The sequence below is a fragment of the Mycobacterium gallinarum genome (assembly GCF_010726765.1).
Classification (GTDB): Bacteria; Actinomycetota; Actinomycetes; order Mycobacteriales; family Mycobacteriaceae; genus Mycobacterium; species Mycobacterium gallinarum.
Genome location: NZ_AP022601.1, coordinates 3,759,462 through 4,208,017, shown reverse-complemented (window position 1 = coordinate 4,208,017; position 448,556 = coordinate 3,759,462). Strand labels below are relative to the sequence as shown.

Annotated in this window: 456 protein-coding genes, 8 tRNA genes, 1 other RNA gene and 4 pseudogenes (2 of these 469 cut by a window edge); 253 read left to right on the top strand and 216 right to left on the bottom strand. The window is 66.0% G+C overall.

What is annotated here, in order from left to right; genetic code table 11:
* Positions 1 to 630, top strand: partial view of an HNH endonuclease signature motif containing protein gene (locus G6N42_RS20730; RefSeq protein WP_163732215.1) — the final stretch only. The gene continues 657 nt to the left of window position 1, outside the view; only the last 630 of its 1,287 coding nucleotides appear in the window; its start codon lies beyond the left edge, outside the window; the stop codon is at positions 628 to 630.
* An 88-nt stretch (positions 631 to 718) separates the two neighbouring features.
* Here G6N42_RS20730 and G6N42_RS20725 read toward each other — a convergent pair whose 3' ends face one another.
* Genes G6N42_RS20725 through G6N42_RS20705 form a run of 5 tightly spaced genes read right to left on the bottom strand, consistent with a single transcriptional unit; the run spans position 719 to position 6,532 of the window.
* Entirely contained in the window at positions 719 to 1,426 is a 708-nt protein-coding gene (locus G6N42_RS20725) for an alpha/beta fold hydrolase (protein ID WP_163732212.1), read from the bottom strand.
* 15 nt (positions 1,427 to 1,441) lie between these two features.
* Positions 1,442 to 3,943: a DEAD/DEAH box helicase gene (locus G6N42_RS20720; RefSeq protein ID WP_163732209.1), complete on the bottom strand. Its 2,502-nt coding sequence runs from the start codon at positions 3,941 to 3,943 to the stop codon at positions 1,442 to 1,444.
* Between the two features lie 31 nt (positions 3,944 to 3,974).
* Entirely contained in the window at positions 3,975 to 4,778 is an 804-nt protein-coding gene (locus tag G6N42_RS20715; protein ID WP_163737907.1) for a class I SAM-dependent methyltransferase, read from the bottom strand.
* Between the two features lie 42 nt (positions 4,779 to 4,820).
* Positions 4,821 to 6,071, bottom strand: coding sequence for an MFS transporter (locus tag G6N42_RS20710; RefSeq protein ID WP_163732205.1), 1,251 nt, complete (start codon positions 6,069 to 6,071; stop codon positions 4,821 to 4,823).
* Positions 6,068 to 6,532, bottom strand: coding sequence for a MarR family winged helix-turn-helix transcriptional regulator (locus G6N42_RS20705; RefSeq protein WP_163732202.1), 465 nt, complete (start codon positions 6,530 to 6,532; stop codon positions 6,068 to 6,070). The genes G6N42_RS20710 and G6N42_RS20705 overlap by 4 nt, the downstream gene beginning before the upstream one ends.
* Before the next feature lie 63 nt (positions 6,533 to 6,595).
* Here G6N42_RS20705 and G6N42_RS20700 point away from each other — a divergent pair, with 63 nt between their 5' ends.
* The gene (locus G6N42_RS20700; protein WP_163732199.1) at positions 6,596 to 7,315 is read left to right on the top strand and encodes an NUDIX hydrolase; all 720 of its coding nucleotides are present in this window, start codon (positions 6,596 to 6,598) and stop codon (positions 7,313 to 7,315) included.
* Between the two features lie 2 nt (positions 7,316 to 7,317).
* Here the strand turns inward: G6N42_RS20700 and helR are convergent, their stop codons facing one another.
* Positions 7,318 to 9,486, bottom strand: a complete 2,169-nt coding sequence (gene helR / locus G6N42_RS20695) for an RNA polymerase recycling motor ATPase HelR (protein ID WP_174262123.1) — start codon at positions 9,484 to 9,486, stop codon at positions 7,318 to 7,320.
* Between the two features lie 99 nt (positions 9,487 to 9,585).
* Here helR and G6N42_RS20690 point away from each other — a divergent pair, with 99 nt between their 5' ends.
* The 5 genes from G6N42_RS20690 (at position 9,586) to G6N42_RS20670 (ending at position 13,799) form a co-directional block, all read left to right on the top strand.
* Positions 9,586 to 10,770, top strand: coding sequence for a metallophosphoesterase (locus G6N42_RS20690; protein WP_163732196.1), 1,185 nt, complete (start codon positions 9,586 to 9,588; stop codon positions 10,768 to 10,770).
* A gap of 66 nt (positions 10,771 to 10,836) precedes the next feature.
* Positions 10,837 to 11,793, top strand: coding sequence for an oxygenase MpaB family protein (locus tag G6N42_RS20685; RefSeq protein WP_163732193.1), 957 nt, complete (start codon positions 10,837 to 10,839; stop codon positions 11,791 to 11,793).
* A gap of 13 nt (positions 11,794 to 11,806) precedes the next feature.
* On the top strand, positions 11,807 to 12,388 hold the full coding sequence (locus tag G6N42_RS20680; RefSeq protein WP_163732189.1) for a TetR/AcrR family transcriptional regulator: 582 nt from the start codon (positions 11,807 to 11,809) through the stop codon (positions 12,386 to 12,388).
* Between the two features lie 90 nt (positions 12,389 to 12,478).
* Positions 12,479 to 13,234, top strand: coding sequence for an SDR family oxidoreductase (locus tag G6N42_RS20675; RefSeq protein WP_163732184.1), 756 nt, complete (start codon positions 12,479 to 12,481; stop codon positions 13,232 to 13,234).
* Positions 13,235 to 13,346: 112 nt separating this feature from the next.
* Entirely contained in the window at positions 13,347 to 13,799 is a 453-nt protein-coding gene (locus tag G6N42_RS20670) for a carboxymuconolactone decarboxylase family protein (RefSeq protein WP_163732181.1), read from the top strand.
* A gap of 51 nt (positions 13,800 to 13,850) precedes the next feature.
* Here the strand turns inward: G6N42_RS20670 and G6N42_RS20665 are convergent, their stop codons facing one another.
* Positions 13,851 to 15,326 carry a protein adenylyltransferase SelO gene (locus G6N42_RS20665; protein WP_163732178.1) on the bottom strand — a complete coding sequence of 492 codons (1,476 nt, stop codon included), beginning with the start codon at positions 15,324 to 15,326 and terminating at the stop codon, positions 13,851 to 13,853.
* 122 nt (positions 15,327 to 15,448) lie between these two features.
* Between G6N42_RS20665 and G6N42_RS20660 the strand changes: the two genes are divergently transcribed.
* The gene (locus G6N42_RS20660) at positions 15,449 to 16,342 is read left to right on the top strand and encodes a mycobacterial-type methylenetetrahydrofolate reductase (RefSeq protein ID WP_163732175.1); all 894 of its coding nucleotides are present in this window, start codon (positions 15,449 to 15,451) and stop codon (positions 16,340 to 16,342) included.
* Here the strand turns inward: G6N42_RS20660 and G6N42_RS20655 are convergent.
* Positions 16,339 to 16,683 carry a hypothetical protein gene (locus tag G6N42_RS20655; protein WP_163732172.1) on the bottom strand — a complete coding sequence of 115 codons (345 nt, stop codon included), beginning with the start codon at positions 16,681 to 16,683 and terminating at the stop codon, positions 16,339 to 16,341. The genes G6N42_RS20660 and G6N42_RS20655 overlap by 4 nt on opposite strands.
* Positions 16,684 to 16,852: 169 nt before the next feature.
* Between G6N42_RS20655 and G6N42_RS20650 the strand changes: the two genes are divergently transcribed.
* The 5 genes from G6N42_RS20650 to G6N42_RS20630 are packed head-to-tail and all read left to right on the top strand — an operon-like array spanning position 16,853 to position 23,893.
* The gene (locus G6N42_RS20650; protein ID WP_163732169.1) at positions 16,853 to 17,527 is read left to right on the top strand and encodes a winged helix-turn-helix transcriptional regulator; all 675 of its coding nucleotides are present in this window, start codon (positions 16,853 to 16,855) and stop codon (positions 17,525 to 17,527) included.
* Between the two features lie 15 nt (positions 17,528 to 17,542).
* Entirely contained in the window at positions 17,543 to 21,439 is a 3,897-nt protein-coding gene (gene hrpA, locus G6N42_RS20645; protein ID WP_163732166.1) for an ATP-dependent RNA helicase HrpA, read from the top strand.
* Positions 21,440 to 21,460: 21 nt separating this feature from the next.
* Positions 21,461 to 22,279, top strand: coding sequence for a glutaminyl-peptide cyclotransferase (locus G6N42_RS20640; protein WP_434059591.1), 819 nt, complete (start codon positions 21,461 to 21,463; stop codon positions 22,277 to 22,279).
* 29 nt (positions 22,280 to 22,308) lie between these two features.
* The gene (locus G6N42_RS20635) at positions 22,309 to 22,731 is read left to right on the top strand and encodes a PPOX class F420-dependent oxidoreductase (RefSeq protein ID WP_163732160.1); all 423 of its coding nucleotides are present in this window, start codon (positions 22,309 to 22,311) and stop codon (positions 22,729 to 22,731) included.
* 43 nt (positions 22,732 to 22,774) lie between these two features.
* Entirely contained in the window at positions 22,775 to 23,893 is a 1,119-nt protein-coding gene (locus G6N42_RS20630) for an FAD-dependent oxidoreductase (RefSeq protein ID WP_163732157.1), read from the top strand.
* Here the strand turns inward: G6N42_RS20630 and lipE are convergent, their stop codons facing one another.
* From lipE to G6N42_RS20615, 3 genes are all read right to left on the bottom strand, one after another.
* Positions 23,894 to 25,129 carry a lipase LipE gene (lipE, locus tag G6N42_RS20625; protein WP_163732155.1) on the bottom strand — a complete coding sequence of 412 codons (1,236 nt, stop codon included), beginning with the start codon at positions 25,127 to 25,129 and terminating at the stop codon, positions 23,894 to 23,896.
* Positions 25,126 to 25,749, bottom strand: coding sequence for an Rv1352/Rv1906c domain-containing protein (locus tag G6N42_RS20620; RefSeq protein WP_163732152.1), 624 nt, complete (start codon positions 25,747 to 25,749; stop codon positions 25,126 to 25,128). The genes lipE and G6N42_RS20620 overlap by 4 nt, the downstream gene beginning before the upstream one ends.
* A 104-nt stretch (positions 25,750 to 25,853) precedes the next feature.
* On the bottom strand, positions 25,854 to 26,252 hold the full coding sequence (locus G6N42_RS20615; RefSeq protein ID WP_163732150.1) for a heme-binding protein: 399 nt from the start codon (positions 26,250 to 26,252) through the stop codon (positions 25,854 to 25,856).
* A gap of 292 nt (positions 26,253 to 26,544) precedes the next feature.
* Between G6N42_RS20615 and G6N42_RS20610 the strand changes: the two genes are divergently transcribed.
* From G6N42_RS20610 to G6N42_RS20595, 4 genes are all read left to right on the top strand, one after another.
* Positions 26,545 to 27,219, top strand: coding sequence for a nitroreductase family protein (locus G6N42_RS20610; RefSeq protein WP_163732147.1), 675 nt, complete (start codon positions 26,545 to 26,547; stop codon positions 27,217 to 27,219).
* A complete protein-coding gene (locus tag G6N42_RS20605; protein WP_163732144.1) occupies positions 27,216 to 27,623 on the top strand; it encodes a VOC family protein in 408 nt (135 codons plus the stop codon). Before G6N42_RS20610 ends, G6N42_RS20605 begins: the two co-directional genes overlap by 4 nt.
* Positions 27,624 to 27,625: 2 nt before the next feature.
* Positions 27,626 to 28,459: a rhomboid family intramembrane serine protease gene (locus G6N42_RS20600; protein WP_163732141.1), complete on the top strand. Its 834-nt coding sequence runs from the start codon at positions 27,626 to 27,628 to the stop codon at positions 28,457 to 28,459.
* 73 nt (positions 28,460 to 28,532) lie between these two features.
* A complete protein-coding gene (locus G6N42_RS20595; protein WP_163732137.1) occupies positions 28,533 to 29,009 on the top strand; it encodes a GtrA family protein in 477 nt (158 codons plus the stop codon).
* Positions 29,010 to 29,028: 19 nt separating this feature from the next.
* Here G6N42_RS20595 and G6N42_RS20590 read toward each other — a convergent pair whose 3' ends face one another.
* The 5 genes from G6N42_RS20590 to G6N42_RS20570 all read right to left on the bottom strand — a co-directional run bounded on the left by G6N42_RS20590 (position 29,029) and on the right by G6N42_RS20570 (position 33,860).
* Entirely contained in the window at positions 29,029 to 30,663 is a 1,635-nt protein-coding gene (locus G6N42_RS20590; protein WP_163732134.1) for an HNH endonuclease signature motif containing protein, read from the bottom strand.
* A 114-nt stretch (positions 30,664 to 30,777) separates the two neighbouring features.
* Positions 30,778 to 31,608, bottom strand: coding sequence for a galactan export ABC transporter permease subunit Wzm/RfbD (gene wzm, locus G6N42_RS20585; RefSeq protein ID WP_163732132.1), 831 nt, complete (start codon positions 31,606 to 31,608; stop codon positions 30,778 to 30,780).
* On the bottom strand, positions 31,605 to 32,507 hold the full coding sequence (glfT1, locus tag G6N42_RS20580; RefSeq protein WP_163732129.1) for a galactofuranosyltransferase GlfT1: 903 nt from the start codon (positions 32,505 to 32,507) through the stop codon (positions 31,605 to 31,607). Before glfT1 ends, wzm begins: the two co-directional genes overlap by 4 nt.
* Positions 32,500 to 33,348 (bottom strand): galactan export ABC transporter ATP-binding subunit Wzt/RfbE, encoded by an 849-nt coding sequence (wzt, locus tag G6N42_RS20575; protein WP_163732126.1) that lies wholly within the window; start codon positions 33,346 to 33,348, stop codon positions 32,500 to 32,502. The genes glfT1 and wzt overlap by 8 nt, the downstream gene beginning before the upstream one ends.
* 11 nt (positions 33,349 to 33,359) lie before the next feature.
* Positions 33,360 to 33,860: a bacterial proteasome activator family protein gene (locus G6N42_RS20570; RefSeq protein WP_163732123.1), complete on the bottom strand. Its 501-nt coding sequence runs from the start codon at positions 33,858 to 33,860 to the stop codon at positions 33,360 to 33,362.
* Positions 33,861 to 34,178: 318 nt separating this feature from the next.
* On the opposite strand from G6N42_RS20570, the gene G6N42_RS20565 reads away from it, so the two are divergent.
* Complete coding sequence (locus G6N42_RS20565; RefSeq protein ID WP_163732120.1) at positions 34,179 to 35,375, top strand: cysteine desulfurase-like protein; 1,197 nt, start codon at positions 34,179 to 34,181, stop codon at positions 35,373 to 35,375.
* 12 nt (positions 35,376 to 35,387) lie between these two features.
* Here G6N42_RS20565 and G6N42_RS20560 read toward each other — a convergent pair whose 3' ends face one another.
* Positions 35,388 to 36,371 carry an NAD(P)H-quinone oxidoreductase gene (locus G6N42_RS20560; RefSeq protein WP_163732118.1) on the bottom strand — a complete coding sequence of 328 codons (984 nt, stop codon included), beginning with the start codon at positions 36,369 to 36,371 and terminating at the stop codon, positions 35,388 to 35,390.
* A gap of 79 nt (positions 36,372 to 36,450) precedes the next feature.
* On the opposite strand from G6N42_RS20560, the gene G6N42_RS20555 reads away from it, so the two are divergent.
* From G6N42_RS20555 to G6N42_RS20545, 3 genes are all read left to right on the top strand, one after another.
* On the top strand, positions 36,451 to 36,963 hold the full coding sequence (locus G6N42_RS20555; protein ID WP_163732112.1) for a MarR family winged helix-turn-helix transcriptional regulator: 513 nt from the start codon (positions 36,451 to 36,453) through the stop codon (positions 36,961 to 36,963).
* Positions 36,964 to 36,994: 31 nt separating this feature from the next.
* Positions 36,995 to 37,084, top strand: a tRNA-Ser gene (locus G6N42_RS20550).
* Positions 37,085 to 37,218: 134 nt separating this feature from the next.
* Complete coding sequence (locus G6N42_RS20545; protein ID WP_163724415.1) at positions 37,219 to 37,551, top strand: hypothetical protein; 333 nt, start codon at positions 37,219 to 37,221, stop codon at positions 37,549 to 37,551.
* Here the strand turns inward: G6N42_RS20545 and pdxR are convergent.
* Positions 37,548 to 38,930 carry a MocR-like pyridoxine biosynthesis transcription factor PdxR gene (pdxR, locus tag G6N42_RS20540; RefSeq protein WP_163732109.1) on the bottom strand — a complete coding sequence of 461 codons (1,383 nt, stop codon included), beginning with the start codon at positions 38,928 to 38,930 and terminating at the stop codon, positions 37,548 to 37,550. The genes G6N42_RS20545 and pdxR overlap by 4 nt on opposite strands.
* 255 nt (positions 38,931 to 39,185) lie before the next feature.
* Between pdxR and G6N42_RS20535 the strand changes: the two genes are divergently transcribed.
* The 3 genes from G6N42_RS20535 to G6N42_RS20525 are packed head-to-tail and all read left to right on the top strand — an operon-like array spanning position 39,186 to position 41,589.
* Positions 39,186 to 40,253: an IS110 family RNA-guided transposase gene (locus tag G6N42_RS20535; RefSeq protein WP_197905521.1), complete on the top strand. Its 1,068-nt coding sequence runs from the start codon at positions 39,186 to 39,188 to the stop codon at positions 40,251 to 40,253.
* 14 nt (positions 40,254 to 40,267) lie between these two features.
* Positions 40,268 to 40,681 carry a hypothetical protein gene (locus tag G6N42_RS20530; RefSeq protein WP_163732107.1) on the top strand — a complete coding sequence of 138 codons (414 nt, stop codon included), beginning with the start codon at positions 40,268 to 40,270 and terminating at the stop codon, positions 40,679 to 40,681.
* On the top strand, positions 40,681 to 41,589 hold the full coding sequence (locus tag G6N42_RS20525) for an NAD-dependent epimerase/dehydratase family protein (RefSeq protein ID WP_163732104.1): 909 nt from the start codon (positions 40,681 to 40,683) through the stop codon (positions 41,587 to 41,589). Before G6N42_RS20530 ends, G6N42_RS20525 begins: the two co-directional genes overlap by 1 nt.
* On the opposite strand, the gene G6N42_RS20520 is transcribed toward G6N42_RS20525, so the two are convergent.
* Entirely contained in the window at positions 41,576 to 42,400 is an 825-nt protein-coding gene (locus G6N42_RS20520; RefSeq protein ID WP_163732101.1) for a crotonase/enoyl-CoA hydratase family protein, read from the bottom strand. The genes G6N42_RS20525 and G6N42_RS20520 overlap by 14 nt on opposite strands.
* 17 nt (positions 42,401 to 42,417) lie before the next feature.
* Positions 42,418 to 42,855, bottom strand: coding sequence for a hypothetical protein (locus tag G6N42_RS20515; protein WP_163732098.1), 438 nt, complete (start codon positions 42,853 to 42,855; stop codon positions 42,418 to 42,420).
* 41 nt (positions 42,856 to 42,896) lie between these two features.
* Between G6N42_RS20515 and G6N42_RS20510 the strand changes: the two genes are divergently transcribed.
* Entirely contained in the window at positions 42,897 to 43,478 is a 582-nt protein-coding gene (locus G6N42_RS20510; RefSeq protein ID WP_163732095.1) for a TIGR03086 family metal-binding protein, read from the top strand.
* On the opposite strand, the gene G6N42_RS20505 is transcribed toward G6N42_RS20510, so the two are convergent.
* Positions 43,475 to 43,936 carry a DUF4334 domain-containing protein gene (locus G6N42_RS20505; protein WP_163732091.1) on the bottom strand — a complete coding sequence of 154 codons (462 nt, stop codon included), beginning with the start codon at positions 43,934 to 43,936 and terminating at the stop codon, positions 43,475 to 43,477. The two genes, G6N42_RS20510 and G6N42_RS20505, sit on opposite strands and share 4 nt — an antisense overlap.
* On the bottom strand, positions 43,933 to 44,997 hold the full coding sequence (hisC, locus tag G6N42_RS20500; RefSeq protein ID WP_163732088.1) for a histidinol-phosphate transaminase: 1,065 nt from the start codon (positions 44,995 to 44,997) through the stop codon (positions 43,933 to 43,935). Before hisC ends, G6N42_RS20505 begins: the two co-directional genes overlap by 4 nt.
* Positions 44,998 to 45,091: 94 nt before the next feature.
* Here hisC and G6N42_RS20495 point away from each other — a divergent pair.
* The 3 genes from G6N42_RS20495 (at position 45,092) to G6N42_RS20485 (ending at position 45,856) form a co-directional block, all read left to right on the top strand.
* Positions 45,092 to 45,183, top strand: a tRNA-Ser gene (locus G6N42_RS20495).
* 16 nt (positions 45,184 to 45,199) lie between these two features.
* Positions 45,200 to 45,272 (top strand) — tRNA-Arg (locus G6N42_RS20490).
* A gap of 23 nt (positions 45,273 to 45,295) precedes the next feature.
* Complete coding sequence (locus tag G6N42_RS20485) at positions 45,296 to 45,856, top strand: mycothiol transferase (RefSeq protein ID WP_163732085.1); 561 nt, start codon at positions 45,296 to 45,298, stop codon at positions 45,854 to 45,856.
* A gap of 15 nt (positions 45,857 to 45,871) precedes the next feature.
* Here the strand turns inward: G6N42_RS20485 and G6N42_RS20480 are convergent, their stop codons facing one another.
* A complete protein-coding gene (locus G6N42_RS20480; RefSeq protein ID WP_163732082.1) occupies positions 45,872 to 46,399 on the bottom strand; it encodes a hypothetical protein in 528 nt (175 codons plus the stop codon).
* A gap of 662 nt (positions 46,400 to 47,061) precedes the next feature.
* Here G6N42_RS20480 and G6N42_RS20475 point away from each other — a divergent pair.
* Positions 47,062 to 47,565, top strand: coding sequence for a metallophosphoesterase family protein (locus G6N42_RS20475; RefSeq protein ID WP_163732079.1), 504 nt, complete (start codon positions 47,062 to 47,064; stop codon positions 47,563 to 47,565).
* Positions 47,558 to 47,971, top strand: a complete 414-nt coding sequence (locus G6N42_RS20470) for an MmcQ/YjbR family DNA-binding protein (RefSeq protein ID WP_163732077.1) — start codon at positions 47,558 to 47,560, stop codon at positions 47,969 to 47,971. The genes G6N42_RS20475 and G6N42_RS20470 overlap by 8 nt, the downstream gene beginning before the upstream one ends.
* Here the strand turns inward: G6N42_RS20470 and G6N42_RS20465 are convergent, their stop codons facing one another.
* Positions 47,972 to 48,310, bottom strand: a complete 339-nt coding sequence (locus G6N42_RS20465; RefSeq protein WP_163732074.1) for a winged helix-turn-helix transcriptional regulator — start codon at positions 48,308 to 48,310, stop codon at positions 47,972 to 47,974.
* 89 nt (positions 48,311 to 48,399) lie between these two features.
* Between G6N42_RS20465 and G6N42_RS20460 the strand changes: the two genes are divergently transcribed.
* The 6 genes and pseudogenes from G6N42_RS20460 to G6N42_RS20435 all read left to right on the top strand — a co-directional run bounded on the left by G6N42_RS20460 (position 48,400) and on the right by G6N42_RS20435 (position 54,509).
* Positions 48,400 to 49,251 carry an NAD(P)-dependent oxidoreductase gene (locus tag G6N42_RS20460; RefSeq protein ID WP_163732071.1) on the top strand — a complete coding sequence of 284 codons (852 nt, stop codon included), beginning with the start codon at positions 48,400 to 48,402 and terminating at the stop codon, positions 49,249 to 49,251.
* Complete coding sequence (locus G6N42_RS20455; RefSeq protein WP_163732068.1) at positions 49,248 to 50,105, top strand: NAD(P)-dependent oxidoreductase; 858 nt, start codon at positions 49,248 to 49,250, stop codon at positions 50,103 to 50,105. Before G6N42_RS20460 ends, G6N42_RS20455 begins: the two co-directional genes overlap by 4 nt.
* A 37-nt stretch (positions 50,106 to 50,142) precedes the next feature.
* Positions 50,143 to 50,976: an SDR family oxidoreductase gene (locus G6N42_RS20450; RefSeq protein WP_163732065.1), complete on the top strand. Its 834-nt coding sequence runs from the start codon at positions 50,143 to 50,145 to the stop codon at positions 50,974 to 50,976.
* A 242-nt stretch (positions 50,977 to 51,218) separates the two neighbouring features.
* Positions 51,219 to 52,177, top strand: a pseudogene (locus tag G6N42_RS20445) (IS110 family RNA-guided transposase).
* 14 nt (positions 52,178 to 52,191) lie between these two features.
* On the top strand, positions 52,192 to 54,069 hold the full coding sequence (locus G6N42_RS20440; RefSeq protein WP_163732061.1) for an alkyl/aryl-sulfatase: 1,878 nt from the start codon (positions 52,192 to 52,194) through the stop codon (positions 54,067 to 54,069).
* A gap of 77 nt (positions 54,070 to 54,146) precedes the next feature.
* Positions 54,147 to 54,509 (top strand): group I truncated hemoglobin, encoded by a 363-nt coding sequence (locus tag G6N42_RS20435; protein WP_163732058.1) that lies wholly within the window; start codon positions 54,147 to 54,149, stop codon positions 54,507 to 54,509.
* Positions 54,510 to 54,595: 86 nt separating this feature from the next.
* Here the strand turns inward: G6N42_RS20435 and G6N42_RS20430 are convergent, their stop codons facing one another.
* Complete coding sequence (locus tag G6N42_RS20430; protein ID WP_163732056.1) at positions 54,596 to 55,369, bottom strand: SDR family NAD(P)-dependent oxidoreductase; 774 nt, start codon at positions 55,367 to 55,369, stop codon at positions 54,596 to 54,598.
* 17 nt (positions 55,370 to 55,386) lie between these two features.
* Here G6N42_RS20430 and G6N42_RS20425 point away from each other — a divergent pair, with 17 nt between their 5' ends.
* Together G6N42_RS20425 and G6N42_RS20420 are read left to right on the top strand one after the other, a co-directional pair.
* A complete protein-coding gene (locus G6N42_RS20425; RefSeq protein WP_163732054.1) occupies positions 55,387 to 55,989 on the top strand; it encodes a histidine phosphatase family protein in 603 nt (200 codons plus the stop codon).
* A 9-nt stretch (positions 55,990 to 55,998) separates the two neighbouring features.
* Positions 55,999 to 57,027, top strand: a complete 1,029-nt coding sequence (locus G6N42_RS20420; RefSeq protein ID WP_163732051.1) for a phosphotransferase family protein — start codon at positions 55,999 to 56,001, stop codon at positions 57,025 to 57,027.
* A 1-nt stretch (position 57,028) separates the two neighbouring features.
* Here the strand turns inward: G6N42_RS20420 and G6N42_RS20415 are convergent, their stop codons facing one another.
* Positions 57,029 to 57,403 (bottom strand): LapA family protein, encoded by a 375-nt coding sequence (locus G6N42_RS20415; RefSeq protein ID WP_163732048.1) that lies wholly within the window; start codon positions 57,401 to 57,403, stop codon positions 57,029 to 57,031.
* Between the two features lie 214 nt (positions 57,404 to 57,617).
* Between G6N42_RS20415 and G6N42_RS20410 the strand changes: the two genes are divergently transcribed.
* The 5 genes from G6N42_RS20410 to G6N42_RS20390 are packed head-to-tail and all read left to right on the top strand — an operon-like array spanning position 57,618 to position 61,705.
* Entirely contained in the window at positions 57,618 to 58,514 is an 897-nt protein-coding gene (locus tag G6N42_RS20410; protein ID WP_232076657.1) for an ABC transporter substrate-binding protein, read from the top strand.
* A 28-nt stretch (positions 58,515 to 58,542) separates the two neighbouring features.
* A complete protein-coding gene (locus G6N42_RS20405; protein ID WP_163732045.1) occupies positions 58,543 to 59,649 on the top strand; it encodes an ABC transporter ATP-binding protein in 1,107 nt (368 codons plus the stop codon).
* The gene (locus G6N42_RS20400; RefSeq protein WP_163732041.1) at positions 59,650 to 60,315 is read left to right on the top strand and encodes an ABC transporter permease; all 666 of its coding nucleotides are present in this window, start codon (positions 59,650 to 59,652) and stop codon (positions 60,313 to 60,315) included. It abuts the gene before it with no gap.
* Between the two features lie 5 nt (positions 60,316 to 60,320).
* Positions 60,321 to 61,082, top strand: coding sequence for an ABC transporter permease (locus G6N42_RS20395; RefSeq protein ID WP_163737898.1), 762 nt, complete (start codon positions 60,321 to 60,323; stop codon positions 61,080 to 61,082).
* Between the two features lie 23 nt (positions 61,083 to 61,105).
* Positions 61,106 to 61,705 (top strand): putative glycolipid-binding domain-containing protein, encoded by a 600-nt coding sequence (locus tag G6N42_RS20390; protein ID WP_163732038.1) that lies wholly within the window; start codon positions 61,106 to 61,108, stop codon positions 61,703 to 61,705.
* Here G6N42_RS20390 and G6N42_RS20385 read toward each other — a convergent pair.
* On the bottom strand, positions 61,668 to 62,627 hold the full coding sequence (locus G6N42_RS20385; protein WP_163732035.1) for a prephenate dehydrogenase: 960 nt from the start codon (positions 62,625 to 62,627) through the stop codon (positions 61,668 to 61,670). The genes G6N42_RS20390 and G6N42_RS20385 overlap by 38 nt on opposite strands.
* Before the next feature lie 93 nt (positions 62,628 to 62,720).
* Between G6N42_RS20385 and G6N42_RS20380 the strand changes: the two genes are divergently transcribed.
* The gene (locus G6N42_RS20380) at positions 62,721 to 63,242 is read left to right on the top strand and encodes a tRNA adenosine deaminase-associated protein (protein ID WP_163732033.1); all 522 of its coding nucleotides are present in this window, start codon (positions 62,721 to 62,723) and stop codon (positions 63,240 to 63,242) included.
* A complete protein-coding gene (locus G6N42_RS20375; RefSeq protein ID WP_163732030.1) occupies positions 63,239 to 63,688 on the top strand; it encodes a nucleoside deaminase in 450 nt (149 codons plus the stop codon). The genes G6N42_RS20380 and G6N42_RS20375 overlap by 4 nt, the downstream gene beginning before the upstream one ends.
* A 1-nt stretch (position 63,689) precedes the next feature.
* Here the strand turns inward: G6N42_RS20375 and G6N42_RS20370 are convergent, their stop codons facing one another.
* Positions 63,690 to 63,995, bottom strand: a complete 306-nt coding sequence (locus G6N42_RS20370) for a DUF732 domain-containing protein (protein WP_163737895.1) — start codon at positions 63,993 to 63,995, stop codon at positions 63,690 to 63,692.
* Between the two features lie 179 nt (positions 63,996 to 64,174).
* Here G6N42_RS20370 and G6N42_RS20365 point away from each other — a divergent pair.
* The 6 genes from G6N42_RS20365 (at position 64,175) to G6N42_RS20340 (ending at position 71,087) form a co-directional block, all read left to right on the top strand.
* A tRNA-Ser gene (locus G6N42_RS20365) sits at positions 64,175 to 64,265 on the top strand.
* Between the two features lie 225 nt (positions 64,266 to 64,490).
* Entirely contained in the window at positions 64,491 to 66,701 is a 2,211-nt protein-coding gene (locus tag G6N42_RS20360) for a SpoIIE family protein phosphatase (protein WP_163737890.1), read from the top strand.
* Between the two features lie 17 nt (positions 66,702 to 66,718).
* Positions 66,719 to 67,795, top strand: a complete 1,077-nt coding sequence (locus tag G6N42_RS20355; RefSeq protein WP_163732028.1) for an NAD(P)H-dependent amine dehydrogenase family protein — start codon at positions 66,719 to 66,721, stop codon at positions 67,793 to 67,795.
* Positions 67,796 to 67,939: 144 nt separating this feature from the next.
* Positions 67,940 to 69,082, top strand: coding sequence for a PP2C family protein-serine/threonine phosphatase (locus G6N42_RS20350; protein WP_163737887.1), 1,143 nt, complete (start codon positions 67,940 to 67,942; stop codon positions 69,080 to 69,082).
* On the top strand, positions 69,079 to 70,650 hold the full coding sequence (locus tag G6N42_RS20345; RefSeq protein WP_163732025.1) for a sensor histidine kinase: 1,572 nt from the start codon (positions 69,079 to 69,081) through the stop codon (positions 70,648 to 70,650). Before G6N42_RS20350 ends, G6N42_RS20345 begins: the two co-directional genes overlap by 4 nt.
* The gene (locus G6N42_RS20340; RefSeq protein ID WP_163732022.1) at positions 70,647 to 71,087 is read left to right on the top strand and encodes a response regulator; all 441 of its coding nucleotides are present in this window, start codon (positions 70,647 to 70,649) and stop codon (positions 71,085 to 71,087) included. Before G6N42_RS20345 ends, G6N42_RS20340 begins: the two co-directional genes overlap by 4 nt.
* Here G6N42_RS20340 and G6N42_RS20335 read toward each other — a convergent pair whose 3' ends face one another.
* On the bottom strand, positions 71,088 to 71,504 hold the full coding sequence (locus tag G6N42_RS20335; RefSeq protein WP_163732019.1) for an ATP-binding protein: 417 nt from the start codon (positions 71,502 to 71,504) through the stop codon (positions 71,088 to 71,090).
* Between the two features lie 69 nt (positions 71,505 to 71,573).
* The gene (locus tag G6N42_RS20330) at positions 71,574 to 71,945 is read right to left on the bottom strand and encodes a hypothetical protein (RefSeq protein ID WP_174262122.1); all 372 of its coding nucleotides are present in this window, start codon (positions 71,943 to 71,945) and stop codon (positions 71,574 to 71,576) included.
* 48 nt (positions 71,946 to 71,993) lie between these two features.
* On the opposite strand from G6N42_RS20330, the gene G6N42_RS20325 reads away from it, so the two are divergent.
* A complete protein-coding gene (locus tag G6N42_RS20325; RefSeq protein WP_163732018.1) occupies positions 71,994 to 72,344 on the top strand; it encodes a DUF732 domain-containing protein in 351 nt (116 codons plus the stop codon).
* A 69-nt stretch (positions 72,345 to 72,413) separates the two neighbouring features.
* Here G6N42_RS20325 and G6N42_RS20320 read toward each other — a convergent pair whose 3' ends face one another.
* Positions 72,414 to 72,878: a lipoprotein LpqH gene (locus tag G6N42_RS20320; protein ID WP_163732015.1), complete on the bottom strand. Its 465-nt coding sequence runs from the start codon at positions 72,876 to 72,878 to the stop codon at positions 72,414 to 72,416.
* A gap of 133 nt (positions 72,879 to 73,011) precedes the next feature.
* The gene (locus G6N42_RS20315) at positions 73,012 to 73,446 is read right to left on the bottom strand and encodes a lipoprotein LpqH (protein WP_232076205.1); all 435 of its coding nucleotides are present in this window, start codon (positions 73,444 to 73,446) and stop codon (positions 73,012 to 73,014) included.
* 17 nt (positions 73,447 to 73,463) lie between these two features.
* Here G6N42_RS20315 and tgt point away from each other — a divergent pair, with 17 nt between their 5' ends.
* The gene (gene tgt / locus G6N42_RS20310; protein WP_163732012.1) at positions 73,464 to 74,720 is read left to right on the top strand and encodes a tRNA guanosine(34) transglycosylase Tgt; all 1,257 of its coding nucleotides are present in this window, start codon (positions 73,464 to 73,466) and stop codon (positions 74,718 to 74,720) included.
* Between the two features lie 54 nt (positions 74,721 to 74,774).
* Here tgt and G6N42_RS20305 read toward each other — a convergent pair whose 3' ends face one another.
* The 3 genes from G6N42_RS20305 to G6N42_RS20295 all read right to left on the bottom strand — a co-directional run bounded on the left by G6N42_RS20305 (position 74,775) and on the right by G6N42_RS20295 (position 78,519).
* Positions 74,775 to 76,145: a flavin monoamine oxidase family protein gene (locus G6N42_RS20305; RefSeq protein ID WP_163732009.1), complete on the bottom strand. Its 1,371-nt coding sequence runs from the start codon at positions 76,143 to 76,145 to the stop codon at positions 74,775 to 74,777.
* Positions 76,146 to 76,312: 167 nt separating this feature from the next.
* The gene (locus G6N42_RS20300; protein ID WP_163732006.1) at positions 76,313 to 77,068 is read right to left on the bottom strand and encodes an amino acid ABC transporter ATP-binding protein; all 756 of its coding nucleotides are present in this window, start codon (positions 77,066 to 77,068) and stop codon (positions 76,313 to 76,315) included.
* Positions 77,065 to 78,519, bottom strand: a complete 1,455-nt coding sequence (locus G6N42_RS20295; RefSeq protein ID WP_163732003.1) for an ABC transporter permease subunit — start codon at positions 78,517 to 78,519, stop codon at positions 77,065 to 77,067. Before G6N42_RS20295 ends, G6N42_RS20300 begins: the two co-directional genes overlap by 4 nt.
* A gap of 76 nt (positions 78,520 to 78,595) precedes the next feature.
* Here G6N42_RS20295 and G6N42_RS20290 point away from each other — a divergent pair, with 76 nt between their 5' ends.
* Positions 78,596 to 79,918, top strand: a complete 1,323-nt coding sequence (locus tag G6N42_RS20290; protein ID WP_163732000.1) for an acetyl-CoA hydrolase/transferase family protein — start codon at positions 78,596 to 78,598, stop codon at positions 79,916 to 79,918.
* A gap of 88 nt (positions 79,919 to 80,006) precedes the next feature.
* Here G6N42_RS20290 and gluQRS read toward each other — a convergent pair whose 3' ends face one another.
* Positions 80,007 to 80,903, bottom strand: coding sequence for a tRNA glutamyl-Q(34) synthetase GluQRS (gene gluQRS / locus G6N42_RS20285; protein ID WP_163731996.1), 897 nt, complete (start codon positions 80,901 to 80,903; stop codon positions 80,007 to 80,009).
* 13 nt (positions 80,904 to 80,916) lie between these two features.
* The gene (locus tag G6N42_RS20280) at positions 80,917 to 82,080 is read right to left on the bottom strand and encodes an MFS transporter (protein WP_174262121.1); all 1,164 of its coding nucleotides are present in this window, start codon (positions 82,078 to 82,080) and stop codon (positions 80,917 to 80,919) included.
* A 146-nt stretch (positions 82,081 to 82,226) separates the two neighbouring features.
* On the opposite strand from G6N42_RS20280, the gene G6N42_RS20275 reads away from it, so the two are divergent.
* Positions 82,227 to 82,793, top strand: coding sequence for a dihydrofolate reductase family protein (locus G6N42_RS20275; RefSeq protein ID WP_163731994.1), 567 nt, complete (start codon positions 82,227 to 82,229; stop codon positions 82,791 to 82,793).
* 35 nt (positions 82,794 to 82,828) lie between these two features.
* Here the strand turns inward: G6N42_RS20275 and G6N42_RS20270 are convergent, their stop codons facing one another.
* From G6N42_RS20270 to G6N42_RS20240, 7 genes are read right to left on the bottom strand one after another with little or no spacing between them, the layout of a single operon-like run.
* Positions 82,829 to 83,239: a hypothetical protein gene (locus tag G6N42_RS20270; RefSeq protein ID WP_232076204.1), complete on the bottom strand. Its 411-nt coding sequence runs from the start codon at positions 83,237 to 83,239 to the stop codon at positions 82,829 to 82,831.
* A 44-nt stretch (positions 83,240 to 83,283) separates the two neighbouring features.
* Positions 83,284 to 84,498: an FAD-dependent monooxygenase gene (locus G6N42_RS20265; RefSeq protein WP_163731991.1), complete on the bottom strand. Its 1,215-nt coding sequence runs from the start codon at positions 84,496 to 84,498 to the stop codon at positions 83,284 to 83,286.
* Between the two features lie 31 nt (positions 84,499 to 84,529).
* Positions 84,530 to 85,609: an ATP-dependent DNA ligase gene (locus G6N42_RS20260; RefSeq protein ID WP_163731989.1), complete on the bottom strand. Its 1,080-nt coding sequence runs from the start codon at positions 85,607 to 85,609 to the stop codon at positions 84,530 to 84,532.
* A complete protein-coding gene (locus tag G6N42_RS20255; RefSeq protein WP_163731987.1) occupies positions 85,609 to 87,783 on the bottom strand; it encodes a beta-glucosidase in 2,175 nt (724 codons plus the stop codon). The genes G6N42_RS20260 and G6N42_RS20255 overlap by 1 nt, the downstream gene beginning before the upstream one ends.
* Positions 87,780 to 88,859 carry a threonine aldolase family protein gene (locus G6N42_RS20250; protein ID WP_163731985.1) on the bottom strand — a complete coding sequence of 360 codons (1,080 nt, stop codon included), beginning with the start codon at positions 88,857 to 88,859 and terminating at the stop codon, positions 87,780 to 87,782. Before G6N42_RS20250 ends, G6N42_RS20255 begins: the two co-directional genes overlap by 4 nt.
* A gap of 42 nt (positions 88,860 to 88,901) precedes the next feature.
* Entirely contained in the window at positions 88,902 to 89,678 is a 777-nt protein-coding gene (locus G6N42_RS20245; RefSeq protein ID WP_232076203.1) for a sterol desaturase family protein, read from the bottom strand.
* A 19-nt stretch (positions 89,679 to 89,697) separates the two neighbouring features.
* Positions 89,698 to 90,303, bottom strand: a complete 606-nt coding sequence (locus G6N42_RS20240) for a TetR/AcrR family transcriptional regulator (protein ID WP_163731981.1) — start codon at positions 90,301 to 90,303, stop codon at positions 89,698 to 89,700.
* A gap of 114 nt (positions 90,304 to 90,417) precedes the next feature.
* Between G6N42_RS20240 and G6N42_RS20235 the strand changes: the two genes are divergently transcribed.
* The 4 genes from G6N42_RS20235 (at position 90,418) to G6N42_RS20220 (ending at position 93,973) form a co-directional block, all read left to right on the top strand.
* Complete coding sequence (locus G6N42_RS20235; protein ID WP_163731979.1) at positions 90,418 to 91,473, top strand: ATP-dependent DNA ligase; 1,056 nt, start codon at positions 90,418 to 90,420, stop codon at positions 91,471 to 91,473.
* Positions 91,473 to 92,540, top strand: a complete 1,068-nt coding sequence (gene ligD, locus G6N42_RS20230) for a non-homologous end-joining DNA ligase (protein ID WP_163731977.1) — start codon at positions 91,473 to 91,475, stop codon at positions 92,538 to 92,540. The genes G6N42_RS20235 and ligD overlap by 1 nt, the downstream gene beginning before the upstream one ends.
* A gap of 145 nt (positions 92,541 to 92,685) precedes the next feature.
* Entirely contained in the window at positions 92,686 to 92,949 is a 264-nt protein-coding gene (locus tag G6N42_RS20225; protein WP_163731975.1) for a hypothetical protein, read from the top strand.
* 295 nt (positions 92,950 to 93,244) lie between these two features.
* Positions 93,245 to 93,973 carry a cutinase family protein gene (locus tag G6N42_RS20220; RefSeq protein ID WP_163731973.1) on the top strand — a complete coding sequence of 243 codons (729 nt, stop codon included), beginning with the start codon at positions 93,245 to 93,247 and terminating at the stop codon, positions 93,971 to 93,973.
* Here G6N42_RS20220 and G6N42_RS20215 read toward each other — a convergent pair.
* Positions 93,970 to 96,201, bottom strand: a complete 2,232-nt coding sequence (locus G6N42_RS20215) for a serine/threonine-protein kinase (protein WP_163731971.1) — start codon at positions 96,199 to 96,201, stop codon at positions 93,970 to 93,972. The genes G6N42_RS20220 and G6N42_RS20215 overlap by 4 nt on opposite strands.
* 526 nt (positions 96,202 to 96,727) lie before the next feature.
* Between G6N42_RS20215 and G6N42_RS20210 the strand changes: the two genes are divergently transcribed.
* The 3 genes from G6N42_RS20210 to lipL all read left to right on the top strand — a co-directional run bounded on the left by G6N42_RS20210 (position 96,728) and on the right by lipL (position 100,455).
* Positions 96,728 to 98,605 carry a hypothetical protein gene (locus G6N42_RS20210; protein ID WP_232076202.1) on the top strand — a complete coding sequence of 626 codons (1,878 nt, stop codon included), beginning with the start codon at positions 96,728 to 96,730 and terminating at the stop codon, positions 98,603 to 98,605.
* A gap of 61 nt (positions 98,606 to 98,666) precedes the next feature.
* Positions 98,667 to 99,122, top strand: coding sequence for a hypothetical protein (locus G6N42_RS20205; protein ID WP_163731969.1), 456 nt, complete (start codon positions 98,667 to 98,669; stop codon positions 99,120 to 99,122).
* A 52-nt stretch (positions 99,123 to 99,174) separates the two neighbouring features.
* Positions 99,175 to 100,455 (top strand): esterase/beta-lactamase LipL, encoded by a 1,281-nt coding sequence (gene lipL / locus G6N42_RS20200; RefSeq protein WP_163731966.1) that lies wholly within the window; start codon positions 99,175 to 99,177, stop codon positions 100,453 to 100,455.
* Here the strand turns inward: lipL and G6N42_RS20195 are convergent.
* Positions 100,452 to 101,519, bottom strand: a complete 1,068-nt coding sequence (locus G6N42_RS20195) for an NAD(P)H-dependent amine dehydrogenase family protein (protein ID WP_163731963.1) — start codon at positions 101,517 to 101,519, stop codon at positions 100,452 to 100,454. The two genes, lipL and G6N42_RS20195, sit on opposite strands and share 4 nt — an antisense overlap.
* Before the next feature lie 77 nt (positions 101,520 to 101,596).
* Here G6N42_RS20195 and G6N42_RS20190 point away from each other — a divergent pair, with 77 nt between their 5' ends.
* Positions 101,597 to 102,271: a TetR/AcrR family transcriptional regulator C-terminal domain-containing protein gene (locus G6N42_RS20190; protein WP_163731960.1), complete on the top strand. Its 675-nt coding sequence runs from the start codon at positions 101,597 to 101,599 to the stop codon at positions 102,269 to 102,271.
* 9 nt (positions 102,272 to 102,280) lie between these two features.
* Here G6N42_RS20190 and G6N42_RS20185 read toward each other — a convergent pair whose 3' ends face one another.
* The 3 genes from G6N42_RS20185 to G6N42_RS20175 all read right to left on the bottom strand — a co-directional run bounded on the left by G6N42_RS20185 (position 102,281) and on the right by G6N42_RS20175 (position 104,283).
* A complete protein-coding gene (locus tag G6N42_RS20185; RefSeq protein WP_163731957.1) occupies positions 102,281 to 103,306 on the bottom strand; it encodes a S1C family serine protease in 1,026 nt (341 codons plus the stop codon).
* A 28-nt stretch (positions 103,307 to 103,334) separates the two neighbouring features.
* A complete protein-coding gene (gene lucA / locus G6N42_RS20180) occupies positions 103,335 to 104,126 on the bottom strand; it encodes a lipid uptake coordinator LucA (RefSeq protein ID WP_163731954.1) in 792 nt (263 codons plus the stop codon).
* Positions 104,127 to 104,197: 71 nt separating this feature from the next.
* Positions 104,198 to 104,283: transfer RNA gene (locus G6N42_RS20175), tRNA-Ser, on the bottom strand.
* A gap of 68 nt (positions 104,284 to 104,351) precedes the next feature.
* Here G6N42_RS20175 and ffs point away from each other — a divergent pair.
* The 3 genes from ffs to G6N42_RS20160 all read left to right on the top strand — a co-directional run bounded on the left by ffs (position 104,352) and on the right by G6N42_RS20160 (position 107,775).
* Positions 104,352 to 104,448, top strand: an RNA gene (gene ffs, locus G6N42_RS20170) — signal recognition particle sRNA small type.
* A gap of 37 nt (positions 104,449 to 104,485) precedes the next feature.
* Positions 104,486 to 105,763: an aspartate aminotransferase type Ic gene (locus G6N42_RS20165; protein WP_163731952.1), complete on the top strand. Its 1,278-nt coding sequence runs from the start codon at positions 104,486 to 104,488 to the stop codon at positions 105,761 to 105,763.
* A 107-nt stretch (positions 105,764 to 105,870) separates the two neighbouring features.
* The gene (locus tag G6N42_RS20160) at positions 105,871 to 107,775 is read left to right on the top strand and encodes a DNA polymerase III subunits gamma/tau (protein ID WP_163731948.1); all 1,905 of its coding nucleotides are present in this window, start codon (positions 105,871 to 105,873) and stop codon (positions 107,773 to 107,775) included.
* 3 nt (positions 107,776 to 107,778) lie between these two features.
* Here the strand turns inward: G6N42_RS20160 and G6N42_RS20155 are convergent, their stop codons facing one another.
* Positions 107,779 to 109,092, bottom strand: coding sequence for a class I SAM-dependent methyltransferase (locus tag G6N42_RS20155; protein WP_163731945.1), 1,314 nt, complete (start codon positions 109,090 to 109,092; stop codon positions 107,779 to 107,781).
* The gene (locus G6N42_RS20150; RefSeq protein WP_163731942.1) at positions 109,089 to 110,480 is read right to left on the bottom strand and encodes an FAD-binding oxidoreductase; all 1,392 of its coding nucleotides are present in this window, start codon (positions 110,478 to 110,480) and stop codon (positions 109,089 to 109,091) included. Before G6N42_RS20150 ends, G6N42_RS20155 begins: the two co-directional genes overlap by 4 nt.
* Positions 110,481 to 110,555: 75 nt before the next feature.
* Here G6N42_RS20150 and G6N42_RS20145 point away from each other — a divergent pair, with 75 nt between their 5' ends.
* Positions 110,556 to 110,996: an SRPBCC family protein gene (locus G6N42_RS20145; RefSeq protein WP_163731939.1), complete on the top strand. Its 441-nt coding sequence runs from the start codon at positions 110,556 to 110,558 to the stop codon at positions 110,994 to 110,996.
* Between the two features lie 22 nt (positions 110,997 to 111,018).
* Here G6N42_RS20145 and G6N42_RS20140 read toward each other — a convergent pair whose 3' ends face one another.
* A complete protein-coding gene (locus tag G6N42_RS20140) occupies positions 111,019 to 111,783 on the bottom strand; it encodes an Rv3717 family N-acetylmuramoyl-L-alanine amidase (RefSeq protein ID WP_174262120.1) in 765 nt (254 codons plus the stop codon).
* Between the two features lie 88 nt (positions 111,784 to 111,871).
* Between G6N42_RS20140 and G6N42_RS20135 the strand changes: the two genes are divergently transcribed.
* From G6N42_RS20135 to G6N42_RS20125, 3 genes and pseudogenes are all read left to right on the top strand, one after another.
* Positions 111,872 to 112,210 carry a YbaB/EbfC family nucleoid-associated protein gene (locus G6N42_RS20135; protein WP_163731936.1) on the top strand — a complete coding sequence of 113 codons (339 nt, stop codon included), beginning with the start codon at positions 111,872 to 111,874 and terminating at the stop codon, positions 112,208 to 112,210.
* 1 nt (position 112,211) lies between these two features.
* Positions 112,212 to 112,823: a recombination mediator RecR gene (gene recR, locus G6N42_RS20130; protein WP_163731933.1), complete on the top strand. Its 612-nt coding sequence runs from the start codon at positions 112,212 to 112,214 to the stop codon at positions 112,821 to 112,823.
* A 47-nt stretch (positions 112,824 to 112,870) separates the two neighbouring features.
* A pseudogene (locus tag G6N42_RS20125) lies at positions 112,871 to 113,664 on the top strand (endonuclease domain-containing protein).
* A gap of 16 nt (positions 113,665 to 113,680) precedes the next feature.
* Here G6N42_RS20125 and G6N42_RS20120 read toward each other — a convergent pair.
* Both G6N42_RS20120 and G6N42_RS20115 read right to left on the bottom strand, forming a co-directional pair.
* On the bottom strand, positions 113,681 to 114,397 hold the full coding sequence (locus G6N42_RS20120; protein WP_163731930.1) for a type 1 glutamine amidotransferase: 717 nt from the start codon (positions 114,395 to 114,397) through the stop codon (positions 113,681 to 113,683).
* Positions 114,390 to 115,625, bottom strand: a complete 1,236-nt coding sequence (locus G6N42_RS20115; RefSeq protein ID WP_163731928.1) for a Mur ligase family protein — start codon at positions 115,623 to 115,625, stop codon at positions 114,390 to 114,392. Before G6N42_RS20115 ends, G6N42_RS20120 begins: the two co-directional genes overlap by 8 nt.
* An 81-nt stretch (positions 115,626 to 115,706) precedes the next feature.
* Here G6N42_RS20115 and G6N42_RS20110 point away from each other — a divergent pair, with 81 nt between their 5' ends.
* Positions 115,707 to 116,699, top strand: a complete 993-nt coding sequence (locus G6N42_RS20110; protein WP_163737866.1) for a DEDDh family exonuclease — start codon at positions 115,707 to 115,709, stop codon at positions 116,697 to 116,699.
* 5 nt (positions 116,700 to 116,704) lie between these two features.
* Here the strand turns inward: G6N42_RS20110 and leuA are convergent, their stop codons facing one another.
* From leuA to G6N42_RS20070, 8 genes are all read right to left on the bottom strand, one after another.
* Complete coding sequence (leuA, locus tag G6N42_RS20105) at positions 116,705 to 118,522, bottom strand: 2-isopropylmalate synthase (protein WP_163731925.1); 1,818 nt, start codon at positions 118,520 to 118,522, stop codon at positions 116,705 to 116,707.
* Between the two features lie 168 nt (positions 118,523 to 118,690).
* Positions 118,691 to 119,338: a helix-turn-helix domain-containing protein gene (locus tag G6N42_RS20100; protein ID WP_163731922.1), complete on the bottom strand. Its 648-nt coding sequence runs from the start codon at positions 119,336 to 119,338 to the stop codon at positions 118,691 to 118,693.
* Between the two features lie 14 nt (positions 119,339 to 119,352).
* Positions 119,353 to 120,546, bottom strand: coding sequence for an NAD(P)/FAD-dependent oxidoreductase (locus G6N42_RS20095; protein WP_163731919.1), 1,194 nt, complete (start codon positions 120,544 to 120,546; stop codon positions 119,353 to 119,355).
* Positions 120,543 to 121,871: an FMN-binding glutamate synthase family protein gene (locus G6N42_RS20090; protein WP_163731916.1), complete on the bottom strand. Its 1,329-nt coding sequence runs from the start codon at positions 121,869 to 121,871 to the stop codon at positions 120,543 to 120,545. The genes G6N42_RS20095 and G6N42_RS20090 overlap by 4 nt, the downstream gene beginning before the upstream one ends.
* The gene (locus G6N42_RS20085; RefSeq protein WP_163731914.1) at positions 121,871 to 122,554 is read right to left on the bottom strand and encodes a GltB/FmdC/FwdC-like GXGXG domain-containing protein; all 684 of its coding nucleotides are present in this window, start codon (positions 122,552 to 122,554) and stop codon (positions 121,871 to 121,873) included. Before G6N42_RS20085 ends, G6N42_RS20090 begins: the two co-directional genes overlap by 1 nt.
* Positions 122,542 to 123,420, bottom strand: a complete 879-nt coding sequence (locus tag G6N42_RS20080; protein ID WP_163731911.1) for a class II glutamine amidotransferase domain-containing protein — start codon at positions 123,418 to 123,420, stop codon at positions 122,542 to 122,544. The genes G6N42_RS20085 and G6N42_RS20080 overlap by 13 nt, the downstream gene beginning before the upstream one ends.
* Positions 123,421 to 123,435: 15 nt before the next feature.
* Positions 123,436 to 124,749: a type III glutamate--ammonia ligase gene (gene glnT, locus G6N42_RS20075; protein ID WP_163731908.1), complete on the bottom strand. Its 1,314-nt coding sequence runs from the start codon at positions 124,747 to 124,749 to the stop codon at positions 123,436 to 123,438.
* An 88-nt stretch (positions 124,750 to 124,837) separates the two neighbouring features.
* Positions 124,838 to 126,097 carry an ammonium transporter gene (locus G6N42_RS20070; protein WP_163731905.1) on the bottom strand — a complete coding sequence of 420 codons (1,260 nt, stop codon included), beginning with the start codon at positions 126,095 to 126,097 and terminating at the stop codon, positions 124,838 to 124,840.
* A 128-nt stretch (positions 126,098 to 126,225) separates the two neighbouring features.
* Here G6N42_RS20070 and G6N42_RS20065 point away from each other — a divergent pair, with 128 nt between their 5' ends.
* The 4 genes from G6N42_RS20065 (at position 126,226) to G6N42_RS20050 (ending at position 130,275) form a co-directional block, all read left to right on the top strand.
* Positions 126,226 to 126,681 (top strand): hypothetical protein, encoded by a 456-nt coding sequence (locus G6N42_RS20065; protein WP_163731902.1) that lies wholly within the window; start codon positions 126,226 to 126,228, stop codon positions 126,679 to 126,681.
* Between the two features lie 94 nt (positions 126,682 to 126,775).
* Complete coding sequence (locus tag G6N42_RS20060; protein ID WP_163731899.1) at positions 126,776 to 128,041, top strand: aspartate kinase; 1,266 nt, start codon at positions 126,776 to 126,778, stop codon at positions 128,039 to 128,041.
* Between the two features lie 61 nt (positions 128,042 to 128,102).
* Complete coding sequence (locus G6N42_RS20055; protein ID WP_163731896.1) at positions 128,103 to 129,149, top strand: aspartate-semialdehyde dehydrogenase; 1,047 nt, start codon at positions 128,103 to 128,105, stop codon at positions 129,147 to 129,149.
* A gap of 7 nt (positions 129,150 to 129,156) precedes the next feature.
* Positions 129,157 to 130,275 carry a DUF4185 domain-containing protein gene (locus G6N42_RS20050; RefSeq protein ID WP_163731893.1) on the top strand — a complete coding sequence of 373 codons (1,119 nt, stop codon included), beginning with the start codon at positions 129,157 to 129,159 and terminating at the stop codon, positions 130,273 to 130,275.
* Here the strand turns inward: G6N42_RS20050 and G6N42_RS20045 are convergent.
* Entirely contained in the window at positions 130,272 to 130,973 is a 702-nt protein-coding gene (locus G6N42_RS20045; RefSeq protein WP_163731890.1) for a GAF and ANTAR domain-containing protein, read from the bottom strand. The two genes, G6N42_RS20050 and G6N42_RS20045, sit on opposite strands and share 4 nt — an antisense overlap.
* Positions 130,974 to 131,074: 101 nt before the next feature.
* Positions 131,075 to 132,580 carry an FAD-dependent oxidoreductase gene (locus tag G6N42_RS20040; RefSeq protein WP_163731886.1) on the bottom strand — a complete coding sequence of 502 codons (1,506 nt, stop codon included), beginning with the start codon at positions 132,578 to 132,580 and terminating at the stop codon, positions 131,075 to 131,077.
* 237 nt (positions 132,581 to 132,817) lie between these two features.
* On the opposite strand from G6N42_RS20040, the gene G6N42_RS20035 reads away from it, so the two are divergent.
* The 9 genes from G6N42_RS20035 to egtE all read left to right on the top strand — a co-directional run bounded on the left by G6N42_RS20035 (position 132,818) and on the right by egtE (position 141,491).
* Positions 132,818 to 133,210 (top strand): hypothetical protein, encoded by a 393-nt coding sequence (locus G6N42_RS20035; RefSeq protein ID WP_174262119.1) that lies wholly within the window; start codon positions 132,818 to 132,820, stop codon positions 133,208 to 133,210.
* A gap of 151 nt (positions 133,211 to 133,361) precedes the next feature.
* Positions 133,362 to 134,822, top strand: a complete 1,461-nt coding sequence (locus tag G6N42_RS20030) for a catalase (RefSeq protein ID WP_163731883.1) — start codon at positions 133,362 to 133,364, stop codon at positions 134,820 to 134,822.
* Positions 134,823 to 134,873: 51 nt separating this feature from the next.
* Positions 134,874 to 135,302, top strand: coding sequence for an organic hydroperoxide resistance protein (locus tag G6N42_RS20025; protein ID WP_232076201.1), 429 nt, complete (start codon positions 134,874 to 134,876; stop codon positions 135,300 to 135,302).
* Between the two features lie 6 nt (positions 135,303 to 135,308).
* The gene (locus G6N42_RS20020) at positions 135,309 to 135,995 is read left to right on the top strand and encodes a sensor domain-containing protein (protein WP_163737860.1); all 687 of its coding nucleotides are present in this window, start codon (positions 135,309 to 135,311) and stop codon (positions 135,993 to 135,995) included.
* Positions 135,996 to 136,119: 124 nt separating this feature from the next.
* The gene (egtA, locus tag G6N42_RS20015) at positions 136,120 to 137,406 is read left to right on the top strand and encodes an ergothioneine biosynthesis glutamate--cysteine ligase EgtA (RefSeq protein ID WP_163731877.1); all 1,287 of its coding nucleotides are present in this window, start codon (positions 136,120 to 136,122) and stop codon (positions 137,404 to 137,406) included.
* On the top strand, positions 137,403 to 138,716 hold the full coding sequence (egtB, locus tag G6N42_RS20010; protein WP_163731874.1) for an ergothioneine biosynthesis protein EgtB: 1,314 nt from the start codon (positions 137,403 to 137,405) through the stop codon (positions 138,714 to 138,716). Before egtA ends, egtB begins: the two co-directional genes overlap by 4 nt.
* A complete protein-coding gene (egtC, locus tag G6N42_RS20005) occupies positions 138,716 to 139,405 on the top strand; it encodes an ergothioneine biosynthesis protein EgtC (RefSeq protein WP_163731871.1) in 690 nt (229 codons plus the stop codon). The genes egtB and egtC overlap by 1 nt, the downstream gene beginning before the upstream one ends.
* Complete coding sequence (gene egtD, locus G6N42_RS20000) at positions 139,405 to 140,370, top strand: L-histidine N(alpha)-methyltransferase (protein WP_163731868.1); 966 nt, start codon at positions 139,405 to 139,407, stop codon at positions 140,368 to 140,370. Before egtC ends, egtD begins: the two co-directional genes overlap by 1 nt.
* Positions 140,370 to 141,491, top strand: a complete 1,122-nt coding sequence (gene egtE, locus G6N42_RS19995) for an ergothioneine biosynthesis PLP-dependent enzyme EgtE (RefSeq protein ID WP_163731865.1) — start codon at positions 140,370 to 140,372, stop codon at positions 141,489 to 141,491. Before egtD ends, egtE begins: the two co-directional genes overlap by 1 nt.
* Here egtE and G6N42_RS19990 read toward each other — a convergent pair.
* The 4 genes and pseudogenes from G6N42_RS19990 to G6N42_RS19975 all read right to left on the bottom strand — a co-directional run bounded on the left by G6N42_RS19990 (position 141,488) and on the right by G6N42_RS19975 (position 144,896).
* Positions 141,488 to 142,203 (bottom strand): annotated as a pseudogene (locus G6N42_RS19990) (methyltransferase domain-containing protein). The gene egtE and the pseudogene G6N42_RS19990 overlap by 4 nt on opposite strands.
* A 15-nt stretch (positions 142,204 to 142,218) precedes the next feature.
* Positions 142,219 to 142,653, bottom strand: a complete 435-nt coding sequence (locus G6N42_RS19985) for a hypothetical protein (protein ID WP_232076200.1) — start codon at positions 142,651 to 142,653, stop codon at positions 142,219 to 142,221.
* Positions 142,650 to 144,125, bottom strand: a complete 1,476-nt coding sequence (locus G6N42_RS19980) for a glutamate-cysteine ligase family protein (protein ID WP_163731862.1) — start codon at positions 144,123 to 144,125, stop codon at positions 142,650 to 142,652. Before G6N42_RS19980 ends, G6N42_RS19985 begins: the two co-directional genes overlap by 4 nt.
* 9 nt (positions 144,126 to 144,134) lie before the next feature.
* Positions 144,135 to 144,896: a class I SAM-dependent methyltransferase gene (locus G6N42_RS19975; protein WP_174262118.1), complete on the bottom strand. Its 762-nt coding sequence runs from the start codon at positions 144,894 to 144,896 to the stop codon at positions 144,135 to 144,137.
* A 9-nt stretch (positions 144,897 to 144,905) separates the two neighbouring features.
* Here G6N42_RS19975 and glpK point away from each other — a divergent pair, with 9 nt between their 5' ends.
* Positions 144,906 to 146,453 carry a glycerol kinase GlpK gene (glpK, locus tag G6N42_RS19970; RefSeq protein WP_174262117.1) on the top strand — a complete coding sequence of 516 codons (1,548 nt, stop codon included), beginning with the start codon at positions 144,906 to 144,908 and terminating at the stop codon, positions 146,451 to 146,453.
* A gap of 54 nt (positions 146,454 to 146,507) precedes the next feature.
* On the opposite strand, the gene G6N42_RS19965 is transcribed toward glpK, so the two are convergent.
* The 5 genes and pseudogenes from G6N42_RS19965 to G6N42_RS19945 form a co-directional block, all read right to left on the bottom strand.
* Positions 146,508 to 147,380, bottom strand: a complete 873-nt coding sequence (locus G6N42_RS19965) for an oxidoreductase (RefSeq protein WP_163731855.1) — start codon at positions 147,378 to 147,380, stop codon at positions 146,508 to 146,510.
* A 67-nt stretch (positions 147,381 to 147,447) separates the two neighbouring features.
* Positions 147,448 to 148,173 (bottom strand): PadR family transcriptional regulator, encoded by a 726-nt coding sequence (locus G6N42_RS19960; RefSeq protein WP_163731852.1) that lies wholly within the window; start codon positions 148,171 to 148,173, stop codon positions 147,448 to 147,450.
* 91 nt (positions 148,174 to 148,264) lie between these two features.
* Positions 148,265 to 148,483 carry a hypothetical protein gene (locus G6N42_RS19955; protein WP_163731847.1) on the bottom strand — a complete coding sequence of 73 codons (219 nt, stop codon included), beginning with the start codon at positions 148,481 to 148,483 and terminating at the stop codon, positions 148,265 to 148,267.
* A gap of 36 nt (positions 148,484 to 148,519) precedes the next feature.
* Positions 148,520 to 148,672, bottom strand: a pseudogene (locus G6N42_RS19950) (AraC family transcriptional regulator); the annotation flags it as partial.
* Between the two features lie 61 nt (positions 148,673 to 148,733).
* The gene (locus G6N42_RS19945; RefSeq protein ID WP_163731844.1) at positions 148,734 to 149,621 is read right to left on the bottom strand and encodes an RDD family protein; all 888 of its coding nucleotides are present in this window, start codon (positions 149,619 to 149,621) and stop codon (positions 148,734 to 148,736) included.
* Between the two features lie 27 nt (positions 149,622 to 149,648).
* Between G6N42_RS19945 and G6N42_RS19940 the strand changes: the two genes are divergently transcribed.
* Positions 149,649 to 150,641, top strand: coding sequence for a stage II sporulation protein M (locus G6N42_RS19940; protein ID WP_163731841.1), 993 nt, complete (start codon positions 149,649 to 149,651; stop codon positions 150,639 to 150,641).
* Here the strand turns inward: G6N42_RS19940 and G6N42_RS19935 are convergent.
* From G6N42_RS19935 to G6N42_RS19915, 5 genes are read right to left on the bottom strand one after another with little or no spacing between them, the layout of a single operon-like run.
* Positions 150,638 to 151,960 carry a DUF58 domain-containing protein gene (locus G6N42_RS19935; RefSeq protein ID WP_163731837.1) on the bottom strand — a complete coding sequence of 441 codons (1,323 nt, stop codon included), beginning with the start codon at positions 151,958 to 151,960 and terminating at the stop codon, positions 150,638 to 150,640. The genes G6N42_RS19940 and G6N42_RS19935 overlap by 4 nt on opposite strands.
* Positions 151,960 to 152,943, bottom strand: a complete 984-nt coding sequence (locus G6N42_RS19930) for an AAA family ATPase (protein ID WP_163731834.1) — start codon at positions 152,941 to 152,943, stop codon at positions 151,960 to 151,962. Before G6N42_RS19930 ends, G6N42_RS19935 begins: the two co-directional genes overlap by 1 nt.
* Complete coding sequence (locus G6N42_RS19925) at positions 152,940 to 154,079, bottom strand: DUF4350 domain-containing protein (RefSeq protein WP_163731831.1); 1,140 nt, start codon at positions 154,077 to 154,079, stop codon at positions 152,940 to 152,942. Before G6N42_RS19925 ends, G6N42_RS19930 begins: the two co-directional genes overlap by 4 nt.
* A complete protein-coding gene (locus tag G6N42_RS19920; protein ID WP_163731828.1) occupies positions 154,076 to 154,729 on the bottom strand; it encodes a DUF4129 domain-containing protein in 654 nt (217 codons plus the stop codon). Before G6N42_RS19920 ends, G6N42_RS19925 begins: the two co-directional genes overlap by 4 nt.
* 1 nt (position 154,730) lies before the next feature.
* A complete protein-coding gene (locus G6N42_RS19915) occupies positions 154,731 to 155,885 on the bottom strand; it encodes a DUF7847 domain-containing protein (RefSeq protein ID WP_163731825.1) in 1,155 nt (384 codons plus the stop codon).
* A 155-nt stretch (positions 155,886 to 156,040) separates the two neighbouring features.
* On the opposite strand from G6N42_RS19915, the gene G6N42_RS19910 reads away from it, so the two are divergent.
* From G6N42_RS19910 to G6N42_RS30975, 3 genes are read left to right on the top strand one after another with little or no spacing between them, the layout of a single operon-like run.
* Complete coding sequence (locus G6N42_RS19910) at positions 156,041 to 156,505, top strand: GatB/YqeY domain-containing protein (RefSeq protein ID WP_163731822.1); 465 nt, start codon at positions 156,041 to 156,043, stop codon at positions 156,503 to 156,505.
* Between the two features lie 36 nt (positions 156,506 to 156,541).
* Positions 156,542 to 157,528 (top strand): LLM class F420-dependent oxidoreductase, encoded by a 987-nt coding sequence (locus tag G6N42_RS19905; RefSeq protein WP_163731819.1) that lies wholly within the window; start codon positions 156,542 to 156,544, stop codon positions 157,526 to 157,528.
* A gap of 9 nt (positions 157,529 to 157,537) precedes the next feature.
* Positions 157,538 to 157,696, top strand: coding sequence for a hypothetical protein (locus G6N42_RS30975; protein WP_174262116.1), 159 nt, complete (start codon positions 157,538 to 157,540; stop codon positions 157,694 to 157,696).
* A 3-nt stretch (positions 157,697 to 157,699) separates the two neighbouring features.
* On the opposite strand, the gene G6N42_RS19900 is transcribed toward G6N42_RS30975, so the two are convergent.
* Positions 157,700 to 158,371, bottom strand: coding sequence for a phosphodiesterase (locus G6N42_RS19900; protein ID WP_163731815.1), 672 nt, complete (start codon positions 158,369 to 158,371; stop codon positions 157,700 to 157,702).
* A 125-nt stretch (positions 158,372 to 158,496) separates the two neighbouring features.
* Between G6N42_RS19900 and G6N42_RS19895 the strand changes: the two genes are divergently transcribed.
* On the top strand, positions 158,497 to 159,192 hold the full coding sequence (locus G6N42_RS19895; RefSeq protein ID WP_163731808.1) for a HemK2/MTQ2 family protein methyltransferase: 696 nt from the start codon (positions 158,497 to 158,499) through the stop codon (positions 159,190 to 159,192).
* On the top strand, positions 159,189 to 159,404 hold the full coding sequence (locus G6N42_RS19890; RefSeq protein ID WP_232076199.1) for a CDGSH iron-sulfur domain-containing protein: 216 nt from the start codon (positions 159,189 to 159,191) through the stop codon (positions 159,402 to 159,404). The genes G6N42_RS19895 and G6N42_RS19890 overlap by 4 nt, the downstream gene beginning before the upstream one ends.
* Here G6N42_RS19890 and G6N42_RS19885 read toward each other — a convergent pair.
* On the bottom strand, positions 159,384 to 160,403 hold the full coding sequence (locus G6N42_RS19885; RefSeq protein ID WP_174262115.1) for an iron-containing redox enzyme family protein: 1,020 nt from the start codon (positions 160,401 to 160,403) through the stop codon (positions 159,384 to 159,386). The genes G6N42_RS19890 and G6N42_RS19885 overlap by 21 nt on opposite strands.
* 125 nt (positions 160,404 to 160,528) lie before the next feature.
* On the opposite strand from G6N42_RS19885, the gene G6N42_RS19880 reads away from it, so the two are divergent.
* On the top strand, positions 160,529 to 160,915 hold the full coding sequence (locus G6N42_RS19880) for a nitroreductase family deazaflavin-dependent oxidoreductase (protein ID WP_163731805.1): 387 nt from the start codon (positions 160,529 to 160,531) through the stop codon (positions 160,913 to 160,915).
* A gap of 165 nt (positions 160,916 to 161,080) precedes the next feature.
* Here G6N42_RS19880 and G6N42_RS19875 read toward each other — a convergent pair whose 3' ends face one another.
* The gene (locus G6N42_RS19875) at positions 161,081 to 161,683 is read right to left on the bottom strand and encodes a TetR/AcrR family transcriptional regulator (protein WP_232076641.1); all 603 of its coding nucleotides are present in this window, start codon (positions 161,681 to 161,683) and stop codon (positions 161,081 to 161,083) included.
* A 232-nt stretch (positions 161,684 to 161,915) separates the two neighbouring features.
* Here G6N42_RS19875 and G6N42_RS19870 point away from each other — a divergent pair, with 232 nt between their 5' ends.
* Both G6N42_RS19870 and G6N42_RS19865 read left to right on the top strand, forming a co-directional pair.
* Entirely contained in the window at positions 161,916 to 162,518 is a 603-nt protein-coding gene (locus G6N42_RS19870) for an NADPH-dependent F420 reductase (protein WP_163731801.1), read from the top strand.
* Between the two features lie 163 nt (positions 162,519 to 162,681).
* Complete coding sequence (locus tag G6N42_RS19865) at positions 162,682 to 163,677, top strand: zinc-binding alcohol dehydrogenase family protein (protein WP_163731798.1); 996 nt, start codon at positions 162,682 to 162,684, stop codon at positions 163,675 to 163,677.
* 856 nt (positions 163,678 to 164,533) lie between these two features.
* On the opposite strand, the gene G6N42_RS19860 is transcribed toward G6N42_RS19865, so the two are convergent.
* From G6N42_RS19860 to ponA2, 4 genes are all read right to left on the bottom strand, one after another.
* A tRNA-Pro gene (locus G6N42_RS19860) sits at positions 164,534 to 164,610 on the bottom strand.
* Positions 164,611 to 164,865: 255 nt separating this feature from the next.
* Positions 164,866 to 165,969: an L-cysteine desulfhydrase Cds1 gene (cds1, locus tag G6N42_RS19850; protein ID WP_197905542.1), complete on the bottom strand. Its 1,104-nt coding sequence runs from the start codon at positions 165,967 to 165,969 to the stop codon at positions 164,866 to 164,868.
* A gap of 5 nt (positions 165,970 to 165,974) precedes the next feature.
* Positions 165,975 to 166,931: a metallophosphoesterase gene (locus tag G6N42_RS19845; protein WP_083126271.1), complete on the bottom strand. Its 957-nt coding sequence runs from the start codon at positions 166,929 to 166,931 to the stop codon at positions 165,975 to 165,977.
* Between the two features lie 74 nt (positions 166,932 to 167,005).
* On the bottom strand, positions 167,006 to 169,477 hold the full coding sequence (gene ponA2 / locus G6N42_RS19840) for a transglycosylase/D,D-transpeptidase PonA2 (protein ID WP_163731795.1): 2,472 nt from the start codon (positions 169,475 to 169,477) through the stop codon (positions 167,006 to 167,008).
* 298 nt (positions 169,478 to 169,775) lie between these two features.
* Here ponA2 and G6N42_RS19835 point away from each other — a divergent pair, with 298 nt between their 5' ends.
* The gene (locus G6N42_RS19835) at positions 169,776 to 170,132 is read left to right on the top strand and encodes a WhiB family transcriptional regulator (RefSeq protein ID WP_163731792.1); all 357 of its coding nucleotides are present in this window, start codon (positions 169,776 to 169,778) and stop codon (positions 170,130 to 170,132) included.
* A 22-nt stretch (positions 170,133 to 170,154) separates the two neighbouring features.
* Here G6N42_RS19835 and bagB read toward each other — a convergent pair whose 3' ends face one another.
* Both bagB and bagA read right to left on the bottom strand, forming a co-directional pair.
* On the bottom strand, positions 170,155 to 171,285 hold the full coding sequence (bagB, locus tag G6N42_RS19830; RefSeq protein ID WP_163731789.1) for an ArsA family ATPase: 1,131 nt from the start codon (positions 171,283 to 171,285) through the stop codon (positions 170,155 to 170,157).
* Positions 171,282 to 172,301, bottom strand: coding sequence for an ATPase BagA (gene bagA / locus G6N42_RS19825; RefSeq protein WP_163731786.1), 1,020 nt, complete (start codon positions 172,299 to 172,301; stop codon positions 171,282 to 171,284). The genes bagB and bagA overlap by 4 nt, the downstream gene beginning before the upstream one ends.
* Positions 172,302 to 172,375: 74 nt before the next feature.
* On the opposite strand from bagA, the gene sp36 reads away from it, so the two are divergent.
* The 3 genes from sp36 to G6N42_RS19810 are packed head-to-tail and all read left to right on the top strand — an operon-like array spanning position 172,376 to position 173,770.
* On the top strand, positions 172,376 to 172,537 hold the full coding sequence (gene sp36 / locus G6N42_RS19820) for a Sp36 family protein (RefSeq protein ID WP_163731782.1): 162 nt from the start codon (positions 172,376 to 172,378) through the stop codon (positions 172,535 to 172,537).
* On the top strand, positions 172,534 to 172,989 hold the full coding sequence (locus G6N42_RS19815; protein WP_163731780.1) for a RidA family protein: 456 nt from the start codon (positions 172,534 to 172,536) through the stop codon (positions 172,987 to 172,989). Before sp36 ends, G6N42_RS19815 begins: the two co-directional genes overlap by 4 nt.
* Positions 172,990 to 172,993: 4 nt before the next feature.
* Positions 172,994 to 173,770 carry an MBL fold metallo-hydrolase gene (locus G6N42_RS19810; RefSeq protein WP_163731777.1) on the top strand — a complete coding sequence of 259 codons (777 nt, stop codon included), beginning with the start codon at positions 172,994 to 172,996 and terminating at the stop codon, positions 173,768 to 173,770.
* Positions 173,771 to 173,773: 3 nt separating this feature from the next.
* Here G6N42_RS19810 and crp read toward each other — a convergent pair whose 3' ends face one another.
* Positions 173,774 to 174,448 (bottom strand): cAMP-activated global transcriptional regulator CRP, encoded by a 675-nt coding sequence (gene crp, locus G6N42_RS19805; protein ID WP_014210546.1) that lies wholly within the window; start codon positions 174,446 to 174,448, stop codon positions 173,774 to 173,776.
* A 102-nt stretch (positions 174,449 to 174,550) separates the two neighbouring features.
* Complete coding sequence (locus tag G6N42_RS19800) at positions 174,551 to 174,844, bottom strand: hypothetical protein (RefSeq protein WP_232076639.1); 294 nt, start codon at positions 174,842 to 174,844, stop codon at positions 174,551 to 174,553.
* Between the two features lie 216 nt (positions 174,845 to 175,060).
* On the opposite strand from G6N42_RS19800, the gene nth reads away from it, so the two are divergent.
* From nth to marP, 4 genes are read left to right on the top strand one after another with little or no spacing between them, the layout of a single operon-like run.
* Positions 175,061 to 175,741: an endonuclease III gene (gene nth, locus G6N42_RS19795; RefSeq protein WP_163737840.1), complete on the top strand. Its 681-nt coding sequence runs from the start codon at positions 175,061 to 175,063 to the stop codon at positions 175,739 to 175,741.
* A 20-nt stretch (positions 175,742 to 175,761) separates the two neighbouring features.
* A complete protein-coding gene (locus G6N42_RS19790) occupies positions 175,762 to 176,409 on the top strand; it encodes a TlpA disulfide reductase family protein (RefSeq protein ID WP_163731771.1) in 648 nt (215 codons plus the stop codon).
* The gene (locus G6N42_RS19785) at positions 176,406 to 177,197 is read left to right on the top strand and encodes an NUDIX hydrolase (RefSeq protein WP_163731768.1); all 792 of its coding nucleotides are present in this window, start codon (positions 176,406 to 176,408) and stop codon (positions 177,195 to 177,197) included. The genes G6N42_RS19790 and G6N42_RS19785 overlap by 4 nt, the downstream gene beginning before the upstream one ends.
* Positions 177,194 to 178,381, top strand: coding sequence for an acid resistance serine protease MarP (gene marP / locus G6N42_RS19780; protein WP_163731765.1), 1,188 nt, complete (start codon positions 177,194 to 177,196; stop codon positions 178,379 to 178,381). The genes G6N42_RS19785 and marP overlap by 4 nt, the downstream gene beginning before the upstream one ends.
* Here the strand turns inward: marP and G6N42_RS19775 are convergent, their stop codons facing one another.
* Together G6N42_RS19775 and G6N42_RS19770 are read right to left on the bottom strand one after the other, a co-directional pair.
* Entirely contained in the window at positions 178,382 to 179,332 is a 951-nt protein-coding gene (locus tag G6N42_RS19775; protein ID WP_163731762.1) for an alpha/beta fold hydrolase, read from the bottom strand.
* On the bottom strand, positions 179,332 to 179,880 hold the full coding sequence (locus tag G6N42_RS19770; protein ID WP_174262114.1) for a phage holin family protein: 549 nt from the start codon (positions 179,878 to 179,880) through the stop codon (positions 179,332 to 179,334). Before G6N42_RS19770 ends, G6N42_RS19775 begins: the two co-directional genes overlap by 1 nt.
* Before the next feature lie 145 nt (positions 179,881 to 180,025).
* Between G6N42_RS19770 and G6N42_RS19765 the strand changes: the two genes are divergently transcribed.
* Entirely contained in the window at positions 180,026 to 180,706 is a 681-nt protein-coding gene (locus G6N42_RS19765) for a S1 family peptidase (RefSeq protein ID WP_163731756.1), read from the top strand.
* An 18-nt stretch (positions 180,707 to 180,724) separates the two neighbouring features.
* Here the strand turns inward: G6N42_RS19765 and adhP are convergent, their stop codons facing one another.
* The 4 genes from adhP to acs form a co-directional block, all read right to left on the bottom strand.
* Positions 180,725 to 181,789: an alcohol dehydrogenase AdhP gene (gene adhP / locus G6N42_RS19760; protein WP_163731753.1), complete on the bottom strand. Its 1,065-nt coding sequence runs from the start codon at positions 181,787 to 181,789 to the stop codon at positions 180,725 to 180,727.
* A 48-nt stretch (positions 181,790 to 181,837) separates the two neighbouring features.
* Positions 181,838 to 183,361 carry an aldehyde dehydrogenase gene (adh, locus tag G6N42_RS19755; RefSeq protein WP_163731750.1) on the bottom strand — a complete coding sequence of 508 codons (1,524 nt, stop codon included), beginning with the start codon at positions 183,359 to 183,361 and terminating at the stop codon, positions 181,838 to 181,840.
* Positions 183,362 to 183,477: 116 nt separating this feature from the next.
* Positions 183,478 to 184,764: a helix-turn-helix domain-containing protein gene (locus tag G6N42_RS19750; protein ID WP_163731747.1), complete on the bottom strand. Its 1,287-nt coding sequence runs from the start codon at positions 184,762 to 184,764 to the stop codon at positions 183,478 to 183,480.
* Between the two features lie 19 nt (positions 184,765 to 184,783).
* Positions 184,784 to 186,757 (bottom strand): acetate--CoA ligase, encoded by a 1,974-nt coding sequence (gene acs / locus G6N42_RS19745; RefSeq protein WP_163731743.1) that lies wholly within the window; start codon positions 186,755 to 186,757, stop codon positions 184,784 to 184,786.
* 126 nt (positions 186,758 to 186,883) lie between these two features.
* On the opposite strand from acs, the gene G6N42_RS19740 reads away from it, so the two are divergent.
* Complete coding sequence (locus tag G6N42_RS19740; protein ID WP_163731740.1) at positions 186,884 to 187,666, top strand: Fic family protein; 783 nt, start codon at positions 186,884 to 186,886, stop codon at positions 187,664 to 187,666.
* A gap of 406 nt (positions 187,667 to 188,072) precedes the next feature.
* Here the strand turns inward: G6N42_RS19740 and G6N42_RS19735 are convergent, their stop codons facing one another.
* Complete coding sequence (locus G6N42_RS19735; RefSeq protein WP_163737836.1) at positions 188,073 to 188,882, bottom strand: HAD-IB family hydrolase; 810 nt, start codon at positions 188,880 to 188,882, stop codon at positions 188,073 to 188,075.
* Between the two features lie 520 nt (positions 188,883 to 189,402).
* Here G6N42_RS19735 and ssd point away from each other — a divergent pair.
* The 12 genes from ssd to G6N42_RS19675 all read left to right on the top strand — a co-directional run bounded on the left by ssd (position 189,403) and on the right by G6N42_RS19675 (position 200,774).
* Positions 189,403 to 190,476: a septum site-determining protein Ssd gene (ssd, locus tag G6N42_RS19730; RefSeq protein ID WP_163731737.1), complete on the top strand. Its 1,074-nt coding sequence runs from the start codon at positions 189,403 to 189,405 to the stop codon at positions 190,474 to 190,476.
* Positions 190,473 to 191,639: a TadA family conjugal transfer-associated ATPase gene (locus tag G6N42_RS19725; RefSeq protein ID WP_163731734.1), complete on the top strand. Its 1,167-nt coding sequence runs from the start codon at positions 190,473 to 190,475 to the stop codon at positions 191,637 to 191,639. Before ssd ends, G6N42_RS19725 begins: the two co-directional genes overlap by 4 nt.
* On the top strand, positions 191,636 to 192,430 hold the full coding sequence (locus tag G6N42_RS19720) for a type II secretion system F family protein (RefSeq protein ID WP_163731731.1): 795 nt from the start codon (positions 191,636 to 191,638) through the stop codon (positions 192,428 to 192,430). The genes G6N42_RS19725 and G6N42_RS19720 overlap by 4 nt, the downstream gene beginning before the upstream one ends.
* Positions 192,427 to 193,002, top strand: coding sequence for a type II secretion system F family protein (locus G6N42_RS19715; RefSeq protein WP_163731728.1), 576 nt, complete (start codon positions 192,427 to 192,429; stop codon positions 193,000 to 193,002). Before G6N42_RS19720 ends, G6N42_RS19715 begins: the two co-directional genes overlap by 4 nt.
* 454 nt (positions 193,003 to 193,456) lie before the next feature.
* Complete coding sequence (locus G6N42_RS19710) at positions 193,457 to 193,972, top strand: hypothetical protein (protein ID WP_163731725.1); 516 nt, start codon at positions 193,457 to 193,459, stop codon at positions 193,970 to 193,972.
* A gap of 197 nt (positions 193,973 to 194,169) precedes the next feature.
* On the top strand, positions 194,170 to 194,355 hold the full coding sequence (locus G6N42_RS19705) for a hypothetical protein (RefSeq protein WP_163731723.1): 186 nt from the start codon (positions 194,170 to 194,172) through the stop codon (positions 194,353 to 194,355).
* 532 nt (positions 194,356 to 194,887) lie between these two features.
* Complete coding sequence (locus tag G6N42_RS19700) at positions 194,888 to 195,067, top strand: hypothetical protein (RefSeq protein ID WP_163731720.1); 180 nt, start codon at positions 194,888 to 194,890, stop codon at positions 195,065 to 195,067.
* Between the two features lie 327 nt (positions 195,068 to 195,394).
* Positions 195,395 to 196,702 carry an AAA family ATPase gene (locus tag G6N42_RS19695; protein WP_163731717.1) on the top strand — a complete coding sequence of 436 codons (1,308 nt, stop codon included), beginning with the start codon at positions 195,395 to 195,397 and terminating at the stop codon, positions 196,700 to 196,702.
* Between the two features lie 261 nt (positions 196,703 to 196,963).
* Complete coding sequence (locus G6N42_RS19690; RefSeq protein ID WP_163731714.1) at positions 196,964 to 197,404, top strand: hypothetical protein; 441 nt, start codon at positions 196,964 to 196,966, stop codon at positions 197,402 to 197,404.
* A gap of 304 nt (positions 197,405 to 197,708) precedes the next feature.
* Positions 197,709 to 198,572, top strand: a complete 864-nt coding sequence (locus tag G6N42_RS19685; RefSeq protein ID WP_163731711.1) for a phage major capsid protein — start codon at positions 197,709 to 197,711, stop codon at positions 198,570 to 198,572.
* Between the two features lie 411 nt (positions 198,573 to 198,983).
* Positions 198,984 to 199,199: a hypothetical protein gene (locus G6N42_RS19680; RefSeq protein WP_163731708.1), complete on the top strand. Its 216-nt coding sequence runs from the start codon at positions 198,984 to 198,986 to the stop codon at positions 199,197 to 199,199.
* Between the two features lie 411 nt (positions 199,200 to 199,610).
* On the top strand, positions 199,611 to 200,774 hold the full coding sequence (locus G6N42_RS19675) for a helix-turn-helix domain-containing protein (protein ID WP_163731705.1): 1,164 nt from the start codon (positions 199,611 to 199,613) through the stop codon (positions 200,772 to 200,774).
* Here the strand turns inward: G6N42_RS19675 and G6N42_RS19670 are convergent.
* From G6N42_RS19670 to G6N42_RS19660, 3 genes are all read right to left on the bottom strand, one after another.
* On the bottom strand, positions 200,760 to 201,644 hold the full coding sequence (locus G6N42_RS19670; RefSeq protein WP_163731702.1) for a DNA-methyltransferase: 885 nt from the start codon (positions 201,642 to 201,644) through the stop codon (positions 200,760 to 200,762). The two genes, G6N42_RS19675 and G6N42_RS19670, sit on opposite strands and share 15 nt — an antisense overlap.
* 124 nt (positions 201,645 to 201,768) lie before the next feature.
* The gene (locus G6N42_RS19665) at positions 201,769 to 201,999 is read right to left on the bottom strand and encodes a hypothetical protein (protein WP_163731700.1); all 231 of its coding nucleotides are present in this window, start codon (positions 201,997 to 201,999) and stop codon (positions 201,769 to 201,771) included.
* A gap of 58 nt (positions 202,000 to 202,057) precedes the next feature.
* Positions 202,058 to 203,671 (bottom strand): recombinase family protein, encoded by a 1,614-nt coding sequence (locus G6N42_RS19660; RefSeq protein ID WP_163731697.1) that lies wholly within the window; start codon positions 203,669 to 203,671, stop codon positions 202,058 to 202,060.
* Between the two features lie 37 nt (positions 203,672 to 203,708).
* Here G6N42_RS19660 and G6N42_RS31505 point away from each other — a divergent pair, with 37 nt between their 5' ends.
* Genes G6N42_RS31505 through G6N42_RS31265 form a run of 3 tightly spaced genes read left to right on the top strand, consistent with a single transcriptional unit; the run spans position 203,709 to position 204,506 of the window.
* Positions 203,709 to 203,837, top strand: a complete 129-nt coding sequence (locus tag G6N42_RS31505; RefSeq protein ID WP_163737833.1) for a DUF4244 domain-containing protein — start codon at positions 203,709 to 203,711, stop codon at positions 203,835 to 203,837.
* Positions 203,838 to 203,878: 41 nt separating this feature from the next.
* On the top strand, positions 203,879 to 204,160 hold the full coding sequence (locus tag G6N42_RS31270) for a TadE family type IV pilus minor pilin (protein WP_232076637.1): 282 nt from the start codon (positions 203,879 to 203,881) through the stop codon (positions 204,158 to 204,160).
* 16 nt (positions 204,161 to 204,176) lie between these two features.
* Positions 204,177 to 204,506: an Rv3654c family TadE-like protein gene (locus G6N42_RS31265; protein WP_232076198.1), complete on the top strand. Its 330-nt coding sequence runs from the start codon at positions 204,177 to 204,179 to the stop codon at positions 204,504 to 204,506.
* Here G6N42_RS31265 and G6N42_RS19645 read toward each other — a convergent pair.
* Complete coding sequence (locus G6N42_RS19645; RefSeq protein WP_163731691.1) at positions 204,492 to 205,475, bottom strand: PAS domain-containing protein; 984 nt, start codon at positions 205,473 to 205,475, stop codon at positions 204,492 to 204,494. The two genes, G6N42_RS31265 and G6N42_RS19645, sit on opposite strands and share 15 nt — an antisense overlap.
* Before the next feature lie 306 nt (positions 205,476 to 205,781).
* The gene (locus tag G6N42_RS19640; protein ID WP_163731688.1) at positions 205,782 to 208,124 is read right to left on the bottom strand and encodes a DEAD/DEAH box helicase; all 2,343 of its coding nucleotides are present in this window, start codon (positions 208,122 to 208,124) and stop codon (positions 205,782 to 205,784) included.
* A 272-nt stretch (positions 208,125 to 208,396) separates the two neighbouring features.
* On the opposite strand from G6N42_RS19640, the gene G6N42_RS19635 reads away from it, so the two are divergent.
* The 3 genes from G6N42_RS19635 to topA all read left to right on the top strand — a co-directional run bounded on the left by G6N42_RS19635 (position 208,397) and on the right by topA (position 212,284).
* Positions 208,397 to 208,600, top strand: coding sequence for a cold-shock protein (locus tag G6N42_RS19635; protein WP_006243848.1), 204 nt, complete (start codon positions 208,397 to 208,399; stop codon positions 208,598 to 208,600).
* A gap of 123 nt (positions 208,601 to 208,723) precedes the next feature.
* Entirely contained in the window at positions 208,724 to 209,314 is a 591-nt protein-coding gene (locus G6N42_RS19630; RefSeq protein ID WP_163731685.1) for a hypothetical protein, read from the top strand.
* A gap of 135 nt (positions 209,315 to 209,449) precedes the next feature.
* Positions 209,450 to 212,284, top strand: a complete 2,835-nt coding sequence (gene topA, locus G6N42_RS19625; protein WP_163731683.1) for a type I DNA topoisomerase — start codon at positions 209,450 to 209,452, stop codon at positions 212,282 to 212,284.
* On the opposite strand, the gene G6N42_RS19620 is transcribed toward topA, so the two are convergent.
* Positions 212,281 to 213,894: an adenylate/guanylate cyclase domain-containing protein gene (locus G6N42_RS19620; RefSeq protein WP_163731680.1), complete on the bottom strand. Its 1,614-nt coding sequence runs from the start codon at positions 213,892 to 213,894 to the stop codon at positions 212,281 to 212,283. The genes topA and G6N42_RS19620 overlap by 4 nt on opposite strands.
* Positions 213,895 to 213,986: 92 nt before the next feature.
* Here G6N42_RS19620 and G6N42_RS19615 point away from each other — a divergent pair, with 92 nt between their 5' ends.
* Positions 213,987 to 215,210 (top strand): DNA polymerase III subunit delta', encoded by a 1,224-nt coding sequence (locus G6N42_RS19615; RefSeq protein ID WP_163731677.1) that lies wholly within the window; start codon positions 213,987 to 213,989, stop codon positions 215,208 to 215,210.
* Positions 215,211 to 215,293: 83 nt separating this feature from the next.
* A tRNA-Thr gene (locus tag G6N42_RS19610) sits at positions 215,294 to 215,366 on the top strand.
* 74 nt (positions 215,367 to 215,440) lie between these two features.
* Here the strand turns inward: G6N42_RS19610 and G6N42_RS19605 are convergent.
* The gene (locus G6N42_RS19605; RefSeq protein WP_163737829.1) at positions 215,441 to 217,219 is read right to left on the bottom strand and encodes a hypothetical protein; all 1,779 of its coding nucleotides are present in this window, start codon (positions 217,217 to 217,219) and stop codon (positions 215,441 to 215,443) included.
* 5 nt (positions 217,220 to 217,224) lie between these two features.
* Positions 217,225 to 218,202, bottom strand: a complete 978-nt coding sequence (galE, locus tag G6N42_RS19600; RefSeq protein WP_163731674.1) for a UDP-glucose 4-epimerase GalE — start codon at positions 218,200 to 218,202, stop codon at positions 217,225 to 217,227.
* 109 nt (positions 218,203 to 218,311) lie between these two features.
* Between galE and G6N42_RS19595 the strand changes: the two genes are divergently transcribed.
* Positions 218,312 to 220,093 carry an N-acyl-D-amino-acid deacylase family protein gene (locus G6N42_RS19595; protein WP_163731671.1) on the top strand — a complete coding sequence of 594 codons (1,782 nt, stop codon included), beginning with the start codon at positions 218,312 to 218,314 and terminating at the stop codon, positions 220,091 to 220,093.
* Position 220,094: 1 nt separating this feature from the next.
* The gene (locus G6N42_RS19590; RefSeq protein ID WP_163731668.1) at positions 220,095 to 220,697 is read left to right on the top strand and encodes a TetR/AcrR family transcriptional regulator; all 603 of its coding nucleotides are present in this window, start codon (positions 220,095 to 220,097) and stop codon (positions 220,695 to 220,697) included.
* Here the strand turns inward: G6N42_RS19590 and G6N42_RS19585 are convergent.
* The 3 genes from G6N42_RS19585 to G6N42_RS19575 are packed head-to-tail and all read right to left on the bottom strand — an operon-like array spanning position 220,677 to position 227,190.
* Complete coding sequence (locus G6N42_RS19585) at positions 220,677 to 221,975, bottom strand: hypothetical protein (RefSeq protein ID WP_434059590.1); 1,299 nt, start codon at positions 221,973 to 221,975, stop codon at positions 220,677 to 220,679. The two genes, G6N42_RS19590 and G6N42_RS19585, sit on opposite strands and share 21 nt — an antisense overlap.
* Positions 221,930 to 223,267 (bottom strand): M1 family metallopeptidase, encoded by a 1,338-nt coding sequence (locus G6N42_RS19580; RefSeq protein ID WP_163731664.1) that lies wholly within the window; start codon positions 223,265 to 223,267, stop codon positions 221,930 to 221,932. The genes G6N42_RS19585 and G6N42_RS19580 overlap by 46 nt, the downstream gene beginning before the upstream one ends.
* Positions 223,264 to 227,190: a Pls/PosA family non-ribosomal peptide synthetase gene (locus tag G6N42_RS19575; RefSeq protein ID WP_163731659.1), complete on the bottom strand. Its 3,927-nt coding sequence runs from the start codon at positions 227,188 to 227,190 to the stop codon at positions 223,264 to 223,266. Before G6N42_RS19575 ends, G6N42_RS19580 begins: the two co-directional genes overlap by 4 nt.
* A gap of 282 nt (positions 227,191 to 227,472) precedes the next feature.
* On the opposite strand from G6N42_RS19575, the gene G6N42_RS19570 reads away from it, so the two are divergent.
* Positions 227,473 to 228,525, top strand: a complete 1,053-nt coding sequence (locus G6N42_RS19570) for a TerC family protein (RefSeq protein WP_163731657.1) — start codon at positions 227,473 to 227,475, stop codon at positions 228,523 to 228,525.
* A 45-nt stretch (positions 228,526 to 228,570) separates the two neighbouring features.
* A complete protein-coding gene (locus G6N42_RS19565; protein WP_174262113.1) occupies positions 228,571 to 228,966 on the top strand; it encodes a hypothetical protein in 396 nt (131 codons plus the stop codon).
* Here the strand turns inward: G6N42_RS19565 and G6N42_RS19560 are convergent.
* Entirely contained in the window at positions 228,948 to 230,093 is a 1,146-nt protein-coding gene (locus G6N42_RS19560) for a serine hydrolase domain-containing protein (protein WP_163731654.1), read from the bottom strand. The genes G6N42_RS19565 and G6N42_RS19560 overlap by 19 nt on opposite strands.
* Before the next feature lie 111 nt (positions 230,094 to 230,204).
* Here G6N42_RS19560 and G6N42_RS19555 point away from each other — a divergent pair, with 111 nt between their 5' ends.
* Together G6N42_RS19555 and G6N42_RS19550 are read left to right on the top strand one after the other, a co-directional pair.
* Complete coding sequence (locus G6N42_RS19555; RefSeq protein ID WP_163731652.1) at positions 230,205 to 230,444, top strand: hypothetical protein; 240 nt, start codon at positions 230,205 to 230,207, stop codon at positions 230,442 to 230,444.
* Positions 230,438 to 230,977, top strand: a complete 540-nt coding sequence (locus tag G6N42_RS19550) for a hypothetical protein (protein WP_232076197.1) — start codon at positions 230,438 to 230,440, stop codon at positions 230,975 to 230,977. The genes G6N42_RS19555 and G6N42_RS19550 overlap by 7 nt, the downstream gene beginning before the upstream one ends.
* 71 nt (positions 230,978 to 231,048) lie before the next feature.
* On the opposite strand, the gene G6N42_RS19545 is transcribed toward G6N42_RS19550, so the two are convergent.
* Both G6N42_RS19545 and G6N42_RS19540 read right to left on the bottom strand, forming a co-directional pair.
* On the bottom strand, positions 231,049 to 231,564 hold the full coding sequence (locus G6N42_RS19545) for a 2-oxo-4-hydroxy-4-carboxy-5-ureidoimidazoline decarboxylase (RefSeq protein ID WP_163731647.1): 516 nt from the start codon (positions 231,562 to 231,564) through the stop codon (positions 231,049 to 231,051).
* A gap of 66 nt (positions 231,565 to 231,630) precedes the next feature.
* A complete protein-coding gene (locus G6N42_RS19540) occupies positions 231,631 to 232,119 on the bottom strand; it encodes an inorganic diphosphatase (RefSeq protein WP_163731644.1) in 489 nt (162 codons plus the stop codon).
* Positions 232,120 to 232,265: 146 nt separating this feature from the next.
* Here G6N42_RS19540 and dacB point away from each other — a divergent pair, with 146 nt between their 5' ends.
* Genes dacB through G6N42_RS19515 form a run of 5 tightly spaced genes read left to right on the top strand, consistent with a single transcriptional unit; the run spans position 232,266 to position 238,475 of the window.
* Positions 232,266 to 233,642 carry a D-alanyl-D-alanine carboxypeptidase/D-alanyl-D-alanine endopeptidase gene (gene dacB, locus G6N42_RS19535; protein WP_163731641.1) on the top strand — a complete coding sequence of 459 codons (1,377 nt, stop codon included), beginning with the start codon at positions 232,266 to 232,268 and terminating at the stop codon, positions 233,640 to 233,642.
* Positions 233,639 to 234,694, top strand: coding sequence for a zinc-dependent metalloprotease (locus tag G6N42_RS19530; RefSeq protein ID WP_163731639.1), 1,056 nt, complete (start codon positions 233,639 to 233,641; stop codon positions 234,692 to 234,694). The genes dacB and G6N42_RS19530 overlap by 4 nt, the downstream gene beginning before the upstream one ends.
* Positions 234,673 to 235,635: a tRNA lysidine(34) synthetase TilS gene (gene tilS / locus G6N42_RS19525; RefSeq protein ID WP_163731637.1), complete on the top strand. Its 963-nt coding sequence runs from the start codon at positions 234,673 to 234,675 to the stop codon at positions 235,633 to 235,635. Before G6N42_RS19530 ends, tilS begins: the two co-directional genes overlap by 22 nt.
* Before the next feature lie 13 nt (positions 235,636 to 235,648).
* The gene (hpt, locus tag G6N42_RS19520) at positions 235,649 to 236,236 is read left to right on the top strand and encodes a hypoxanthine phosphoribosyltransferase (RefSeq protein ID WP_163731634.1); all 588 of its coding nucleotides are present in this window, start codon (positions 235,649 to 235,651) and stop codon (positions 236,234 to 236,236) included.
* 19 nt (positions 236,237 to 236,255) lie between these two features.
* Positions 236,256 to 238,475: a molybdopterin-dependent oxidoreductase gene (locus tag G6N42_RS19515; protein WP_163731631.1), complete on the top strand. Its 2,220-nt coding sequence runs from the start codon at positions 236,256 to 236,258 to the stop codon at positions 238,473 to 238,475.
* 34 nt (positions 238,476 to 238,509) lie between these two features.
* Here G6N42_RS19515 and G6N42_RS19510 read toward each other — a convergent pair whose 3' ends face one another.
* Together G6N42_RS19510 and G6N42_RS19505 are read right to left on the bottom strand one after the other, a co-directional pair.
* On the bottom strand, positions 238,510 to 239,262 hold the full coding sequence (locus tag G6N42_RS19510) for an SIMPL domain-containing protein (protein WP_163731628.1): 753 nt from the start codon (positions 239,260 to 239,262) through the stop codon (positions 238,510 to 238,512).
* Between the two features lie 31 nt (positions 239,263 to 239,293).
* Positions 239,294 to 240,202 (bottom strand): alpha/beta fold hydrolase, encoded by a 909-nt coding sequence (locus G6N42_RS19505; protein WP_174262277.1) that lies wholly within the window; start codon positions 240,200 to 240,202, stop codon positions 239,294 to 239,296.
* Positions 240,203 to 240,319: 117 nt separating this feature from the next.
* Here G6N42_RS19505 and ftsH point away from each other — a divergent pair, with 117 nt between their 5' ends.
* The 11 genes from ftsH to G6N42_RS19450 all read left to right on the top strand — a co-directional run bounded on the left by ftsH (position 240,320) and on the right by G6N42_RS19450 (position 250,018).
* Entirely contained in the window at positions 240,320 to 242,647 is a 2,328-nt protein-coding gene (gene ftsH / locus G6N42_RS19500; RefSeq protein ID WP_163731622.1) for an ATP-dependent zinc metalloprotease FtsH, read from the top strand.
* A gap of 27 nt (positions 242,648 to 242,674) precedes the next feature.
* Complete coding sequence (gene folE, locus G6N42_RS19495; RefSeq protein WP_163731619.1) at positions 242,675 to 243,283, top strand: GTP cyclohydrolase I FolE; 609 nt, start codon at positions 242,675 to 242,677, stop codon at positions 243,281 to 243,283.
* Positions 243,280 to 244,095, top strand: a complete 816-nt coding sequence (folP, locus tag G6N42_RS19490; protein WP_163731616.1) for a dihydropteroate synthase — start codon at positions 243,280 to 243,282, stop codon at positions 244,093 to 244,095. The genes folE and folP overlap by 4 nt, the downstream gene beginning before the upstream one ends.
* A complete protein-coding gene (gene folB / locus G6N42_RS19485; RefSeq protein WP_163731614.1) occupies positions 244,088 to 244,468 on the top strand; it encodes a dihydroneopterin aldolase in 381 nt (126 codons plus the stop codon). Before folP ends, folB begins: the two co-directional genes overlap by 8 nt.
* A complete protein-coding gene (folK, locus tag G6N42_RS19480; protein ID WP_163731611.1) occupies positions 244,465 to 244,977 on the top strand; it encodes a 2-amino-4-hydroxy-6-hydroxymethyldihydropteridine diphosphokinase in 513 nt (170 codons plus the stop codon). The genes folB and folK overlap by 4 nt, the downstream gene beginning before the upstream one ends.
* On the top strand, positions 244,977 to 245,453 hold the full coding sequence (locus G6N42_RS19475) for a DUF3180 domain-containing protein (RefSeq protein ID WP_163731608.1): 477 nt from the start codon (positions 244,977 to 244,979) through the stop codon (positions 245,451 to 245,453). The genes folK and G6N42_RS19475 overlap by 1 nt, the downstream gene beginning before the upstream one ends.
* A 75-nt stretch (positions 245,454 to 245,528) precedes the next feature.
* Positions 245,529 to 246,851: a DUF6779 domain-containing protein gene (locus tag G6N42_RS19470; RefSeq protein WP_163731605.1), complete on the top strand. Its 1,323-nt coding sequence runs from the start codon at positions 245,529 to 245,531 to the stop codon at positions 246,849 to 246,851.
* Positions 246,852 to 246,939: 88 nt separating this feature from the next.
* Complete coding sequence (locus G6N42_RS19465; RefSeq protein WP_163737824.1) at positions 246,940 to 247,860, top strand: Rossmann-like and DUF2520 domain-containing protein; 921 nt, start codon at positions 246,940 to 246,942, stop codon at positions 247,858 to 247,860.
* Positions 247,857 to 248,792 carry a pantoate--beta-alanine ligase gene (gene panC, locus G6N42_RS19460; RefSeq protein WP_410506635.1) on the top strand — a complete coding sequence of 312 codons (936 nt, stop codon included), beginning with the start codon at positions 247,857 to 247,859 and terminating at the stop codon, positions 248,790 to 248,792. Before G6N42_RS19465 ends, panC begins: the two co-directional genes overlap by 4 nt.
* Positions 248,792 to 249,199, top strand: coding sequence for an aspartate 1-decarboxylase (gene panD / locus G6N42_RS19455; protein WP_163731602.1), 408 nt, complete (start codon positions 248,792 to 248,794; stop codon positions 249,197 to 249,199). The genes panC and panD overlap by 1 nt, the downstream gene beginning before the upstream one ends.
* Positions 249,200 to 249,202: 3 nt before the next feature.
* Positions 249,203 to 250,018: a type III pantothenate kinase gene (locus G6N42_RS19450; RefSeq protein WP_163731599.1), complete on the top strand. Its 816-nt coding sequence runs from the start codon at positions 249,203 to 249,205 to the stop codon at positions 250,016 to 250,018.
* Between the two features lie 8 nt (positions 250,019 to 250,026).
* Here the strand turns inward: G6N42_RS19450 and G6N42_RS19445 are convergent, their stop codons facing one another.
* A complete protein-coding gene (locus G6N42_RS19445; protein WP_163731596.1) occupies positions 250,027 to 251,289 on the bottom strand; it encodes an alanine racemase in 1,263 nt (420 codons plus the stop codon).
* Positions 251,290 to 251,312: 23 nt separating this feature from the next.
* Between G6N42_RS19445 and lysS the strand changes: the two genes are divergently transcribed.
* The 6 genes from lysS to G6N42_RS19415 all read left to right on the top strand — a co-directional run bounded on the left by lysS (position 251,313) and on the right by G6N42_RS19415 (position 257,950).
* Complete coding sequence (gene lysS, locus G6N42_RS19440) at positions 251,313 to 252,821, top strand: lysine--tRNA ligase (protein ID WP_163731594.1); 1,509 nt, start codon at positions 251,313 to 251,315, stop codon at positions 252,819 to 252,821.
* Between the two features lie 134 nt (positions 252,822 to 252,955).
* Complete coding sequence (lsr2, locus tag G6N42_RS19435) at positions 252,956 to 253,297, top strand: histone-like nucleoid-structuring protein Lsr2 (RefSeq protein WP_083126208.1); 342 nt, start codon at positions 252,956 to 252,958, stop codon at positions 253,295 to 253,297.
* A 265-nt stretch (positions 253,298 to 253,562) separates the two neighbouring features.
* The gene (clpC1, locus tag G6N42_RS19430) at positions 253,563 to 256,106 is read left to right on the top strand and encodes an ATP-dependent protease ATP-binding subunit ClpC (protein WP_163731591.1); all 2,544 of its coding nucleotides are present in this window, start codon (positions 253,563 to 253,565) and stop codon (positions 256,104 to 256,106) included.
* A gap of 251 nt (positions 256,107 to 256,357) precedes the next feature.
* Complete coding sequence (locus G6N42_RS19425) at positions 256,358 to 256,573, top strand: CbtB domain-containing protein (protein WP_163731589.1); 216 nt, start codon at positions 256,358 to 256,360, stop codon at positions 256,571 to 256,573.
* A 22-nt stretch (positions 256,574 to 256,595) separates the two neighbouring features.
* Positions 256,596 to 257,402, top strand: a complete 807-nt coding sequence (locus tag G6N42_RS19420) for a CbtA family protein (protein WP_163731586.1) — start codon at positions 256,596 to 256,598, stop codon at positions 257,400 to 257,402.
* Positions 257,399 to 257,950, top strand: coding sequence for a histidine phosphatase family protein (locus G6N42_RS19415; protein WP_163731583.1), 552 nt, complete (start codon positions 257,399 to 257,401; stop codon positions 257,948 to 257,950). Before G6N42_RS19420 ends, G6N42_RS19415 begins: the two co-directional genes overlap by 4 nt.
* Here G6N42_RS19415 and G6N42_RS19410 read toward each other — a convergent pair.
* Positions 257,947 to 259,320 (bottom strand): serine hydrolase, encoded by a 1,374-nt coding sequence (locus tag G6N42_RS19410; protein ID WP_163731580.1) that lies wholly within the window; start codon positions 259,318 to 259,320, stop codon positions 257,947 to 257,949. The two genes, G6N42_RS19415 and G6N42_RS19410, sit on opposite strands and share 4 nt — an antisense overlap.
* Positions 259,292 to 259,612 carry a mycobilin-forming heme oxygenase MhuD gene (gene mhuD, locus G6N42_RS19405; RefSeq protein ID WP_163731576.1) on the bottom strand — a complete coding sequence of 107 codons (321 nt, stop codon included), beginning with the start codon at positions 259,610 to 259,612 and terminating at the stop codon, positions 259,292 to 259,294. The genes G6N42_RS19410 and mhuD overlap by 29 nt, the downstream gene beginning before the upstream one ends.
* A gap of 25 nt (positions 259,613 to 259,637) precedes the next feature.
* On the opposite strand from mhuD, the gene G6N42_RS19400 reads away from it, so the two are divergent.
* The gene (locus G6N42_RS19400; protein WP_163731572.1) at positions 259,638 to 260,408 is read left to right on the top strand and encodes an alpha/beta fold hydrolase; all 771 of its coding nucleotides are present in this window, start codon (positions 259,638 to 259,640) and stop codon (positions 260,406 to 260,408) included.
* On the opposite strand, the gene G6N42_RS19395 is transcribed toward G6N42_RS19400, so the two are convergent.
* The gene (locus G6N42_RS19395) at positions 260,382 to 260,636 is read right to left on the bottom strand and encodes a hypothetical protein (RefSeq protein WP_163731569.1); all 255 of its coding nucleotides are present in this window, start codon (positions 260,634 to 260,636) and stop codon (positions 260,382 to 260,384) included. The genes G6N42_RS19400 and G6N42_RS19395 overlap by 27 nt on opposite strands.
* Positions 260,637 to 260,707: 71 nt before the next feature.
* Here G6N42_RS19395 and G6N42_RS19390 point away from each other — a divergent pair, with 71 nt between their 5' ends.
* Positions 260,708 to 261,694, top strand: coding sequence for a helix-turn-helix domain-containing protein (locus G6N42_RS19390; RefSeq protein WP_163731566.1), 987 nt, complete (start codon positions 260,708 to 260,710; stop codon positions 261,692 to 261,694).
* Between the two features lie 2 nt (positions 261,695 to 261,696).
* Here the strand turns inward: G6N42_RS19390 and G6N42_RS19385 are convergent, their stop codons facing one another.
* Together G6N42_RS19385 and G6N42_RS19380 are read right to left on the bottom strand one after the other, a co-directional pair.
* Entirely contained in the window at positions 261,697 to 263,055 is a 1,359-nt protein-coding gene (locus tag G6N42_RS19385) for a bifunctional lipase/adenylate cyclase LipJ (protein ID WP_163731563.1), read from the bottom strand.
* 13 nt (positions 263,056 to 263,068) lie between these two features.
* On the bottom strand, positions 263,069 to 263,938 hold the full coding sequence (locus G6N42_RS19380; protein WP_163731560.1) for an A/G-specific adenine glycosylase: 870 nt from the start codon (positions 263,936 to 263,938) through the stop codon (positions 263,069 to 263,071).
* Between G6N42_RS19380 and G6N42_RS19375 the strand changes: the two genes are divergently transcribed.
* Both G6N42_RS19375 and G6N42_RS19370 read left to right on the top strand, forming a co-directional pair.
* On the top strand, positions 263,937 to 264,557 hold the full coding sequence (locus G6N42_RS19375; protein ID WP_163731557.1) for a carbonic anhydrase: 621 nt from the start codon (positions 263,937 to 263,939) through the stop codon (positions 264,555 to 264,557). The genes G6N42_RS19380 and G6N42_RS19375 overlap by 2 nt on opposite strands.
* 71 nt (positions 264,558 to 264,628) lie before the next feature.
* Positions 264,629 to 265,381, top strand: a complete 753-nt coding sequence (locus G6N42_RS19370) for a hypothetical protein (RefSeq protein WP_163731554.1) — start codon at positions 264,629 to 264,631, stop codon at positions 265,379 to 265,381.
* Here G6N42_RS19370 and disA read toward each other — a convergent pair.
* The 3 genes from disA to G6N42_RS19355 all read right to left on the bottom strand — a co-directional run bounded on the left by disA (position 265,378) and on the right by G6N42_RS19355 (position 268,533).
* Positions 265,378 to 266,496 (bottom strand): DNA integrity scanning diadenylate cyclase DisA, encoded by a 1,119-nt coding sequence (gene disA / locus G6N42_RS19365; RefSeq protein ID WP_163731551.1) that lies wholly within the window; start codon positions 266,494 to 266,496, stop codon positions 265,378 to 265,380. The genes G6N42_RS19370 and disA overlap by 4 nt on opposite strands.
* A gap of 10 nt (positions 266,497 to 266,506) precedes the next feature.
* On the bottom strand, positions 266,507 to 267,901 hold the full coding sequence (gene radA / locus G6N42_RS19360; protein ID WP_163731548.1) for a DNA repair protein RadA: 1,395 nt from the start codon (positions 267,899 to 267,901) through the stop codon (positions 266,507 to 266,509).
* Positions 267,902 to 267,969: 68 nt separating this feature from the next.
* Positions 267,970 to 268,533, bottom strand: a complete 564-nt coding sequence (locus G6N42_RS19355; protein WP_163731544.1) for a copper chaperone PCu(A)C domain-containing protein — start codon at positions 268,531 to 268,533, stop codon at positions 267,970 to 267,972.
* A gap of 239 nt (positions 268,534 to 268,772) precedes the next feature.
* On the opposite strand from G6N42_RS19355, the gene carD reads away from it, so the two are divergent.
* From carD to rlmB, 4 genes are read left to right on the top strand one after another with little or no spacing between them, the layout of a single operon-like run.
* The gene (carD, locus tag G6N42_RS19350) at positions 268,773 to 269,261 is read left to right on the top strand and encodes an RNA polymerase-binding transcription factor CarD (RefSeq protein ID WP_003888533.1); all 489 of its coding nucleotides are present in this window, start codon (positions 268,773 to 268,775) and stop codon (positions 269,259 to 269,261) included.
* Between the two features lie 5 nt (positions 269,262 to 269,266).
* A complete protein-coding gene (gene ispF / locus G6N42_RS19345) occupies positions 269,267 to 269,746 on the top strand; it encodes a 2-C-methyl-D-erythritol 2,4-cyclodiphosphate synthase (RefSeq protein WP_163731541.1) in 480 nt (159 codons plus the stop codon).
* A gap of 20 nt (positions 269,747 to 269,766) precedes the next feature.
* A complete protein-coding gene (gene cysS / locus G6N42_RS19340) occupies positions 269,767 to 271,167 on the top strand; it encodes a cysteine--tRNA ligase (RefSeq protein WP_163731538.1) in 1,401 nt (466 codons plus the stop codon).
* Positions 271,168 to 272,109, top strand: a complete 942-nt coding sequence (gene rlmB / locus G6N42_RS19335; RefSeq protein ID WP_163731535.1) for a 23S rRNA (guanosine(2251)-2'-O)-methyltransferase RlmB — start codon at positions 271,168 to 271,170, stop codon at positions 272,107 to 272,109. It begins immediately after the preceding gene.
* On the opposite strand, the gene G6N42_RS19330 is transcribed toward rlmB, so the two are convergent.
* The 5 genes from G6N42_RS19330 to mrf form a co-directional block, all read right to left on the bottom strand.
* Positions 272,106 to 272,909, bottom strand: coding sequence for an SGNH/GDSL hydrolase family protein (locus G6N42_RS19330; protein ID WP_232076196.1), 804 nt, complete (start codon positions 272,907 to 272,909; stop codon positions 272,106 to 272,108). The genes rlmB and G6N42_RS19330 overlap by 4 nt on opposite strands.
* 104 nt (positions 272,910 to 273,013) lie before the next feature.
* On the bottom strand, positions 273,014 to 274,255 hold the full coding sequence (locus tag G6N42_RS19325; protein ID WP_163731530.1) for an SLC13 family permease: 1,242 nt from the start codon (positions 274,253 to 274,255) through the stop codon (positions 273,014 to 273,016).
* On the bottom strand, positions 274,246 to 275,166 hold the full coding sequence (locus G6N42_RS19320; RefSeq protein WP_163731526.1) for an MBL fold metallo-hydrolase: 921 nt from the start codon (positions 275,164 to 275,166) through the stop codon (positions 274,246 to 274,248). Before G6N42_RS19320 ends, G6N42_RS19325 begins: the two co-directional genes overlap by 10 nt.
* A 10-nt stretch (positions 275,167 to 275,176) precedes the next feature.
* On the bottom strand, positions 275,177 to 275,425 hold the full coding sequence (locus G6N42_RS19315; RefSeq protein ID WP_163731524.1) for a type B 50S ribosomal protein L31: 249 nt from the start codon (positions 275,423 to 275,425) through the stop codon (positions 275,177 to 275,179).
* The gene (gene mrf / locus G6N42_RS19310; protein WP_163731521.1) at positions 275,422 to 276,606 is read right to left on the bottom strand and encodes a ribosome hibernation factor-recruiting GTPase MRF; all 1,185 of its coding nucleotides are present in this window, start codon (positions 276,604 to 276,606) and stop codon (positions 275,422 to 275,424) included. Before mrf ends, G6N42_RS19315 begins: the two co-directional genes overlap by 4 nt.
* Before the next feature lie 61 nt (positions 276,607 to 276,667).
* Between mrf and rpmB the strand changes: the two genes are divergently transcribed.
* From rpmB to G6N42_RS19290, 4 genes are read left to right on the top strand one after another with little or no spacing between them, the layout of a single operon-like run.
* Complete coding sequence (rpmB, locus tag G6N42_RS19305) at positions 276,668 to 276,904, top strand: 50S ribosomal protein L28 (protein WP_163731518.1); 237 nt, start codon at positions 276,668 to 276,670, stop codon at positions 276,902 to 276,904.
* On the top strand, positions 276,904 to 277,068 hold the full coding sequence (gene rpmG, locus G6N42_RS19300) for a 50S ribosomal protein L33 (RefSeq protein WP_163731515.1): 165 nt from the start codon (positions 276,904 to 276,906) through the stop codon (positions 277,066 to 277,068). The genes rpmB and rpmG overlap by 1 nt, the downstream gene beginning before the upstream one ends.
* Positions 277,068 to 277,322 carry a 30S ribosomal protein S18 gene (gene rpsR / locus G6N42_RS19295; RefSeq protein WP_163731512.1) on the top strand — a complete coding sequence of 85 codons (255 nt, stop codon included), beginning with the start codon at positions 277,068 to 277,070 and terminating at the stop codon, positions 277,320 to 277,322. The genes rpmG and rpsR overlap by 1 nt, the downstream gene beginning before the upstream one ends.
* Positions 277,323 to 277,331: 9 nt before the next feature.
* Positions 277,332 to 278,363 carry a CobW family GTP-binding protein gene (locus G6N42_RS19290; RefSeq protein ID WP_163731509.1) on the top strand — a complete coding sequence of 344 codons (1,032 nt, stop codon included), beginning with the start codon at positions 277,332 to 277,334 and terminating at the stop codon, positions 278,361 to 278,363.
* A 1-nt stretch (position 278,364) separates the two neighbouring features.
* Here G6N42_RS19290 and G6N42_RS19285 read toward each other — a convergent pair whose 3' ends face one another.
* From G6N42_RS19285 to bluB, 4 genes are read right to left on the bottom strand one after another with little or no spacing between them, the layout of a single operon-like run.
* Positions 278,365 to 279,081, bottom strand: coding sequence for a TIGR03943 family putative permease subunit (locus G6N42_RS19285; RefSeq protein WP_163731505.1), 717 nt, complete (start codon positions 279,079 to 279,081; stop codon positions 278,365 to 278,367).
* On the bottom strand, positions 279,078 to 280,025 hold the full coding sequence (locus G6N42_RS19280; protein WP_163731501.1) for a permease: 948 nt from the start codon (positions 280,023 to 280,025) through the stop codon (positions 279,078 to 279,080). Before G6N42_RS19280 ends, G6N42_RS19285 begins: the two co-directional genes overlap by 4 nt.
* Positions 280,026 to 280,063: 38 nt before the next feature.
* Positions 280,064 to 280,855, bottom strand: coding sequence for a LamB/YcsF family protein (locus G6N42_RS19275; protein ID WP_163731499.1), 792 nt, complete (start codon positions 280,853 to 280,855; stop codon positions 280,064 to 280,066).
* Positions 280,816 to 281,514, bottom strand: coding sequence for a 5,6-dimethylbenzimidazole synthase (gene bluB, locus G6N42_RS19270; protein ID WP_163731496.1), 699 nt, complete (start codon positions 281,512 to 281,514; stop codon positions 280,816 to 280,818). Before bluB ends, G6N42_RS19275 begins: the two co-directional genes overlap by 40 nt.
* A 7-nt stretch (positions 281,515 to 281,521) precedes the next feature.
* On the opposite strand from bluB, the gene G6N42_RS19265 reads away from it, so the two are divergent.
* Positions 281,522 to 282,328 carry a sulfurtransferase gene (locus G6N42_RS19265; RefSeq protein WP_163731493.1) on the top strand — a complete coding sequence of 269 codons (807 nt, stop codon included), beginning with the start codon at positions 281,522 to 281,524 and terminating at the stop codon, positions 282,326 to 282,328.
* On the opposite strand, the gene G6N42_RS19260 is transcribed toward G6N42_RS19265, so the two are convergent.
* The 3 genes from G6N42_RS19260 to G6N42_RS19250 are packed head-to-tail and all read right to left on the bottom strand — an operon-like array spanning position 282,325 to position 284,903.
* Positions 282,325 to 283,185 (bottom strand): metal ABC transporter permease, encoded by an 861-nt coding sequence (locus G6N42_RS19260; protein WP_197905541.1) that lies wholly within the window; start codon positions 283,183 to 283,185, stop codon positions 282,325 to 282,327. The two genes, G6N42_RS19265 and G6N42_RS19260, sit on opposite strands and share 4 nt — an antisense overlap.
* The gene (locus G6N42_RS19255; RefSeq protein WP_163731491.1) at positions 283,178 to 283,981 is read right to left on the bottom strand and encodes a metal ABC transporter ATP-binding protein; all 804 of its coding nucleotides are present in this window, start codon (positions 283,979 to 283,981) and stop codon (positions 283,178 to 283,180) included. Before G6N42_RS19255 ends, G6N42_RS19260 begins: the two co-directional genes overlap by 8 nt.
* Positions 283,982 to 283,988: 7 nt before the next feature.
* Positions 283,989 to 284,903, bottom strand: a complete 915-nt coding sequence (locus tag G6N42_RS19250; RefSeq protein ID WP_163731488.1) for a metal ABC transporter solute-binding protein, Zn/Mn family — start codon at positions 284,901 to 284,903, stop codon at positions 283,989 to 283,991.
* A 100-nt stretch (positions 284,904 to 285,003) separates the two neighbouring features.
* Here G6N42_RS19250 and G6N42_RS19245 point away from each other — a divergent pair, with 100 nt between their 5' ends.
* Positions 285,004 to 286,104 carry an Rv3575c family transcriptional regulator gene (locus G6N42_RS19245; RefSeq protein ID WP_163731485.1) on the top strand — a complete coding sequence of 367 codons (1,101 nt, stop codon included), beginning with the start codon at positions 285,004 to 285,006 and terminating at the stop codon, positions 286,102 to 286,104.
* Here G6N42_RS19245 and G6N42_RS19240 read toward each other — a convergent pair.
* The 3 genes from G6N42_RS19240 to kstR are packed head-to-tail and all read right to left on the bottom strand — an operon-like array spanning position 286,101 to position 288,380.
* Positions 286,101 to 287,039 (bottom strand): phosphotransferase, encoded by a 939-nt coding sequence (locus G6N42_RS19240; RefSeq protein ID WP_163731482.1) that lies wholly within the window; start codon positions 287,037 to 287,039, stop codon positions 286,101 to 286,103. The two genes, G6N42_RS19245 and G6N42_RS19240, sit on opposite strands and share 4 nt — an antisense overlap.
* Positions 287,026 to 287,772 carry a trehalose-phosphatase gene (gene otsB / locus G6N42_RS19235; protein ID WP_163731479.1) on the bottom strand — a complete coding sequence of 249 codons (747 nt, stop codon included), beginning with the start codon at positions 287,770 to 287,772 and terminating at the stop codon, positions 287,026 to 287,028. The genes G6N42_RS19240 and otsB overlap by 14 nt, the downstream gene beginning before the upstream one ends.
* A gap of 2 nt (positions 287,773 to 287,774) precedes the next feature.
* A complete protein-coding gene (gene kstR, locus G6N42_RS19230) occupies positions 287,775 to 288,380 on the bottom strand; it encodes a cholesterol catabolism transcriptional regulator KstR (RefSeq protein ID WP_163737815.1) in 606 nt (201 codons plus the stop codon).
* 276 nt (positions 288,381 to 288,656) lie between these two features.
* Here kstR and G6N42_RS19225 point away from each other — a divergent pair, with 276 nt between their 5' ends.
* On the top strand, positions 288,657 to 290,750 hold the full coding sequence (locus G6N42_RS19225; protein ID WP_174262276.1) for an acyl-CoA dehydrogenase family protein: 2,094 nt from the start codon (positions 288,657 to 288,659) through the stop codon (positions 290,748 to 290,750).
* 4 nt (positions 290,751 to 290,754) lie between these two features.
* Here the strand turns inward: G6N42_RS19225 and G6N42_RS19220 are convergent, their stop codons facing one another.
* Both G6N42_RS19220 and G6N42_RS19215 read right to left on the bottom strand, forming a co-directional pair.
* Positions 290,755 to 291,300, bottom strand: a complete 546-nt coding sequence (locus tag G6N42_RS19220) for a hypothetical protein (RefSeq protein ID WP_163731474.1) — start codon at positions 291,298 to 291,300, stop codon at positions 290,755 to 290,757.
* A 42-nt stretch (positions 291,301 to 291,342) separates the two neighbouring features.
* Entirely contained in the window at positions 291,343 to 292,404 is a 1,062-nt protein-coding gene (locus G6N42_RS19215) for a ferredoxin--NADP reductase (protein ID WP_163731471.1), read from the bottom strand.
* Positions 292,405 to 292,571: 167 nt separating this feature from the next.
* On the opposite strand from G6N42_RS19215, the gene hsaA reads away from it, so the two are divergent.
* Genes hsaA through hsaB form a run of 4 tightly spaced genes read left to right on the top strand, consistent with a single transcriptional unit; the run spans position 292,572 to position 296,119 of the window.
* Positions 292,572 to 293,756, top strand: a complete 1,185-nt coding sequence (hsaA, locus tag G6N42_RS19210; RefSeq protein WP_163737812.1) for a 3-hydroxy-9,10-secoandrosta-1,3,5(10)-triene-9,17-dione monooxygenase oxygenase subunit — start codon at positions 292,572 to 292,574, stop codon at positions 293,754 to 293,756.
* A gap of 13 nt (positions 293,757 to 293,769) precedes the next feature.
* Positions 293,770 to 294,660 carry a 4,5:9,10-diseco-3-hydroxy-5,9,17-trioxoandrosta-1(10),2-diene-4-oate hydrolase gene (gene hsaD / locus G6N42_RS19205; protein WP_163731468.1) on the top strand — a complete coding sequence of 297 codons (891 nt, stop codon included), beginning with the start codon at positions 293,770 to 293,772 and terminating at the stop codon, positions 294,658 to 294,660.
* Complete coding sequence (gene hsaC / locus G6N42_RS19200) at positions 294,657 to 295,556, top strand: iron-dependent extradiol dioxygenase HsaC (RefSeq protein WP_163731465.1); 900 nt, start codon at positions 294,657 to 294,659, stop codon at positions 295,554 to 295,556. The genes hsaD and hsaC overlap by 4 nt, the downstream gene beginning before the upstream one ends.
* Positions 295,556 to 296,119: a 3-hydroxy-9,10-secoandrosta-1,3,5(10)-triene-9,17-dione monooxygenase reductase subunit gene (hsaB, locus tag G6N42_RS19195; RefSeq protein ID WP_163731462.1), complete on the top strand. Its 564-nt coding sequence runs from the start codon at positions 295,556 to 295,558 to the stop codon at positions 296,117 to 296,119. The genes hsaC and hsaB overlap by 1 nt, the downstream gene beginning before the upstream one ends.
* Positions 296,120 to 296,126: 7 nt before the next feature.
* On the opposite strand, the gene G6N42_RS19190 is transcribed toward hsaB, so the two are convergent.
* Entirely contained in the window at positions 296,127 to 296,834 is a 708-nt protein-coding gene (locus G6N42_RS19190) for a TetR/AcrR family transcriptional regulator (protein WP_163731459.1), read from the bottom strand.
* A 98-nt stretch (positions 296,835 to 296,932) separates the two neighbouring features.
* On the opposite strand from G6N42_RS19190, the gene G6N42_RS19185 reads away from it, so the two are divergent.
* Entirely contained in the window at positions 296,933 to 297,826 is an 894-nt protein-coding gene (locus G6N42_RS19185) for a lysophospholipid acyltransferase family protein (protein ID WP_163731455.1), read from the top strand.
* Between the two features lie 4 nt (positions 297,827 to 297,830).
* Here G6N42_RS19185 and G6N42_RS19180 read toward each other — a convergent pair whose 3' ends face one another.
* The 4 genes from G6N42_RS19180 to G6N42_RS19165 form a co-directional block, all read right to left on the bottom strand.
* The gene (locus G6N42_RS19180; RefSeq protein WP_163731452.1) at positions 297,831 to 298,079 is read right to left on the bottom strand and encodes a fibronectin-binding protein; all 249 of its coding nucleotides are present in this window, start codon (positions 298,077 to 298,079) and stop codon (positions 297,831 to 297,833) included.
* A complete protein-coding gene (locus G6N42_RS19175; RefSeq protein WP_163731449.1) occupies positions 298,079 to 298,858 on the bottom strand; it encodes an alpha/beta fold hydrolase in 780 nt (259 codons plus the stop codon). Before G6N42_RS19175 ends, G6N42_RS19180 begins: the two co-directional genes overlap by 1 nt.
* Before the next feature lie 26 nt (positions 298,859 to 298,884).
* The gene (locus G6N42_RS19170; RefSeq protein ID WP_163731446.1) at positions 298,885 to 300,078 is read right to left on the bottom strand and encodes a L,D-transpeptidase; all 1,194 of its coding nucleotides are present in this window, start codon (positions 300,076 to 300,078) and stop codon (positions 298,885 to 298,887) included.
* 90 nt (positions 300,079 to 300,168) lie between these two features.
* Entirely contained in the window at positions 300,169 to 301,101 is a 933-nt protein-coding gene (locus tag G6N42_RS19165) for a LysR family transcriptional regulator (protein ID WP_232076195.1), read from the bottom strand.
* A gap of 108 nt (positions 301,102 to 301,209) precedes the next feature.
* On the opposite strand from G6N42_RS19165, the gene G6N42_RS19160 reads away from it, so the two are divergent.
* Genes G6N42_RS19160 through G6N42_RS19150 form a run of 3 tightly spaced genes read left to right on the top strand, consistent with a single transcriptional unit; the run spans position 301,210 to position 305,221 of the window.
* Positions 301,210 to 302,586 carry an MFS transporter gene (locus tag G6N42_RS19160; RefSeq protein WP_163731440.1) on the top strand — a complete coding sequence of 459 codons (1,377 nt, stop codon included), beginning with the start codon at positions 301,210 to 301,212 and terminating at the stop codon, positions 302,584 to 302,586.
* Positions 302,583 to 303,329 (top strand): 3-hydroxybutyrate dehydrogenase, encoded by a 747-nt coding sequence (locus tag G6N42_RS19155; RefSeq protein ID WP_163731435.1) that lies wholly within the window; start codon positions 302,583 to 302,585, stop codon positions 303,327 to 303,329. Before G6N42_RS19160 ends, G6N42_RS19155 begins: the two co-directional genes overlap by 4 nt.
* Positions 303,326 to 305,221 (top strand): acetoacetate--CoA ligase, encoded by a 1,896-nt coding sequence (locus tag G6N42_RS19150; protein ID WP_163731433.1) that lies wholly within the window; start codon positions 303,326 to 303,328, stop codon positions 305,219 to 305,221. Before G6N42_RS19155 ends, G6N42_RS19150 begins: the two co-directional genes overlap by 4 nt.
* A gap of 246 nt (positions 305,222 to 305,467) precedes the next feature.
* Here the strand turns inward: G6N42_RS19150 and G6N42_RS19145 are convergent, their stop codons facing one another.
* Complete coding sequence (locus G6N42_RS19145; protein WP_163731430.1) at positions 305,468 to 306,088, bottom strand: integrase core domain-containing protein; 621 nt, start codon at positions 306,086 to 306,088, stop codon at positions 305,468 to 305,470.
* Between the two features lie 312 nt (positions 306,089 to 306,400).
* Positions 306,401 to 306,745: a helix-turn-helix domain-containing protein gene (locus tag G6N42_RS19140; RefSeq protein ID WP_163729789.1), complete on the bottom strand. Its 345-nt coding sequence runs from the start codon at positions 306,743 to 306,745 to the stop codon at positions 306,401 to 306,403.
* A 91-nt stretch (positions 306,746 to 306,836) separates the two neighbouring features.
* Here G6N42_RS19140 and G6N42_RS19135 point away from each other — a divergent pair, with 91 nt between their 5' ends.
* Positions 306,837 to 308,282 (top strand): HNH endonuclease signature motif containing protein, encoded by a 1,446-nt coding sequence (locus tag G6N42_RS19135; protein WP_163731427.1) that lies wholly within the window; start codon positions 306,837 to 306,839, stop codon positions 308,280 to 308,282.
* Here the strand turns inward: G6N42_RS19135 and G6N42_RS19130 are convergent.
* From G6N42_RS19130 to fadD3, 6 genes are read right to left on the bottom strand one after another with little or no spacing between them, the layout of a single operon-like run.
* Positions 308,279 to 309,433 carry a pyridoxal phosphate-dependent aminotransferase gene (locus G6N42_RS19130; protein ID WP_163731424.1) on the bottom strand — a complete coding sequence of 385 codons (1,155 nt, stop codon included), beginning with the start codon at positions 309,431 to 309,433 and terminating at the stop codon, positions 308,279 to 308,281. The genes G6N42_RS19135 and G6N42_RS19130 overlap by 4 nt on opposite strands.
* The gene (locus G6N42_RS19125) at positions 309,430 to 310,170 is read right to left on the bottom strand and encodes a phosphate/phosphite/phosphonate ABC transporter substrate-binding protein (protein ID WP_232076194.1); all 741 of its coding nucleotides are present in this window, start codon (positions 310,168 to 310,170) and stop codon (positions 309,430 to 309,432) included. Before G6N42_RS19125 ends, G6N42_RS19130 begins: the two co-directional genes overlap by 4 nt.
* Positions 310,171 to 310,180: 10 nt before the next feature.
* On the bottom strand, positions 310,181 to 311,122 hold the full coding sequence (gene ipdE2 / locus G6N42_RS19120) for an acyl-CoA dehydrogenase IpdE2 (protein ID WP_163731421.1): 942 nt from the start codon (positions 311,120 to 311,122) through the stop codon (positions 310,181 to 310,183).
* A complete protein-coding gene (locus G6N42_RS19115) occupies positions 311,119 to 312,084 on the bottom strand; it encodes an acyl-CoA dehydrogenase family protein (RefSeq protein ID WP_163731418.1) in 966 nt (321 codons plus the stop codon). The genes ipdE2 and G6N42_RS19115 overlap by 4 nt, the downstream gene beginning before the upstream one ends.
* 4 nt (positions 312,085 to 312,088) lie before the next feature.
* Positions 312,089 to 313,213: an acyl-CoA dehydrogenase family protein gene (locus G6N42_RS19110; RefSeq protein ID WP_163731415.1), complete on the bottom strand. Its 1,125-nt coding sequence runs from the start codon at positions 313,211 to 313,213 to the stop codon at positions 312,089 to 312,091.
* Positions 313,214 to 313,221: 8 nt separating this feature from the next.
* Positions 313,222 to 314,787 carry a 3-((3aS,4S,7aS)-7a-methyl-1,5-dioxo-octahydro-1H-inden-4-yl)propanoate--CoA ligase FadD3 gene (gene fadD3, locus G6N42_RS19105; RefSeq protein WP_163731412.1) on the bottom strand — a complete coding sequence of 522 codons (1,566 nt, stop codon included), beginning with the start codon at positions 314,785 to 314,787 and terminating at the stop codon, positions 313,222 to 313,224.
* Between the two features lie 47 nt (positions 314,788 to 314,834).
* On the opposite strand from fadD3, the gene ipdE1 reads away from it, so the two are divergent.
* Genes ipdE1 through fadA6 form a run of 4 tightly spaced genes read left to right on the top strand, consistent with a single transcriptional unit; the run spans position 314,835 to position 318,533 of the window.
* Entirely contained in the window at positions 314,835 to 315,983 is a 1,149-nt protein-coding gene (gene ipdE1 / locus G6N42_RS19100; protein ID WP_163731409.1) for an acyl-CoA dehydrogenase IpdE1, read from the top strand.
* Positions 315,983 to 316,771 (top strand): (5R,7aS)-5-hydroxy-7a-methyl-1-oxo-2,3,5,6,7,7a-hexahydro-1H-indene-carboxyl-CoA reductase, encoded by a 789-nt coding sequence (ipdF, locus tag G6N42_RS19095; protein WP_163731406.1) that lies wholly within the window; start codon positions 315,983 to 315,985, stop codon positions 316,769 to 316,771. The genes ipdE1 and ipdF overlap by 1 nt, the downstream gene beginning before the upstream one ends.
* Entirely contained in the window at positions 316,768 to 317,373 is a 606-nt protein-coding gene (gene kstR2, locus G6N42_RS19090) for a TetR family transcriptional regulator KstR2 (protein ID WP_163731403.1), read from the top strand. The genes ipdF and kstR2 overlap by 4 nt, the downstream gene beginning before the upstream one ends.
* On the top strand, positions 317,373 to 318,533 hold the full coding sequence (gene fadA6, locus G6N42_RS19085) for a steroid 3-ketoacyl-CoA thiolase FadA6 (protein ID WP_163731399.1): 1,161 nt from the start codon (positions 317,373 to 317,375) through the stop codon (positions 318,531 to 318,533). The genes kstR2 and fadA6 overlap by 1 nt, the downstream gene beginning before the upstream one ends.
* Before the next feature lie 3 nt (positions 318,534 to 318,536).
* Here the strand turns inward: fadA6 and G6N42_RS19080 are convergent, their stop codons facing one another.
* From G6N42_RS19080 to echA20, 7 genes are all read right to left on the bottom strand, one after another.
* A complete protein-coding gene (locus tag G6N42_RS19080; protein WP_163731396.1) occupies positions 318,537 to 319,652 on the bottom strand; it encodes an NDMA-dependent alcohol dehydrogenase in 1,116 nt (371 codons plus the stop codon).
* Positions 319,653 to 319,708: 56 nt separating this feature from the next.
* Positions 319,709 to 320,446 (bottom strand): hypothetical protein, encoded by a 738-nt coding sequence (locus G6N42_RS19075; protein WP_163731392.1) that lies wholly within the window; start codon positions 320,444 to 320,446, stop codon positions 319,709 to 319,711.
* On the bottom strand, positions 320,443 to 321,096 hold the full coding sequence (locus G6N42_RS19070) for a SatD family protein (protein WP_163731388.1): 654 nt from the start codon (positions 321,094 to 321,096) through the stop codon (positions 320,443 to 320,445). The genes G6N42_RS19075 and G6N42_RS19070 overlap by 4 nt, the downstream gene beginning before the upstream one ends.
* A gap of 276 nt (positions 321,097 to 321,372) precedes the next feature.
* Positions 321,373 to 322,434, bottom strand: coding sequence for a (3aS,4S,5R,7aS)-5-hydroxy-7a-methyl-1-oxo-octahydro-1H-indene-4-carboxyl-CoA dehydrogenase (gene ipdC / locus G6N42_RS19065; protein ID WP_163731386.1), 1,062 nt, complete (start codon positions 322,432 to 322,434; stop codon positions 321,373 to 321,375).
* The gene (gene ipdB, locus G6N42_RS19060; RefSeq protein WP_163731384.1) at positions 322,434 to 323,177 is read right to left on the bottom strand and encodes a cholesterol ring-cleaving hydrolase subunit IpdB; all 744 of its coding nucleotides are present in this window, start codon (positions 323,175 to 323,177) and stop codon (positions 322,434 to 322,436) included. Before ipdB ends, ipdC begins: the two co-directional genes overlap by 1 nt.
* The gene (ipdA, locus tag G6N42_RS19055; RefSeq protein WP_163731380.1) at positions 323,177 to 324,052 is read right to left on the bottom strand and encodes a cholesterol ring-cleaving hydrolase subunit IpdA; all 876 of its coding nucleotides are present in this window, start codon (positions 324,050 to 324,052) and stop codon (positions 323,177 to 323,179) included. Before ipdA ends, ipdB begins: the two co-directional genes overlap by 1 nt.
* Complete coding sequence (echA20, locus tag G6N42_RS19050) at positions 324,049 to 324,801, bottom strand: (7aS)-7a-methyl-1,5-dioxo-2,3,5,6,7,7a-hexahydro-1H-indene-carboxyl-CoA hydrolase (RefSeq protein ID WP_163731377.1); 753 nt, start codon at positions 324,799 to 324,801, stop codon at positions 324,049 to 324,051. Before echA20 ends, ipdA begins: the two co-directional genes overlap by 4 nt.
* A 64-nt stretch (positions 324,802 to 324,865) precedes the next feature.
* Here echA20 and G6N42_RS19045 point away from each other — a divergent pair, with 64 nt between their 5' ends.
* From G6N42_RS19045 to G6N42_RS19030, 4 genes are read left to right on the top strand one after another with little or no spacing between them, the layout of a single operon-like run.
* Positions 324,866 to 325,639 (top strand): SDR family oxidoreductase, encoded by a 774-nt coding sequence (locus G6N42_RS19045; protein WP_163731374.1) that lies wholly within the window; start codon positions 324,866 to 324,868, stop codon positions 325,637 to 325,639.
* 33 nt (positions 325,640 to 325,672) lie between these two features.
* Entirely contained in the window at positions 325,673 to 326,578 is a 906-nt protein-coding gene (locus tag G6N42_RS19040) for an SDR family oxidoreductase (RefSeq protein ID WP_163731371.1), read from the top strand.
* A 25-nt stretch (positions 326,579 to 326,603) separates the two neighbouring features.
* A complete protein-coding gene (locus G6N42_RS19035; protein ID WP_163731369.1) occupies positions 326,604 to 327,635 on the top strand; it encodes a TAXI family TRAP transporter solute-binding subunit in 1,032 nt (343 codons plus the stop codon).
* A 17-nt stretch (positions 327,636 to 327,652) separates the two neighbouring features.
* The gene (locus G6N42_RS19030; protein ID WP_232076193.1) at positions 327,653 to 329,644 is read left to right on the top strand and encodes a TRAP transporter permease; all 1,992 of its coding nucleotides are present in this window, start codon (positions 327,653 to 327,655) and stop codon (positions 329,642 to 329,644) included.
* 65 nt (positions 329,645 to 329,709) lie between these two features.
* Here the strand turns inward: G6N42_RS19030 and G6N42_RS19025 are convergent, their stop codons facing one another.
* From G6N42_RS19025 to G6N42_RS19015, 3 genes are read right to left on the bottom strand one after another with little or no spacing between them, the layout of a single operon-like run.
* Positions 329,710 to 330,165 (bottom strand): nitroreductase family deazaflavin-dependent oxidoreductase, encoded by a 456-nt coding sequence (locus G6N42_RS19025; protein ID WP_163731366.1) that lies wholly within the window; start codon positions 330,163 to 330,165, stop codon positions 329,710 to 329,712.
* Positions 330,166 to 330,185: 20 nt separating this feature from the next.
* Entirely contained in the window at positions 330,186 to 330,575 is a 390-nt protein-coding gene (locus G6N42_RS19020; RefSeq protein WP_163731364.1) for a DUF8021 domain-containing protein, read from the bottom strand.
* Positions 330,575 to 331,738 (bottom strand): steroid 3-ketoacyl-CoA thiolase, encoded by a 1,164-nt coding sequence (locus G6N42_RS19015; RefSeq protein ID WP_163731361.1) that lies wholly within the window; start codon positions 331,736 to 331,738, stop codon positions 330,575 to 330,577. Before G6N42_RS19015 ends, G6N42_RS19020 begins: the two co-directional genes overlap by 1 nt.
* A 130-nt stretch (positions 331,739 to 331,868) precedes the next feature.
* On the opposite strand from G6N42_RS19015, the gene G6N42_RS19010 reads away from it, so the two are divergent.
* The 16 genes from G6N42_RS19010 (at position 331,869) to G6N42_RS18935 (ending at position 349,764) form a co-directional block, all read left to right on the top strand.
* The gene (locus G6N42_RS19010) at positions 331,869 to 333,122 is read left to right on the top strand and encodes a cytochrome P450 (protein ID WP_163731358.1); all 1,254 of its coding nucleotides are present in this window, start codon (positions 331,869 to 331,871) and stop codon (positions 333,120 to 333,122) included.
* A gap of 24 nt (positions 333,123 to 333,146) precedes the next feature.
* On the top strand, positions 333,147 to 334,160 hold the full coding sequence (locus tag G6N42_RS19005; protein WP_163731355.1) for an acyl-CoA dehydrogenase family protein: 1,014 nt from the start codon (positions 333,147 to 333,149) through the stop codon (positions 334,158 to 334,160).
* Positions 334,145 to 335,308 (top strand): acyl-CoA dehydrogenase FadE29, encoded by a 1,164-nt coding sequence (gene fadE29 / locus G6N42_RS19000; protein ID WP_163731352.1) that lies wholly within the window; start codon positions 334,145 to 334,147, stop codon positions 335,306 to 335,308. Before G6N42_RS19005 ends, fadE29 begins: the two co-directional genes overlap by 16 nt.
* Positions 335,305 to 336,273, top strand: coding sequence for a bifunctional MaoC family dehydratase N-terminal/OB-fold nucleic acid binding domain-containing protein (locus G6N42_RS18995; protein WP_163731349.1), 969 nt, complete (start codon positions 335,305 to 335,307; stop codon positions 336,271 to 336,273). Before fadE29 ends, G6N42_RS18995 begins: the two co-directional genes overlap by 4 nt.
* Positions 336,274 to 336,314: 41 nt before the next feature.
* Positions 336,315 to 336,701, top strand: coding sequence for a MaoC family dehydratase (locus G6N42_RS18990; RefSeq protein ID WP_163737804.1), 387 nt, complete (start codon positions 336,315 to 336,317; stop codon positions 336,699 to 336,701).
* Complete coding sequence (gene ltp2 / locus G6N42_RS18985) at positions 336,701 to 337,867, top strand: 17-hydroxy-3-oxo-4-pregnene-20-carboxyl-CoA lyase (RefSeq protein ID WP_163731347.1); 1,167 nt, start codon at positions 336,701 to 336,703, stop codon at positions 337,865 to 337,867. Before G6N42_RS18990 ends, ltp2 begins: the two co-directional genes overlap by 1 nt.
* A 624-nt stretch (positions 337,868 to 338,491) precedes the next feature.
* A complete protein-coding gene (locus G6N42_RS18980; RefSeq protein WP_163731344.1) occupies positions 338,492 to 339,253 on the top strand; it encodes a glycosyltransferase family 2 protein in 762 nt (253 codons plus the stop codon).
* Positions 339,254 to 339,267: 14 nt separating this feature from the next.
* Positions 339,268 to 340,248: an NAD-dependent epimerase/dehydratase family protein gene (locus G6N42_RS18975; protein WP_163731342.1), complete on the top strand. Its 981-nt coding sequence runs from the start codon at positions 339,268 to 339,270 to the stop codon at positions 340,246 to 340,248.
* 15 nt (positions 340,249 to 340,263) lie between these two features.
* Positions 340,264 to 340,626 carry a hypothetical protein gene (locus tag G6N42_RS18970; RefSeq protein WP_232076192.1) on the top strand — a complete coding sequence of 121 codons (363 nt, stop codon included), beginning with the start codon at positions 340,264 to 340,266 and terminating at the stop codon, positions 340,624 to 340,626.
* 10 nt (positions 340,627 to 340,636) lie between these two features.
* Positions 340,637 to 341,758 (top strand): GNAT family N-acetyltransferase, encoded by a 1,122-nt coding sequence (locus G6N42_RS18965; protein ID WP_163731339.1) that lies wholly within the window; start codon positions 340,637 to 340,639, stop codon positions 341,756 to 341,758.
* Positions 341,755 to 342,723, top strand: coding sequence for a glycosyltransferase family 2 protein (locus G6N42_RS18960; RefSeq protein WP_163731337.1), 969 nt, complete (start codon positions 341,755 to 341,757; stop codon positions 342,721 to 342,723). The genes G6N42_RS18965 and G6N42_RS18960 overlap by 4 nt, the downstream gene beginning before the upstream one ends.
* Positions 342,720 to 343,523 carry a polysaccharide deacetylase family protein gene (locus G6N42_RS18955; RefSeq protein ID WP_163731335.1) on the top strand — a complete coding sequence of 268 codons (804 nt, stop codon included), beginning with the start codon at positions 342,720 to 342,722 and terminating at the stop codon, positions 343,521 to 343,523. The genes G6N42_RS18960 and G6N42_RS18955 overlap by 4 nt, the downstream gene beginning before the upstream one ends.
* Positions 343,510 to 344,931 (top strand): lipopolysaccharide biosynthesis protein, encoded by a 1,422-nt coding sequence (locus tag G6N42_RS18950; RefSeq protein WP_232076191.1) that lies wholly within the window; start codon positions 343,510 to 343,512, stop codon positions 344,929 to 344,931. Before G6N42_RS18955 ends, G6N42_RS18950 begins: the two co-directional genes overlap by 14 nt.
* Positions 344,928 to 347,165 (top strand): NAD(P)(+) transhydrogenase (Re/Si-specific) subunit beta, encoded by a 2,238-nt coding sequence (locus G6N42_RS18945; RefSeq protein WP_163731333.1) that lies wholly within the window; start codon positions 344,928 to 344,930, stop codon positions 347,163 to 347,165. The genes G6N42_RS18950 and G6N42_RS18945 overlap by 4 nt, the downstream gene beginning before the upstream one ends.
* Positions 347,165 to 348,451, top strand: coding sequence for a carboxylate--amine ligase (locus tag G6N42_RS18940; RefSeq protein ID WP_163731331.1), 1,287 nt, complete (start codon positions 347,165 to 347,167; stop codon positions 348,449 to 348,451). The genes G6N42_RS18945 and G6N42_RS18940 overlap by 1 nt, the downstream gene beginning before the upstream one ends.
* Positions 348,430 to 349,764, top strand: a complete 1,335-nt coding sequence (locus tag G6N42_RS18935; RefSeq protein ID WP_163731329.1) for a GH39 family glycosyl hydrolase — start codon at positions 348,430 to 348,432, stop codon at positions 349,762 to 349,764. Before G6N42_RS18940 ends, G6N42_RS18935 begins: the two co-directional genes overlap by 22 nt.
* Before the next feature lie 5 nt (positions 349,765 to 349,769).
* On the opposite strand, the gene G6N42_RS18930 is transcribed toward G6N42_RS18935, so the two are convergent.
* Complete coding sequence (locus G6N42_RS18930; protein WP_163731326.1) at positions 349,770 to 350,630, bottom strand: MaoC family dehydratase; 861 nt, start codon at positions 350,628 to 350,630, stop codon at positions 349,770 to 349,772.
* A 3-nt stretch (positions 350,631 to 350,633) separates the two neighbouring features.
* Complete coding sequence (gene kstD / locus G6N42_RS18925; RefSeq protein WP_163731323.1) at positions 350,634 to 352,316, bottom strand: 3-oxosteroid 1-dehydrogenase; 1,683 nt, start codon at positions 352,314 to 352,316, stop codon at positions 350,634 to 350,636.
* A 73-nt stretch (positions 352,317 to 352,389) separates the two neighbouring features.
* On the opposite strand from kstD, the gene G6N42_RS18920 reads away from it, so the two are divergent.
* The 5 genes from G6N42_RS18920 (at position 352,390) to G6N42_RS18900 (ending at position 357,750) form a co-directional block, all read left to right on the top strand.
* A complete protein-coding gene (locus G6N42_RS18920; protein WP_163731320.1) occupies positions 352,390 to 353,175 on the top strand; it encodes a 2-keto-4-pentenoate hydratase in 786 nt (261 codons plus the stop codon).
* A 12-nt stretch (positions 353,176 to 353,187) separates the two neighbouring features.
* Positions 353,188 to 354,105 carry an acetaldehyde dehydrogenase (acetylating) gene (locus G6N42_RS18915; RefSeq protein ID WP_163731318.1) on the top strand — a complete coding sequence of 306 codons (918 nt, stop codon included), beginning with the start codon at positions 353,188 to 353,190 and terminating at the stop codon, positions 354,103 to 354,105.
* A complete protein-coding gene (dmpG, locus tag G6N42_RS18910; RefSeq protein WP_163731314.1) occupies positions 354,102 to 355,157 on the top strand; it encodes a 4-hydroxy-2-oxovalerate aldolase in 1,056 nt (351 codons plus the stop codon). The genes G6N42_RS18915 and dmpG overlap by 4 nt, the downstream gene beginning before the upstream one ends.
* Positions 355,154 to 357,241, top strand: coding sequence for a RecQ family ATP-dependent DNA helicase (locus G6N42_RS18905; RefSeq protein ID WP_163737798.1), 2,088 nt, complete (start codon positions 355,154 to 355,156; stop codon positions 357,239 to 357,241). The genes dmpG and G6N42_RS18905 overlap by 4 nt, the downstream gene beginning before the upstream one ends.
* Before the next feature lie 95 nt (positions 357,242 to 357,336).
* The gene (locus G6N42_RS18900) at positions 357,337 to 357,750 is read left to right on the top strand and encodes a hemophore-related protein (RefSeq protein WP_163731311.1); all 414 of its coding nucleotides are present in this window, start codon (positions 357,337 to 357,339) and stop codon (positions 357,748 to 357,750) included.
* A 22-nt stretch (positions 357,751 to 357,772) separates the two neighbouring features.
* Here G6N42_RS18900 and G6N42_RS18895 read toward each other — a convergent pair whose 3' ends face one another.
* Positions 357,773 to 358,714, bottom strand: a complete 942-nt coding sequence (locus G6N42_RS18895) for an IclR family transcriptional regulator (RefSeq protein WP_163731307.1) — start codon at positions 358,712 to 358,714, stop codon at positions 357,773 to 357,775.
* 69 nt (positions 358,715 to 358,783) lie between these two features.
* Between G6N42_RS18895 and G6N42_RS18890 the strand changes: the two genes are divergently transcribed.
* The 3 genes from G6N42_RS18890 to G6N42_RS18880 are packed head-to-tail and all read left to right on the top strand — an operon-like array spanning position 358,784 to position 361,839.
* The gene (locus G6N42_RS18890) at positions 358,784 to 359,911 is read left to right on the top strand and encodes a hypothetical protein (RefSeq protein ID WP_163731305.1); all 1,128 of its coding nucleotides are present in this window, start codon (positions 358,784 to 358,786) and stop codon (positions 359,909 to 359,911) included.
* Positions 359,912 to 360,697 carry an SDR family oxidoreductase gene (locus tag G6N42_RS18885; protein ID WP_163731302.1) on the top strand — a complete coding sequence of 262 codons (786 nt, stop codon included), beginning with the start codon at positions 359,912 to 359,914 and terminating at the stop codon, positions 360,695 to 360,697.
* Entirely contained in the window at positions 360,697 to 361,839 is a 1,143-nt protein-coding gene (locus G6N42_RS18880) for a sulfotransferase family protein (protein ID WP_174262111.1), read from the top strand. The genes G6N42_RS18885 and G6N42_RS18880 overlap by 1 nt, the downstream gene beginning before the upstream one ends.
* A gap of 3 nt (positions 361,840 to 361,842) precedes the next feature.
* On the opposite strand, the gene G6N42_RS18875 is transcribed toward G6N42_RS18880, so the two are convergent.
* Genes G6N42_RS18875 through G6N42_RS18865 form a run of 3 tightly spaced genes read right to left on the bottom strand, consistent with a single transcriptional unit; the run spans position 361,843 to position 364,150 of the window.
* Positions 361,843 to 362,484, bottom strand: coding sequence for a sensor domain-containing protein (locus G6N42_RS18875; protein ID WP_163731299.1), 642 nt, complete (start codon positions 362,482 to 362,484; stop codon positions 361,843 to 361,845).
* 8 nt (positions 362,485 to 362,492) lie between these two features.
* The gene (locus tag G6N42_RS18870; protein WP_163731296.1) at positions 362,493 to 362,987 is read right to left on the bottom strand and encodes a hypothetical protein; all 495 of its coding nucleotides are present in this window, start codon (positions 362,985 to 362,987) and stop codon (positions 362,493 to 362,495) included.
* Complete coding sequence (locus G6N42_RS18865) at positions 362,984 to 364,150, bottom strand: 3-ketosteroid-9-alpha-monooxygenase, oxygenase component (protein WP_163731292.1); 1,167 nt, start codon at positions 364,148 to 364,150, stop codon at positions 362,984 to 362,986. Before G6N42_RS18865 ends, G6N42_RS18870 begins: the two co-directional genes overlap by 4 nt.
* 130 nt (positions 364,151 to 364,280) lie before the next feature.
* Between G6N42_RS18865 and G6N42_RS18860 the strand changes: the two genes are divergently transcribed.
* Positions 364,281 to 364,811: a gamma carbonic anhydrase family protein gene (locus G6N42_RS18860; RefSeq protein WP_083127348.1), complete on the top strand. Its 531-nt coding sequence runs from the start codon at positions 364,281 to 364,283 to the stop codon at positions 364,809 to 364,811.
* 16 nt (positions 364,812 to 364,827) lie between these two features.
* Positions 364,828 to 365,814 (top strand): MOSC domain-containing protein, encoded by a 987-nt coding sequence (locus tag G6N42_RS18855; RefSeq protein WP_174262110.1) that lies wholly within the window; start codon positions 364,828 to 364,830, stop codon positions 365,812 to 365,814.
* On the opposite strand, the gene G6N42_RS18850 is transcribed toward G6N42_RS18855, so the two are convergent.
* From G6N42_RS18850 to G6N42_RS18825, 6 genes are read right to left on the bottom strand one after another with little or no spacing between them, the layout of a single operon-like run.
* A complete protein-coding gene (locus G6N42_RS18850; RefSeq protein WP_232076190.1) occupies positions 365,811 to 366,434 on the bottom strand; it encodes a hypothetical protein in 624 nt (207 codons plus the stop codon). The two genes, G6N42_RS18855 and G6N42_RS18850, sit on opposite strands and share 4 nt — an antisense overlap.
* Positions 366,435 to 366,463: 29 nt before the next feature.
* Entirely contained in the window at positions 366,464 to 366,880 is a 417-nt protein-coding gene (locus tag G6N42_RS18845; protein WP_163731290.1) for a nuclear transport factor 2 family protein, read from the bottom strand.
* A 3-nt stretch (positions 366,881 to 366,883) separates the two neighbouring features.
* The gene (locus G6N42_RS18840) at positions 366,884 to 367,762 is read right to left on the bottom strand and encodes a TIGR03619 family F420-dependent LLM class oxidoreductase (RefSeq protein ID WP_163737785.1); all 879 of its coding nucleotides are present in this window, start codon (positions 367,760 to 367,762) and stop codon (positions 366,884 to 366,886) included.
* Between the two features lie 5 nt (positions 367,763 to 367,767).
* Entirely contained in the window at positions 367,768 to 368,949 is a 1,182-nt protein-coding gene (locus G6N42_RS18835; RefSeq protein WP_163731285.1) for a thiolase family protein, read from the bottom strand.
* Positions 368,950 to 370,017 carry a thiolase family protein gene (locus G6N42_RS18830; RefSeq protein WP_163731282.1) on the bottom strand — a complete coding sequence of 356 codons (1,068 nt, stop codon included), beginning with the start codon at positions 370,015 to 370,017 and terminating at the stop codon, positions 368,950 to 368,952. It lies immediately after the preceding gene.
* Positions 370,018 to 370,028: 11 nt separating this feature from the next.
* Complete coding sequence (locus G6N42_RS18825) at positions 370,029 to 371,033, bottom strand: Zn-ribbon domain-containing OB-fold protein (RefSeq protein ID WP_163731280.1); 1,005 nt, start codon at positions 371,031 to 371,033, stop codon at positions 370,029 to 370,031.
* Positions 371,034 to 371,091: 58 nt separating this feature from the next.
* On the opposite strand from G6N42_RS18825, the gene G6N42_RS18820 reads away from it, so the two are divergent.
* The 3 genes from G6N42_RS18820 to G6N42_RS18810 all read left to right on the top strand — a co-directional run bounded on the left by G6N42_RS18820 (position 371,092) and on the right by G6N42_RS18810 (position 374,131).
* Positions 371,092 to 372,123, top strand: a complete 1,032-nt coding sequence (locus G6N42_RS18820) for an LLM class F420-dependent oxidoreductase (protein WP_163731277.1) — start codon at positions 371,092 to 371,094, stop codon at positions 372,121 to 372,123.
* Between the two features lie 79 nt (positions 372,124 to 372,202).
* Positions 372,203 to 372,916, top strand: a complete 714-nt coding sequence (locus G6N42_RS18815) for an acetoacetate decarboxylase family protein (protein WP_163731274.1) — start codon at positions 372,203 to 372,205, stop codon at positions 372,914 to 372,916.
* Between the two features lie 3 nt (positions 372,917 to 372,919).
* Complete coding sequence (locus tag G6N42_RS18810; protein ID WP_163731271.1) at positions 372,920 to 374,131, top strand: cytochrome P450; 1,212 nt, start codon at positions 372,920 to 372,922, stop codon at positions 374,129 to 374,131.
* Positions 374,132 to 374,216: 85 nt separating this feature from the next.
* On the opposite strand, the gene G6N42_RS18805 is transcribed toward G6N42_RS18810, so the two are convergent.
* Complete coding sequence (locus tag G6N42_RS18805) at positions 374,217 to 375,023, bottom strand: crotonase/enoyl-CoA hydratase family protein (RefSeq protein WP_163731268.1); 807 nt, start codon at positions 375,021 to 375,023, stop codon at positions 374,217 to 374,219.
* Positions 375,024 to 375,058: 35 nt separating this feature from the next.
* On the opposite strand from G6N42_RS18805, the gene G6N42_RS18800 reads away from it, so the two are divergent.
* Genes G6N42_RS18800 through G6N42_RS18790 form a run of 3 tightly spaced genes read left to right on the top strand, consistent with a single transcriptional unit; the run spans position 375,059 to position 378,662 of the window.
* Positions 375,059 to 376,747, top strand: a complete 1,689-nt coding sequence (locus G6N42_RS18800) for an acyl-CoA synthetase (protein WP_174262109.1) — start codon at positions 375,059 to 375,061, stop codon at positions 376,745 to 376,747.
* A gap of 60 nt (positions 376,748 to 376,807) precedes the next feature.
* Positions 376,808 to 377,929, top strand: a complete 1,122-nt coding sequence (locus tag G6N42_RS18795) for an NAD(P)H-dependent flavin oxidoreductase (RefSeq protein WP_163731261.1) — start codon at positions 376,808 to 376,810, stop codon at positions 377,927 to 377,929.
* A 25-nt stretch (positions 377,930 to 377,954) separates the two neighbouring features.
* The gene (locus G6N42_RS18790) at positions 377,955 to 378,662 is read left to right on the top strand and encodes an alpha/beta fold hydrolase (RefSeq protein ID WP_163731258.1); all 708 of its coding nucleotides are present in this window, start codon (positions 377,955 to 377,957) and stop codon (positions 378,660 to 378,662) included.
* Positions 378,663 to 378,742: 80 nt separating this feature from the next.
* Here the strand turns inward: G6N42_RS18790 and lpqN are convergent, their stop codons facing one another.
* A complete protein-coding gene (gene lpqN, locus G6N42_RS18785; RefSeq protein ID WP_163731255.1) occupies positions 378,743 to 379,456 on the bottom strand; it encodes an envelope biogenesis lipoprotein LpqN in 714 nt (237 codons plus the stop codon).
* Between the two features lie 455 nt (positions 379,457 to 379,911).
* The gene (locus G6N42_RS18780; RefSeq protein ID WP_163731252.1) at positions 379,912 to 380,118 is read right to left on the bottom strand and encodes a hypothetical protein; all 207 of its coding nucleotides are present in this window, start codon (positions 380,116 to 380,118) and stop codon (positions 379,912 to 379,914) included.
* Between the two features lie 38 nt (positions 380,119 to 380,156).
* Between G6N42_RS18780 and G6N42_RS18775 the strand changes: the two genes are divergently transcribed.
* The 3 genes from G6N42_RS18775 (at position 380,157) to G6N42_RS18765 (ending at position 383,662) form a co-directional block, all read left to right on the top strand.
* Positions 380,157 to 381,683, top strand: coding sequence for a PucR family transcriptional regulator (locus tag G6N42_RS18775; RefSeq protein ID WP_163731249.1), 1,527 nt, complete (start codon positions 380,157 to 380,159; stop codon positions 381,681 to 381,683).
* Between the two features lie 126 nt (positions 381,684 to 381,809).
* A complete protein-coding gene (locus tag G6N42_RS18770; protein WP_163731245.1) occupies positions 381,810 to 383,075 on the top strand; it encodes an NAD(P)/FAD-dependent oxidoreductase in 1,266 nt (421 codons plus the stop codon).
* A gap of 119 nt (positions 383,076 to 383,194) precedes the next feature.
* Positions 383,195 to 383,662, top strand: a complete 468-nt coding sequence (locus tag G6N42_RS18765) for a GreA/GreB family elongation factor (RefSeq protein ID WP_163731243.1) — start codon at positions 383,195 to 383,197, stop codon at positions 383,660 to 383,662.
* A 228-nt stretch (positions 383,663 to 383,890) separates the two neighbouring features.
* On the opposite strand, the gene G6N42_RS18760 is transcribed toward G6N42_RS18765, so the two are convergent.
* The 6 genes from G6N42_RS18760 to G6N42_RS18735 are packed head-to-tail and all read right to left on the bottom strand — an operon-like array spanning position 383,891 to position 390,176.
* Positions 383,891 to 384,538: a trimeric intracellular cation channel family protein gene (locus tag G6N42_RS18760; RefSeq protein WP_163731241.1), complete on the bottom strand. Its 648-nt coding sequence runs from the start codon at positions 384,536 to 384,538 to the stop codon at positions 383,891 to 383,893.
* A gap of 55 nt (positions 384,539 to 384,593) precedes the next feature.
* Positions 384,594 to 385,706 carry a glycosyltransferase gene (locus G6N42_RS18755; protein WP_163731238.1) on the bottom strand — a complete coding sequence of 371 codons (1,113 nt, stop codon included), beginning with the start codon at positions 385,704 to 385,706 and terminating at the stop codon, positions 384,594 to 384,596.
* Positions 385,703 to 386,281 carry a TetR/AcrR family transcriptional regulator gene (locus G6N42_RS18750; RefSeq protein ID WP_163731236.1) on the bottom strand — a complete coding sequence of 193 codons (579 nt, stop codon included), beginning with the start codon at positions 386,279 to 386,281 and terminating at the stop codon, positions 385,703 to 385,705. The genes G6N42_RS18755 and G6N42_RS18750 overlap by 4 nt, the downstream gene beginning before the upstream one ends.
* A 58-nt stretch (positions 386,282 to 386,339) precedes the next feature.
* Entirely contained in the window at positions 386,340 to 387,860 is a 1,521-nt protein-coding gene (gene fadD17 / locus G6N42_RS18745) for a long-chain-fatty-acid--CoA ligase FadD17 (RefSeq protein ID WP_163731232.1), read from the bottom strand.
* The gene (locus G6N42_RS18740) at positions 387,857 to 388,981 is read right to left on the bottom strand and encodes an acyl-CoA dehydrogenase family protein (RefSeq protein ID WP_163731229.1); all 1,125 of its coding nucleotides are present in this window, start codon (positions 388,979 to 388,981) and stop codon (positions 387,857 to 387,859) included. Before G6N42_RS18740 ends, fadD17 begins: the two co-directional genes overlap by 4 nt.
* 13 nt (positions 388,982 to 388,994) lie before the next feature.
* Positions 388,995 to 390,176, bottom strand: coding sequence for an acyl-CoA dehydrogenase family protein (locus tag G6N42_RS18735; RefSeq protein ID WP_163731226.1), 1,182 nt, complete (start codon positions 390,174 to 390,176; stop codon positions 388,995 to 388,997).
* A gap of 159 nt (positions 390,177 to 390,335) precedes the next feature.
* Between G6N42_RS18735 and G6N42_RS18730 the strand changes: the two genes are divergently transcribed.
* From G6N42_RS18730 to G6N42_RS18675, 12 genes are all read left to right on the top strand, one after another.
* Entirely contained in the window at positions 390,336 to 390,527 is a 192-nt protein-coding gene (locus tag G6N42_RS18730) for a ferredoxin (RefSeq protein ID WP_163731224.1), read from the top strand.
* A gap of 12 nt (positions 390,528 to 390,539) precedes the next feature.
* Positions 390,540 to 391,448, top strand: coding sequence for a 3-oxoacyl-ACP reductase (locus G6N42_RS18725; RefSeq protein ID WP_163731222.1), 909 nt, complete (start codon positions 390,540 to 390,542; stop codon positions 391,446 to 391,448).
* Between the two features lie 266 nt (positions 391,449 to 391,714).
* Positions 391,715 to 392,476: an MlaE family ABC transporter permease gene (locus tag G6N42_RS18720; protein WP_083127371.1), complete on the top strand. Its 762-nt coding sequence runs from the start codon at positions 391,715 to 391,717 to the stop codon at positions 392,474 to 392,476.
* Complete coding sequence (locus tag G6N42_RS18715; protein WP_163731220.1) at positions 392,476 to 393,318, top strand: MlaE family ABC transporter permease; 843 nt, start codon at positions 392,476 to 392,478, stop codon at positions 393,316 to 393,318. Before G6N42_RS18720 ends, G6N42_RS18715 begins: the two co-directional genes overlap by 1 nt.
* Positions 393,319 to 393,333: 15 nt before the next feature.
* Positions 393,334 to 394,524: an MCE family protein gene (locus G6N42_RS18710; protein ID WP_163731218.1), complete on the top strand. Its 1,191-nt coding sequence runs from the start codon at positions 393,334 to 393,336 to the stop codon at positions 394,522 to 394,524.
* On the top strand, positions 394,524 to 395,552 hold the full coding sequence (locus G6N42_RS18705; protein ID WP_163731216.1) for an MCE family protein: 1,029 nt from the start codon (positions 394,524 to 394,526) through the stop codon (positions 395,550 to 395,552). The genes G6N42_RS18710 and G6N42_RS18705 overlap by 1 nt, the downstream gene beginning before the upstream one ends.
* Entirely contained in the window at positions 395,545 to 396,591 is a 1,047-nt protein-coding gene (locus tag G6N42_RS18700; protein ID WP_163731214.1) for an MCE family protein, read from the top strand. The genes G6N42_RS18705 and G6N42_RS18700 overlap by 8 nt, the downstream gene beginning before the upstream one ends.
* Positions 396,588 to 398,015: a virulence factor Mce family protein gene (locus G6N42_RS18695; RefSeq protein WP_163731211.1), complete on the top strand. Its 1,428-nt coding sequence runs from the start codon at positions 396,588 to 396,590 to the stop codon at positions 398,013 to 398,015. The genes G6N42_RS18700 and G6N42_RS18695 overlap by 4 nt, the downstream gene beginning before the upstream one ends.
* 11 nt (positions 398,016 to 398,026) lie before the next feature.
* Positions 398,027 to 399,208 (top strand): MCE family protein, encoded by a 1,182-nt coding sequence (locus G6N42_RS18690; RefSeq protein WP_434059624.1) that lies wholly within the window; start codon positions 398,027 to 398,029, stop codon positions 399,206 to 399,208.
* A complete protein-coding gene (locus G6N42_RS18685; RefSeq protein ID WP_163731208.1) occupies positions 399,208 to 401,025 on the top strand; it encodes an MCE family protein in 1,818 nt (605 codons plus the stop codon). The genes G6N42_RS18690 and G6N42_RS18685 overlap by 1 nt, the downstream gene beginning before the upstream one ends.
* A complete protein-coding gene (locus G6N42_RS18680; protein ID WP_163731206.1) occupies positions 401,025 to 401,720 on the top strand; it encodes an Rv1363c family protein in 696 nt (231 codons plus the stop codon). Before G6N42_RS18685 ends, G6N42_RS18680 begins: the two co-directional genes overlap by 1 nt.
* Positions 401,720 to 402,208, top strand: coding sequence for a mammalian cell entry protein (locus G6N42_RS18675; RefSeq protein WP_163731203.1), 489 nt, complete (start codon positions 401,720 to 401,722; stop codon positions 402,206 to 402,208). The genes G6N42_RS18680 and G6N42_RS18675 overlap by 1 nt, the downstream gene beginning before the upstream one ends.
* Here the strand turns inward: G6N42_RS18675 and G6N42_RS18670 are convergent.
* From G6N42_RS18670 to G6N42_RS18650, 5 genes are all read right to left on the bottom strand, one after another.
* Complete coding sequence (locus G6N42_RS18670; protein ID WP_163731201.1) at positions 402,195 to 403,655, bottom strand: alpha,alpha-trehalose-phosphate synthase (UDP-forming); 1,461 nt, start codon at positions 403,653 to 403,655, stop codon at positions 402,195 to 402,197. The genes G6N42_RS18675 and G6N42_RS18670 overlap by 14 nt on opposite strands.
* Positions 403,656 to 403,820: a hypothetical protein gene (locus G6N42_RS18665; protein WP_107529025.1), complete on the bottom strand. Its 165-nt coding sequence runs from the start codon at positions 403,818 to 403,820 to the stop codon at positions 403,656 to 403,658.
* 52 nt (positions 403,821 to 403,872) lie between these two features.
* A complete protein-coding gene (locus tag G6N42_RS18660) occupies positions 403,873 to 404,244 on the bottom strand; it encodes a hypothetical protein (protein WP_163737781.1) in 372 nt (123 codons plus the stop codon).
* Positions 404,245 to 404,353: 109 nt separating this feature from the next.
* Entirely contained in the window at positions 404,354 to 404,701 is a 348-nt protein-coding gene (locus tag G6N42_RS18655) for an intersectin-EH binding protein Ibp1 (protein ID WP_163731199.1), read from the bottom strand.
* 61 nt (positions 404,702 to 404,762) lie between these two features.
* Positions 404,763 to 405,125, bottom strand: coding sequence for an intersectin-EH binding protein Ibp1 (locus tag G6N42_RS18650; RefSeq protein WP_163731196.1), 363 nt, complete (start codon positions 405,123 to 405,125; stop codon positions 404,763 to 404,765).
* Positions 405,126 to 405,370: 245 nt separating this feature from the next.
* On the opposite strand from G6N42_RS18650, the gene G6N42_RS18645 reads away from it, so the two are divergent.
* Both G6N42_RS18645 and G6N42_RS18640 read left to right on the top strand, forming a co-directional pair.
* The gene (locus G6N42_RS18645; RefSeq protein WP_083127385.1) at positions 405,371 to 406,294 is read left to right on the top strand and encodes an enoyl-CoA hydratase; all 924 of its coding nucleotides are present in this window, start codon (positions 405,371 to 405,373) and stop codon (positions 406,292 to 406,294) included.
* 45 nt (positions 406,295 to 406,339) lie between these two features.
* Positions 406,340 to 407,176: an SDR family oxidoreductase gene (locus tag G6N42_RS18640; protein ID WP_163731194.1), complete on the top strand. Its 837-nt coding sequence runs from the start codon at positions 406,340 to 406,342 to the stop codon at positions 407,174 to 407,176.
* 67 nt (positions 407,177 to 407,243) lie between these two features.
* On the opposite strand, the gene G6N42_RS18635 is transcribed toward G6N42_RS18640, so the two are convergent.
* From G6N42_RS18635 to G6N42_RS18625, 3 genes are read right to left on the bottom strand one after another with little or no spacing between them, the layout of a single operon-like run.
* On the bottom strand, positions 407,244 to 408,128 hold the full coding sequence (locus G6N42_RS18635; protein WP_163731190.1) for an NAD(P)-dependent oxidoreductase: 885 nt from the start codon (positions 408,126 to 408,128) through the stop codon (positions 407,244 to 407,246).
* A 15-nt stretch (positions 408,129 to 408,143) separates the two neighbouring features.
* Positions 408,144 to 409,265 carry an XdhC family protein gene (locus G6N42_RS18630; RefSeq protein ID WP_163731187.1) on the bottom strand — a complete coding sequence of 374 codons (1,122 nt, stop codon included), beginning with the start codon at positions 409,263 to 409,265 and terminating at the stop codon, positions 408,144 to 408,146.
* 21 nt (positions 409,266 to 409,286) lie between these two features.
* Positions 409,287 to 410,513, bottom strand: coding sequence for a cytochrome P450 (locus tag G6N42_RS18625; RefSeq protein WP_163731185.1), 1,227 nt, complete (start codon positions 410,511 to 410,513; stop codon positions 409,287 to 409,289).
* A gap of 112 nt (positions 410,514 to 410,625) precedes the next feature.
* Between G6N42_RS18625 and G6N42_RS18620 the strand changes: the two genes are divergently transcribed.
* The 3 genes from G6N42_RS18620 to G6N42_RS18610 are packed head-to-tail and all read left to right on the top strand — an operon-like array spanning position 410,626 to position 413,448.
* A complete protein-coding gene (locus G6N42_RS18620; protein WP_163731180.1) occupies positions 410,626 to 411,291 on the top strand; it encodes a M15 family metallopeptidase in 666 nt (221 codons plus the stop codon).
* 16 nt (positions 411,292 to 411,307) lie between these two features.
* On the top strand, positions 411,308 to 412,177 hold the full coding sequence (locus tag G6N42_RS18615) for a DKNYY domain-containing protein (protein WP_163731178.1): 870 nt from the start codon (positions 411,308 to 411,310) through the stop codon (positions 412,175 to 412,177).
* A 2-nt stretch (positions 412,178 to 412,179) separates the two neighbouring features.
* Positions 412,180 to 413,448: a spinster family MFS transporter gene (locus G6N42_RS18610; RefSeq protein ID WP_163731175.1), complete on the top strand. Its 1,269-nt coding sequence runs from the start codon at positions 412,180 to 412,182 to the stop codon at positions 413,446 to 413,448.
* On the opposite strand, the gene G6N42_RS18605 is transcribed toward G6N42_RS18610, so the two are convergent.
* Complete coding sequence (locus tag G6N42_RS18605) at positions 413,430 to 415,139, bottom strand: glycoside hydrolase family 13 protein (protein ID WP_163731172.1); 1,710 nt, start codon at positions 415,137 to 415,139, stop codon at positions 413,430 to 413,432. The two genes, G6N42_RS18610 and G6N42_RS18605, sit on opposite strands and share 19 nt — an antisense overlap.
* The gene (locus tag G6N42_RS18600) at positions 415,136 to 416,140 is read right to left on the bottom strand and encodes a glycosyltransferase family 4 protein (protein WP_197905540.1); all 1,005 of its coding nucleotides are present in this window, start codon (positions 416,138 to 416,140) and stop codon (positions 415,136 to 415,138) included. The genes G6N42_RS18605 and G6N42_RS18600 overlap by 4 nt, the downstream gene beginning before the upstream one ends.
* A 142-nt stretch (positions 416,141 to 416,282) precedes the next feature.
* On the opposite strand from G6N42_RS18600, the gene G6N42_RS18595 reads away from it, so the two are divergent.
* Complete coding sequence (locus G6N42_RS18595) at positions 416,283 to 417,299, top strand: NADP-dependent oxidoreductase (protein ID WP_232076621.1); 1,017 nt, start codon at positions 416,283 to 416,285, stop codon at positions 417,297 to 417,299.
* A gap of 32 nt (positions 417,300 to 417,331) precedes the next feature.
* Complete coding sequence (locus G6N42_RS18590; RefSeq protein ID WP_163737775.1) at positions 417,332 to 418,111, top strand: cutinase family protein; 780 nt, start codon at positions 417,332 to 417,334, stop codon at positions 418,109 to 418,111.
* Here the strand turns inward: G6N42_RS18590 and G6N42_RS18585 are convergent.
* Positions 418,089 to 419,066, bottom strand: a complete 978-nt coding sequence (locus G6N42_RS18585) for an SDR family NAD(P)-dependent oxidoreductase (RefSeq protein ID WP_163731166.1) — start codon at positions 419,064 to 419,066, stop codon at positions 418,089 to 418,091. The two genes, G6N42_RS18590 and G6N42_RS18585, sit on opposite strands and share 23 nt — an antisense overlap.
* Positions 419,063 to 420,277, bottom strand: coding sequence for a cytochrome P450 (locus G6N42_RS18580; RefSeq protein ID WP_163731163.1), 1,215 nt, complete (start codon positions 420,275 to 420,277; stop codon positions 419,063 to 419,065). The genes G6N42_RS18585 and G6N42_RS18580 overlap by 4 nt, the downstream gene beginning before the upstream one ends.
* Before the next feature lie 94 nt (positions 420,278 to 420,371).
* On the opposite strand from G6N42_RS18580, the gene G6N42_RS18575 reads away from it, so the two are divergent.
* Positions 420,372 to 421,001 carry a TetR/AcrR family transcriptional regulator gene (locus tag G6N42_RS18575; protein WP_163731160.1) on the top strand — a complete coding sequence of 210 codons (630 nt, stop codon included), beginning with the start codon at positions 420,372 to 420,374 and terminating at the stop codon, positions 420,999 to 421,001.
* 47 nt (positions 421,002 to 421,048) lie between these two features.
* Here the strand turns inward: G6N42_RS18575 and G6N42_RS18570 are convergent, their stop codons facing one another.
* Together G6N42_RS18570 and G6N42_RS18565 are read right to left on the bottom strand one after the other, a co-directional pair.
* Positions 421,049 to 422,290: a DUF445 domain-containing protein gene (locus G6N42_RS18570; RefSeq protein WP_174262275.1), complete on the bottom strand. Its 1,242-nt coding sequence runs from the start codon at positions 422,288 to 422,290 to the stop codon at positions 421,049 to 421,051.
* A gap of 17 nt (positions 422,291 to 422,307) precedes the next feature.
* Positions 422,308 to 422,982 carry an Abi-alpha family protein gene (locus tag G6N42_RS18565; protein WP_232076189.1) on the bottom strand — a complete coding sequence of 225 codons (675 nt, stop codon included), beginning with the start codon at positions 422,980 to 422,982 and terminating at the stop codon, positions 422,308 to 422,310.
* 52 nt (positions 422,983 to 423,034) lie between these two features.
* Here G6N42_RS18565 and G6N42_RS18560 point away from each other — a divergent pair, with 52 nt between their 5' ends.
* Positions 423,035 to 423,427 (top strand): carboxymuconolactone decarboxylase family protein, encoded by a 393-nt coding sequence (locus G6N42_RS18560; protein ID WP_163731154.1) that lies wholly within the window; start codon positions 423,035 to 423,037, stop codon positions 423,425 to 423,427.
* Between the two features lie 9 nt (positions 423,428 to 423,436).
* On the top strand, positions 423,437 to 424,321 hold the full coding sequence (locus tag G6N42_RS18555) for an NAD(P)-dependent oxidoreductase (RefSeq protein ID WP_163731151.1): 885 nt from the start codon (positions 423,437 to 423,439) through the stop codon (positions 424,319 to 424,321).
* A 46-nt stretch (positions 424,322 to 424,367) separates the two neighbouring features.
* Here the strand turns inward: G6N42_RS18555 and G6N42_RS18550 are convergent, their stop codons facing one another.
* Together G6N42_RS18550 and G6N42_RS18545 are read right to left on the bottom strand one after the other, a co-directional pair.
* Positions 424,368 to 424,787 (bottom strand): cupin domain-containing protein, encoded by a 420-nt coding sequence (locus G6N42_RS18550; protein ID WP_163731147.1) that lies wholly within the window; start codon positions 424,785 to 424,787, stop codon positions 424,368 to 424,370.
* A gap of 305 nt (positions 424,788 to 425,092) precedes the next feature.
* Complete coding sequence (locus G6N42_RS18545; RefSeq protein ID WP_163731144.1) at positions 425,093 to 425,443, bottom strand: hypothetical protein; 351 nt, start codon at positions 425,441 to 425,443, stop codon at positions 425,093 to 425,095.
* Between the two features lie 49 nt (positions 425,444 to 425,492).
* Here G6N42_RS18545 and G6N42_RS18540 point away from each other — a divergent pair, with 49 nt between their 5' ends.
* Positions 425,493 to 425,759 (top strand): hypothetical protein, encoded by a 267-nt coding sequence (locus G6N42_RS18540; protein WP_163731141.1) that lies wholly within the window; start codon positions 425,493 to 425,495, stop codon positions 425,757 to 425,759.
* Here G6N42_RS18540 and G6N42_RS18535 read toward each other — a convergent pair.
* The 4 genes from G6N42_RS18535 to G6N42_RS18520 form a co-directional block, all read right to left on the bottom strand.
* Entirely contained in the window at positions 425,756 to 426,193 is a 438-nt protein-coding gene (locus tag G6N42_RS18535) for a hypothetical protein (RefSeq protein WP_232076188.1), read from the bottom strand. The genes G6N42_RS18540 and G6N42_RS18535 overlap by 4 nt on opposite strands.
* Before the next feature lie 162 nt (positions 426,194 to 426,355).
* The gene (locus G6N42_RS31260; RefSeq protein WP_232076187.1) at positions 426,356 to 426,553 is read right to left on the bottom strand and encodes an ATP-binding protein; all 198 of its coding nucleotides are present in this window, start codon (positions 426,551 to 426,553) and stop codon (positions 426,356 to 426,358) included.
* Between the two features lie 316 nt (positions 426,554 to 426,869).
* Positions 426,870 to 427,274, bottom strand: coding sequence for an HNH endonuclease (locus G6N42_RS18525; protein ID WP_163731138.1), 405 nt, complete (start codon positions 427,272 to 427,274; stop codon positions 426,870 to 426,872).
* A gap of 48 nt (positions 427,275 to 427,322) precedes the next feature.
* Positions 427,323 to 427,397 (bottom strand) — tRNA-Thr (locus G6N42_RS18520).
* Positions 427,398 to 427,445: 48 nt separating this feature from the next.
* On the opposite strand from G6N42_RS18520, the gene G6N42_RS18515 reads away from it, so the two are divergent.
* Positions 427,446 to 427,775 (top strand): hypothetical protein, encoded by a 330-nt coding sequence (locus tag G6N42_RS18515; RefSeq protein ID WP_163731135.1) that lies wholly within the window; start codon positions 427,446 to 427,448, stop codon positions 427,773 to 427,775.
* A 2-nt stretch (positions 427,776 to 427,777) separates the two neighbouring features.
* Here G6N42_RS18515 and G6N42_RS18510 read toward each other — a convergent pair whose 3' ends face one another.
* Positions 427,778 to 428,608, bottom strand: a complete 831-nt coding sequence (locus G6N42_RS18510) for a hypothetical protein (protein ID WP_163731132.1) — start codon at positions 428,606 to 428,608, stop codon at positions 427,778 to 427,780.
* Between the two features lie 94 nt (positions 428,609 to 428,702).
* Here G6N42_RS18510 and G6N42_RS18505 point away from each other — a divergent pair, with 94 nt between their 5' ends.
* Both G6N42_RS18505 and G6N42_RS18500 read left to right on the top strand, forming a co-directional pair.
* A complete protein-coding gene (locus tag G6N42_RS18505) occupies positions 428,703 to 429,425 on the top strand; it encodes a response regulator transcription factor (protein WP_163737766.1) in 723 nt (240 codons plus the stop codon).
* A 28-nt stretch (positions 429,426 to 429,453) separates the two neighbouring features.
* Positions 429,454 to 430,902 carry a sensor histidine kinase gene (locus tag G6N42_RS18500; protein ID WP_434059623.1) on the top strand — a complete coding sequence of 483 codons (1,449 nt, stop codon included), beginning with the start codon at positions 429,454 to 429,456 and terminating at the stop codon, positions 430,900 to 430,902.
* A 3-nt stretch (positions 430,903 to 430,905) separates the two neighbouring features.
* Here G6N42_RS18500 and G6N42_RS18495 read toward each other — a convergent pair whose 3' ends face one another.
* From G6N42_RS18495 to G6N42_RS18450, 10 genes are all read right to left on the bottom strand, one after another.
* Positions 430,906 to 431,310: an HIT family protein gene (locus tag G6N42_RS18495; RefSeq protein WP_163731126.1), complete on the bottom strand. Its 405-nt coding sequence runs from the start codon at positions 431,308 to 431,310 to the stop codon at positions 430,906 to 430,908.
* 21 nt (positions 431,311 to 431,331) lie between these two features.
* Positions 431,332 to 432,174 (bottom strand): SDR family NAD(P)-dependent oxidoreductase, encoded by an 843-nt coding sequence (locus G6N42_RS18490; RefSeq protein ID WP_232076186.1) that lies wholly within the window; start codon positions 432,172 to 432,174, stop codon positions 431,332 to 431,334.
* Between the two features lie 7 nt (positions 432,175 to 432,181).
* The gene (locus G6N42_RS18485) at positions 432,182 to 432,628 is read right to left on the bottom strand and encodes a nuclear transport factor 2 family protein (protein ID WP_163731123.1); all 447 of its coding nucleotides are present in this window, start codon (positions 432,626 to 432,628) and stop codon (positions 432,182 to 432,184) included.
* A gap of 5 nt (positions 432,629 to 432,633) precedes the next feature.
* Positions 432,634 to 433,764 (bottom strand): NDMA-dependent alcohol dehydrogenase, encoded by a 1,131-nt coding sequence (locus G6N42_RS18480; protein WP_163731120.1) that lies wholly within the window; start codon positions 433,762 to 433,764, stop codon positions 432,634 to 432,636.
* Positions 433,765 to 433,857: 93 nt separating this feature from the next.
* Positions 433,858 to 434,397, bottom strand: coding sequence for a nuclear transport factor 2-like protein (locus tag G6N42_RS18475; RefSeq protein WP_163731117.1), 540 nt, complete (start codon positions 434,395 to 434,397; stop codon positions 433,858 to 433,860).
* Positions 434,398 to 434,399: 2 nt separating this feature from the next.
* Positions 434,400 to 434,618, bottom strand: coding sequence for a ferredoxin (locus tag G6N42_RS18470; RefSeq protein ID WP_163731114.1), 219 nt, complete (start codon positions 434,616 to 434,618; stop codon positions 434,400 to 434,402).
* Between the two features lie 11 nt (positions 434,619 to 434,629).
* Positions 434,630 to 435,982: a cytochrome P450 gene (locus tag G6N42_RS18465; RefSeq protein WP_163731111.1), complete on the bottom strand. Its 1,353-nt coding sequence runs from the start codon at positions 435,980 to 435,982 to the stop codon at positions 434,630 to 434,632.
* Positions 435,979 to 436,806, bottom strand: a complete 828-nt coding sequence (locus G6N42_RS18460; RefSeq protein ID WP_163731108.1) for an SDR family oxidoreductase — start codon at positions 436,804 to 436,806, stop codon at positions 435,979 to 435,981. Before G6N42_RS18460 ends, G6N42_RS18465 begins: the two co-directional genes overlap by 4 nt.
* An 11-nt stretch (positions 436,807 to 436,817) precedes the next feature.
* Positions 436,818 to 438,038 (bottom strand): cytochrome P450, encoded by a 1,221-nt coding sequence (locus G6N42_RS18455; RefSeq protein WP_163731106.1) that lies wholly within the window; start codon positions 438,036 to 438,038, stop codon positions 436,818 to 436,820.
* A complete protein-coding gene (locus tag G6N42_RS18450; RefSeq protein WP_174262108.1) occupies positions 438,028 to 438,642 on the bottom strand; it encodes a TetR/AcrR family transcriptional regulator in 615 nt (204 codons plus the stop codon). Before G6N42_RS18450 ends, G6N42_RS18455 begins: the two co-directional genes overlap by 11 nt.
* 142 nt (positions 438,643 to 438,784) lie before the next feature.
* Here G6N42_RS18450 and G6N42_RS18445 point away from each other — a divergent pair, with 142 nt between their 5' ends.
* The 5 genes from G6N42_RS18445 to G6N42_RS18425 are packed head-to-tail and all read left to right on the top strand — an operon-like array spanning position 438,785 to position 443,549.
* Complete coding sequence (locus tag G6N42_RS18445; protein WP_163731103.1) at positions 438,785 to 440,254, top strand: aldehyde dehydrogenase; 1,470 nt, start codon at positions 438,785 to 438,787, stop codon at positions 440,252 to 440,254.
* Between the two features lie 10 nt (positions 440,255 to 440,264).
* Positions 440,265 to 441,026, top strand: a complete 762-nt coding sequence (locus G6N42_RS18440) for an SDR family oxidoreductase (protein ID WP_083127420.1) — start codon at positions 440,265 to 440,267, stop codon at positions 441,024 to 441,026.
* Positions 441,023 to 441,886, top strand: a complete 864-nt coding sequence (locus G6N42_RS18435; protein ID WP_163731100.1) for an NAD(P)-dependent oxidoreductase — start codon at positions 441,023 to 441,025, stop codon at positions 441,884 to 441,886. Before G6N42_RS18440 ends, G6N42_RS18435 begins: the two co-directional genes overlap by 4 nt.
* 3 nt (positions 441,887 to 441,889) lie before the next feature.
* Positions 441,890 to 442,333 carry a carboxymuconolactone decarboxylase family protein gene (locus tag G6N42_RS18430; RefSeq protein ID WP_163731097.1) on the top strand — a complete coding sequence of 148 codons (444 nt, stop codon included), beginning with the start codon at positions 441,890 to 441,892 and terminating at the stop codon, positions 442,331 to 442,333.
* Positions 442,323 to 443,549 (top strand): hypothetical protein, encoded by a 1,227-nt coding sequence (locus G6N42_RS18425; protein ID WP_163731095.1) that lies wholly within the window; start codon positions 442,323 to 442,325, stop codon positions 443,547 to 443,549. The genes G6N42_RS18430 and G6N42_RS18425 overlap by 11 nt, the downstream gene beginning before the upstream one ends.
* Here the strand turns inward: G6N42_RS18425 and G6N42_RS18420 are convergent.
* Together G6N42_RS18420 and G6N42_RS18415 are read right to left on the bottom strand one after the other, a co-directional pair.
* Positions 443,488 to 444,129: a TetR/AcrR family transcriptional regulator gene (locus G6N42_RS18420; RefSeq protein WP_163731092.1), complete on the bottom strand. Its 642-nt coding sequence runs from the start codon at positions 444,127 to 444,129 to the stop codon at positions 443,488 to 443,490. The genes G6N42_RS18425 and G6N42_RS18420 overlap by 62 nt on opposite strands.
* Before the next feature lie 20 nt (positions 444,130 to 444,149).
* Entirely contained in the window at positions 444,150 to 445,373 is a 1,224-nt protein-coding gene (locus G6N42_RS18415; protein ID WP_163731089.1) for a cytochrome P450, read from the bottom strand.
* Between the two features lie 82 nt (positions 445,374 to 445,455).
* Here G6N42_RS18415 and purD point away from each other — a divergent pair, with 82 nt between their 5' ends.
* Positions 445,456 to 446,724, top strand: a complete 1,269-nt coding sequence (gene purD, locus G6N42_RS18410) for a phosphoribosylamine--glycine ligase (protein WP_163731086.1) — start codon at positions 445,456 to 445,458, stop codon at positions 446,722 to 446,724.
* Position 446,725: 1 nt separating this feature from the next.
* On the opposite strand, the gene G6N42_RS18405 is transcribed toward purD, so the two are convergent.
* A complete protein-coding gene (locus tag G6N42_RS18405; protein ID WP_174262107.1) occupies positions 446,726 to 447,547 on the bottom strand; it encodes an alpha/beta hydrolase in 822 nt (273 codons plus the stop codon).
* A 95-nt stretch (positions 447,548 to 447,642) separates the two neighbouring features.
* Between G6N42_RS18405 and G6N42_RS18400 the strand changes: the two genes are divergently transcribed.
* Both G6N42_RS18400 and G6N42_RS18395 read left to right on the top strand, forming a co-directional pair.
* Positions 447,643 to 448,272, top strand: a complete 630-nt coding sequence (locus G6N42_RS18400) for a TetR/AcrR family transcriptional regulator (protein WP_163731080.1) — start codon at positions 447,643 to 447,645, stop codon at positions 448,270 to 448,272.
* Between the two features lie 41 nt (positions 448,273 to 448,313).
* Positions 448,314 to 448,556, top strand: partial view of an SDR family NAD(P)-dependent oxidoreductase gene (locus G6N42_RS18395; protein WP_163731076.1) — the 5' portion only. It continues 723 nt past the right edge of the window; the window shows 243 of its 966 coding nt (coding positions 1-243); its start codon is at positions 448,314 to 448,316; its stop codon lies off the right edge, out of view.

Genomic DNA, 448,556 nt, shown 5'->3' with positions numbered 1-448,556 from the left:
TCGCCGTTTCCCACCAAGGGTGAGGCGTTCATGAGCCTGGTCGAAGCCGGCTGGGACGCCGACGCTACCCGCCGCCCCCACGGCCAGCACACCACCGTCGTGGTGCACCTCGACATCAAAGAACAGGTGGCTGCCCTGCACCTGGGGCCGTTGCTCACCGACGCCGACCGCCGATACCTCACCTGTGACGCCACCTGTGAGGTGTGGTTCCACCGCGACGGACAACCCCTCGGTGCCGGACGTTCCACCCGCACCATCGGCCGCCGGCTACGCCGCGCCCTAGAACACCGCCACCCCACGTGTGCGGTGCCCGGCTGCGGAGCCACCCGCGGACTGCACGCCCACCACATCCAGCACTGGGAAGACGGCGGCCCCACCGACCTGGACAACCTCGTCCTACTGTGCCCCTACCACCACCGCGCCCACCACCGCGGCGTCATCACCATCACCGGACCCGCCCCCAACATCACCGTCACCGACAGCCATGGCCGAACCCTCAGCCCGGGATCACTCGCCCGCCCACCCACCCGACCCCCACCCGACGCCGCGCCCTACCGCGGACCCACCGGCGAACGCGCCCAATGGTGGTGCTACACCCCCTTCCAACCCACACCACCAACCGCCAACTAGGGGAGGGCCTTTCGCGCCTTCGCGCTGATCTGGCCGACGGCTCCTGGCACCTCGACCTCGGATACCGCCTACTCGTCGCCGATGTCGCTCAACCGACCCGCAACAGCACGTCTGCGACCGCCGACGGCTGGGACAGAAACGGCGAATGACTGCCGGGCAGCTCGACGATGTCGGCATCGATTCTGCGAGCCACCCGCTTGGACCAGGAGGGGTTGACGACCAGGTCCTCGTTGCACACCACTGACGTACAACCCACCGACGGGTGCTCCGACAGCGAGCACGGCAACGTCCACGGGTATCCCGATTGGGGCCGAAGATGATCGATCGCCGCAGTTGCGGTCGCGTCGTCGCAGTCCGCGTAGAACACGTTGCGGGCGAACTCGAGATCGACCCACGTCGTGCGCAATTGGTCGTCGGGCTCGGTCAACCCCTGCAGCCATCCGCTGCCGAACTCCGGGCTGACCATGTCGGGTTCCGCCTGCCACTGATCGAGGAGACTGAGTCCGGCCGCCGGAACGGCCGCGCACAGATACACCAAATGCCGCACCGGGCGGCGGTCCGGAATCAACGCTCCCGTGGCGCCGGCCAACGAATGAGCGACCACCACGACGTCGTCGTCGCACCCGCCAAGGGCGTCGCACACGAGATCGGCGTACGCATCGAAGTCCGCAGTCCCGTCATCACTCGGCAGCTGTGGCGCAAGTACCTCATGCCCGGCCCGCTCCAAGAGCGGCGCCACGCGTTCCCAGCACCACGCGTCATGCCATGCGCCGTGGACCAGCGCGAACGTCGTCACGCGCCGAGCGTATCCCTAGTCCATCCGCCCCGCGTCGATCACGCGAAGGACGGCCGCGCCCTCCTCGTCGGACGCCTCCAGGTCCACCTCCGCTGAAAAGCCCCAATCGTGGTCGCCTGCAGGGTCGTCGAGGATCTGACGCACCCGCCACACGCCGGGCTCACGGTCGATGATCAACAGCGTGGGACCGCGCGCGTCGGCTCTCGTAAAGATCTCGTCGTGCTCGGCGAAGTACTCGTCGCCCACGTCCTGCCAGCGGTCCGACGTCCATCCCGAGCCGGAGTCCAACTCGCCGAGTTCATCCCACCGCCGCCGCGCGAACAACTCGACCCGGCGGAACAGCGCATTGCGCACCATCGCGGTGAACGCCCGCTCGTTCCCCGTCAACGGGCGCGGCCGGGCCGGCACCGCGACCGGCGCCTCCAACGGCTGGTCGGGGTTGGTGAGCTCCTCCCATTCGTCCAGCAGACTCGAATCGACTTGGCGTACAAGCTCGCCGAGCCACTCGACGATGTCGGTGAGCTCTTCGGTCCGCGCCGAGGCAGGCACACCCGACCGCAGCGCCTTGAACGCATCCGACAGGTAGCGCAGCACCGCGCCCTCCGCGCGGGTCAACCCGTACACGCTGACGTACTCACGGAACGTGAACGCCCGCTCCCACATCTCGCGCACGACCGCCTTGGGCGACAGCTGACCATCGGCGGCCCACGGGTTGGTCCGCAGATACACCTCGAACGTGTACCCGAGCAGTTCCTCCAGCGGCCGCGGATAGGTGACGTCGTCGAGCAGTTCCATCCGCTCGTCGTACTCGATGCCCTCGGCCTTCATCGCCGCGATCGCCTCACCCCGAGCCTTCTTCAACTGGGCGGCCATGATCTGGCGCGGGTCCTCCAGCGTCGCCTCGATGACCGAAACCACATCCAGTGCGTATGTTTCCGACTCCGCATCGAGCACCTCGACCGCCGCCAGCGCGAACGTCGACAACGGTTGGTTCAACGCGAAGTCCGGGGGCAGATCCACGGTCAGCCGGTAACGGCGCCCATCGGGCTCGGGTTCGGCAAGCCGCTCCACGACACCCGCCTGCAGCAGCGACCGGGCGATACCCACCGCCTCGCGGATGTGCCGCAGCTGGCGCTTGCGTGGCTCGTGGTTCTCAGTCAATAGCCTGCGCATCGCGGCGAACGGGTCACCTGGGCGGTCGACGACATCGAGGATCATCGCCGTCGACACCCGCATGTTGCTGGTGAGCGGTTCCGGGGTGGCGTCCACCAACTTCGTCATCGTCTTCTCGCTCCACGGCACCATGCCCTCGGGCACCTTGCGGCGCACCAGCTTTCGCCGCTTCTTCGGGTCGTCGGCCACCTTCGCGAACTGTTTGAGGTTCTCCACCTCGTGGTCGGGCGCCTGGACGACGACGGTGCCCGCAGTGTCGTAGCCCGCCCGTCCGGCCCGTCCCGCGATCTGATGAAACTCGCGGGCGTTGAGCAGCCGGGTGCGCGTCCCGTCGTACTTCGACAACGCGGAGAACACGACGGTCCGGATCGGGACGTTGATGCCGACGCCGAGAGTGTCCGTGCCGCAAATGACTTTGAGCAAGCCGGCCTGTGCCAACTGCTCGACAAGGCGTCGGTACTTGGGCAGCATCCCGGCGTGGTGTACACCGATTCCGTGCCGGACCAACCGCGACAACGTCGTCCCGAACGCGGAGGAGAACCGAAAGCCACCGATCAATTCGGCGATCGCCTTCTTCTCCTCCTTGGTGCACACATTGACGCTCATCAGTGCCTGCGCGCGCTCCAGCGCCGATGCCTGGGTGAAATGCACCACGTAGATCGGCGCCTGCTTCGTTTGCAGTAGGTCGCCGATCGTCTCGTGCATCGGCGTGGTGGCGTAGTAGTGGTGCAGCGGGACCGGCCGGACCGCGTTGGCCACCAGCGCCGTCGGCCTGCCGGTGCGCCGGGTCAGATCCTCGCGCAGGAACGTGACATCGCCGAGTGTGGCTGACATCAGCAGGAATTGGGCCTTCGGCAACTCCAGCAGCGGAACCTGCCAGGCCCACCCCCGGTCGGGGTCGCCGTAGAAGTGGAACTCGTCCATCACCACCAAGCCGATGTCGGCAGAAGCGCCTTCGCGCAAGGAGATGTTGGCCAGCACTTCCGCGGTGCAGGTGATGATCGGTGCGCCCGCGTTGACGGCGGCATCGCCGGTGAGCATGCCGACGTTCTCCGCACCGAACACGTCGCACAGCGCGAAGAACTTCTCGCTCACCAACGCCTTGATCGGCGCGGTGTAGTAGCTGCGCCGCGTCGCCGCCAGCGCCGCGTACAGCGCGCCCGTCGCCACCAATGACTTGCCCGAACCGGTCGGCGTCGCCAGCACCACGTTCGCGCCGCTGACCAATTCGATCAGCGCTTCCTCCTGTGCGGGGTAGAGCACGGTGCCCTGCGCCTCGGCCCACGCCGCGAACGTGGTGAACAGCTCGTCGGGGTCGTCGAGGCGCGGGGCAGTCAGGATCATCTCGAGGACCAGCCTGCCCTACGGCCGTCGGTCAGCCGAATTCGAGCAGCGTGTAGGCGCCGCGGTGTTGTTTCGTCGGCTTCCACTGCCAGAAGGCCGGGAACAACTTCTCGAACACAAAGCCTCGCCCCTTGGGCATCGGCAGGTCGTGGACGGCTCGGATACCCGGCACCGTGTTGGCCAGATCGGCCAGTTGCTTGGGGGACAGGCTGAACGGCATCGGGGGGACGCGGTAGCGCCGTGAGGAGCGCATGCCCTTCGGCGCCAAGCGCTTCACCATGACTGGCGGGAGGTCGAAGATCATCTGACCGCCGGGAAACCGCCGAGCACACTCGGTGATCAGGGACATCGCCTCGGCCGGTTGCAGATACATCAGCAAGCCCTCCGCGGTGATGAAGACACCGTCGCTCGAGTCGACGGTGTCCATCCAGGAGTAGTCCAGCGCGGACTGCGCGAGGGTGGTGATGCGCTCAGACGCCGGCAGCAGCCGCTGGCGAAGGTCGATGATCGGCTGGAAATCGACCGTGATCCAACGGAATCCGTAATCGGGTAACGCACTACTGAGGCGCCAGAAACTCGTCTGCAGGCCTTCGGCGAGGGCGACCACGGTGGCGTTCGGATGCCGAGAAAGGTAGCGCGTCGCGGCTCGATCGAAGGCGAGTGACCGCAGGGCCATCTCCTGACCCTTGCGGCGGCCGAACTTGTCGAAGTCGAAGTCGATCGCATCGACGAGCCGGATCGCCATCGGGTCGTCGATGATGGCGTCCGGGTGGCGGGCTTGATATGCCCTGCCGTTCAGCGTCAGCAGTGCCGTTTCCGAGACTCCGGTGAGCATGCTGGCGTCGGCGCGGTCGCCGGATGTGTATGCCACGCGGCATCAAGCCCGGACGGGCAGCGGGCCGGTGATGTTCGACGGTCGGCACCACAGCGCAACCAGGAGGCACAGCACGGCGGCCACGGCGAAGGCCGCGTGCACGCTGAACGCGTCGGCGGTTCCGCCGAGCAGCGCGGCGGCGAGCGGTCGTGACCCGAGGAAGCCCACGAGCCAGAGCGCCATGATCCGGCCCCGCAACTCCTCGGGGGCGCGCTCCTGCACGACGGTGCTCAGCCCGGTCATCGCCCAGCCGAAGCCCAGGCCCGCCAGCGCGAACCCGCCGATCGCGAGCGCAGGTTCCGGCGCGGCCACGAGCACGCCGCAGCCCGCACCCAGCCCCGCCAATCCGATCGCCGACACGTTCGCCGACGCCATCCGGCCGCCCATGATCGCCAGCGCCGCCATCCCCAGTGCCGCGCCGATGCCGAAGCTCGCCGACAGCACCCCGATCAGACGTGCGTCGCCGCCCAGTTCATCGGCCATCGATGGGGCCAACGTGATCGATGAGTCGGAGGCGAATCCGACCGCCCCCACCGCGATCAACGCCAGCAGCAGTGGGCGGTCGCGCCACACGTATTTCAGGGCGACCCGGACGCGGTAGTCCGTGCCGTCCAACCGTACTGGCGGCGCCGGAAAACGCACGATGAGAAGGCAGACCGCAAACACCAGGTGTAACGCGGCGCTGACACCGAAGCCGGCCGCCGCCCCCAGATGGGCAGCGAGATAGGCGCCGGACGCGGGACCGACGATGCGTCCGATCGTCATGGGAATGCTGTTGAGCGCCATGGCCGTTGAGAGCTCACCGTCGCGAATCAGATCCGGCACGATGGACTGCATCGCCGGACCACCGACGACGAACCCGAAGCCGACGAGCAGCGTCCCGAGGAGCACGGGCGCGGCCACGGACACGCCCTGCTGCGAGGGCTCGACGAACAGCCATGCTGCGGTGAAACCGGAGCCGGCGACACACAGCACCCGGCCGAGCAGGATCTGCCGAGCAGGGTTTCCGGTGTCGGCCCATTTACCGCTGGTCGGACTGAGGATCAGCTGCGGCGCGAACTGGACGACGCCGACGAGACCCACCATGAGTGCGGATCGCGTCGCGTCGTACATCACGATCGCCGCGACGATGCCGTGCGTCCACACGGCGACGACCGAGATCATCTTTCCCCAGAAGAGCGCGCCGAAGACCGGGTCGAACATCAGCCGCAGCGCGCTGCGGGGCCCGGTCGGGGCGGTGACTTCAGCGGTCATCGGCTCACCGAGTTCTCGAAACGGTCGGTCAGTCGCTCCAACAGGGCGACGAGGGTATCGACGTCGGAGTCGGGCCAGTCCGCGATCGTCTTGGCGACCAACTCGCGTCGCCGCTCCGTCACAGTCGCGAGTGCGCTGCGGCCGAGATCGGTCAGCACCAGCACGCAACGGCGTTGGTCGTCGGTGGCGAACGCCTTTGTCAGCAGCCCGGCGGCGACGACGGCGCCAACCGTGCGGCTGGCGGTCGAATGCTCGACGGCCATGTACTCGGCGACGTCGCTGACCGAGGCCCCGTCGCCGGAGTTCTCGACGGCCCGCAGCACGCGCAGCGTTGACACGTTCGCGACCGGGTCTCCCTCGAGGAGCCGCCGACGCCAACTCGGCCGCTGACGTACGACATGAAGGCGCGTCAGCAGCTCGTCGAGATGGTCGTATCGCGAATGCGGCACGCATATATGCATAGCACATACATATTTACCGGGACCAATCGTTTTCGCCGGCATGCGCCTGCATATGGTCGAGCGGTGACCGTGACCTACGACGACGCACTCCGCGAACAGGTGCGTGCCCAACTCGCCGGGCACCGGCGCCGCGCCGTGACCGATCCGACGAAGCGGCACGCCGCCGTCGCGGTGGTCCTGGTCGAGTCCGAACTCGGGGAGGATCGGGTCGATCCCGCGAACGTCGACGACTGGATTGACGGTCGGCTGATGCCGGAGGAGGGCCTCGATGGCCGCATGGTCGACGTCTCTGGCGGCGCCGCGTTTCTGCTCTGCCGAAGGACGTCGCGGCTGACGTCGCACCCCGCGCAGTGGGCGCTGCCCGGTGGCCGGCTGGACCCGGGCGAGGATGCCGTCGACGCGGCGTTACGCGAGCTGGACGAGGAGGTCGGTGTCACGCTGCCGCACTCGTCGGTGCTGGGTCTGCTCGACGACTACCCGACGCGGTCCGGCTACGTGATCACGCCGGTGGTCATCTGGGGCGGCGGCCGGCTGGACCTGCGTCCCGCACCCGACGAGGTGGTGGCGGTCTACCGTGTCGGGCTGCATCAATTGCAGCGCGACGATTCGCCGCGGTTCATCACCATCCCCGAGAGCCCGCGCCCCGTCGTGCAGATCCCGTTGGGCAACGACCTGATCCACGCACCCACCGGCGCGGTCCTGCTGCAGCTGCGCTGGCTCTGCCTCGAGGGCCGCACCGATCCGGTCGACGAGCTCGAACAACCCGTGTTCGCCTGGAAATAGATTCAGGCGAGTCCGCTCAGCGCCGTCGGCAGCGGCGCACGGTGCAGCACACCGAGACGCTGGGTGGCTCGGGTCAGCGCGACATACAGCTCGGCCGCGCCCCGCGGTCCCATGGTCAGGATCCGGTCCGGGTCGACCACCAACACGGCGTCGAACTCCAGACCCTTGGTCTCCGACGGCGGCACCGCACCGGGCACATCCGGTGGCCCGATCACCACACTGGTGCCCTCCCGCTGCGCCTCCACGTCAACGAATTCGTCGATGGCCGAGGCCATCTCGTCATCGGTGACCTGCCGTGACCACGGCATGACCCCGCACGCGCGCACCGAGTCCGGAGGTCGGATGTCGGGTGCGAACTCCGCGAGCAGCGCGGCGGCGACGGCCATGATCTCTGCGGGCGTGCGGTAGTTCACCGAAAGGGAACGGTAGACCCACCGGCCTGGCACATACGGTTCGAGCATCGTGTCCCAGGTCGTCGCGCCGGCCGCCGACCGGCGCTGGGCCAGATCGCCGACCACGGTGAACGAACGGTTCGGACAGCGGCGCATCAGCACCCGCCAGTCCATCTCGGACAGTTCCTGCGCCTCGTCGACCACGACGTGCCCGTAGGTCCAATCCCGTTCTGCGGCAGCGCGTTCGGTGAGTTCCCGGGTATCGCGCTCGATGAAGCGTTCGGCCAGATCCTCGGCGTAGAGCAGGTCCTGGGCGAGCAGATGGTCCTCGTCGTCCATCAGATCCTCGCGGCTGACGAGCAGGTCGAGCACGCCGGCGGCGTACGCGGCTTCGGCGTTGCGTTCCCGCGCGGCGGTGTCGTCGGCGGTCTTGTCGCGGCCAAGCAGGTCGACGAGTTCGTCGAGCAGTGGCACATCGGCGATGGTCCAGGCGTCGCCGTCGGCGCGGTACAGCACCTCGTCCGCCTTCGCGGCGCGTAGACGTTCGCGCGACGAGTACAGCTCGGACAGCAGAGTCTGCGGCGTGAGCTTCGGCCAGAGTTCGTCGAGCGCGGCGGTGAACGCGGCGTTGTCGGCGAGCTCGTCGATCAGGTTGGTGCGCAGCTGTTCCCACGCATCGCGGTCGTCGCGGGTGAGCCAGCCCTTGCCGATCCGCGCGATCGCGCGCTCGGTGAGGACGTACGTGACGATCTCGGTGAACACCTCGCGAGCTTCGTTGTGCGGCCGGTCGCTCGTCCGTGCCTCCTCGCGGGCCCACTCCGCGGTCTCGGCGTCGATGCGCACCGTGACGTCCGACAGCTCGATCGGGAGCGGATCCTTAGGCAGCCGTTGCCGATCCGCGACGGCGGCGGCCAGCACGTCGAGCATCTTCAAAGAGCCTTTGAGCCGCGCGACCTCGTCGGCCTCCTCGGCGGTGGTGCGCAGACCGGGTACGAGGTCACCGACCGTCATGAACACGACATCGGACTCGCCCAGCGACGGGAGCACCCGGCCGATGTGGTCGAGAAACGCCGGGTTGGGGCCGATCACGAGGACACCGTGGCGTTCCATGCGCTTGCGCTGGGTGTACAGCAGATAGGCCACGCGGTGCAGCGCCACCACAGTCTTGCCGGTGCCGGGTCCGCCCTCGATCACCATCACGCCGAGATGATCGCTGCGAATGATCTCGTCCTGCTCGGCCTGGATCGTCGCGACGATGTCGCGCATGCCCTCGCCGCGCGGCGCGTTGATCGCGGCCAACAGTGCCGCATCCCCACGTTCGTCGCCGGTGGGACGGCCGAGCACTTCGTCGGTGAAGTCGACGATCCGTCGCCCGCGGGTGTGGAACTGGCGGCGCAGGCGCATGTCCTCCGGCGTCGCGGCGGTCGCGATGTAGAACGCGCGAGCCGCGGGCGCGCGCCAATCGAGCAGCAGCGGCTCCTTGTCTTCGTCGAGAATGCCGATGCGGCCGATGTACGACCGCTCGCCGGTGACGCTGTCGAGCCGGCCGAAGCACAGCCCGCCGTCGGCAACCTCGAGGCGAGCGGCCTGTTTGGCCAATGCTCGCACCTCGACGTCGCGTGCCACGAGCGTGCCGCCGTCCATGCGGTCCACCGGGGCTCCGAGCGCGTCGCTGTACTTGCCCTTCACCCGCGCGCGTTCGGCGTCCAGCCGTGTGTACAACCCGTCGACGTAGGTCTGCTCGGAGCGCAGCTCGTCGTCGTAGTCCTGCTTAGACACATGCCCCCAAATCGTCAGCTGGTCGGTCGCTCCATTGTCGCTTCCTACACGGTCCGCTCTGAGCAGGCGCAATGCAGCTTATGCATAAGCTGGCGGCCGATGTTCATCGTGGTGCTCAGCGCGGTCCTGGCGCTCATGAACGTCTATGTGTGGAAGCGGTCCGTCAAGGACACCACCCGGCCGGGCCGCACCCGACGGACCCTGACGGCGGTGCTCGTCGGGCTGGGGGTGCTGCTGCTGGCGGCGCTCGTCGTGCCGCGGTTCACCGACGTCTCCAAGGCCGGCTGGTACGCGTGGCCGGGCTACCTGTGGTTCGGGGTGCTCGTCTATTTGTTCCTCACATTGCTCGCCCTCGAGCCGGTGCGGCTGGCGTTGCGCGGCTGGGCCAAGCGACAACCGCAAGCACCAAAACCACCCGAAGAGCCTGCCGAGCCCGATCGCCATGCGCTGAATCGCCGGATGTTCCTCGCGCGAGCGAGTGCGGTCGCCGCCGGGGCGGCGTCGGTCGGCCTCGTCGGCGTCGGCACGGCCACCGCGCTGGGACCGCCTGACCTGCTGCAGGTTCCGGTGCGACTGCGGCGGTTGGATCCCGCGTTCGGCGGGTTCCGCATCGCGTTGGTGTCCGATATCCATCTCGGGCCGCTGGTGGGGCGGGCGCACACCGAGCGCATCGTCGACACCATCAACGCCGCGCAGGTCGACCTGGTCGCGATCGTCGGGGATCTGGTGGACGGCACCGTGGCCGAACTCGGGCCCGCGGCCGCACCGTTTCAGGATCTGGCCGCACCGGAGGGCACATTCTTCGTCACCGGCAACCACGAGTACTTCATTGAGGACACCGCCGAATGGCTGAACGAGCTGGAGCGGTTCGGGGTCCAGACGCTGCGCAACGAGAACACCGCGATCCGCCGCGGCGGCGCCGCCTTCGACCTCGCGGGCATCAACGACATCGCGGGCGAGCAACGCGACGACCCGCCCGACTTCGACAGCGCCCTTGCGGGCGTCGACGACTCACGACCGACGATCCTGCTCGCGCACCAACCGGTCATGGTGTCCGAGGCCGCCGCCCGCGGAGTCGACCTGCAGCTGTCCGGGCACACCCACGGCGGGCAGATGTGGCCCTTTCACTACGTGGTCGAAATGGTGCAGCCGTCACTGGCGGGCCTGTCGATCGTTGACGACACCCAGTTGTACGTCACCCGCGGGGCGGGGTTCTGGGGGCCGCCCGTCCGGATCGGCGCACCGCCCGACATCGCGGTGCTGACGCTGGAAGGCGAGTCTTAGCGGCGGTCATTGACATGTTGACACAAATAGCTAGTCTTTGTGTCAACCGATACTTCGGAGGGCGCCATGACCGCAGCTGCCGAGACTTCCGCGACGCACGACACCGGATCGGTACGGCCGAAGGTTCTGGTCGAGTTCCGTAAACACAGCGGGAGCACCCTCGGGGGCTTCTTCGGCGCTGCCGCATTCGACGAGGTTGCCCTGGTGCCGGTGGCGGCGGCGGTCGACAAGACCGGGCGTTTTGCCGCCAACTTCGCTGATCGTGGTGTGCGCAGCGGGTTTTCGGCCCTACTCGCCATCTGGGGCGACGCCACCGACAAGGTCGCCGAGGCCGACCGACTCAAAACGATGCACCGCGAGGTGCGAGGTAAGGGCACCGGCGACTTCGCCGACGTGCGCTACAGCGCGCTCGACCCCAAACTGTGGAACTGGATTGCGGTCAGCGGAATGTTCGTGGTGCTCAACTCCTTCACGCCGTGTACCGGAATCGTGCTGTCCGACGCCGAACGTGAACTCGCCTACGCCCAACTGCTCGACGCCTTCTCGGCGCTCGAGTTGCCGGGCAAGAACTCGAAGTTGCCTGCGACCTATGCCGAAGCCGAGGACTACTACGAATCGATGGTCCGGGATGAACTGCAGGCCAACGCATTCCTGCAGAGGGTCACTCTCGATCTGACCCGGCTGCCCCTGCCGACCCTGGTGCTCCCCGCGCCGTTGCGCCGGCTGCTGACGCCGCCGTGGCTGGTGTTGCGACCGGTCGCGGGCCACGTGCTCAAGGTGTGTTCCTTCGGCATCCTGCATCCAGGGATCCGCGAGCTGACCGGCTTCCGGTGGGAGTCGCGCCACGACCTCGAGTTCGCGTTGTACACCCGTGTACTGCAGCTGGCGTGGCGGGTACTTCCCGACAAGCTGTTGCTGATCCCGTTGGCGCGCAATCGAATCGAATACGAGAAACTGGTCCATGTGCATCGGTCGGTTGCGCTGGATTCGTTCGCGCCGCCGACTGGCTGCCCCGTTCGCTGATTAGGCTGACTGGATGCGCCGCACCAACGCCAGCCCCACCGAGCAGGAGGCTGCGATTCTGAAGGCCGCCGCCGAGGAGGTGGCGCTCGTCGGCGTGGGCCGGCTGAGCATGGAAGTCATCGCGCGGCAAGCGGGTGTCAGCCGCAGCACCCTGTACCGGCGCTTCCCCAGCCGGGAGGCATTGGTCACCGAACTGGGCAGGCAGACTTTCGATTTCGCGATGGCGCGGCTGCAGACCGTGGCGATCGACAGCGGACCCGCCGACGCCGCGGTTGCGACATTCCGCGAAGGGGTCCGGCTACTCACCGGTGAACCGGTGATGCGCCGGTTCCTGCAGTTGGACGGCGACTTCACCGCGGTGACGGGAATGTTCGACGAGGCGAGAGCCTTCCTGAGCAGTGCGGCCACCTCGATGGCCAAGGCGCTGCGCGCGGCGGGCGCGACGATGCCGGACGACGACCTGCTCGCCGTTTCCGAACTGCACATCCGGTTGGCCGTCTCGCTGGTTCAGGTCAGCACCGGCGTGCTCGACGTGACCGACGACGATGCGGTCGCCACCTACGCCAGAACCCACCTGGCGCCGCTCGTGCGCTGAACCGGGCTGTCACAGAAGCCCGCCTGTCACAGAAGCCATGCCTGGGCGGTCATACCTGGCGACAGGAACGACCCAACAGGAAGGCGAATCATGAGAATCGTCGTCATCGGAGGCACTGGATTCGTGGGCTCCAAGCTGGTGCACACACTGGAGGAGCACGGTCACGACGCCGTGGCCGCCGCCCCGTCAACCGGAGTGAACACGCTCACCGGTGAGGGTCTGGCAGCGGTCCTCACAGGCGCCGACGTCGTCGTCGACGTATCGAACTCACCGACGCTCGATGACGCGGCCCTGGACTTCTTCCGCACGGCGACCACCAACCTGCTCACCGCAGAGAAGGCCGCCGGGGTGCGGCATCACGTCGCGCTGTCGGTGGTCGGCACCGATCGGCTCGCCCCGCAGAGCGGCTACTTCCAGGCAAAGCTGTTGCAGGAGAAGCTCATCAGCGAGGGGCCCACCCCGTTCTCGATCGTCCGCGCGACGCAGTTCTTCGAGTTCATCAAGACGCTCGCCGACTCAGCGACCGAAGGTGACGTGGTGCGGACGCCCACCGCGCTGTTCCAGCCGATGGCCGGCGTCGACGTCGCCGAGGGCGTTGCGATCACCGCGGTCAACGAGCCGGTGAACGGCATCGTCGAAATCGCTGGGCCGGAGGCATTCACGCTTGCCGGCGCCATCAGCACCTCGCTGACTGCACGCGGCGACACCCGCACGGTCATCGCCGACCCCGAGGCGCGCTATTGGGGCATCGCCCTCGAGGAACGCACCCTGGTCCCCACTGACGGGGCCACGCTCTTCGACACCAGGTTAGAGGAGTGGATTCTCGAAGCGGCCGCAAAGGCCTAGCGGTGGACGACGTTCATCGAGGGTTAGGCGCAAGGCTACGTAAAGCCGGCTGGTCGAAGACTACGGGTTTTCCAGGGTCCGCTTTCGCGCTCCGGTTGCCAGGCTGGGTGTCATGAGTCAACGAATCAATTACGCAGAAGTTGCTCCCCGCGGCGTGAAAGTGCTTGCCGGCACAAATGCCTACGTCAGTCAATCGGGTCTTGCCCCGGAGCTGTTGGCCGCGGTGAACCTGAGGGTCTCGCTGATCAACGGCTGCGCCTACTGCATCGATATGCATTCCCGCGAGTTGCGCGAACTCGGGGTGTCCAACGAGAAGATCGCGCTGGTGCCGGTGTGGCACGAGGCGGAACAGCTGTTCGACGAACGCGAAAAGGCCGCCCTGGCATGGGCGGAGACCGTTACCCGCGTGTCGACCACGGGTGTCCCCGACAGCGACTACAAAGCCGTGTCGGCGCACTTCGGCGACAAGGAACTGGTGGACTTGACGATCGCGATCAGTCTGATGAACGCCTATAACCGGCTGGCGATCAGCTTCCGCAACGTGCCCGCCGGTGCGGCGGGGTAGGGCCCGCACTACGGGGCGACGTCGCAGCGCTGGAACCCGACATCGCGTAGGTCACGTCCCGCAGAAGGTTCGGTACTTACCGAAGTCCTCAGGCGCGGGTTCGGCGTAGCGCTCCAGGCCGGCACGTTCGTCGTACGGTGCGCTCACCGCCTCCAGGAGGCGCTCCAGCGCAGTCAGGTCGCCGTCGGTCGCCGCAGCCAGCGCCTCCTCGACGAGGTGATTGCGCGGAATGTATATCGGATTGACCCGATCCATCAGCTCAGCGTCCGGGTTCAGCGCCCGCCACCGCGAGAGCCATTCGTCGAACCCGGCGAGGTTCATGAACATGCCGCGCGCCGGCTCGGTGTCGCCGCGGGCCGCTCGGCCGAGGTTGCGGAAGAACGAGGTGAAGTCGACGTGGCTTTCCGCGAGCAGCGCGAGTACGTCGTTGATCAGCGGAGTCGCCACGTCCTCAGGGATGTCTTTGGCCAGCCCGACCTTGGCGCGCATCCCCGTCGCCAGCGCCGCCTGGAGCTCCACCCCGAAACCGGTGAGGCTCTCCTGGGCGAGCTGCACCGCGCGGTCCTGATCGCCATCGATCAGCGGCAGCAACGTCTCGGCGAACCGGGCAAGGTTCCAGCCCGCGATCGACGGCTGATTTCCGTAGGCGTAGCGGCCCCAGGAGTCGATCGAGCTGAACACCGCCTCTGGGTCGTAGGCCTCCATAAACGCGCACGGCCCGTAGTCGATGGTTTCGCCGGAGATCGTCATGTTGTCCGTGTTCATCACGCCGTGCACGAAACCGACGAGCATCCATTGCGCGATCAGGGCCGCCTGGGCCGCACCCACGCCGCCGAACAGCGCGAGGTAGGGATTGTCGGCGTTGGCCGCATCCGGATAGTGACGGGCAATGGCGTAGTCGGCCAGTCGCCGCAGCAGGACCTCGTCACCGCCGGCCGCCACGTATTGGAAGGTGCCGACGCGCAGATGGCTGCTTGCGACGCGGGCCAGCACCGCGCCGGGCAGCGGAGTTTCGCGTTGTACCGCGCGACCCGTCGCGACCACAGCCAGCGAACGGGTCGTCGGGATACCGAGGGCGTGCATCCCCTCGCTGATGAGGTATTCGCGCAGCATGGGTCCGACCGCCGCGAGACCGTCTCCACCACGGGCGAACGGCGTTCTGCCCGAACCTTTGAGGTGGAGGTCGCGGTAGCCGCCGTCGACGGCGGCGAGTTCGCCCAGCAGTAGTGCCCGGCCGTCGCCGAGGCGGGGAACATAGCCGCCGAACTGATGTCCGGAGTAGGCCTGGGCCACCGGCGCGGCGCCGTCGGGGACCAGGTTGCCGGTGAGAAACCGCACCCCCTCGGGCCCACGCAGCCAGCGGGCGTCGAGGCCGAGCTGGGTGGCCAACGGATCGTTGAGAACAAGGAGACGAGGCTCGGGGGCGGCTTCGGCCTGCCAGCGGACGGCCAGCTCGGGCAACTCGCGCGCGAAGCGGTCGGCCAGGGCGATCGGCGTATCGGAGCCTGTGTCGGGTGCAACGCTCACGCCACCCAGCCTACGGACGGTGACAGGCCCGGTCTGTAGGGTGAGGTCCCCGGCAAATGCGTGCGGTCATCGGGGACCCGCCGCGCCGCGGGACGTTGGAGATTCGATCAGGGAGCAGTTCGGTGACGCTGAATACCATCGCGCTCGAGCTCGTCCCGCCGAACGTCGAAAACGGGCATGAGCGGGCGCTCGAGGAAGCGCAGAAGGTGCTGAGGTGCGCCGCGGAGACCGGCCTGCACGGCCGGATCCGGCACGTGATGATTCCCGGAATGATCGAAGAGGACGACGACCGGCCGATCGAGATGAAGCCGAAGATGGACGTCCTCGACTTCTGGAACGAGATCAGGCCCGAGCTGAGCGCGATGAACGGCCTGTGCACCCAGGTGACGGCGTTCCTGGACAAGGCGGCGCTGCGTCAGCGGCTGACCAAGCTGAGCTCGGCGGGATTCGACGGCATCGCCTTCGTCGGTGTGCCGCGCACCATGAACGACGGCGAAGGGTCCGGGGTCGCGCCGACGGACGCCCTGTCGATCTACGACGACCTGGTGCCCAACCGCGGAGTCATCCTGATCCCGACCCGCGAGGGCGAACACGGTCGCTTCAACTTCAAGTGCGACCAGGGCGCGACGTACGGCATGACCCAGCTGCTGTACTCCGACGCGATCGTCGGGTTCCTGCGCCACTTCGCGAGGGAGACCGACCATCGGCCCGAGATCCTGCTCTCGTTCGGCTTCGTGCCGAAGGTCGAGTCCAACATCGGCCTCATCAACTGGTTGATCCAGGACCAGGGCAACGCTGCCGTCGCCGCCGAGCAGGAGTTCGTCAAACAGTTGGCCGCCACCGAGCCGTCGGAGAAGCGGCTGCTGATGGTCGATTTGTACAAGCGGGTGGTCGACGGGGTCGGCGAGCTGGGGTTCCCGATCAGCATCCATCTCGAGGCGACGTACGGGGTGTCCGTCCCGGCGTTCCAGACGTTCGCGGAGATGCTTGCCTACTGGTCACCCGACAAGCCTTAAGCCTCCGGAGTCAACACTCCACCCGGCACCTGCTCCGGCTGCGACGGTGTCAGGACATGCGTTGGCACCTGCGATAATGGCGCCCGGCCGCTCTGCCCCTCCGCCGGAGGGGCCACGCACTTGTTGGTCTTGCTGTCCCAGCTGCCACCCGACTTCCAGCAGCATTCATGAACTGCGTCGGTGCCTCTGTTGTCGAGCAGCACATCGTCCGGAATGTTCTGTATGCAGCGGTCGTATATTCCGATGTCCCACGCCGGTAGGGCCGTGGCGACTGCGGCCGATCCGAGCACCAGTCCCACCGCGAGTGTTGGGACCGCGAGGAGGCGGGCTGAGCTGTTCATGTCATTTCCTTTCGCTGAAGTTGCGGTTGAGGAAATGCTCGGCCAAACGGGCACGCGCGCTCTAGTCACGGATCTGTACCGATGGTGGTCCCGAATCTGTAGTAGCCAGCGGCATCGATCAGCGGTCTACTGGTAATACGTTTGCTGGACCGTCACGGGGAGGGTGCGCATGTCTGGATACGGTCAGTTTTGTCCCGTAGCGAAAGCCATGGAGCTACTCGACGAGCGATGGACGATGTTGGTGGTCCGCGAGCTGCTTGCGGGCAGCACGCATTTCAATGATCTGCGTCGCGGCGTGCCGAAAATGTCGCCGTCGCTGCTGTCCAAGCGACTGCAAACCTTGACCCGCGCCGGCGTCGTGCAGCGGTCCGAGGTTGGCAACCGCACGGTGTATACGTTGACCGAATGCGGCCGCGAACTCGTCGCCGTTGTCGAAGCCCTCGGGATGTGGAGCGTGCGCTGGTTCAGCGATCTCGTCGAAAAGGATCTCGACCCGAGTGTGCTGATGTGGGACATCCGCCGCACGATTCCGCTCGATGAATGGCCGAGAGCGCGGACCGTGGTCGCGTTCCGGCTGTCGGGTGCGCCGCCCAAGTCCTCGTCGTGGTGGCTGATGGTCGCGGACGGTGAGGCGGAGGTCTGCGACTTCGATCCGGGATGTGACGTCGCGGCGACGGTGTCGACAAGCCTGCGGGCGCTGACGCAGATCTGGCGCGGCGACCAGTCGTGGCAGCGGGCCGTACTGGACGGATCGGTGTCGATCGACGGCACTTCCGATGCGCGCCGTGCGGTGCCGATGTGGATCGGTCAATCGACACTAGCTGCAGTGCCGCGACCGGCCTGACTTATCCTGGCGCGAGTGCCCGAGCTGTCAGCCGCTGAGCTCCGCCAGCGCCTCGATGGCCTGACGATCCGCGACGCGGCACGCCTTGGCCGGCGTCTCAAGAACCTTCGCGGCGCCGGGCCCGACAAACTGCGCGGGATCGCCGATCAGATCACCGCCGGCGAAGGCCTGATCGCGACCCGGCTGGCCGCGGTGCCGGCGATCACCTATCCCGACCTTCCGGTCAGCGAGCGCCGCGACGAGATCGCCAAGGCGATCACCGACCACCAGGTCGTCATCGTCGCCGGGGAGACGGGTTCGGGGAAGACGACGCAGCTGCCGAAGATCTGCCTCGAACTCGGCCGCGGTATCCGCGGCACGATCGGCCACACGCAACCGCGCCGCCTCGCCGCACGCACGGTCGGACAACGCATCGCCGACGAATTGGGCACACCACTGGGCGACGCTGTCGGCTACACCGTGCGGTTCACCGATCAGGCCAGTGACCGCACCCTGGTGAAGCTGATGACCGACGGCATCCTGCTCGCCGAGATCCAGCGCGACCGCCGACTGCTGCGCTACGACACGCTCATCCTTGACGAGGCGCACGAGCGCAGCCTCAACATCGACTTTCTGCTCGGCTATCTCCGTGAGCTGCTGCCGCGACGGCCCGACCTCAAGGTGATCGTCACCTCCGCGACGATCGAGCCCCAACGGTTCGCGGCGCACTTCTCGGGTGCTCCCATCGTGGAGGTGTCGGGGCGGACATATCCGGTCGAGATCCGTTATCGGCCTTTGGAAGTGCCGGCGGTTGCCGACGACAGCGACGACCCAGACGATCCCGACCACGAGGTCGTGCGTACCGAATTACGCGACCAGACCGAGGCGATCGTCGACGCCGTCGACGAACTATCCGCCGAACCACCGGGTGACGTCCTGGTGTTTCTATCGGGTGAGCGTGAGATCCGCGACACCGCAGAGGCTTTACGTCCTCTGAAGAACACCGAGGTGCTGCCGCTCTACGCCAGGCTGCCCACCGCCGAACAGCAGCGGGTCTTTCAGCCCAGTCAGAGCGCGCGGCGAATCGTGTTGGCCACCAACGTCGCCGAGACCTCGCTGACGGTGCCGGGCATCCGCTATGTCGTCGATCCCGGCACCGCCCGGATCTCGCGGTACAGCCGAAGGACCAAGGTGCAGCGGTTGCCGATCGAGCCGATCTCGCAGGCGTCGGCCGCCCAGCGCGCCGGCCGATCGGGCCGCACCGCACCCGGTGTGTGCATTCGCCTCTACTCCGAGGAAGATTTCGAGTCGCGTCCGCGATACACGGATCCGGAGATTCTGCGGACCAACTTGGCCGCGGTCATTCTGCAGATGGCGGCGCTGAATCTCGGTGATATCGAGACGTTTCCCTTCCTCGACCCGCCCGACCGGCGCAGCATCCGCGACGGCATCGCGTTGCTGCAGGAGCTCGGCGCCTTCGATGCCAACGGCGCTATCACCGATATCGGCAGTCGCCTGGCACAGCTGCCCGTCGACCCGCGCCTCGGGCGAATGATCCTGCAGGCCGACGAAGAGGGCTGCGTGCGCGAGATTCTCGTGCTCGCCGCCGCGCTGTCGATCCCCGATCCGCGTGAGCGCCCGGCCGACCGCGAGGAGACCGCACGTCAGAAGCACGCCCGGTTCGCCGATGAGCACTCGGATTTCGTGTCCTACCTGAATCTGTGGCGCTATCTCGGTGAGCAACGAAAGGAACGTTCGGGCAACGCGTTTCGCCGGATGTGCCGCGAAGAGTTCCTGCACTATCTGCGCATCCGCGAATGGCAGGACCTGAGGGGGCAGCTGCGCAGCATTGCCCGGGATCTCGGCATCAGGGAGTCCGACGATCCCGAACCTGCTGATCCGTCCCGGGTGCACGCGGCGCTGCTTGCCGGTCTGCTGTCACATATCGGATTGCGCGAGGGCGAGTCTCGCGATTTTCAGGGTGCGCGCAACGTCAAGTTCGTCCTCGCTCCCGGTTCGGTGCTGACGAAGCGTCCGCCACGGTGGATCGTCGTCGCCGACCTCGTCGAGACCAGCCGGCTGTACGGCAGAATCGCAGCACGGATCCAGCCGGAGGACATCGAAAGGCTCGGGTCGGATCTCCTCATACGCACCTACAGTGAGCCGCACTGGGACGCACAGCGCGGCGCCGTGATGGCCTACGAACGCGTGACGCTGTTCGGACTGCCGCTGGTGCCACGACGCCGGGTCGGCTACGCGACGGTGGAGCCTGAGGTCGCACGCGAACTGTTCATCCGGCACGCGCTGGTCGAGGGCGACTGGCAGACACGCCACCACTTCTTCCGCGACAATGCGCGGCTGCGCGACAAACTGGAGGAACTCGAGGACAAGGCGCGCAGGCGCGACCTGCTGGTCGGTGACGACGAGATCTATGCGTTCTACGACGCGCGTGTGCCCGCAGACGCCGTGTCGGCGAAGCACTTCGACGCGTGGTGGAAGAAGCAGCGGCACCAAACCCCCGACCTGCTCACGCTGACCCGTGACGATCTGCTGCGCAAGGACGACCCGGCCGCCGAGGGGCCGGACACCTGGCAGGCCGACGAGCTGTCACTGCCGCTGACGTATCGCTTCGAACCGGGCGCCGAGGACGACGGGGTGACCGTGCACGTGCCCGTCGAGGTACTGGCCCGGCTCGGCGGTGACGAATTCAGCTGGCAGGTACCGGCGCTGCGCGAGGAACTCATCACCGCACTGATCAAGTCACTGCCAAAGGACCTGCGCCGCAACTTTGTTCCCGCACCGGATACCGCGCGCGCCGTGCTCGCCTCGATCGCGCCGGACGGCGAACCGATTCTGCAGGCCCTGCAGCGTGAACTGCACCGGCTGACCCGAGTGCTCGTGCCGATCGACGCATTCGACCTCGACAAGCTGCCGCCGCACCTTCGGGTCACCTTCGCCGTCGAGTCCGACGGCAAGGAGGTCGCGCGCGGAAAGGATCTCGAGGCCCTGCAGACCCAGTTGGCCGCGCCGATTCGCCGTGCCGTCGCCGAAGCGGTTGCAGGAGAGCTGGAACGGACCGGACTGCGGACGTGGCCCGACGATCTCGACGAGCTACCCCGCACCGTCGAACGCGCCAGCGGCGCGCACGCCGTGCGTGGCTTCCCCGCACTGGTCGACGCGGGAGCCGCGGTCGACATCCGCGTGTTCCCGACCGAAGCCGAGCAGGCGGCCGCGATGGTGCCTGGTATCCGAAGGCTGCTGCGACTGGCCACCCCCTCGCCGGTGAAGAGCCTTGAGCGCCAACTGGATCCACGTGCCCGGCTGGTACTGGGCGCAAACCCCGACGGGTTGCTCGCGGCGCTGCTCGACGACTGCGCCGACGCGGCGACCGGCTGGCTTGCGCCGGTACCCGTGTGGACCCGCGCCGAATTCAATGCGCTGCGTGACCGCGTCGCCGAACAACTCGTACCCACCACGCAGGCGATCCTCGGCCAGGTCGAGAAGGTGCTCGCCGCGGCCCACGACGTCGACCTCGCGCTGCCCGCCGCGCCGCCGCCGACGCAGGCCGACGCGATCGCCGACATACGCGACCAGCTCGCCAGGCTCATGCCGAAGGGCTTCGTCACCGCGACCGGGGCCGGCCGGCTGGTCGACCTCACCCGCTACCTCACCGCCATCAACCGTCGACTCGAGCGGCTGCCGCACGCCGTCGGCGCGGACCGCGAACGGATGCAGCGCGTGCACGATGTCCAGGACGCGCTCGACGACCTGATCGGTGCGCTGTCGCCCACCCGCGCGGGCGCCGACGACATCCGCGACATCGCCCGGCAGATCGAGGAGCTGCGGGTCAGCCTGTGGGCACAGCAGCTCGGCACCCCACGGCCGGTCAGCGAGAAGCGGATCTACCGGGCGATCGACGCCGTCACACCGTGAGGACGGGTATCTATGGGAGCTATGGGAAACAGTGACCGATGGCGGGGCCGGCGCGCGGTCATCTGGGCAGCCGCGGTGAGCGTGCTGGTCGCCGGCTGCGGAAGCGAATCGACACCCAGCGAGACCACCACGGCGAAGGGCCCGGTGCCGACGATCAAGCCCGAGGTGCTCGCCGAGATGCCACACGATACGACGGCCTGGACTCAGGGCTTGGAGTTCGACGGTCCCAAGCTTTACGAGGGCACGGGTGTCGCGGGCGCCTCACAGGTGCGCGAACTCGACCCGGAAACGGGCGCGGTCCTGCGCGCTGCCGCAGCGCCAAAAAACTACTACGGCGAGGGCATCACAGTCGTCGGCGACCGGATCTGGGAACTCACCTGGCAGAACAAGGTGGCCGTCGAGTGGGACAAGAACACCATGACCCCGCTGCGCGAGGTCCCGGTCAACGGCGAGGGCTGGGGGCTGTGCGCCGACGGGGATCGGCTGGTCCGCAGCGACGGGTCCGACCGGCTGTTCTTCCACGATCCGGAGACGTTCGCCGAGACGGGTTCGGTTGCGGTCACGCGCGACGGCGACCCGCTGAGAAACCTCAATGAGCTGGAATGCGTCGACGGCCAGGTGTGGGCCAACGTCTGGACGTCCGACACGATCGTGCGGATCGACCCCGGGACCGGCGAGGTGAACACCGTCGTGGATGCCAGCGAGCTGGCTACAAACGCCGGCCGCGACCGTCAGAAGGTGCTGAACGGCATTGCCCACATCGACGGCGACGAGTACCTGATCACCGGCAAGTACTGGCCCAAGATGTACCGGGTCCGCATCGACGCCCCATCGGAATAGTCGCCGCGCCGGATCGGGTTGCCCCACACATGACCTTTGACCCCCGCACGCTGCTCGCCGACAGCCGACTCGGAGTACTGGCCACGATCAAGGCCAACGGCCTTCCGCAGCTGTCCCCGGTGACACCGTTCTACGACCGCGACGCCGACGTCATCTACGTGTCGATGACCGAGGGTCGCGCCAAGACCGCCAATCTGCGCCGGGATCCGCGCGCCGCGATCGAGGTCACGAGTTCCGACGGATGGGCCTGGGCCACCGCCGAGGGATCGGTGACGCTGACCGGGCCCGGCGCCGACGAGAACGGCCCCGAGGTGCAGGCGCTCGTCGACTACTACCGCAAGGCAGCTGGTGAGCATCCGGACTGGGAGGAGTACCGGTCGGTGATGGTGTCCGACCGCCGGGTGCTGATGACGATGACCGTTGAGCGCGTCTACGGCGAAAAGCTCCGCTGACGCCCTGTCGCACGAAAATACCTAGCCCGGCTATGGTGACCGGATGCGACGCGTGGTCATCGCCGGGCTCGGCGACAGCGGTGTGCTGACCGCGATCAAACTTGCCAAGCACGCCGAGGTCATCGGCATCTCGTCCAAGCCGGGCCTGGTCAGCGGGCAGGAGCTGGGTTGGCGGCTGTCCCGGCCCGCAGAGTGGGCACGGCATAACTGGATCCCGTTCGACAGGTTCCGCGGTCTCGACCGGGTGCGCACCGTACAGGGGACGCTCACCGGCGTGGACCTCGAAGCCGGCAAGGTCTTCCTGAACAGTCCCGACGGCATCGCCGCCGCCGAACCGTATGACGCGCTGGTGATCTCGACGGGAGTCACGAACGGCTTCTGGCGTAGGCCCGATCTGCAGACAGCCGATGAGATCGTCAGCGGGCTGCGCTCCGCACACGACCGCATGGCCGCTGCCGAATCGGTGATCGTCATCGGTGGCGGTGCGGCCGCGGTGAGCAGTGCGTACAACGTGGCCAGAACGTGGCCGGGAAAATCGGTCGCGTTGTACTTCCCCGGCGAGCGGGCGCTGGAACACCATCACGACCGGGCTTGGGAGCAGGTGCGCAAGAGACTGGTCGAGGCCGGGGTGCAGTTGCATTCCGGCCACCGCGCGGTCATTCCCGAAGGCTTCGAGTTCGACGACATCACAAGTGGGCCAGTCGAATTCAGCACCGGACAATCGGCCGCATCCGCGGACGCCGTGCTGTGGGCGATCGGCCGGGTTCGGCCCAACACCGACTGGCTGCCCGCGGAGTTGCTCGACGAGCACGGGTTCGTGCGCGTCACCCCTGAGCTCCGGGTGCCCGGTCACCGTGGTGTTTTCGCCATCGGCGACGTCGCCGCCACTGATCCCCTGCGGAGTTCGGCGCGCAACCGCGCCGACGGTCTGCTCGCGCGAAACATCATGGCCGAGTTTGCCGATCGGCCGCTGCGCTCCTTCCGTCCGGCGAGCAGACGCTGGGGTTCGATCCTCGGTATCCAGTCCGACGGCCTCGAGGTGTTTGCGCCGAACGGAAAACCGTTTCGGTTCCCCGCATGGTCGTTCGAGCGGATCCTGATGTCGTTGATCGTGCGGCGCGGAATCTACCGCGGGGTGCGGGACAACCAGCCCACCGTCTGATCAGCCGCGCGGCATCTCGGAGGCGATGAGGTCCATCAGCGCCGGGTAGCGGTTGGCCTCCCGATGCGCACCGGGTTTGCCGCTGCTGATGAGACCCGCTGCCAGCCGGCGTTCGGGGTCGGCCCATACCGCGATGTTGCTCAGGCCGAGATTGCCGAAGGCGGCGGGCGCGTTGCGGCCGAACGGACCGAACCTGTTGGAGCCCAACAGGTATCCCGTTCCCCAGCGTGCGGGCACCAGACCGGTGGCGACATCCGGGCGTAGCCGCCTGCACTCGGTTGTTGCGGCTTTGAGGGTCTCCGGCCACAGCACCCGCACTCCGTCGAGTTCGCCGCCGCGGCGCAAGATCTCGGCGAACCGCGATAGCTCGTTGGCCGTCGACACGGTATTGGAGGACGGCAGCACGCTGGTGAGATACCGCTCCGAGTTAGAGAACGGGATGATCTTGTGCATCGATCCGCCGACGGCAAGCTTGAACACCTTTTCCATCGGGGCGGGCATGGGTTTCCCGGTGGCGTGGCTGGGTGCCACCAGCGGAACATCCTGGGGCGCAACGCCGTAATTGGTCCAGCGGAACCCGAGTGGGTCGAGGATCTCGGTGGCGAGGATCTCGCGGATGTTCCTGCCGGTGGCAGCCGAGACGATCTCGCGCACCAGCGGACCCCACGTGAGCCCGTGGTAGATGTGCACGAGCCCGGGCCGGTGCAGCGGTTTCAGCGCGCCGAGCTGTTCGCGGGTGTACTCGCTGTCGTCGATGCGCTTGAGGTCCACGCGTGGGCCGCGGTAGATCGGCACACCCGCGCTGTGCGTCATCACGTGCCGGATGGTGGTGCGGTCCTTGCCATGGCTGGTGTAGGTGGGCAGGTAGTCGCAGACGCGGTCGTCGAGCGCGAATTCGCCTCGCTCCACCAACATGTGCACGACGGTCGTCGTCATGGCCTTCGCCGCCGAGTACGCGCAGAACGGTGTATCCGTTGTGACGGGAACCTTTTCGGCGTCGGGCGGGTCCGACGGCCCGTTTCGCCAGCCGTGGCCGATGGCGCGGTTCAGGACGACTTTGCCGTTGTGCCGCAGACACAGCTGGATCGCGGGGTGCATGCCCGCCTGATACCAGTACCGCGCCGCCGCCCAGATCCGTTCGATCGATGCCGGGTCGACGTCCGAGTGGTCTTCGTCGCCTATCGCGGTGACGGCGTCGAGGTCCGCCGGTACGCGGATTCGGCCGTCGGCGGTCACCCCGGTCCGGGTGCTGCGCCCGTCGCGGGCATGTGCTCGGTCGGAGCCTCTGTGATGGGCACTTCTGCGGCCGGTGCTTCTGCAGCCGGTGCCTCTGCGGCCGGTGCCGACCTCGCCGCGGGCGGACCCGACGTACCGCCGTTCAAGATGCCGGTTCCGATGAGCGGGGCGAGTTGACTCAGTACGTCCGCGGGGCCGGCCTGTCGCGGCAGTGGGGCATTGGGGGTCAGCGCCCAGGTCTGGCAGTCGTTGGTCGTGAACGTCGAGTCGTTCGCGAGGATCTGCACCACCGCCGGCTTCTTGGTGAGCGCGTTGTCGAGTAGTTCATCGCCGGCGGTCCGCTTCCAGTAGCACGCTGCGCCGTCGGGAATGGGGCCCGCGGACGAGTACACGCCCGGGACGATGTCTTTCCCGATCGCGTAGGTGCCGTCGGCGTCGATGGTCGTCTTCGGGCCGGGCGGGGCCGCCTCCGCGGAAGGCTGCCCGTCCGGTGCGGGCGTTTCGGACGGGGCGGGCACCGGAGCCGGCTCCGTGCTGGGTTGCGCATTGGCGTAAGCAGCGGAAACGCCGGCGGTGACCAGCAGCGCCGCCGCGAGCGCTGAAGTTCTCGTCGGCCTCATAACAAGTGAGTCTAAGCGTCGACGGAAAGTGTTACTTCCGGGCCGAAAACCCGCCGTCACAGCAGGGCTGTGACGACGGGCTTCCGCTTCGTGATGTGGTCGGCTCAGCCGGCCATGAACTGGCTGTATGCCGATGCGAGGTCCGGCGGAAGTACCGCGACGTTGCACTGGCTCTGCTTGTCGCCGATCGGCGACAGGATTCCGCGCAGGTCGTTGTACTCACCCGGGTTGGCGGTGAAGTACCCGCGCAGGGTTGCGGCCGCCTGGTCGCGGGGCTGGCTGAACGCGGTTGTCACCGCCGCGTTGGCGCCCGGATGGCTGGCGAGGTACGCCTGTGCCGAACCGGTCGCCGAGCTGACGGTGCCCGACAGCTCGCTGGCGCTGCAGCCGGCAGGAGTTGCCATGGCTGACGGTGCGGCGATGGTCGCAACGGCCAGACCACCGAGCAGCGATCCTGCTGCGCACGCGCCGACGAGACGAGCTGAGATATTAGTGAACTTCATATGTCTTCTTCCCTTTGAATTGCGAATTGTCGCTGTTGCCCCCGTTCCCGAATTCCACGGTAGCGAAACAAATGACGCGTCATCTGATGGATCGATAGCGCCCTCTGCCTGCGCCGACGGCGTTACACATCGAGGACGTGATTTATGCCGCAATTTCGGCCAAATTCGATAAGCCCGCGACCAGATGGCCGCACAGATCTTGAAATTCCTCATGTTTAGGCGGACATTCTTAATTGATCGTGATTTCGATAGAGACCTAATCGTTACGCGATGGGGCAGTAGGTTCGTGCGCATGCCGGATGCGAGTGACGACGTGTGGGAAGTGATGGCCACAGCCAGGACGATCCGGCGCTTCACCGACGAACCCGTAGACGACGTCACCCTCGTCCGATGCCTGCAGGCGGCGACCTGGGCGCCGTCGGGCGCCAATGCCCAGGCGTGGCGGTTCATAGTGCTGCGGTCGCCGCAGCAGCGTTCGGCGGTGGCGACGGCGGCGGCGCGGGCGCTCGAGGTGATCGAGCCGGTCTACGGGATGAGCAGGCCCGCCCCTGACGACGACAGCAGGCGTGCACGCGACAACCGTGCGACCTACGAGCTCCACGACCGGGCGGGGGAGTTCACCTCGGTGCTGTTCACCCAGAAGCGCTTCCCGACGGCGTCCGAACTGCTGCTGGGTGGTTCGATCTTTCCTGCGATGCAGAACTTCCTGTTGGCCGCACGCGCCCAGGGGCTGGGTGCGTGCCTGACGAGCTGGGCCTCCTATGGCGGTGAGCAGCTGCTGCGAGATGCCGTCGGTGTGCCGGAGGATTGGATGATGGCCGGACATGTGGTCGTCGGTTGGCCCAAAGGCCGCCACGGTCCGGTCCGGCGGCGATCGCTCGAAGTGGTCGTCAACCTGGATCATTGGGACCAGTCTCCAGCAGACCTGCTGGTGGACAACACTTCTCGAGAAGCGAGGCGCACGTGAAACTGGATCTGCTCTCGCCGGGCATCGAGGTCGGTCTGGTGACGACGAATCTCGAGGCGATGGTCGCCTTTTATGAGGGTTTCCTCGAGCTCGAATTCCAGGGTGAGATCGAGTTTCCCGGCGGTTCGCAGCGCCGCTACTCGCTGGGTGGCAGCGTCTTGAAGCTGGTGACGTTCACGACGCCGCCGCCGTTACCCGCGACGCCCGGTGGTGGGCGCGCGGCGGCCGGGGTCCGTTACTTCACGATCGGGGTCAAGGATCTGACCGGGTTGTCGAAGACGTTCGCCGAGTCGCCGTATGAGGTGGTGGAGCCGCTCACCGAGTTCGAGCCGGTCCCGGGCATGGGCTGGATGTTCGTCGCCGATCCCGATGGCAACTGGATCGAATTGTTCGGCACGCTGTAGGCATGACCACCCCGCCGCAGGCGCCGACCTGCTATCGGCATCCTGACCGCGCGACGTATGTGCGGTGCAACCGCTGCAACCGCTACATCTGCCCCGAGTGCATGCGCGACGCAGCCGTCGGGCACCAGTGCGCCGAATGTGTTGGCGAGGGCGCCAAGACGGTCCGGCAGGCCCGCACACAGTTCGGCGGTGTGCCGGCGGCCACGCCGCTGGTCACCTATGTGTTGATCGGCATCAACGTCGTGATGTTCGTGCTGCAGACGATGTCGTCCGAACTGGAGCGCGCGCTGGTGCTGTTCTCCCCGGCGGTGGCCGACGGGGAGTGGTATCGACTGTTGACATCGGCATTCCTGCATTACGGCCCGATGCACATCGCCTTCAACATGTGGGCGTTGTATGTGATCGGACCACCGCTGGAGGTCGCGCTGGGCCGGTTACGGTTCACTTCGCTCTACCTGATGAGCGCGCTCGGTGGGTCGGTCGTGGTGTATCTGCTGTCGACGCTCAACGGCCAGACCGCTGGCGCTTCTGGTGCGGTGTTCGGCCTCTTCGGCGCGACATTCGTGATCGGCAAAAAGCTGAACATGGACACTCGATGGGTTATCGGGCTCATCGCGATCAACTTGGTCATCACGTTCGTGGTGCCCAACATCAGCTGGCAGGGCCATCTCGGCGGGCTCGTCACAGGTGCGGCTATCGCAACGGCGTACGCGTACGCGCCGCGGACGAACCGCACCGCTGTGCAGGGCGGCGCCTTGGTGGGACTGCTGCTGTTGTTCTTGGTGTTGATCTGGTGGCGAACAGCAAGTCTGCTGTCGCCGTTCGGCGTAGCCTGACGGGTCGCTACACGACCTCGGGAATTCGCCCGCTGCTCAACCGCTGGACACTCGTGCATGTCAGCGTGGACATGTGACGGTCGAGTCGGCGACTCCTGCCAGAACGGGAGTGGTCGAACGGTTCCACCGGTTCTGTGACAAGGTGGTCGCCCTCCTGCCGTTCGGGCTGAGTTCCCTTGTTGCGCCGACGTTTCTCGGGTTCTGTCTGATCAACAGCTTCACGTTCGGCGTCGATCTGGTGCTGCTGTACCTGCTGCACGGGGTGTTGGCGGTGCCGGTGCCGATCGCGGTGACAGTGGCGTACACGTGCGCGTTCGCATTGAGTTACGTCCTCAACCGAATCTTCAACTTCTCCTCGCACGCGCCCGTCGGGCCGCAGTTCGCCATCTACGTCGTCGTGGTGGCGGTGAATTACTTCGCGTTCATCCTCGGCGTGTCCAGCCTGCTGACCGTGCTGGGTGTGGACTACCGCATCGCACGCCTCGGAGCGGGCGCCTGCGAGGCGGTGTACATGTACACCATGATGCGCTGGGTGGTCTTCCGGAAATAGCTGCGGCCCGTGGTCGCCCTCAGAACGGCGCTGGGTCGTCGTCTCTTGGCGGTCGTGGCCGGGTGGGGAAGTAGCCGTCGTCGCAAGCACTTCCGGGACTCCGGTCTGGATCGTCGCCTTGTTGGCGATTGCGCATCCGTTCTTCGGTCTCAGCGTCGACCAGAATTTGATTGAGTCGGCGTTCGTCGGTGATGGCTTGGGTGCGGTTCTGGGCTCGGGTGGTGGTGCGCCGGGGCATGGCCAGCCCACGGGCGGCCGGGTCGGTGGTGGCGGTCGAGGGCGTGACGGTGACCGGTGCGGTGGGTCGGCACAGGGTGGGGAACAGTAGTCGACTACCGGGATAGGTGGTGTAGGTCTGGCCCTGCGGTGAGGTCCACTGCACGGTGCCATCGGGGAACTGCTGGTCCTGCCAGTCCCAGAAGGTTTTGAGCAGGTGGTGTTTTCGGCATAGGCATTTGAGGTTGGACGCCTGGGTCGGGCCGACCGGGTAGGCGATGGTGTGGTCGATGTCGCAGCCATAGGCGGGGTGATCACAGCCCGGGAAGCGGCACGTCATATCCCGACACCGCACAAAGGTGGCCAACACCGCCGACGGGAGGTAGCGCGGCTCGGGGGGTTTGTTGCCGGGATGCACGATCGGGACGATCTTCGCCGAACCGGCGATCTTGGCCGCCAACACGGGGGCGGGCAGCATCCCGCGACCCATGATGGCGGCCGGTGGGGTATGGGCGATGACCTTGGGTTCGGGTGGGCGGGGGGCCAGCAGTTCTCGCCAGGTCATCTCCTGCCACGGTTTTTGGTCGGGGTCAACGGGTTCGTCGCCGTCCAACTGCACCGGGGTGTCATCAGTGAGCGACTCCTCGTGCGCGATGACGTGCACGACGACCGCACTCGGTACAGCGTTTCTGGCGTCGCAGTCGGGGTTCTCGCATCCACACACCAGCCGGTCAGCTTTGTGCCCCAACGCGCCCAGGGCCGCGGAACGGCGCTGCTCCAGCGTGCGGGGATCGTTCTCGCACACCGCCCGCGCCATTGCCTCGAGGCGTTGGTCCAGCGCCTCGGCATCGGTGACGATGAGCCGGCCCTCGATGAACGCCACACCTGACCCGTCGCCGGGGTCGTGGATATCGACACCGCAGCCGCGCGCGGAGTATTCGGTGCGCCGCACCGCCGCGGGGTCATAGCGATCGACCCAGTAGTCGATCTGAGTGTCGGTCTTGTGCGCCGACAACGATCCCCAGTCTTGGACCTGGGCGGCGATCTCGGTATCGACTTTGGCCATCGCATCCGGATCACAGATCAACCGGGTCCGCGCCACGATCGCCGACACCAGCCGGTAGGTGATCGCCCCGGCGGCGAACACCTCGCTCACCCGCGGGAGGCGCTGGCGCAGCGCGTCGGCGATCAGCAGTTGATGCGAGGCCACCCCCAACGACACGTTCTGGGCGGCGGCGATCGACGCCGCGACCGCGCCCCAGTTGTCCAGACACCACTGCTCGCGATGGTCGGACCCGTCGGCGGCCAGCATCCGTTCGAGTTCATCAGCGCAGGCGAACAGCCGGCGCGCGCAGGCGGCGTTCTCGACCCGGGCCCATGCGCCCACTGCCGCGACACCCCGGCTGCGGGTGGCTGCCTCGACGAGTTGATCGAACATGCATTCGACACTAACCGCGCCCACGCCCCCGAACCACCAGCTCAACCCAACCTGTGGACAAAACCGCCATTGGGGATAACTGCCGAGCACGACCGCTCGGCCCGCCCCCGAAAGCTAGACCCAGTACGCGACGCGCGACCGATATTGACGCATCGCAAACGCGGCGAGCGTCCACCCGATGATGGTCAGCACAATGACCACGACCCAGTGGTGCACCTCTTGATCCGCGCCGAGCAGTGGCGCCCGCACAATGTCCAGATAGTGCAGCAGCGGATTCAACTCGACGATCCGGGCGTAGTCACCCGCCCCCTGCTGTTGCAGCGTCGACTCGTTCCAGATGATCGGCGTCATGAAGAACAACAACTGGACCAGGCTGACCAGTAGCGGGCTGATATCGCGGTACCGGGTCGCCAGAATGCCGAAGCACAGCGATACCCACACGCAGTTCAAGATGATCAGGAACAAGGCCGGGATGACCGCCAGGTCGGGCCAAGTCCACGGTTTGGGATAGATGAACGCGATGATCACGAAGATGATCATGTTGTGGCCGAACAGGATGATCTGCCGCCACACCAATCGGTACACGTGAACGGACAGCGGCGTCGGAAGCTGTTTGATGAGGCCCTCGTTCGCGATGAAGACCTCCGCGCCTTCGAGAATCGACGCGTTGATGAGGTTCCAGACGATGAGGCCCAGAGTCACATAGGGCAGATGCTCTTCGAGCGGAAGCTTGAACAACTTGGAGTACAACAGCCCCATCGCGACCGCGGTGGCACCCGTCGCAATCGTGATCCAGAACGGCCCGAGCACCGACCGGCGGTAGCGCTGTTTGATGTCCTGCCAGCCCAGATGAAACCAGAGCTCACGCTTGCTGAAGCCCGCGACCAGGTCACCCCAGGCGCGGCCAAACGTCTTCGACTGTGCGGCGGCGTCGGTGAACGTCACTGTGCAGGCCTCCCGAACCTCTCCCTACGACCCATGCGCCGCAACCGAATCCATTCCATCAAACCTGCGGGGTCGCGCCGGGACACCAGGAAGTACCAGCCGAACCGAACCCACTCCTGGAACACCAGCTTCCGCAGGCCCGGCTGCGACTGCAGGTATCCACGGTTGCGATAGGTGAAGAACCGCTTGGTTTTGTCGTCGGGGTACTGCGTGTGCATCCGTCCGCCCAGGATCGGCTTGAACTCGTCACCGCCCTGCGGGTGCAGATAGACCGCGTCCAGACAGGTGCCGAACGGGAGCCCCGTCCGCACCAGGCGACGGTGCAGTTCTGTCTCGTCGCCGCGCACGAACAGCCGCAGATCCGGTACGCCGGTGGCCTCCAGCGTGGACGCGCGGAACAGTGCGCCGTTGAACAGCGACGCAATGCCCTCAAGCAGATCGGTAGATGTCTCGGTGCGCAGCTCTGAGACCCGGCGTCGCCACACCAACCCGCGGCGCAATGGAAATGCCAGGCGCCCAGGGTCATTCATGTCGCACACCATCGGTGACACCTGGGCCAGCCCGTACTTCTCGGCACATGCCAGAAGTGTCCCGAGCACTTCGGAGTCGGCGGGCCGCCCGTCGTCGTCGGCCAGCCACACCCAGTCGCTACCGAGCGTCAGCGCGTGCAGCATTCCCAGCGCGAAACCTCCGGCGCCGCCGAGGTTCCGCCGGGACCCAATGTAAGTAGTCGGAAGCGGTTGTCCGGCAACGAGTTCACCGACATGCGGATCGTTGTCGTTGTCGATGACGATCAAGTGGTCCGGCGTGCGACTCTGGGTCGACACCGCTTCCAGCGACTTGGCTAGTTCGTCGGGACGCCGGTGCGTGACCACGACGGCGCACACCGTGTCACTCATCGGACTTTGTTGTCTGCTCTTCGCGCGGGGCGCTCATCGCCGTCGCCGGCCAATCCGCGCGGTGTTCGTCGAGGACTTCGCGCACATGACGGGCGGCGTCCTCGCCCTCGTACGCGCGCACGACCTCCTCGATCCCGCCGGTCATCTTGATGGTGCCGTGGTCGATCCACATCGCGGTCTTGCACAGCCGGGCCAGGAATTCGTTCGAGTGGCTCGCAAACACCAGGATGCCCGAGCGCTCGACAAGGCTCTGCAGCCGCGACTGCGCCTTCTTCAGGAAGTCGGCGTCCACCGCTCCGATGCCCTCGTCGAGCAACAGGATCTCGGGGTCGATGCTTGTCACCACGCCCATCGCCAGGCGTACCCGCATACCGGTCGAGTAGGTACGCAACGGCATGGACAGGTAGTCGCCCAGCTCGGTGAAGTCCGCGATCTCGTCGACCTTGGCCAGCATCTGCTTACGTGTCTGCCCGAGGAACAGTCCGCGGATGATGATGTTCTCGAACCCGGTGATCTCGGGATCCATGCCGACCCCGAGATCGAACACCGGCGCCACCCGGCCGGTCACCGTCGCGACGCCGCGGGTGGGTTCATAGATCCCGGACAGCAGCCGCAGCAGCGTCGACTTCCCCGCGCCGTTGTGTCCGACTAGCCCGACGCGATCGCCGAGTTCCAGCGACATCGTGATGTCGCGCAGCGCCTCGATGACGACGACGTTGGACTCGTTGCGGCCGATCGCGCCGCCGGCCTTCCCGAGGAACGCCTTCTTCAAGGACCGCGACTTGGCGTCGAAGATCGGGAACTCCACCCAGGCGTTGCGCGTCGAGATGTGTGGGGCCACGTGCAGGGCTCCTAGAGGTACTGGCCGGTCCCGGCGCCGCCGCGCGGTCCAGCCATTCCTGGTGGCAGCGCACCCTGGCCCCGCATCTGCTCCAGCTGCTGGCGCGCCGCCATCTGCTGGGCGAACAGCGCCGTCTGGATGCCGTGGAACAGGCCTTCCAGCCAGCCCACCAACTGTGCCTGCGCGATGCGAAGCTCGGCGTCGGACGGGACCCCGTCCTCGGTGAACGGCAGCGTCAGGCGCTCCAGCTCTTCGCGCAGCTCGGGCGCCAGGCCTTCCTCGAGCTCAGCGATGCTGGTCCGGTGGATCTCGCGCAGCCGGGTGCGGCTCGCATCGTCCAGCGGTGCCGCACGCACCTCCTCCAGCAGCTGCTTGATCATCGTGCCGATCCGCATCACCTTCGCGGGCTGCTCGACCAGGTCGGTCAGCGATTTCCCGTCATCGTCCTGCGCGCCGGCGCGCGGATCCTCGCCGATGATCTCGATGCCGTCGTCGTCGTTGTTGGCTGTCATGTTCCTCTCCGCGCCAGTGGTCGCTGCGGTTTCGCCTCGTCGTCGCGGACCTATCGCCACGATCTGACGTACGTAGCGACACTAGCCCGTCAGTCTTGGCGAACCCGCAGTCCGGGCCCTGTGAATGGATTCATTCCGTGCTCCCGCACCCTTGGTCACGAAAGTGCTATGAGCACTCCGAACCCCGATGCCGCTGCACTAGTATGGCTCGCCAGGTGACCCGTTTCGGGCCCGGCTGGGTAGCAACGGGTGGTAAGCCGGGCATCGTGCGAGATCGTGTCCGGTAGTGCAATTCAAGGACGCTTAAGGTGGGCTGGCATGGCATACGACGTCGCCCGGGTGCGCGGACTGCACCCGTCTCTGGGCGACGGTTGGGTGCACTTCGACGCACAGCACGGCATGCTCATTCCCGATGCCGTCGCGAGGGCGGTCTCCACCGCCTTCCGGGGTTCGATGCCGACGTCGACCGGACCACATCCGTCGGCTCAACGCAGCGCCGCGGTGCTCACGGCCGCCCGCCAGGCGGTGGCCGATCTCGTCGGCGCGGACCCCGACGGTGTGGTGCTCGGCTCGGACCGTGCCGTACTGCTCACCAACCTGGCTGACGCCTCCGCCGCCCGCGTGGGTCTCGGCTACGAGATGGTGGTCACCCGGCTGGATGACGAAGCCAACATCGCCCCGTGGCTGCGAGCCGCCAATCGCTATGGCGCCAAGGTCAAGTGGGGCGAGGTCGACATCGAGACCGGCGAACTGCCGAGCTGGCAGTGGGAGGGCCTCATCACTGCGCCCACCCGGCTGGTCGCCATCACGTCGGCCTCGTCGACGTTGGGCACCGTCACCGATTTGCGGCCGGTCACCAAGCTGGTGCACGACAACGGTGGCCTGGTGGTGGTCGACCACTCTGCCGCCGCGCCCTATCGCCTGATCGACATCGACGAGATCGATGCGGACGTGGTCGCCGTGAACGCCCTCGCCTGGGGTGGGCCCCCGATCGGTGCACTGGTGTTCCGCGATCCGTCGATCATCGATTCGTTCGCCTCGGTCTCACTGAACCCGTACGCCCGTGGTCCGGCCCGGCTGGAGGTCGGGTCGCATCAGTTCGGCCTGCTCGCCGGCGTCGTCGCCAGCGTCGAATACCTGGCGTCCCTCGACGAGTCGGCGCAGGGTACCCGTCGTGAAAGACTAGCGACCTCAATGCAATCGGCGTCGTCGTACATGAGCCGGCTGTTCGACTACCTGCAAATGTCCTTGCGGTCGCTGCCCGCGGTCATGGTGATCGGGCAACCCGAAATACGGATCCCTGTCCTCAGTTTCGCGGTCAGCGACGTGCCTGCCGAGCGGGTGGTGCAGCGGCTGGCCGACAATGGCATCCTGGCTATCGCGAACGCGGGCTCGCGGGTGCTCGACGTGATCGGCGTCAACGACATCGGCGGTGCTGTCACCGTCGGCCTGGCCCATTACACGACGACCGCCGAAGTGGACCAGCTCGTCCGCGCGCTGGCGTCGCTGGGTTGACGGTAACCAACGTCAATCTGCCACGCGCAGAAGGATTTTCCCCGACACATCGCCGGACTCCAGCAACTCGTGCGCTTCGCCGGCCTGCTCGATTCCGAACTCGGCGCCGATGATCGGACGTACCTCGCCGGCGGCGATCAGCGGCCACACGTTGGCGACGACCTCGGTCACGATCTCGCCCTTGCTGGCGGGACCGCTCACCGGACGCGACCGTAGCGCGGTCGCGATCACCCCGGCACGCTTGCCGAGGAGTTTCCCGATGTTCAATTCGCCTTTGACTCCGCCCTGCATACCGATGATCACCAGGCGGCCGTCGGGGGCGAGCGCGTCGACATTGCGGTCGAGATAGGCGGCTCCCATGATGTCGAGAATCACGTCGGCGCCGGCGCCGTCGGTTTCCGCGCGCACACGTTCGACGAAATCCTCGTCGCGGTATCCGATGACAATCTCGGCGCCGAGCTCGGCGCACAGATCCTGCTTGTTCTTCGCTCCGGCCGTCACCGCAACCCGGCAACCGAGTGCGACGCCGACCTGGATCGCGTGGGTGCCGATGCCGCTGGCGCCGCCATGGACGAGTACGAGCTGACCCGCCGACAGGCCCGCGGTCATCACGAGGTTCGACCACACCGTGCACGCGACCTCGGGCAGCGCAGCCGCGTGCTGCAGTGGCACCGACTCCGGGATGGGCATCACCTGCGGCGCGGGGACCGCGACGTACTCGGCGTACCCTCCGCCCGCCAGCAGGGCACAGACCGGCTGTCCGACGTCCCAGCCGGTGACCCCATCACCCAGCGCGGCGATGGTCCCTGACACCTCCAGCCCGAGGGTCTCGCTGGCTCCCGGTGGCGGCGGATACTTGCCCGCGGCCTGCAACAGGTCGGCTCGGTTGACCCCCGCGGCGCTGATCTTGATCAAGATCTCGTCTTCGCCGGGTGCAATGTCAGTAACTTCTTGCCAGGTCAACTGACCTTTGCTGGCTACCACGATCGAATGCATTCAAATAAGCCTACTAGCCTGCGATAACGCGTCTGTATGTTCCTGCCCCAGCAACGCATTGGGGATTTACCATTGCCGGATGGAGAGCATCATAGGGGGGCGTACAGCCAGTGATATGCCTGGATTGGACATCGCCGAACAGAGGTCGTGGCAACACTTCCTCGACTCGGCGCTACGGATGTACGCGACCCTCAACAGGTCGCTTTTGGACGAACATCAACTGACCCTCAACGATGTGCGGTTACTCGACATCTTGGACAAGTCGGCGACGGGGTCATCACGGATGGGAGATCTGGCAGACGCTCTCATGTCGTTGCCCAGCCGCGTCACGCGACAGATCCGCCGCCTGGAATTGCAGGGGCTGGTGCGGCGCGGTGCGAGTCCCGAAGACGGTCGCGGCGTGCTCGCCACCATCACCGACGAGGGCCGATCCGCGGTACGCGAGGCAATGGCGACGTACGGCGAGGGCGTGCGAGTGCACTTCCTCGGCCGATTGTCGCGTCCGCAGATCGCGGCAATGGGGGAGAACTGCAGGCGCATCAGCGTCGCGCTCAAGACTGCGGCGCCGCCGGCGAAGCTCGGCCGCGTCTGAGCCGTAACCGTCCACCAGTACGCTTGTCGACGGTGGCGTGGCAGAGCGGCCTAATGCACTCGCCTTGAAAGCGAGAGACGGCTAAAACCGTCCGGGGGTTCAAATCCCTCCGCCACCGCCATCTGGCAATCGAACATTCCACCACCGGCCGCGTCGCAAGTTACAAATGTGTGGTATCGAGTCGAGTCGAGACCTTAACAATCCCATAGCGTTTCCACACTGGGCGAGTGCCGAACACGGCAGTAATCTTCGTCCATGAGCGCAACGGTGGGGGCCGTGATCGGAATCTCGGTGCTGGCCTTGTTATTTGTTGTGGTGGTGAGTTGGCTGATGTGGAGCAGCCGCATCAGCCATCGCGGTTCGGCCGAGGACAAATATCGCCGAAGCTATATGGAACTGCACAGCCCGCGTAACCGTAAGGCGATGAGAGCCAGGCAGCGCCGCAATATGTGGGCGGCCGGGTCGACCGGCGCCGCCGGAACGGGCTATATCGGCACCGGTGGCTTCGACAACGGCGGTTGTGGCGGTGCCGGATGTGGCGGTGGTGGCTGCGGCGGTGGTGGTGGCTGCGGTGGTGGCGGCAGCTAACGAAGCGCCCGAGCCAATTCGCGCACGCCGCGTTCGATCTGTGACTCCGTGAGGTTCGCGTAGCCGAGCAGCAATCCCGGTGGCGCCGTAACGGGTTCGGCATAACAGCGTGCCACCGGCTCGACCCTGACACGGACCTTCTTGGCGTGCGCGACCAGGTCGTCCAGGGGAAAGGCGTCGGGAAACCGGACGGTGAGATGGACGCCGGCCGCGGCACCCAGCACTGTCGCGTCGGGCAGGTGCCGTGCCAGCGCGTCTAGCAGCGCGGTCCGGCGGGTGTGATAGCGCCTGCGCATCTGCCGCAGGTGCCGGTCGTACTCACCCGATGTCAGGAACTGGGCGAAGGCGACCTGATCCATCACCGAACCTCCAGTGTCGGCAAGCCATTTCGACGAGATGACCGCCTTGGCCAGGTGTGGCGGCAACACCATCCAGCCGATGCGCAGACCGGGAGCCAGCGTCTTACTCGTCGACCCCACGTACACCACGCGATCGGGCGCGATGCCCTGCAATGACCCCACGGGCGCACGGTCGTAACGGTACTCGGCGTCGTAGTCGTCCTCGATTACCAGATGACCGGCACGGGCCCACTCCATCAGCGCGGTCCGCCGTGGTGCCGATAGCACGACGCCCGTCGGTGACTGGTGCGCCGGAGTGGTCAGCACCACTTCCGCACCGCTGCTCGCGAGGGCATCGACATCGAGTCCCTCGCCATCGATGGGGACAGGAATCGGCTCGACACCGTTGTGCCGCAGTATCATTCGATGTTGCCAAAATCCGGGATCCTCCATCGCCAGCGGAGTGGTCCGCAGCGTTTGGCCCAGCAGCGCGATGGCCTGTGTCACGCCGGAGGAGATGACGATGTGTTGCGGATCGGCCAGCACCCCGCGGGTGCGACGCAGATAGTCCGCGATCGCAATGCGTGTCTCGAGCAGACCCTGCGGCGTGACGTAGCCAAAGGCTTCGGACTCGAGACCGGCCAGCCCCTGCCGCAGCGCCCGCAGCCACGAGTGCCGTGGAAAGCTGGACAGGTCAGGCGATCCGGGAAAGAAATCGACGTCGAAGCGCGGTGGTTCCGCGGATCTGTAGGTGGGGGCGGTCGCCACGTCGACGGTGGCGACACGGGTCCCCGAGCCGCGCGTGCTGAGCAGGAAGCCTTCTGCGACCAGTTGGCTATAGGCATCCACGACGAGCCGACGCGACACGTTGAGGTCGGCGGCGAGCACGCGGCTCGAGGGCAGCCGGGTGTGCGGCGTCAGGCGGCCCGTGCGGATCGCGTCGCGCAGGCCGTTGGCGAGCTGGTAATGCAGTGAAGTCGGCGCCGTCCTGTCGATTTCGACCAGCAGCTCCGGACCAGAAGTGGTACCCGAAGTAGTCATCAAAGTGGCACCCATCTTGAGACCAGTCACGTATTAGCGTGACGTCAGTGTCAGGGTGGGGTCACCGCTTCTTGCGGTGGTTGGATCCTTTACACCTGGTGTCTGGCTCATAGCGTGGGTGCCGCCTTCGGGTTGGCGAGCATGCGTTTTGCCGGCATCAGGTGTGAAGGACCGGCCGGCGTGACTTGATAGGAGCGTGGCACCGCCCCCACTGAGGTATGTCCGCCGACCGGCCCAACCGTCACCTCTCAGTGAATGGAGGCAACCACCATGGTTGTTGTTGGAGCCGATGTACACAAGCGCACCCATACCTTCGTCGCGGTCGATGAGGCGGGTCGCAAGCTCGCCGAGAAGACCGTCAAAGCGATCACCGCCGGGCATGCCGAGGCGGTGATGTGGGCCCGTGAACAGTTCGGGGCCGAGGTCGTCTGGGCGATCGAGGACTGCCGCCATCTGTCGGCGCGCCTAGAACGAGACCTGTTGGGTTTGGGGCAGAAGGTGGTGCGGGTGCCGCCGAAGTTGATGGCCCAGACTCGGGCCTCAGCGCGCACCCGCGGCAAGTCTGATCCGATCGACGCACTGGCGGTGGCGCGGGGGTTTCTGCGTGAACCAGACCTTCCGGTCGCTTCTCATGACGAGGTGTCGCGGGAGGTGAAGCTGTTGGTGGATCGCCGCGAAGTCCTTGTGGCACAACGCACGGCGACCATCAATCGACTGTTGTGGCGGATCCATGAACTCGATCCCGAGCGTGCACCCAAACCGCGCTCGTTAGATCTGGCCAAGCACCGAAGGCTCCTGAGCGACTGGCTGAACTTCCAAACCGGGATCGTGGCCGAGCTGGCCCGCGACGAGTTGGCCGACATCACCCGACTCACCCAGATGATCAACGCGCTGGCCAAACGAATCGGCGAACGTGTCCGCGTGGTGGCCCCGGTCTTGCTGGACATGCCCGGCTGCGGGGAACTGACCGCGGCCAAACTGGTCGGTGAGACCGCCGGGGTGGCGCGATTCAAGAGCGAGGCGGCCTTCGCCCGTCATGCCGGAGTAGCGCCGGTTCCAGTGTGGTCGGGTAACACCCGCGGACGGGTCCGGCTGACCCGCTCGGGCAACCGTCAACTCAACGCGGCACTGCACCGAATCGCGGTCACCCAGATCCGCCTCGATGGACTCGGACAGACCTATTACCGGCACCGCCTCGCCGAGGGTGACTCCACGCCCGAAGCCCTGCGCTGCCTCAAACGCCGCCTGGCCCGCGTCGTTTTCAACCATCTCCACACCGACCACAACAACCGGCAAAAGCCTTGCCAACCGGCAGCGGCTTGACATAGGAGAAACGTATGACGACGACTCCCACCCGCACAAGAGGCGGCTTCGTCGAGGTGACGCTGATCGTCTTCGGGATCTATGCCCTGGGTATCGGGCTGTTCATGCTGTTCTTCCCGGGTCCGTTCTTCGACACGCTCGGCACCTTCGGCGTGCGCAACGATCACTACATCTTCGACAACGCGACGTTCGAGATCCCCCAGGGTCTGCTGCTGCTCGCCGCGGTGCGCCGGGTGTCGTGGCGGGTTCCTGCCCTGGCCTTCGCGACACTGCACTGGGCGTTGCACTCGCTGAGCCACATCATCGACCCCCACCACGGCGCCGGTGACCTGATCGGGTGGATGGAGGCAGGGGGCCTGGTGTTCACGACGGTGATACTCGCCATCGCGTTGCGCGCCGCCATCCGCACGGAGAAGGGCGTGCGCTGATGCGGGTACTGGTTGCCGGTGCGACGAGCGTGCCCGGTCTTCCGTTGTTGCGGGAGTTGAACTCTCGCGGGCACGAGGTGATCGGTGTGACCCGGACGTCGTTGAAGACGTCGCAGATCGCAGCGACGGGCGGCAAGCCGGTGGTTGCCGACGTGCTCGACGCCGACGAGATCGACAAGGTCGTCGCGGACGTCGGACCGGAGGTGGTGATCTCGCTGCTAACGACCCTGCCGAAGTGGGGCCCCAAGCGCCCCAAGGACTTCGAACCGGCACGCGAACTCTGGGGTGTCGGCGCGCCGAATCTCGTACGAGCCGCGCAGCGGGCGGGAGTACGCCGCGTTGTCGCGGAGTCGGTGGTGTTCGCCTACGGCTATCCGAGGTCCGGACCTCGCGTGGTGGACGAAACCGATCTCTATCCGGGTCCGCCGCCGCCGGGCGGTGACGCCATGCTGGCCGCGCTGCGCGGTATGGAGCAGACTGCGCTGACCTCCGGCGAGCTCAGCGATACAGAGGGAATTGTGTTGCGCTACGGCATCTTTTACGGGCCAGATGTGCCGCATGACGAACTCTTCGTCAAGCTGGCCAAGTGGTGGGCAATGCCGGCGCTGACGGGCGACGGCGTGGTCTCGTGGATACACATCGACGATGTCGCGAAGACCACCGCAGACGCCGTCACGAAGGGCCGAGGCGGTGAGGTCTACAACATCGTCGACGACCGGCCGCAGTCGTTCGGTGACTACGTGCGGGAGTTGTCGGCGAAGCTGGGCCGGCCGCGGCCGCTGCCGATCTCGCACAAGCTGGTGGGCCTCGTCGCGTCGTATCCGGCGACGGCATTCGGCACGACGTGGCTGCCGCTGTCGAATGCGAAGGCGAAGGCGGAGTTCGGCTGGACCCCTATTCCCCGGTGAAGTTGGGCGGCCGCTTCTCGAACGTCGCCGTGATCCCTTCGCCCAGATCCTTCGACGGCAGAAACGCCGAGTTCCACACCGCGACATAGCGCAGGCTCTCCGAGACCCTGGCGATGCGCTGCTGATCGAGCACGTCCTTGACACCGCTGACGACCAGCGGCGGATTCTCGGCGATCTCGGCGGCGGTCGCATGTGCAGCGGCCAGCGACGCCTCGGCGTCGTCATACACGTCGTTGACAAGACCGATCTTCTCGGCACGGGCCGCGTTGATGTCCTTACCCGTCAGCGCCAGCTCGCGCAGGTGCCCGTCGGACAGGATCAGCGGCAGGCGGGCCAGGCTGCCCACGTCGGCGACGATCGCGATCTTGACCTCGCGCACCGAGAACTTGGCGTCGGCGCTGGCGTAGCGCATGTCGACGGCCGAGATCAGGTCGACGCCGCCGCCGATGCACCAGCCGTGCACCGACGCGATGGTCGGGGTGCGGCAGTCGGCGACGGCGTTGATGGCGCCCTGCATGCGCAGGATCGTGGCGTGCAGTTCCGCGCGCGGACGCGCCGTCGCCCCGTCGGACATGACGCCGGACAGCATGCCGCCCATCGCCATCAGGTCGAGTCCGTAGCTGAAATTCGTGCCTGAACCCGTCAGGACGATCGCGCGCACGTCGCGGTCGGCGTCGAGCTTGGCGAACACCTCGGGCATCTCGGCCCAGAAGGCCGGGCCCATGGCGTTGCCCTTGCCGGGGCCGATCAGCGTCACCTGCGCGACGTAATCCTTGATGTCGACGGTGACGGATTCGTAGGTGTCGCCCATGGGTGCAGGCTAGCCACTCACGGTGGGGAGCCCGACACCACCTCGCTGACCGTGAGGTCGGGCATGAACTGGCACATGGCGCCGGCCATGAGCATCGCCGTCAGCTCCGCGGCTTCGTCGGTCACGCCGTCCTCATTGAGGATGGCCTTGACGACGGCCTTCTGGGTGGCCTCGTCGAGGCCGGTGTACTCGTCGCACGTCATCGTCTGCGCGTTCGCCGGGGCGGGCACGTCGGGGACGTCGTTACCCGGAAACCCGGGCAAGCCCGGAATGTCGGGAAGCTCGATGTCCGGCAGGCCCGGAATCGTCGGCTGACCCGTCTCGGTGTCTTCTGACGAGATCGGGGGCCCAGGCTCGGTCGTCATGGCGACGGTGCCCTCGGTGGTGCGTGAGCACCCGGCGGCCAGGCCCACCACGATCAGGGCCGATGCGCCCACCCGCACGTACGTCTTCATCTGGGCAACGATAGGCGCAAGCGCGACGTAGCGTGGGAGCCATGACGGACGATCTGCGTGCCGGACCGGATTCACCGCCTGCGGACGAACTGGAGAGTGCAGAAGCCACCTTCGCCGTGCTGCAGCACGTGCTGCACGGCATCGCCGCCGACGACCTCGAAAAGCAGACACCGTGCCGCGAGTTCGACGTGGCAGGCCTAACGGATCACCTGATGAATTCGATCACCGTGCTCGGCGGTGCGGCGGGTGCGGAATTCCCCGAGCGGGACCGGACGGACTCGGTGGAGCGGCAGGTGGTCCTCGCCGGACGGCCCGCGCTGGACGCGTGGAAACGGCGCGGACTCGACGGCACGGTGCCCTTCGGGAATAGCGAGGCGCCCGCGACGGTGATGGCAGGCATCCTGTCACTCGAATTTCTGGTCCACGCTTGGGATTACGCTGCGGCCGTCGGCCGCGAGGTGAATACGCCCGATTCGCTGACCGACTACGTCATGGGGCTGGCGACCAAGGTCATCACCCCGCAGGGTCGCACCCGCGCGGGCTTCGACGATCCGGTCGACATTCCGGACGACGCCGGATCGTTGGACAGGCTGCTGGCGTTCACCGGCCGCCGGCCGGGTTAGACGCGTTCCAGGTAGAAGTACAGAAACTTGTCTCCGTCGAGGGCGCCCTTGCCGTTCATGATCCCCATGACGGCGTTGTCGTCGACGACCTTGAAGTGGTCGTGCACCGGCCTGCCGTCGTAAACCATCGAGGCGACGAGCTCGCCGCGGAACTCCTCCATCCAGAGGCTGGCCTCGCCGTTCATCGCCTCGGTGTTGGAGAACTTGTTGCCGTCGGCGTCCAGGCACACCAGTGGCTTGGCGTCGGTCGCCGACACGAACGTCTTGCCGAACCAGTTCAGGCGCTTCATGAAGCCGTTGGCGCGGTGACCGGTGTCGAACTCCCCGCCCGCCCACTCGCCGATCATGAAGTCGATGGTCGCCGGTGCCAGCGTGGCCCAGAACTCGTCGAGTTCGGCGTCGGAGATCCGATCCGTGCGTTCGGTGAACTCGGTGAACTTCTTGCGTGCCTCGCTCATGCTTCTCCGATCCAGTGGCGGGCGAACTCGAGGAACATGTCGTTCTCGTCCTGCGCGGCGACGGTGACGCGTACGCCGTCGTCACCGTAAGGCCGCACGATGATCCGGCTGTCGGCGGCGGCGCGGGCGTACTCCTGTGCGCGGCCGGGCAGCGGCAGCCAGACGAAGTTGGCCTGCGACGGCGGCACGGTGTAGCCGGCGTCGAGGAGCGCTGCCGTCACCCGTGCGCGTTCGGCGACGACGGCATCGGTGCGGGCCAGCAACTCGTCGGCGGCGTCCAGGCAGGCGATGGCCGCGGCCTGCGAGACGCTGGTCGCAGTGAAAGGGACGTAGACCTTGCCGAGCGCGGTGATGACGTCGGGGTCGGCGACGGCGTAGCCGATGCGCAACCCGGCCAGTCCGTACGCCTTCGAGAACGTCCGTAGCACAACGACATTGCGGTGGGCGCGCACCAGCCCCAAGCTGTCCGGCAGCAGACCGTCGCGAATGTATTCGACGTATGCCTCGTCGATGGCGATGAGAATGTCCGACGGCACGGCTTCGACGAACCTGGCCAGTTTCTCGGGGTCGACGACGGTGCTGGTGGGGTTGTTCGGGTTGCACACGAAGATCAGCCGGGTGCGGTCGGTGACCGCGGCCAGCATCGCGTCGAGGTCGTAGGTGTGGGCGGTCAGCGGCACCTGCACGGGGGTGGCGCCCGCCGTGCGGACCTGTAGCGGGTAGATCTCGAAGCTGCGCCAGCCGAACAGCACTTCGTCACCGACGGTGGAGGTGATCTGGATCAACTGCTGGCACAGGCTCACGGATCCGCAGCCGACGGAGATGTGTTCCGGCGAGAAGGCCCCATCACCTATGGCCTTGGCCAACCGCTCCTTGAGTTCGACGTAGCCGTTGTCGGGGTACCGGTTGATGTTGTCGGTGGCCTTCTCGATCGCGGCCCGCACGCTGGGCAGGGGCCCGTGCACCGTCTCGTTGCTCGCGATCTTGATCGCGCCCGGCACGGTCTTACCGGGGGTATAGGCCGGTAGATCGGCAAGCTCGGGTCGCAGACGGGCGGTCACGCGATCAGTTTATGGGGACGCCCAGTGCGCCCTTGATCTGCTTTGCTTGGTGCCGTCGGGCCTGTGTACTCTGTCGGATCGGCGGTAAACGTCGGGAGGCGTGCCAGAGCGGCCGAATGGGACTCACTGCTAATGAGTTGCCCGGCTTAAACCGGGCCGGAGGTTCAAATCCTCTCGCCTCCGCCAACAACTGAATATGCATGCGCCCGTAGCTCAACGGATAGAGCATCTGACTACGGATCAGAAGGTTAGGGGTTCGAATCCCTTCGGGCGCACTCAAGGTGCTTACCGTGGTGGTATGACGGACACCCCGTGGGAACCGCCGCTGGCCGGCACCGACGTCGAGCAACTGATCGGTGCACTCGATCGGCAGCGGGCGACGTTTCGCTGGAAGACCGACGAGCTCGACGCGGCCGGACTGCAGACGCGCATCGGGGCCTCGGCGATCACCCTCGGCGGTCTGCTCAAGCACATGGCCATCAACGAGGACTACATCTTCACCCAGAAGCTCACCGGCGAACCGGTCGGCGAGCCGTGGGCGACGCTGTGGGACGGCACCGACGACTGGGAGTTCACGTCGGCGGCCGCCGACCCGCCGGAGACGTTGTACGCACTGTGGGAGGACGCGGTGGCGCGCTCGCGCACCCGCCTCGACGCGGCGTTGGCCCGCGGCGGACTCGATCAGCTGGTCCACGTCTCCGACGATGACGGCAACCATGCCAGCCTGCGTCGGGTGGTATGCGACTTCATCGAGGAGTACGCCAGGCACACCGGGCACGCCGACCTGCTCCGCGAGGCCGTCGACGGTCGGGTGGGTGAAGATCCGCCGCCGGGATGGCAGCCGCGGTCGGGCCGCTAGATTGGGGCGGTGCGGCTAGTTTCGCAGCTCCTTGAACAACCTGATCTGCTGCCGGGTGCTAAGCACCTTCTTCTGGATTTGGGTGAGACCCAGGAGTACAACGCGCACCTCGGCGCGAAGTCGCTTGAACTGCTTGGTTAACTCCTCGCGCTCGTTTGCCTCGTATGCGGCGTCCAAGACTCGGTCGCTCGTTGGCGGTTGCCTCGTAGCGTCATACATTCGTCTCGTCGTTTCGATGGTGTCCGCCAAGATCTGGAGTTGATCGGGGGTGGGAGCGACGAACTCGTCCTTATGGAAGCTGATGTACTCACCTAACTTGCGCAGGTCTTCTTCAATAGAAGTAGACGGACTTCGGCTGTGCAATTGATTCAAGGTTTTCTCGAGGCGCCAAAAATCAAACGGGTGCAGACGGTCCTTTAGATCGGCTCGCAATTTTGCTTGGTTCTCCCGCACAGCCGCGTACCGGGTCCACCAGTAGTTGCGCGCGGTGAACGCGATGGCGATGACGCTCAAAGTCGTCGCGACCACTGAAAACTCCCACATGGCAACACGCTATCGAACCCGCCAGACACGGAATGATGGCCAAAGTAGCCTGTGTCGTCCGAATGCGAGATTCGATGGCGAGAGAGGAACGAAATTGCTTACACGCGTGCAGCCGAAGAACAAGCCGTCGCTCGCCCGGGTTCGAACCATCAAACCCGTACTTCAGCCCGCGGCAGGAATCGTGGAACCTCCTCAGCCTGCGCCAGAAGAATCCGCATTGACTCCCCAACCCCACCCAGTGAGGCGCTTTTGGCAGACGCCGTTCGGTTGGTTGAAACAGGTGGACTTTTATCGCGACGCGTTCGCGGGTGCTCTCGGAACTGGCATTGCCGCTCTGTTCGCGTATCTCTATGCGGTTGGCGCTGGGTACATTGCATCACCTACGAAGCGGCAGGCGATAGTTGGTGTTGGCTTGGCCGTGTTACCCGCGGTCATCGGAGCGGTCGCGAGCTACAGCCTTCACACGCTGGCGCGATACGTGCCACCAAAGTTCAGGCGCTTCGTGGGTGCTCTCCCCTATGCGTTGTTCTGGGTCTTGGCACTAGCGTTCTTTCTCGTCGCTGCCGATGCCCTTTGGCCGATACCGTTTTGGCCATTCACTACAACGCCCTGAAGATCCGCCGCCCGGATGGCAGCCGCGGTCGGGCCGCTAGATTGGGGCGATGCGGCTTCTGCTCATCGCCGATACCCACGTCCCGAAGCGTGCCCGCGACCTGCCGGCGCGGGTGTGGGACGAGGTCGACGCAGCTGACGTGGTGATTCACGCGGGCGATTGGGTCGAGCCGCAACTGCTGGACACACTCGACGCCCGCGCCGAACGGCTGATCGCCTGCTGGGGCAACAACGACGGCGCGGAGTTACGCGGACGGCTTCCGGAACGCGCCGACATCACGCTCGCCGGGGTGCGGTTCACCGTCACGCACGAGACCGGCGCGTCGGGCGGCCGCGATGCAAGGATGGCCAAGCTGTACCCCGACACCGATGTGCTGGTCTTCGGTCATAGCCACATCCCATGGGACACCACCGCGAAAACAGGCCTGCGATTATTGAATCCGGGCTCGCCGACCGACCGCCGTCGGCAGGAGTTCTGTACGTACATGACCGCGACGGTGCACGATGGTGCGTTGTCCGACGTCGTGCTGCACCGCTTGGAACGTCATGCGTGACCGGCCGGCTCGTGTCGCCGACGTACACGAGATCGCCGCGTCGATGCCGCACACGACCCGCATCGAGGGGCCCAAGGGGAATTCGATCTACCAGGTGGGCGGTAAGTCGTTCGTGTTCTTCCGCACGCCTCAGCCCGATGCCGAAGATCCCGAGACCGGTGAGCGCTACGCCGACGTCATCATGATCTGGGTCGAGTCGGAGGTCGACAAGCTGGCGCTCATCCAGGACCCGCGCTCGCTGTTCTTCACCACCGACCGCTTCGACGGTCATCCCTCAGTTCTGGTGCGCGCCAGCCGGTTAGCGGAGATCGGCAAGGTCGAACTGACCGAGCTGATTCAGGATGCGTGGCTGTCACGGGCATCGAAGCGTCGCGCTGAACGGTGGCTGGCCGAGCAGGAGGGCTGATTACCCGGCGTCGGCGGCGCAGATCAGCTTGATGTGCTTGGTGGCCCAATCACCAAGCGGGTTAAGCGCTTCCAGCAATTCGACGCCGGCCGGGGTCATCGAGTACTCCACTCGGGGCGGCACCTCGTGATAACTCTCGCGGTGAACAACGCCGTGGCGCTGCAACTCCTTGAGGTGCTGGGTCAGCATCTTCTGTGAGATGCCGGGCAGGCTGCGGTGCAACGCGTTGAACCGTGTCGGCCCCGCCTGGAGTTCCCACAGGATCAGTGGCTTCCACTTTCCGTCCACCACGGCCATCGCTGCGTCCAGGCCGCACGTGTATTTGCCTAGCGAAGCCACAGGTCACCTCCAATGCTTACCGAAAGGTAAGTATCCCACTTTTTAGTGGGTACTTGTCGAAAACTCCGCGTCACCTCAACGATGGTGCCATGCCAACCGTGAGCTTTCTCGGTCTCGGCGAGATGGGCTCAGCTCTGGCCGAAGCCGTTCTCCGCTCGGGCCATCCGACGATCGTGTGGAACCGTACCGCTGCCAAGACCGCGCACCTTGCCGGCGCGGGTGCCGTCGTCGCGAACGCACCGGGCGACGCGGTAGACGCCGACCTGACCGTGGTGTGTCTGTTCGACCACGCGTCGGTGCACGAGGTACTCGATCCGATTGCCGATCGACTTGCCGGCAAGAGCATCCTCAACCTGACCACCACGTCGCCCGACGGTGCCCGCGAACTCGCCCGCTGGGCCGCCGGCATCGGCGCCGACTACCTCGACGGCGGCATCATGGCCACACCGGAGATGATCGGCACACCGGCGGCCGGAGTGCTCTACAGCGGGTCACAAAGGCTTTACGAAGATCACCGGGCTCTGTTCCAATCCTGGGGAACCGCTGAGTATTTCGGAGATGATGCGGGTATGGCGTCGCTATACGACCTGGCCCTGCTGTCCTCCATGTACGTGATGTTCGCCGGGTTCTTCCACGGAGCGGCGATGGTCGGCGCGTCGGGGGTACCGGCCAAGGAGTTCGCGGCGCGCGCCGTCGATTGGCTGCACGCGGTGGTCCCCTCGATCACTGAATACGCCGACGTCATCGATGGCGGTGACTATTCGGTGCCCGGCCAACAGAGCCTCGAGTTCTCCGATATCGGCGACATCGTGGAAGCGAGCCGTGCGCAGGGCATCAGCACCGAAGTCGTCGACGTGGTGCAGCGCATGATCCACCGGCAGATCGATGCGGGCCACGGCAGCGACGGGCTTGCGCGTTTCGTCGAAAGCATCAAGTCATGACGTCGGTGACCGTGTTGGGTCTCGGCCCTATGGGACAAGCGCTTTCGGGCGCCCTGCTCGACGCGAACTACCGCACCACGGTGTGGAACCGCACCGAGTCGAAAGCCGACGCGGCGCGTGCCCATGGGGCGGTGTGGCAGACCACGCCCGCCGAGGCTGTCGCCGCCAGCGACATCACGCTGATCAACGTCGTCGACCATGACGTCGTCGACGACCTGGTGAGCCAGGCGGGCGCCGCAGTCGCCGGGCAAGTCCTCGTCGGCCTGAGCTCCGACACCCCGGACCGGGCCCACGACACCGCCAAACGCGTCGCGGATCTCGGTGGACGATACCTCGACGGAGCGATTATGACGCCGACTCAGACCATCGGAACACCAAGCGGCAGTGTCCTTTTCGCGGGACCGAAGGGCACATTCCAGACCTACCGGGACGTCTTCGCCGCGCTGGGCACACCGACGTGGTTGGGGGAGGACTACGGGCGCGCGGCCGCGTTCGACATGTCCTTGCTCGACGTGTTCTGGACGTCGGTCAGCGGGTTCCTGCATGCGTTGACGGTGGCAGGGTCCAACGGGATCACACCGGAGGAGTTTTTGCCGCACGCCAAGGGCATCGTCGACATTCTCGGCCCGATCTTCGACGAGTTCGCCGAACGCATCGCCAACGATCGGCACGACGACAGCAGCGCCCCCGTCGCTTCGACAGCGGCGTCCCTGCGTCACCTCATCGGTGCCTCACACGACGCCGGTGTCGATGCCGGTGTACTCGAGGTGTTCCGGCGCTACGTGGACGCCACCGTGGCTGCCGGGCACAGTGCTGACGAGGTCAGCAGAGTCGCCTCGGCCATGCTGCGGTGAGGGTTAGTCTGCGCTTCTCGGCAGGAGAGGGGCAGCCATGGCGCAGGCATCCGCAATCAACGGGAAAGTCATCGTCGTCACCGGCGGCGCACGCGGTATCGGTCTGGCCACCGCGAAAATGCTGCACGGACTCGGCGCCAAGGTGGCGATCGGCGACGTCGACGAGGCGACGGTCAAGGAGGCCGGCGCTGACGTCGACCTCGGTTTCTACGCTCGCCTGGATGTCACCGATCGTCAGTCGTTCACCACGTTCCTCGACGACGTCGAGCGTGAACTCGGTCCCGTCGATGTGCTCGTGAACAACGCCGGGATCTGCCCGGCGGGCAGGTTCCTCGACGAACCCGACGAGGTCACCGCGCGCACCATCGACATCAACCTGTTCGGCGTGATCCTGGGTACCAAGCTTGCCGCCGAGCGAATGGTAAAGCGCGGCAGGGGACACATCATCAACATCGCGTCGGTCGGTGCGGTGAATCCCGTGCCCGGCATCGCCACCTATTGCGCCACCAAGTTCGCGGTACTCGGCTACACCGACACCGCACGGCAGGAGTTGCGCGGCACCGGGGTGACCGCCTCCGTCGTGATGCCGACGTTGACGAACACCTCGATGATCGACGGCGTCGCGAGCGCGTCCGGTTTGAAGAATGCCCAACCCGAGGACATCGCGAAAGGAATCGTCGCGCTCATCGAAAAACCGAAACCACACCTGACGGTTACGCGGGCGACGGCGGTCTTGATCGGGCTGACACGGCGACTACCGCTCGGCGTCAACGAAGCGGTCAGCCGCGCGCTGCACGCCGACCGGATCTTCATGGACGCCGTCGACAAACCCGAACGTCGCGACTACGAAGATCGCGCCCGCCACTCCTGACGGATGAATATCGTGGCGTCAGTGTCAGGGTGAGGTCGCCGCTACGCGGTGGTTGGATCCTTTGCACCTGGTGTCTGGCTCGTATCGTGGCTGCCGCCTTCGGGTTGGCGTGCATGCGTTTTGTCGGCATCAGGTGTGAAGGACCGGCCGGCGTGACTTGATAGGAGCGTGGCACCGCCCCCACTGAGGTATGTCCGCCGACCGGCCCAACCGTCACCTCACAGTGAATGGAGGCAACCATCATGGTTGTTGTTGGAGCCGATGTACACAAGCGCACGCACACCTTCGTGGCCGTCGACGAGGCGGGCCGCAAGGTCGGGGAGAAGACCGTCGCGGCTGTCACGGCCGGGGCGACCTGTTGGGTTTGGGGCAGAAGGTGGTGCGGGTGCCGCCGAAGTTGATGGCCCAGACGAGGGCCTCGGCGCGTACCCGCGGTAAGTCCGATCCGATCGACGCGCTGGCGGTCGCGCGGGGATTCCTGCGCGAACCGGATCTACCGGTCGCCTCTCATGACGAGGTGTCGCGGGAGTTGAAGCTCCTGGTGGATCGCCGGGAAGTCCTTGTGGCGCAACGGACAGCGACAATCAACCGGTTGTTGTGGCGAGTCCATGAACTCGATCCCGAGCGTGCCCCCAAGCCGCGGTCGTTGAGTCTGACTAAGCATCGCAGGATCCTCGGCGACTGGCTGCACACCCAGACCGGGATCGTCGCGGAGTTGGCGCGTGACGAGTTGGCAGACATCACCCGGCTCACCGAGACGATCAACGCGTTGGCCAAACGCATCGGCGCCCGCGTTCGGATCGTGGCTCCGGTCCTGCTGGCCATGCCCGGCTGCGGGGAACTGACCGCGGCCAAGCTCGTCGGCGAGACCGCCGGGGTGACCCGATTCAAGAGTGAGGCGGCTTTCGCCCGTCACGCCGGGGTGGCGCCGGTTCCGGTGTGGTCGGGCAATACCCGCAGCCGGGTCCGAATGACCCGCTCGGGCAACCGTCAACTCAACGCCGCCTTGCACCGCATTGCGGTCACCCAGGTCCGCCTCGATGGACTCGGACAGACCTACTACCGGCACCGCCTCACCGAGGGTGACTCCACACCCGAAGCCCTGCGCTGCCTCAAACGCCGTCTGGCCCGTGTCGTCTTCGGCCACCTGCACACCGACCACAACAACCGCCAAAAGCCTTGCCAACTGGCAGCGGCTTGACATAGGAGAAACCCATGGAGCAGACGCCACCCACCGCCGTCATCGAGTCCGCGCATCGCGAGCACCTGGGCAAGCTGCCTTTCGACGACACCGCCGACTTCGAAGCCGCCGACCGCGGATTCATCGGCGCCCTCGAACCCTGCGTCGTCAAGGCCGCCGACGGAAGAACGGTGTGGGACAACGACGTCTACGCGTTCCTGAACGGTGATGCGCCGGCCACGGTGCATCCCAGTCTCTGGCGGCAGAGCCAGCTGTGCGCCAAACAAGGCCTCTACGAGGTGGTCGAGGGCATCTATCAGGTCCGCGGGCTGGACTTGTCGAACATCAGCTTCATCGAGGGCGACACCGGAATCATCGTCATCGACCCGCTGGTGTCCACGGAGACTGCAGCGGCGGCATTGGCGCTGTATCGCCGGCATCGCGGGGACCGCCAAGTGGTCGCGGTGATCTACACCCACAGCCACGTCGACCACTTCGGCGGCGTGCTGGGTGTGACGTCGCAGGCCGACGTGGACGCCAGCAAGGTTGCGGTGCTTGCGCCGGAGGGCTTCACCGAGCACGCCGTGCAGGAAAATGTGTACGCGGGCACCGCGATGGCACGCCGCGCCGGGTACATGTACGGGGCCGCACTCGATCGCGGTCCGCAGGGGCAGGTGGGCTGCGGCCTGGGGCAGACGCCCTCGACCGGTGAGGTCGCGATCATCGTGCCCACCATCGACATCACCACCACCGGCGAAGCCCATACGATCGACGGCGTCGAAATCGAGTTCCAGATGGCGCCTGGCACCGAGGCGCCTGCCGAAATGCACTTCTATTTCCCGAAATTCCGCGCGCTGTGCATGGCCGAGAATGCGACCCACAACCTGCACAACCTGCTGACGTTGCGTGGTGCGCTGGTGCGTGACCCGCACGGATGGGCCGGGTACCTGACCGAGGCGATCGATACGTTCGCCGACCGCACCGACGTCGTGTTCGCCTCGCACCACTGGCCGACGTGGGGTCGCGAAGCGATTGTCGAATTCCTTGCGTTGCAGCGGGATATGTATGCCTACCTGCATGACCAGACGTTGCGGCAACTGAACCAGGGTTACACCGGAATCGAGATCGCGGAAACCTTCGAGATGCCTCCCGCGCTTCAGAAGGCCTGGCATACGCACGGCTACTACGGGTCGGTCAGCCACAACGTCAAGGCGGTGTACCAGCGCTACATGGGTTGGTTCGACGGCAATCCGGGTCGACTGTGGGCGCATCCACCGGAGGCCATCGGTCCACGCTACGTCGAAGCCATGGGCGGTTTGGACAACGTCGTGAAGATCGCGCAGCAGGCGTTCGACAAGGGGGATTTCCGCTGGGCGGCAACTCTATTGGATCACGCGATGTTCACCGACGAGAATCACACCGCCGCGCGCCAGCTGTACGTTGAGACGCTGCAGCAGCTGGCCTACGGGTCCGAGAACGGTCCGTGGCGCAACTTTTTCTTGGCCGGTGCCACCGAGTTGGCCGACGGCAACTTCGGTACTCCGACCCAGGTCGCTCCGGAGACATTGATGGCGCAGCTGTCGCCGGAGCAGATCTTCGATGCCTTGGCGATCAGCGTCAACGGACCGAGAGCTTGGGACCTCGACCTCGCACTGGATGTGACGTTCCTGGATTCGGACACCAACTACCGGCTGACGCTGCGCAACGGAGTTCTGGTGTACCGCAAGGTGAATGCCGAGGAGGCCACCGCGGGTGCCACCGTGAAGGTGGCGAGCAAGATCCGGTTGCTCGCGCTGGCTGCCGGTGACCTGACCTCACCAGGTTTCGAGCTCGTCGGCGACGCCACGGTGCTACAGCAGCTCACCGAATCCCTGGACCGACCGGATCCGGGGTTCAACATCGTCACGCCGTAGCACTGTGTGAGACAGAATTAGCGCCAGTGCAACCCGGGGAAAACGGCTGCGCAACGGCGAGTTGCTGTACTCGCCCCATGTCAACGATTTACAGCCAGATCGGCGGACATGAGGCACTGGAGGTCGTCGTCGCCGACTTCTATGACCGCGTCCTCGCCGACGACGAACTCGCCCACTTCTTCGTCGGCACCAACATGGCCAGGCTCAAAGGCAAGCAGGTCGAGTTCTTCGCCGCAGCGCTCGGCGGACCCGATCCCTACACGGGTGCGCCGATGCGGCAGGTGCACCAGGGCCGTGGCATCACCATGCACCACTTCGGGCTGGTTGCGGGGCATCTGGCCGCCAGCCTAGGCGCGGCGGGTGTGCCCGCCGAGACCGTGGAGCAGATCCTCGCGGCCATCGCGCCGCTGAGCGCCGACATCGCGACGGCTGTCGCTTAGCTGGGGAATGCTGCCGCCGAGTGTGGACTTAACGCACACTTTTTCGCCGAAAAATGTGCGGGTAACCCACGTTCGGCGCCAGATGGTTAGGGAATTCCGCCGTCGACCCTGATGATCGACCCGCTCGTATAGCTCGACGCGTCGGACGCCAGAAACAGTGCAGCGCCGATGATCTCGGCAGGCTGACCGAGACGCTTGAGCGCGAAATGCTGCGCACCCTTCTCCGTCGCCGGAATGTCCCACGCCTTGCTGACATCGGTGAGGAACGGGCCGGGCATCAACGTGTTGACGCGCACGGTCGGGCCGAACGCCAGCGCCAACCCCTCGGTCAGCGCATTGAGTCCGGCCTTGGCCGCGGAGTAGGGCAGCTGCTCGGGCCGCGGTCTGCGCGACCCGCTGGAGCTGACGTTGATGATCGAGCCACCACCGGCGGCGACCATGCGCTCACCGACGAGCGTCGACAGTCGAAACGGACCCTTGAGGTTGAGGTTGACGACCGAATCGAACAGCTTCTCGGTCACCGAACCCAGCGACTCGTAAAGCGGTGACATACCCGCGTTGTTGATGAGCACGTCGACCTTGCCGAAGCGGTCGTATGCCGCGTCGACCAGCCCGTCGAGCTCATCCCATCGTCCGACGTGCACCTGGTATGCCAGTGCGGCGCGACCCGTGGCGGCGGTGATCTCCTCCGCCGTGGCCGCGCACGCGTCGTACTTACGGCTCGCGATGATCACGTCCGCGCCGCACCGGGCGGCCGCAAAGGCCATCTCCCGGCCCAGCCCGCGGCTGCCGCCGGTGACCAATACCACCCGGTCAGTGAGGTCGAATAGTTCGGCTACATAGTTGCTGTCGGAGCCCATGCACTTATGGTGACACGGTGCAGTTGCTACTCATCCGGCACGCGTTGCCGCACCGCAGCGAGCCGGGACAAGGCTCCGACCCTGAACTGTCCGAAGAGGGCATCGAGCAGGCCAAGCGGCTGCCTGATGCGCTTGGGCGCTTCCCGATCAGCCGCATCGTCAGCAGCCCGCAGATCCGCGCCCGGCAGACCGCACAGCCCGTCGCCGACGCTCTGGGATTGACCATCGATCTCGACGACCGGCTCGTCGAATACGACCGCGACCTGTCGCACTACACCCCCGTCGAGCAGATCTCCGAAGCAGACATGAAGCGCCTGGCCAGCGGAAACCTGCCCAGCGGAGTGGACCAGCCCGCGTTCATCGAGCGGGTGCGAGCCGGTGTCGGCGACATCGTCGCGGCCGCCGATCATGAGGACACGGTTGCGGTATTCACCCACGGCGGCGTCATCAACGCAGTGGCCCACACCGTGATGAAGACCGAGCGGCTGCTGTGCGTCCAGGTGGACTACGCCGGCGTCACGCGGCTGCTCTGGTCGTCGCGGCAGAACACGTTCTTCATGGCGGGGGTCAACTCGACCGAGCATGTGTGGGACCTGCTGCCCCGAAACCAGCAGTGGTAGACAAGTCCGGTGACCATATCGCTGGAGGGCCTTGACCTCGACGCTCTGGACCGTCACCTGCGCTCGGAGGACATCCCCCGCGAGGGCGAGTTGCGCGGCGAGTTCATCTCGGGCGGACGGTCCAACCTGACCTTCCTGGTGTACGACGACGCGTCCAAGTGGGTGCTTCGCCGGCCGCCGCTGCACGGGCTCACGCCGTCGGCACACGACATGGCCCGCGAATACCGGGTGGTGGCTGCGCTGGCCGACACCCCGGTCCCGGTGGCCCGCGCCGTCACGATGCGCAACGACGACTCGGTGCTGGGTGCGCCGTTCCAGATGGTCGAGTACGTGGACGGCCGCGTCGTTCGGCACACCAAACAACTCGAGGCGCTCGGCGACGAGAACACCATCAACGGTTGTGTCGATGCACTGATCAAGGTGCTCGCCGATCTGCATTCGGTCGACCCTGAGGGCGTCGGCCTCGGCGACTTCGGCAAAGCAAGCGGCTATCTCGAACGTCAGGTGCGACGCTGGGGCGGGCAGTGGGATCTCGTGCGGGTGGAAGACGATCCGTGCGATGCCGACGTCAAGCGCTTGCATTCGGCTCTGGCAGAAGCGATTCCGTCACAGAGCCGGAGTGCGATCGTGCACGGCGACTACCGCATCGACAACACGATGCTCGACGCGCACGACGCCACGAAGGTGCTCGCCGTGCTCGACTGGGAGATGTCGACCCTCGGCGATCCGATCAGCGATGCCGCGCTGATGTGCGTGTACCGCCACCCGATGTTCAACCTGGTGCACGCGGACGCGGCCTGGTCATCGCCGCTGATCCCGTCGGCCGATGAACTCGCGCAGCGCTACTCCGTGGCGGCCGGCGTCGCGTTGGACCATTGGGAGTTCTACATGGCGCTGGCGTACTTCAAGCTGGCGATCATCTCCGCGGGTATCGCCTATCGCGGCCGGGAAGGCGGCGGCGTCGCCGACGACACCGATCAAGTGGCAGAGGCCGTCGGGCCGCTGATCAGCGCGGGTCTGGAGACGCTGGCGCGGTGACTCAGAAGGGTTGCGACTTGAGGTTCTTTTTGGCCGCACGGCGCAGCTGAACGATTCTGGCGGTGCCGACCGCCACCGTCAGTAGGCCGCCGCATACCGCCGCCAACAGAATCGCCACGCCCACAGGCAGATTCCACTCCCAGCCGAAGAAGTTGATGGTCGTGGAGTTGGTGTTCTGCATGATGAACACCAGCAGCACGATCAGGATCACGAACCCGGTGATCAATGCCGACCACAGCGCGGCTGCGCGGGTGAATTTCACCGCGGATTCGGGCTTGACCAGGTATTCGCCGGGGGTAGCGACCGGATCCGGGGGCAACCCCTTTCCGGACGATGCCGGTGACGTCGGCAGGTCGGGTGTCGGATCGGTGGTCATGAGTCCATCTTGCCCTTTCCCGAGTCGAATGAAACCAGTATGGGTACTCACGCTGAGCTAAAGCGCGGCGTTGCCCCGTGCATGTCGATAGTGTCCGGAGATGCCTAGAGGCCGAGAGGGCTGGAAGTTGCCACTGTCAGTGCCATTGCCGAAGTCGAGCCCACGTAGATGGAATCTGGCCATCCTGGCGGCATTACTGGCATTGATCGCATCGATGTCCTCGGCGTGTGGCAGCTCCAATCCGCTGGGCGGCGGAGAGATATCCGGAGACCTGAAATCGATCGCCGTCGGATCGGCCGACTTCACCGAGAGCAAGATCATCGCGGAGATCTACGCCCAGGCGTTGGAAGCCAACGGCTTCACCATTCGCCGCCAGTTCGGCATCGGCAGTCGTGAAACCTATATCCCTGCGGTGCAAGACCATTCCATCGATCTGATCCCCGAATACACCGGCAATCTGCTGCAGTACTTCGACGCGGAGGCGACGGCGACGACGCCCGACGCGGTGCTGCTGGCGCTGCTCAAGGCGTTACCCGGCGACCTGTCGATCCTGTATCCGTCACCCGCCGAGGACAAGGACACCCTCGCGGTCACCGAGGCGACCGCGCAGAAGTGGAATCTGAAGACCATCGCCGACCTCGCGAAGCGCTCCCCAGAGGTGAAAGTCGGCGCACCGTCGGAGTTTCAGACCCGCGTCACCGGTCTGGTGGGCTTGAAGGACAAATACGGTTTGGACATCGCGCCGGCCAACTTCGTGTCGATCAGCGACGGCGGCGGTCCGGCGACGGTGAAGGCCCTGACCGGCGGCACGATCACCGCGGCCAACATCTTCAGCACGTCGCCGTCGATCGAGCAGAACAAGCTGGTAGTGCTCGAAGATCCGGAAAACGTGTTCCTGGCGGCGAACGTCGTTCCGCTGGTCGCGTCGCAGAAGATGTCGAACGAACTCAAGACCGTGCTGGACGCGGTGAGCGCCAAACTGACCACCGAAGCACTGATCGAGCTCAACACCTCGGTGGAGGGCAACCAGGGCGTCGACCCCGACGAGGCGGCGGCGAAGTGGATCAAGGACAACGGCTTCGATCAGCCAGTGCCAGAAGCCGGACGATGAGCGCTCGCGCGAAGAGTAGAAGGCACGGATGATCACTTTCGAGAACGTCACGAAAACGTATCCCGACGGCACGGTCGCGGTCGACGATCTGACGCTCGAGGTGCCCGAGGGGACGCTCACGGTTTTCGTCGGACCCTCAGGCTGCGGCAAGACGACGTCGATGCGGATGATCAACCGGATGATCGACCCGACGTCGGGCACGTTGACGGTCGACGGTAAGGACGTCACCACGGTCGATCCGGTGCAGCTGCGCCTCGGTATCGGCTACGTCATCCAGAGCGCCGGCCTGATGCCGCATCTTCGCGTCGTCGACAACGTCGCCACGGTGCCCGTGCTGCGGGGCGAATCACGGCGCAGCGCAAGGAAATCCGCGCTGGAGGTGATGGAACGCGTCGGCCTCGATCCCAAGCTCGCCGACCGGTATCCGGCGCAGCTGTCGGGTGGTCAGCAGCAGCGCGTCGGGGTGGCGCGGGCGCTGGCCGCCGATCCTCCGATCCTGTTGATGGACGAGCCGTTCAGCGCCGTCGACCCGGTGGTTCGCGACGATCTACAAACCGAAATCCTGCGGCTGCAAAGCGAATTGCACAAGACGATCGTGTTCGTCACCCACGACATCGACGAGGCGGTCAAGCTCGGCGACAAGGTCGCGGTGTTCGGACGCGGTGGTGTGCTCCTGCAATACGCCGACCCCGCGTTCGTCTTGTCCAACCCCGCCAACGAAGATGTCGCGGCATTCGTCGGAGCCGATCGCGGATACCGGGCGCTGCAGTTCTTCAATGCGACAGGGCTGCCGCTGCACGAGATCACCCATGTCGCCGAAACCGACATCAACAGCGCGTCGTTGGGGCAGGGCGAGTGGGCCCTGGTGATCAAGGACGGCAAGCCCTACGCGTGGATCAACGCAGAGGGTGTCGAGTTGCACCGCAACGGCAAAGAGCTCTACGACTGCACCGTCGGCGGCGGCTCGTTCTTCCGGCCGGACCACACTTTGCGACATGCGCTCGACGCCGCGCTGTCGTCGCCGAGCGGGCTGGGCGTCGCGGTCGACGAGGAGGGCAAGCTGATCGGCGGTGTACGCGCCGACGACGTGCTCGAGGCGCTCTCCGAGCAGCGCCGCGTTCCGGAGTTGGGCTAGATGCGCTATCTGCTCACCCACCTCGACGACCTGTGGACGTTGACGCTGATCCACCTGCGGTTGTCCTTGGTCCCGATCCTGTTGGGGTTGATCATCGCGGTGCCGCTCGGCGCATTCGTGCAACGGACCACTGCCTTGAGACGGATCACCACGCTGACCGCCAGCATCATCTTCACCATCCCGTCGCTGGCGTTGTTCGTCGTACTGCCGCTGATCATCCCGACGCGCATCCTCGACGAGGCGAACGTCATCGTCGCGCTGACGCTCTACACCGTCGCGCTGTTGGTGCGTGCGGTACCGGAGGCGTTGGACGCGGTGTCACCGGCGGTGCTCGACGCCGCCACCGCCGTCGGCTACAAGCCGCTGGTGCGGATGCTGAAAGTTGAGCTGCCGCTGGCTATTCCAGTGCTCATCGCCAGCCTCCGCGTCGTCGCCGTCACCAATATCTCGATGGTGTCGGTCGGTTCGGTGATCGGCATCGGCGGCCTCGGCACCTGGTTCACCGAGGGGTACCAGGCCAACAAGAGCGACCAGATCGTCGCGGGCATCATCGCGATCTTCGTGTTGGCGGTTGTCGTCGACACGCTGATCATGCTGGCCGGCAAGGCGTTGACGCCCTGGACACGCGAGGGCCGCCCGAGCCGGGTCAAGGCGGTGACCGGATGAGCCCTATGACGTTCCTGCAGGAGGCGTTGGCCTACATCTTCACGGCGGCCAACTGGGGCGGGCCGGCCGGGCTGACCGCGCGCATCCTCGAGCATCTGCAGTACACGTTCGTCGCGGTCTTCTTCTCGGCGCTCATTGCCGTCCCGCTCGGGATGCTCATCGGGCACACCGGACGGGGCACCTTCCTCGTCGTCACGGGGGTCAATGCGCTGCGCGCGCTGCCCACGCTCGGCGTGCTCCTGCTGGGAGTTCTGCTCTGGGGTCTCGGTCTGATTCCGCCGACCGTCGCGCTCATGCTGCTGGGGATCCCGCCGCTGCTCGCCGGAACCTACTCGGGCATTGCGAACGTCGACCCCCAGGTGGTCGACGCCGCGCGGTCGATGGGCATGACAGAGAAGCGAATCCTGCTGCGCGTGGAAACACCCATCGCGTTGCCGCTCATCCTCGGCGGTCTACGGACGGCGACGTTGCAGATCGTCGCGACCGCGACGGTGGCGGCCTACGCCAGCCTGGGCGGCCTCGGACGGTATCTGATCGACGGGATCAAGGTGCGCGAGTTCTATCTGGCGCTGGTGGGCGCGTTGCTGGTGACGGCGCTCGCGCTGATCCTCGATGCCCTGCTGGCGTTCTTGGTATGGGTTTCGGTGCCGGGGTCGGGCCGCCTGCTGAAATTTCGGGGCATGCCGCAACCGTTGCTCGGCGACGAGGTGGCGCTGGAGTCGCGGTCACCGTCGAAACGTGACCCCCGGTTCGTCACGAACGGGTGAGGGCCGTCAATTACGGTAGATGAGTGAGTGATGCAGTCCGCTCAGAGGAGCAAGATGTTTGGCCGTCGATTCTGACCTGGCGTGCGCACGACGTTCCTCGGATGGAGTCGGTGCGAGTGCAGCTCACCGGCAACCGCATCAAGGCCTATGGCCGGATCGTCGCCGCCGCCACCGGCTCGCACCCGGCGTTCTCCGCCTCCTACGACTTGGTGACCGACGAGGCGGGCGCGACGAAGCGGCTCTCACTGACCGTCACCCTCGCCGAGCGCGAGCGGCAGCTGTCCATCGCGCGCGACGAGGAGAACATGTGGCTCGTCCAGCATCACACCGGCGAGACGAAGCGCTCCGCGTACGACGGTGCGCTGGACGTCGACCTGATCTTCAGCCCGTTCTTCAACGCCCTGCCCATCAGGCGCACGGGGCTGTTCGAACGCAGCGAGTCCGTTGCACTGCCGGTCGTGTATGTGCGGCTCCCGGAATTGTCGGTCGAGGCCGCGACCATCAGCTACAGCAGCGCGGCAGGCGACGGCATCAAGCTGCACTCGCCGGTCGCCGAGACCACGGTCACCGTCGACTCAACCGGTTTCATCCTCGACTATCCAGGCCTGGCAGAGCGGATCTGATCACCCCGCCGGCGCGACCCTCGGCCGCGAGTTCCTCGCGCCAGCGGTCCTCGCCGATGACGACGGTGACGATCTCGGGTCGGCCGAAGCTGTCGTAGCGCACGCGCGCGGCGTGACCCGCCTCGACGAGTTCGGTCAGGGGCTTCTTCGCGGCGAGCGCGCCGCGGGCCTGGTTGAGCAAGCCGAGAGTCCGGTCGAGGGCCGGCAGCAGCTGGTCGGCGTTGGCCTCACACATGGCGCGGACGAGGTCGGGCGCGGTCGCCGCCACCCGCGTCCCGTCGCGGAAGGAGCCTGCGGCCAGTGCGAAGGCCAGTGGCACCTCGCCAGCCGTCGTCGCGAGCGCCTCGGCCAGTAGGTGCGGCAGGTGCGAGATCGTCGCGGCGGCGGCGTCGTGCTCGTCGGACCGGGCAGGCACGACGACAGCGCCGCAATCCAGGGCCAGGTTCATCACCATGGTCCAGATGGTGGGGTCGACGTGATCGTCGACGCCGACGACCCAGGGCGCCCCGTCGAACAGCTTGACGTCGCCCGCGGTCCAACCGGACTGCGCGGTGCCAGTCATCGGATGTCCGCCGACGAAACGGTCGAGCAGACCGACGTTGCGGACTTCATCGAGGACGCACGACTTGACGCTGGTGACGTCGGTGAGGGGGCAGCCCGGGGCCAGATCGCGGATGCGGCTCAGCATCAGTGACAGCGCCGGCACCGGCACGGCGAGCACGACCAGGGCGTTGCGGTCGGCGGCGCGGGTCAGTGCCTCGTCGAGGTTCTCGGTGGCGTCGAAGCCGTCGGCAGTAGCGGCCGAGACGGCCTCGATCGAGCGGTTGTAGCCGAAAACCTCGCGCCCGGCGGCCGCGGCGGCACGCATCACAGATCCGCCGATGAGGCCGAGACCAACCACGCAAACCGGCGTTTTCGTCACGCCATCAGCCTAGGCATCCTCCGGTGGCCGCAGGCGTCGGCCCGGCTGCCGGTTCCTGGTCAAGTCCCTGGTCGGGGACTAGCGTATGGCCCCATGGGAGCACAGCGCGCCGCGTCGCCGAAGCAGGCCGCCGATCGACCGGATGGCTTCGGTGTGGCTGTGGTCCGCGAGGAGGGTAAGTGGCGCTGCGCCGCGATGCGTTCGGCGGCGTTGAACAGCCTGTCCGCAGCCGAAACCGAGCTTCGTGAAATCCGCAGCGCAGGGGCTGTTTTCGGGTTGCTCGACGTCGACGACGAGTTCTTCGTGATCGTGCGGCCGGCGCCGGCGGGGACGCGGTTGCTGCTGTCGGATGCTACGGCCGCGCTGGACTACGACATCGCCGCAGAGGTCCTCGAGAAGTTGGACAACGACATCAGCGAGGACGATCTGGACCCTGAGGAGCCGTTCGAGGAGGGCGATTTGGGGCTGCTCGCCGACGTCGGTCTGCCCGAGGCCGTGCTGGGCGTGATTCTCGACGAGTCCGACCTGTACGCCGACGAGCAATTGGGGCGGATCGCGCGGGAGATGGGCTTCGCGGACGAACTCGCGGCGGTGCTCGAGCGCCTCGGCCGGTGACCGACGAGGACCTCGTCCTGGCGGCTCTGGATGCGGCGGCTGCCGCCGGACCCCGCGATGTCCCGATCGGTGCGGTCGTTTTCGCGGCCGACGGCACGGAGCTGGCCCGGGCGGTGAATGCGCGCGAGGAGACCGGTGATCCCACCGCGCACGCGGAAATCCTGGCGCTCCGCGCTGCGGCGGCGGTGTTGGGCGACGGCTGGCGGCTGGAAGGGACGACGCTGGCGGTGACCGTCGAGCCGTGCACGATGTGCGCGGGGGCGCTGGTGATGGCGCGGGTGGCGCGCCTGGTGTTCGGGGCGTGGGAGCCGAAGACGGGGGCGGTCGGCTCGCTGTGGGACGTGGTGCGCGATCGTCGGCTGACACACCGGCCCGACGTTCGCGGTGGCGTGCTGGCCGCCGAGTGTGCGGCGCCGCTGGAGGCGTTCTTCGCCCGGCAGCGGTGACTCAGCTGTTGCTGGCGTACTTCGGGCAGAAGTACAGCGGAGCGCCGGCCATGATGTAGTTCGACAAACCTTCGTTCTTCGTCGTGGCGTCGAGGCGTTGCACGATGGTGTCCAGATCAAGGCCGCGATCGTATTGAGTGCAAACATCCTTCGCGAGGCTGGTCAACGTAGCGCAATCGCCCGGATATCCCGCACGGGCGAGGCTTTGGCAGTAGTCGGACTCAGGGCCGGCGATCGCGCTCGGCGCGTGAACGAGTGACGCGATCGCCCCGGAAAACGCCAGGGCTGCGAGCGTAATGGTCTTCATCGCCACCTTTCTAGCGCCTGCATACCCCGTTGGGCGCCGACCACGCGTGGCGGCCACGCGTCGATTCGGTCTCGAAAGCTCGACTTCTCCGACCCAGTGCCGTCAAATGATGACGCCGCCGGAAGTGACATTAAGGGACGGTTTGGGCACTCGGCACTCTCGTCGGTAAGCTGCCACGCGGTGGCGTGTCCGAGCGGCCTAAGGAGCACGCCTCGAAAGCGTGTGACGGGTAACCCCCGTCCGAGGGTTCAAATCCCTCCGCCACCGCCACAAGTTCCCCGGTTGAAGCGCAGCCGCGCTCATCGGTCCGTAGCTGCTGGGCATCGCCGTCGGTCGCTACATCCGAGGCATCTCGCCGACGCGGCAGCGAAAGCCGGGCAGTGCATACTTGAATGGTCCAGCAGCGGGCCTGTCCGATTCGACCTTTTGGGAGCCCGCGCGTTGTCTGTCGCTGATCCGAACGGCGCTGCGCCCGAGGACTTCGTGCCGGTCGGTATGCCCGTCGATCTCGACAACTGTGCACGGGAACCGATCCATATCCCCGGCAGCGTTCAGCCGCGCGGCGTCCTGGCCGTCGTGCGTGAGTCCGACTTCGAGGTGCGCCAGGTCAGTGCCAACGCCGCGGAATTGCTCGGTCGCGCCGTGGACGACGTCGTCGGTCGGCACCTCTCGTCTCTGATCGGAACCGACCAGGCCGCGCGGGTCGAGCGGGCGGCGTCTGCCTCGGGCGATCTGCACCAACGCAACCCGATCGAGTCCGTGATCGACGTCGCCGGCGACAAACTCGCGTTCGACGTGATCTTGCACCGTGAGCTTGGTGGCGTGCTGCTGGTCGAAATCGAGACCGCTTACGGTGAAAGGCCTTTCGCGTTCCCCAACACCTATCAGGCAGTCCGCGGCTCGGTCGACGAGCTCAACCGTGCCGCCACGCTGACCGAGCTCTATGACGCCACCGCGCGCGCGGTCCGCGAACTCACCGGCTTCGACCGCGTCATGGTGTACCGCTACGACGAGGACTACAACGGCGAGGTTGTCGCCGAAGCCAAACTCGACGAGCTGAACTCGTTCCTCGGACTGCATTACCCGTCCACCGACATTCCCTCACAGGCGCGTGCCCTCTACGAGAAGAACTGGCTACGGCTCATCGACGACGTCGGCTACACACCGGCACCGTTGGTGCCGACAGTCGATCCGGATCGGGGCGTGCCCACCGACCTGACGCATGCGACGCTACGCAGCGTCTCGCCGATCCACATCGAGTACCTGCAGAACATGGGCGTGCAGGCATCGATGTCGATCTCGCTGCTGCGGCACGGGCGGTTGTGGGGGCTGATCGCCTGCCACCACTACGCCGGTCCGCATCTACCGCCGTTCGGGTCCAGGGCCGCTGCCGAATTCCTCGGCTCCACCCTCTCGCTGCGACTGGTCGACCAGTTCGAAGACGAGCAATTGCACAGGCGGCTGGCTGCGCAGGCCGTCCTGGGCAAGCTCACCTCCGCCACCCTCGACGACGGGGAATCGCTGTCCGAGGTGCTGCTCGGAGCCCCGAACCTGCTCGATCTCGTGCCCGCCGACGGCGCCGTCGTCAACATCGGTGGCGAGTATCGGATGCTGGGATCCGTTCCATCGCCGCACGCTGTGGCCGATGTCGTGGCGTGGGCCCTGGACGCGGGCGACAACATCGCGAGCAGCGAGTCCCTGTCCCGGGAGCTGCCCGATCTCGATGTCGATTCGGCCGTGACCTCGGGCGCGCTCGTGATCAACCTGCCCGACGGGCAGTACGCGATCTGGTTCCGCGGTGAGGTCGTGCGATCGGTGGATTGGGGCGGCGACCCCCACAACAAGGCGATCGCAGTGGGCGAAGGTGATGACGTTCGTCTCAGCCCGCGCAAGTCGTTCGACCGCTGGCGCGAAATCGTGAAGAGATGCTGCGAACCGTGGCAGACGACCGAGGTGGACTCGGCCGAGTCGCTGCGGCGACACCTCGTCGAGGCGCTCTACCGCCGGACCCGGGGCGCACTGCGCGTCGCGGAAACCCTGCAGCGCAGCCTGTTGCCCACATCGATTCCGACGCTCGAAGGCTGGCAGTTGTCGGCGCACTATGAACCCGCCGTCGGAGGGCGCGTCGGCGGCGACTGGTACGACGCGTTCGAACTCCGCGACGGCCGGTTAATCGTGCTGATCGGGGACGTCGCAGGCCACGGCATGGCTGCGGCGGGGACCATGGCGCAGGTGCGAAACACCTTGCGCGCGTATCTGTTCACCGGCGCCGCGCCCGCCGAGGCGCTCAACCTGCTCAACGAGTTCTGCGTGCACATGGTGCCCCGCGCGTTCGTCACCGTGATCGTCGCGCGAGTCGATCTGGATACCGGGGATGTCGAAGCCGCGTGCGCCGGTCATCTCATTCCGTTCCTGACACACCGCGACGGCGTTGCCGATCCGGCGCCGGTGTTGCTTTCCCCGCCGATCGGCGCGGTTGGCATGACGTACGAACCAAGCGCGTTCACCATCGAGGCCGGGCAGGGATTGGTGATGTTCTCCGACGGCCTCGTCGAACGCCGGAACGAGCCGATCGACGACGGTATCGCGCGGCTCGCCGAAACGCTCAGCCGCGCAATTGAATCGACGGCGACAGATATCGCAACGGCAATGGCGACGGCCGAAACCGACGACGATGTCACGATCGTCACCCTGCGCCGACCCTAGGCTGCTACGGTCCGACCGTGCATCGGGTAATTCAATGGGGAACCGGCACGGTGGGCAGCGAGATGATCGCCGCGATCCTCGACCACCGAGACGATCTCTCCCTCGTCGGCGCGCTGGTCTACTCCGATGAGAAGAATGGCGTCGACATCGGCACTCTCGTCGGCCGTGAACCGATCGGCGTGACCGCGACGACCGACGTCGACCAGATCCTCAGACTGGACGCCGACTGCGTGCTCTACACGCCGCGCACCGCGCACCTCGACGACGTCTGCCGGCTCCTCGAAACCGGGAAAAACGTTGTGACCACGGCATTTCTGTTCCACCCCGCGCGGATTGACGCTGCCGATCGCGACCGCGTCCGTGCCGCCTGCGAGAAGGGCGGCACGTCCGTGCACGGCAGCGGCATCAACCCGGGAAACCTCTCCGGTGTCCTGCCGCTGGCGCTTTCGGGCATGAGCCGAACGATCGAGAGGATCACCCTGCAGGAGCGCGCCGACTGGTCGGTGTACGAAAGCACCGGAATCACGTTCGACAACATGGCATTTGGTCAGCCGGTCGAGTCGATAAGCCCAACCGCGACCGACTTCCTGGCTTTCAACAGCTCGATCTTCACCGAGCAGGTCTGGTTTCTGGCCGACGCGCTGAACGCCGACATCGACGGTGTCTCGGCCACCGTGGAGGCCATTCCCGCCGCAGAGGATCACCAGATCTTCGACCACCTGCTGGCCGCCGGGACCACGGCCGGACAGCGCTGGAATTGGTCCGGTCACCGCGACGGCGAAACACTCATCGAGATCGAAACGCTGTGGACAGTGGGCGGCGAGTACCCCTCGCACTGGCCCAAACCCCAGCACGGCTGGACGTTGACCATCGAGGGCGACCCGTCGATGCGCACCCACTTCATGTCGCTGGCGAGCTTCACCCGCAACGCCACCATCGAAGAGCACGTACGGTCGGCCAGCGTCGCCACCGGCATGCAGGTCCTCAACGCGGTCACCGCCGTCTGCCAGGCGCCGCCCGGATTCGCCACCTCCGCGACGCTGCCGTTGATTCGCAGCCAAACGGGGTTCAGGCGGGGACCCCGGACTGTATAGCGTCTATTCTTTCCGATGTCACTAAAGAAGCGGTCACAGCGGCCACGGTGACGCGCGTGGGAAACGTGGTTGCCAGTGAGTTCGATATATAACCCTGTGAGGGGCACCGCCGCTGATCAGGCCGCCGATGAGCGGCCGTTCTCGGTGCTGCTCGTCGAGGACGACCGGGGTGACGCCATTCTGGTCGAGGAACTCATCGCCGATGCGGGCGCCGACATCAAGGTCGTGTGGGCGCCCTCGATCGAGGAAGCCGAGCGCCAACTGGCCGCATCCCGCCCGGACTGCATATTGCTGGACCTCAACCTCCCCGATGCGAACGGAATAAAGGCGCTGGATCAGGTCGCCAAACAAGACGCGACGATGCCCATCGTCGTGCTCACCGGCCTGAACGACGAACACTTCGGCGTCTCCGCCGTTGCCGCGGGAGCGCAGGACTACCTGGTCAAGGGCCGGGTTGAGCCCGACACGCTGCACCGCGCGCTGCTGTACGCGGTCGAACGTAAGCGCGCCGAGCTGACTGCGCACGAACTGCACGCCAGCGAGCTGCGCGCGACCGAGAACGCGCGCCTCGAACGCGGGCTGCTGCCGTCACCGTTGTTACTCGACGATCCGGGCGTAGACATCGTCGCGCGATACCGGCCGAGTAGGCAGTTCGCGCTTCTCGGTGGTGACTTCTACGACTTCGTCCAAACCCCCGATCGCACCGTGCACGTCATGGTCGGCGATGTGGCCGGGCACGGTCCCAACGAGGCCGCGCTCGGGGTCGCGCTGCGCATCGGCTGGCGCGCGCTGACATTCGCGGGATTGCGCGGCAACGAGCGGATGCGTCAGTTGGAGCGGATCCTGAGCACCGAGCGCCCCGGCACCAGTATTTTCGCGACGGTTCTCTCGGTGGCGATATCCCCCGACGATCTGAGCTTCAACGCGGTGTCCGCCGGCCACCCCGCCATGCTGTTGCACGGCCCGGATTCGGTGGAGTGGCTGGAGCCTTCGGTGGGTCCTGCGCTGGGCCTCAACGGATACGAGTGGCCGCTGAACATCATGGAACTGCCGCCGCGACACGGCCTCGTACTCCTCACCGACGGCTTGATCGAGGGCCGATCCGGACGGGGTACCGAACGCCTCATGGAGTCGGGTCTCCTGGAAGTGGCGCGGTCGTATGCACATCTGCCCGGCGCTCAATTCGTCGAAGCCTTGATCGACGATGTCGAGCGTCGCGCGCAGTCCGTCGGCGGTATCAGCGACGACATCGCCGTCGTGCGGGTCGAGCGGACGGCGACCGGATGAAGTGGCAGCCCACGGTCCAGGGCTGGCAGAACCTCGTGCTGGCCGTCATGGGCGCGGTCGTCCTCGCCGGCGCCGTCGCGGGTGCGCTGCTGGTGAATCGGACGGACGCCGTGTCGCAGGAGATCACCGGAGACATCGCTCCGATGCGGCTCGGCGCCTACAAGCTGCAGGCCGCACTACGTGACCAGGAGACGTCGTTGCGCGGGTATGCGATCTCCGCCAACCCCCAGTTCCTCGAGCCCTACGTTGCCGGGCAGAAAGCCGAAACGGCTGCGGCGCAACAGATCCGGGATGAAGCCGGGGATCGCAAGAAGGTGCTCGACGACCTGGACGCCATCGAGAGCGCAGCGGCGGCGTGGCGTACCGCCTATGCCGAACCGCTCATCGCCGACGTCAAGCCCGGTGTGCCGTCGGTGATGGACGGCGCGACGGTCGCCCGCGGCAAGACCTCGTTCGACAGCCTGCGCCAGCTTTTCGACACTCAGCTGCAACGGCTGCAACAAGAGCGTGAGGCCGCCGATGCCGAGCTTGCGGCCGTGAAAGGCTGGCGCAATGCCGTGCTGATCTCGGTCGTCGGGGCGGTGGTCGTCGCGGCCGTCCTGTCCGCGCTGGTGATCAGGAGGGCGGTCACCCGGCCTCTCGAGGCCTTGGCCGCTGCCTGTCGGAGGATCACCCAGGGCGACTTCTCCAGTCGGATCGTGCCGGAAGGCCCCAGGGACATTCGCGCCATCGCCGCCGACGTCGAGGACATGCGACAACGGATCGTCGAAGAGCTCGAAGCCGCCACCGAGGCACGAACCATGCTGGCCGAGCAGGCGCTCGAGCTGCAGCGGTCCAACGCCGAACTCGAGCAGTTCGCCTATGTCGCGTCGCACGACCTCCAGGAACCGCTGCGCAAGGTGGCGTCGTTCTGCCAGCTCATCGAAAAGCGCTACGGCGACAAGCTCGACGAACGCGGAACGGAATACATCGCGTTCGCCGTCGACGGCGCCAAGCGGATGCAGATCCTGATCAACGACCTGCTCACGTTCTCCCGGGTGGGCCGGCTCAATGCGGCGAGCGCCGACGTCGACCTCGGTGCCACGCTCGATGACGCGATCGCCAACCTCGACACCGCGATCGCCGAGTCCGGGGCCCAGGTCGTCCGCGAGGGGCAGCCACTGCCCCGGATCCTCGGCGATCCCACGCTGCTGACGATGGTGTGGCAGAACCTGATCGGCAATGCGGTGAAGTTCCGGCGTGACGGCGTCGCGCCACGCATCGTCGTCAATTGTGAGCGCAGCGCCGACGATCCCGACGCCCCGTGGATGCTGACCGTGACCGACAACGGCATCGGCATCCCCGAAGAGTTCTCCGACAAGGTCTTCGTGATCTTCCAGCGCCTACACGGACGCGACGTCTACACCGGCACCGGTATCGGCCTCGCGCTGTGCAAGAAGATCATCGAACATCACGGCGGCACCATCTGGATCGACAACACCTTCGCCGGGGGAACCAGATTCCGCTTCACCATTCCCGTCGCGGCGGAAGACCGCGCCGCAGTCGATCTGGAAGGATCACGTACATGACATCCGAAGGCCGTGCTATCGACGTCCTGCTCATCGAGGACGATCCCGGAGATGAGCTGATCACTCGGGAAGCCTTCGAACACAACAAGATCAAAAACAATCTTCACGTCGCGCACGACGGCGAGGAAGGGCTGGACTTCTTGTATCGGCGTGGTGACTACAAGGACGCACCCCGACCCGACCTGGTGCTGCTCGACCTGAACCTGCCCAAGTACGACGGCCGCCAACTGCTGGAGCAGATCAAGAACGATCCTGAACTCAGCCACATCCCGGTGGTGGTGTTGACGACGTCGTCGGCGGAGGAGGACATCCTGCGCAGCTACAAGCTGCACGCCAATGCCTACGTCACCAAGCCGGTTGACCTCGACGCGTTCATGACCGCGGTGCGCCAGATCGACGAGTTCTTCGTTCAGGTGGTCCGGCTGCCGCAGTTCTAGCTAGTTCTGTGCGGCGAGATCGAACGTCAGACGTACCGTCGTGCCGTCCGACGACGATTTGACGTCCATGCCTGCGCTCATCGCGCGCATGATCGGCAGCCCGTGCCCGCGAGTGCTCGGCTGGTTGGGTGGATTCTTCCAGGCTCCGTGATCGATGACGTCGATGACGATCTGGCCGTACTCGTGACTCGCATCGACGAGGATCGCCCCGGCGGCGACGTCGCGGTACGCGTGTTCGATGCAGTTGGTACAGGCCTCGTTGACCACCAGCACGATGTCGGCGATGCCGGCGGCGGAGATCCCGATCGGCTCCAGCCAGTCGGCCAGCCGACGACGGATCTCGGCCAGTTGCTCCGCGACTGCCGGCACTTCGATGCGGAGCGAACCAACCGGTCGCGAACACGCATCGATTGCCACGCGAGTCGTTGTACCCCGAATGGCCCAAGATCTCACGCACGCAACCGGTGCGTTATCGGGAAGTGACCTTTACTTGTAGAAGGTCCAGCTGTAGTCGGCGCTCCAGGCACCGCCCACGCAACTCAGCGGAACCCCGTCGGGTGACTGCGCGACGCCCGTCTGGTCCCCGCAGGGCAGCCGCAATGTGCGGACTCCGACCAGTGGCGGCGCCTCGATCCAGACCCTGCGCGAACTGCAGGCCAACGTGTTGCCCGAGGCGTCGAGGCCCCAGTTGTAGCGGGTGTTCTGGTTGCAGTGCTCGCCGGCGACTGCGGTACGGGTGAGGTACGGCACACAGTCCGCGCCATCGCAGTATCCGGGGGAGGCCGATGTGGTCGGCGCCATCACCATGGGGGCCGCCGCGAACCCACACGCCAGTGCAACTGCAGCCACGATCTTCATGAGCTTCAGCGTAGGTTTTCCTGCGTGCCGCGCGTAGGGTTTCCGTTCATGAAGCTGGTCTCGAAGCTCGCGGCTGCGTCGCTGGCAACCGCGGCAGCCACCGTCGCGCTCGCGCCGCCGGCCGGCGCAGACACTGTTGCGTACCTCGTCAACGTGCATGTGCGGCCCGGCTACAACTTCCCCAACGCCGACGCCGCAATCGGCTACGGAAACACCATCTGCGATCGGGTCGCGGGAAAGATGAGCTACGCAGAGCTTGTCGACCAGGTGAAGGCCGACTTCCGCACGACCGACTATTACCAGGGCGCCTATCTGATCAACCAGGCGGTCAACGAGCTCTGCCCCGCGCAGATCTGGCAGCTGCGCCAGTCCGCCGCCGGCTATACCCTTCCGGCCTAGTCGTCCCGACACGACAACGGCGGCGCCCCGTTCGGGACGCCGCCGCTGAGCGCACTTGGTATGCCTCGACTACGGGCAGCTGACCTCCATCTCGAATGGCTTGTTCACCGGCTGCAACGGGTTGGCCATGTCGACACCGGTGGCGGTGCCGGAAATCTTGTAGGTGTTGCCGTCCTTCTCGACCTTGGCCTCTCCCTGGCCCGATCCGCTCTGGTAGCCCAGGGTCACGCCGTTGACGTTGCCCAGACCGACCGACTGCACCGTGGGCTCATCGCCCTCGCTGACCACCGCGGCAATTCCGGTGGCGGCGTCGCCGATCGCGATGTTCATGTTGCCGCCCATCGAGCTGCAGACGACCGTGCCCTGAACAGCCTGGTCCTTCCCGTCGATCGTGACGGTGGACTTACCCTCCGCTGAAGCAGCAGACGAGGTCTCGCCGGTCGTCTCGGACTTCTTGTCTTCCGATGAACACCCGGACAGACCCGCGACGAGGATGGCCATGCTGCCCAAGGCGACCACGAATCCACGCTTCACCACTGTTCTCCTTTATGTCGGCGCGACCCGTCAAGATCGGCGGATCATCTCGGCCAGTATGGTGCGCGGCACCCCCGCGGTCATCGGATTGAACGAAAACGTGGCGTGTTCGGAATGTGCCGCATGGGGGCAGCTAACAAGACACTTTGAGCGAAAATGTGCCCGGCTTACGGAAGCTGGGGTTGTCGGTCTCGAAGCCGTCGGCGGTTCCGGAGATGTCGTAGGTACGCCCGGTCATCGTGACCTTCGCGGTGTCACCTAACCCGGCGTTGTAGCTCCCGGTGAAGCCGCCGAGGTCTCGGATAGCCACCGATTCGGCGGTGAGCTGGTCTTTATTGGAGATCATCGCGGTGACGCCGCTGGCGTCGTCGCCGGTGGTGATGGTGGTGAGTGTTCCGGTCGAGGAGCACTGCACCGCGTCTGTGGTGCCCGCATCCTCGCCGTTGACGGTTACCTGGGCCGTGCCTGCGACGAGCATGCCAGGCCCCGGTTGGAACTCCGGAGGGCCTGACGAGCAACCCGCTAGCGCGAGTGCGGTAGCTGCGGTAGCCAGCACGTGAGTCCTCACAGTGCAGAATCTACGGCGTGACCGCGCCGAATACTCCTCGTCCGAGAGACTCGTCGGCGCCGTTTTTCAGCGTCGACGCCGAACTGCCCGGCCGGGCCGGTCGCGCGGGTGTGATCCGAACTCCGCACGGAGACATTCACACTCCGGCCTTCATCCCCGTCGGAACCCAGGCGACGGTCAAGGCGGTGCTGCCCGAGACCATGAAGAGTCTTGGTGCACAAGCTATTTTGGCCAACGCCTACCATCTCTACCTGCAACCGGGGTCCGATATCGTCGCGGAGGCCGGCGGTCTCGGCGAATTCATGAACTGGCCGGGCCCCACATTCACCGACAGCGGTGGATTCCAGGTGCTGTCGCTGGGGGCGGGTTTCCGCAAGGTGCTGGCGATGGACACCGAGCGCGTCCAAGCCGACGACATCATCGCCGAAGGCAAGGAACGGCTCGCCAACGTCGACGACGACGGGGTGACGTTCCGATCGCATCTAGACGGGTCCACCCACCGCTTCACCCCCGAGGTCTCGATCCAGATCCAGCACCAGCTCGGGGCGGACATCATCTTCGCGTTCGACGAGCTGACGACGCTGGTGAACACCCGCGGCTATCAGGAGCGGTCGGTGCAGCGCACCCACGAGTGGGCGGTCCGGTGCGTGGTCGAACACCGTCGGCGCAGTGCTGCGAACCCGGATAGACCGCCGCAGGCGTTGTTCGGCGTCGTGCAGGGCGCTCAATATGAGGACCTGCGGCGTCAGGCGACGCGCGGGCTGACGCAGATCGTCGGCGACGACGGCATCGGCTTTGACGGCTACGGCATCGGCGGGGCGCTGGAGAAGCAGAACCTGGCCACCATCGTCGGCTGGGTCACCAGTGAGCTGCCCGACGACAAACCGCGACACCTGCTGGGCATCAGCGAGCCCGACGACTTGTTCGACGCCGTCGCCGCGGGCGCGGACACTTTCGACTGCGTGTCGCCGTCGCGGGTGGCGCGCAACGCCGCGGTGTACTCGAGTGGCGGGCGTTTCAACGTCACCAATGCGCGCTACCGTCGCGACTTCACGCCGATCGACACCGAATGCGACTGCTACACCTGCGCGAACTACACCCGGGCCTACCTGCATCACCTGTTCAAGGCCAAGGAGATCCTGTCCGCGACGCTGTGCACGATCCACAACGAGCGGTTTGTCGTCCGGATGGTCGACCAGATCCGCGCGGCGATCAGGGCGGGTGAGTTCGACGAGCTGCGCGCCGACGTCCTCGGCCGCTACTACTCGTCGTAACTTTGCGAATTCGGTGTAGCCGGTCGCGCTGAGCGCGACTCACGACACCGAAATCTAAGTGAGTTCGGCGATGACGGCCGCCGCTGCCCGCTCGCCGGCGTCGACCGCGCCTTCCATGTACGCACTCCAGTACGTCGCGGTATCGGTTGACGCCCAATGGATAGCGCCGATCGGCGTCGTGAGTGCCGGGCCGTAGGTGGTCCATACGTGCGGCCCGTGATTGGCGTTGTAGCAGCCGCGGGTCCACTGTCGCTCCGACCATTCACCGTCGACGTAGAACTCGGGTTTGGCTGCCCTGCTGCCGTAGTGGCGCACGAGTTCGGCGGTCAGCGCTTCGCGGCGTTCGTTCTCTGGCAGCCGACCGCACGTCCGGGCTTGATCGCCCTCGAGGAACAGCAGGATCACGCCGTGATCGTCGCCGGGGATACACGTGTCGTTGGACATGCGGGCCGGACCGAGATCGGAGATGAGCTGACCGTTGAATCCGTCCCTGCGCCAGAACGGTTCGTCGTAGATGAAGAATGCCTTCATCGCCGAGCCATTGGGTAGCCGCTGCGTCAGCTGGTCCCGAATGCCGGACAGCGGCGGGTCGTACATGATGCGTCCGGCCAGCGTCGGCGAGATCGCGACGATCGCACGCCGACCGCGGGCGACGACCCCGCCGCGGCAGTGCACGGTGACGCTGTCGGCGGTGTGCTCGATCAGCTGGACGGGCACGTCGAGCATGATGTGATCGGAGATCAGCGCCGCCAGCCGATTCGGGATCTCACTGGTGCCGCCGACGAAACGCGTCGTCTGCGCGCCGCCCTCGGATTCGGCGAACAACTCCGACGTCACACCACAGGTCTTGATGGTGAACAGCAGATGCAGGAAGGACACCTCGGCAGTGGGGACCGCAAGGATGCCGACGGTGCAGATCTCCAGCAGATTGCGAGCCACCGGTGAAAGGCCCTGCGCGTCATACCAAGCGCCGGCGGTGAAGGCGTCCCACTCCAGCGCCCGCGGCGCCGTCCAGGGCGCCTCGACTGGAACGTCCGCGGCCAGCACGTCGAGCCGTTTCAGTACCAGTGCGAGCTCCTGCAGCTCCGACTCGAAGCGGGAGTGAAACTCGTTCTCGCGCAACACCCCGGAGTCGACGAGCTCGTAGGACGTCTCGCCCTGGTCGTACTGCGGATACGTCTCGACCCCGAGTTCGGCCGCCAGCCGGAACATCCGTTCATGCGTGTCGCCGATCCATTGGGCGCCGAGTTCGACCGGCACCCCGGGCATCACCTCTTGAGTGAGGATCCGCCCACCGACCCGTTCGTCGGCCTCCAGGACCAGCGGCGCGAGTCCCGCCCCGAGCAGCTTTCGTGCCGCGATCATGCCGGAGAGTCCCGCTCCGACGACGATGACGTCCGATTCCATGGTCGATGGCTGCACCATCGGCCAACCTTCTCACAGTGCTTCGCTTTGAGTTGAGATAGACGAAATCTGCTGCGGAATCCTTGCCTGTACCCCCACCACCGCGACGGACCGTGTTTGTACACCGACGCGCCGGAAATTGCCGTACAAAAGCGGTCGCGCGCAGTCCCGCCCACAGGAGCTCTGAACTAGAGCGGGTTCAGAATTCGGTCCAGGAACTGACGGGTGCGTTCTTCCTTCGGATTGCCGATGACCTCTGACGGCGGCCCCTTTTCGAGGATGACGCCGCCGTCGGTGAACAGCACCTGGTCGGAAACCTGCCTGGCGAACTGGATTTCGTGGGTGACGATCACCAGAGTCCAGCCTTCGACGGCCAGGTCCTTGATCACCGACAGCACCTCGCCGACCAACTCGGGGTCGAGCGCCGACGTCGGCTCGTCGAACAGCACGACCTTCGGCTTGAGCGCCAGGGCGCGCGCGATCCCGACCCGCTGCTGCTGTCCGCCGGACAACTGAAAGGGGAACTGGTCCTTCTTCTCGGCGAGCCCCACTTGATCGAGCAGCGCGACAGCTTCAGCCGCCGCCTCGTCCTTTGGCCGCTTCTGCACGACGATCGGGCCCTCGGTGATGTTCTGCAGCACCGTCTTGTGGGGAAAAAGGTTGTGCGACTGGAACACAAAGCCACTCTGTGCCCGGTAACGGCGCAGCTGATCCTTGGCCACCGGTTTGGCGAAGTCGATCTCGATCTCGCCGACACGGATCACACCGGCATCGGGGACGTCCAGCGCGTTGAGCGCCCGCAGTAGCGTCGTCTTCCCTGAGCCGGACGGGCCGATGATGGCCGTGACCGAGCCTTGGGCCACATCGAACGACACATCGGTGAGAACCTTGTTGTCTCCGAAGGCTTTCTGTACGCCTTCCGCCTTCACACGGTATTCGGTCATCGTGCGACATACCTCTCCAGTCGGCGCTCATATCGGTTCTGGGCGAACGACAGCACCAGGCAGATGATCCAGTAGTACAACGCCGCGGTGCCGTACAGCGCGAAGAACTCGAAGGTCGGTGCGGCGACGTTCTGCGCGGTCCTGAACAGTTCGGTGACCAGGATCGTCGACGCCAACGACGTGTCCTTGACCAGTGAGATCAGAGTGTTCGACAGCGGCGGCACCGCAACCCGGGTGGCCTGTGGCAGGATGATCCGCCGAAGCGCGCCAACGTAATCGAGGCCGATGGTCTCGGCGGCCTCCCACTGTCCCTTCGGAATGCTCAGGATCGCCGAACGGATGATCTCGGCGGCATAACCACCGACGTTCAGCGAGAACGCGATGACCGCCGCGAGGAACGGGTCGATCTTCACCCCGATCTGCGGCAGCGCATAGAACACGATGAACAGCTGCACGAGCAGCGGCGTGCCACGAATGATCGAGATGTAGAACCGCGCCAGTCCCGCGACGGCGACGTTGGACGACAGTCGCGCCAGCGCGACGACGAGTGCGATCGCCAGGCCGATCACGAAGCTGATGATCGTCAGCGGAATCGTTTTCTCGATCGCGGCCCGCGCCAGCGGCCAAAGATTGTCTCCGATGAGCTGCCAGGTGCTCGTCGGCCCCGCCTTGGACAGATCGACGTCGAGGTACTTCTCCGAGATCTTGGTCAGGGTGCCGTCGGCGCGCAGCTCGTCGAGTGCGGTGTTCAGCTCCGGCAGCAGCCCACTGTCCTTGCGGGCCGCGAACGCCTGCTCGCCGCGTTCGTCGGGAATGGTGGTCACCTTGAGCGGTGCGTCGGGGTGTTCGGCCTGATAGGCGAGCACCGTGATGCTGTCATTGATCACGGCGTCCACCCGGCCGTCGTTGAGCACGGTGATCGCTTCGGAGAATCCGTTGACGGACACGACCTCCGCGCCGGCGTTGCGCGCGATCTCGGCCCAATTGCTGGTGGGGTTCTGCGCGGACCGCTTGCCCTTCAGGTCCGCCACCGAGTTGATCGAGTTGTCGTCCTTGCGGGTGACAATCACGCCCTGGGAGATCGAGTACGGCTCGGAGAGGTCGTACTTCTGTTTGCGTTCCTCGCTGATCGTGACCTCGTTGGCGACGATGTCGAAGCGGTCGGCCTCCAGGGCCGCGAACATGGCGTCCCACGGCGTTTCGACGAATTCGACCTCTACGCCCAATCTTTCGGCGACCGCCCTCGCGACGTCGACGTCATAGCCGGCGAGTTGTCCGCCCTGTTTCGGGTCGTGGAACGAATACGGGGGATAAACACCTTCGGTGCCCACGCGTAGCACGCCCGACGATTTGATGGGGTCGCTGCTATCGCTCCCCGACGAGCCGCATGCCGTCAGCAGCAGCGCCGCCAGTACGAGTACCGCGAGGAACGATCTTGATAGACGGTGCACTTCCGGACGTTAGCAACCGCGCGCCGGTCGACCAATAGTTCGGCTCAGGCTGAGGCGGGTGTGGTTGGCTAGCGCCATGCCCGAGGAGCTCAGCGCCGAGCAGGCCGCCGCGCGTATTCAGACCGCCGACACGTTGGGGATCCCACTGGGTCCCGGTCAGCCGCCCGCGTTCCTGCGCGCGCTCGGCGAACGTGACGACTGGACCGACCTGCGCGTCTACGGAGCGTTGATCGCGGTACTCACCGAACTGTTCTCGCGCAAGGGCGTTCGCTATCTGTCGGGATTCTTCGGCCCCCTCGAGCGCGCGCTGCGCGACGGCGGCGCCGACATCGCCTTTACTCCCGCGGACTTCCGGCGGTTCGGGCCACTGCTCGAACGCCAGCGCCCGCGCGTGATGACCACGGTAGCGGCGCCACCCGATGCCGACGGCTGGTGCTCGCTGTCACTGCACGCCGGCGGCACGATCGGCGAATTGCACCGCGCCGGAGCCGATTCCGACCGGCTACTCGTCGTCGAGGTGTCCGATGCCTACCCGCGCACGTTCGGGTTGGGTGACGAGCATCGGCACGCGCTGCACGTCGACGAGATCGACATCCTTGTGCACTCCACCGACGCGCCGCTCGCGCTGCCCGGCGGTGACGCGCCGCCCACCGAGGCGGACAAGGCGATCGCCCGCCACGCCGTCGAGTTCGTCCCGTCCGGCGCGACGCTGCAGACGGGCATCGGCTCGATTCCCAACCAGATCGCCACGCTGCTGGCCGAGGGCGACGGCGGCGACTACGGGCTGCACAGTGAGATGTTCACCGACGGCTGTATGCGTCTGCACCAGGCGGGAAAGATCTCCAACGCGCGCAAAGGCGTCTACAAGGGGGTGAGCGTGACGACGTTCGCGTTCGGCTCCGCTGAGCTCTACACCTGGCTGAACGAGAACTCCGACGTCGCGTTTCTGCCGGTCGAGATCGTCAACTCACCGGAGGTGATCTCCGCCAACACCCACATGGTCTCGGTCAATGGGGGGTTGGCCGTCGACATTCAAGGTCAGGTCGTCGCGGACACGATCAACGGCGACCAGTTCAGCGGTATCGGCGGCGCCGAGGACTTCGTGGCGGGTGTGGGGCTCGAGCTGTCGGACCGGTCGCTGATCTGCCTGCCGTCGACCTACGAGAAGGACGGAAACCTGCAGTCGCGGATCGTGCCGTGGTTCGGTCCCGGAGCGGTGATCACCACGCCGCGCCATCATGTCGACGTGATCATCACCGAGTACGGGGCGGCCGAGTTGGAGGGCAGGACGGTCGCGGAGCGCGGGGAGGCACTGGCCGCGATCGCACATCCGCAGTTCCGCGACGAGCTGCTCGCCGCCGCGAAGCGGGCGTCGAACGGCCGCTCGCCGGTCGAGTGACGAGCGCGAACGTGGGTTACCCGCACACTTGAGGCACTCAAAGCGTGCGGGTAACCCACGTTCGGCGGCTATGGGCGGCGTTCGGCGGCTACGGGCGGTAGATCCAGGGCCGGCGGGGCAGCTTCGACGGGTCGAACTGCGGCAGCATCTCCTCTACGGTGCTCGCTTGGTAGCCAAGGGAATCGGCGATCTGGGTGATGGCCCGTTCGACGCCGATCTCGGCGAGCGTGATGGCGCCGTCGCGTTTGGCCAGCCGCGCGCCGTCGGAGTTCAGGACCAGGGCCACGTGCGCGTACGTCGGCTCCGGATACCCGAGCAGTGCGGCGAGGTACGCCTGACGCGGCGACGACGACAGCAGGTCGTCACCGCGCACCACCTGGTCGATGCCCTGCGCCGCGTCGTCCACCACGACGGCCAGGTTGTATGCCGCGACACCGTCGCCGCGGCGGACCACGAAGTCGTCGACGATTCCGGTGTAGTCGCCGTGCAGCAGGTCGTGCACGGTGTGCGTGACCGCCGGCGGTGCCGGCAAGCCAGCTCCCGTGTCGGTGCGCAGCCGCAGCGCGGGCGGCCGTCCCAGTCGCGCGCGTCTCTCGGAGCGTTCGGCGTCGGTGAGGTCGCGGCAGGTTCCCGGATATGCGCCCTGCGGTGCGTGCGGCGCGCGTGGCGCCTGAGCGATATCCTTTCGGCTGCAATAGCATTCGTAGAGCAATCCGCGGTCGAAGAGCACATCTATGGCGCCGTCGTAGCGAGCGGCGTGCTGGGTCTGCCACTCCGCAGGCTCATCCCAGGTGAGGCCGATGGCGGTCAGGTCGTCGAGTTGGCGGTTGGCGATATCGGTGAACGTGCGGTCGTCGAGATCATCGACGCGCATGAGGAATCGGCGTCCAGTCGAACGGGCGAACAACCACGCGAGCACCGCGGTGCGCAGGTTGCCGATGTGCAGATCGGCAGATGGGCTCGGGGCGAACCTGCCTGCGCTCACCCTCGCAATCTAGCTAGCCGCACTCCCATATCGGATCTTGACGCGGTCGACGTCGCACCCATAAGGCCATTGCCAGGTACGGAAGCATCAGCAGCGCGAATGCCCCCGGGTGGCCGCTGAGATCGACCAACGCGGCGTAGCTGCCGTAGACGGCGAGCGTCGCGACGTCGGTCGACATGCCCGCCAGCGAGGTGACGGTCGCCCTGGCCGGTCCGGCGATGCTGTTCTGCAGGCGGGCATCGGCGACGATGGTGGCGCATTGGAAGACGCCGAACGCGGCCGCGAGAGCGACCACGCCGAGTGGATGTTGCGTCAGGGCACCCGCGGCCATCAGAACCGCGCCCACACCGACGAGCGCCGCGAACGCCGTCGATCCCCAGCGCGCCACCCGTCCCGCGGCCAGACCGCCCGCCGATGCGCCCGCCCAGACGACCACCATCAGCAGCGAGACGTCGGCGGCCGAGACGCCGCCGCTCTCGATCAGCAACGGGGTGTACTCATCGAGCGCACCCCACACCGATCCGACGACCGCGACGAGGATCACCGCGGCGCGGACGGGAGCTGACCGCCTGGCTTCTCGCGTCCCAGCCGCCAACGTGTCCGCCCAGCTGAGCTCGGGCTCGTCGATCTTGCGAATCCGATACTCCGGGAACAATATCGCAACGACAGACGCCAGCACCGACGCGACGACGCTGGCCGCGCCGACCGCCGCGAAACCGCCGACCGAGATGATCGGTGCCGCGACTGCACCCGAACACGTCGCGGCCAGAACGCCGGCGACCTGTCCGCGTCCCATCAGGGTGGCGTATTCACCTGTCGCCTGCAGTCGCTGCAGTTCCTCGTAGACGAGTGCCTCCAACGCGCCGGACGTCAGCGCCGACTTGAGGCCCCAGAGCACGAAGCCGAGCGCGAACACCCAGTAGCCGGGAGCCGCCACCCACAACGTGAACGCGACGGCCGTCAGCAGCGGACCCGCGATCAACAGCCTGCGGCGTGAGGTCGCGTCCGCCCACGCGCCCGAGGGCACTTCGAGCGCGAGGCTGGACACCGACCAGATGACGAACAGCGACGAAATCTGCCATACCGACAGTCCGGTGTCGCTGAACAGCAGCGTGTACACCGGGTACAGCAGCACGAAATCGTCGAGAAACAGGTACGCGTACAAGACGCCGGCCAAGCGGCGGTGACGTCGTTGGCCCGCTAGCGGTCTAAATCAACATCGCCAGTTCATGCAACGAGACTAAGGGAGTGAACGCGACGGCGACACCGAATATCTCGCGTGGCGTCGGGATGAGTTCTGCCCTCCGGTGCAGTCTGATCTCCATGGGCAAACTCATCTATGGCTTCAACGTGTCGGTGGACGGGTACATCGCCGACGCGCAAGGCAACATCGACTGGTCCGATCCGAGCGACGAACTGCACCAGTACTGGAACGACTTCGAGCGGGAGACCGCCCTGTCGTTCTATGGGCGGCGGCTCTACGAACAGATGTCCGATTACTGGCCGAGCGCTGATGAGGACCCGGACGCCACCCCGCTGACCGTCGACTTCGCCCAGCTTTGGCGCGACCTGCCCAAGGTCGTGTTCTCGCGCACGTTGGAGTCCGTCGACTGGAACTCCCGGTTGGAACGTGGTGACCCGGTCGAGGTGGTGACGAAGCTGAAAGCCGAAACCGACGGCATCTTGGAGGTGGCCGGCGCGACGCTGGCCGCCCCGATCGTGCAGGCCGGACTGGTGGACGAGTACCGGATGGTGGTGGCGCCCACCGCCGTGGGCGGCGGCACCCCGTTCTTCCCGACTTTGCCGTCGTGGATCTCGCTGCGACTCGTGGAGAACCGCACCTTCCCGGGCGGCATTGTGCTGCTGCGATACGAGACCAAACACGACTGATCGACCACGCCGCAGCGGGACTCGTGACCTCTCGACTACACCTTCACGAGGCTGATCGGGTTCTGGCCGCTGGTCCAGTCAGGGTCGCCGCACACACCGGGCTTGGAGCGGAAGCTGACGGCACCCACAAGGGTCGCGGGGTCGAACGAATACATCAGGTCCGCCGGACCGGTGCCGCCGTTGGGACAGACCCGGCCGTTCGGGACGTCAGTGCGCTCGATCGTCCACGGACCGCCGGCTATCCGGGTGATCTGCTCGAGCAGTCCGGTGGACGTCGAAATCGTCCCGCCGCAGGTCACCTCGGCGTTGCACTGCGTGGTGATGCTCCACGTGTTCGACGTCGGACCGTTGATGAAGGTGTACTCACCATCGAGCCGATCGTCGGCCGACGCGGGGCTGGCCATCCCGACCGCCGCCGCGATCATGGCGGTCGTCGCCGCCGTCATGCGGATCATCACTGTGCGAGCATCACACGAATCGGGCTTCTCGGTCACCGTTTCTCGGGCACCGGCAGCGGGGCGGGCGGGTATTCGGGCAGTTGCGCGGCGTCCCCACCGATGTTGGCCACCGCGGTCAACCGGGAAAGTGCTTTGCCGATCGGGCCAGCGACCACGCCGGCGCCCGCATGCAAAAGGCGAATGCCGTTGCGCGTACGTGGATTCGCCAGGCGCAGGGCGCCCTCCCGCACCTTCGGGGCGGTGCCGACGAACGGTCGCATCAGCGCCTGATACCGACCCAGCGCCGAGTTGATGTCGTCGGTGGCGGCGAGCTCACCGGCGAGGATATAGGCGCCGATGAGCGCCAAGCTGGTTCCGGCGCCGCCGAACGTGGCGTTGCAGAACGCGGCGTCTCCCAGCAGAGTGACCCTGCCGTTGCTCCACCTGGATGGCTGCACCCGGCCGACGGTCGAGAAGTACATCGGCGCACCGTCGTCAAGGGCATCGAGCACCCGCGGAGCGGCTCCTCCGACGTCGTCGAACGTGCGTCGCAGGATGATGAGCTGCGCGGCCCGGTCGAGGTCGTCGAAACCGCGAACGTCGGACATGAAGGACAGGATCGCGCGCGTGGTGCCCAGGTTGTCGGGCCGCAGGTGCACGGCGCGGTGACCGGTGGCGTGCTGCCAATTCCACCAGCGGTCGTCGTCGTCGGTGCGCGGGATGGTCGCGTACGCCAAGTACATCCCGAAGTTGGTGACATCGGCGGACGTGACGAACCGGCGGGATCGCGAGTGCAACCCCTCGGCGATGACGAGGACGTCGGCCTCCAGCGAGCCGCCGTCCTCGAGCGCGACCACGACGTGGTCGCCGTGGTCGCTGACGTCGGCGATGCGGGAGTCGAAGCGGTAATCGGTTCGATCGCGCGTGTGCTCGATGAAGATGCGCGACAACTCTCCGCGCAGTATCTCCAACTCGGCTGTGGGGCCGTCATTTCCGTTGGGAGAAACCGGGAATGACGCCGCTGCCGAACCGTCCGGCCTGACGAAGCGCGTGCCCACCTCGGTCGTGTTGGCTGCCCGGATCTCGGTGTCGAGGCCCATGCGGCGCACGACCTCGCGGGCGGCGCCCCGGATGTCGACGTTCTGCCCCTCGTCGCGCCGCTGCGGGAAGCGTTCGATGACGGTGGTACGCCAACCGTGGGCAGTGAGTTGATGGGCCAGAGCGGGTCCGGCGATGCCGGCGCCGGAGATGACCGCGTGCAAAGTCATGAGGTTCCTATCTGCCCGATCGCGGGCGCGGCTAAACGCCGGGGCCCGCCGCCAGCCCCGGGACGATATCGGCGAGGCTGAAGGTGACCGGCTGTTCGAGTTGTTCGTAGGTGCACGATCGCGGGTCGCGATCGGGCCGCCAGCGGTTGAACTGCGCGGTGTGCCGGAACCGCTCGCCCTCCATGTGGTCGTAGCGCACCTCGACGACCCGCTCGGGTCGCAGCGGTACGAACGAAAGGTCCTTGCCCGCGTTCCAGCGCGACCCCTCGTTGCGGCGCGGGGTGCGTTCCCCGGACATGTGGGCGGCCCAGTTCCACGGATGATCGTCGAATGTTGTTACGAGCGATTGCAATTCGGTGAACAGTTCGCGTCGCCTGGCCATCGGGAATGCGCCGATCACGCCCACCGATGCCAGCGTGTCGTCGTCCTTGTACAGGCCGAGCAGCAGCGAACCGATCGCTTCGTCGCTCGACTTGTGCACCCGGTAGCCGGCGACGACGCAGTCCGCGGTGCGCTCGGGCTTGATCTTGTACATGACGCGCTTGTCGGGCTGATAGGTGACGGTCAGCGGCTTGGCGATCAGGCCGTCCAGACCCGCACCCTCGAACTCGGTGAACCAGCGGTGCGCGGTCGGCAGGTCGGTGGTTGCGGGCGTGACGTGAATCGACGGGCCGGAGCCCGCCAACGCGTCAACCAGTGCGGCGCGCCGCTCGCTGAACGGCCTCGACGTGTAGTCCTCGTCGTCGAGGGCCAGCAGGTCGAAGGCGATGAACGACGCGGGAGTCTTCTTGGCCAGCATCAGTACGCGCGACTCGGCCGGGTGGATGCGCTGCTGCAGCGCCTCGAAATCGAGGCCGTCGTCGGTGGCGATCACAATCTCGCCGTCGACGACGCAGCGCATCGGGAGCTCCGCGCGGACGGCCGCGACGAGCTCAGGGAAATACCTGGTCAGTGGGCGCTCGTTGCGGCTGCCGAGCTCGACGTCGAAGTCGTCGCGGAAGCAGATCGACCGGAACCCGTCCCACTTCGGCTCATAGGACGCGCCCGGCGGAATCGACTTGACCGCCTTGGCCAGCATCGGTGACACCGGCGGCATCACGGGCAGTCGCATCACTCCATTGTCCCCGTGGTGGCTGCGCGGTCGTCATTCGCCGGTTCTGAGGTCAGTGGCCCCAGCGGTATCCGGCATGCATCCGGATCGCCGGAGTAGGCGCCGGCTTCGACGGTGATGTCGCCGTCGTCAAGCACGAAGCCGTCTGGGTTCCAGCGCTGCAGGGGTCGCGTCGAGCACTGGACAGCGACGGACGTACTCGCACCGGTTGGCACCGCGATCGAGCTGAAACCGACGAGATGGCGCACCGGCCGCCCGTCGACCGGGCGCACCGCATACACCTGGACGACATGACGACCGTCGCGATCACCGGTGTTGGTCACCGTCACCCTCGCTTCGAAGCTTTCGTCATGGACGGGCCCGAGCGTCAGGTCCGTTGTGGTGAACGTCGTGTAGCCCAGGCCGAAGCCCAGCGGGTACGCCGCCCGCACGTCGTCGTGGTCGAGCTTGCGCTGACCCCACCAACGGTCGTAGGTCACCGCGCGCGCCCGCCAATCCACTTGCGGCAGTTGTGATTGCTGTCTTGGGATGGTGACGGGCATCCGCCCTGTCGGCTCGGCATCTCCGAGGAGGACGTCGGCAAGTGCGCGACCGCCCTCCATGCCGGGGTACCACGCCATGAGGAGTGCGGCGACGTCGCGGTCCCACGGGTCGACGACGACGGTGCCTCCCCCGATGACGATCACCACGGTCCGCGGATTGGTGGCCGCGACGGCGCGGATCAGCGCCACATCCTCGTCGTGCAGACGTAGATCGGACCGATCACCACCGAAGGTCCACCAGCGTTGCGAGAAGTTGAAGACCGCGCTGACGATTTTGGCAACCCGCGGCCGACGCATGATCCCACCGAACAACTGCATCGTGTCGGGCCCGAGCGCGATCAATGCCTCGCCTTCGTCTTTCGGCGTCAGGCCGACAACGACCACAGCGACATCCGCATCACCCGGATCTGTCGTGACGACGCGGTGACTGCCGAGCTGTTCGCGCAGACCCTGCAGTACCGAAACGGTGTTGCGCGGCCTGACATTCGACGATCCGGTGTCACCCAGGTTGGGTCGGTCGGCGAGCCGGCCCAACACCGCGACGCGTCGAAGAGTCTGTTCGTCGAGTGGTAAGAGCGGTGTGCCATCCACACTTTCGTTGCGAAGCAGGACCGTCGCGCGGTGAGCCACCTCACGGGCCAGCGCGCGATGTTCGGCGCCGGCCACCACGGAGCGCGGGGGCGTCGGGCGGGCTCGCCCGGCGAATTCGATCTGGGTGCGCAGGATCCTGGCGCAGGCCCGCAGCACGTCGTCGCGCTTCAACTCCCCGGAACGCAACGCCGCCGGCAGCGCATGGGCGCGCTGCTGCCGAAACGGCATCTCGACGTCTTGGCCGGCCGCGACCGATTCGACCGGATGGCGCAGACCCCAGACCCAGTCGGTGTGCACGAAACCGGTGAAACCCCATTGATCGCGCAGGATTTCGGTCAGCAGGTGTCGATTTTCGCCGGCCCACTGTCCATTGACCGAGTTGTAGGCAGACATCACGGAATCGACACCGGCCTCGACCGTGCGCCGAAAGTGCGGCAGGTATCTCTCGTGGAGGACGTCCTCCGGCACCCGGACGTCGATCTGGAATCGAGCTTCCTCCATGGAGTTGAGGGCGAAATGTTTCACGCTGGTGATCACCCATGGCCGGGCGCCTTCGATTGCCGCCGAACCCATTTCGCCGAGCAGGAACGGATCTTCCCCGTAGGACTCCTGGGCGCGACCCCAGCCGGGAAAGGGCGCGACGTTGATGCAGAGTCCACCCCAGAAGTTGGCGCCAAGAGCACGCGCCTCGGCACCGATCGCGGCACCGACGCACCGTTCGACGTCGACGTCCCAGGTGGCCGCGCGTGCGATGGCCACCGGAAAGCTGGTGGCCGGGGCGATGCCGACACCGCGAGGGCCGTCGGTGAAACGGAGCCCGGGGATTCCGACGCGGTCGATGCGGCCCGCTGTCACCGCGAGGAAGTTCGTCCGCGTCCGCGCACCGTCAACAACGGACTCCAGTAGCGCCTTGTCACCGTCGAGCAGCCACAACAGCTCCTTGTCCGTCAGCGTGGCCAACAGTTCGGCGGTGGCGACGTCGGAGGTCTTTTCGCCACGACGGACCGCGTCCACGACGCCGGCGAAGTGGGTGCCCGTCAACGGCTTACTTTCCGGCGCGCGAACTCTTCGGCGACGATCGAGACGAAGCGGTCGACGTCCTCGGGTGTGGTGTCCCACGAGGTCATCCAGCGGACCTCGCCCCGCGCGCGGTCCCAGTCGTAGAAGCGCGCCCGCTCGCGGATCCGGTCGGCGACGTCGTTCGGCACGGTCGCGAAGACGGCGTTCGCCTGGGTGTCCTGTGTGAAAGCCAGCTCGCCCAATGTGCCGTCGGCCTCGAGCGCGGTGCGCAACCGCTGCGCCATAGCGTTCGCGTGGGCCGCGCTGCGCACGCCCAGATCGTCATCGAAGAGAGCGAGCAGCTGCGCGGACGCGAACCGCATCTTGCTCGACAGCTGCATGGTGAGCTTGCGGAGGTAGATCAGCCCGGTGGCGCGGTCCGGGTCGAGCACGACGATTGCCTCCGCGCCGAGGAGTCCGTTCTTGGTGCCGCCCAGGCTCAGGATGTCCACGCCGGCGTCGACCGTGAACTCCCGAAACGGCACGCCGAGCGCTGCGGCGGCATTCCACAGGCGGGCGCCGTCCATATGGACCGCCATGCCGTGCTGGTGTGCGTAGTCGGAGACGGCCCGCACCTCGTCCGGTGTGTAGCGGGTGCCCAGTTCGGTGGTCTGCGTGATGCTGACGGCCAACGGCTGCGCGCGGTGTTCGTCGCCCCAGCCCCACGCCTCGCGCGCGACCAGCTCGGGTGTGAGCTTGCCGTCCGGTGTGGGGACGGTGAGCAGTTTGAGACCGGTCATCCGCTCAGGAGCGCCGGCCTCGTCGGTGTGGATGTGCGCACTCGTCGCAGTCACGACCGCGCCCCAGCGCGGCAACATGCTGGTGAGGGCGACGACGTTGGCGCCGGTGCCGTTGAAGACCGGGAACGTCTCGGCACGGGCACCGAAGTGGGTGCGGATCACCTCGGCCAGTCTGGCGGTGTATCGGTCTTCGCCGTAGGCGACCTGGTGACCGCCGTTGGCCGCGGCGATCGCGGCGAGAACCTCCGGATGCGCGCCTGCGTAGTTGTCGCTGGCAAAGGCGCGCCAGTCGGGATCGTGGAGCGGGGATATCGACACACGTCGATCCTGCACCCAGGACCGTCGACCGGGCCAGGTGGCTTACCCGGAGGTAATTGGCGCCTTCCATTTCGCTGCCGGCCTGTCCGACCTGGTGGGCGCTTTGTAGGTACCGAAGAGCTTGTCGCCGAAGCTCATCACGACGGACAGGTTTGTGGGTCGCTTGTTGGAGTGGTGCAGTTCGTGGGCGACATTGGGGGGCAGCAGCCAACCCGGGTAGAAGCGAATGTCGTAGCCGCAGTGGGTGATCACCATCGCCGTCGTGTTCGCAATCGCGTAGGCGACCATCACCAGGGGGTGCACCCCGAGTACCAGCGGCGGCACGTACAGGCACAGCATCACCATCAGCCCTTCGACGGGATGGACAACGAAGTTGGTCCAGATCGTCAGGGGTGATTCGACCCGATGGTGCAGATAGTGCACATACTTGAAGACGAATCTGTTGCCGTGCTCCAGTCGATGCCACCAGTAGGTGAGGAACTCCCCGATGACCATCAGCAGCGCGACCTGGGCCCCGAAGGTCACCAGTGTCGGTGCAGCGCTTGGTACGTCGATGGTCCACGGATGAAATTTGGCGTTGAGCGCGAGCAGCAGTGCCGCCGAACCGATGTAGGTGGACATCACCCGCAGACCGTCCAGCCAGGCGGTCCTGGCGGGGATCTTCCGATAGACGGCGACGTCCAGCACCGAGAAGAACACTCCGGTCACCAGCACCACAGCGACGACGACGGGCAGGAAGTATAGCGGGAACTCGAAGAACCCCACCCCGATTCGCTCCACCATCCAGTCCCAAATCGGTTGCAGCGCTGACTCGTTCATCACTCTCCTAGTGTGTGGGCTAGATCAGGATCCGTCGGGCCGCGGTGCGCAGTTCATCGATGCACTGTTCGACGGTGATGTCACCGACACTGAGCAGCGCCAGGTCGGCGTAGAAGACGCGTCCGAGCAACGTCAACGACGCGTCCAGCTCGGGAGGCACCTCGGCACCGGCGGTCAGCGCGGTGAACATCTGGCGTACGCCGAGGCGGAATTCATCCGCGACCGGGCCCAGCGCCAACACCGAGGACATCGTCGCCCGCACCATGGGCAGATCCGTCGCGGCCTCCCGAACGACGTGCTCGATGGCGACCTCGATGGGCGACTTGGGTCCGGCAGCGGTCGCAATCGCCTGTGGGATGCGGGTCGCGAGCTCATGCCCCCAAGCCAACGCCGCGTCGCAGACGACGTGCTCCTTTGAGGCGAAGTAGCGATACATCGTTGCCCTCGACACGCCTGCGGCAGCCGCGATGGTCTCCATGCCGACGGTCTCATGCCCCTGCGTATGGATCAGCTCACGTGCTGCTTTCAGGATCCGCGTGCGCACGTCGACCTGGCGCGCATCCAGCGTGCGACGAATTGTCACGGTCGCTGAGGTCACGGGCGGAGCCTTCTTGTCTGGGTTCATGCTGAAACATTAGCTGGAACACATGCTGAGACATGTGTATCACGTGATGTCTCACGCGGACAAGCCCGATGACATTGCCGGTAGTCGGAGGTCTGACGTGTCATGGACGTAATAATGGGTGGAGTGGATCTCCCCGTGCAGCCGCCGCTTGAGCCGATGCTCGCGAAAGCGCAGGCCAAGGTCCCGACTGACGCGGGCGTCTGGTCCTACGAGCCGAAGTGGGACGGCTTCCGTGCGCTGGTGTTCCGCGACGGCGACGAGATCGTCGTGCTCTCGCGCAGCGGTAAGGACCTCGGCAGATACTTCCCTGAATTGGTGGAGGCGCTTCGCGACGAACTGGCGCCGCGTTGCGTGCTCGACGGCGAGGTCGTCGTTCCCCGGGAGATCGACGGCCGCATGCGGCTGGATTGGGAGTCGCTGTCCCAGCGCATCCATCCGGCCGCCAGCCGCATCAAAATGCTGTCCGAACAGACGCCCGCGCACTTCATCGGATTCGACGCACTCGCCGCCGGTGACGCGTCGCTTCTCAAGGAGCCGTTCCGGATCCGCCGCGAAGCGCTGTCCGATGCGGTGAACGAGAAGCGGTGGTGCCATGTCACGCGTACTACCGAGGACCCGGAGCAGGGCGCGCAGTGGCTCGAAACCTTCGAGGGCGCGGGTCTCGACGGAATCATCGCCAAACGGCTCGACGGCCCGTATCTGCCGGGTAAACGGGAGATGGTGAAGGTCAAGCACGCCCGCGATGCCGACTGTGTGGCTATGGGGTACCGGATCCACAAGAGCGGCGAAGGTATCGGGTCGATCCTGCTCGGGCTCTACCGGGATGACGGCGAACTCCAGATGGTCGGTGGGGCAGCCGCGTTCACCGTCAAGGACCGGATCAAGCTGCTGAGCGAGCTGGAGCCGCTGCGCGAGGGTGACGAAATGCGTGACGGCGACCCGAGCAGGTGGAACTCCGCGGCGGACAAGCGGTGGGTCCCGGTGCGGCCGGAGAAGGTCTGCGAGGTCGCCTACGACCAGATGGAGGGAAACACGGTGCACGGCAAGAGGTTCCGCCATGCAGTCAAGTTCATGCGCTGGCGTCCCGACCGCGAGCCCTCGAGCTGCACCTTCGACCAGCTTGATGTGCCCCTGAACTACGACCTCTACGACGTGTTGGAGTCGACGTAATGGCAACGCCTGCAGAAGAAATCGACGTCGACGGCGTCAAGGTCCGGTTGACCAACCGTGACAAGCCGTACTTCCCGAAGCTGGGTGAGAACGGCACCAAGGGCAAGCTCTTCGACTATTACCTGGCCGTCGCCTCGGGTCCGATGCTGGCCGCGCTGCGAGACCGGCCCACGCACCTGCAGCGCTTTCCCGACGGCATCGACGGCGAGGAGATCTACCAGAAGCGGGTGCCGCAGAAGCATCCCGACTATCTGGAAACCTGCACCGTGACCTTCCCGTCGGGTCGAACGGCCGACGCGCTCAAGGTGACTCACCCGTCGGCGATCGCCTGGGCCGCACAGATGGGCACCGTCACTTTGCATCCGTGGCAGGTGCGCTGCCCCGACACCGAACACCCCGACGAACTGCGCATCGATCTGGACCCGCAGCCGGGCACCGCCTTCAAGGAGGCCCGCGAGGTCGCGGTGGACATTTTGAAGCCGCTGCTCGACGAACTTGGGCTGGTGGGCTATCCGAAGACCTCGGGGGGCCGCGGCGTGCACATCTTCCTGCGGATCAAACCGGATTGGGATTTCATCGCGGTGCGACGCGCGGGGATCGCGTTGGCCAGGGAGGTGGAGCGGCGGGCACCTAAGGCGGTGACGACGTCGTGGTGGAAAGAGGAACGCGGGAAGCGGATCTTCATCGACTACAACCAGAACGCCCGCGACCGCACCTTCGCCTCGGCGTATTCGGCGCGCAAGACCCCGATCGCGACGGTGTCGACGCCCCTGACGTGGGATGAGCTCCGCGACGCCGATCCGGACGACTACACCATTTCGACGGTGCCGGACTTCGTTGCGGGGCGGCCGGATCCGTGGGCGGACATCGACAAGACGGCGCAGTCGCTCGAGAAGCTGCTCGAGATGGTCAAGGCGGACGAGGAGGAGCGGGACCTCGGGGACATGCCGTACCCGCCGAGCTACCCGAAGATGCCCGGCGAGCCACCCCGGGTGCAGCCGAGCAAGAAGGTGGCGGCGAACTGGGACGAGGATGGCAACCCGGTCAAGGACGGCCAGGAACCCTAGCCTCGGCTCCCTTACCTCTGGGCAAGCCTGGCCTATCCAAGTGGGCTGAAAACTGTGGCTTCCATGGGGATATCAGGCGACCCTGCAGCCTTCATACGATCTCCGGCAACCGGCTCGCCTTTGGGGCCAAGACGAGGAGAATCTCATGACATCCACCATCCTGACTCGAATCGGTCTCGGCGTTGCCGCAGCTGCGTTCATGACGGGCATCGCGTTGGGGGCAAGTCCACTTGCCAGCGCACTTCCCGAGGGCACCATCAAGTCCGAATGCAAATCCGCGGGAGGCAAGTACTCGACGAGCGTAGGACCGGATGGCAACAGGTACTCGGAGTGCAGCTACACAGACTCCAGCGGCGTGCTGCACATTGACCAGTACAAGAACGGTCGGTACACAGGCACGTTTGACTAGGGCGAAATCGCGATCAGCCGAATCGCATTTGGCGTCGAGCGATATCGACTGGCCGCCGCTGGACCCAACAAATGCGGCGAGTTTTCGCCCGAAACTTGCCGCATGGCAGAGCTCAACCAGCTGCATGATTGCAGGTGAGCATGGCCTGGAAGGATCTGGCACCCGAAGATGCCTGGGGAGCCGCCTTGGGTACGGCCAGGCAAAAAGGCGGCAATGCGGTGGCGGCACGGGCGCCTAAGTCCCCCTGCGGGCCAGATTCGTCCCACGTTGTGAATTGCCTGTCTACCATCGGTAGATGGCAACCGACGCGGCGCGACTGCGCCGGCTACCGATTCGTCTACTCGCGGCCGCACTGACTGTCGCCGCAATATCGTTCGCGCCCAACGGCATTCCGACGGCGACGGCCCAGGGGTGTCCCGACATCGAGGTGATCTTCGCCCGCGGCACCAACGACCCGCCCGGAATCGGGCTTGTCGGCCAGGGATTCGTCGACGCTCTACGTCCCAAGGTCGCGCCCAGAAGCGTCGGCGTATACGCGGTGAACTACGCCGCCACCTTCAACTTCCTCCGCGCCGCCGACGGGGCCACCGACGCGAACAACCACGCCCAGTTCATGGCGAATACCTGTCCGAACACCAAGTTGGTCCTCGGCGGATTCTCGCAGGGCGCGGCCGTCGTCGACCTGATGTTGGGTGTCGCCCCGAACGTTTCCGCGATCTCCGGCGTGAGTGCGATTCCGGGTTTGAATGCCATCCCCGGTCTGGACCTCAACGCTCTCGCGAGGCCGATGCCGCCGGACGTGGCGAACCGTGTCGCCGCTGTCGCCGTATTCGGCAATCCGCTGGGCAGGGTCATGGGTCCGCTGAACGTCCTCAGCCCCGGGTTCGGCGCCAGGACCATCGACCTGTGCAACCCGCAGGATCCGATCTGCGACACCGGTGACCTGAGCAACCGTGCCCCGCACCATCAGTACGTCCCCGGAATGACCGATCAGGCGGCGACCTTCGTCGCCGGACTCGTCTAGTCCCCGGTGCGCTCGACCCGGGAGTCGAAGTCGCTGTCGAAGGGGCACGCGCCGGTCACCGTGTAATGACCATTTCCCGTGAGCAGGGTGATCGGATCCTGCGCGGGCGTTGGCAGTGGGTACTGCAGGGTGATCTCGCGGCGGGCGGCGCCACCCTTCTCACACGTTGAATCCGAGATCCTGTTCGCCAAGACGAACTGATTCTTGGCGAAGGTGAGGATCTTGGCGCTGTCCGGGTTGGCCCAGTAGCTCAGGCAGCGGTCGCCGGTGCGAAGGCAGTACGTCGTGATGTCGAAGCTCACGTCGGCGCTGCGGTTGCCGTCCTTATAGGTGTCGACCTCCTGATAGCGGCCGTACAGTGCCTCTGCGGGCGAGGCCACCCGGGCGGGCAGGGTAGCGGGGTCGACGACCGAGACACCGCTCTGCGGGTCTCCCGTGCGCGTGAACGTCACCGGTCGGTTGCTGGCGCAGTTGGGGTCCGTCGACCGGACGATGAACTCGCCCTTGAGTGACCCGTCGGGCTGTGACTGCAGCGACATCGTCTCCCAGACCTCCGTCGACGCGGCACTCCCGCACTTGCCTTCTTTCGTGTTCACCGCCTCCCAGCGACCGTCCACCTCGTCGAGCACCAATGCCGTTGCGGCGGTGACAGATCCATCCAGCTTCGTCGCGCTCGCCACGCACTTATCACTGCCGTCTTCGCAGGCCGACTTGATCACCCACGTCTCATTGCCGCCCGACGCATTCTGGAACGGTTGACCATTGGGCTGCGTTGGCGCGCCGAACGTGGCGGCGAACGTCCCGTTGGGTCCCGCGCCCGGCGGTGGTGCGCTGCTGCCGGGCGCGGACTCCTCATCACCGCCGAGCACGACGAGGATCGTGCCGACGGCGGCGAAGATCATCACGAGGGCAATGGGAACGACGATCGCCGTGCGCTTGTACCAAGGCAACGGCGCATCGTCGTCACCCCGCTGCCGGCCGGTATCGGGCCCAGTGGGTGGCGACTGCGCCGGTGGAGTCTGCGCCGGTTGAGCCTGGGTGGGAGCGGCCGCACTTTCGTCCAGCTGGCCCGGTGCCCCAAGGTGCGTGGGTGCCCACGCCTGGGCGACATGGTCGGGCGTCCCGGCTTGAGTGGGTGCCCATCCAGGTTGGGCCGGTTGCGCTGTCGTCGACGCCCACGCCTTCTCACCCTGCTCGGCCGGGCGTGCCTGGGTCGCATCCGCGGCCGGCGACGGATCCGCGGCCGGTCGGGCCTGTGTCGCATCCGCGGCCGGTTCCACTTGTTCGGTCCGCCGGGGCTTCTCCTTGTGCCAGTGCTTCTCGGTGTCTTCGTCCTGGAAGCCCTTCGTCGGAGCCAGTGGTGCTGCCCCGGGTGCCGTTTGACGCGAACCGGGTTTCGTCCGCTGAGTCCGGCCGCCGTTGGCGATCGCCGCCTGCGCCGCGCGGGCCATCTCCGTCGTCGTGGGGTAGCGGTCCTCGGGGTCCTTGGCCATCCCGGCGGCGATCACCGCGTCCAGTTCGGGCGAGACGTCCTTCCGCTTGATCGAGGGACGCGGTGGCGGGGCCGTGAGGTGGCCGGCGATCTGCTGTTCGACGCTCTCGCCCGGGAACGGCCGGCTGGACGTCAGGCATTCGTAGAGCACACAGGTCAATGCGTAGATGTCGGAACGAGTATCGCTTTGGCCGGTGGTGAACCGTTCGGGTGCCATGTACGGCCACGTGCCGACCACGTTGCCGGTGGCGGTCAGCTTCGTCTCTCCGGCGGCGCGCGCGATGCCGAAATCGATCAGATACGAGAAGTCGTCCTCGGCGACGAGGATGTTGGACGGCTTCACGTCCCGGTGCACGAGCCCGATCTTGTGGGCGGCGTTGAGCGCCGACGCGATCTGCTCGATGATCTTCACCGCCCGCGCGGGTTCCATCGGTCCAGCGGCGAGGACGTGCTCCAGGTCTTGGCCCTCGATCAGTCGCATGTCCACATAAAGCCGGCCCTCGATCTCGCCGAAGTTGTGAATGGGAACGACGTGCGGGTTGTTCAGACCCGCTGCGGCGAAGGCCTCGTGCCGAAACCGTTCCTCGAAGACGGGGTCGGCGGCCAGCTGCGCCGGCAGCACCTTCACGGCCACGACGCGGCGGGTCGCGGTGTCAAACGCCTTCCACACCTCACCCATGCCGCCGCGGCCGATCAACTCAACGAGCCGGTACCTGCCGAAGGGCGTGCCCTCCACTACGCCTCCTGGAAACTGCGGAAAACCAGCACGTTCACACTCTTCACGATCGGGCAGCCGCCCGGTCCCGTATTAGAGATTGCGGCGGCAGCCGGTATACCGCAACCCACTGGACGTGATCGGTTCCGCAAGTGTCTTTCCTCCGCCGCTGCGCGGGCCTGGCACGTAGGTGAACTATCCCTTGAGAACGCAAATCAACCACATCTGTGGGCTTGCGTCCCGGCTAAGGATGCCATCCGCCCTCAAAATTTGCTGTTTTCGGTGAATGTGTGGCGTTGCGGGCTGCCGACTGCGAGAATTCTCCGATCTGGCGCTTTCGGGGGAAACGCCAGCTTGAAGGGGGTGCTCGAAGATGGGGATTCGCCGGTCCAGCGCAGGGCTGCCGATGGTCGCCGCACTGCCCGCCTTTGTTGCCGACAACGCTATCTGGCACGCTCCGCCGGCCAAGTGATTGAGGAACGACTATGCAAGATCCGACTGGACTCACAGGTGTCCAAGAAAGATCCAAGAACAACGACCGAGGCTCATGCCATTCAGCAAGCCACCTGAGCAGGAGCACATCGTCATGAGCATGAAGAACTTCGCTGCCAGACCCAGAGCCGTCCGCGGCCTGGCTGTCACTCTGGCGTCGGTCGTAACCGTCTCGTCGGCGGCCTTGAGCATGGGTGCAGTTCCCGCGCTCGCGCAGCCGACGGAAGAGACCACCGTGGTGGATACCCCGGTGTACGAAGAGACCCCGTTCTACTCCCCGCCAGTCGTGGAGGCCCCACCGGTCGTGGAAGCCCCGCCGGTTGTCGAGGCCCCGCCGGTTGTCGAGGCGCCGCCGGTCGTTGAGGCGCCGCCGGTCGTTGAGGCCCCCGCGGACACCCCGGCTCCGGTCGTGACAGAGGAGGCGCCGCCGGTGGTCACGGAGGAGGCACCTCCGGCGAACACCCCTGAGTCCGGGGCCGAAGGGTCCACGCCCGACACCAAGACACCTGACTCCACCGAGGGAACCGGTAGCACCGGTGGCACCGAAGGAACCGGTGGCACCGAAGGAACCGGTAGCACCGAAGGAACCGGCGGAACTGAGGGAACCGGTGGCACCGAGGGAACGACCGGTAGCACCGAAGGAACCGGCGGAACTGAGGGAACCGGTGGCACCGAGGGAACGACCGGTGGAACCACCGGTGGAACCGAGGGAACCGGTGGCACCGAGGGAACCGGTGGAACCGAAGGAACGACCGGTGGAACCACGGGTGGAACCGAGGGAACCGGTGGCACCGAAGGAACCGGTGGAACCGAAGGAACGACCGGTGGAACCACGGGTGGAACCGAGGGAACCGGTGGCACCGAAGGAACCGGTGGAACCGAAGGAACGACCGGTGGAACCACGGGCGGAACTGAGGGCACCGGTGGAACCGAGGGAACCGGTGGCACCGAGGGAACCGGTGGAACGACCGGAACCGACCCGGAGACCAATCCCGCAGGTGGAACGGTCGTTTCGAATGCCGAAGCGGCGGAGGCCAAAACGCCTGTCGAGCCAAAGCAGACGGACGCCGCCCCGGAAAACATCGAAAAGGCCGAAACCGCGCCGGCGGTTGACGTGAATCCCCCGCCTGCTCCGAAGGCCGAGGTCGAGGAGTTGCATGACCTCGTGCTGACCGGCGAGGTGAAGACTGGTGGCCCAATCAGTGCGGAGGCGGCGATCAAGGTCGAGGCCAACGTTGCTCAATGGCAGCCCGACTGGGTGCAGTACGACAAGTACTACCGTCCGTTGATCTTCAATCCCTACCCCGAGCCCATGAAGGTGGTGTACGAGGTCGGCGGCGAGCCGCGGATCGTGATCATCGAACCGTTCGGCCGGGTGGTCACCGAGGTGCGGGATGCGGGTTCGTACAACTTCTCCGCAATTCGCCTCAACGCGTTCGGAATCCCCATCGAACTTGCCGTCGGCAACTTCTTCGGCGGCGGCTACGTTCCAGGACCCGGGCAGCCGCCACCGCCGCCGCCGCCGCCGGTCCGGACCCTCACCGACGTCCCGGTTCAGGTCCAGTACACCAACGCGACCTACGCTCCGATGGTTGTCAAAAGGGTCGTCGACGTGGGTCCCGATCCGACCAACAACAACCTCCACAAGGTCCTTCTCGACGGCGTGACGCCGGCGTGGGGTGAGTGGAAGAACAACGAGGCGGGTGTGCCGCAATTCGTGGTCAACGAGACGCAGAGCTTCCCCGGGATGGAAGCCCCTGGAGAAGGACCGCTGCCCGGAAACTACGACCTGAAACTGGTGAGCGACGAGAAGCCCACCGGGTTGGGTGGCACTGACTTCCTGCTCATTGCGGGGGCCGCCCTGGTCGCGGTCGTAGCGGTCGGCGCGATCGTCATGACGGTCCTCGGCAAGCGACGACGGTCAGCGTTCTGACGCGGTGCCCGAGCGCGGCCGAAATGCCGCGCTCGGGCGCGCACCAGATTTGAATAGACAAATGCATGTTTCGTCGACCGTCCGGAAGTGGTCTGCGGGTCTGGCTCTGGTAGCCATCGTCGCCAGCGGCGTCGGTATCGCGGCCGTGATGATCTTCGGAAGCATCACGGCGCCGAAGCCGTCCGAGCGGGCGGTGACACCGCGCACGACGCTCGCACCACCGCAGCCGAAGGTGCCGACTCCCGTCGAGTTCGCCATCGGGGTCAATGTGACCGAGCAGAACTGCGAGCCCGACGCATTGTGCAGCTATAAGTACACGATCGAGCCGAAATACATTGGGCTGCATCCGCTGCCAGAGACGCCGTTCACGGTGTTCTACGAGGTCCTCGGCGGGAACGCGCCACAGAAGGGCGAGTTCACCGTGCACAAGGACCAGGCGCAGATCCGCAAGGATGTCGTCCTGGAGGGCCCGCCGGGGGCGCAGCTCAAGGCCCACGTCATGAGCGTGACCGGCTGAATTATTGCGGTTCTGCGCCCACGGCGATGGCTACGGACGCATTGTTGGCGATATGACAAAGGCGTCACTGCTGCGGGCCGAGGAGGGTTTGCCGCGCGACGTCCAGGGTGCGGCGGACCCACGCTTCGGAAACGTCGTGCGGATCTTCGCTGGAATGTTCCCGGGCCGCCGATTCGGCGGTGGCGCGCTGGTGGTGTACATCGATGGCCGACCCGTCGTCGACGTGTGGACGGGGTGGTCGGACAGATCCGGGCAGGTGCCGTGGACAGCCGATACGGGGGCGATGGTGTTCTCCGCGACCAAAGGGGTCGCGGCGATGGTCATCCACCGTCTAGTCGATCGTGGGCTGCTGTCGTATGACGAGCCCGTCGCGAATTTCTGGCCCGAGTTCGGCGCCAACGGCAAGGACGACATCACCGTGCGCGACGTCCTTCGACATCGATCCGGGCTGGCCCATCTCAAGGGCGTGACCAAGGAGGAACTGCTGGACCATCTGCACATGGAAGAGCGGCTCGCCGCCGCACCCGCCGATCGGCAGCGCGGCCGGCAGGCCTACCACGCGCTGACGTACGGGTGGATTCTCTCCGGTTTGGCGAGGGCCGTCACCGGGATGGGTATGCGCGAGCTCATCCGTGCCGAAGTCGCGCAACCTCTGAATACCGATGGCCTGCATCTCGGTCGCCCTCCGGCGGGCTCGCCCACCAAGGTCGCGCAGATTCTCGCGCCGCAGGGCTCCCGCGCGAATCCGATATTCGATTTCGTCGCGCCGAAAGTGGCCGGGCTTCCGTTGTCGGGTGCGCTTGGCGCCATGTACTTTCCTGGCATCAAATCCCTTGTGCAGGGCGATATCCCGTTTCTCGACGGCGAGGTGCCCGCGGCCAACGGTGTGGTGACGGCACGTGGGCTGGCAAGGATGTACGCCGCGGTCGCCAATGGCGGCAGTCTCGACGGCGTCGAGCTCCTGTCATCGGAATTGACGCAGGGTCTCGTCGGAAACCCGAAGCCGTGGCCGGATCTGAACGTCGGCGTACCGATGCCGTTTCATCTCGGCTACCATGAATCGCCGATACCCGGGCTGCTCAAGGGTTTTGGCCATATCGGCCTCGGCGGCACCCTGGGCTGGGCCGATCCGACGACCGGCAGCGCATTCGCGTTCGTCCACGATCGACTGCTCACGCCGATGCTCTTCGACATGGGCTCTTTTGCCGGCATTGCCCGCCCGCTGCGCAACGCCATCACCGCCGCCCGGCACAACGGTCCCATGGTTGTGCCGAAATACGGTGCGCGCTATCGGGAGTCGGCTCCGCAAAGGAAAGTCGCGGGCCGCCGCTAACTCGTCGGAACGACGCCGCGTGCCTGCGGCAGCGGCAGATCGTTGTAGGTGGCGATGCCAGGTGCCGCCGCGACGACTGCGCCGATGGCGTGGATCGGCGGCATCGCCGTCATGATGTGTCCGAGCACGAAGAAGTCCTCGAGGGTCTTGGCGTTCTCGATCATGTCGGGCGGTGGGAGGAAACCGACCTGCATATTGACCGTCGGCCGCCCGTCGATGGTGATCTTCCATCCATCGCCGTCGAGCTGCCAGTCCGGATCCAGCGTCTGCCCCTTTTTCCACCGAACGTTGATGTCGATCACGGTCTTGCCGTTGGCAATTCCCTGCCAGCTGGCGTATACACCGGCGACGTGCCCGGCTTTGATGGTCCACGAGGCCATCGGGAGATCCTCTGTGGTCTGGGCGTATTCGGATACACACTTGATCTCGTCCAGTTCGATGCCGACGGCGTCGGCGACCAGCTGCACCGCCTCGGCGAACACCGCCGTGCCCTTCTCGGCCATCGGCGGTAGGTCGGGATCGTCGATCTTCTTGTCGAAGCCGACTGGCCGCTCGGTGTCAGGCGAGTCGTAGAGGGTGGTGTCGGCGGACTCGGCGATGGTGATCTTGTCGACCCGGTCGCATGCGGTGGTGGCCACGATGGCCAGCAACTCGGCGAACCCGGGGCTGACGCCCGAGCCGAACAGCGTGGATCCGCCTCGTTGGCATGCATCTTCGAGTTTGGCGCGGCCGTCGCCGAGATTGTGGCCGGTGATGAAGGACGCGGACGCGACGACATTCACACCGGCCTCGAGGATGTGGACCAATTCGTCGACGTCGATCCACATCGGGTTGTACACCACGACGTCGGGCTTCAGCGCCAACAGCTCGTCCACGTCGTTGCTGGCCTTGACCCCCAGCGGCTCGATGCCCGCCAGTTCGCCTGCATCGCGCCCCACCTTGTCCTTCGACCATGCGTAGAGGCCGACGAGTTCGTAGTTCGGGTTCTTGGCGATCGCCTCGACCGAGCTTTTTCCGACATTTCCCGTCGTCCACTGGACGACCCGGTATGGGGTGTTGGGCACGCGCTCAGCATAGGGGCGTCCGGCGCGGCGGGGAAGCGTTTTTACCGACCGGCGAAAAATCGCCTATGGTGACGATGATGAGCGGGCGAACCAGGGGGCGTCCACCGCGGATCAGCCGGGACCAGATCGTTGTCGCCGCCCGAAGCGTCGCGGCCAGCGACCTGACCATGCAGGCCGTCGCCGATGCGCTCGGAGTGAGCCGTAAAGCGCTGCACTACTACGTCGGCGACCGTGCGGGCCTGCTGACGCTGATGGTGCTCGACCAGTTCGAGCGGGAACTCGCGCCCGTCGAACTGCCCACAGACGACGACTGGCGGGCCACCCTGCGGACCTACGCCATGGCCTTCCGCGACGGACTCATCCGGGTGGGCATCCAGGACTCCGTGACCGATTTTGCGCAGCTCGGCGGCCTCAGCACGGCGGCGGCGCTGGCGTTGGCCGACCGCGTCCTCGACGCGCTGCTGTCGGCGGGCCTGGACCCCGACAGCGCGCGGCACGGCCTCACCGCCGCGTCGAACATCGCGCAATCGGCCGCGCAGACCGTGCTCGCACAGACCGGGTCCGGCGCCCACCGCCACCGTGCGGAAACGACAGAGGCGCTGCTGCGGGAACCGCAGGACACCTACCCGGCGCTGCGCCGAGTGCTCGAATCGGCACCGGCCACCGAACACGACGCGCAAACCCAGTTCGACTTCGAACTCGGCGTGGTAATCGCCGGTCTGGAACGAATCCTGAAGCGTGAGTCGTTGTGAGGCAACGCTTTACAGCGGAGTGAGCGCGACCTTCCCGGTACGCTGCTGGCCGCTGCCGTCGATCCACGTGAGATCGATGACATCACCGGGATAGTGGCGGTCCAGCACGTACGTCAACGTGGTGGCCGAGTCCAGCGGCGTGCCATCCAGTGTCGTGAGGACGTCGCCGGCGACCAGACCGGCCTGGTCGGCGGGGCCGCCGCGCAGAACGTCGGCGACGAGCACACCGGGTCCATCGGTCGGAGCGGTACGCACGCCGACACCGAGCAGCACCGGCGGGCCGATGTGCACCGAGTCCGACGCCGCCCCCGAGCGGATTTGGTTGGCGATGGCCATCGCGTCGTTGATGGGAATGGCGAAGCCCTTGCCGCCCGGGCCCATCCGGAAGTTCACCGACGCCGCTGTCGTGACGCCGACGACCTGGCCGGCTCCGTTCACGACGGGGCCGCCGGAATCCCCGGCGACCACCGGTGCCGCGAACTCGATCAGCCCGGTCAACTCGTCCTTACTGCCGGTGAGTGCATCTTCAGCGTTGACCGTGCGGCCGAATCCGGTGACCGTGCCCACTTCGTGGGTCAGCGGGGCGTTGCTGCCCTGTGCGTTGCCGATGGCGACGACAGGCTCGCCTTCTACCAGGGCACCGGAATCGCCGATCGGCGCGACAGGCAACCCACTGGCGCCCAGCAGTTGGAGCACCGCGATGTCGCGACGACGGTCATAGCCCACGAGTTCGGCGGGGAACGCGCGACCGGCGACAGCGACGGTGATGCGGTCGGCCCCGCCGACCACATGGAAATTGGTCATCACCTGACCATTCGGGTCAAGCACGATGCCCGCGCCGTTTCCGACCGCGTTCTGGTAGTAGATCTCGGTGTCGATACGTGCCACCGCCGGCTCGACCACGCGCGCCGCGGCGATCGGATCCCCGGGGGCGGCCCCTGACGTAGCCGGGTGCACTGGCGTCACCAGCGCCAGGACCGCGACAAGTGCGGTCAACAGCGTCGCGCAGGAGCGACGCATACGAATTATGCGCATCAGCCCATTTTGCCCGAAAACGAAATCTTTAATCGTCAACGGCGACGCCGCCACGCAGGCGCCTGCGGCGACGCCGCGTCGGCTCCGCCTTCTCGGACGTCCCGTTAGCAGGGGATTTGCCGTTTGCCTTATCGGTATCCGGCGCGTTTTCGTCGGCTTTGTCTGCTTCGTCGGCCGTCGCCTCGGGCTCTGTTGCCGTCGACTCGGGCTCCTCGGCCTCAGCGGTGACCTCAGCGGGCTTGTCTTCGGACTCCTCTTCGGGAGTCTCGTCTGCGGGCGTCTCGTCTGCCGTCGCCTCGTCCGCGGTCTCCGTGTCCTCAGCGTCGTCCTCAGCGTCCTTCTTACGGCCGCGGCGCTGCTTCGGCGTCTTGGGCTTCAGCGGTTTCGGCGGTGGTGGTGGCAGCTCGGCGACATCGGCCAGGTAGAACGAGAAAATCCCCAGCAGCGCGATCGCGGCGGCGGCACCGTAGATCCCGAACAGCCACTGACCCGCGTCGTCCAGCGAAAGCCAGATCTCGCTGATCGCCGCGCCGAGGATCAGCACACCGGCGAGGACGTGCAGCACGATCGACGCCGTCCGAAGCCGCAGGGCCAGCAGCGGCGTACGGAACTCCGGCCGTCGCGTGCGTAGCAGCGTGAAGACCACCGGTAGCGCGGCCAAGCCGATCAGCACACCGGTGACGATGCGCATCACGGTGCCGAGCGTGTGCGACGTCGTACCCATCAGTTCCCACCAGCGCGGCAGGACGAAGGCGAAAAACAGGGCCGCGGCAACACACGAGAACGAGGCGTGCCACAAGACCGCGACCCAGCGCCGCATACTCCTCCTTGAGGTTGGTTGGCCCGGGGTGCGACCAGGTCATTCCTATGTAGTCGCACCCCGGCCAAGCGCGGAGGATAGGGGATTTGAACCCCTGAGGGCTATTAACCCAACCCGCGTTCCAGGCGAGCGCCATAGGCCACTAGGCGAATCCTCCGCCGGTCATGGTAGCCGACCACGCTGATGTGCCCGTCCAGTCACATGTACGCCGGGTACTAGACTCCTTGCTGGACCCCGCGCGGCGTCCATCCTGTGAACTCCCCCAGGGCCGGAAGGCAGCAAGGGTCAATGGGCTCTGGCGGGTGCGCGGGGTCCCCCTCTTTTCCCGGGGTTCACCCGCTCCCAGTGAAAGGCGCCTCGTGTCGTTTCAGTCGCTCGGCCCTGCGGAAATTCGCGCACAGCACGAGTTGCAGACGCGCAATTACGCCGACCTCAAGGCCAAGGGTCTCAAGCTGGATCTGACCAGGGGCAAGCCGTCGGCCGCCCAGCTCGACCTCTCCAACGGCCTGTTGGACCTTCCGGGGAAGGCCGACTTCAAGGACGGCGACGGCACCGACACGCGCAATTACGGCGGCCTGCACGGGCTGCCGGAGCTGCGGGCCATCTTCGGCGAGATCCTCGGGATCGGGGTGCCGAACCTGATCGCCGGCAACAACGCCAGCCTCGAGTTCATGCACGACGTCGTGACGTTCACGATGCTGCACGGCGGTGTCGATTCTCCGCGGCCCTGGAAGGATGAGCCGCACGTCAAATTCCTGTGCCCGGCGCCCGGCTACGACCGGCACTTCGCGATCACCGAGACCCTGGGCATCGAGATGATCACCGTCCCCATGCACGAGGACGGCCCGGACGTCGACCTGATCGAGGAGCTGGTCGCTGTCGACCCGGCCATCAAGGGCATGTGGTGTGTTCCGGTGTACTCGAACCCGACCGGCGTGACCTATTCGTGGGAGAAGGTGCGGCGGCTGGTTCAAATGCGGACCGCTGCCAACGATTTCCGGCTGATGTGGGACAACGCCTACGCGGTGCACACGTTGACTCACGATTTCGCGCAGAACATCGACGTCCTGGGGCTGGCCGAGGCGGCGGGGAATCCGAACCGGCCGCTGGTGTTCGCTTCGACGTCAAAGATCACCTTCGCCGGTGCTGGGGTGAGCTTCTTCGGGGGCTCGCTGGGCAACATCGCGTGGTATCTGCAGTACGCGGGCAAGAAGTCGATCGGGCCGGACAAGGTGAACCAGCTGCGGCATCTGCGATTCTTCGGCGACGCCGACGGGGTGCGGCTGCAGATGCGGCGTCATCAGGAGCTGCTGGCGCCCAAGTTCGCCACGGTGCTGGAGATCCTGGCCGACCGGCTTGGCGAGTCCAAGATCGCGTCGTGGACCGAGCCGAAGGGCGGCTACTTCGTGAGCCTGGATGTGCTGCCGGGCACCGCGCGCCGCACCATCGCGCTGGCCAAGGATGCAGGTATCGCGGTCACCGAGGCCGGCGCCACCTTCCCATACCGAAAAGATCCGGAGGACAAGAACATTCGGATCGCGCCATCGTTCCCGCCGCTGCCCGAGTTGCGCGAGGCGATGGACGGCCTGGCGACCTGTGCGCTGCTCTCGGCCACCGAAGCGTTGCTGAAGGACTAGCTCGCCTACGTGATGACCCATCGCACGTCGGCTCATCTCACGAGAAGTGAGGGGTTTGGCTGTACGCGGCGCTACGGCGTCAGCCGGCCTCGGTAGCGTGTGCGAGCGTGGCGCTCTACCGCAAGTACAGACCCGCGACCTTCGCCGACGTGGTTGGCCAGGAGCACGTCACCGAACCGCTGTCCACGGCGCTGACAGCGGGGCGCATCAACCACGCGTATCTGTTCTCCGGGCCGCGCGGGTGCGGCAAGACGTCGTCGGCGCGAATCCTGGCCCGGTCGTTGAACTGTGAGCAGGGGCCGACGGCCACGCCGTGTGGGGTCTGTGCGTCCTGCGTGGCGCTCGCGCCCAACGGGGGCGGCAGCGTCGACGTCACCGAACTGGACGCCGCCAGCCACGGCGGTGTGGACGACACCCGCGAGCTACGCGATCGCGCGTTCTACGCTCCGGCGCAGTCGAGGTACCGCATCTTCATCATCGACGAAGCGCACATGGTCACCACGGCGGGCTTCAACGCGCTGCTGAAGATCGTCGAGGAGCCGCCGGAACATCTGATCTTCGTGTTCGCCACGACAGAGCCGGAGAAGGTGCTGCCGACCATTCGCTCGCGGACGCATCACTACCCGTTCCGGTTATTGGCACCGCGGACCATGCGGTCGCTGCTGGAGCGCATCTGCGCGCAGGAGACGGTCACGGTCGATGACGCGGTGTACCCGCTCGTCATCCGCGCCGGCGGCGGATCGCCCCGTGACACGCTGTCGGTGCTCGACCAGCTGTTGGCGGGAGCGGACGGTAACCAGGTCAGTTACCCACGGGCCCTGGCGCTGCTGGGTGCCACCGATGTGGCGTTGATCGACGATGCGATCGATGCGCTCGCGGCGGGCGATGCCGCCGCGCTGTTCGGGGCAGTCGAGGGTGTGATCGATGCCGGTCACGACCCGCGGCGGTTCGCCACCGATCTGCTCGAACGGTTCCGCGATCTGATCGTGCTGCAGTCGGTTCCCGACGCGGTCGCCCGCGGGGTGGTGGACGGGCCCGAGGACGTGCTGGACCGAATGCGCGATCAGGCGACCCGCGTCGGCAGCGCAACGCTGACCCGCTACGCGGAGGTGGTGCACGCCGGGCTGGGTGAGATGCGCGGTGCGACGGCGCCCAGGCTGCTGCTCGAGGTCGTGTGCGCGCGGCTGCTGTTGCCGTCGGCCAGCGATACCGAGTCGGCGTTGTTGCAGCGCGTCGAGCGCATCGAGACCCGGCTGGACATGTCGATCCCGGCGGGGGAGCAGCCCGGGGGCGCGCCGAAGTACAGCCGCAAGAGCCAGGCCGCACCGGAATCCGGCGCCGAAGCACCCGTCGACCCCAAGCCCGCACCGGAGCTGAAGCCGGCGCTCGAGCCGACGGTCGTCGTCGAGCCCAAGCCGATGCCGGAGCCGACACCCTCGCCGCCCAAGCCGCCTGAGCCGGTTTCCGCTCCGAAACCGGAACCGGCATCGCCTCCTCCGGTGCGCCAGCCCGCCGACCCCGTCGTCGCGGCGCCCCCACCCGCGGCCGTCACCGGTGAACCGAACGCCGCTGCGGTGCGCAGCATGTGGACGACGGTGCGCGAGAAGGTCCGTCAGCGCAGCCGCACCACCGAAGTGATGCTGGCCGGCGCGATCGTGCGCTCCGTGGAGGGCGACACCCTAGTGCTCAGCCACGAGTCCGCACCGCTGGCCAAACGGCTGACTGAACAGCGCAATTCCGATGTCATCCGCGAGGCGCTCAAGGACGCACTGGGTGTCGACTGGAAGATCCGGTGCGAGGTGGGCCCGCCCGGTCCGCCGCCCGCCGCCGAGCCGGAGCAGAAGCCCGCCGCCGCGCCTGGCCCGCCGCCACCGATCGACGTCGACGACGAGGAGAGCATGCTCGCCGAAGCGGGCAACGACACGTCCGATACACCGCGACGCGACCCGGAAGAGGTGGCGCTGGAGCTTCTTCAGAACGAACTCGGCGCCCGCCGCATCGACGGCGGCTAGGCCCTAGGGCGTCCACCACGGGCGCAACGGCAGCCCGCCGTCGTTCCCGCGCTCGTCCAGCTTGACGGCCAGAACCTGGTGCAGCTGAACGACATTCGTCTCGAAGCCCACTCGCGAACCGGCCATATACAGGCCCCACACCTTCGCGGTGGGAAGCCCGACTTCTTCGACGGCCTCGTCCCAGCGCTCTTCGAGGTTGCGGCACCAGTCGCGCAGCGTCAGCGCGTAGTGGTGGCGCAGGTTCTCCTCGTGCACCACCTCGAGGCCGACGTCCTGCGCCTCGCTGATGATGCGGCCCGAACCCGTGAGCTCCCCGTCGGGAAAGACGTAGCGGTCGATGAAACCACCTGCGTTGGCGCCGGTTCGGTTGTCATGGCGGGTGATGCAGTGGTTGAGCAGCAGCGCGCCGACACGCATCTTCGACTGGAGGAACCGGAAGTACGCCGGATAGTTCTGTACGCCAATGTGCTCGGTGAGCCCGATCGAAGAGACGGCGTCAAATCCGGATTCCCGGATATCGCGGTAGTCGCCGTGGCGCACCTCGGCGAGATCCGACAGGCCCTGCTCGGCGATCGCATTCTGAGCCCACTCCGCCTGCTCCTTGGAGAGCGTGACGCCGATCGCCTTCACGCCGTGGCGCGCGGCGTATCGGACCATGCCGCCCCATCCGCAGCCCACGTCGAGCAGTCGATCACCGGGCTGCAGCCGCAGCTTCTCGAACACCAGTCGGTACTTGTTCTCCTGTGCCTCTTCCAAAGTCGCGTCGGCATCCGGATAGCAGGCGCAGGTGTAGGTCATCGACGGACCGAGCACCCACTCGTAGAACTTGTTCGAGACGTCGTAGTGGTGGTGAATGGCCTCGGCGTCGCGAGTCTTGCTGTGCCGCAAACCTTCCATGACGCGACGCCAGCGCGGCAGCGCTTCCTGGGGCGGCGGGGCGATCGGCTTCAGATGCTCGATGCCGATCGTGCGCACGATGTTGGCAAGCACGCGCGGTGGCGGAAGCCTGAAATCGAGTTTGTCGGCCAGCGCCATGAGCAGGTCGTAGGGATCGGCCGGATGGACGCCGAGCGGTCTGAGATCGCCCGCTACGTATGCGCGCGCGAGCCCGAGCTCACCGGGGGCGGTCGCGAGATACGTGGTGCCGCGCGGTGTCAACAGGTCGAGGCCGAGCGTGGCGTCCTCGGGTCCGGCTGAACTGCCGTCGTAAGCGGTGAATTTCAGCGGAATCTGACCCGCGGCGAAGATCTCCAGGATCTCTGCCAACGTGAGTCTTCCGGCTGGCGCTTGTGTCGAGTGTTCTTTGAATGTGGTCATCGTCGTTGCACCGCCTTTGCGTACAGGTCGAGGAGTCTCGAGTCGGGGTCGTAGGTCTTTTTGACGGTCTTGTAGGTTTCTCCACCATAGAGTTCGTCGAACTCGTTCGGGCTGTAGTACGCATCGGAATACAGCGATTTGTGACCATCCAGCTCGCTGACCTTACGTTCGATCAATCTATTCGTATGTCCTTCGGTCGGACCCATTGGCACCGACGACCAGAACCCGACGTTGACGTACGTGCTCTGGGCGCGGATCGGGTACAGCGGCCAGGTGGTGTCGCCGCGGAGCCGCAACGGGCACAACCAGATCGGCTCGATCGGCACGTTGGACAGGAACCATTCGACGAACTCCTCTGCGCGGGACAAGGGGACCTCGATGTCCTGCACGACGCGTTCCAATGGTGGTCTGCCGTTGCGCTTTTCGATCCTGTCGGCGATGTTGAAGCGTTGGTCGTAGCCGATCAGCTTCCAGTAGACGCTGCTGCGCCGGTAGCGCCGCGGCCAGAACCGGCGGATGAGCGGATCCTGGGCGCCGAATGCCCTTGAGCACCAGAACCAGTCGGTGTCCCAGCGCCACAGGTAGTCGTGGATCGTCAGGCGGTCGTGCTTTTCGCCCTCGGGGTGCTGGATGGACCGGTAGTAGATCTGCTGGCCGGTGTAGTCGCTCACGGGACCCGGAGTGCCGGTCTGGAATCCGAGTACCAGGTAGCTCTCGTCGGCCGAGAACACGACACCGTCGAGGTAGTCGACGGGCTTGCCGGCCGCTATGTCGGGGTGGCCTCCGGTTTCGATGATGCGGTCCATCGCGGTGAAGAGATCCGTCAGTGAGTGGAATCGCAGATGCCGAAGCTCGACGAACGGTTTGACCGGTTCCAGCTCGATCTTGATCCGAACCGAATATCCCAGCGTGCCATAGGAATTCGGGAAGGCGCGGAATAGGTCAGAATTCTCGGTGGGCGAGGCGGTGATGACGTCGCCGGTGCCGGTGAGGATGTCCATCTCCAGCACCGACTCGTGCGGCAGCCCGTTGCGGAACGACGTCGATTCGATGCCGAGGCCGGTGACTGCTCCGCCGAGCGTGATCGTCTTGAGCTGCGGCACCACAAGCGGCGCAAGCCCGTAGGGCAGCGTCGCCGCGACCAGGTCCTCGTACGTGCACATTCCGGCGACGTCCGCGGTCCGATTCTCGGGATCGACGGCGATGACCCCGCCGAGGCCCGAGACGTCCAGACCCTTGGTCGACGTCTTGGCACGGGCCCGGAAGAGGTTCGACGTGGGTTTGGCCAGTCGGACCGTCGCGTTCGGGGGAATCGCCCGGTAGCTGGCCAGTAGCCGCTCTACCCCAGCGGAGTGAGCAGAACGTGCGTCGGTATCCACCACTGACACAGATATACGCTAGTCCGCGGTCGCAGGTGATGCGACCGCACCGACTGTGATCACCCCTACCTAGGAGTTGCACCGATGGGACAGGTCAGCGCGTCCAGCACCGTGGAGATCGCCGCCGCCCCGGAGACCGTACTGGCGGCCGTCGCCGACTATGCGAACGTGCGCCCCAAGATTCTCTCGCCGCACTACAGCGAATACCGGGTGCTCGAGGGCGGACAGGGCGCGGGCACAGTGGCGTCGTGGAAGCTGCAGGCGACGAAATCACGGGTGCGTGACGTGAAGGCGAGCGTCGACGTGGCAGGTCACACGGTGATCGAGAAGGACGCCAACTCGACGATGATCACGAATTGGACGGTCTCCCCGGCAGGGGAGGGCTCGTCGGTGACCGTCAAGACCTCGTGGAAGGGCGCGGGCGGCATCGGCGGCTTCTTCGAGAAGACGTTCGCGCCGCTGGGCCTGCGGAAAATCCAGGCTGAGGTGCTGGAGAACCTCAAGAAGCAGGTGGAGGGCCGCTAGGCCCGACACTCAGGCCGGAGGGCTAGCTGGAGCCGAGGAAGCCGGCGATCCCGCGCACAACGGCGTCGGCGTACTTCTGCCGTCCCTCGGGCGTCTTCATCAGCGCAGAATCGGCCGGGTTCTTCATGTTGCCGAGCTCGACCAGGACCGATGGGAACTGCGCGAGGTTGAGCCCCGCGATGTCCGACCGCGGATTCAGGCCGCCGGTACCGATGTAAGTGGACGGCACCAGGCCCGATGCCTGCAACTGGTCCTTCATGATCGTGGCCAGCCGCACCGACGGCCCGGCCTGCACGTCGTTGAGCGGTGGGGACGAGTACAGGACGTGGAAGCCGCGACCGCTGGCGGGCCCGCCGTCGGCGTGGATGCTGACGACCGCGTCGGGGCGCAGGGAGTTGGCCATTGCCGCGCGTTCGTCGACGCAGGGCCCGGCGCTGGCGTCGTCGCCGCGTGACATCGCAGTACGCACGCCGAGCGCGTTCAGCGCCTGGCGGATGCGCAGCGTGGTCTCCCACGCGAAGGCATGCTCGGCATAGCCGTCGTCGGTGGACGTGCCGCTGGCCTGGCAATCCTTGGTGCCACCGCGCCCGGTGGGCACCTGGCGGCTGATGGACGAATCGTTGACGGCGTTGTGACCGGGGTCGAGGAAGACGATCTTGCCGGCGATGTTGGCCGGCGCTGCGGATGCTGGGCTGACAAGCGTCGATGCGGCGATGAGGAGTCCGGTCGCCACCGCGGCGCAGGAGCGCAATGTTCTGGTGGCACCGACACGCAGGCGGGGATGCACGGGCGCCACCGTAGCGCTGACCCCGACTAGGCTGAAACCCCAACGCGACGACGCAACCGAGTCGAGACCAATACGCAAGGGGATCGTCATGCAACCCGGCAGTGGTGGCCAGCCCGATATGTCCGCTCTTCTGGCCCAGGCGCAGCAGGTGCAGCAGCAGTTGATGGAGGCGCAGGCGGCGCTGGCCGCGGCCGAGGTCAACGGGCAAGCGGGTGGCGGCCTGGTGCAGGTCACGATGAAGGGCAGTGGCGAGGTGATCGCGGTCCGGATCGACCCCAAGGTCGTCGACCCGCAGGACGTCGAGACGCTGCAGGACCTCGTCGTCGGCGCGATCGCCGATGCGTCCAAGCAGGTCACCATCCTGGCGCACGACCGCCTCGGTCCGTTGGCCGGTGGCATGGGCGACATGGGTCTGCCAGGAATCTGACTTGTTCGAGGGACCGGTCCAGGATCTGATCGACGAGCTCGGCAAGCTGCCGGGCATCGGGCCGAAGAGCGCGCAGCGGATCGCATTCCACCTGCTGTCCGTCGAGCCGCCGCAGATCGACCGGTTGTCCGCCGTGCTGGGACGGATCCGCGACGGGGTCACGTTCTGCGCGGTGTGCGGCAATGTGTCCGACGACGAGCGGTGCCGGATCTGTTCGGATGCCCGCCGCGACGGATCCGTGGTGTGCGTCGTCGAGGAACCCAAGGATGTGCAGGCCGTCGAGCGCACCCGTGAGTTCCGCGGCCGCTATCACGTGCTCGGCGGTGCGCTTGACCCGTTGTCCGGAATCGGGCCGGAACAGCTGCGAATTCGCGAGCTGTTGAACAGGATTGGCGAACGCGTCGACGGCGTGGATATCACCGAGGTGATCATCGCGACCGATCCGAACACCGAAGGCGAGGCCACAGCGACGTATCTCGTGCGGATGCTGCGCGACATCCCGGGTCTCACGGTCACGCGTATCGCGTCGGGGCTCCCGATGGGTGGTGACCTGGAGTTCGCGGATGAGCTGACGCTGGGCCGCGCGCTCGCGGGTCGCCGCGCAATGGCCTAGCTTCGCTTTGCATCTGAGGTGTCACTGGGCCGCGGCAGGATGCAGCCATGGCGGACATCTTCATTGGCAGCGAAGCGATGGCGGCGGGGCGTGTCACTCGCCACGAGTTGAGCCGCTGGTATCGACGGGTCCATCACGGTGTCTACGCACCGAAGGATGCGGCGCGCCGTATGTGGAGCCGACTCATCCCATCGAGCTCGCGGGCGTCAAGATTCGTGCGCAAAAGGGAATGGTGCCGAGGGCCGAGCAGGTGGCGGATGACGAGATCACTCGTATCGCCGGCTTACCCGTGACGACCCGGGTGCGCACGGCGTTCGATCTCGGTCGGCATCTGGATAGAGCCGAGGCGCTCACCCGGCTGGATGCGCTGATGTGGAACCAGGTCTATTCGATCGCCGAGGTCGTTGGATTGGCATATGCGCATCCGCGGGCTCACGGCGTCAAGCAGCTGCGTGAGCTGCTTCCACTCGTCGACGGCGGAGCGTCGTCACCGAGGGAGTCGCGTATCCGCCTGTTGTTGATCGACTCAGGATTTCCGCGGCCCGAGACGCAGATCGTCGTGCCCACGGGCTCCTATGCGATTTTTCTCGACATGGGCTGGCGCGAATACCAGGTCGCGGTCGAATACGACGGCGATCATCATCGAAAGGACCGCCGCCAGTATGTGAAAGACATCGCGCGGCTGCGCATGCTCGAGGCGCTCGGCTGGATCGTGATCCGGGTGATCGCCGAGGACAAGCCTCAGGACGTGATCGCTCGGGTCGAAGCTGCCCTGGTGAGCCGCGGCTGCCTCATCGAAATCAACGAAATGCAGAGGTTCACTCGTACTTTCGCTGCATAACGTGGAAAGCGATGAATCAGACCCGGCGGGGGGCCGCTAGTCGCTCTTTGCGCAACTGCGCGACCTCGTCGATCTCCAGCGGCGGCAGCTCGCCGACCACGCACGACAGCAGATGGTCCGCGAGCTGCGGATTGCGGGCCAGGCACGGCCCGTGCAGATACGTCGCGACGACGCTGCCCTGCACGGCGCCGTCGATACCATCGCCCGCCCGGTTGCCCGCCCCGCTGACCACCTGAGCCAATGGGCGCGCCGCCGGACCCAAAACCGTTCCGCCGCGGTGATTCTCGAACCCCGTCAACCGCTCCGTCAGTTCCGGCAGCAGGGGCTGCGACACCACCTCGCCGATCGTCCGGCTGTCCTGGGGAGACGTCGTGACGTCGAGCATGCCCACCCCGTCGACCCGCTCACCCGACGACGTTTCGTACCAGTGACCCAGCACCTGGATCGCCGCGCAGATCGCCAGCACAGGCGCACCCCGCTCCGCGGCCTGCTGCAGGCCCGGATACCGCTGCAGATGCCGGGTCGCCAACCGTTGCGCGTAATCCTCTGCTCCGCCAAGGGTGTACAGATCCAGCTCGGCAGGCACCGGGTCCGCGAGGGTGATCTCGACGATCTCCGCATCGAAGCCCCGCAAGCGCAGGCGTTGGCGCAGCACCACCGAATTGCCGCCGTCACCATACGTTCCCATCACATCGGGCAGCACCAACCCGATCCGCACCGTCGACTCACGCACGGGCGGCCCTCCCGAACGTCCGGTTCAGCGCCAAGAACGCGGTGTAGTTGGCGACCACCTCGACATGCCCCGGTGGGCACGACGTGATCGCCTCAACAGCGTTGTGCACCAACGTGTGTTCGACGCCCGCATACCCAAGTCGCACCGCCAGATCGGTACCGCGCTCTCCTGCGGCCACCACCGGATGGTTCACGAAATGCTCGAAGTTGACGTCCCACAGCCACGACAGGTCCTCCCCGTCGGGCACCTGACCGTTCACCGAGATCACCACTGAGCCGGCGTCGGTGTCGACCATCGACAACGCCTCCTGCCAGCCCGCCGGGTTCTTCGCCAGCAGCATGCGCACCGAATGCTGCCCCAGCTGCACCGTGCTGTACCGCCCGGCGACCTCGTCGACCCGCGATACCGCGGCGACGGCGGCCGCTGGATCCGCGCCCAACGTCACCGCGGCGGCGACCGCCTGAGTGGCGTTGCCGCGGTTGATGTTCCCCGGGAGCGCCAGCTGCATGGGCAGCGACAGTCCGTCGGGCCCGTAAATGTGCGTGTCATCGTACGACCACTGCGGCTCTGGCCGTTTGAAATCAGTTCCCGTCGAATACCAGACCGCGCCGTCGCGCACGATGATCTCGCCCGAGCGCGGGCAGCTCACCGAATCGTTGGCCCACCCACCGCCTGCGGCCACCCACACCACATTCGGGCTGTCGTATGCGGCCGACGTCATCAACACGTCGTCGCAATTCGCGACGACGACCGTCGACGGATGACGCGCCAGACCGGCCCGCAGCGTGCGTTCGATGTGATTGATCTCACCGACGCGATCGAGCTGATCTCGCGACAGATTCAGCAGCACGATCACCGCGGGGTCAAGCGCGTCGGCCACATGCGGCACGTGCATCTCGTCGACTTCGAGTGCTGCCAGCGACGCGTCCCGCGTGCCCGCGAGTGCTGCGACCAACCCGGCGTCCATGTTCGCGCCCTCGGCGTTGGTCGCGACGGGTCCCAGCGTTGCCAGTGCCGCCGCGGTCATTCGCGTGGTCGTGGACTTGCCATTGGTGCCGGTCACGATCGTGGTGCGACGGCCCTCGCCGAGCTGACGCAGGATTGATCTGTCCAGCGTCATCGCGACCAGGCCGCCGATCATCGCGCCTGCACCGCGGCCGGTGACGCGTGACGCCCAGCGCGCGCCGGCGCCCGCCGTCAGCGCTGCACGTCCGCGAATGGTGACCATCCCCGGCAGTCTAAGAGCCGACACGCTGAGCGAGCGCGCTGCGCCTCAGGTGGTTTGTCACCCGTCCGTGCCATCCTCGAAATTGTGAGTCAGTGCTGGGGCCGCCCCGCGACCGACGATGGCGCAGGTTGGGCCGTCGTCGACGTGGAGACCTCGGGCTTCCATCCGGGACACGCTCGGGTCATCAGCATCGCGGCGCTGGCTCTCGGTGACGACGGCAACGTCGAACAGAGTCTCTACACGCTTCTCAATCCGCGGGTGGATCCCGGCCCGACCCATGTCCACGGTTTGACCGCTGAGATGCTCGAAGGCCAGCCGTGCTTCGGCGACATCGTCGGCGATCTGATCGAGCTGCTGCGTGGCCGCACCCTGGTGGCGCACAACGTGGGGTTCGACTACTCGTTCCTGACCGCTGAGGCCGAGATGGTCGACGCGGTACTGCCCATCGACACCGCCATGTGCACCGTCGAGCTGACCCGCCGCCTCGAGTTGGGCACCGAGAACCTGCGGCTGGAAACCCTTGCCGCACACTGGGGTATCACGCAGCTAAAGCCCCACGACGCGCTCGACGACGCGATGGTGCTCGCGCAGATCCTCAAGCCGGTCCTGGTGCGTGCGCGGGAACGCAAGGTGTGGTTGCCTGTTCGCCCGCTGTCGCGGCGCGAGTGGCCCAACGGCCAGGTGACACACGAGGAGTTGCGGCCGCTGAAGATGATGGCCGCACGGCTGCCATGCCCGTACGTCAACCCCGGCCGGTTCGTCGAGGGCAGACCGCTGGTTCAGGGGATGCGGGTCGCACTGGCGGCCGAGGTCGAGCGCACCCACGAGGAACTCGTCGAGCGGATTGTGCACGCCGGGCTGTCCTATACGGACAATGTGGACTCCGAGACCTCACTCATCATCTGCAACGAGGCCCAACCCGAGCAGGGCAAGGGTTTCCAGGCCCGTGAGCTGGGCGTTCCGTCCATAACGGACGCCGATTTCATGAGTGGGCTCGATGCCGTGGTCGGCGGCAGTACCGTCGAGGAATTCACCGACGTCACGCTGGCCGGCGACCAGTTCGCGCTCTTCTAGAACGCTCAGCGAGCCGCGCGGTTGACCGCCGACACCACTGCGCGCAGCGATGCGGTCGTGATGGACGTCGCGATGCCGACACCCCACACGGTCTTGCCGCCGATCGAAGCCTCGACGTACGCCGCGGCCTGGGCTTCCTCACCCGCCGAGAGAGCGTGCTCGGAGTAGTCCAGTACGGATACGTGGAACCCGATGGCACCCAACGCATCCACGAACGCGGCGAGCGGACCGTTGCCCGCGCCCACGATCTCGCGCTCCACACCGTCGACCTTCACCACTGCCTCGATGGTGTCGGTGCCACCGTCGACCTCGGAGGCGATGACCTTCTGCCGGATGCGTTCGAGCGGGCGCAGCGGAGTCAGGTATTCCTCGGCGAAGACGTCCCACATCTCCTTCGGCGAAACCTCGCCGCCCTCGCCGTCGGTGATCTTCTGAATCGCCTGGGAGAACTCGATCTGCAGTCGCCGGGGCAGGGCGAGACCGTGGTCGGCCTTCATGATGTAGGCGACGCCGCCCTTGCCTGACTGCGAATTCACCCGTATCACAGCCTCATAGGTGCGGCCGACATCGCGCGGATCGATCGGCAGATAGGGAACCTGCCACAGGATGTCATCGACATCGGCGTCCTGCTCGTCGGCCGACACCTTCATGGCATCCAGACCCTTGTTGATCGCGTCCTGATGGCTGCCGGAGAAGGCGGTGTACACGAGATCGCCGCCATAGGGGTGGCGTTCGGGCACCGGCAGCTGGTTGCAGTATTCGACCGTGCGGCGGATCTCGTCGATGTTCGAGAAGTCGATCTGCGGGTCGACGCCACGGGAGAACAGGTTCAGACCCAGCGTGACGAGGCAGACGTTGCCGGTGCGCTCACCGTTGCCGAACAGGCAGCCCTCGATCCGGTCGGCGCCGGCTTGGTACCCCAATTCGGCTGCGGCGACGGCGGTTCCGCGATCGTTGTGCGGGTGCAGGCTCAGGATGATGGAGTCGCGCGGGGACAGGTGCCTGTTCATCCACTCGATCGAGTCGGCGTACACGTTTGGGGTCGCCATCTCGACGGTCGCGGGCAGATTCACGATCAGCGGCACGTCGGGGGTGGGCTTGATGATGTCGGCGACGGCGTTGCACACGTCGACGGCGTATTCCAGCTCGGTACCGGTGTAGGACTCCGGGCTGTACTCATAACGCCAGAGCGTGCCCGGGTACTTCTTGGCCTCCTCGACGCACAGTCGTGCGCCGTCGGTCGCGATCGACTTGACCGCTTCCCGGTCGGCGCGGAACACGACGCGTCGCTGCAGGATCGACGTCGAGTTGTAGAAGTGCACGATGGCCCTGGGCGCACCCTTGCACGCCTCGAAGGTCCGTGTGATCAGCTCGGGCCGGCACTGGGTGAGGACCTGGATGGTGACGTCGTCGGGGATTGCGCCCTCGGCGATGATCTCGCGGACGAAGTCGAAGTCGGTCTGGCTGGCCGACGGGAAGCCGACCTCGATCTCCTTGTAGCCCATCCGCACCAGCAGGTCGAACATGCGGCGCTTGCGCTGCGGGCTCATCGGATCGATCAGGGCCTGGTTGCCGTCACGCAGGTCGACGGCACACCACATCGGTGCGCGGTCGACGATCTTGTCGGGCCAGGTGCGATCGGCGAGCGCGACGGACTCGACTTCTTCGGCGAAGGGCCGATACCGGCCGACGGGCATCGACGAGCCACGCTGGGTGTTCCAGGCGGGCTGGCCGGGGTTCGGTGGGCCCGACGGCGTGGTCAGGGCACGTACGGACGCGAAGGCGTCAGGAGAATCTGGTGCGGGTCTTGAGAAGGTGGTCACGATAGGGCTCCGGGTTGTCGATGGACTCACGACCGGCGCGTCGCGAACACCCGCGACGGGAAGCCGGTCTGATCAGACCCCGTCGCGGCTGCCGAGAAGGAGCACCCGCTGCACGTTGGTCACCATACTCCCCACCCAGCCACGCCACAAAATGCAGGTCGCTGGGGACTAGACGTGGGAATCGGGGAATGCGATCACCGAGAGGAAACGGATGGGCAGCTCGACCAGATCCACCGGCCCGTGTGCGCCCTCGCCGTCGAACTGCAGCGAGTCGCCCGGGTTCAGCCGGTACACCGTGCGGCTGTGGCTGTAATCCATCACCCCTTCGAGCACGAAGATGAACTCGGTGCCCGGATGCTGAAACAACGGATAGGTCTGACTTTTCGCCGACAGGGTGACGTGCAGACACTCGAGGCGCTTGTGTTCGCCGCGAAGCGAGCCCAACAGCTGGTACTCGTGGCCTTCCTTCGTACCGTTGCGGACGATGCGTGCTCCCGTGCCCGCGCTGACGAATGAGGCGGGACGCTCGACGTCCGCACCCCGGAACAGGCTGGTGACGGGTATGTCGAAGCCATTGGCCAACAGCGCCAGGGTGCTCAGGCTGCACGATGTCTGGGCATTCTCGATCTTCGACATCATCGCCTTCGAAATGCCTACCTGGGTGGCCATCTCGGCCACCGTCAGGCCCTGCTGCAGGCGGAGCTGGCGGACGTTGCGCCCGATGGCGGCCTCCAGCTCGAGCTCGGCTACCGGCGCGTGCGGGTCGCGGTCGCGAGCCGTGCCGGACCTGTTGCGGAGCAGCGGGATGTCAGACATGGTTCAGCCAGGAGTCAGCGCATCTGTCCGGCACCGGAATACGGATACGGGCTTGTGAGTAGGTCGCCCTCGCCGAATCGGGACAGCCGGAAGTCACTGTCGGGGATGCGGGGATCGGCGCTGCGGCCGTCAACGACGAGATCGGCGATCAACCGTCCGACCGCTGGTGCGATCTTGAACCCGTGACCGCTGAATCCGGCGGCGACGACGAGCCCCTCCACGCCCGTCGTGCTGATGACCGGGTTCCAGTCCGGGGTGACGTCGTAGCAGCCGGCGTAGCTGCCGGTGATCGCCGCATCGGTGAAGCCGGGGAATCTCGTTTGGACGCGCTCGACGGTGTCCTCGACGAAGGCCTCGGTGGCGCGGTTGAGGTAGTCGTCGGGGTTCGCGTCCTCGACGTCCGACAGGTCGCTGTTGCCGAACAGCAGCTCACCGCCGAGTTCCGGGCGAATGTATTGCAGTGACACCAGATCGGAGAACACCGGCACACTGCCGATCTCGACACCCGGCTTGATGGTGACCAGCTGTTCGCGGACCACTCGGATGGGCACATCGATGCCATACGGCGTCAGGAACTCCCGGGTCCAGACGCCGGTGGCCACCACGACGGTGTCCGTGGAGACCTCCGATCCGTCGGCCAACCGAACACCGGTGACTCTGTCACCGGCGGTCAGCAATCCGGTCACGTTGGCGCCCTGGAGAATCCGCACACCAGCCGCGCGCGCCGACGCCGCGAACGCCTGCGCTGTCTGGTACGCGTCGCCGTAGCCACCACGTGCCTCCCACGCGAATGCCCGGAACGGCGTCAAATCCGCGTGCGGCCACAGCCGGGCGACGTCGGAGGCGTCGATCTCCTCGGTCTGAACGCCCACTGCGCGCTGCGCGGCAAGGCTCTTTCGCAGCGAGTCGATATCTGGATCGCCGACGCCGACGACGTAGCCGGTCTGCCGGAAGCCGATGTCGACTGCGTGATCCCCGAGAAAATCCTGAGCCTTCTCGAACACCTCGAGGCCGACGGTGGCCATCGCGGCCAGCGAGCTGACGCCGTAGTGGCAACGCACGATGCCGCTCGACTTCCCGGTCATCCCGGCACCAACGGTACTGCGCTCGGCCACAACGACATTGGTGACACCACGCTGCGACAAAGCCCACGCCGCCGCGGCACCCTCGATGCCGCCGCCGACGATCACGACATCCGCGGTGGTCATCTGCCCGGAATCCACTCGGTGCCGGCCAACGGGACCCGCGCCATCGCCGCCGCCTCGATCGTGACCGCCACCAGGTCCTCCGGTTCGAGGTGGCACACGTGGGACTTGCCGCAGGCGCGGGCGATCGTCTGGGCTTCCATGGTCAGCACCCGCAGGTAGTTGGCCAGACGCCGACCGCCTTCGACGGGGTCGAACCGCGACGCCAGCTCCGGATCCTGGGTGCTGATACCCGCCGGGTCGGTGCCGTCCTGGAAGTCGTCGAAGAACCCCGCGGCGCTGCCGAGCCTTTCGTAGTCGGCAGAGTAGCGAGGGTGGTTGTCGCCCAACGCGATCAGCGCGGCGGTGCCGATCGCGACCGCGTCGGCACCCAGCGCCAGCGCCTTCGCCACATCGGCTCCGGTGCGGATACCACCCGACACGATCAGCTGTACCTTGCGATGCACCCCGAGCTCCTGCAGCGCCTGCACCGCTTGCGGGACAGCCGCCAGTGTCGGGACTCCGACGTGCTCGATGAACACTTCCTGAGTCGCCGCGGTACCCCCCTGCATGCCGTCCACGACGACGACGTCCGCTCCCGCGTGCACCGCGAGTTTCACGTCGTAATAGGTGCGGGTGGCGCCGACCTTCACATAAATCGGCTTCTCCCAGTCGGTGATCTCCCGCAGCTCGTTGATTTTGATCGTCAGGTCGTCGGGACCGGTCCAGTCGGGGTGGCGGCACGCCGAGCGCTGGTCGATGCCCTCGGGCAGGGTGCGCATGGCCGCGACGCGCGGCGAGATCTTCTGTCCGAGCAGCATGCCGCCGCCGCCGGGCTTGGCGCCCTGCCCGAGAACGACCTCGATCGCGTCGGCCTTGCGAAGGTCGTCGGGGTTCATGCCGTAGCGGGATGGAAGATATTGGTAGACGAGGAATTTGCTCTGTGTCCGCTCCTCGGGAGTCATCCCGCCGTCGCCGGTCGTCGTGGAGGTGCCGACCTCGCTGGCGCCGCGCCCGAGCGCCTCCTTCGCCGGACCGGACAGTGCGCCGAAGGACATGCCCGCGATGGTGATCGGAATGTCGAGGTGCAGTGGGAACTTGGCGCAGCGGTCGCCGAGCACGACGTCGGTGTCACACCGTTCGCGGTAGCCCTCCAGTGGATAGCGCGACATCGACGCGCCGAGGAACAGCAGGTCGTCGAAGTGGGGCAGGGGACGCTTGGCGCCCCAGCCGCGGATGTCGTAGATGCCGGTCTCGGCGGCACGGTGGATGGCGGCGATGGTCGACCTGTCGAACGTCGCGGATTCGCGAAGGCCCAGTCGGGCGCGCTCGTCAGCGGTGTAGCTCATCAGTAGGCCGTCGCGTTGTCGACGTGGAAGTGATAGAGCGAACGGCCCGAGCCGTAGCGGCTGTAGCTTGTGGTGTCGTCGTCAAATCCGGCTGCTGCCAATAGTGATTCGAGCTCAGCGTGATGTTCGGAACGCATCTCTTTGGCGACGCAGTCGGCGCCCAGCGATGTGACGTCGCCGCGGACGTAGATGCGTGCCTCGTAGATCGAGTCGCCGAGCGCCTCGCCGGCGTCTCCGCGGACGACGAGCCTGCCCGCCTGCGCCATGAAGGCGCTCATGTGTCCGACGTCGCCGCCCACCACGATGTCAACTCCTTTCATCGAAATACCGCACCGCGCAGCGGCTTTGCCCTCGATGACCAGGAGCCCACCGTGCGCGGAGGCACCGGCGGACTGGGATGCGCTGCCCTTGACCCAGACGGTGCCGCTCATCATGTTCTCGGCGACGCCGGTGCCGGCGTTGCCGTCGATCGTGACGCGGGCCTGCTGGTTCATGCCCGCTGCGTAGTAGCCGACGTGACCCGCGATGGTCACCCGTATCGGCGCGTTCAAACCGACCGCGACGTTGTGTGCGCCGTCGGGATGGGCGATGACGTAGTCACCCGACAAGCCGGGGGCGTGCAGAGCGGCGTTGATCTCGCGCAGCGGGGTGGTGGCCAGGTCATATGCGATCAGCGTCTCCATGCGTAGACCACTTCCGGCTCGGGCTCCCAGATCTTGGCCGTCTCCACACCGGGAAGGCCTGCCAGAGCGCGGTATTCGCTGCTCATGGCGACCCAGTCATCGGTTTCGGCGATGACAGCGGGCTTACACGCGATGGCGTCGCGGACCACGGCGAACGAGTCCCTGTTGGACACCAGCAGTGTGTAGAAGCCGTCGAACACCGCGCAGAGCTCCTTCAGCGCTCCCTCGACGTCTCGGCCGTTGGCCAGCTGATCGGCGATGAAACGCGCGCCCACCTCGGTGTCGTTGTCGCTGTCGAATGACACTCCCGCTGAACGTAACTCGCGGCGGATGGTGGCGTGGTTGGCGAATGATCCGTTGTGCACCATGCACTGTTCGGGGCCCACCGCGTACGGATGGCACCCTGCGGGCGTCACCGCCGACTCGGTTGCCATCCTGGTGTGCCCGACGCCCTGCCAGCCTTGCGCCTTGGCGAGCCCCCAGCGTTCGGTGAGTACCCGCGGATGGCCGACGCCTTTGAGCACCGTGAGGTCGGCGCCGAATCCGGCGACCAGAGCGTCGGGATACGCCGACTTGGCGGCGGCCAAGATGTCCTCTGAGGAGGTCTGTGCGGTAAGGAGATACGTCTCGTCGAGCTGTGTGACCGAAACGCCGAGCGTCTCGGCGACCTCGTCCGGGCTCGCGTCGACCTCGAGCAGTGACACGCAGCCGTGACCGGGCGGTGACCACGTCGGATCTCCGTACACCGCAACGCCGGCCGAGTCGCTACCTCGATCGCCCATCTCGCACAACATGCCGGTGACCAGTTCGCCGAGTTGGGGATGCAGGTCGGGGTGGCGCAAGTGCAGGCCCACAATGCCGCACATCGGAAATCCTTTCGCTCAGAACGCGGTGAGGTAGTGGTCGATTTCCCACGGTGTCACGGCGCTGTGGTAGGCGAAGAACTCGTCGCGCTTGATGCTCGCGAAGTAGGAGGCCACCCCGTCCCCGGCAGCGTCGAGCACACCGGTGATCACCGGGTCGCTCTCGAGTTCGTCGACAGCGTGCAACAGTGTGGGCGGCAGCGCCGAACGACCTTGGGAGCCAACACCACCGGGATCGGTGCTGCGCTTGATGCCGTCGATGCCCGCACCGAGCGCGGCCGCGATCGCCAGGTAGGGATTCGCCGAACCGTCACCACCGCGCAGCTCGACACGCTGGTCGTCGGGCACCCGGATGTAATGCGTGCGGTCGTTGCCGCCGTAGCTGGGGGTGTTGGGTGACCACGCGGCACCGGATGCCGTCGAGGTCGCCCGAGTCCGCTTGTAAGAGTTGACTGTTGGTGCGACGACAGCCTGCAGCGCGCAGGCGTGTTCGAGGATGCCGCCGATGAACGAGTAGGCGGTATCCGACAGGCCGAGCCCCCGCTCGTCGGGGATGCCCGCACCGGCGGGGAATACCGGAGTGCCGCCGGTGGTCAGCGAAAGATGCAGGTGCAGACCACTTCCCGTGCGGTCGGCGAACGGTTTTGGCATGAAGGTGGCCACCATGCCCCGCTCGGCGGCGATCATCGACAGCAGATAACGCAGCGTGACGACACGGTCGGCGGTGGTCAGCGCGTCGGCGAACTGGAAGTTCTGCTCGAACTGGCCGTTGCCGTCTTCGTGGTCGTTGGCGTAGTTGAACCAGCCGAGGCTGTTCATCGCCGTCGAGATCGCGGTGAGGTGGTCGTACATCCGGGTGACGCCGCGTGCGTCGTAACAGGGTTGGGCGGCGGTGTCGGCGGTGTCGGCGGTGGACAGTGCACCGTCGGCGTCGCGACGCAACAGGAAGTATTCGACCTCCGCGCCGACCCACGGCTCGAAGCCTGCGTCGGACGCCTGCGCGATCATCGCCTTGAGAATGACGCGCGGCGCGAAGGGCCACGGTTCGCCGTTGACATGTGGGTCGCAGTGCACGATCGCCAGTCCCTCCTTGAGGAACGGGATCGGCGTGAACGATTCGGGATCCGGAATGGCCATCAGGTCAGGGTCTTTGGGCTCCTGGCCCATGGCGCCGACGGCGTACCCGGCGAATCCCACGCCCTCGGTGGCGAGCAGGTCGACGGCTTCGACCGGCACCAGCTTGGCGCACGGCTTGCCGCGCAGGTCGATGAACAACGCGAGAATGAATTTCGTCCCGGATGCCTCGGCATGCAACGCCAGATCGTTGGACATTGTGCGGAAACCCTGTCTCTTGTAAGGAAACACGACACCTATGAGTCGACCGGCGCGGCCGGTATGGTCCGCGCCGGTCGACTACGCGTCAGGCAGGTTGCAGTTCGTACGACGCCTCGCGGTGGAAGGTCGCGTCGATGCCCTTTTCCTCTTCGTCGGGGGAGATGCGGATGCCCATCGTCATCTTGATGGCGAGGGCGATGATGCCGGCGACGACGAACGAGTAGATCATCACCGCGCCCGCCGCGACGGCCTGCCGCCACAGCTGGTCGAACCCGCCTCCGTAGAACAGCCCGTTGATGCCGTTGGGCATCGACTCGCTGGCCAGGAATCCGATCAGCAGGGTGCCGACGACTCCGCCGACCAGGTGGACACCGACCACGTCGAGCGAGTCGTCGTAGCCGAAGCGCTCCTTCAGGCCCACCGCGTACACGCAGACGGCACCCGCGATGGCCCCGAGGATGATGGCGCCGACGGGCGTCACCGATCCGCACGCGGGGGTGATCGCGACGAGTCCGGTGATCGCACCGGACGCTGCGCCGACGCCCGTGACGTGGCCGTCCTTGATCTTCTCCACCGCGATCCAGGCCAGGGTCGCAGCGCACGTCGCTACGAACGTGGTAACCATGACGATCGAGGCCGAGTTACCCGCGGCCAGTGCCGACCCGCCGTTGAATGCGTACCACCCTGCCCACAGCAGGCCGGCGCCGAGCAGTGTCAGCGGAACGTTGTGCGGCTTGCGCAGCTGTCCCCAGCCGGCGGACTTGCCGAGCACGATCGCGACGGCCAGCGCTGCCGCGCCGGCGTTGATGTGCACCGCGGTGCCGCCCGCGAAGTCGATGGCGGCGAGCTTGTTGGCGATCCAGCCGCCGACGGAGTCCTCGGTCACCACACCGTCGAACGCGAAAACCCAGTGCGCCACGGGGAAGTACACCAGCACCGCCCACACGGCGGCGAAGACCATCCAGGCGCCGAACTTCATCCGGTCGGCCACGGCACCGGAGATCAGTGCGACGGTGATCGCCGCGAACAGCGCCTGGAACAACGCGAACAGTGTTATCGGGAGCCCGGCGATCGTGGTGTTCGACTCGAGTAGGTCCTTCATCCCGGCGAACTCGGTGATGCTGCCGAGGAATCCGCCGTAGGACGTCCCGAATGTCATGGAGAAGCCGAACAGCACCCACAGCACACCGACGATCGCGCACGCGCCGAAGGTCATCATCATCATGTTGGTCGAGCTCTTGACGGACACCATGCCGCCGTAGAAGAGAGCGAGCCCGGGGATCATCAGCGTGAGGCCGATGATGCAACACAGCATGAACGCTGTGGTCCCTGTATCTACATCCATTTATGTCTCCTGAAGTGATGCGGCCCGCCGCGGACCGTTCACTGTCAGTAACCGTTGTTTCTGTTACGTGGATCAGCTCGCGATGTTGCCTGCGCGTTAATAGTCGGCGGGTCGCTAGAGTTTCAGCAATGAGACTCGACCGACGCTGGTGGCTCGCCATAGTCGTCGTCGTCATCGTCGTGATCGCGTTCGTGGTATCGAATGTCTTCTTCGACGGGCCCTCCGAGGAGTGCAAGCCCGTGCAGGCCTTCCTCGACTACAACAAGTCACAGGGCGAGCTGATCGCCTCTAAGGAATCCGACAGCGACCCGGCTGTACCGACGGTGGCCGAGGACGCCGCGTACCAGCAATGGGCCGACGGTATGGCCCAGCGTGCACAGAACATCAACGACCCCAACCTCGCGGCCACCGCCATCCAGGTCGCCGATGCGGCCTCCAAATTCGTCGCGATGCTTCCGCGGGCGAGGGCCGAGTCTGAGAATCACGCGCCGGGCGCGCCTGCGCCGCCGTCGTTTTTCGAGATGACGCTTCTGAACAAGCGCATCGGGGACGGACTCAGCCAGCTGGCGGACGCCTGCAGCTGACCGGCGGACAAAATAGGGTGCGTCAAACCCTTATCCTTGTTGGGATTGTGCCGGACCCATGACCGCGGTCCCAACCACCTGAAAGGCATGCCCAGTGGCGCTCGTCGTGCAGAAGTACGGCGGATCCTCGGTATCGGACGCCGAGCGGATCCGCCGCGTCGCCGAGCGCATCGTCGAGACCAAGAAGGCAGGTCACGACGTCGTCGTCGTGGTGTCGGCGATGGGTGACACCACCGACGACCTGCTCGATCTGGCCCGGCAGGTCTCCCCGGCCCCGCCCGCGCGCGAGATGGACATGCTGCTGACCTCGGGTGAGCGGATCTCGAACGCGCTGGTCGCGATGGCCATCGACTCGCTCGGTGCGCAGGCGCGGTCGTTCACCGGATCGCAGGCCGGCGTGATCACGACCGGGACCCACGGCAACGCCAAGATCATCGACGTCACCCCCGGCCGTCTCCAGGAAGCGCTCGACCAGGGTCTGATAGTCCTGGTCGCCGGATTCCAGGGGGTCAGCCAGGACAGCAAGGACGTCACCACGCTCGGCCGCGGCGGATCCGATACCACCGCCGTCGCGCTCGCCGCGGCGCTGAACGCCGACGTGTGCGAGATCTACACCGATGTCGACGGCATCTTCACCGCGGACCCCCGCATCGTGCCCAACGCCAAGCACCTCGACACCGTGAGCTTCGAGGAGATGCTCGAGATGGCCGCCTGCGGGGCCAAGGTGCTGATGCTGCGCTGCGTGGAATACGCCCGTCGCTACGACGTTCCGATTCACGTCCGCTCGTCGTACACGGACAAGCCAGGCACTCTCGTCAAAGGATCGATGGAGGACATCCCGATGGAAGACGCCATCCTGACCGGAGTCGCGCATGACCGCAGCGAGGCCAAGGTCACCGTCGTGGCCCTGCCCGACGTTCCCGGCTACGCCGCCAAGGTGTTCCGTGCGGTCGCCGACGCCGACGTGAACATCGACATGGTGCTGCAGAACATCTCCAAGGTCGAGGACGGTAAGACCGACATCACGTTCACTTGCTCGCGCGAGAGCGGGCCGGGCGCGGTGGAGAAGCTGACCGCCCTGCAGGACGAGATCGGCTTCTCCAAGGTGCTCTACGACGACCACATCGGCAAGGTGTCGCTCGTCGGTGCGGGTATGCGCAGCCACCCCGGCGTCACCGCGAAGTTCTGTGAGGCGCTCGCCGAGGTCGGGGTGAACATCGACCTCATCTCCACCTCCGAGATCCGAATCTCGGTGTTGGTCAAGGACACTGAGCTGGACAAGGCCGTCGTCGCGCTGCACGAGGCGTTCGGCCTCGGCGGTGACGAGGAGGCTGTTGTGTACGCGGGAACGGGACGTTAGGTCCAAGGTGTGGGGGTACCTCCCGCGCGTAGCGTAGGGGGACGAAGCGACGGGATCAAAGATGGTCAACATCGGAGTAGTCGGCGCGACCGGGCAGGTCGGCCAGGTCATGCGCACGCTGCTGGAGGAGCGCGACTTTCCCGCCACCAGCGTGCGGTTCTTCGCGTCGTCGCGTTCCCAGGGCAAGAAGCTGCCCTTCCGCGGCCAGGAGATCGAGGTCGAGGACGCCGAGACCGCAGATCCGGCAGGGCTGGACATCGCGTTGTTCTCGGCGGGCGCGACGATGTCGAAAGTGCAGGCTCCCCGGTTCGCCGAGGCCGGCGCCGTCGTCATCGACAACTCCTCGGCATGGCGCAAGGACCCCGACGTCCCGCTGGTCGTCAGCGAGGTCAACTTCGCACGCGATATCGGAAACCGCGCTCGGTCTCTCAAGCGGGGCATCATCGCCAACCCGAACTGCACGACGATGGCCGCGATGCCGGTGCTGAAGGTGCTGCACGACGAGGCGTCTCTGGTGCGCATGATCGCGTCCACCTACCAGGCGGTCTCGGGCAGTGGAATCGCGGGCGTGGAGGAGCTGCATGCGCAGGCCAGCGCCGTCGTCGCCAACAGCAGGGACCTGGTGGCCGACGGGAGCGCACTCGACTTCCCGGCCCCGGCGAAGTACGTCGCGCCGATCGCCTTCAACGTGGTGCCGCTCGCGGGTGCACTCGTGGACGACGGTTCCGGTGAGACCGACGAGGACCAGAAGCTGCGCAACGAGAGCCGCAAGATCCTCGGCATCCCGGACCTTCTGGTGAGCGGTACGTGCGTGCGGGTTCCGGTGTACACGGGCCATTCGCTGTCGATCAACGCCGAGTTCGCCGAGCCGCTATCCGTCGCGCGCGCAACCGAACTGCTGGCCGACGCGCCGGGGGTGAAACTGGTGGATGTGCCCACCCCACTGGCGGCCGCCGGCATCGACGAGACGTTGGTCGGCCGTATCCGCCAGGATCCCGGAGTGCCGGAGGGCCGCGGGTTGGCGTTGTTCCTGTCGGGCGACAACCTGCGAAAAGGTGCGGCGCTGAACACCATTCAGATCGCCGAGCTGCTGGCCGCCGAGCTCTGAACGTCGGGTGACTTCCCGCTGGGCCGTCGCAGGCGCAGCCATCGGTCTATGGCTGGCGTCGTCCCCATGGGCCCACGCGGATCCGCCGTCGCCCATCCCTGATCCGGTCCTGCATCCGCTCGCGCCCGGTCAGGTCATCCGAATCGGCCCAACGGCCGGGACGGGTACGCCGACAAGGGATTACGGTATCGGTGCCACCGACCTCTGCGAGTTCATGGAGTTTCCCAGCGGCATCCTTCAGGTCTGCGGTGACAGTTTCGCCGGCCAGGCGGTCGGCTTCGGCGGGTGGTATTCGCCGATCGCGCTGCACGTCGAATCCGATTCGATCGACGATCCCAACGGTGTGCGCTACGACGCGGTGAGGGGTATCGACAAGCCGCTGCTGGGCGATCCCACCGAGCCGGGGACCTCACAGCTACCCGCCGGCGTGGTGCAGATAAACCGCGAGAACTACCTGTTGGTGACCACAGTGCGCGACCTCAAGCCGCTGACATCGCGACTGGTGAAAGCGGATGCCGCACAGAGTAACTGGCAGACAGTTCCAGGTTCGGTCCGCGACGCGACCTATGAGAACTCTTGGCAGTCGCAGATCAGTGGCTACTACGACCCGATCCCTCGGCCGGACTCCGAGAGCGGATGGGTGTACATCGTCGCGAACAACTTCGACCGCACTGGACCGTTGGTGTTGTATCGCGCGCAGCCCAAGACCTTCACCGATCGCTCCAGCTGGCAGGGCTGGTCGACGGAACTGGGCTGGGGGCAGCCGCCAACTCCGTTGTGGCCGGACATGATCGGTGAGATGAGCATCCGCCAGATCGACGGCAAGACGGTGCTGTCGTACTTCAACGCGACCACCGGGAACATGGAGGTGCGAGTCGCCCATGACCCGACCGGTCTGGGGACAGCCCCGGTGACGACGGTCGTCGTGGCCACCGAATGGCCGAATCCCGTGGAACACCTTGGGCCGCCGGAGAACAACCGGTTGGCACAGCCCTACGGCGGATACATTTCACCCGGTTCCACTCTGGACGAACTGAGGGTGTTCGTCAGCCAGTGGAACACCACCGCCCGCGGCGGGACGCCGTACCGGGTCATCCAATTCGCGGTGAACCCGTTCAAACCCTAATCAGACCTTGACAAGCCCTCCTCGTGCTCGGTGACCAGCCAGCGGGCCACGTCTACGAGCTTGATGTTGGTTTCCTGCGATGCGCGGGTCAGCATGGCGAAAGCCTGCACTCCGGTGAGGTTGTCGCGCTGCATGAGCAACCCCTTGGCCTGCCCGATGATGTCGCGGCTGGCAAGTCCCGTCTGGAACTGGACCGCCGCCGCCGAGTCCGCCATCGCGACAGCAGCGTGCCGGGCCAGGATCATTCCGGTCTCCACCGAATCGTCGCTGAACCCACCGGCCTCAGTGCCGTACACGTTGAGGGCGCCGAGCTTGCCGCGCCGCACGAACAGCTGAAATGACAGCACGCTTCGCACGCCCAGTTCCACTGCCTGGTTTGCGAATTGCGGCCATCTGGTATCGAATTTCGTATCGTCGATGCGCACGGTCTGCTGATCTCTCAGGGCCGTGAGGCAGGGGCCGTCGCCCAACTCCACCTGCAAATCTTCCAGCTTGGCGACGATCGGATCGGTCGGGACTTTGACGACCACTCGTTCGCCGTCGATGAGAGAGATGCCGGCCCACCGCGCCCCAGGCACGATTTCCGCGGCCGCGTCGACAATGGTCTGCAAAGTGTCTTGGCTGTCCGCCTGGCCCTGCATCTCGACGGCCAGGTTTCCCAGTGTCTGCGCCAAGACGTGGCTGGATTCTCGGTGCATGGTTGGGGATTACCCCGGGTCGGCGCTATCCATTCAACGAAGTTCGTCACAGCCGTTGACCTCGTAGGACAGGCCGAACAAGTGTGACTCCGCGCGTGAGCTCAGGCCGTCAAAGACTTGGTGGCGGGGCCCTCGAGCAGGCTGCCGTCGGGGGCGAAACGGGAGCCGTGCAGCGGGCACTCCCAGGTGCAGTCCGCGTCGTTCCAGCTCACGATGCCGCCGAGGTGCGGACACACGGGAGAGACAACGTGCGTCTCACCGTTGACCGTGCTCTGTGCGCGCAGGTGCCAAGGAGGTCCGGTCACCACGCCGTCGCCTTCGCTCGGCGTGGCCGTCGAGGCGACGATCGGCGTCACCCAGCCCTTGGCCAAGTTGAACCCCACCTCGAGGTTCGACATCAGCGCTGTGGCGAGGCCGGCGGCTTCATGTGGGCTCCAACTCGCGAACGCGCGACGCCAGTCCATCCGGCCGCCGAGCATCTGCGACGAGAGCGCCAGCGCCGCCGCGACGCCGTTGGACATCCCCCACTTGTCGAAACCTGTAGCGACGAAGATTCTGTCGAACTTCGGCAGCAGCGGCCCCACATACGGGAGCTCGTCGATCGGCGTGTAGTCCTGGGCGGACCAGACGTGGGTCCGAACGGCGCCCGGATAGTGCAGGACGGCCCATTTCGTCAGCTCTTCGATACCGGCCGCCGCTGAATCGGCGCGTCCGACGGTATGCCCAGCGCCGCCGACGACGAGCTTTTCTCCCCCGGCAGTCGGCGCGTAGCGCACCGAGCGAGTAGGCGAGTCCACGGAGAGGAACATGGAACGGGTGATGTCGCCGGGTACGTCGAACGCCAGGCAGTAGGAGCGCTGGGGCTTGACCCTGGCGAAGAATCCGCCTCGGTCCAAGATCGGGATGCCGGTCGCGAGCACAACCTGCTGCGCCGTCAGAGAAACCTGTTGCTGCTCTGAGGTTTCCGGTAGCTGCACGGAAACCTGCAGTGGACCCGTGCCGGAGATCGAAGTGACTCGAACACCCTGCAGCAACGTGCCGCCATGCGTTTCGAGCTCGGTCACCAGACGGTTGAGGAACGGCATGGGATCGATCTGCGCCTGGTCCGGCAGTCGAACCCCGCCGCGGAACGGGAACGGAACGTCCGCCTGCTCGACCCACTCGGCGCTGTCGAGTCCGGCTGCCCTGGCGGCTGACAGCACCGACCTCGCGGTGTCCACGCCGTCGGCCGCCTGGGCGTAGGCATAGTCGTCTTCGCGCTGGACATCGAGACCGTGTTCCTCGCAGTAGCGAAGTAGCCACTCGCGGCCCTCGGTATTTCCGGTGACGTAATCCCGCAGCACCTCTTGCCCGTGCTTCTTGGCGATACGTGAGAGCTTGGTGCCCTGCAGCAGGCTCACCTTCCCCGTGGTGTTACCGGTCGCCCCGGCACCGACGTACTGGGCTTCGACGACGGTGACGCGTTTACCCGCCCTGGCCAGCAGCACAGCTGTGGTGAGGCCGGTGATCCCCGCGCCGACGACCACCACGTCGGAGGCATCCCGGAGAATCTCGTCGCGCGGAGTACCGGCGGATTCGGCCGCGTCGGCCAGCCATAGCGAGGTCATGGCGCCAGAACTACCCGGCCCGGGGGCCGCCAAACGTCGAAAACCTTGCCTGCCGGATGGCAAAACCTTCCCTCCCACAAGCGAACTCTGCCTTTGGGCGATTACCTGTTCCCGGCATGCTCGGGCCATTTCTTCAGCGATGACGCACCCCCTGACAGAGCCGATCCCATTCCGCACACAGCTGATTCATAGGCGATACATGACGGGCACATCAGTACGGTGGGCATGATCGTGGGCATGAGCGAAACATCGGCATCCCCGGAACCCGCGACCGGCCCCGTCGTCACCGCGCCCCCCGCACAGCCCGTGGTGCGCGGGGAACCCCGGCGGTCCAAGGCGACCCTCGTCGCCGCCTGGGTCGGCATCGTCGCGGGTGTGGTGTTCATCGTCGCGGTCATCTTCTTCTCCGGGTTCATCCTCGGAGCTCAGAGTTCAGGGCACCGCGGCGGACACGGTGGCCCAGGGGGTGACGGCGGTATGGCGTTCATCCACCGCGGACCGCCCCCGCCGGGCATGTTCCCGATGATGCCGCGCGGCGAGTTCGGCCCCGGCCCGGGTTTCGGCCCCGGTGGTCCTCGTTCCGAGCCGCCGCCGTCATCCCCGGGCGCGACGCCGCCGTCGCGCCCCTAGCCCTCGTCGAATCCGCTTTATGCAGAGAAAGTTCGAGTAACCGTCTGCAAAAAGCGGATTTCGATGTCCAGCGATGTTTGGAACCGATCCATTCAGGGTGAATCAACACGACGAGGCACAGCCCACAGCCTCCTCGAGGAGATGACACCTGATGACCGAGAAGTTCACTACCACAGATGCCGGGGCCCCGGCCCCCAGCGTCGAACATTCACTGACCGTCGGCCCCGACGGCCCGATCCTGCTCCAGGACCACTACCTGATCGAGCAGATGGCCAACTTCAATCGGGAACGCATTCCCGAGCGGCAGCCCCACGCCAAGGGCGGCGGTGCGTTCGGTCAGTTCGAGGTCACCCATGACGTCAGCCAGTGGACCAAGGCGGCGTTTCTGCAGCCCGGCGCCAAGACCGAGATGGTCGCCAGGTTCTCCACCGTCGCCGGTGAGCGCGGCAGCCCGGACACCTGGCGTGACCCGCGCGGGTTCGCGCTGAAGTTCTACACGTCCGACGGCAACTTCGACATGGTCGGCAACAACACCCCGGTGTTCTTCGTGCGTGACCCGATGAAATTCCAGAACTTCATCCGCTCGCAGAAGCGGATGGCCGCCAACAATCTTCGCGACCACCACATGCAGTGGGACTTCTGGACGCTATCCCCGGAGTCTGCGCACCAGGTCACCTGGCTGATGGGTGACCGCGGCATCCCCAAGACGTGGCGGCACATGAACGGCTACTCCAGCCACACCTACAGCTGGCTCAACGCCAACGACGAGCTGTTCTGGGTCAAGTACCACTTCAAGACCGACCAGGGCATCGACTTCCTCACCCAGGAGGACGCCGATCGGCTGGCCGGCGAGGACGGCGACTACCACCAGCGCGACCTGTTCACCTCGATCGAGGACGGCAACTTCCCGAGCTGGACCTTGCACGTGCAGATCATGCCGTTCGAGGACGCCAAGACCTACCGGTTCAATCCCTTCGACCTCACCAAGGTGTGGCCGCATGGCGACTACCCGCTGCACGAAGTCGGGAAGATGACCCTGAACCGCAACGTCGAGGACTACCACGCGCAGATGGAGCAGGCCGCCTTCGAGCCGAACAACATCGTGCCCGGCACCGGATTGAGCCCGGACAAGATGCTGCTGGCCCGCGGGTTCTCCTACTCCGATGCCCACCGCGCCAGGCTCGGCGTCAACTACAAGCAGATTCCCGTCAACGAGCCGCACACAGAGGTGCGCGCGTATTCCAAGGACGGCGCGATGCGTATCCGCAATGCGACCGACCCCGTCTACACGCCGAACTCGATGGGCGGCCCGGAGGTCGACCCGAAGCGCGCTGCCGAGGTGCACTGGGCGTCCGATGGGGACATGGTTCGCACGGCCTATGCCCTGCGCGCCGAGGACGACGACTGGGGACAGGCGGGCACACTGGTCCGCGAAGTCCTCGACGACGCCGCTCGGGATCGATTGGCACACAACATCATCGGGCACGTCCTTGATGGCGTTCGCGAGCCGGTGCTATCGCGTGTCTTCCAGTACTGGACGAACGTCGACCCCGATCTCGGTAAGAAGATCGAGGAAGGCGTACGCGCCAAACAGGGCGGCGCCGACGGCTAGCGGGCAGACGGCCACCTTGCCGTCTGCAGCAGGGCTGGCATGATCAGGGCCATGAGCATCGAAGTTGTTTTCACGTCAGAATCCACCGCGACCGGAGGCGGCCGCGAAGGCCATGTGAAGTCCTCGACCGGCCGTATCGACCTGGACACCAACCATCCAAAAGAGATGGGTGGCAGCGGCGTAGGCACCAACCCCGAGGAGTTGTTCTCGGCCGGCTACGCCGCGTGCTTCCTCGGCGCGCTGCGTGCGGTCGCGGGCAAGGAGAAGATCGACGTCGACGATGCCAGCGCGATCACCGCGCAGGTCGGATTCGGTAAGGACCCCGACGGCGGGTTCGCCATCAACGCCCACCTGATCGGCTACCTGCCCGGCTTCGAGCAGGCCGCCGCGGAGGAGCTGATGGAGAAGGCACACCAGTTCTGCCCGTACTCCAAGGCCACTCGCGGCAACATCGACGTCAAGCTGTCGGCGAAGGTCTAGTTCGTGATGCCTCGGCGGCTCGCCGTCCTCGCCGGCGTCGGTGTTGCCGCCGGCCTGTCGTTGACGGCGCCGCCGGGGGAGGCTTCGGCGCGACCGTCCGATCCGGGCGTCGTGAATTACGCGGTGCTGGCCAAGGGTTCGGTGGGCAACATCATCGGGGCGCCGATGCGGTTCGAGTCGACGTTCACCGCGCCGTTCCAGTCGTTCTATGTCGACAACGCCGCGTGCAACAACTGGGCCGACGTGGGTCTGCCCGACGTCTACGCGGATCCGGACCTGGCGTCGTTCAACGGCGCGGTGGCGCAGACCGGGCCCAGCGACCAGACCCATTTCGTCAAGCAGGCGGTCGGCGTCTTCGCCACCAATGACGCCGCCGACCGGGCTTTCCGCCGCCTCGTCGACCGCACTCTGGGCTGCAACGGCCAGACCACCGCGATGCACCTGGACAACATGTCGACCCAGGTGTGGACCTTCACCGGCGGTCCGGCCGGCGCCACCGACGCGGACTGGGTCAAGCAGGAGATCGGAGCCGGGCCGCCGGCGACACCGGGCCAAGCCACCGACCGCCGCTGCTTCAACACGACGCGTAAGCGCGAGAACGTTCTGCTACAGGCGAAAGTCTGTCAGTCCGGTAACGGGGGTCCAGCGGTGAACGTGCTGGCCGGTGCCATGCAGAACACCTTGGGTCAGTAACCGCGCGAACATCTGGGTACACCCACCAACGACGTCACAGAAAATTTCGTGGGACTTTGTCGGTGCGGTCTGGAAGATGTACTGAAGGACACGATCGTTCCCTACCCGGAAGGGGCCGGAAGACATGACCTTCGCCATGACGTCCGAGGTGGACGACGCACATCCGATCGAACCCCCGAATGGCGAACTGACCAGCGCCAACGACGCGCACCGCCACATCAGTGACCACTGTCTGAACGACGGTCCCGTAGGCCGGGTGGGCCTGGAGGTCGAGGCGCATTGCTTCGACCTGGCGGAGCCCACGCGCCGGCCTGGCTGGAATGAAATCACCGAGATCATCGGTGGCATTTCGGCGTTGCCCGGGGGTAGTGCGGTGACCGTCGAACCCGGCGGTGCCGTCGAGTTGTCGGGTCCGCCGATGGTCGGTCCGCTGCCGGCCATCGCCGCGATGCAGGCCGACCGTGCCGCGCTGCGCGCGACGTTCGCGCAGGCGGGTCTGGGGCTGGTGCTGCTCGGCGCCGATCCGCTGCGGCCGGCCAAACGCGTCAACCCCGGAGCTCGCTACCAGGCGATGGAGACGTTCTTCAAGGCCAGCGACACCGGAGCCGCCGGCGCGGCCATGATGACGTCGACGGCGTCGATCCAGATCAACGTCGACGCGGGTCCACACGCTGGCTGGGCCGACCGGGTGCGGCTCGCGCACGCACTCGGGCCGACCATGATCGCGATCGCCGCCAACTCACCCCTGCTCGGTGGCAAGTTCGCCGGATGGCGGTCGGCACGCCAACACGTATGGAGTCAGCTGGACTCGGCGCGCTGCGGACCCGTCCTCGGCGCCAGCGGTGACGACCCGGCCCGCGACTGGGCCCGCTACGCGCTGAAGGCGCCGGTCATGCTCGTCAAGAGTCCCGAGGTGATCCCGCTGACCACGTGGGTGCCGTTCGCCGACTGGGCTGACGGCCGCGTGCTGCTCGGCGACCGCAGGCCGACGCGCAGCGATTTGGATTACCACCTGACCACGCTGTTCCCGCCCGTCCGGCCGCGGCGCTGGCTCGAGATCCGCTACCTCGACAGCGTCCCGGACGCAGTGTGGCCCGCCGTGGTGTTCACGCTCGTCACGCTGCTCGACGATCCGGCGGCGGCCGATATCGCCGCGGAGGCCACCGAATCCGTTGCGACGGCGTGGGACCGCGCCGCGCAGATTGGCCTCGGTGACCGCAGGCTCGCCGACGCCGCCGCGGTATGTGTGCAGGCGGCCGCCGAACGTGCGCCCGCCGAACTCGAGGAATCGATGCAGCAGTTGGTGCGTTCGGTGGAACAGGGACGGTGCCCGGCCGACGATTTCTCCGACCGGGTCGTGAAGTACGGGATCGCACCGGCGGTCACGCAACTGGCGCAAGGGGAGTTGTGACGGTACGCGAGAGACTCGCCCGCGAACTCACGACGGCCCGCGACCGGACTCTGCGGCTGGTCGAGTTCGACGACGCCGAACTTCACCGCCAGTACGACCCGTTGATGAGCCCGCTCGTGTGGGACCTCGCCCACATCGGCTGGCAGGAAGAGCTGTGGCTGCTGCGGGGCAACGACCCCGGCCGGCCAGGACTCCTCGATCCCGCGGTGGAGCGGTGCTACGACGCGTTCCTCAACTCCCGCGCCAGCCGCGTTGACCTACCGTTGCTGTCGCCGGCCGAAGCCAGGTCGTACTGCTCGACCGTGCGCAACAAGGCGCTCGACCGCCTCGACGCGTTGCCCGAAGGCCGCGCGGATTCTGAGGCGGAGTTCGTCTTCGGTCTGGTGGTCAGCCATGAGAACCAGCACGACGAGACCATGCTGCAGGCGCTGAACCTGCGGACCGGGCCCGCGCTGCTGAACCGGGGAACGCCGCTGCCGTCGGGCCGGGCCGGCGTCGCGGGTACGTCGGTGCTCGTCCCCGGCGGTGAGTTCGTCCTCGGAGTGGACGCGGTCACCGAGCCGCACTCGCTGGACAACGAGCGTTGCGCGCACGTGGTCGACCTGCCCGCCTTCCGCATCGGCACGGTGCCCGTCACCAACGGCGAGTGGCGCGACTTCGTCGACGACGGCGGCTACGACCAACGGCACTGGTGGTCCGAACGCGGCTGGGCGCACCGGCAGGACTCGGATCTGCGGGCGCCGCAATTCTGGAACCTGGACGGTACCCGCACCCGCTTCGGACATGTCGAGGCCATCCCCGCCGACGAACCCGTCCAGCACGTCACCTTCTTCGAAGCCGAGGCATACGCCGCATGGGCGGGTGCGCGGCTACCCACCGAGCAGGAGTGGGAGAAGGCCTGCGCATGGGATCCCGCGGTGCAGGCACGACGCCGCTATCCCTGGGGATCGTCGGAACCGACGGCACATCTGGCGAACCTCGGCGGCGACGCGCTGCGGCCCGCGCCGGTGGGCGCGTATCCGGCGGGCGCATCGGCGTACGGCGCCGAACAGATGCTGGGCGACGTGTGGGAGTGGACCACGTCGCCGCTGCGGCCGTGGCCGGGCTTCACCCCGATGCTCTACGAGCAGTACTCCGCCCCGTTCTTCGAGGGGTCTGGGGATGGCGACTACAAGGTGCTGCGCGGCGGGTCGTGGGCGGTCGCGCCGAGCATCCTGCGGCCCAGCTTCCGCAACTGGGACCATCCGATCCGCAGGCAGATCTTCTCCGGTGTGCGTCTGGCGTGGTCCGTCGAGGAAGATCGAGCCTGATGTGCCGTCACCTCGGCTGGCTCGGCAGGTCGGTGTCCGTCGCGTCACTGCTGCTGGAGCCGGCGAACGGCCTTCTGGTGCAGTCGTATTCACCGCGGCGACAGAAGCATGGCCTGATGAACGCCGACGGCTGGGGGGTCGGGTTCTTCGACGAACACACACCGCGACGCTGGCGCAGCGCCGCACCGCTGTGGGGAGACGCATCGTTCGCGTCGGTGGCGCCCGCGTTGCGCAGCGGGTGCATCGTCGCGGCCGTACGCTCTGCGAGCGTCGGCATGCCCATCGAGCCGTCGGCGTCGGCACCTTTCACCGACGGTCACTGGCTGCTGTCGCACAACGGGCTCGTCGACCGCGCGGTCCTGCCGTTGTCGGCGAAGGCCGAATCGACCTGCGATAGCGCGGTGTTGGCGGCGCTGATCTTCGAGCGCGGGCTGGACGCGCTCGGGGACACCATCGTCGAGGTCGCCGCCGCGGACCCCAATGCCCGCCTGAACATACTGGCGGGCAACGGTTCTCGCCTGCTGGCCACCACGTGGGGCGACACCCTTTCGGCGCTGAGACGTGACGACGGCGTCGTGTTGGCCAGCGAGCCCTACGATGACAACCCCGGCTGGCAGGAAATCCCCGATCGCCACCTGGTCTCGGTTCTCGGCCGGGACATCGAACTGATCCCGCTGAAAGGATCGTGATGACGTTCGCCCTCTCGAACTACTTGTCAGCCGACTCGGCAGGACAAGCGCTGCGCCGCGATGTGCGCGACGGTTTGACGCAGACCCCGAAATCGTTGCCGCCCAAGTGGTTCTATGACTCCGCGGGTAGCGATCTGTTCGACCAGATCACCCGTTTGCCCGAGTACTATCCCACGCGCACCGAGGCGCAGATCCTGCGCGAGCGGTCGGCCGAGATCGTGGCCGCGTCGGGGGCGGACACGCTCGTCGAGCTGGGCAGCGGCACGTCGGAGAAGACCCGTATGCTGCTCGATGCCCTGCGCGACAACGGATCCCTGCGGCGGTTCATACCGTTCGACGTCGACGCGTCGGTACTCAAGGCCGCCGGATCCGCCATCGAGAAGGAATACCCGGGCATCGAGATCGACGCGGTGTGCGGCGACTTCGAGGAGCATCTGGGCAAGATCCCCCGGGTTGGCCGCCGGCTGGTCGTCTTCCTCGGGTCGACGATCGGAAACCTCACGCCCGGGCCGCGCGCCGAGTTCCTCACCGCGTTGGCGGAGACGCTGCAGCCCGGCGACAGTCTGCTGCTGGGCACCGATCTGGTCAAGGACGCCGATCGACTGGTGCGCGCTTACGACGACAGCGCAGGCGTCACCGCACAGTTCAACCGCAACGTGCTGGCCGTGGTCAACCGTGAGCTGGACGCGGACTTCGACCTCGACTCGTTCGAGCACATCGCGAAATGGAACACCGACGAGGAGCGCATAGAGATGTGGCTGCGCGCCGGCCACGCCCAGCGGGTGCAGGTGAAGGCACTCGACCTCGCGATCGAGTTCGCCGACGGTGAGGAGATGCTCACCGAGGTGTCGTGCAAGTTCCGCCCTGACGGCGTCGCCGCCGAACTGGCCGACTCCGGCCTGCGCCGGACACATTGGTGGACCGACAGCGCCGGTGACTTCGGCCTGTCACTGTCGGAGCGGTGATGTCCGAGAGCCTCGCCGAGCAGTGGCGCGCGGCCAGGCCGCCCGTTGCGGGTGTGCATCTGGACAGTGCGGCGTGCTCGCGGCAGACGTTCGCGGTCATCGACGCCGCGGCGCAGCATGCCCGTCACGAAGCCGAGGTCGGCGGATATGTCGCCGCCGCGGCCGCCGCCCCGGTGCTGGACGCCGGTCGTGCAGCGCTCGGCGCGCTGACCGGTCTGGAGGGTGCCGACATCGCCTACACCACCGGCGCCAACAACGCGCTCGACATGCTGCTGTCCAGCTGGCCGGGTGAGCGCACCCTGGCCTGTCTGCCCGGTGAGTACGGACCGAACCTGGCGATCATGGCCGCCAACGGTTTTGACGTACGCCCGCTGCCCGTCGACGCTGACGGCCGGCTCGACGTCGAGGCCGCCGCCGAGACACTGAAGGCCGACCGGCCACCGCTGGTGCACCTGACGGCCTTGGCCAGCCACCGCGGTACCGCCCAGCCGATGGCGGCGCTGGCGGACGTGTGCCGAGACCTGGACGTTCCGCTGGTGATCGACGCGGCGCAGGCGCTGGGCCATCTCGACTGCGCCGTCGCGCCTTCGGCGATCTACAGTTCGTCACGCAAGTGGGTGGCCGGTCCACGCGGTGTCGGATTCTTGGGGGTGCGCGCGGATCTCGCGCAGCGACTCAAACCTCGGCTGCCCCCGCCGGAGTGGGGCATGTCGCTCACCGTCATGGAACGGCTCGAACACGGTGAAGCCAATGTGGCTGCCCGCGTTGGCTATTCGGTGGCGCTGGGCGAGTACCTGGCGGCCGGACCCGAACGGGTCGGCGAACGGCTTGCCGAGGTGGGCGCGATGACGCGCGAGGCCCTTGCCGATGTCAGGGGCTGGCGGGTGGTCGAGGCGGCCGACGAACCGACGGCGATCACGACACTGGAGCCCGTCGACGGGGCCGACCCGCAGCAGGTGCGGGCGCAGCTGATCGCCGAGCACGGCATCGTCACCACCTACGCCGAGACGCTGCGGGCCCCGTTCGAGATGGCGGCGCCCGTGCTTCGGGCGTCACCGCACGTCGATGTCACCGCTGAAGACCTCGAGCAGTTCGTCAAGGCGCTGGCGGCTGTGACCTAGGCGGATGTCGCCGGCTGCGCGGCTCCGGTGTCGCCCTTGTGCGCGGTGAGCAGAAACGCGGGCATTTTCTGCCTGCCCTTGTCGTCGTTCTCGAAGGGCGGCAACGTGAACGGGGCGTCGGCGGGCATGGCTGAGGACATGTTGGCGTGGATGAACGCGGGCCGGATCTCGTCGATGATCCAGTACTTCGAGACGGCTTGGCGCAGCTCCTCCTCGCTGACGGTGTTCGGGCCGAATTCCGCTCCCGGCGGGAACGCCCCGTTGGCGAACACGAGTATGTAGAACACCGCCCCCGGGGCTGCCGCCCGGTACGCCGAATGCAGATACCCGTCGCGGCCGTCTACCGGCAGCGAATGAAACAGGGTGCTGTCCACGATCGTGTTGAACCGTCCGTCGTATCCGGTGAACGACGTGATGTCGCCCTGGACGAACGACGCGCTGGTCAAACCGCGCTCCTCGGCGGCCCTGGTGGCAGCCGCGACGGCCGTCGGCGTCAGGTCGATCCCGACGACCGTGTGACCCTCGGCGGCCAACGCCAGCGACAATTCTGCGACTCCACACCCGGCGTCGAGCACGTCGCCGCGGATCTTCCCGCTCCTGATCAACGCAGCGAGCTCCGGCTGCGGCTCACCGATGTTCCACGGCGGCGGCCCTTGGAATTGGCCACTTCCTGGTAGGCGTCGTCCCATTCCATCACGTCGTCTGATGCCATGGCATCCAACGTAGTTCACGCGACCTTTCGCACCACCAGCGTTGCGCTGTAATCCGAAAGGGCCGGCGAATCGTCGGGTGTCTTCGGATACGGGTCGAGCGAGCGCAACTCGATGACATAGCCGCCGACGTCGTTCGTCAGCGTCCCCTGCCCGGGGGCGGGATTGGTGTTGAACTCCAGGGACGCCGGTGCATCCCGACCGAGTTCAGCGTCAACGGTGATGCGCGCCTGCCCCGTCCAGAAACATTCGACGTCGGTCGGGCAGCGCGAATCCTCCAGCACGTCGGTGAACCGGAGCCGCAGGTCAGCGTCGCGGATCGCGACCTGCCGTCCACCGTGCAGCGCGAACTCCTGATCAAGCCCTGCCTCGATCGGATCGGCCTGCGCCGCGCGGCTCTGGCATCCCGTCAGCCCGAGCATCAGTGTCGCGACGACGATCCACGTCTTCACAGGCCATCCCACGTATGCACGGGCTCGTTGCTGTGCATGCGTTCGCAGTAGAGCCGCAGCATCTCGGCCAGCGCGTCCGGCCGCGACAGCCCACCCTCCTGCAGCGCGTGCACCGTCGCGATCTGCCAAACGGACCCGTTGACACCGGTCTTCGCGCGGCCCTCGATCACACCGAGGTAGCGGTCGCGGACGTCGGCGGACACCTCCCAACGTTGCAGCCCCTCGTCGGCCATCGGCAGCAGCTGCCGCAGCACCAGCTCGTCGGGTGTCACCTCACCGAGGCCGGGCCAATACAGCCGCGCGTTCATGCCGTTCTGCGCGGATTCGACGAAATTATGTTGGGCCGCAGCAAAACTCATCTTCGTCCAGATGGGCCTGTCGTCCTCGGCCATGGTCCGGAGCACGCCGTAGTAGAACGCGGCGTTGGCCATCATGTCGACCACCGTCGGCCCGGCGGGCAGCACCCGGTTCTCCACCCGAAGGTGGGGCCTACCTTCGACGACGTCGTACACGGGCCGGTTCCACCGGTAGATCGTGCCGTTGTGCAGCCGCAGTTCGGCCAGCTTGGGGGTGCGGCCCTCGGCCAGCTCGTGGGACGGGTCCTCGTCGGACATCTCGGGCAGCAGCGACGGGAAGTAGCGGACGTTCTCCTCGAACAGGTCGAAGATCGAGGTGATCCAGCGTTCGCCGAACCACACGCGGGGCCGCACACCCTGGGTCTTGAGCTCGTCGGGCCGGGTGTCGGTGGCCTGCGCGAACAGCTCGATGCGCGTCTCGGCCCACAGCTGGTGCCCGTAGAAGAACGGCGAGTTGGCGCCCAGCGCCAGCTGCGGACCGGCCAGCACCTGCGCCGCGTTCCAGTTGTGCGCGAAGTCAGCCGGGGAGACCTGCAGGTGCAGTTGCATGCTGGTGCACGCGGACTCCGGCGCGATCGACTCGGTCTGCAGGCTGAGCCGTTCCGGCCCGTTGATGTCGATCAGGATGTCCTCGCCGCGCGCGGTGAAGATCGAGTCGTTGAGCGCCTGGTAGCGCACCGACTCGCTCATCCACCGCCCCGTGAGGTGCTCGGGCATCAGGGTCGGCAGGATGCCGACCATGACGATGTGCGCGTCATGCCCATTGGCCTTGGCTTCGGCCGCGTTGAGGCTGGCCCGCACATCGGCTTCGAGCTCGAGTGCGGCGCGGCCGGGCAGCCGGCGCGGTGGAACATTGAATTCGATGTTGTAGGCGCCCAATTCGGTCTGATACGCCGGATCGGCGATCGCCTGCAGCACTTCGTGATTCGTCATGGCGGGCTGGTACGCGGAGTCGACGAGGTTGCACTCGATCTCCATCCCGGTCAGCGGCCGTTCGAACTCGAAACTGGACTCCTTGAGCATGGTTTCGAAGACGTCGAGGCACTGCTGCACCTTGCGCCGGTACTCGCGGCGGTGCGCGAGGGAGTACTCGGTGTCCTGCACTTCTTCGCCCACGATCCGAGCCTATCGGCGGGTGGCCACCGCAACCTGCGGATTCATCAGCCCGCCGCGCAGTTCCACGCTGATCGCTGGATCGGCATGTTCGGCCAGCGTCCGCAGCGCCGACGGACTGTAAGTGCGCAGTGAGCTGATCACCCCGTCATGAACGAACGGTATGAACGGCGCGAACGGCAACATCGCGGCGAGCCGGAGCAGGTGCAGCGGCGCCGGCGGTCGGGGCAGATCGATGATCACCAGTTTGTCGGCGGCGCGCGTGCCCTCGGCGAACACCCGGGACGCGGCCGAGGGCGGCAGGTGGTGGAACGACAGCGCGAACACCGCGAGGTCGAAGTGTCCGTCGGGCGCGTCGATGGCGGTGGCGTCCATTTCGCGAACTGTCGCGCGCGGGTTGTCGCCGAGGTCGCTGGCTGCTATCGCCGCGACCGACGCGGGCTCGACATCGGTGACGGTCAGCTCGGCGGTGGGATGCCAATCCAGCAATTTCCGCGACAGCCCGCCGTGGCCGGCGCCGAGCTCGAGGATCTTGGGATCCGCAACGTCAGCGACTTCCTCCAGCGCGATCCGCGCGAAGTTCTCGGTGTTCCCGAAGCGTTCTCCGGTCCACTCCAGCGCGCGGATCACGCTGCGTTTGACGCCCTCTTCTACGTCATCGCGGTCCAGGTACTCCTGCCGGTCGGTCTCGAGCAGCCGGTCCAGGCACGATGCGTCCGGCCCGCCGCGGGGCATGCGGTCAATGTCGACGATCGGCTTGGCCACGTAGACCATGATGGTCGATTGGAGTCGCCGTTACGAGGGGAGCTTGAGTTGGCCGAGTTCGTCGCCGCCATTGACCAGGGCACCACCAGCACCCGGTGCATGATCTTCGACCACGACGGCGCCGAGGTGGGGCGTCATCAGCTCGAGCACGAACAGATCCTGCCCAAGGCCGGCTGGGTCGAGCACAACCCCGTCGAGATCACCGAACGCACCGGGGCTGTCATCCAGTCAGCGCTGAACAAGGCCAACCTGTCGGCCACCGACCTGGCGGCACTGGGTATCACCAATCAGCGGGAGACCTCGCTGGTGTGGAACCGCAAAACTGGACGGCCGTACTACAACGCGATCGTGTGGCAAGACACCCGTACCGACCGAATCGCCACCGCGTTGGACCGCGACGGGCGCGGCGACGTGATTCGGCGCAAGGCAGGACTGCCGCCCGCGACCTACTTCTCCGGAGGCAAGCTGCAGTGGATTCTGGAGAACGTCGACGGGGTGCGCCGCGACGCCGAGAGCGGCGACGCGATCTTCGGAACCACGGACTCGTGGGTGCTGTGGAATCTCACCGGCGGCGCCCGCGGCGGTGTGCACGCCATCGACGTGACCAATGCCAGTCGCACGATGCTGATGAACCTCGAAACGCTCGACTGGGACGACGAACTGTTGTCGTTCTTCGACATTCCGCGTCAGATGCTGCCCGCGATCAAGCCGTCGTCTTACCCGGACTCCTACGGCAGCACCCTGGAGGGTGGCCCGGTCGGCGGCGAAGTGCCGATCACCGGCATCCTGGGTGACCAGCAGGCCGCCATGGTAGGTCAGGTGTGCCTCGACGCGGGTGAAGCCAAAAACACTTATGGCACAGGCAATTTCCTGCTGCTCAATACCGGCGAGAAGATCGTCCGCTCGGAGAACGGATTACTCACGACGGTGTGTTATCAGTTCGCGGACGCGAAACCCGTCTACGCGCTCGAGGGTTCGATCGCCGTCACCGGCTCCGCGGTGCAGTGGCTGCGCGACCAGCTCGGCATCATCAGCGGCGCATCGGAGAGCGAGTCGCTGGCCCGTCAGGTAGAGGACAACGGCGGCGTCTACTTCGTGCCCGCGTTCTCGGGACTCTTTGCGCCGTATTGGCGTTCGGATGCGCGCGGCGCGATCGTCGGTCTGTCGCGGTTCAACACCAACGCACATCTGGCGCGCGCGACGCTGGAGGCGATCTGCTACCAGAGCCGCGACGTCGTCGACGCGATGGAGGCCGACTCCGGCGTGCACATGGAGGTACTCAAGGTCGACGGCGGTATCACCGCCAACGACCTGTGCATGCAGATCCAGGCCGACGTCCTCGGCGTCGAGGTGGTCAAGCCCGTCGTCGCCGAGACAACGGCGCTGGGTGCCGCCTACGCGGCCGGTCTCGCCGTCGGCTTCTGGGAGAATCCCGATGACCTGCGGGCCAATTGGCAGGAAGGCAGCCGCTGGACCCCGGCGTGGAGCGACGAGCAGCGCGCCGACGGGTACGCCGGCTGGCAAAAGGCCGTGCAGCGCACGCTCGATTGGGTCGACGTCGACTAGCGATTTCGGTGTAGTTGGTCGCGGTATGCGCTACCGGCGACACCGAAATCGCAATCAGGCGGCGGCGTCGAGCTGGCGTTTGGTCTCGTCGTCGAGCGTGATGTCGCGGACGGCGGTGTTCTCCTCGAGATGCGCCACCGACGATGTGCCCGGTATCAGCAGCACGTTCGGCGCGACGGACAGCGTCCACGCGAGCGCGATCTGCGCGGGCGTGCGGCCCAGTTTCTCCGCCTCGCTCTTGACGGCAGGATGGCCGAGCACCGGATTGTCTGGGCTGAACGCCGACCCGAGCGGGAAGAACGGCACGAACGAGATGCCGTGCTCGACACATGCCTCGAGCACCGACTGCGAGGTTCGGTCAACGAGGTTGTAGGCGTTCTGGACTGTCACGATCTCGGTGCGGTCCAACGCGATTCGCAGATGCTCGGGACCGATGCTGGACAGTCCGATGCCTCCGATGAGCCCTTCATCACGGACCTTGATCATGGCGGTGAGCTGACGGTCGAACAACTCGCGATCGACAGGACCGACCGAGCTCGGATCGCCGGCATGAATGCGAAGGTTGACCGCGGCCAGGCGGTCGGTCCCCAGCGTCTGCAGATTCTCCTCGATGTCGGCGCGCAGGTCATCGGGCTCCTGGGCGGGCAGCCACGCGCCGGTCTCATCGCGTCGGGCGCCGACCTTGCTCACGAGCGCGAGGTCGGCGGGGTAGGGGTGCAGCGCTTCGCGGATCAGCTGATTGGACACATCGGGCCCGTAGAACTGCGACGTATCGATGTGGTTGATGCCCAACTCGATGACGCGGCGCAGGACCGCGATCGCCTCGTCATGGTCTCGCGGCGGACCGAAGACTCCCGGCCCGGGTAGTTGCATGGCGCCGTAGCCGACGCGCCCGACATTGAAAGAGCCCAGCGGGAAGGTGTCCATGGCGCCACGCTATACGCGAGTTGTGCACGTTTAGGAGCGGTGGGCGCTCCCAAACGTGCACAGATCGCTAGTCGGCTTCGCCCAAGACGCCGTAGATCTCGCGGCGGGCGTTGTTGACGATGTCGACAATGCGCTGCTGCTGTTCGGCGGATGCAGCGTGCGCCGACTGCGCGACCGCTCCCATCAGCTGGCCAACGGCGGCGCGCAGGCTGACTGCGCCCGGAGCTTCTTCTTTCCAACCCTCGGCTATTGCGTCCCACGGAGCCGTCTCGATCTTCGCTGCGGCGGCCCGGCCTTGATCGGTGAGCTCGAAGAGCTTCTTGCTGCCCTCGGTCTCCGTCGCGACGAGCAGGCCCTCGTCGACCAGCAGCTGCAGCGTCGGGTACACCGACCCGGGGCTGGGCTTCCATAGCTGCTGACTGCGTTCGTTGATCTCCTGAATCATCTCGTAGCCATGCATCGGGCGATCGGTGAGCAGCTTCAGGATTGCGGCGCGCACGTCACCGCGCCTGCCGCGGCCGCCACCGCGGGGTCCGCCGCGCCGACCGCCACGACCGGGGCCGAAGCCGGGGCCGAAGCCGAAGCCGGGACCGAAGCTGCCGGGGCCGAAGCCGCCGAAACCGGGACCGAATCCTGCGTCGCCGCGATGTTCACGGACGTGCTCGCGGAACCCGCGACGGGCTTGCCGACGCTGTTCGTGCAGCGTACGACGGTCTTCAGGACTGACGGCGGGCGCGAAGCCGAATCCGCGGCCCGCGAACGGGCCTTGAGGTGGTGTGAATGGGGTGTTCATGTCTGTGTCTTTTCTTTCGGACAGGAAGCACGATCTGCGCTTCCGATACGTTGACGATATATCGGAAACTATCGCGATGCAACGTCCAAGGTCAGGGCGACACCGACACATCGACCGCCAAGTACTCGCCGATGGCCCGCGCCGCAGGCCAGTCCCCCGCGCTCACGGCCCTTTGAAGATCGCCGACCAATGGACTGTCGGCTCCGAGTTCGGCGAGCCAACCCGAGACCGTCGTCGCAATCGCGTCCGCCGGTACCTCGACGGTGAGCCCACCATGCAAGCGTTGAGTGATGCGGTAGAGGCGCTGCATACTCGTGATTCGGAGACAGCGGACCGACGGATGGCCCTAGAGCGCTGAGGAGCCCAGTACGTGCGCCGACGATGAAGCGGTGGAGCGGTGGGTGTTCGGGCTGACCCCATAGGCCCGCTTGAACGCACTGCTCGACGCGAACGGGGTGCTGTACCCGACCTGCTGGGCGACCGCACCGATCGTCGCCTGCTCGTCGGGCTTCGATACCGTTGACGGGGAATATCTTTCGATCAGCGACACCGAGTCGTCGCTAGCTCGGCGGCGCGAAACCGCCCGGGCCGGACGACGGTGGCGGAACCTGCTGCGGCGGAACCTGCTGCGGCGGAGCCGGGTACCCGACGACGGGGGGTGGGCTCGGCGGCCATTGTGGCGGAGGCCCAGCAGGCGCGGGCTGCAACCGCGCGAGTTCGCGGCGGTGGCGTTCGGCCAGCACTGCGGCCAGCACGTACTGCGGTGGGGTACCGGGCGGCGGTGGCGGCGATATCTGGGCGACGACGTCACTGGTGATCCGGTAGGCCATCTGATCGCGCAGCTGTGGATCCAATTGCGATACGCGGGAGAGGAACTGGCGCGCCAGTTCGGCCTGCTCGGGATGCAGCCCGGACAACTGCAACGTGGACGCCCACCACGCGAGCTGCGGCGGCATCAGCGGAGGCGGCGACATTCTCGGTGCGCGTTCACTGATGACCACGGTTCCGGCGAAGATGTCGCCGATCCGCTTGCCCTTCGACGACGCCAGGCTGCAGATCACCGCCGGCCCGCCGGTGAGCATCCAGATTTCGATCACGCCGGCCAGCGCACGAAACAAGGCCTGCCGAAAACGTTCCGGACTGCCATCGTCGGACACCACCCGCAGTCCCATCGCCAACTTGCCCAACGAACGGCCACGGGTTGTCGTCTCGAATATCGCCGGATACCCCACGATTGTCAGGACGGTGAAAATGATCAGCACCGCAGCCGAGAAGGCCGGATCGAATTGGGTGAGTGTGGTGGCCCACAACACGACGCCGGTGATGTAGAGGATGAAGACCACGGTGACGTCGATGATCGCCGACAGCGCGCGGACCGGTAGCTGGGCGATCTCAACATCTAGGACCACCGCGTCCCCGGTCACCACGGGTTCTTGCTGGCTGACCATGCCGATCACGCTACTAGGATTCGTGGCGTGGATGTCGACGCGTTCGTGGTGGCGCATCGTCCGACGTGGGAGCGGCTGGAGCAGCTGATCAAGCGTCGGCGGAAGCTCACCGGCGCCGAAGTAGACGAGCTGGTCGATCTTTACCAGCGGGTGTCCACCCACCTGTCGATCGTGCGCAGCTCGTCCACCGACTCGGTCCTCATCGGGCGGCTGTCGGGGTTGGTCGCGCGCGCACGGTCGGTGGTGACGGGTGCGCACGCGCCGCTGTGGCGCGAGTTCGCCAGGTTCTGGACGGTGTCGTTCCCGGTGGTCGCCTATCGGTCATGGCGATGGTGGCTCGCAACGGCCTTCGCGTTCTTCTTCGTCACCGCGCTGATCGCGCTGTGGGTGTCGGGCAACCAGGAGGTGCAGTCGGCCCTCAAAACACCAAGCGAGATCGAGCAATTGGTGAACGAGGATTTCGCCAACTACTACAGCGAGAACCCCGCCGCATCGTTCGGCCTGCAGGTGTGGATCAACAACTCATGGGTGGCCGCTCAGTGCATCGCGTTCGCGATCCTGCTCGGCATCCCCATCCCGTACATCCTGTTCCAGAACGCGCTCAACCTCGGGGTGATCGCCGGCTTCATGTTCGACGCGGACAAGGGCGACGTCTTCCTCGGCCTGCTGACCCCGCACGGGCTCATCGAACTGACAGCGGTGTTCCTCGCCGCGGCCGTGGGCATGCGGCTCGGTTGGTCGGTCGTGTCGCCGGGCGATCGGCCTCGGACGCAGGTGCTGGCGGAGCAGGGCCGGGCGGTGGTTGCGGTCGCCGGCGGCCTGATCGTCGTCTTGCTGGTGGCCGGGCTGATCGAGTCCTTGGTGACGCCGTCGCCGCTGCCGACGTTCGTGCGCATCGCCATCGGCGTGGCGGCCGAAGTCGCTTTCCTGTGCTACATAATCTATTTCGGCCGCCGGGCTGTCGCTGCAGGGGAGAGCGGCGACATCTCCGACGCACCGGACGTCGTACCGACGCGCTAGAGCCTGCCGGTGGCCTTCATCGCGAGGTAGTGGTCCGCGAGCGCGGGTGCCAGTTCGTCGGGTGGTGCGTCCACGACATCGACCCCGGCCGCTCGCAGTCGCGACGCCATCGAACGCCGGTCGTTGCGCGAACGTTCGGCCGTCGCAGCGTCGTACACCTCGGCGGCGTCCGCCCGTCCCGCGGCCATCGCGTCCACCCGCGGATCGGCGACCGCGGCCAGCAGAACCTGATGTTTGGCCGACAACTGGGGCAGCACCCCCATCAGACCCTCGTCGAGCGCGGAGGCGTTCAGGTCGGTGAGCAACACGACCAGCGCTCGGCGCCGAACGCGTCGCTGTATCGCGGCCACCATTGCTCTGGCATCGGACTCGATCAATGCGGGTTCCAGTGGCGCCATCGCGGTGACCAGTTGCGCGAGTAGTTCGGTGCGCGAGGCGTTGAACAGTCCCGCCCGGGTGACGCGATCATGAGCGAGGAAGTCGACGTGATCGCCTGCGCGCGCTGCAAGCGCGGCCAGCAGCAGCGCGGCATCCATGGACCAGTCCAATCGCGGCCAGCCACTGGGGTCGTCGGCGGTGGGGTCAACGCCGACACGGCCCGCCGATGTGCGTCCGGTGTCCAGCACGATCACCACTCGCCGGTCACGCTCGGGTCGCCACGTCCGCACCACGACGTCGGCTCGACGGGCGGTGGCGCGCCAGTCGATTGACCTGACATCGTCACCGATGACGTACTCACGCAACGAATCGAACTCGGTACCCTGACCGCGGATCAGGACCGCGGTGTTCCCTTCCAGCTCGCGAAGTCTGGCCAGCCGCGAGGGCAGGTGCTTGCGCGACAGGAACGGTGGAAGGATCCGGATCTGCCAGGGCACCCGATGCGAGTGCTGCCTGCCGGCCAGCCCCAACGGCCCGATCGACCGGGCCGTCACCAACGCCGATCCCTGGTCACCCCTGCGAACCGGACGCAGCGTGGTGACGAGCCGAACCCGTTGTCCTGGAGCAATATCCACGTCGTGCATTCGCGGCTCGGCGCGGGCGCTGGGCGACCACGCATCGCGGACCTGTCCGCGTAAGCGTCGTCGACCGGGGTTCTCCACTTCGAGAACCGCGTCGACGGGCTGCCCCAGTCTCGCCGCGGTGTCACCGGATCGCGCGAAGGCCAGCTGGCGAGTGCTGGCGGCCAGCAGCACGTCGAGCACGATCGCCGTCGCAAGCGCACCGGCTAGAACAGCGAACGCCGTTGCCGGCCACGGTGACAATGCGACCGGAAGCACGCAGACCAGTGCCACCAAGCCGGCACGGCCGGTCAGAACCACTACCGCGGCACCGGCACGGCTGCGAGAATCCCGTCCAGCACACCGTCGGGATGAGCGCCTTCGAGCTCGGCCTCCGGACGCAACTGGATACGATGCCGCAACGTCGGCCGCGCCATCGCCTTGACGTCGTCGGGAGTGACGTAGTTGCGGCCCGAAAGCCATGCCCAGGAACGGGCCGTGCCGAGCAGGGCGGTCGCCCCGCGCGGCGACACACCTAGCTGCAGTGACGGGGAATGCCTTGTAGCGCCTGCGATATCGACGATGTAGCCGAGCACCTCGTCGGCGACGAGCACCTGTTGTACAGCGGCGCGCCCGGCCGCCAGTTCGGCGGGCCCCGCGACGGGCCGCACGGCGGACAGGTCGCGAGGGTCGAAGCCGCGCGCATGCCGATCGAGGACCGTGATCTCCTGGTCCCGCGGCGGCAGGGGAACGTTGAGCTTCAAGAGGAACCGGTCCAGCTGTGCTTCGGGCAGCTGATAGGTGCCCTCGTACTCGATGGGGTTCTGCGTCGCCGCAACGATGAACGGGTCGGGCAACGGACGCGGTTCACCGTCGACGCTGACCTGGCGCTCCTCCATGGCTTCCAGCAGCGCGGCCTGAGTCTTGGGCGGAGTCCTGTTGATCTCGTCGGCCAGCAGCAGGTTGGTGAACACCGGACCGGCGCGGAACTCGAATTCGGCGGTGCGGGCGTCATATACGAGTGAACCCGTGACATCACCGGGCATCAGGTCGGGCGTGAACTGCACCCGCTTGAACTCGAGCTGCAGCGCGGCCGCCAGCGTGCGCACCAGCAGGGTCTTGGCTACGCCCGGCACTCCCTCCAGCAGCACATGGCCGCGGCACAGTAGGGCGATCACCAAGCCGCTGACGACCGCCTCCTGGCCGACGACTGCCTTGGCGATCTCAGTGCGCAAGGCCAGCAGCGCATTTCGCGCCGCATCACCCGCGGCGCCGGAGTTCTGAGCTGGAGGTGGCTGAGTCACGATTGTGCGACCTGCCTTTCGATGTCGTCGAGTTCACGGGCGAGCTGGACCAAGTCGTCGTCGGTCTGCGGTGGCGGACCGAACAGTGTGTGCGCCACTGTCTGTGCGTGGTGCCCGGACCGCTGCGCCACCGCCTGGACTACCGCGGGCGGCTCGGCGTTGGTGGACAGGCCGAGGCGCGGCAGCATCCGTTGCAAGGTCGCGGTGCGCAGGGCCGTCGCTGCGCGGTCGCGAGCGCGGCGGGATCGATAGAGCCTGCCGCGGCCTTCGACCGTCTCGGACGCGCGCACGACGACGGGCATCCGTTCTGCGACAAGCGGACCGAGGCGCCGGCCCCGCCACAACGCGACCAGCGCGATCGCGAGGCACAGCTGGATCACGATCCATGCGACTGCGGGAGGAACCAGGTCGGAGATTTCCGCGCCCGCATCCGATTCGCCTTGGCGCTTCTGCGGTGCGTACCAGATCACGCGCGGGTTGGTGCCGGCAAGGTTCATCGCCAGGGCGGCGTTGCCGTCGGTCAGCAGTCCGCCGTTCATCATGAAGTCGCCGCTGCCGACGACCGTGACGGTGCGGCCGTCCTCGGCATAACGGACCACAGCACCGTCGTAGCAGCGGGTGATCGAAAAGTCATCCACCGCTTCGTATTCGTCGCTCACGCCGAGCTGAACCACGCCGGCTCGGGCCGCCTCCCGCAGGTCGCAACCCGGTTCGGAGCCGCCGAAGGGAACCGACCCGGCGAGCGTTATATGGGGAGCCAGCGCTTCACGGGTACGCGACGACGGAGCCACCAGGAGCCGGTCGCCGGGCAGGTTGCTCAGCCGCGACAGGACGTCGTCGTCGAGGTTCTGCAGTGTCTGCAGCACAACGATGAGTGTGCCGGGCCGCGCGGCACTTTCGGCCGCCGAGACATCCGGTGCCTCGACGACATCGACGCCGTGCTCGCGCAGCAGGGTCACCAGTGCATGGGTGCCGTCAGGTGACGTGGACTCCGGATCCATCGGGCCGCCGAGTCGGGGCGCGGTCAGATAGGTGATCAACGTGGCGACTGCGATGACGACGACGAGCGACAACAGCATCCATCGGGAGGCGCTCCAGCGCTGCTTCAGCGTGTGCCCGACGGCCGTGTTCGTCATCGCACCTCCGCCCACCCGGTGGACGGCGTGGCGGCGGGGGCGGCACCGGAACTCGTCGCAGTCTTGAACCGTACGTGATCGTCGAGTTGGGCGACCATCCGGTACGCGGCTTCGGTACCCGGACGCTCCCCGTAGGTGACATCGTTGAATGCGGTTGCAGCCATGGTCAATTCAGCGACCAACGCCGGCATCGCCTTACCCGCGTCGCGCGCGAGCTCGGTGGCCGTCCGGCCGGGGATGGCATCCAGCACCCTTGCGTCCTCGAGCTCACGGGCCACTGCTCTCAGACGGTGACGGATGGCCACCGCCCAGTCACCCACGGCGGCACACTGCTCGGCCGTGGCCCGGTGCTCGGCAGCACTGAGTTCCTGTTCGCCGAACAGCGCGTAGCGACCGCCACGGTCGGTCCGCATGGTGCGCCGTGCGATCCGTATCGCGACGATGATCCCGACGACGAGCAGGATCAGCAGAACACAAATCGTGAACCAGCCACCGGGCAGACGAGATCCGGAGTCGGCCAACCGGTAGAGCAACTCGTTGATCCACTCGAGGAGACGTTCAATCAGGCCCGGCTTGGGGTAGATGGGTTTTTGCAGTTCGCGTTGCGCGGCGTCGTGGGCGGCATCGCTGTCGATGTCTATCGTCGGCACGTCAGGCTTGGCGGGTCAGCCACAGATGGTCAGTGGAATCGGATGGCGAGGACGGCCCGTAGGCCGCGCCGGTCCTCAGTACGAGGTCGAACGCTTCGGCGCGGATCCGGCGATCGGTGTAGAGCAGCACGACGACGCCCGCCAGGAATGGGGCGGTGATGATCTGGGCGATGACGCCGCCCACCGACAGCAGGAGGAATGACAGCATCATCATCGCGGTGGACTCGGCCGCCATCAGAAGGAGCTGACCGCCCAGGCTGAACGGGATCGTGACCGCCCCGGCGATGAACTGCACCGCGATCGTGGCGAGCAACCGGATACCGAATACCCGCCAGAAGTCGTTCTTCACCAACCTGAACGACCGCTCGATGGCGGCGAAGATGCCGATGCGTTCCAGCACGATGAGCGGCGGCGCGAAGCTGAGAACCACCCAGATATAGACCAGCGCTGCGATCAAGAGCAGACCCAGAGGCAGGCCCACGATGATCGCGGCGGTGACGCTGGACGCTATCCCGATCCAGAAGATCAGGCCGAAGACGATGGCGACCAGAATCGCGACGCCCAACCCTTCGATGAGCGTGAACGCGATCAATGCCAACAGTCGCCCCTTGAGGCGTTGCCACGCTTCACCGATCGTGATGCCGGCCCCGAAGACGGCCCGGCCGACGACGACGGTGAGCAGCCCACTCAGCAGAATCGCGGTCAACCAGGTCGCAGCGGCGCCGGCGAAGCTGGACAGCGACGTGCCGAGCAGGGCGCCGGTGGACAGCTCGTCACTGTTGAACGACCCCGCTAGCTGGCCGGCGGCGGCGAGCGGTCCCACGGAGAGCACGAGCGCCATCAACTGGCTGGCGACGACGACGATGGTGGTGAATCCCAGCGTCGCCTTCGGATTGGCGCGAATGTAGGCGACCGCGCCGTTGAAGATGTCGGACAGGCTCAGCGGTCGCAGCGGGATGACGCCCGGTTTGAGGACGGGCTGCATCGGTGGTCCGTAGCCCGGAGGGGGGCCGTAGCCCGGAGGGGGGCCGTAGCCCGGCGGTGGTCCGTAGCCCGGAGGCGGTCCGTACCCCGGAGGTGGTGCGTAGCCCGGAGGTGGTGCGTAGCCCGGTGGCGGCTGTCCGGCGATCCCCGAATTGCCGGCCTCGGTGCTCATGGCACCATCCTGTCGATCATGATGCGAATTGACAAACGTCTCTGACCGCCGTGTCAGCGCGCCGACCGAGGCCACCGCGGCCCGATGTCGACCGAGATCACGGTGCGCGGTTCGGCACTGGACCCGCAGCCGGCGGTGCGGCGTAGGTTTGCGGCATGGCAGAACTCAAAGAGCAACTGCGTGCAGACCTCACCGCGGCGATGAAGTCGCAGGACAAACTGCGGACCGCGACGCTGCGGATGCTGCTCGCGGCAATCCAGACCGAGGAAGTGGCGGGCAAGGATGCGCGCGAACTGTCCGACGCGGACGTGCTGAAGGTGCTGTCCAAGGAATCCAAGAAGCGCGCGGAGGCCGCGGAGATCTACACCCAGAACGGCCGTGGTGAGCTGGCCGCCAACGAGCATGCCGAAGCGCGCGTCATCGACGAGTACCTGCCCACTCCGCTGACCGACGCGGAAGTGGCCGATGTGGTCGACACCGCGATCGCGCAGGTCGCCGAGGAGATCGGCGAGCGGCCGGGCATGAGGCAGATGGGCCAGGTGATGAAGGCCGCCACTGCGATCGCTGCAGGTAAGGCCGACGGCTCACGGCTCTCGGCTGCCGTGAAGGCCAGGCTGTAGCCGTTTCGTCGTCATCCGCCCGGGTACCCGAAAGCCATGACGCGTTTCGGCTACACCCTGATGACCGAACAGAGCGGACCTAAAGATCTTGTCCGTTATGCCGTTTCGGCAGAACGGGTCGGGTTCGACTTCGAGGTCTCCTCGGACCACTACTTTCCGTGGCTCTCGTCACAGGGGCACGCCCCCTATGCGTGGTCGGTGCTCGGCGCCGTTGCGCATGCGACCGATCAGGTCGAGTTGTTCACCTACGTCACGTGCCCGACGATGCGCTACCACCCCGCGGTCGTCGCACAGAAAGCCGCCACGTTGCAGATCCTCGCCGACGGCCGGTTCACCCTCGGCCTGGGCAGTGGCGAGAACCTCAACGAACACGTCGTTGGCAAGAGGTGGCCGACCGTGACCCGACGCCAAGAGATGCTGCGCGAGGCCATCCAGATCATCCGCGAGTTGTTCACCGGCGAGCTCGTCGACTGGAAAGGCGAGCATTTCGAGGTGGATTCCGCGCGACTCTGGGACATTCCGGAGACGCCGGTCGCCATCGCTACAGCGGTGTCCGGCGAACGATCGGTGGAAACCTTCGCGCCGCTGTCCGACCATCTGATCGCCGTCGAACCGAACAAGGATTTCGTGGACGCCTGGCATGACGCCAGGCGCGCCACCGGGCTGCCCGGAGATGCGCGGGTCATCGGCCAGATTCCGATCTGCTGGGATCCGGACCGCGACAAGGCAATTCGCCGCGCACACGACCAGTTCCGCTGGTTCGGGGGCGGTTGGGCGGTCAACGCCGACCTGCCGACCACGGCCGGTTTCGACGGCGCCACCCAGTACGTGCGGCCGGAGGACGTCGCCGAATCCATCCCGTGCGGACCGGATCTCGACGCGATCGTCGATGCGGTGAGCAAGTACTGGGAGGCGGGTTTCACCGATATCGCCCTCGTGCAAATCGGTGACGAGGGCCAGGATCTGTTCCTCAAGGAGGCGGCCGGATCTCTGCTGGAAAAACTCAGAAGCGCATCGAACTGAAAGGCAAACATGCCAAAGGGCAAGGGAATTTACGAGGACCATACGGTCGACGAGTCGGAGAAGAAGGGCGGACGCCCGGGTCCGACCGACGAGGGCGGCCAAGGAGGTATGGCTACCCGGGAGGAAGCGCCCGATGTCGCCGATACCGGTGGTGAGCCGACCGCCTGACAGCTACTGCGGGTCACGTCCCTGGCGGCTGCGGCGATAGGCTGCGCGCCGGAATTTGGTCAACCAGCGGGGCAGTAGTTCGACGTCGCAGTCGCTGTGCAACGCGGGGTCGAACGCGATGTCGTCACAACTCGGGTCGACGTAGCGCAAGGTGAGCCGCGCCAACGGGCTGAACTCACCCTTTGCGGGAGCCTGTTCGATGTCGAACTCGACGCCGCCCGAACTGATTTGGGATTCAATCGTGTTGAGGGCAAGACCGCGGTCGCTGATGTCGGTGGCCAGCCGTGCCCGTAACCACCACACGCGGTCGCGGTAGCGCAACGGCATCAGGCTGGAGAAGGTGGCACCCGACCATGAGGTCACCGGCGCCAGACCGAAACGGCTGCCCGCTGCCGTCGATGCCAGCAGCACATCCCAGGGACCGCAGGAACGCAGATCCTGCGGCGGCGGAATCCGGAACGCCAACCCCGCGATGTCGGGCGCCGCTCCTGGCAGTCCGACACCCTTCGATACGCGACCGATGACGTCGCACGACCGCATGGGAAGTCCCTCACTGCCGGGGGCCGTCCGCTCCAAAATGCCTTCCGCGAGCACACCGACGGGATGGAACAGGCGCCGACCCCGAGCGGCGGCACCGAACTTGATGGGCAACGAGGCGAGATCGGAGATTTGCACGCTTGAGGGGTGCCCGTACTGCCGGGCCGCAAAACCGGGCGACGCGGTTTAACAGCCCGGATACCGGGCATTAATCCAGCGCACTGCTGCGATGCCGCAGCCAAGACTGTTCGAAAGGCCCTTGCGTGACAACCGCTTATTCCGAATCGTCGGACACTCTGATCGCGCCGGCGGGCGTTTACGCCCCGCAGGAAGACTCGCAATTTCTCATCGACGTGATGGAGAAGTCTGACCTCGCGCTCGGTCGCCGGGTAGCCGACCTGTGTACCGGCAGCGGTGTGGTGGGGATTGCCGCAGGCGAGCAGGGGGCGTCGCAGGTCATGGCGTTCGATGTCTGCTCGCGTGCCGTTCGGCACGCGCGGGTGAATGCGTTGAGCGCCGGCGTTGATGTCGATGTTCATCTGGGATCGTGGGCGCGCGCCGCGGAGTTCGGCCCGTTCGACGTGGTGGTCTGTAATCCGCCGTATGTGCCACATGATCCCGATGTCGCGTACGCGCCGATACCACCGGATACCGGCCCGGCGCGCGCGTGGGATGCCGGCCCCGACGGTCGCCTCGTTCTCGATCCGCTGTGCGAGGCGGTGCCGGATCTGCTTGCCCCGGGTGGCACTTTCCTTCTGGTGCAATCCGAGTTCGCCGTCCCGCGTCAGACGCTGGCGGCGCTGGCGTCGGCGGGACTTGACGCGGAAATCGTTGCCTATCAGTGGATTCCGTTCGGACCCGTGCTGATGTCGCGTGCCGCGTGGCTGGAGGACACCGGCAGGCTCGAGCCGGGCCGTCGCGAGGAAGAACTCGTGGTGATCAGGGCCGAGAAACCGTGACTGAAACCCGCACAGTGCGCATCGTTCCCTCGGGCCCGGTGATGGTCGAGGGACCGGTGCGAATCGAGTTGCCCGACGGCAGCGTCGTGGAGTCCGATCGCTTCATGGTCGCGATCTGCACGTGTCGTCGTAGCAAGGACTATCCGATGTGCGACACCAGCCATCGGTGCCGCCCGCGAGCCGGCAAGCGGTCAGTTCAGGGGACGTCTTAGCGACGAACGGCCCGCCTTCCAGCACTCCATCAGGTGGTCGGCCAGGCGGTCTTCGACAAGGTCGCGCGCTCTGATCCCGAACACCACGTCAGCCTCGAGATGCGGTTCGCGCGCAAGGAGACCGCCGACGACGTCGGTACGCACCACTTGTTCGTGAACCGCGTCGGCCACCACGTGTTCGGAGTAGAACGTCACGCATGCTTCGGGTGCGTTCATCCGCCGGAGCGCGTCGACCAGTCGCCGTGACCCGGGCGACGAGGTGATCTCGGTGGACGCGAAGTGCCCGACCGTTGCGCCGCGCAATTGGCGGTGCAACCCGAACAGCGACATCAGGTTGATCGATGCCAGGGCCTCGGCGGGCACGTTGTTGAGATATGCGAGGTAGGTGGCATCGAGGCCGGCGGCGTCCATCAATTCGGCGTACAGATGCTGGTGGACCCGCTCGTCGCGGCCGGCGCCGTACTCATCGAATTCGACTGCGACGAAGGCCGCTTTCGCTCGTCCGGTGAGGCGGGGGATCGCCCACGCGTGGGGGTCGCCCTCCTTGAGGTGATAGATCGAGCGGTGCACGAAGTACTCCTGCATCTGTTCCCAGGTGCCCTCGTCACGCAGGTAATAGGACGGGCCGTGGCCCTCGACGGGCTCTTGCGAGATCGCATTCATCTCCGCTTCGGCGGTGTCGTCGGTTGTGATGTCCCCGACATCGCGCCGAACGGCCTCCAGAAACGCCTCCTCGAGGCGGCCACGTAAGTGCAGCAGAGCGGGATTCCATTCCCAGCGTGGGTTGACCGAATGAAACCCGCGGTAGTGCAACTCGTAGCAGACGCACAGCGCGAGTTGCAGGTCGAGTCCGTATGGATCCGCCTCGTAGACCGGAACCTCGAGCGGGCGTACGGGCAGGGCCGGGCGCTGGCGCGCAAGCATGTCCAGGACTGCCGAAGACACGGGTCCGGCGGCGCGGGGGAGAGCAGGTTCGACGAGAGTCGATGGCAACGTCACAGCCGTGTGATTCCCGGCTCGCCGCGGGTCAAACCTCGGCAGCCTGGTCTTCTCGATAAGACGGCGTTACTATCTGACAGTCGGTTGCCACTTCCGTGCCCAGGTTTTTCCGATGAGGGGGTCTGATGCGGGTGCCCCGCGCAGTCGCAAACTTCAATCGCCGGGTCACCAACCCGGCGGCTCGTTCGATAACTCCGTGGCTGCCTGGTCAAGGCACGCTCGAGCACATCGGACGAAAGTCGGGTAAGCGGTACCGAACACCGCTGTTGGTTTTTCCGACCGCGGACGGGTTCGTCGTTCTCATCGGGTACGGGCCCCAAACGGACTGGGTGAAGAACGTTTTGGCCCGCGGAACGGCGGTGCTGCACAAGCGTGGCAAGGATGTTGCGCTGACCGATCCGCGTCTGATGAGCAAGGCCGAGGCGGCACCCCTCGTCATCGGGCCGGGCCGCACTTTCTATCGCCTGTTCCCCTACAACGAGGCGGCGCTGGTCCTGACCAGGAGCAGGTAGCAATGGGAGCCAGCGCCAGTCCGATCACCTTCGGCACCTAGCGACGGAAACGCCCTGACCGGCTGAGCCGAACCAGGGCGTCTTACCTGAAATCCATGAGTCGGGGTGGCGGGATGTGAACCCACGACCTCTTCGTCCCGGACGTCTGGACTCTGATTGCGACTTCTAGTGGCGCTTGAGTGCTCTGCTATTGGAGGCCAAGACTTCGTCGGAGAGTTCGGGATCGGCCTCGGCGACCGCACGGGCGATCAGCTGTGCGCCGACCATTTGACTGAACAGGGCGATGGCCTGTTCGCGCGCTCTACGCACATCGAGCTTGGTGTTGGTCTGTCTGGCGCTGGCTTGCAGTAAGTCGGTGAAGGCCGAGATATACCCCTCCAGGCCGCGCTGGTACTCCTGTTGGGCCGTGATGCCGTGCCGGCCGGAGTCAGCGGCCAGGGCGGCAGAGGCGCACCCACGTTCGGGATGGTCGCGGTGCTCGGTGCTCAGGTAGGTATCGACGAGAGCATGCAGGGCGGCGCGGCTGGACCGGGGATGGTCGTCGATCACGGCGGCGACATGGGCCAGGGATTCGGTGAATCCCTGGTGGAGTACTTCCCGCGCGAGATCTTCCTTTGAGGTGAAGTGGTTGTAGAACCCACCATGGGTCATCCCGGCTGTCTTCATCACCTCGTCGATGCCAACACCGTCAATCCCGCGAGCCCGAAAACCTTGACCGGCGGCCGACACGATGCGTCCGCGGTTCAACTCTTTCTGCTGCCGTGACACTCGAGGCAACGGATGCTCCTCCCACTGCGGGCAATCAAACTCTTCGCTACCAAGCGATACCCACATCGATGGTGCCCATCATCAATGTACCTCTCCGCCCGTCACCGCGGCCCTCTCTGACGATGCAGTGGTTTCGCTGGCCATGTCCTTCGCGGGCTTGACACTAATGATGACGCATGACAGCGTAACGATTATTAATGATGATCGTCAGCAATAGTGAGGGAGGTTGAGCATGCGGTTTGGAACCATCGGCGCCGGCGTCGTCGCGCAGGCCATCGCACGTCATTTGGTCAGCGCTGGGCACCCGGTGATGTTGAGCAACAGCCGCGGTCCGTCGACATTGGCCGAGATCGTCGACGACTTGGGCCCGCTTGCGTCGGCGGGAACCGTCGCCGAAGCCGCCGAGGCCGACATGGTGTTCCTGACAGTCATGTGGTGGGACATTCCAGCTGCGCTGGCCGACCTGTCGCCGTGGGATGGACGCATCCTGGTCGACGCCACCAACCAATTCGCCCAAGCAGACCCGATTGAAGTGGCCGACCTCGGGGGCCAAACCGGTAGCGAGTGGGTAGCTGACCGTGCCCCCAAGGCGCGAGTGATCAAAGCCTTCAATACGTTGCACGCCAGCTACATCGCCGCCAACCCGCGTCACCCGGCCGGTCGCCAAGTGCTTTTCTACGCCGGCGACGACGCCTCAGCCAAGGTCACTTTTCTCCAGTTGGCCGACAGCCTCGGTTTCGCCCCGATCGATGTCGGGGCCCTGCGAGACGGCGGCCGGCTGATGCAGGTCGGTGGCGGTCCCCTGTCAGCGCTGCATGCGCTCAAACAGGACTAGGAGCTTTACCGACCAGGGAAGGAAACACTCGTGGCGCGAGGGATGCAGCTGCGACTGCATCCCGCTCCCCATCGGACATCACCTCACACGTCAGGCCCCTCCGCTGGTGTGGCGGGGCCACCATCCACCAGAGGCGACACAACACCGAACAGAACGGAAAATCATGAAAGCTCTTGCCTACCAACACGCACACTCCCTCGACGCCTTCGCGATCGACCTCATCGAGGTCGACGAGCCCGAGCTGCGCGAAGGTGACGTGTTGATCGAGATCCGCGCGATCGGCGTGAATCCCGGCGAAGCATTCATCCGCTCGATACGCAGCGCCGAGCCGGGCGGGCGGGTCATCCTGGGTTGGGAATTCGCCGGGATCGTCATCGAGACCGGCGCCGCAGCAGGCGGGTTGCGCGTGGGTGATCGGGTGATGGGCACCGGTGACGCCACTCGCGACGGTTGCTGGGCGCAACGGCTGGCCGTCGACCACCGGATCGTCGCTACGATCCCCGACGAACTGTCATTCAGCGACGCCGCGTCACTACCGATCGGTGCGCTGACGGCCTGGGAAGCCCTCTTCCGCGATCAGTCGGCCCTGCCGCTCGGCGTGGAACGGGTCTTGATCATTGGCGGTGCCGGCGGAGTCGGATCGCTGGCGACGCAGCTGCTCAAGGCCAAGACCCCGGTGTTGGCCATCAGTACCGCCTCTCGGCCAGAGTCTCAAGATTGGTGCCGGACGATGGGCGCGGATCTGGTGATCGACCACACCGCGGATATCGCGGACCAACTCCGGCAAGCCTCTATCGAGCATGTCGACATGGTGCTCTCCACCGCCGCCACCGCGAACAACCTCGATCAGATCGCGGCAGTGCTGCGCCCGTTCGGGCACGTATCGACCATCGACATCGGAACCCCGCTCGACCTCACCCCCCTGGTGCAGAAGTCCGCTTCACTGCACACCGAAATGGTGTTCAGCCAAGTCGCCAGCGGAGCCGACCCCAGCAGCCAGGGCCACATCCTCACCGCAGTGGCCGACTACGTCCGCACCGGCCAGGTACGCCCGATCGTCACAACCTCGCTCACCGGGCTGACCGCAGACAACATGAAAACCGCCCACACGCTACTCGAAAGCCACCGCTCCATCGGCAAGATCGTCATCGAAACCTAAAGCCCGACAAACCGAATAGCGATCCGAGACGGACGTGAACCCGATGTACAGAACCCCGAATCCGCCAGGCAAAACCGAATTCGCCGGCAAGCGCACGATCGTCACGGGAGGGTCCCGCGGCATCGGCGCTCAACGAACTCGGCGGCGGTCGACATCGTGGTCAACAACGCCGGCGCGGCACGTACCCACCTCGAAGGCATCACATCGATCCCCGACGACGAATGGCTCAGCAAAGCGCTCGCTGCAGAGGTGCCAGCGCGGCCCCACGAAGGAGCATCGCCAAGTGCCGTCGTACTTTGTCGGCGCCGAACGACTCGCCTTCGTCGGTCACCCCGAGCGGATACTTCTGCTGTGCCATGCCGACGAGGCGAGCAGCAACTGACTTCTGGTTCCATGCCCTTTCCCGGCCTTCTGGCAGAGCCGTTGGCCGCGCTCATGATTGGCAAGCTCCGCGAGGCGCTGGTGTTCACGTCGCCGGAAGGGGCAGTAATGCGCGTATCGACCTGGCGACCGCGCGTCTTTCCAACCCAGCTGTCAAGCGACTTGTGAAGAAGATTTCGGACTTCCCGACAGTCACTCCCCGCGACCTAGTCATTCCGCCGCCTCCCTCGCCATCAGCGCCGGGGCAACGTGAAAGCCGTCCAAACGATGCTCGGGCACGGACCAACTGCGGACTGAAACGGAACCGGCGCCCGACCGGATTGAGCAGTCAGAGCCCTCTGCCTGAATTCACACGAGTCGAGGTGGCGGGAGCCGCCGTCGTGACCGCCGCTGTGGCGCCAGGCACTCCGGACTCCGAGCATCACGCCCCCCGCCCAAGAGAAAACCCGCTCGGCTATGCCGGCGGGTTTCTCCTTGGTCGGGGTGGCGGGATTTGAACCCACGACCTCTTCGTCCCGAACGAAGCACGCTACCAAGCTGCGCCACACCCCGAGTGAAGCCACGACAGCGTATCGCACCCCCGCGGTGTGACACCAAACGCGCCTGGCCGCACTGAGGTGCACGTCACGACACGCCGGTGGATGCATTTGGGTTGTCGGTGGCGTTATGCAGACTGACGGTAGAAAACGACTAAGTGAGGCGAGAAATGACCGGGCTCGGCGCTTCGATCTATCTGGGATTCTTCGTCCTGGCCGCCTTGTGGCTGTTCCTGACCTCCGACGGTCCCCTCATGGGCCGGTCCGAGGATCAGGGCCAGCGGCCGGAGCGTTCGAATTCGACCAGGACCTCGGCCCACGGCGAGGGGTCCAGCCCGTGGCTGGTAAGCCACTCGTCGCAGAAGTAGGTGTCCGCGTAGCGGTCGCCGCTGTCGGCGAGCAGGGTCACCACTGACCCGCTGCGTCCGTTGGCGACCATTTCGGCAAGTAGCCCGAAGGAGCCCCACAGGTTCGTCCCGGTGGACGGACCCACCCGTCGCCCCAGCACCGCACTCGCATGCCGCGCGGCAGCGACCGACGCCGCATCGGGCACGACGACCATCCGATCCACGACGTCGGGCAGAAACGACGGCTCCACGCGTGGACGGCCGATGCCCTCGATCCGCGACGACATCCCCGTGACGATGTCGCCGCGCCCCTGCGCATAGGAGGGGAAGAACGCCGAGTTCTCCGGGTCGACCACACACAAGCGCGTCTGGTAGCGGCGGTACCGGATGAACCGGCCGATCGTCGCACTGGTGCCACCGGTGCCCGCGCCCACCACGATCCAGTCGGGCACGGGGTGGGCCTCGTCGCGCATCTGATCGAAGATCGACTCGGCGATGTTGTTGTTGCCGCGCCAGTCGGTGGCGCGTTCGGCGTTGGTGAACTGGTCGAGATAATGGCCACCGGTCTCCGCGGCCAGCCGCTCGGCCTCGGCATACACCTGCGACGACTCGGCGACGAAATAGCAACGGCCGCCTTGTGATTCGATCAGGGCGATCTTGCTGGCGCTCGTCGAGCTCGGCATCACCGCGATGAACGGCAAACCCAGCAGCGCCGCGAAATACGCCTCTGACACCGCCGTCGAACCCGATGACGCCTCGATGACGGTGGTGTTCTCGTCGATCCAGCCGTTGCACAGCGCATACAGGAACAACGACCGCGCCAACCGGTGCTTGAGGCTGCCGGTGATGTGGGTGGTCTCGTCCTTGAGGTAGAGCGCGACATCAACCGTGTCGCACCACGCGGTCGGCAGCGGATAGCGCAGCAGGTGCGTGTCGGCACTACGTCGCGCGTCGGCCTCGATCAACCGAACCGCATTGTCGACCCACTTGCGTGGCCGGCCCCGGCTGGCGCTCGCTGCCGCGCTCAAGGCGCTCAGCGCACCGAGACGCTCGGGTGGGACTGGCCCTCTTGGATGCCGGTGAAGGACCCGCCGATTGGTGCGGCGACCAGAGTCAGCAACGTGGCCTCGGGGCGGCAGCAGAACCGCACCGGTGCATACGGTGAAGTGCCGATGCCTGCGGACACGTGCAGCTGCGTGTGGGCGCCCCACTGGGAGGCACCCTTTGCCCGCGACCGGTCGAGATCGCAGTTGGTGACGACCGCGCCGTAGAACGGCAGGCACAGCTGGCCGCCGTGGGTGTGCCCGGCCATGATCAGCTGATAGCCGTCGGCGGCGAAACGGTCGAGCACCCGCGGCTCCGGCGAATGGGTCAGGCCCAGTCGCAGGTTCACCGCCGGGTTGGCGGGTCCGGCGATCGTCTCGTAGCGGTCACGCTTGAGGTGCGGATCGTCGACGCCCGCGGCCGCGACCAGCAGGCCGCTCACCTCGAACTCGCGCCGGGTGTGCGTCATGTCCAGCCAGCCGCGCTCGGTGAACGCCGCGCGAAGGTCCTGCCAGGGCAGCGGCTCGCCGTGCAGGCGGCGAGTCGGATTGGTCAGGTAGTTCAGCGGGTTCTTCGGCTTCGGACCGAAGTAGTCGTTGCTGCCGAACACGAAAACCCCGGGCACGGCGAGCAGGTCGCCGAGTGCCTGCACGACGGCGGGCACGGCCTTCGGGTGGGCGAGGTTGTCACCGGTGTTGACGATGAGGTCCGGCTCCAGCCGCGCCAGTTCCCGCAGCCAGTCCTGCTTGCGGCGCTGCTGCGGACGCATGTGGATGTCGCTGATGTGCAGCACCTTCAGCGGTGACGATCCGGGAGAGAGCACGGGCATCGTCACTTCACGCACGGCGAATGCATTGCGCTCGATGAGCGACGCATAGCCGATCCCCGCAGCCAGCGAACCGGCGGCGGCGACTGCGGAATTCTTCAAAATCGAAGACGCGGGCATGAAGCAGAGCTTACTGCCAGCCCACCGTTCACTGCGATTTCACCGCGGTCAGCGTGGGCCAGACCACAGGGCTGTCACGGCGGTGGTGGCGGGGCCCCCGGTGGTGGTGGCGGCGGTGGTGGCGGACCCAGCACCGGCACCGTGATCGGCGGCAGTCCCGGGATCTGAACCACCGTCTGCCCGACCGGCGGCGGCAGACCCGGTATCGCACCCGGTGGCGGGGGAGGCGGTGCCGGCGGGATGCCGTTGGAGATCTGGATCGTGATGATCGACCCGGGCACCGTTTGACCGGCCGGTGACGTGCCCACCACTGATCCGTACGACGCGGTGCTGTTCACCGGCGTCGACTCGTTGGCGACCTGGAAACCCGCGTCGCGCAGCCGCTGCCGCGCGGTGCTCTCGCTCATCCCGGAGACACTGGGCACCCGCGAGCCCGGTGCGCCATCGACGTAACGGGGGTCGGTCGGCGGCAGCGTGACGGGCCCGAAGTTGTTGGCGATCGGCATCATCGCGCTGAACCACGTCCGGGCGGGTTCGTTACCGCCGAACAGGTTGCCGTCACCGCCGCACTGGCGCAGCGGGTAGGAGCACAGTGCGCCCGGCGCGGTCGAGTCGTCGTAGATGTAATTGGCCGCGGCGTACTGGTTGGTGAAACCGAGGAAGCCCGCGGAGCGGCTGGCCTCGGTGGTACCGGTCTTGCCCGACATCGGCAGATTCCAGCCGACCGAGCCAGCGGCACCGGCGGCGGTGCCCGCGCCCGTGTCGTCCTTGCTCATCGCGTTGGCGAGAGTGTTGGCCAGCCCCTCGGGTACGACCTGTTCACACGTCTCGGTGGTCACCGACACCTGCTTGCCGTCGCGGTCGATGACCTCGGCGATGGGATTGGGCGGGCACCACATGCCGCCGGACGCCAGCGTGGCCCCGACGTTCGACAACTCCAATGCGTTGACCTCGATGGGGCCCAGCGTGAACGAGCCGAGATTCTGTCGCTTGACGAAGTCGGCCAGGCTCTCGTTGCTCTCTGGGTCGTAGTCACGGGCGGTGCCAGGCAGCGCGTAGGAACGCAGGCCGAGCTTGACCGCCATATCGACGGTGCGCTGCACACCGACCTGCGAGATCAGCTTGGCGAAGGCCGTGTTCGGCGACGTGGCCAGCGCATCGGTGACGCTCATGGTGCCGCGGTAGTTGCCGCCGTTCTGCACACACCACGTCGCCGGTGGGCAGCCCCTGGCACCACCGCTGCCCAGACCCTTGGCCTGGAACCGGGCGGGCGCGTCGAGCTGAGCGTTGATGCCCATGCCCATGTCCATCGCGGCGGCTGTGGTGAAGATCTTGAACACCGACCCTGCGCCGTCGCCGACCAGCGAGAAGGGCTGGGGTTGCATGGTCTCCCCGGCCTCCAGGTTCAGGCCGTAGGTCCGGTTGCTCGCCATCGCCAGGACCGGATGGGACTCCTTGCCCGGCCTGATCACGCTCATCACGCTCGCGACGCCGTCGAGGTCGGGACTTGCGATGTTGTTGACCGCCGTTTTCACCGGAATCTGTACGTCGGGGTCCAGAGTGGTCTTGATCAGGTATCCGCCCCTGGCGACCTGGTCCTTACTGATCCCGGCGCGCGCGAGGTATTCGAGGACGTAATCGCAGAAGAACGCGCGATCGCCCGCGGCGATACAGCCGCGCGGCAACTCCTTGGGCACCGGCAGAACGCCCAGGGGCTTGTCCTTCGCCGCCCGCAGCGCCGCGGCCTCCTCGGGGATGTTTTCGATCATGGTGTCCAGCACGACGTTGCGGCGGGCCAGGGCGCCCTCGGGATTCGTGTACGGATTGAGGGTGCTGGTCGACTGCACCATGCCGGCCAGCAGTGCGGCCTGTTCCCAGTTCAGCTCGGAGGCGTTGATGCCGAAGTACGTCTGCGCGGCGTCCTGCACACCGAACGCGCCGTTGCCGAATGAGACGAGGTTCAGATAGCGGGTCAGGATCTCGGGCTTGGTGAAGGTCTTGTCCAGCGTCAGCGCCATCCGGATCTCGCGCAGCTTGCGCGCCGGTGTGGTCTCGATGGCCGCCCGCTTCTCCGCGTCGGTCTGCGCGATCACCAACAACTGATAGTTCTTCACGTACTGCTGCTCGATCGTGGAGCCGCCGCGGGTGTCGAGGTTTCCGGACAGATAACCGGAAAGACCGGTGAGAGTGCCCTGTACATCCACGCCGTTGTGTTCGGCGAACCGCTTGTCCTCGATGGACACGATCGCCAGTTTCATGGTGTTGGCGATCTGGTCGCTTTGCACCTCGAACCGACGCTGGCTGTACAGCCACGCGATGACGTTGCCCTTGGCGTCGACCATCGTCGACACCTGCGGCACCTCACCCTCCACCAGTTGCGCCGAACCGTTGGCCACCACGTCCGAGGCACGGTTCGAGACCAGTCCGAACCCTCCGACCACGGGAAACATCAGGGCCGCGAGGACGACGCTGGCCAACACACAGCACCACGCGAGCTTGATCACCGCGACCGCGGTCGGCGGTGGGGGCGGCGGGGTCTCGGGCATGCGTACAGAGTAGCTAGCGGATTCCGCCAGCAAAATTCGCAGATTTCCCCCGGTTATCGCCTCACATTGTTAGCTCGCCGACCTGCGCGCGCGTCAATTTCCGTCAAGGACGGCACGGTTGTCCCAAAAAAGTGGCCTTCTACGTATTGCGCAGAAGCGTTCTGACCACTTAAGTTGTGCTGACAGTGCGATGCAGGTCACACTAGACCGTCGCAACGTGACGTAGAACGCACTAACGCGCTCTGCACCAGGAGAGTAAGCCGTCGTCGGGGGGCGGCCGGAACGAAGGGGAACGCTGGTGTCCGGTACGAGGCCCGCAGTGCGGAGGACAAGCATGACAATTTCTGCCCCCAGTGTCGTCCAAGGCGCCGAGGCTGAGGCACGCATCGCCTGGGTTTCCCAGGCACGCTGCCGTCAGGCCGACCCCGATGAGCTTTTCGTCCGCGGAGCCGCGCAGCGTAAAGCAGCCGTGATCTGCCGGCATTGCCCGGTGATCCTGGAATGCGGCGCCGATGCGCTCGACAACCGGGTGGAGTTCGGTGTGTGGGGAGGCATGACCGAACGCCAGCGCCGTGCCCTGCTCAAGCAGCACCCCGAGGTGGTTTCCTGGGCCGAGTTCTTCGCCGCCCAGCGCAAGCACCGCAGCGCTGTCTAAGCCGCTCCGGCTGGATTGCGGCTCACGCCGCAGGCGTCTCGCCGGTGATCTGATCGGCGATCGCCCGTAACGCGTCCAGGTCGGAGACGTCGAACGGCAACGACGGCACACCCACGATCGCCACATGTGGATTGGCGCCCGTGAACCGCGACAGCAGCCTGATCTCCCGCTTGGACCGTCCCGCACGGTCGGAGTGGATCCGCAGCGCCGCCGCGGTCACTGAGTCGGGATCGGCGGCTTCGATGGCATCCGCGGCCTCGTCGGCCTTGTCGGCGTGTAACGACGACAACATCGGGTGGGTGCGGTTGAGGATGAGCCCAGACAGCGGCATGTGTTCCTGTGAGAGCCGGTCGATGAAGAACGACGCCTCACGCAGCGCGTCGGGTTCGGCGGCGGAGACCACGACGAACTGGGTGCCCCGGCGCTTCAACAATTCGTAGGTGCGGTCGGCCTTCTCCCGGAACCCGCCAAACGTGGCGTCCAGCGACTGCACGAAAGCCGCTGCATCGCCGAGCATCTGAGAGCCGAGCACCGTCGAGAGTGCTCGCATTGCCAACCCCATCGCGCCCGTCACCAACTTGCCGATACCGCGGCCCGGTCCCAGCAGCAGCTTCCACAGCCGACTGTCCATGAAGCCGCCCAACCGTTTTGGCGCATCGAGGAAATCGAGCGCGTTGCGCGACGGGGGAGTGTCGACGACGACGAGGTCCCAGCGGTCCTCGGAGAGCAGCTGGCCCAGCTTCTCCATCGCCATGTATTCCTGCGTGCCCGCCAGCGACGTCGCGACGGTTTGATAAAACTGGTTGTCCAGAATCTCTTGTGCGCGTTCTTTTCCGGAGTACTGGATCACCATTTCGTCGAACGTGCGACGCATGTCGAGCATCATCGCGTACAGCTCGCCCGACACCTCGGGGGCCAATGGCACCCGCTGCGGCGTATTGCCCAGATCCTTGATGCCCAGCGCCTGCGCCAGCCGCTTGGCCGGATCAATGGTCAGCACCACGACGGTGCGACCGTACTCGGCGGCGCGCAACGCCATCGCCGCTGCGGTGGTGGTCTTGCCGACACCGCCTGCGCCGCAACACACTACGACGCGATTGGACGTGTCGGCCAGGATCGAGGCCATGTCGAGTGCGGGCGGTGTGGTACTCATCTGACCCCCTGGTGGGCGAGCGCTTCGGCGAGTTCGTAGAGGCTACCGAGATCTACGCCATCGGAAATCTGCGGCAACTCGAGACGGGCCACGTCGAGCTCGTCGAGTTGCTCGGCGCTTTCGGCACGCGCCTGAATTCGGGTGGCGTGCTGGATGGTCTCGGTCAACAGCCCCGCGAAGTCTGTGTCGGACAACGTAATTCCCGCATCGGTGAGTCCTGCCCGCACGGCGTCGGCGTCGATCACCCCCTCGGCGGCCTTGGCCAGGTCATCCGGCGACAGGTAGGAGGGGATGTTGCGATTGACGATGACACTGCCGATCGGCAGGCCCAACTCCTTGAGCTCGTCGATGGCCTCCAGCGTCTCCTGGATGGGTAACGCTTCCAGCAGCGTCACCAGATGGATCGCGGTGAGGTCGGAGTGCAATACCTTCACGACGCTCTCTGCCTGCGAGTGCACGGGGCCACCCTTGGCCAGTTGCGAAACGGCCTTGGTCACGTCGAGGAAGCGGGAGATACGGCCGGTCGGCGGCGAGTCGACGACGACGGCGTCGTAAACCGGCTGCTTTCCCTTCTCGGCACGGGTGACGATCTCGCGGATCTTGCCGGTGAGCAGCACGTCACGCAGGCCCGGTGCGATGGTCGTGGCGAACTCGACCGCCCCGATTCGTCGCATCGCCCGGCCGGCGATGCCCAGGTTGTAGAACATGTCGAGGTACTCGAGGAACGCCGCCTCGGTGTCGATCGCCAGCGCGTTGACCGTGCCGCCACCGTCCGCCGTGGCGATCTTGACCTCCTCGTAGGGCAGCGGTGGCACGTCGAATAGCTGCGCGATGCCTTGTCGCCCTTCGACTTCCACCAACAACACCTTGCGGCCGCCGGCGGCGAGCGCCAGCGCAAGCGAGGCGGCGATGGTCGACTTGCCGGTTCCGCCCTTGCCGGTGACGAAATGCAGTCGTGCCTTGGTCAGGCGCGACGGCCAGCCGACCGCGCCGCGATCCTCAGAGGTGGTGCCCACCCGTGCATGCTAACCAAGTGCACTTGGCTGCCCGATAAGCTCAGCAACATGAGCGAAGAAACCAGGTGGGCGACGTGAGCGAAGCGATCAAATGGGAATACGCCACCGTTCCGCTGCTGACGCACGCGACCAAACAGATCCTCGATCAGTGGGGAGAAGACGGCTGGGAGCTGGTGTCGGTACTCCAAGGACCGACCGGTGAGCAGCACGTCGCCTATCTCAAGCGACCAAAATGAGCCCGTCGGCCAGACTCGCCGAGCTGGGCATAACGCTGCCCGACGTGGTGCCGCCGTTGGCCGCCTATGTGCCCGCGGCGCGTACGGGGAATCTGGTCTACACCGCCGGTCAGCTGCCCATGGAGGCGGGAAGTCTGCTTCAGGCAGGCAAGGTGGGGGCCCAGGTCACACCGGAGGACGGCAAGGCGCTGGCGCGGGTGTGCGCACTCAACGCGATGGCCGCGGTGCATTCGCTGGTCGGCATCGATTCGGTCACCCGCGTGGTCAAGGTCGTGGGCTTCGTCGCCTCCGCGCCCGGCTTCAACGGCCAGCCCGGAGTCATCAACGGGGCGTCGCAGCTGTTCGGTGAGGTCTTCGGCGACGCCGGGGCACACGCCCGCTCGGCCGTCGGCGTCTCGGAGCTGCCGCTGGACGCCCCGGTCGAGGTCGAAGTGATCTTCGAGGTCGCGTGAGCGCGTGACCCTCGAGCACCCCGCGTACAAGAAACTCCGTCCGGTGACGGAAACCGCGTCGGTGCTGTTGTGCGACAACCCCGGCCTGCTGACCCTCGAGGGCACCAACACGTGGGTGCTGCAGGGACCGGGCAGCGACGAGATGGTCATCGTCGACCCCGGACCCGAGGACGACGAGCATATCGAGCTGATCGTCGGCCTGGGCAAGATCCCACTGGTACTCATCAGCCACAAGCACGAGGACCACACGGGTGCGATCGACAAGATCGTCGACCGTACCGGCGCGGTGGTGCGCTCCGTCGGCAGCGGCTTCCTGCGGGGCCTCGGTGGACCGCTGACCGACGGTGAGGTCATCGACGCGGCCGGCTTGCGCATCACAGTGGTGGCCACGCCGGGGCACACCGCGGATTCAGTGTCATTCCTGCTCGACGACGCGGTGCTGACCGCCGATACCGTCCTGGGCCGCGGCACGACCGTCATCGACAAGGAAGACGGCAGCCTGCGGGACTACCTTGAATCGCTTCGGCGGCTGCGTGGCATCGGCCACCGGACGGTCCTGCCGGGCCACGGCCCTGAGCTCACCGACCTGGAAGTGGTCAGCGATATGTACCTGGCGCATCGCGAAGAGCGACTCGAGCAGGTGCGGGCAGCGCTACGCGAGCTCGGCGACGAGGCCACCGCGCGGCAGATCGTCGAGCATGTTTACACCGACGTCGACGAAAAACTGTGGGATGCAGCGGAATGGAGCGTCCAAGCCCAGGTCGACTACCTGCGCAGCTGACAGTCAGCGGGCGCGACGGGCCAGGCGCTCGCTGTCAGAGATCAGAACGCTCTTGCCCTCCAGCCGAATCCAGCCGCGGTGGGCGAAGTCGGCAAGCGCCTTGTTGACGGTCTCGCGCGATGCGCCGACGAGCTGAGCGATCTCTTCCTGCGTCAGGTCGTGGGTGACGCGCAGCGCGCCGCCCTCCTGGGTGCCGAAGCGCTGGGCCAGCTGCAGAAGCTGCTTGGCCACGCGGCCGGGCACGTCGGTGAAGATCAGGTCCGCGAGGTTGTTGTTGGTGCGGCGCAGCCGGCGGGCCAGCACGCGCAACAGCTGCTCGGCGATCTCCGGGCGGTCGGCGATCCACGCACGCAGGGCGTCGCGGTCCATCGAGACGGCGCGCACGTCGGTGATCGTCGTGGCGCTGGACGTCCGGGGGCCGGGGTCGAAGATCGACAGCTCGCCGAACATGTCCGACGGGCCCATGATCGTGAGCAGATTCTCGCGGCCATCGGGAGAGCGGCGGCCGATCTTCACCTTGCCGGAAACAATGATGTACAGCCGGTCGCCGGGTTCCCCCTCGGCGAACACGGTGTGCCCACGGGGGAAGTCGACGGGCTGCAGTTGTTTGGTCAGCGCTGAAACGGCGCTGGGTTCGACCCCCTGGAAGATTCCGGCCCTCGCCAGGATCTCGTCCACGTTGCCCCTCTTAAGCTGTTGGCTGATATGACATGCGAAGGCCCACCTCTAAATGGTTAGCGCGATCAGTCTAGAGGTATGCGCCTAAGTGACCAGCCCACGCTACACACGATTGGGTTGCCGAGTCCGCTGAAATTCAGGATTGATCGCGCTGTGGACAAGGACTCGCGTCGGCAAACCCGGAGTATCCCCGCCCGGTATTCGGTCGTTCTGTTTGGATGCTTGCCCGTGCAATCGCCGATGCTGGCGGTCGATGGCGCGGCTCATACCGTCTCGCGCAAGTGTGTTGACGTCGTCGGCCTCGGCTTGTTCGAGAAACGCCGCCACGTCGCTGGACGACACGGTGTCGCGGGACAGGCTCGTCTCGAGCCGTTCCAGCGCGAAAGTTGCCAGCATCAGCAGCCCAGGAATTAGGGCCACGAGCAACCAAGACACAAGGCAGAAGTAAACACGCCCAAGGTCTCAGCGGGATTACGAATTGTCACCGGTCCGCGCAGTGTTCCGTGACGGCCTGTCAGAGCCGATCAGTAGGCTGTTTTCGTGACTGTGCCCAAGCGCGCCCGCAAAAGAGACGGTGAGACCCGCCTCGGTCTCGTCCGTCGGGCGCGGCGAATGAATCGTGTGCTGGCACAGGCATTTCCACATGTCTACTGCGAATTGGACTTCACCAATCCGCTCGAGTTGGCCGTCGCCACGATTCTGTCGGCACAAAGCACCGACAAGGGCGTCAACCTTGCGACCCCCGCACTGTTCAAGAAGTACCGGACGGCGCTCGATTATGCGCAGGCCGACCGCACCGAACTCGAGGAATTGATCCGGCGCACCGGGTTTTACCGGAACAAAGCCAACTCCTTGATGCGGTTGGGCCAAGAACTCGTCGAGCGGTTCGACGGACAGGTGCCCGCGACGCTCGAAGAGCTCGTCACGCTGCCCGGCATCGGTCGCAAGACCGCCAACGTCATCCTCGGAAACGCCTTCGGCATTCCCGGCATCACCGTCGACACCCATTTCGGCAGGCTCGTCAGGCGCTGGGGATGGACTACGGAAGAGGATCCGGTGAAGGTCGAGCATGCGGTCGGCGAGCTCATCGAGCGCAGCGAATGGACCGACCTGAGCCACCGCGTGATCTTCCACGGCCGCCGCGTCTGCCACGCCCGCAAGCCCGCCTGCGGCGTATGTGTCCTCGCCAAGGACTGCCCGTCCTTCGGCGCCGGTCCCACCGACCCGCTGATCGCCGCGCCTCTGGTCAAAGGCCCCGAAACCGAGCACCTGCTGGCACTGGCCGGTCTCTAGCCGCCGTCCCCACGCATCGAATGAACACCTCGACCCGCTGGACCGTGGCCGTGATGGTCGTGGTGGTCGCCCTCGGTGCCGCGCTGTGGACCCAGCTCGGCGGCGACGAATCCCAGCCGGGCTCGACGGGTCCGGGCGCCTCCCGCGACCGGCGCGACGCCGACACCGCGGAGGCGCTGGCCGAACCACGCGCCAGCGCCGACCTGATGCCATGCCCGACGCCGGGCGCCGGGGAAGGACCGGAGGCGTTGCGCGGCATCATCCTGGAATGCGCCGGTGACGGGTCCAGCGTCGACGTCGCCAAGGCGGTCGCGGGCCGCACGGTCGTGCTCAACCTATGGGCCTACTGGTGCGCGCCGTGCGCCCAAGAACTGCCCGCGATGGCGGAGTACCAGCGTCGGGTCGGTTCGGAGGTGACGGTGCTGACGGTGCATCAGGACGAGAACGAGACAGCGGCCCTGCTGCGACTGGCTGAGCTGGGCGTACACCTGCCGACGCTGCAGGACGGCCGCAGGCGGATCGCGGCCGCGCTGAAGGTGCCGAACGTCATGCCCGCGACGGTTGTGCTGCGTGCGGACGGTAGCGTTGCCGAAATCCTGCCGCGGTCCTTCGCCGATGCCGACGAAATTGCGGCCGCCATCGATCCACAGTTAGGAGAGCCGGGGTGAGTTGGGCCAGCGACGGGAGCGAACTCGTTCCCCTCAACGCTGGAGCGGCCCCATCGTGGCTCAAACCGCTGGTCGACAACGCCAAAGACATCAAGCACGCCTACCGCCGGCGGGTGCCTCCCGAGGTGCTGGCGATGATCACCGCCGCGAACACCAAGGCCGCGGTCACCGGGGCGCGGCGTGACGCCGCGGTGCTGGTGCTGTTCTCCGGTCCGCCCGATTCTCAGTCCGGCGGCCTTCCCGACGATGCCGAACTGCTGGTGACCGTGCGTGCGTCGACCCTGCGTCACCACGCCGGACAAGCCGCATTCCCAGGTGGGGCCGCCGATCCCGGCGACACCGGACCGGTGTTCACCGCGCTGCGCGAGGCTACCGAGGAGACCGGCATCGACCAGGCCCGATTGCAGCCGCTGGCCACCCTCGAGCGGATGTTCATCCCGCCGTCGGGCTTTCACGTCGTGCCGGTGCTCGCCTACTCGCCCGATCCGGGGCCGGTGGCGGTGATCGACGAGTCCGAAACGGCGGTCGTGGCGCGGGTCCCGGTCCGGGCATTCGTCAATCCCGAGAACCGAATCATGGTCTACCGCAAGGAGAACACGCGCCGCTCCGCCGGCCCGGCTTTCCTGCTGAACGAGATGCTCGTCTGGGGATTCACCGGGCAGGTGGTCTCGGCGATGCTGGACGTCGCTGGCTGGGCGCGGCCGTGGAACACCGACGACATCCGCGAACTAGAGGACGCAATGGCGCAAGTAGGAGACGCCGCCGACTACGGTAAGGCGCAACCATGACATCGTCGCAGTGGCTCGACCTCGCTGTCCTCGCGGTGGCGTTCATCGCCGCCGTCTCGGGGTGGCGTTCCGGCGCGCTCGGATCGTTGCTGTCCTTCGTGGGCGTGGTGCTCGGCGCGGTGGCCGGTGTCCTGCTGGCCCCGCACGTCGTCGCCAACCTCGAGGGTCCTCGCACCAAGCTTTTCGTGACGCTGTTCCTGATCCTCGCACTGGTGGTCGTCGGTGAGATCGCGGGCGTGGTGCTCGGCCGGGCCGTGCGGGGCGCCATTCGCAACCCGGGGGTGCGGACGCTGGACTCCACCATCGGGGTGGCGCTGCAAATCGTCGCCGTGCTGGTGGCCGCGTGGATGCTCACCTACCCGCTGCAAACCTCCGACCAGCCGAACCTGGCCGCCGCCGTGCGGGGCTCGGTGGTGCTCAAGGAAGTGGACGACGTCGCGCCGAGCTGGCTGAGGTCCGTGCCGACGCGGCTGTCGGCGCTGCTGGACACCTCCGGTCTGCCCGACGTGTTGCAGCCGTTCGGGCGCACGCCGATCGTCGCCGTCGACGCTCCTGACGCCGCGCTTGCGGGCGACCCCGTCGTTGCGGCGACGCGGCCCAGCGTGGTCAAGATCCGCGGTGTCGCGCCCGGATGCCAGAAGGTGCTCGAGGGCACCGGATTCGTCGTCGCTCCGAATCGGGTGATGTCCAACGCGCACGTCGTCGCCGGTGCGGAAAGTGCCACCGTCGAGGTCGACGGGCGGACATACGACGCGTACGTCGTCTCGTACGATCCGCAGGCCGACATCTCGATCCTCGACGTTCCCGACCTGACCGCCACACCGCTGGAATTCATCCAGGGTGAGGCGGCCACCGGGACGGACGCCGTCGTGATGGGTTATCCGGGTGGTGGCGACTTCGTCGCGACGCCTGCCCGTATCCGCGAGACCATCGAGCTCAACGGTCCCGACATCTACCGCAACACCACCGTCACGCGTCAGGTGTACACCATCAGAGGCAGTGTGCGACAAGGTAATTCGGGTGGACCGATGATCGACCGGACCGGCAAGGTGCTCGGTGTGGTCTTCGGTGCGGCAGTCGACGACGCCGACACCGGCTTCGTGCTGACCGCCGAAGAGGTCGGGCGTCAGTTCGACAAGATCAACAACAGCCAGCGCGTCGCCACGGGATCCTGCGTCACCTAGTCAGGCGCCGTACACCTGCGCCACGTAGCGCGACAGCTGATCGTTGACTGCTTCCGGCGCCTCCTCGTGAGCGAAATGCCCTGCGCCGCCGATCGATACGTAGCGGCCATGCGGTGCGTAGCGCTGGGTTCGATACAGCGGGTCGGCGAGGACGTACGAGTCGGCGTCGCCGCGCAGGTGCAGCACCGGTACGTTGATGGGCCGCCGCATCGACCGCATGAACCGCCGCCCTTCACCGCGGAACTGGCTCCGCACCGCCCAGCGCTGGTATTCCAACGCCGAATGAGCGGCCGAGGGAATCTGGATCGCGCACCGCATGTGCGAGATCGTCTCGGAGAAGTCCTCGGAGGCAAGCCATTTCTCGCCTGCGCGGCTGCGGACCAGCCGCTCGAGTTCCGCACCGTTGTGGCGGGTCAACGAGTGCTCTGGCCATGCCGGAATCTGGTAGCGCAGCATCCACGGCAGCAGCGCCCGCCCCTGGTCCCGTCGCGTCAGCGCCGACGCGCGCAGTGCCACCGGATGTGGCGAACTGACAACGGCGATCGACCGGACCATGCGCGGATGCAGCACCGCGGTCGCCCAGCAGACCAGGCCGCCGTCGGCATGACCGACCAGTGTTGCGGCCTTGTGGCCGAGTGCGCGAACCAGCCCGGCGGTGTCGCCGGCCAGCGTCCAGCCGTCGTAACCGCGTGGCGGTTTGTCACTGCCGCCGTAGCCGCGCAGGTCGACGGCCACCACCCGCGCACCCGTCAACCCGCGGAGTTGGTGACGCCATGACCACCAGAACGAGCCGAACCCATGCAGCAGGATGACCAGCGGGCGCTCCGTGACAGGTATGGACGATGAGTCCTGGGAGTGCGCCTCCACCACATGGAAGCGAATTCCATTGGCGTGCACCTGGAGATGGTTCCAGGGACCGTCGATCCGAACGACCGACGGATCGGGTGGCATTACCAGCCTGACGGGTCAGAGGTCGACGCCGGCTTGCCGGACTTCCCGTCGCCGTTCGACTCGATCGCCACGGCGCCGGTCCTGTCATGGCCCGGTGTCAGTGCGTCGGGCAATTCCCTGACCGACTCGATCGTCTTCTGCGGTCCCCTGATGCGGCGGACCTTGAGATAGCCGAGGAGCGCGAAGATCGCGGTGACCAGGACCATGACCCCAAACACGATCAGGAATGCCGCCCATCGCCACAGCCAGGTGTCGAGCAGCTCGGCGGCGAAGAAGAAGAAAAAGAAGGTGGAGTAGAAAAGCACCACGAGCGCGAGGACGAAGAAGACGCTGCCGGTCAGGCCCTTCTTGACGTCACGGGTGATCTCGGCCTTGGCGAGTTCCACCTCGGCGCGTACCAGCGTGGACACCTGCGCGGTGGCGTCTTTGACGAGGTCGCCGATCGACGGGTCGGGCTTGGGAGCGTGCGGGTCGACCAGTGGTATAGAGGTCACGGTGGTCGGCACGCCATTCCTGCGATCGCTCACGACAATTCCTCCCGCATTCATGTCGGTCTGCGGTTCATGTTGCCATGCGGCGCGCGGTCAAACGATTCCGGCCGACGTTAGACTTGGACGACGAACGGGATCGCAGGTCGGGCGAGTCGAGGAGGTTCTTCAGTTGAGGAGCAGCGGCCGCTGCCTGCGGATCCCCATGGTTGTCGCCACCCTGATCGCGTTATTCGTGCCGACCGCCGCGATCGCGCACGCCCAGGATCCCGTCACGCTGGGCGGTGGCTCGGGTCTGGTGGTCAACGGCGAGACGTTCTGCACGCTCACTGCCATCGGTAACGACAACCGGGGCAGCCTTATCGGATTCACCTCCGCGCACTGCGGTGGTCCGGGCGCGCAGGTCGCCGCGGAGGGCCACGAGGATGCCGGCGTGCTCGGCACGATGGTGGCGGGCAACGATCTTCTCGACTACGCGGTCATCCAGTTCGACCCGCAGAAGGTGCGTCCGGTCAACAACATCGACGGATTCCAGATCGACGGCCTCGGCCCCGACCCCGTCGTCGGCGACATCGCCTGCAAGCTCGGCCGCACCACCGGGTACTCGTGCGGCATCACCTGGGGCCCGGGCGACGAGCCGGGTACCTTCATCAACCAGGTGTGCGGGCAGCCGGGCGACTCCGGCGCACCAGTGACCGTCAACAACCGGCTGGTGGGCATGATCCACGGCGCGTTCTCCGAAGAGCTTCCGACGTGCATCATCAAATACATCCCACTGCACACGCCCGCGGTGAACATGTCGTTCAACACGCAGTTGGCCGACATTGTCGCGAAGAATCGGCCCGGCTCCGGATTCGTTCCCGTCGGTGCAGCGCCGGCCGCCTGACTAGGTCTCGCTCCTCGCCTACCGGTAGTCGATGACGATGCGACCGTCGATCTGGCCACGCTCCATCCGCTCGAACACCTCGTTGACGTCGTCGAGGCCCGCGCTCGTGACGGTGGGGTGAATGAGCCCGCGGGCGTAGAAGTCGAGCGCCTCGGCCATGTCCTGGCGGGTGCCGACGATCGAGCCGCGAATGGTGAGTCCCTTGAGGACGATGTCGAATATGGGTGCTGGAAAGTCGCCTGGCGGAAGACCGTTGAAGACGATGGTGCCGCCGCGCCGCGCCAGGCCGATTGCCTGCCCGAACGCCTGTGGATGCACCGCGGTGACGAGCACACCATGCACGCCGCCGGTCGCCTTCAGCACTTCGGCAATCGCATCCTGGGTCTGGGCGTTCACGGTGACCTCGGCGCCGAGTCGTTCGGCAAGTGCCAGCTTCGCGTCGTCGATGTCCACGGCCACCACGCGTAGCCCCATCGCTCGGGCATACTGCACCGCGATATGACCGAGACCGCCGATGCCCGAGATCGCGACCCACTGACCGGGTCGGGTGTCGGTGACCTTGAGCCCCTTGTACACGGTCACACCGGCGCACAGGATCGGAGCAACCTCGAGCGGATCCGCGCCCTCGGGGATGCGCGCCGCGTAGGCGGCGTTCACCACCATGTACGTGCCGAAGCTGCCGTCGACTGAATAGCCGCCGTTACGTTGGCTCTCGCACAGCGTCTCCCAGCCGGTGCGGCAGAATTCGCAGCTGCCGCACGCCGACCACAGCCACGCATTGCCGACCTTGTCGCCGACAGCGAGATCCTGAACTCCCTCGCCGAGGGCCACTACGGTGCCGTATCCCTCGTGCCCGGGAACGAAAGGGGGAGCCGGTTTCACCGGCCAGTCACCGTGCGCCGCATGCAAATCGGTGTGGCAAACGCCTGATGTCTCCAGCTTGACGAGGGCTTCGCCGTATCCGGGCACGGGTAGTTCCACATCTGTGATGTCCAGTGGCGCACCGAATTCTGTAACCACCGCGGCGCGCATCGTGGCGACCGCGGTGTTGCCGGCGACGTTGTTGTCGAGTGTCTGTGTCATGTTCGTACTCCTTGTTAATTGGCGGGTTGATCGATGATTAGTCGGGTATCAGAAGAATCCGAGAGACTTGTCGCTGTAGGACACGAGCAGGTTCTTCGTCTGCTGGTAGTGGTCGAGCATCATCTTGTGGTTTTCCCGGCCGATGCCGGACTGCTTGTAGCCGCCGAACGCGGCATGCGCCGGATAGGCGTGATAGCAGTTGGTCCACACCCGGCCGGCCTTGATATCGCGCCCGGCCCGGTACGCGGTGTTCCCGTCGCGCGACCACACGCCCGCGCCGAGTCCGTAGAGGGTGTCGTTGGCGATGCCGATCGCGTCGTCGTAGTCCTTGAACGACGTGACCGCGACGACGGGCCCGAAGATCTCTTCCTGGAAGATGCGCATCTTGTTGTTGCCCTCGAAGATCGTCGGCTGTACGTAGTAGCCGCCGTTGAGGTCACCGCCGAGGTCAGCGCGTTCGCCCCCGGTAAGGACATGCGCGCCTTCGCTTTTGCCGATCTCGATGTAGGACAGGATCTTCTCGAGCTGATCGTTGGATGCCTGTGCGCCGATCATCGTCTCGGTGTCCAGGGGATCGCCCTGCCGGACGGCCTTTGTGCGAATGGCCGCCATCGCGAGGAAGTCCTCGTAGATGTCGGCCTGAATCAGGCTGCGCGACGGGCAGGTGCACACCTCGCCCTGGTTGAGGGCGAACATCGTGAACCCTTCCAACGCCTTGTCCTGGTAGTCGTCGTTGGCCGCGAGGACATCGGCGAAGAAAATGTTCGGGCTCTTGCCGCCCAACTCCAACGTCACCGGGATCAGGTTCTGCGATGCGTACTGCATGATCAGCCGGCCGGTGGTGGTCTCGCCGGTGAACGCGATCTTGGCGATGCGGTTGCTGGATGCGAGCGGCTTACCCGCCTCGACGCCGAAGCCGTTGACGACGTTGACCACGCCGGCGGGTAGCAGGTCGCCGATCAACGACATCAGGTAGAGGATCGACGCCGGGGTCTGCTCGGCAGGCTTGAGTACCACCGTATTTCCCGCCGCCAGCGCGGGAGCCAGCTTCCACACCGCCATCAGGATCGGGAAGTTCCACGGGATGATCTGGCCGACGACGCCGAGCGGTTCATGGAAGTGATAGGCCACGGTGTCTGCGTCGATCTCGGACAGCGAGCCTTCTTGTGCGCGGATCGCGCCCGCGTAGTACCGGAAGTGATCGACCGCCAACGGCACGTCGGCGTTCAGGGTCTCGCGGACCGGCTTGCCGTTGTCCCACGATTCGGCGACAGCGATCGATTCGAGGTTCTCCTCGATGCGGTCGGCGATCCGGTTGAGAATGATGGCGCGTTCAGTCGCCGAGGTCTTGCCCCAACCGGGTGCGGCGGCGTGGGCGGCGTCGAGCGCCTTGTCTATGTCGGATTCGTCTGAGCGGGCGACCTCGCAGAACACTTCTCCCGTGATGGGGGACCGGTTCTCGAAATATCGGCCGGCAACGGGCGGCACCCACTGCCCGCCGATGAAGTTGTCGTACCGCGACTCGAATGACATCACGGCGTCCGTGTTTCCCGGTCTTGAATAGACGGTCATGGATCTTCCTTCCCTGTCCGGTGTCGCCGACACCAGCTGTGGCGCACGTCACTGAAGGTAGGAAAGAAAGGGTTGCACCACGGTTGCAAGCTTTCGCAACGGTTGGGCGGCGGCGACTAACCCAGTTCGAGATCAAGGCCGGCAAGGTGCCCGCTGGCCCGTGCACGCGCCGCTGGTCCCGTTCCAGCGACATCGTGAAGCATCTGCCATCCGTCCCGGTCATCGCGGCCTTCCGGCGTCTCCAGCCAGCGGCGAAGTAGTGCGGGTCGTCCAGCCGCCAGCACCGCGCCGCGAACACTCATGGAAAGTTCGGTGCGAACGCGCGCGATCGCCGGTGACACCGATTGCGGCAGAAGCGGACCGGCATAGCAGCGGAGCGCGTCCTCGACATCGTCGGCGGCGAGTGCGTCGAACACCTCACTGAGGTCACTGCTGACCAACCCGGTCAGTCGGTAGGGACGCGAATCCAGGTGGTGTGGACCGATCACACGGCGCAGTCGCGACATTTCCGCGCGCACGGTGACGACGTCGAGATCCTTTTCGTCGAGCAGCAATGCAAGGTGGTCGGCGCTGAGCCCCTCGGGGTGGCGGGTCAGCAGAACAAGGATGTCGGCGTGCCGGCCGGTCAACGAGAACGATTGAACTCGGCCGTCGTCGTCGGGCGCGATCCAGCGCGGACGATTGCCGCCCAGAACGGCCAGTCGTGGCTGTGCCGTTGTGGGCGTCGTCTTCGAGGCCGTCAGATGCATCAGCGCCAACTGGCTTTCGACCGCCGCCACCGTTGCGCGAACCAGCCCCAGCGCCTGAGGCGAGGCGACCTGGCCGTCGCCGGTCAGGTCCACGGCGCCGATGAGGGCCCCGGTCGCCGGATCATGGACGGGGACCGCTGTGCAGTTCCAGGGTTGGACGATTCGGGAGAAGTGCTCAGATTCGCGGATCTGGATTTCGCGGTCCAGCGCCAGCGCCGTCCCCGGGGCATTGGTCCCCGCACCGCGTTCACTCCAGTCGGCACCGGGAACGAAGTTCATCGATTCGGCCCGGCGGCATGCCGCGCTGTCACCCTCGACCCACAGCAGAGTGCCATCCGCCGCCGAGACCGCCACGACCACACCGGAATCGGCGGCGTCGCTGACGAGCAACCGACGGATTATGGGTAACGTCGCCGCCAACGGGTGGCCTGCACGCATCTTGGCGAGGGTGGTCTCGTTGCGGCACAACGCTGCCGCCGCTGGTGAACCGCTCAGGTCAGGGTCCACACCGGTGGCGATGCTGCGCTGCCAGCTCTCGACCACCACGCGTCGAATGGCCGCGGCGGCAAGGTAGGACGCGTCGACCTGACCTGCGACGAACAACTCATGCGCCCGGCGCAGTGCAGCGGGGACTGCGGATCCGGTTGTGTCCATCGCCCTCCTCGTGCACTGACTAGGTCTCGGCCTTACTGGCCCGGATCGCCTCGAACACGTTGGGATCCACCAGAGTCGAGGTGTCGCCGAGCTCACGTCCTTCGGCGACATCGCGCAGCAGTCGGCGCATGATCTTCCCGCTTCGGGTCTTGGGCAGCTCGGGTACGACGTGGATCTCCCGAGGCCTCGCAATCTTGCCGATGTCCTTGGCCACATGCTCACGAAGTTCGTGGACCATGTCATCGTCGTCGCGGTGCTTGGCGTGCGACTCGAGGATGACGAACGCGCAGATGCCCTGACCGGTTGTTTCGTCGTTGGCACCGACCACGGCCGCCTCGGCCACCCCGGAGTGGCCGACCAGTGCCGACTCCACCTCGGTGGTCGAAATCCGGTGTCCCGAAACGTTCATCACGTCATCGATGCGGCCCAGCAGCCATATCGAACCGTCGGAGTCGACCCGCGCGCCGTCGCCCGCGAAGTACCAGCCCTGCTTTCCGTAGCGGGACCAGTACGTCTCCTTGTACCTGTCCGGGTCGCCCCAGATGCCGCGCAGCATCGCCGGCCACGGCTTGTCCAACACGAGGTAACCCGTGACGTGCTCGGCCTCGTCGGCCCCCGGCACCAACTCGCGTCCCTCCTCGTCGACGATGATCGCCGAGATGCCGGGCAGCGGCTTCATCGCAGAGCCGGGCTTGGTTTCGGTGATGCCGGGCAGCGGCGAGATCATGATCGCGCCGGTCTCGGTCTGCCACCAGGTGTCGACGATCGGAGTCTTGTTGCCGCCGAACGCATCCCGATACCACCGCCATGCCTCCGGGTTGATCGGCTCACCAACCGATCCCAGCAACCGAAGACTCGACAGGTCGTGGGCATCCGGGAATTCGCGACCCCACTTCATGAACATGCGGACCAGCGTGGGCGCCGTGTAATAGATGGTGACGCCGTACTTCTCGATGATTTCGAAGTGCCGGTGTTCGTCCGGCGAGTTCGGTGTGCCCTCGTAGACCACCTGCGTTGCGCCGTTCGACAAGGGACCATAAACGATGTAGCTGTGGCCGGTGACCCAGCCGATGTCGGCGGTGCACCAGTACACATCCGTCTCGGGCTTGATGTCGAAGACGTAGTGGTGTGTGTACGAGGTTTGAGTCAGATAGCCGCCCGTCGTGTGCATGATGCCCTTGGGCTTGCCGGTGGTTCCCGAGGTGTAGAGCAGGAACAGCGGGTGTTCGGAATCGAATGCCTCGGGAGTGTGCTCCGGTGATGCCGACTCGACGGTGTCGTGCCACCAGACGTCGCGGCCCTCGGTCCACGGCGCGTCGATTCCGGTGCGGCGCACCACAAGCACGTGCTCGACGGACTCCTGACCCTTGCATGCCTCGTCGACGGACTCCTTCAGCGACACCGCCTGACCGCGCCGGAATTGCCCGTCGCTGGTGATGACGAGCTTGGCCTCGGCGTCTTCGATGCGGGCCGCGAGCGCGGTCGACGAGAAGCCGGCGAAGACGACGGAGTGCATGACGCCCAGGCGCGCGCACGCCAGCATGGAGACGATGGCCTCCGGAAGCATGGGCATGTAGATGGCGACTCGGTCGCCTGAGACGAGGCCCAGTTCGGTGAGCGCATTGGCGGCCTTGCACACGTCGGACTGCAACTGCGCGTACGTGATCGTGCGGGTGTCATCGGCCGGTTCGCCCTGCCAGTGGATCGCCACCCGGTCGCCGTTGCCCGCCTCGACGTGGCGGTCCACGCAGTTGTAGGCGACGTTGAGCTTGCCGCCGACGAACCACTTCGCGAACGGCGCCTCCGACCAGTCCAGTACCTCATCGAACGGGGTCTCCCACGCCAGCCGCTCGGCCTGTTTGGCCCAGAACGCGAGACGGTCGGCTTCGGCTTCGCGATACATCTCCTCGGTCGCGTTGGCTTGTGCGGCGAATTCGTCCGAGGGGGCGTAGGAAGACGGAACGTCGGTGTGCTTCGTCGAGGTGCCTGTCATGTCTGTGAGCGTAGTCACCCAGGCTGATGATCAGGTCTGCAAGTCACAGCTCGCTCCGCAGGCGGTGCGTCGCGAGCGCCGAACGTCGCGACAGACGGGCCCAACGGTCGGCTAGCGTGTGCTGCCGTGACCACCGCCGACCCATTGGCCCCCCTGGCAGAGCTGCCAGGCGTGGCTGAAGCGTGTGCCGAAGCCAGCGACGCCTTGGGGCGAGCGCACCGGCACCGTGCCAACCTTCGCGGGTGGCCGGCGAACGCAGCCGAGGCGGGGCTGCGGGCGGCGCGGGCGTCGTCGGTTCTGGACGGCGGCGCGCTGCAGTTGTCGGAGGAGGGCCCAGACCCGATCCTCGCCGGCGCCCTGCGCGTATCCGAATCGCTGGAGGGCGGAGCGACGTCCCTGATCGGGGTGTGGCAGCGCGCCCCGATGCAGGCCATCGCGAGGCTGCATGCACTGGCGGCCGCCGATATCGCCGACGACGACCACCTGGGCCGCCCGCGTTCGGACACCGACGTCGGCCGTCGTCTGGAGCTGTTGGCCGCCATCGTGACCGGCGGGATCCCTGGACCCACGCGAGGCCGGGGGGTGCCCGCGCCGGTGCTTGCGGCCGTCGCGCACGGTGAACTGCTGACGCTGGCCCCGTTCGGCAGCGCAGACGGAGTGGTGGCGCGGGCCGTTTCGCGGTTGGTGACGATCTCGACTGGGCTGGACCCGCACGGGCTGGGTGTGCCCGAGGTGTACTGGATGCGCCAGTCGGGCGACTATCGCGCTGCCGCGCGCGGGTTCGCGTCCGGGACCCCCGACGGCCTCACCGCCTGGCTGCTGATGAGTTGTCGTGCGCTGCATGCCGGTGCGCGGGAGGCGTTGGCGATCGCGCAGGGCAGCGTCGGCGAGGGCCCTCCAGCAAAGTAAAGCGGGCGACGTTCCGAACTGATTCGGCTCGCCGCCCGCTAGCACGGACTCCGGTTACCATGCGTGCTCTGGTCGGTTGCGTGGGTGGCCTCGGCGTCTTGTCGATGCGCTCCGGCTGCAACCCCACCCAAGGGGCCGTCGAAACCGTCCGCTATCGCAATTACGCAGGCCCGCAACACTTTTGCCTATTCCGCGGCATGTGCTCCGCGTGGGTGCCGGGATCCGTGCTGGGTAGCCTGGTTCGGGAGATCCGAGCCTTCTCTTCCGACTCGGCCTTGGCCTCACCAAGCTTCCGTGATTCCTTTGTACTCCGTGACCGCGGTCACATCAAGGGGCAAATGGCCGCGTCGCCGGATCGTTACGCGCAGTGCCCGCGAAAAACGCAGGAAGCAGCCGACGAGCCGGATCAGAAGGCGAAACGGCGCAACAACGAGTACGTCAGCGCGCCGGCCGCCAGCGCGCTGACACCGACCGCAGCGGTGGTTGCCATGGCCGCTCCCGATGGTGCTGGGATGCGGTCCCGAAGCGACACCGGCTTGGAGAACGTCAGCACCGGCCAGCCACGCGCCGATGCTTCTTTGCGCAATGTGCGGTCCGGGTTTACCACGGTGGGGTGGCCGACCGTTTCGAGCATCGGCACATCGGTGACCGAGTCGGAGTAGGCGTAGCAATGTTCGAGCGCGTATCCCTCGCGGGCCGCTAGCTCGCGGATCGCCTGCACCTTGCCTTCGCCGAAGCAGTAGAAGGCGATGTCGCCGGTGTACTTGCCGTCCTCGACGACCATGCGGGTCGCCATCGCATGGGTGGCCCCGAGCGCGCGGGCGATCGGGGCGACAATTTCCTCGCCAGAGGCAGAAACGACCACCACATCCCGACCGCACAGCTTGTGGTCGGCGATGAGTTCGGCAGCCTCGGCGAACACCAGTGGGTTGACGATCTCGTGCAGTGTCTCACCGACGATCGACTTCACCTGCTCGACGTCCCACCCGGTGCACATGTTGGTCAGATAGGAGCGCATCCGGTCCATCTGATCGTGGTCGGCGCCCGACATCAGGAAGAGAAACTGGGCGTACGCGGACTTCAAAACCGTCCGCCGATTGATTAGCCCCTGATCGAAGAAAGGTTTGCTGAACGCTAGTGTGCTCGACTTCGCGATGACCGTTTTGTCAAGATCGAAGAAGGCGGCGGTCCGGACCGGTTCGTTAGCCGGGTGCATCGTTTGCGCCTCATTTGGGCCTTCAAAGCTGGGGCGGGATGCGGCCACGGATCCAGCATAGGGCCGTGCACTGCGCCGGAGGAAAGAGAGTCTATGAAATGACAGTCTCCGACAGGTGCCGGTGACTGCATTTTTCCTGCTACGCCCATGCTTTTTAATCAGGCGCGACACTTGCGCCCATCCATGTGGCCGTGTGTATAGTGATTATTACTCGGCTTATGCCGGGTGTGCATCAGCCCGACCCCCCGGGGCTGATACACGACGACCTCCGCCTCCTCCCCCCCTGGCGGGGGTCGTCCCTTTTTCTGGTGTGTCTTCTCTCCGTCGCCAACTCGCTCCGTGTGCGGGCACCATCCTCATTGTCGCAACGTTCGTCTTTCGGACAGATGAACCGACGGCCCGTGGTTGCGGAATATCGTTTTCGCCGTCAATTTTTGCCGGTGGTCCCCAATTTGCGGTTCATCCACAGAGTCCGGGTTGACGGTGGCGCGGCGTTAGCGACAGCCCGCATGGTGGGCTCATGGGAACCACCGCCGGGATTCTCGCTCTGACGGGCGACGCTGAGCTTCGCGACGATGTTGATCGCATCGCCGCCGCGGCCGGTGTCGAAGTCGTTCACGCCAGCGAACCATCCGGTCGCAAGGTCTGGACGGGCGCGGTGGCCGTCCTGCTCGACCGCGGGGCAGCCCACCGCTGCGCGCAGCGGCTGTTACCGAGGCGAGGCTGCGTCATCCTGATCACGCGGTCGGAGCCCAGCCCCGCCGACTTCCAGGCCGCCATCGCAGTCGGCGCGCAGCGCGTCGTGGCCTTGCCCGTCCAGGACGGCGAGCTGATGGCCGAGCTGTCCGAAGCCGCCGAAGCCGCAGTGGCCGACGTCGCGCGCGGCGCGGTGGTCGCAGTCATCGCGGGACGGGGTGGAGCGGGCGCATCGGTGTTCGCGGCTGCGCTGGCGCAGACGGCGGCTCAGGTGACCGACGCGCTGCTCATCGACACCGATCCGTGGAGCGGCGGCATCGACCTCCTGCTGGGGATCGAGGCGGACGCCGGGCTGCGCTGGCCGGATCTGACGCTGCAGGGCGGACGGCTGAACTACGCATCGCTACGCGATGCGCTGCCACGGCAACGCGGCGTTTGTGTGCTCTCGGGCGGTCGCGGAGGCGGCGACGTCGACGCCGCGCCCCTCGGTGCCGTCGTCGATGCGGGCAGCCGGGGCGGCGCGACGGTGATCTGCGACGTGCCGAGGCGATCGACCGCGGCGGCCGAGACCGCACTCGAATCCGCGGATCTCGTCATCGTCCTCGCCCCGGCTGATGTGCGGTCCTGCGCCGCAGCCGAACGCGTCGCACGCTGGGTTTCCACGGTGAACCCCAACGCTGGCCTGGTCGTGCGGGGGCCCGCACCGGGCGGGCTGCGATCCTCCGACGTGGCCGAGATCGTCGGCCTTCCACTCCTTGCCGCGATGCGACCGCAAGCCGGTATTGCCGAGACGCTGGAACACGGTGGTCTTCGGTTGCGCCGCCGCTCTCCGCTCGCCAGTGCCGCGCGCCGGGTGATGGCGGTACTGCACCAGCATCCGGTGGTGAGCGCGGCATGAGCGCCTCGCTGGTTGAGCGCGTCCGCGAGCGGCTGGCCGCGGAGTCCGGACCCCTGCGGCCGACTGCGGTCGCAGCCGCCATCCGAGCGGAGTCCGGTGGCTTGCTCGGGGACGCCGAGGTGCTCAGCGGCCTGCGCGTATTGCAGACCGAACTCACCGGGGCCGGTGTGCTCGACCCGCTGCTGCGTGCAGAGGGGACCACCGATGTTCTGGTCACCGCGCCCGACGCGGTGTGGGTCGACGATGGTGACGGCCTGCGGCGCACGTCGATTCGATTCGCCGACGACGATGCCGTGCGGCGGTTGGCCCAACGGCTGGCGTTGTCGGCCGGACGTCGGCTCGACGAGGCGCAACCCTGGGTGGACGGCCAGCTGACCGGACTGGGCAGCGGGCAGTGCACCGTGCGTCTGCACGCGGTCCTGTCGCCGATCGCCCCCGCGGGCACGTGTCTGTCCCTGCGGGTGTTGCGACCCGCCACGCAGGACCTCGCCGCCCTGACGCGGACAGGAGCCATCGAGCCGTCGGCCGCGGCGCTGTTGAACGAGGTGATCGCGGCACGCCTTGCTCTGCTGGTGTCCGGGGGCACGGGTGCAGGCAAGACCACGATGCTGGCCGCCATCCTCGGCGCGGTTCCCGCGCACGAGCGCGTCGTCTGCGTCGAGGACGCCGCCGAACTGGAGCCGGCGCATCCGCATGTGGTGAAACTCGTCGCGCGACCGGCCAACGTCGAGGGCGTCGGTGAAGTGACCGTGCGCGACCTGGTCAAGCAGGCCCTGCGGATGAGACCTGACCGGATCGTCGTCGGCGAGGTTCGCGGCGCCGAGGTGGTCGATCTGCTCGCCGCCCTCAACACCGGTCACGACGGTGGAGCGGGGACCGTACACGCCAACAGACCGGCCGAGGTGCCCGCGCGACTCGAAGCGCTTGCCGCGGTCGGCGGACTGGACCGGGGTGCGCTCCACAGTCAGCTCGCGGCGGCCGTGCAGGTACTCGTCCACGTCAGCCGCGATCGCAACGGGCGACGCCGGCTCAGCGAGATCGCGGTGCTCAGCCCCGCCGGCGACGGCCGCGTCCGTGCAGTGACCGCCTGGCGCACGGGCATCGGCTTCGACCGTGGCGCCGAGCGGCTGCGAACGCTTGTGCACGAGCGGCGGCAGGCATGAGCGGTGCGGCACTGGCGCTGGCGCTCGCGCTGCTGACGGCGCCGGGACCAGCGCGGCACCGACTCCGTTCGCGCTTACCCGCCGGCGCGCAGAAACCGAGATTGGCAACGTGGCTTCTCGTTCCCTGCGGTGTCGCGCTGACACTCGCATTGGGTGCGGCCACGTCGACCGGAGCCGTCGTCGCCGCGGCCATTGCGGGCGGGACCGTCGAGATGCGGCGGCGGAACCGGCGGCGGCGCCGGACCCGCGATGCCGAAGCCGCCGCGCTCAGGGGTGCGCTGGACGTCCTCGTCGGAGAATTGCGGGTCGGCGCCCACCCCGTCGCCGCCTTCACCGTTGCCGCCGATGACACCGAGGGCGTCGTCGCGTCAGCGCTGCGGACGATCGCTGCGCGCGCACGCTTGGGCGCCGATGTCTTCGCGGGCATGCTCAGCGTGGCGCGGCGGTCGTCGCTGCCCGCGCACTGGGAGCGGCTCGCGGTGTATTGGCAGCTGGCTCAGGCGCACGGCCTGGCGATCGGCACGCTCATGCAGACCGCGCAGCGGGATCTGGTTGAGCGGCAACGGTTCTCCTCCCGCGTCGACGCCGGTATGGCGGGAGCGCGGACCACGGCCGCCGTGCTGGCCGGCCTGCCCGCCGTCGGCATCGCACTCGGACAGCTGATCGGAGCCGACCCGCTGAGCTTCCTCCTCGCGGGGGGATTCGGCGAATGGCTGTTGGTTTTGGGAGTGCTGCTCGCCTGCGCCGGTCTGCTGTGGTGCGACCGGATCACCGGTGCGGTGGTGAAATGATCTACGCTGCAGTGCTATTGGCCGTCGCGATACTGCTCGGCGGGGACAGCTCGCGGACTCGCATCCAGGTGCGAGGTCTGGGGGCAGAGAGGCCACAGCGCCGCGCCACCGCTTCCGATGACGATCCGCTGGCCACGGCGTCGGCTCTGGAGGTGCTGGCCGCGTGTCTGCGTTCGGGAATGGCGGTGTCGGCTGCCGCAGCGGCGACCGCACCGTCCGCGCCACGGCCTCTGGGCCAAATCCTGAATCGTGCTGCAGACCTGCTCGCGCTCGGGGCCGATTCTGCGACGGCGTGGTCGGATCCTGCGGACACCGACAGTCAGACCGACGCGTTCGTGCGCCTCGCCCGTCGGTCAGCCGCCTCGGGCACCGCGTTGGCCCAAGGCGTCGCCGAATTGGCCTCGCAGTCGCGCGACGATGCCGCCGATGCCGCCCGCGCTGCGGCCGAACGAGCGTCGGTGCTCATCGCGGGGCCGCTGGGATTGTGCTATCTGCCGGCGTTCTTGTGTCTGGGCATCGTGCCCGTCGTGGCGGGGTTGGCAGGGGATGTGTTGCGTTCCGGTGTGTTGTAAGGGGTTTCGAGTGATGGGGAGGACATCAATTGATACGCAAATGGGCTCGTTCGGTGCAGGCGCGAATGACCGTGATGATCGTGGACGAAAGCGGCATGTCCACGGTCGAGTACGCCATGATTCGCGTTTACACCCACTACATGTAGTGTCCGCGTATACACCCCGACACGCCGAGGATTTGTGACCGACACGCGGGTGAACTGCGAAATCTGAAAATTGTAATTCAGGAAGATGTTGTGTCCAGTCGTAATGTCGGACACTAGGTGTAGTGTCTACAGACCAGTTGAGATGACGAAACCCCCGTCCGGGGTGATGTCGCCGGCCGAGGGTTTAGCGCCTTGAGATGCATTTTCTGAGGATGCTCTGAGAGACGTTACACGCAGAGCGGGTTCTGGGTCCAAAAATGGCCCGAATGGTGACCTCGTGTTTCCTCTCTCTCAGCTGGGAAGGCATCATGCCAGCTCCGAATCCGCAGGACCCGTTGGACGATCCGATCTCTCGGTTCGTCGCCGCGGTGAATGAGTTCCTCGCGATCAAGGCGGACGTGGATCCGCTGCCGAGGCAGCCCCGTACGCAGAATCCGATCGACGATCTGATGCGCAACTGGGAAGAGTTCAAGCGGCACCTTCGCCGGTGTTATGAAGCGATGGTCGGCGCGCAGCCCGAGGTCGCGCAGCGCCTCGAACAGATCATCTCGGTGGGCAACGAGATCAAGGCGCTGACCGACGATCCGAACATCGTGAGCCCGGTCGACGGTGTCGTGATGAGGGCGATTGATGAGCGTGCCGAGATCGGCAATTTCATCCCGCGCCTGGCCAACGCGACATCGTTCCCGACGGTCATGTCGATGATCGGCGAGTTGGCCGGTGTCGGCAAGCGGACGGTAACGCGCCGGAAGGAGATCGCCGCCAAGTTGAACGACCTGACGGCCTACTTCCTGTTGCGGCCGCCCCCTCGCGAGTCCGCGTAACCGTTCGACGTCAAGGGCGGCATCACCTTCTGGGTGGTGTCGCTCTTTTCGTGTGCTCGGTCTGACCAGCGACAACAGCTCTGGCGGACCTTGCCCTTGCTACACTGACGTGTCTCCGCGGAACAGAACCCGTGGAGATTTTTTGTGCCCTCGTCCGGATGGTCCGGCGGGGGCTTCTTCTATATCTGGAGGAAAGTATGGATCGAACCATCACCCTGTTGCCACGTTGCCAGCAGATGGAGGCCTTCGAGGACTTAGACGACCGGTGCTATGGCCCGGCTGTCGCCAAGGTCCACGACGACCAGTACTGCGTTGACGACTGGTTCTGCGAGAAACACTTTCACAAGTACCTCAGCGACTACACCAACCTAGTCCCGCGCTAGTAGCTCGACCCAAAAGGCCCGGTCCTGCGCCATTTCTCTCGGTGTGGGATCGGGCCTTTTTATTTCTCGAATTAAATCGGACACGCCGGATACCGCCACGTCAATGCGTTGTCGAAAATTGGCGGGAGTTATGGCGGAATATTGTGTGAATTGTCACTGCCACAAACAAATTGAGAGGAATGGTAATGGCACACCCAAAAAAGGGCGAGGAAGGTTATGCCGAGTATTTGGAGAAATCCAACGAGCGTCGCAGGATACGTCGGGCCGATCCGGAATACCTCGCAAAGGAAAAGAGGCGTTGGGCCAGGCAAACGGCGAAGCGTGAAGCGGCGAAGAAAGCAGCGAAGGGCAAATGACCAACCGAGCATTCAAGGCCCGTTGGCGTACAGCCTCAGCGGGCGACAAGAAACAGGAACGGGCTACGCCTGAGGGGAATACCACACCGCACCGCGATATGTCGGAGCGCGAACGCGTAATCCAGAAACTCAAGGAGAAGAAGCGATGATGCAACTTAGCGTGCCCCTCGAGGGCAATGAGGTACGGCAATGCCACGCATGCTGTGCGTCCATCGTGGCTCTGCCATTCGACTTACCGCACCAACGGGGAGTACTACACGGCGCGGTTCGTCCTGGAATGCGAGCAGGGCCACGTGCGCGTGCATATCAAGAAGCTGGGTGTGATGGACGACGAGATGAAGGAGTTACTGACGTGAGGGCCAAACCCGAGATTCTTGACTTTAGACGTAAGGCCCGAGTTAAGACCTATCGTCAGCACAATTGCTCCAGACAGCACCGCAATGAGACAACCTTTCTGGAATGTGCCCTCGGCACCAAGGTGAACTGGATCGCCGGTGTGGGACAGTACGCCTCAATCTCATGGTGCAACGGTCGTAGGCGCCGCGGTCACTACGCCACGGTGATCCTGTGCGAAACGCTCGAAGATGCCCGTCACCGCAAGGCGGAAATCGACTACATCGCTTGTGGCGGTGGGTGTGAGCGCAAGCACCAAGTCGTGCGTGTCGAGATTAGGAGTTATTGACGTGAACCACACAGTTCTAGAACACGTCCGCACGCTCGCCAAGAGAACTCGAAACGAAAACGGTTACAAGAACCAGTTCCTCGAATTAGCCGAGAACTTTCGTCCGCATCTCGGGAATAACCCAGACGAGGTGCTCGACCAGATCTGGCACGAGGTGTGGGCGTCGAAAGGCGGCGAGCAACCAGTTGTCATGGCCACACCGGCACCGGACGAAAGTGCGACAGTCAACGACCGGGCAGATCAGCTTGAGTTCGAGTTCAAAGCCGAAGCCATTGCCCGCAAGCGAGTGCAGAATCTCGGCGTCCAGGCGGCGCTGTCGAAGCTGCCCGACGTGCTCACGTATGAGGAACTGCAAGAGGCGGCAAAAGACGTGCCGAAGCACCGGATCACCAACCTGTTGCCAGACCACGGAAACATGACCGTTGTCGGGGGTAACAAGTGCGGAAAGACCGAGCGCACTCTGGAACTCATCAAGTCGCTAGTCACTGGTGAGCCATACCTCGGCGAGTTCGAGGTTGTCGACCCGCTGAACGGCAAGGTGCTGTTTCTGAACTACGAACTCACACCGGCCCTGTTGGCCGAGTGGATGCGTGACATGGGCCTGGATTCCGACAAGGTGCTGACGATGCACCTGCGCGACTACGCGAGCGTGCCGCTGTTGTCTGACGGAGGCGCTGAGTGGCTCGTGAACGTCTGTTTGATGCACGACGTAGAAACACTCGCACTCGATCCCGGTGGACGCGCTATGACCGCTGCAGGGTGCAAGAACGAGGACTCCAACGACGAAGTGAAAGTCATTACGTCACACCTGGATCAGATCAAGGCCGAGGCGGGCATGTCGCATCTGGTCATCCCGCTCCACGCCAATCGTGTGACTACGCCCGTGCGACCACGAGGAGCTGATTCCTGGGGTGGTTGGCACGACGCTTCAATCTCGCTGTGGCTCAAGAATGCGAACAAGCCCTATGCCGCTCGTATGTTTTCGGCCCACGGGCGCGACGTGAGCATGCCAGAAACGGAACTGATACGAGACGATTCCACACGCCTGTGCAGGCTGAAGGAACGCGGCGCACTAACCGAGGACGACATTGCCGACGCAGGCGATCCGCCTAAGGCGGCGGCGACTCGTAAGCGAGGACGCCAGCCGGTGTCGGATGACGAGATCGAGCGGCGAGTCGAAAGGTATATGACCGAGCACCCAGATGCGTCTGAGGCGCAGTGTGAGCGTGGTGTGACAGGTGGCGCTGCACGCGTTCGCAAGGCATACCGGGCTTGGGTTATCAAGGGGGCGGGTGACGATGAGGTCTGAGGTCGTCTTTTATTCGCATTCTCGCACGTCGTTAAATGACCTAAGGTCGTCGTTAAATCGCATTCTCGCACGTCAACAAACGTCGTCTTTTACCATATATATGACACGAAGTGGAATATGGTATAGAAAACGAGAGATTAAACGACGAATCTCCTTCAGTCGCCTCATCTTAGGATTGATGGCGAAAGGCGGTGACAACAGATGTTTATGACCATGAGAACTACGGGCCATTCAATCGGACAGTATGCCGAGTATTGCGGCATGGGCCGAGGCCGTACGCGGATTCATGTGCTCAAGCGAATGCTGTGTGTGGACTGTCGCTCGCCGTACGTTCGCATCTGGATCACGTTCGACAGCGTTACGCGTGAGGCGGATCAGGTTCACTTCAACCAGATGATCCACGACAACTCCTGCCCCTCAGCCATTCCCGGACAGCGTTGTGTGGACAATCGCTTGCCGACCTTGACGGTGAACGAAGCGCGCTCGATGAAGACCTGGCGTACTGAGCTGATCGAGAATCTTGACGGGGAGCCAGGTGGCGTCGGACACGTCGATGAGCAAGAGCATGCACTTGGTTGGATTGGGCCTGCGTCTCCGTGCTGTGACGCTGACGGCGACGACCACACGTCGGACTGCGCGTATGCGCGTGAGGCGACGATGACGCGCGACGACGTGAACGAGTGGCTTCGCAGAGGCCTCTGAGGCGTCCGTAGCGCGTCTGAACGTGTCCGCTGCGATGAATCACGCGTAGTCGAATTGTCAGGAGCGCACAGAGGCGCTCAGGCACGGCGCGACACGCGAAACTCGCTGATTGCCTTGGAATTTCCCGGTGTGTAGCGTGAGATGCACGCTCACCAGCGCGGCAAGCTGGGGCCTGACGAGGCTAGTACGGTAACTCAATTCCTTTCGCGCACAGGTTGTATTCCCACACCTGAAAGTCGTGCAACAAGCATCGGATCGGGATGCTGAATGCGCGCAACCAAACACAAACCCAGAGAGAAGAGAAATGTCTACTCCATTTTCAACGCCGGATGCCGTAAAGGCACTGGCAATGGATGTCCGCGGCGTTGCGCCCAAGGACATCGTCTCGCAGGCGCTGATCCTGCAGTGCTCGACCATTGCCGGTGCCGTGGACGGCGATGCCCCCTCGGTCCTGGTGCCTTACGTGTCGTTCGAGGACCAGCCCGGATTCGTCGCCGAGGGAACGCCCATTCCCGAAAGCGATCCGGAGGACACGCAGGTCCAGATCTTCACGGGCAAGGTGGCAATTCTTGTTCCCGTATCGCGGGAGCAGATGGGCCAACCTGACGCGTCGGCGCTGTTGTCGTCGGCTGCTCGTGAAGCGGTCATCCGAAAGGCCAACCGTGCGTTCCTGACTCAAGCAGCACCCGTGGCCCCGGCGGCGACTCCCCCCGCGGGAATCCTGACGGGCGTCACCGAAGAGGCCGATGACATCGAGACGGCTGGGTCGCTGGATCCGGTGGTCGATGCCATCGCCAAGATCGAAGCTGACGGCGGTCAGGCCTCGAATATCCTGGTTCACCCGAATGGCTGGGCGCAGCTGTCCAAGATGAAGCTGGCCGCGGATTCCGCGCAGACGCTCCTGGGCGCCGGCAGCGCACCGTCGACTGCCCCCGCACGAGCGCTGCTCAACGTGCCGGTTCTGGTCGACAAGGACGTGCCGGAGGATCAGCTCGTGGTGCTCGACAAGCGCGCCATTCTGTCGGTGTCCGGCCCCGTGCTGCTCGCACAGAGTTCCGAGTGGCTGTTCAACTACGACTCCATGGCGCTGCGTATCACGTGGCGCTTCGGGGCCAAGGTCGCCAAGCCGGATCGCCTCGTCGTCGTGCCGCTCACCGCGGGCGTGTAAGACCTCGTCCCCGTAGACAAACAGTTGGGTCTTTGCGGGGACAAGGAAACACAACTGAATAGCGAAAGGTCTCCCGACCCAAGCTTGGTGGCTGATGCGCGGGAGGCAACGGGGAAGGTCTGGGTGCAGCGATTCCTTCTTTGAGCTCGGGCGTCGTGTGGCGTGTCGGGCCTTCCCCTCAAACTTTGAATCTGGTGCAGCGCTTGAGGTCCCAACCCAACCCTCAAAGTGCGCCCACCTTTGAACGGTGATGCTGTTTGCCATTCCTCTCCGGCATCGCCGTTCACTGGTAGATGCGCAACGTGTTAGGTATGGCTGATTCCTGTACTACGCGCCGCGTCCTGTTGCAGCGCAACGTGATCCACGTGCTGAACTGTTGGGTTGTGATGCGAAGTCTCTTACGATGGATGTATGACGACAAACACGAAAACCATTGAAGTCTATGCGATTACGGACGATGAAGAGTCTGATCCTGATCCGATCTTTATGGGCTCACATGATGACATGCTCGACGCATTGGGCAACGTCACGTTGGAGCTACTGTTTCACGACGACGACATGGGACACGATGTCTACAACGTCGTGCGCGCCGATGGCACCGTGATCGCCGTCGCCTACAAGGACTGACCACACAGCGCCGAGGCCCGCTTGCACATGCGTACGTGTGTGAGTGGGTTTTCGTGCGGATGACCCAGGCGCCCACACCCTCACACGTCACTCTCGGGCGGCGCAGTGTCTTTGACGGTCGCTGTGCGTCCAAGTTCCGACAGCTAAATTCCCAGGCCTGCGATAACGGGTCCCACCTGGCCGTATGACCTGCGTTGCCTTTGAATATCGACGGTGTATCGCGTGTGGGCGCGCTCAGAGCGCCTGTACGCGCCCGTGCGTTACGTCGCGTGCGATGCGTCATGCGCGCTACGCGTAGGACGTCACCGTCGCGCCAGGGCACGCCCAAGATCACCTACTGCGCGAGTCATTCGTCATACCTGAAGCGCTTGTGGCAGTCTTACCCCCGTTGTCCGACAAGGGGGTCACACGTTGCCAGAGCCTTCGGAAATTGTGACGCGGCTTCTCGCGCGCTTACGGTCTGCCCGAGAAAAGGCTGGCCTCTCGCCTGAAGATTTGGCGGCCGACTTGATCCTGGGGCCTGGCTGGATCGAGCGATTTGAATCCGGCGAATCAATACCGGACATCGACACCCTCTTTGTGCTTATCGACCGTATTGGTGTTGATCCCGCAAGCATATTTGCCGACGTCCATGATAAGAGCGCGGAAGCTAGTGCAGCAGAGCTTAGTCGCCTTATCCGGGCCGAGGAAGACGGACGTGACCTCATCATTCAATTCGCGTATGCGAACTATGACGCGCAATATCGGCTAACGGATGCCACGCTAGAACAGTTTGAGGAAGTGCTCCTTACGCTCCGTAACGGGCTTGCAAAACTTGTCTCGGTTACCGGGAACTCAAACGCCGAGAGTCAGATCAAGACGTCAGCAGTTGCTTCCGCCTTCATGAAGGCTGTTTCGCTGTGGCCGAGTGCCAATCCCTCAGATGTGTGGTGGTTCATCATCTATCGCGCATACTGCGATCCGTATAATCATCCGGCAGAATTTGCGCGCATGTCATTCGAGCAATCGTGGAAGCGAACGGGTGGATGGGCGCTAGAGGAGATTTGCGTTCGTCACTATGCACCCGAACTTAAGAAGCACGGCATTACCATCGAGATTGCAACTGGACAACGGAAGCAGACGTTACTTTCTAAGCTTGAAATTGGTCGCCGCCTTATCGTTGACAAAGTCGACGTCATTCTGACGGGTCCAGCTGACGTCGTATTCGGCGTAGTGCATGTGAAAGCCAGTTTTGCAGAGCGACGAACAGATGATGTACCGATGTCGGAAGCTCTAGTGAGAAGTGGCTATTTCTCACCTCTGTGGACCATGGACTGCAAGTCGGGACCGAGCACACAGCCCCATAACCGTGGCGAACTTGGGTCCGCCACAGGTAATCGAAGTGAAAAACGCATCGGCATCGAAGACGAGGCTGAGTTTAGCGCCTGCTATTCGTACAATCGGAACACGCAGCCGACGGTGCATCCGCCGAAAACGAAAGCCGACATTGTGGTCTGTGACTTCAACGATCCCGACGACCTATTTACGAAAGGCGTCTTAGACGGTTGGAAGAAGTTTAAATCAACCCGGAAATAGCTGCGGCCTCGATTCGGCTGCTGCGAGGCGCTCATTCGACGCTTCTACTTGATCGGGGTCAATTTCAAAACCCAAGTAGGAGCAGCCAAGAGAAAGCGCTGCGAGGCCTGTCGTGCCACTGCCGGAGAACGGATCCAATACAACTACCTCATCGCCCGCCCGGCCGAGCGCGTCGATGCACTGACGGGGAAGCGCTAACGGGAAGCGCGAGTAGTGCGCAAGCCCGTCAATCTTCTCATTTGGAAACTCCCATACGCTCTTCACTGGAGGGGCTGTCTTGAACGCATGCCGTTCGTCGCGGGCGAAAAGATAGATTGACTCATGTGCTCTGTGCGGCCTTCGGCATCGGCCTTCGGGCATAGGATTCTTCTTACGCCAGATTACTTCGCCACGAAATAGCCAACCATCGTCGCTCATGCCGATCACCATGCGATACGGCAGGGCGAGTAGGTTTCCGTACGTTAGCCACGGGGTGTCCTTCTTTAAGAAGGCCTTTCGTTTGGCGCGGGGCTTAACGTATGCAGAGTTCGTCGCATTTAGGCCAACCTTGTCGGGCCCCAAAGAGCTGTAGGCGTGGTCGTCCAAACGCCAATTAACGGGCGTGTTGTAAGCGTCTCCGACGTTGATCCACACCAGCCCGTCTTGCTTTATCTTCGGCTGGATGACACGGAATATCTTCGTCAGTGCCTCGACGTAGTCCCGAGGATCGTCTTCGACCCCCATCCCGTCTGACATCCGCTGGCCCCAATAGGGAGGTGAGGTCACAAGCACGTCGATGCTCTCGTCGGGCAGGTTGGCCGCGAGTTCGGTGCAATCGCCCTGCACCACGCGGTTGCGCAGGTAGGGGCCGATTTTGTCCTGATCGGTCACTGATGGCCTTTCGTCGGTTTGAGTGAATGCTACGACCGCCCGACGACACACTGCGGCATCCGCCCAGCGCGTGTGGATAAACGGCCGGCGCGAGCCCGAGCATCGTCGGGCCGCAGGGTATGGGTCAGGCGGACTTCGCCTCGGGCTCGTTCGACTTCTTCGCGGCGTCGCGCTCGGCGGCCCACTTGGTGAACTTGGCCTTGAGCGGTGCAACGTCCTTGGCCGTGAACGTGTAGCGCGAGCCCGAGCCGACGCCTTGCGACGTGGCGCGCAGGAACACGCGCAGGGTCTTGGGGTCGGTGCCCAGCTTCTCGGCGACGGCCTTGGTGGTGAGCGTGTTGTCGGGTGTGGTCATGGGTTCCTCCTAGTTAGGTGAGCTAACGACAGCATCGTAAGAGGAACGGTGCGCTAACCTAACCCCCAACTTCAGGAAGGTTCGCGGGGTCGCTCAGCGCGGCGACGATGTCCGCGAGGGGACCGAACAGCTGGTCGGCGTCGAGGTCGATCTCCAGTTCGCCAACCTGCTTGAAGCTATCTACGACGACCCGACCACGCTCGTCGCTGTGCGACGACCACTCGTAGCGAAAGCCCGTCTGACGCAACCAGATGTTCTTCGCCTCGTCGTCCTGCTCACCCCACCAGTCGGCGAACAGCTCGCCTGTGGGCTCATAGCGCCATCCGGCGGGTTGCACGGGTGCAGCGGACAGTTCGGCTTGTCGCTCGCTCAGCGCGGCGATGCGTGCGTCCAGCCTTGCTCTTTGGGGAGTGCCTCGCGTAAAGCCCGGCGTACCAAGCGAATCCGTGAGGTCGGCGAGCGTGGCGTTGATGTCGCCCAGTTCGTCGGTGTGGTCATTGCCCGTAAACCAGACTCGTCGCTTGCGTTCGAGCGGCCCCATGTTCTGCAACACCTGACGCTCGACCTCGCCGTCTGCGTATTCGAGTGAGATGGTCTTGTTGCTGCAAGGCCCGTCGGCTTTCTGCGCTGACGAACAGCGATACCGAGGCTTACGGCCAACGCCGCCTTTAAGGCGGTACGCAGGACGACCACACACCGCGCAGTAGATGATGCGGAGCAGCAGTCCCGAAGTCCGCTTCGTCGGCTCTTTCCGGTTCTCCCGTCCCGCGAGTTCCACTGCGAGGCGGTCGAATACGTCGCGAGCGATGATGGGCTCGGCGCGCACTATGGGCGATCCGTCGTCACCGACCACGACCACATCGTCACCGAACACCTTGCGGCCCTTTGCATCGCGCTGAGGTCGTCCCTGAGCGTCTAACGGTTGCTCGCGTGTCACAACGCGCCCGAGCAGCGTGTGGGACGTTAGAGCGCGTTTGAGGGGTCCGGGATGCCACTCGTATCCGACGACCTCACGACCGCGTGATCGTGCGAAGCGGTCCTTGGGCGTCAGCACTTCGCGTTTGGTCAGTTCGTGCGCGATGGCTCGCAGCGGTTCGCCGGCAAGTACGCGTTGTACGACTTCGAGGATTACCTCGACCTGCTCGGGGTCCTGGACGAGTCGCCACTCGCCGGATTCGTCGCGCTCGGGCAGATAGCCCCACGGAGGAATGCCGCCCCGATACTTCCCCTTGGAGAAGTTGTGCCGGAACGCCGACGCGTTGCGCTCGCTGATGGCCTCCAACTCCATCTCGGCCACCTTGGCGACGAGGAGGGCGATGATGTCGCCGAATGGCGCGGTGAGGTCGAGGAATGGCTCGGTCGCAGACACGAGGGCTACAGAATGCTGTTGGCACCACCGGATGAGATCTGCGAGGTCAAGCAGGCGCCGCACGATCCGGTCCATGCGGTACACCACGATCACGTCGAACCGTGTGGGATCGGCCAGCCACTTCCCTAATTGCGGCCTGTTGAACGGCGTCGTACGCCCGGCGGACACATCAAGGTCTTCGGCGATGCCAACCTCGTCGTAGCCGCGCTGGGCGATCAGCTCACGGCACTTGGCAAGCTGGCGCTCAGGTGAGGTCGTCGCGTCGGTCACCCGCGATAGGCGGATAACGATCAGTGCTCTCATGCAGAAATGCTACGCACATCGGGTGTAAAAGACAACGATCGAATACGCGATCGGCACCATCGCGGCGGCGGCATTCGGTGCGATTCTGTACACCGTCGTGACCGGAGACTCGATCGTCAGCGCGTTGACCAATATCATCAACCGCGCGCTGAACACCAACGTCTAGGCGGCGAGGTCGGCGGTGCCACGGTCGAAGCGGCGCTTGGCATCGCGGGCCTGGTCGCGGTGCTGCTGCTGTGCACAGCGGGCCTCACCGCGGTGTCGATGCACGTCCGGTGCGTCGATGCGGCCCGAGAGGCAGCACGCCTGGCAGCGCGTGGTGACGACGGCTCGAATGCCGCCCGAGCCATCGCGCCCGAGGGCGCTTCGGTGCACCTTCGTCGTGACGGCGCCCAGGTCGTCGCGACCGTCTCGGCGCAATCGGTTCTCCTGCCGGGGATCATCGTCGCGGGCCGCGCCGTCGCCGCGGTGGAACCTGGTCAGCGCTGAGTCGGGGTCGGTCACGTTGGTCGCCGTCGCGATGATGGCGGTGCTCCTGGCGATCACCGTCGCCTGCGTGTATCTCGGGTCGGCCGTCGTTGCGCGCCATCGTGCACAGGCCGCGGCCGATCTCGCCGCGCTGGCGGCCGCGGGTGGACTGGTAGACGGCGCCGCGACGGCGTGCGCACGTGCGGCCGCAGTGGCCGAGGCGATGGGCTCGTCGGTCGCGGACTGCACTGTCAGCGGTCTCGACGTCGTGGTCGCCGTCGAAGTGGGTGCCGTGCTGGGCCGGTTCGGCGTAGGCACCGCACGTGCGGTCGCCCGGGCGGGGCCGGTCGACTCAAGCCTGACGTAGCGTCGCCAGTCCGGCGAAGACGTCGTCCTCGAGCTCGACACGGTTGATCGTCACGTGCACAGCCGTCCACCCGCCGTCGTTGGCCGCCAGTCGCAGTGTGGCCGACGTGCTTCCTTTGGCGAATTCCTCTGTCATTCTTGCGATCTGGGCGCGGTCGTCAGGATGTACGAGGTGATCACCCGACAGGCTCGCCCGCCAGTTGAAGAACGGCGCGGGATCGTCGAGCCACTTCAGCAGCGTCCAGTTCGTCAGGTCGACGAGCGCACGGTGAGCGCCGGGCTGCGCCAGCCCCTTGAGGATGCGCTGTGCCAAATAGTCGGGTGAAGCCGCGTCGCTGTCGCGTTCGCCGCGCCAGTTCATCGCCCGGAGGATCAGCCGGGTGCTCCCGTCGTCCTCCTCCTCGGCGAGCACACGCGCGACGAAGCCGATGGTGATCGGTTCGCCGCGGTAGTCCGTGACGTCCCAGGAGTTGCAGATCGTCTGGCCCGGTTCACGCGTGATCGTCATCGAGAGGACCTTCGCCTCACTTGGATTGAGGTCACGCTTGGGCAGGTCTTCGGCGAACGCCCTGCCGTGCAGCACCTGGCTATCGGGCGCCCATCCGCTGTTGTGCAGGGACTCCGTGGTGTCGGTCGCGGTGCCGCTGGTGAGGTCCCAGACCAGCGGGCCGGGGACCGGGCGCGTGGGCGGTTCCGTGTCGGGCGGGCCGATCCATACGTGCACCCCGTGGATGCGCCCGTCGGTCATTTGGACGACCTCGGTGCGGATTACACGGTCGTTTTTGGGCGTGATGCTGCTCAAGCCCTGTCGCGCCCGCACGGTCTCACCGATAGCGGTCTGGATCGCCATCAAATGCGGATTGCGCCTCAGGAACGCGCTGACCGGGACCAGGTTCTTGGTCCGGCGACCCTGGGCAACCACGGCGGGTTCGCTGCCCAGAGTTTCCACGAGCAGCCAGTCGTGGTTCATTAGGGCAGTTTAGGGCCGAGCGCCAGATCCTCAGCAGTCAGCAGCCGCCTACGAAATCCGTGGCAACGTGACAGTTGTGCACGGAAATTCGTTGGCTTTCGGGGTGCCAATTTCCGCAAATTGAGTTGCAACACCCGCTCCGACAAGGTAATTTGCGATTGCACCCGGTCTATCCGGACTAGGGAACGGATCGCGTTGTCCGACTGTTCTCCGCAAATGAAATGCCAGCGTTTCCACGCGTAAGGTGCTCCATCCGCATTACCGCGGGGGCGACTGTTCGAGGGGTCGGTCGCCCCTGTGGCGGCATCACCGGCCCCCGCCCCCGAGTTCGGCCAGTACCAGCCGCAGCACGGTGATCGCCCCGAGTTTGTCGAGTGGATCGTTTCCGTTTCCGCATTTCGGTGATTGCACGCACGACGGGCACCCCGTTGCGCACTCGCAGGCCTCGATCGCCGCCGCAGTCGCCGCCCACCAGGTACCCATCTTCTCGAAACCGCGGTCGGCGAATCCCGCGCCGCCGGGGTAGCCGTCGTAGACGAATATCGTCGGCAATCCATCGACCGGGCCGATCGCGGTCGACACCCCGCCGATGTCGCCGCGATCGCAGCTGGCGACCAAGGGCAGCAATCCGATCGCCGCGTGTTCGGCCGCATGCAGCGAGCCGGGCACCCGTAGCGCCTCGATCCCGTTGCGCTGCAACGCCTCAGGCGTGACGGTGCACATCACCGCCATGGTCTCCAGGGTACGCGTGGGCATGTCGAGTTCCACGAAGTCGATGACTTCACCGGTCAGCCGGCGACGGAGATACCCGATGACGGTGTTCGTCACCGACACCGGGACCAGCCCGACCGTGACCGGCCCGTACGTCTTTCGCTCACCCTCGCCGGTGACGGAGATGTCGGTCAGTTCGCGCGCGAACGTGGTGTAGCCGGGATCCTCGGCGTGGACGAACGCGACACCGTCCTCGAAATCAAGCGAGTCGACGACGTAACTCTCACCCTGATGCAGGTAGACGGCCCCCGGATGGACCGACGCCGGCGCCTGGCCGGCTCCCGCACTGCCCAGCATCCGGCCCGTGCCGGCCTCCAGTATCGCGATCTGGCCGCCCGACGATCCGCGGATGTCGACGGCCGGGTGTGGATCGACACCGGGTGTGGCGAAGTAGCCGGCGGGCCGCTTGCGCAGCAGGCCGTCGTCGACGAGCGCGGCCGCGACCGCCTCGGCGTCCCACATCCGCACCTCCGCTTCGGTCAGCGGCAGTTCGGTCGCGGCGCAGAGGAGTTGCGGGCCAAGCACATACGGGTTGGACGGGTCGATGACCACCCGCTCGATCGGCTTGTCCAAAAGCGCCGCCGGATGATGAACCAGATACGTGTCGAGTGGGTCGTCGCGGGCGATCAGCACGATCAGGGCACTCTGACCCCGGCGGCCCGCGCGGCCGGCCTGCTGCCAGAAGGACGTCACCGTGCCGGGGAATCCGGCCAGCACGACGGCGTCGAGGCCCGCGATGTCGACGCCGAGTTCCAGGGCGTTGGTGGTCGCCAACCCCCGCAATTCGCCATCGGCGAGTGCGCGCTCCAGCTCGCGACGGTCTTCGGCCAGATAGCCCGCCCGGTATGACGCCACCCGGTCGGCGAGGTCCGGTGCGAGTTCTTCCAGCCGTGCGCGTGCACCGAGTGCGGTGAGTTCGGCGCCGCGCCGCGAGCGCACGAACGTCAGTGTGCGGGCACCCTCGGCAATCAGATTCCCCATCACCTGGGCCGCGTCCGCACCTGCCGAACGTCGCACCGGGGCACCGTTTTCACCGACGAGGTCGTCGAGCAGCGCCGGTTCCCAGAGCGCGACGGTGCGCGCGCCCTGCGGGGAACCGTCCTGGGTGACCTCGGCGACCGTCTCGCCGATCAGCTCCGACGCGGTGATGGCGGGGGAGGCGGTGGTGGCGCTGGCGAAGATCACCGTCGGCCCCGAACCGGTCGCCGAATAGCGGGTGCACAAGCGCAGCAGTCGTCGCAGCACCATGGCTACGTTGGAGCCGAAAACACCACGGTAGTAATGACATTCGTCGACAACAACGTAACGCAGGTTCCGCAGGAAGACTGCCCAACGCGCATGGTTGCGCAGCAGCGAAAGGTGGATCATGTCGGGATTGGAGAAGATCCACCGCGACCGTTCACGCGCGAAGCGTCGCACATCGGTTGGGCTGTCGCCGTCGTACGAGCTCGGGGCGACATCGCGCAGCGCGGGTATCGCCTCGGTGAGCGCCACCGCGGCGCGCAACTGATCGTGGCCGAGCGCCTTGGTGGGCGACAGATACAGCACTCGGGAGCGCGAATCGCTTTTCAGCGCCGTCAATATCGGTAGTTGGTAGGCCACCGACTTGCCCGAGGCCGTCCCCGTGCTGAGCACGACGTGGCGGCCGGTGTGCGCGAGGTCGGCAGCGGTGAGCTGATGCGACCACGGCGCCTTGACACCGCGATCAACGAACGCCTGCACCACATCTGGGTCGGCCCACTGCGGCCAGCCGTGGTGATCGCCCTGTCGTGGGGGCAGATCGGCGACATGACGCAACGGATTGTGCCCGCCGGAAGTGGCCCCAGCAACGGCACCGTCGACCGCGCAAGCGAGCAGCTCGCGGCCGAAATCTGCCATTACATGCCCTCCTGAGACGGTCCGTACGTGAATTGTTCCCCAATCAATCGCTTCTCCACTGTCGCCGCAGCCCAGAACGTGATTGACTGATCGCGGTCGCAGCTTCTGTGTTCGGATTTCGCTCGCAGGATCGACGTTGCGATCGCGGTTCCTGCGAGGGTTGTAGGTCGGGTCGAGTTCCGAGCACTCCACGAAGGTATGGCGGTCGGAACGGGCCCGGTGCACCGGAATGGTGAACCGCACCCGGTAAGAAGAGAAGGAAAGTACGAGAGATGCCACAGGGAACTGTGAAGTGGTTCAACGCGGAAAAGGGCTTCGGGTTCATCGCCCCCGAGGACGGTTCTGCTGACGTGTTCGTCCACTACACGGAAATTCAAGGAAGCGGCTTCCGCACCCTTGAGGAGAACCAGAAGGTCGAGTTCGAGGTTGGCCAGAGCCCCAAGGGCCCGCAGGCCACAGGCGTTCGCGCCGTCTAACCGACGCACTTAAGGAAACCCCCCGCACGGCTCCGTCAACGAGCACCGCGGGGGTGTTTTCGTTTTGTGGGTGCCCGGCCCGGCGACCCGCCGGTGAGGCAGTTCCTGGCTTAGTGTCGAACCGTGAGCCAGCTGTCGTTCTTCTCTGCCGAGTCGGTGCCGCCCGCCGTGGCCGACTTGACCGGGATGCTCGCCGCACCGGGTCAGGTGGTGCTGGTGGGTACGGGCTCACAAGCGGGCGCGCGCCTGTCGGTCGTGGTGGACCAGGTGTGGCGCGCCCAGGGCTTGGCCGAGATGATCATCGAGGCCGGCCTGGAGCCCGAGATCGCCCGCACCGACGAGAACAATCCGCTGGTGCGCACCGCCGTCGATGCTCGCCTGGTCGGTATTGCGGCGGATTGGACACGTGGCGCCGTCAAGACCGTGCCGCCGCAGTGGTTACCCGGACCGAGGGAATTGCGGGCCTGGACGCTCGCGGCAGGCACCCCAGAGGCCGACCGCTATCTCCTCGGTCTGGACCCGCACGCTCCTGACACACATTCACCACTCGCGTCGGCGATGATGCGAATCGGGATAGCCCCGACTCTGATCGGAACCAGAGGGTCCCGTCCAGCGCTGCGGATCAGCGGCCGCCGCCGACTATCGCGCCTGGTAGAGAATGTGGGGGAACCACCTGGGAACGTCGACGCGTTCGCCCAGTGGCCCAGGATCTGACGCTGGGGAACCGGGGGGTCAGTTTGCGTCGGCCCGCGCAGAATGCGAAATTGTCAGTTGCCGACGAGGCCTTGACGCATATTGAGCGCGTAATCGGGCGTTGTAGGCGAAGAAAAGAGTGGAGCGAAGGCACTGGTGGCAGACGGGGACGGCAGTAGCGGCCGCAACGGTAATGTGCGGCGACTCGTCATAGTCGAGTCGCCGACCAAGGCTCGTAAGATAGCCGGTTACCTGGGCTCCAATTACATCGTCGAGTCGTCGCGGGGGCACATCCGCGACCTGCCGAGGGCGGCCGCCGACGTACCCGCGAAGTACAAGTCGGAGTCGTGGGCCCGCCTCGGAGTCAATGTCGACGCCGACTTCGAGCCGCTCTACATCATCAGCCCGGAGAAGAAGAGCACTGTCGCGGAGCTGAAAGACCTTCTCAAGGACGTCGACGAGCTCTATCTGGCCACAGACGGCGATCGCGAGGGCGAGGCCATCGCGTGGCACCTGCTGGAAACGCTGAAACCGCGCATCCCGGTCAAACGGATGGTGTTCCACGAGATCACCGAACCGGCCATCCGCGCCGCGGCCGAGGACCCCCGCGACCTGGACATCGACCTGGTCGACGCGCAGGAGACCCGGCGCATCCTGGACCGGCTGTACGGATATGAAGTCAGCCCGGTGCTGTGGAAGAAGGTCGCGCCCAAGCTGTCGGCCGGTCGTGTGCAGTCCGTCGCGACCCGCATCATCGTGTCGCGCGAACGGGAGCGCATGGCGTTCCGCAGCGCGGGCTACTGGGATGTGACGGCCGAGCTCGACGCCAGTGTGTCCAACCCGCAGGCGTCGCCGCCCACGTTCACGGCCAAGTTGAACTCCGTCGACGGTCGTCGCATCGCCACCGGCCGCGACTTCGACTCCCTTGGCGGGCTCAAGAAGCCCGACGAGGTGCTCGTGCTCGACGAGTCCGCGGCCGGCGCGCTGGCCACCGGACTGCGTGGCGCCCAACTCGAGGTGTCATCCGTCGAGCAGAAGCCTTACACCCGTAAGCCTTACGCGCCGTTCATGACGTCGACGCTGCAGCAAGAGGCCGGCCGGAAGCTGCGGTTCTCCTCGGAGCGCACGATGAGCATCGCGCAGCGGCTCTACGAGAACGGCTACATCACCTATATGCGTACCGACTCGACCACGCTGTCGCAGTCGGCCATCAATGCCGCACGGAATCAGGCCACCCAGCTGTACGGCCAGGAATACGTGCACCCGTCGCCGCGGCAGTACACCCGCAAGGTCAAGAACGCCCAGGAGGCGCACGAGGCCATCCGTCCCGCGGGGGACGTGTTCCAGACTCCCGGACAGCTGCACGCGCAACTGGACACCGATGAGTTCCGGCTCTACGAGCTGATCTGGCAGCGCACCGTCGCGTCGCAGATGGCCGACGCCCGAGGCACGACGCTGTCGCTGCGCATTGCCGGAGCCGCCCCGGCGGCGACATTGGGCGGGGCTCAGTCTTCCGAACACCAGGTCGTGTTCAGCGCCAGCGGCCGCACCATCACGTTCGCGGGCTTCCTGAAGGCCTACGTCGAGAGCATCGACGACCAGGCAGGCGGTGAGGCCGACGACGCCGAGAGCCGGCTGCCGAATCTAGAGCAAGGCCAGCGCGTCGACGCCAGGGAGCTCACCGCCGACGGTCACACCACGTCGCCGCCCGCTCGCTACACCGAGGCGTCGCTGATCAAGGCGCTGGAAGACCTCGGTATCGGTAGGCCGTCGACGTATTCCTCGATCATCAAGACGATTCAGGACCGCGGCTACGTGCACAAGAAGGGCAGCGCCCTGGTGCCGTCGTGGGTGGCGTTCGCCGTCACCGGTCTGCTCGAACAGCACTTCGGGCGGTTGGTCGACTACGGCTTCACCGCGGCCATGGAGGATGAGCTCGACGAGATCGCCGCGGGCAACGAGCAGCGGACCAACTGGCTGACGAACTTCTACTTCGGCGGCGAGCATGGGGTGGCCGACTCGATCGCACGCTCGGGTGGTCTCAAGAAGCTGGTGGGCGTGAACCTCGAGGGTATCGATGCCCGAGAAGTCAACTCCATCAAGCTATTCGACGACGACCAGGGCCGCCCGATCTACGTCCGGGTCGGCAAGAACGGGCCGTATCTCGAGCGCATGGTGGCCGACGAGGAGGGCGAGGCTGGGGAGCTCAAGCCGCAGCGCGCCAACCTCAAGGACGAGCTGACGCCAGACGAGCTGACGCTCGAACTTGCCGAAAAGCTCTTCTCCACACCGCAAGAGGGCCGGTCTCTGGGTGTCGACCCGGCGACCGGACACGAGATCGTCGCGAAGGACGGTCGCTACGGCCCGTACGTCACCGAGGTGCTGCCCGCACCGCCGGAGCCTCCTGACGACGGCGCGGGGTCGGGTGCGAAGAAGACCAAGAAGCCGACGGGTCCGAAGCCGCGCACCGGCTCGCTGCTGCGCACGATGGATCTGGAGACGGTGACGTTGGAGGACGCGCTGCGGCTGTTGTCGTTGCCGCGCGTGGTCGGGGTGGACCCGAACACCAACGAGGAGATCACTGCGCAGAACGGCCGCTATGGGCCATATCTCAAGCGCGGCACCGACTCTCGTTCGCTTACCACCGAAGAGCAGATGTTCGACATCACGCTCGATGAGGCGCTGAAGATCTACTCGGAGCCGAAACGCCGTGGTGGACAACGGGCTTCGGCGCCGCCGCTGCGCGAGCTCGGCAATGACCCCGCCAGCGGCAGCCCAATGGTGATCAAGGACGGTCGATTTGGGCCTTACGTCACCGACGGTGAGACCAACGCCAGCCTGCGCAAGGGTGACGATGTGATGTCGCTGACCGACGAGCGGGCCGCAGAGTTGCTTGCCGACCGCAGGGCCAGGGGACCGGTCAAGAAGAAAGCGACCAAGAAGGCCGCGAAGAAAAAAGCTCCCGCCAAGAAGGCGGCCAAGAAGGCCTAACTGGGCCGGGGTTCCTCGACGAGGGCCTCACGATCTGCGGCGGCCTCCTCCGGGGTCACCAGGTTCAGCGGCCGGGCCAGCTGGGTCGGGGCCACGCGCCCGCGCAGTTCGACGATCTCGCCGACGTCCCAGCACAGGGCTTCCGCGTCGAGAGCACCGCTGACCGCGATGGCCGATGCGAGCACATGACCCGCCTCCAGCTTGGCCAATTCGGTCAGCCGCGCCGCCTCGTTGACCGGATCGCCGATCACGGTGTACTCGAAACGCGCCTGCGCGCCGATGTGCCCGGCGATCGCGCGGCCGGCCGACACCCCGATACCGAACTCGGTTTGGTCGAGCACCTTGATGACCTCGTCGTGCAACTCGCGTGAGGCCGCCAACGCTGCCCCGCACGCATCGGGGTGCTCGATCGGGGCTCCGAAGATCGCGAGGGCCGCGTCGCCCTGGAACTTGTTGACGAACCCGCCATGGCGGTTCACGGTGTCGACGACCACCCGGAAGAAGTCGTTGAGCAGATTGACGACTTCGCCTGCGGGCATGGTCGCCGCCAGCTCTGTCGAGCCGACGAGGTCGACGAACAGCACGGCGACGTCGCGTTCCTGGCCGCCGAGTTCGGTTCCGCGCTCCAGCGCCCGCCGGGCGACGTCCTCGCCGACGTAGCGGCCGAACAGGTCGCGCAGCCGCTGCCGCTCGGCGAGGTCACGGACCATGTCGTTGAACCCCGCCTGCAGCAGGCCCAGCTCGCTGGCGTCGTAGATCTGCATGTGGGCGTTGTAATTGCCGCGCTGCACCTCACCCAGCGCCCAGCGCAGCTGGCGCAGCGGGTCGGCGATCGACATGGCCACCAGCACGGTGCCGAACAGGCCGATGATCAGCGCGGCGATGGCCAGCAGCAGGATCGGCGTGGTCAGCTTGTCGGCGGGTGCGGTGAGCACCTCGAACTTGCTGGCCACCAGAGCCAGCACGATCGCGAGGATCGGCACTCCGGTCGACAACACCCACGTCATGACCTGGCGCTGGATCACGCCGGGCGCGCGAAAGTTCTCGGGGACGCCGCCGCGCAGGGCGGCCACGGCGACCGGCCGCAACACCCGCTCGGACTGCAGATACCCGATGATCGCCGTCGCTGTGGCGCCGAGGCCGCTGGCGACGGCCACGACCGGCGCCGACCTGCTGGCCACCGGCCAGCTGGCGACGATGAACACCACCGACCCGAGCAGCCAGTTCGCGACGTTGATCATCGTGCGGTAGTAGGGCATCTTCAGCGCGCGAACACGGGCCAGCTCGGTGACGGCCGGGTCGCTATCGGTCAGCAGCGTGTCCCGGCGTTGCCAGCGGATCACCGGGATGAGGAGCCGCAGGCTCAGGTACGACGCGGTCGTGAACGAGACGAACAAAAAGCCCAGGAACACCGCCAGGTTGAACGCAGGCAGGTCCTGTAGCTGGATGCGGTCCTCGGGCGGCAAGCCGAACCGCAGAAAGCTCAGGACCAGCAGCGCGCCGATGATGTCGGCCTGCAGCATCCCGAGGGTGAACACCGGCCACGGTGTGCGCGCGACCCAGCGGACGAATGCGCCGATTCGCCTGACGGGTATGGCCCCAGTGGTCACTGATCAACCGTATCGGTCGACGGGGACGGGAAAAGGCGCAAATGAGCCCTGTGGGACGGACGTGTCGCTTCGCAGCACTACTGTTATCCGAGATGACGGGTGTCTTTTCGCGTCTGGTGGGCCAGCACGCCGTGGAAGCCGAGTTGATCGCCGCCGCGCAGGCCGCGCGCGGTGATTCGGCTCACAGTGGTGGTTCCGGCGCGGACCCGGCCGCCGGGTCCATGACACACGCGTGGCTGATCACCGGGCCGCCCGGGTCGGGCCGATCGATCGCCGCGTTGTGCTTTGCCGCTGCCCTGCAGTGCACCAGTGACGGCGTTCCGGGCTGCGGGGAGTGCCGCGCCTGTACGACGGCGATGGCCGGCACCCACGCCGATGTGCGGCGAATCGTGCCCGAGGGCTTGTCCATCGGGGTGGACGAGATGCGCGCCATCGTGCAGATCGCGTCGCGGCGGCCGGGGACGGGACGCTGGCAGGTGGTGCTGATCGAGGATGCCGACCGGCTGACCGAGGGTGCGGCGAATGCGCTGCTCAAGGTCGTCGAGGAGCCGCCGCCGTCGACGGTGTTCCTGCTCTGCGCACCGTCGGTGGACCCCGAGGACATCGCGATCACGCTGAGGTCCCGGTGCAGGCATGTGGCACTGGTGACGCCGCCGGTCGACGCCATCGCGCAGGTGCTGATCGAGAACGATGGTCTGGCCGAGGACGACGCCCGGTGGGCGGCGTCGGTCAGCGGGGGACATGTCGGCAGGGCGCGGCGGCTGGCCGTCGACCAGGAGGCGCGTGACCGCCGTCAGCGGGCGCTGGGGCTGGCGCGCGACGCCGCGACGCCGTCGCGGGCATATGCCGCGGCTGAGGAACTGGTCGCCGCGGCCGAGGCGGAGGCGGTGTCGCTGACCGTCGACCGCAACGAGACCGAGGCCGAGGAGCTGCGCACCGCTTTGGGCGCCGGTGGGACGGGCAAGGGCACCGCGGGCACGATGCGTGGCGCGACCGGTGCGCTCAAAGATCTTGAGCGACGGCAGAAGTCGCGTAAGACGCGGGCGTCGCGCGACGCGCTCGACCGGGCATTGATCGACCTGGCCACCTATTTCCGCGATGCGTTGCTGGTGTCCTCTGGCGCGGGCGCCATTCAACCGAACCACCCCGACATGGGTGAGCGGGTGGCCGCGATGGCCGCCCATGCGCCGCCGGACAAGCTGCTGCGCTGCATCGAGGCGGTGCTGGAGTGCCGAGAGGCCCTGGACATGAACGTGAAGCCGAAGTTCGCGGTCGACGCGATGGTGGCCACGGTGGGGCAGGCACTGCGCGACTGACTTGGGAGCGCGGTGCGCCCTGTCGTAGACTCGTGCCGCCCGTGTTGATGCTCTTCGCGCAAGCGCTCATCGGCCAGGGGCGCGCCACCTTAGCTCAGTCGGTAGAGCGATTCACTCGTAATGAATAGGTCAGGAGTTCGATTCTCCTAGGTGGCTCAAGAACTCCCCGCGTGTGATTTGTGCACAATCGCGAGCGGTAGGCGCTCCTAAATGTGCACAATTCGTGTTGGTCAAGACGTGGGCGCCACGAATCCGACCGGTCCCGACGCGATGCACACCGACAACGCCGCGGTGTTGGCGCTCACGTCGATCGCGTCACCCGCGCCGGGCAGTCGGACGAACACGCGGTTCAGCCCCGGGTGCACCGGCACCTTCACCTCGACCCCTTCGGTCAGCGACATCGTCAGCGATCCATCGCTGTTGGCCAGGTAGTTGATCTCGGCGGTCCAGTCGGCGGGCAGCAACGGACCGTCCAGCGGCATGCGTACGGGAAAATCCGGCTGAACGAGATAGCCGCACTGCGGCTGCGGTCCCTCGACGATGCTGCGCACCCACGTGACTTTTGCGTCGACCAGCCGCCCTGAGCTGTCCAGCATGCGTAAGTCGGTTGTCGCCGATCCGAATTCGGGCCTGTCCTGCAGCAGCGCGAACATGTGGCTGGCCAGGTTCTCGGGTCCGACCACCCGCTGCAGCACCAGCGGGTCGACCTCCTGATCGAGCATCGCCGCGCTGGACCTTTGCGCGGCCGCGGCCAGGCCCGCCTCGGCGTTCTGCAGATACGGCTGTGCCGGGTTGTCGCGCCAGCTGGTCAGGAACGTCGCCGTCGAATACAGGCTGCTGGCCACGAATGCCGTTACCGCAACGACGATCACGCCCGTCCGGGCGCGGGAGGCGTCCAGCCACTCGGTTCCCTCGCGGTTGGGCGCGCACAGCCCGACGGCCGCCAGCAGCGCCAGCACGACGACGAGATCGGGCAGGTATCGCAGCGTCTGCGCCAACTCGAGCGCGGTGAACTGCGACGACCGCATCAGGTAGATAGGTATCTGACAGGCCACCGCGTACCCGACCGCCACCAGCCACACCGCACCGATGCGCCGCTTGCGAACGACGGTCAGCGCGACCACGGCCGCCAGCACCACCCAGCCCAGCACCATCACGGTCACCGGCGGCGTACCCCACGGCGATGCAGGTGCCCACCGCTGCCAATCCCACGGTCCACCAACGAGTCCGGGCACGATGCCGTGCGTCACCGACCGGGCCAGCAGATCCCACGTCATCGACCAGTCGAGGGTCCATCGCTTCTGGTCGACGACGGCGAGGTACACCGCGACCCATGCGGCCGTCACCGCCAGCGACGAGACCCACAATCGAACACCGCTGCGCCACACCGTCATCGGAGATCCCGTGCCGGTGACGTATGCCAGCAGCGCCGCTACGGCGAACGCGACGAACGGGATGACGGCGGCCTTTTCGAAGAACAGCAGACCGCCGACGAACACCAGCAGACCCGTCACGGCATAGCGCTGATTGCCGGTGCGCACCAGCAGCACGGCGTCCCCGCACACCCACGCCAGCGCCGCCAGCATGGGAAGGGAGTTCAATGCCGCCGCCCACCACGCGAAGCCGGGGACAGCCATCGGCGTGAACAGTGCGAACGTCAACGGCACCAACAGGACCGGCCGCCAGCCGAGAATCACGTGCAGTGCCCGTAGCAGCGCGAGCGACGCCAGCAGCTGCAGCACAATGAGGCTGAGTGCCGGCAGGAACCATTGCAGCGGCGCCAGGCGAGTGATCCCGCCGGCGACGAGGAACGCCGCGGGCATGACATGGCCGTCGTGGTCGTCGAACAGGTAGCCCGGCGAGAGCAGATTCTGGGTGCCCGCCCGGCCGATGAGGATCAGGTCGTCCCAGTAGAAGTAGCCGCTGAACGCGAGCACCGCGCGAACGACCAGTTGCACCGCGATCAGCGTGACAGCGGCGCGGACGACCCAGGTGCCTTGCCCGGTAATCCTTTTCACGCCGGATATGTGTCGCCGGCTTGGCTGCGCGCCGCCCACGCGGAAGACACCATTTCGCCGAGCGAATGCCGCATCTTCCAGTCCAGGTCCCGGGCGGCCAGATCGCCTGCCGCGACGATGCGGGCGGGATCGCCGGGGCGTCGGGGTTTGATGATCGGTTCGAACTCGATTCCGGTCGCTTCCCGGATCGCCGTCATGATCTCGCGCACGGATGTGCCGTCGCCGCTGCCGAGGTTGTAGACGGGTTCGACCGGCTGGCCGGCCGTCAGCCGTTTCGCGGCGGCGACGTGAGCCAGCGCCAGATCGGCGACATGGATGTAGTCGCGCACACACGTGCCGTCCGGCGTCGGATAGTCGTCGCCGTTGATCTGTGGGGTCTCGCCCCGGTAGAGCATGTTGAAGACCAACGGGAACAGGTTGTGCGGACTCACGTCGAACAGGTCGGTCGAACCCGAGCCGACCACGTTGAAATAACGCAGGCTCGTGTGCTCGAGACCGGAGGCTCGCCCGGCGTCGCGCAGGAGCCATTCGCCGATCAGCTTGGTCTCGCCGTATGGCGACTCCGGCCGGGTCGGGGTGTCCTCGGTGACGATGTCGACGTCCGGCGTGCCGAAGGTGGCCGCACTCGACGAGAACACCATCTTGTTGACGCTCTCGGCGTCCATCGCCTTGAGCAGCGTCACCATCGCCGACACGTTCTGCTCATAGGTGTGCAGCGGTCGGCGGACGGATACGCCCGCGTACTTGTAGCCGGCGATGTGGATGACGCCCTCGACACCGTGGTCTCGCAGCGTCCGCGTGACGAGGTCACCGTCCAGCAGGGTGCCGCGCACGAACGGCACGGATTCGGGCACGAACTGCGCCAGCCCGGAGGACAGGTCGTCGAGCACCACCACCGGAATATCGGCGTCTTGGAGTGCGCGGACCACGTGTGACCCGATGTAGCCCGCCCCGCCCGTCACCATCCACGTCATGTTGGAGCCGAGTCTAGAGAGCGAGTACGTCGCCGAGTCTGTCCCCTGGCTTCGCCGAGACTTCAAGAAAAGATTGTGAGTACTCACTTTCTGTTGTACGCTCGCCGACATGACCTTTGACGTGATCGTTCGCAACGGCCTGTGGTTCGACGGGACCGGGGCGGCCCCGCAGGTGCGATCGCTGGGCATCCGCGACGGGATCGTCGCGACGGTGTCCGCCACCCCCCTCGACGAGACGGGCTGCCCGGACGTCATCGACGCCGCGGGCAAGTGGATCGTTCCCGGCTTCATCGACGTGCACACGCACTACGACGCCGAGGTGTTGCTCGATCCAGGCCTGCGCGAGTCGGTACGCCATGGCGTCACCACGGTGCTGCTCGGCAACTGCTCGCTGTCGACGGTCTACGCCGACACCGACGACGCCGCCGATCTGTTCAGCCGCGTCGAAGCGGTGCCCCGCAGCTTCGTACACGGCGCGCTCGAAGCCAAGAAGACGTGGTCCGACCCGGCCTCCTACGTCCGTGCCATCGACGATCTGCCGCTCGGCCCGAACATCGGCTCGATGCTCGGACATTCGGACCTGCGCACCAGCGTGCTCGGCCTGGACCGCGCGACGACCGAGGGCGTGAAGCCGACCCCGGCCGAACTCGACCGCATGATGGTGATGCTCGAAAAGGCGCTCGACGCGGGCCTTCTCGGGCTGTCCGGCATGGACGCCCCCATCGACAAACTCGACGGCGACCGGTTCCGTTCGCGGGCGCTGCCGTCGACCTTCGCCACCTGGCACGAGCGCCGCAAACTGATCTCGGTCCTGCGCAAGCGCAACCGCATCCTGCAGAGCGCGCCCAACACGAAGAGCCCGGTCTCGGCGCTGATGTTCTTTTTGACGAGCAGCAAGTGGTTCGGCCGTCGGCCCGGCGTCCGGATGAGCCTGCTGGTTTCGGCGGACGCGAAGTCCGCCACCGGCGCGGTGCACGTATTCGGGCCCGGCGTAAGGCTGCTCAACAAGGTGCTCGACTCTCTGGTGCGGTTCCAGCACCTGCCGGTGCCGTTCGAGTTGTACTCCGACGGCATCGACCTGCCGGTCTTCGAAGAGTTCGGGGCAGGCACCGCGGCGCTGCATCTGCGGGACCAGATCGAACGCAACGAGCTGCTGGCCAACACCGACTACCGCCGCCGGTTCCGCAAGTCGTTCGACCGCAAGAAGCTCGGACCGTCGTTGTGGCACCGCGACTTCCACGACGCCACGATCGTCGAGTGCCCCGATCAGACGCTGATCGGCAAGAGCTTCGGTCAGATCGCCGACGAGCGCGGGCTGCATCCGCTCGATGCCTTCCTCGACGTTCTCGTCGAGAACGGCGAACGCAACGTGCGATGGACGACGATCGTCGCGAACCACCGGCCCAGGTACCTCGACAGGCTCGCCGCCGAACCGTCCATTCACATGGGGTTCTCCGATGCCGGCGCACACCTGCGCAACATGGCGTTCTACAACTTCTCGCTGCGGCTGCTCAAGCGGGTCCGCGACGCCGAGCGGGCGGGTCGCCCCTTCCTGTCCACGCAGCGGGCGGTGCACCGGCTCACCGCCGAGGTCGCCGAATGGTTCGGCCTCGACGCAGGCACCCTGCGCGAAGGTGACCGTGCCGACTTCGTCATCATCGATCCTGAGCGCCTCGACGAATCGGTGAACGCGTACCACGAGTCGACGGTCCCGTTCTACGGCGGACTGAGCCGCATGGTGAACCGTAACGATGCCACGGTGGTGGCGACGGCGGTCAACGGAACGGTCGTGTTCCGCGACGGCGAGTTCTGTGAGGGCTACGGCACGACAGTGAAGTCCGGGCGCTTCCTGCGGGCCGGTGCGGCCGAGCCCGCGAAAGCGCTTGTCTGAGATGGCAAGGACGCAACAGCAGCGTCGGGAGGAAACCATCGCCCGACTGCTCGACGCCAGCATCGACACCATCGTCGAGGTGGGGTACGCGCGGGCGTCGGCGGCCGTGATCGCCAGGCGCGCCGGTGTTTCCGACGGCGCGCTGTTCCGGCACTTTCCCACCGTGGGCGACTTCATGGCGGCCACCGCGCGGGAGGTGATGCGGCGCCAACTCGGCCTGTTCTCGAAGCGCGTCGCCGAGATACCGTCGACCGAGCCGGCTCTCGAGGCCGCGCTGACGGTCCTGCGCGACGTCACAGGCAACGCCACCAACACCGTGATGTACGAGCTGCTCGTTGCCGCGCGCACCGACGAAAAGCTCAGGCAAACACTGCAGGACGTGCTGACCGAGTACGCCGCGAACATCTACGAGGCCGCGCGGGCACTGCCCGGTGCCGATCAGTTTCCCGAGGATACGTTCGCCGCGCTGACGGCGATTCTCACGAACACTTTCGACGGTGCGGCGATCGTGCGTGCGGTGCTGCCGCAGCCCGAGCTCGAGGACAAGCGTATCGAGCTGCTCACGACGCTGCTCACCGGCGCATCACCCATCCGGCAGGACTGACGCGCGAGCACGCGCCAGCGCACTCAGGTGCACCACGATTCCGACCAGCGGCCCGCACAGCAGGGCGATCACGGTGCGCGTCTCGATGTCCAACGGCAGCAACAACAGTGCCGTCGATGCGACCGTCGCCGAGACCCATCCCAGTGAGTACGCCCGGTGCAGCGCCGCCGCCACCGTCGCGGCACCGGTCAGCGTCAACAGTGCGATCGCGATCGCCGCGGCGGTGAGCCACGCCAGCAGCGCGCCCTCGGCGCGGTACTCGGCGCCGAATGCGTTGCGCAGCAGCCACGGTCCGAAGACTCCGGCGGCCACCACGCCGAGCAGACCCAGCCCGATCACCGCGGCCGCCGGTTTCATCAGCGCCTGCATGCGCTCGGTGCGCTGGTCGACGAAATGTGCGATCAGATTGCCCTGCATTGCGGTCAGGGGTACCAACAGCGGTGCGCGGGTGAGCGTCACGGCCAGAATGACGACGCCACCCGTCGCACCCAGGTCACCCGACGTCGCCTTGAGCAGCACCGGAAAGCCCATCACCAGAACCGCACTCGCCCCCGCGGCAGCGATCGAATGCGAGGCGCCGCGCAGGAACGTAACCGTGCCGCCCGGCGTCAGCAGCCTGGCCGCCTCGCGCGTGGCGGGGGAGACGACCAACATGAGCAGCCAGGCGATCGCCCCGGCCACTGTGGCCCACAGATATCCGACCAGGGCCCAGCCCACCAGGAACGTCGCGACGGCCACGATCACCCGCAGTACCGCGTCGGTCACCATCAACGACCCGTATGCCGTCCAGCGGTTCAGCCCCGCCAGCATGCCGAGCAGCGTGGCGTGCAGGCAGAAACCGGCAAGGCCGCCGGCCAGCAGCCCAACCGAAAGCCATCGTTCATCGGCGAACACATGGGCCGACCACAGCGGCGAACTCACCGCGATCAGCGCGGCCGCCGCCACGCCGACCATCGCCGCCACCCTCATCGCGTGGGTCCGCGGTCCATCGGCGATATCGATGTAACCGGCCGAGCGCACCTCCCTCGTCGTCTCCTGCAACAGGCCGAACGCTGCGCCGGTCACCAGCCCGAAGGCTCCCCAGAAGACCCCGAAGACGGAGAACCCGATCGGCTCGAGGTCGCGGGCGGCCAGATACAGCACCGTGTAGCCGCACAGCGCGGACAGCGCCGTTGCCACGCCGACCCGTGCGACGCTCGCGCGCGCGACGGGGCCCGGTGTGCCGGCATCGGTCACGGTGAAAAATCCAGGGAAGGCAGTTCCGTGGAGTAGAGCCATGTAGCCCACAACGGCCGCAAGGACTCGTTGGTGTAATTCGAGGCGAGCCCGGTGAAGTCGTCGGTGACGGCCGTGCTGTGCCGGTGACGTTGCGTCCAATCACGAAGCAGCGCAAAGAAATTCTCGTCGCCGATTTGACGGCGCAGCACGTGAAGTGTGATGGCGCCCCGCTTGTACACCCGATCGTCGAACATGTCGCGCGGGCCAGGGTCGGCCAGCAGCAGGTCCTGCGACGAATCCGCCAACCGCTGGTAGTAGTGGTGCGCCCACTCGTCGGCGGTGCGGCCGCCCGAGTGTTCTGACCACAACCACTCCGCGTAGCAGGCGAAGCCCTCGTGTAGCCAGATGTGCCGCCAACGTTGGGCGGTGACCGAATTGCCGAACCACTGGTGGGCCAGTTCGTGCGCAATCAGCCGTTCGGAGCTGCCCCGACCGTCGCAGTGATTGGCGCCGAAGATCGAGATACCTTGCGCCTCAAGCGGTATCTCGAGGTCATCATCGGTGATGACCACGGTGTATCCGGTCGCCAGGGGGTACGGGCCGAACAGCTTGACGAACAGTTTCATCATCTTCGGCTGGTCGGCGAAGTCTTGATCGAAGTTGCGCCGCAACCGGTCCGGCAGAAGGGCATGCATCGGGACGCCGTTCTTGGCCATTCGGTGTCTGCTGTACACGCCGATCTGCAGCGTCATGAGATATGTAGACGTCGGCTCCGCCTGCTCATAGGTCCAGGTCGTCATCCCGGCCCGCGCGCGCTTGGACACCAGCTCGCCGTTGGCCAGCGCGTAGTACGGACTCTCGGTGCTGATCCGGACGGAGAAGCTCGCCTTCGCGCTGGGGTGGTCGTCGCAGGGAAACCAGGAGGCCGCGCCGTTCGGTTGACCGGCCACCAGCACGCCCTCGGTGAGTTCCTCGAAACCCACGTCGCCCCAAAGGGAGCGGATCGGCCGCGGAGAACCGCCGTATCGCACCACGATCGACATCGCTGCGCCGGCCGGCACGGCGTCCGCCAACCCGATGTGCAGCTTGTTCTGAGACGACCGGAACTGTGCCGGCCGCCGACCGTTCACGGTCACCTTGGTCACCGAAAGCGCATGCGACATGTCGAGGGTGAAACTGCGCAGCGCGGCCAGCGTCACGGCGGTGATGGTGGCTGTGCCCGTCAGTCGGTTGATCGCCACCTTGTATTCCAGATCGAGTTCGTAGCGCGATACCCGGTAGCCGAAATTGCCGTTGGCCGGAATGTATGGATCGATGACGGGTGGGGGTCCCTTCTTCTTGCTCCGTGTCACGCGGCGGCGTCTTCTGGCTTCTCGGGCGCTGGATCAGGGCTGCCGCCGCGCTTCTTACGGAACAGGTTCCACGGTGCGATCGGATTGCCCAGCCAGCGGGTCGAGGGCGGAACCTCGTCGCCGCGCATCACCAGGGAGGCCGGGCCGACCGTCGCGCCCGCGCCGATCCGCGCGGCGGGTAGCGCGACACAGTGCGGGCCCAGCGTCGCACCCTCCTCCAGCACAACGGTGTCCATCCGCATGATGCGGTCGTGGAAGAGGTGCGTCTGGACCACGCAGCCGCGGTTGACCGTCGAACCCCCGCCGAGGGTGACCAGATCGGCCTCGGGCAGCCAGTACGTCTCGCACCACACGCCGCGCCCGATCGACGCGCCGAGCGCCCGCAGCCACAGGTTCATCACCGGCGTTCCGGTGGCGGCACGCGCGAACCACGGCGCCGCCACGGTCTCGACGAAGGTGTCCGATACCTCGTTGCGCCACACGAACGCGGACCACAACGGATGTTCGATGGCCCGGATACGCCCTACCACAACCCATTTCGCGACCACGGCAATACCGCCCGCGATCGCACCCGCGGTCAGCATGACGACGCCGCCTGCCAGCGCCGCCCACCACCAACCGACGGTGACCGCCAGCCACTGCAGCGTCAGCAGCACGGCGACGCCGATTGCGAACGTCACGATCAGCGGAACGATCCGGCACGTCTCCACCAGGGAGCGCAGGATCTTCAGCCGTACCGACGGGTGGAACGTGCGCAGCGTGTCAGCCGCTGTCGGCTTGCGCCGCAACCGAACCGGCGGACTGCCCAGCCACGACGATCCGGCCTTGGCCTTGTGCGGTGCGGCGGACAGCACCGCGACCAACCCGTCGTCGGGCACCTTACGGCCGGGCTGGGTGATGCCGGAGTTGCCGAGGAACGCCCGCTTGCCGATCGTCGCCTTCGCGACGTGTATCCAGCCCCCACCGAGTTCGTACGAGGCGACCATGGTGTCGTCGGCCAGAAAGGCACCGTCTTCGACCACGGTGAACTTCGGGGTAAGCAGCGCGGTCGAGATCTCGGTGCCACGACCCACTTTCGCGCCGAGTAACCGCAGCCACCACGGCGTCAGCAGGCTGGCATACAGGGGGAAGAGGTAGTTGCGTGCGGCATCCATCAGTCGTTCGGTGGCCCATATCTGCCACCCGACGCGACTGCGCACCGGGTGATAACCCTCGCTGAGCCACAGGGAGAGCAGTCGCACCCCGACGATGGTCAGTAGCGCATAGGTCAGCACGGCGGCCAGGGTCGCGGCCGGAGTCCACACTGCAGCGGGGGTGATGGCCGCCGCAACGGTGTCGGCGCCGCGGACACCCCAGCCGATCACGGCGAGACCGACACCGAGCGCCAGCAGCGGAACCGCGCCGAGCAGCACCGACGTCGCCCCGTAGACCGCGACCCACACCGGTGCCCTGTGCGGCCGGTGATCCGGCCACGGATGGCGGGCCTTCCCGGACTTCACCGCGGGTGAGCCCTTCCAGTACTGACCGTTCTTGACCTTGCCGACGACACCTGAGCCCGGTGCGACATCGGCGTTCTTGCCGACGACGGCGCCCGGGTGCAACGTCGTGCGGGCGCCGATCGTGGCGTCGTTGCCGATGCTGATCCGTCCGACGTGGAATTGGTCGCCGTCGATCCAGTGACCCGTCAGGTCGACTTCGGGTTCGACCGAACTGCGGTGACCGAGCTTGAGCATGCCGGTGACCGGTGGAGCCGAGTGCAGGTCGACCCCCTTGCCGACCTTGTTCCCGAGCGCGCGCGCGTAGTACACCAGCCACGGCGCGCCTGCCAGGTTCTCCGCACCGCTGGCTTCGGCGAGACGCTCGGCGAACCACACCCGCAGATGCTCCGGCCCACCTCGACGGTATGTGCCGGGTTCCAGCCCCGACAGCAGCATCCGTGCGAACAGCACTGCGATGCCCATCCGGCCGAGCGGTGTGACGAAAAGCAGGAAGCCCGCGAGGATCCACCACCAGCTGATCGGCGCCGTCCACGGCACCAGGTTCAGCTCCGCGGCGATGTTGTTGGCCAGTGCGAGCCAGACCACCCACTGCAGCGCCGTCAGCGTGGCCAGCGGGAGCGTCAGCGCAACCTGGACTGCTTGTGAGAGCCACGGCGTCGGTTTGACCACACGGGTCTCTACCCGCGGTGGCGGTTTCAACTCATCGAGGTACCCGGTCAGCGATCCGAGGCGCGGATGGTCGTAGAGGTCCGCCACGGTCACCTGCGGATAGCGCTGCCGTAGGGCGGCCACCAGCTGGGCGGCCGACAAAGATCCGCCGCCGAGCGCGAAGAAGTCCGCCTCGGGCCCCTCGATGGGTGCGGCTAGGACGTCGCGCCACAGACCGGCCACCCAGCCCATCGTGCCGCCGAGGTCGGGTGTGTCCGCGTCCTCGGGTTCGCCGGGTGGCGGCCATGGCAGCGCGTCGCGGTCGACCTTGCCGGACGTCCGCGTCGGCAGTTCGTCGACGAGCACCAGACGCGGCACGAGCGCGGCAGGCAACGTCTCGGCCAGCGTTGTGCGGGCGGCAGCGAGATCGAACGCGGGATCGGCGCTGGCGATGTAACCGACCAACAGCGGGGTACCGCTGGCCGTGCGCCGCACCGCGGCCGCGCCGCCGCTGACGCCGGGTAGGTGGACGAGCGCAGAGTCGACCTCGCCCAGCTCGATCCGCCGGCCGCCCACCTTGACCTGGTCGTCGGCGCGCCCCTGGAAGTAGAGGCCGTCGTCTTCGAGGCGAACCAGGTCGCCGCTGCGGTACGCGCGGCTCCATCCAAGGGTGGGCATCGGTGCGTACTTTTCGGCGTCCTTCTCCGGGTCCAGGTACCGGGCCAGCCCGACGCCGCCTATCACCAGTTCGCCGACCTCCCCGAGAGCGACCGGCACACCCGACCTGTCGACCACCGCCAGGTCCCAGCCCGGCAGCGGACGCCCGATGCTCACCGGTGCCCAACCGCGCAGCCGCGCCGCGCATGCGACGACGGTCGCCTCGGTGGGTCCGTAGGTGTTCCACACCTCGCGGCCCTCGACAGCGAGCCGCTCGGCCAGTTCCGGCGGGCAGGCCTCGCCGCCGAAGATCAACAGGCGCACCGCCTCGAGCGCCTCGGCGGGCCACAGAGCCGCCAGCGTCGGCACCGTGGAGACGACAGTGATGTCTCGCGACACCAGCCACGGGCCCAGGTCCATGCCGCTGCGCACCAGCGAACGTGGCGCGGGCACCAGGCATGCCCCGTGCCGCCAGGCCAGCCACATCTCCTCACACGACGCATCGAAGGCCACCGACAGCCCAGCGAGCACCCGATCGTTCGGCCCGAGTGGGCTGTCCTGCAGGAACATTCGCGCTTCCGCGTCGACGAACGCGGCCGCGCTTCGGTGTGTGACGGCCACGCCCTTGGGGGTTCCGGTGGAACCGGACGTGAAGATGATCCAGGCGTCGTCGCGCCCGAGCGGAGCCGCGGCGCGCCACCCCCGCGAGGAACCCTGCGCGCGGATCAGCCCGGCCTCGGTGATGATCGCGACGACGTTGGCCTCGGTGAACACCAGGTCCGCCCGTTCGTCGGGATCGTCGGCGTCGACCGGAACGTAGGCAGCGCCGCTGGCCAGCGTCGCGAGGATCGCCACGTACAGCGCGTAGCTGCCCGACGGCATCCGGATACCGACGCGATCACCGCGCCCGATCCCGCGGGCGGCCAACCACTCGACACTGTCTTCAATGTCGGAGATCAGCTCGGCATAGGTGAGCTGAACCTCGCCGTCATCGATGGCAGGCGAGTCGGGATGACGGCTGGCAGTCTCGTAGAGAATGTCGATGAGCGTTCTGGGCTCGGGGGCATGCCGCGACAGCAAATACTGCCGAGGTACTTCGGGCCCAACATCCCCAGTCACGGCTATAAAACTACTAAGCGGCGCGGTCGGCGCACGCGCGCCGCACGCGGTGGCCGATCACAATTGCGCCACCGGCCCGACGTTTGATTCCCTCGATTTCGGTCAATCGCGGTTACCTGGCAGAATCATGTACGGAGGGGAGTATTCCTTCGCTGCAGCGTCGTCATCACGTCGGCCTAAATGGGACGACCGGTGCTGCGGACCGCTTACGACTTGCGGTGGAAGAGACCTCCGGCGTTATTCGGGCTGCATTCGTTGCCCGCCGCGGCGACCGGAGGTTTTGTGAACGTTTCTCAACTCGAGTGGATCATCACGCTGGGCGTGACGGTCGCGATTCTGCTGTTCGACGTCATCGTCATCGGGCGTCGGCCGCATGAACCGTCGAGGCGCGAAACCGCGACTTACCTCACCATCTACATCACGCTGGCAGTGGCCTTCGGTATCTGGGTGTGGTTCTTCCACGGCAGCCAGTTCGGCCTGGAGTTCTTCACGGGCTGGCTCACCGAGTACAGCTTGTCGGTGGACAACCTGTTCATCTTCTTGATCATCATGGCGAGCTTCAACGTGCCGAGGAAGTACCAGCAGCAGGCACTGCTGGTCGGCATCATTCTGGCGCTGGTCTTCCGCGGCATCTTCATCGCGCTCGGCGCGGTGGCCATCAACCAGTTCTCGTGGATCTTCTACGCATTCGGCGCTTTCCTGGTCTACACCGCGATCACGCTCGTCCGCGACACCGACCACGACGACGACGCCGAGAACTTCGTTGTCCGCTTCGCGCGTAAGCACCTGAGCCTGACCGACGAGTGGCACGGCCTGAAGATGTGGATCAAGGACAACGGCAAGCGATTGATGACGCCGATGTTCCTGGTGATCGTTGCTCTCGGCACCACCGACCTGCTCTTCGCGCTGGACTCGATCCCCGCGATCTACGGCCTGACGCGCGAGCCGTACCTGGTGTTCACGGCGAACGTGTTCGCGCTGATGGGTCTGCGTCAGCTGTACTTCCTACTCGGCGACCTGTTGAAGCGGCTGGTATACCTGTCGCAGGGTCTGGCCATCATCCTCGCGTTCATCGGTGTGAAGCTGATCCTGCACGCGCTGCACGAGAACGAGCTGCCGTTCATCAACGGTGGTGAGCACGTGCCGGTGCCCGAGATTCCGACGCTGGCCAGCCTCGGCGTGATCGTCGTGACGCTGCTCATCACGACCGTCGCCAGCCTGTACAAGACGCGCGTGCACGACGTGAAGAACGGGAACGACGGTGAGGCCGACACCGGCGATACCGGAAACGGCACAGCGCCGGACGCAACCGAGAAATCGTTGGATTCGCACTGATCGCAAGGCTCGACGGCGGTCGCGTCAGCGCCTAACGTCGCCGCCGTGCGGCTATTCGTGGCAGACGGCATCGACGGGCACTGGATTGAGTTGACCGACGGCGCCGAGCCCGCCGTGCGGGTCGCTGCCGACGACCTGTCACAGGCGCGTCGAGCCAGGACCCGGATTCGGGCCGGTTCCGAGGAGGTCGCCGTCATCCTCGACATGACCGTGGCGGTGGCGGCCGACTTCCGGTCGGCGCGAGGCGAACTGGAATCTGCCGACGGAGTGCACTACATCGGTACGGTCGACGGTCTCGCCGGGCTGATTGCCGACATCGAAACGACCGGGGTGGCCGACGGCGTCACGCTGATCGCGGCGTCACCGCGCCAGGATCTGCGGGCCGTGGGTCTCGACGTGCTCGACTGGCTGGCGATCCGAGGTCAGGCCAGAGCCTCGTAGATCAGCGTGTAGTAGCGGTCGGTGCGGGGCGAGCCCTCGATACCGGGGCCCATCTTGTTCATCACGTAGGCGACGGTGGTTCGACGGTCGGGGTTCATCGTCTCCCACGACCCGCCCCAGCCGCCCCAGAAACAGATCCGCCCGTCGGGGACGAACGGTATGGACTCACGTTGTGGCAGGCCGAATCCCAGCCCGAATGTCAACGGGTGATTGAGCAGGACGAGATCCGGTCCCTCGGAGTGGATCTCGAAGATCTTGTCGATCGTCTCCTGTTTCAGCAGCTGGACACCGTCCACCGTGCCGCCCAACGAAATCGCGGACAGGATCCGGGTCAGCGACCGGGCGTTGCCGTGGCCGTTGGCTCCGCCGATGTCCGCTGCCCGCCACCCGTCGGTGTTGGCGACGGCGGGGTCGGGCGCCGGCCCGGTGAACGTCTTCAGCATCGGTGCGGGCCACTGATCCATCGGGGGTAGGTCGAGCGGTTCCGTCGCCGGGATGATCTCGGCGATCCGGTCTGCGTCGGCCGGTTGCGCACCGATCTGGAAGTCGGCGCCCAGCGGGCCGGCGATCTCGTCGCGCACAAATTCCTTCAGGGTCGCACCGGTCACGCGGCGCAGCACCTCGCCGATGAGGTGGCCGAAGGTCAGGGCGTGATAGCCCGACGCCGTACCCGGTTCCCACCACGGCGCCTGCGCGGCCAGTGCGGCGGTCGATTTGTCCCAGTCGAAGAGGTCTTCGGTGACGACCGGTTGGTCCCATCCGGACAACCCGGACGTGTGTGACATCAGATGACGAAACTCGATGTGCTGCTTGCCGTTCGCGGCGAATTCGGGCCAGTAGTCGGACACCGGCGCGGTGGGTTCGACCAGCCCGCGGTCGATGAGCATCAGCCCCGCCAGCGCGGTTATCGTCTTGGTCGACGACCAGACGTTGACGATGGTGTCCTGCTTCCACGGCACTGTCTTGGCGGCGTCGGCATGGCCGCCCCACATGTCGACCACGGACTCACCGTCGATGTCGATGGCTATAGCGGCGCCGACCTCGCCGCCGCTGAGGATCTCGTCGGCGAGGGCATCGGCGACCTTGTCGAAACGCGGATCACAGTGGCCATGTAGTACTTCATGCATCGGATCATCATGCGGCGTCGGCCCCTGGTTTGTTCCGGCAATTGCGAAGTATCCACAGCGTGGGAGGGGTAACTTCGGCTTACCCGAGTGTCAACGTTTAGGGGAGCAGAGATGCACAGACTCACGATGGCGGTCGCCGTGGCCGCACTCGCGTCAGCGCCGATCCTGACGGCAACACCAGTAGCTGGAGCGGCATCAGTCGACAACACCACCACCCACACTCAGCCTGCGGTGCCCGCGGGCCCGCGCATCCAGGCGCTGGATTGCTACGGCACCACCGGCAACATGGGTTGCGGGCCCGGCTGGTTCTGGCGCGACGGATGGCGCGGATGGGCGTGCTACCCATGCTGAGACGGAACATGTGCGCGAAGGTCGGGGGAGCTTTCGCTGCTGTGGCGGTTGCGGCCACCATCGGCGGATTGGGTTCTGCCGCAGCGCAACCCAATGATTACAGCCAGCTACCGGTCGACCCGAACCTGGTCTCGGATTCGCAGGCGTACAGCGCTGACCCCTTCGACATCGATCCGAACGGACAGCGCGGCGTCTCGGCCAGGTACGTCCACCGCGAAGGCGGCACCCGGCAGATCACGACGACCATCCTGATCTTCCCCAGCGCAGGGGAGGCGACGGGATCACTCGCCGGGGCCGCGGCCGACGTGGCGAATCCGGTGTCGGCACCTGTGCCAGTGGGCACCGGCGGCACGATGGTCTCCGGGACGTCCATCGGCGGGCCGGGGTCGGTGACGGTGCTGTCGTTCACCGAGGGCAACGTCGCCACCACCATCGAGTTCGACGGTCCACCAAACGATCCGGCGCCGCCGGACTTCGTGACCGAGCTCGGGCAGAAACAGGACACGGCGATCAAGGACTGGCAGGGGGTGTAGCTCCCCGCATCAATCGTCCTGCCCAGCAACTCTTTTCGAGTTGTCGAGCGGGCATTCGGCGAGCTCGAGCCTCACCAGTTGTCGTAGCCGCCCTCGGGGCCCAGCATGCGCTCGAGACGGGTGCGGTTGATGCGGGCAAGCTCGTTGCGCACGACCTTGCGTTCGGTCTCGATGTCGTTGTGCAGCCGGTCCGACATCGTCGACAGCACGTCCTGCGCGGTGTATCCGTTGACGAACATGACGAAGCCGAATCCGAAGTGCGCCAGATAGCGTTCCGAGGCCTGTCCGAGCTGGGCCATCACGTCGGGCTGATCGCACCAGATGGCGCACTGCTCGGCGGCTGACTTCTCGCTGCCTGGCCTGCGCCCGATGTCGGGGTAGGCCTGCAGGATCGTGTCGATCGATTCCTCGGAGAGTCCGAACAGCAGCGCGTCGGCCGATCGGAAGAGTTCGTCGTGACTGGCGAATGGCCGACCACGGCACAGATCCGCTGCCAGCGGCACGCTGTAGCAGCACTCGTAGATGGCATGCACCGCGCGGCGCATCGGCATGGCGTTGAACGCCTCCAGGCCGATCCCCTGATGCATCAACACAGCGTCATCATCGGAGGCGCAGGGTACGCCCGGGTTACCGCATGTTACGGCGGTGAAAAATCAGTGTCCGGCGGCCTTGAACCGCTCGACCGACGCCTTCAGTTCGGCCTCGGCCTTTTCGCGTCCCACCCAGTCGGCGGCCTTGACGAATTTGCCCGGCTCGAGGTCCTTGTAGTGCACGAAGAAGTGCTTGATCGCGTCGAGTTCGTACGCGGGTACGTCTTCGAGATCCTGGATGTGGTCCCAGCGGCCGTCGCCGGCGGGCACGCACAGCAGCTTGTCGTCGCCGCCGGCCTCGTCGGTCATCTGGAACATCGCGACCGGCCGCGCCTCGACAATGCAGCCGGGAAACACCGACTCCGGTAGCAGCACCAGCGCGTCCAGCGGATCGCCGTCCTCGCCGAGCGTGTTCTCGAAGAAGCCGTAATCGGCCGGGTAGGCCATCGAGGTGTAGAGGTAGCGGTCGAGCTTCACCCGCCCGGAGTCGTGGTCCACTTCGTACTTGTTGCGCGAACCCTTCGGGATCTCGATGACTACGTCGAACTCCACGGCGGCGCCTTCCTGCCCTGTGCTGCGGTATTGGGGACGGCATCACCCTAATCTGCCCAGGATTCTGGCCACCTACTCGGGAGGCACGATGGCGTTCGGCACCCGCGGCCTGCGGGCTTGATCGGGGCCAGCGGATACCCTGAGCTATGCGGCCAACCACGTGGAGGCGATCCACCCACGCGCTGATCGCGGTCGCGGTGCTGGTCGCCGTCGCCGTCGTCGTCGCAGTGTCGGCCCTGCTGAGCGGCGGGGGTTCACCCGACGCGGCGGCCGTCAAGCCGACGCCGCCGGCGGCGACCGCGAACCCGGGCATCGTGCCCGTCGCCGATTCCGCCCCGAAGCCGACGCCCGACCGGCTGGCCGCTGTGCTCGCGCCCGCGCTGGCCGATCCGAACCTGGGCAAGTTCACCGGCCGCATCACCGATGCGATCACCGGGGCCGAATTGTGGGCACAGGGCGCCGACGTGCCGATGCAGCCCGCGTCGACCAACAAGACGCTGACGGCCGCGGCGGCGCTGCTCGCTCTCGACCGCGACGACCGGCTGATCACCCGCGTCTTCAGCACCGCCAAGGTCGGCGTCGTGGTCCTGAAAGGCGGCGGTGACCAGACGCTGTCCGCGGCCGCCCCGGACGAGGAGACCTGGTATCGCGATGCCGCGCGCATCAGCGATCTGGCCGAACAGGTGGAAGCCGCGGGAATCGAGCCCACCTCGGTGCAGGTGGACGTCAGCGCCTACACCGGTCCGACGATGGCGCCGGGCTGGGATCCGTTGGACATCGACGGCGGAGACATCGCGCCGATGGAATCGGTGATGCTCGACGGTGGCCGCACCCAACCGGTGAGCGTCGATTCCACCCGCTCCAAGACGCCGGCGCTGGATGCCGGTCGCGCGCTGGCGGTGGCACTGGACGTCGACCCCAAGAGGGTGACGGTCGTGCCGGGCGCCGCGCGCGGTGGCCAGGAGATCGGGTCGGTGCAGTCGCCGCCGCTCATCGATCGCCTGCGCGACATGATGAACGCGTCGGACAACGTGATGGCCGAGTCGATCGGCCGCGAGGTCGCCGCCGAGGTCGGGCTTCCGCAGAGTTTCGCGGGGGCGGTGCAGGCCGTGCTCGGTGAACTCGACGACGCCAAGATCGACACCACCAACGCCAGGCTCTTCGACTCCAGCGGCTTGTCCGTCGACGACCGGCTGACCGCGGAGACGCTCGACGAGGTCGTGAACGCGGCTGCGGGCAGCGCGGAACCCAGGCTGCGCCCGCTGGTCGAGATGCTGCCGATCGCGGGAGGCAGCGGCACACTGTCCAATCGCTTCCTCGACGATGTGGGCCGATCCTCGGCCGGTTACCTGCGGGCCAAGACGGGATCGCTGACGGGCACCAACTCGTTGGCGGGCATCATCACCGACGCCAGCGGGCGGGTGCTCACCTTCGCCTTCATCTCCAACGACGCCGGGCCGACGGGCCGCGTCGCCCTGGACACGCTGGCCGCGGCCATGCGGAAGTGCGGGTGCAGCGCATGAGCACCTCGACACCGGTCAGCGTCGGCCACGCCGTCGACTGGAAGTTCGCCGCCGACGTGGGCCAGAAGCTGGTGCGGCCGGGCCCGGACGCCTCGGACTACACCCGCCGCCAGGTCATCGATCAACTCGCCGAGTCGTCCCGCAATGCCGAGCTGCCGGTGCGTGAGGTCACCGGGCTCATCGAGGGCGGCGCGATCCCCGAAGCCCGCATCATCGACCGTCCGCAGTGGATCAAGGCGGCAACGCAGTCGATGCGGGTGATGACCGGCGGCACAGAGGAACCCAAGAGTTTCATCAGCGGCCGGATCACCGGTGTGCAGACCGGGGCGGTGCTCGCCTATGTGTCGCAGGGCATCCTCGGCCAGTACGACCCGTTCGCCAGCGACGGTGGCGAGCTCCTGCTCGTGTATCCCAACGTGATCGGTGTCGAACGCCAATTGCGCGTCGATCCAGGTGATTTCAGGTTGTGGGTGTGTCTGCACGAAGTCACCCACCGGGTGCAGTTCCGGGCCAACCCGTGGCTGGCCGACCATATGTCGCAGTCGCTGGCGGTGCTCACTCAGGACGCCGGCGACGACATCGGACAGATGGTGGGCAGGCTGGCCGGCTATTTGCGCAGCCGGCGCGACTATGTGATTGACGCTGAGACGGAACCGAATTCGTCCGGCATGATCGGTCTGATGCGGGCTGTGCAGGCCGAACCGCAGCGCAAAGCGCTGGACCAACTGCTGGTGCTCGGCACGCTGCTGGAGGGCCACGCCGATCACGTGATGGACGCGGTCGGGCCCAAGGTGGTGCCGTCCGTGGCGACGATCCGGCGGCGCTTCGACGAACGGCGGCAACGCAGACAGCCTCCGCTGCAGCGGATCATGCGGGCGCTGCTCGGATTCGACGCCAAGCTCAGCCAGTACACCCGCGGTAAGGCGTTCGTCGACCATGTGGTGTCCCAGGTCGGGATGACGCGGTTCAACGCCGTCTGGTCCGGTCCTGAAACCCTGCCGCTGCCTCTGGAAATCGACAAGCCACAACGGTGGATCGACAGAGTTCTGTAGCCGCGCTGCGTGCGGCCGTCACGGCGTTCTCCCGCGGTTACGCGACCGCCGACCCGAGTTGGTGTGTGGCGCTGTCCGGGGGCGCCGATTCACTGGCGTTGACCGCTGCCGCGGCGACGGTCAAGCCGACGACGGCGCTCATCGTCGATCATCGACTGCAGCCCGGCTCCGACGAGGTGGCGGCAAAGGCGCGCGAACAAGCGCTGTCGCTGGGATGTGTTGACGCACAGATCCTTTGCGTCGAGGTCGGGACGGCCGGTGGGCCCGAGGCCGCCGCGCGCACCGCACGTTATGAGGCGTTGGACGCCGCGCGGGGCGACGCGCCGGTACTGCTGGCGCACACGCTGGACGATCAAGCCGAGACCGTGCTGCTCGGCCTGGGACGCGGATCTGGTGCCCGTTCCATCGCCGGTATGCGTCCGCACGACCCACCGTGGTACCGCCCGCTGCTGGGCATCCGGCGCGAGGTGACGCACGCGGCGTGCGACGAGCTGAACCTGACACCATGGCAGGACCCCCACAACACCGATCGGCGGTACACCCGGGCGCGGCTGCGTGCCGAGGTGCTCCCGTTGCTGGAAGACGTGCTGGGCGGTGGCGTCGCCCAGGCGCTGGCCCGCACCGCGGCGGCGTTGCGCGAGGACAGCGACACGCTCGACACGCTCGCCGACCGCGAGCTGTCCGAGTCGTCGACCGCAGGCGGCCTCGACACCGCTCGTCTGGCGAATCTGCCGGAGGCCGTTCGGCGCAGGGTGATTCGGGGCTGGTTGCTCGCCGGGGGGGCCAGCGGTCTGACCGACAAGCAGATTCGCGGGGTGGACACCCTGGTCACGGCTTGGCGCGGCCAGGGCGGCGTGGCGGTGGGGTCACCGTTACGCAGCAGGCGGCTGATCGCGGGCCGCCGCGACGGGATGCTGACCCTGCACACCGAGCCCGTGTGAAACATGGCACGCTGTGCACGTGCCGGAAACCACCGAGTCATACCCGGGCGACATCAAGTCGGTGCTGCTCTCGTCGGAGGAGATTCAGGCGAAGGTCGCTGAGCTCGGCGGGCAACTCGGCGATGACTACCGCGACACCCTTGCCGAGAACGGTCAGGATCTTCTGCTCATCACCGTGCTCAAAGGCGCGGTCTTCTTCGTCACCGACCTGGCCAGGGCGATTCCGCTGCCCACCCAGCTCGAATTCATGGCCGTCAGTTCCTACGGGTCGTCGACGTCCTCGTCGGGTGTGGTGCGGATCCTCAAGGACCTCGACCGCGACATCAACGACCGCGACGTGCTTATCGTCGAGGACATCGTGGACTCCGGTCTGACACTGTCCTGGCTGCTGCGCAACCTCGCGACCCGCCATCCGCGTTCGCTGCGGGTGTGCACGCTGATGCGCAAGCCCGACGCCGTGCGCGCCGACGTCGACATCGCCTACGTCGGCTTCGACATCCCCAACGAATTCGTCGTGGGGTACGGCCTCGACTATGCCGAGCGCTACCGTGACCTGCCCTACATCGGCACGCTGGACCCCAAGGTGTACGAAAACCTGTAGTCGGCGCAAGATGATCGGCATGACCGAGACAGCCCTTCGGATCTGCCCCTTGTGTGAGGCCACCTGCGGCCTGACTCTCACGATCGACGACGGCAAGCTCGTCGGCGCCCGCGGTGACCGTGAGGACGTCTTCAGCCACGGCTTCATCTGCCCCAAAGGTGCGAGCTTCGCCGAACTCGACAACGACCCCGACCGCTTGGTGCGGCCACTGGTCCGGCGCGACGGCGTGTTGACCGAAGCCACCTGGGACGAAGCGTTCGCCGCGGTCGCCGACGGACTCAGCGCGGTCATCGGTGAGCATGGCGGCACGTCGGTCGGGGTGTACCTCGGTAACCCCAGCGCGCACACGATCGCGGGCTCGCTGTACCCGCCGCTGATCATCCGCGCGCTCGGCACCCGCCAGGTGTTCTCCGCCAGCACGCTGGACCAGATGCCCAAGCACGTCGCCCTCGGTCTGATGTTCGGCAGCCCGGTCGCGTTCACTGTTCCCGATCTCGACCGCACCGACTACCTCGTCGTCATCGGCGCGAATCCCCTTGTGTCCAACGGCAGTCTGGCCACCGCCGCCGATTTCCCCGGAAAGTTGCGTGCGCTGCGCAAGCGTGGCGGCAAGCTCGTCGTCATCGATCCCGCCCGCACGCGGACCGCCGAACTCGCCGATCACCACATCGCGCCCCGCCCCGGTACCGACCCGGCATTGATGCTCGCCGTCGTGCACGTGCTGTTCGACGAGGGCCTGGTCGATCTCGGCACGGTGGCCGACCATGTCGACGGCATCGACGATGTCTGCGCCGTGGCGGCCGATTTCGCGCCGGACACCGTCGCCGAATACTGCGGTGTCACCGCGGACGAGATCCGCGCGCTGGCCCGCGAACTCGCGGCCGCCCCGACCGCCGCCGTCTACGGCCGTATCGGCACGTCCACTGTCGAATTCGGAACGCTCGGCAGCTGGCTGGTCGACGTCATCAACGTCCTGACGGGCAACCTGGACCGTCCCGGCGGGGCGATGTTCCCGCTGGGTCCGACCGCGCCCGCGCCGCGCCCGCAGAAGGCCGGCCGCGGTTTCGCGATCGGCCGCTGGCACAGCCGGGTGTCGGGCTATCCCGAGGCGCTGTCCGAGTTCCCGGCCGCGGCGCTCGCCGAGGAGATCGACACCCCCGGCGACGGACAGATCAAGGCGATGATCACGATCGCGGGCAACCCGGTGCTGTCGGCCCCCGACGGCGATCGCCTCGACCGCGCGCTGGCCGGCGTCGGCTTCATGGTGAGCATCGATCCGTACCTCAACGAGACGACAGGCCATGCCGACGTCATCCTGCCGCCACCGCCGCCGTCGCAGACCGCTCATTTCGACTTCGCGCTCAACAACCTCGCGGTCCGCAACAACGCGCGCTACTCACCGCCCGTGCTGCCCGCCGATGGTCGACCCGACGAGCCCGAGATCCTGTCGCGGATCGCCCTCGCGCTGTTCGGCGCAGGCGTCGACGGCGATCCCGGCGTCGTCGACGAACAGGTCATCGCAACGACATTGGCCAAGGAGACCGCCGATCCGACCTCACCGGTCGCCGGTCGCGATGTGGCTGAACTGACCGCGATGCTGGCGCCAGGACCGGGATACGAGCGCCGCCTCGACATGATGCTGCGGCTCGGGGCCTACGGCGACGCGTTCGGCGCCAACCCAGACGGTCTGACGCTTCCGCGGCTCAAGGCGAACCCGCACGGTATCGACCTGGGACCGCTGCAGCCGCGTCTGACCCAGGTGCTGCGAACGCCAACGGGGAGAATCGAACTCGCGCCGCCACTGCTCGTCGAGGAGGCGGTGCGGCTGCGCGAGGCGCTCGACCGCCGCGCCGACCGGTTCGTGCTCATCGGACGACGGCATCTGCGATCCAACAACAGCTGGATGCACAACGTGCCCGCGCTCGCGGGCGGCAGCAATCGGTGCACACTGCGGATCCATCCCGACGATGCCGCCGAACTCGGCCTCACCGACACCGCGGTGGTGAAGGGTCCCGGTGGTGAACTGCTGGCTCCGATCGAGCTCACCGACGGTATGCGGCGCGGTGTGGTGTCGTTGCCGCACGGGTGGGGTCACGACCGCGGCGGCACCGGCCTGAAAGTCGCGTCCCGCGACCCCGGCGTCAACGTGAATCAGCTCAACGCGGGCAACCAGCTCGACCCGCTGTCCGGCACCGCGGTGTTGAACGGGATTCCGGTCGACATCGCTCCTGCGGGTTAGGCGAGCTCCTGCGGGTTAGGCGAGCTCGTGCGGGTCAGGTGAGCTCCCAGATCACCGTCACGCTGAACCCGACAGTCTGCTGACCCGGCTCGACCGGAACGGGTGCGGCCATGGCCATCTCGGCGCCGTTGCGCGGCATGGGGACCGGGGGCGCAGTGCCCGCGACCTCCGAAATCGAGATCACGTTGCCCAGGGTGAGGCCGGACAGTTGCGCGTATTGCTCGGCCCGGTCCTTGGCGTCATTGAAAGCTCGGCTGCGGGCGTCGCGGATCAGTTGGGAATCGTCGTCGATGGAGTAGTTCACCGAGTTGATCCGGGTGGCGTTGCCGCCGGTGCTGACGATCAAAGCCAGCGCCTGGGATGCGGCGTCGAGTTGGCGGATCTTGACGTCGATCGTGTTGCTCGCCCGGTAACCGGAGATGGTGGTGCTGTCGGTGGTCGGTGCGAACTGTGGTTGCAGGCTCACCTGACTGGTGCTGATGTCGTTGCGGTCGACCCCCGCGTCGACCAATGCGTTGATCACCGCCTGCTGACGATCGCTGGTCTGGTTCATCGCACCGGTGACGTCGGGTGCGATGGCTTCGATCGACGCGTTGACGTTCAAGGTGTCCGGCGTGCCCTTGACTTCGCCGGACCCCGCGACGGTGACCTGGCGGACCTCAGAATCCGCGGTCGGCGCGGCGATCGGGCCTGACTGCGCGTCGCAACCAGCCAGTGTCACAACGAGTCCCGCCGCGGCGAGGACGAGCAGTCGGGTGGGCAATTTCGCGCTCGCGGCGATCGGCATGAGAGGCACCCTACCGTCAGGCTCCGCGTCCCTAGGGCTCGCCGACTTCATGCAGGAACGCCAACAGGATTCGGTTGATGTCGTCGGGCCGCTCCTGCTGAACCCAATGCCCGGCACCCTCGATCCACTCCTCGGTGTACGGCCCGGCGACGACCTCACGGGCGCGCGCGGGGTTCATGGTCGGGCCGACCGGATCGGCCGTACCGCCGACGAACAACGCGGGCGCGGTGGTCTGCGCGCCGGCCAGCTGCGCAGTCGTCTCCCAGTTGCGGTCGTAATTGCGGTACCAGTTCAGCGCGCCGGTGAACCCGGTCCGGCTGAACTCGGTTACGTAGTGCTCGAACTCACCGGCGCTGATCCAGTCGGGCAGCGCAGCGTCGTCCCCGGAGATCAGTCCGGCGAACATTCCCCGCATGGTGGCGGCCACGTCGGCCGCCATCTCGGCGTCGGCGACTCCGGGCTCCTGGACGCGCAGCATGTAGAAGTCCTCGCCGAACTTCTCGCGCCAGCGCTGCGTCGGGCGGGACCGGGCGCGGGGGATGGGTGGCACGCTGAGCCCGGCGACCGCGGCGACGCGGGTGGGATGCAGCAGTGCGGTGTGCCAGACGACCATGGCGCCCCAGTCGTGGCCGATGAACGCCGCCCGCTCGACGCCTCCGCCAGCTTCCGAGTCCAGCAGGGCGACCAGGTCGCCGGTCAGCGCGTGGATGTCGTAGTCCTCGACGGCGTCGGGCCTGGTCGAGCCTCCGTAGCCCCGCTGATCGGGTGCCAGCACGTGGTAGCCGGCTTGCGCGAGGGCAGGGATCTGATGCCGCCACGAATACGCCAGCTCAGGGAACCCGTGAGCCAGTACGACCAATGGCGCACCGCGCTCGCCGGCTTCGATGACGCGAAGCGCCACCCCGTTGATCTCGACGATCCGTTCGGCCGACGTGAGCACGGCCTCAGCCAAGCACACCGGCGGGAACCTTGGTTCGTTGGTCTAGCGGTAGCCTTGTGGTTTCTGACTGCGCTTAGAGGAAGTCGACGACGGACGTTTGATGAACCGGACTCACGTATGAATCGCAAGAATGTGATCCGCACGCTCACCGTGATTGCGGTGGTGCTGTTGCTGGGTTGGTCGTTCTACTACTTCAGTGACGACACTCGCGGCTACAAGCCCGTCGACACCTCGGTGGCGATGTCTCAGATCAGCAGTGACAACGTCAAGAGCGCGCAGATCGACGACCGTGAGCAGCAGCTTCGGCTGGAGCTGAAGAGCGGGAACAACGACACCGAGAACAGCGACAAGATCATCACGAAGTACCCCACCGGTTACGGGGTGCAGTTGTTCGACGCGTTGAGCGCCAAGAACGCCAAGATCAACACGGTCGTGAACCAGGGCAGCATGCTCGGCTCGCTACTGATCTACCTGCTGCCGCTGCTGCTGCTCGTCGGCCTGTTCGTGATGTTCTCCCGCATGCAGAGCGGCGGCCGGATGGGGTTCGGCTTCGGCAAGTCGAAGGCCAAGCAGCTGTCCAAGGACATGCCCAAGACCACCTTCGCCGACGTGGCGGGTGTCGACGAGGCCGTCGAGGAGCTCTACGAAATCAAGGACTTCCTGCAGAACCCGACGCGGTACCAGGCCCTCGGCGCCAAGATCCCCAAGGGCGTGCTGCTCTACGGCCCACCGGGCACCGGTAAGACGCTGCTTGCGCGCGCGGTGGCTGGCGAGGCCGGGGTTCCCTTCTTCACGATTTCAGGTTCGGACTTCGTCGAAATGTTCGTCGGGGTCGGCGCGTCTCGCGTGCGTGATCTGTTCGAGCAGGCCAAACAGAACAGCCCGTGCATCATCTTCGTCGACGAGATCGACGCCGTCGGACGCCAGCGCGGCGCGGGTCTCGGCGGTGGCCACGACGAACGCGAACAGACGCTGAACCAGTTGCTCGTCGAGATGGACGGGTTCGGCGAGCGTCAGGGCGTCATCCTGATCGCGGCCACCAACCGGCCCGACATCCTGGACCCTGCGCTGTTGCGTCCCGGCCGTTTCGACCGCCAGATCCCGGTGTCCAATCCGGACCTGGCCGGCCGTCGCGCCGTATTCAAGGTGCACTCGCAGGGCAAGCCGATCGCCGAGGACGCCGACCTGGACGGGCTGGCGAAGCGCACCGTCGGTATGTCGGGCGCCGACCTGGCCAACGTCATCAACGAGGCCGCACTGCTCACCGCCCGTGAGAACGGCACGGTCATCACCGGCCCCGCGCTCGAGGAGGCCGTCGACCGCGTTGTCGGCGGGCCCCGCCGCAAGAGCCGCATCATCAGCGAGCACGAGAAGAAGATCACCGCCTACCACGAGGGCGGTCACACTCTGGCAGCGTGGGCGATGCCCGACATCGACCCGATCTACAAGGTGACCATCTTGGCGCGCGGCCGCACCGGCGGTCACGCGATGTCCGTGCCCGAGGACGACAAGGGCCTGATGACCCGCTCCGAGATGATCGCCCGACTGGTGTTCGCGATGGGCGGCCGCGCCGCGGAGGAGCTGGTGTTCCGCGAGCCGACCACCGGCGCGGTGTCCGACATCGAGCAGGCCACCAAGATCGCCCGTGCGATGGTCACCGAGTACGGCATGAGCTCCAAACTCGGCGCCGTCCGCTACGGCACCGAACACGGCGACCCGTTCCTCGGTCGCACCATGGGCACCCAGGCCGACTACAGCCACGAGGTCGCGCAGATCATCGACGACGAGGTGCGCAAGCTGATCGAGGCCGCACACACCGAAGCGTGGGAGATCCTCACCGAGTACCGTGACGTGCTCGACATCCTCGCCGGCGAGCTGCTCGAGAAGGAGACATTGCACCGCGCCGAGCTGCAGGCCATCTTCGAGGACGTCAAGAAGCGCCCGCGCCTGACCATGTTCGACGACTTCGGTGGCCGTGTCCCCTCCGACAAGCCGCCCATCAAGACGCCGGGCGAGTTGGCGATCGAACGCGGCGAGCCGTGGCCGAAGCCGGTGCCCGAGCCCGCGTTCAAGACCGCGATTGCTCAGGCGAGCCAGGCCGCCGAAGCCACCAAACTCGCCGAAGCGGGGACCAACGGCGCGAATGGCAACGGTGCCAACGGAACAGGCGCGCCAACGCAACCCGACTACGGCGCCCCTGCGGGATGGCACGCTCCGGGCTGGCCACCGCAGCCGAACCAACCGCCGCCGAACCAGCAGCCGCACCCGCACCAGCAGCCGCATGGTTACTGGTATCCGCCGCCACCCAATCCGTCCGGCTGGCACAACCCCTATCCGCCGTATCAGCAGCCCTACCCGCAGCCCGGCCACCCCCCTCAGGGCAGCCAACCGAACCCCAACGATGAGTCGGGGCAGGAGAACGGCAGGCATAACCCGCAGGGCTGAGCGCCCACGGGCTCATAGGAGGCTTCAATGACGCAGTCCCACAACAACTCTGTCAAATTCAAACCGGTTGAATTCGACCAGTCACGTGCGGAAGCTGCCGTGCGTGAGTTGCTGATCGCGGTGGGCGAAGACCCTGATCGGCACGGTCTGGAAGACACGCCGGCCCGGGTGGCGCGCGCATACAAGGAGTTGTTCGCCGGTCTCTACACTGACCCGGACACGGTGCTGGACACCACCTTTGACGAACAACACGATGAACTGGTGATAGTCAAACAGATACCGATGTACTCCACCTGCGAGCACCATCTGGTGTCGTTTCACGGCGTGGCCCACGTGGGCTACATTCCCGGCGAGGACGGTCGGGTCACCGGGCTGTCGAAAATCGCACGGCTGGTTGATCTCTACGCCAAGCGGCCGCAGGTGCAGGAACGGTTGACCGCGCAGATCGCCGACGCGCTGATGCGCAAGCTGAGCCCTCGCGGAGCCATTGTCGTCGTCGAGGCCGAGCACCTCTGCATGGCGATGCGCGGCGTCCGCAAGCCCGGCGCCATCACCACCACGTCGGCGGTGCGCGGACAGTTCAAGACCGACAGCGCATCCAGGTCCGAAGCACTGGATCTCATCCTGCGGAAGTGAATCCACCGGTGCGGGTCATGGGGGTCGTGAACGTCACCGACGACTCCTTCTCCGACGGCGGGTTGTTCCTCGACCGGGACCGGGCCGTCGCCCACGGTCTTGCACTGGCGGCCGAAGGCGCAGCGATCGTCGACGTCGGCGGTGAGTCGACGCGGCCGGGGGCCACCCGCATCGATCCGGAGGTCGAAACGGCGCGCGTGGTGCCTGTGATCAAAGAGCTTGCCGGACAAGGTCTTACCGTCAGTATCGACACGATGCATGCAGCGGTGGCGCAGGCCGCGCTGGAGAACGGCGCGCAGATCGTCAACGACGTGTCCGGCGGCCGGGCCGACCCTGCCATGGCCCCCCTGCTGGCCGACGCGAAAGTGCCCTGGGTGCTGATGCATTGGCGCTCGGTCGGGTCTGCCCGACCGCATGACGTGCCCGCCTACGGCGACGTCGTCGCCGAGGTTCGTGACGAACTGATGGCCAGTGTCGACGCCGCGGTGGCCGCAGGGGTGGATCCCGCGAACGTGATCATCGATCCCGGACTCGGTTTCGCCAAGACCGCAGAACACAATTGGGCGCTGCTGCGAGCGCTGCCCGAGTTCGTCGGCACCGGGGTGCCCGTGCTGGTCGGCGCATCCCGCAAGCGCTTCCTCGGCTCGTTGCTCGCCGGTCCGGACGGTGTGCCACGCCCACCCGACGGCAGGGAAACCGCGACGGCGGTGATCTCCGCGCTTGCCGGCCTGTACGGCGCATGGGGGGTGCGGGTGCACGACGTGCGGGCGTCCGTCGACGCGGTCAAGGTGCTGGAGGCCTGGCATGGCTGATCGAATCGAGCTGCGCGGGTTGACCGTTCGTGGTCACCACGGAGTGTTCGAGCACGAGCGCCGCGACGGCCAGGACTTCGTCGTCGACATCACCGTCTGGGTGGACCTCGCTGCCGCGGCGGTGAGCGACGATCTTGCCGACACCCTTGATTACGGGGCGCTGGCGCAGCGCGCCGCCGACATCGTCGCCGGGCCGCCGCGCAACCTGATCGAGACCGTCGCCGGAGAGATCGCCGATGGCGTGATGTCCGACGAACGGGTGCACGCCGTCGAGGTGGTGGTGCACAAGCCGGCCGCACCGATCCCGCTGGACTTCGCCGATGTGGCGGTGGTGGCCCGCCGGTCGCGGCGCGGCGAGCGGGGCAACCCGTGACCTCAGTCGTGTTGTCCATCGGGTCGAACCTGGGTGACAGGCTCGCGCGACTGCAGTCGGTGGTCGACGGACTCGACGGCGCGGTGCGCGCGGTGTCACCGGTGTACGAAACCGATCCGTGGGGCGGCGTCGAACAGGGAGCGTTCCTCAACGCGGTGGTGATCGCGGACGATCCCGCCCTGGACGCCCGCGCGTGGTTGCGTCGCGCGCAGGAATTCGAACGCGCCGCCGACCGGATCCGCGACGAACGTTGGGGCCCCCGCACTCTCGACGTCGACCTGGTCATGTGTAGCGACGGCGGTCGCGAGATCACGTCGGCGGATGACGAGCTGACGTTGCCGCACCCGCTGGCGCACGAGCGAGCGTTTGTGCTCGTACCGTGGCTCGCCGTCGATCCCGCAGCCGTCCTGACCGTTGCGGGCGAACGGCGGTCCGTCGAGAAACTGATCACCGAACTCGACCCCGCCGACCGCGACGGGGTGCGGTTGACCGACTCGGCGCTGAGCTGATGGGCCCCACCCGCAAGCGCGACCTCACCGCCGCGACCGTGATTGCTGCGGTGGTGGCCTACCTGCTCGTGCTCCTGCTGTACCGGTTCTTTCCGCCCATCACCCTGCTGTCCGGGGTGTCGTTGCTGCTGGTCGCGGCCGCGGAGGCGGGCTGGGCCTGGTACGTGAGGTCCAAGATCAACGAGGGGCACATCGGAGACGGCCCCGGTTGGCTTCATCCCCTTGCCGTCGCCCGATCCGTGTCCATCGCCAAGGCCTCGGCGTGGGTGGGCGCGGTGGTGCTCGGCTGGTGGCTGGGCGTGCTCGCGTACCTGTTGCCACGGCGCTCGACTTTGCGAGTCGCGGGCGAGGACACCGCGGGCGCGGTGGTCGCCGCTGTGTGTGCCCTGGCGCTGGTGGCTGCCGCGCTGTGGCTGCAGCATTGCTGCAAGTCTCCGCCGGAACCGCCCGACAACCCTGACGGCGCAACGGAGTAACCGGTTTCGAGGCGTACCAGCCGAATCGCCGGAGAGGTCGACACGCTGAGTGACCTGTGGCGGTACAGTCGCCCCATGACCGAACCGGCACGCAGCGCCAGGCCTCGGCGCAGCACGCGCCGACCGGGTTGGGTGCTGCTGACGGTGTTGCTGGTGCTGGCGATTGGGTCCAGTTCGGCCCTCGTCTTCACCGATCGGGTGGAGTTGCTGAAACTCGCCGTCATTCTGGCGCTCTGGGCCGCGGTGGTGGCGGCCTTCGTATCGGTCATCTACCGCAGACAGAGCGATATCGACCAGGCCAAGGTCCGTGACCTCAAGCTCGTCTACGACTTGCAGCTCGATCGTGAGATCTCCGCGCGCCGAGAGTACGAGCTTTCGGTGGAGACGCAACTGCGCCGCGAGCTGGTCTCCGAAATTCGCGCGCAGGCCGCCGACGAGGTCGCGGGTCTTCGGGCTGAACTGGCCGCGTTGCGCGCCAACCTCGAGATCCTGTTCGACGCCGACCTGTCGCATCGGCCCGCGCTCGAACACGACCGATCCACCGCCCGGTCCTTCGACTGGTCGCCCACCCCCGAGACCGCGGGCCGGGTCACCGCCAGCCGCATCGACACCGAGGATCGCGACGACGCCGAGTTCCACACCGATGAGAGCCCGATCATCGACGTACCGGAGGAACCGCATCCCCCCGAGGACGAATGGGTGCCGCCCGCGAGTCCGGGTGGCGCGCATCGCCGGGGTGCGGAAGCTGACCGGGAGAGCCGCCGGTACGCGCCGACGCCACCGGTGCCGCCGCCCACGGACAACGAACGCACCACCCAATTCACTTGGCCGACAGCACAGGAGCCCCCGAAGCCGCCAGAGCCTGTCCAGGCGCCGCCACCACCGCCGCCGGCCCCCGAACCCACGCCCGTATCCGGATGGCGGCCCGCGCCTGCCGAGGGACGGTGGAGTCCGCCAGGGACACCGGGCAGCAACTGGGTGTCGCCGACACCTCCACCGCCGCCGACGCCCCCGCCGCCGACCGCGACGCCGCCTCCGGCGGAACAACAGCCCGCCGATGACGGCGCCCCCGGCGAGTACGTCGGCCGACGGCGTTCACCCGCACCCGACGCTGCGCATTCGCAGCCCGCAATGTCGACTCCGCCGCCGGAGTTGCCGCGGCGCGGCAAGCATTCGGCTCCGCCGGAGGCAGGCGACCCCGGCAGGCCTGCGCCGTCACCGGCCCTGGCCGCCGAATCCTCTGAGCCGCCGCCCCAGGCCGAGCCCGAGCCGCCGACGTCGCGACGTCACCGCAGCTCCGACGACGAAGCGACCGGCGGACAGTCGGTGGCCGACCTGCTCGCGCGGTTGCAAGCGACCCCGTCCGGGGGCGGCCGTCGCCGGCGCCGCGACGAGTGAGTTAGGCTTCCTTGACCGTCCGGTACCCGCATGGCAGGACCGGAACGACGAACTCTCTACATTCAGCGAGGTCGACTTCATGGACTTCATGGGGACCCCCTCTGACGGATTCCGCCCTGCGCGGCTCACGATCGGCGTCATTTCCGCTGGTCGAGTGGGTACTGCGCTCGGCGTTGCCTTGGAGCGGGCCGAGCATGTCGTCGTCGCGTGCAGCGCCATATCGCACGCGTCACGCGAGCGGGCGCAGCGTCGGCTCCCTGACACCGCAGTGCTGCCGGTCGATGAGGTCGCCGGCCGGGCCGAACTCCTTCTGCTGGCGGTGCCCGACGCGGCACTGCCGGGACTGATCTCCGGGCTCGCGGCCACGGGAGCGGTACGTCCGGGCACGATCGTCGCGCACACGTCGGGGGCCAACGGGATCGGCGTGCTGGCGCCGCTGACCGCACAGGATTGCATTCCGCTGGCCATTCACCCGGCCATGACGTTCACCGGAGGCGACGAAGACATCGCGCGCCTGTCCGAGGCATGCTTCGGGGTCACCGCGGCCGACGAGATCGGCTACGCGATCGCCCAGTCGCTGGTGCTGGAGATCGGCGGCGAACCGTTCCGCATCCGTGAAGACGCCCGGACGCTGTACCACGCAGCGCTGGCGCATGCGAGCAATCACCTTGTCACCGTGGTGCTCGACGCGGTCGAGGCGCTGCGCTCCGCATTGTGGGGCCAGGAACTGCTCGGGCAGGAGATCGTCGGCGAGGCACCCGGCGGTATCGCCGAGCGGGTCGTCGGTCCGCTGGCGCGCGCGTCGCTGGAGAACGCGCTGGTGCGCGGCCAGGGCGCCCTGACCGGCCCGGTGGCGCGTGGTGACGCCGAAGCGGTCGCCGGTCATCTGGAGGCGCTGACAGAAGTGGATCCTCAACTCGCACAGGCATATCGGGCGAACTCGCTGCGTACCGCGCAGCGTGCTCATGCCCCCGACGAGGTGTTCGCCGTGCTTGGAGATGTCCGATGATCACCACCCCCAAGCCGCAATTCAACGCGGGCGAACTGAACATCTACTCATCGCCGCGGGACGTCTCAGACGTCACCAGGGCACTTCGAGCGACCGGCCGTAGGATCATGCTGGTTCCGACGATGGGCGCGCTGCACGAGGGCCACCTCACGCTGATCCGCTCTGCCAAACGAGTCCAGGGTGCGGTCGTGGTGGTGTCGATCTTCGTGAACCCGTTGCAGTTCGGCGCGAATGAGGACCTCGACGCGTACCCGCGCACCGTCGAAACCGACCTCGCCGCGCTGCGCGACGAACGCGTGGACATCGTCTTCACGCCCACGGCGGCAGACATGTACCCCGACGGTATGCGCACCACCGTTCACCCGGGCCCGCTCGGCGCCGAACTCGAAGGGGCAGCGCGACCAACACATTTCGCCGGTGTGCTCACCGTCGTACTCAAACTTCTCAACATCGTCCACCCGGACCGTGCCTTCTTCGGTGAGAAGGACTACCAGCAGCTGACGCTGATCCGCCAGATGGCCATGGACCTAGACGTCGGCACACAAATCGTCGGTGTACCGATCGTTCGCGAACCCGACGGTCTGGCGATGTCGTCTCGCAACCGCTACCTCGACGACGTCGAACGAGAACAGGCAGGGGCACTTTCGTCGGCGCTGCTCGCCGGCATGTACGCGGCCGGTGAGGGGGCGACCGCCGCACTGGACGCGGCCCGCGCCGTGCTCGAAGAGGTGCCCGCCATCGACCTGGACTACCTGGAGGTGCGCGACCCGATGATGGGGCCGGCACCGTCGGTGGGTATGGCACGCATGCTGGTCGCGGGCCGGCTCGGACGAACCCGACTTCTGGACAACATTGCCATCGACATCGGACTGCCATCGGGCCCCGGTCCGAGCGTCGAGTACGACGAACACGAATTACCTTGGAGGAATTGATGTTACGAACAATGCTGAAATCCAAGATCCACCGGGCGACCGTGACACAAGCCGATCTGCACTACGTCGGCTCGGTTACCATCGACGCCGACCTGATGGATGCCGCCGACCTGCTCGAAGGCGAGCAGGTGACGATCGTGGACATCGACAACGGAGCACGTCTGGTGACCTATGCGATCACGGGTGAGCGCGGCACCGGAGTGATCGGGATCAACGGCGCAGCAGCACATCTGGTGCATCCGGGCGATCTGGTGATCCTGATCGCATACGGCACGATGGAGGACGCCGAAGCGCGCCGTTATCAGCCGCGGGTGGTCTTTGTCGACGCCGACAACAAGCAGATCGATCTCGGTCATGACGCCGCTTATGTGCCGGCCGATGCGGCCGAGCTGATGTCGCCGCGGTAAATCGTGCTGCTCGCTATCGACGTTCGCAACACCCACACCGTCGTCGGACTGGTGTCGGGTTCTGGCGATCATGCAAAAGTGGTGCACCACTGGCGGATACGCACCGAATCCGAGGTGACCGCCGACGAGCTGGCGCTGACGATCGACGGACTGATCGGCGACGACGCCGAGCAGCTCACCGGCGCCGCCGGATTGTCCACGGTGCCATCGGTATTGCACGAGGTGCGCCTGATGCTCGAACAGTACTGGCCCTCGGTGCCGCACGTGCTCATCGAGCCGGGTGTGCGCACCGGCGTCCCGCTGTTGGTGGACAACCCCAAGGAGGTCGGTGCCGACCGTATCGTCAACTGCCTGTCCGCCTTCCACAAGTACGGCACCGCGTCGATCGTCGTCGACTTCGGCTCCTCGATCTGCGTGGACGTCGTCTCGGCCAAGGGGGAGTTCCTCGGCGGCGCCATCGCGCCCGGCGTGCAGGTGTCATCCGATGCGGCGGCGGAACGCTCGGCGGCGCTTCGGCGCGTCGAGCTGACCCGGCCGCGGTCGGTCGTCGGGAAGAACACCGTTGAGTGCATGCAGGCCGGCGCGGTGTTCGGATTCGCGGGCCTGGTGGACGGATTGGTCAATCGCATCCGCGCCGATGTCGACGGGTTCGGCGGCGACGACGTCACCGTGGTGGCCACCGGGCACGGAGCACCCCTGGTGCTGCCCGATCTGCACACCGTCGAGCATTACGACCAGTACCTGACCCTCGACGGACTGCGCCTGGTGTTCGAGCGTAACCGCGACAGTCAGCGGGGCCGGCTCAAGCAGGCGCGCTAGCCAGCCGCTTAGAAGAACGTACGGATCAGGTCGACGACGCGACCGCCCTCGTCGAGCACGGGGATCATCGGCCATTTGTCGAAAACCGTGCAGGGATGGCTGATTCCGAACTCCACCCAGTCGCCGACCTCCACCTCGTCGTCGCCGAGTCGCAGGTACGCGTGCTGGTCGTTGAGCTTGGTCACGTGTGCCGTCGTCAAACCGTAGGGCACGGGTAGCTCCTGGTCGAAGGACACGTCGCGGCGGCCCATCGTCAGCACCGCCAGGTCCGGTTCTGGCCGCGACATCACCTGCGACCACACCCGCAGCGCCGGTCGCAGTCCCTCCCGCAGCGGAGACGTGCGTCGGTACAGGCCGTCGTCGTGCGTCAGATAGCACCCGCTACGCAGGATCGTGCGCACGCTCACATCGGCGGGCCATTCGGTGAGCGCGTCGGCGACCGCGTCGAAGTACGTGCTGCCGCCCGCCGTCGCCAGGATTCGATCGGTTTCGAAGATCGGCGCCAGCCGCAGCACCGCCGCGCGAACGTCGGCCAGATACGAACGGACCGCCGCCACCGCCGCGGGCGTCACGTCATGTCCGAGTGCCGCCTCGTAGCCGGCCACGCCGATCAGCCGCAGCCGAGGGGATGCGGCGACGGCACGGGCCACCGCGTCGACGCCGTCCGCGACTCGGCACCCGGTGCGTCCGCCCGGCATGCCCACCTCGACGCAGACATCCACCGGCCGTTCCGCGCCCGCCGCCGTCAGCGCCGCGGTCATCAGCTCCACGCCGCGGACCGAGTCGACCCAGCACACCAGACCGAAGTCGGCATCGGCGTCGAGTTCGGCGGCCAGCCATCGCAGCGCAGCCGCGTCGACCAACTCATTGGCGAGCACGACATCGCGCACGCCGAACGCACGGAAGATCCGGACCTGGCTAACGGTGGCGGCCGTGACCGCGCACGCACCCGCCTCGAACTGGCGTGCCAGCAGCTGAGGGGACATATGCGTCTTCCCGTGCGGCGCCAGCTCGACCCCGCGCTTTCTGCACCACTGCGCCATCGTGACGAGGTTCTCCGAAAGGGCGTCCGCGAGCAGCACACAGACCGGGCCGACGGCACTGCCGGCCGAGCCGGCGATCCCACCACTGTCATCGAACAGACGAGGTGACGCTGCGCACACGTCGGCGGGCGTGCGACCCCACCACGACGCAGGCAGGCCCTTGAACCGCCAGTCCAGTGGCTCCAGGGCCAGAGCCGCGACGGCCGCTGCGTTGATGGGCGCGCTCATGAGTTGATTTAAGCTGGCCAGTCGTGACCGCACCTGATCCGCCCGAAGCCGACATCCCTGAGCAGTACCGGATCCGCCAGGGCAAGCGGGAGCGTCTGCTGGCCGAGGGGCGCGAGCCGTACCCGGTCGAGGTCCACCGCACCCACACGCTCGCCGAGATCCGCGAGACCTATCCCGACCTGGAGGCCAACGCCGAGACCGGCCTCGTCGTCGGCGTCGCGGGCCGGGTCATGTTCGCCCGCAATTCCGGAAAGCTGTGTTTCGCCTCGTTGCAAGAGGGCGACGGCACGCAACTGCAGGTCATGATCAGCCTCGACAAGGTCGGGCAGGAGTTGCTGGACGCGTGGAAGTCCGACGTCGACCTGGGCGACATTGTCTTCGCGCACGGCGAGGTGATCAGCTCGCGGCGCGGAGAACTATCCGTGCTTGCCGATTCTTGGCAAATTGTCTCCAAGGCATTGCGTCCACTTCCAGTTGCGCACAAAGAGATGAGCGAAGAGTCGCGAGTGCGGCAGCGCTATGTGGATTTGATCGTGCGCCCTGAGGCCCGCACCATCGCACGCCAGCGGGTCGCCGTAGTCCGAGCGGTGCGGTCGGCGCTGGAACGACGCGGTTTTCTCGAGGTCGAGACCCCGATGCTGCAGACGCTGGCAGGCGGCGCGGCGGCCCGGCCGTTCGTGACCCACTCCAATGCGCTCGATGCGGATCTCTACCTTCGTATCGCACCGGAGCTTTTCCTGAAGCGTTGCCTCGTGGGCGGATTCGAGCGGGTCTTCGAGTTGAATCGCGTGTTCCGAAACGAAGGCGCGGATTGGACGCATTCACCGGAATTCGCAATGCTCGAGACATATCAGGCGTACGGCACGTACGACGATTCCGCGGTCGTCACCAGGGAGATAATTCAGGAGGTCGCCGACGAGGCGATCGGCACCAGAAAGGTCCCATTGCCTGATGGCAGTGTCTACGATCTCGACGGGGAATGGCCGTCAATACAAATGTATCCGTCGCTCTCGGAAGCACTTGGTGAAGAGATCACTCCGGATACACCTGCCGAAAACTTATGGGCCATCGCCGACAGACTCGATGTCGAGATTCCACGGGACCGTGGTTACGGCCACGGAAAATTGGTCGAGGAGTTGTGGGAACACACCGTAGGAAACACCCTGTGGGCGCCCACTTTCGTGAGGGACTTCCCCGTAGAGACGACGCCGCTGACGCGCGCGCATCGCAGCATCGACGGAGTCACCGAGAAATGGGACCTGTACGTGCGGCGCATCGAGCTGGCGACCGGCTACTCCGAACTCATCGACCCGGTTATCCAACGCGAAAGGTTCGAAGCTCAGGCGCGTGCAGCCGCCGCCGGTGACGACGAGGCAATGGCGCTCGACGAGGATTTCCTCGCGGCCCTGGAGTACGCGATGCCACCCTCGACTGGCACTGGAATGGGCATCGATCGATTGTTGATGGCTTTGACGGGACTGTCGATTCGGGAGACAGTTCTGTTCCCGATAGTTCGACGTCAAGGCACGTGATCTAAGCCGAACTTGCCGGATTTCCGACCTTCCCCGACATTGTTGAATGGGGTGTCTTAATATGGCACATTGGGTCGGGGGATCAAGACTTATCAATTCATGAAGGTTGCTCCCGAGAAGGGCAGAGTGGGCAAATGGCGAAAAAAGTGACCGTCACGCTGGTCGATGATTTCGACGGCGAAGGCGGAGCTGATGAGACAGTTGAATTCGGGCTCGACGGCGTCAGCTACGAGATCGACCTTTCTTCGAAGAATGCCACCAAGCTGCGCAATGACCTCAAGCAATGGGTCGAGGCCGGACGCCGGGTCGGCGGCCGTCGCCGCGGACGTTCGGCAGGGTCGGGCCGCGGCCGGGCGGCGATCGACCGGGAGCAGAGCGCCGCGATTCGGGACTGGGCCCGCCGCAACGGACACAATGTGTCCACTCGCGGGCGAATTCCAGCCGACGTCATCGACGCGTTCCATGCGGCAACGTAAATAACTCGCGCCTCCGAATACTCGCGCGTTCGCTGGCCGCGAACCCCGCAGGAGAGTTCTGCGGAAACAATCACGCCGCCCGGACGTTGACACCAATGGCACCACGGATCAGCCGCCTCGCCCACTGACGGCGCCCCTGTTCCGCTAAGAGCAGACCGGGAGGCGGGGCGGGCTGGTCCGCCGCCCATTAGAGTGGACGGCAGGTGCGGTGCACTTCGTCAAGTGCAGAGCGCCGAGTCTATTGATGGAGAGCAGGTAACCACCGATGTTCGAGAGATTCACCGACCGCGCCCGCAGGGTCGTCGTCCTGGCTCAAGAAGAGGCCCGGATGCTCAACCACAACTACATCGGAACCGAGCACATCCTCCTTGGGCTCATTCATGAGGGGGAAGGCGTAGCCGCCAAGTCGCTGGAGTCGCTGGGGATTTCGCTCGAGGGCGTGCGCAGCCAGGTCGAGGAGATCATCGGCCAGGGCCAGCAGGCGCCGTCCGGCCACATTCCGTTCACTCCCCGCGCCAAGAAGGTGCTGGAACTGTCGCTGCGCGAGGCGTTGCAGCTCGGTCACAACTACATCGGCACCGAGCACATCCTGCTCGGGCTGATTCGCGAGGGCGAAGGCGTCGCCGCCCAGGTGCTGGTGAAACTCGGCGCCGAGCTGACCCGGGTACGCCAGCAGGTGATCCAGCTGCTGAGCGGATACCAGGGCAAGGAGACCGCGGAAGCCGGTACCGGCGGCCGCGGCGGCGAGGCGGGCAACCCGTCGACGTCGCTGGTGCTCGACCAGTTCGGCCGCAACCTCACCGCCGCCGCAATGGAAGGCAAGCTCGATCCGGTCATCGGCCGTGAGAAGGAAATCGAGCGGGTCATGCAGGTGCTGAGCCGCCGCACCAAGAACAACCCGGTGTTGATCGGCGAGCCCGGCGTCGGCAAGACCGCCGTCGTCGAGGGGCTGGCGCAGGCCATCGTGCACGGCGAGGTTCCCGAGACGCTGAAGGACAAGCAGCTCTACACGCTTGACCTGGGCTCGCTGGTCGCAGGCAGCCGCTACCGCGGTGATTTCGAGGAACGCCTCAAGAAGGTGCTCAAGGAGATCAACACCCGCGGCGACATCATCCTGTTCATCGACGAGCTGCACACGCTCGTGGGTGCGGGTGCCGCCGAGGGCGCCATCGACGCCGCATCGATCCTGAAGCCGAAACTGGCCCGCGGCGAGCTGCAGACCATCGGCGCCACCACCCTCGACGAGTACCGCAAGTACATCGAGAAGGACGCCGCCCTGGAGCGCCGCTTCCAGCCGGTCCAGGTGGGCGAGCCGACGGTCGAGCACACCATCGAGATCCTCAAGGGACTGCGCGATCGCTATGAGGCGCACCACCGGGTTTCGATCACCGACCCCGCGATCGTGGCCGCGGCCACCCTGGCCGACCGCTACATCAACGACCGGTTCCTGCCGGACAAGGCGATCGACCTGATCGACGAGGCAGGCGCGCGCATGCGCATCCGCCGGATGACCGCTCCGCCGGACCTTCGCGAGTTCGACGAGAAGATCGCCGACGCGCGTCGCGAGAAGGAGTCCGCGATCGACGCGCAGGACTTCGAGAAGGCCGCCAGCCTGCGCGACAAGGAGAAGCAGCTCGTCGCACAGCGTGCTGAGCGTGAAAAGCAGTGGCGCTCAGGTGATCTCGATGTCGTCGCCGAGGTCGACGACGAGCAGATCGCCGAGGTGCTCGGCAACTGGACCGGCATCCCCGTGTTCAAGCTGACCGAGGAGGAGACCACTCGGCTGCTGCGCATGGAAGAGGAGCTGCACAAGCGGATCATCGGCCAGGAGGACGCCGTCAAGGCTGTCTCCAAGGCGATCCGGCGTACCCGCGCGGGTCTGAAGGATCCCAAGCGGCCGTCGGGCTCGTTCATCTTCGCCGGCCCGTCCGGTGTGGGTAAGACCGAGCTGTCCAAGGCGCTGGCCAACTTCCTGTTCGGCGACGACGACGCGCTCATCCAGATCGACATGGGTGAGTTCCACGACCGGTTCACCGCGTCGCGGCTGTTCGGTGCGCCCCCGGGGTATGTCGGCTACGAGGAGGGCGGCCAGCTCACCGAGAAGGTGCGCCGCAAGCCGTTCAGCGTCGTGCTGTTCGACGAGATCGAGAAGGCCCACCAGGAGATCTACAACAGCCTCCTGCAGGTCCTCGAGGACGGCCGTCTCACCGACGGTCAGGGTCGCACGGTGGACTTCAAGAACACCGTGCTGATCTTCACCTCGAACCTCGGCACGTCCGACATCAGCAAGGCCGTCGGGCTCGGCTTCACCCAGGGTGGCGGCGAGAACAACTACGAGCGGATGAAGCAGAAGGTCAACGACGAGCTGAAGAAGCACTTCCGCCCGGAGTTCCTCAACCGCATCGACGACATCATCGTCTTCCACCAGTTGACTCGCGACGAGATCATCCAGATGGTCGACCTGATGATCGGCCGGGTGGAAAAGCAGCTCAAGGGCAAGGACATGGCCATGGAGCTGTCGGACAAGGCGAAGTCGCTGCTGGCCAAGCGCGGGTTCGATCCCGTGCTCGGCGCGCGGCCGCTGCGCCGAACAATTCAGCGCGAGATCGAGGACCAGCTGTCCGAGAAGATCCTCTTCGAGGAGGTTGGTCCCGGCCAGCTCGTCATGGTCGACGTCGACAACTGGGACGGCGAAGGCGCGGGCGAGGACGCGGTCTTCACCTTCAAGGGCATCAAGAAGCCGGCGAAGGTCGAGGAGACCCCGGACCTGGCTCAGGCCGGCGCCGCGGGCGCGACGAGCGTCGAGTAAACGCCAACGACACGAAGGCCCCGAAACCATGCGGTTTCGGGGCCTTTGTGTTGCGAATGGATGACCGGACGTCCGAACGCTGGACCGTTTGCTTAGGATGCTGATGTAATCGACGGGCGAAGGAATCTGGTGAGAATCCAGAACGGTCGCGCCACTGTGAAGTCAGACCCGACGTCCGTCGTCAACACCTTTTGTACATGCACGGCTCGCCGTGCGGAAGCTGGGACGCGAAATCCCGGGAAGGACCTGACATGACATCTCCTGAGGCCCGCAAGAGTATTGCGACGCCCCTCGACTTCTCCGCCACCAAGGCGGCAGTCTGGCTGACCCTCACGGCATTTTTCGCGCTGCTGGCCATCTACTTCATCGGGATGGACCAGGGCGCCACATCGGTGTTCGGAAACAACACCATGGTTCACGAATTCGTGCACGACGCGCGACATCTGCTCGGCTTCCCCTGCCACTGACGCGCAGAGGAGCCCACACACAATGGAAAAGCAGATCATTTGGCGTGGCTTGCTGGCCGGCGCCGCCGCGGGAGTGCTGTCGTTCATCTTCGCCCGGATCTTCATCGAGCCGGTGATCGACCGGGCCATCGGGTACGAGGACGGCATCGGTGCCGCCCACGAGGCGCTCAGCGGCGCCGCGGGCGGACATGACCATGGCGGCGGCGACGGCGGATTCGAAGGCTTTACCCGCGCCGTGCAGATGAACATCGGGATGGGACTGGGAGTGCTGCTCTACAGCGTCGCCATCGGTGCCTTGTTCGCCGTCGTGTTCGCGGTCGCCTACGGCCGGGTCGGCAACATCTCGGCGCGGCTGTTGTCGCTGTACGTCGCGGGTGGCATGTTGCTGAGCGTCTTCATCGTGCCCGCGCTGAAATACCCGCCGAGCCCGCCCGCGCTCAGCCTCGACGAGACGCTTCGTCAGCGCACGCTGCTGTACCTGCTGATGGTGGTGCTGTCCGCGGCGCTCCTGGTCGCGGCGGTATACCTGGGCCGACGGCTCAACGAGAAGCTCGGTGCCTGGAACGCGACGTTGGCGGCCGCCGGTTCGTACATCGCGGCGTCCGCGATCGTGATGCTCGTGCTGCCGACCATCGACGAGACCCCCGGACCGCTGCTCGACGACGCGGGCAACATCGTCTATGAAGGCTTCCCCGCCGACCTGCTCTACGACTTCCGGTTGTTCTCGCTGGGGAACCAGCTGGTCATCTACCTGACGATCGGTTTGGTCTTCGGTACGATGGCGGCGAAGCTGCTCGGCGACAAGCGACGGGACACCGTTTCGGTGTGAGCGAGGTCGTCCGGCTGACCCTCGTATCGCACGCCATGACCGATGCGATGGCAGCCGGGCGGTTCGCCACCGACGAGCCATTGAACGCTGTCGGTCATCGCCAGGTCGACTCCTCGATCGAACTCGGCGTCTCCGAGCGGGCCTACTGCGGACCCGAGAAGCGGACGCGGCAGACCGCGGAATTGCTTGGCCTGCAGGCGGGCATCGACACCCGGCTGGCGGATCTGGACTGCGGGCGCTGGCGTGGTGACGTCCTCGGCCGGGTCGATGCGGCGGATCTCGCGATTTGGCTGACGGACCCGACACGCGCGCCGCACGGTGGCGAGTCCGTCGTCGACCTGATCGACCGCGTCAAGGGCTGGATGGACTCACTGACGGCCGATCGGGCCCGGCTGGTCGCGGTCACGCATCCATCCGTGATCCGCGCAGCCATCGTGATCGCTCTGGACGCGCCGCCGAAGTCGTTCTGGCGCATCGACATTGCACCGGCGAGCCGGACGGTCCTGCACTTCCGCGGACACGCGTGGAACCTGCGGTCGAACAACTAGTTCATCGGGACCAGGTCGAAAGTCTTGTGCGCGACCGACAACAGCCAGCCCGCGGCGGTCTGACTGCGAAAGCGGGGCCAGTTCATCTGGAAGCTGACCACCCAGGGCTGGCCGGTGCGGTCGACGGCGTACCAGCTGAATGTCAGATCGCCGGGCAGGTTTCCGCCTTTGGCGCCGATATAGGGCCACTTCGACTCGTCCAGCGAAATCCCGGGAACAGCGGAGAGGATCTCCCGTACCGGGGCGGCTTCACCGACCGCGGCGGTCTGCAGAGCGGCATGTACGCGGCAGATGTCGGCGGCGCTGCCGTACCATTCGGCGCCGTATTCGGATGCCGGAGTGCCGGTACGGACTGGGTCTGGTTGGAACGGGCGGGAATTCGTCTGCTCGAGCAGCTGCGCGCGGACCTGCGGAGAGGCCTGCTTCCATTGCTCGCGAAGGTCGGGCTGACCCCAGCCGATCGAGAACAGCTCGTGCATGGTCGGAAACGGTGTCATGCTCGCCGGGTCGTGATGACCCGCGGTGACGAGCGCGCGCTCGACAGCACCGGGGCCGAGGCGCGCGATCAGCAGGTCGGTCGCCATGTTGTCACTCGCCGAGATCATCTCCTGCGCGGCCTTGCGCACCGACACCTGCGCACCGGGTGCGAGCTCCTGAAGCCCTGCGGATCCGACGGCCTTGGCCTCTTTGGTGATGGTGAGCGGGTCGGTCCATTCGACCGTGCCCGCCGTGACGGCTTCCGCAACCGCAAGCAGGACATACAGTTTGAAGATCGACGCCAGCGGTAGCGAGAGATCGACGTTCGTGCCTGCGACCGTCGTGCATCTCCCGACCGTCCCGTCTGGGACGACCTTCGAGACCTGGTAGGAATACCGCGCGCCCGTCTTCGACAGTTCGGTGTCGATGTCCTGCCACGTGTTGATCTGGGGTTCTTCGAGTGACACCTCGAACCGGTCGACGAGTCCTGCATCATTGGTGCGTAGCGAAATGTCTTGTGCGACACCGTATGACGTCAGCACGTGCAGGGTTGCCTGCCCAGCGCCGATGTCGATCCCCGCGACGGTGATCGGGCGGTCCAACCACAGGTTGCCCATGGCCGATGTCACCCCGTTGACCTGTTCAGGGGCAGCCAGTGTGCGCACCCCGACCGTGCCGATGGGCCACTCGGAGTTGAGCATGTCGATGGTCTGTTTGGCGCGCAGACCCTGGGGGGTGTTGACCTCGATGGGCACGCCATAGGTCGCGTCGGCCGCGGGGACCGGCGCCGAGCTGTTGGTACAGCCGCATGCCAGCGTGACGACCAGCGCGACGGCCGACAGCCGACCCGTCGCGCGGCGCGCTCTACTTGCTGCCAGCAACGTCCAGGACAACCTCGAACTCCAGCAGCGAAGCGCCGGTGGCCACGGGGTTGGCGGCCTGTCCCTTGTGTGCCTCGATGGCCGGGCCCGACGCCCACGCCTGAAATGCCTCTTCGGACTCCCACTGCGTCACCACGAAGTAGCGGTCCTCGCCCTTGATCGGGCGCAGCAGCTGAAACCCGAGGAAACCGGGCTGGTTGTCGACGGCGTGCGCGCGGTGCGCGAATCGCTTCTCCAGCTCAGGGCCGGCGTCGGGTGGTACCTCGATTGCGTTGATCTTCACCACGGTGTTTGGGGCGGACATGTCGATCAGGTTACCGTGCGCTCCCATGGCCCCCGACCTGCTGACGCCCCGAGGAGGAGCCGGCGAGCCGCTGGTCCTCGTACACGGCCTGATGGGCCGGGGCAGCACGTGGTCGCGACAGCTGCCGTGGCTGACCGGGCTGGGTCGGGTGTACACCTACGACGCGCCGTGGCACCGCGGTCGTGATGTCGACGATCCGTATCCGATCAGCACCGAGCGGTTCGTCGCCGACCTCGGTGACGCCGTCGCCACGCTGGGCGCCCCGGCCGTCATGGTCGGACATTCGATGGGCGCGCTGCACTCGTGGTGTCTGGCGGCGAGCCGGCCCGAATTGGTACGTGCGCTCGTCGTGGAGGACATGGCTCCGGACTTCCGGGGCCGCACGACTGGCCCGTGGGAACCGTGGCTGCATGCGCTGCCGGTCGAATTCAACACGGCGCAAAGGGTTTACGACGAGTTCGGAACCGTCGCTGGGCAGTACTTCCTCGAGGCGTTCGACAAGACCGATACCGGTTGGCGGCTGCACGGGCATACGAAGACCTGGATCGAGATCGCCGCCGAGTGGGGCACCCGCGACTACTGGCAGCAGTGGTCGATGGTGCGGGCGCCCTCGCTGCTGTTGGAGGCCGGCAATTCCGTCACGCCGCCGGGCCAGATGCGCACGATGGCGGAATCCGGCTACCGGACGACGTATCTGCACGTGCCCGGCGCCGGCCACCTGATCCACGACGATGCGCCGCAGATCTATCGAGACGCGGTCGAGTCGTTTCTAGCGACCCTCGCTCAGCGACCCTGACGAGGGCCAGAACGGCTGCTGCTCGAAGCGCGTGCGCACGGCATCGGCGTCGTGGCCGATGCGGAAGGCGTCGCGGTCGTCCTCGAAGTACCGACCCGTCATTGGACCGGCCATCCGGAACTGGTCAAGCCGAAGCCGCAGTGAACCGGAGCGATGAGCCGCCCAGCTGAGGGCCACTGCCACCGCCAGGGGGGCGATCAGGATGAGGAAGGTGAGTGCAGTGGTCATGGCAGTAATACTCCGCTCACAAATATCCCGCCAACAGTGGCAGGAAGGACACCTTAGGATAAAATGCTGCCATGGCAATAAAGAGCGTATCGGCGCTGGTGCTGGACGGTCTAGCGATTTTCGAGTTCGGCGTCATCTGCGAGGTCTTCGGCATCGACCGCTCCGCGGACGGCGTGCCCAACTTCGATTTCAAGGTCTGCGGGCCGGAACCCGGCAAGCCGCTGCGGACCTCGGTCGGCGCGACGATCACCCCCGACCACGGCCTTGACGACCTCGTCGGAGCGGACCTGGTGGCCATTCCCGCGATCGGCGGATCGGACTACCTACCCGCGGCGCTGGAGGCGGTGAAAGCTGCCGCCGACTCCGGGTCGATCATCCTCACGGTGTGCTCGGGCGCGTTCGTCGCGGGCGCCGCGGGGCTGCTCGATGGCCGGCCTTGCACCACGCACTGGATGCACGCCGACGACCTGGCCCGCCAGTATCCGACCGCGAAAGTCGATCGCAATGTGCTGTTCGTCGATGACGGCAACCTGATCACCAGCGCGGGGACAGCGGCGGGTATCGACGCGTGTCTGCATCTGGTTCGCCGCGAACTCGGCAGCGAGGTCACGAACAAGATCGCGCGCCGGATGGTGGTGCCACCGCAGCGCGACGGCGGCCAACGGCAGTACATCGATCAACCGATCCCGGTGCGATGCTCGGAACGCTTTGCGCCGCAACTCGACTGGATCCTGGGCAACCTCGACCAGCCGCACACGGTCGCCAGCCTTGCCGCCCGTGCGCACATGTCGGCGCGCACATTCGCGCGCAGGTTCGTCGAGGAAACCGGCCGCACGCCGATGCAGTGGGTCACCGATCAGCGCGTGCTCTACGCCCGCACACTGCTCGAAGAGTCCGATCTCGACATCGACCGGATCGCCGAGCGATCCGGCTTCGGCACCGCGACGCTCCTTCGGCACCACTTCCGCCGGATCATCGGCGTCACACCGTCGGACTACCGGCGCAGGTTCTGCTGCACCGACAGCGATTCCGACGACGAGGAAGCGGCCACCGCCTGACGCTATTCGCGCACCAGCGCGTAGACCCGCCATCGGCCGGGCACGCCCTTGAGATCATGCTCGCCTCGGTCGTCGAAACTCAGCCGTGATCCCGTCACGATGTCGCGCACCGTAGAGGACACCAGCACCTCGCTGGCGCCCGCCAGACCCGACACCCGGGCCCCGATGTGCACCGCCATCCCGGCGATGTCGTCACCGCGCACCTCGACCTCCCCCGCATGGACGCCCACCCGCACCTCGATGCCGAGTTGACGCACCGCGTCGACAACCGCGGACGCGCACTGGATGGCCGCACTGGGGCTGGGGAACATGGCGACGAAGCCGTCGCCGACGGTGTTGACCTCGATGCCCCGGAACCGCTCGAGCTCACGACGGACGACGGTGTCGTGGTTGTCGAGCAGGGCGTGCCACCGGTCGTCGCCGAGCGCGGCCGCACGCTGAGTCGACCCGACGATGTCGGTGAACACGATGGTGGTCAGGACGCGTTCGAATTCGGCACCGCGGCGCGAACCCGTGACGAACTCTTCGATCTCGTCGAGGATCGGCGAGCTGTCGCCGACCCAGTACAGCGAGTCCGCGCCCGGCAACTCGACATAGCGGGCGTCCGCGATGTGCTCGGCCAGATATCGGCCGTGGCCGACCGGAACAAAGGCGGTATCCCTGCGATGCAGCACCAGCGTCGGCGCCGTGATGTGCGGCAGCCTGTCCCGCACGTCGCCTTCCGCCAGCGCCTGGCTGGACCTGCGGGCCATGCTGGGTGACGCCGCCCGGTTGCCCGCGGCGTCCCACCAGGTCCGGAATGCGATGTCGTCGGCCACCGACGGCGCCAGCAGGGCCAGGACGTCGAATCCCCGCTCGACGGCATCGGGTTCGACGGCAACGGTGGTGAACGGGCTCGCCGCTGTCGCGCGCGATCCCGGCTCGTAATCGGGCGCCCACAGCGCTCTCGCCGAACCGTTGACGATGACCAACTTCGATACCCGCGCCGGGCGATCACCGGCCAGAAAAAGTGCACTCATCGCGGAGAACCCGGTCGCGAACACCGTGGCCTGCTCCGAGCCGACGGCATCCATGACGGCGACGACGTCTTCGGCCCAGCAGGCCGGGGTGATCTTGTCGGCGCCGATGCGCGACGACATGCCCATGCCGCGGTGGTCGAACCTGATCAGCCTGCAAAACGACGACAGTCGCCGGTGAAAGCGGTACATCGAGGGTTCGGCGTCAATGGAGTCGATCGGGACGAAGGGGCCGGGCATGGCGACGACGTCGATGGGACCATCGCCGAGTACCTGGTATGCGATGTCCAAGTCGCCGCGCGATGCGTAGCGAGTCCGCGGCGCCCCCGAACCGGTCACAGCCACAGCACCAGGCTAACTAGTCGCCTTCCCCGGCAAGTGCGAAACGCCCGTCTGCGGTCTGCTCGACCAGCCCGTCGACCAGCAGCGAATCCAGTGCGCGATCCCGTTGCGCGGTGTCAGTCAGCCACGCCATGTCGAGCTGGGCCCTGGGGACCGGAGAGTCGTTGCCGCGCAACACATCCAGCAACCGACCGCGCACTTGGCGGTCGGTTCCGGCGTAACGCTGTACGCGGCGCACCGGCGCCGCCGCCTCCGGATAACCTCTCGAGCGCCACGCGCAGACAGTCAACGGGCACAGCCCGCACCGGGGTGCGCGCGCCGTGCACACCGTCGCTCCGAGTTCCATCAAGGCCACCGAAAACGTTGGCGCGTCGGCACTGTCGGGCAGCAGCGCCGCGACGTCGTCGAGATCGCGAACCGAAGACGGGGAGTCTGCGCGTCCGTGCACCACCCTGGCCACCACCCGGCGCACGTTGGTGTCCACGACGGGCACCCGCTTGCGGTAGGCGAAGCAGGCAATCGCCCTTGCGGTGTACGTGCCGACGCCGGGAAGGGTCAACAACGTCTCGATGTCCGACGGCACGACGTCGTCGTGCTCGGTGGCGATCACCGTCGCGCACTCGTGCAGCCGCTTGGCGCGGCGCGGATAGCCGAGCTTTCCCCACGCGCGCAGCACGTCGGCCGCGCTCGCGGCCGCGGTCGCCGACGGGGTCGGCCAGCGCTCGATCCACGCCAGCCAGATCGGCTCGACCCGCGCGACCGGCGTCTGCTGAAGCATGAATTCGCTGACCAGAATCTGCCACGGCGAGACGCCAGATCGCCGCCACGGCAGATCGCGCTGCTCGGTGCGGTACCAATCGAGCAGCTGGGGCACAATGTCGGTCATGCCCAACACCAGCCCAGTGACCGCGTGGAAAGCACTCAAAGAGGGTAACGAGCGGTTCGTCGCGGGTAAGCCTGAGCACCCGAGCCAGGGAATCGAATACCGAGCGAGCCTGACCGCCGCGCAGAAGCCGATCGCCGCCTTGTTCGGCTGCGGCGACAGCCGGGTGGCCGCCGAGATCATCTTCGACCAGGGCCTCGGGGACATGTTCGTCGTACGCACCGCCGGTCATGTCATCGATTCGGCGGTGCTCGGCTCGATCGAATTCGCGGTCACCGTGCTCAATGTGCCGCTGATCGTCGTCCTCGGTCACGACAGCTGCGGTGCGGTGAAGGCGACACTGTCGGCGCTCGACGACGGTGTGGTGCCCGGCGGTTACGTGCGTGACATCGTCGAACGGGTGATGCCGTCGATCCTGGCGGGCCGTCGTGAGGGACTGAGCCGGGTCGACGAGTTCGAGGCCCGGCACGTCACGGAGACGGGCGCGCAACTGATGGCGCGATCGACCGCCATCGCCGAACGCATCGACGCGGGCAGCTTGGCGATCGTCGGCCTGACCTATCAGCTGGCCGACGGCCGCGTGGTTTTGCGGGACCATATCGGCGACATCGGCGAAAGCTGAGTCGAGGCTCACTCGCGACACGCCGGGCGACCTCGGACGAACAGGCATAATCCGGCCTTACCGTGTGAATTGTGCTGGATCTAGAACCGCAGGGCCCACTACCCCAACAGATTTACTGGCGCCGCAGGGCACTGGCGCTGGGCGTTGCGGTGATCGTCATCGGCGTGATCGCAGCCCTCTCTGTCGTGATCATCAAGTCCGTGGGCGGCACCGAGAACACCGCCGCCGAACAGCCCGCCCCCGCCGCCACGCCGACGCCACTGCCGGGGGAGAACCCCGAGGTCAAGACCCCGGTGATACCGCCGGCGCAGAATGCCCCACCGCCCACCCCCACCCCCACCGCGGCTGTCGCCCCGCCGCCGGTGCTCAACGAGGGCGATGACTGCCCCGATTCGACGCTGGCCGTCAAGGGCATCACGAACCAGCCGCAGTACGTCGTCGGCGATCAGCCGAAGTTCACGATGGTTGTCACGAACATCGGCCTGGTGGCGTGCAAGCGCGACGTGGGCGCCGCGGTGCTGGCGGCCTACGTCTACACGCTGGAGAACGGCAGGCTGTGGTCGAACCTGGACTGCGCGCCATCGAACGAGACGCTGGTCAAGACATTCCAGCCCGGCGAGCAGGTGACGACCGAAGTGACCTGGACCGGGATGGGCTCGGCACCGAACTGCCCGCTACCGCGGCAACCCATCGGGCCGGGCATGTACAACCTCGTGGTCCAGCTGGGCAACCTGCGCTCGGCGGCGGTCCCGTTCGGCCTCGCCGCCCCCGCGCCTGCGCCGCCGCCCGGTGAGGCGCCGCCGCCACCGCCCGCGGTGGGTTAGGCCAGCCGGTCGGCGATCGTCGATTCGGCCAACTGCGACAACCCTTCTCGGATGTGGCGCGCCCACATCGATCCGATGCCCTCGACGTTCTGTAGATCGGTCGCGCTCGCGGCTAGCAGTCCCTGCAGTGAGCCGAACGAGCGCACCAGCAGGTCGACGTGGGCGAACTGCAGTCGGGGGATGCCCGCCATCGCCCGGTAACCGCGCGAGCTCATCGCCGAATCCTGTGCCTCGGCGGTCGATGGGTAACCGAAAACCCTTGCCAGCGCGGTGAAATCGAGCAGCTCGTTGTCGGAGAGGTGGTCCAGCTCCTCCAGCGTTGCGCTGACCTGAGCGGCGGTCGGCGGGTCCGGGTTGGCGTGGTAGTCGCGCACGATCAGCTCGCGCGCGGTCTCGTTGTCGCCAACCAGCTCTTCCAGCTGCAGCTTGAGCTGACGTCCGTCGGTGCCGAGTTCGACCACGTCCGAATCGATTTCCAGGCTGATCCGCCGCACCATCTCCAGCCGCTGCACGAGCGTCATCACATCGCGCAGCGTGACGAAGTCCTCGATTTCGGCCGTCGACAGTTGCCTGCTGACCTCGTCGAGGCGGGCCTTGTAGCGCTCCAGTGTGTCGATGGTCTGGTTGGCGCGCGACAGGATGGTCGCCGAGTCGGGGATCACGTGGCGTTCGCCGGCCACGTACACGGTCACGATGCTCATCGAATGGCTCACCGAGATCACCGGGTAGCCCGTCTGGATGGCGGTGCGCTCCGCGGACCGGTGCCGGGTGCCGGACTCTTCGGTGGGGATCGACGGATCGGGCACCAGCTGGACGTTGGCCCGCAGGATCCGGCTGCCGTCGGAGGACAGCACCACGGCGCCGTCCATCTTGGACAGCTCGCGCAGTCGCGTCGGCGCGTAGCGGACGTCGAGCGAGAAACCGCCGTCGCAGATCGCCTCGACGCTGTCGTCATAGCCGATGAGGATCAGCGCGCCGGTGCGGCCGCGCAGGATGCGCTCGAGCCCGTCGCGCAGCGCGGTCCCCGGGGCCAGTCGGGAAATGGTCTCGCGCATGGTTGGCCTCGCCAGCGGCACAACGGTGCGGCTGGACCTCCCACCAGGCTTGACAGCCATTGAACCCCTCCTACGACTGGCCGCTATTCTGCGCGATTTCTCGCAGCACCCGCAATGCCGAGCCGATGTTGTCGGCCGATATCGCGCGCAGTCGGGCGGGCACCGCCGTCACGCCGGGAGGCACCACGGCCACAGTGAAGCCCAGCCGTGCGGCCTCGGCCAGCCGGCGATCCATACCGCTGACGCGGCGCAGATCGCCGGCGAGTCCGACTTCGCCGATCGCCACGGCCGAGGCGGGCATCGGCAGGTCCATGCACGACGACGCGATCGCCAGTGCCACCGCAAGATCGGCGGAGGGATCAGTCAACCGCATGCCCCCAACCGTCGACAGGTAGATGTCATTGGCGCCGACCGGCAGCTTCGCCCGCTTCTCCAGCACCGCCGTGATCATCGCCGCGCGCGACGAGTCGATACCGCTGACCGCTCGCCGCGGCGACCCGCTCGCCGGTGCTCCGATGAGCGCCTGTACCTCGCCGATGAGCGGGCGCTTACCGTCGAGCGTGACCGTGACGGCCGTCCCAGACACCGGCTGGGGCCGCTGATCGCGGAACAGTGCCGACGGATCCGAGACACATTCGATTCCGTTGTCGTGCAACAGAAAACAGCCGACCTCGTCGGCCGCGCCGAAGCGGTTCTTCACACCGCGAACCATGCGCAGCGACGACTGCCGGTCACCCTCGAAGTGCAGGACGACGTCGACGAGATGCTCCAGTGAGCGGGGCCCCGCGATCGCACCGTCCTTGGTGACGTGGCCGACCAGGATCAGCGCCACGCCGGAGGTTTTGGCGGCCATCGTCAGCGTCGTGGTCACCGCGCGCACCTGGGTGACGCCACCGGTGACGCCGTCGGCTTCGGTCGTCGACATGGTCTGCACCGAGTCGACGATGACCAGGCTGGGCTTCACTTCGTCGATGTGGCCGAGCACCATCTGCAGATCCGACTCGGCGGCCAGGAAGACCTCGTCGTGCGTGCAGCCGGTGCGCCCGGCCCGCATCCGGATCTGGCCGGCCGATTCCTCGCCGGAGAGGTAGAGCGCGCGCTTTCCGCTCTCGGCCCACCGGTGCGCGGCCTCCAGCAGCAGGGTCGACTTCCCGACTCCAGGTTCACCGGCCAGCAGCGTCACCGACCCGGGGACCACTCCGCCCCCGAGGACCCGGTCGAGTTCGGTGATTCCGGTGCCGACGTGCCGGGTGTGGCCGGGATCGATCGAGCTGATCGGTACCGCGGGCGAGGTCGGGGCGACCGCGCGCCGCATCGATGACCCGTTGACGGCGGAGAGCACCGCCACCTCGTCGACCGTGCCCCAGGTGCCGCAATCCGCACACCGGCCGACCCACTTCGCCGTGACGTGGTGGCATTCGGAGCAGCGGTACTGCGACCGTGGCTTGGCGCCACTTTTAGGCATGGGGCGACCGTAGCCGCACGGACCGACAGAAATCCCGTGGTGAGCGGCCGTGTCGCGGAGTTGTGCGGTCAGTGACCGCCGGAGCCGCCGCCCGAGTGGCCTGCGCTGCCGCCCTCTTCGCGCCGCGGGCTCTCACCGGCGGAAATCGGCACTGCGAACGTGCCCTCGCCGCCCTTCTCGAACGTGAACGTGAAGTTGTACGTCAGGCCGTTGGTGATCGGCTTCGTCAGCTCCACCTTCGCTTCGGCCGCGTCGACCGTCTCGACGCTTTCGAGCGGAGTGATTTGCCCGTCGGGGGCGCCCACTACGAGGTTGCCCGTCGCGGGCAGGGCGGTGTCGCCGCTCAGCGTGACCGTTCCGACGTCGGACGTGATCGACACCAGCTTGTCGTTGACGTCCGGCGAGTTGTTGGAAGCGACGAAAATCAGGTCCACCTCACTGCCCGGCTGCACGTAATCCGACGTCTGGTCGACCCGCAGGTGGGCGTTGCGCACCGCGATCTGGCCGATGTTCGCGCTGGTGCCGTTCACCGCGGGTTCCTGGGTGGCCGTCTGGGAAACCTGCCCGGCCCCGCAGGCACTCAGGACGACGGTGGCTGCCAGTCCACAGGCGGCCAGTTTGAAGCGGTCCACACGTGCCTCCTGCTCGACGGACTTTGGATTCGACTATGGACTGTAGTAGGTGCGCGTGGCGGGCGGTAGCTGAGGGCCGACGGACGGTCCGCAGATTTCTCGATGGCAGCAGCGTGTTGCACGTATTCATCCGCCTGTCAACCCCTAGTCTCGACCGGGAGTGCCCCTGACCTGCACCGTTGATCCACGCCTGTCTGGACCCCGTGCTAACATTGGGTTGTGAAAGGGGCTCTAATCTGATGATTTTCAAGGTCGGAGACACCGTCGTCTATCCACACCACGGCGCCGCGCTGATCGAAGCGATCGAAACCCGGACCATCAAAGGCGAACAGAAGGAATACCTCGTCTTGAAGGTCGCCCAGGGCGATCTCACCGTTCGAGTCCCAGCGGAGAATGCCGAATACGTGGGCGTGCGAGACGTCGTCGGGCAAGAAGGTCTCGACAAGGTTTTCCAGGTGCTCCGCGCGCCGCATACCGAGGAGCCGACCAACTGGTCGCGCCGCTATAAGGCCAATCTCGAGAAGCTGGCCTCCGGCGACGTGAACAAGGTCGCCGAGGTGGTTCGCGACCTGTGGCGTCGCGATCAGGAGCGTGGCCTGTCCGCCGGCGAGAAGCGGATGCTGGCCAAGGCGCGTCAGATTCTCGTCGGTGAACTCGCGCTTGCGGAGAACACCGACGACGAGAAGGCCGCGACCATTCTCGACGAGGCACTTGCTGCCGCCTCCTGACGGCCATGACGAGCCTGCCCAGAGTCGGGCTCGGTACCGACGTACACCCGATCGAGAGCGGTAGGCCGTGCTGGCTGCTGTGCCTGTCGTTCGCTGACGCCGACGGCTGCGCCGGACATTCCGACGGCGACGTGGCCGCTCATGCGTTGTGTGACGCGCTGCTTTCCGCGGCCGGTCTCGGCGATCTCGGAGAGGTGTTTGGCACCGGCCGCCCCGAATGGCGCGACGTCAGCGGTGCCGACATGTTGCGCCATGTACATGGTCTGCTGGTGGCCGAGGGCTACCGCGTCGGCAACGCCGCCGTTCAGGTCATCGGCAACCGGCCCAAGGTGGGTCCGCGCCGGGCCGAGGCGCAGAAGTTGCTGTCCGAACTCCTCGACGCCCCGGTGTCGGTATCGGCGACCACGACAGACGGTCTGGGACTGACGGGCCGTGGCGAAGGTTTGGCCGCGATCGCGACCGCACTGGTCATTCCGCCCGAATAAGCCCGGTAAGCTGGCCCGTCGTGACCGACCTGCGGCTATACGACACGATGACGGGCGCCGTCCGCGACTTCGTGCCGGTGCGCGAAGGCCACGTGTCGATCTATCTCTGCGGCGCGACGGTGCAGGGTCTGCCTCATATCGGGCACGTTCGCAGTGGTGTGGCGTTCGACGTCCTGCGGCGCTGGCTGATGGCGAAGGGTTACGACGTCGCGTTCATCCGCAACGTCACCGACATCGACGACAAAATCCTGAACAAGGCCGCCGATGCGGGCAGGCCGTGGTGGGAGTGGGCCGCCACCTACGAGCGCGCGTTTTCGGCCGCCTACGACGCGCTGGGCGTCCTTCCGCCGTCGGCTGAGCCGCGGGCCACCGGGCACATCACGCAGATCGTCGAGCTGATCGAGCGGCTGATCGAACGTGGCCACGCCTACGTCGGTGGTGGAGACGTCTACTTCAACGTGCTGAGCCTGGCCGACTACGGAAAGCTGTCGGGCCATCGAATCGACGACGTGCATCAGGGCGAAGGCGTTGCCACCGGCAAACGCGACGAGCGCGACTTCACGCTGTGGAAGGGCGCGAAACCGGGTGAACCGTCGTGGCCGACGCCGTGGGGACGCGGCCGTCCCGGCTGGCACACCGAGTGCGTAGCGATGTGCGAGGCCTACCTTGGCGCCGAATTCGACATTCATGCCGGCGGTATGGACCTGGTGTTCCCGCATCACGAAAACGAGATCGCGCAGGCCGAAGCCGCCGGTGATCCGTTCGCCAGGTTCTGGTTGCACAACGGCTGGGTGACCATGGGCGGCGAGAAGATGAGCAAGTCGCTGGGCAATGTGCTGGCGATACCGGCTGTGCTGCAACGGGTTCGGGCTGCCGAACTGCGGTACTACCTGGGCAGCGCGCACTACCGGTCGATGCTGGAGTTCTCCGAGACGGCGCTGCAGGACGCGGCGAAGGCCTACACCGGGATCGAGGATTTCCTGCACCGCGTGCGCACCCGGGTCGGCGCGGTGGTGCCGGGCGAGTGGACACCGAAGTTCGCGGCGGCCCTGGACGACGACCTGGCGGTGCCGATTGCGCTGGCTGAAATCCACGCCGCGCGCGCCGAGGGAAACCGGGCATTGGACGCCGGCGACCACGAGACAGCGCTGGCACAGGCGATGTCGATCCGAACGATGATGGGCATCCTGGGCGCCGATCCGCTCGACGAGCGCTGGGAGTCCAAAGACGAGACTTCGGCCGCGCTGGCCGCGGTCGATGTGCTTGTGCAGGCCGAGGTGCAGCGCCGCGCTGACGCCCGGGACAGACGCGACTGGGCCGAGGCCGACGCCATCCGCGACCGTCTCAAAGCGGCCGGAATCGAGGTCACCGACACCGGTGACGGACCGCAATGGACACTGCTGGACGGTTACACAAAGTAAATGGCTGGAAACTCCAAACGCCGCGGCGCAATTCGCAAGCCGGGCACCAAGAAGGGGCCGACCGTCGGTTCTGGCGGTGTGCGCCGCCGTGGCCTCGAGGGCAGGGGAGCGACTCCGGCCGCCAAGGACCGGGTCAATCATCCCGCGGCCAAACGCGCCGCCAAGGCGGCCAGGAAGCAACAGGGCCGGCAACGCAAGACCGACGACGTCGAATTGGTGCTCGGGCGCAATCCCGTTGTGGAATGCCTGCGCGCGGGAGTGCCTGCCTCCGCGCTCTACGTCGCCCTCGGCGCGGAATCCGACGAACGTCTGACCGAATCAGTCACGCGGGCAGCCGATTCCGGTATCGCAATCCTCGAGGTGCCCCGGACCGATCTGGACCGGATGAGCACCAACGGGCTGCATCAGGGCATCGCTTTGCAGGTGCCGCCGTATCAGTACGCACATCCCGACGACCTGCTGAAGTCTGCGACGACGGACGTGTCGCCCGCCCTGCTCGTCGCCCTGGACAACATTTCCGATCCGCGCAACCTCGGCGCGATCGTGCGGTCGGTGTCCGCATTCGGCGGTCACGGTGTGCTCATCCCGCAGCGCCGATCGGCGTCGGTTACGGCGGTCGCATGGCGCACCAGTGCCGGTGCGGCCGCCCGGCTTCCGGTGGCTCGGGCGACGAATCTCAATCGCACGCTGAAGGATTGGGCCAACGCGGGCCTGCAGGTGGTGGGTCTCGATGCCGACGGTGACATCACGGTGGACGAGCTGGACGGCGCCGGCCCGATCCTGGTCGTCGTCGGATCCGAGGGCAAGGGTCTGTCGCGGCTGGTCAGGGAGAACTGCGATGTGATCGTGTCGATTCCGATGGCCGGGCCGACGGAATCGCTGAACGCATCGGTGGCCGCCGGGGTGGTACTCGCCGAAATCGCCCGCCAACGTCGCAGTTAGTACGCGGGCTGCAGAATCTCGACCAGCCCAGGCAATTTCGGTTCTATACCGGCACCTGGCGTCACGCGCCGTAGCCGACGCGCCACCCACGGCGCAGCGAATGCCGTCGCCCATCGCAGGTTCTGCCACCAGGTGTGTACCGGAGGCGACGATGTCAGCACGGCGGCTGAGCGCGACGTGAGGCTGTGCGGCACCGTGAGTGTGTCGAGGACTTTGGCGGCCATGCGTTCATGCCCGAGTGGGGACAGGTGAACGCGGTCGCCCGCCCACAGTCGCGGATCCCGAAATTCGTTGAACCGCCAGAAGTCCACGAGCTGTACACCGAGATCGTCGACGACGGTGCGCAGCAGCTCGTTGTAGATCGCGGCGCGGCCGCGCAGCCGGCGGAACAGCGGCACGGTGCCGAGATCGGCTGCGGTGAACGTGAGCACTACAGCACCCGTCTGCTGCAGCGTCTTCAGCGCATCGGCATAGCGCGCCATCATGGCGTCGATGTTGTTGCGCACCAACATCAGATCGTTCATCCCGGCGTAGACCGTCACGATATCGGGCTCGAGCATGACGGCGGTCTGGATCTGCTCGGTGAGGATCTCGTCCATGGTGCGCCCGCGCACCGCCAGATTGGCGTACCGCATGTGCGGGTTGTGTTGTCCGAGCACTTCTGCGACGCGATCCGCCCAGCCACGTAGACCGTTCGGGCGGGCTGGGTGGGGGTCGCCGATACCTTCGGTGAACGAGTCACCGAGTGCCACGTATCTGCTGAACACCGTCGGCGGAGCCGACGATCGGGACACAGCCATAGCACCAATGTGGCCGATGCTACGGCGACGCGCACCCCGCAGCGCCGCCGGTGGCTCAATCGACATGCGTTGTCCCACTGTCGTTTGAGCGCAGGTAACCGGGCCTACACACCGATCAATTGGATGCTCAGCCACAGGGCTGCGACCGATGCCAGCAGGGTGAGCGGCACGGTGCACAACCCAATCCGGGTGAACTCGACGAACCCGGTCGGCATCTCCCGGCGTACGACACCACGCCACAGCAGGTTGGCCAGTGAGCCGACGTACGTCAGATTCGGACCGATGTTCACGCCGATCAGTACGGCGAGCACGGCGGCCGGGCCCGACGCCGCGACCAACGGAAGCATGACCAGGACCGCGGGCAGGTTGTTCACGAGATTGGACAGCACGGCGGCGATAGCGGCGATTCCGAGCAGTGCGAGCATCGTGCTCCCGGTGGGCAGCACATGCCGCATCGCGGAGTCGAGGCCGTGCAGCATCACCGCGTCGACGACGACACCGAGGCACAACACGAACGCGAGAAACGGTGCGTCGACAGCGGACGCGATCCGCGTGACGGTGGTGTCGCGGCGCGCGAGTGCGCGCACGCCTAGGACGGTTGCGCCGGCCAGGGCCGCCCAGGCGGGGGAGTGTCCAAGGAGCGAAGTCACCGCAAACCCGACGAGGGTGAGCGCGAGTACCACCAGCACGAACACCGGCACGTCGACGGGCTCTGAGGTATTCACCCGCTGCGACTCGATCGACAGATCGCGCTTGAAAAGCCAACGTAGAAGGACGAACTCGACGGCGATCGCCGCCAGCCACGGCAGGGCCATGATCGCGGCGAAATGCAGGAACGTCAGGCCCGCCGCCGTGAACGCCAACAGGTTGGTCAGGTTGGACACCGGCAGCAGCAGCGAAGCGCTGTTGGACAGGTGGGCGGTGGCGTACGCATGTGGTCGGGCCGGTACCGCCAGCGTACGTGCGGTCGCGAGGACGACCGGTGTCAGCAGCACGACCGTCGCATCAAGGCTCAGGATCGCGGTGGTTGCCGACGCGACGACGAACACCATGGACAGCAGGTGTTTGGGGTTGCCCGCGCTGAACCGCGCCATCGCGACGCCCGCAGCGCGGAACAGGCCTTCGTCGTCGCACAGCTTCGCGAGCACCAGGATCGCGGCAAGGAAACCGACGACGGGCAGCAGCCGGTTCACTTCGGCCAACGCCTCCGGCACCGAGATGACGCCGGCGACGATCAGCGTGGCGGCCGCCGGTACCGCGACGATGGCCTCGGGCCAGCCGTGCGGGCGCACTATGGCGAACAGCAGTACGACGACCAGCGCGACGAGCGCCAGGCTCAACCCCACGGGTCTGCGCGCTGCCAGAGCGTAGGCAGATGCAGCGCGACACCGTCCTCGCGCGCCAGCCGGGACAGCACCTGCATCGTGACGTCCAGATCGTCACCCGCGTAGGGCAGCGCGCGCAGCGGCTTGTGCAGCGGGCGGAAGAAGTCGTCCCAATGGATCAGGACGACGCGGCGCGCACCCACCGCGCGCACAGCTTCTGCCCAGTAGTCGAGCAGGTACTGCTCGGGCTGCACACCGAGCTGCCCGACGCCGAGGTACACGACGTCGGCCCGCTGTGTGGCCAGCGCGCCGGGCAGGAAACCGGCGCTGCCGACGATCAGCAACCGCCGGTCCGACGGCCGGTGATGCACGACCGTCGACCATGCTTCACCGCACTTGTATGCCGACGCGCGCACCGGTGGCGCGACGGGTTCGGTGATGACGCCGGGAAAGCGGTCGGGTGGGCAGTGTTCGGACTCGATCAGCGTGACGTCATACGCCCCAAGGGTTATGGCTTTGCCCGGTGTCGCCACGACGAGGCGATCGTCGGGCAACCCGTGACCGAGGCCGACCTGTCGCGCCGACGTTCCGCCGACCACCTTCGCGCCGGTGCGCTGGGCGACCACGGCGCTGTCCATCGCGTGGTCGAAATGGGTGTGCACCGGCAACACTGCCTCAAGGCGCTGCACCCCCATTCGCGCCAACGAGCCGTCGATCCGCGGCGTCGACGGCGACAACGACCGCAGCCCGACCTCAGCCAGGCTCGGCCGGGAGAAGAAGCCGTCGGTCATCACCGCGGACTCACCGTCGTCGACGAGCAGCGTGGTGACGCCGGCCCAGGTGACGGTCAGCGGCGCACCCTCGGTCGCAGCGGGCTCGTCGAAGTAACCGGCGTAGTCGGCCAGGTCCGGCCTGCCGAGCTTGAGGCGCATAGCGCCAACCTTATGTGCGGTCCCCGTAGCGCCTGCGGAACTTCTCGACCTGCCCGGCGGTGTCGATGTGGCGGCGCGAGCCTGTCCAGAACGGATGCGACGAGGCGCTGATGTCGACGACGACAAGCGGATAGGTGCGGCCGTCCTCCCATTCGACGGTGCGCTCGCTCGTCAACGTCGATCGTGTCAGGAATGCGTCACCGGTGGTCGCATCCTGGAACACCACGGGGTGGTAGTCGCGATGGATATCGGGTTTCACCGTTCTTCTCCTTCGTGCTTCGCGATGATGACGTCGCCCGCGTGTTCGGCCCTGTCCTCGCATGGGTCGTGGTGCCAATCGCCGAACGGGTCGGCGTACGCGCGCCATTCGTGCGGCCGCGCCATTTCCTCGTCGGTCAGCAGCGCGGCCTGAAGTCCGTCGGCGATGGCCTCGGGTTGGGCGCCGCAGACGAGCACCGTCAACGCCACGTGACGATCACCGACGGTGTCGTGCCAGTCGGCCGACGCTAGCGCGCACCGTTGCGGGTCCGCGTACGCCAACTGGTTGGAAGTCATTGCGGCCAGCCACTTTCCGGCGTACTCGGTCCGCAGCCCACAGCCGGCGGATTCGATCCACATCGCGTCGTCGAACCGGTTCGCCAGCCACAGCCTGCCCCGGGTCCGCACCACACCGTCCAACAGCAGATCCAACGCATCGTGCAGGCGTTCGGGATGGAACGGCCGTCGCGCGGAGAACAGGATGAGCCCGACGTCGCCGTCGCCGGACAGCGACGGCTCACCGGCCAGTAGGGGATCATGCGGATTGTCGCTGCGACCGCGACGGCTGTCGGGTTCGAGATTGGCCAGCGCGGTCTCGGCCCGGCCGGCTCCGACCGTGAGCCGTGCCAGCGGAGCCAGCCTGCGCAGCACCGCCAGCGTGCGGGTGTCGGGGTCGGTGAGCACGAGTGCATCCGCGAACTCGGCCTGGGCCACCACCACCTGCGCGACGGTGCGCCCGTCGGCGAGATCGTCGTCACCGAGCGATTGGCTGAGCCAGTTCGCGGAGTCGATGCACGTCACCACCGCGTCGATACGGACGTCGCAGGCGGCAGGCCCGTCGAGGTAGCCGGGCCCCACGCGCACCCGGACGTTGTTGATCGCCCAGCAGACGGGTTCGGGTTCCAGCCACGGCATCAAGCGCACGACGATGCGGTCGATGTCGCTGCGACGGTGCAGCCGTCTGAGCAGGATCAGCAGGTCGTTGCGCACGGTGCAGGTGACGCAGCCCTTCCTCAGCTCGAGCGGCCACTCCGTCGTATCGCCGGCCACGCCGACGCGCCGTAGCACCACCTGACCGTCGAACCTGTGCTCGACGACGACGGTGCCAGGTTGTCTGGCCACGACGTCGACGACGCCATCGGTATCGCCCTGACCGCAGATCAGGACCACCGGCGTTCGCATGCGTACCTCCTGTACTATTGAAAACGATTATCATTTACATTAGCGCAACGAAGGGAGGGCCGTGTCCGCGCACTGTCAGGTCACCGGCCGATCGCCGAGCTTCGGCAATTCCGTATCGCATTCGCACCGTCGCACCCGTCGGCGGTGGAACCCGAACATCCAGTCCAAGACCTACTACCTGGCCTCGGAGCGCCGTCGCGTCACGCTGCGGGTGAGCGCCAAGGGAATCAAGGTCATCGACCGTGACGGCATCGAGGCCGTCGTCGCCCGGCTGCGTCGTGAAGGGACGAAAATCTGATGGCGCGCAACGATATCCGGCCCATCGTCAAACTGAAGTCCACCGCGGGCACGGGCTATACCTACGTCACACGCAAGAACCGTCGAAACGACCCCGACCGGATCGTGCTGCGCAAGTACGACCCGGTGGTACGGCGCCACGTCGACTTCCGTGAGGAGCGTTGATGGCCAAGAAGAGGCAGGTCCGCCGATCTCCTGCACCTGAACCCAAGCGGCATAAGACAAATCCGCTGAAGGCTGCCGGCATCACCCACGTCGACTACAAGGACGTGCAGCTGCTCCGCACATTCATCTCCGAACGCGGCAAGATCCGGTCGCGCCGTGTGACGGGGTTGTCGGTGCAGCAGCAGCGGCAGGTCGCCATCGCGATCAAGAACGCTCGAGAGATGGCGCTGCTGCCGTACGCCACCCTGCGGTAATCTCCGCGCGTGAGAACCGTTCCAGTCATCGCGTTGACTGGTTATCTGGGCGCAGGTAAGACGAGTCTGCTGAACCATGTCCTGCGAACCCCGAGAGCGCGACTTGGCGTGATCGTCAACGACTTTGGCGCGCTCAACGTCGACGCCGGGCTGGTCGTCGGCCAGATCGACGAACCCAGTTCGATCACCGGTGGTTGTGTGTGTTGCCTGCCGGACAACGGTGGGCTCGACGACGCGCTGACCAAGCTCACCGACCCGCGGCTCGACCTCGACGCCATCATCGTCGAGACCAGCGGCCTGGCCGACCCGGTCGCCGTGGCGCAGCTGATCCGCTTCAGCGGCGTTGACGGCGTGCGGCCAGGCGGCATAGTCGACGTCATCGACGCCACCACCCACTTCGACGTCGTCGATCGCGACAGAACTCCGCCGGCTCGCTACGGCGCCGCGTCCTTGATCGTCGTCAACAAGATGGACCAACTGCCCGAGGACGACCGGCAACCGCTGCTCGAACGAATCGAGCAGCGTGTTCGCGAGCGCAACCCACTCGCCCCCGTGGTCGGGACGGTCGGCGCGCGAATCGATCCCGCGCTGCTGTATGACCTACCCCGAACGGATGACGAGCTGGGCCAGCTCTCGTTCAGGGAACTCCTCTTCGAATCCGCGGAAGAGACGCATGCCCATGCCGACGATGACCACGCCCACGCCGACGCGGTCACGGTGACCAGCTCGGGGTGTATCGACCCGGGCAAGTTACTCGACCTGCTGGAGGATCCGCCGCCTGGGGTCTATCGGGTCAAGGGCGCGATCGCCGTGCGATATCGCTCCGCAGTGCGGCCCTATGTCGTCCATCTGGTTGGTCCGTCCATACATGTCTCCACCGCTCCCGCGTCGGCGACGCCGAACAGCCTCGTTGCCATCGGAATGGATCTCGACACCGAAGACGTGCGTGCCCTTCTGGATGCCGTCCTCGCCCCATGCGAGGGAAACGCATCGGCAGGCGCGATTCGCCGCCTGCAGCGTTATCGCCGACTCAGCCTGTGAATCAATACTCGTACAGATTCGCGGGCGGTTCGATACGGGTGGCGGAGAAGACCTCCATGACGGCGATCGGGCCATTGCGTGAAAAGGTCTGTCCGGATGGGACTTCAGCCTCGACCCGCAACCAGGTGTTCTCTGGATAGGCGGCGATCTGTTGCGCGGCCGGACCGCTGACGCGGATCCGCGCCAGCGAGGCATCGGCGGCGCAGCAGATGATCACCACGCGCGCCAGATCCGTGCGACCGTCCTCCTTGAACGTGAATCCAGTTACCGTGATCAGCCTGCCGTCAAGGGTGTTCGCCGAATCCCGCGCTATCCGCACCAGAAGCTCCGGCAGCGAGATGGCCGGTGCACGTTCGGCGGGCAACGCGGGGAACGGCCGTCGCTGCACTTCAGAGGACACCTCGGTCACCGACGGGGTGGCGGCTTCGGGGGCGATGGCAGGCGGAACGATGAAACCGATCACCGCGATGGGAACGACCAGCAGCCAGGCTGCCGACGCGCGGTGCGCATGGCCGTCGTCGTGAGGCGCGTCGGCCGCTCCACGGCGGATGTCGCGCACGATCGAGATCAATGCGAGCACTATCAGCAGGATCGCCGACACCGCCAGCCACGGCAGCAGCGAAGGCTTGACGTACCTGGTGTAGGTCCCGGTGATGGTGATGATTCCCGTGGCCATGCCGACGAGCAACAGAAGAACGTTCTCGGTCTCGCGACTCATTGCGTACCCACCAGCAGCAGTCCGACACCCGAGGCGACCAGTGTGGCCACCACGAACGTCGTCGGCGCGAACCGCAAAGCGAAAGCGCGACCGAACATCCCGGCCTGCATCGCGAACAGCTTGAGATCGACGGCCGGACCGACGACGAGAAACACCAGGCGCGGCAGCAGTGGGAGCATCGTCAAGCTGGCGGCGACGAACGCGTCCGCCTCTGAACACAGCGACAAGACCACGGCGAGCAGCGCCATGGTCAAGATGCCGAGCACGATCTGCCCTGCGAGCTTCTCGTACATCCACGGCGGCACGACCACCCGAAGCGCCGCTGCAGCGGCAGCGCCGATCACCAGATACGAGGCCGCTTGCAGGAAGTCGTGCCGGGCGGCCTCGGTGAACACCGTCCAGCGCGACCCCTCGCCGTCGCGCGGTTGCGGCAGGCGCCGGGTTATCCACTCGGTTCGGCCGAACCGCGCCCACACGGCTCCCATGATCAGCGCAGTCACCAACGACGCGATACACCGCGCCGCCACCATTTGCGGCTGGCCGGGGAATGCGACAGCCGTGGCGACCAGCACGACGGGGTTGATGGCTGGGGCGGCGAGCATGAAGGTCAAGGCGGCGGCGCCCACTGCCCCGTCACCGAACAGGCGTCGCGCAACTGGAACCGAACCGCACTCGCAGCCGGGCAGTGCGGCACCGCCGACACCCGCAGCTAGGATCGCCGCGGCGGGTCTGCGTGGCAACCAGCGAGTCAGCCGTTCGGGCGTCACGAACGCCGCGACAAGTCCACTGATCACGATTCCGAGGGCCAGGAACGGAATGGCCTGCACGAAGATCCCGCTGAAAACCGTTGCGGCGGTCGAAAGTTCCGCCGAGCCAACGACGAATCCCCTCAGCGCAGTGCCGAAAACGGCCAATGCGACCATGCCGACGACCAGCACGTGCATGGACCCGATCCGCCGGCGCGGTTCGGTCAGGGCGGTGTTCAGGTGAAGGCCTTGATCTCGACTCCGTCGGAATGCAGCCGTGCCCTGACTGCATGGGCGATCTGCACCGCCCCCGGTGAATCTCCGTGCACACAAACAGATTCGACCGTGATCGGAATCGTGGAGCCGTCTACTGCGGCAACTCGACCCGCCGTCACCATCGACGACACCCGGTCTGCGATCTCCTCGACGTCATGAAGTACCGCGTTGTGCAGCCGCCGCGACACCAGCTGCCCGTCGGATCGGTACGCACGGTCGGCAAACGCCTCGGGCACGGTCCGCAGGCCGAGCTCCTGCGCCTCGGCGAAGAACACCGATCCCGATAGGCCGAGGACGGGCAGTGCGGGGTCGACCGCATGCACCGCTTCGGCGACCGCACGTGCCTGATCATGATTGGTGACGATCGTGTTGTACAGCGCGCCATGGGGTTTGACGTAACTTACCGTCGACCCGGCGACTTGAGCGATCGCCTGTAGCGCGCCGATCTGGTAGATCACGTCCGCCTTCAGGTCTTCTGGATCGGCGTCGATGAAGCGTCTGCCGAATCCGGCGAGATCGAGATAGCTGACCTGCGCGCCGATGCGCACGTCGCGTTCGGCTGCCGCCCGGCACGTCCGCAGCAACAGTGCAGAGTCGCCGGCGTGGAAGCCGCATGCGACGTTGGCGCTCGTGACGACATCGAGCATCGCGTCGTCGTCGCCGAGTTTCCACACTCCGAAGCTCTCACCGAGGTCGGCGTTGAGATCGACGGTCACGTCGACCAGCCTACGATCGGCGCGGGCGCGGCCCATCGGTTCTCGGCGACGAACTCGCTCAGCGGTCGTCCGACCGCCCAATCGTCGATCTCGAGTTGCGGGCGGTCGGGAAACTCCGGCACCGGACCAAGACACAGCACCGCGACAGCCTCGGCGTCCTCCGGCACACCGAGCAACTCCCCGAGCCGGCGCGGGTCGAATATCGACACCCACCCCATGCCGAGACCTTCGGCACGTGCGGCCAGCCACAGGTTCTCGATGGCGCACGACACCGACGCAAGATCCATCTGTGGCAGCGTGCGCCTGCCGAACACGTGGTCCTGCCTCCCGTCGCCGAGAGCGACGACCAAGAGCTCGGCACAGTCCAGAATGCCTTCGACCTTCAGGGCCAGGAACTCGGCGTTGCGCGGCCCGAGCGCCTCGGCCGTGCGCTGACGTTCGTCGTCGACGACGGCGTGGATGTCGCGGCGCAACGCCAGGTCGGTGATCCGGATGAATCTCCACGGCTGCATCAGCCCGACGCTGGGCGCGGCATGCGCGGCCTGCAGCAATCGAACCAGGACATCCTCGGGGATCTCGGATCCGGGGACGAAGCGGCGCATATCGCGGCGTGCGGCGATCACCCGGTAGATCGCGCTTCGCTCAGCGGGACTGAATGCGTGCTCGGTCACGCTCGTGAGCTTAGGTGGCACCATCGACGGGGTGACCCGTGAGCTCGTACTGATCAGCGCGGCGGAACTGAAGCGGCGGCTGGATGCCGGCGAGCGGCCGACGATCCTGGACGTGCGCTGGCAGCTCAGCGAGCCCGACGGACGCGCGGCATTCGAGCGAGGGCACATCCCGGGCGCGGTGTACGTCTCGCTGGAGGACGAGTTGTCCGACCACACCGTCATCGGGCATGGCCGCCACCCGCTGCCGTCGGGGCGAGACCTGGAGGCGGCCGCCAGGCGGTGGGGTGTACGCGACGGTTCGTCGGTCGTCGTGTACGACGACTGGAACCGGGCCGGGTCGGCGCGCGCCTGGTGGGTGCTGACCGCGGCGGGCATCGCCGATGTGCGCATACTCGACGGCGGACTGGCCGCCTGGTCCGGTCCGCTCGAAACTGGTCCGGCGAGCACGCAACCCGGTGATGTGACGGTCTCACACCACGACCTGTACGCGGGTGCGTTGCCGACACTCACCGCCGAGCAGGTGATCGCCGCCGACCTGACCCTGCTGGACACTCGCGCGCCGGAACGCTTCCGCGGCGAGGTCGAACCCGTCGATCCGGTCGCGGGCCACATTCCCGGCGCCCGCAATGTCCCGAGCACGAGCCTGCTGGACCGCGACGGGCGTTTCGTCGCCGATGTCCCGGAGTCCAGCGGCGCCGTGGGCGTGTACTGCGGATCGGGTGTCACGGCGTCGGTCGTGGTCGCTGCGCTCGCCGCGGCCGGAGTCGGCGCCGCGCTGTATCCGGGCTCATGGTCTGAATGGTCTTCGGAATCAACACGTCCGGTGGAACGGGACTAACTGCGGGCACGGCCGCGACGACCGATCAGCCAGCACACCAAAAAGATCGCGAACGAGATCGTCGTGACGAACACCGAAACCGGTACCCCAGGCGCCAGGGACAGCAGGATGCCCCCGACGGCGGACACCTCGGCGAAGATCACCGATGCCGCGACTGCCGCCCCGGGTGACGAGAACACCCGAACTGCGGCCGCAGCGGGGGTGATCAGCAGTGACATCACCAGCAACGCCCCGACGATCTGCACGCCCTGTGCGGCCGTGACCCCGACCAGCGCGGCGAAGACAATGCCCAACGCGCGCACCGGAACTCCGCGTCCCGCCGCCACCTCAGGGTCGACGGTGGCGAACAACAGGGGACGGTAGGACACCGCAAGCACGACGATGACGACCACCGACACGACGGTCAATAACGCCAGCCCGGAGTAGCCGACGCCGACGATCTGCCCGGTCAGCAGCGCGAAGCTCGTCCCGCTGCGACCGGGATAGAGATGGATGAACAGCACTGCAAGGCCGAGCCCGAACGCCAGCACCACACCGATCGCCGAATCCCGTTCACGTGCACGCTGGCCCAGCACCCCGAACAAAACTGCGGCCAGTGCGCATCCGACCAGTGCGCCGATACCGACGTTGAAACCGGCGAGCAGTGCGAAAGCCGCTCCGGTGAGGGACAATTCGCTGGATCCGTGCACCGCGAACGACATCTGCCGCATCACGATGAACGGTCCGATCAACCCGGACACCAGGGCGAGCAGTGCGGCCGCGAGCAGGGCCTGCTGGACGAAGTCGCGGCGCAAGAGGTCGAGGGTGATGTCGAACGAGAACAGGTGCGCCAGCAGGTCGGTGAGCCGTTCACTCATGGTCGTGGCCGCTCGCGTGTGCCGAGTGGTCGTGCTCGCCGACCACGACGTAGCGGCTGCCGACCTTCACCACCTGGATGTCGGCGCGATACAACTCGGAAAGGGTCGCCGAGGTCATCACCTCTTCGACGGTGCCGATCCGGAATCGGCCGTCGACCAAATACAACACCCGGTCTATGTATGGCAGAACGGGATTGACCTCATGGGTGACGAAAAGTACGGCGGTGTTCGCGTCGCGCCGGCGCGCATCGATCAGCGTCGACACCAGCCGTGCGTTGGCCGGATCCAGGTTGAGCAGTGGCTCGTCGCACAGCAGCAGCACCGGATCCGTGGTCAGCGCCTGGGCGATCCGCACCCGCTGGAGCTCGCCGCCCGACATCACACCGACCGGCATATTCGCGAGTGTCTTGCCGTTGACCTGGTTCAGCGCCCGCTGCACGGCTGTGCGCTTGGCCGAACGGTCGGTCGCCAGACCCCAGCGGTGACCGTCGAACCCCAAACCGACGAGATCACACGCCCGCAGCGACAGCCCGCTGTCGATCGCACGGTGCTGGGGCACGTAACCGATTCGCCTGCTGCCCTTTTCGACCGGCTTCCCGCAGATCGTGACCTTGCCCGCGGTGAGTTGCAGTTGGCCGAGCAGCACCTTGAGCAGGGAAGTCTTGCCGGTACCGTTCGGGCCGAGCACCGCGATGAATTCACCAGCGCGCACGGCGAGATCGAGTTGGTCCCACAGCACGCGTTCGGCGAACGCCAGCCGGGCGCCGGTCAGTTCGGCGACGACGTCAGCAGGCACAGATTGATTATCTGTTCGCCTGTGGCGCCTTATCCAACTGGCTCGCCAGCTGTTCGGCGGTTTGGCGCTGCCAGGTCAGGTAGTCGGTGCCATCGGGCAGGGTCTCCGTCACGTTCACGACGGGTATCGAGGCGCGGTTGGCAGCGTCGGCAAGCTGCTTGGTGACCGCGGTCTCGGTCTGCGGGTTGTACAGCAACGCGGACACCTGCCGAGCGTTGATCATGTCGAGCATCGCGGCCAGGTCCGCGGGGGACGGGTCGGTGTCCTCCTCGATCGCGTTGGCGAAGCCCTCTGGAGTCTTGTCGGTGATACCGGCATTGACCAGCAGGTAGTGTGCGACGGGCTCGGTCGCGACGACGGAGGCCCCCGGATGCTCCTGGCCGATTGCGCGCTCGAGCGTCAGGATCTCGTCGGCCTTGGCGCCGAACGTCGCGGCGTTGGCGCGGTAGGCGTCGGCGTTGGCGGAGTCGATCGTCGACAGTCGTTCGGCGATCTGCGCGGCGACGGCCTTGGCGGTGGCCGGGTCGTAGAAGACGTGCTCGTTCGGAGGCTGCGACGAGGGTGGTAGCAGTGCGTAGGCCGAATATCCGCTGACGCTCGGCACGTCCGGATGTTCTTCGAGCACGTGCTCGACCCAGTGGTCGTAGTCGCCGCCGTTGAAGACGACCAGCGAGGCGTCGGTGAGCGTCGCGGTGTCGGCGGGGCTGGCCTCGAACGAGTGCGGATCGGCGACGGTCCCGTTCACGATCGACGTCACGGAAGCATGGTCGCCGGTGACAGCGCTGGCCACGCTGCCCCAGACATCGGTGGACGCCACGACGGACGCGGTGCCGGCATCGGATTGCACCGATTCCCGCTGACTGCATCCGGCGGCGCCGATCGCAACCACCACCGCCGTCATCGCCGCAAAGCTGGCACGCATGGCATCTCCCGTAAGCCTCTGAACAGAAATGAAAACCGTTTCCAATAACTCTAGCCCACGGCATCCCGGGTAACGCAAATTCATCGGCTAACGTCACATCATGTCCAGGAGTCCAGCGCCCCGGCGCCGGGCGACTCTGGCCTCGTTGGCCGCCGAGCTGAAGGTCTCGCGGACCACCATCTCCAACGCCTACAACCGGCCGGATCAGCTGTCGGCCGATCTGCGTGACCGCGTACTGGCCACCGCTAAGCAGCTGGGCTACCCGGGACCGGACCCGGTGGCCCGGTCGTTGCGCACTCGCAAGGCAGGGGCGGTCGGGTTGATGATCACCGAACCCCTCAACTACTCGTTCAGCGATCCCGCCGCGCTCGACTTCGTCGCCGGCCTCGCGGAGTCGTGCGAAGAGGCCGGGCAGGGACTGCTGCTCGTGGCGATCGGTCCGAAGCGCAGCCTCGACGACGGTTCGGCCGCCGTCCTGGCGGCTGGGGTGGACGGGTTCGTGGTGTACTCGGCTTCCGACGACGATCCCTATCTATCGGTGGTGCAGCAGCGGCACCTCCCGATCGTCGTCGTCGACCAGCCTAAGGATGCGCCTGGCACCTCGCGGGTGTGTATCGACGACCGCGAAGGCATGCGCCAACTCGCCGAACATGTTGTGGGCCTTGGCCACCGGGAGATCGGCCTGCTGACGATGCGACTGGGACGCGACTGGCCGCATGGGGGACCGGAGGCGGCATTGGCGGACCCCGACCGAGTCCAGACTCCGCATTTCCACGTCCAGCGCGAGCGCATTCACGGCGTATACGACGCGATGACCGCCGCGGGCCTCGACCCGGCGTCGCTGACCGTGGTCGAGAGCTATGAACACCTGCCGACGTCCGGTGGGGCGGCCGCCGAGGTGGCACTCCACGAGAACCCACGCATCACCGCTCTGATGTGCACGGCCGACGTGCTGGCGCTGTCGGCGATGGATCACTTGCGGGCGAAGGGTGTCTACGTTCCCGGTCAGATGACGGTGACCGGCTTCGACGGCGTACCCGAGGCGTTGCGGCGCGGCCTGACGACGGTGGTTCAGCCGAGCATGGAAAAGGGCAGACGCGCGGGCCGGCTGCTGCACAACCCGCCGCGCTCCGGCTTGCCGGTGATCGAGGTGCTCGAGACCCAGGTGGTGCGCGGCCGCACGTCGGGTCCGCCCGCCTAGACCTCGGTGATCGGCGGGCTGACGCGCCACTCGTCGAGTGTCGGCGTCAAACCATCGGCCAGCATCGGCAATTGCGGCACCATCGCCAGCGCCGCAGCTGCCGCCAGGCGGCCTGCCGCCTCGGTGACCCGCAACACCCGTTCGTCGACGGGACGAAGGCCCGCGGCCGTGGCGGCCGCGTTGTAGGCCGAAATTCCTTCGGGTCCCACCATCGCGAGGTCTGATTCGATCGCACCAAGGGTGACGAGTTCGAAGTCCGACCACAGGTCCCCGTCTTGTGTGCTGATCATGTTGTAGGAGGGCGCGTCACCGTGAATGGGCTGAATGCCGGCCCCGGGAAAAGTCTGTTCGAATGCGTGTGGTGACGTCAGCACCGGCGCGATCACGGACCATTCCCGTTGCGCCCGTTCAAGATCGGCGGCGGACAGCAGCTCGGGCATGCGCTCCAATGCGGCCAGCCCGTCGGGGATATAGGTTGCGAACGGTGCCCAGAAGCCAAGATCGCCGTCGTAGCAGCGCAATGCGGCGTGCAGGTGTGCGGTCTGCTCGATACGGCGCATGATGTTCGTGCTCGCGTCGGGGACTTCGTCGATCAACTGCCAGAAGGTCATCGAGAAGCCGTCGCGCCGAACGGGTTCACGCGGCACCAAAGGACTCGGGGGCACCACCGGATGGCCGCGGTCGGCCAGCCAACCCGTCACGGCGAGTTCGCGACGCTGCTGCGCGGTCTGGGTTTCCGGGGTCGCCGAATAGGACGGTGGCAGCACCGTGGGCACTCGGACGACGACGGGTACCGGAGCAAGATGAACGATCACGGAAAAAGCGTCATAGAGGACACGCGGCTGGGAGACCTCCAGTCCGAGGCCGCGACCCGCCGCGGTCGCGGCCGAAACCGCTCGTGCCGTGCGGGCTTTCAGCTCGTCAGCGGTGAGCACGTGCATTCAGCAGGTACGCCAATGCTTCTGCGACATCGTCAGGCGATCCGATGCGAAAGCCCGCTGCTGTGTCACCGGGTCCGACCTTGACGCCGATGTCGCCGTCTCGCATCCGCGCGAACGCCTTCTCGTCGGTGACATCGTCCCCGAGAAAGACCACCGCTGTGGAGGAGTTCTGGTCGCGCAGTATGTCGACCGCCTCGCCCTTGTCGGTCTGGATCACGGCGAACTCCAGCACCGCCTTGCCCGCGGTGGCGTGCGCGTCCCAGCTCTCCGAGGCCAGGCGGGCCTGCTCCAACGCCGCCTCTCCGTCGGCCGGACTGGCATTGCGGACGTGCAGGGCGACCGATGCCGGCTTGGTCTCCACAGTCACGCCTGGCTTGTCCGCTGCAATCTCGTTCAGCTCGGCAATGATTCGCGTCAGCAGAGCCTCGTCGATGTCGTGGGCGAACCCGGTGTCGAACTCGGCCCCGTGGCTGCCGACCAGATGAACGGATGCCGGCATCCTCGACAACGATCGCAGCACGCCGAGCGCCCGTCCGGATATCAGGGCCACGTCGGTGTCGGGCAGTTCGGCGAGCGCGGTCAACGCGGTGGCCGCATCGGGCAGCATCCGAGCGTCGGCCGGGTTGCTGACGATGGGTGCGAGGGTGCCGTCGAAATCACAGGTGACCAGTAACCGGGGAACCCGGCAAACCGTATCGAGCGCGCGCTGCAGTTCGACCGGGAGCACGCCTAGATCTTAGGGTGCTCGCCGTCGCCGATCAGAAGCCGCACGGCGAGATCCAGACGCTTGGCGACATCGGTCGCCGACGCCCGCCGCGTCAGCCAGGCCAGCAGGTTCGAAAGCCAGACGTCAGAGATGACGCGCGCGATGTGGTACTGGTCCTCGGTCGGCTCGCCGTCGCTCATGGCGCGGGCGAACATCGAGTCCATCAGCTTGCCGACGTGGTCGACCTCACCCGCCGCCGAGGCGTCGGCGAATACGAATGCCCGTGTCATCGCCTCGGTCAACAGCGGATTGCGCTGCATCGAGCGGTTGAGCTTGCCGACCATGACGTTCAGTCGCTGGTAGGGGGTGCCTCCGACGATGGTGGCACGGTCGGTCTTGGCGTCGATGCGCTCGAATTCCCGGCCCAGCGCCGAGACGAGCAGGTGCACCTTCGAAGGGAAGTAGCGATACAGCGTGCCTACCGCCACATCCGCCCGTTCCGCGACCGCGCGCATCTGGACCGCCTCGTAACCACCCTTGGAGGCGATGGCCAGGGTAGCGTCCAGGATTCGCTTGCGGCGCTCCCGCTGGGCTTCGGATCCCAGTTCGGACTCGGCCAACACCGCCACGGTCATCACCTGGGGCGGTCGCGAATCCGACCCCGATCCCTGGTTTGGCTGTGACAGGCCGGACATCTGTTCGACTACTCCTTCTCCGCACGGGTATCGCCGAAAACGATACGCATGCCGAACTACATTTTCTCACTTCAGAAACGCCGCGGCACCGACGTGTCCTGCTGCTATGGCGGTCGACTTGACGGTCGATCGCTGGCACTATTAGAACACGTTCTAGTGGGAAGCATGGACTTCTCACCCAAACGCTAGGAGCAGACGGTGTCAGCCACAATGACCGACGAGCAGTTTGCCGCGCGCGAACTGGTCCGTAGCTGGGCAGCTGCTTCAGGCCCCTCCGAGGCGGCCAGGAAGGTCGAGGCGGGCCAGCCGGACGCGTGGCGTTCAGCCTACGACGGACTGGCCCAACTCGGCCTCTTCGGTGTCGCGCTGTCCGAGGAGAAAGGCGGCGCCGACGGCACCGTCGAGGATCTGTGTGCGATGGTCGACGAGGCCGCCGCAGCCCTGGTCCCCGGTCCGGTCGCGACTACGGCACTGGCCACTTTGCTGGTCGAGCAGGCCGACATCCTGGAGTTGCTGATAGCCGGTGAGCGCGTTGCGGGTGCCACGCTGACGGCCAACATCGAATTCGACGGCGCGCACGCATCCGGTACCGCCGATTACGTGCTCGGAGCCGATCCGGCCGGGATTTTGGTGCTGCCCGCTGCGGACTCCGTTGTGCTGATCGACGCATCTGCCGACGGGGTCACCGTCGAACCGCTGACCCCGACCGACTTCTCGCGGCCGCTGGCGCGTGTCGTGCTGGACGCCGCACCTGCGGTAAAGCTGTCGACGTCGCCGCAACGTTTCGCCGATCTGGCTGCCACGGTGCTGGCCGCCGAGGCCGCGGGGCTGGCGCGCTGGGCACTGCAGACCGCGACGGAGTACGCGAAGGTGCGCGAGCAGTTCGGCAAGCCGATCGGCAGTTTCCAGGCCATCAAGCACATGTGTGCCGAGATGCTGCTGCGCTCCGAGCAGGCTTCGGTGGCCGCGGCGGACGCGGCCAGGGCGGTGGCCGAGGATGACGAGCAGCAGCTCTCCATCGCCGTCGCAGTGGCTGCGGCCGCCGGAATCGACGCCGCGAAAGCCAACGCCAAGGACTGCATTCAGGTGCTCGGCGGCATCGGGATCACGTGGGAGCACGACGCGCATCTGTATCTGCGGCGCGCGTACGGCATCGCGCATTTCCTCGGTGGCGCAGACAAGTGGCTGCGCCGTGTCGCGACACTCACTCAGCAGGGTGTGCGCCGCGATCTGAAGATCGACCTCGAATCGGTGGAGCATCTGCGCCCCGAAATCGCTTCTGCGGTAGCCGAAGTCGCCGCGCAGCCCGCGGAGAAGCGGCAGGTTGCGTTGGCCGATTCCGGACTGCTGGCGCCGCACTGGCCGCGTCCGCACGGCCGCGAGGCCGGCCCGGCCGAACAGTTGCTGATCGATCAGGAGCTGGCCAAGGCCGAGGTGGTTCGCCCGGATCTGGTGATCGGATGGTGGGCGGTGCCCACGATTCTCGAGCACGGCTCTCCCGAGCAGATCGAGCAGTTCGTCCCCGCCACGCTGCGCGGCGAGTTCCTGTGGTGCCAGCTGTTCAGTGAGCCCGGCGCTGGGTCCGATCTGGCAGCGCTGCGGACCAAGGCAGTACGAGCCGACGGGGGCTGGAAGCTCACCGGACAGAAGGTGTGGACGTCGGCGGCCCACAAGGCGGCATGGGGGGTGTGCCTGGCCCGCACCGATCCGGACGCGCCCAAGCACAAGGGCATCACCTATTTCCTCGTCGACATGAAGTCGGCGGGCATCGACATCCGTCCGCTGCGTGAGATCACCGGCGACAATCTGTTCAACGAAGTGTTCTTCGACGAGGTCTTCGTGCCCGACGAGATGGTGGTCGGCCCGGTCAACGACGGCTGGCGGCTGGCGCGCACGACGCTGGCCAACGAGCGGGTGGCGATGGCACATGGCACCGCGCTGGGCAACCCGATGGAGGAGTTGTTGCGTCAGGTCGCCGATCTCGATCTCGATTCGACCGGACAGCACCAGCTCGGCTCGCTGATCCTGGCGGCCCAGGTCGGCTCGCTGCTGGATCAGAAGATCGCGGAACTCGCTGTGGGGGGCCAAGATCCGGGTCCGCAGGCCAGCGTGCGCAAGCTCATCGGCGTGCGCTACCGGCAGGCGCTGTCCGAACTGAGGATGGAACTGTCCGAGGGCGCGGGCGTCGTCGACAACAAGACCGTCTTCGACTTCTTGAACACCCGCTGCCTGACGATCGCAGGCGGAACCGAGCAGATTCTGCTCACCATGGCGGGCGAAAGACTGCTCGGCCTACCCCGCTAGGTTGCTAAGAGAACGCGGCCTGCGCACAGGCGTTGGGTGACGTCAGGTTGACACCGGCGTACACCACCTGGATGTAGGAGCACACGATCAGCGGAACGTCGGTACGCGGACGGCCGGTGTAGGAGTCGATGGGCCATGCGACGCCGTGCAGGGCCACCCTGTCCGGCGGTCCGCCGCCGAAGTAGACCGTCGAGATCTCGTTGTCGGTCAACGATTTGAAGATCCGGGTGTTCGGGGTCGCGACGTTCGAATTGATGTAGACGGAGCGGTCCATCGTGCGCAGCGTCACGTTCTGCCGGGCGTACAGATCACCGGGAAACCCGACCACACCGTTCGGTGTGCGCAGGTTTGCGACGGTGTCGAACAAGCATCTCGCCTCGGCTGCAATGCAATTGGCCGTCACACGCATCTGCAGCGTGTCCACCGGGTTGACGGGAATCGACGAGTCCGCCGTGTCCAGCGCAGCCGAAGACACGGCTGTCGGTGTGATGGTCGCCAGTGTCAGCACTGTCGCCGAGATCGCCACGAACGCGCCGGCCAACCGCTTCATCACAGAGATGCTCCCTTCGGTGCGCGCATCGTAGCCTGCGGGTTACTCGTCGTAAGTGACTTCGACCGAATCGGATCGCGGCAGCGCTTGGCAGCCCAGGATCAGACCCTCGTCGAGGTCGGACTGCTCGAGCACGTCATTGATTTCCATCTCGACGTCGCCGCTCTTCTTCAGTACCGCGCACGCGCCGCAGTGGCCCTCTCGACACGAGAACGGCGCATCGAGGCCCTTGTCAAGCAGTACGTCGAGCAGCTTCGCCTTGCGCGGCCACGTGATCTCATGCTTCTCACCGTCGAGCGTGACGACCGCGGTGGCCGGCCCCTCATCGCTGTCGTCTTCCTCGATGACCACCGCGGAGAACGGGTCGGAATCCAGTGACTTGAACACCTCGATGTGGATGCGTTGCGCGCCGAGGGACTTGAGCGCTTCTTCGGCCGCGACCATGAAGGGACCCGGGCCGCAGATGTACGCGTCGTGTCCGGCATACGGCTCGGCCAAGCCGGCCAACGCCGCCGCGCTCGGCAATCCCTGCACGCTGACGAGCCAGTGCACGACAGTGAGCCGATCGGGGTACTTGGCCGACAGGTCGCGCAGCGCGGCGTGGAAGATCACCGAGTTCTCGTTCTCGTTGGCATAGATGAGCACGACCTTGCCGCTGCCCTCGGCGAGGGCCGACTTGCAGATCGACATCATCGGTGTGATGCCGCTGCCGGCGCCCATGAGCAAGAAATCGGTGTCGAGGGTCTTGGGTACGAAGGTGCCCGACGGTGCCAGCACGTGCATCTTCATGCCGGCGTGCGCGTTGTCACACAGCCAGTTCGACGCGTATCCGTCCGCGGTGCGCTTGACGGTCACGGTCAGCGGGTCGTCGGTGAACGGTGAACTGCACAGCGAGTAGCAGCGCGCCACCGAGCCGGTGCGCTCGCTGGGCACCCGCAGCGTCAGGAATTGACCCGGCGAGTAGCGCAACCGGTCGGCCGGGACATCTGCTGAGTCGGGGCCGTCCGGGACCCTGAAAACCAGCGAACGCGCGTCGGTGGTCTCCTCGACGACGTCGGTCAGCTCCAGCTCGAGCACGTGGCTTCCGAGCGGCTCGTCCGTCACCGTTCACCCTTCCTCGCGAAATATTACTGGCCAATAACTAGAACAGGTTACAGAAATGCATGTCCCCAGGTCCAGCCGCCGCAGCAAGGCCCTTCTCGACACAAATCGTAACGTGTTCTAATCTTCATCTAGGCCCATACTCCGGAAGGCGACGGTCTGTGACATCCATCGACAATATTGAACAGCGTGACGTGCAGTCGGTCCTAGCCGGCATCGACGATCTGCTGCCGCTCATCGCAAAGCGGGCGCAGGCGGCCGAGGAACTACGGCGGTTGCCCGACGAGACCGTCGCTGAGCTCAACGAGGCCGGGTTCTTCAAGCTTCTGCAGCCCGAGCAGTGGGGCGGCCTGCAGTGCGATCCGACGGTCTTTTACGAGGCCGTCCGCCGCATCGCGAGCGCCTGCGGATCGACCGGATGGGTCAGCTCGATCATCGGCGTCCACAACTGGCACCTCGCCCTGTTCGACCAGCGGGCGCAGGAGGAGGTCTGGGGCGACGATCCGGCCGTGCGGATCTCCTCGTCGTACGCGCCGATGGGGGCGGGCACGGTGGTCGACGGCGGCTACATCGTCAACGGCGCGTGGCACTGGTCCTCGGGCTGCGACCATGCCACGTGGACGTTCGTCGGCGGTCCGGTGATCAAGGACGGCAAGCCGGTCGACTTCGGCAGCTTCCTCATTCCGCGTTCGGACTACGAGATCGACGACGTCTGGCATGTCGTAGGGCTCAAGGGCACCGGAAGCAACACCCTCAAGGTCAAGGACGTGTTCGTCCCGCGGCACCGCTTCCTGTCCTACAAGGCGATGAACGACCGCACCGCCGGTGGGCTGGAGAACAACACCGCGCCGGTGTACAAGATGCCTTGGGGCACCATGCATCCCACGACGATCTCGGCGCCCATCATGGGAATGGCCTACGGCGCCTACGATGCCCACGTCGAACACCAGGGCAAGCGCGTCCGCGCGGCGTTCGCCGGCGAGAAGTCCAAGGACGACCCATTCGCCAAGATCCGGATCGCCGAGGCGGCGAGCGATATCGACGCCGGTTGGCGTCAGCTCATCGGCAATGTTCGCGACGAGCATGAACTGTTGAAGGCGGGCAAAGAGATTCCGTTCGAGCTGCGGGCGCGGGCCCGTCGCGACCAGGTCCGCGCCACCGCCCGCGCCATCTCGTCGATCGACCTGCTCTTCGAGGCCTCCGGCGCGACCGCGCTGAACTCCGATCAGCCGGTGCAGCGCTTCTGGCGCGACGCGCACGCCGGCCGCGTGCACGCCGCCAACGAGCCGGAGCGGGCATACCTGATCTTCGGGAACAACGAGTTCGGCCTGCCACCGCAGGACACGATGGTTTAACTGGGAAGGCCAGATGACCTCCTTCGCTGCCGAAGCTGCTCAGCAGCAAGAGATCACGTTCGAGTCGACGTCGCGTTTTGCGCAGGTTCGTGATGACATGCGCCTGCACTACCACGAGGCGGGTGTCGGCAACGAGAAGACGGTCGTGCTGCTGCACGGCGGGGGACCGGGCGCGTCGAGCTGGTCGAACTTCGGTCGCAACATCGCGGTGTTGGCCCGCCACTTCCACGTGCTCGCTGTCGATCAGCCGGGATATGGACACTCGGACAAGCACACCGAGCACGAGCAGTACAACCGCTACAGCGCGACCGCGTTGCTGAACCTGTTCGACCATCTCGGGATCGAAAGCGCCGACCTGGTCGGCAATTCGCTCGGCGGTGGGACCGCGGTGCGGTTCGCGCTCGACAACGGCAGGCGCGCCGGGCGGCTGGTGCTGATGGGCCCGGGCGGCTTGTCGGTGAACCTGTTCGCACCGGATCCCACCGAGGGCGTGCGGCTGCTCGGCAAGTTCACCGCCGAGCCGACGCGCGAGAACATGGAAAAGTTTCTGCGCATCATGGTCTTCGACCAGAACCTCGTCACGCCCGAGCTGATCGACGAGCGGTTCGAGATCGCGAGCCGGCCCGAATCGCTGGCCGCCGCCCGTGCGATGGGTAAGTCGTTCGCGGGTGCGGACTTCGAGCTCGGCATGATGTGGCGCGAGGTCTACAAGCTGCGCCAGCGGGTGCTGCTGATCTGGGGCCGTGAGGACCGGGTGAACCCGCTCGACGGGGCGCTGATGGCGCTCAAGCAGATTCCGAAGGTTCAGTTACACGTCTTCGGACAGTGCGGGCACTGGGCGCAGGTGGAAAAGTTCGACGAGTTCAACAAGCTGACTATTGATTTTCTCGGGGGTGGCTCATGAGCATCAAGTCATTGGGTTATCTACGCATCGAATCAACCGACGTCGGGGCGTGGCGCGAGTACGGCCTGAAGGTGCTCGGCATGGTCGAGGGATCCGGTCAGACCGAGGGCGCACTGTACCTGCGGATGGACGAGTTCCCGGCGCGGCTGGTCATTGTTCCCGGCGAGCATGACCGCCTGCTGCAGTCCGGTTGGGAGACCGCGAATGCCGCGGCGCTGCAGGAGATCCGCAATCGCCTCGACATCCAGGGGACGCCCTACAAAGAGGCATCGGCCGCCGAGCTCGCCGAGCGCCGCGTCGACGAGATGATCACGTTCGACGATCCCTCGGGCAACACACTCGAGGTCTTCCACGGGGTCGCGCTGGAACACCGCCGCGTCGTCAGCCCGTACGGCCACAAGTTCATCACCGAGGAGCAGGGTCTCGGTCACGTGGTGCTCACCACGCGCGACGACGCGGAGACACTGCACTTCTATCGCGACGTGCTCGGCTTCTTCCTGCGCGACTCGATGAAGCTGCCTCCGCAGCTCGTCGGCAGGCCCGCCGATGGCCCGCCGGCGTGGCTGCGCTTCCTCGGCGTCAACCCTCGCCACCACAGCCTCGCCTTCATGCCCGGTGAGACACCAAGCGGCATCGTGCATTTGATGGTCGAGGTCGGCGAGGCCGACGACGTCGGGCTGTGCCTTGACCGCGCGCTACGCCGCAAGGTCCCGATGTCGGCCACCCTGGGCCGTCACGTCAACGACAAGATGCTCTCGTTCTACATGAAGACACCCGGCGGGTTCGACGTCGAATTCGGTTGTGAAGGCCTGCAGGTCACCGACGACGACTGGGTCGCCAGGGAGAGCACGGCCGTCAGCCTGTGGGGCCACGACTTCAGCATCGGCTTCAAGTAGTGGGTGAGCCTATCGATCCCCGCACATTCCGAAATGTGCTGGGGCAGTTCTGTACGGGCATCACCGTGATCACCACCATGCACGACGGAAAGCCCGTCGGGTTCGCATGCCAATCGTTCGCGGCGCTGTCGCTAGATCCTCCGCTGGTGCTGTTCTGCCCGACGAAGGTGTCGCGATCCTGGAAGGCCATCGAGTCCAGCGGGCACTTCTGCGTCAACGTGCTGCACGAGAAACAGAAAGACGTCTCGGCGCGCTTCGGCTCCAAGGAGCCGGACAAGTTCGCCGAAATCGACTGGCATCTCTCGAAACTCGGATCACCGGTCATCAAGGACACGCTGGCGCACGTCGACTGCACGGTGCATTCGGTGCACGACGGCGGCGATCACCTCGTGGTGTTCGGCGCGGTGCACTCGCTGTCGGACGTGCCGCACAAGAAACCGCGCCCGCTGTTGTTCTACAAGGGGCAGTACACCGGAATCGAGCCGGACAAGAACACCCCGGCGCATTGGCGCGACGATCTCGAGGCGTTTCTCACCGCCACCACCGACGACACCTGGCTCTGACACGCGCCTACCGACGAGATTCGATGACCCGCAGCGCGGCGGCCTGACCGTCGCGGAGGAAGGCGACGATGCCCGTCGCCGCGGCACGGAGTCCTTTCTGGCTGGGGCGCTCGGGTCCGAGTAACGCCGTGACGGCGGAGCCCAAGATCTTCAATCGCTGGTCGGCACCGACGAAATCGGTGACCAGCGAATGTGTGACACCGGTGACGAGTGCCTGCACAGCGAACGCCTGATCCGCGGTAACCCAGTCGGTCCGGGCCATCCCGTGCTGACGCCAGAGCGGCAGGGCCGCGCGCAGTACCGCACTCGGCCCCAGTGCTTCGTTGAGCTCGACAGAGCGGGGGTGGTCGGCAAGGACGCCGAGGAGATCGTCATCGTGGCGCTGTAAGGCGGCGATGAGCGGGTGGCCGGTCGCTACCTGCAGCATCATCGGGCAGAAGCGTGAAGGACGAACCAGAGCGGGTTCCTCCTCGAACTTCACGATCAGATCCTCTAGGGCGCGCAGGAATGCTCGACCGACCAACCCGATCAGCAGATCCTCTTTAGTCGGCCAGTACAGATACACCGTGCCTTTTCCGACATGCGCTCGCGCGGCCACATCGGCGACGCTGAACCCCCTCGCGCCGCGACCGAGCAGGAGATCGTTGGCCGCCGTGAGGATTCGCGCCGCCGTGCCGGAGTTCTGTTCCGGCAGTTCGTCGAACGGTGATGCCATCCAACGGACTATATCGGCGAACCAGGTTCGCATGGCGAAGCTGATTGAACGAACTGACCATTTCCACCATTTGGTCAGTCAGTCGCTATAGTGGTGGCATGACGACGCAGAAGGAATCCGTGCGACACAGCCGCTCAGCCGGCGCCGACGTCGACCGCCTCGTTGATGAACCCACCCGGGTGCGGGCCCTGAAGAAAACGATCTTCGCGGTCGCCGATGGGTTGGCTCCTGTCATCGATCTCTGCCGGATCTATGTCGATGGACTGGAGAACCTGCCGCGCGACGGGAGGTTTCTCCTCGTCGGCAATCACACACTGTCCGGGTCTGCCGAGATCGTGCTGATTCCCTACTTCGTCCACCGCGAACTCGGTGTCCGGGTTCGCGGCCTCGCCAACAGGCAGCTGAGGGAGACGAAAGGTGTTGTGCGCGATGTGCTGGAGGCCGCAGGCGCGGTCCCGGGTCATCCCGACACGTGCGCGGAATTGATGCGACGGGGTGAGACCGTCCTCGTGTTCCCCGGAGGCGGCCGGGACATGCTCAAGTTCAAGGGGGAGGAGTACGCGCTGCAATGGGAACGCCGCAGCGGCTTCGCCCGGTTGGCGGTCGCTCACGACTATCCGATCGTGCCCGTCGGGCTGGTCGGCGGCGACGACGTCTTTTCCAGCCTGGTCGAACGCGGTGGGGCCTGGGAGACACGGAGCCGGGGTCTCGGCGAGCGTCTACACGGCCTTCCGGGAGTCGGTATCCCGATCCTGCGGGGTTGGGGTCCGACCGTGGTACCGCGACCACAGCGCATGTACCTAAGGTTCGCCTCGCCAATCGATACCTCGCGACCACCTCGCGTCGGAAACGACACGTGGATCGCTACGGTCAAGGAGCAGGCACAGAGCGCATTGCAAGCCACGCTCGCCGAGTTGCAGGAGCTGCGCGAGAACGATCCGTTTCGGAACCTGAACCCGCTCGCATGGGGTCGGGCCATGCAACCTCGATGATGCTCTAGATACAGCCCGCCGAACACGGGTCGAGCGGCGGCATCAATTCGGGGTCCGGGGCGTTCGGATCTACCGGCACCTGCGTCGAGAGGTCGACATTGTGATCGAGGTCGGGCGCCGTCGGGATGATGTTGCAGATGAAGGTGAGCGCAAGGTCACACGGAGGACGCCCTGGCTGTGCGGCGGCGGGGACGGCGAACGCCACCGCCGCGCCACAAATGGCGACGGTCGCGAGGAATGCCTTCTTGATCATCACGAAGAGCCTAGCCCCACCGTCTCGATGAATTCGACGATTGTCCGAGCCACCTCACGGTGCACCGTCTCGTTGAGAATGTCGTGGCGGCCGCCTGGGAACTCGGTGAGCCGCAGCGGCGCAATCTGCTCGGCATAGGCGCGGACGGCCCCGACCGGTGCTATCGAGTCGTTGACGCCGTGCACCGCCAGCGTCGGCACCGACAGTTTCGGCAGCTCCCCACCGAACCGGTCCCAGGCCCTGTCGAGCTCTCGGGCGAGCGACGTCCCATCGGCACCGACGAACGCCAGGGGGTCGTTCTCGAGCGAATCGACGTAGAAGGGGTCCGCCGAGAGCCAGCCGGGCTCGAGGTCGAACGCCGTGTCGGTGTCGAGGAGTTCGGGGATCGGCACTAGGGGAGCGCCGGAGATGACTCCGGCCCGGTAGCGGTCGGGTTGATCCAGCAGCCGGAACAGGGTCACGACCGAACCGAACGAATGGCCCTGTGCGATCAGCGGCACGCCAGGTCGCTCGCCTTCTACCAGTTCGGTGAGAGTGTCGGCCAGGTCGGAGCTGTGCTCGATCGAACCGAAATCGCCGCGGTCGCCCGGGCTGAGTCCGTGGCCGAACTGGTCGACCGCCCACAGGTCGATTCCCGCGGCGTTGAGTGCGAACCCGTAGCGGTGGTAGACCCCGGTGTGTTCGCCGAAGCCGTGCAGGAAGACGACCGCGGCACGCGGCTCGGGGGCGGCCCAGTGCCGGTAATACGCGCGCCCCTTCGGATGGTCGATGAACGGCATTCCTCGACGCTAGCGCTGATCGACCACTACACCCCGGCGTTTCCGGCCTTCCACTGCTCCCAGGGGATGTTCCAGTCGCCGAGTCCGTCGACGCCGGACAGCGTGGGGCCGACGGTGTTGACCACCTCGACGATGTCGCCGCGTTTGGTGCTCTCGTAGAACCACTCGGCGTTCTGCGGGCTGACGTTCAGGCAACCGTGGCTGACGTTCGAGCGGCCCTGGCTGCCGACGGACCACGGCGCCGAATGGACATAGATTCCGCTGTAGGACATCTGGGTCGCCCAGTTGACCTCGGTGCGGTATCCGTCGGGTGAATTGACCGGAACACCGTACGTCGACGAGTCCATGACGAGGAAGTAGTAGCGGTCGCCGATGATGTAGGTGCCGTTGTCGGTCGGAGTTGCGTTCTTACCCATGGAGATCGGCATCGACTTCACGATTTCGCCGTTGATGCGCACCGTCATCGTCTTGGTGGCGTCGTCGGCGGTCGCGATGACCTCATCGCCGATCGTGAAATGACTCGTCACGTCATCCTGGCCGAACAGTCCGTCGCCCAGGTCGACACCGTAGGTATCGACGCTGATGTCGACCCTGGTCCCGGGCTTCCAGTATTCGGCTGGGCGCCAGCGGACTTCGCGACTGTTCACCCAGTAGAAGGCGCCCTCGACCGGGGGGTCGGTCTTGACCGTGATCGCCTGCTGCGCGGCGAATCGGTCGGGGATGTTCTCGTCGAACCGCACCGCGACCGGTTGACCGACGCCCACCACTTCGCCCTCCTTGGGGAAGACGTAGGGCATCGTCAGATTTCGGGGCGAGTGGGTTTCGAATGTCGCGCTGCTCTGCGTCGCGCCGCCGAGGCCCAACGCTTCGGCGGTCAGGGTGTACTGCTTGTTGTAACCCAGCGGCTCGGCCGAGCGCCAGACGAGACCGTCGGGACTCAGTTCTCCCTCGACCATCCGGCCCGCGTCGTTGACGAGGGTCACCGGACCAAGGACGCCGTCTTCGGCGCTCACCGTGACAGGTGATTCGACCGCAACGCCTACGGCGCCGTCGATGACCGACGTCTGCAGTTTCGGGATCAGCAGATCGCCGTACGGCGTGCCCTTGTCGATGATCGCCTGCGGCTGTGGCGGCGGCGACGACCTGCTGCATGCACCGAGCCCGACGACAAGTGCGGCGATGGTCATCACGGTCGCTGTCGTCCACCAGACCCGCCGCATGCGTATTGTCCCGTCGTTCGTCGAAGCAGTTGCATCACTATGCTACGTAGTTACTACGTAGATGCAGGTCGGGCGCGGTCCGGATCGCGGTCAACGCGGAGTTGGCCCGCCGAGGAGCACGTCGGCTTGTTCGGTCATTCGCTGCTGGATCGCATCGACTACGGCCGCGACCTCGGGTCTGCGCAACGTCTCGGCACGCGTGACGAGCCAGTACGTCAATCGCACCGCCACCTCGTCGGGCAGCACTCGCACCAGATCGTCGTGCCGGTCGGCCATGAAGCACGGCAGCAGACCGATGCCCGCCGACGCCCGCGTCGCCTCGACATGCACGAACACGTTGGTGGACGTCACAGATTCGCGCATGGTCGGCGCGAAGCTCGTGGCGACGTCGAGGTCGTCGACCTGCAGCATCGAGTCGATGAAGTACACCAGCGGATAGCGGGCGAGGTCCGCGATGTTCGCCGGTGTTCCGTTGTCGGCCAGGTAATCACGTGCACCGTAGAGACCAAGACAGTAGTCGCCGAGTCGGATCGCCTTGGCGCGGTGAACTTTCGGCTCCCCGACGACGACTTCAACGTCGAGGCCGGATCGTTGTTGGGTGGCGCGCCGGGTCGCGGCGACGATCTCCACCGCGACATTTGGATGGTTCCGTTGCACCTTGGCGGCGGCGGGTGCGGCGATGTAGGCGGAGAAACCGTCGGTCGCCGATATCCGGACCACGCCTTCGAGCGCGCGCTGGCCGCCGGTGTGAACGGACAACGAGCGCACCGCCGACTCGACGGCTTCGGCGGCCGACAGTGCCTCGCGCCCGAGGTCGGTCAGCTCCCATCCGCCGGCCACCCTGGCCAGCACCCGGCCGCCGACTGACTGTTCGAGCGCGTTGATGCGGCGCGAGATCGTGGTGTGGTTGAGGCCGAGCTCCTCCGCGGCGATGGTATAGCGGCCCGAGCGCCCGACAGCCAGCAACACGAGAAGGTCATCGGCGCTGGGCTGGCGACCCGATGAGCGAGTGGACACAGCCATATCTGCATTTTTGCAGATAGCTCCTGCAGTTTTGACCATTGCAGGTCGGGGTACCTGCATGAATACTCACAGAGGTCTGTGCGGTGCATCACAATCGAGGAGCGTTCGATGACGATTCACAACGACCCGAAAGCGACCGGAAGTGACGTGACGTCGGCCCCGAGCGGCCTCAAACGGGTGGTCGCCGCCTCGATGGCCGGGACCGTCGTCGAGTGGTACGAGTTCTTCCTCTACGGCACCGCCGCCACGCTCGTCTTCAACAAGGTCTTCTTCCCGGAGAGTGACAGCGCGTACGGCGCTATCTTCGCGGCGTTCCTGACCTACGCGGTCGGCTTCGTCGCCCGCCCATTGGGCGGCGTGGTGTTCGGGCATTTCGGGGACAAGTTCGGGCGCAAGAAGCTGCTGCAGTTCGCCATCCTGCTCGTCGGTGTCGTCACGTTCCTGATGGGCTGCCTGCCGACGTACGCCCAGATCGGCGTCTGGGCCCCGACGCTGCTGGTGGTGTTGCGTTTCCTGCAGGGGTTCGCCGTCGGCGGCGAGTGGGGTGGCGCCGTGCTGCTGGTGGCCGAACACAGCCCGAATCGGAGCAGGGCCTTCTGGGCCAGCTGGCCGCAGGCCGCGGTACCCGTAGGCAACATGCTCGCGACGGTGGTGTTGTGGGTGCTGACCGCGACCCTGTCGGAAGAGGCGTTCCTGTCCTGGGGCTGGCGAGTCGCTTTCTGGCTGTCGGCAGTGGTGGTGCTGATCGGCTACTACATCCGGACGAAGGTCAGCGATGCGCCCATCTTCCTCGAGGCACAGCAGGAGGTGGAGCGCGTCAAGGCCGTCTCGTACGGTGTGGTCGAGGTGCTCAAGCGGTACCCGCGCGGCGTGTTCACGGCCATGGGACTGCGATTCGCCGAGAACATCATGTACTACCTCGTGGTCATCGTGTCGATCACGTATCTCAAGGTGCAGGTCGGTGTCGACACCAACGCGATCCTGCGGTACATGCTCGTCGCGCACGCGGCGCACTTCCTGGTGATCCCGTTCGTGGGCAAACTGGCCGATCGGTACGGCCGCAGGCCCGTCTACCTCGTCGGCACGATCCTGGCGGCGACGTGGGGGTTCTTCGCATTCCCGATGATGGACACCGCCAACTATCTGCTCATCATCGCCGCCATCGTCATCGGACTGATGATCCACGCGCTGATGTACGCACCGCAGCCCGCGATCATGGCCGAGATGTTCCCGACGCGGATGCGGTATTCCGGTGTGTCGCTTGGCTATCAGGTCACCTCCATCGTTGCGGGATCGCTCGCGCCGATCATCGCCGTGAAGCTGCTCGAGATCTACGACTCCTGGGTGCCGATCGCGATCTATTTGGCAGGCGCGTCGGTGGTCACGCTGATCGCCGTACTCGTGATGCGTGAGACGAACGGCCTCGACCTGGAGACCATCGACGTCGCCGACCGCGAAGAGCTCGCCAAGGCCGGGGTCGTATGACCGAGCTCGCGGGACGCACCGCGCTGGTGACCGGCGGTGCGAGCGGCATCGGCGAGGCGTGTGCGCGGCAGCTGGCTGCGCGCGGGGCGGTCGTCACCGTCGCGGACCGCGACGACGTCGGGGCCAAGTCGGTCGCCAAGGATATCGGCGGAAACGCGTGGGCCGTAGACCTTTCCGATGTCTCGGCGCTCGAAGGGCTACAGCTCGACGCGGACATCCTGGTCAACAACGCCGGGGTTCAGCACGTCAGCCCGATCCCCGACTTCGCGCCGGATCGCTTCCGCCACCTGATGACGCTCATGGTGGAATCGCCGTTCCTTCTCATTCGCGCCGCGCTCCCGCACATGTACCGGCAGAACTTCGGCCGGATCATCAACATCTCCTCGGTGCACGGGATCCGGGCATCGGAGTTCAAGGTCGCCTACGTGACGGCCAAGCACGGTCTCGAGGGTCTTTCGAAGGTGACTGCGCTCGAGGGTGCGGCGCACGGCGTGACGAGCAACTGCGTGAACCCGGGATATGTGCGAACCCCGCTGGTGACCAAGCAGATCGCCGATCAGGCCAAGGTGCACGGCATCTCGGAGGATAAGGTGGTCACCGACATCCTCCTGAAGGAGAGCGCCATCAAACGTCTGGTGGAACCCGAGGAAGTAGCGGCATTGGTGGGCTGGCTGGCGTCGCCGACCGCGGGAATGGTGACAGGTGCGTCCTACACCATGGACGGAGGCTGGAGCGCGCGATGACCGGTGCCGCACCGCAATGGGTGCCGACGGACGAGGACGTCGCCACAGCCCGAGTGACCGACTTCGCGCGCTTCGTGGCAGATCGCACCGGCGTGACGACCACCGACTACCAATCCCTGTGGCAGTGGTCGGTGGACGAACCCGCCGAGTTCTGGGCCACGTTGTGGGACTACTTCGAGCTCGGCCAGCGCGGTGAGAAAGTCCTCGAGAACGACACGATGCCGGGCGCGCAGTGGTTTCCGGGCGTCACGCTGAACTATGTCGACCAGGTCATCCGCAACGCGCGAACCGACCGGCCCGCGATCATCCACGTCGTCGAGGGCGGCACAGACATCGAAGTCTCCTGGGCCGAATTGCTCGGGCGTACCGCCGCATTCGCGGACAGGCTGCGCTCGCTCGGTGTCGGCGTGGGCGATCGTGTCGCGGGATACCTGCCCAACATCCCCGAAGCCGTCATCGCCTTCCTGGCGACGGCGAGCGTCGGGGCGATCTGGAGCGCCTGCGGCCAGGATTATTCGGCGAAGGCCGCGCTGGATCGGCTCGGTCAGCTCGAGCCGGCGGTGTTGGTGACGGCCGACGGATATGACTTCGGCGGAAAGCACTACGACAAGCGTGAGGATGTCGAAGCGCTGCGCAAGGGATTGCCGACGCTGAAAGAGACGGTGCTGGCATCTGAGCTGACCGCGACCGGCGGCGAGCTCACGACGGTGTCTGTCAGCTTCGACCATCCGCTGTGGATCTTGTATTCGTCGGGGACGACGGGTAAGCCCAAGGGGATCGTGCACGGGCACGGTGGCGTCGTGCTGGAGCATTTGAAAGCTGTTGCCCTGCAGTCTGATATCGGGCCAGAGGACACCTTCTTCTGGTACACCAGCCCCAGCTGGATGATGTGGAACTTTCAGATCGCCGGGCTGCTGGTGGGCGCCACGATCGTCTGCTATTCGGGAAGTCCGAACTCGCCGCGGCCGGATGCGCTGTGGGAGATCGCGGCGCGGCTGCGGGCGACCGTCCTGGGCACCAGTCCCGGATATGTGCTCGGATGTGCCAAGGCGGGCGCTGTTCCGCGCAAAGAGCATGACCTATCGGCGCTGCGGACGGTGGGCATCACCGGATCGTCGTTGCCGCCGTCGTCCTCACTGTGGTTGCGCGACAACGTCGGTGAACATGTCCAGGTCGCCTCGATCAGTGGCGGCACGGACGTGGTCTCGGCCTTTATCGGCGGTGTGCGCACCGTGCCTGTATGGCCTGGGGAACTGTCGGCCCCGTTCCTCGGTTGCGCGCTGGACGCGTGGGATGAGTCGGGTAACTCCGTGCGCGGCGAGGTTGGCGAGTTGGTCATCACGAAGCCGTTGCCGTCGATGCCGATTTGCTTCTGGAACGACGACGACGGATCACGTTATCGCAGTGCTTATTTCGAGATGTTTCCCGGCGTGTGGCGCCATGGTGACTGGATCACGATCACCGATCACGGCAGCGTCATCGTGCACGGGCGATCGGACTCGACGCTGAATCGGCACGGGATCCGGATGGGCAGTGCTGACATCTACCAGTCGGTGGAGCGCCTGCCGGAGATCGCCGAGGCGTTGGTGATCGGGTGCGAGCAGGAGGACGGCGGGTATTGGATGCCGTTGTTCGTCGTGCTGGCCGGCGGCGCTGAGCTGACCGATGATCTGCGTGAGCGGATCAAGAAGGCCATCCGCGACGAGGTTTCCCCGCGGCATGTGCCCGACGAGATCATCGAGGCTCCCGGGGTGCCGCATACGCGTACCGGGAAGAAGCTCGAGGTGCCGATCAAGAAACTGTTCGCAGGCGCTGACGCCGCGAAGGTGGTGGAGCGCACCGCCGTCGACGATCCCGATCTGCTGGATTGGTACGCGAACCTGAAGCGCTAGTTCTCCGATCGAATGATGTGGTCGTCTTCGTCGTAGGTGGGTGTCACGGTGACGATCATCTGAGTTCTCCTTTCTTACCATTCCCAAGTTGACGGATCTGACTTGGTGTTTCCTTGGAGATTCCCAAGCGACGGACCCCTCAGCCGCTGTGGCTCGCTTGTGCGCGCAAGTCGCGAAGCATCAGATAGTGCGCCTTTTGCACGTTCTGCTCACCGTCCAATCGTGTCGGTGGGCTGGTGTCTTGAGTCAAGAAGGTGGCAGGGTTTTGCTGTCGAGGTAGGCCTGTTTTGGGGTGCGGTCGGCCAGGGCTTGGTGTGGTCGGATGGTGTTGTAGATGATGCGGAATCGATGGGTTTCCATGTCGAGTGCGTCGCCGTCGCCGATGTAGCCGCGGAAGAGATGCTCGTATTTCAGGGTTTCGAAGAATCGCTCGATGACGCCGTTGGTTTGTGGTGATTTGATGCGTGTGCGGATGTGGCGCAGGAGCGGATCATGGCCGGTGAACAGGGTGTGGAAGTCTTTACCCCGGTAGCAGGGACCGTTGTCGGACACGATCGCAATCGGTGCAGGGGCGTGGCCGATGACGTTGTCCTCGGCGTCAAGGACCTCCATTTCGCCGCGGTCGACTCGCAGGTCGGTGAGGTTCAAGATGCGGGTGGCTTCCTCGACGGCCAACCGAATGCAGTGCACGGCGTCGCGGCCGCGGCTGGTGGGCGTGACGGTGATGGCCAGGCAGTATTTGGTGACGTAGTCGATGACGGCACTAATTCGCCAGATCCCGCCGTGGGCGGTCTCGAACTCGGAGAAGTCGGTCTGCCACACCCGGTTGCGCTCAGTCGGCGGATCGTGAAATACCCGGCGGCGCAACGCAGCCCAAGACTTTCGATCGGCCCGAAAGCCCTGGGGTAACAGCAGGCCACGCCGCGCGCGCGTTGCACCGACGAGTTGGTTACGTCGTGACCATCAGCGCGCATCAGTGCGGCGATCTTGCGGTAGCCCCAGGCCGGCCACGCCTCGGCGTACTTCGCCGCGTCGCTTCGATCCGGTCGACGACCGGCGCCGGCCAAGGCCCCTTGGCCGGGTCACCAGCGCGCAGTCGGGCCAGCCGGCGGCGATAGGTCCGCTCGGCGATGCCGGCCAATGGCGCGAACCTCGAAACCGGCAGACCTGCTGCTTCTCTTAGGGTTTCGAGGTCCTGGAAGGGACCTGATCGGCCAAAGCTGCACCGCGCTGCCAGATCCGCAGCTGCACCGTGGCTTCGGCCAGCGCGAGTTTGAGCTGCTCGTTTTCCATCCGCAGCCGACGCTGCTCAGGGCTACCCGCGCCATGCGCGGCGCCGCTGGGCACCTCCTGCAAGCGTTGGGCCCCAGCCTCAAGGAACTGATGCTTCCACTTCGTCACCTGAGTCGAGGCCACCCCACACCGCCGGGCCGCCTCAGCACAGGTCATCTCACCGGCTAGAACAGCCAGCACCAACCGGGTCTTCTCCTCGGCAGCAATCTTTGTTCGTCGCGATCTGACCATGACCCACTCAACCTCCTCAACATCAGCCGCGTATGCACAACGCGACCCTGCCAAGAAGTTTGAGTCAGTGGACTGGTCTATATTCGAATGTATGTTCGAGTTCTCCGAAGCCGACGACGCCACCGTCGTCGCGGCGATCGCGGATCTGACTCGGGCTGAAGCCGCGACTGCGGCGCGGCGGTTGGCGGCGATCGCGGAACTGAAGCGTCGTCGTGTTCTTGATGATGATGAGCGGGCGCGGTGGGCGTGCGATTGGTGGGACTGCACAGCGGCCGAGGTCGCGGCGGCGATGAACATCAGCCCGCGGAAGGCCTCAGGGCAGATGCGCATCGCGGTGGCGTTGCGGGATCGTCTGCCTGCCGTGGCCGCGATGTTCGCTCGAGGCGAGGTGAGTGCGCGGGTGGTGGGGGCGATCACCTGGCGCACGCAGTTCATCACCGACGACGCGATATGGGCGGTCATCGATCGTGCGATCGCGGAGCGGGCTGGCAGGTGGGGTCCGCTGGGCGAGGACAAGTTGATCGCGGCGGTGGATGGGTTGGTGTTGGAGTTCGATGAGTCGGCGCTGATGGTGGCCAAGACCGTCGCGCGGAGCCGCGACTTCGTGGTCGGTGACCTCGAGGATGAGGCGGGCACGACATCGGTGTGGGGTCGGTTGACGGCGGTGGATGCGGCGGTGTTGAAGAAGAAGATCGCGGCGATGGCGGCCACGGTGTGTCCCAACGATCCCCGCTCGGCCGGTGAGCGTCGCGCCGATGCGATCGGGGCGTGGAGCCACGGTAATGATCATCTGCCGTGTGCGTGTGAATCCCCGACCTGTGAGGCGCGGGCGGGCCAGCCGGCGCCGAAGTCGTCGGTGGTGGTGACCGTCTACACCGATCAGGCCACGGTGGACGGGCTGAAAGGTAATGCGCCATCGATACCCGCGCCCACGACCCCCGCCCCGGCCACCCCTAAATCCTCTGGCACCGCGCTGTTGTCGGGGACCGAGGTGCTGCCGACTCCGCTGTTGGCGGAGTTGCTGCGCAACGGCGCCAAACTGCAGCCGCTGTGCACACCTGATGCTGAACCCGAGTCGGGGTATCGGCCGTCGGCGATGCTGGCGCGGTTTGTGCGGGCGCGGGATCTGACGTGCCGGTTCCCCGGCTGCACCACGGCGGCGCAGTTCTGCGATATCGATCATGTGATCCCCTACCCGCTGGGGGCCACGCATGCGTCGAATCTGGCGTGTCTGTGCCGAAAACATCACTTGCTCAAGACCTTTTGGACCGGGGATTGGGAGCTGACACTGCGACCCGATGGTGGCGCGGTGTGGACCTCGCCGACCGGACACACCTACACGACTCATCCGGGATCACAGGTTTACTTCCCCGACTGGGACACCACCACCGGAGACCTGCCACCCCCACTGAAGCCGCAGACGTTCAGCACCGACCGGGGGTTGATGATGCCCCAACGTAAACGCACCCGCACCCAAGACCGCGAAGCCCGCATCAAAGCCGAACGCGAACAAAACAACTCGCCCCCACCGTTCTAGGCAAGCCACGCGCCGATGCGGCGAACAGCCTCCTCGATATCGCTCTCGGGGCCCGCAAAGGACAGCCGCACGAACGATCCGCCCCGCACCGTGTCGAAGTCGACGCCGGGCGCGATCGCGACACCGGTGTCGGCCAGCAGCTTCGAGCAGAACGACAGCGAATCGGTCGTCAGGTGCGATACGTCGGCGTACACGTAGAAGGCGCCGTCGGTCGGCGCGAGTTTGTCGATGCCGATGCCGCGGAGTCCGTCGAGCAGGAGTGTCCGATTGCTCGCGTAGTGATGCAGCAGGGCGTCTGCCTCGGCGACCGCCTCCGGCGTGAACGCCGCGACCGCGGCAACTTGTGCCAGCGTCGGCGGGCAGATGGTGAAGTTGCCCGTCAAGCAGTCGACGGCCCGCTGCAGCTCCTTCGGAACCAGCAGCCAGCCCAGCCGCCAGCCGGTCATCGCGTAGTACTTCGAAAAGCTGTTCGCCACAACGGCTTGTCGCGACGTGGACCATGCGCAACTCGTCTCGGGTGCACCCTCATAGACCAGCCCGTGGTAGACCTCGTCGCTGATCAGCCGCACTCCGGTCGACTCGCACCAGGACGCGATCGCCGCCAGTTCCTCCGGCGGAATCACCGTCCCCGTCGGGTTCGCAGGGCTCGCGACGATGACGCCCTGAACCGGCGGATCGAGTTCGGCCAGCATCTGCGCCGTCGGCTGGAACCGCGTGTGCGGTCCGCACGGGATCTCCACGACCTCACACCCCAGGGCCGACAGGATATTGCGGTAACACGGGTAGCCCGGACTCGCGATCGCCACCCGGTCGCCCGCGTCGAAACATGCGAGGAACGCCAGCAGGAAACCGCCACTCGACCCGGTGGTCACCACCACGTCCGCCGGATCGACCGTCAGCCCGCGCCGAGTCTGATACGACGCTGCGATCGCCGCCCGCAGCTCCGGAATACCAAGCGCCACAGTGTAACCAAGCACCGTATGATCAAGCGCTGCCTTCGCCGCCGCGCGCACCGCTTGCGGTGCGCCGGAACTCGGCTGACCCGCCGAGAGATTCACCAGATCGCCGTGACTGCGCTGACGCTCCGCCGCAGCCAGCCACACGTCCATCACATAGAACGGCGGGATGCCGGCACGCAACGAGACGTTCATCGGGCCGGGAGTTGATCGAGGTCGTGGAAGAACCCGTGCACGTCGGCGTAATAGAAGGGCTTGAGTCCGCCGTACACGCCGCTCCAATCAGGCACCCACGCGACCAGCGCGCCGAGAAGCATGGTGCGGGTGCCTTCGTCCAGTCCCTTGCGCGCGATCACCACCGGTGGTTTGCAGTTGTCGTACTGCCCGATGATCTTCGTCGCCTTGGCGTTCTCCGACCTTGCTCTCCAGACATCCTCCAGGACCATCGTCGCCCGAACTCGCTCGGAGACAACGGCATCGATCTGGCCTTGCCACGCCGGGACTGCAATCAGATGCAGGAATTCATCCCGCGCTTTCCCCAGCCTCGCCAACAGAATCGCCGGTGAGAAGTAGCTCGACGTGCAGGCCGTGTTGATGTATCCGTAGTCCGCGCCCTGCAAATCGGCCAACCCCGTCGCGGGATCATCGGCCCTGACGACGAGCAGGCTGGTCTGACGAGGATCGCCGGTGAACTTGGACGTGGCGATCGCCAGTCCCACGTAGGTGTCGTCACCACTTCGGACGATCCGGTGAAAGTCCGCTGTCGGCACATACGCGACGTCCGGCTGGTGTCGGGCGAGAGCCTCGTCGATGACGGCGAGATCGGCGGTCTGGCTCGCGACGATGTCGGCCGCGGTGAGAATGCTCTTCCACGGCTCGTCGCTGGTCGGCAACCCGAGATTCTGGTCCAGGACGAAGGACAGCGATGTCACGTGGCCAACGTTAGAGCACTTCGGACTCGAGCCTGCGCAAATGCTCCCTAGGCGGCCCGAGCAGCTGCGCGCTGCCGTGCGCTCGCTTGAAGTACAACTGCATGTCGTGCTCCCACGTGATGGCGATGCCGCCGTGCATCTGGACCGCCTCGCCCACCACCTTGGAGAACGCTTCGCTCGCCGAGAATCGCGCCAACGCCGCTGACGTCGGCGACGGTTCGGCTACCGCGTCGTTCACGACGGCCCGCGCCGTCTGCACCGCGACATACAGGTCAGCCATCCGGTGCTTGAGGGCCTGGAAGCTGCCGATCGGCCTGCCGAACTGAACCCTGTCCTTGGTGTACGCGACGGTGAGATCGAGACACCGCGCAGCCGCTCCGATCTGCTCGGCGGCGAGCAGGATCGCCGCCGTATCGGCCAGCCCCGGGTCGGCGCCGATCTCGGTATCGCCCTGCGATTCGACGCGGGCCAGCCGACGCGTCGGATCCATGGTCTTCGCGGGGTGCGCGGTGAACTCCGACAGCCGCTTCAGTCGCTCACCGTCCGCTGTGATCACGATGTCGGCGACGTCGCCGCTGATCACGAAATTCGTATCGAACGCGATGGTGCCGATCTTGGTACCGGCCGCAAGTTCTTCCAGCGCGTCGGCGTCGGGTTGCTCGGCGGTCAGCAGCGCCAGCTCAGCCAGCGTCGTGCCGAGCAGAGGTGTAGGCACCAGGCCCTTACCGAGTTCTTCGAGGACGACGGCGGCGTCGGCGAGCTCACCACCCGCACCGCCGAGTTCCTCGGGTACCACCAGAGCGGCGGCACCCACTTGCTCGCACAACAACTTCCACAGCGACTCGTCGAATCCTCGCTCGGACTCCATCGCCTGCCGCACGGCCTCGGGCGACGCGTGCTTCTCGACCAGTGCGGCTACCGTGCCCCGCAGCAGTTCCCGTTCTTCGCTCACAATGCCTCCAGAAGCCGTCGCCGGTGCAGCGCGGGATCGCCCCACGCCGAACGCAGTGCCTGCACCCGCAACAGCGACAGCGACATGTCGTGCTCTTGCGTGAATCCGATCGCGCCGTGGGTCTGCAGCGCAGAGCGTGCCGCCAGCAGCGCGGCGTCCGACGCGGCGACCTTGGCGGCACTGACGTCGCGCGCCGTCTCCGGCGTCTGGTCGGCCACCGACAGCGCCGCCCCGTAGACCAGGGGCCTAGCGAGCTCGAGGGCAATGTGTACATCGGCGAGTTTGTGTTTGATGGCCTGATACGTACCAATCACCGTGCCGAACTGGCTGCGCTGCTTGGCGTACTCGACCGACATGTCGAGCAGCGCCTGCCCTGCCCCGACCAGCTGCGCCGCAGTCGCCAACACGCCGAACTCGTATGCGCGTGCCACATCGGCCGCCTGGCCCTCACCGGACACGCTGACCTCGAACAACTTTCGGCTCGGGTCGACGGATTCCACCTGCTCGCCCGCGGTGCCGTCGCTGACCTTGCCGTCGGCCGCCACCAGGATCAGGCCCGCGGTGTCGGCGTCCACCGCCCGCGGCACCTGCGGGGGCAACGCGACCGTGGCGATCAGCTCACCGGCCGCCAGTGCAGCGCTGCGCTCGGCCACGTCATCGTGGCTGGCGAGGAGAACCGGTGCCACCGCAATGGATTCGGTCACCGGCCCGGGAACGCACCACCGGCCAAGCCGTTCGGCAGCGACCACCAGGTCGACGGGGTGCGCCTCGATCCCGTCGAACTTTTCGGGCACCATCAGGGCTGTCACACCCAGGTCGGCCAGCTGTGCCCAGACCTTGCGGCCAGGCGCGGGGTCGCCCGCGGCCCACGCGCGCACCGCGGCGGGCATGTCGGCCGCGCCGAGAGCGGCGTCGATGCTGGCGGCGAAGTCGCGCTGCTGTTCGTCAATCTCAAAGTTCATCTGTCTACTTCCGCGGCAGGCCCAGTAGGCGCTCGGCGATGATGTTGCGCTGAATCTCGTTGGTGCCCGCATAGATCGGACCGCCCAGTGCGAACAGCAGACCTTCGGTCCACGAGTCGACCAGCTCGGCGTCGGCGCCGCGCATGTCCAGCGCGGTCTGATGAATCGCGACGTCGAGATCCGACCAGAACACCTTGGTCACCGACGACTCGGCGCCCAGTTCACCGCCGCCACTGACTCTGGTCACGGTGCCGAACGTGTGCAGCCGGTAGGCCTGCGCCCTGATCCATGCGTCGGCTACCCGGTCGACGAATACGGGATCGGGATTGGCTTTCCATTGTGCGACAAGGCGTTCGGCGGGTGCGATGAAGCGCGCCGGGCTGCGCAGCGACATCCCGCGCTCATTGCTCGACGTACTCATCGCCGCACGCCAGCCGTCGTTCACCTCACCGATCACGTCGTTGTCAGGCACGAACACGTCGTCGAGGAAGATCTCCCCGAAACCTGTGTCGCCACCCAACTGGGCAATCGGGCGCACCGTGACCCCGTCGGCCTTCAAGTCGAACATGACGTACGTCAGCCCCTTGTGCCGCTGGGCCTCGGGATCCGAGCGGAACAACCCGAACGCGCGCTCGCCGAACGGCGCCCGCGAGCTCCATATCTTCTGGCCGTTGAGCAACCAGCCACCGTCGGTCTTGGTGGCGGTCGACCGCAGCGACGCGAGGTCGCTGCCCGACTCGGGTTCCGACCAGGCCTGCGCCCAGATCTCTTCGCCACTGGCCATTTTGGGCAACACTCTGTCGAGCTGTTCCTGGGTGCCGTGCGCGAACAGGGTCGGCGCGAGCATCGACGTGCCGTTGGCGCTGGCGCGGCCTGGCGCGCCTGCGCGGAAGTACTCCTCCTCGTAGACCACCCACTGCAGCAGCGACGCGTCGCGGCCGCCGTACTTCTCCGGCCACGTGATCACCGACAAGCCGGCGTCGAAGAGCACCTTGTCCCAGGCCCGATGTTGTTCGAAGCCCTCGGCCGTGTCGTAGGACTTCGTCGGGAACTTGTCCTTGTTCGCCGAGAGGAATTCGCGCACCTCGGACTGGAAGTCCAGGGTCGCGTCGTCGAAATTGAGATCCATCAGTGCTCCTATTTCCGCATCCCGCGGAGAACTGGCTTGACCACTTTGCCGCCCGGATTACGTGGCAGCACATCGAGGAACTCCACGAAACGCGGTGCCTTGAAGTTCGCGAGATGCTCACGCGTGTAGGTGATTACCTGTTTTTCGTCCAGCTCCGCGCCCGGCTTGAGTACGAGGAACGCCTTGCCGACCTCGCCCAAGCGATCATCGGGCACCCCGATGACGGCCGACTCGGCGACGCCGTCGAGGCGCGCCAACACCTGTTCGATCTCGGCGGGGTAGACATTGAACCCGCCGCAGATGTACATGTCCTTGAGCCGATCGGTGATGGTCAGGTTTCCGCGCTCGTCCAATCGGCCGACGTCGCCCGTGTGTAGCCAGCCGTCGGAATCGATTGCGGCGGCGGTGGCTTCGGGATCATCGAGGTAACCGAGCATCACGTTGGGCCCGCGCAGCAGCACCTCCCCCGAGCCGTCCTCGGACGGGTCGTCGATGCGTAGTTCGAAGTCGGCGATCGGGCGCCCGCACGTCGTGGCCACCGTGACCGCGTCGTCGTCCGCGCGGCACATCGTGCCGAACCCGCTGGCCTCGGTCAGGCCATACGCGGTCAGCACGATGTCGATGTCGAGTTCGGTCTGCATGCGTTCGATCAGCACCACGGGGATCGTCGCCGCACCGGTCACCGCGAATCGCAGCGACGTCAGGTCGTAGTCGCCGCGCTTCGGATGGTCCAGCAGGGTCTGGTAGATCGTCGGCGGCCCGGGCAGCACGGTGATGCGGTGTTCGGCCACCGCGGCCATCGCCTTCTCCGGGTCGAACGTCAACTGCGGGATGAGCGTCGCGCCGGTCTGCAGGCACGCCAGGATGCCGGCCTTGTAGCCGAAGTTGTGGAAGAACGGATTGATGCACAGGTAGCGGTCCGCACTCGTGAGCTCTCCGCAGGCAGCCCATGCGGCGGGGGCGTCGAGCGACTGGCGATGTGCGCAAAGCACGCCCTTGCTGCGGCCCGTGGTGCCGGAGGTGAAGAGGATGTCGGATACGTCGTCAGGCGTGACGGCTGCGGCGCGGGCGTCCACGACGGCGAGGTCTGTGCCGCGCGCGACGAACTCGTCCCACGTTCCGTCGTCCTTCTCTATCGGGACGCGGATTACGTGCCGCAGGTCCGGAAGAGCCTCGCGGTCAATGGACGCGGCCTTGTCGGCGCCGAGGAACTCGCCCGCCGCGAACAGCAGCGGAGCGGCGGTGCGGGCAAGGATGTCGGTGGCCTCGCTCGCGGTGTAGCGGGTGTTCAGCGGCACCATCACCGCGCCGGCATAGTGCGTGGCCAGGCATGCAACCACCCAGTGCCAGGTGTTCGGCGACCAGATCGCGACCCGGTCCCCGGCCTGCACGCCCAGGTCGATCATGGCTGCGGCGGCCTGGCGCACTTCGGCGCGCAACTGCGCGTAGGTCAGCTGACGGTCGCCGGCTGGATTGCCGGCACTGCCGGCGGTCGTAACCAGGGCGTCATGGTCCGAGAACTGGTCAGCAATCCGATCCAGGACCTGCGGAATGGTCCTCGAACGGTCCGTCATCGATGCTCCTCTAACAAAGCAAGTGCTTGGTAGGTTAGCCTACAGGGGTGATAGAGGTCCAGGAGTTCAGGGCCGAGGTCCGCGACTGGCTCGCCGAGAATCTCGCCGGCGAATTCGCCGCGATCAAGGGCCGCGGAGGGCCGGGTCGCGAGGATGAGGCGTTCGAGGAACGACGCGCGTGGAACCAGCATCTCGCGGCCGCCGGCTATACATGTCTCGGCTGGCCGGAGGAGCACGGCGGCCGCGGCCTGACCGTTGCGCACCGCGTCGCGTTCTACGAGGAGTACGCCCTCGCCAACGCGCCCGCGAAGGTGAACCACTTCGGTGAGGAACTGCTCGGGCCGACGGTGATCGCGTTCGGAACACCAGAGCAACAGCAGCGCTTCCTGCCCAAGATTCTCGACGTCACCGAACTGTGGTGTCAGGGCTACTCCGAACCCGGCGCGGGCAGCGATCTGGCGAACGTGTCGACGACCGCCGAGCTCGTCGGCGACGAGTGGGTGATCAACGGGCAGAAGGTGTGGACATCGCTGGCGCACTGGGCGCAGTGGTGCTTCGTCGTCGCCCGCACCGAGAAGGGTTCCAAGCGTCACGCCGGACTGTCCTTCCTTCTGGTGCCGTTGGATCAACCGGGTGTCGAGGTGCGGCCGATCGTGCAGTTGACGGGCGACTCGGAGTTCAACGAGGTGTTCTTCGACGACGCGCGCACCGCGGCCGACCTGGTGGTCGGGACGCCGGGCGATGGGTGGCGGGTCGCCATGGGGCTGTTGACGTTCGAGCGTGGTGTGTCGACGCTCGGCCAGCAGATCGAGTACGCCCGTGAGCTTTCCGGCGTCGCGGAGCTCGCCAAGCGCAACGGCGCAGCCGACGATCCGCTGATCCGCGAGCGGCTGACCCGGTCGTGGGCGGGTCTGCGCACCATGCGGTCCTATGCGCTGGCGACCATGGATGTCGAGCAGCCGGGTCAAGACAACGTCTCGAAACTGTTGTGGGCCAACTGGCATCGTGAGCTCGGCGAGATCGCGATGGAGGTGCTGGGCCGCGACGGCCTGACGCTGACCGACGGCGACTTCGACGAATGGCAGCGGCTGTATCTGTTCGCCAGGGCGGACACGATCTACGGCGGCTCCAACGAGATCCAGCGCAACATCATCGCCGAGCGGGTGCTCGGCCTACCCCGTGAGGTGAAGGGCTGATGAGCCTGGCCGAAGCACCGAAAGAGATTGAGGGCCACGGACTTTTGACCGGCAAGGTGGTCGTGGTGACCGCTGCCGCTGGCACAGGCATCGGCTCGTCGGTTGCACGACGCGCGCTGGCCGAGGGTGCCGACGTCGTGATCTCCGACCACCACGAGCGACGCCTCGGTGAAACTCGCGATCAGCTCCTCGAACTCGGCCTCGGTCGCGTCGAGAGCGTGGTGTGCGACGTGACCTCCACCGCGCAGGTCGACGCGCTGATCTCGTCGACGACCGCCCGGATGGGACGGCTCGACGTGCTGGTCAACAACGCAGGTCTGGGTGGCGAGACGCCCGTCGTCGACATGACCGACGAGGAGTGGGACCGCGTCCTCAACGTGACCCTGACGTCGGTGATGCGTGCGACGCGTGCCGCGCTGCGGTACTTCCGCGACGCCGACCACGGCGGGGTGATCGTCAACAACGCCAGTGTCCTCGGCTGGCGGGCACAACACTCCCAGTCGCACTATGCCGCCGCCAAGGCAGGCGTGATGGCGCTGACCCGTTGCAGCGCAATCGAAGCCGTCGAGCACGACGTTCGGATCAACGCGGTGTCACCGAGCATCGCCCGGCACAAGTTCTTGGAAAAGGTCAGCAGCTCTGACCTGCTGGACCGGCTCTCGGAGGGCGAGGCGTTCGGGCGAGCTGCCGAGCCATGGGAGATCGCCGCCACCATCGCGTTCCTGGCCAGCGACTACTCCAGTTACCTGACTGGAGAAGTGATTTCGGTGTCGAGCCAACGGGCATGAGTACCGAAGGTCCCGCTGGACAGACGCGGCGCGACGAGCTCCTCGAGCTCGCCGCGACGATGTTCGCCGAGCGTGGGCTACGGGCGACGACGGTGCGTGACATCGCCGACTCGGCGGGAATCCTGTCCGGCAGTCTCTACCACCACTTCTCGTCGAAGGAGGAGATGGTCGACGAGGTGCTGCGTGGTTTCCTGGACTGGCTGTTCGATCGGTACGAGCAGATCGTGGCAGAAGAACCCAATCCGCTGGAGCGGCTCAAGGGTCTGTTCATGGCATCGTTCGAGGCGATCGAGCACCGGCACGCGCAGGTCGTCATCTACCAGGACGAGGCCAAGCGGCTCGCGGGCCAGGAGCGGTTCTCCTATGTCGAGAAACGCAATCAAGAGCAGCGCAAGATGTGGCTGGACCTGCTCGACCAGGGCATCCAAGACGGGTACTTCCGGCCCGACATCGACGTCGACCTGGTCTACCGGTTCATCCGCGACACCACCTGGGTTTCGGTCCGCTGGTATCAGCCGGGCGGACCGCTCACGGCCGAAGAGGTCGGCCGACAGTACCTATCCATAGTTCTCGGTGGTATCACCAAAGAAGGAGTCGAGTAATGCCTGAGGCATATGTCATCGAAGCTGTCCGCACCGCTGTCGGCAAGCGCAACGGCGGTCTGTCCGGCGTGCATCCCGTCGATCTGGGCGCCGCCGGGTGGCGCGGACTGTTCGACCGCGTCGACGTCGACCCGGGCGCCGTCGATGACGTCATCGCCGGCTGCGTCGACGCCATCGGGCCGCAGGCAGGCAACATCGCCAGGCTGTCATGGCTGGCCGCCGGATACCCCGAAGAGGTGCCGGGCGTCACCGTCGACCGCCAATGCGGGTCGAGCCAGCAGGCCATTTCCTTTGGCGCACAGGCGATCATGTCAGGCACGGCCGACCTGATCGTGGCGGGTGGAATGCAGAACATGAGCCAGATCCCGATCTCGTCGGCCATGACCGTCGCCGAGCAGTTCGGGTTCACCTCGCCGACCAACGAATCCAAGAGCTGGCTGCACCGCTACGGCGACCAGGAGATCTCGCAGTTCCGCGGTTCGGAACTGATCGCCGAGAAGTGGGGTCTCTCGCGTGAGGAGATGGAGCAGTTCTCACTGACCAGCCATCAGCGCGCGCAGGAGGCGATCCGCGCCGGGCATTTCGAAAACGAGATCATCGGCGTCGATGTCGATGGGGCTGGCTTCGTCATCGACGAAGGACCACGCGACACGTCGCTGGAGAAGATGGCCGGCCTCAAGACTCTCGTCGAGGGCGGCCGGCTGACCGCCGCGATGGCCAGCCAGATCTCGGACGGTGCGAGCGCGGTGCTGCTCGCATCGGAGAACGCAGTGCAGGCTCATAATCTGAAGCCGCGCGCCCGCATCCACCACATCAGCGCCCGCGGTGCCGACCCGGTGTTCATGCTGACGGGGCCGATCCCCGCCACCCAGTACGCGTTGAAGAAGACCGGCCTGACGATGGACGACATCGACACCGTCGAGATCAACGAGGCATTCGCACCGGTCGTGATGGCGTGGATGAAGGAGCTCGACGTCGACCATGCGAAGGTCAACCCCAACGGCGGCGCGATCGCGCTCGGTCACCCGCTCGGTGCGACGGGCGCCAAGCTGTTCGCGACGATGCTGAACACGTTGGAGCGCACCGGCGGTCGTTACGGTTTGCAGACGATGTGCGAGGGTGGCGGCACCGCCAACGTCACGATCATCGAGCGCCTCTGACCGTCAATGGTCGTGGACGATCACACCGCGAATGTTGCGGCCGGCGAGCATGTCGTCGTAGGCATTGTTGATGTCGGCCAGCTTGTACTCGGTGGTGACGGTCTCGTCGAGCAGTAGCTTGCCGTCGCGGTAGAGGTTGAGCAGTCGCGGGATGTCCGCGCGCGGGTTCGCCTCGCCGTAGAGGCTGCCCAGCAGCCGCTTCTGGAACAGCGTCACCATCGCCATGGGCAGGGTCGGCGTGACGTCGGCCATCGATGCGATCGCCGTCATCACCACCGCACCCCCTTTGCGGACGATGTCCATCGCCTCGTTGATCATCGGGCCCTTGAGTAGGCCCATCGTCAGCAGCGCGGAATCGGCCATCACGCCGCGGGTCAGATCGGCGACCAACTCCATGGCTTCCGGCATGGATGTCACGAAATGGGTGGCGCCGAACTCGAACGCCTTGTCCCGCTTGGATTCCACGATGTCGACGACGACGATGTGCTCGGCCCCCGCCAGTCGTGCACCCTGGATCGCACCGCTGCCGATACCCCCGCATCCGATGACCACGACGGTGTCACCTGGGGTCACGTCGGCGGTGTTCACGGCTGACCCCCAGCCCGTCATCACCCCGCAGCCCAGCAGGCACGCGCGCGACAGCGGCAGGTCGTCGTCGACCTTGACCAACGAGGCTTCCGACACCGTGCTCAGTTCGGAAAAGCTGCCGACACCCACCATGACGCCGACGTCCTTACCCTGCGCCCTGCGCCGGTAGGTGCCGTCCGCCTGCAGGCCCAACAGAATGACCGCGCCCATGTCGCACAGGTTCTGATGTCCGCTGGCACACCAGCGGCAGCGGCCACACGCCGGCAGGAAGGACGCCACCACGTGGTCGCCCGGCTTGAGGTCCTTCACGCCGGGACCGACTTCCTGAACGATGCCGGCACCCTCGTGCCCGCCGATCGTCGGAAGCGTCACGCCGGCGAGATCGCCGGTCTGGACATGATGGTCGGAATGGCACAACCCGGTGGCCTCGAACGAAACGAGGACCTCGCCCTCCTTCGGTCCGTCGAGGTCGATCTCCTCGACGCTCCACGGCTTGTTGAGTTCCCACAGAACGGCGGCGTTCGTCTTCATGCGCGAAAGTTTAGGGACACCGGGGCCGGTTCGGGCTGGATCGAAAGGCTTACTGTTTACTGTGCGAGAACCAGCCCGCCCAGGGCGACGATCCAGCTGGCGAAGCTGCCGACCAAGAAGTACTCCGTGACGTCATCGATCCCGATGTGCCCGTTCTCACGGGCCTTCTGCGCATTGATCTCCGGGAACCGGATGATGCTCTTGGCCGCGACCACCGCGGTGGCGGCCGCGAGCTGACCGGCCAGTCCGAGCCCGAGGATGAGCAGCCGTTCCATCGGGCCGAGAAGACGACCGCCCTTGAGTCGATCCGATGCCTGCGGCTGGCCGGCGGGCTTCACCGCGCCGACCGAGGCGAGGACCAGCCGCACCAACTGGTTACCGGTCACGATTTGCAGCAGCACCACCGCGACGACCATGAGTATCCGGTCGGTTTCCAGGTCGGCGATTCCTGGCAGGTCGACCCACGCCGACCACCGTTGCACTAACCCGCCTGCTTCAGACCCCAAGCCCGACAACAGAATCAGCAGACCGACCGCTGCGGCGAACACGACCAGCGGAGCCAGTTGGCTGTCGCCGGTTCGCTCGGAGCGCGCACACAGGACGACCCACGCGACGCTCGCCGCGATGGCGATCTCCAGCAGCACGATGTCGCGGGGGTGCCACAGCCCGGCAAGCGCCGCGGACCCGATGACCACAGCCACCGCGACGGCGGGCGCCACCCAGGACCGGTCGGTCGACCGCCGCGTCACGTCGGCGATGCCCATCGCGATCAGCATCACCGCCAGTGCGCTCACGGGACACCACGCAGGTATTGCGATGCGACGACGATCAGGTCGAGGCCGTCGCGCCCGGTGCGCTGGGACACCGCCGATGCGCTGATGCCCTCGGCGGCGGCGATGTCCTTCTTCGTCTGGTTGGTCAACAGGCCCTTCACTATCCGTATCGATCGGTCGTCCAGCGATCCAAGCAGATGGTCCCGACAAAGCAGGGCGGCGTTGATGGCGTCGGCGTCGGTGCGGTCAACGCCGTTGACCCGGAACGACGTGCGAACCAAGGCCAGCCCGGGTTGCCGTTGCGCGGCGGCCGTCCACTCGATCGCCTCACGCGCGGCCCACCAACCCGGACCGTCCTGGATACCGCGCTCGGGATCGAGCACCGACACCGTGCCCCAGCCGATGCCGAACCGGACATCGATGTGCGGCGCGACGGCGAGGCGGATGGACAGTGCGGCGTCGATCGCCGCGCCGACGGTGGGATAACTGCCCTGGAATTCGTCGCCGACGGTGAAGGCCGGTGAGTCGATCGCGCCCGCACCGACGTCACGCAGAGCATCGTTCACCGCGCCGTGGACCGCCGGGCGATCGGCGACGAGGCGTGATCCGACGACGTCGCCGATCAGCGCGGCCCGCAGGCCTGATGAAGCCCTGGACTTAACATCGGCCATATAAAGATAATAGCTTCATTGGTTGGAAATGAAGCTCACAACTTCATAAAGTCGGCGCTGCGCCCGAAGGTCGCCGCGCAGCAGGCGTCGGTCACCGCCACATCACCGACCAAACAGCTTGTCCTGCAGGCACCGCGCGCCGCCGACGGGCCGATGTCTTCCGCGGAGGTCTCCTCGGCGATCGGGGTCTCGCGGCCGCCGGTGAGGTCAAGACACGGTTGCGATACGGCACCACGGGTCGTCCCGAGCAGGAGTTCGTCGCCGCTCCGGATGGGGCTACTCGACGAAGGACGCCGCCGCCTGCAGGTGTTTGACCGCATCGGCCACGATTGATTCGACCAGTTCGGCGCACGACGGCAGGTCACTCAGGATGCCTGCCACCTGGCCCGAAGCCAGCACACCGGCATCGGTGTTGCCTTCGACCAGACCGGCCTTCAACAGCATCGGCGTGTTGGCCGCCATGACGACCTGCGACCAGGTCAACTCCTTGCCGTGCCGCATCTCCAGGCCGTCGCTGATCATCGAACGCCACGTCATGCCGGACATCTTCTTGAACTTCTGCGCGTTTCGGATTGCCGCGGAGAAACCGCGGAGCTTGGAGCCGCTCTCGAGCTTCTCCACGAGTCCGGTGCGCAGCACGCGGTGCGGCATACCGTCGACGCGCGTCGATACGACGGTGCCGTCCAGCCCGGACTCGAGGTAGCGCTGTTTGACCGCGTCGGGGACCGTCGAATCCGACGTCAGGAGGAACCTCGTGCCCATCGCGACGCCGGCCGCGCCGTAGGACAGCGCCGCGGCGAGTCCGCGGCCGTCGAAGAATCCGCCCGCTGCGACGACGGGAATGTCGACCGCATCCAGCACCGACGGCAGTAGCAGTGTGGTGGCGATCGGACCGGTGTGGCCGCCACCCTCGCCGCCCTGGACGATGACCGCGTCGGCACCCCAGCCGGCCACCTTCTTGGCGTGCTTGGCCAGACCGACCGACGGGATCACCACGACCCCGGCGTCTTTGAGCTTCGCGATCAGGTCGGGTTTGGGTGCCAGCGCGAACGACGCCACCCTGACGCCTTCGCGGATCAGCAGGTCGATGCGCTCATTCGCGTCACCGGCGTCGGCCCTGATATTGATGCCGAACGGTTTGTCGGTCGTGGCCTTCACTTTTGTGACGGCGGTCGCCAGCTCCTCGAGCGTCATGGTCGCCGATGCCAGGATGCCGAGCCCACCGGCATTGGAGGTCGCCGCAACCAGCCGCGCACCCGCCACCCAGCCCATGCCGGTCTGCACCACCGGATGCTCGATGCCGACCAGCTCGGTCAGCGGAGTGCGCAGCTTGACCATTATCGTATTTCCTTGTCCCGTAGCGACTTCGGATCGATGACCTCGCGGATCAGCCGCTGCTCCTCTTCGGTGGGCAGCCGCGTCGTATCGGCCTCCTCGAGGCCGTGCAACTCGAAAGAGGTGTTCTCGGCGACCTGCTCGGCCTCGACGCCGGGGTGCAGCGACACCGCGCGCATCTGGTGGTCGGGTCCGTTGAAGTCGAATACTCCGAGGTTGGAGACCACCCGGAACACGTTGACGAATCGGTAGGCGGGATTGTCGGGATCGACTTTGTCCCAGCCGATTCCGGATACCACGTCGACCGATTCGCCGAACACCCGCTTGGAGTGGTTACCCACCCAGTAGCTCGTCGCGTGGTTGATGGTGTTCCCGGGCGCGCCGCGCACGCCGAACATCTGGCGGGTCGGATGCTGCAACGGGCCGAACGCCGACAGGTTCTGATTGCCGTAGCGGTCAACCTGATTGGCACCCATGACGACATGGCGCCTACCCCAGGCCAGCGTCTCGAAGACACGGCCGAACGGCATCCAGCCCTCGATCGCCCCGGCCGCACCGAGCGCCGGGGTATCGGCCAACAGCCGGGCCTCTCCGTCGGTCAGCAGGATGTCTGGGGAGAAGGTCAGGCGCGCCAGCCTGGCCCCGATCGACACCATGTTCGCCATCGGGCTGACCATGATCTCGCCTGCGTCGCGGAACAATTCGGCGCACGCGACGGCGCACACCTCGGCACGGGTCACTGACATCACTGGCTATCTCCAAACTTCCGCACGGCGGCCTGATAGTCGGCCTCACTGCCGGATAGGTACGTCGTGACGAAGTCTTGCCACGTGTCGTCGGAACCCGCCGCCTCGGCGTAATGCCGCTGGAACTTCTCGTCGCGGCGGTAGTCTGGCTCGGCCGTGGTGAAGTGCGCACCGTTGGGTGCCTCGACAACGGCGTCGACCATCATCCGATTGATCAGCAGGGCCTGCGGCGGCACCGCCTTGATCAATTCCTCCGTCGACACCACCCGTTCGACGGACAGCAGCCGCTTCTGCGCGGCCATCAGGAACAGGTCGTCGAAATACGGGTCGATGCCGGTGTATGCGGCATTGCCCTGGGCGTCACCGAGATTCATGTGGACGAATGCGGCGTCGAGGTTCAACGCAGGCATGGCGATCAGTTCCTCGAAGCCGTCTCCCGTGGGGTAGGGCGACTTCACGGTCTTCAGCTCGTCGCCCCAGAACGCGCGGACGTCGCTGCCCAGCCCGGCACGGATCGGCAGGAACGGCAGGCGCTGTGCGGCGGCCTGCAGACCGCAGCGCACCATGCCCTCGTCCATTTCGCGGGCCTCGATGGTGCCGCTGGTGCGGGCCTTGGCGAACCACGGGTCGTAGAACGGCGGTGAGTCCAAGGACACGAAGCCGTAGTAGACGCGCTTGACCTTGCCTGCCGAGCACAGCAGGCCGAGGTCCGGACCGCCGTAGGTGACGACCGTCAGATCTTTCACGTCGGTGCGCAGCAGCGCGCGCACGAACGCCATCGGCTTGCGCCGCGACCCCCAGCCGCCGATGCCGATGGTCATACCGCTCTCGATGGACGAGACAGCCTCGTCCAAAGTTGTTCTCTTGTCGCTCATTTGCCCTTCTTCGTCCCCGCGAACGCATCGCGGTGCTCGTCGGCCACGCCTGCGAGGTTGAGCTCGAACGTGAAGCCCTGCTCCATGCGGTAACTCGAGTTCACCCTCTGCACATCGATGAGGTTCAGCGCTTCCTTGGCCGCGCGGATGACGCGGGTGTCCTTGACGGCGATGTCGCGCGCCACCCGCAGTGCGGCCTCGTCGAGCTCGTCGCGCGGCACGACCTCGTGCACCGAACCAAAATGGTGCAGGGTCGCGGCGTCGACGGTAGCCGCGGTGAAGAACAGTCGGCGCATCATGTGCTGGGGCACCAGTCGCGACAGGTGCGTCGCCGCACCCAGGGCACCGCGCTCGACCTCGGGCAGGCCGAAGGTCGCGTCGTCGGACGCGACGATGACGTCTGCGTTGCCGACGAGTCCGATCCCGCCGCCGACACAGAAGCCGTTGACCGCGGCGACCACGGGCACCTCACACTCGTACACCGCGCGGAAGGCGTGAAAGCAGCCGCGGTTGGCGTCGATGAGCGCGGTGAAGCCCTCGGTGTTCTGCATCTCCTTGATGTCCACACCCGCGTTGAAGCCGCGCCCCTCGGCGCGCAGGATCACGACGTGGGTGCTGTGGTCGCGGCCGGCGGCGGTGATCGCGTCGCCGAGTTCGAACCAGCCGCGCGATGGGATCGCGTTGACCTTCGGATAGTCCACGGTGACCGAGACGATGCCCGGCTCGACCGTCTTGGTGGTGATCGTCATGCGGATACCTCGGTTACTCTGGGGGTCTCTACCTAAGCAAGCACTTGCTTGGTACGCTAGCACAGTGACCGACCGCCCAGAGATAGTCCTCGGACTCAACGACAGGGTCGTCCTGGTGACCGGAGGGGTTCGCGGCGTCGGCGCGGGCATCAGCTCTGTGTTCGCCGGCCAAGGTGCGACCGTGGTGACGTGCGCCCGCAGGCCGGTAGAGGGATCGCCGTACGAATTCCACAGCTGCGACGTCCGCGACGACGAGTCGGTGGCGGCGTTGATCAAGACGATTGCCGATACGCACGGGCGCCTGGACGTCGTCGTCAACAATGCGGGCGGATCGCCCTATGTGCTGGCCGCCGAGTCGTCGGCGAAGTTCAACACGAAGATCGTCGAGCTCAACCTGCTCGGACCCCTTTCGGTTTCGATCCACGCGAACGCAGTGATGCAGGAGCAGGCCCAGGGCGGTTCGATCATCAACATCGCCAGCGTCAGTGGGCGCAGGCCGACACCTGGCACCGCGCCGTACGGCGCGGCCAAGGCGGGCATGGAGAGCATCACCGCCACGCTGGCCGTCGAATGGGCGCCGAAGGTACGGGTGAACTCGGTGGTCGTCGGGATGGTGGAGACCGAGCAATCCGAATTGTTCTACGGCGACGCCGATTCCATCGCGGCCATCTCCAAGAACGTTCCGCTGGGACGGCTGGCCAAGCCGGACGACGTGGGTTGGGCCGCCGCGTTCTTGGCCTCCGACGCGGCGTCCTACATCAGCGGCGCCTCCATCGAGGTGCACGGCGGCGGCGAGCCTCCGCACTACCTGGCAACCACCTCTGCGGACATCAAGTAAAACATTCTTCAAACAACCGAGGAGACAAGAGATATGGGACTGCTCGACGGCCGCGTGGTCATCGTGACGGGTGCAGGCGGCGGCATTGGGCGCGCACATGCGCTGGCGTTCGCCGCCGAGGGTGCGCGAGTGGTGGTCAATGACATCGGTGTGGGGCTGGACGGCTCGCCGGCGGGCGGCGGTAGCGCGGCACAGGGCGTGGTCGACGAAATCACCGCTGCCGGAGGCGAAGCCGTGACCAGCGGGGCCAACGTCGCGGACTGGGCGCAGGCCGAGGGCTTGATCCAGACTGCCGTCGATTCGTTCGGCGGGCTCGACGTACTGGTGAACAACGCCGGCATCGTGCGCGACCGGATGTTCGCCAACACCAGCGAGGAAGAGTTCGACGCCGTCACCGCCGTGCACCTCAAGGGACACTTCGCGACCATGCGGCATGCGGGCGCCTACTGGCGCGCCCAGTCCAAGGCCGGCAACGCCGTCGACGCGCGCATCATCAACACGAGCTCCGGCGCCGGCCTGCAAGGCAGTGTGGGACAGGCCAATTACAGTGCGGCCAAGGCCGGGATCGCGGCGTTGACGCTCGTCGCGTCCGCGGAGATGGGCCGCTACGGGGTCACGGTCAACGCCATCGCGCCGTCGGCGAGGACCCGGATGACCGAGACGGTGTTCGCGGAGATGATGTCCACCCAGGACAAGGACTTCGACGCGATGGCGCCGGAAAACGTTTCGCCGCTGGTGGTTTGGCTCGGCAGCGTCGAGTCCAAGGACGTCACCGGCAAGATGTTCGAGGTCGAGGGCGGCATCATTCGCGTCGCCGAGGGCTGGGCCCATGGCCCGCAAATCGACAAGGGCGCGCGCTGGGATCCGGCGGAGCTCGGTCCTGTCGTCGGTAAACTGCTGGCCGAGGCGCGCCCGCCCGTGCCGGTGTACGGGGCCTGATCGCCGCCGATTGCGCCGAAACGCCATGCGGAGGCGCGCCGGCTTCCATGATGGAGCGGTGAGACGGTATGGAGTTCTCTGCGCAATCCTGTTGGTGGTGGCCGGTTGTGGCGGTCAGCGTGGCGGCGACAACGAGGCGGCGGCGACGGAGCCGACGTCGTGTGAAGTCACGTCCGACGCCAGGCTGAGCATCGCGACGGGCAACACCACCGGGGTGTACTACGCCCTCGGTGGCGCCTACGCCGAAGCCATCAATCAGCAGACCGATGGCAAGTTGAAGGCCACCGCCGCCGAGACGTCGGCCTCGCTGCAGAACATCCAGCAACTCGTGGCGGGCACCCACCAGGTGGCGTTCTCGCTGGCCGACACCGCGGCCGATGCGGTCAACGGCATGGCGGCGTTCGACGACGATCAGCCCATCGCCGCGCTCAGCAGGTTGTATCCCAACTACACCCAGGTGATCGTCCGCAGCGATGCGGGCATCAACTCGATCCTCGACATGCGCGGCAAGCGGGTGTCCACCGGTTCGCCGAACTCGGGCACCGAGGTCATCGCCAACCGCATGCTGGAGGCCGCCGGGCTCGACCCGAAAAACGATGTGCAGGCCCAGCGGACCGAACTCGGCAAGACGGTCGAAGGGATGAAGGACGGCTCGATCGACGCGATGTTCTGGTCGGGCGGGCTGCCGACCGGTGGCATCACCGACCTGTTCGTCAGCCAGCGCGACAACGTCAAGTTCATCGACGTGACCGACACCCTGCCGAAGTTGCAGAACATCAACCCGATCTATGAAGAGGGCGCCATCCCGGCGAGCACCTATCAGACGCCGACGGATGTGGCGACGGTCGTGGTGCCCAATCTGCTTCTGGTCAAAAACGATATGGACGGCAACACCGCCTGCGTGCTGACCAAGGCGTTGTTCGACCACAGGCCCGAACTGGTCAAGGTCAACAAGGCGGCCGAGGGGATCTCGCTCGACACCGCGCGCGAAACCATGCCCGTGCCGTTGCATCCCGGCGCCAAGCGCGCCCTTGACGACCTCGGCGCGGCGAACTGACCTCCACCGAAGCGGCTGTGTCGGCCGCCTACGAGGACGAGAAGCCGGCCCGGCAGCTGACCGGCTGGGTTCACCACCTGGTGACCGTGGGCTGCGTCCTGATCGGGCTGTTCGCGCTGTACCAGGTGTTCTTCCCGCTGGCGCAGGGCAATCAGGTTTCGCTGATCCTGTTCCTGGCGGCAGTCCTTCCGCTCACCCTGTTGTGTTACCGATCCGGTATGCGGCTTGGCCGCGCGGAGCCGGTGGTGGACTGGCTGCTGGCGGTGACCGCGCTGTTGGTGTGTCTCTACCCGGTGCTGCCGTTCCAAATCGGTGACGGCGGTGGCGGATTCGACGAATTCCTCAGCCGGCAGAGCACGCCGGCGATGGTCGATGTCATCGTCGGGACGATCGTCGTGCTACTCGTCCTGGAGGCGTGCCGCCGGACCACAGGCGTGGCGCTGCCCATCGTGTGCCTGCTTGCGCTGGGGTACGCCTACTACGGCGGGTACCTGCCGCAGGGTGCCGCGATCGCCCACGCCGGGGTGGATTGGGTTCAGATCGTCAGCGCGTCGTTCATGCAGTCGACGGGGCTGTACGGCGTGCCGCTCGATGTCGCGGCGACCTACATCGTCCTGTTCACCATCTACGGAGCGGTGCTCGAGGCGTCAGGTGCGAGCAAGTTCTTCATCGACCTTTCGTTCGCCGCGTTCCGCCGGTCGCGGGCGGCACCGGGGCGGACGGTGACGCTGGCCGGGTTTCTCATGGGCAGCGTCTCCGGATCCGGGACCGCGACGACGGTGAGCCTGGGCTCGGTGACGTGGCCGGTGTTGCGCCGCGCCGGGTACCCGCGCGAAAACGCGGGCGGAATGCTGGCCGCCGCGGGCATCGGCGCCATCCTGTCGCCGCCGACGCTCGGTGCGGCGGCGTTCATCATCGCCGAGTACCTCGGGGTGCCGTACCTGACCGTCCTGGTGTGGGCGGTCGTGCCGACGATCCTGTACTACCTCGGCATCCTGCTGGCCGTCGAGATCGACGCGCGGCGGTACGGCACGCGCGAGGTCGGCAGCGTCGACGCCGGGTCGTTCTGGCGACTGCTCGGCAGGTTCGGCTACCACCTGGTCTCGCTGGTGATGATCGTCGTGTTCCTCGCGCTGGACGTGTCGGCGATGCGCGCGGTCGTCTACGCCATCGCCGTCCAGATCGTGCTCTCGTATTTCGACCGCGAACACCGACTGACCCCGGTGCGGCTCTACCGGGCGCTGGCCAACGGGGTGCGCGGCGTGCTCTCGGTGGCGGCGGTGTGTGCGGCTGCGGGCGTTGTCGCCGCGATGATCACGCGCACGGGACTCGGTCTGCAGCTGAACTCCATCCTCGTCAACACCGCGCGCCTCATCTCCGAAAACCCAACGGTCGTCTTGATTTTGACGGCAATGTTCGCCGCGTTGGCGGTCTCGGTGCTGGGGCTCGCGGTGCCGGTCACCGCGTCGTTCGTGATCAGCTGGGTGATCGTCGGGCCCGCGCTGCAGGACCTCGGTGTCGCTGCGCCGGCGGTGGCGATGTTCGTCTTCTACTTCGCGGTGCTCTCCGAAGTCACGCCGCCGACGGCGCTGGCGTCGGTGGCGGCGTCGGCGATCACCGGCGGACGAGTCATCCCCACGATGATGCAGACGTGGAAGTACACCCTGCCCGCGTTCCTTGTACCGTTCGCGTTCGTCTTGACCGACAACGGTGAAGGTCTGCTTGGGCTGCGGTCATTCGTCGACATGGTGTGGACGGGCGCGGTCGCCGCGCTGGCGGTGGCCGCGCTGGCCGTCGTCACCGGAGGCTGGATTATCCGTCGCGCGGGCTGGCCCGAAAGGGCGCTGTGCATACCGGCGGCCGCGCTGCTGCTCTATCTGAACCCGGTGACGATCGCCATCGGAGCGGGTCTGTTGGCGGTGGCCGCGGTGGTGAACGTCGTCATGGCTCGCCGACGACCAACGGAATCATTGGATCAGCCGCCTCCCGACATCCCTCGTCCCGTGTAACCACAGGGACGAATTTCAGCCCGGATCGCGCCATGTGGTTACACGCGAGAATTTCCGCCGGCCAGTTACGGCTCGCAGATGACGAGGGGGATCACCCGGTCGGTCCAGGATTTGTAGTCCTCATAGGACGGATACATCTCGACCAGGCGCGGCCAGTACTTCGCGCGCTCGTCCTCGGTGGCGTCGCGCGCCGTGAGATCGAGGATCTCCTTCTTGATCTGAACCTGGACCTTCGGGTTGGCCTTCAGGTTCAGGTACCACATCGGGTGCTTGTCGCTGCCGCCCTTGGACGCCGCGACGACGACGGTGTCGCCGTCGCGGTGGAAGTACAGCGGGCTGATCCGCGGCTCACCGGTCTTGCGGCCGGTGGTGGTCAGCAGTGCCACCGGAATGCCCTGGAAATCGCTGCCGAAGCCTTCGCCCCCGCTGCGCCGGTACAGGTAGGTGTTGAGCTTCGACATCCACTTGATGAAGGTGTCGGAAGCCTTCGTGTCCATGAAGCGGGGGCGCGATTTGGCCATGCCGGTGATCCTAGAGACTTCTACGACCCAGTGAGGAAGGGACGAATCCCTGCGCGGATGTGGTGGATCAGGCCGTCGGCCGGGATCTGGAACGTCTCGTCGATGTGCGCGCCGACCTTGCGCCCCAACAGCGAAGGCTTCGTCACGAGATCGAACTTCGCCCGGATGGTGTTGCCGTCGACGACGGTGAACTCGGGCACCGTCGTCGCCTGGATCACCCGGTACTGCAAGCCACGATTCAGGCTGCGGCGCAGGTGATCTCCGGAGAACCCGGTCTTTAGCCCGACTTCGATGCGCGTGCACCCGGGCGCGAAAGGCACCTGGTCCGCGTCGTGGGAGACCAGCGCGTCGATGTAGGCCTGGGCGGCCGCGATGCGCTGGGCTTCAGTGGACGACGGGGCCGCGGACATCAGATCCGCTCGATGATCGTTCCGGTGGACAGCGCTCCGCCCGCGCACATGGTGATCAGCGCGGTGCTCTTGTCGGTGCGCTCCAGCTCGTGCAACGCGGTGGTGATCAGGCGGCTGCCGGTGCTGCCGACCGGATGGCCGAGCGCGATCGCGCCGCCGTTGACGTTCACCTTGTCCATGTCGGGGTTGTGCACCCGCGCCCACGACAGCACGACCGAGGCGAAGGCCTCGTTGATCTCGGTGATGTCGATGTCGCCCATCTTCATGCCGGCCTTCTCGAGCACCTTCGCCGTCGACTGCACCGGGCCGTCGAGGTGGTAATAGGGCTCGGCGCCGACGAGCGCCTGGCTGACGATGCGTGCCCGCGGCTTCAGGCCGAGCGCCTTGGCCTTGGCTTCGTCCATCCACAGCACGGCGGCGGCACCGTCGGAGATCTGCGACGACGTGCCCGCGGTGTGAATACCGCCCTCGATCACGGGCTTGAGCGAGTTCAGACCCTCCAGCGTGGTCTCCCGCAGGCCCTGGTCCTTGGTCACGATGTGACGGTCACTGGTCGGCTGCTTGTTCTCGTCGAGCACGGGCGCTTCGATACCGCTGATCTCGCGGTCGAAGCGTCCTTCCGCCCAGGCCTGGGCGGCCTTGCGCTGCGAGTCGAAGCCGAATTGGTCGATGTCCTCGCGGGTGATCCCGCGGCGCTGCGCGATGCGCTCGGCGGCGGTGAACTGGTCGGGCAGGTCGATGTCCCACGAGGCGGGGCGCAGGATGCCGCGATCGGGGCCGGCGTTGGCGCCGAGACCGACGCGGCTCATCGCCTCGATGCCACATGCGATGCCGATGTCGATGGCGTCGGCCGCGATCAGGCCGGCGATCAGGCCGTTGGCCTGCTGGCCGCTGCCGCACTGGCAATCCACCGTCATCGCACCGACGTGCTCGGGGAGCCCGGCGACCAGCCAGCTGACCCGGGTGATGTTGTTCGACTGCTCGCCGAACTGCGTGACGCAGCCGCCGATGACCTGCTCGATGTCGCCGGCGTCGATGCCGGCCTTCTCGACTAGAGCCTTCTGTGTTGCGCCAAGCAACTCGGTGGCGTGTAGGCCGGATAGCCATCCGTTCCGCTTACCGATCGGGCTGCGAGTGGCTTCAACGATGACAGGGTTACCCATTCCGTCAGGCTAGAACACGTTTCATTACTCTGACAAGCGAGGATGGTGACCTGCCTTTTATCTGCGGAGAAGGCATGTTTTACTGGCACTAGAACACGTTGCAATTTGTGTTGAAAAGGAGCGCACAGTCATGGCACCCCACAACATTCCCGCAGACTTCGATTTCCTCGACGCGAGCCTGAACCTCGAGCGTCTACCCGTGGAGGAGCTCGCCGAGCTGCGGGCCTCGGAGCCCGTCCACTGGGTGGACGTCCCGGGCGGCACCGGCGGATTCGGAGACAAGGGCTACTGGCTTGTCACCAAGCATGCCGACGTGAAAGAGGTGTCGAAGCGCAGCGACCTCTTCGGCAGTTCGCCCGACGGCGCCATCCCGACGTGGCCGCAGGGGATGACCCGCGACGCCATCGACCTGCAGAAGGCCGTGTTGTTGAACATGGACGCGCCGCAGCACACCCGGTTACGCAAGATCATCTCCCGCGGCTTCACGCCGCGTGCGGTGGGGCGGCTCGAGGACGAACTGCGCGCTCGTGCCCAGAAGATCGCCGAGACCGCCGCGGCCGAAGGCTCAGGAGACTTCGTCGAACAGGTCTCGTGTGAACTGCCGTTGCAGGCGATCGCCGAACTGCTCGGTGTGCCGCAGGACGACCGCGACAAGCTGTTCCGCTGGTCCAACGAGATGACCGCCGGTGAAGACCCGGAGTACGCCGATGTCGATCCGGCGATTTCCTCGTTCGAGCTGATCCAGTACGCGATGAAGATGGCCGAGGAGAGGGCCAAGAACCCGACCGAGGACATCGTCACCAAGCTGATCGAGGCCGACATCGAGGGCGAGAAGCTGTCCGACGACGAGTTCGGCTTCTTCGTCGTGATGCTCGCGGTCGCGGGCAACGAAACCACGCGCAACTCGATCACCCACGGCATGATCGCGTTCTCGCAGCATCCCGATCAGTGGGCGCTGTACAAGAAGGAGCGCCCCGCCACCGCGGCGGACGAGATCATCCGCTGGGCCACCCCGGTATCCGCGTTCCAGCGCACCGCGCTCGAGGACACCGAGCTCGCGGGTGTGAAGATCAAGAAGGGCGAGCGTGTGGTGATGTCCTACCGCTCGGCCAACTTCGACGACGAGGTCTTCGACAATCCTCATCAGTTCGACATCCTTCGGGATCCGAACCCCCACGTCGGCTTCGGCGGCACCGGTGCGCACTACTGCATCGGAGCGAACCTGGCCCGCATGACCATCAACCTGATCTTCAACGCAGTGGCCGACGCGATGCCCGATCTCAAACCGATCGGGGAGCCCGAGCGGTTGATGTCGGGGTGGCTGAACGGCATCAAGCACTGGCAGGTTGACTACACGGGAGCGAGCACACCCGTCTCCCAGTAGCTTTCGCGGATCAAGGAGGATTCGGTGGATTTCAGTCCGGACGAAGGGCAGCAGGCTGTCGCCGATGTGGTGACGTCGGCGCTCGGCAGGGACAACAGCTGGGACGCGCTGGTATCCGGCGGCATCACGGCCTTCGGCGTACCCGACCGCCTCGGTGGCGACGGCCTGGGACTTGCCGAGATCGGGACCGCGCTCATCGAGATCGGCAGACACGGCACCGTGAGCCCCGCGCTGGCGACGCTTGGTCTCGGGTTGATCCCGCTGCTGGAGTTGGCGTCCGACGAGCAGCAGGATCGCTACCTCGCCGGGGTGCCGAAGGGCTCCGTGCTCACCGCGGCGCTCAATGAGCCCGGCGCGCCGCTGCCGGACCGGCCCGCGACCTCGCTTTCCGGCGGAAAGCTGAACGGGGTCAAGGTCGCGGTTCCCTATGCGGAACAGGCGGATTGGCTGATCGTGACCGCTGGCGGCTCTGTTGCGGTGATCTCCCCGAAGGCGGCGGGAGTCCAGCTGGTCAAGACGCCGACCGCCAACCACGGCGACGAGTACTCGGTGACGTTCTCCGATGCCGAGGTCGACGGGGTGCTCGACGGTGCGCAGCCGCGGCGGGTGAACCAGCTGGCGCTGGCGGCCATCGGCGCGTTCGCGTCGGGTCTGGTCGCGGGTGCCCTACGGCTCACCGCGGACTACGTGGCCAACCGTGAGCAGTTCGGCAAGCCGCTGTCGACGTTCCAAACCGTCGCCGCACAGCTCGCCGAGGTCTACATCGCCTCTCGCACACTGACCTTGGCCGCGACCTCGGTGTTGTGGCGGCTCTCCGAAGGGCTGGACGCCGACGACGACACTGACATCCTCGGCTACTGGTTGGCCTCAGAGGCGCCGCCGGCGATGCAGCTGTGTCACCATCTGCACGGCGGGATGGGAATGGACATCGACTATCCGATGGACCGCTACTACTCCGGCGTCAAGGACCTGACCCGGCTGGTTGGCGGCCCGTCGCACCGACTCGATCTGGTGGGAGCGCAATGTATATCGAACTGACCCCCGAGCAGAAGCAGCTCCAAGCCGAACTGCGGCAGTACTTTTCGAACCTCATCTCCCCTGAAGAGCACCAGGAGATGGAAAGCGACCGCCACGGCAAGGCCTACCGCGCGATCATCAAGCGGATGGGCTCCGACGGCAAGCTGGGTGTCGGCTGGCCCAAGGAGTTCGGCGGCCTGGGTTTCGGCCCCATCGAGCAGTCGATCTTCGTCAATGAGGCACACCGCGCCGACGTGCCGCTGCCCGCCGTCACCCTGCAGACCGTCGGGCCGACGCTGCAGCAGTACGGCACCGAGCTGCAAAAGAAGAAGTTCCTGCCCGGGATCCTGGCCGGCGAAATCCATTTCGCGATCGGCTACACCGAACCTGAGGCCGGCACCGACCTCGCATCGCTGCGCACCACCGCGGTCAAACAGGGCGACGAATACATCGTCAACGGCCAGAAGGTGTTCACCACCGGTGGCCATGATGCCGACTACGTCTGGCTGGCCTGCCGTACCGATCCGGAAGCCGCCAAGCACAAGGGCATTTCGATGCTGATCGTCGATACGACGGATCCCGGCTACAGCTGGACGCCGATGATTCTGTCCGACGGCGCTCACCACACGAACGCCACGTACTACAACGACGTCCGGGTGCCCGCCGAGATGCTGGTCGGCGAGGAGAACGGCGGCTGGCGCCTGATCACGACTCAGCTGAACAACGAACGCGTCATGCTGGGTCCGGCAGGGCGATTCGCCTCACTGTACGACCGGGTGCACGACTGGGCCGCCAAGCCCGGTTCCAACGGCGACACCCCACTCGACCACGACGACGTGAAGCGGTCACTCGGCGAACTCAAGGCGATGTGGCGTATCAACGAGCTGCTGAACTGGCAGGTGGCCGCCTCCGGCGAGACCATTGACGTCGCGGATGCCGCCGCCACCAAGGTGTTCGGTACCGAGCGCATTCAATACGCGGGCCGCCTCGCCGAGGAGATCGTCGGCAAGTACGGCAATCCGGCCGATCCGGAGACCGCGGAACTGCTCGAGTGGTTGGACTCGCAGACCAAGCGCAATCTGGTGATCACGTTCGGCGGAGGTGTCAACGAGGTGATGCGGGAAATGATCGCAGCGGCTGGGCTCAAGGTGCCGAGGGTGCCCCGATGAGTGCGGTGGACGACATCAAGGCGGCCGCCGAGCGGGTCAAGGCCGAAGGCAAGAGCAAGCCGCGGGTGGCCCGTCACCCGGTGAACCAGCCGATGATCGACCACTGGCTCGATGCGATGGGGGACAACAACCCCATCTACGTCGACGAGGCAGCCGCCAAGGCGGCGGGTCATCCGGGTACCGTCGCGCCTCCCGCGATGATCCAGGTCTGGACCATGATGGGGCTGGGCGGCAACCGGCCCGACGACGATCCGCTGGGCAAGATCCTCGGATTGTTCGACGACGCAGGGTATATCGGCGTCGTCGCCACGAACTGTGAGCAGACCTATCACCGTTACCTGCGTCCCGGTGAGCAGGTCAGCGTCGCCGCGGAGCTGACCGACGTCGTCGGCCCCAAGCGGACCGCGCTCGGCGAGGGTTTCTTCATCACCCAGCGGATCTCCTGGCAGGTCGGCGACGAAGACGTCGCCGAGATGATGTGGCGCATCATGAAGTTCAGGCCGGCCGACCAAGATAAGGCAAGTGCCGCATCGCCGGTGCCCGACGATCTCGACGCCGACAGCATGATGCGTCCCGCGTCGTCCCGTGACACGAAGTTCTTCTGGGACGGCGTCAACGCGCACGAGCTGCGTATTCAGAAGCGCGGCGACGGCACGCTGCAGCATCCGCCCGTGCCGGCACTCTGGCAGGACAAGGAGCTGGAAACCGACTACGTCGTCGCCTCCGGTAACGGGACGGTGTTCAGCTTCGTGGTGCACCACGCGCCGAAGGTGCCCGGCCGCACGTTGCCCTTCATCATCGCGTTGGTCGAACTCGAGGAGGGTGTGCGGATGCTCGGCGAGCTCCGCAACGTCGACCCCGCGGAGGTGAAGATCGGATTGCCGGTCCGCGCAATGTATATCGACTTCCCCGAAGGGGATTCCGGGCCGGCTTGGACCAACTACGCATGGGAGCCCGCAAAGTGAGCGCACCTGGGTCTAATGTCGCCGCCGGAGCGGCTCCGGAAATCCAGGTGGGCACGCAGCTGCCCGAGCTCGCACTCTACGGCGATCCGACGTTCATCGTGTCGACGGCGATTGCCACGCGCGACTATCAGGATGTGCACCACGATCGGGACAAGGCGCAGGCCAAGGGTTCCAAAGACATCTTCGTCAACATCCTGACCGACACCGGCCTCGTGCAGCGCTACATCACCGACTGGGCCGGACCGAACGCGATCATCAAGACGATCGGGCTGCGGCTAGGTGTGCCGTGGTACGCGTATGACACCGTGACGTTCAGAGGTGAAGTCACCGCCGTCGAGGACGGCCTGATCTCACTGAAAGTGACTGGTAGCAACAGCCTTGGCGACCATGTGACCGCCACCGCGACGTTGACGATCGGAGATGCCTGATGCCGGGTGAGCTTTCCGGAAAGGCGGCGATCGTCGGGATCGGCGCCACCGACTTCTCCAAGAACTCCGGCCGCAGCGAATTGCGGCTGGCGTCCGAAGCCGTGCTGGACGCACTCGACGACGCCGGCCTCACCCCGGCCGACGTGGACGGCATGGTCACCTTCACCATGGACTCCAACACCGAGGTGTCGATAGCGCGCGCCACCGGAATCGGTGAGTTGAAATTCTTCTCCAAGATCCATCACGGTGGTGGCGCGGCGTGTGCCACAGTCCAACAGGCAGCGATCGCGGTGGCCACCGGGGTCGCGGATTGCGTTGTGGCATACCGCGCTTTCAACGAGCGGTCAGGGATGCGCTTCGGTCAGGTTCAGATGCGACTGGTGGAGAACGCCGACTCCACCGGTGTGGACAATTCGTTCTCGTATCCGCACGGCCTGTCCACGCCTGCCGCTCAGGTGGCGATGATCGCCCAGCGCTACATGCACTACTCCGGTGCGACCAGCGCGGACTTCGGCGCCGTCTCGGTGGCCGACCGTAAGCATGCCGCCAACAATCCAAAGGCGTACTTCTACGAGAAGCCGATCACCATCGAGGATCACCAGAACTCACGGTGGATTGCCGAGCCGCTACGGCTGCTCGACTGCTGTCAGGAGACCGATGGCGGTGTGGCGCTTGTGATTACGTCCGCTGAGCGAGCCAAGGATCTCAAGCACCGGCCCGCCGTAATCGAAGCGGCATCGCAGGGTTCGAGCCCCGATCAGTATTCGATGACAAGCTACTACCGGTCGGAACTGGGGCTGCCCGAGATGGGCTTGGTCGGTAGGCAGCTATGGGAGCAGTCGGGGCTGACGCCCGCCGACATCCAGACCGCGATCCTGTACGACCACTTCACCCCGTTCACGCTCATCCAGCTGGAGGAGCTGGGGTTCTGCGCAGCCGGTGAGGCGAAGGACTACATCAAGGACGGCGCGATAGAGGTCGGGGGCAGGCTGCCGATCAACACTCACGGCGGCCAGCTGGGTGAGGCGTACATCCACGGCATGAACGGCATCGCCGAAGGTGTGCGGCAGCTCCGCGGAACATCGGTGAACCCAGTCGACAACGTCGAGCACGTCCTGGTGACCGCGGGGACCGGCGTACCCACCTCTGGGTTGATTCTGGGCTGACGCCCTCGCTCGATCACGATGCCCGGCCGCTGCATGCGGTCGGGCTACCGGTCGTGCGTCGGCGAAGTGGTGATCCGCGGCAGCTGGGCTGTCCGTCACTGAAAAAAGCGCGCCGCCGTTCAAATCTAGCAAACTATCGAGTTACCAAGATCACACATTGAACGGGATTGCTGTCCCGTTCGTGGGATCAAATCCAGCAAAAGTGATCTATCGATTCATTACTGACGAGCACGAAAATGGCCCTGCACGATATCCGCAGCAAGAAACCCATTCCTGGACCTAAGTGTGACAGTAGCTGGGCAGATGTCGGCCACCTAACTGCGGCGGTTCGGTTAACGGATAGGGAGGATCTTTGCAAACGCAAGCGTTCTCTCAACACTTGTGACTTTCGAGTTGCCGTAGATCTGGCAACTTCCTAGTCTGTACGAGACGCGAACGGGAAGCAGGGCTAGGTAAAGGTGCTATGTCGCGCCATGCGCGCTCTCTTCTCCATTCGTCATCACGTTCGCGGGGGCGACGGATCAACTCAGGACCTTCAAATTTCGGCTCGCTGCAGAGGCTCCTCACGGGGCTTACGCGAAGCAAGAGCAATCCACCACCGAGCGCTTTGAGCGGAGTACTCAGATGACCAGTGCGATAACCAACGGCAACGGCACCACCGCCCATTCAGCACCGATCCGCAGCCCGTTGACGAAACCGCACAACGCCGCCCTCCAAGCGACCACCGTCAGCCTCGTCATCCCAGTGCGCAACGAGGCCCGCAACATCGCGTGGGTTCTGGAACAGATCGCCGACGATGTGCACGAGATCATCCTCGTCGACGGTGAATCGACCGACGCGACACTGATCACCGCGATGCGCTATCGCCCCGACATCAGGGTCGTGCCGCAGGAAGGCACGGGCAAGGGCAGCGCACTGCGTACCGGGTTCCTGGCCGCCACCGGCGACGTCATCGTGATGATGGACGCCGACGGCAGCATGTCACCGCAGGAGATCAGGCACTACGTGCACTTCCTGGCCAACGGCTACGACTTCGTCAAGGGCTCGCGGTTCATGGGCGGCGGCGGGTCGCTGGACATCACACCTTTCCGCCGGCTCGGGAACCGATTCCTGCTGGTCGTTTTCAACACCCTCTACAACTCCGAGCTCACCGACCTGTGCTACGGCTTCTGTGCGTTCCATCGCCGTTATCTCGATCATCTCGCGCTGACGGCAACGGGTTTCGAGATCGAAGCCGAGATGACCGTGCGTGCCGTGCAGGCCGGCCTGCGCATCGCTGAGGTGCCGAGCCTCGAGATGCCCCGTCGCACCGGCAATTCCAACCTGCGCGCAATCCGGGACGGCTGGCGGGTACTCAACACCGTCCTCGCCGGCAGGCGCTCGTAGGGATCGCCGCCATCATGCGAACTCTTGTCACCGGCGCCGCGGGCTTCATCGGCTCTACCCTGGTAGACCGGCTTCTGGCGGAAGGCCACCAGGTCGTCGGAATCGACAACCTGAGCACCGGTAACGCGGCCAACCTCCACGATGCGTTCCGGGTCAACAGGTTGATTCCCGGCCGGTTCAGCCTGCTCGAGATCGACGTCCAAACGCCTGAGCTCAAAGACGTCGTCGCGGAAACGAATCCGGACGTCATCTTTCATCTGGCCGCGCAGATCGACGTTAGGGTTTCGGTGCGCGACCCGAAGTTCGATGCCCTCAGTAACGTGTTGGGCACGATCAATCTTTGCGAGGCCGCCAGGCACGGCGGAGTCAGCAGGATCGTCTACGCGGCCTCCGGTGGCTCGCGCTACGGCGCGCCGGAGCACCTGCCCGTCGGCGAGAACACCGCCGTTGACCCGCAATCGCCGTACGCGGTCGCCAAGGTCGCGGGCGAACAGTACCTGCGTGCTTACGCGGGCATGTACGGTCTGGAACCGATTTGCCTGGCGCTGTCCAATGTGTATGGGCCGCGCCAGAATCCGCACGGCGAGGCTGGGGTCATCGCTGTCTTCGGCAGCGCGATGTGCCTCGGGCTGGACGTAACCGTGTACGGGGACGGCAGCGCGACCCGTGACTACGTGTACGTAGACGATGTGGTGAACGCTTTCATGTGCGCGGCCCACGCACCAGCCGGCACCAACGGCGTGTACAACGTCGGCACCGGACGGCAGGCCAGTGTCAACGAAGTGCATCGGCTGATCTCCGAGGTCCTGGAGGGGGCGCCGGCGCCGCGCTACGCCGATGCCCGCACCGGCGAATTGCAGGCGATCGCGCTAGATGCCCACAAAGCCGAAGCCGAACTCGGCTGGACGCCCGCGGTGGACCTGATCGAGGGAATCGCGCGCACGGTCGGATGGCTACGCGCTGCCGTCGAACCCGAGCCCGTCGCAATCGCCTGAGCTGAGGAGGTGCGCGTGCCAGTCAAATACCAGACCGAAACATCGATTCGCATGACCGGCGCCCTAGTGACCGCCGTCGCCGCCGCTGGGATAGCGCTCCTCCCGGCCCACTCGAACGCACCTTTCAGCCGCGCCATGGTGGCGAGCTTCCTGCTGCTCGCCCCCGCGGTGGCGATCGCCCGACTGCTGCCGAGCGTGCACACCGTCGTCGCCCTGATCGTCGGCGTGGCCGGTGCGATCGCGGTCAACACCCTCGTCGCGCAGTCGATGCTGTCGGCCCAATTGTGGTCGCGCCCAGGGGGCGTGATCGCGGTGGGCGTCACGGCAGCCGCGCTGTGGCTCATAGCGATTCCTCGCCGTGCTAACTGGCGCGGGTAGGCAGACGGGCATGAAGACAACGGTCATCCCCGCGGCTGAGTTGGGCGCCGCCGAGTCCGCCATCTGGCGGTCGTTTCAGCGGGTGCAGCCCGAACTGGGCAGTCCGTACATGAGTCCTGAACTGGCGGTCGTCGCGGGCGGAGTGCGACCGGGAACGCGTGTCGCGATCCTCGAGGACGCGGGCGAAATCGTCGGCTTCTTTCCGTTCGAGCGCAAGGCTCTGGGCTACGGGCTACCGGTGGCGCCAGGCCTCGCCGGATGTCAGGGTGTGGTGCACGCACCCGACGCGGTTTGGAACGCGCACGAACTGCTACGGGAGTGTGGCCTCGGCGTGTGGGAGTTCGATCACCTCGTCGACGGCCAGAAGCCTTTCGAACGCTTCCAGGTGCTTCGCGCCAAGGCGCCGATCATCGACCTGAGCGACGGTTCGGCGGCTGTGCTGGCCGTCCTGCGGCGACGGTCGACGAGAGTGGCGAAGAAGTTGCCGAAGGAGCGGCGTCGGCTCGAACGGGACTTCGGCCCACTGCGTTTCGAATTCGAGGTGACCGATCCGGACAGACTTCAGATGCTGATGGCGTGGAAGTCTGATCAGTACAGGGCGACCGGGCGTGCCGACCAGTTTTCGCGCCCCTGGGTTCGGAGCCTCGTCACCGACCTGTTCGACCTGCGATCACCGCATTTCTCACTCGTCCTTTCAGTGCTGTACGCCGGTGACCACCCGGTCGCCGCCGACGCATATCTGCGCCGCGGCGGCGTCATGTCCGGCTGGTTCACGGCCTATGACCCCGAATTCGCCAGGTACTCGCCAGGGCTGCTGCTCCGCCTCGCGCTCATCGAGCAGGCCTCGGCGCAGGGCGTTCGCCGCATCGAATTGGGCCGTGGCACATACGAACACAAAGAGTTGTTCAAGACGAGCGATCTGATCGTGGGCGAGGGCAAGGTGCTGCGACCGTCCGCGGGTGCGGCGCTGTACTACGCGGGCCGCGCCCCGTTGCGGAACCTGCGTCAATCAGTAATGGCCTCACCGAGGCTCTATCGGTCAGCCGACGCAGTGTTGCGTAGCTACGGCCGCGTCCATTCCGCGCTGACCGTGCCGGCCCACGCGGCCGATTCGAGGAGAGGTTCCAAATGACACCCACGGCGTCAGGGCGCCCACTCACCATGTCGGTGGTGATCTGTGCCTACACGTTCGATCGATGGGACGACGTGCTCGCCGCCGTCAGGTCGGTGGTGACCCAGACCACGCGGCCCGACGAGATCGTGGTCGTCGTCGACCACAACCCCGAACTTCACGAGCGACTGCGTGCGGCTTTGCCTGCCGCCACGGTCGTCGAAAACCGGTACCAACGAGGGCTTTCGGGCGGGAAGAACACCGGCGTCGAGGTGACGACCGGTGACGTTGTGGTCTTCCTCGACGACGATGCGGTGGCTCACCCCGATTGGCTGGTGCATCTGCGCGACGCGTACACCGACGACAACATCGTCGGTGTCGGCGGAACCACGCTTCCGCTGTGGGATTCCGATCGGCCGCGGTGGTTTCCCGCGGAGTTCGACTGGGTGCTCGGATGCACTTTCACTGGTAGGGATCCCGGTCCGGTTCGCAACCTCTTGGGCGGCAACGCCTCGTTCCGCCGTGAGGTGTTTTCGGTCGCCGGCGGCTTCCCGACCGACATCGGGCGGACGTCGGAGCAGAGTCGTCCGCTGGGGTGTGAAGAGACGGAGTTCTGCATCCGGGTGAACCAGCACCGGCCCGAGTGGACGTTCGTCTTCGAACCCCGTGCGGTGATCTGGCATCGGGTACCGCACGCCCGGGAGCAGTTCGCCTACTTCCGTTCCCGGTGCTACGCCGAGGGTCTGTCGAAGGCAGCAGTCACGCGCAGTGTTGGTGTCGCCGAGGGGCTTTCGGCTGAGCGCAGGTACACCGCGCGCACCCTCACCCGCGGTGTGGCGAAGGGGCTGGGCGATGCGCTGCGCGGCGATGCGGGCGGTATCGAACGCGCCTATGCGATCACGGTCGGACTGCTCACCACCGCGGCGGGCTATCTGCGGGGCGGCGCGGCACGCCGTCGGCGGCCGACCGTAGGGGCCTCCCGATGACCGAAGCCTCGATCAAGTCGATCCCGATTCTGATGTACCACTCCGTCGCGGATGAACCGCCTGCTGCGACGCGACGGCTTGCGGTTCTTCCCGGGTCGTTCGAACTCCAGGTTTCTTACTTGGCCAACAACGGCTTCACCGGGCTCACGTTCTCGGATCTTGCCGACGCGTTCCGGACCGGTGCCGCCCTGCCGGAGCGGCCGGTGGTGCTGACGTTCGACGACGGCTATGCCGATTTCGCGAGTGAGGCCTGGCCCATCTTGCGGCGTCACCGGTTCCCGGCGACCGTGTTCGTCACGACCGGTTGGGTCGCCGACGCCGGGCCCGACGCCGCGGGCGAACCGCTCGACAGGATGATGAGCTGGGCGCAGATCGCCGGGCTCTCGGAGGCAGGTATCGAGATGGCCGCGCACACCCACAGCCATCCCCAGCTCGATCAGCTCGGTGATGCCGAGCTGCGCCACGAACTGGGCCGCAGCCGCGCGCTGCTCGAGGATGCCATCAATGCTCCGGTTCGCGCCCTGGCGTACCCGTACGGCTACTCGAGCACGCGGGTACGGCTGGCAGCTCGATCGGCCGGCTACCGGTTCGCCGCCTCGGTGCGGAACGTGCGCGCGACCCCGTCCGACGATCTGTTCACCCTCCCTCGCCTGACCGTCCGGCGATCCACCAACCTGCCCGCGTTCGCCGACATCGTCGAGGGCGTCCACGTGTTCCGGCGTGACCGGCTGCTGACGGCAGGCTATGCGTGTGTCCGCGGCGCGCGGCGGGCCGCAAGGCAGGTGCTTGGCATTGCATGAGCTCGAGAAGCGGGCGCCAACCGACGTCGTCGTGACGGCGACGCGCCCCAGATCTCGCCACCGCGTTCACGACATCGGGCGCGGCGGTGAGCACTTCCACCGCAACGCCAGTGCGCTGATCCTGAACACGGGGATCTCGGGCGGTTTGGGGATGGCGTTCTGGTTTTTGGCGGCGCGCCACTACAGCGATCCCGACGTCGGTCGCGGATCGGCCGTGATCTCCGCGTTGATGATGTTGGCCGGCTTGATCGCGGTCAACGCAGCGGGCACCGTGAACCGTTTCATTCCCAAGGCCGGACGACATACGACCGCCGTCGTGGCCTGGGCGCACATTCTCACGGTGACTGTGATCGCGGTGCTCGCCCTGGCGTTTCTCGGCACCCTCGAATGGTGGGGGCCGTCATTCGACCTCCTTCGCTCACCAGAGATGGCGCTGTGGTTCTGCATCGCCGCGGTCGCCGTCAGCGTCATCACCATTCAGGAGAACGTGCTGACTGCGCTGCGGGCGTCGATCTGGGTGCCGGTTGCCAACGCCCTGTTCGGTGTCGGCAAGGTCGTGTTGCTGGTGGTGCTGGCGGCGACGTTCCCCAGGTCCGGTGTCTTCTTCGCCTGGGTCATCCCGATGATCGTCGTCATGGTCCCGTTGACCCTGCTGATCTTCGGCTGGCTCGTGCCTCGGCACATCCGGACCTACGCGCACGTCTTCGATGTGACCCGTGCGGAGATCGGCCGGTTCTTTGCCGCTGACTACCTGGGCGCGCTGTTCCTCTTCGGAACGATCTTCCTCGTACCGGTCCTCGTCGCCACCCGCGTCGAGCCGCACACCTACGCGTACTTCTACGTGGCATGGTCACTGGCCGGGGTGATGAGCGTCGTCGGCAACAACATGGCGACGTCGCTTGCCGTGGAGGGTGTGTACGACGCCCCGCGGCTGGCGGAGAACTGCCGCTCCGCCCTCAGCCGGGGGTTGTTCCTGCTGCTTGTCGGCGCAGTCGCGGTGAGTCTCATCGCTCCCTACGGCCTGGGGTTGCTCGGGGCCGGGTACGTCGATGCGGTTCCGCTCCTGCAGCTGCTCGCGTTCGCCACCCTGCCGAGGGCGATCGTCGACATCTACATCGGGGTGCTGCGCGCCCGCGGTGACGGCGTGCAGATCGCCCGGCTGCAGGCCCTGCGCGGCGTGCTCGTGATGGGTGTCGTCGTCACCATCCTCTACTTCGTCGACGAACCGTTCGGCATCCACACCATCACGGCGGTCGGCGTCGCCGTGCTGGTCGGCCAACTCATCGCGATGCTGGTGGCTTTGCCAGGGCTGGCGCAGTTGCTGGGGTGGCGCCCCGATGACCGGGTCATGGCCAATGTGTCGATCACCTCGGCCGAGCGGATCACGCTTCTGGCAGACCGCTCATGACCGCGACACTCCTCGATCGGCCCCCGGCCGATCTGACCTCAGCCGCGCCGGAACTCGATTGGCCGCCGGCCAACCGCGGCGGACGTCACCGGCTGCCTGCACATCTGCCACCGGTCGACCTCTCCGAGCTCGACCTGGTCTCGGCCACGCCGCGACGGGCCGGAGGGAGCGGCGGACGGCACCGTGCCCCCCGGCCAGGTAGTGGCCATATCCTGGCGGTTACTACCCTGTGCCTGTTGACCCTGGGTGCGGTCGCGTTGTGCGCGATGCAGCTGCACACCGTCGACCTCGCGGTCATGAACGGCCTGGGGCTGATCTCAGTGCTGCCGGTCACGATGTTCGTCGGCGTCGTGCTGCTCAACGTCGGCTTCATCGGAGCTCTCTCACTGCAGCGGCGCTACACGTGGCTGTTGGGCATCCAACTCGTGCTGTTCGTGGTGCTGTTGCACGGCATCACTACCGTGCTCGAATCTCAGCCGCGCTTTCCGATCAGCTGGATCCATGCCGGCTTCGTCGAGTTCATCGATCGCACCGGCACGACGGCGCCTGGGCTGGACGCCCGCTGGTCGTGGCCGGGCTTCTTCGCGCTGGCGGCGTCCCTGGTTGGTTCGGGCGACCGGGAGGCACTGACGCCGATCCTCACCTTCACGCCCGTGGTGAGCAATCTGCTGTACCTGGTGGCGTTCGCGCTGTTGCTGGGCGCGCTGAAGATGTCGTGGCAAGCGAAGTGGTTGGCCGCGTGGTTGTTCTGTGTGCTCAACTGGATCGGGCAGGACTACTTCTCGCCGCAGGGCTGGACGCTGCTGCTCTATCTGTTGTTCGTCGGTCTGCTGGTCACATGGTTCCGCGCCCCGGTCACCCCCAGGGCCACTACCCACCGACGGATCGCCCGCGCGGGCCGGATCTGGCGCCGGGCATGGGGCGATCCGACGTCGGGTGAGGCCCCGCCGCGGATGGCCAGGCCCGCCGAACGCGTCGTGCTGCTCGCGGTCATCGTCGGTCTGTTCGCCGCGGCGACGGTCAGCCATCAGCTCTCTCCGTTCGCCATGCTGATGAGCGCTGCCGGACTGGTGCTGGCGCGCCGGTGCACGCTCACCGGGCTACCGGTGCTGCTCGGCGTGATCCTGGTCGCCTGGATCAGCTACCTGACCTACCCCTACTGGTCGGGTCACCTCGGTGTGATCGTGGGCAGCGTCGGGGATGTCAACGGAACCGTGTCGGCCAACGTCGTCACGCGAACGTCGCACAGCAGCGAGGAACATCAGCTCGTCCTCTATGCCCGGATCGCCACCACGTTGCTGCTATTCGCGATGGCGGCGTGGGGTCTGCTGCGCCGGCGGCGTCGCCGCATCGAGGACCGCGTGCTCCTGGTCCTCATCGTTGTTCCGGTACTGCTCGTGCTCCTGCAGAGTTACGGCGGCGAGATCGCCATGCGCGTCTATCTCTTCTCGCTCGCACCCGCTTGCGTGCTGGCCGCGCTGGCGTTCTTCCCCCACCCGAGCGCGCGGCCCTCGATGTTGGCACGCGCCGCGGCAGCCGTGTGCACCCTGGGCTTGCTCTTCTCGTTCTTCCTCACCCGCTACGGCAACGAGCAGTTCGAGCAGATCACCGACGAGACTGTCGCGACGGTGGAATCGATCTACGAACAGATGCCCGCGGGCGGGCACTTCCTGTTCGTCAGCGGTCCACCCACTCGTGGTGACACCCCGTTCATGCCATTGGGCTACCGCGACGTCGAGAAAGTCAGCCTCACCAACACCGAAGCGCCCGGCGACCCGTCCGACGTGTCGGGAGTGCTCGCGCGGCTGAGGGAGCAAGGACCGGGGACGTACCTGATCACCACCAAGGGGCAGGAGGACTACCTCAGCTACGGTGAGGGTTTCGCGGTGGATTGGGGACCACGGTTCCGGCAAGCGCTCAGCGCGGCGCCAGGGATGCGCATTGTGCTCGACAACCCGGACGCGACCGTTTACACGCTGGATCACGGTGCCTCGCACGAGCCGGTCCCCTATGAACCGCCGGCCACCGGAATCGAGGTGGGCAAGACCGAGTGGACCGCGATCGGCCTGGTCTTCCTGGTCCTGCTGCTGGGCATCCTCGGGGTGCGTGAAGCAATGAGCGCGCGGCTCGGGCCGGCCGCCGGCCGCCTGTTGCGTCCACTGACCATTGCGGCGATACCACTGCTGATCGGGTTCGCGCTGGTCGTCCTCGAGCGATTCATGTCGGTGATCTGATGCGGCATCGGACCACGCTCTCACCGCTCCACGTCGACCGGTCGGTACCTGCGCTCGTCGTCAAGGTCGGCCAGTACTCGTGGCATCACGGCGGCGTCGGAGCGATCCGCAGCCTCGGCCGACTCGGCATTCCGGTGTACGCCGTGACCGAGGATCGATGGACACCGGCGGCGGTGTCGCGCTACCTGACGGACCGTTTCGTTTGGCGTACCACCGGACTCGAGGACCCGACATGGCTCATCGCGGAGCTGCTCGACATCGGACGGCGGATCGGCCGGCCGACCGTGCTGGTCCCGACCGACGACGAGATAGCGGTCCTCATCGCCGAACACGCCGCCGATCTCCGCGGTGCGTTCCTCATTCCGGATATCGAGCCGATGCTGCCCCGCCGTCTCGCCAGCAAGCGCGGGCTGTATGAACTGTGCAGTGAGCATGGCGTGCCGACGCCCTGGGCGGCGTTCCCGACGAATCCCGATGAGCTCGACCGGATTGCGGCGCAAGCGTCGTTCCCGTTGGTCGTGAAGAATCTCGAGGCGTTCGAGCGACACCGCGCGCGAGCCGTGGCGGGCACCACGGTGATCCGCAATGCCGCCGAGCTGCGAGCCCTCGCTCGCGGGTGGGGCGAGGAATTCAGTGTCGTCCTGCAGGACTATCTGCCCACCGGTGACGCCGAAGACTGGATCGTCAACGCGTATTGCGACGCATCGGCGACGTGCCTAGTGCAGTTCACCGGGGTCAAGGTGCGATCGTTGCCACCGCACGCCGGCATGACCTCGTCCGCCTGCTCGTTGCCCAACCCCACCCTCGTCGAGATGACGGCGCACTTGGTGAAACGCGTCGGCTATCGGGGGGCGGTCGATCTGGACTGGCGCTACGACCCGCGCGACGGCCGGTACAAGCTGCTCGACTTCAACCCCAGGGTCGGCGCCCAGTTCCGGTTGTTCGAGACCGATGAGGGAATCGACGTGGTGCGCGCGCTGCACATGGATCTCACCGGATGCGACGTGCCCCCCTCCAACCAGGTCGACGGGAGGCGCTTGGTCGTCGAGAACTTCGACGTGCCTGCGATGCTCGCCTACCGCGTCCGGGGGTATGCCACACCGCCGGAAGCTGCCCAGGCCGGAAATGTCGAGTTGGCATGGCTGGCCAGAGACGACCTAAAGCCGTTCTTCGTCATGCTCGCCCGGTTCATCCCGCAGGCGCTCGGGGGCCTCGTTGCGCTCTGGCGCGCCCGCCGTCGAAGGACTGGAAAGAAGGAAATCCCATGGGCCGCGTCATCCGAGTAGTTCTGGTGGCGGTCGCCGCGCTGCTCGTCACGGCGGTCACGCTGGCCGCGTCCCTTCCATACGTCTTCGACGAGGGTGATGGCGACAGCGCATGGCCGGGTTGGGGATTCACCCACACTCAGTTCAGCGCCGACGACGGCGAGCCCGCGGCCGTCGACACGATTGCCGACGCGCTCAAGGCGGGGCCCCCGATGTTGCAGTCCCAGCACATCATGGGATGGGGGGTCGACAATCCAGAACCCGCGCCGGGACAGTACAACTTCGCCGATCTCGACCTGCGCATGGATTTCATCCAGCGCACCGGCGGCGTGCCGGTGATTGTGCTGTGCTGCTCACCGGACTGGATGAAGGGCGGTGAAGAAGGGGAAACCGATTGGGACAACCTCGAGGTTGCGCCGCTACCCGAGCATTTCGCCGACTTCGCCGCGCTCAGCAAGAAGGTGGCCCAACGCTACCCCTACGTGCGGCATTTCGTTGTGTGGAACGAGTTCAAAGGCTTCTTCGACGACGAACGCAAGCGTTGGCGCGCTGAGGATTACACCGACCTCTACAACGCCGTCTACGACGCGGTGAAAGAAGCCAATCCGGAGAACCAGGTCGGCGGACCGTACCTCGACTTCGCCAGCCTGCCGCCGAATTCACCTGATGCCTCCGAAGAGCTGCACGGCGCTTGGGGTGCGGTGGATCAGCGCGTTCTCGATGCCTTCACCTACTGGAACCAGCACCGCAAAGGTGCCGACTTCGTCGTGGTGGACGGACACGCCACCACCACGACCGGGGCTTCCAACGAGTTCGCGGCGCTAGAGGAGTTCGGTGCCGTCGGGGCCTGGCTGCAGAAGCAGACCGATCTGCCGATCTGGTGGACGGAATGGTACGTGGATCCGGCGTCACTGGATTTTCCACCGGAACACCAAGTGGCGCTGCGAGTTTCGGCCATGATCGAGCTCGCCAGCACCGGGGCGCAGACAGTCCTCTACTGGAATCCGTATCCGAAGGGGGCGGATTGCGCCATCTGCCTGTGGACCGATACCTGGAAGCCTGACGGAGGGCAACCGCTGCCCTTTCTCACCGATGTCATCGAGCGCTTCGTCCGCGAGTTTCCGCCCGATGTCGAGCGGCGAAAGGTGCCCGCCGCCGATGGCCTGGTTGCGCTGGAAGCGGGTCGGACGCTGCTGGTCGTCAACATCACCGACGCACCGATCAGCGCCACAGTCCACCGTCAGCAGATCGAGATGTCGCCGTACGAAGTCAAGTGGGTGACGCTGCCGCGCTGGGTGGAAGCCCTCGATTGGGTCGACGACACGTTCGGCTGATCGAGCTAGGCAGGGACGAACTCCACGCCCGCCAGTGCCACCGCGTTGTCACGCTCGGGCGCGGTGACGACGGCGGTGAAACCGTCACCCTCTTTCCAGACGCTGGCCAACAGCGTCTCGCCGGGAAACACCACGCCCGCGAACCGGGCGCCGTAGCTGCCGACCCGGGCGGTGTCGCCGTCGAGCAAGGTGTCGACCATCGCCTTGCAGGTCATGCCGTAGGTACACAGACCATGCAGGATCGGCCTCGGAAAGCCTGCGGCGGCTGCGAATTCGGGATCCGAATGTAGCGGATTGCGGTCACCGCACATGCGGTATAGCAGTGCCTGTTGCGGCGACACCGCGATCGATATCTCGAAGTCCGCGGCGCGCTGCGGCGGTTCCGACGACGTGGACGGGCCGCGTTCGCCGCCGAAGCCGCCCTCGCCGCGAGCGAAGATCGACCGCTTCTGCTTCCACAAGACGTTGCCGTCCGGCGTGGAAACCGTGGTCTCCGACCAGATCACCGCGGCCTTGCCCTTGTCCCAGATGTCGGTGAACCGGGTGACGGCGACGCCGGTGCCCGACGGCGGGATCGGCCCTGGCGCAGAAACCGCTTCGCTGGCGTGCAGCACCTTCGAAAGCTCGATGTCGATACCGGGGAAATGAACGGTGGGTGGTTCGGTCAGGTGGAAGCTTTGCGCCACGTTGGCGAACGTCGGCAACACCTGTGGGGTGCCATCGGTGAGGTACCGCAGTTCGCGCTGGTCCATCGGGTCGCCGCCCGCGCCGAGGGCGAGGTGGTAGAGCTGGATATCGCTACTGGTCCAGGAGAATTCAGCGGGCGGAAGCTCGGCGCCCAGCGCCTCGTCGAGATTGATGGGCATGTGTTAGCTCTTTCCCGCAATGTGCAGTGCTGCCAGGTATCCGAATGTCATCGCGGGGCCGATCGTCCCGCCCGGTCCTGGATAGGTGTGTCCCATGACCGGCGAGCTGACGTTACCCGCCGCGTAGAGACCCTCGATGATCGAACCGTCGTCGCGCAGCGCACGCCCGTGGATGTCCGTACGGACGCCACCCTTGGTGCCCAGGTCGCCTGGCACCATCTTGGCCGCGTAGAACGGCGCCTGCTTGATCTCACCGAGGTTGGGATTCGGCTTGTTCGTCGGATCGCCGTAGTAACGGTCGTATGCGCTCTCGCCGCGCTGGAAGTCCTCGTCCTTGCCGGACCGTGCGAAGCCGTTGAAGCGTTCGATCGTCGCGGTCAGCGCATCGACGGACAACCCCGTCTTCTCGGCCAGCTCCGCAATGGTGTCGGCCTTGACGATGACGCCGGACTCCATCCACTTCTTGGGAATGCGCTGCCCTGGTTGCAATCCCGCGAAGATGTAGCGGTCGCGGTATGTCTGGTCGAAGACCAGCCACGCCGGGATGTTCTCGCCGGGACCGGGGCCCTGGCCGTACTGACCGCCGTACATGTGGTGGCAGGCCTCGACGTAGGGCATCGACTCGTTCATGAACCGCTTTCCGGCCATGTTCACGATGATCGACCCGGGGGAGTTGCGTTCGGACAGCGCGAACCACGGTGCGTCCACCAGCGGAACCGTCGGCCCCCACCAGGCGTCTTCCATGATCTCCAGTGCGGCGCCAAGCTTCTCGGCCGCCAGGATTCCGTCACCGGTGTTCGCCTTCGCGCCGACCGTCCACTCGGTGGTGATCGGGGCGCGCTGGTACTTCACGCGCATCTGCTCGTTGTGCTCGAAACCGCCCGACCCGAGTATGACGGCTTTGCGGGCCCGGATGAGTTGCGGCTCGGTCGATTCCGGAGCATTGGTGTCTCGGACGTAGATACCGCGCACCACACCGTCCTCGACATAGAGGTCGGTCAGCGCGGTGTTCAACTGGACCGGCACGCCCACCTTCTGCAGGCCGATGCGCAACGGCGCGATCAGCGCGCGGCCCATGCCGACGAGGTTCTTGCGCCTGGCGTTCGCCCACACCGAGCGCACGCCGACCTTCACGCTGCGCAGCAGCCCGCGCGGGTGGCGCTTCATCTGGTTCAGCCGCACGTAGTCCTGCTGCATCACCACCATGTTCAGCGGCACCTTGCCGTAGGGCGGCTCGAGGCCCTTCTCGTCGGGCCCGAGCTTGCGGGCGTCGAACGGCTTGGGCTCAATCGAGCGTCCCGCGGCCCGCCCGCCCGGTGTCTCGGGGTAGTAGTCGGAGTAGCCCGGCACCCAGCACATCTTCAGCGGCGAGTTCTTGAGCACGAACGACAACATCTCGGGCCCACGCTGCAGATAGGTGTCGATCTTCTCCGCGGGCACGACATCGCCGATGATCGCGTGCAGGTAGGTCCGCGCCGCTGCCGGGCTGTCTTGGACCCCGTCACGCTTGAGGACCTCGTTGTTTGGGATCCACACGCCGCCACCTGACCGCGCAGTGGAACCGCCATAGTGCGGAGCCTTCTCGACGACTACTGTGGAAAGTCCCTGGTGGGCGGCGGTGAGGGCGGCAACCATGCCGGCGGCGCCGCTTCCCACGACGACGACGTCATACTCCTGACCAGTCATGTAGAACACGTTATAGAATTGCCCGGCCTTACAACAACTGCGCCGGTCGAACAAACGAGGGGACTTCGCAAATATGCTCAGCGCCCAGGTGCGTGAACAGCTCGCCGCCGACCTGGCCGAGGCGGAACGCAGCCGCGTGCCCATCACCCCGCTGACCGACGCGCACGCCGACATCGATGTGGTCGATGCCTACGAGATCCAGCTGATCAACATCCGCCAGCGGGTCGCCGAAGGCGCTCGGGTGATCGGTCACAAGGTCGGCCTCTCGTCGGAGGCCATGCAGAAGATGATGAACGTCGACGAACCCGACTACGGGCACCTTCTCGACGAGATGCAGGTCTACGAGGACCGCAAGGTGCCCTCGGCGAACTACCTCTACCCACGGGTGGAGGTCGAGGTCGGCTTCATCCTCGCCGACGACCTGCCCGGTGCCGGATGCACCGAGGACGACGTGCTGGCGGCGACGGCGGCGTTCGCCCCCGCGATCGAGTTGATCGACACCCGCATCACCGACTGGAAGATCAAGCTCTGCGACACGATCGCCGATAACGCGTCGTCGGCGGGCTGGGTGCTCGGTGAGGCCAGGGTGTCGCCGAAGGACATCGACATCCGCAACATCGACGCCGTGCTCACCAACAACGGCGAGGTCGTCGCGGAGGGCCGCAGTGATGCGGTGCTCGGCAACCCGGTCACCGCGGTGGCGTGGCTCGCGCGCAAAGTCGAGGGCTTCGGGGTCCGGTTGAAGGCCGGCGACATCGTGCTGCCGGGGTCGTGCACGCGTGCGATAGATGCACCGCCCGGCAGCAATTTCGTCGCCGACTTCGCCGGGTTAGGTTCAGTCCACCTGAGTTTCGAATAACTAGGAGCACCAATGCCTCAGAAGGCATCAGTCGCCATCGTCGGGTCGGGGAACATCAGCACCGACCTGCTGTACAAACTGCTGCGCTCGGAGTGGCTCGAACCCCGCTGGATGATCGGGATCGATCCCGAGAGCGAGGGCCTCGCGCGGGCGCGCAAGCTCGGGCTGGAGACGTCGCACGAGGGTGTGGACTGGCTGCTGGCCCAGAGCGAGAAGCCGGATCTGGTGTTCGAGGCCACCAGCGCCTACGTGCACCGCGACGCCGCACCGCGCTACGCCGAGGCAGGCATCCGCGCCATCGACCTGACCCCCGCGGCCGTGGGACCGGGTGTCATCCCGCCGGCCAACCTGCGTGAGCATCTGGACGCCCCGAACGTCAACATGGTCACCTGCGGCGGACAGGCCACCATTCCGATGGTGTACGCCGTGTCCCGCGTCGTGGATGTGCCGTACGCCGAGATCGTCGCGTCTGTCTCGTCGGCCTCGGCCGGACCGGGAACGCGGGCCAACATCGACGAGTTCACCAAGACCACGAGTGCGGGCGTCGAGGTCATCGGCGGCGCGAAGCGGGGTAAGGCGATCATCATCCTGAACCCGGCCGATCCGCCGATGATCATGCGCGACACCATCTTCTGCGCCATCCCCGAAGATGCCGACCACGACGCGATCACGCAGTCGATCAAGGACGTCGTCGCCGAGGTGCAGACCTACGTGCCGGGCTACCGGCTGCTCAACGAGCCGCAGTTCGACGAGCCGACGGTGTTCAACGGCGGAAACCACCTGGTCACGACGTTCGTAGAAGTGGAGGGTGCGGGCGACTATCTGCCGCCCTACGCTGGAAACCTGGACATCATGACCGCTGCGGCCACCAAGGTCGGCGAAGAGATCGCGAAGGATCGGGCATCGGCGGGAACGGGAGCACAGGCATGAGCACCGACGAGATCTACTTCAACCCCATGTGGGACATCCGGATGACGGACACGTCGCTGCGCGATGGCAGCCACCACAAGCGTCATCAGTTCACCAAGGACGAGGTGCAGGCTATCGTCGCGGCGCTGGACACTGCGGGTGTGCCGGTCATCGAGGTGACCCACGGCGATGGGCTCGGCGGGTCCAGCTTCAACTACGGGTTCTCCAAGACCCCGGAGCAGGAGCTGATCAAGCTGGCCGCCGAAACGGCCAAGGAATCCAAGATCGCCTTCCTCATGCTGCCCGGCGTCGGCACCAAAGAGGACATCAAAGAAGCACAGAACAACGGCGGCGAGATCTGCCGGATCGCCACGCACTGCACCGAGGCCGACGTCTCGATCCAGCACTTCGGGCTGGCCCGCGAGTTGGGCTTGGAGACGGTCGGCTTCCTGATGATGAGCCACACGATCCCGCCGGAGAAGCTTGCGGCGCAGGCACGCATCATGGCCGACGCCGGCTGCCAGTGCGTCTACGTCGTCGACTCCGCCGGTGCGCTGGTGCTCGAGGGTGTGGCCGACCGAGTTTCGGCTCTCGTCGCCGAACTCGGCGATGACGCCCAAGTTGGCTTCCACGGCCACGAGAACCTCGGCCTCGGCGTCGCCAACTCCATCGAGGCCGTGCGAGCGGGCGCCAAACAGATCGACGGCTCGTGCCGCCGCTTCGGCGCCGGTGCGGGCAACGCGCCGGTCGAGGCGCTGATCGGCGTGTTCGACAAGATCGGCGTCAAAACCGGTATCGACTTCTTCGACATCGCCGATGCCGCCGAAGAGGTCGTCGCACCCGCGATGCCGGCCGAATGCCTCCTGGACCGCAACGCGCTGATCATGGGCTATTCCGGTGTGTACTCGAGCTTCCTCAAGCACGCCATCCGCCAGTCCGAGCGTTACGGCGTGCCCGCGCACCAACTGCTGCACCGCGCGGGCCAGCGCAAGCTGATCGGCGGCCAGGAGGACCAGCTGATCGACATCGCGCTGGAAATCAAGCGCGAACAAGAAGCGGCGCCGACGAGCTGACAACACGCGAGGCCGCACAGGCGCTGCTCGAACAGCTGGCCGGGCCGACCGCTGTCCTGCGCGACGACCAATGGACCGCGATCGAGGCGCTCGTCGTCGCACGGCGCCGGGCATTGGTCGTCCAGCGCACCGGCTGGGGTAAGTCGGCGGTGTACTTCATCGCCGCCAAACTGCTGCGCGAAGCGGGCCGGGGCCCGACGGTGATCGTGTCGCCGCTGCTGGCGCTGATGCGCAATCAGGTGGGCGCCGCCGAACGGGCCGGGGTGCATGCCGCCACCATCAACTCCAGCAACGTCGCCGACTGGGACGAGATCAACGAGCGCGTGCACCGACGCGAGCTCGATGTCCTGCTTGTCAGCCCGGAACGGTTGAACAATCCCGACTTTCGCGATCAGGTGCTGCCCGCGCTGGCGCACGACGCCGGTCTGGTCGTCGTCGACGAGGCGCACTGTGTGTCGGACTGGGGCCACGATTTCCGGCCCGACTACCGACGCATCCGCACCCTGATCGGTGAACTCGGTGCCGACGTGCCGGTGCTGGCGACCACGGCCACTGCCAATGACCGGGTCGTCGACGACGTCGCCGCCCAACTCGGCGTCGGAGGCAAGGACACGCTGGTGCTGCGCGGCGGCTTGGATCGCGAGTCGCTGCGACTATCGGTGGTCAACGCCGGCAATCCGGCACAACGCGCGGCTTGGCTTGCAGCACACATCGATTCGCTGCCGGGATCGGGGATCGTCTACACCCTCACCGTCGCTCAGGCGCATGACGTCGCGTCGCTGTTGCGTGAGCAGGGCCACGACGTCGCCGCGTACACCGGGTCCACCGAAGCCGCCGAACGCGAACAGCTCGAGGCGGATCTGCTGGCCAACAGGGTCAAGGCGCTGGTGGCCACGTCGGCGCTGGGCATGGGGTTCGACAAACCCGACCTCGGCTTCGTCGTCCATCTAGGTGCCCCGTCCTCGCCGATCGCCTACTACCAGCAGGTCGGCCGCGCAGGACGAGCCACGGAGAGCGCGCAGGTCATCTTGCTGCCCGGCCACGAAGACCAGGACGTCTGGCGGTATTTCGCCTCGGTGGCGTTCCCGTCGGAGTCCATGGTGCGCAACGTGATTGGCGTGCTGGACCCGGAGCGGCCGCAGTCAACACCCGCGCTCGAGCCCCTCGTGGACCTGGGGCGGTCGAGGTTGGAGATGGTGCTCAAGGTGCTCGACGTCGACGGCGCCGTGCGCCGCGTCAAGGGTGGCTGGGTCGGCACCGGAGCGGCATGGGAGTACGACGAGCCGCGGTACCGCAAGCTCGACGAAGCCCGCAAGCGCGAACAGCAGGCGATGCTGGACTACCAGGCGACCGACGGGTGCCGGATGGCGTTTCTGCGTGGCCAACTCGACGACCCGTCACTCGAGGTGGGCGAGCGGTGTGGTCGCTGCGACAACTGCACGGGCGAACACGTCAGCGCCGATGTCGACCCGGCTACCACGGAGGCGACCAGACGACGGCTCATGCGTCCCGGTGTGGAACTCGCGCCGCGCAAGCAATGGCCGTCCGGGCTGGCCAAGCTCGGCATCGACCTCAGCGGCAGGATCGCCGACGGCCCGGAACCAGGACGCGCCATCGGCAGGCTGACGGATCTCGGGTGGGGTGCGCGGTTGCGGCGCGTGCTCGACGAACCCGACGCCGAGGTATCCGACGACCTGGTGGCCGCCGCGGTGAAGGTGCTGGCTTCCTGGGACTGGGCGCAGCGGCCGACGGCGGTGATGGCACTGGATTCAGACCGCCACCCGACGCTTGTTTCCTCGCTGAGCCGCGAGCTTGCCCGACTCGGAAGGCTGACCGACCTCGGCACGCTGCACTACTCGCCGACGCGGCGACCGGCGACCGCGGCGAACTCGGCCTACCGCGTCGCTGCACTCGATGCGGCGTGGCTGGCCCCCGATCCCGGCCTTGTCGCCGCAGTCGGCGGACCGGTGCTGCTCGTCGACGACCTCTCCGACAGTGGGTGGACGCTGACCATGGCCGCCAGGGTCGTGCGCGCGGCGGGGGCCCCCGCCGTCCTTCCCTTCACGGTGGCCACCACCAGCTGACACGCCGGGCCGGCCAGGCGTTTGTTTAAGCCCGACCCCACATCGGTTACGCCTTTGACAGCGACCACGAGGTCGCCGACTAGAGGAGTGATTTGATGAAGATGTCCGAGAAGACCGTTCGACGCGGCCTGTACGGCATGTTCGCCGGGGGTCTACTTGCTTTCGGTTCCGCGGCCATCGTGATTCCGGTCGTGAATGCCCAGCCCGCGCCGGGTCCGGGTACGGAGCCCGAGAACTGCAGCGTCAGCACGATCGCCGACACGTCACGCACGGTGGCGGAGTCCACCAGCGCCTATCTGGCCACGAACCCGGACGCCAATAACGCGCTGACGCAGATTGTGACCACGTCACCTGCCGATGTGACGCAGGGCTTCCGCACGTACTTTGCGGAGAATCCGAAGGTCGAAACCGAGCTGATGACGATCAACCAACCGGCCATCGATCTGGCCAGCCAGTGTGGTGTCCAGGTGGCACCGACCCCGATCACCGAGGCGCTGACTGACCTCTAACAGCTAACTGAATCTCCACCGCTCAATCGCGTCGGCTGCTCTGCCGGCGCGATTGAGTGTTTCCCAGCTGAGCGCTGACCGCATCGGCGGTCGCCACCAGCGCGCGGGCCCGCTCGACAATCTCGTTGTCCGTCAATGACTTTCCGATGTGCATCGAAGCCACCATCACCTGACGCTGGTTGTGGTCGTAGACCGGTGCCGAGATCACGCTGATGTCATGTCGCTTCCGGCCGGCCTGCCCGTTTTCGTCGCGCAGGTACACGCGCTCACCGATGTCGGAGACCAATTCGCCGAGGAGCGCGCGCAATTCGTCGGGCAGGTTGCTCGACATTCCCGCCATCAATGAGTAGAGCCGTCGACCGCCGGGCGTCAGCCGCTCGACCAGATAGCCGTCCTCGCGGCACCTGGCGATCACCCTGTTGAGCCGGTCCGAATGAGTGCGCAGCGGGATCGTCGGTTCCTTGGCGAGCCAATTGCGTTCGGCCTCTTCATCCCACAGCACGAACATCAATCCGACGGGTGGGGCGAACGGATAGCTCTGCCCCACCTCGACGCCCGGACTGGCACCGGCGGGAGCCACCAGGTCCAGCAGTGTGATCCGGTCGTCGATGACACCGGACAGACCCGCGGTGACCCCGAACCGCGCCGACAGCCTCCGCAGTTCTTCGCGTGCCGCCGGACTGACCCGCATCGACTCCTGCGCTTTGTGGCCGAGAGTGATCAACGACGGACCAAGGCGGTAGGTCTTGTCGGTGGAGTCGCGCACGAGGTATCCCGCATCGGCGAGGGACGTCACGATGCCGAGGCACGTCGGCTTGCTCAGTCCGACCCGGCGGGCGAGATCGGACACCCCGAACCGCTCCGTGGGTCGGCCCGCCAGGTAGTCGAGGATCCGTACGACCCGGTCGGTGGGGGGCGACGCGCGGCCGGAAGACTCGGGGGCGGACACCCGTGCAGCATACATCTCGGTCCATATATGTACCGAAGCGGTCGATATATTGACTCTTGTTAGAACGCGTTCTAGTTTCAAGGGGTGTTTTCGCAGCCATTGATCGACGCGATCGCCGAGGCGGAAAGCCTTGTCGCCGCCGCTCCGTTCATCGAATCCGAAGCTGACCTGCTCGAGGGCCTGCAATACCTGGCGGGTTGTATTTCGGGATGTACGCATCTGGCGTTCGACTACGACCGCGACCATCCGTTCATGCAATCCGGTACCGGCCCGTTCACCAAGATGGGTCTGGACAATCCGGATGCGATGTACTTCGGCACCCGGGTGCAGCCCGGCTACGAGTACGTCGTCACCGGCCACCGTGGCACCACCACAGACCTCTGCTTCCAGATGCTCGGTGGTGAGTACACCGACGACAACGTCCCGCCGAGCCAGGCCGCGTTCGACGACCGTGAGCTCGACATCGACGCCGACGGTAACTACGAGTGGCGGGTCACCCCGACAAGCCCGTCGCAGTTGGTGGTCCGCGAGGTCTACAACGACTGGTCGGCGCGGCGCGGGTACATCAGCATCGCCAGAACCGACACCGCGGGCACCGCGCCGCCGCCGTTGACCCGGGAGCTGATCGAGAAGCGCTATGCGGTCGCGGGTAAGCAGCTCGTGCAGCGGGTGAAGACATGGCTGCAGTTTCCGCAGTGGTTCTACAACACGCTGCCGGTCAACACGATGATCGCGCCGCGGCTCACGCCGGGTGGTCTGGCGACGCAGTATTCGTCGGTCGGCCACTTCGACCTCGCACCGGATCAGGCGATGATCATCACGCTGCCGGTCACCGATGCGCCGTACCTGGGCTTCCAGCTGGGCAGTCTCTGGTACATCTCGCTGGACTACATCAACCACCAGACGTCGCTGAATGGCACTCAGGCGCAGGCGGATCCAGACGGCAAGATCCGCTACGTCGTCTCGGATGCGAACCCGGGCGTGACGAATTGGGTGGAGACCCTCGGCCACCGCAAGGGCTACCTGCAGTTCCGTTGGCAGCGGCTCTCCCGTCAACTGACGGAGGCCGACGGCCCGAGCGTCGAGGTGGTCGACATCGACAAGGTGGCCGCCGCGCTGCCCAACTACGGGGCCAACAAGATTTCAGACGAGGACTGGCGGGCGCGGATCGCGTTGCGTCAGAAGCAGATCGGCGACAGGATGGTGGGTTAGGTGTCCGCGGAACTTTTGAAAGACAAAGTTGTCGTTATTTCCGGCGTCGGCCCGGCGCTGGGCACCACGCTCGCCAGACGATGTGCTGAAGCGGGTGCGGATCTGGTGCTGGCCGCCCGCACCGTCGAGCGGCTCGAGGACGTCGCAAAGCAGATCACCGACATCGGCAGGCGTGCGGTCACTGTGGGTACTGACATCACCGACGAAGCGCAGGTGAGCAACCTCGTCGACCAGACGCTGGCGGCGTACGGCAAGGTCGACGTACTGATCAACAACGCCTTCCGGGTGCCGTCGATGAAGCCGTTCGCCAACACGACGTTCGAGCACATGAAGGACGCCATCGAGCTGACGGTGTTCGGCGCGCTGCGGATGATCCAGGGCTTCACGCCTGCGCTGGCTGAGTCCAAGGGCTCCGTCGTCAACGTGAACTCCATGGTGGTGCGCCACTCGCAGGCCAAGTACGGCGCCTACAAGATGGCGAAGTCGGCGCTGCTGGCGATGTCGCAGACATTGGCGACCGAACTCGGCGAGCAGGGTATCCGCGTCAACTCCGTTCTGCCCGGCTACATCTGGGGTGGAACCCTGAAGGGCTACTTCGAGCACCAGGCCGGGAAGTACGGCACCAGTGTCGAGGACATCTACAACGCGGCCGCCGCCGGATCCGACCTGAAACGGCTGCCGACCGAGGACGAGGTCGCATCGGCGATCCTGTTCATGGCCAGTGATCTGTCCAGCGGTATCACCGGGCAGGCGCTGGACGTCAACTGCGGGGAGTACAAGGCCTGATGACTAGGACCGACGTCGGCACCGTCGACGATCTGCACGCCTCGGCGACGAAGGCGTGCGGACTCGACGACTTCGGTGTCGATGACGACAACTACCGCGAGGCACTTGCCGTCCTGCTGGAGTCATTCCGGCGCGATGCGGACCTCACCGAAATCGGTAGCAAGATGAACCGGTTCTTCGTGCGCAACGCACTGGTGGCGCGACTGGTGTCGGAGGCCGCTTGGAAGCAGTACCCCGAGCACGCCGACGTGACGATCGAGCGCCCCATCTTCGTCACCGGGCTGCCGCGCACGGGCACGACCGTCATTCACCGACTGCTCACCGCCGACCCGCGGCATCAAGGGCTGGAACTCTGGCTGGCCGAGTTTCCACAACCCCGTCCGCCGCGCGACACATGGTCGGAGAACCCGGTTTTCGCGCAGATCGACGCCCAGTTCGCCAAAGCGCATGCGGAAAATCCGGACTACACCGGTCTGCACTACATGACTGCCGACGAGGTGGAGGAGTGCTGGCAGCTGCTGCGCCAGTCGCTGCATTCGGTGTCGTACGAGACGCTGTCCCACCTGCCGACGTATTCACAGTGGCTGGCCAAGCAGGACTGGACCAAGCCGTATCAGCGGCATCGCAAGAACCTGCAGTTGATCGGTCTCAACGACGCCGAGAAGCGCTGGGTGCTCAAGAATCCGAGCCATCTGTTCGCGCTCGACGCGATTTTCAAGACGTATCCGGATGCTCTCATCGTGCAGTGCCACCGGCCCGCGGAGACCATCATGGCGTCGATGTGTTCGCTGGCGCAGCACACGACCGAGGGATGGTCGAACTCGTTCGTCGGCGCGCAGATCGGCGCGGACGCGATGGAGACGTGGACGCGAGGTCTCAAGCGGTTCAACGAGGTTCGGGCCGATCTTGACCAGGCGCAGTTCTGCGACGTCGACTACTTCGAGTTCGTCAAGGATCCGGTGTCGGCGGTCGAGGGCATCTATTCGCACTTCGACATCGAGTTCACCGACGAGGCCCGCACGGCGATTACCGAGAGCCACGCCGAAAGTCAACAGGGCCCGCGCGCGCCGAAGCACACGTACTCACTCGCCGACTACGGGCTGACCGACGAGCAGGTCAAGGAGCAGTTCAAGGGGCTGTGACGGTCAGGCCGTCGTATTGGCCAGCCGCTCAATGCGATCCAACGCTTCTGCAGCGAGGGTGCCCACCGGATAGCCGCCGGCCGCGCCACACGTGGAGATCTCGATCGCCGCATTGTGGGCGGCGACGAAGGTGCTGTCGCAAGCCCAGTCGCTGGCTGTGAAGGACCACAGGAGGATGTTGGGCGAGCTGGATGTCGTCAGGGGCTGCAGTGTGAAGTCGTAGACGCGGCCCTTCATATCGGTGACGGTGAACGGAGTGTTTACGCACGACTGCAGCGTCTGCTTCGCCTGCGCCAGTGCATTCTTCGCGTCGTAGTCTGCCCGATACACGCCGACCATCTCCTCGATGTACACCTGGCGGCCGACGTCGTCGACCATCCAGTGCCCGCCGTCGGTCGCAGCCGGATCGTGGTCGAAGATGAACGGCGGATCCACCTCTTTGGCGACGCCGCTGCACTCGCTGGGTTCGACGGTGGAGAACAGATTCCCGTCGTACTTCTCGACTTTGGGGCTCAGCAGGTCCTTGACCTGCCCGGCGGTGATAGGAGCCACCGGCGGAGCGGCCTTCGGTGGGGTGTCAACGACTTCGGTGCAGCCCGGAACCAGTGCGAGTGCGAGCAGAAGCACCGACCACCGCGCCGCCATGGTAGAAGCTAGCCGTCGCCGGGCGAGGGCGCCGTCGACATCTCCTCCAGACAGCCCTCGACCACAGCGTGTTTGATACTGCCCGCGAGCTTGGGACAGGACCGCTCCCGTGCCGGATCGCCGCCGGCCTCCCGGATCTCGTTGAAGTACGCGCAGCGCCGGGTTGCCTCGGAGTTCCACTGCACCGACGTCTGCGCGGGACCGAGCTTCTTCACCTCGACCGCCACGTGGCAGAACCGGCAGTCGACCGAAACCAGCCCCGATCTCAGGTAACGCTCACGGTCGCGTGCGGTGGCCTCCCGAAGTGCCTCGGCCCGGTCGTCGCCGAAAGCCGGTGCCTTGGACCAACTTCGAGCGCCCGTTTCCTTCGGACCCCCGGCCTCGCCGTGCGCGTGGTCGTCGTCATGAACGCCGTGCAGAAGCAGCATCGACCTGGCTAGCTGGTCGACGTCGGCGGGGCCGACAATCTGACCGGAGTCAGGGGCGTCCTCACGCGGGGTCATGAGCTCGCGTGCTCTGCCTTTTCATTCTCGTCCTGCTCCTTGGCCTGAGTCTTGAGGTTCTCCTCGACCTCGACATGCCACTTCTCGTTGGCCACCGTGGTGTCGACCTCGATCTCGAAGCGGTCGGTCATGTCGGGAGTCACGTCGGCGACGTCGACATAGAACTGCTGATACCAGCGGCGCATCTGGTAGACCGCGCCGTCCTCCTCGACGAGCAGCGGGTTGTCGATGCGCGTCTTGTGCTTCCAGATCTCGACGTCCTGCAGAAAGCCCTTGCTGACGCCCTCGGTGAACACCCGCGCGAGCTTGTCGGTGGTCGCCTCGTCCAGGCCCTTGGGCTTCTCGACGATGACACCCCACTGCAGCACGAACGAGTCCTGGGTGACCGGGTAGTGGCAGTTGATCAGGATCGACTCGGCCTTGAACCCGCCGTAGTTGTTGTGCAACCAGTTGATCATGAATGACGGCCCGAAGTAGGACGCCTCCGAATCCAGGTGCGCCTCACCGTAGGAGGTGCCCAGATCGCTGACGTCGGGCCTGCCCACGTTGTGCAGGTACTGCGACGCGATGTGGCCCTCGAAGACATTCTTGAAGTACGTCGGCAGGCCGAAGTGGATGTAGAAGAAGTGCGCCATGTCGGTGACGTTGTCGATGATCTCGCGGCAGTTGCTGCCCTCGATGAGCATCGTGTTCCACCGCCAGTCGGTCCACCCGTCGTCGGCGAACTCCGGGATGTCGGGGATGCGCACCTCTTCTTGAGGTGGGTTGCCCTCGTGGTCGTGCCAGACGAACAGCAGACCACCGCGGACGTCGGTGTGCCAGGCCTTGGTGCGGGCCAGCCGGGGGGTGCGCTTGGCGTAGGGCACCAGCTTGCACTTGCCGTCGCCACCCCAGCGCCAGTCGTGGAACGGGCAGGCGATCTCGTCGCCCTTGATCGTGCCCTGCGCCAGGTTGCCGCCCATGTGCCGGCAGTAGCCGTCCAGCACCTTGAGGTCGCCGTTGGAGTCGGCGAAGACCACGAGCATGGTGCCGAAGATCTCCACACCGTGCGGCTTGCCGTCGAGGTAGTCCTTCACAGGACCGAGGCAGTGCCAACCGCGCGCGAACCGGTCGGGGAGCGCCCCGGTGTCGATTTCGCGGACGGCTGCTGTTTCGGTAGTCACGGTGGGCCTCCCGTTTCTGTGGCTCTAACTAGAACACGTTACAGTTTTTCCCTGCGGCCGCGCAATCAAACGCATCTACCTGCTTTTTCGCGCGGGCACTATCGCGAGACAACTGCGGTATATCTAGACAATGCCGTTGTACTCGTTCGAGGGGCGATCACCGATCGTCGATCCCAGTGCTTTCGTCGCTCCGACCGCCACTCTGGTCGGTGACGTGCATGTGGAGGCGGGTGCTTCGGTGTGGTTCAACGCGGTACTACGGGCGGATTTCGCCCCGATCGTCGTCCGCGAGGGCGCGAACGTGCAGGACTGTTGTGTGCTGCACGCCCCACCGGGCATCCCGGTCGACGTCGGACCCGGTGCGACGGTCGCGCACGGGTGCGTGGTGCATGGCGTGCACATAGGCGCCCAGGCCGTGCTGGCCAACCACTGCACGGTGCTCGACGGCGCGGTCATCGGCGCACGCAGCCTGATCGCGGCGCATTCGCTGGTCATCGGCGGCACCAAGATCCCCGACGAGGTGGTGGTGACCGGAGCGCCGGCGAAGGTCCGCGGACCCGTGGCGGGGACCGGCGCGGAGATGTGGGTGAAGACCAATCCCGGCGCTTATCAGGATCTGGCCCGTCGCTACATCGCGGGGCTGCAGCTCATCCCCGAGTAGCGCGTACCGTAGCCGCATGTCGTTCGGTCAGGTCACAGCGCTGTGGCGCTACCCGGTGAAGTCCCTCGGCGGCGAGCAGCTCGAACAAATCGACATCGGCGCCCGCGGTCTGCGCGGCGACCGGTTGTGGGCGGTTCGCGACCTCGAACGCGACGTCACCGCGACGGCCAGGCGCATCCCTGCCCTGCTCGGTGCAACGGCTCGCTATGCGCATCCGGTCGGTGCCGACGCCGGCCCAGGTAATGCGCCCGAGGTCCAGATCACCTTCCCCGACGGCAGTGTGTGCTCCAGCAGCGACCCCGATGTGCACAAGAAGCTCTCCGAACTGGCCGATCGCGATGTCCGTCTGACCGCACTGCCACCCGCCGACGACACTTCGCTGCACAAGCTGAGCCGCGACGAGCGCGAGAACATGTCGATCGCCGCGCTGCGCAAGGACTTCGGGATCGCCGAAGGTGAGAAGTTCCCGGACATGTCGATGCTCCGGGTCACCGACCTGACTTTGCTGGGCAGGTACTCGACGCCGCCGGGCATGTTCGTCGACTTGGCGCCCGTCCATGTCATGACCAAAACGAGCCTGGCGACCATCGGCGCCGAACTCGGTGGTGACCCCGACGCCGTCGATGTGCGCCGCTTCCGCCCCAACATCCTGCTCACAGTCGCCAATCCCGAGGACGGGCTGCCCGAGTCGCAGTGGACCGGCGGACGCCTCTCGCTCGGCGGGGCCGTGCTCGCGGTGACGATGCCGACCATCCGGTGCGTCGTGCCGAGTCGTGCGCAACCCGGCCTCGAGGTCGACCGCCGAATCACCAAGGCGGTCGCGTCCCGGGCCGGACGCTGCCTGGGGACCTATTGCTGGGTGAACGTCGGCGGTCCGGTCAGCGTCGGTGACGAGGCGACGCTGAAGGAGAGCAGGAATCGTGTGCTCGCCGATGCCGCCCGCCGTGCGAAGCGGTTCGCGTTCGGCGTGGCGACGTCGGCCATGGAACGACTCGGGCGCTAACCGGCCGGCGCCAACCCGGTTCGCAGTGCGATCTGCTGCATCTTGCCGATGTTGATGACGAACTGGTCAGTGGTGACGTCACCCGGAGCGCTCTGGAACTCCAGACGTACCAACGCCGGGCCCTCGTTGAACAGCAGCAGTGTGGTGGCCTTACTGCCGTCCGCCGACGTGCCGACGGCCATCGTGCCATTGCTGCCGACCGGCGCCGGACGGGTGGCGGCGCCGGTGATCGTGGAGCCGATGGTGGGCAGCGCCGCCTTCAGGGTGTCGGCGGCCGTCTCGGCATCCGCATAGATCACGATGGTGTCGGAGATGGCCCTGGTGTCGTCCTGGTTGACGAACAACGCACTGGCACCGGGCAGTCCGTCCGGACCGGACGGTGTGCTCGACTGCTCGGTGAACATGTCCTCGTCGTCGCTGAGGTCGCCTGGCTGGAGCAGCAATCGGCTGTAGTCGGCCTGTTCATTCGTCTTCGTCGTGGTCGGAGCGGCCGACGACGATGGGGTCGTTGACGCAGGCAGGCTCGGAACGGTACCGGCGGGGCCAGTGCCGGATGAGTCACACCCGATCGCTGCCACGCACATCAACGCTGCCAAGGCCGCGGTGGATCTGGATCGCATACCTCCACCGTGCCACAGCCGGAGGCGCGCTAGATTTTGCGAGCGCTCGCCGTCGCCCGGTCGAGCTCCCAGAACGCCCGCAGTGCAACGATCTTGCCGTCGTCGTTCACGCGGTAGGTGAACACGCCTTCGGTTTTCACCTCGTAGCCGGCGGCCCTGATCACGATGTGGCCGACGTTGGCCTCCTCGTTGCCGCACTGGTACGTCTGCTCGAAGTGGAAGGTCAAATCGCTCGGGGCGATCGCCTTGTCGTAGAACAGTGCGATTGCTTCCTTGCCGCGGTGGCCCTTACCCTCCGGATCGAAGTGCGACGGCCCTATCGGATCCTCGACGACGGCGTCGTCGGCGAAGTTCGCCAGCCAGGCATCCTTGTCGTGTGCGATCGCCGCCTCGCGAGAACGCTTGCCCGCCAGGTGAACCGGGGCGTTCGGGTCGGTGACCGCCATGCGTCAGTCCTGCCAGCCAGAGTGGATGTAGGTATCGGCGAAGCGCTTCATCGCGTCCTTCTTCTGCTCCACCGGTGCGTCGAAGGCGAGGCCCTCGAACACCCACGGAATCCCGATGTAGTCGGTGACACCCGCCGCGGCGAGGTCGCGGTGGCCGTCGACACCGAACTTGTCGATACACACGGCCTGGTATTCGAACGGGTCGTCGGCACGCCCGCTCTCGGCCAGCAGCTTCTTGATCTTGCCGATCGTCTCGGCTAGCTGGTCGCAGGTCATCATCGCGCTGGTCCATCCGTCACCGATGCGGACGGCGCGTTTGAGCGCGACATCAGTGTGCCCGCCGACGTAGAACGGCACCGGCTCCGACGGTGCCGGGCTCATCTGCAGCCGGTCGAAGTCGTAGAACTCGCCGTGGTGTTCGACCATGCCGCCGGCGAGCACCAGCTTGATGACGTCGATCATCTCGTCGACGCGTTTGCCGCGCTTCGCGTAGGGCACCCCGCACCACTCGAATTCCTCGGGAGCCCAGCCGATCCCGACGCCGAAGCCGAATCGGTTGTTGGTGAGGTTCGCCACCGACCCGACCTGTCGGGCCAGCAGCAGCGGATTCCGCGAACCGAGCTTCATCACGTTGGTGTAGAAGCGCAGCTTCGACGTCACCGCACCCAATGCACCCGCGAGGATCAACGGATCGACCCAGGGTGAGTTCTCATCGAACATCCGCTTGCCGTCGGCAGTGTAGGGATAGTCGACGGACTGCTCCTCGAAATAGAAGATCGAGTCCGGCAGCGCGATGTTGTCGAAGCCGAGTTCTTCAGCCGTTTTGGCGATTTCGATCAGCTGGTCGAGTGGGCTGAACGCGATGCTGATGGTGTACTGCATGCGAGTCACGGTTTGTCAGCTCCCACGACCCACATCGAGTAATACTGTGCGCCACCGCCGTACGCGTGGCCCAGCGCTTTGCGAGCGCCCGGGACCTGATGATCGCCGCCCTTGCCCATCACCTGGATCGCCGACTCGGCGAACCGGATCATTCCGGAGGCGCCGATCGGATTCGACGACAGCACACCGCCGGAGGCATTGAGCGGAATGCGGCCGGTGATCTCGGTTTCGCCCGCCTCGGTGAGCTTCCACCCCTCGCCTTCCTTGGCGAAGCCGAGGCTCTCCAGCCACATCGGCTCGTACCAGGAGAACGGCACGTAGACCTCGGCGGCGTCGATTTCATCGATCGGGCTCTTGATGCCCGCTGCTTTCCACAGGGCGGCCGCGGCGTCCCGGCTGGCCTGCGGGTTGACCTGGTCGCGACCCGCGTAGGCAAGCGGTTCGGTGCGCAGCGACGTGGCATGAATCCAGGCGACCGGGTGACCGTTGGCGATATGCGCTTCTGCTGCTTCCTCGTTGCCGATCACCATGGCCGCAGCGCCGTCGGACGAGGGACAGGTCTCGTCGTAGCGGATCGGGTCCCACAGCATCGGGGACTCCATCACCTTCTCGACGGTGATGTCGGGCTGGTGCAGATGAGCCAACGGGTTCTTGGCGCCGTTGCGCCGATCCTTGACCGCGACGATCGCGCCGATGTGGCTCGGTGCACCCGAGCGACGGATGTAGGCGCGGATGTGCGGCGCGAAGTAGCCACCGGCGCCCGCACCGACCGGCTTGGTGAACGGCACCGGAATGCTCAACGCCCACATGGCGTTCGACTCGGACTGCTTCTCCCACGCCATCGTCAGCACGCGCTTGTACTTGCCGGACTGCACGAGGCTGGCGGCGACGATCGCGGTCGAGCCACCCACCGAGCCGGCCGTGTGCACGCGGATCAGTGGCTTGTTCGTGGCGCCGGTGGCGTCGGCCATGAACAGCTCCGGCATCATCACGCCCTCGAAGAAGTCGGGCGCCTTGCCGACCACCACGGCGTCGATGTCGTCGAACGTCGAGCCCGAGTCCTCGAGCGCCCGGTCGATGGCCTCGCGAACCAGACCGTTCATCGACACGTCGTGGCGCTTGGCGACGTACTTCGTCTGCCCGGTGCCGAGCACCGCTGCCAGGTGCTTTTGGGATGGACCCGCCATCTAGTTCTTCCCTTCCAGAACGGCAACCAGATTCTGTTGCAGCGCAGGGCCACTGGTCGCGTGGGCCAGCACCCGCTGCGCGGAGCCGTCGAAGATGTGCTGTGCCGCGAAGCCGATGCGCTCCAGACCGGCCGAGAACATCGGGTTGGCCGCGAGGGGGCCACCTGAGGGATTGATCTTCGTCTTGTCCGTCAGCCCGATGGCTTCCTTCAGGATCAGCTGTTGATGGGTGAACGGTGCGTAGATCTCCGCCACCTCGATCGAACCCGCATCCCCGCCGGTCGCAGTCTTGGCCGACGCCGCGGTCGACGGCGAGGTGGTCAGATCGCGCGCACCGAGGATCGGCGTCTCGATGCGGTGCTCGATACCCGTTATCCAGGCCGGGTTTTGACGAAGTTCCCGTGCTTTGTCGCCGGCGGCGAGGACGATCGCCGACGCGCCGTCGGTGATCGGGGCGATGTCATGGCGGCGCAGTGGATCGGCGAAGAACGGCCGGGACAGCAACTCGTCGACGCTTCCGGTGACCTCTTCTTTGTCGGTACGTCCGCCCGCGGCGTAGGAATCCAGCGCCACCTGAGCCATCTGCTCGGCGGTCCATTTGCCGGCGTCCAGGCCTGCCCGGGCCTGCAGACCGGCCATCGACACCGAGTCCGGCCACAGTGGCGCGACGGTGTAGGGATCGGTCTGCAATGCCAGAACGCGTCGCAGCGTGCCCGCTGATGACTTACCGAACCCGTAGACCAATGCGGTTTCGACCTGACCGGTGAGCAGCTTGATGTAGGCCTCGTACAGCGCCCACGCTGCGTCCATTTCGACGTGGCTTTCGTTGATCGGTGGAACCGCACCGATCGAGTCGATCGCCGAGATGAACGAGAAGGCCCGGCCGGCAAGGTAATCCGAGGAGCCCGAGCACCAGAAGCCGATGTCGGTCTGCTGCAGGCCCAGCTCGTCGTACAGCTTGCCGAAGCACGGCATCAACATCTCGACGCCGTTGGTGGTGCCGTCGGTGCGGCGGACGTGGGGTGCGTGTGCAAAGCCCACCACTGCTACATCATTCGAACCAGTCATCACAGGGCCCTTTACAGGTGGTGCTTGTAGGAGTCGTAGTCCGCGTCGGGCTCACCCGTCGGCCGGAAGTAGTCGATGTTGTCGATGCCCAGGCCCCACTGCTCGCGAGGCTTCCACACGGCCTGCACCCGCATGCCCATCCGGACGTCCGCCGGGTCGATCTCGGTGACCAGATGCAGGAACGGGATGTCGGCGCCGTCGAGAAGCACGTACGCCGCGACGTAGGGCGGCTTGATGCGCTGTCCGGGAAACGGGATGTTGATGATGGCGAAGGTGGTGACGGTGCCCTTGTCGTCGAGTTCGAGGAACTCGTCGAGTTCCAGGCCGGTGGCCGGATCGGCCTCCTTCGGCGGGAAGTACACGGGGCCTGGCTTATCGCCGCGTCCCTTCTTGGTCCGCGCCGCGAGCAGCTTGCCTTCCTCGAGCGCACGCAGGAACCTGCTCTCGGGCAGCGAGGCGGTGTGCTGGATCTCGATCATCGACGGCGACACCTGGATCTTGACCGGTTCGCGATCGTCGGGCTTGCCTTCGGGTTCCGTGTCTTCGCCGGGCAGAAAGTAGGCGATGTCGGTGATCGCGCCGACCGGTTCGTCGATCCAGTGCGCATGCACCCTGGTGCCGGTGCTGATCGCGTCCGATGACCCGGCGTCCACCGCGTGCAGCAGCGGGGTGTCGGCGCCGTCGAGCTTGATCAGCGCCCACGCGAACGGCTTGTCGAGCGGCTGGCCCTCCAGCGGCGTCGACTGCCAGGTCCACGACATGACCGTTCCGACGCTGCTCACCGGTACGACCTCGGTCAGGGGCTCGTACGTCACGGGGTCATACTCAGCGGGCGGCACGTGCACCCGCCCGTCCGAACCGCGTACGCCGACGATCCGTCGCTCTCGCAGGGCGGTGAAGAACTGGGATAGGAGTGGTCCGACTGAACGGGTGTAGTCGAATGAGAGCTTCAGCGGAGCCGAGAGAGGCCGCTCATGCTTGTCGATCTGCACCGGGCTGCTTTGGCCTGTGGTCACGGCATCGAGTAGAACAGGTTCTAAGAATGGTTTCAACCATGGGTCTGGAGGCGGGCTAATGAAGCTGGGTTTGCAGTTGGGTTATTGGGGCGCGCAGCCACCGGAGAACCATGCCGAACTCGTGGCCGCGGCCGAGGAGGCCGGCTTCGACACCGTCTTCACCGCCGAGGCGTGGGGTTCGGACGCATACACGCCGTTGGCCTGGTGGGGGCGCGAAACCACGAAGATGCGGCTCGGCACGTCGGTCATCCAGCTGTCGGCGCGGACGCCGACGGCGTGCGCGATGGCCGCGCTGACGCTCGACCACCTCTCCGGTGGTCGGCACATCCTCGGTCTCGGGGTGTCGGGGCCGCAGGTGGTCGAGGGTTGGTACGGCGCCAAGTTCCCCAAGCCGCTGGCCCGCACCCGCGAGTACATCGACATCTTGCGCCAGGTCTGGGCCCGCGAGGCGCCGGTGCACAGCGACGGCCCGCACTATCCGCTGCCGCTGACCGGCGAGGGCACCACCGGGCTCGGCAAGAACCTGAAGCCGATCACCCACCCGCTGCGCGCCGACATCCCGGTGATGCTGGGCGCCGAGGGACCGAAGAACGTCGCGTTGGCCGCCGAGATCTGTGACGGCTGGCTGCCCATCTTCTACTCGCCGCGGATCGCCGGCATGTACAACGAGTGGCTCGACGAGGGTTTCGCGCGTCCCGGCGCGCGGCGCACCCGCGAGACGTTCGAGATCTGCGCGACCGCACAGGTCGTCGTCACCGACGATCGCGCCGAGATCATGGAGTTGATGAAGCCCCACCTGGCGCTCTACATGGGCGGGATGGGCGCCGAGGACACCAACTTCCACGCCGACGTCTACCGCCGTATGGGGTACGCCGAGGTGGTCGACGACGTCACCAAGCTGTTCCGTTCCGATCGCAAGGACGAGGCGGCGAAGATCATCCCGGACGAGCTCGTCGACGATTCGGCGATCGTGGGTGATCTCGCCTACGTGCAGGAACAGATCAAGGCGTGGGAGGCCGCAGGCGTGACGATGATGGTGGTCGGTGCGCGCTCACCCGAACAGATCCGGGATCTCGCTGCACTCGTCTAGAACTCGGCGGCGAGCCGCCAATCCAATTCGGGTAGACACTTCCTTGCTAGTTGTCTAGTCCGCGTTCTAGATTGACCCGATGAGCCAGCACACCATCGCGGGCACCGTGCTCACCATGCCGGTCGAGGTCCGCAAAGCGACTCAGCACATGGCGATGTTCTCGGTGGACGCCGACGCTGCCCAGGCGATGATTGACTACAGCGGTCTGCAGGTCTGCAGATACCGGCCGAACCGCGCGATGGCCGTGCTGATGCTGATGCGCTACATCGACACTGATCTCGGCGAGTACTACGAGTACGGCACCAACATCATGGTGAACCCACCGGGATCGGATGCGAAGGGACTGCGCGCCCTGCAATCGGCGGGGGCGTTCGTCCACCACCTGCCCGTCGACCAGCCGTTCACCCTCGAGGCCGGGTGCAAGATCTGGGGCTACCCGAAGGTGATGGCCGACTTCACGATTCGCGACGGCCACACGTATTCGTTCGACGTGACGATCGACGGCCAATTCGCCGTCGGGATGGACTTCAAGCCCGGCCTACCGATGCCGTCGGCTTTCACGTCCAAGCCGCAGGAGCAGCCAACTTACTCATACCGGGACGGCGTCCGCCGCCGGACCCTCGGAACGATGACGATGACCGACGCGCGCTACCGGCCCGGCGGTGCGACCGTGCGTCTCGGCGAACATCCCTACGCCAAAGAACTCGCCTCGCTAGGCTTCCCGAAACGCGCGATGGTCTCCGGTTCGGCAGGCAACGTGGCGATGTCGTTCGCAGACGCGCAGGAGGTTTGAAACATGGCGGCGCCGACAGTATCCACGAAGCCGGACGTGGACCTTGCCGATGGCGGGTTCTATGCCGACCGGCCTGCATCCCGCGAGGCGTACAAGTGGATGCGGGCCAACGAGCCGGTGTTCCGGGACCGCAACGGATTGGCCGCGGCCACAACGTACGAGGCCGTGATCGACGCGGAGCGAAACCCCGAGTTGTTCTCGAACGCCGGCGGTATCCGTCCCGATCAAGACGCGCTGCCGATGATGATCGACATGGACGATCCGGAACATCTGTTGCGCCGCAAGCTCGTCAATGCGGGCTTCACGCGGAAGCGGTTGAAGGTTCAAGGCGATTCGATCAGCTCGCTGTGTGACTATCTCATCGATCGGGTCTGCGAGCGGGGTGAGTGCGACTTCGTCAAAGACATTGCCGCGCCGCTGCCGATGGCGGTGATCGGCGACATGCTCGGCGTGCTGCCCGAAGAGCGAGAGCTGTTCCTCAAGTGGTCTGACGACATGATGGAAGGCCTGAGTTCCACTGTGTCCGAGGCCGATATGCAGGTCACCTTGGATGCCTTCATGGCTTACAACGAGTACACCATGAACAAGATCGAACAGCGTCGAGCGGAGCCGACCGAAGACCTGATAAGCGTGCTGGTGCACGCGGAGGTCGACGGTCAGCGGTTATCCAACGACGACATCCTGCAAGAGACCCTGCTGATCCTCGTGGGCGGCGACGAGACCACACGCCACACGATCTCCGGTGGAATCGAACAGCTCATCCGCCACCCCGAGCAGTGGGAGCTGTTGCAGAACAACCCCGACAAGATCCCCCTCGCGATCGAGGAGATGCTGCGCTGGACCTCACCGTTGAAGAACATGGCGCGCACGATCACCGCCGACACCGAGTTTCATGGAGCACAGCTGCGCAAGGGCGAGAAAATGCTGCTGATGTTCGAGTCGGCGAACTTCGACGAGGCCCAGTTCGGCGACCCCGAGAAATTCAACATTCAGCGAGATCCGAACAGCCATTTGGCATTCGGCTTCGGCACGCACTTCTGTCTGGGTAATCAGTTGGCCCGAATCGAGCTCATCAACATGATCGGCGCGGTCCTGAAGCGGCTGCCCGATCTCCAGTTGGCGTCCGACGCCGTGCTGCCGTTGCGGCCAGCTAACTTCGTCAGCGGCCTCGAGTCGATGCCGGTGACGTTCACCCCGACGAAGCCCGTGGGCTAGCCGAGCGTGCGAAAACTCTTGACAATAGACGGCGTGTTGCCCGCAGACACGCACGGTCGGGCAGGGTTCTGAGCTAGCGCTGCTGCTACTTCATCTTCCAAACGGGCTTGCGCTTCTCGAGGAACGCCTTCGGCCCCTCCTTGGAGTCCTCGGAGAGGAACACCGGAATGCCGTTCTGGGTGTCCGGCTTGAAGGCGTCGTTCTCGTGCATGCCTTCGGTCTCGCGAATGGTCTTCAGGATCGCCTGAACCGCGAGCGGACCGTTGTTGTTGATCACCTCGGCGATCTCCAGCGCCTTGTCCAGTGCCGAGCCGTCGGGCACCACATAGCCGATCAGACCGATCTCTTTGGCCTCGGCGGCGGTCAGGTGGCGGCCGGTCAGCAGGATGTCGCAGGCAATCGTGTAGGGGATCTGCCGGACCAGTCGGACCGCGGAGCCGCCCATCGGATACAGGCTCCATTTCGCCTCCGAAACGCCGAATTTGGCGCTCTCCCCCGCCACCCGGATATCGGTGCCCTGCAGGATCTCGGTGCCGCCCGCGATGGCCGGGCCCTCGACGGCCGCGATCAGCGGCTTGGTCAAGCGACGGCCCTTGAGCAGTGCGTCGATGCGCGTCGGATCGAAGCCGCCCTTGAAACTGTCGCCGGGCGACTGCTGATCGGCTTTCTTCAAGTCCATGCCCGCGCAGAAATAGCCGCCGGCACCGGTGAGGATGCAGGTGCGTATCTCTGGATCTTCGTCGACGCGGTCCCACGCGTCCACCATGATCGACATCATCTCGGTGGAAAGTGCATTGCGCTTCTCCGGCCGGTTCATGGTGACGATCAAGGTGTGTCCGCGCTGCTCAATGAGGGCATCGGGGCCATTTTCCGGTTTTCCTTCGTCGCTCACGAACTAGTCCGCCTTCCAGCGTCGATGCCACAGACTTGTCTGGAAATGTAACACGTTCTAGTTTATGTGCTGTGGCCCTGAACATTGCCGATCTTGCCGAGCACGCCATCGATGCCGTGCCAGACCGTGTCGCCCTCATTTCCGGTGACGTACAGCTGACCTACGCCGAATTGGAGGAGAAGGCCAACCGTTTGGCCCACTACCTCCTCGACCAGGGCGTGAAGAAGGACGACAAGGTCGGGCTGTACTGCCGCAATCGCATCGAGATCGTCATCGCGATGCTGGGCATCGTCAAGGCGGGCGCGATTCTGGTCAACGTCAACTTCCGCTACGTCGAGGGCGAGCTGAAGTACCTGTTCGACAACTCGGACATGGTCGCGCTGGTGCACGAGCGCCGCTACGCCGACCGCGTCGCCAACGTGCTGCCCGAGACACCCGCCGTCAAGACCATCCTTTCGATCGAGGACGGCAGCGACGACGACTATCAGCGTTACGGCGGTGTCGAGTTCTACTCGGCGCTGGAGCAGGGCTCGCCCGAGCGCGACTTCGGTGAGCGCAGCGCCGACGACATCTACCTGCTCTACACCGGCGGCACGACCGGCTTCCCCAAGGGCGTGATGTGGCGCCACGAGGACATCTACCGAGTGCTGTTCGGCGGCACCGATTTTGCGACCGGCGAGTTCGTCAAGGATGAGTACGACCTGGCCAAGGCCGCCGCGGAGAACCCGCCGATGATCCGCTACCCGATCCCGCCGATGATCCACGGCGCCACCCAGTCGGCCACCTGGATGTCGATCTTCTCGGGTCAAACCACCGTGCTCGCACCGGAGTTCGACGCCGACGAGGTGTGGCAGACCATCGAAAAGCACAAGGTGAACCTGCTGTTCTTCACCGGCGACGCGATGGCTCGTCCGCTGCTGGACGCGTTGACCAAACTGCACGACGGGGGCCGCGAGCCCGACCTGTCTTCACTGTTCCTGCTCGCCAGCACGGCGGCGCTGTTCTCGACGAGCATCAAGGAGAAGTTCCTCGAGCTGCTCCCCAACCGGGTGATCACCGACTCGATCGGTTCCTCGGAAACCGGCTTCGGCGGCACCAGCATCGTGGCAAAGGGCCAGTCGCACACCGGCGGACCGCGCGTGACGATCGACCATCGCACCGTCGTTCTGGACGAGGACGGCAACGAGGTCAAGCCGGGCTCCGGCGTGCGCGGAATGATCGCCAAGAAGGGCAACATCCCGGTCGGTTACTACAAGGACGAGAAGAAGACTGCCGAGACGTTCAAGACGTTCAACGGTGTGCGCTATGCGATTCCGGGTGACTACGCCGAGGTCGACGCGGACGGCTCCGTGACGATGCTCGGCCGCGGTTCGCAGTCCATCAACAGTGGCGGCGAAAAGATCTACCCCGAAGAGGTCGAGGCCGCACTCAAGGGCCACCCGGACGTCTTCGACGCGCTGGTGGTCGGGGTGCCCGACGAGCGGTACGGCAACTGTGTGGCCGCCGTCATCCATCGCCGCGAAGGCACCAACCCCACGCTGGCGGAACTCGACGCGTTCGTCCGCAATGAGATCGCGGGTTACAAAGTGCCGCGCAAGGTTTGGTGGGTCGACGAAATCCACCGCACACCGGCGGGCAAGCCCGACTACCGGTGGGCCAAGGACACCACCGAGGAGCGGCCCGCCGACGACGCACACGTCAAGCATGCGGGCAGCACCTCCTAGCGGGGCGTGGGGGTACCTCCCGCGCGAAGCGTAGGGGGACGAAGCGACGGGGAGAAATACATGCGTACCGAGCTGTGTGACCGCTTCGGCATCGAATATCCGATATTCGTCTTCACGCCGTCGGAGAAGGTCGCCGCCGCGGTCAGCAAGGCCGGCGGTCTCGGCGTGCTCGGCTGCGTGCGGTTCAACGACGCCGACGATCTCGAGAACGTGCTGTGCTGGATGGACGAGAACACCGACGGTAAGCCGTACGGTGTCGACATCGTGATGCCGGCCAAAGTCCCGCAGGAGGGCACGGCCGCCGATATCGGCAATCTCATCCCGCAGAGCCACCGTGACTTCATCGACAAGACGCTCGCCGATCTCGGCGTTCCGCCGTTGCCCGAGGATGAGGAGCGCAGCGCGGGTGTGCTCGGCTGGCTGCACTCGGTGGCCCGCTCGCACGTCGAGGTGGCGCTCAAGCACCCGATCAAGTTGATCGCCAACGCCCTCGGCTCACCGCCGAAGGACGTGATCGATCAGGTGCACGCGGCCGGGGTGCCGGTGGCGGCCCTGGCCGGTAGCGCCAAGCACGCGCAGCGTCATGCCGAGAATGGGGTCGACATCGTCGTGGCGCAGGGTCACGAGGCGGGTGGACACACCGGCGAGATCGGCTCGATGGTGCTGTGGCCGGAAATCGTTGATGCGCTTGACGGTAAGACCCCGGTGCTGGCGGCAGGCGGTATCGGCACCGGGCGGCAGGTCGCCGCGGCCCTCGCACTGGGCGCCCAGGGAGTGTGGATGGGTTCGGCGTTCCTGACATCGGCCGAGTACGACCTGGGCCATCGCAAGCCGTCCGGTGTGTCGACGATCCAGGAGGCCCTGCTGCGGGCCACCTCGAGCGATACCGTGCGCCGCCGCATCTACACCGGTAAGCCCGCGCGCCTGCTGAAGTCGCGCTGGACCGACGCCTGGGATGCGCCCGATGCACCCGAGCCATTGCCGATGCCGCTGCAGAACATCCTCGTCAGCGAGGCCCATCAGCGGATGAACGAATCGGACAATCCCGACACCGTCGCGATGCCCGTCGGCCAGATCGTCGGACGGATGAACGAGATCCGGCCGGTCGCCGACATCATCGCCGAGTTGGTATCCGGTTTCGACGAGGCCTCGAAGCGACTGGACGGCATCCGCGGCAACTAGCTCACGCTCGGCGTATTGTCCGCGAATGTCGATATACGCGATGGTGCACGGTGCGTGGCACGGCGCATGGTGCTGGGAACGACTGACACCCGAACTGGAAGCCCTTGGCCACCGCGTGGTTGCGATGGACCTACCGATCGAAGACAGCGCGGCAACATTCGACGACTACGCGAACCTCGTGTGTGCCGCCACCCAAGACGTCGGCGGGGCAGACCTCATACTTGTGGGGCACTCGATGGGCGGCCAGACCATCCCCCTCGTGGCGGCGCGGCGCCAGGTGTCACGCCTCGTGTATCTCTGCGGCGTCCCGCCGGTTCCAGGGCGAACTTTTCTGCAGCTGATGGCTGATGAATCGGACATGCTGAATTCCGACTACACACGCGGTCTCGGTGAGAAGGATTCCGAAGGTCGCCGGGGGTGGGTCGACAAAGAGTTAGCCCGCATTCATCTCTACGGCGACTGTGACGAACGCACGGCGTCAACGGCATTCACGCGCCTTCGACGGCAATCGCTGGCGCCGTACACATTTCCGTGCTCGCTGCCTGCACATCCCGATGTCGATACGTCCTACATCGTATGCGCAGAGGATTGTATGGTCAGCCCCGACTGGTCGAGGCGGATCGCAAGCGACTGGCTCAGCGCCGACCTCATCGAACTGCCCGGAAGCCATTCACCGTTCTACTCACGTCCGAGAGTGCTTGCCGCGCTGTTGCATCAGTTGGGCGGGGGCTGACACACGAAATCCACGTTTTGCAGACGAAGTGCGAGTAGGGGTCTGCAAAACGTGGATCTCGAGCGCGCAACAGTGCTACATCACGGGGTGATGGTCGTCTGCTCGTCGATGACATCCGTTGCCGCGCCGACGATGTCGCCCTGGTTCTCCAGGCCGTCAGCATTGAGCTGCAGCACGTACAGGCCGTCGGCTCCGGGGATCACGACGGTTTTCTGGGCGACGATCTTGGTCTGCCCCTCCGACTCCCAGGTGCCGCCGAGCTGGTAGGCCGGGTAGTTGCCGAGCGTGCTGTTCTGACCCTCGTTCGACGCGCTCCAGCCCGGCAGGTTCTGCAGTTCGCCGGGCGCCAGGTCGATGATCCTCTGCGGGTCGACGTTGCCGGTCAGCTTCGAAACCAGCGCGACGATGCTCGGGGAGTACTCGGCGGCTTCGGGGCCGGTGTAGATGATGGCGCCGTAGGCCCACTCCGGGGTGTTCTCGCCGGCCGGCTCCCATCCTTCGGGGATCGGCAGATCGATGGTGGGTGAGCCCGGGTCGCCGCGCTTGACCGGCGTCTCCTGGATGTTGTTCTCCTTGATGTAGCTGGCGATCGTCGGGTTCGGGCCGGCGGCATCCTCATCGCGCGGAGCGACTTTGGCCGTCGTCGTCGGTGTGGCCTCGTCCGTGGTGGTGGTGGTCGTGGTCTCCGACTCGCTGGTGCTTGGTTCGGTCTTGGTGTCCGAGCCACAGCCGGACAACACCAGGGCCAGAGCGGCAGCCAACGCCGCCGCTCCGGTGATCGCCGTGCGCCTCATCAGTCACTCCTGTCGTCCTGCAACGCGTGTCGCCGTCCTGGCAAACATGGCCGGTTGCTTTGGTCGTGACGAAGCGTAATCGAAAAGGGCCTCTATGAAGGGCGAGTAGTTCTACTCGATGTGAAATCCGGCAAACGGAAGCCGGAGCGTGTCCGATTTGTTCACGACACCTCGCGGTGGCCTGACATAGCGGCGGGGCCATGCAGATTCGTCTGACATCAACCGTCTCAGGTATTCACCAGCGACCTCACAGCCTCGCTGGACTTCTGCCGGCTGCTCGGGCTGCCGGTGCCGGGCTCTGACGCACCGCATGTGGCGGTCGCGGCGATGCATCCGGGGTGGGTGACGCCGTCGTCATCGCACAGCCGGATTGCCCTGGCACTCGGTGTCGGCACGCCTGGCGAGGTCGATGCACGGCTCGAAAAGGTGACGGCGGCAGGTCATTCCGAACCACCTCAGCGGGACACCAGCGAGCGCGCGGAGAAGGGCAGCCCTTCATCGAGGAGACGCCGGGCGTTACGGAACCGCGGGATGCGTCGCGGCGCCGTATCCGTGGGCGGCGGTGCAATGGCGCTGCAGGGTGCGGGCGAACCGTCCATCGTCTCCGCGGCCTCGATCAGGTCGGCTAGCGCAGTGGTCGGTGCGAACTCGCGGGGCCCCACATTGACCGACAATAGACTTGGCTGAAAAGGAGAAGTGCGTGGTCACTTTGGACCGCTTGGTGAACGTGCTGGGAAGCTACGGCGTCCGACTGCGTTTCTGTCCGATACCGCGCTCCACGGAACTCGGCAGCGTCGTGGTGCACGAGGTTGCAGGCGGCCGCACGGTCACTGGCGACGTGCTGCTGGCCATCGGGGCGCGTTCGGTGGACGAGGCGCTGCGGTGGGCGGTGTCGGCGCACGCCGTGGTTGTTCTTCTGCGCGACCACGATGACACCACTACCTTCGCCGGGATGGACGAGGGCGTCGCGATGATGGTTGTCGATGCATCGGTTTCCTGGAGCGAGCTATCGGCTGTCGTCTACGGGCTGGTTCTGGAAGGTCGGGAAACCGAATCCGGCCGCGGTCCAACCGATCTGTTCGCCCTCGCCGACAGCCTGGCCGAGATGGTCGGTGGCGCGGTCACCATCGAGGATCCGTTGTCGCGGGTGCTCGCGTACTCCACGATGCAGCAGAACGCCGACCCGGCGCGTGTCGCGACGGTCATGGACAGGCAGGCGTCGGCGAGTCTGCGCGAATTCTTCGAAGCTCGTGGTGTTTTCGCGCATCTGGCAACCTCTGACGAACCGCTGTTCGTCAGTGCGGACAACGATCGCGGAATGTCGGGCCGCATGGTCGTTGCGGTGCGTTCGGGGACAGAGCTCATGGGGTCGTTGTGGGTTTCCTGCCTCGAGCCGCTGGTCGAACCCGAACGGACGGCGTTGGCCGACGGGGCCCGCACAGTGGCCTTGCATCTGTTGCGCTCACGCGCCAGCGCGGATTTGGAGCGTCAGGTCGAGTCCGAATTGGTGCTGCGCCTCCTGAACGGCAGCCCCGATGCCGCGGCGTCGGCCAGCAGACTCGGTTTGGCGCCGGGCCGTATGCGCGTGATCGCGGTGCAGGCTTTCATCGACTTCGATCGAGACGCGGGTCTTCTCCTCGCCTTCGAGCGGGCGACGACCGGGTTCGGTTGGTCACGTCCCGGCCGCAGTGCCCTCTCCGGCAACACGGTGTACACGTTGTTGCCGGGCGAGCAGGCGGGGTCCGCTCGACGGTGGTTCGCGGGTCTGCGGGCGTCTCTGCCTGATCGGTTGACCGTGTTGGCCGGTATCAGCAAGGCCGCCGCCGCCGCAGATCTGCCGGCGGCGCGTCAGGAAGCTGACGAATGCCTGGCGCTGCACGGGGTCAAGCCGGCTGATGCCCCGCCGCCGGCCTATGACGAGTCGTGGGACGAGATCCTGCTGCAACGGCTTCGGACAGCGGCGCGCTCAGGCCGGACCCCCGACCGCGGACCCGTCGCCGAGTTGCGACGCCACGACGCCGATCACACCACCGACTATGTGTCGACTCTGAGGGCCTGGCTGGAGGCCATGGGCGACCCGGCCGAAGCGGGCAACCGATTGGGCGTGCACGAGAACACCGTGCGGTACCGCTTGCGCAAGATGGGCGAGATCACCGACCTTCAATTGGACGACGCCCGCAAGCGGCTGGCGATGATGATCGAACTCGCGGCCACTCAGGCCGACTGACCGCACCGTTTGTCGGATCACCACAACGGCGCCGCCGTTGGTTGTCCCCCCGCGGCAACCCTTGCCGTCGCTGGTCAGGCCACCATGGGGTTGTCCGTAGGTGGATTCAGCGATGGAGGTATGGCAATGGTCGGCGACGAGCGTATCGATGGCGGTCCGCGGTCTGCGGTCGTGGTCGGCGCAGGCATCGTCGGGTTGTCGACGGCGTGGTTCCTGCAGGAGAGGGGAGTCGACGTCACCGTGGTGGACCGCGCGGGCGTAGCCGCCGGAGCCTCTCGGGGTAACGCCGGCTGGATCTCACCCGCGTTGACGATGCCGCTGAACTCTCCGAAACTGCTTCGCTACGGTTTGCGATCATTGCGCGACCGGAACGCTCCTCTGCACATCCCGTTGTCCGCGGACACTGCACTGTGGTCGTTCCTGATGCAATTCGCAGCCAACTGTCGCCCGTCGGCGTGGATTCGCGCGGTGCGAGCCAACGTGCCACTCAACGAGGAATGCATCGAGGCATACGACGTTCTTGTCGGGAACGGGGTCGACGCGCCCGTGACCGATGCTCCGATCACGGCGGTGTTCCGAACGACGCGTGACGCGGAGAACATGTTGCGCGACCTCCGTGCCCTCGAGAACGCCGGACAGTCGGTGTTCGTCACCGGGCTGTCTGGTGAGGCACTGCGCGAGCAGGTTCCGCTGGCGTCGCCGGCGATCACCGCCGCGCTCAACGTCAACGGTCAACGATTCGTGGATCCGGGTCGTTTCGTCACAGCCCTGGGAAAAGCTGTCGAAGAGCGGGGAGCCACCATCCTCACAGAGGATGTGCGGGACGTCTGCAGCTCCGGTAACTCAGCGACGGTGTTGCCCTACCGCGGCAAGCCGTTGACCGCCGACGCTGCGGTGATCGCCACCGGCGCCTGGTTGTCACGACTGGCGGGCAGCCGACTGCGGGTACCGGTGACGGCCGGTCGCGGCTACTCGTTCACCGTGCCCGTCGACCGGCCCATACCCGGTCCCATTTACCTGCCGGACGCGCGAGTGGCCTGCACTCCCTTCAACGGGGCACTGCGGGTCGCGGGCACGATGGAGTTCCGCGACCCGCATGAACCATTGATGGCTGAACGTGTCGGCGCAATCGTCGCCTCCGTGAGCCCGCTCATGGAAGGGGTTCGCTGGGCCGAACGCAGCGACATCTGGGTCGGTCCGCGCCCGATCACCCCCGACGGCCTGCCGTTGATCGGTGAGATGTCTCGCAACGTGTATGTCGCTGGCGGGCACGGAATGTGGGGTCTCGCACATGGGCCGATCACCGGCAGACTCCTGACTGAGCAGATCACGACCGGCAAGCAACCCGAAGCGCTGCGGCCGTTCGATCCACAGCGGCGGGCTGTCGCCTAGATCGAGGATGTCGCCCGTTTACGGGCACTGCGAGTCGTCAGGGGCGGGGCTCTATGCCCGCCCCTGACGGCAACCAATTACGGGGCAATTGTCGGCTCTTGGCAATGAAAGGAACGAATATGACTAGTGCACAACGCGTCTGGATCTCTACCGAAGCCTATGACGGTCTACAGCAGGAATTGGCCACCCTGCGCCAATTGTGCAAGACCGCCGCTGCGGATGGGGATATCGGCGAAGATGCCACCGCGATTCAGCGCGCCCGGCAAGCCCGGATACAACAGATTCATGACCTGCTCGTTTACGCCGTTGTGGGCGAGGACCCGCCCAATGACGGTATCGCCGAACCGGGCATGGTCGTCACCGTCCGATACGACGATACCGGGGATACCGAATCGTTTCTCTTCGGTGTTCGCGGCGCTGAGCACGGCGATATCGAGGTCTACTCCATTCAATCTCCGCTCGGCGCGGCCATTCTCGGTGCGCGTTCCGGTGAGCAGCGCACGGTCAAATCGCCAAGTGGTGCTGAGCTGCCCGTCACGATGTTGGTAGCCGTTCCCTACGGTTTACACACCGCTGAGATGGGTTAGCGGGAGGACGAGGCCGAAACTGATTGCGACGCTTGATGTCCGACCATGGAAGGAGTAAAGAAATGCTTTCATCACTCGAAAGGATCGCCGAAGCTCATCTCGGAAATGAAATGCGGCACAACGACGACCGCGTACTGGCACCTATCGCTTTGGAGCGATGGGAATCCGACGGGGGAGCAAGCCCGCGCGCACAGCGGTGGACTTACCCGACCAACTGATACGCAGTCGCTAGCGCGAACCATTTTGTTCGTGGCGCCAACCCGGCGGCTGAGGTGCGTGCAGGTCGAATCGGATGCCCACCATGCGGATCGCGAAGCAGACGAGCGCCGCACCGAGTGCGGCAAACGTTCCGTGGTAGCCGACGCTGTCGGCCGCGACCGCACAGCCTGCACCGATGAGGGCAGGGATGGCGTAGAGCTCGCTACGTAGGACGCTGGGAATCCGACCGATCAGCACGTCGCGAATCGTGCCACCCCCGACGGCTGTGATCGCGCCGACAATGATCGCCTGCACCACACCGAATCCCAAGTCGAGCGCCTTATAGGCACCCAGGACGGCGAAGACGCTCAATCCGATGGCGTCGAGAACGTTGATCACGGCGGCCAGTCGGTGCAGAACTCGGCTCAGCGCAAAGGCGATCAAGCCACCTGCCGCCGCCAGTGCGAGGTAGCGCCAGTCGACGAATGTAGCCGGTGGCAAAGCATCGAGCAGGACATCGCGGATGGTGCCACCGCCAAGACCGGTGAACATTCCGAGCGTGACGACGCCGACTATGTCCAGCCGCTCGGCGCGGACCGCGGTCAGCGCGCCGTTGAGCGCGAACGCGAAGGTGCCGACGAGATCGAGGATCAGCCACAGCGGTGAGTCAGCCAACATGACAGAGGTATACCGCGTGGGCTTCCGGCGATCACGGGGCGGCGCGCCCACCAGGCTAACGATACGGACTGACGACCCCTGAGCGCAGGAATTCTTCGATCGCGTCGGCGGCCACCTCGGCGCCGTCGCGTTGACGGATACGGGCGCCGATGCCGGCAGCGGCATCGCGGTACGCGGGGTCGCCCAACGCCTTCTCGATGGCTGCGCGAATACGTTTGCTTCCAGCATGTTTCGACAGCAAAATGCCGGCGCCGACGCTTGAGATTTGCGCTCCGACCCGTTTCTGGTCGATGAGCGGATTCGCTGGCATGACCACCAGGGGGACACCGAACGACAGCGCGCGCATCGCGGTGCTGTGGCCGCCATGCCCGACCACCAGCGATGCGCAGGCCAGTACCTCGTCGTGGTCGAGCCATGAATGCAAAGAACAGTTGGCTGGCACCCGCAGTCCAGCGGAGTCGATGCCAGGGCCGACGGTGACGATCGCCTCCACGCCCAGTGGCTCGATGGCGTCGAGGATGTTCTGCAACATGCGCCGTTGGCCGGCGTAAGCACAGGTGCTCAGGCTGACCAGAATTCGCGGTGTCGAAGCCGGGATCGCCTGTGTCGGCACGCTTTGCCACACCACGCCGACGTGGTGGACCGGTGGGGAACCCCGCATGGGGTCCAGATCCGCTCGGGCAGTGACGATCTGCAACAGAGCACCGGGGTCGGCACGCAGCGGCGTGATGCCCCGGAGTCGGTGTAGCCATCCGAGGGGGCTCGACAGCATGTCCTGAACCCCTCGGTAGAAACAGTGCACGAAGGCTACCGCTGGGATCTTCGCGTTGACTACCTCGGTGATCGCGGCACCGAATACGACGTCGACCACGACCGCGTCGGCTCCGATGCGTCGCGCGACATCCACCGCACATTGCCCGTAACGCCGGTCCATGGTGACCTTGGCGAAGTCGGTCATCATGGCGGGCAATGTGCGACGGGCGACCGGATCGAAGCGGCGTCCGTTGGCGAAATCCTCAAAGGCAAGACCCTCGCTCTCGATTCGTTCCCGCAGCCCCGAATGACCGAGGACTTGGATCTCGGCGCCCCGATTCGTCAGTGCACGTGCGACTTTCAACTGCGGAGGTACGTTGCCGCCGCCATCGAACATGACGAAGAGAATTTTCATGCGCTGAGCACCGCTTCCGTCATCAGCAGCATGCGATCGCAGACGTCGCCCACCGAGAGTCCACGATCGTGCCGAAGGAGTTTCCAGGTGTAGACATCGGTCGCGACCACCAGCACGTCGATCAGCCGGGAACGTTCGGCTGGCCGTTGGGGCAGGCGGGCGCCGAACACCTGCTCCACCCATCCGCGATGGCCGAGACGGCCCGCGCTGTTCATGCGCTGTGCCCTGGCGTCTTTGTCGTCCTGGGCCAGGGTGGCGAGGACCATCGTGCCGCGACGCTCGTAGTGCTCGATCAGGATCTCCAGCGCGGCTGCCGGATCGTCAGGCGGTGGTTCACGCTCGGCGCGGATGTCGTCGAAGAGCCGCTGCCATGCGGCATCGATCAACGTCTCGCGATTGCCGAAATGCCGAAGTAGCGTCTTGACCGTCACATCGGCGCGCTCAGCCACCGCCGGCAGCGTGATGGCGAACGTTCGTTCTGCCTCGAAGGCGTCAATGGCAGCGTCGATGATCGCGTCGCGGGTGGCGTCTTTCGCCTGCTGACGCGCGCGCATGTCGTACCTGCGCGATTTCATGTCCACAGCAATGTACATCAAATGTGCATTTGATGTACATGGGTAAGGACATCAATTCTCAGCGCTGAATCGGATACACCGGGTCGTCGCAGTCGGTCCCTTCGGCCTGCAACCGGCGTTTGATCACCTTGAACGTCTCGGTGCGGGGTAGGTCGGTGCCGACCCGCACATACGACGGCCATTGCTTGGGTCCGAGGTCGGATTGATCGGCGAGGAATTCGCGGAACTGCTCCGGATCGAACGACGCGCCCTCGACCAACACCACGGCCGCCATGACCTGGTCTCCGACATCGGGCGCGGGAATGCCGTACACCGCCACTTCGACGACGTCGGGATGGCGCAGCAGCACCCGCTCGATCGGCGCTGAGCCGAGGTTCTCACCGTCGACGCGCATCCAGTCACCGAGCCGGCCGGCGAAGTACGCGTAGCCGTTCTCGTCGCGGTAGGCCAGATCGCCGCTGTGGTAAGCCCCGCCGCGCATCCGTTCGGCGTCGGCGCCCGGATCGTTGTAGTAGCCCTCGAAACGCCCAGCGCTCGATGTGTTCACCAACTCGCCCGTGACGCCGGGCGGGCAGGGCTCCCCGGTCTCGACGTCGAGAATTTCGGTGCCTTCGGGCAGCGGGCCGAGCGACCCCGGCGGGGTGTCCGGTGTGCGGCCGATCGCGATACCGCCCTCGGTCGAACCGAACCCGTCCATCACCAGGGTGTTGAACCGGCTGGCGAATCTCTCGACGTCGGCGGGTGCGCCCTCGTTGCCGTAGACGGCGCGCAGCGGATTGTCGGCATCGTCGGGTTGTTCGGGAGTGGCGAGCACATACGACAGCGGTTTGCCCACGTAGTTGGCGTACGTCGCACCGAACCGACGGACATCCGGCAAAAACTGCGACGCGGAGAACTTGCGCCGCAACGCAAGTGAGCTTTGTGAAGCCAAGGCCACGGCCCAGCCGACCAGCACCGCGTTCGAGTGGAACAACGGCATCGACACGTAGCAGACGTCCCGGGACCCGAGCTCGAATCGCTGCGTCATCATCTGACCCGCGATGGCGACCTTGCCCTGGCTGCACTTGACCGCCTTGGGGTCCCCGCTGGTGCCCGACGTATAGATCAGCATGAACAGATCACCAGGGTCGGCGTCGTAGGCGACGACGGGTTCGTCGGAGTAGCGCGCCACCTCGGCTGCCCACTGCGGTGAGTCGACGTCGATGTGCTCGATATCGCCGACGACGGCCGCCGATGCCGAATCCGCAAGCACCACCTGGCAATCCGCGTGCGTGACGTCGCGCTGCAGCGCCGCGCCACGGCGCACCGGGTTCAACCCCACCGGCACGATTCCGGTCAACCCCGCCGCCACCAGAACCGACGAGAAGAACGGGGTGTTCTGAAGCAGCACACCTACATGCGGCGGCCGCTCAGGATCCATGCGCGCACGCAGCGCAGCCGCCACCGCAGCGCCGTTGGCGATGTGCTCACGCCACGTGGTGAACGTGTCCTCGAAGTAGACCCCGCGGTCGTCGACGTCGACCAGCGGTGCGATCAGCGAGGTTACGGTGGGAAGCTCGCTTCCCGTCGCCGGATTCAAGCGGGCGTGTCGGCCAGTTCACGACCGATGCGCAGCAGCTGCCCGGTGGCCCCGCCGACCGCGAACTCGGTCTGCTTGGCCGCCAGGAAGTACCTGTGCACCGGGTGATCGGTGTCGATCCCGACGCCGCCGTGCACGTGCACCGTGGTGTGGGCGACGCGATGCCCCGCCTCGGCCGCCCAGAACGCCGCGGTGTTGACCTCGACGTCGGCAGGCAGGTCTTCGGACAACCGCCACGCCGCCTGGGTCACCGTCAGTCGCAGCGCCTTGACGTCGATGTAGCCGTCGGCCAACCGTGACGAGACGGCCTGGAAGCTGCCGATCGGCCGCTCGAACTGCTCACGCTCGCGGGCGTATTCGGCCGTGAGCTCGAGTGCGCGCTCCACCACACCGAGCTGAAAAGCGCTGCGGCCCAACGTGCCATGCGTGGTAAGCCAGGCGAGTACCTCGTCGCCCGCTGAGCCGGCAGTTGAGCCTGTGCCGCCGACGACACGGTCGGCGCCCAACTCGACACCGCGGAGTTCCAGATGGCCGACGCTGCCGTGTCCGGTGGTGCTCAGCGACTCGACAGTGACACCGGAATCGGAGGCGGCGACCACGAAGACCTTGGTGCCGGAATCGGTTTCGGCGGGCACGAGGAACGCGTCGGCGACCGGGCCGTAGCTCACCTGGGTGCGGCTGCCGGTCAACCGGAATCCGTCACCGTTCGCACTCGCCTGCACCGGGCCTTCACCCATCTCACCGTCGAGCGCGACGGACAGGATCTTCTGCCCGTTGACGGCGGGCACCGCCCACTCCTGCTGCAGGGCTTCGGACCCGAATGTCGCCAGCGCGCCCGCGGCCAGCACCGCCGATTCCAGGTACGGCACCGCGGCCATCTGCCTACCGAGTGCGACGAGAACCGCGACCTGCTCCAGTACTCCGAATCCGCCGCCGCCCAGGGACTCCGGCGCAGCGGTGGACAAGATGTCGGCCTCGATCAGCTTGCTCCACAGCGTCTTGTCGAAGCGTTCGTCGAGACCGTCGAGTTCGCGTTGGCGTTCCGGCGTGCTGACCGACTCGGTGATGGTGCGCGCCAGACCTCCGAGATCCTCGGATGCCTCAGTTGTCTTGAAGTCCATGTCGTCTCAGTCCTTACCGGTTGACCCTGGGCAGGCCGAGGGCGACCATGCCGATGATGTCGCGCTGGATCTCGTTGGTGCCGCCACCGAAGGTGAGGATCAGGCACGAGCGGTGCATGCGTTCGATGCGGCCCCGCAGCAGGGCTCCGGGGGTGTTCGTGCGCAGTGTCGCGGCGGTGCCGAGCACCTCCATCAGCAGTCGGTAGGCCTCGGTGGCCAATTCGGTGCCGTACACCTTCGCGGCCGACGCGTCAGCCGGTGACGGGGCGGCATCCGTGGAGGAGGCGAGCTCCCAGTTGATGAGCTTGAGTACTTCGGCCTTGGCATGCACCCGAGCCAGGTTCAGCTGAACCCACTCGGAGTCGATCACGCGCCTGCCATGGGCGTCCTTGGTGTTCTGTGCCCACTCGCGGACACCGTCGAGCGCCGAGAAGATCGGCTGCGCGGAAACCAGTGCGACGCGCTCGTGGTTGAGCTGATTGGTGACCAGCTTCCACCCCGCGTTCTCCTCGCCGACGAGGCTGGACACCGGCACCCGCACGTCCTGGTAGTAGGTGGCGCTGGTGTCGACGCCGGCCATGGTGTGCACCGGCGTCCAGGAGAAGCCCTCGGCCGTCGTCGGCACGATGAGCATCGAGATGCCGCGGTGTTTCTTGGCCTCCGGGTTGGTGCGCACCGCGAGCCACACGTAGTCGGCGTAGGCGATCAGGCTGGTCCACATCTTCTGACCGTTGATGACGTAGTCGTCGCCGTCGCGTACCGCCGTGGTCCGCAGCGCGGCCAGGTCGGTGCCGGCGCCCGGCTCGGAGTATCCGATCGCGAAGTGCAGTTCTCCGGCGGCGATCTTGGGCAGGAAGAACTTCTTCTGCTCGTCGCTGCCGAAGTGCATGATCGTCGGCGCGACGCTGTTGATGGTCAGGAATGGCACCGGGACGTTCGCGATTGCGGCCTCGTCGTTGAAGATCAGTCCGTCCATCGGCGGGCGCGCCTGGCCGCCGTACTCCTTGGGCCACGAGAGCGTCAGCCACCCGTCCTTGCCCATTTGGGCGACCGTTTCGCGATAGACGTTGCCCCGCCCCATCTCGCCGTCGCTGGAGGCCAGCGCTTCGGCGCGCTCGGGGGTCATCAGCTTGGTGAAGTACGCCCGTAGCTCGCGACGCAACTCCTCCTGCTCTGGGGTGTAGCCGATCCGCATCGCCTTGTCCTAACTTCTGTAGAGCACCGGTATACGTGCACCAGGCTTGAACCGAAGTCCAGCCCGACTTCACTCCCGGTTGTAACACGTTCTAGTCTTGGGGTCCAGGCCGGTGCCACACTGGTTGCTCGAAGCAGCCCCGAGCGCAAGGAGTGCGTCATGCGAGTGGAAGTGGACCGTGACCGTTGCGAGGGCAACGCCGTATGCGTTGGAATCGCCCCCGACCTGTTCGATCTCGACGACGACGATTATGCGGTCGTCAAGGCCGATCCGGTGCCCGCCGACCAGGAGGACCTGGCGGAGCAGTCGATCGCCGAGTGCCCGCGAGCAGCCCTGATCCGCAGAGACTAGAGGTATTCATAAATGACTGCAGATGCGACTGATCTTTCCGGCCTCGTTGCCGTGGTGACCGGCGCGGCCGCCGGGCTGGGCCGCGCCGAGGCCATCGGTCTGGCGCGCGCCGGCGCCACCGTCGTCGTCAACGACATCGCAGGTGCGTTGGACCGCTCCGACGTGATCGACGAGATCGTCGCCGCGGGTTCAAAGGCGGTCGCGGTCGCCGGTGACATCAGCGAGCGGTCGACGGCCGACGAGCTGGTGTCCACCGCCGACGGCCTCGGCGGTCTGAGCATCGTCGTCAACAATGCGGGCATCACGCGCGACCGCATGCTGTTCAACATGACCGATGAAGACTGGGATGCGGTTATCGCGGTCCATCTGCGGGGTCACTTCCTGCTGACTCGCAACGCAGCCACCTATTGGCGCAGTAAGGCCAAGGAGAACGACGGCCGCGTCTACGGCCGCGTCATCAATACGTCGTCCGAGGCCGGCCTGGTCGGGCCGGTCGGGCAGGCGAACTACGGCGCCGCGAAGGCGGGCATCACCGCGCTGACGCTGACGATGGCGCGGGCCTTGGAGCGCTACGGCGTGCGGGCCAACGCGATCGCGCCCCGCGCCCGCACCGCGATGACCGCCGACGTTTTCGGCGAGGCGCCGGAGCTGACCGAGGGGCAGATCGACTCGCTGTCGCCCGAGCATGTCGTCACGTTGGTGCAATTTCTGGCCTCGCCCGCTGCGGAAGGCGTCAACGGACAGCTCTTCATCGTTTACGGTCCTACTGTGACGCTTCTTGCGGCGCCAACGGTCGAAGCTCAGTTCAGCGCACTGGGTGACGCCTGGAAACCTACGGACCTGTCAATTACATTGCGCGACTACTTTGCTGAGCGCGGCTCGGATGCGAATTTCGCAGCGACCGACATTATGAATTCATAAGCTCGATAATCTTGACCGCTCCCAACTTGGGAGACTAGAACACGTTCTAATATGGCGTGTGTCACACCGGCTTTGACCAGCGCGAATATAACAATTTGGACCTTTTTTCCGGTTCTTTGACACTGTGAACTTGTTCTAGTTAGTATGATCCGGCTCACTAAGAGCAGTGCTTAAACCACGGGTGTAAAGCAAGCGTCGGCGACGTTATCCGAAGTCTTCGCCACGCGAGCCCTCCGCCCGCCACCGCAGAGAAACGGAGCCCGAGGTTGATCGAACAGCTCGCGGCACCGACTCGGGCCGTGGGCGGTTTCTTCGAAATGTCGATGGACACCTTCGTCAAGATATTTCGACGCCCCTTTCAGTTCCGCGAGTACCTCGACCAGACGTGGATGATCGCGCGGGTTGCGCTCATCCCGACCCTGTTGATCTCGATCCCGTTCACGGTCCTGGTCGCCTTCACCCTCAACATTCTCTTGCGCGAGATCGGTGCGGCGGACCTGTCCGGCTCCGGTACCGCGTTCGGCACGGTGACGCAGCTGGGCCCGATCTCGACCGTGCTCGTGATCGCCGGCGCCGGCGCCACCGCAATCTGCGCCGACCTGGGTGCCCGCACCATCCGTGAAGAAATCGATGCGATGCGAGTGCTCGGCATCGATCCCATTCAGCGCCTTGTGGTTCCGCGTGTGCTGGCCTCGACCACCGTCGCTCTGCTGCTCAACGGCTTGGTGATCGCGATCGGTCTCACCGGCGGTTACGTGTTCTCCGTACTGCTGCAGGGGGTGAACCCCGGTGCGTTCATCAACGGTCTGACGATCCTGACCGGCTTGGGCGAGTTGGTGATCTCCGAAGTCAAAGCCCTGTTGTTCGGTGTGATGGCAGGCCTCGTCGGCTGCTACCGCGGCCTGACCGTCAAGGGCGGACCCAAGGGAGTCGGAGAGGCCGTCAACGAGACCGTCATCTATGCGTTCATCTGCCTTTTCGTCATCAACGTTCTGATGACCGCAATCGGCGTTCGGGTGCTCGGCTGATGAGCTACGACGTGACGGTGAGGATGCGGCGGGCGCTCGGATGGCTTCCCAAGGCCGTCGACACGTTCGGCGAGCAGGCGTTGTTCTACGCCGAGTCGGTCCGGTACATGCCGAACGCCGTGCGGCGCTACGGCAAGGAAACGACCCGGCTGATCGCGGAGATGACGCTCGGCACCGGCGCGCTGGTCCTCATCGGCGGCACGGTCGGCGTCGCGGCGTTCCTCACCCTGGCCTCCGGCGGTGTCATCGCCGTACAGGGCTACGAATCGCTGGGCAACATCGGCATCGAGGCGCTGACCGGCTTCCTATCGGCGTACCTCAACGTGCGCATCGTGGCGCCGATCATCGCCGGCATCGCGCTCGCGGCGACCATCGGTGCGGGCACCACGGCCCAACTGGGGGCGATGCGTATCTCCGAGGAGATCGACGCCGTCGAATCGATGGCCGTGCACTCGATGTCCTATCTGGTGTCCACCCGCATCGTCGCCGGGCTCATCGCGATCATTCCGCTGTACTCGCTCGCTGTCTTGGCCGCGTTCTTCTCGGCCCGCACCATCACCGTCTTCGTCAACGGACAGTCCGGCGGGCTGTACGACCATTACTTCAACACGTTCCTGATCCCGACCGATCTGCTGTGGTCTTTCGCTCAGGCGATCGTGATGGCGGTCGCGGTGATGTTGGTCCATACCTACTACGGCTACAACGCATCCGGCGGACCCGTCGGCGTCGGTGTCGCGGTGGGTAAGGCGGTCCGGACCTCGCTGATCGTCGTCGTCATCATCACTCTGTTCATCTCCCTGGCCGTGTACGGTGCCACCGGAAACTTCAACCTCTCGGGTTAAGGGGAAAGAGAAACCATGTCGAGGACCGTCGCGATCAGGATCGCCGCCGTAGTGCTGGCGGCGGTCATCGTGGCGTTCTCGGTGTTCACCTATCTCTCCTACTCGGCCGCGTTCACACCGACCGAAACCGTGACGGTCACCTCGAAGCGGGCCGGTCTGGTGATGGACCGCGACGCGAAGGTCAAGTACCGCGGTATCCAGATCGGCAAGGTCGAAGACATCTCGTATACCGGTGAGGATGCGAAGCTGACGCTCGCGATCAACAAGGGCGAGCTGCGCTACGTGCCGTCGAACGCGCCGGTGCGGATCGCCAGCACGACGGTGTTCGGCGCGAAGTCGGTGGAATTCCTTGCGCCGGAACAGCCTTCAGGTAAGCCGATGGCCGCTGGCGCTGCTGTCAAGGCCGACGAAGTCCAGCTGGAAGCCAATACGCTGTTCCAGACACTGATCGACGTCTTGAACAAGGTCAATCCCATCCATCTGAACGCGACCATGTCGGCGCTCGCGGAGGGCCTGCGTGGTCATGGTGAGGACGTCGGTGTCAGCTCGGCCGGGCTGAATCAGTACCTCGCGCAACTGAATCCGAAGCTGCCGCAGGTGGAGGCGATTCTCGCGCAGACCAACACGGTGGCCAACATCTACGGCGATGCCGGCCCCGACCTGGTGACCGTCATCAAGAACGTGCCGACCATCAGCCAGACGGTCGTCGATGAGCAGGAGAATCTGAACGCCACGTTGCTCGCGACGATCGGCCTGGCGAACGAGGGCGCCGACACCCTCGAGCCCGGCGCCGACGACTACATCGCGGCGATCCAGCGACTGCGGGCACCGTTGAAAGTCCTGCACGACTATTCGCCCGTCCTCGGCTGCATCGTCCAGGGTGTCGCGAAAGGCCGCCAGCGCGGTGCGGACATCCTCGGTGGTTACAAGCCCGGCGCGATGGTCAGTTCGAGCTTCGTCCTCGGCGTCCCGTCATACACGTATCCGGAGAGCCTGCCGATCGTGAACGCGACGGGTGGTCCGAACTGCCGTGGCTTGCCGAACCTCCCGAGCATGCAGTTCGGCGGATCGTACTTCCGGTCACCGTTCCTGGTCACCGACAACGCGCTCATTCCGTATGAGCCGTTCACCGAGGTGCAGGTCGACGCCCCGAATACGTTCCAATTCCTCTTCAACGGCGCGTTCGCAGAACGGGACGACTTCTGATGAAGGGAATCCTGACGAAGGTCGGCATCTTCGTGGTGGCGATGTTGTTGGTCAGCGCCGGTTTGATCGTGATCTTCGGCGAGTTCCGGTTCACGTCGACCAATCGTTACCACGCCACGTTCGCCGATGCGTCGCGACTGGGGGGCGGTAACGACGTACGGATCGCCGGTGTCCCGGTCGGCACGGTCGAAGCCGTGAAGCTGAACCCCGACAACACCGTCGATGTGGCGTTCACGCTGGACAAGAAGTACCAGCTGTACACGTCCACGCGAGCCGTGATCCGCTACGAGAACCTGGTCGGCGATCGCTTCATGGAGATCACCTCGGGCCCGGGTGAGCTCAGGAAGCTGCCCAAGGGTGCCACCATTCCAAAGGACAACACCCAGCCGGCCCTCGACCTGGACGCGTTGCTCGGCGGTCTACGCCCTGTGGTCAAGGGCCTCGACGGCGAGCAGGTCAATCAGATCAGCAATGCGATCCTCGAGCTGCTGCAGGGCCAGGGTGGTGCGCTGTCCCAACTGCTCTCGGAGACCGGAACTTTCAGCCAGACTTTGGGTGATCGGTACCAAGTCATCTCGGAGGTCATCCAGAACCTGAACCAGGTGCTGGGGACCATCGACTCCAAGAGTGCCGAGTTCAATGCCAGCGTGGACGAGCTACAGAAGCTGGTCACTGGACTCGCCGAAGGCCGCGACCCGATCGCCGGCGCGATTCCGCCGCTGGCGTCGGCCGAGACGAATCTGACGGACATGCTGGCGAATTCGCGACGGCCGATCCAGGGCGTACTCGAGAACCTCCGCCCACTGGCCACCGAGTTCGACAACCGTAAGGCGGAGGTCAACGCGGTCATCGAACCGCTCGCCGAGAACTATCTGCGGCTCAATTCGCTTGGTGCGTACGGCTCGTACTTCAACTACTACATCTGCGCGACGACGCTCAAGTTCAACGGGCCGGCAGGCAGCGACATCCTCCTCCCGATCGGCGGCGTCCCGGACCTCTCGAAGGGCAGGTGTTCAGCCAATGGATAAGACCCTGAGGGCGGGCATCTTCGGAATCGCGGTCTTGGCGATGGTCGTCGTCGTCGCATTCGGCTACAGCAGCCTGCCGTTCTTTCCGCAGGGCAAGTCCTACGAGGCCTACTTCGCCGACGCCGGCGGCATCTCGCCGGGTAACGACGCCAACATCTCCGGCATCACGGTCGGCAAAGTGAGCGACGTCGGCCTCGCGGGAGAGTTCGCAAAGGTGACCTTCACCGTCGATCGCAAGATCAGGCTGGGTGACCAGACCCTCGTATCGATCCGAACCGACACGGTTCTGGGCGAGAGGTCGCTCGGTATCACTCCGGCGGGCGGCGGGTCGGTGACCTCGATTCCGGTGGCCCGCACGACAGTTCCGTACACCTTGAATCAGGCCCTGCAGGACCTCGGTCAGAACGCGGCCGCGGTCGACCAGGAGCAGCTGACCCAGGCGTTGGGGGTGCTGACCGATTCGTTCCGCGATGCAACGCCCGAGTTGCGCCGCACCCTTGACGGTGTGGCGACGTTGTCGCGCAGTATCAATGCCAACGACGAAGCGCTGGGTCAGTTGCTGACGCGTGCGAAGTCGGTGACGGGGATACTCGCTGATCGAGCCGGTCAGGTGAACCAATTCGTCACCGACGGCAACCAGTTGTTCGCCGCCCTCGACGAGCGCCGCGCCGCGCTGAGCACCTTGATCGCGGGCATCGACGATGTCTCCGAGCAGCTTTCGGGTTTCGTGAACGACAACCGTCGCGAATTCGGACCGGCCCTGAGGAAACTGAACCTGGTGTTGGACAACCTGCTCGAACGCCGGGACCACATCAGCGAGGCGCTGAGGCGTCTGCCGCCGTACGCCACCGCACTCGGCGAATCGGTCGGTTCGGGTTCGGGCTTCATGGTCAACCTGCCCAACGCGATTCCGAACACCACGCAAGAGGCCGCACTCTTGGATATCTACTTCCAGCCGGGCAAGATTCCGGACAGTCTCTCTGACCTCCTGCGCGGGTTCATCAACGAGCGCCTGATCATCAAGCCGAAGTCGCCATGAGCCGGCTCGTGCGTCTCGGAATCGTCGGCGCCCTGGTGGTGGCGCTGATCGGTGGGCTCTACGTGATCTGGCCGCGCGTCACCACGTACAAGGTTGTCGGCTACTTTGCTTCCGCTGCGGGCGTGTACCCGGGCGACGAAGTACGCGTCGTCGGCGTTCCGGTCGGCAAGATCGAATCGATCACGCCCCAGGCCGACGCCGTCAAGATCACCATGCGGGTCAACAACGACGTCAAGATCCCTGCCGATGCCCGCGCAGTGATCATGTCACCGAATATCGTTGCCGCCCGGTTCGTTCAGCTCACACCGGTCTACAAGGGCGGCGCAGAGATGCAGGACGGTGCCACCATCGAGTTGAACCGCACCGCCGTGCCGGTGGAGTGGGACGACGTCAAGACCGAGCTGACGAGGCTGAGCCAGCAGCTCGGGCCGTCGGCGGGCCAGGTTCAGGGACCGTTGAGCGAGTTCGTCAATCAGGCCGCCGATACGTTCGACGGCAATGGGGATTCGTTCCGGAACGCCCTGCGCGAACTGTCACAGACTGCGGGACGGCTGGGTGACTCGAGCACCGACCTGTTCGGCACGATCAAGAACCTCCAGATCCTCGTCGACGCGCTGTCGAAGAGCAACGAGCAAATCGTCCAATTCAGTGGGCATTTGGCGTCGGTCTCTCAGGTCCTGGCCGACAGCACGGTGGGACTCGACAGCACGCTGGGAAGCCTCAACCAGGCCCTGTCGGACGTCCGCGGCTTCCTCGACGAGAACAACGAGACAGTGGTCAACAGCATCACCAGGCTGACCGACTTCACCAGCATCCTCACGAACCAAACCGACGACGTCGAGCAGATCCTGCACGTCCTACCGAACGCGTTGGCGAACTTCTACAACATCTACAACCCGGCCCAGGGCACCGCCAACGGCCTGCTGGGCCTGCCGGAGTTCCAGAACCCGGTGGAGTTCATCTGCGGCAACTTCGACGGCGCGGGAACGCCCGACTACGACAAGCGATCCGAAATCTGCCGCCAGCGCATGGCTCCGGTGCTGAAGCGTCTCGCGATGAACTTCCCACCCTTCATGGCGCACGGAATCAACACGATCACCGCCTACAAGGGTCAGGTCATCTACGACACCCCGGCAACCGAGGCCAAGGCGAAGACCTACATCCCGTATCTGGAGTGGATCCCGGCCGACGGGCGGTTCCCGCCGCGGCAGGGTGATCCAGGAGATCCCAGCGCGTTGCTGCTTCCGCAGCCCGCGGCGCCGGGACCGCCGCCGCCCGCGCAGCCGTACACGCTCGGTCCGGTCATACTCCCGCCGGGTCCCGCGCCCGCGCCCGGTCCGGTTCCGGGTGCGCCGCTCGCGCCGATTCCGCCCGGTCCGCTTCCCGCCGAGGCCGGCGGCGTCCCGCATGGAGGTGGACAGTGACACGCAAGCCAGTGCGCCGCAAAGCGGGTCGCGCGGCCACCCGGACGCTGGCCATCGGCTCCGGCGCAGTGCTGCTTGCCGGCTGCCAGTTCGGTGGGCTCAACTCGCTCGACATGCCCGGCACCGCCGGGCACGGCAAGGGCTCCTTCTCCATCACGGTGGAAGTGCCCGACGTGGCGACGCTGCCGCAGAACTCGCCGGTGCTGGTGGACGACGTCACGGTCGGCAGCGTCTCTGGAATCGAGGCTGTTCAGCGTCCGGATGGCAGCTTCTACGCGGCGGTGAAACTGTCGTTGAACGAAAACGTCAAGTTGCCGGAGAACTCGACCGTGCGCGTCGGGCAGACGTCCCTGTTGGGCTCGCAGCACATCGCGCTGGCGGCTCCGGCAGACCAACCGCCGGTTGGCCAACTGCGTGAGGGCGCTCGGCTTCCGCTGAGTGACGGCAGTCGCGCTCCGACGACCGAGGAAGTGCTCTCCGCGTTGGGTACGGTCGTCAACAAGGGCAATCTCGGTGCGCTGCAAGACATCACGCAGGAGCTCTACAACGCGGTGGCCGGCCGTGAAGGGCAGTTCGCCGGTCTGATCCCGCGGCTCGCCGAACTGGCCTCATCGTTGAATCGTCAGACCGACGACATCATCGCGACAGCCGAGGGCCTGAACCGATTCGCCGGTGTCCTCGCGCGTAGCAAGGATGATCTGGGTCGGGCGCTGGATACATTGCCGGGAGCGCTGCGGGTGCTGAACGAGAACCGTGGTCACATCGTCGACGCGTTCGCCGGGCTGCAGCGCCTCGGCACGGTGGCGTCGCGCATTCTGTCCCAAACCTCGGAAGACTTCACGCAGGACATGATCGCCGTTTACGCGATGATCAAGCCGATCAACGACAATCGCGCGGATCTCGTGTCCAGCCTCGACAGCCTGGCGACGTTCCCGTTCCCCGGCAAGAACCTGCCCAAGGTTGCGAGAGGCGACTATTTGAACGTCTTCTCGACCTTCGATCTGACGATCCGGCGTCTCGGCGAGACCATCTTCACGACGTCGTTCTTCGACCCGAACATGAAGCGCCTCGCCGAAGTGGTGAGCCCGCCGGAATTCCTCACCGGGGAGATGGCCAACTTGTCAGGACAGGCCGCTGACCCGTTCAGTATCCCGGCAGGCACCGCGTCGGGCCAGGAGGTGCCAGCGGAGTAATGTACAGCCGAACTACACGAATTCAGTTGTGGGTCTTCGCCGTTGTGACGGTGCTGGCCGTCGGTGCGATCGCTCTGCTGTATGTGCGCGTCCCCGCTCGACTGGGCATCGGCACGTACGAGGTCACCGCGAATTTCGTGGCCGGTGGCGGACTGTACGAGAACGCCAACGTCACCTACCGCGGCGTGCAGGCAGGCCGGGTCGAGTCCGTCAGGCTGACCAATGACGGTGTCGCGGCGCGCATGCGGATCAACAGCAGCATCAAGATTCCGGAGAACTCCACCGCCACCGTCAAGAGCGTGTCGGCGGTCGGCGAGCAATACGTGGATTTCGTTCCGCCCACGGATCCCTCGCAGGCGCTGCTGCGCAACGGCGCAACCATTCCCAAGGATCGGACGGCGATCCCGCAGGACGTCGCTGAGCTGTTGCAAGAGGCCGAGAGCCTGGTGACCAGCCTTGACAACACCCGCCTCCAGGACCTGCTGCGTGAGACGTTCGCGGCGTTCAACGGCTCCGGGCCGGAGCTCGCGCGACTGCTGTCGTCGGCACGGAAGCTGATCGACGAGGCGAATGCCAGTTGGCCGCAGACCTCGACGCTGATCGATCAGGCGGGACCGTTCCTGGACGCGCAGATCCAGAGCGGCGACGACATCCGGTCGTTTTCCGAAGGCCTTGCGCGCCTCACCACTGAAGTGGCGAACGCCGACCCCCAGGTGCGTGACCTGCTCGCCACCGCGCCGGGTGCCGCCGCCGAGGCCAGTGAGACGTTCTCGGGCATCCGTCCGTCGTTCCCGGTGCTCGCCGCCAACCTGGCCAACTTCGGCCGCGTCGGCGTGATCTATCACAAGTCGATCGAACAGGCGCTGGTCATATTCCCCGCTTTGCAGGCGTCGCTGATGACGATCGGTGGCCAGCTTCCGGTGAGCGAAGGCGGTAAGCAGGACTTCAAGATTTCGATCAACGACCCGCCGCCGTGCACCACCGGCTTCCTTCCGGGCGCCGACATCCGCACACCCGGTGACACGACCATCCGCGATCTGCCGACGGACTTGTACTGCAAGATCCCGCAGAATGATCCGACCGTGGTGCGTGGTGCGAGGAACTACCCGTGCCAGGAGTTCCCCGGTAAGCGGGCCCCGACGATCCAGTTGTGCCGCGACCCGGCCGGCTATGTGCCACTGGGCAACAACCCATGGCGCGGTCCGCCCGTGCCCATCGGCACGCCGTCGGACATCATGGAGGATGACACGCCCGAGGATGGGCGAAATATCCTGCCGCCCAACAAGTTCCCGTATATCCCGCCGGAAGCTGATCCGGATCCGGGATATCCCGTCGCGCCCGGCCTGCTGCCGCCTGACGCGCCCAGGGGTCCAGGACCGGCGCCGCATCAGCCGTGGCCGTACATTCCGCCGCCGAATTCGGGACCGCCGCCACCGCCGTACACGGCGTGGATTCCGCCGGCGTCGTATCCGAATGCGTGGCCGCCGCCGGCGATCCCGCCGGGCTGGGCGACCAATCCGACCAATCCGCCGGACATCTTCGCCGGGCCCTATGGTCCACCGCCACCGCCACCGCCACCGCCGGCGCCGCCGGGACTGCCACCTGCGGCTGCGCCGCTCGCGGGACTGCCAGACGCAGCGCCGTCACCTGCGGGAACGCCACCTGCGGCCGGTGGGGCCGCCTACGGGACGTACGATCAGCACACAGGAGTCTTCGTTGACCCGGCCGGCGGTACGGGGGTGTACGCGCCCGGTGCCGCTGATCTGCGGCCAACTGAGAACTGGCTTGATCTGATGCTGTATCCGAAGCAGGTGTAATGACGTCCACCCCGACACCTCCGGGGAAGCCCGTGCGCCGGCGCGCTTCCAGGCCGGCAGGTCCGACCACCGGCAAGGCCCCCGAGGTCACCGCAGTAAGCGTTCCGACGGCTGATGCGGTCAGCGCGACGACCGCTCGCAAGGTCGTCAAGCCCGTGGTCCCGCCGTCGCGCCGGTCGGCGCCCAGCCGACTCGTCACGATCGTGGCGCTGGCCTGTGGGCTTGTCGCGACCGCCATTGTGGGCGCCGCGGTGGCGGTGTTGATCGTCCAGGAGAACAACGCCGAGGAAGCGCAGGCGCGCGACCAGCGGTTTGTCGACACCGCGACGCAGGTCGTGGTGAACATGTTCAGCTTCAAGCCGGACAGCATCGACGACAGCGTCGACCAGTTCTACAACAGCACCAGCGGCCCGCTGCGCGACATGTTCAGCCAGAACAACAATGTCGACAATCTCAAGGCGATCTTCCGGCAGACCGGCGGCAGTTCCGAGACGGTGATCAACGGCGCCGCGCTGGAGAGCTTCGACGATGTCAGCAACAACGCAACGGTGTTGGTCTCGGCGAGGGTTACCGCCAGCGACATGAACGGGAACAACAGGCCGTCGCAGCCGTACCGGCTGCGCATCGTCGTGCACGAGGACGACGACGGGCGGATGACGGCCTACGACCTCAACTACCCCAATGGCGGTAACTGATGCGCTGGATCGTGCGCGGAATCGTCGCGCTGGTGGCTGTCGCGTTCGTGAGTCTCGCCGCGGTGGGTGGCGGGTTGTACTGGCAGCGGGTGGAGACACGCGGCGCGCAAGCGGCGCGCGCTGAGCTCGGACCGCTTGCGCAGAAACAGATTCCGAGCGTGTTCACCTATGACTACAAGACCGTCGAGCGCAACCTCACCGACGCGTCCAGCATGCTCACACCCAGCTACCGCAAGGAGTTCGAGGACAGGGCGAACGCCGAAATCATTCCGCAGACCCGGGCTCGAGAACTGGTGAGTCAAGCCAACGTGGTCGGCGTCGGGGTGCTGGACGCGCAGCGGGATTCAGCGGCGGTGATGGTCTACATCAACCGGACGGTTTCGGACAAGACGAACCGCGAAGAGCCGATCTATGACGGTGCCCGACTGCGCGTCGATTACCAGAAGATCGACGGCAAGTGGCTGATCAACTACATCACTCCGATTTAACGTCGCGGGTTGCGGTCAGCGCTTCGAGGAACGACTGTGCCCACAGGTCGACGTCGTGTACGAGCACCTGGCGACGCATGGCTCTCATCCGACGCCTGCCCTCCTCGGGTGTCTGATTCAACGCCGCTTCGATGGCGTCCTTGACCCCTTCGAGATGATGCGGATTCGCCTGGTAGGCCTGGCGTAATTCGGCTGCGGCGCCGGTGAATTCGCTGAGGACCAGGGCGCCGCCGAGGTCGCTGCGGCAGGCGACGTACTCCTTGGCGACGAGGTTCATGCCGTCGCGCAGCGGCGTCACGAGCATGACGTCGGCCGCGACGAAAAAGGCGATCAGCTCGTCGCGAGGTATCGGCCGGTGCAGGTAGTGCACGATCGAATGTCCGACTTCGGCGTGTTCACCGTTGATGTGGCCGACCTGACGTTCGATACTCTCGCGCATCGCGATGTAGCTCTCGACTCGCTCCCGGCTCGGCGTCGCGAGCTGAACCAGCACGGTGTCCTCACGATTCGCGCGGCCCTCGTCGAGCAACTCTGAGAACGCCTTGAGCCGGACGTCGATGCCCTTCGTGTAATCGAGCCGGTCCACGCCGAGCAGAATTTTTCGCGGATTGCCGAGCTCGCGACGAATCTCCTTGGCCCGCTGACGGATCGGACGCGTGCGCGCCTGCTGATCGAGAGCCGTCGAATCGATCGAGATCGGAAACGCGCCGACTTTGACGGTGCGCGAGCCGACTTCGATCTCGCCGAACTTGGAACGCACGCCGATGTTCGCGCGCGAGGTGTTGGCGCCCACGAGCCGACGAGCCAGGATCAGGAAGTTCTGTGCGCCGCCGGGCAGGTGGAAGCCGACGAGATCAGAGCCGAGCAGCCCCTCGATTATCTCGGTGCGCCAAGGCATCTGCATGAACAGCTCGACCGGCGGGAACGGGATGTGCAGGAAGAAGCCGATGGTCAGGTCGGGTCGCAGCTCGCGCAGCATCTTCGGAACGAGTTGCAGCTGATAGTCCTGGATCCACACCGTGGCGTTGCTGGCCGCAGTTTTCGCCGTCGCCTCGGCGAACCGGCGGTTGACGTCTACGTACCGGTCCCACCACTCGCGGTGGTAGATCGGCTTGACGATGACGTCGTGGTACAGGGGCCATAGCGCCGCATTCGAGAACCCCTCGTAGTACTCGGCGATGTCCTCGGCGGACAAGCTGACCGGACAGAGCAGCATGTCGTCCTGCTCGATCGGCTCGTCACCGGCGTCGGGTACGCCTGGCCAACCGATCCAGGCACCCCGACGGCGGCGCAGAAGTGGCTCCAGAGCTGTCACGAGGCCGCCGGGGGCCCGTTTCCAGGTCGTGGTGCCGTCCGGCAGCCGTTCCATGTCTATGGGCAGCCGGTTGGCCACCACGACGAAGTCGGAATCACCGGAGCTGACCTCCCGGTCACCCCCCCGACTCACTTACGCCTCGAGTTTCGAGGGTCCAATGCCGAGCATCGACAGGAAAATCCGGCACTCGTCGGCGTCGTTCGCATATGCGGCAACGACGCGCCTGGCCTGGCGCGCAGTGCTGTCGGCAAGCGGTTCGACGTCGCCGAGTTCGGCGGGATCAGATTTCGCAGGCATACGACAACTCTAGGGGACGGTGTCATAGCCCCTGTTCGGAGGCTTCCGAGGGTTAGTTGGTCACCGTCGGGCTGCTGCCGAAGACGGGTGCCGGCGGCGGCGTCACCGTCATGGCCTGCTGCTCTTCGGCGAGGCCCATGCACTGACCCGAGTTGTGCCCGGCGCACGGGATACCCATGACGGTCGGGATGTCGGGGTTCTGCGGCGTGGTCGAGTACGGCGAGGAGCCCGAGTTGGGAACCGTATGGGGGACGCAGACGCCGGTGAACTGGTCGGACTCTTCACCGCCCGGGCAGCCTTGAGCGATGGGAGCGATGTCGGTGGCCGGCACCGCGAGTGCGGCGATTGCGGGGGCCGCGGCAACTGCGACCGCAAAGCCACCGGCAAGGATCAGTCGTCGAGCTGAGAGCTGGAAGGTCGCCATCGTCACGCTTTCTCTAGTTAGACCGTGTCGTCGGCAAGATTCTATGGAAGCTGCCAACTTTCTGCACAGCTTCGGTGAGTTCGCTGACTCACAGGTACCCCGCAGCTACCTATGGGCTGGAGCTGAATGTCGAACGCGGCGTGACATTCGGGATCAGCGCTTGATCCTCGGCCAGACCGATGCACTGACCCGAGTTGTGCCCGATGCACGGAATGCCGTCGATCTCCGGCACATCCGGGTTGGCCGCGGTCGTGGTGTACGGGGATCCAGCGTTGGGCACCATGAATGGAACGCAGGTGGTCGTGAACTGGTCGGGTTCCTCGCCACCCGTGCATTGCGCCACCGGAATTCCGGGCTCGGGCATCGAGTAGGCGGCGACCGCGGGCGCGGCTGCCGCCGCGACGACGAAGGCGCCGATCAGAAGGTGACGCCGGCTCGCGAATGAGGAGGAGGCCATTCCGAGAGTCTAGTGATCGCGCCGTGATTCTGTGGATCTTCTGAGGCAGCGCCCGCCGCGGTCAGGGGCTGGAGCTCACACTGGTGTGCGGCTGAACCAGGGGAGTCTGGGCCTGCTGCTCTTCGGCGAGTCCCATGCACTGACCCGAATTGTGGCCACCGCAGGGGATTCCGTCGATCGCGGGTAAGTCCGGATTACCCGGAATCGTCGAGTACGGCGACCCTGAGTTCGGTCCCCCTTGGTTAGGTACGAGTTCCGGGGTGCACGTTGTGGTGAACAGATCCTCGGATTCGCCTGAGGGACAAGCCGCAACCCCGGACGCTTCGGGCGTCGTCAACGCCACCATGACGGGCGCGGTGAGGGCCGCCAGCGCGAATCCGCCGGCCAGGATGAGTCGCGCTGCGGTGATCCGCTGTGTGGCCATCTCTTCGCACTTCCTTATAGTTTGCTGTATGCCTGCAGAGCGGTGGCGAAGTTTGCCTGCGCTGCGTTCTGATTGGCTCAAGTGTACTCGTATTAAGGGGAATAGCGCGGTGAGTGGGTTTTCTGACTTTGGTCCTTCGCTGGGCTGTAAGTTCGCTGGACGATACCTGTGGCACCGCTGAGCGACCGCTCGGCCCAGCACCGTAATGTGCAAGCTGTCTTACTACGCGAACGAGGTGGTCGGCTGTGGCTAGCCCTGATGTGACACGTGCGGAACCGACCGGACAACAGGTCACCTACGAGACTCTGGACGAGGGGCGTATTGCGCGCATCTGGCTCAACCGGCCCGAAGCGCAGAACGCCCAGTCGCGAACTCTGCTGGTGCAGCTGGACGAAGCCTTCGGCCGTGCGGAGGCGGATGACGAGGTCCGGGTGGTGATTCTCGCCGCCCGCGGGAAGAACTTCTCTGCCGGACACGATCTCGGCTCGGAGGAGGCGATGCTGGAGCGCAAGCCCGGCCCGGGCCAGCATCCGACGTTCTCGATCAACGGAGCCACGAGGCACGCCGTCGCCGAAAAGACGTATCTGCAGGAGTGGCACTACTTCTTCGAGAACACCCGCCGCTGGCGCGATTTGCGCAAGATCACCATCGCGCAGGTACAGGGCAACGCGATCTCGGCTGCCCTCATGCTGATCTGGGCGTGCGACCTGATCGTCGCCGCCGACGACGCGAAGTTCAGCGACGTCGTCGCCGTCAGGATGGGCATGCCGGGAGTGGAGTATTACGCGCACCCATGGGAATTCGGCGCACGCAAGGCGAAAGAGCTTCTGCTGACCGGTGATTCGATCGATGCCGAAGAAGCGTACCGGCTGGGCATGGTGTCGAAGGTCTTCCCGCGCTCCGAGCTCGAGGACAAGACGCTTGATTTCGCGAGGCGCATCGCCGAGCGGCCGACGATGGCGGCGCTGTTGGTCAAGGATTCGGTCAACGCCGCGGCCGACGCGATGGGCTTCACCGAGGCGCTTCGGCACGCGTTTCACATCCACGAACTCGGGCACGCCCACTGGGCGGCCGCCAACGAGAACCGCTACCCGGTCGGACTGCCGCCAGACGTACCGGACTGGCGAACGTTGGGAGCGCCCAAGCCTGCGCGCTACGACGAGCCGTGACGTATAACTAGAACCTGTTCTAGTTGTCGGACGAAGGGGTCTGCAGTGCAACTGTCATTGACGGGGCAAACGGTTCTGGTCACCGGTGGTGGCAGTGGCATAGGTAAAGCGTGCGCCGCCGCGGTGGTCGCGTCCGGCGGCAACGCGATGCTCGTCGGACGCAACGCAGACAGGCTGTCGGCCGCGGCTGACGAGATCAAGGCCCTGGGCGGACCCGGTGAGGTGCTGTACGAGCCCGCCGACGTCACCAACGAGGACGAGGTCGCCCGCGTCGTGGAGGCGACCACCGCATGGTCCGGCCGGTTGCAGGGTGTCGTGCACTGCGCCGGTGGCAGCGAGACGATCGGGCCGATCACGCAGATCGATTCCGAGGCGTGGCGACGCACCGTCGACCTGAACATCAACGGCACCATGTACGTGCTCAAGCACGCCGCGCGGGAGATGGTTCGCGGCGGCGGCGGATCTTTCATCGGTATCTCGTCGATCGCGGCGAGCAATACCCACCGGTGGTTCGGCGCCTACGGGGTCTCGAAGGCGGGCATCGACCACATGATGCAACTGGCGGCTGACGAGCTCGGCGCCTCCTGGGTACGGGTGAACTGCATCCGGCCGGGTCTCATCCGCACCGAGCTCGTCGCGCCGGTTCTCGAGTCGCCCGAGTTGAGCGCCGACTACGCGGACATCACGCCGCTGCCGCGGCCCGGTGAGGTCGAGGACATCGCGAACTGTGCGGTGTTCCTGCTGAGCGACGCCGCGAGTTACATCACCGGCCAGGTGATCAACGTCGACGGCGGGGTGCTCGTGCGCCGTGGGCCCGATTACTCGGCGATGCTCGAGCCGCTCTTCGGTGCCGAAGGCCTACGCGGGGTCGTCCCGCAGTAAGGCGGGGGAGTCGTTCTCGCCGGTTGTAACCTGGTGGCGCGTTTCAAGCCGAATGTTCGCCATCCGGTTACAACGGCCGGGCGCCGGCTTCCCATGAGGCGACCTTTCCGAGCGCGGACCAGTCGAGGTGGGCGCCGCCGTTGGCAAGCAAGGTGAGGAAGCGGTCGCGGATCAGGCTTGCCACCGGCAGCGGCACCTCCAAAGACTCGCCCGCGGCGAGCACAAGCCGGACGTCCTTCAAGCCCAGTGAGGCAGCGAAGCCGGCGGGTTCGAACTCCTCGCGTGCCAGCAGTCCTCCGTACGTCTTGTAGACCGGTGCGTCGAAAAGCGTCGACGTCAGCACCTCGAGGTAGGCCTGCTTGTCCACGCCGGCCTTTTCCACCAGCGCCATCGACTCGGCGAGCGACTCGATCACCGACGCGATGAGGAAGTTCCCACTCAGCTTGACGAGGTTCGCGGCCTTCGGCTGTTCGGCCACGACGAACGTCCGCTGACCGATCGCATCGAATACCGGCGAAAGTTCTTGCACTGCAGCGGGTTCACCGGCAGCTACCACGAACAGCTTGGCCGCTTCCGCCGCCTCCGGACGCCCGAACACCGGCGCCGCCACGAAGCGATGCCCCGCCTCGGCATGCGCGTCCGTCAGCCGTTCCGCCAGCGCGAGGCTGATCGTGCTCGACGAGACATGAGTCGCACCGGCCGGAAGCGACGCCAGAATGCCTTCCTCGCCGAATGTGACCGTCTCCACCGCATCGTCGTTGGCCAGCATCGTGATCACGACGTCGCCCCCGCACGCCTCGGCCACGGTCCGCGCCGCGCGAGCGCCCTTCTCGACCAACGCGGCGACCTTGCCCTGCGAGCGGTTGTACGCCGTCAACTCATGCCCGGCCGTCAGCAGATTGGCCGCCATGCCCGCGCCCATGTTTCCCAGTCCTACAAACCCGATTTTCATGACATCCACATTGCCTCAACGGTCGTGGTGGATTCGCCCAGCCGTATCCGCGAGCGGCAGACCCCCGCCGCCCCACCGCCGCGCGATGATCTCCGCGGCGATCGATACCGCCGTCTCCTCCGGGGTACGCGCACCCAGATCGAGGCCGATCGGGCTCGACAGCCTGCCCAACTCCACATCTGAGACGCCGGCCTCGCGCAGGCGGGCGATCCGATCGTCGTGAGTGCGCCGCGAGCCCATGACGCCGATATAGCCGACCTGCGGCAGTCGCAGCGCGAGGTGTAGGACCGGAACGTCGAACTTGGCGTCATGGGTGAGCACGCAGATCGCGGTGCGGTCGTCGATCAAGTCCTTGGCCGCCTGCCCGGCGAGATAGCGGTGCGGCCAGTCGACGACGACCTCGTCGGCACCCGGGAACCGCGCCGGTGTCGCGAACACCGGCCGTGCATCGCACACCGTCACCCGATAACCCAGGAACGAACCCTGCGTGACAAGCGCCGACGCGAAGTCGGTCGCACCGAATATCAGCATCCGGGGACGCGGGGCATGGCTGGCGACGAACACCTCCATACCGGACTCCTGCCGCTGCCCGTCGGCACCGTAGGACAGCACCGTCGACCGCCCGGCCGCCAGCAAACCCCGCGCGTCGTCGCTGATCGCGGCGTCGGCACGATGCGATCCCAGCGAGCCGTCGACACCGTGCTGTCCGACGACGATCCTGCGTCCCACCCGCCGTGGGTCCGGGTGGGCGATGACCGTGGCGACGGCGGTCGGGCGATGGGCGGCGATGTCGTCGGCGATCGTCTCCAGTTGCGGGAAGGTGCTGCGCGATACCGCCTCGGCGAAGATGTCGACGATCCCCCCGCAGGTCAGCCCGACGGTGAACGCGTCGTCGTCGCTCACGTCATAGCGCTGCAACCGGGCCTGCCCGGACGCGACGACGTCGTTGGCCATTTCGTAGACCGCCGCCTCGACGCATCCGCCGGACACCGAGCCGGCCACCGTGCCGTCGGGTGCGACGACCATGGTCGCTCCGGGCTGCCGCGGCGCCGACCGGATCGTATTGACGACGGTGGCGACGCCCGCCGTGCCACCGGTCCGCCATACCGATAGCAACTCGTCGAGGACGTCGCGCACCGTCGAAGTGTAAGCCCGACTTCAGCAGCGGCCGCGTTCGTCGAACTCGATCGGCAGCACCGCGGGACCGGTGATGCCCACCAACGGCTTCCACACCGCGGGCGCCGCTCGCCGCACGTTGGTCATCCGCTGGGTCATCACCACCAGGGCCTCGGCGAGCTCACGTCGTGCCAGGTTCGCGCCGAGGCAGTAGTGCGCACCCGCGCCGAACGTCTGCATCGGCGCTGCACCCGTACGCGTGATGTCGAGGCGATGCGGATCGTCGAACACCTCGGGGTCGCGATTGCCCGCGGCCGTGTTCACCATGACGAAGGTGCCGGCCGGGATCGTCACGCCGCCGAACTCGACGTCCTCGATCGTCATCCGCATCGCGCCGAGGACGACGGGGTTGAAGCGCATCAGCTCCTCCACCGCGTTCATCGCCAACTCCGGCCGCTCGGCGAGCAACTCCCATTGGTCGGGGTGATCGCACAGCGTGTCCACCGCTGCTGCGAGCTGATTGCGGGTGGTGTCGGTGCCCGCCATCAGAATGCTCGCGGCGAGCATGCGCAGCTCCGGTGTCGTCAGCCGGTCACCGTCGTCCTCGGCGCGGATCAGGTCCGAGATCAGATCGTCGGTCAGCGAGTTGCGGCGGTCGGCGACCATGGCGTCGATGTATTCGTCGAGCTCCGCCCATGCCTGCAGTATCACCTGCTCGTGCTCGGCCACGTTCCAGGTGAACAGCTTGAAGAAGTCATCGGCCCACTCGGAGAACAGCTTCGAGTCCTCGCTGGGCGCGCCGAGTAGCTCCGCGATCACAGGGACCGGGTAGGGGCGGGCGATGTCCGCGACGATCTCGCTCTTGCCCACGGGCAGCAGCGGTTCGACCAGTCGCGTGATGATGTCGGTGATCACCGCGTCGAGGCGGCCCACCGCCCGCGGTGTGAAGGCTTTCGACACCAGACGGCGCAGCCGATCGTGGTCGGGTCCATTGATGCTCAGGATGGTCGAGACCGCGCGATCCCAGATGGGGCCCGACGTGATGCCCTGCGTCTCGAGGCCAAGGCCTTCAGGCACACACATGCGGTGATCGCGAAGCGCGGTGCGGGCCAGGTCGTAACTCAGAATCTCGGGGCCGTGCGCCCCCATCACGACGGGCCCCTGGCTCAGCGCGACGGCCAGCCGGCGGTGCGCTTCCGCAGGGTCGGGTGCGGTTTCGTAGTCGACTGTCGGCAGGTCGACGATGGTGGGTTCAAGTGTGATGGTCATGAGGGCCTCCCCGGCGTTTGAAGGACACCTCGATGGTCGATCCGGGGCGGGGAAGCGGACTAGCGTAGGCGACTACCCCAACGCGAGATCCCAGCGCAGAGTGAGGTCACGAATGCGACAGGTCATCGCAGGTCTACTCGTCGCGGGCATGGTGGCGTGGGGTGTGCCCGGCTCGCCCGGCGTCGCGTCGGCGGCCCCCGACATCCCGCCGGTTTCGGATGCGGCGCGCGCCGCCGGACTGGTCGACGTCCGGACCGCCGTGCCCGACGCCGTCATCGACCTGCGGTACGCGACGTCGAACAACTTCGTCGGGGTGGCGATGTATCCGGCCGACGCACGGTGCCTCGTCGCTCAGTCCATGGCCGACGGCCTCAGGACCGCCGCCGGCATCCTGCGGGCCGACGGCGATGTCCTCGTCTTCTGGGACTGTTACCGGCCGCACGCGGAACAGGTCCAGATGTACGAGGTGGTATCCGAGCCCGGCTGGGTCAGCAAGCCCGGCCCCTATGCCCGTAGCCACGAGGCGGGGCTGTCGGTCGACGTGACGCTGGCACATGACGGCGCGCTCGTGGACATGGGAACCGGCTTCGACGAGTTCACGCCCCGCGCGAACGCCTATGCCACCGACGGAGTCAGCCCGACGGCGCAGGCGAACCGCACCCGGTTGCGCGAGGCGATGGCCGCAGGCGGGTTCACCGTCTACAAGGGTGAGTGGTGGCATTTCGACGCACCCGGCGGTTACGCCAACCACCCGATTCTCGATGTTCCTGTGAATTAGGTGATTTGATTCCCCGGTGCGCAGGTTGATCGCGGCGGTGTCGCTGGTCGCTGTCGCGCTTCTGCCGGCATGTAGCCGAGACACCGTGCCGAGTTCGCTGTTCAACGCCGGCGGCTACCACGTGCGCGGCGAGAAGGTCTATTACCTCCGATCCTTTCCCGGCGACGCGTTCGAGATCGACGGCGCCGACCCCGCGTCGTTCCACCCCTTCGATCAGACCTATGCCCGCGACAAGTCCACCGTGTACGTCGACGGTCGCGCGCTGCCCGGCGCGGACGCATCGACCTTCGAACTCCTCGACCGCCCCGGCTTCGCGAAGGACGCCCGCCACGTATACCAACGCGACCGTCGGTTGAGCGACGATCCGGCTCACTTCGAACTGCTCGACGGCGATCTCTCCAGGGACGGCGCCGCGGTGTACCGGAGCGACGGTGAGGTGCTCTCCGACGATCCCGCACACTTCGCGATCATCTCCAACGCCGACCACTACCTGTTCACCAAGGACGCCAGGACGGTACATGTCAACGGCAACCCGATCGACGGCGCGGACCCCGCCACATTCGAAGCGGTGCAGGGCGCGTACGCGCGGGACGGTAGACGGGTCTACTGCTTCACCGACCAGATCGCGGGCGCGGACATGGCGTCGTTCCGGGTGCTCGACGGCCCGTATGCAGCCGATGCCACGCGGGTCTACTGGATGGGCAAGCCCATCGAGGGTGCCGACCCGCCGAGCTTCCGCGTGCTGAACGCCGACTTCGAGTGCTCGGCCGACGCACGGCGCGCCTACTACCGTAATTCCGTTGTCGCAGGAGCAGATCCGTCGACCTTCCCGCCCAACCGGTCTGTCACGCGATGTGACGAGACCTCGATATCCTTCGCGGAGTAGCCATGACCACCCACAGCACGCGGCGCGCCTGGGCGGCGGTCGCGCTGCTCGCCGTGGTCGGCACCCTCAACTACGCCGACCGGTTCCTGCCCGCCGTCCTGGCCGAGCCGATCAAGAACGATCTGGCGTTGTCCGACACCGCAATCGGCGTCATCAACGGTTTCTGGTTCCTGGCCGTCTATGCGGTACTGGGCCTGTTCATCGCCAGGATCGCCGACCGTGGCGCCTTCGGTCTGGTGATCTCGACGTGCCTGACCCTGTGGGGCACTATGACGATGCTCGGCGGTGCGGTCCAATCGGCACTCCAGCTGGCCCTCACCCGCGTCGGCGTCGCGGTGGGTGAGGCGGGCAGTACGCCTGCCGCGCATGCCTACGTGGCGCGGAACTTTCCGCCGGAACGGCGCGCCGCCCCGCTGGCCGTCATCACCCTGTCGATCCCGGTAGCTAGTGCCGCAAGCCTGCTCGGCGGCGGTCTGCTCGCACAGTCGCTGGGATGGCGGACCGCGTTCGTGGTGATGGGCGCGATCAGTGTGTTGTTCGCCCCGCTGGTGCTTGTCGTACTCGGACGTCGCCAGGCGATGCCCGTCGCGACCGCACCCACGCGCGGCGACGTGCAGGCGGCGAAAGTGCTTGACCTGCTGAAGAAGCCGAGCTTTTGTGCCGTCGTACTCGGTGCGGCGTTCATCTCGTTCGCGGGATACTCGCTGACCACCTTTGCGCCGGCTTACCTCATGAGAGCCCGTGGGATGTCGCTCGGTGAGGTCGGTGTGCAATACGGTCTCGCCAGCGGCTTGACCGGTATCGTGAGCCTGCTGATCGTCGGTCGTATCGCGGATCGTTTGTCCGCCAGGGATCCTCGGTGGTTGCTGTGGCTGGTGGCTATGATGACCGCTGTCCTGCTCCCGTTTTCGGCACTGGCTTTCATCGTGGAGGACCGCACGTTGTGCGTGTGGTTCATCGCGCTGAGCTACGTCATCGGGACCGCGCACATGGCGCCGTCGATTGCCGCGATCCAGCGCTTGGCACGAGCTGCGCAGCGCGCAACAGCCTCGGCGATCTTCTTGTTCGTCGGTTCCATGCTCGGATCGGTGGGCCCGTTCCTGACCGGCGTCATCAGCGATGCGCTCAAGGCCGACCTCGGCTCCATGTCGCTGGGCCGGGCCTTGCTCATCGTGCCTGCGGCACAGGTGATCGCGATCATCTGTTATCTCCTGGCCAGCAGGCGCTTCGTCAACGAGATGGTCGAATCGGATCAAGGGGCGACTGCGTAGTAGATGCGTGCGTCCCAGCCGGCCAGTTCCAGAGACTGCGACGACGTCGCAGCGGGTGTACCGGGCAGGTTGCCGAGTAGAAGGCGGGCCCCGGTCCACTCTCGCCCGATTTCGACGTTCCGGACATCGCGACCGCAGTTTGCGATCACGAGAAGTCTTGCAGCCGAGGAGTTTCTGGAGTATGCCCAGATCTGGGGATCGTCTTCCATCAGGGGCGTGAAATCACCATCGACCAGGATGGGCAGCTCATGGCGGAGCCGAATGAGTGCCTGATAATGCGCGAAGACTGAATCTGCTCGGTCGATCTGCGCTGCGGCGTTCAACCAGGTGTAGTTGGGATTGACCGACAGCCATGGGTTGCCAGTGGTGAATCCCGCGTTCGGTCCGGGGTCCCATTGCATGGGTGTTCGGGCGTTGTCGCGGCTCATCTCGGCCAGGCCGGCCAGCGCAGCAGCCTCGTCCCCACGAGATTCGACAACGGCGTTGTAGTAGTTCACCGCCTCGATGTCTTTGTGGTCCTGCGGACTGCGGAAGGGAAAATTCGTCATCGCGAGTTCCTCGCCTTGATAGACGAACGGGGTGCCACGCATGCCGTGCAGGACAGTCGCGAGTGCCTTCGCCGAGGCGGCCCAGTACTCCGCGTCGTCATCCCCGAATCGGGACACGACCCGAGGCTGGTCGTGGTTGTTCCAATACAGGCTGTTCCAGCCGGTCTCGGCCAACGCCACCTGCCACCGGTGAAGCGACTTCTTGAGTGCGACCAAGTCGCGACCGACCCAGTCGAACTTGCCCGCAGGGCCATGGTCGACGGACACGTGCTCGAACTGAAAGACCATATCCAGCTCGCCGCGGGCCGGATCGGTATACAGCCGGGCCTGTTCGGGGCTCACGCCGGGCATCTCTCCCACCGTGAGGTACTCGCCGTCGCGGCCCCCGAAAACTTCTCGGTTCATCTCCGCCAGGTACACGTGCACGTGCGGTCCATCGACGAAACTCTCGAATGCAACGACGAAGCGCTGCCCGGGGATCGCGGGCGCATCGGGCAGCCCATCAGCCTTGGAAATGAAGTTGATGACATCCATTCGGAAGCCGTCGACACCGCGGTCGAGCCACCAAACCATGATGTCCTGCACGGCCTTTCGGACCTGAGGATTTCTCCAGTTCAGATCCGGCTGCTTGCGGTCGAACAGATGCAGGTAGTACTGGTCGGTTCCTCGTTCCCACTCCCACGCCGAGCCGGAGAACAGAGATCCCCAGTTGTTCGGCTCACCGCCGTGATGTGCGTCCCGCCAGATGTACCAGTCCCGCTTTGGGCTGTCGCGGGATGAGCGCGATTCGGCGAACCACGGGTGTTCGTCCGAGGTGTGATTGACGACGAGGTCCATCACCAGTTTCATACCGAGTTCGTGCACCTTGGCGAGCAGCGCGTCGAATTCTGTCAGGGTGCCGAAGCGCGGATCGATGTCGCGGTAATCACTGATGTCGTAACCGTTGTCGGCTTGGGGTGAGGGGTAGATCGGTGACAACCAGATCACGTCGATGCCGAGCGTGCTCAGATAGTCGAGCCGCGTCATGATGCCGGCCAGATCGCCGAAGCCGTCGCCGTTCGAGTCGGCGAAGCTGCGCGGGTAGATCTGGTAGACGACAGCCGATTTCCACCACGCCACATCGCGGCGGTCGCCCTGTGTCACTTGCCGATCACGTCGCGGTAGACCTCCACGTACTTGTCGATCATCGTGGCGACCGTGAAGTGTTCCGCGGTGTGTTCGGCGATCGTGCGCCGGTCGAGCTCGCCTGCCGCATCAATAGCGGCGACCGCCGACTCGATGTCGTCGACCAGAAAGCCGGTCGTCCCATGCATGATCAGTTCGCCCATCGAACCTCGGGAGTTGGCGACGACCGGTGTGCCACAGGCCATCGCCTCGACGACGCTGTAGCCGAACGGCTCATCGAAGTCGATGAGATGGAGCAATGCATGCGCGTTTCCCAATACCGCGGCGCGGTCGGACTTTTCGACAGCCCCGAGGTAACGCACGTGCTGGCCGTCGATGTGCGGTGCGACCTCGTCGCGGAAGTACTTCTCGTCTTGGATGATCCCGCCGATATCGAGCCGACGTCCGCTTCGACGAGCCACCTCGATCGCATGGGCGGTGCCTTTGTCGGGATGGATCCGACCGAAGAACAGGAGATGCTCGCCGGGATTGGGGTGAATCGCGAATTCGTCGGTATCGATGCCGTGGTGGACGGTGGCGGCGTAGTGCAGATTCGGATGTCGGTCGGCGTCGCTGATCGACACGTATGCGGTCGTGGTGTCGTAGCGCTCGTAAACAGGAATGATCCGATCGGACGAGAACCCGTGAATCGTGGTGACCACCGGTGTGGTGACGAGGTCGCTGTATGTGAGTGGCAGGAAGTCGAACCCGTTATGGATGATGTCGAAGTCGTCGGCGCGTTCGAAAACCGAGGCGACGTGTAGGCATTCCGCAACCTTGGCATCGATCGTCGCCTCCTCGGACCAGCCGACGGGAGTGGTTGCGTGCAGGCTGGCGGTGGTGATCGAGTCCCCGGTAGCGAACAGCGTGACGTGATGACCGGCCGCCACCAGTCCCTCGGTGAGCAACGAGGCGAATTGCTCCCAAGGTCCGTAGTGACGGGGCGGTGTCCGCCAGGCGATCGGCGCCAGAACCGCCACTCGGATCGGACCGCCGGTCTCGCTGTGTGTGGGAATGCTCTCAGGCTACTCGGCCGTGCGCGCCGGGGCGTCGGCCGAGTCCGGCGAAACCCCAGCCGAAAGGGGGTCTGTATTAGGTAGTTTCACCATCGTGGCCCAACTGATGAACCGCCAGATCGTCCTGCGTCGTCGTCCGACCGGGTTGGTTGCGCCCGGCGACACCGAGTTGGTGACCACACCGGCGCCCGAGCCCGCCGAGGGTGAGGCACTGATCCGCACAACGTATGTCGGTATCGACGCCGCCGCACGCACCTGGCTCAACGATCAACCCGGCTATCTGCCGCCCGTGCAGATCGGTGAGGTTATCCGCGCGGCCGGCATCGGCGAGGTGGTCGAGTCGCGCTGTGACGCCTACGCCGTCGGCGACGTCGTCACGACGCTCACCAATTTCCAGGAGTACGTGATCTGCCGCGACGACATCTTCACCACCCCGGTGCCAGGGCCGCAGGACAAGGTCGACCAACTCGCAGTGATGTCCGTGTACGGACCGACGGGCGCCACCGCCTACTTCGGCATGGTCGGCATCGGTAAGCCCAAGGAGGGGGAAACGGTGGTCGTCTCCGCTGCGGCGGGAGCCACCGGCTCGGTGGCCGGTCAGATCGCCAAGATCGCGGGCGCCCGCGTCGTGGGCATCGCAGGAGGGCCCGACAAGTGCAAGGCGGTCGTCGAGGACTTCGGATTCGATGCGTGCATCGACTACCGAGAAGACGACATCAAGGCCGCGCTGAAGGAGTACTGCCCTCGCGGGGTCGACGTCTACTTCGACAACGTCGGCGGTCCGATTCTGGATGCTGTGCTCGGCCGTCTTGCGCCGAAGGCACGAGTGGTGCTGTGCGGTGTCATCTCCAGCTATCTCACCGGTGAGCATCCCGGACCTGCCAACTACGTCAATTTTCTCGCCAAGACCGCGACCATGCAGGGCTTCAACGCGCTCGACGAGTGGAGCCGATTCGATGAAGCGTTCGGCCCCCTGCGTCGGTGGTCGGATGAAGGCAAGCTCGTCCACCGCCAGACGATTTACGAGGGCATCGAGTCGTGCGTCGACGCCATGAACGGGTTGTTCACCGGGGCGAACATCGGCAAGATGTTGGTGAAGATCAGCGAACCAAAAAACGGCTGAATACCTCCGAAGGAAAGGGGGTACAAGTGGGCATGGTCTCCAGCGTCCTTCGTTTGCTCGGCGTCGCCGTCACTGCCGTCGCAGCCTTCCTCCTCGCACCGGTCCCACTCGCCGCCGCCCAAGGCTGCCCCGACGTCGAGGTGGTTTTCGCCCGCGGCACCGGTGAACCGCCGGGCGTCGGCGGGGTCGGCCAGGCGTTCGTCGACGCGGTGCGCGCGCAAGCGGCGCCCCGATCCGTGAACGTTTACCCGGTCAATTACGCCGCCAGCAGCGACTTCATGGGTGATCGCATCGCCTTCGCCCGTACCGTCGTCGACGGCATCCGCGACGCAGGTACGCACATCGAGGCGACCGCGGCGAACTGTCCCGACACTCAAGTCGTGCTCGGCGGTTTCTCACAGGGCGCAGCCCTCGCCGGTTACGTGACCTCGGCCGAGATTCCCGAAGAGGTACCCGCCGAGTACCGCGAGTTCATCCCGAACCCGATGCCGTCGGAGGTGGCCGACCATGTCGCCGCGGTGGTGCTGATCGGACTGCCGTCGCCGGAGTTCCTGGCCAGCGGAGGCGCACCGCCCATCACGATCGGCCCGTCGTACGTCGGCAAGACCCTCAAGGTCTGCGCGCCCGACGACACGATCTGCAACGGGGCACCGGCTGGTCCGCCGAGCTTCTCCCATGCGATGTACGGCGTGAACGGAAGCGTCAACGAGGCGGCCGCCTATGCGGTGGCGCGACTCAACCCCGCACGAGTGCCTGACGCCGCCATGTTGCCCGGTCCGGCCCCAGCCCCTAGTCCGGCGCCGGCGCAATGATGGTGGCGAATAGTTCGGCCATCTCGTCCGCCGGGCCGCCGGGCACGGTGTAGCCGGTTTCATCCCGAATCTCGTCGAGGTGGTCGCGCACGTCCTCGACGCACAGCTCGCGGCGGTAGAAGCCCTTCGTCCTGCCGATGAAGAAGCGCGCGACGTGGCCCGCGCCGACGGTGTAGATCTCGCCTGACACCGGGCACTCGCGGTGCGTCAGGAACGCCGCCACCGGTGCGACCAGTGCGGGGTCCAGCCGCTTCAGGTACTGGTCGGCAAGCTCATCGAGTATGGCCTGCGCAGCGGCGTCGTCCTGTTGCGGCGCCGCGAACGCATTGTCGATGGAGTGCTGCAGCATCCGCGTGAACGCAATCGGCGCGATGGCGTTCACTTTGATGTCGCTATCGGCTCCCTCGGCCGCCAGCACGCGGGTCAAGCCGACCAGGCCGGTCTTGGCCGCGCCATAGTTGCTCATCCGCTCGGCGCCGAGTAGACCGGCCGCCGAGCAGGTGTTGAGGATCCGGCCATAGCCCTGTGCCCGCATCACCTTCCACGCCGGCCGGGTCAGGTTGAACGCACCCCGCAGATGCACATCCACCAGCGGATCGAGGCGCTCGGGCGTGACGTCCTCGAACGGGGCGTCGCGCACGATGCCGGCGTTGTTGATCAGGATGTCGACCCGCCCCCACGTCCCGACGGCGGCGTCGATGATGGCCTGCCCACCTTCGGGCGAGGTGACGCTGTGGTGGTCGGCGACCGCCTCTGCGCCCATCGCCCGGATCTCGTCGGCGACCGCGTCAGCAGCCGCGCGGTCCGAGCCGTCACCGGTGACGGAACCACCGATGTCGTTGACGACGACGTGCGCGCCCCGCGACGCGAGCAACAGTGCGTACTCCCGGCCGAGACCGCCGCCCGCGCCGCTGACGACGGCGACCTGCCCGTCGAATCGCAATGTCGGTGTCACCACGTGACCGGAAGCTCTTTCATGCCGTAGATACCGGATTCGCCCTTGAATCTCAGCTCTTCCACGTCCACAGCCAGTCGCAGTCCCGGCACTCGTCGCGCCAACGTCGCGAACGCGATCTGCATCTCCACCCGGGCGAGGTTCGCACCGATGCAACTATGCACGCCGTAACCGAAACCCAAGTGGCCGCGCGCATTTCGGTCACCATCGAGTACATCTGGGTTGTCGACGAAGTCGGGATCCCAGTTTCCGGCGGGCAAGTTCATCACCAGCCAGTCGCCGGCGTGGATCTGTTGTCCGCCGAGGATGAGATCTTCGGTCGCGATCCGGTCGACCTGGCTGTGCACGATGGCAAGGTAGCGCAACAATTCCTCGACGATCTTGGCGATCACCGACTGGTCGTCGGTATGCCCGAGCAGCTCGAACATCTCCCGATGTTCCATCAGCGCAACGGTTCCCAGGGCGATCATGTTCGCCGTCGTCTCGTGACCGGCCTGCATCATGATCGCGCCGGTGACGGTAGCGGTCTCTGGGCTGATGTCGCCGGTCACCACATGATCGGTGACGAGTCGGCTGAGCAGATCGTCACCGGGCTCGTGCTTCTTGCGCTCGACCAGCTCGGCGATGTAGGCGAACATCTCCCCGAAGGCCTTCGCCTTCTCTTCGTCGGAGGTGCGAACGTCCAACCCGACCGTCGTGTGACGGTGGAACATTTCGAGGTCGTCGCCGGGTACGCCGAGCAGGTGCGCGATGACGAGCGAGGGCACCGGCAACGCGAAGGCGCGCACGAGATCGGCCGGCGGGCCGGCGTCGAGCATCGCGTCGAGATAGTGATCGACGATCTCCTGGATCTGCTGTCGCATGCCGTCGACGCGCCGGAAGGTGAAGTCTCTGGTCAGCATTCGCCGGATGCGATGGTGTTCGGGATCGTCGACGCGCGCGAACATGATCGGCGTCCTGTTCTCGCTGTCCTTCGGCATCATTTCGGATGGAATGGTTTCGGCGGACAGCCGGGGATCGACGAGCGCGGCCCGGATGTCTTCGTATCGGCTGACTACCCACGTCGGCCTGCCCTGATAGATCGCCCGTCGCAGGCCGGGCTCGTCGCGCCATTGCGCGAACTCTGCAGGCGGGCGCAACGGGCAGGTCGCCGAGCGCGCAGCGGGGATGGCGGGGAGGTCGGACTCTGTGGCTGTGGAAGTGCTTGTCATCACCGGCGTTTCCGTCAAGTGTCAGTGTCCTGACAGTTAGTCCCGAGGGTAGGACCCAGCGGAGTGGCAGTCAACTGTCAGATAGACTGGGATGATGACCGACATCGCCGATCGGCCGTTGCGCGCCGACGCGGCGCGCAACGCGGAGCGCATTCTTCGCGCAGCGCGCGACGTCTACGGCGAACTGGGGGCCGAGGCGCCGATGGAGGCCATCGCCCGCCGCGCGGGCGTCGGCGAGCGGACGCTGTATCGGCGATTTCCCACCAAGGGCGACCTGATCAACGCCGCACTGGACCAGAGCATCGCCGAGAACCTCACCCCGGTGATCGAGAAGGCCCTTGGCGACAAGGACCCGATGCGCGGACTGGTCGCGTTGATCGAGGCGGCGATCTCCCTGGGGGCCCGCGAGCACCACATGCTGACCGCGGCGCGTCGTGCGGGCGCGCTGCGGTCCGACGTCTCGGCCGAGCTGAACGACGCCCTGGACAGGCTTGTCGCGCGCGGCCGGAAAGCGGGAGTGATCCGGGCCGACGTGGTTGCCGACGACTTGCCCCGCTTCATCGCGATGCTCTACGGCGTGCTGTCGACGATGGATTCCGACAGCGACGGTTGGCGGCGTTACGTCGCTCTGCTCATCGACTCGATATCGACGGGAGCTCGGCAACGCACCCTCCCGCGCGCGGTACCGCTGCGCTTCGAGCCCTCGTCGAACAGCTGGCCCTAGTTCTACTCCTGCGCGCGCGTAAAACGCACGCGCTCATGTGATCTGGATCAATGCCCGAACTGTTCGATGATGAGCACCTGCACCTCGCCGACCACGCCGCCGAGGATACCGCCAACGGTGATCATCAACGGCTCGTCGTCTTTGAAGATCGGCCGCAGAATCGACTCGTATTCTTCGTTCGTGAGCTGGTCCATCTTCTCGACGATGGTGTTCTCGAGGTCTATCACGCTCGTCGCGTAGTCCTGTGCTTCGAGCAGTGTCGACGGCAGACGCTCGAGCACGAGCCCGACCACCCGATCCTTGAGGGCGCGATAGCGTTTCGTGCCGACGGCGAGCACAACGAGCGGGCCCGCGATCCCCGTCTGTGCGTCGATGGCGGCCTCGGTCTCCTTGGCGGCCAGCGCGAACAATTTGTCCGAGCCGGGACCCTTGAGAATGCCGTCGAAGAGAATCTCCGGTGAGAACAGATCGTCGGCGAGGATCTTGGCGTAGTCCCGCGTGATCTTCTCGCGCTGGGCGTGCAGCATCCCCTGAAACGGGATGAAGCCCAAGAACTTCTTCTCGTGCACGGGCCGGAACAACATGTTGAGCGCGATGTAGTCAGACAGGAAGCCGACGGCGAAACCGAACGCCGGCATGATCCACGGGTTCTTGAACAGGGCCCACGCGATCATCTGCACCAGACCGATGGCGAGGCCGAAGTAGATTCCGCTGCGCCGGACGAAGGCCATCGCGTCGTCGCTGACACCGCGCATCAGCTTGTTGAGCTTCTCTTTGTTGCGCACCAACGTGGTGACCGCGAGAAACTGCAGATCGACGTAGCGGCTCAGGTCCGACTTCATCTCGTTGAGCATGTTCTCGGTGACCTTGGGCGCCTGCGCCTGAATCCGATCCTGGATGGCCCTGCGGGCGGGGTCGGGCAGTGAGTCCCACAGGCCGGGGCGAATCTGCTCGGCGAGGTCGCGCGTGATCTCGTCGATGGCCTCGACCAATGGGCCGCGCAAGGCCTCGACCGCCTCCGCGGCGTCGATTCGCTCCAGCAGCTCTTCGGGTTTGAGCAGGTTCGTGGTAAGCAACTCGATGGTCTTGGATCCGACCTTGCCCGCGCGCCGCGGCACAATGCCCTGCCAGCCGATCGGTCCGATGCCCTTGAACTCGAGTGGGCGGTAGATCATCTCCAGCGCAACAATTTTGGTGCCCCAGCCGACAAATGCGGCCACGAGTGGCATCGACAGGTAGATCAGCCAGTTGGCGCCGAAGTCGTTCTTGATCTCTGCCCAGGACTGCATGGCGACAACGAGATCGCTCACGTGCCGCCCTGCTGCATCGTCGCTTCCCACAACGACTTGCCGAGCCCGGACAGTGACAGGGTGAACTTGTCGACCTTTGCGACCAGAGGGCCGCGAGAGGCTCTCTTGATTGCGTCCAGTACCGCGGTCTCCGCCAGCAGCACCTCGTAGTCGTCCTTCAGATCGGGATCCTCGGGACCGATCTCGACCAACCCCAACGACAGTAGATGGCTGACGTAGGTGGGGACCATCGCGGGCAACGCGACATTGGCCGTACGGCCGATGAGCGAGGCGTTCTCCAGGACCGCGCGGCCGGGCGCGGCGCGTCGAACCCAGTCGTGCACGGTCACCAACGGCGATGACGAGCCGTCGGAGAGCGCGCTGATGATGCGCGCTTCGTCGGCGACCAACTGGTCGAGGATGTGGTGAAACAGTTCGACCTGGCTGCTACTCGTGCTGTTGTCGAGTGCACGGTCGAGCAGGTTCCGCATCTTCGACCCGAGGCCGTCGGCCTGTGGTGGGTCGGGGGCGGTCGGCTCCGGGCGCTCGGGCGGGGATGCGGGTTTGTCGGAATCGTCGCCGAGCCAGCCCATCAGCTGTTCCTGGGTTCGTATCGACGTGCGAAGCCAGAACCGGGCAGCGCCGGATGCGAGCCCGGCGACGCGGTCGAGCGGGTCCTGCGAGTTCCCCACGGCGCAACGTTAACGGCTCGACTGCAAGAATCGGCGAAAAGGGAGGCAGAGCGTGAACCAGAACACCTTTGACAAGGGCCGGGAGATCCGCGCCGCGGTCCTCGGCGAGGCGTACGTCGCCAAGGCGATGGCCAATGCCGACGACTTCTCGGGACCCTTGCAGGATCTGGTGACCGAGTACTGCTGGGGTGCGGTGTGGGGTCGCGAGGGTCTGCCACCGAAGACGCGCAGCATGCTCAACCTCGCGATGCTCGCCGTGCTGAATCGGCCGAACGAGTTGAAGACCCACGTCAAAGGTGCGCTCACCAATGGCGTCACACGCGAGGAGATTCGGGAGATCCTTCTGCAGGTGGCGATCTACGGCGGGGTCCCCGCCGCCGTCGACAGCTTCCGCGTCGCGCGAGCGGCCTTCGACGAGATCGAACAGGGCCCCGGAGAAAGTTAGGAGCGCGGAATGGACGTCGGCTTCATCGGCTTGGGGAACATGGGGTTCCCGATCGCGTGCCGGCTGGTGGCCGTCGGACATCGGGTCGTCGTCTTCGACACCCGAACGGCCGTCGTCGACGACGCTGTGGCGCGCGGTGCCGAGGCCGCAAAATCCGCGGCCGACGTCGCCGGCCGGGTGCCCACCGTGATGGCCAGCCTGCCGACGCCGCAGGCATCCACCGATGTCGCCGAGGCCGTCGCGGGCGGTTCGGCCATCCGTCGCTTCGTCGACTTCTCCACGGTGGGAAGCCGTACAGCGCAACGCAATAGCGCGCTGTTGGCCGATCACGGAGTGGCCGCGCTCGACAGTCCGGTCAGCGGTGGTGTGCACGGCGCCGAGGCGGGGACGCTTGCGGTGATGGTTTCCGGGCCGCGCGCAGAGTTCGAAGCATGCACGCCCGCATTCGACGCGATCGGCCGTACCATGTTCATCAGCACGAAACCCGGTGCGGCGCAGACGATGAAGCTCGTCAACAACCTGATCGCCGCATCATCGCTCGCGGTCACCGCGGAAGCCTTGGCGATGGGCGTCAAGGCCGGCCTGGACGCCCAGGTGATGATCGACGTGCTCAACGCGGGCTCGGGCGGGACCCACGCGAGTCGCGACAAGTTTCCGCGGGCGGTGTTGCCGCGCACATTCGACTACGGTTTCGCGACCGGTTTGATGGTCAAGGACGTCCGGCTGTACCTCGACGAGGCCAAGTCGATGGGGCTGGACACCGTGTTGGCCGGCGCGATCGCTCAGTTGTGGGAAAGCACGCTGGCCGCGGAGGGGCCCGACTCCGACTTCACGTCGATCGTCAAACCGATCGAAGCCGCGGCGGGCGTCGTCATCGAGGCGCGCGAATCCTGAGTATGGTCTGCACCAGCATTCCGAACATCGGAATCTCCTTATTCACTCAGGATTTGGCGACTGGGACACGCTGGCCTCGGCGCGAGATCAGTTCGTCATTTTCGACGAGGGTGAGCATCGGCTGACCCGGAGCGCACAGCATCGTGACGAGGAAGCGGACCTTGACGTCGTCACGGGCATTGCCGTCCGAGTAGTGAATGACGTCGCCGCCGGGTTCCCAGAACGTCTCGCCGGCCTTGACGACCCGCGGCGCCTCACCCTCGAGTTCGAACAGCATCTCGCCCTCGAGCACATAGCCGAACGCCGGCCCGCTGTGACGGTGCGGCGGCGTGCCGGGGTCACCGGGAGGGAACTCCACGGCGATGGTCATCGCGTGCGAACCCGCGGCCACGTCCGGTGGCGTGGCCTCCTGCAGCACGGTTACCGCGGTCTGCCACGCGTTGCTGCGTTGCTTCGGTGTGGTCATCTGGGCTCCTTCGGTTTCTGCGGGTACACCTCGAAGACCGGGCAGGCCCGGGATATGTGACAGGGCCGGCTAGTCGAGGAGCTTGCCGTCGGCGGACACCTCGCGCATGAGCCCGGCGGCGAGCGGACGTGCGTCTGAGCCCAATTCGATTGAATCGCACGCCTATACGCGGACCGGCCGTCCCCTGCCGGTGGGCAAGTCGGACGTGATGTGCTGCATCAACGACACGCTCGGCCGGTCCGCGTGTTCAAGTTATCACATCATCTGAACAGTTGGACATATGTTATGCGCCTCGGCCTGATCTTCTAGAGGCCGCCGCATTCCGACGGCCCGACGATGACGTTCCAGGGCGGGCAATGCGCCGGCCGCGGAGCCGGCGGCGGCGGCGGACCCATGGGCGGCGGTGGGGAATCCATCCACAGGTAGCTGGCCATCGCGTTGCCGTCCACGTCGAACATCGGCACGTTGCCCTTGCCCATCGGGACGGTGACGAAGGTATGGCACACGTTCATGTCCCAGCCGAGGCCGTGCATCGGCAGCGGTTGGCCGGGGCACCACGTGTATCCGCCCTGGGCGGTTGCGGTGGCGGCGCCCATTCCGGACGCGACGGCGGCGCATGCGGCGAGCGCCGTTGCAAACCGTGAAAATCGGTTCATCTCTGTTCCTTTCGAACGGACAATCACAAAATCGGCGTAGCCTGCAGATATGTGGTCATCAGCGTTGATCGTGGGTGGAATCTGCGCTGTCCTGATCGCCGCGGCGCCGGCCGCGCTCGCCGAGCCGACTCCGGGGTATCCGGCGACCGACGCCAACGGCGTCCCGACGAACAGATCCGGTGGCCCCGCCCCGACGATGAACGGGATCACCTGCACGGGTGGCCATTACGGCGCGTGCTTCGCGATGGCGCAAAGTCAACAGCCGCGCAGGACACCTCGTGTCACCGTGGGCCACAGCCCGACAGTCAGGAACTAGCGCCGCAGCGAGCCTGGCGGCCAGTCATAGCCGATCTCGTCGCAGATCGGCGGGATGATGATCAGCGATCCGCGCGGGCTGCAGAACGGCATACCCGGCGGCGGTTGCAGCGGAGCCGGGGGCGCGCCGACTGGAGCTGGTGGCGGTGAAGCCGGATGCGGCGAGCCTGACCACGGGTACATGGTGTTGGTCGTGACGTCGACGATGCCCTCGGAGGTCCAGTACCAGTCGTGCGGGACGTTCCAGTCCCACGTCAGCACTTGACCGCCCGGCGGCGGGGGCTGGCCGGGTAGCCAGTGGGTGCACGTCTGGCCCGGCGGACAGTTGCCGCCCTGGTAGCTGGGTCCCTGGGCGGACGCGGTCGTCACCAATCCCAATCCGGCCAGCGCCAGACCGGTGGTCGCCACCGCGATTCTCGCGATTCGGTTGATCATCGTTCTCCTTCGTCGGGGCACGCATGAGTTGCGCGGCCGGTGATGCCAAGTAGAAGCCCCGACGTTGGCTACCGAACCCAACAATGATGGCCCAGCAAGCGTCCGGCTGAGTGAATTCGGGGCAAACTCATCGGCCTTTCCGTCGCAGGTATACGGCCGGCGCTAGGCTCGCGGATCGTGACGGTGAATCGTCGCAAAGTCTTGGGTGCGGCAGGCCTGGCGGGCGCTGGCGCCGCGACCGGCGTTGGCGTTGACCGCTTCGTTGCCAGCGGTTCGAGACTTGCCTGACCCCGACGGTCCGGTGACGACAACGAATTCGCCTGCATCCAAGGCGAAGTCGAGGTCAGTCAGGACTTTCACTGCTCGTCGCCCCTGCGATATGTCGTGCCGACGCCGCCGAGGCGCAGCACGGGCGCCACGCTATTGATCGTCATGCGCGGATGCGACCGCTGGCGCAGTAGCGGACCACTGCAATGGCACCGTATTCAGATGAGCTGCTACGTAGGTTCGATCCCTTGCGGTTGCCGCGTCTGTGCACACAGCGTGTTTCGACGGCGGCCAGTCTGATGCTGACTGTTTAACACCACAGTTGCACCAGCGGCCGTCTAGCCGCGGACCAACGGACGCAACCGGTCCTCAATCCGTGGCTGTTCGGAGAATAACTGACGCGGGCGACCTAATACGACTGCCCGTCGGCGTACCGCTGTCGGCGGAAGTGGCGTCCTTTGCCTCGGTTGCGGCTCTTGTAGGTTGCGAGCTGCGAGTCGCAGTTCGGGCAGATCAGCCGCAGGTTTTCCCGCCGATTGTTGGTCGGGTCCCCGTCGATGTGGTCCATCACCAACGCGAGCGGCAGGTCCAACCAGATGCTCGGTGCGCCGCAGATCGCGCAGCAGCGCGACTGCGCATCGGCGAGATACTCCCGGATGTAGTGACCTTGGTGGCCGTCGATTCGTGCCTCGCCGGTTTCGAGCCAGAGTTTCGTCCTGGCTTCGCGCCGGGCCGACGCCTGACAAGCGTTACCGCAGTAGATCTTCTGGCTGCGCTTCGAGAGTTCGGTACCGCAGCCGCGACACTGTCTCATGGTCGGGAAGTTACGACGCGGTACTGACAAGCATTCACCGCCTGAATGTGGAGCCCCCTGTCAGGATTGAACTGACGGCCTTTCGTTTACAAGACGAATGCTCTACCACTGAGCTAAGGGGGCGTGCGGGCTGAGTTTATCGGGTCGCACATTCGGGGAACTAGCTGCGGTGTGAGTGTCAAAGACGACCTACTCGAGGACCTGCCGCACGTCTACCCGGGATTGCCGCGGCCCGACGTCGAGCGACTGCTGACGTTGCTCGACCAGAGCGCCAGCACCGAGGCCAGCATGGGGCTGTCGGTCGCCACTGCACTCGATCCGCTCGTGCCGAACGTCGCCCGCCGAATCGAGTCATACAAGGCGTCCGGCGACGTCGATGACTACCTGCGGATGCTGCGCGGTGCCGCGGTTCTGCTGCTTCAGGAGTGGCAGTCGCAGGGTCAACCTCCGCCGCCGGACAGCATCGTCAACTTGGTCGACAAGGTCGAACGCGACAGCTGACGTCACTCGTCGACGTCGATGACCCGCTGCGACGTCACGGTCCTCGACGCTTCGGCCCTGGCGCGTGCTCTGGGCCGTCGGCCCGGCAGGGGAATCCGGTCGGCGATGTTGCTCAGCGGGTTGACCACCTGACTCAGGGTGATGACGGCGTCGTGCAGCGCATCGATCGTCGGCGCCAGCGCCTCCAGCCCGGGCGCCAACCGGTTCAGCGTGTCGGCGACGGTGGCCAGCTTTAGCAGCGGGCCGTTCTCGTCGGTCAGGGTGTCGAGCAGCCCGCCTTCGGCCAGCAGCTTGTCGGCCACCCCGTCCTCTCGCAGCACCCGCTCGATCAGGCCGTCGTTGGCCAGCAACTGATCGGCCAGGCCGCCAGGGGCGATGACCCGCGATATCGCGCCGTCGTCGGTGGTCATCCGGTCCAGCAGCCCGCCTTCGGCGGTCACCTGGTCGACGATCCCGCCCGGCGCCAACGCACGCGCGACTGCTCCGTTCTCCGCGGTCAGCCGGTCGAGCAGGCCACCCTCGGCGGTCACCTGGTCCACGACGCCGCCGGGGCGCAGCAGCCGGTCGAGCGGGCCGTTGGGCGCCAGCGCCCGGCCCAGTGGCGCATCGTCATCCATGAGCCTGGCCAGGCGATTTGCGCGTTCGACTGCGTCGTCGAGGCCCAGCAGGTGCGCGAACGAAGCCGACCCGCCGGCATCGGCATTCGTCTCACCGAGGGTCCGCTGTGCGATGCCGAGCGCGCCGCTGGCCATCGAAAGCCCTGTCTCCGCCATTGCCAGTCCGACCCGGACCGGCGCGGTGGCCAGGTCGGTTACGGCTTTGCCCAGGTTCATTTCCCCAGTCTATGGACCGCGCAACCATAAACTCACAGGAAGTACACAGCTATCGGGCAGGATCATTACAAGGCAATAGGTGGACAGTAGCGAGATGGCGATGCCTGCTGCACCCGAAAAAGCCCCAGAAGCCAGGGTCCTCGTCGTCGACGACGAGATGAACATCGTGGAGCTTCTGTCGGTCAGTCTGAAGTTCCAGGGATTCGAGGTCCACACGGCGTCCAACGGCTCCGCCGCCCTGGACAAGGCCCGTGAAGTAAAGCCGGACGCGGTGATACTCGACGTGATGATGCCCGGGATGGACGGGTTCGGCGTGCTGCGCCGACTGCGCGCCGACGGTATCGACGCCCCGGCCCTGTTCCTCACGGCGCGCGACTCGCTGCAAGACAAGATCGCCGGCCTCACGCTCGGCGGCGACGATTACGTGACCAAGCCGTTCAGCCTCGAAGAGGTGGTCGCACGCCTGCGGGTCATCCTGCGGCGCTCGGGTCGCGGCGCGGTCGAGGAGGCTCGCAGCTCCCGGCTGACCTTCGCCGACATCGAACTCGACGAGGACACCCACGAAGTGTGGAAGGCCGGCGAGCCGGTCGCCCTGTCGCCGACGGAGTTCACTCTGCTGCGGTACTTCATCATCAACGCGGGCACCGTCCTGTCGAAGCCGAAGATCCTCGACCACGTGTGGCGTTACGACTTCGGCGGGGACGTGAACGTCGTCGAGTCCTACGTCTCGTACCTTCGCCGCAAGATCGACACCGGCGAACAACGCCTGCTGCACACGTTGCGCGGTGTGGGGTACGTCCTGCGCGAGCCGCGATGAGCGCTTGCTAGTCGGGCAGACCACAGACCTGAACAATGGGGGCGTGGGCGTACTGAGCGGACGAGGCATCCCGCTGCGGGTTGGGCTGGTGGCCGCCACTCTCGTGCTGGTGGCATGCGGTTTGCTCGCCGCCGACGTCGCGGTCACCTCGATCCTGCGCCACACGCTCAGCAACCGTGTCGACCAGGAATTGCTCGACGCCTCCCGCAGCTGGGCGCAAGCTCCTCGGCACCTCCCGGCGCTACCCATGGAGGGACCCAATCCCGCGCGGCCGCCGTCGAACTTCTACGTCCGGGGTATCGGTCCCGACGGAAACATCTGGATGGCGGTCAACGACCGCGACGCCGAGCCCGCGCTCCCTGATGACAACGACGTCGGGCCGGTCCCGGTGACCATCGGCTCGGTCGGCGACTCCGGTGTCGAATGGCGCGCGATGACGGTGCGCGGCCCGCAGGGTGAGCTCACCACCGTGGCCATCGACCTGTCCGACGTCCAGACGACGGTGCGGGCGCTGACGTATGCGCAACTCGGCATCGGTTTGGCGGTGCTGCTGGTGCTCGGTGTGGCCAGCTATGCCGTCGTGCACCGAAGCCTGCGCCCGCTGTCCGAAGTCGAGCGGACCGCCGCGGCGATTGCGGCGGGTCAGCTCGATCGTCGGGTTCCCGAACGTGATCCCCGCACCGAGGTCGGCCGATTGTCGTTGGCGCTCAACGGCATGCTCGCTCAGATCCAAAGTGCGATGGCGGCATCTGAGTCGTCCGCGGAGAAGGCGCGCGGGTCGGAGGAGCGGATGCGACGGTTCATCACCGACGCCAGCCATGAGCTGCGCACGCCGTTGACCACCATCCGGGGTTTCGCCGAGCTGTACCGGCAGGGCGCAGCCAACGACGTCGAGATGCTGATGAGCCGGATCGAAAGCGAATCGAGCCGGATGGGTCTGCTGGTCGAGGACCTGTTGCTGCTGGCCCGACTCGACGCGCAGCGCCCGCTGGATCGGCGCAGGGTCGACCTGCTGGTGCTGGCCAGCGATGCCGTGCACGACGCGCGGTCCATCGCGCCGAAACGCACGATCACGATGGAGGTGTTCGACGGGCCGGGAACACCCGAGGTGCTCGGTGACGAGCCGCGGCTGAGGCAGGTGCTCTCCAACCTGATGACCAATGCGCTGCAGCACACCCCGGACAACGCCGACGTCACGGTGCGGGTGGGAACCGAAGACGGCACCGCAGTGATCGAGGTGTGCGACAAGGGGCCGGGCATGAACACCGAGGACGCGCATCGCGTCTTCGAACGGTTCTACCGCGCGGACTCGTCGCGCGCGCGGGCGAGCGGTGGCACCGGACTCGGGCTCTCGATCGTGGACTCGCTGGTGTACGCGCATGGCGGCACGGTCAGCGTCACCACCGCGCCCGGACAGGGCTGCCGGTTCCGGGTTGAGCTACCGCGGATCGCCGACGTGCCCGCCCATGTCGGTTGAGCGTCAGCGCAATTCGGCCAGTGCGGCCTTGATCTTGGCCTGAGCGTCGTCGAGCGACTGCGGCGACGGGTTCTGGTCGGCGTTCGCGAAACCGAAGTCCGAGAGGTTGTTCACCGGGAAGACGTGGACATGGAGATGCGGCACCTCCAGGCCGGCGATGATCAAACCCGCGCGTTCGCAGGGGAAGGCCTTGACCACGGCCTTGCCGATCAGCTGCGACACCTCCATGACCCGGCCGAACACTGCGGGGTCGACGCTCTGCCAGTTGTCGATCTCGGCGCGAGGCACCACCAGCGCGTGGCCGACGGTGATGGGCGCAATCGATAGAAACGACACGACGTCATCGTCTTCGTAGACGAATCGACCGGGCAGCTCTCGATTGATGATCTTGGTGAACACGCTCGCCATGTGCCCGAGCTTACGGGGCGCTCAGCGGATCAGGTCGCCGAGTTCCTCGACCGTCCACGGCGGGGAGTCATTGTGGTCGCGGTAGCCGATGATCGCCGGTGTCTGACGGTCGAAGCGTCCGACGAAACCGCCTGCGGCGATGAAGATCTGGCCCGTCACATCCTTGGCCAGATCACCGGCGAGATAGGCATACGTGGGTGCGGCGTACTCGGCGGGGGGCGCGTCCAGCGCGGCCTCCATGCTGACGTCGTCCAACAGGCCGCGACGGTTCAGCTCGGCGATGTGGGATGCGTACTCCCCGCCCGTCGACAGCCGCGTCTTCGCGCCGGGGCACACCACATTCGCTCGCACACCGTGTTCCTTGAGTTCCGCGGCGACGGCCAACGTCAGCCCGTTCACTCCGCCCTTGCCCGCCGGATAGCCGGTGCCCCCGTAGTCGCCGAGGTAGGCGAACGAACTCGTGTTGATGATCGAACCGCCACCCTGCTCGACCATCTTCGGCGCGGCGGCCCGACACGTCTCGAACGTGGTCATCAGGTGTGCGTCGATGAGATCGCGGAACAGCTCGCTGGTGACGTTGAGGATCGACTCACCGGCCAGTCCCGGCGTACCCGCACAGTTGATCAGGATGTCGATCCGGCCGAACTCGTCGATGCACCTGTCGATCAGCGCGTCGGCCACGTCGGGGTTCGACGGTGATCCGGGATGGGCGACCGCACGGTCGATCCGCTCGGCGGCGTGGATCGCGGTATCGGTGTCGCGCCCGTTGAGCACCACTCCGGCGCCCTGTTCGGCGAGCAGTTGCGCCACCGCGAGCCCGATGCCGCGGGTGCCACCGACGACGACGGCGCCGCGGCCGGCCAAGGGACGGCTAATCGCCGCCGCCTTCCTCCTGCCCGAATTCCATTGCGTCCATGTTCCAATAGCCGCGCAGGTTGGTGATCAGCCCGGCATCGTCGACCTTGTAGGTGAACACGCCGCGCACGGTGGCGGTGAAGCCGTTCGGGAAAAGGGTGCGCAGCACCAGGATGTACGCGATCTCGTTCGGAGAGCTGGACGGGAACGTCGCCTCGCGGGTGACGGTCAGCTTGTTCGGTCCGATGTTGGTGTCGAAGAACTCGCCGACCGCCGCCTTGCCGCGCACACCGTTGCCGTCGGGATTCGTCACCGACGGACCGATCGGGTCCTCGATGACGATGTCGTCCGTCATCAGCGCCAGCCAGCCGTCCTTGTCGCCGGCCTGCACGCAGCGCCACGACGCCTCGGAAGCGGTGACGACCGGTGTCTTCTCGACTGTGTCAATCGTGCTGTCGGACATGGCGATTACCGATCTTCGTCGGTGTACCGGATGACGCCGCGGATGTTGCGGCCCTGCAGCATGTCCTGGTAGCCGTCGTTGATCTGCTCCAGCTTGTATTGCCGGGTGACCATGTCGTCGAGGTTGAGCTTTCCCGCCTTGTACATCGACAGCAGCTGAGGGATGTCGTAATGCGGGTTGCCGCCGCCGAAGATGGTGCCCTGCAACCTCTTCTGCATCAGCGTCAGCAGGGCGAGGTTCAGCTTCACGTCCATCTCGGCCATGTTGGCGACCGCGGTCACCACGCAGGTACCGCCCTTGGACGTGCAGTTGAGGTAGTTGTCGATGTCCTCGCCCTTGAGCTCGCCGGTCGTGATGATCGTCTTGCGCGCCATGCCGCCCGCGGTGACCTCGGCGATGCCGGCCATCGCGGAGAAGACGTCCGGGTAGACATGTGTCGCACCGAATTTCAGCGCCTGATCGCGCTTCCACTCGACTGGATCGATCGCGAAGATGTTGCGCGCGCCTGCGTTCACGGCACCTTGCAACGCGCCCATGCCGACGCCGCCGATTCCGAAGATCGCCACATCCTCACCCGGACGGATGTCCGCGCTGCGGGTGGCCGAGCCGTAGCCGGTGGTCACACCACAGCCGACGAGGCAGGCCACCTCGAACGGGATGGACGGATCGATCTTCACGACCGAGCTCTTGTGCACGACCATGTACGGACTGAAGGTGCCGAGCAGGGTCATCGGGATGACCGGCTTGCCGTCGGCGGTGTGCACCCGGTTGGTGCCGTCGGACACCGCGGTGCCGGTGAGCAGCAGCGCGCCCAGGTCGCACAGGTTGCGCTGACCGCTCTGACAAGTCGGACACTCACCACATGACGGGATGAAGGAGAGCACCACGTGATCGCCAACGGCGACGTTCTCGACGCCGGGGCCGACCTCGGTCACGATGCCCGCGCCCTCGTGGCCGCCCAGCACGGGGAAGCCGGCCATCGGGATGTCTCCGGTGACCAGGTGGTGGTCGGAGTGGCACATCCCGGACGCTTCCATCTGAATCTTGACCTCGTCCTTGACGGGGTCGCCGATCTCGATCTCCTCGATAGACCACGGCTGGTTGAACTCGTAGATGAGAGCGCCCTTTGTCTTCATCCGTATGTGCCTTCCGTTAGTGCCTGTGAGGCCAGACTAGAGCCATTAGTTAGGTGCGTCACACGCACCCCCAAGCAACCGCTTGGCCGGGCGCTACCAGATTGTTGCTGGAGCTTGGCCGAGAGGGTAGTAGCCGGGTAGCTTCTCGCCTGCCATGGATCGCTCGATCCGTTTCTGCATACCCTCGCTGAGGTCGCCGGATTCGATGAGCTTGCCGAACATGTAGGCGACGTGGCCGAAGTCGAAGAAGTCGCGCTGCCACTCGATCATGAGGTTGCTGTCAAGCCGGAACCAGCTGCCGCCGATGCCGTAAATCTCGTCCTGGGTACCGTCGGACTTGTTCACGATCTGCTTCCAGAAGCCGACGATCTCGTTCTGCTTCTCGTCGACGAGCACCTTCTGGTACTCGTAGACCCAGTTCTCCAGACCTTCCATCTCGAGGCCTAAGGCGATCTCGCGTATTTCTTCTATGCCGATACACATCACGTCCTCCTTCGGCCCGATGTTCCAGCCGTAGGTCGCGTCATCGGTGTAGAAGTCGGCGAGGGGTTTCCAGTCGCCTGCCTTTTCGCAGTCCTGATTGGCCTTGAGCCACCGGGCTACCCAGTCGTCGAGTTGTTCGCGTGACGCCATTGTCAGTCTTCTTTCTCTTTGATGAACAGAGCTTGGGTGGGGCACATGTCGACCGCGTTCTGCACTTCGTCGCGGGCGTCGTCGGGCGGCTCGGTGTCGATGATCTCGACCTTGCCGCGTTTGGGCACGGTGAAAACATCGGGTGCCTCCAGCTCGCACATGGCATGTCCCTGGCACAGGTCCAGGTCGACCTCAACTCGGAAGTTCGATGAGGGGCTCATCTGCGGCTCTCCTAAGAACTGCGCCTGCGGTACCGGGCCTTGGCGGGCCTGGCCAGCTGGACGACCATCTTGGAGTGATCGTTGCGGTAGCTGTCGGCCGGTTGAGCCATTTCGAACTCGTACTCGCGCAACAGCACCGAGAAGATCGCTTTGATCTGCATCTGCGCGAACGCCGCACCGACGCAACGGTGTCGGCCCGCGCCGAAGGGAATCCACGTCCAGCGGTTCACGATGTCGGCCTGCTCGGGCTTGTTGTAGCGGTCCGGGTTGAATTCGTCGGGATCCGGAAAGTCCTCGGGGATCCGGTTGGAGATCGCCGGGGAAGCCGCCACAAAATCGCCCTTGTGGATCGGGAAGCCTTTGACCTCGAACTCGCCCTGTGCGACGCGCATCAGGATGATGAGGGGCGGATGCAGGCGCAGCGTTTCCTTGACGACGTTGTCCAGCTTCGGAATCTGGCGCAGCGCATGGAAACTCACCTCCTGGCCGTCGGCGTAGAGCTCGTCGAGCTCGTCGCGCACCTCGGCGTAGATCTCTGGGTGACGGATCAACTCGATGAGCGTCCACGCTGAGGTGCCCGAGCTGGTGTGGTGACCGGCGAACATCAGCGAGATGAACATGCCGGTCACCTCGTCGGCGGAGAACCGCGGGTTGCCGTCCTCGTCCTTGATCGAGACGAGCACGTCGAGCATGTCCCGGTCGGCCTTGTCCTCGGGCGGGTTGGCCAACCGGTGATTCATGATTTCCTGCACCAGCGCAACGAGTTTGACGCGTGACTCGTCTCGTAGCCGGAAGCTTTCGATGTCGAGGTAGGGGTCGACGTAGCACAGCGGATCGGTGCCGCGCTCCAAGTCGTGGTAGTACTCGGCGAAGCGGTGGTCGAGCTGGTTGCGGAACTTCTCACCGATCAGGCACGCCGTCGAGGTGTAGATGGTCAGCTCGGCGAAGAAATCGAGCAAGTCGATCTCACCTTCGTCGCCCCAGTCGGCGATCATCCCCTTGACCTGACGCTCGATGGTGGCCGCGTGGCCTTTCATCTGCTCGCCACGCAGCGCCGAGTTGTGCAGCATCTCCTTACGGCGTTCCGGGCTGGCATCGAAAACCACGCCCTTGCCGAAGATCGGCGTCATGAACGGGTAGGCCTCGGCCTGGTCGAGATCCTCGTCGGCAGAACGGAAGAAGAACTCGTTGGCCTCCGCGCCGGACAGGAAGATGACGTTCTTGTCCACCAGCTGGAACCAGCCGACGTCGCCGCATTCCTCGCGGATGCGCTTCATCAGTCCGATCGGGTCGGTGCGGAACTCCTCGAGGTGTCCATGTTCTTCTTCGCCACCGGAAACCCGGGGCACGATCGCAGTGGTCATGAGTTCAGGTTCTCCTCGTTCAAGACCAGCTTCTGACGCTCTGCCGGTGCGTTGGTCAATGGGGCTTCTGGCTGCAGTTCCATGTTGGCGATGAAGCCGCCGCGCGGGGTCTCTGCGACGAAGGTGATCGCGCGCGCGAGATCGGAAGCACGCAGGAAGTAGTCGTGTCGGGCCTGCCCCCACTTCGCCCAATCCTCAAGTGCGGGGCCGATCTTCTCGGCCGGCAGGCTCCAGCCCATGCTCGTCTTGGTCGGTCCCGGATGCACGATCGACGCGCGGACACCGGTGCCCTCGAGCTCCATCTGGTAGTTCGTCACCATCGCGACCAGCGCTGCCTTGGCCGCCCCGTAGGCGCCCATGTGGGGGCGCTGGCGGAGTGCGACGTCGGAGCCGACGAAGATCAGGTCGCCGCGCTGACGTTCAAGCATGCCCGGCAGCACCGCGGTCGCCAACCGGTTGGCCCCGACGAGATGGATCTGCAGCTGGGAGTCGAACTCGTCGGTCGTGATCTCGGCGAGCTTGCCGAAGTAGGTGTCACCGGCACCGGCGACCAGCACCTCGATCTCGCCGAGTGCGTCAACGGCGTTGGCCACGAACGACTTCACCGAATTGGGGTCGGTCACATCGAGGTGGAACCCGACGGCCTCGCCGCCTTCGGCGCGGATCTTTCCGACGAGGTCGTTGAGCTTCTCGACCCGGCGGGCACCGAGTGCGACGGGAAAGCCGCGAGATGCCAATTCGAGGGCGGTGGCCTCTCCGATGCCCGCGGAGGCACCGGCGACGATGGCCGGTCGGCGGTCGGGAAGTGGTGCGAAGCGCGGCATTGAAACGACCTTCAGTTGAACTCGAGAGTCATGGGTAGGTGAGCGAATCCGCGGACATTGCTGGAGTGGACGCGGACGGCGTTGGCCTCGTCGACTTCGAATCCGCGGATTCGCTTGAACATTTCGGTCAGCGCGACTCGGGCTTCCATCCTGGCAAGGTGTGCACCGAGGCAGAAGTGGGCGCCGCTGCCGAAGCTCTGGAGTTTGGCCCCGATCTCGCGGCCGATGATGAAGTCGTCGGGGTTCTCGAAGACCCGCTCGTCGCGGTGGGCAGAGCCGGGAAGCAGCAGGAGCACGTCACCATCGGGGATGGTCGTCTCGTACAGCGTCAGTTCGCCCTCGACGGTGCGGGCGAGGATCTGGCTCGAGGTGTCGTAGCGAAGCGTCTCCTCGACCCACAGCGGCACACGGTCCAGATCGGCGTACACCGGGGCCAGCTGATCGGGGTTCTTGTGGCCCCAGAACGCCGCGTTGGCAAGCAGTTTGGTGGTGGTCTCGTTGCCGGCGATCACCATCAGGAACATGAACCCGAGGATCTCCTCGTCGGTGAGACGGTCGCCGTCGATCTCGGCCTCGAGCAATGCCGACGTCAGATCGTCGGTGAGCTGCTTGCGGCGCTGGGCGACCATCTCCTGGTAGTAGACGATCAGGTTGAGCGACGCCTCGATTGCTGCGGGCGGCACGTCGGTCACGCCTTCGTCGCGGTGCATCACACCGTCGGCCCACGCCCGCACCTGGTCGCGGTCCTCGACGGGCACGCCCATCAGCTCGGAGATCACGTCCATCGGGAGCTTGCCCGCGAATTCGTTGACGTAATCGACAGTCTCAGAAGCGGAGGAGCCCGCCTTCTCGAGCATCGTGTCGAGATGCTGAATCGCGATCTCGGTGACCCGGGGCTCCAGCTCGCGGATGCGACGCGGCGTGAAACCCTTGGACACCAGGGTGCGCAGCCGTAGGTGCGCCGGATCGTCCATCGCCAGAAACGACATGGTCTTGGACGCGTGTGGACCGCGCGACGCCGGATCCAGCGACACCCCGAACTTGTTGGACAGCGTGGTGCTGTTGCGGAATCCAGCCAGCACGTCCTGATGCCGCGACAACGCCCAAAAGCCCAAGTCGGGGTTGTGATACAGCGGAGCCTCGTCGCGTAGGCGCTTGTAGTACGGATACGGGTCTTCGTGGAAGTCGTAGTCGTACGGGTCGAGGAGCAGATCGCTCGTCTCAACGCTCATTGTCGTCCCCAATGATGAGGCCGACCACATAGCTGAGGCGGTCGGCGATCTGGTGATAGGTGAACGCGCCGCTTCCGGCATTGACCAACGCGCCGAAGAATGTCATCTCCAACGCGGCAAGCGTGCGTGGGTCCGCATCCGGGCCGACGGCCGAACGGATGCGGCGGTGGATCTCTGCGCCGATGCGATCACGGACCGCGCGCACCGCTTCGTCGTTTCCGCTCAGCAGCGCGGTGGTGCACGCGGCGGCCACCTCCGGTTCGTCGGCGACGGTCAGCGCCATGCTGCGCAGCGTCTTCTCGACACGGGTGACCCGGCTGTCGTTGACGTCGGTGAAGTAGGGCACCTGTCGGATCAGGTTCAGATACACCTCGGCGATCAGGTGGTTCTTCGACGAGAAGTAGGTGTAGGCCGTCGCGGGCGCGACCTTGGCCCGCGCCGCCACAGCGCGCACTGTCAGATCCGCATAGGACGACTCGCGCAGCATCTCAATGCCGGCGGCGAGCACCTTGTTGAAGGTCTCCTCCTGGCGGCGGTTGCGCGGCGTCTCCCCAGGCTGAGGGGACGACGGCTGCGCGACCACAACCACGGGATCACTGGACACATGTCCAACTTATCGGACGTGGTCAGCATGAGGCAAGTACACAGGTGAAGTTGGGTACCCTTGCTTCTCTCCACACAGTGCGACTAAGGTTCGACGTAACATAGTCGGACAGTTGTCCAGTACTACGAACACAGGAGTTCGGATGGGAATCCTCGCCGATCGCGAGAGTCGTCTGCTCATCGACGGCGAGCTTGTCGCCGGCAGCGGGGGCACGTTCCAGACCATCAACCCGGCGACCGAGGAGGTGCTCGGCGCCGCCGCCGACGCAAGCAGCGACGACATGGGTAGGGCAATCGAGGCGGCGCGGCGCGCGTTCGACGAGACCGGCTGGTCGACCGACACCGAGCTGCGGGTGCGCGGTATCCGCCAACTGCAGCAGGCGATGCGCGATCGCGTCGAAGAATTGAGAGAGCTGGCGATCGCCGAGGTGGGCGCACCTCGGATGTTGACCTCGATGGCCCAACTCGAAGGTCCCGTCGAGGATTTGACCTTCTGTGCGGATACCGCCGAGAGCTATCAATGGACCACCGACCTCGGTATCGCCGAGCCGATGGGAATCAAGACTCGTCGGACCATCGCCAGGGAGGCGATCGGCGTCGTCGGCGCCATCACACCGTGGAACTTCCCGAACCAGATCAACCTCGCCAAGCTCGGACCCGCGCTGGCGGCAGGCAACACGGTCGTGCTCAAACCCGCTCCAGACACTCCGTGGAGCGCGGCGATTCTCGGCGAGCTGATCCTCGAGCACACCGACATTCCGGCCGGTGTGGTCAACATCGTCACTTCCAGTGACCACGGTGTCGGCGCGCTGTTATCGAAAGACCCACGGGTGGACATGGTTTCGTTCACCGGGTCGACGAACACCGGCCGCGCGGTGATGGCTGACGGTGCCCCCACTCTGAAGAAGGTGTTCCTCGAACTCGGCGGAAAGTCGGCGTTCCTGGTGCTCGACGATGCCGACCTGGCCGGGGCCTGTTCGATGTCGGCGTTCACGGCGTCGATGCATGCGGGTCAGGGCTGCGCGATCACCACTCGCCTCGTGGTGCCGCGCGCCCGCTACGACGAGGCCGTCGAAGCCGCAGCGGCCACCATGGCCGGACTGCGCCCCGGCGACCCCAACGATTCGGGCACCATCTGCGGGCCGGTCATCTCGGAACGTCAGCGCGATCGTATTCAGGGCTATCTCGACTCGGCCACTGCCGAGGGTGGCAAATTCGCCTGTGGCGGTGGACGTCCCGCCGATCGCGACACGGGGTTCTTCATCGAGCCCACGGTCATCGCGGGTCTGGACAACAACGCCAAGGTAGCGCGCGAGGAGATCTTCGGGCCGGTGCTCACCGTCATCGCCCATGACGGCGACGACGACGCCGTGCGCATCGCCAACGATTCGCCCTACGGGCTGTCGGGCACGGTGTTCTCCGCGGACGAGGAACGTGCGGCGGGCATCGCTGCACGGTTGCGGGTCGGCACGGTCAACGTCAATGGCGGTGTCTGGTACTCCGCCGACATGCCGTTCGGCGGATACAAGCAATCCGGCCTCGGCCGTGAAATGGGGCTCGCCGGCTTCGAGGAGTACCTCGAAATCAAAGCCATTGCCACAGCTGCGAACTAAGGAGACATAGGTGGGACTCTACGGAGATCAGTTCAAGGAGAAGGTCGCGATCGTCACCGGTGCCGGCGGCGGTATCGGGCAGGCATACGCCGAAGCGCTGGCCCGTGAGGGTGCGGCTGTGGTGGTCGCCGACATCAACGTCGAGGGTGCGCAGAAGGTCGCCGACGGCATCAAGGGTGAGGGCGGCAACGCGCTCGCCGTCCGCGTCGATGTCTCGGATCCGGACTCCGCCAAGGAGATGGCCGCGCAGACACTCGCCGAGTTCGAGGGCATCGACTACTTGGTCAACAACGCTGCGATCTTCGGCGGCATGAAGCTCGACTTCCTCATCACCGTCGACTGGGACTATTACAAGAAGTTCATGAGCGTGAACCTCGACGGTGCGCTGGTGTGTACCCGCGCGGTGTACCGCAAGATGGCCAAGCGCGGCGGGGGCGCGATCGTCAACCAATCCTCCACGGCAGCATGGCTTTACTCGAACTTCTACGGCTTGGCCAAGGTCGGCATCAACGGCCTCACCCAGCAGCTCGCGACCGAACTCGGTGGGCAGAACATTCGCGTCAACGCCATCGCGCCCGGCCCCATCGATACCGAGGCCAATCGCACCACCACGCCGCAGGAAATGGTCGCCGACATCGTCAAGAACATCCCGCTGTCGCGCATGGGCGAGGTGGACGATCTGACCGGCATGTGCCTGTTCCTGCTGTCCGACCAGGCGAAGTGGGTCACCGGTCAGATCTTCAACGTCGACGGCGGACAGATCATTCGATGAGCGAGGACGTCAAGCTCGGCTACATCGGCCTCGGCAACCAGGGCGCTCCGATGGCGAAACGCCTCGTAGACTGGCCCGGCGGCGTCGTGGTCTTCGATGTGCGCACCGAGGCGATGACACCGTTGGCGGAACTCGGCGCGAGCCTCGCCGACAGCATCGCCGACGTAGCCGATGCCGACGTCATCAGCGTCACGGTGCTCAACGACCAGCAGGTGCGCGACGTCGTGGGGCAATTGGGTGAGCACGCCAAGCCCGGCACCGTCATCGCGATTCATTCGACGATCGAACCCGATACCGCCTCTGATTTGGCCGACCAGCTGCGCCCCAAGGGAATTCATATTGTCGACGCCCCGGTCAGCGGGGGAGCAGGTGCGGCTGACAAGGGTGAGCTGGCCGTCATGGTCGGCGCCGACGACGAGGCCTACGAGATGGTCAAGCCGGTGTTCAAGATGTGGGCGTCGATGGTCGTGCGCGCCGGCGAGCCAGGCGCGGGCACCAGGATGAAGATTGCCCGCAACATGCTGACATTCATCGGGTTCACCGCGGCCTGTGAGGCACAGCGACTTGCGGAGGCGGCGGGCATCGACCTCCAGAAGCTCGGCAAAGTGGTGCGTCACAGCGACGCCCAGAGCGGCGGCCCCGGAGCGATCATGTTCCGTGACGACACCAAACCGCTTGCACCGGATCACTTCCTGTACGACATGTTCGTGCACACGCGCGGTCTGGCCGAGAAGGATCTGAAGTTGGCACTCGGACTCGGTGAGGCCAACGGTGTGGAACTGCCTCTGGCCGAGATAGCTTTGCGAGATTTGGCCGCCGGACTTGGTGTGCCGCACACGAGTTCGACCGCGAAGGAGTGATCGATGGACGAACAGCGCCGCAAGGGCCTCGACAAGATGAACGAGGTCTATGGCTGGGAGATGCCCAACATCGAGGGCGATCCCTTTTTCGACCTCACCGTCGACCATCTCTTCGGCAGCATCTGGACGCGACCAGGTCTGTCAATGCGCGACAAGCGGTTGATGACGCTCACCGTGGTCACCGCTGTCGGAAACGCCGACCTCGCCGAGATCCAGGCCAACGCTGCGCTGGCCAACGGTGAGATCACCGAGACCGAACTCAAAGAGATGGCGATCTTCCTGACTCACTACCTCGGTTTCCCGTTGGGTTCCAAGCTCGACGGGGTCGTCTCCAAGGTGATCAAGCAGCGTAAAAAGGCCGCCGAACGGGGCAAGGGTGAAGACAAGAAGGGCAACGTCAACGCGGCGGTCCGAATGCATTCAGGGGGCTCGGTCCATGATGAGTAGGTATGCCGCGCTGTCGCGCGAGGAGCTGGCCACCCTGGTGCCGGAGCTGTTGTTGATCGGTCAGCTCATCGACCGCTCCGGAATGGCGCACTGCATCAGCGCGTGGGGGCGCGAGGAGATGCTGCAGATCGCCATCGAGGAGTGGGCCGCGTCCAGCCCGCTCTACACCAAGCGGATGCAGAAGGCGCTGAACTACGAGGGCGTCGACATCTTCACCCTCTTCAAGGGCCTGCAACTCGACATCGGTGCGCCGCCGCAGTTCATGGATTTCCGTTACGTCGTGCACGACCGCTGGCACGGTGAGTTCTACCTCAATCACTGTGGCGCCCTTCTCGATGTCGAGCCGATGGGCGAGGAATACGTCAAGGGCATGTGCCACGACATCGAGGACCCGACGTTCGACGCGACGGCCCTGGCCACCAACCGCAAGGCTCAGGTTCGGCCGATTCACCGGCCGCCGAGGGTACCGTCGGACCAGCATCCGCACTGTCGGTGGACGGTGATCATCGACGAGTCCTACCCAGAGGTTCCGTTCATCCCGGCGATGGACATCGTCGGTGCCACTCGCGCCCACCACACTGAGCTCGCGCCCATCGACCCGAACGACGAAGGCATGGCGGACTATTCGGGTAATTTGCTCGCCGATGTCGACTTCGGGGCGTTCTCGAAGTCGGCGCTGGTCCGGATCGCCGACGAGGTTTGCCTGCAGATGCACCTGCTGGTGAAGTCATTCACGATCGCGGTCGAGAAGCGTGATAAGGACGATGCGGCGCTGGCGCGATCGATCCGCACCAAACAGCTGATCGGTATCGCCGGAGTGGCCGCTGAGCGAATCCACAAGGCACTGAAGATCTCCAAGGATGTCAAGGGCGCACTGCGGGTGCTCGAGTTGCATCCACTGCTGAATCCGGCGGCCTACGTGTACGCCGACGTCGACCCAGACTTCGTCCACGTGCGGCGCTCACCGGCATACGAGGACGGTTCGTGGATCTCGCTGGTCTCGCCCGTCGCAGACCTGCCGTTGCAGGCGATCGTCCAGGCGGTCGATCCCCACTTGCGCGCCGAGGTGTCGGGCACCGAGTCCGATTGGACCGTGCGGGTGATCGAAACGGACACCGCAGCAAAGGAACTGCCCGAGGTGTCCGTGTGCAAGTTCAGCGGTGGTGCGTCGTGGGAGTTCGAAGAGCGAAAGTCGCTTCCGTTGACGGTTGTATAGCGCCACCAACCCACCGGCGCAGGTAGTCCCGCAGCTCGGTGCCCCGGCGTGGCGGTCTGCCCGGGTCGATCACGAACGACTGGATGATCCGCAGCAGATGCTCGACCAGTTCGGCGAGATCAGCGTCGGTGTAACCGAGGCCCGTCCAGTCGACGTCGAATCTGCGTACCAACGAATGGCCGAAATCCATCGCGACGTCGGACGTCACCGACTCGGTGTGGCGGCTGGGCTGGCCGGGCATGATGAGCAGGCCGATGTGCTTGTCCTCGGGTAACCATTCGAGCGCTGTTGCGACGGCCTCGGCGATGGCGTCGGCCGGATCGGTGATCCCCCGCAGATGTGCTGCCAGCCGGTCGAGGAAGCCACTTGCCGCGTGGACGGCGGCAGCGATCAGCAGCGCGTCAGTGCTGGGAAAGTAGCGGTACACCGTCTGGCGGGTGACGCCAAGCGTGCGGGCCACGTCGCTGATCGAGAAATCGGCACCACGCTCGTCGATTGCCCTGCTCGCCGCCTCGAGGATGCGGCTGATGGCCTCCTCGTCGGTGGCGGGTGCCGATCCGGACCAGCCGTGGGTACGCATCCTGCGTATAGTACTGCGCCTCAGAACGAGACGGGCAGCGCCTTGACCCCGTTGATCCAACCCGACCTAAGCCGTTGGGGTTCATCCAGTTTCGCGATGTTCGGAATCTGATCGGCGATCTCGTCGAAGATCAGCTTGATCTCCATGCGCGCCAGGTTGGCGCCGATACAGAAATGCGCACCGTTGCCGCCAAAGGCCAGATGCGGGTTCGGGTTGCGCAGAATGTTGAATTCGAAGGGGTTCTCGAAGACATCTTCGTCGAAGTTGGCCGAACTGTAGAACAGGCCGACGCGCTGCCCCTCGCGGATCGTCACGCCGCCGATCTCGTTGTCAGCCAACGCAGTTCGCTGGAAGCAGTGCACGGGCGTGGCCCAGCGGATGATCTCGTCGACCGTCGTTTCTGGCCGCTCCCGCTTGAACAGCTCCCATTGGTCGGGGTTCTCGAAGAAGGCATTGATGCCGTGCGTCATGGCGTTGCGGGTGGTCTCGTTGCCCGCGACGGCCAGCAGGATGACGAAGAACGCGAACTCGACGTCGCCGAGCGATTCGCCATCGATATCGGCCTCGATCAGACGGGTGACGATATCGTCGGCCGGGCAACGGCGCCGCTCCTCGGCCATGTTGTAGGCGTAACCCATCAGCTCGGCGTTGGCGGTCGTCGGATCGGAGTCGAAGTCCGGATCGTCGGTGTTCATGATCGAGTTGGTCCAGTGGAACAGCTTCTCGCGGTCAGCCTCGGGCACGCCGATCAGGTCGGCGATCGCCAGCAGCGGGAGGCTCATCGCGATGTCGTCGACGAAGTCCCCGGTGCCCTTCTCTTTCGCCGCGCGGACGATCTCATGTGCGGCAACGGCGAGCTTCTCCTCGAGCGCGGCGACCGCGCGCGGGGTGAACAGCCGCGACACGATCTTGCGCAGCCGGGTGTGCTCGGGAGCGTCGTGGTTGATGAGCAGCGCCTTGGTCAGGTCGAGTTGCTCGCTGGTGACGCCGTCGGGCAGCCGCATCACCGCGCCCTTGCGGTTCGTGGACCACAGCTCGCCGTTACGGGAGATCGCTTTGATGTCCTTGTGACGGGTGATCACCCAGTAGCCACCGTCATCGAAAATCGACTCCTGCTGGTCGTTCCACCACACCGGCGAGGTCCTGCGCAGTTCGGCGAATTCGTTGACGGGGATGCCCTTCAAGAGCAGATCGGGGTCGGTGAAGTCGAAGCCCGCTCCAAAGGGGCATGTGCTCTGCGTCATACTCTGACCATACACTGCTAAGTCAAGTGTATGGCCGAGACGATCGGGGGCTGCACCGCGAGAGGCACTAAGGTGTGCGGTTGTGCGCGTCCTGGTAATCGGATCCGGTGCCCGTGAACATGCGTTGCTGCTCGCACTTCGCCGAGACCCCGAGGTCGAGGAGCTTGCGGTGGCGCCCGGGAACGCCGGCACCGCGATCATCGCCGACCAGTACGACGTCGACATCACCTCCGGCGAGGCCGTCGTCCAGCTCGCCCAGCGCATCGGCTCCGACCTGGTGGTGGTCGGCCCCGAGGTGCCGCTCGTGCTCGGTGTGGCCGACGCGGTACGCAGCGCAGGCATCGCCTGCTTCGGGCCCACGAAGGACGCCGCTCGCATCGAGGGCTCGAAATCGTTCGCCAAGGACGTGATGGCCGCCGCGGGGGTGCGCACCGCGACCAGTGAGATTGTCGACAACCCCGCCAACCTCGACGCGGCGCTGGACCGATTCGGCCCGGCCGCCGGCGACCCGTCGTGGGTCGTCAAGGATGACGGTCTGGCCGCGGGCAAGGGTGTCGTGGTGACCGCCGACCGCGATGCGGCGCGGGCACATGCCGCCAGTCTGCTCGACTCCGGACACCCGGTGCTGCTCGAGTCGTTCCTCGACGGTCCCGAGGTTTCGCTGTTCTGTGTCGTCGACGGCGAAACCGTCGTGCCCCTGCTGCCCGCCCAGGACTTCAAGCGTGTCGGCGACGGCGACACCGGACCGAACACCGGCGGCATGGGGGCGTACGCGCCGCTACCGTGGCTGCCCGGCGGTGTGGTCACCGCGATCGTCGATGACATCGTCAAACCCGTTGCCGCCGAACTCGTCAAGCGCGGCAGTGGCTTTTCGGGCCTGCTCTACGCCGGGCTGGCGCTCACGTCGCGCGGGCCCGCCGTCGTCGAATTCAACTGCCGCTTCGGCGATCCGGAGACCCAGGCAGTGCTGGCACTGCTGGAGACGCCGCTGGGCCAGCTGCTGTACGCCGCGGCGACCGGGAAGCTCGCCGAGCAGTCGCAGCTGGCGTGGCGCGGTGGCGCCTCGGTGACGGTCGTGCTGGCCGCCGAGAACTACCCCGGCCGGCCGCGGGTCGGTGATGTCATCACCGGATCGGAAGCCGACGGGGTGCTGCACGCGGGCACCACGCGCCGAGACGACGGCGCTATCGTGTCGTCGGGCGGCCGGGTGCTGTCCGTGGTCGGCACCGCGGACGACCTATCTGCGGCGCGCGACGCCGCCTATGCGCTGATCAAGTCGATTCGCTTGCCGGGCAGCCACTTTCGTGGCGATATCGGGTTGGCCGCGGCTGAGGGCCGCGTCTCGGTCTAGATCAGGCGACGAGCAGCGGCGCCATCCACGCCACCTCGCCGGGCAACTGCGAGCTCCAGTAGGCGCCGTCATGGCCGCCGGGGGAGAAGCCGCCCGCGGGCGGGTTGGCCAACTGGGCGACGAACTGCTTCGTCGCCGAGTAGAAGGGATCGCTGTCGCCGCAGTCGATCCGGATCGGAATCGAGTTGAGCGCAGGCAGGCCCCACACGCTGTTGGCCTCGTAGTCGTCGGCGCCGTCGAACGCACCCGGCGCAGTGGCACCCGAGGATGTCCACAACGCGGGGCTGACGGCGGTGATCGCCGCGGTGCGCGCCGCCCCCAGGCGCGCGCCGAGCAGCAGTGCGCCGTAACCGCCCATCGACCATCCCATGAATGCCACGCGTGATGTGTCGAGACCCTGCTCGCCGAGCATCGGGATGAGTTCGTCGAGCACCATCGCGCCGGAGTCCTCACCGGAGGTGCGCTTGTGCCAGTAACTACCGCCGCCATCGACCGCGACCACGGCGACCGGTGGGATGCCCGCGTCGACGGCTTGCGCCAGTCCGTTTTCGACACCGCCGGCCATCACACCCGCGGCGTCCTGTCCCTTGCCATGCAGCGCGATGATCGGACGCAACGGGGCGGTCTGTCCCGGCGGACGCGCGATCGCCCAATTGGTCGAGACGCCGCCGCGCGCCGCCGAGACGAACGAGCCGTCAACGTACGTCGGGGCGGGGGCTGCGGTCGCAGGTGAGGACAGGCGCAGCGCCGCCGCCCCGGCCGCCGCGCCGACACCGAGGCGCAGAAGGGCGCGTCGACTCAGTTCGGGCATGGCGGCCATCATGCCATCGGCTCGGCGGTGAGCAGAAGTGCGGACTTCCCTGAGTAAAGCCTGATGATTGGCCGAAAGCCCGATGCCATGCCCTGGAGACTGGCAGCATGCTTTACGTGACAGCAGCGGTCACTCCGAAGGGGGAGAGAAGGCGCTACGCGCTGGTCAGCGCTGCTGCCGACCTGCTGTGTGAAGGTGGGTTCGACGCAGTGCGGCACCGGGCGGTGGCCCGTCGCGCCGGGCTGCCTTTGGCATCGACGACGTACTACTTTTCCTCGCTCGAGGACTTGATCGCCAAGGCAGTCGAGTACGCGGGCGCGCGCGAGGCCGAGCAGCTTCAGGTGCGGGTGTCGACCCTGTCGCGGCGGCGCCGTGGCGCGGAGTCGACGGCCGACATCTTGGTCGACCTTCTCGTCGGGGAGGCCAACGGACTGCGGGTCACCGAACAGTTGATCTCCCGATACGAGCGCTACATCGCGTGCGCTCGCCAGCCGGGGCTGCGCGATATCGAACGGCGCATCCTGCAGCAGCGCACCGACGCCGTCGTCGAGGTCGTCGAGCGGTCCGGACGGTCGGTGCGCGTGGAGCTGCTCACGGCGTTGGTGTGTGCGGTCGACGGCGCGGTGGTCGCCGCGCTGGTGGGCGACGGTGACGGCCCCCGCGCGACCGCCCGCGCAACATTGATCGACGTCATCGATGTGCTGGCGCCGATCGACGAACACGTCGCCCAGGTGTGACCGACGTTTGCGCACTTCGCATGTTGGATAACTAGCTCAGGGTGAGATTCACCGGGCTTCTCGACAACGCGCTGGACCGCTCCGTCGTACTCGGCTACACCAAGATCGGTTCACGTTTGCGGCGGACATGGTGGCCGGCAGACCCGCGGCCAAAGGCGATGGCCGGAAAGCGCGTTGTCGTCACCGGTGCGACGGCAGGGATAGGCGAGGCCATCGCCCGCTCGTTCGCCGAACTCGACGCGACCGTCCATCTGCTTGGCCGAAACCCCGACAAGGTCAGGCAG

Excerpts from the sequence above, each read along its gene's own strand:
- G6N42_RS19775 (WP_163731762.1), bottom strand. The coding sequence starts at position 179,332 with ATGCCACCCGATCCGTCGGTCGTTCGGATCGACGGTCCCTGGAACCAT.
- G6N42_RS18840 (WP_163737785.1), bottom strand. The coding sequence starts at position 367,762 with ATGCAGTACACCATCAGCATCGCGTTCAGCCCACTCGACCAGCTGATC.
- galE (WP_163731674.1), bottom strand. The coding sequence starts at position 218,202 with ATGACGTGGATGGTGACGGGCGGGGCGGGCTACATCGGGTCACACGTG.
- rlmB (WP_163731535.1), top strand. The coding sequence starts at position 271,168 with ATGGCTGGAAACTCCAAACGCCGCGGCGCAATTCGCAAGCCGGGCACC.
- G6N42_RS19685 (WP_163731711.1), top strand. The coding sequence starts at position 197,709 with ATGTCTACTCCATTTTCAACGCCGGATGCCGTAAAGGCACTGGCAATG.
- G6N42_RS20710 (WP_163732205.1), bottom strand. The coding sequence starts at position 6,071 with ATGACCGCTGAAGTCACCGCCCCGACCGGGCCCCGCAGCGCGCTGCGG.
- G6N42_RS20675 (WP_163732184.1), top strand. The coding sequence starts at position 12,479 with ATGAGAATCGTCGTCATCGGAGGCACTGGATTCGTGGGCTCCAAGCTG.
- G6N42_RS18830 (WP_163731282.1), bottom strand. The coding sequence starts at position 370,017 with ATGACTGGTTCGAATGATGTAGCAGTGGTGGGCTTTGCACACGCACCC.
- ipdB (WP_163731384.1), bottom strand. The coding sequence starts at position 323,177 with ATGTCAGTGACCCGTGCCGAGGTGTGCGCCGTCGCGTGCGCCGAATTG.
- glfT1 (WP_163732129.1), bottom strand. The coding sequence starts at position 32,507 with ATGAGTGACACGGTGTGCGCCGTCGTGGTCACGCACCGGCGTCCCGAC.
- G6N42_RS18420 (WP_163731092.1), bottom strand. The coding sequence starts at position 444,129 with ATGCGTACCCACGGCTGGTCCGGATCGGCACCCGCCACCGACGAGGAG.
- G6N42_RS19150 (WP_163731433.1), top strand. The coding sequence starts at position 303,326 with ATGACCGGTGCCGCACCGCAATGGGTGCCGACGGACGAGGACGTCGCC.
- G6N42_RS19720 (WP_163731731.1), top strand. The coding sequence starts at position 191,636 with ATGAGCGGTGCGGCACTGGCGCTGGCGCTCGCGCTGCTGACGGCGCCG.
- G6N42_RS20205 (WP_163731969.1), top strand. The coding sequence starts at position 98,667 with ATGCATGTTTCGTCGACCGTCCGGAAGTGGTCTGCGGGTCTGGCTCTG.
- G6N42_RS20185 (WP_163731957.1), bottom strand. The coding sequence starts at position 103,306 with ATGCGCATAATTCGTATGCGTCGCTCCTGCGCGACGCTGTTGACCGCA.
- G6N42_RS20670 (WP_163732181.1), top strand. The coding sequence starts at position 13,347 with ATGAGTCAACGAATCAATTACGCAGAAGTTGCTCCCCGCGGCGTGAAA.
- G6N42_RS18595 (WP_232076621.1), top strand. The coding sequence starts at position 416,283 with ATGAACCGCCAGATCGTCCTGCGTCGTCGTCCGACCGGGTTGGTTGCG.
- G6N42_RS18590 (WP_163737775.1), top strand. The coding sequence starts at position 417,332 with ATGGTCTCCAGCGTCCTTCGTTTGCTCGGCGTCGCCGTCACTGCCGTC.
- G6N42_RS19420 (WP_163731586.1), top strand. The coding sequence starts at position 256,596 with ATGGAAAAGCAGATCATTTGGCGTGGCTTGCTGGCCGGCGCCGCCGCG.
- egtE (WP_163731865.1), top strand. The coding sequence starts at position 140,370 with ATGTCCGAGAGCCTCGCCGAGCAGTGGCGCGCGGCCAGGCCGCCCGTT.
- G6N42_RS19010 (WP_163731358.1), top strand. The coding sequence starts at position 331,869 with ATGGCACCCCACAACATTCCCGCAGACTTCGATTTCCTCGACGCGAGC.
- G6N42_RS20570 (WP_163732123.1), bottom strand. The coding sequence starts at position 33,860 with ATGACAGCCAACAACGACGACGACGGCATCGAGATCATCGGCGAGGAT.
- G6N42_RS20190 (WP_163731960.1), top strand. The coding sequence starts at position 101,597 with ATGAGCGGGCGAACCAGGGGGCGTCCACCGCGGATCAGCCGGGACCAG.
- G6N42_RS19470 (WP_163731605.1), top strand. The coding sequence starts at position 245,529 with ATGACCGAACCGGCACGCAGCGCCAGGCCTCGGCGCAGCACGCGCCGA.
- G6N42_RS19705 (WP_163731723.1), top strand. The coding sequence starts at position 194,170 with ATGGATCGAACCATCACCCTGTTGCCACGTTGCCAGCAGATGGAGGCC.
- G6N42_RS18760 (WP_163731241.1), bottom strand. The coding sequence starts at position 384,538 with ATGTTGGCTGACTCACCGCTGTGGCTGATCCTCGATCTCGTCGGCACC.
- G6N42_RS19910 (WP_163731822.1), top strand. The coding sequence starts at position 156,041 with ATGGCAGAACTCAAAGAGCAACTGCGTGCAGACCTCACCGCGGCGATG.
- G6N42_RS19185 (WP_163731455.1), top strand. The coding sequence starts at position 296,933 with ATGACGACGCAGAAGGAATCCGTGCGACACAGCCGCTCAGCCGGCGCC.
- G6N42_RS19260 (WP_197905541.1), bottom strand. The coding sequence starts at position 283,185 with ATGAGTGAACGGCTCACCGACCTGCTGGCGCACCTGTTCTCGTTCGAC.
- G6N42_RS19555 (WP_163731652.1), top strand. The coding sequence starts at position 230,205 with ATGCACAGACTCACGATGGCGGTCGCCGTGGCCGCACTCGCGTCAGCG.
- G6N42_RS18795 (WP_163731261.1), top strand. The coding sequence starts at position 376,808 with ATGCGTACCGAGCTGTGTGACCGCTTCGGCATCGAATATCCGATATTC.
- folE (WP_163731619.1), top strand. The coding sequence starts at position 242,675 with ATGACGCAGTCCCACAACAACTCTGTCAAATTCAAACCGGTTGAATTC.
- G6N42_RS18685 (WP_163731208.1), top strand. The coding sequence starts at position 399,208 with ATGTACAGCCGAACTACACGAATTCAGTTGTGGGTCTTCGCCGTTGTG.
- G6N42_RS20610 (WP_163732147.1), top strand. The coding sequence starts at position 26,545 with ATGCCGGATGCGAGTGACGACGTGTGGGAAGTGATGGCCACAGCCAGG.
- G6N42_RS19865 (WP_163731798.1), top strand. The coding sequence starts at position 162,682 with ATGAAAGCTCTTGCCTACCAACACGCACACTCCCTCGACGCCTTCGCG.
- G6N42_RS20085 (WP_163731914.1), bottom strand. The coding sequence starts at position 122,554 with ATGGAGACGCTGATCGCATATGACCTGGCCACCACCCCGCTGCGCGAG.
- G6N42_RS20025 (WP_232076201.1), top strand. The coding sequence starts at position 134,874 with ATGAGCATCGAAGTTGTTTTCACGTCAGAATCCACCGCGACCGGAGGC.
- G6N42_RS18915 (WP_163731318.1), top strand. The coding sequence starts at position 353,188 with ATGCCTCAGAAGGCATCAGTCGCCATCGTCGGGTCGGGGAACATCAGC.
- glnT (WP_163731908.1), bottom strand. The coding sequence starts at position 124,749 with ATGTCCAACGATCTGGCGTTGCATGCCGAGGCATCCGGGACGAAATTC.
- G6N42_RS19285 (WP_163731505.1), bottom strand. The coding sequence starts at position 279,081 with ATGAGTCGCGAGACCGAGAACGTTCTTCTGTTGCTCGTCGGCATGGCC.
- G6N42_RS19515 (WP_163731631.1), top strand. The coding sequence starts at position 236,256 with ATGACCGAGACAGCCCTTCGGATCTGCCCCTTGTGTGAGGCCACCTGC.
- G6N42_RS18880 (WP_174262111.1), top strand. The coding sequence starts at position 360,697 with ATGACTAGGACCGACGTCGGCACCGTCGACGATCTGCACGCCTCGGCG.
- G6N42_RS19905 (WP_163731819.1), top strand. The coding sequence starts at position 156,542 with ATGACGCGTTTCGGCTACACCCTGATGACCGAACAGAGCGGACCTAAA.
- G6N42_RS19070 (WP_163731388.1), bottom strand. The coding sequence starts at position 321,096 with ATGGCCGATGTTAAGTCCAGGGCTTCATCAGGCCTGCGGGCCGCGCTG.
- lsr2 (WP_083126208.1), top strand. The coding sequence starts at position 252,956 with ATGGCGAAAAAAGTGACCGTCACGCTGGTCGATGATTTCGACGGCGAA.
- G6N42_RS18960 (WP_163731337.1), top strand. The coding sequence starts at position 341,755 with ATGACACCCACGGCGTCAGGGCGCCCACTCACCATGTCGGTGGTGATC.
- G6N42_RS20395 (WP_163737898.1), top strand. The coding sequence starts at position 60,321 with ATGACGTTCCTGCAGGAGGCGTTGGCCTACATCTTCACGGCGGCCAAC.
- G6N42_RS19735 (WP_163737836.1), bottom strand. The coding sequence starts at position 188,882 with ATGCACCCGGCTAACGAACCGGTCCGGACCGCCGCCTTCTTCGATCTT.
- G6N42_RS19560 (WP_163731654.1), bottom strand. The coding sequence starts at position 230,093 with ATGCATGAAGTACTACATGGCCACTGTGATCCGCGTTTCGACAAGGTC.
- G6N42_RS18550 (WP_163731147.1), bottom strand. The coding sequence starts at position 424,787 with ATGACCACACCGAAGCAACGCAGCAACGCGTGGCAGACCGCGGTAACC.
- G6N42_RS30975 (WP_174262116.1), top strand. The coding sequence starts at position 157,538 with ATGCCAAAGGGCAAGGGAATTTACGAGGACCATACGGTCGACGAGTCG.
- G6N42_RS18430 (WP_163731097.1), top strand. The coding sequence starts at position 441,890 with ATGGACGAACAGCGCCGCAAGGGCCTCGACAAGATGAACGAGGTCTAT.
- G6N42_RS20715 (WP_163737907.1), bottom strand. The coding sequence starts at position 4,778 with ATGCTCACCGGAGTCTCGGAAACGGCACTGCTGACGCTGAACGGCAGG.
- G6N42_RS18860 (WP_083127348.1), top strand. The coding sequence starts at position 364,281 with ATGCCGTTGTACTCGTTCGAGGGGCGATCACCGATCGTCGATCCCAGT.
- G6N42_RS18505 (WP_163737766.1), top strand. The coding sequence starts at position 428,703 with ATGGCGATGCCTGCTGCACCCGAAAAAGCCCCAGAAGCCAGGGTCCTC.
- G6N42_RS20115 (WP_163731928.1), bottom strand. The coding sequence starts at position 115,625 with ATGGTCACCATTCGCGGACGTGCAGCGCTGACGGCGGGCGCCGGCGCG.
- G6N42_RS18725 (WP_163731222.1), top strand. The coding sequence starts at position 390,540 with ATGACTGCAGATGCGACTGATCTTTCCGGCCTCGTTGCCGTGGTGACC.
- G6N42_RS19710 (WP_163731725.1), top strand. The coding sequence starts at position 193,457 with ATGCCAGCTCCGAATCCGCAGGACCCGTTGGACGATCCGATCTCTCGG.
- G6N42_RS20240 (WP_163731981.1), bottom strand. The coding sequence starts at position 90,303 with ATGAACCCAGACAAGAAGGCTCCGCCCGTGACCTCAGCGACCGTGACA.
- G6N42_RS20630 (WP_163732157.1), top strand. The coding sequence starts at position 22,775 with ATGCGACGCGTGGTCATCGCCGGGCTCGGCGACAGCGGTGTGCTGACC.
- G6N42_RS19220 (WP_163731474.1), bottom strand. The coding sequence starts at position 291,300 with ATGAAGCGGTTGGCCGGCGCGTTCGTGGCGATCTCGGCGACAGTGCTG.
- G6N42_RS19530 (WP_163731639.1), top strand. The coding sequence starts at position 233,639 with ATGAGCACCTCGACACCGGTCAGCGTCGGCCACGCCGTCGACTGGAAG.
- G6N42_RS20380 (WP_163732033.1), top strand. The coding sequence starts at position 62,721 with ATGGGAGCACAGCGCGCCGCGTCGCCGAAGCAGGCCGCCGATCGACCG.
- G6N42_RS20680 (WP_163732189.1), top strand. The coding sequence starts at position 11,807 with ATGCGCCGCACCAACGCCAGCCCCACCGAGCAGGAGGCTGCGATTCTG.
- G6N42_RS18765 (WP_163731243.1), top strand. The coding sequence starts at position 383,195 with ATGACTAGTGCACAACGCGTCTGGATCTCTACCGAAGCCTATGACGGT.
- radA (WP_163731548.1), bottom strand. The coding sequence starts at position 267,901 with ATGCCTAAAAGTGGCGCCAAGCCACGGTCGCAGTACCGCTGCTCCGAA.
- G6N42_RS18820 (WP_163731277.1), top strand. The coding sequence starts at position 371,092 with ATGAAGCTGGGTTTGCAGTTGGGTTATTGGGGCGCGCAGCCACCGGAG.
- G6N42_RS20225 (WP_163731975.1), top strand. The coding sequence starts at position 92,686 with ATGACATCCACCATCCTGACTCGAATCGGTCTCGGCGTTGCCGCAGCT.
- G6N42_RS18945 (WP_163731333.1), top strand. The coding sequence starts at position 344,928 with ATGACCGCGACACTCCTCGATCGGCCCCCGGCCGATCTGACCTCAGCC.
- G6N42_RS20065 (WP_163731902.1), top strand. The coding sequence starts at position 126,226 with ATGAGACTCGACCGACGCTGGTGGCTCGCCATAGTCGTCGTCGTCATC.
- G6N42_RS18475 (WP_163731117.1), bottom strand. The coding sequence starts at position 434,397 with ATGGCGTCACGCGAACAACTCGACGACTGGGTAGCCCGGTGGCTCAAG.
- G6N42_RS18770 (WP_163731245.1), top strand. The coding sequence starts at position 381,810 with ATGGTCGGCGACGAGCGTATCGATGGCGGTCCGCGGTCTGCGGTCGTG.
- G6N42_RS20155 (WP_163731945.1), bottom strand. The coding sequence starts at position 109,092 with ATGACCACATTCAAAGAACACTCGACACAAGCGCCAGCCGGAAGACTC.
- G6N42_RS19750 (WP_163731747.1), bottom strand. The coding sequence starts at position 184,764 with ATGGACACAACCGGATCCGCAGTCCCCGCTGCACTGCGCCGGGCGCAT.
- G6N42_RS19165 (WP_232076195.1), bottom strand. The coding sequence starts at position 301,101 with ATGGCTGTGTCCACTCGCTCATCGGGTCGCCAGCCCAGCGCCGATGAC.
- G6N42_RS19945 (WP_163731844.1), bottom strand. The coding sequence starts at position 149,621 with ATGGTCAGCCAGCAAGAACCCGTGGTGACCGGGGACGCGGTGGTCCTA.
- G6N42_RS20620 (WP_163732152.1), bottom strand. The coding sequence starts at position 25,749 with ATGAGGCCGACGAGAACTTCAGCGCTCGCGGCGGCGCTGCTGGTCACC.
- bluB (WP_163731496.1), bottom strand. The coding sequence starts at position 281,514 with ATGGTGCCACCTAAGCTCACGAGCGTGACCGAGCACGCATTCAGTCCC.
- G6N42_RS18620 (WP_163731180.1), top strand. The coding sequence starts at position 410,626 with ATGCGACAGGTCATCGCAGGTCTACTCGTCGCGGGCATGGTGGCGTGG.
- G6N42_RS18975 (WP_163731342.1), top strand. The coding sequence starts at position 339,268 with ATGCGAACTCTTGTCACCGGCGCCGCGGGCTTCATCGGCTCTACCCTG.
- G6N42_RS19180 (WP_163731452.1), bottom strand. The coding sequence starts at position 298,079 with ATGATCAAGAAGGCATTCCTCGCGACCGTCGCCATTTGTGGCGCGGCG.
- G6N42_RS20430 (WP_163732056.1), bottom strand. The coding sequence starts at position 55,369 with ATGGGCTCCGACAGCAACTATGTAGCCGAACTATTCGACCTCACTGAC.
- G6N42_RS19925 (WP_163731831.1), bottom strand. The coding sequence starts at position 154,079 with ATGACGAACACGGCCGTCGGGCACACGCTGAAGCAGCGCTGGAGCGCC.
- G6N42_RS19445 (WP_163731596.1), bottom strand. The coding sequence starts at position 251,289 with ATGAGCGCGCCCATCAACGCAGCGGCCGTCGCGGCTCTGGCCCTGGAG.
- G6N42_RS19680 (WP_163731708.1), top strand. The coding sequence starts at position 198,984 with ATGACGACAAACACGAAAACCATTGAAGTCTATGCGATTACGGACGAT.
- G6N42_RS18850 (WP_232076190.1), bottom strand. The coding sequence starts at position 366,434 with ATGCGATCCAGATCCACCGCGGCCTTGGCAGCGTTGATGTGCGTGGCA.
- G6N42_RS19965 (WP_163731855.1), bottom strand. The coding sequence starts at position 147,380 with ATGGACACCTTCCCGCTGGGCTCTTTCAATGTCGGGCGCGTCGGCTAC.
- G6N42_RS20045 (WP_163731890.1), bottom strand. The coding sequence starts at position 130,973 with ATGCACCGAGAATCCAGCCACGTCTTGGCGCAGACACTGGGAAACCTG.
- G6N42_RS20405 (WP_163732045.1), top strand. The coding sequence starts at position 58,543 with ATGATCACTTTCGAGAACGTCACGAAAACGTATCCCGACGGCACGGTC.
- egtC (WP_163731871.1), top strand. The coding sequence starts at position 138,716 with ATGTGCCGTCACCTCGGCTGGCTCGGCAGGTCGGTGTCCGTCGCGTCA.
- G6N42_RS18625 (WP_163731185.1), bottom strand. The coding sequence starts at position 410,513 with ATGACCATCACACTTGAACCCACCATCGTCGACCTGCCGACAGTCGAC.
- G6N42_RS18740 (WP_163731229.1), bottom strand. The coding sequence starts at position 388,981 with ATGGACTTCAAGACAACTGAGGCATCCGAGGATCTCGGAGGTCTGGCG.
- ipdA (WP_163731380.1), bottom strand. The coding sequence starts at position 324,052 with ATGAGCGACAAGAGAACAACTTTGGACGAGGCTGTCTCGTCCATCGAG.
- G6N42_RS20020 (WP_163737860.1), top strand. The coding sequence starts at position 135,309 with ATGCCTCGGCGGCTCGCCGTCCTCGCCGGCGTCGGTGTTGCCGCCGGC.
- G6N42_RS18495 (WP_163731126.1), bottom strand. The coding sequence starts at position 431,310 with ATGGCGAGCGTGTTCACCAAGATCATCAATCGAGAGCTGCCCGGTCGA.
- G6N42_RS18980 (WP_163731344.1), top strand. The coding sequence starts at position 338,492 with ATGACCAGTGCGATAACCAACGGCAACGGCACCACCGCCCATTCAGCA.
- G6N42_RS20690 (WP_163732196.1), top strand. The coding sequence starts at position 9,586 with ATGTTCATCGTGGTGCTCAGCGCGGTCCTGGCGCTCATGAACGTCTAT.
- G6N42_RS20615 (WP_163732150.1), bottom strand. The coding sequence starts at position 26,252 with ATGAAGTTCACTAATATCTCAGCTCGTCTCGTCGGCGCGTGCGCAGCA.
- G6N42_RS19015 (WP_163731361.1), bottom strand. The coding sequence starts at position 331,738 with ATGGGTAACCCTGTCATCGTTGAAGCCACTCGCAGCCCGATCGGTAAG.
- G6N42_RS19880 (WP_163731805.1), top strand. The coding sequence starts at position 160,529 with ATGCGGGTGCCCCGCGCAGTCGCAAACTTCAATCGCCGGGTCACCAAC.
- G6N42_RS20415 (WP_163732048.1), bottom strand. The coding sequence starts at position 57,403 with ATGACCACCGATCCGACACCCGACCTGCCGACGTCACCGGCATCGTCC.
- G6N42_RS19375 (WP_163731557.1), top strand. The coding sequence starts at position 263,937 with ATGCCCAACACCAGCCCAGTGACCGCGTGGAAAGCACTCAAAGAGGGT.
- G6N42_RS19130 (WP_163731424.1), bottom strand. The coding sequence starts at position 309,433 with ATGAACGTCTCGTTGCGTGCCGGCATCCCGCCGTTCTATGTGATGGAC.
- G6N42_RS20325 (WP_163732018.1), top strand. The coding sequence starts at position 71,994 with ATGAAGCTGGTCTCGAAGCTCGCGGCTGCGTCGCTGGCAACCGCGGCA.
- G6N42_RS20505 (WP_163732091.1), bottom strand. The coding sequence starts at position 43,936 with ATGAGCGAGGCACGCAAGAAGTTCACCGAGTTCACCGAACGCACGGAT.
- kstD (WP_163731323.1), bottom strand. The coding sequence starts at position 352,316 with ATGACTGGTCAGGAGTATGACGTCGTCGTCGTGGGAAGCGGCGCCGCC.
- ipdC (WP_163731386.1), bottom strand. The coding sequence starts at position 322,434 with ATGGTCAAGCTGCGCACTCCGCTGACCGAGCTGGTCGGCATCGAGCAT.
- G6N42_RS20440 (WP_163732061.1), top strand. The coding sequence starts at position 52,192 with ATGGAGCAGACGCCACCCACCGCCGTCATCGAGTCCGCGCATCGCGAG.
- G6N42_RS19155 (WP_163731435.1), top strand. The coding sequence starts at position 302,583 with ATGACCGAGCTCGCGGGACGCACCGCGCTGGTGACCGGCGGTGCGAGC.
- G6N42_RS18535 (WP_232076188.1), bottom strand. The coding sequence starts at position 426,193 with ATGATCAACCGAATCGCGAGAATCGCGGTGGCGACCACCGGTCTGGCG.
- G6N42_RS19510 (WP_163731628.1), bottom strand. The coding sequence starts at position 239,262 with ATGCCGATCGCCGCGAGCGCGAAATTGCCCACCCGACTGCTCGTCCTC.
- G6N42_RS20655 (WP_163732172.1), bottom strand. The coding sequence starts at position 16,683 with ATGAACAGCTCAGCCCGCCTCCTCGCGGTCCCAACACTCGCGGTGGGA.
- G6N42_RS19975 (WP_174262118.1), bottom strand. The coding sequence starts at position 144,896 with ATGGTCTACGTGGCCAAGCCGATCGTCGACATTGACCGCATGCCCCGC.
- G6N42_RS20070 (WP_163731905.1), bottom strand. The coding sequence starts at position 126,097 with ATGGATGTAGATACAGGGACCACAGCGTTCATGCTGTGTTGCATCATC.
- G6N42_RS18425 (WP_163731095.1), top strand. The coding sequence starts at position 442,323 with ATGATGAGTAGGTATGCCGCGCTGTCGCGCGAGGAGCTGGCCACCCTG.
- G6N42_RS18735 (WP_163731226.1), bottom strand. The coding sequence starts at position 390,176 with ATGCGGATCGGCTACACCCCAGAGCAGGAGGAGTTGCGTCGCGAGCTA.
- G6N42_RS19585 (WP_434059590.1), bottom strand. The coding sequence starts at position 221,975 with ATGGCTCTACTCCACGGAACTGCCTTCCCTGGATTTTTCACCGTGACC.
- pdxR (WP_163732109.1), bottom strand. The coding sequence starts at position 38,930 with ATGACTACTTCGGGTACCACTTCTGGTCCGGAGCTGCTGGTCGAAATC.
- ponA2 (WP_163731795.1), bottom strand. The coding sequence starts at position 169,477 with ATGCCCGAGACCCCGCCGCCCCCACCGCCGACCGCGGTCGCGGTGATC.
- G6N42_RS18810 (WP_163731271.1), top strand. The coding sequence starts at position 372,920 with ATGGCGGCGCCGACAGTATCCACGAAGCCGGACGTGGACCTTGCCGAT.
- G6N42_RS18680 (WP_163731206.1), top strand. The coding sequence starts at position 401,025 with ATGACGTCCACCCCGACACCTCCGGGGAAGCCCGTGCGCCGGCGCGCT.
- G6N42_RS19465 (WP_163737824.1), top strand. The coding sequence starts at position 246,940 with ATGGGGACCCCCTCTGACGGATTCCGCCCTGCGCGGCTCACGATCGGC.
- kstR2 (WP_163731403.1), top strand. The coding sequence starts at position 316,768 with ATGAGTACCGAAGGTCCCGCTGGACAGACGCGGCGCGACGAGCTCCTC.
- acs (WP_163731743.1), bottom strand. The coding sequence starts at position 186,757 with ATGACAGGCACCTCGACGAAGCACACCGACGTTCCGTCTTCCTACGCC.
- panD (WP_163731602.1), top strand. The coding sequence starts at position 248,792 with ATGTTACGAACAATGCTGAAATCCAAGATCCACCGGGCGACCGTGACA.
- G6N42_RS19330 (WP_232076196.1), bottom strand. The coding sequence starts at position 272,909 with ATGGCTGTGTCCCGATCGTCGGCTCCGCCGACGGTGTTCAGCAGATAC.
- G6N42_RS19615 (WP_163731677.1), top strand. The coding sequence starts at position 213,987 with ATGACGGGTGTCTTTTCGCGTCTGGTGGGCCAGCACGCCGTGGAAGCC.
- G6N42_RS18790 (WP_163731258.1), top strand. The coding sequence starts at position 377,955 with ATGTCGATATACGCGATGGTGCACGGTGCGTGGCACGGCGCATGGTGC.
- G6N42_RS19635 (WP_006243848.1), top strand. The coding sequence starts at position 208,397 with ATGCCACAGGGAACTGTGAAGTGGTTCAACGCGGAAAAGGGCTTCGGG.
- G6N42_RS19640 (WP_163731688.1), bottom strand. The coding sequence starts at position 208,124 with ATGGCAGATTTCGGCCGCGAGCTGCTCGCTTGCGCGGTCGACGGTGCC.
- G6N42_RS18480 (WP_163731120.1), bottom strand. The coding sequence starts at position 433,764 with ATGAAGACAAAGGGCGCTCTCATCTACGAGTTCAACCAGCCGTGGTCT.
- fadA6 (WP_163731399.1), top strand. The coding sequence starts at position 317,373 with ATGCCTGAGGCATATGTCATCGAAGCTGTCCGCACCGCTGTCGGCAAG.
- G6N42_RS18845 (WP_163731290.1), bottom strand. The coding sequence starts at position 366,880 with ATGGCGGTCACCGACCCGAACGCCCCGGTTCACCTGGCGGGCAAGCGT.
- G6N42_RS20450 (WP_163732065.1), top strand. The coding sequence starts at position 50,143 with ATGGCGCAGGCATCCGCAATCAACGGGAAAGTCATCGTCGTCACCGGC.
- ftsH (WP_163731622.1), top strand. The coding sequence starts at position 240,320 with ATGAATCGCAAGAATGTGATCCGCACGCTCACCGTGATTGCGGTGGTG.
- G6N42_RS20480 (WP_163732082.1), bottom strand. The coding sequence starts at position 46,399 with ATGTGGGAGTTTTCAGTGGTCGCGACGACTTTGAGCGTCATCGCCATC.
- G6N42_RS18610 (WP_163731175.1), top strand. The coding sequence starts at position 412,180 with ATGACCACCCACAGCACGCGGCGCGCCTGGGCGGCGGTCGCGCTGCTC.
- G6N42_RS19110 (WP_163731415.1), bottom strand. The coding sequence starts at position 313,213 with ATGGATCTCAATTTCGACGACGCGACCCTGGACTTCCAGTCCGAGGTG.
- G6N42_RS19590 (WP_163731668.1), top strand. The coding sequence starts at position 220,095 with ATGGCAAGGACGCAACAGCAGCGTCGGGAGGAAACCATCGCCCGACTG.
- G6N42_RS20555 (WP_163732112.1), top strand. The coding sequence starts at position 36,451 with ATGGAGAGCATCATAGGGGGGCGTACAGCCAGTGATATGCCTGGATTG.
- G6N42_RS19425 (WP_163731589.1), top strand. The coding sequence starts at position 256,358 with ATGACATCTCCTGAGGCCCGCAAGAGTATTGCGACGCCCCTCGACTTC.
- G6N42_RS19765 (WP_163731756.1), top strand. The coding sequence starts at position 180,026 with ATGGTTGTCGCCACCCTGATCGCGTTATTCGTGCCGACCGCCGCGATC.
- G6N42_RS19545 (WP_163731647.1), bottom strand. The coding sequence starts at position 231,564 with ATGCATCAGGGGATCGGCCTGGAGGCGTTCAACGCCATGCCGATGCGC.
- fadE29 (WP_163731352.1), top strand. The coding sequence starts at position 334,145 with ATGTATATCGAACTGACCCCCGAGCAGAAGCAGCTCCAAGCCGAACTG.
- ssd (WP_163731737.1), top strand. The coding sequence starts at position 189,403 with ATGGGAACCACCGCCGGGATTCTCGCTCTGACGGGCGACGCTGAGCTT.
- G6N42_RS18895 (WP_163731307.1), bottom strand. The coding sequence starts at position 358,714 with ATGTATGCTGCACGGGTGTCCGCCCCCGAGTCTTCCGGCCGCGCGTCG.
- dacB (WP_163731641.1), top strand. The coding sequence starts at position 232,266 with ATGCGGCCAACCACGTGGAGGCGATCCACCCACGCGCTGATCGCGGTC.
- G6N42_RS18655 (WP_163731199.1), bottom strand. The coding sequence starts at position 404,701 with ATGGCCTCCTCCTCATTCGCGAGCCGGCGTCACCTTCTGATCGGCGCC.
- nth (WP_163737840.1), top strand. The coding sequence starts at position 175,061 with ATGAATCGTGTGCTGGCACAGGCATTTCCACATGTCTACTGCGAATTG.
- G6N42_RS19380 (WP_163731560.1), bottom strand. The coding sequence starts at position 263,938 with ATGACCGACATTGTGCCCCAGCTGCTCGATTGGTACCGCACCGAGCAG.
- G6N42_RS20455 (WP_163732068.1), top strand. The coding sequence starts at position 49,248 with ATGACGTCGGTGACCGTGTTGGGTCTCGGCCCTATGGGACAAGCGCTT.
- G6N42_RS18570 (WP_174262275.1), bottom strand. The coding sequence starts at position 422,290 with ATGCAGTCCTGGGCAGAGATCAAGAACGACTTCGGCGCCAACTGGCTG.
- G6N42_RS18900 (WP_163731311.1), top strand. The coding sequence starts at position 357,337 with ATGAAGATGTCCGAGAAGACCGTTCGACGCGGCCTGTACGGCATGTTC.
- egtD (WP_163731868.1), top strand. The coding sequence starts at position 139,405 with ATGACGTTCGCCCTCTCGAACTACTTGTCAGCCGACTCGGCAGGACAA.
- G6N42_RS18935 (WP_163731329.1), top strand. The coding sequence starts at position 348,430 with ATGGGCCGCGTCATCCGAGTAGTTCTGGTGGCGGTCGCCGCGCTGCTC.
- G6N42_RS19225 (WP_174262276.1), top strand. The coding sequence starts at position 288,657 with ATGACCGACGAGCAGTTTGCCGCGCGCGAACTGGTCCGTAGCTGGGCA.
- G6N42_RS19665 (WP_163731700.1), bottom strand. The coding sequence starts at position 201,999 with ATGACCACACCCGACAACACGCTCACCACCAAGGCCGTCGCCGAGAAG.
- G6N42_RS20275 (WP_163731994.1), top strand. The coding sequence starts at position 82,227 with ATGGGCAAACTCATCTATGGCTTCAACGTGTCGGTGGACGGGTACATC.
- G6N42_RS19040 (WP_163731371.1), top strand. The coding sequence starts at position 325,673 with ATGGGACTGCTCGACGGCCGCGTGGTCATCGTGACGGGTGCAGGCGGC.
- G6N42_RS19160 (WP_163731440.1), top strand. The coding sequence starts at position 301,210 with ATGACGATTCACAACGACCCGAAAGCGACCGGAAGTGACGTGACGTCG.
- ltp2 (WP_163731347.1), top strand. The coding sequence starts at position 336,701 with ATGCCGGGTGAGCTTTCCGGAAAGGCGGCGATCGTCGGGATCGGCGCC.
- G6N42_RS19915 (WP_163731825.1), bottom strand. The coding sequence starts at position 155,885 with ATGAGCACCGAGGCCGGCAATTCGGGGATCGCCGGACAGCCGCCACCG.
- G6N42_RS20410 (WP_232076657.1), top strand. The coding sequence starts at position 57,618 with ATGTCCTCGGCGTGTGGCAGCTCCAATCCGCTGGGCGGCGGAGAGATA.
- G6N42_RS18870 (WP_163731296.1), bottom strand. The coding sequence starts at position 362,987 with ATGACCCCGCGTGAGGACGCCCCTGACTCCGGTCAGATTGTCGGCCCC.
- G6N42_RS19175 (WP_163731449.1), bottom strand. The coding sequence starts at position 298,858 with ATGCCGTTCATCGACCATCCGAAGGGGCGCGCGTATTACCGGCACTGG.
- G6N42_RS18510 (WP_163731132.1), bottom strand. The coding sequence starts at position 428,608 with ATGAACCTGGGCAAAGCCGTAACCGACCTGGCCACCGCGCCGGTCCGG.
- G6N42_RS19190 (WP_163731459.1), bottom strand. The coding sequence starts at position 296,834 with ATGGCATCACCGTTCGACGAACTGCCGGAACAGAACTCCGGCACGGCG.
- G6N42_RS19845 (WP_083126271.1), bottom strand. The coding sequence starts at position 166,931 with ATGCCCGCGTCTTCGATTTTGAAGAATTCCGCAGTCGCCGCCGCCGGT.
- G6N42_RS18400 (WP_163731080.1), top strand. The coding sequence starts at position 447,643 with ATGCTTTACGTGACAGCAGCGGTCACTCCGAAGGGGGAGAGAAGGCGC.
- G6N42_RS19550 (WP_232076197.1), top strand. The coding sequence starts at position 230,438 with ATGCTGAGACGGAACATGTGCGCGAAGGTCGGGGGAGCTTTCGCTGCT.
- G6N42_RS20650 (WP_163732169.1), top strand. The coding sequence starts at position 16,853 with ATGTCTGGATACGGTCAGTTTTGTCCCGTAGCGAAAGCCATGGAGCTA.
- ligD (WP_163731977.1), top strand. The coding sequence starts at position 91,473 with ATGGCAACGCCTGCAGAAGAAATCGACGTCGACGGCGTCAAGGTCCGG.
- G6N42_RS19475 (WP_163731608.1), top strand. The coding sequence starts at position 244,977 with ATGGGCCCCACCCGCAAGCGCGACCTCACCGCCGCGACCGTGATTGCT.
- G6N42_RS20245 (WP_232076203.1), bottom strand. The coding sequence starts at position 89,678 with ATGAACGAGTCAGCGCTGCAACCGATTTGGGACTGGATGGTGGAGCGA.
- G6N42_RS19035 (WP_163731369.1), top strand. The coding sequence starts at position 326,604 with ATGCGGAGGCGCGCCGGCTTCCATGATGGAGCGGTGAGACGGTATGGA.
- G6N42_RS20475 (WP_163732079.1), top strand. The coding sequence starts at position 47,062 with ATGCGGCTTCTGCTCATCGCCGATACCCACGTCCCGAAGCGTGCCCGC.
- G6N42_RS20470 (WP_163732077.1), top strand. The coding sequence starts at position 47,558 with ATGCGTGACCGGCCGGCTCGTGTCGCCGACGTACACGAGATCGCCGCG.
- G6N42_RS19955 (WP_163731847.1), bottom strand. The coding sequence starts at position 148,483 with ATGCAGCGCCTCTACCGCATCACTCAACGCTTGCATGGTGGGCTCACC.
- G6N42_RS19275 (WP_163731499.1), bottom strand. The coding sequence starts at position 280,855 with ATGGGCCGCGCCCGCGCCGATCGTAGGCTGGTCGACGTGACCGTCGAT.
- G6N42_RS20210 (WP_232076202.1), top strand. The coding sequence starts at position 96,728 with ATGCCATTCAGCAAGCCACCTGAGCAGGAGCACATCGTCATGAGCATG.
- G6N42_RS19135 (WP_163731427.1), top strand. The coding sequence starts at position 306,837 with ATGTTCGAGTTCTCCGAAGCCGACGACGCCACCGTCGTCGCGGCGATC.
- G6N42_RS18930 (WP_163731326.1), bottom strand. The coding sequence starts at position 350,630 with ATGCCCATCAATCTCGACGAGGCGCTGGGCGCCGAGCTTCCGCCCGCT.
- G6N42_RS19660 (WP_163731697.1), bottom strand. The coding sequence starts at position 203,671 with ATGAGAGCACTGATCGTTATCCGCCTATCGCGGGTGACCGACGCGACG.
- G6N42_RS20545 (WP_163724415.1), top strand. The coding sequence starts at position 37,219 with ATGAGCGCAACGGTGGGGGCCGTGATCGGAATCTCGGTGCTGGCCTTG.
- G6N42_RS20030 (WP_163731883.1), top strand. The coding sequence starts at position 133,362 with ATGACCGAGAAGTTCACTACCACAGATGCCGGGGCCCCGGCCCCCAGC.
- G6N42_RS18700 (WP_163731214.1), top strand. The coding sequence starts at position 395,545 with ATGGATAAGACCCTGAGGGCGGGCATCTTCGGAATCGCGGTCTTGGCG.
- folB (WP_163731614.1), top strand. The coding sequence starts at position 244,088 with ATGGCTGATCGAATCGAGCTGCGCGGGTTGACCGTTCGTGGTCACCAC.
- G6N42_RS18940 (WP_163731331.1), top strand. The coding sequence starts at position 347,165 with ATGCGGCATCGGACCACGCTCTCACCGCTCCACGTCGACCGGTCGGTA.
- echA20 (WP_163731377.1), bottom strand. The coding sequence starts at position 324,801 with ATGACGATCACCACCAAGACGGTCGAGCCGGGCATCGTCTCGGTCACC.
- G6N42_RS19020 (WP_163731364.1), bottom strand. The coding sequence starts at position 330,575 with ATGTCCGCGGCCCCGTCGTCCACTGAAGCCCAGCGCATCGCGGCCGCC.
- rpsR (WP_163731512.1), top strand. The coding sequence starts at position 277,068 with ATGGCCAAGAAGAGGCAGGTCCGCCGATCTCCTGCACCTGAACCCAAG.
- G6N42_RS19390 (WP_163731566.1), top strand. The coding sequence starts at position 260,708 with ATGGCAATAAAGAGCGTATCGGCGCTGGTGCTGGACGGTCTAGCGATT.
- G6N42_RS18525 (WP_163731138.1), bottom strand. The coding sequence starts at position 427,274 with ATGAGACAGTGTCGCGGCTGCGGTACCGAACTCTCGAAGCGCAGCCAG.
- bagB (WP_163731789.1), bottom strand. The coding sequence starts at position 171,285 with ATGAGTACCACACCGCCCGCACTCGACATGGCCTCGATCCTGGCCGAC.
- G6N42_RS20565 (WP_163732120.1), top strand. The coding sequence starts at position 34,179 with ATGGCATACGACGTCGCCCGGGTGCGCGGACTGCACCCGTCTCTGGGC.
- G6N42_RS20520 (WP_163732101.1), bottom strand. The coding sequence starts at position 42,400 with ATGGGCGACACCTACGAATCCGTCACCGTCGACATCAAGGATTACGTC.
- G6N42_RS20530 (WP_163732107.1), top strand. The coding sequence starts at position 40,268 with ATGACGACGACTCCCACCCGCACAAGAGGCGGCTTCGTCGAGGTGACG.
- G6N42_RS18875 (WP_163731299.1), bottom strand. The coding sequence starts at position 362,484 with ATGGCGGCGCGGTGGTCGGTGCTTCTGCTCGCACTCGCACTGGTTCCG.
- G6N42_RS20305 (WP_163732009.1), bottom strand. The coding sequence starts at position 76,145 with ATGGTGCAGCCATCGACCATGGAATCGGACGTCATCGTCGTCGGAGCG.
- G6N42_RS18815 (WP_163731274.1), top strand. The coding sequence starts at position 372,203 with ATGAGCCAGCACACCATCGCGGGCACCGTGCTCACCATGCCGGTCGAG.
- G6N42_RS20055 (WP_163731896.1), top strand. The coding sequence starts at position 128,103 with ATGGTCAACATCGGAGTAGTCGGCGCGACCGGGCAGGTCGGCCAGGTC.
- G6N42_RS20400 (WP_163732041.1), top strand. The coding sequence starts at position 59,650 with ATGCGCTATCTGCTCACCCACCTCGACGACCTGTGGACGTTGACGCTG.
- G6N42_RS20510 (WP_163732095.1), top strand. The coding sequence starts at position 42,897 with ATGACGGACGATCTGCGTGCCGGACCGGATTCACCGCCTGCGGACGAA.
- G6N42_RS20090 (WP_163731916.1), bottom strand. The coding sequence starts at position 121,871 with ATGAGCTACACCGCTGACGAGCGCGCCCGACTGGGCCTTCGCGAATCC.
- marP (WP_163731765.1), top strand. The coding sequence starts at position 177,194 with ATGACATCGTCGCAGTGGCTCGACCTCGCTGTCCTCGCGGTGGCGTTC.
- G6N42_RS20720 (WP_163732209.1), bottom strand. The coding sequence starts at position 3,943 with ATGATCCTGACTGCCCCGCGCCTCGACGACCCCGACGAGCTGTTCACC.
- fadD3 (WP_163731412.1), bottom strand. The coding sequence starts at position 314,787 with ATGACGGACCGTTCGAGGACCATTCCGCAGGTCCTGGATCGGATTGCT.
- G6N42_RS19725 (WP_163731734.1), top strand. The coding sequence starts at position 190,473 with ATGAGCGCCTCGCTGGTTGAGCGCGTCCGCGAGCGGCTGGCCGCGGAG.
- G6N42_RS20515 (WP_163732098.1), bottom strand. The coding sequence starts at position 42,855 with ATGAAGACGTACGTGCGGGTGGGCGCATCGGCCCTGATCGTGGTGGGC.
- G6N42_RS19140 (WP_163729789.1), bottom strand. The coding sequence starts at position 306,745 with ATGGTCAGATCGCGACGAACAAAGATTGCTGCCGAGGAGAAGACCCGG.
- G6N42_RS18445 (WP_163731103.1), top strand. The coding sequence starts at position 438,785 with ATGGGAATCCTCGCCGATCGCGAGAGTCGTCTGCTCATCGACGGCGAG.
- G6N42_RS18755 (WP_163731238.1), bottom strand. The coding sequence starts at position 385,706 with ATGAAAATTCTCTTCGTCATGTTCGATGGCGGCGGCAACGTACCTCCG.
- egtA (WP_163731877.1), top strand. The coding sequence starts at position 136,120 with ATGACCTTCGCCATGACGTCCGAGGTGGACGACGCACATCCGATCGAA.
- G6N42_RS20525 (WP_163732104.1), top strand. The coding sequence starts at position 40,681 with ATGCGGGTACTGGTTGCCGGTGCGACGAGCGTGCCCGGTCTTCCGTTG.
- G6N42_RS20360 (WP_163737890.1), top strand. The coding sequence starts at position 64,491 with ATGCCCGTCGATCTCGACAACTGTGCACGGGAACCGATCCATATCCCC.
- ipdF (WP_163731406.1), top strand. The coding sequence starts at position 315,983 with ATGAGCCTGGCCGAAGCACCGAAAGAGATTGAGGGCCACGGACTTTTG.
- G6N42_RS19645 (WP_163731691.1), bottom strand. The coding sequence starts at position 205,475 with ATGAACCACGACTGGCTGCTCGTGGAAACTCTGGGCAGCGAACCCGCC.
- G6N42_RS20685 (WP_163732193.1), top strand. The coding sequence starts at position 10,837 with ATGACCGCAGCTGCCGAGACTTCCGCGACGCACGACACCGGATCGGTA.
- G6N42_RS18470 (WP_163731114.1), bottom strand. The coding sequence starts at position 434,618 with ATGAGCCCCTCATCGAACTTCCGAGTTGAGGTCGACCTGGACCTGTGC.
- mhuD (WP_163731576.1), bottom strand. The coding sequence starts at position 259,612 with ATGTCCGCCCCAAACACCGTGGTGAAGATCAACGCAATCGAGGTACCA.
- G6N42_RS18460 (WP_163731108.1), bottom strand. The coding sequence starts at position 436,806 with ATGCCGCGCTTCGCACCACTTCCCGACCGCCGACCGGCCATCGTCGCC.
- G6N42_RS18435 (WP_163731100.1), top strand. The coding sequence starts at position 441,023 with ATGAGCGAGGACGTCAAGCTCGGCTACATCGGCCTCGGCAACCAGGGC.
- G6N42_RS20590 (WP_163732134.1), bottom strand. The coding sequence starts at position 30,663 with ATGTTCGATCAACTCGTCGAGGCAGCCACCCGCAGCCGGGGTGTCGCG.
- G6N42_RS19280 (WP_163731501.1), bottom strand. The coding sequence starts at position 280,025 with ATGCACGTGCTGGTCGTCGGCATGGTCGCATTGGCCGTTTTCGGCACT.
- G6N42_RS20290 (WP_163732000.1), top strand. The coding sequence starts at position 78,596 with ATGCCCGAGGAGCTCAGCGCCGAGCAGGCCGCCGCGCGTATTCAGACC.
- G6N42_RS19595 (WP_163731671.1), top strand. The coding sequence starts at position 218,312 with ATGACCTTTGACGTGATCGTTCGCAACGGCCTGTGGTTCGACGGGACC.
- lucA (WP_163731954.1), bottom strand. The coding sequence starts at position 104,126 with ATGCGGCGCTGGGTCGCGGTCTTGTGGCACGCCTCGTTCTCGTGTGTT.
- G6N42_RS20435 (WP_163732058.1), top strand. The coding sequence starts at position 54,147 with ATGTCAACGATTTACAGCCAGATCGGCGGACATGAGGCACTGGAGGTC.
- dmpG (WP_163731314.1), top strand. The coding sequence starts at position 354,102 with ATGAGCACCGACGAGATCTACTTCAACCCCATGTGGGACATCCGGATG.
- G6N42_RS18835 (WP_163731285.1), bottom strand. The coding sequence starts at position 368,949 with ATGGCGGGTCCATCCCAAAAGCACCTGGCAGCGGTGCTCGGCACCGGG.
- hsaC (WP_163731465.1), top strand. The coding sequence starts at position 294,657 with ATGAGCATCAAGTCATTGGGTTATCTACGCATCGAATCAACCGACGTC.
- G6N42_RS20220 (WP_163731973.1), top strand. The coding sequence starts at position 93,245 with ATGGCAACCGACGCGGCGCGACTGCGCCGGCTACCGATTCGTCTACTC.
- G6N42_RS19800 (WP_232076639.1), bottom strand. The coding sequence starts at position 174,844 with ATGCTGGCAACTTTCGCGCTGGAACGGCTCGAGACGAGCCTGTCCCGC.
- G6N42_RS18705 (WP_163731216.1), top strand. The coding sequence starts at position 394,524 with ATGAAGGGAATCCTGACGAAGGTCGGCATCTTCGTGGTGGCGATGTTG.
- panC (WP_410506635.1), top strand. The coding sequence starts at position 247,857 with ATGATCACCACCCCCAAGCCGCAATTCAACGCGGGCGAACTGAACATC.
- G6N42_RS18575 (WP_163731160.1), top strand. The coding sequence starts at position 420,372 with ATGACCGACATCGCCGATCGGCCGTTGCGCGCCGACGCGGCGCGCAAC.
- G6N42_RS19400 (WP_163731572.1), top strand. The coding sequence starts at position 259,638 with ATGGCCCCCGACCTGCTGACGCCCCGAGGAGGAGCCGGCGAGCCGCTG.
- G6N42_RS20270 (WP_232076204.1), bottom strand. The coding sequence starts at position 83,239 with ATGACGGCGGCGACGACCGCCATGATCGCGGCGGCGGTCGGGATGGCC.
- G6N42_RS20535 (WP_197905521.1), top strand. The coding sequence starts at position 39,186 with ATGGAGGCAACCACCATGGTTGTTGTTGGAGCCGATGTACACAAGCGC.
- G6N42_RS20260 (WP_163731989.1), bottom strand. The coding sequence starts at position 85,609 with ATGCGACTGCCCGTGATGCCGCCGGTGTCACCGATGCTGGCCAAGGCG.
- G6N42_RS19250 (WP_163731488.1), bottom strand. The coding sequence starts at position 284,903 with ATGCGTGCCAGCTTTGCGGCGATGACGGCGGTGGTGGTTGCGATCGGC.
- G6N42_RS19025 (WP_163731366.1), bottom strand. The coding sequence starts at position 330,165 with ATGGCCAAATCGCGCCCCCGCTTCATGGACACGAAGGCTTCCGACACC.
- G6N42_RS20145 (WP_163731939.1), top strand. The coding sequence starts at position 110,556 with ATGGGACAGGTCAGCGCGTCCAGCACCGTGGAGATCGCCGCCGCCCCG.
- G6N42_RS20460 (WP_163732071.1), top strand. The coding sequence starts at position 48,400 with ATGCCAACCGTGAGCTTTCTCGGTCTCGGCGAGATGGGCTCAGCTCTG.
- G6N42_RS20635 (WP_163732160.1), top strand. The coding sequence starts at position 22,309 with ATGACCTTTGACCCCCGCACGCTGCTCGCCGACAGCCGACTCGGAGTA.
- G6N42_RS19170 (WP_163731446.1), bottom strand. The coding sequence starts at position 300,078 with ATGCGGCGGGTCTGGTGGACGACAGCGACCGTGATGACCATCGCCGCA.
- G6N42_RS20370 (WP_163737895.1), bottom strand. The coding sequence starts at position 63,995 with ATGAAGACCATTACGCTCGCAGCCCTGGCGTTTTCCGGGGCGATCGCG.
- lpqN (WP_163731255.1), bottom strand. The coding sequence starts at position 379,456 with ATGAGGCGCACGGCGATCACCGGAGCGGCGGCGTTGGCTGCCGCTCTG.
- clpC1 (WP_163731591.1), top strand. The coding sequence starts at position 253,563 with ATGTTCGAGAGATTCACCGACCGCGCCCGCAGGGTCGTCGTCCTGGCT.
- G6N42_RS19080 (WP_163731396.1), bottom strand. The coding sequence starts at position 319,652 with ATGAAGACGAACGCCGCCGTTCTGTGGGAACTCAACAAGCCGTGGAGC.
- G6N42_RS20265 (WP_163731991.1), bottom strand. The coding sequence starts at position 84,498 with ATGACTTTGCACGCGGTCATCTCCGGCGCCGGCATCGCCGGACCCGCT.
- G6N42_RS18730 (WP_163731224.1), top strand. The coding sequence starts at position 390,336 with ATGCGAGTGGAAGTGGACCGTGACCGTTGCGAGGGCAACGCCGTATGC.
- G6N42_RS18545 (WP_163731144.1), bottom strand. The coding sequence starts at position 425,443 with ATGAACCGATTTTCACGGTTTGCAACGGCGCTCGCCGCATGCGCCGCC.
- G6N42_RS18995 (WP_163731349.1), top strand. The coding sequence starts at position 335,305 with ATGAGTGCGGTGGACGACATCAAGGCGGCCGCCGAGCGGGTCAAGGCC.
- G6N42_RS18540 (WP_163731141.1), top strand. The coding sequence starts at position 425,493 with ATGTGGTCATCAGCGTTGATCGTGGGTGGAATCTGCGCTGTCCTGATC.
- G6N42_RS19870 (WP_163731801.1), top strand. The coding sequence starts at position 161,916 with ATGCGGTTTGGAACCATCGGCGCCGGCGTCGTCGCGCAGGCCATCGCA.
- G6N42_RS20640 (WP_434059591.1), top strand. The coding sequence starts at position 21,461 with ATGGGAAACAGTGACCGATGGCGGGGCCGGCGCGCGGTCATCTGGGCA.
- G6N42_RS18855 (WP_174262110.1), top strand. The coding sequence starts at position 364,828 with ATGTCGTTCGGTCAGGTCACAGCGCTGTGGCGCTACCCGGTGAAGTCC.
- G6N42_RS18710 (WP_163731218.1), top strand. The coding sequence starts at position 393,334 with ATGTCGAGGACCGTCGCGATCAGGATCGCCGCCGTAGTGCTGGCGGCG.
- G6N42_RS19395 (WP_163731569.1), bottom strand. The coding sequence starts at position 260,636 with ATGACCACTGCACTCACCTTCCTCATCCTGATCGCCCCCCTGGCGGTG.
- G6N42_RS20300 (WP_163732006.1), bottom strand. The coding sequence starts at position 77,068 with ATGACCGAATACCGTGTGAAGGCGGAAGGCGTACAGAAAGCCTTCGGA.
- G6N42_RS18465 (WP_163731111.1), bottom strand. The coding sequence starts at position 435,982 with ATGACCACTGCGATCGTGCCCCGGGTTTCCGGTGGCGAAGAAGAACAT.
- G6N42_RS18955 (WP_163731335.1), top strand. The coding sequence starts at position 342,720 with ATGACCGAAGCCTCGATCAAGTCGATCCCGATTCTGATGTACCACTCC.
- lipL (WP_163731966.1), top strand. The coding sequence starts at position 99,175 with ATGACAAAGGCGTCACTGCTGCGGGCCGAGGAGGGTTTGCCGCGCGAC.
- G6N42_RS20705 (WP_163732202.1), bottom strand. The coding sequence starts at position 6,532 with ATGCATATATGCGTGCCGCATTCGCGATACGACCATCTCGACGAGCTG.
- G6N42_RS18660 (WP_163737781.1), bottom strand. The coding sequence starts at position 404,244 with ATGGCGACCTTCCAGCTCTCAGCTCGACGACTGATCCTTGCCGGTGGC.
- disA (WP_163731551.1), bottom strand. The coding sequence starts at position 266,496 with ATGGCTGTCAAGCCTGGTGGGAGGTCCAGCCGCACCGTTGTGCCGCTG.
- G6N42_RS18920 (WP_163731320.1), top strand. The coding sequence starts at position 352,390 with ATGCTCAGCGCCCAGGTGCGTGAACAGCTCGCCGCCGACCTGGCCGAG.
- hsaD (WP_163731468.1), top strand. The coding sequence starts at position 293,770 with ATGACCTCCTTCGCTGCCGAAGCTGCTCAGCAGCAAGAGATCACGTTC.
- G6N42_RS18675 (WP_163731203.1), top strand. The coding sequence starts at position 401,720 with ATGCGCTGGATCGTGCGCGGAATCGTCGCGCTGGTGGCTGTCGCGTTC.
- mrf (WP_163731521.1), bottom strand. The coding sequence starts at position 276,606 with ATGCGAACGCCGGTGGTCCTGATCTGCGGTCAGGGCGATACCGATGGC.
- G6N42_RS19115 (WP_163731418.1), bottom strand. The coding sequence starts at position 312,084 with ATGAACTTTGAGATTGACGAACAGCAGCGCGACTTCGCCGCCAGCATC.
- G6N42_RS20040 (WP_163731886.1), bottom strand. The coding sequence starts at position 132,580 with ATGACCTCGCTATGGCTGGCCGACGCGGCCGAATCCGCCGGTACTCCG.
- G6N42_RS18715 (WP_163731220.1), top strand. The coding sequence starts at position 392,476 with ATGAGCTACGACGTGACGGTGAGGATGCGGCGGGCGCTCGGATGGCTT.
- G6N42_RS20135 (WP_163731936.1), top strand. The coding sequence starts at position 111,872 with ATGCAACCCGGCAGTGGTGGCCAGCCCGATATGTCCGCTCTTCTGGCC.
- G6N42_RS18650 (WP_163731196.1), bottom strand. The coding sequence starts at position 405,125 with ATGGCCACACAGCGGATCACCGCAGCGCGACTCATCCTGGCCGGCGGA.
- G6N42_RS18455 (WP_163731106.1), bottom strand. The coding sequence starts at position 438,038 with ATGAGCGTTGAGACGAGCGATCTGCTCCTCGACCCGTACGACTACGAC.
- G6N42_RS19770 (WP_174262114.1), bottom strand. The coding sequence starts at position 179,880 with ATGAATGCGGGAGGAATTGTCGTGAGCGATCGCAGGAATGGCGTGCCG.
- G6N42_RS19690 (WP_163731714.1), top strand. The coding sequence starts at position 196,964 with ATGGGCCGAGGCCGTACGCGGATTCATGTGCTCAAGCGAATGCTGTGT.
- G6N42_RS18635 (WP_163731190.1), bottom strand. The coding sequence starts at position 408,128 with ATGAAAATCGGGTTTGTAGGACTGGGAAACATGGGCGCGGGCATGGCG.
- G6N42_RS20035 (WP_174262119.1), top strand. The coding sequence starts at position 132,818 with ATGAGCGAAACATCGGCATCCCCGGAACCCGCGACCGGCCCCGTCGTC.
- G6N42_RS20080 (WP_163731911.1), bottom strand. The coding sequence starts at position 123,420 with ATGTGCGGCATTGTGGGCCTGCACTTGCGCCACCCCGACCTGCATCCC.
- G6N42_RS18750 (WP_163731236.1), bottom strand. The coding sequence starts at position 386,281 with ATGAAATCGCGCAGGTACGACATGCGCGCGCGTCAGCAGGCGAAAGAC.
- G6N42_RS18580 (WP_163731163.1), bottom strand. The coding sequence starts at position 420,277 with ATGACAAGCACTTCCACAGCCACAGAGTCCGACCTCCCCGCCATCCCC.
- G6N42_RS18405 (WP_174262107.1), bottom strand. The coding sequence starts at position 447,547 with ATGATGGCCGCCATGCCCGAACTGAGTCGACGCGCCCTTCTGCGCCTC.
- G6N42_RS20330 (WP_174262122.1), bottom strand. The coding sequence starts at position 71,945 with ATGAAGATCGTGGCTGCAGTTGCACTGGCGTGTGGGTTCGCGGCGGCC.
- G6N42_RS20100 (WP_163731922.1), bottom strand. The coding sequence starts at position 119,338 with ATGTCTGACATCCCGCTGCTCCGCAACAGGTCCGGCACGGCTCGCGAC.
- G6N42_RS19700 (WP_163731720.1), top strand. The coding sequence starts at position 194,888 with ATGAGGTACGGCAATGCCACGCATGCTGTGCGTCCATCGTGGCTCTGC.
- G6N42_RS20600 (WP_163732141.1), top strand. The coding sequence starts at position 27,626 with ATGACCACCCCGCCGCAGGCGCCGACCTGCTATCGGCATCCTGACCGC.
- G6N42_RS20095 (WP_163731919.1), bottom strand. The coding sequence starts at position 120,546 with ATGACCACCGCGGATGTCGTGATCGTCGGCGGCGGCATCGAGGGTGCC.
- adh (WP_163731750.1), bottom strand. The coding sequence starts at position 183,361 with ATGACCGTCTATTCAAGACCGGGAAACACGGACGCCGTGATGTCATTC.
- G6N42_RS19960 (WP_163731852.1), bottom strand. The coding sequence starts at position 148,173 with ATGAACACCCCATTCACACCACCTCAAGGCCCGTTCGCGGGCCGCGGA.
- rpmG (WP_163731515.1), top strand. The coding sequence starts at position 276,904 with ATGGCGCGCAACGATATCCGGCCCATCGTCAAACTGAAGTCCACCGCG.
- G6N42_RS20485 (WP_163732085.1), top strand. The coding sequence starts at position 45,296 with ATGACGGACACCCCGTGGGAACCGCCGCTGGCCGGCACCGACGTCGAG.
- adhP (WP_163731753.1), bottom strand. The coding sequence starts at position 181,789 with ATGACACAGACACTCGACAACAACGTCGCCGGCAACACCGCGGTCGCC.
- G6N42_RS19715 (WP_163731728.1), top strand. The coding sequence starts at position 192,427 with ATGATCTACGCTGCAGTGCTATTGGCCGTCGCGATACTGCTCGGCGGG.
- G6N42_RS20340 (WP_163732022.1), top strand. The coding sequence starts at position 70,647 with ATGACATCCGAAGGCCGTGCTATCGACGTCCTGCTCATCGAGGACGAT.
- G6N42_RS18485 (WP_163731123.1), bottom strand. The coding sequence starts at position 432,628 with ATGTCCGACAGCACGATTGACACAGTCGAGAAGACACCGGTCGTCACC.
- G6N42_RS19815 (WP_163731780.1), top strand. The coding sequence starts at position 172,534 with ATGAGCCCGTCGGCCAGACTCGCCGAGCTGGGCATAACGCTGCCCGAC.
- G6N42_RS19790 (WP_163731771.1), top strand. The coding sequence starts at position 175,762 with ATGAACACCTCGACCCGCTGGACCGTGGCCGTGATGGTCGTGGTGGTC.
- G6N42_RS18665 (WP_107529025.1), bottom strand. The coding sequence starts at position 403,820 with ATGCCTGCGAAATCTGATCCCGCCGAACTCGGCGACGTCGAACCGCTT.
- ispF (WP_163731541.1), top strand. The coding sequence starts at position 269,267 with ATGACGAGCCTGCCCAGAGTCGGGCTCGGTACCGACGTACACCCGATC.
- G6N42_RS18695 (WP_163731211.1), top strand. The coding sequence starts at position 396,588 with ATGAGCCGGCTCGTGCGTCTCGGAATCGTCGGCGCCCTGGTGGTGGCG.
- G6N42_RS18555 (WP_163731151.1), top strand. The coding sequence starts at position 423,437 with ATGGACGTCGGCTTCATCGGCTTGGGGAACATGGGGTTCCCGATCGCG.
- carD (WP_003888533.1), top strand. The coding sequence starts at position 268,773 with ATGATTTTCAAGGTCGGAGACACCGTCGTCTATCCACACCACGGCGCC.
- G6N42_RS19320 (WP_163731526.1), bottom strand. The coding sequence starts at position 275,166 with ATGCGCCTCAAGCTCGGCAGGCCGGACCTGGCCGACTACGCCGGTTAC.
- G6N42_RS18965 (WP_163731339.1), top strand. The coding sequence starts at position 340,637 with ATGAAGACAACGGTCATCCCCGCGGCTGAGTTGGGCGCCGCCGAGTCC.
- G6N42_RS20560 (WP_163732118.1), bottom strand. The coding sequence starts at position 36,371 with ATGCATTCGATCGTGGTAGCCAGCAAAGGTCAGTTGACCTGGCAAGAA.
- G6N42_RS20235 (WP_163731979.1), top strand. The coding sequence starts at position 90,418 with ATGGGTGGAGTGGATCTCCCCGTGCAGCCGCCGCTTGAGCCGATGCTC.
- G6N42_RS19245 (WP_163731485.1), top strand. The coding sequence starts at position 285,004 with ATGTCCAGGAGTCCAGCGCCCCGGCGCCGGGCGACTCTGGCCTCGTTG.
- G6N42_RS18415 (WP_163731089.1), bottom strand. The coding sequence starts at position 445,373 with ATGACGCAGAGCACATGCCCCTTTGGAGCGGGCTTCGACTTCACCGAC.
- G6N42_RS20345 (WP_163732025.1), top strand. The coding sequence starts at position 69,079 with ATGAAGTGGCAGCCCACGGTCCAGGGCTGGCAGAACCTCGTGCTGGCC.